This is a genomic window from Mesorhizobium huakuii (genome assembly GCF_014189455.1).
Lineage (GTDB): Bacteria > Pseudomonadota > Alphaproteobacteria > Rhizobiales > Rhizobiaceae > Mesorhizobium > Mesorhizobium huakuii_A.
On record NZ_CP050296.1, the window covers coordinates 5,622,105 to 6,072,491 of the forward strand.

General features: G+C 61.2%; 448 protein-coding genes, 8 tRNA genes and 30 pseudogenes (2 of these 486 running past the window's edge). 285 read left to right on the plus strand and 201 right to left on the minus strand.

All coding sequences use genetic code 11. The features are described 5' to 3' along the window. The 5 genes from HB778_RS27075 to HB778_RS27095 form a co-directional block, all read left to right on the plus strand. Positions 1-837, plus strand: the 3' portion of a protein-coding gene (locus HB778_RS27075) for an MFS transporter (protein ID WP_183458394.1). The gene continues 381 nt to the left of window position 1, outside the view; 837 of the gene's 1,218 nt are visible here — the last part of the coding sequence; the start codon falls outside the window, past its left edge; it ends in the stop codon at positions 835-837. A gap of 180 nt (positions 838-1,017) precedes the next feature. Then, positions 1,018-1,929 (plus strand): glycine betaine ABC transporter substrate-binding protein OsmF, encoded by a 912-nt coding sequence (osmF, locus tag HB778_RS27080; RefSeq protein WP_183458396.1) that lies wholly within the window; start codon positions 1,018-1,020, stop codon positions 1,927-1,929. Between the two features lie 19 nt (positions 1,930-1,948). Then, positions 1,949-3,148 (plus strand): ABC transporter permease, encoded by a 1,200-nt coding sequence (locus HB778_RS27085; RefSeq protein WP_183458398.1) that lies wholly within the window; start codon positions 1,949-1,951, stop codon positions 3,146-3,148. Beyond that, entirely contained in the window at positions 3,145-4,083 is a 939-nt protein-coding gene (locus HB778_RS27090; RefSeq protein ID WP_183458400.1) for an ABC transporter ATP-binding protein, read from the plus strand. Before HB778_RS27085 ends, HB778_RS27090 begins: the two co-directional genes overlap by 4 nt. Beyond that, complete coding sequence (locus HB778_RS27095; RefSeq protein ID WP_183458402.1) at positions 4,080-4,829, plus strand: ABC transporter permease; 750 nt, start codon at positions 4,080-4,082, stop codon at positions 4,827-4,829. Before HB778_RS27090 ends, HB778_RS27095 begins: the two co-directional genes overlap by 4 nt. 42 nt (positions 4,830-4,871) lie before the next feature. On the opposite strand, the gene HB778_RS27100 is transcribed toward HB778_RS27095, so the two are convergent. Next, entirely contained in the window at positions 4,872-5,099 is a 228-nt protein-coding gene (locus HB778_RS27100) for a hypothetical protein (RefSeq protein WP_183458404.1), read from the minus strand. On the opposite strand from HB778_RS27100, the gene HB778_RS27105 reads away from it, so the two are divergent. Next, entirely contained in the window at positions 5,092-7,233 is a 2,142-nt protein-coding gene (locus tag HB778_RS27105; RefSeq protein WP_183458406.1) for a sodium-translocating pyrophosphatase, read from the plus strand. The two genes, HB778_RS27100 and HB778_RS27105, sit on opposite strands and share 8 nt — an antisense overlap. A 78-nt stretch (positions 7,234-7,311) precedes the next feature. On the opposite strand, the gene HB778_RS27110 is transcribed toward HB778_RS27105, so the two are convergent. The 3 genes from HB778_RS27110 to HB778_RS27120 form a co-directional block, all read right to left on the minus strand. After that, positions 7,312-8,211 carry a glycosyltransferase family 2 protein gene (locus tag HB778_RS27110; RefSeq protein WP_244662008.1) on the minus strand — a complete coding sequence of 300 codons (900 nt, stop codon included), beginning with the start codon at positions 8,209-8,211 and terminating at the stop codon, positions 7,312-7,314. Between the two features lie 114 nt (positions 8,212-8,325). Continuing rightward, a complete protein-coding gene (locus tag HB778_RS27115; protein ID WP_244661638.1) occupies positions 8,326-8,835 on the minus strand; it encodes a dTDP-4-dehydrorhamnose 3,5-epimerase family protein in 510 nt (169 codons plus the stop codon). A gap of 193 nt (positions 8,836-9,028) precedes the next feature. After that, entirely contained in the window at positions 9,029-9,544 is a 516-nt protein-coding gene (locus HB778_RS27120) for an outer membrane protein assembly factor BamE (protein ID WP_095201576.1), read from the minus strand. A gap of 114 nt (positions 9,545-9,658) precedes the next feature. Here HB778_RS27120 and HB778_RS27125 point away from each other — a divergent pair, with 114 nt between their 5' ends. The 7 genes and pseudogenes from HB778_RS27125 (at position 9,659) to HB778_RS27155 (ending at position 14,502) form a co-directional block, all read left to right on the plus strand. Continuing rightward, the gene (locus tag HB778_RS27125; protein ID WP_183465242.1) at positions 9,659-10,207 is read left to right on the plus strand and encodes a ubiquinol-cytochrome C chaperone family protein; all 549 of its coding nucleotides are present in this window, start codon (positions 9,659-9,661) and stop codon (positions 10,205-10,207) included. Further along, the gene (locus HB778_RS27130) at positions 10,204-10,752 is read left to right on the plus strand and encodes a YceD family protein (protein WP_183458410.1); all 549 of its coding nucleotides are present in this window, start codon (positions 10,204-10,206) and stop codon (positions 10,750-10,752) included. The genes HB778_RS27125 and HB778_RS27130 overlap by 4 nt, the downstream gene beginning before the upstream one ends. 113 nt (positions 10,753-10,865) lie before the next feature. Then, positions 10,866-11,936 (plus strand): phosphate acyltransferase PlsX, encoded by a 1,071-nt coding sequence (gene plsX, locus HB778_RS27135; protein ID WP_096457025.1) that lies wholly within the window; start codon positions 10,866-10,868, stop codon positions 11,934-11,936. Between the two features lie 9 nt (positions 11,937-11,945). Then, positions 11,946-12,918 (plus strand): annotated as a pseudogene (locus HB778_RS27140) (beta-ketoacyl-ACP synthase III). Positions 12,919-13,007: 89 nt separating this feature from the next. Continuing rightward, complete coding sequence (locus HB778_RS27145; protein WP_183458412.1) at positions 13,008-13,343, plus strand: integration host factor subunit alpha; 336 nt, start codon at positions 13,008-13,010, stop codon at positions 13,341-13,343. Between the two features lie 211 nt (positions 13,344-13,554). Then, a complete protein-coding gene (locus HB778_RS27150) occupies positions 13,555-14,094 on the plus strand; it encodes a MerR family transcriptional regulator (protein WP_183458414.1) in 540 nt (179 codons plus the stop codon). Positions 14,095-14,199: 105 nt separating this feature from the next. Then, complete coding sequence (locus HB778_RS27155) at positions 14,200-14,502, plus strand: hypothetical protein (RefSeq protein WP_183458416.1); 303 nt, start codon at positions 14,200-14,202, stop codon at positions 14,500-14,502. A gap of 221 nt (positions 14,503-14,723) precedes the next feature. On the opposite strand, the gene HB778_RS27160 is transcribed toward HB778_RS27155, so the two are convergent. Then, positions 14,724-14,927 (minus strand): hypothetical protein, encoded by a 204-nt coding sequence (locus HB778_RS27160; protein WP_183465325.1) that lies wholly within the window; start codon positions 14,925-14,927, stop codon positions 14,724-14,726. A 197-nt stretch (positions 14,928-15,124) separates the two neighbouring features. After that, positions 15,125-15,739: a hypothetical protein gene (locus HB778_RS27165; protein WP_183458418.1), complete on the minus strand. Its 615-nt coding sequence runs from the start codon at positions 15,737-15,739 to the stop codon at positions 15,125-15,127. A 273-nt stretch (positions 15,740-16,012) separates the two neighbouring features. Here HB778_RS27165 and HB778_RS27170 point away from each other — a divergent pair, with 273 nt between their 5' ends. Both HB778_RS27170 and HB778_RS27175 read left to right on the plus strand, forming a co-directional pair. Next, positions 16,013-16,297 (plus strand): helix-turn-helix domain-containing protein, encoded by a 285-nt coding sequence (locus HB778_RS27170; protein WP_183458420.1) that lies wholly within the window; start codon positions 16,013-16,015, stop codon positions 16,295-16,297. A gap of 184 nt (positions 16,298-16,481) precedes the next feature. Beyond that, positions 16,482-16,943: a YbaK/EbsC family protein gene (locus HB778_RS27175; RefSeq protein WP_183458422.1), complete on the plus strand. Its 462-nt coding sequence runs from the start codon at positions 16,482-16,484 to the stop codon at positions 16,941-16,943. A gap of 10 nt (positions 16,944-16,953) precedes the next feature. Here the strand turns inward: HB778_RS27175 and HB778_RS27180 are convergent, their stop codons facing one another. After that, a complete protein-coding gene (locus HB778_RS27180) occupies positions 16,954-17,304 on the minus strand; it encodes a hypothetical protein (RefSeq protein ID WP_183458424.1) in 351 nt (116 codons plus the stop codon). 149 nt (positions 17,305-17,453) lie between these two features. Next, on the minus strand, positions 17,454-18,032 hold the full coding sequence (locus tag HB778_RS27185; protein WP_183458426.1) for a hypothetical protein: 579 nt from the start codon (positions 18,030-18,032) through the stop codon (positions 17,454-17,456). A gap of 319 nt (positions 18,033-18,351) precedes the next feature. On the opposite strand from HB778_RS27185, the gene HB778_RS27190 reads away from it, so the two are divergent. The 24 genes and pseudogenes from HB778_RS27190 to HB778_RS27305 all read left to right on the plus strand — a co-directional run bounded on the left by HB778_RS27190 (position 18,352) and on the right by HB778_RS27305 (position 33,995). Continuing rightward, entirely contained in the window at positions 18,352-19,587 is a 1,236-nt protein-coding gene (locus tag HB778_RS27190; protein WP_183458428.1) for a tyrosine-type recombinase/integrase, read from the plus strand. Position 19,588: 1 nt separating this feature from the next. Continuing rightward, positions 19,589-19,966: a hypothetical protein gene (locus tag HB778_RS27195; protein ID WP_183458430.1), complete on the plus strand. Its 378-nt coding sequence runs from the start codon at positions 19,589-19,591 to the stop codon at positions 19,964-19,966. Between the two features lie 77 nt (positions 19,967-20,043). After that, positions 20,044-20,253 carry a helix-turn-helix transcriptional regulator gene (locus tag HB778_RS27200; RefSeq protein ID WP_210308047.1) on the plus strand — a complete coding sequence of 70 codons (210 nt, stop codon included), beginning with the start codon at positions 20,044-20,046 and terminating at the stop codon, positions 20,251-20,253. A gap of 189 nt (positions 20,254-20,442) precedes the next feature. Next, on the plus strand, positions 20,443-20,703 hold the full coding sequence (locus HB778_RS27205) for a hypothetical protein (protein ID WP_183458432.1): 261 nt from the start codon (positions 20,443-20,445) through the stop codon (positions 20,701-20,703). Continuing rightward, on the plus strand, positions 20,684-20,887 hold the full coding sequence (locus tag HB778_RS27210; RefSeq protein WP_183458433.1) for a hypothetical protein: 204 nt from the start codon (positions 20,684-20,686) through the stop codon (positions 20,885-20,887). The genes HB778_RS27205 and HB778_RS27210 overlap by 20 nt, the downstream gene beginning before the upstream one ends. Before the next feature lie 68 nt (positions 20,888-20,955). Then, positions 20,956-22,374 carry an AAA family ATPase gene (locus tag HB778_RS27215; RefSeq protein WP_183458434.1) on the plus strand — a complete coding sequence of 473 codons (1,419 nt, stop codon included), beginning with the start codon at positions 20,956-20,958 and terminating at the stop codon, positions 22,372-22,374. After that, positions 22,371-22,757 (plus strand): hypothetical protein, encoded by a 387-nt coding sequence (locus HB778_RS27220; RefSeq protein ID WP_183458435.1) that lies wholly within the window; start codon positions 22,371-22,373, stop codon positions 22,755-22,757. Before HB778_RS27215 ends, HB778_RS27220 begins: the two co-directional genes overlap by 4 nt. A gap of 85 nt (positions 22,758-22,842) precedes the next feature. After that, positions 22,843-24,112, plus strand: a pseudogene (locus HB778_RS27225) (IS256 family transposase). Between the two features lie 97 nt (positions 24,113-24,209). Then, a complete protein-coding gene (locus HB778_RS27230; RefSeq protein ID WP_183458436.1) occupies positions 24,210-24,689 on the plus strand; it encodes a hypothetical protein in 480 nt (159 codons plus the stop codon). Positions 24,690-24,764: 75 nt separating this feature from the next. Then, positions 24,765-25,274: a hypothetical protein gene (locus tag HB778_RS27235; RefSeq protein WP_183458437.1), complete on the plus strand. Its 510-nt coding sequence runs from the start codon at positions 24,765-24,767 to the stop codon at positions 25,272-25,274. 82 nt (positions 25,275-25,356) lie between these two features. After that, positions 25,357-25,983: a hypothetical protein gene (locus HB778_RS27240; protein WP_183458439.1), complete on the plus strand. Its 627-nt coding sequence runs from the start codon at positions 25,357-25,359 to the stop codon at positions 25,981-25,983. Positions 25,984-26,042: 59 nt separating this feature from the next. Continuing rightward, positions 26,043-26,477 carry a phage major capsid protein gene (locus HB778_RS42865; RefSeq protein WP_183458441.1) on the plus strand — a complete coding sequence of 145 codons (435 nt, stop codon included), beginning with the start codon at positions 26,043-26,045 and terminating at the stop codon, positions 26,475-26,477. Beyond that, on the plus strand, positions 26,410-27,057 hold the full coding sequence (locus HB778_RS42870; RefSeq protein ID WP_183458444.1) for a phage major capsid protein: 648 nt from the start codon (positions 26,410-26,412) through the stop codon (positions 27,055-27,057). The genes HB778_RS42865 and HB778_RS42870 overlap by 68 nt, the downstream gene beginning before the upstream one ends. Before the next feature lie 2 nt (positions 27,058-27,059). Further along, complete coding sequence (locus HB778_RS27255; protein WP_183458446.1) at positions 27,060-27,593, plus strand: HK97 family phage prohead protease; 534 nt, start codon at positions 27,060-27,062, stop codon at positions 27,591-27,593. A gap of 106 nt (positions 27,594-27,699) precedes the next feature. Then, positions 27,700-27,927, plus strand: coding sequence for a cold-shock protein (locus HB778_RS27260; RefSeq protein WP_183458448.1), 228 nt, complete (start codon positions 27,700-27,702; stop codon positions 27,925-27,927). Next, positions 27,924-28,349 (plus strand): hypothetical protein, encoded by a 426-nt coding sequence (locus HB778_RS27265; RefSeq protein WP_183458450.1) that lies wholly within the window; start codon positions 27,924-27,926, stop codon positions 28,347-28,349. Before HB778_RS27260 ends, HB778_RS27265 begins: the two co-directional genes overlap by 4 nt. Positions 28,350-28,464: 115 nt before the next feature. Then, positions 28,465-28,905: a hypothetical protein gene (locus tag HB778_RS27270; RefSeq protein WP_183458452.1), complete on the plus strand. Its 441-nt coding sequence runs from the start codon at positions 28,465-28,467 to the stop codon at positions 28,903-28,905. Continuing rightward, positions 28,898-29,209, plus strand: coding sequence for a hypothetical protein (locus HB778_RS27275; protein WP_183458454.1), 312 nt, complete (start codon positions 28,898-28,900; stop codon positions 29,207-29,209). Before HB778_RS27270 ends, HB778_RS27275 begins: the two co-directional genes overlap by 8 nt. Further along, the gene (locus HB778_RS27280) at positions 29,206-29,568 is read left to right on the plus strand and encodes a hypothetical protein (RefSeq protein WP_183458456.1); all 363 of its coding nucleotides are present in this window, start codon (positions 29,206-29,208) and stop codon (positions 29,566-29,568) included. Before HB778_RS27275 ends, HB778_RS27280 begins: the two co-directional genes overlap by 4 nt. Next, the gene (locus tag HB778_RS27285) at positions 29,568-31,787 is read left to right on the plus strand and encodes a hypothetical protein (protein WP_183458458.1); all 2,220 of its coding nucleotides are present in this window, start codon (positions 29,568-29,570) and stop codon (positions 31,785-31,787) included. The genes HB778_RS27280 and HB778_RS27285 overlap by 1 nt, the downstream gene beginning before the upstream one ends. Continuing rightward, entirely contained in the window at positions 31,784-32,374 is a 591-nt protein-coding gene (locus tag HB778_RS27290) for a hypothetical protein (protein ID WP_183458460.1), read from the plus strand. Before HB778_RS27285 ends, HB778_RS27290 begins: the two co-directional genes overlap by 4 nt. 421 nt (positions 32,375-32,795) lie before the next feature. Then, positions 32,796-33,050, plus strand: a complete 255-nt coding sequence (locus HB778_RS27295; protein ID WP_057144974.1) for a DUF982 domain-containing protein — start codon at positions 32,796-32,798, stop codon at positions 33,048-33,050. 76 nt (positions 33,051-33,126) lie between these two features. Further along, positions 33,127-33,367 (plus strand): annotated as a pseudogene (locus tag HB778_RS27300) (hypothetical protein). 463 nt (positions 33,368-33,830) lie between these two features. Next, positions 33,831-33,995 (plus strand): hypothetical protein, encoded by a 165-nt coding sequence (locus HB778_RS27305; protein ID WP_183458464.1) that lies wholly within the window; start codon positions 33,831-33,833, stop codon positions 33,993-33,995. Here the strand turns inward: HB778_RS27305 and HB778_RS27310 are convergent. After that, the gene (locus HB778_RS27310) at positions 33,992-34,219 is read right to left on the minus strand and encodes a hypothetical protein (RefSeq protein ID WP_183458465.1); all 228 of its coding nucleotides are present in this window, start codon (positions 34,217-34,219) and stop codon (positions 33,992-33,994) included. The genes HB778_RS27305 and HB778_RS27310 overlap by 4 nt on opposite strands. Positions 34,220-35,061: 842 nt before the next feature. On the opposite strand from HB778_RS27310, the gene HB778_RS27315 reads away from it, so the two are divergent. Next, positions 35,062-35,388 (plus strand): hypothetical protein, encoded by a 327-nt coding sequence (locus tag HB778_RS27315; protein ID WP_183458466.1) that lies wholly within the window; start codon positions 35,062-35,064, stop codon positions 35,386-35,388. 45 nt (positions 35,389-35,433) lie between these two features. On the opposite strand, the gene HB778_RS27320 is transcribed toward HB778_RS27315, so the two are convergent. From HB778_RS27320 to HB778_RS27345, 6 genes are all read right to left on the minus strand, one after another. Then, positions 35,434-35,790: a DUF2934 domain-containing protein gene (locus tag HB778_RS27320; RefSeq protein ID WP_183458467.1), complete on the minus strand. Its 357-nt coding sequence runs from the start codon at positions 35,788-35,790 to the stop codon at positions 35,434-35,436. 490 nt (positions 35,791-36,280) lie between these two features. Then, positions 36,281-36,357: transfer RNA gene (locus HB778_RS27325), tRNA-Pro, on the minus strand. A gap of 54 nt (positions 36,358-36,411) precedes the next feature. Further along, on the minus strand, positions 36,412-37,671 hold the full coding sequence (locus tag HB778_RS27330; protein WP_183458468.1) for an O-antigen ligase family protein: 1,260 nt from the start codon (positions 37,669-37,671) through the stop codon (positions 36,412-36,414). Next, positions 37,668-39,203 carry an undecaprenyl-phosphate glucose phosphotransferase gene (locus HB778_RS27335; protein ID WP_183458469.1) on the minus strand — a complete coding sequence of 512 codons (1,536 nt, stop codon included), beginning with the start codon at positions 39,201-39,203 and terminating at the stop codon, positions 37,668-37,670. Before HB778_RS27335 ends, HB778_RS27330 begins: the two co-directional genes overlap by 4 nt. A gap of 89 nt (positions 39,204-39,292) precedes the next feature. Continuing rightward, positions 39,293-40,423 (minus strand): glycosyltransferase family 4 protein, encoded by a 1,131-nt coding sequence (locus HB778_RS27340; RefSeq protein ID WP_183458471.1) that lies wholly within the window; start codon positions 40,421-40,423, stop codon positions 39,293-39,295. 10 nt (positions 40,424-40,433) lie between these two features. Further along, on the minus strand, positions 40,434-40,997 hold the full coding sequence (locus tag HB778_RS27345) for a polysaccharide biosynthesis/export family protein (RefSeq protein ID WP_183458472.1): 564 nt from the start codon (positions 40,995-40,997) through the stop codon (positions 40,434-40,436). Positions 40,998-41,253: 256 nt separating this feature from the next. Between HB778_RS27345 and HB778_RS27350 the strand changes: the two are divergent. Beyond that, positions 41,254-43,536 (plus strand): annotated as a pseudogene (locus tag HB778_RS27350) (GumC family protein). Positions 43,537-43,552: 16 nt separating this feature from the next. Here the strand turns inward: HB778_RS27350 and HB778_RS27355 are convergent. From HB778_RS27355 to HB778_RS27380, 6 genes are all read right to left on the minus strand, one after another. Then, positions 43,553-44,389, minus strand: coding sequence for a GNAT family N-acetyltransferase (locus HB778_RS27355; RefSeq protein ID WP_183458474.1), 837 nt, complete (start codon positions 44,387-44,389; stop codon positions 43,553-43,555). A gap of 4 nt (positions 44,390-44,393) precedes the next feature. Further along, positions 44,394-45,140 (minus strand): aspartate/glutamate racemase family protein, encoded by a 747-nt coding sequence (locus tag HB778_RS27360; protein ID WP_183465244.1) that lies wholly within the window; start codon positions 45,138-45,140, stop codon positions 44,394-44,396. Positions 45,141-45,142: 2 nt separating this feature from the next. After that, positions 45,143-45,961, minus strand: coding sequence for an ABC transporter permease (locus HB778_RS27365; protein WP_183458476.1), 819 nt, complete (start codon positions 45,959-45,961; stop codon positions 45,143-45,145). A gap of 1 nt (position 45,962) precedes the next feature. Then, entirely contained in the window at positions 45,963-46,874 is a 912-nt protein-coding gene (locus HB778_RS27370) for an ABC transporter permease (RefSeq protein ID WP_183458478.1), read from the minus strand. A gap of 250 nt (positions 46,875-47,124) precedes the next feature. After that, complete coding sequence (locus tag HB778_RS27375; RefSeq protein WP_183458480.1) at positions 47,125-48,414, minus strand: ABC transporter substrate-binding protein; 1,290 nt, start codon at positions 48,412-48,414, stop codon at positions 47,125-47,127. A 34-nt stretch (positions 48,415-48,448) separates the two neighbouring features. Continuing rightward, positions 48,449-49,537 carry an ABC transporter ATP-binding protein gene (locus HB778_RS27380; RefSeq protein ID WP_183458482.1) on the minus strand — a complete coding sequence of 363 codons (1,089 nt, stop codon included), beginning with the start codon at positions 49,535-49,537 and terminating at the stop codon, positions 48,449-48,451. Between the two features lie 259 nt (positions 49,538-49,796). Between HB778_RS27380 and HB778_RS27385 the strand changes: the two genes are divergently transcribed. Next, positions 49,797-50,510 (plus strand): GntR family transcriptional regulator, encoded by a 714-nt coding sequence (locus tag HB778_RS27385; RefSeq protein WP_183458484.1) that lies wholly within the window; start codon positions 49,797-49,799, stop codon positions 50,508-50,510. Positions 50,511-50,513: 3 nt separating this feature from the next. Here HB778_RS27385 and HB778_RS27390 read toward each other — a convergent pair whose 3' ends face one another. Next, entirely contained in the window at positions 50,514-51,743 is a 1,230-nt protein-coding gene (locus HB778_RS27390; RefSeq protein ID WP_183458486.1) for a GNAT family N-acetyltransferase, read from the minus strand. 295 nt (positions 51,744-52,038) lie between these two features. Between HB778_RS27390 and HB778_RS27395 the strand changes: the two genes are divergently transcribed. Then, positions 52,039-52,893: a polysaccharide deacetylase family protein gene (locus tag HB778_RS27395; protein WP_244661639.1), complete on the plus strand. Its 855-nt coding sequence runs from the start codon at positions 52,039-52,041 to the stop codon at positions 52,891-52,893. Between the two features lie 13 nt (positions 52,894-52,906). On the opposite strand, the gene HB778_RS27400 is transcribed toward HB778_RS27395, so the two are convergent. Further along, the gene (locus tag HB778_RS27400; protein WP_023764097.1) at positions 52,907-53,122 is read right to left on the minus strand and encodes a DUF2842 domain-containing protein; all 216 of its coding nucleotides are present in this window, start codon (positions 53,120-53,122) and stop codon (positions 52,907-52,909) included. A gap of 153 nt (positions 53,123-53,275) precedes the next feature. Between HB778_RS27400 and HB778_RS27405 the strand changes: the two genes are divergently transcribed. After that, positions 53,276-54,367 carry a COX15/CtaA family protein gene (locus tag HB778_RS27405; protein WP_183458488.1) on the plus strand — a complete coding sequence of 364 codons (1,092 nt, stop codon included), beginning with the start codon at positions 53,276-53,278 and terminating at the stop codon, positions 54,365-54,367. A 19-nt stretch (positions 54,368-54,386) separates the two neighbouring features. Here HB778_RS27405 and HB778_RS27410 read toward each other — a convergent pair whose 3' ends face one another. The 4 genes from HB778_RS27410 to speB form a co-directional block, all read right to left on the minus strand. Further along, on the minus strand, positions 54,387-54,710 hold the full coding sequence (locus HB778_RS27410; RefSeq protein ID WP_183458490.1) for a hypothetical protein: 324 nt from the start codon (positions 54,708-54,710) through the stop codon (positions 54,387-54,389). An 82-nt stretch (positions 54,711-54,792) separates the two neighbouring features. Beyond that, entirely contained in the window at positions 54,793-55,635 is an 843-nt protein-coding gene (locus HB778_RS27415) for an aminoglycoside phosphotransferase family protein (RefSeq protein ID WP_183458492.1), read from the minus strand. Next, positions 55,632-56,558, minus strand: coding sequence for an N-acetyl-gamma-glutamyl-phosphate reductase (gene argC, locus HB778_RS27420; protein ID WP_183458494.1), 927 nt, complete (start codon positions 56,556-56,558; stop codon positions 55,632-55,634). The genes HB778_RS27415 and argC overlap by 4 nt, the downstream gene beginning before the upstream one ends. A 30-nt stretch (positions 56,559-56,588) precedes the next feature. Next, a complete protein-coding gene (speB, locus tag HB778_RS27425; protein ID WP_010915634.1) occupies positions 56,589-57,596 on the minus strand; it encodes an agmatinase in 1,008 nt (335 codons plus the stop codon). A gap of 123 nt (positions 57,597-57,719) precedes the next feature. Here speB and HB778_RS27430 point away from each other — a divergent pair, with 123 nt between their 5' ends. The 3 genes from HB778_RS27430 (at position 57,720) to HB778_RS27440 (ending at position 61,553) form a co-directional block, all read left to right on the plus strand. Then, on the plus strand, positions 57,720-58,928 hold the full coding sequence (locus HB778_RS27430; protein WP_183458496.1) for an acyltransferase family protein: 1,209 nt from the start codon (positions 57,720-57,722) through the stop codon (positions 58,926-58,928). Between the two features lie 96 nt (positions 58,929-59,024). After that, positions 59,025-60,083, plus strand: a complete 1,059-nt coding sequence (locus HB778_RS27435; protein ID WP_183458498.1) for a glycerophosphodiester phosphodiesterase family protein — start codon at positions 59,025-59,027, stop codon at positions 60,081-60,083. An 81-nt stretch (positions 60,084-60,164) separates the two neighbouring features. Beyond that, complete coding sequence (locus tag HB778_RS27440) at positions 60,165-61,553, plus strand: MFS transporter (protein ID WP_244661640.1); 1,389 nt, start codon at positions 60,165-60,167, stop codon at positions 61,551-61,553. Between the two features lie 63 nt (positions 61,554-61,616). Here HB778_RS27440 and rpsI read toward each other — a convergent pair whose 3' ends face one another. The 5 genes from rpsI to HB778_RS27465 all read right to left on the minus strand — a co-directional run bounded on the left by rpsI (position 61,617) and on the right by HB778_RS27465 (position 63,930). After that, positions 61,617-62,099 carry a 30S ribosomal protein S9 gene (gene rpsI / locus HB778_RS27445; RefSeq protein ID WP_027042360.1) on the minus strand — a complete coding sequence of 161 codons (483 nt, stop codon included), beginning with the start codon at positions 62,097-62,099 and terminating at the stop codon, positions 61,617-61,619. 1 nt (position 62,100) lies between these two features. Then, positions 62,101-62,565: a 50S ribosomal protein L13 gene (rplM, locus tag HB778_RS27450; protein ID WP_010915638.1), complete on the minus strand. Its 465-nt coding sequence runs from the start codon at positions 62,563-62,565 to the stop codon at positions 62,101-62,103. A gap of 257 nt (positions 62,566-62,822) precedes the next feature. Further along, a complete protein-coding gene (locus tag HB778_RS27455; RefSeq protein ID WP_183458500.1) occupies positions 62,823-63,221 on the minus strand; it encodes a type II toxin-antitoxin system HicB family antitoxin in 399 nt (132 codons plus the stop codon). A 23-nt stretch (positions 63,222-63,244) separates the two neighbouring features. Continuing rightward, positions 63,245-63,433: a type II toxin-antitoxin system HicA family toxin gene (locus HB778_RS27460; protein ID WP_183458502.1), complete on the minus strand. Its 189-nt coding sequence runs from the start codon at positions 63,431-63,433 to the stop codon at positions 63,245-63,247. Between the two features lie 47 nt (positions 63,434-63,480). After that, complete coding sequence (locus HB778_RS27465; RefSeq protein ID WP_183458504.1) at positions 63,481-63,930, minus strand: PaaI family thioesterase; 450 nt, start codon at positions 63,928-63,930, stop codon at positions 63,481-63,483. A gap of 154 nt (positions 63,931-64,084) precedes the next feature. On the opposite strand from HB778_RS27465, the gene HB778_RS27470 reads away from it, so the two are divergent. The 8 genes from HB778_RS27470 to HB778_RS27505 all read left to right on the plus strand — a co-directional run bounded on the left by HB778_RS27470 (position 64,085) and on the right by HB778_RS27505 (position 70,330). After that, complete coding sequence (locus tag HB778_RS27470) at positions 64,085-64,906, plus strand: enoyl-CoA hydratase (RefSeq protein ID WP_183458506.1); 822 nt, start codon at positions 64,085-64,087, stop codon at positions 64,904-64,906. A 2-nt stretch (positions 64,907-64,908) separates the two neighbouring features. After that, positions 64,909-65,331 carry a VOC family protein gene (locus HB778_RS27475; RefSeq protein ID WP_183458508.1) on the plus strand — a complete coding sequence of 141 codons (423 nt, stop codon included), beginning with the start codon at positions 64,909-64,911 and terminating at the stop codon, positions 65,329-65,331. Further along, positions 65,331-66,113, plus strand: a complete 783-nt coding sequence (locus tag HB778_RS27480) for an AAA family ATPase (protein ID WP_095201542.1) — start codon at positions 65,331-65,333, stop codon at positions 66,111-66,113. The genes HB778_RS27475 and HB778_RS27480 overlap by 1 nt, the downstream gene beginning before the upstream one ends. A gap of 8 nt (positions 66,114-66,121) precedes the next feature. Further along, positions 66,122-66,877, plus strand: coding sequence for a GNAT family N-acetyltransferase (locus HB778_RS27485; protein WP_244661641.1), 756 nt, complete (start codon positions 66,122-66,124; stop codon positions 66,875-66,877). Next, the gene (locus HB778_RS27490) at positions 66,874-67,395 is read left to right on the plus strand and encodes a CoA-binding protein (RefSeq protein WP_095201541.1); all 522 of its coding nucleotides are present in this window, start codon (positions 66,874-66,876) and stop codon (positions 67,393-67,395) included. Before HB778_RS27485 ends, HB778_RS27490 begins: the two co-directional genes overlap by 4 nt. Positions 67,396-67,555: 160 nt before the next feature. After that, positions 67,556-68,836: an O-acetylhomoserine aminocarboxypropyltransferase gene (locus HB778_RS27495; protein ID WP_183458512.1), complete on the plus strand. Its 1,281-nt coding sequence runs from the start codon at positions 67,556-67,558 to the stop codon at positions 68,834-68,836. 121 nt (positions 68,837-68,957) lie between these two features. Next, positions 68,958-69,305 carry a cupin domain-containing protein gene (locus HB778_RS27500; protein WP_432421271.1) on the plus strand — a complete coding sequence of 116 codons (348 nt, stop codon included), beginning with the start codon at positions 68,958-68,960 and terminating at the stop codon, positions 69,303-69,305. Between the two features lie 239 nt (positions 69,306-69,544). Continuing rightward, positions 69,545-70,330 carry a glycosyltransferase family 25 protein gene (locus tag HB778_RS27505; protein ID WP_183458514.1) on the plus strand — a complete coding sequence of 262 codons (786 nt, stop codon included), beginning with the start codon at positions 69,545-69,547 and terminating at the stop codon, positions 70,328-70,330. Between the two features lie 79 nt (positions 70,331-70,409). Here HB778_RS27505 and HB778_RS27510 read toward each other — a convergent pair whose 3' ends face one another. Together HB778_RS27510 and HB778_RS27515 are read right to left on the minus strand one after the other, a co-directional pair. After that, positions 70,410-71,369, minus strand: coding sequence for a hypothetical protein (locus HB778_RS27510; RefSeq protein ID WP_244661642.1), 960 nt, complete (start codon positions 71,367-71,369; stop codon positions 70,410-70,412). Positions 71,370-71,505: 136 nt separating this feature from the next. Further along, on the minus strand, positions 71,506-72,756 hold the full coding sequence (locus HB778_RS27515; RefSeq protein WP_183458518.1) for a cytochrome P450: 1,251 nt from the start codon (positions 72,754-72,756) through the stop codon (positions 71,506-71,508). Positions 72,757-72,860: 104 nt separating this feature from the next. Here HB778_RS27515 and HB778_RS27520 point away from each other — a divergent pair, with 104 nt between their 5' ends. Further along, the gene (locus HB778_RS27520; protein ID WP_183458520.1) at positions 72,861-73,964 is read left to right on the plus strand and encodes an NAD(P)/FAD-dependent oxidoreductase; all 1,104 of its coding nucleotides are present in this window, start codon (positions 72,861-72,863) and stop codon (positions 73,962-73,964) included. A gap of 25 nt (positions 73,965-73,989) precedes the next feature. On the opposite strand, the gene HB778_RS27525 is transcribed toward HB778_RS27520, so the two are convergent. Both HB778_RS27525 and HB778_RS27530 read right to left on the minus strand, forming a co-directional pair. Then, complete coding sequence (locus tag HB778_RS27525; RefSeq protein ID WP_183458522.1) at positions 73,990-74,184, minus strand: hypothetical protein; 195 nt, start codon at positions 74,182-74,184, stop codon at positions 73,990-73,992. Beyond that, entirely contained in the window at positions 74,177-74,767 is a 591-nt protein-coding gene (locus HB778_RS27530; protein WP_183458524.1) for a hypothetical protein, read from the minus strand. Before HB778_RS27530 ends, HB778_RS27525 begins: the two co-directional genes overlap by 8 nt. Positions 74,768-75,104: 337 nt before the next feature. Here HB778_RS27530 and clpP point away from each other — a divergent pair, with 337 nt between their 5' ends. From clpP to HB778_RS27550, 4 genes and pseudogenes are all read left to right on the plus strand, one after another. Beyond that, positions 75,105-75,734, plus strand: coding sequence for an ATP-dependent Clp endopeptidase proteolytic subunit ClpP (clpP, locus tag HB778_RS27535; RefSeq protein ID WP_056562366.1), 630 nt, complete (start codon positions 75,105-75,107; stop codon positions 75,732-75,734). A gap of 296 nt (positions 75,735-76,030) precedes the next feature. After that, positions 76,031-77,305: an ATP-dependent Clp protease ATP-binding subunit ClpX gene (gene clpX / locus HB778_RS27540; RefSeq protein ID WP_023759839.1), complete on the plus strand. Its 1,275-nt coding sequence runs from the start codon at positions 76,031-76,033 to the stop codon at positions 77,303-77,305. Between the two features lie 275 nt (positions 77,306-77,580). After that, positions 77,581-79,993 (plus strand): annotated as a pseudogene (gene lon / locus HB778_RS27545) (endopeptidase La). 197 nt (positions 79,994-80,190) lie between these two features. After that, positions 80,191-80,463 carry an HU family DNA-binding protein gene (locus HB778_RS27550; protein WP_006201846.1) on the plus strand — a complete coding sequence of 91 codons (273 nt, stop codon included), beginning with the start codon at positions 80,191-80,193 and terminating at the stop codon, positions 80,461-80,463. An 85-nt stretch (positions 80,464-80,548) separates the two neighbouring features. On the opposite strand, the gene HB778_RS27555 is transcribed toward HB778_RS27550, so the two are convergent. Continuing rightward, on the minus strand, positions 80,549-81,571 hold the full coding sequence (locus tag HB778_RS27555) for an aldo/keto reductase (protein WP_183458526.1): 1,023 nt from the start codon (positions 81,569-81,571) through the stop codon (positions 80,549-80,551). Positions 81,572-81,749: 178 nt separating this feature from the next. Here HB778_RS27555 and HB778_RS27560 point away from each other — a divergent pair, with 178 nt between their 5' ends. Further along, positions 81,750-82,316, plus strand: a complete 567-nt coding sequence (locus HB778_RS27560) for an SIS domain-containing protein (protein ID WP_183458527.1) — start codon at positions 81,750-81,752, stop codon at positions 82,314-82,316. A 3-nt stretch (positions 82,317-82,319) separates the two neighbouring features. Next, positions 82,320-83,063 carry a creatininase family protein gene (locus tag HB778_RS27565; RefSeq protein ID WP_183458528.1) on the plus strand — a complete coding sequence of 248 codons (744 nt, stop codon included), beginning with the start codon at positions 82,320-82,322 and terminating at the stop codon, positions 83,061-83,063. On the opposite strand, the gene HB778_RS27570 is transcribed toward HB778_RS27565, so the two are convergent. The 4 genes from HB778_RS27570 to HB778_RS27585 all read right to left on the minus strand — a co-directional run bounded on the left by HB778_RS27570 (position 83,060) and on the right by HB778_RS27585 (position 87,187). Continuing rightward, the gene (locus tag HB778_RS27570; protein WP_183458529.1) at positions 83,060-83,374 is read right to left on the minus strand and encodes a hypothetical protein; all 315 of its coding nucleotides are present in this window, start codon (positions 83,372-83,374) and stop codon (positions 83,060-83,062) included. The genes HB778_RS27565 and HB778_RS27570 overlap by 4 nt on opposite strands. Continuing rightward, on the minus strand, positions 83,371-84,288 hold the full coding sequence (locus HB778_RS27575) for a carbohydrate ABC transporter permease (protein ID WP_095201531.1): 918 nt from the start codon (positions 84,286-84,288) through the stop codon (positions 83,371-83,373). The genes HB778_RS27570 and HB778_RS27575 overlap by 4 nt, the downstream gene beginning before the upstream one ends. 11 nt (positions 84,289-84,299) lie before the next feature. Then, on the minus strand, positions 84,300-85,421 hold the full coding sequence (locus tag HB778_RS27580) for a carbohydrate ABC transporter permease (protein ID WP_183458530.1): 1,122 nt from the start codon (positions 85,419-85,421) through the stop codon (positions 84,300-84,302). A gap of 98 nt (positions 85,422-85,519) precedes the next feature. Further along, complete coding sequence (locus HB778_RS27585; RefSeq protein WP_183458531.1) at positions 85,520-87,187, minus strand: ABC transporter substrate-binding protein; 1,668 nt, start codon at positions 87,185-87,187, stop codon at positions 85,520-85,522. 287 nt (positions 87,188-87,474) lie between these two features. On the opposite strand from HB778_RS27585, the gene HB778_RS27590 reads away from it, so the two are divergent. The 3 genes from HB778_RS27590 to rbsK are packed head-to-tail and all read left to right on the plus strand — an operon-like array spanning position 87,475 to position 89,959. Further along, entirely contained in the window at positions 87,475-88,530 is a 1,056-nt protein-coding gene (locus HB778_RS27590; protein ID WP_095201528.1) for an ABC transporter ATP-binding protein, read from the plus strand. 42 nt (positions 88,531-88,572) lie between these two features. Further along, a complete protein-coding gene (locus HB778_RS27595) occupies positions 88,573-89,025 on the plus strand; it encodes an RbsD/FucU family protein (protein WP_183458532.1) in 453 nt (150 codons plus the stop codon). A 4-nt stretch (positions 89,026-89,029) separates the two neighbouring features. Further along, positions 89,030-89,959 carry a ribokinase gene (rbsK, locus tag HB778_RS27600; RefSeq protein ID WP_183458534.1) on the plus strand — a complete coding sequence of 310 codons (930 nt, stop codon included), beginning with the start codon at positions 89,030-89,032 and terminating at the stop codon, positions 89,957-89,959. 21 nt (positions 89,960-89,980) lie between these two features. Here the strand turns inward: rbsK and HB778_RS27605 are convergent, their stop codons facing one another. Both HB778_RS27605 and HB778_RS27615 read right to left on the minus strand, forming a co-directional pair. Further along, positions 89,981-90,214, minus strand: a complete 234-nt coding sequence (locus HB778_RS27605) for a hypothetical protein (protein ID WP_183458535.1) — start codon at positions 90,212-90,214, stop codon at positions 89,981-89,983. Positions 90,215-91,002: 788 nt separating this feature from the next. Beyond that, positions 91,003-91,079, minus strand: a tRNA-Asp gene (locus tag HB778_RS27615). 217 nt (positions 91,080-91,296) lie between these two features. On the opposite strand from HB778_RS27615, the gene HB778_RS27620 reads away from it, so the two are divergent. From HB778_RS27620 to HB778_RS27650, 7 genes are all read left to right on the plus strand, one after another. Next, positions 91,297-91,372, plus strand: a tRNA-Val gene (locus tag HB778_RS27620). Between the two features lie 22 nt (positions 91,373-91,394). Further along, on the plus strand, positions 91,395-91,595 hold the full coding sequence (locus HB778_RS27625) for a hypothetical protein (RefSeq protein WP_244661643.1): 201 nt from the start codon (positions 91,395-91,397) through the stop codon (positions 91,593-91,595). Beyond that, entirely contained in the window at positions 91,570-91,779 is a 210-nt protein-coding gene (locus tag HB778_RS27630; RefSeq protein WP_183458536.1) for a hypothetical protein, read from the plus strand. The genes HB778_RS27625 and HB778_RS27630 overlap by 26 nt, the downstream gene beginning before the upstream one ends. A 122-nt stretch (positions 91,780-91,901) precedes the next feature. Then, entirely contained in the window at positions 91,902-92,105 is a 204-nt protein-coding gene (locus HB778_RS27635) for a hypothetical protein (protein ID WP_183458537.1), read from the plus strand. A 155-nt stretch (positions 92,106-92,260) separates the two neighbouring features. Then, positions 92,261-92,692 (plus strand): hypothetical protein, encoded by a 432-nt coding sequence (locus HB778_RS27640; RefSeq protein ID WP_095201523.1) that lies wholly within the window; start codon positions 92,261-92,263, stop codon positions 92,690-92,692. A 218-nt stretch (positions 92,693-92,910) separates the two neighbouring features. Then, entirely contained in the window at positions 92,911-93,198 is a 288-nt protein-coding gene (locus HB778_RS27645) for a hypothetical protein (protein ID WP_179298026.1), read from the plus strand. A 534-nt stretch (positions 93,199-93,732) separates the two neighbouring features. After that, positions 93,733-94,554, plus strand: a complete 822-nt coding sequence (locus tag HB778_RS27650) for a M15 family metallopeptidase (protein WP_183458538.1) — start codon at positions 93,733-93,735, stop codon at positions 94,552-94,554. Positions 94,555-94,619: 65 nt separating this feature from the next. Here the strand turns inward: HB778_RS27650 and HB778_RS27655 are convergent, their stop codons facing one another. The 6 genes and pseudogenes from HB778_RS27655 to HB778_RS27680 form a co-directional block, all read right to left on the minus strand. Next, positions 94,620-94,850 (minus strand): hypothetical protein, encoded by a 231-nt coding sequence (locus tag HB778_RS27655; protein ID WP_183458539.1) that lies wholly within the window; start codon positions 94,848-94,850, stop codon positions 94,620-94,622. A 137-nt stretch (positions 94,851-94,987) separates the two neighbouring features. Beyond that, positions 94,988-95,758, minus strand: coding sequence for an SDR family NAD(P)-dependent oxidoreductase (locus tag HB778_RS27660; RefSeq protein ID WP_183458541.1), 771 nt, complete (start codon positions 95,756-95,758; stop codon positions 94,988-94,990). A 13-nt stretch (positions 95,759-95,771) separates the two neighbouring features. Then, positions 95,772-96,767, minus strand: coding sequence for an ABC transporter permease (locus tag HB778_RS27665; protein WP_183458543.1), 996 nt, complete (start codon positions 96,765-96,767; stop codon positions 95,772-95,774). A gap of 120 nt (positions 96,768-96,887) precedes the next feature. Next, a pseudogene (locus HB778_RS27670) lies at positions 96,888-97,927 on the minus strand (sugar ABC transporter substrate-binding protein). A gap of 39 nt (positions 97,928-97,966) precedes the next feature. Next, on the minus strand, positions 97,967-98,731 hold the full coding sequence (locus tag HB778_RS27675; RefSeq protein WP_183458545.1) for an ATP-binding cassette domain-containing protein: 765 nt from the start codon (positions 98,729-98,731) through the stop codon (positions 97,967-97,969). Then, positions 98,728-99,894 (minus strand): ROK family transcriptional regulator, encoded by a 1,167-nt coding sequence (locus HB778_RS27680; RefSeq protein ID WP_183458547.1) that lies wholly within the window; start codon positions 99,892-99,894, stop codon positions 98,728-98,730. Before HB778_RS27680 ends, HB778_RS27675 begins: the two co-directional genes overlap by 4 nt. A gap of 218 nt (positions 99,895-100,112) precedes the next feature. On the opposite strand from HB778_RS27680, the gene HB778_RS27685 reads away from it, so the two are divergent. Genes HB778_RS27685 through HB778_RS41740 form a run of 3 tightly spaced genes read left to right on the plus strand, consistent with a single transcriptional unit; the run spans position 100,113 to position 102,517 of the window. Beyond that, positions 100,113-101,291: a M24 family metallopeptidase gene (locus HB778_RS27685; RefSeq protein ID WP_183458549.1), complete on the plus strand. Its 1,179-nt coding sequence runs from the start codon at positions 100,113-100,115 to the stop codon at positions 101,289-101,291. Then, positions 101,278-102,015: a M20 metallopeptidase family protein gene (locus tag HB778_RS41735; RefSeq protein ID WP_244661646.1), complete on the plus strand. Its 738-nt coding sequence runs from the start codon at positions 101,278-101,280 to the stop codon at positions 102,013-102,015. The genes HB778_RS27685 and HB778_RS41735 overlap by 14 nt, the downstream gene beginning before the upstream one ends. After that, entirely contained in the window at positions 101,942-102,517 is a 576-nt protein-coding gene (locus HB778_RS41740) for a M20/M25/M40 family metallo-hydrolase (protein ID WP_244661647.1), read from the plus strand. Before HB778_RS41735 ends, HB778_RS41740 begins: the two co-directional genes overlap by 74 nt. Before the next feature lie 58 nt (positions 102,518-102,575). Here the strand turns inward: HB778_RS41740 and HB778_RS27695 are convergent, their stop codons facing one another. The 7 genes and pseudogenes from HB778_RS27695 to HB778_RS27725 all read right to left on the minus strand — a co-directional run bounded on the left by HB778_RS27695 (position 102,576) and on the right by HB778_RS27725 (position 109,415). After that, positions 102,576-103,331: an ABC transporter permease gene (locus HB778_RS27695; protein WP_183458551.1), complete on the minus strand. Its 756-nt coding sequence runs from the start codon at positions 103,329-103,331 to the stop codon at positions 102,576-102,578. Next, on the minus strand, positions 103,328-104,101 hold the full coding sequence (locus tag HB778_RS27700) for an ABC transporter ATP-binding protein (protein ID WP_183458553.1): 774 nt from the start codon (positions 104,099-104,101) through the stop codon (positions 103,328-103,330). Before HB778_RS27700 ends, HB778_RS27695 begins: the two co-directional genes overlap by 4 nt. Further along, positions 104,101-105,129, minus strand: a complete 1,029-nt coding sequence (locus HB778_RS27705) for an ABC transporter substrate-binding protein (RefSeq protein ID WP_183465248.1) — start codon at positions 105,127-105,129, stop codon at positions 104,101-104,103. Before HB778_RS27705 ends, HB778_RS27700 begins: the two co-directional genes overlap by 1 nt. Positions 105,130-105,212: 83 nt before the next feature. Further along, positions 105,213-105,656, minus strand: a complete 444-nt coding sequence (locus tag HB778_RS27710) for a VOC family protein (protein ID WP_183458555.1) — start codon at positions 105,654-105,656, stop codon at positions 105,213-105,215. Then, a complete protein-coding gene (locus HB778_RS27715) occupies positions 105,653-106,396 on the minus strand; it encodes a FadR/GntR family transcriptional regulator (RefSeq protein ID WP_183458557.1) in 744 nt (247 codons plus the stop codon). The genes HB778_RS27710 and HB778_RS27715 overlap by 4 nt, the downstream gene beginning before the upstream one ends. After that, positions 106,393-107,833: pseudogene (locus HB778_RS27720) on the minus strand (FAD-binding oxidoreductase). The gene HB778_RS27715 and the pseudogene HB778_RS27720 overlap by 4 nt, the downstream one beginning before the upstream one ends. 277 nt (positions 107,834-108,110) lie before the next feature. Next, positions 108,111-109,415 carry a M23 family metallopeptidase gene (locus HB778_RS27725; RefSeq protein WP_183458558.1) on the minus strand — a complete coding sequence of 435 codons (1,305 nt, stop codon included), beginning with the start codon at positions 109,413-109,415 and terminating at the stop codon, positions 108,111-108,113. A 307-nt stretch (positions 109,416-109,722) separates the two neighbouring features. Between HB778_RS27725 and HB778_RS27730 the strand changes: the two genes are divergently transcribed. Continuing rightward, entirely contained in the window at positions 109,723-110,721 is a 999-nt protein-coding gene (locus HB778_RS27730) for a sterol desaturase family protein (RefSeq protein ID WP_183458560.1), read from the plus strand. After that, a complete protein-coding gene (locus tag HB778_RS27735) occupies positions 110,718-111,860 on the plus strand; it encodes a GNAT family N-acetyltransferase (protein WP_183458562.1) in 1,143 nt (380 codons plus the stop codon). The genes HB778_RS27730 and HB778_RS27735 overlap by 4 nt, the downstream gene beginning before the upstream one ends. A gap of 38 nt (positions 111,861-111,898) precedes the next feature. Here the strand turns inward: HB778_RS27735 and HB778_RS27740 are convergent, their stop codons facing one another. Then, positions 111,899-112,366 carry a peroxiredoxin gene (locus tag HB778_RS27740; protein WP_183458564.1) on the minus strand — a complete coding sequence of 156 codons (468 nt, stop codon included), beginning with the start codon at positions 112,364-112,366 and terminating at the stop codon, positions 111,899-111,901. Positions 112,367-112,461: 95 nt separating this feature from the next. On the opposite strand from HB778_RS27740, the gene HB778_RS27745 reads away from it, so the two are divergent. From HB778_RS27745 to HB778_RS27795, 12 genes and pseudogenes are all read left to right on the plus strand, one after another. After that, the gene (locus HB778_RS27745; RefSeq protein WP_183458565.1) at positions 112,462-115,839 is read left to right on the plus strand and encodes a DUF3971 domain-containing protein; all 3,378 of its coding nucleotides are present in this window, start codon (positions 112,462-112,464) and stop codon (positions 115,837-115,839) included. A 148-nt stretch (positions 115,840-115,987) separates the two neighbouring features. Then, entirely contained in the window at positions 115,988-116,338 is a 351-nt protein-coding gene (locus HB778_RS27750; protein ID WP_244661648.1) for a hypothetical protein, read from the plus strand. Between the two features lie 202 nt (positions 116,339-116,540). After that, positions 116,541-117,911, plus strand: a complete 1,371-nt coding sequence (locus HB778_RS27755; RefSeq protein ID WP_244661649.1) for a multicopper oxidase family protein — start codon at positions 116,541-116,543, stop codon at positions 117,909-117,911. A gap of 31 nt (positions 117,912-117,942) precedes the next feature. After that, entirely contained in the window at positions 117,943-118,383 is a 441-nt protein-coding gene (locus tag HB778_RS27760) for a DUF411 domain-containing protein (RefSeq protein WP_183458567.1), read from the plus strand. A gap of 33 nt (positions 118,384-118,416) precedes the next feature. Beyond that, the gene (locus HB778_RS27765) at positions 118,417-118,857 is read left to right on the plus strand and encodes a DUF411 domain-containing protein (RefSeq protein WP_183458569.1); all 441 of its coding nucleotides are present in this window, start codon (positions 118,417-118,419) and stop codon (positions 118,855-118,857) included. Between the two features lie 6 nt (positions 118,858-118,863). Continuing rightward, complete coding sequence (locus HB778_RS27770) at positions 118,864-119,397, plus strand: TlpA family protein disulfide reductase (protein ID WP_244661650.1); 534 nt, start codon at positions 118,864-118,866, stop codon at positions 119,395-119,397. Positions 119,398-119,410: 13 nt separating this feature from the next. After that, positions 119,411-119,830, plus strand: coding sequence for a hypothetical protein (locus HB778_RS41745; protein WP_244661651.1), 420 nt, complete (start codon positions 119,411-119,413; stop codon positions 119,828-119,830). Beyond that, positions 119,827-120,288: a copper chaperone PCu(A)C gene (locus HB778_RS27780; protein WP_183458571.1), complete on the plus strand. Its 462-nt coding sequence runs from the start codon at positions 119,827-119,829 to the stop codon at positions 120,286-120,288. Before HB778_RS41745 ends, HB778_RS27780 begins: the two co-directional genes overlap by 4 nt. Positions 120,289-120,310: 22 nt before the next feature. Continuing rightward, a complete protein-coding gene (locus tag HB778_RS27785; protein ID WP_183458573.1) occupies positions 120,311-121,096 on the plus strand; it encodes a DsbA family protein in 786 nt (261 codons plus the stop codon). Beyond that, complete coding sequence (locus HB778_RS27790) at positions 121,093-121,650, plus strand: hypothetical protein (protein WP_183458575.1); 558 nt, start codon at positions 121,093-121,095, stop codon at positions 121,648-121,650. Before HB778_RS27785 ends, HB778_RS27790 begins: the two co-directional genes overlap by 4 nt. Positions 121,651-121,878: 228 nt before the next feature. After that, positions 121,879-122,111: pseudogene (locus HB778_RS41750) on the plus strand (GDCCVxC domain-containing (seleno)protein). 130 nt (positions 122,112-122,241) lie between these two features. After that, complete coding sequence (locus tag HB778_RS27795) at positions 122,242-122,664, plus strand: hypothetical protein (protein ID WP_095201498.1); 423 nt, start codon at positions 122,242-122,244, stop codon at positions 122,662-122,664. 237 nt (positions 122,665-122,901) lie between these two features. Here the strand turns inward: HB778_RS27795 and tyrS are convergent, their stop codons facing one another. Beyond that, positions 122,902-124,155: a tyrosine--tRNA ligase gene (tyrS, locus tag HB778_RS27800; protein ID WP_183458577.1), complete on the minus strand. Its 1,254-nt coding sequence runs from the start codon at positions 124,153-124,155 to the stop codon at positions 122,902-122,904. A 336-nt stretch (positions 124,156-124,491) separates the two neighbouring features. Here tyrS and HB778_RS27805 point away from each other — a divergent pair. The 4 genes and pseudogenes from HB778_RS27805 to HB778_RS27820 all read left to right on the plus strand — a co-directional run bounded on the left by HB778_RS27805 (position 124,492) and on the right by HB778_RS27820 (position 128,135). Further along, a pseudogene (locus tag HB778_RS27805) lies at positions 124,492-125,258 on the plus strand (glycosyltransferase family 2 protein). Next, positions 125,251-125,583: a lipid-A-disaccharide synthase N-terminal domain-containing protein gene (locus tag HB778_RS27810; RefSeq protein ID WP_010909058.1), complete on the plus strand. Its 333-nt coding sequence runs from the start codon at positions 125,251-125,253 to the stop codon at positions 125,581-125,583. The pseudogene HB778_RS27805 and the gene HB778_RS27810 overlap by 8 nt, the downstream one beginning before the upstream one ends. 41 nt (positions 125,584-125,624) lie before the next feature. After that, positions 125,625-127,274: an ArnT family glycosyltransferase gene (locus HB778_RS27815; protein ID WP_183458579.1), complete on the plus strand. Its 1,650-nt coding sequence runs from the start codon at positions 125,625-125,627 to the stop codon at positions 127,272-127,274. Between the two features lie 210 nt (positions 127,275-127,484). After that, complete coding sequence (locus tag HB778_RS27820; RefSeq protein WP_244661652.1) at positions 127,485-128,135, plus strand: phosphatase PAP2 family protein; 651 nt, start codon at positions 127,485-127,487, stop codon at positions 128,133-128,135. Positions 128,136-128,147: 12 nt separating this feature from the next. Here the strand turns inward: HB778_RS27820 and HB778_RS27825 are convergent, their stop codons facing one another. Both HB778_RS27825 and HB778_RS27830 read right to left on the minus strand, forming a co-directional pair. Next, positions 128,148-128,798: an FMN-binding negative transcriptional regulator gene (locus tag HB778_RS27825; protein ID WP_183458583.1), complete on the minus strand. Its 651-nt coding sequence runs from the start codon at positions 128,796-128,798 to the stop codon at positions 128,148-128,150. A 22-nt stretch (positions 128,799-128,820) separates the two neighbouring features. Further along, positions 128,821-129,496, minus strand: a pseudogene (locus tag HB778_RS27830) (alpha/beta hydrolase). A 238-nt stretch (positions 129,497-129,734) separates the two neighbouring features. Between HB778_RS27830 and HB778_RS27835 the strand changes: the two are divergent. The 8 genes and pseudogenes from HB778_RS27835 (at position 129,735) to sufA (ending at position 137,120) form a co-directional block, all read left to right on the plus strand. Then, positions 129,735-130,912 (plus strand): annotated as a pseudogene (locus HB778_RS27835) (cysteine desulfurase family protein). 186 nt (positions 130,913-131,098) lie between these two features. Next, entirely contained in the window at positions 131,099-132,616 is a 1,518-nt protein-coding gene (sufB, locus tag HB778_RS27840) for a Fe-S cluster assembly protein SufB (RefSeq protein ID WP_096445255.1), read from the plus strand. After that, positions 132,613-132,810 (plus strand): hypothetical protein, encoded by a 198-nt coding sequence (locus HB778_RS27845; protein ID WP_183458585.1) that lies wholly within the window; start codon positions 132,613-132,615, stop codon positions 132,808-132,810. Before sufB ends, HB778_RS27845 begins: the two co-directional genes overlap by 4 nt. A gap of 33 nt (positions 132,811-132,843) precedes the next feature. Beyond that, a complete protein-coding gene (gene sufC, locus HB778_RS27850; RefSeq protein ID WP_056562278.1) occupies positions 132,844-133,599 on the plus strand; it encodes a Fe-S cluster assembly ATPase SufC in 756 nt (251 codons plus the stop codon). A gap of 25 nt (positions 133,600-133,624) precedes the next feature. Then, a complete protein-coding gene (gene sufD / locus HB778_RS27855; protein ID WP_183458587.1) occupies positions 133,625-134,893 on the plus strand; it encodes a Fe-S cluster assembly protein SufD in 1,269 nt (422 codons plus the stop codon). Between the two features lie 4 nt (positions 134,894-134,897). Then, positions 134,898-136,142, plus strand: a complete 1,245-nt coding sequence (locus HB778_RS27860) for a cysteine desulfurase (protein WP_183458589.1) — start codon at positions 134,898-134,900, stop codon at positions 136,140-136,142. A gap of 21 nt (positions 136,143-136,163) precedes the next feature. After that, positions 136,164-136,556 carry an SUF system Fe-S cluster assembly protein gene (locus tag HB778_RS27865; protein WP_183458591.1) on the plus strand — a complete coding sequence of 131 codons (393 nt, stop codon included), beginning with the start codon at positions 136,164-136,166 and terminating at the stop codon, positions 136,554-136,556. Between the two features lie 184 nt (positions 136,557-136,740). Beyond that, positions 136,741-137,120, plus strand: a pseudogene (gene sufA / locus HB778_RS27870) (Fe-S cluster assembly scaffold SufA). A 160-nt stretch (positions 137,121-137,280) separates the two neighbouring features. Here sufA and HB778_RS27875 read toward each other — a convergent pair. Continuing rightward, positions 137,281-137,778: a GFA family protein gene (locus HB778_RS27875; RefSeq protein ID WP_183458593.1), complete on the minus strand. Its 498-nt coding sequence runs from the start codon at positions 137,776-137,778 to the stop codon at positions 137,281-137,283. 90 nt (positions 137,779-137,868) lie between these two features. Here HB778_RS27875 and HB778_RS27880 point away from each other — a divergent pair, with 90 nt between their 5' ends. After that, positions 137,869-138,192: a TfoX/Sxy family protein gene (locus tag HB778_RS27880; RefSeq protein WP_183458595.1), complete on the plus strand. Its 324-nt coding sequence runs from the start codon at positions 137,869-137,871 to the stop codon at positions 138,190-138,192. Here the strand turns inward: HB778_RS27880 and HB778_RS27885 are convergent, their stop codons facing one another. After that, positions 138,193-139,065, minus strand: coding sequence for a pseudouridine-5'-phosphate glycosidase (locus HB778_RS27885; protein ID WP_244661653.1), 873 nt, complete (start codon positions 139,063-139,065; stop codon positions 138,193-138,195). Positions 139,066-139,188: 123 nt separating this feature from the next. Beyond that, a complete protein-coding gene (locus HB778_RS27890) occupies positions 139,189-140,133 on the minus strand; it encodes a carbohydrate kinase family protein (RefSeq protein ID WP_183458597.1) in 945 nt (314 codons plus the stop codon). A 281-nt stretch (positions 140,134-140,414) separates the two neighbouring features. Here HB778_RS27890 and recA point away from each other — a divergent pair, with 281 nt between their 5' ends. The 4 genes from recA (at position 140,415) to HB778_RS27910 (ending at position 146,227) form a co-directional block, all read left to right on the plus strand. Beyond that, a complete protein-coding gene (gene recA, locus HB778_RS27895; protein ID WP_010909075.1) occupies positions 140,415-141,512 on the plus strand; it encodes a recombinase RecA in 1,098 nt (365 codons plus the stop codon). Between the two features lie 269 nt (positions 141,513-141,781). After that, entirely contained in the window at positions 141,782-144,448 is a 2,667-nt protein-coding gene (gene alaS, locus HB778_RS27900; RefSeq protein ID WP_183458599.1) for an alanine--tRNA ligase, read from the plus strand. 10 nt (positions 144,449-144,458) lie between these two features. Continuing rightward, complete coding sequence (locus tag HB778_RS27905) at positions 144,459-145,751, plus strand: SDR family oxidoreductase (protein ID WP_183458601.1); 1,293 nt, start codon at positions 144,459-144,461, stop codon at positions 145,749-145,751. Continuing rightward, positions 145,748-146,227: a DUF2269 family protein gene (locus tag HB778_RS27910; RefSeq protein WP_183458603.1), complete on the plus strand. Its 480-nt coding sequence runs from the start codon at positions 145,748-145,750 to the stop codon at positions 146,225-146,227. The genes HB778_RS27905 and HB778_RS27910 overlap by 4 nt, the downstream gene beginning before the upstream one ends. Here the strand turns inward: HB778_RS27910 and HB778_RS27915 are convergent. The 3 genes from HB778_RS27915 to HB778_RS27925 are packed head-to-tail and all read right to left on the minus strand — an operon-like array spanning position 146,224 to position 148,670. Further along, on the minus strand, positions 146,224-146,814 hold the full coding sequence (locus tag HB778_RS27915) for a demethoxyubiquinone hydroxylase family protein (RefSeq protein WP_183458605.1): 591 nt from the start codon (positions 146,812-146,814) through the stop codon (positions 146,224-146,226). The two genes, HB778_RS27910 and HB778_RS27915, sit on opposite strands and share 4 nt — an antisense overlap. A gap of 19 nt (positions 146,815-146,833) precedes the next feature. Next, positions 146,834-147,448: a glutathione S-transferase family protein gene (locus HB778_RS27920; protein WP_183458607.1), complete on the minus strand. Its 615-nt coding sequence runs from the start codon at positions 147,446-147,448 to the stop codon at positions 146,834-146,836. Between the two features lie 10 nt (positions 147,449-147,458). Continuing rightward, positions 147,459-148,670, minus strand: a complete 1,212-nt coding sequence (locus tag HB778_RS27925; protein WP_183458609.1) for an NADP-dependent isocitrate dehydrogenase — start codon at positions 148,668-148,670, stop codon at positions 147,459-147,461. 215 nt (positions 148,671-148,885) lie between these two features. On the opposite strand from HB778_RS27925, the gene HB778_RS27930 reads away from it, so the two are divergent. The 3 genes from HB778_RS27930 to murI all read left to right on the plus strand — a co-directional run bounded on the left by HB778_RS27930 (position 148,886) and on the right by murI (position 151,346). Further along, a complete protein-coding gene (locus tag HB778_RS27930; RefSeq protein ID WP_183458611.1) occupies positions 148,886-149,734 on the plus strand; it encodes an RNA methyltransferase in 849 nt (282 codons plus the stop codon). A gap of 82 nt (positions 149,735-149,816) precedes the next feature. Further along, a complete protein-coding gene (locus HB778_RS27935; RefSeq protein ID WP_183458613.1) occupies positions 149,817-150,419 on the plus strand; it encodes a hypothetical protein in 603 nt (200 codons plus the stop codon). 114 nt (positions 150,420-150,533) lie between these two features. Further along, positions 150,534-151,346, plus strand: a complete 813-nt coding sequence (gene murI, locus HB778_RS27940; protein ID WP_183458615.1) for a glutamate racemase — start codon at positions 150,534-150,536, stop codon at positions 151,344-151,346. Here murI and HB778_RS27945 read toward each other — a convergent pair. Further along, the gene (locus HB778_RS27945; RefSeq protein WP_183458617.1) at positions 151,343-152,725 is read right to left on the minus strand and encodes an RNB domain-containing ribonuclease; all 1,383 of its coding nucleotides are present in this window, start codon (positions 152,723-152,725) and stop codon (positions 151,343-151,345) included. The two genes, murI and HB778_RS27945, sit on opposite strands and share 4 nt — an antisense overlap. Before the next feature lie 9 nt (positions 152,726-152,734). Further along, complete coding sequence (locus tag HB778_RS27950; RefSeq protein WP_183458619.1) at positions 152,735-152,893, minus strand: hypothetical protein; 159 nt, start codon at positions 152,891-152,893, stop codon at positions 152,735-152,737. Between HB778_RS27950 and HB778_RS27955 the strand changes: the two genes are divergently transcribed. Beyond that, positions 152,892-153,080, plus strand: coding sequence for a DUF3008 family protein (locus HB778_RS27955; protein WP_183458621.1), 189 nt, complete (start codon positions 152,892-152,894; stop codon positions 153,078-153,080). The two genes, HB778_RS27950 and HB778_RS27955, sit on opposite strands and share 2 nt — an antisense overlap. Before the next feature lie 92 nt (positions 153,081-153,172). On the opposite strand, the gene HB778_RS27960 is transcribed toward HB778_RS27955, so the two are convergent. Beyond that, complete coding sequence (locus HB778_RS27960) at positions 153,173-153,370, minus strand: hypothetical protein (protein WP_183458623.1); 198 nt, start codon at positions 153,368-153,370, stop codon at positions 153,173-153,175. Positions 153,371-153,743: 373 nt separating this feature from the next. Here HB778_RS27960 and rpsD point away from each other — a divergent pair, with 373 nt between their 5' ends. The 4 genes and pseudogenes from rpsD (at position 153,744) to HB778_RS41755 (ending at position 156,674) form a co-directional block, all read left to right on the plus strand. Beyond that, positions 153,744-154,361, plus strand: coding sequence for a 30S ribosomal protein S4 (gene rpsD, locus HB778_RS27965; protein ID WP_013895883.1), 618 nt, complete (start codon positions 153,744-153,746; stop codon positions 154,359-154,361). A 132-nt stretch (positions 154,362-154,493) separates the two neighbouring features. Next, positions 154,494-155,380 (plus strand): annotated as a pseudogene (gene ttcA, locus HB778_RS27970) (tRNA 2-thiocytidine(32) synthetase TtcA). Beyond that, positions 155,370-156,197 (plus strand): inositol monophosphatase family protein, encoded by an 828-nt coding sequence (locus HB778_RS27975; RefSeq protein ID WP_183458625.1) that lies wholly within the window; start codon positions 155,370-155,372, stop codon positions 156,195-156,197. Before ttcA ends, HB778_RS27975 begins: the two are co-directional and overlap by 11 nt. Before the next feature lie 243 nt (positions 156,198-156,440). Further along, positions 156,441-156,674: a hypothetical protein gene (locus HB778_RS41755; protein ID WP_244661654.1), complete on the plus strand. Its 234-nt coding sequence runs from the start codon at positions 156,441-156,443 to the stop codon at positions 156,672-156,674. Positions 156,675-156,747: 73 nt separating this feature from the next. On the opposite strand, the gene HB778_RS27985 is transcribed toward HB778_RS41755, so the two are convergent. From HB778_RS27985 to purL, 5 genes are all read right to left on the minus strand, one after another. Beyond that, entirely contained in the window at positions 156,748-158,016 is a 1,269-nt protein-coding gene (locus HB778_RS27985) for a multidrug effflux MFS transporter (RefSeq protein WP_432421211.1), read from the minus strand. 143 nt (positions 158,017-158,159) lie between these two features. Then, on the minus strand, positions 158,160-158,495 hold the full coding sequence (grxD, locus tag HB778_RS27990) for a Grx4 family monothiol glutaredoxin (RefSeq protein WP_095201472.1): 336 nt from the start codon (positions 158,493-158,495) through the stop codon (positions 158,160-158,162). A gap of 151 nt (positions 158,496-158,646) precedes the next feature. Beyond that, positions 158,647-158,880: a BolA/IbaG family iron-sulfur metabolism protein gene (locus HB778_RS27995; RefSeq protein ID WP_010909092.1), complete on the minus strand. Its 234-nt coding sequence runs from the start codon at positions 158,878-158,880 to the stop codon at positions 158,647-158,649. Positions 158,881-159,004: 124 nt separating this feature from the next. Beyond that, positions 159,005-159,529 carry a hypothetical protein gene (locus HB778_RS28000; RefSeq protein ID WP_183458629.1) on the minus strand — a complete coding sequence of 175 codons (525 nt, stop codon included), beginning with the start codon at positions 159,527-159,529 and terminating at the stop codon, positions 159,005-159,007. Continuing rightward, positions 159,526-161,757: a phosphoribosylformylglycinamidine synthase subunit PurL gene (gene purL / locus HB778_RS28005; RefSeq protein ID WP_183458631.1), complete on the minus strand. Its 2,232-nt coding sequence runs from the start codon at positions 161,755-161,757 to the stop codon at positions 159,526-159,528. Before purL ends, HB778_RS28000 begins: the two co-directional genes overlap by 4 nt. A 205-nt stretch (positions 161,758-161,962) precedes the next feature. Here purL and HB778_RS28010 point away from each other — a divergent pair, with 205 nt between their 5' ends. Beyond that, positions 161,963-162,127: a hypothetical protein gene (locus tag HB778_RS28010; RefSeq protein ID WP_183458633.1), complete on the plus strand. Its 165-nt coding sequence runs from the start codon at positions 161,963-161,965 to the stop codon at positions 162,125-162,127. A 16-nt stretch (positions 162,128-162,143) separates the two neighbouring features. Here the strand turns inward: HB778_RS28010 and HB778_RS28015 are convergent, their stop codons facing one another. Beyond that, positions 162,144-163,556, minus strand: coding sequence for a PLP-dependent aminotransferase family protein (locus tag HB778_RS28015; protein WP_183458635.1), 1,413 nt, complete (start codon positions 163,554-163,556; stop codon positions 162,144-162,146). A 93-nt stretch (positions 163,557-163,649) separates the two neighbouring features. Here HB778_RS28015 and HB778_RS28020 point away from each other — a divergent pair, with 93 nt between their 5' ends. Then, positions 163,650-163,901 (plus strand): DUF1127 domain-containing protein, encoded by a 252-nt coding sequence (locus HB778_RS28020; RefSeq protein ID WP_183458637.1) that lies wholly within the window; start codon positions 163,650-163,652, stop codon positions 163,899-163,901. Between the two features lie 25 nt (positions 163,902-163,926). Here the strand turns inward: HB778_RS28020 and HB778_RS28025 are convergent, their stop codons facing one another. The 7 genes from HB778_RS28025 to purC all read right to left on the minus strand — a co-directional run bounded on the left by HB778_RS28025 (position 163,927) and on the right by purC (position 167,730). Next, on the minus strand, positions 163,927-164,568 hold the full coding sequence (locus tag HB778_RS28025) for a Pr6Pr family membrane protein (protein ID WP_183458639.1): 642 nt from the start codon (positions 164,566-164,568) through the stop codon (positions 163,927-163,929). A gap of 2 nt (positions 164,569-164,570) precedes the next feature. Further along, on the minus strand, positions 164,571-164,978 hold the full coding sequence (locus tag HB778_RS28030; RefSeq protein WP_183458641.1) for a hypothetical protein: 408 nt from the start codon (positions 164,976-164,978) through the stop codon (positions 164,571-164,573). After that, the gene (locus HB778_RS28035) at positions 164,975-165,640 is read right to left on the minus strand and encodes a glutathione S-transferase family protein (RefSeq protein WP_183458643.1); all 666 of its coding nucleotides are present in this window, start codon (positions 165,638-165,640) and stop codon (positions 164,975-164,977) included. Before HB778_RS28035 ends, HB778_RS28030 begins: the two co-directional genes overlap by 4 nt. A 70-nt stretch (positions 165,641-165,710) precedes the next feature. Further along, positions 165,711-166,379 carry a phosphoribosylformylglycinamidine synthase subunit PurQ gene (gene purQ / locus HB778_RS28040; protein WP_183458645.1) on the minus strand — a complete coding sequence of 223 codons (669 nt, stop codon included), beginning with the start codon at positions 166,377-166,379 and terminating at the stop codon, positions 165,711-165,713. Beyond that, positions 166,376-166,630, minus strand: a complete 255-nt coding sequence (locus HB778_RS28045; RefSeq protein WP_183458647.1) for a hypothetical protein — start codon at positions 166,628-166,630, stop codon at positions 166,376-166,378. The genes purQ and HB778_RS28045 overlap by 4 nt, the downstream gene beginning before the upstream one ends. A gap of 19 nt (positions 166,631-166,649) precedes the next feature. Next, complete coding sequence (purS, locus tag HB778_RS28050) at positions 166,650-166,892, minus strand: phosphoribosylformylglycinamidine synthase subunit PurS (RefSeq protein ID WP_095788262.1); 243 nt, start codon at positions 166,890-166,892, stop codon at positions 166,650-166,652. Positions 166,893-166,935: 43 nt separating this feature from the next. After that, positions 166,936-167,730 (minus strand): phosphoribosylaminoimidazolesuccinocarboxamide synthase, encoded by a 795-nt coding sequence (gene purC / locus HB778_RS28055; protein WP_027028673.1) that lies wholly within the window; start codon positions 167,728-167,730, stop codon positions 166,936-166,938. A 276-nt stretch (positions 167,731-168,006) separates the two neighbouring features. Between purC and HB778_RS28060 the strand changes: the two genes are divergently transcribed. Together HB778_RS28060 and HB778_RS28065 are read left to right on the plus strand one after the other, a co-directional pair. Further along, positions 168,007-168,327 (plus strand): DUF1476 domain-containing protein, encoded by a 321-nt coding sequence (locus HB778_RS28060; protein WP_183458649.1) that lies wholly within the window; start codon positions 168,007-168,009, stop codon positions 168,325-168,327. Positions 168,328-168,547: 220 nt separating this feature from the next. After that, positions 168,548-169,321 (plus strand): HpcH/HpaI aldolase family protein, encoded by a 774-nt coding sequence (locus HB778_RS28065; RefSeq protein ID WP_183458650.1) that lies wholly within the window; start codon positions 168,548-168,550, stop codon positions 169,319-169,321. 19 nt (positions 169,322-169,340) lie between these two features. Here the strand turns inward: HB778_RS28065 and HB778_RS28070 are convergent, their stop codons facing one another. Continuing rightward, positions 169,341-169,895 carry an RBBP9/YdeN family alpha/beta hydrolase gene (locus HB778_RS28070; RefSeq protein WP_183458652.1) on the minus strand — a complete coding sequence of 185 codons (555 nt, stop codon included), beginning with the start codon at positions 169,893-169,895 and terminating at the stop codon, positions 169,341-169,343. A gap of 244 nt (positions 169,896-170,139) precedes the next feature. Here HB778_RS28070 and HB778_RS28075 point away from each other — a divergent pair, with 244 nt between their 5' ends. Then, positions 170,140-170,952, plus strand: coding sequence for a VOC family protein (locus tag HB778_RS28075; protein WP_183458655.1), 813 nt, complete (start codon positions 170,140-170,142; stop codon positions 170,950-170,952). A 242-nt stretch (positions 170,953-171,194) separates the two neighbouring features. On the opposite strand, the gene purB is transcribed toward HB778_RS28075, so the two are convergent. The 3 genes from purB to HB778_RS28090 all read right to left on the minus strand — a co-directional run bounded on the left by purB (position 171,195) and on the right by HB778_RS28090 (position 173,898). Further along, entirely contained in the window at positions 171,195-172,502 is a 1,308-nt protein-coding gene (gene purB / locus HB778_RS28080) for an adenylosuccinate lyase (RefSeq protein WP_183458656.1), read from the minus strand. Between the two features lie 158 nt (positions 172,503-172,660). After that, on the minus strand, positions 172,661-173,179 hold the full coding sequence (locus HB778_RS28085; protein ID WP_183458658.1) for a hypothetical protein: 519 nt from the start codon (positions 173,177-173,179) through the stop codon (positions 172,661-172,663). Continuing rightward, positions 173,176-173,898, minus strand: a complete 723-nt coding sequence (locus HB778_RS28090; RefSeq protein ID WP_183458660.1) for a DUF2259 domain-containing protein — start codon at positions 173,896-173,898, stop codon at positions 173,176-173,178. Before HB778_RS28090 ends, HB778_RS28085 begins: the two co-directional genes overlap by 4 nt. Positions 173,899-174,031: 133 nt before the next feature. On the opposite strand from HB778_RS28090, the gene HB778_RS28095 reads away from it, so the two are divergent. Continuing rightward, positions 174,032-174,286: a DUF2171 domain-containing protein gene (locus tag HB778_RS28095; RefSeq protein WP_183458662.1), complete on the plus strand. Its 255-nt coding sequence runs from the start codon at positions 174,032-174,034 to the stop codon at positions 174,284-174,286. A 9-nt stretch (positions 174,287-174,295) separates the two neighbouring features. On the opposite strand, the gene HB778_RS28100 is transcribed toward HB778_RS28095, so the two are convergent. Together HB778_RS28100 and HB778_RS28105 are read right to left on the minus strand one after the other, a co-directional pair. Then, the gene (locus HB778_RS28100) at positions 174,296-175,315 is read right to left on the minus strand and encodes a P1 family peptidase (RefSeq protein WP_183458664.1); all 1,020 of its coding nucleotides are present in this window, start codon (positions 175,313-175,315) and stop codon (positions 174,296-174,298) included. Further along, positions 175,315-176,382, minus strand: a complete 1,068-nt coding sequence (locus tag HB778_RS28105) for a branched-chain amino acid ABC transporter substrate-binding protein (RefSeq protein WP_183458666.1) — start codon at positions 176,380-176,382, stop codon at positions 175,315-175,317. The genes HB778_RS28100 and HB778_RS28105 overlap by 1 nt, the downstream gene beginning before the upstream one ends. A gap of 182 nt (positions 176,383-176,564) precedes the next feature. On the opposite strand from HB778_RS28105, the gene HB778_RS28110 reads away from it, so the two are divergent. The 7 genes from HB778_RS28110 to HB778_RS28140 are packed head-to-tail and all read left to right on the plus strand — an operon-like array spanning position 176,565 to position 182,922. After that, positions 176,565-177,092 carry a flavin reductase gene (locus tag HB778_RS28110; RefSeq protein WP_183458668.1) on the plus strand — a complete coding sequence of 176 codons (528 nt, stop codon included), beginning with the start codon at positions 176,565-176,567 and terminating at the stop codon, positions 177,090-177,092. After that, the gene (locus tag HB778_RS28115; RefSeq protein WP_183458670.1) at positions 177,089-178,018 is read left to right on the plus strand and encodes an AAA family ATPase; all 930 of its coding nucleotides are present in this window, start codon (positions 177,089-177,091) and stop codon (positions 178,016-178,018) included. Before HB778_RS28110 ends, HB778_RS28115 begins: the two co-directional genes overlap by 4 nt. 4 nt (positions 178,019-178,022) lie before the next feature. After that, a complete protein-coding gene (locus tag HB778_RS28120) occupies positions 178,023-179,288 on the plus strand; it encodes a vWA domain-containing protein (RefSeq protein WP_183458672.1) in 1,266 nt (421 codons plus the stop codon). A 45-nt stretch (positions 179,289-179,333) separates the two neighbouring features. Next, on the plus strand, positions 179,334-179,672 hold the full coding sequence (locus tag HB778_RS28125) for an XdhC family protein (RefSeq protein ID WP_027045528.1): 339 nt from the start codon (positions 179,334-179,336) through the stop codon (positions 179,670-179,672). Positions 179,673-179,678: 6 nt separating this feature from the next. Continuing rightward, positions 179,679-180,383, plus strand: a complete 705-nt coding sequence (locus tag HB778_RS28130; protein WP_183458674.1) for an XdhC family protein — start codon at positions 179,679-179,681, stop codon at positions 180,381-180,383. Then, entirely contained in the window at positions 180,380-181,990 is a 1,611-nt protein-coding gene (locus HB778_RS28135; RefSeq protein WP_183458676.1) for an NTP transferase domain-containing protein, read from the plus strand. The genes HB778_RS28130 and HB778_RS28135 overlap by 4 nt, the downstream gene beginning before the upstream one ends. Before the next feature lie 32 nt (positions 181,991-182,022). Continuing rightward, positions 182,023-182,922 carry an alpha/beta hydrolase family protein gene (locus tag HB778_RS28140; protein WP_183458678.1) on the plus strand — a complete coding sequence of 300 codons (900 nt, stop codon included), beginning with the start codon at positions 182,023-182,025 and terminating at the stop codon, positions 182,920-182,922. A gap of 28 nt (positions 182,923-182,950) precedes the next feature. On the opposite strand, the gene HB778_RS28145 is transcribed toward HB778_RS28140, so the two are convergent. Further along, positions 182,951-184,003: a DUF1176 domain-containing protein gene (locus HB778_RS28145; RefSeq protein ID WP_183458680.1), complete on the minus strand. Its 1,053-nt coding sequence runs from the start codon at positions 184,001-184,003 to the stop codon at positions 182,951-182,953. Positions 184,004-184,144: 141 nt separating this feature from the next. Between HB778_RS28145 and HB778_RS28150 the strand changes: the two genes are divergently transcribed. Further along, a complete protein-coding gene (locus tag HB778_RS28150) occupies positions 184,145-184,651 on the plus strand; it encodes a DUF1993 domain-containing protein (RefSeq protein ID WP_183458682.1) in 507 nt (168 codons plus the stop codon). Positions 184,652-184,706: 55 nt separating this feature from the next. On the opposite strand, the gene HB778_RS28155 is transcribed toward HB778_RS28150, so the two are convergent. Together HB778_RS28155 and HB778_RS41760 are read right to left on the minus strand one after the other, a co-directional pair. Further along, the gene (locus tag HB778_RS28155) at positions 184,707-184,871 is read right to left on the minus strand and encodes a hypothetical protein (protein ID WP_080511763.1); all 165 of its coding nucleotides are present in this window, start codon (positions 184,869-184,871) and stop codon (positions 184,707-184,709) included. Positions 184,872-185,200: 329 nt separating this feature from the next. Continuing rightward, complete coding sequence (locus tag HB778_RS41760) at positions 185,201-185,368, minus strand: hypothetical protein (protein ID WP_244661655.1); 168 nt, start codon at positions 185,366-185,368, stop codon at positions 185,201-185,203. Here HB778_RS41760 and HB778_RS28160 point away from each other — a divergent pair. From HB778_RS28160 to HB778_RS28170, 3 genes are all read left to right on the plus strand, one after another. Further along, complete coding sequence (locus HB778_RS28160; protein WP_244662009.1) at positions 185,297-185,716, plus strand: hypothetical protein; 420 nt, start codon at positions 185,297-185,299, stop codon at positions 185,714-185,716. The two genes, HB778_RS41760 and HB778_RS28160, sit on opposite strands and share 72 nt — an antisense overlap. Positions 185,717-185,830: 114 nt before the next feature. Continuing rightward, entirely contained in the window at positions 185,831-186,898 is a 1,068-nt protein-coding gene (locus HB778_RS28165) for an aldo/keto reductase (protein WP_183458684.1), read from the plus strand. A gap of 48 nt (positions 186,899-186,946) precedes the next feature. Then, complete coding sequence (locus HB778_RS28170) at positions 186,947-188,215, plus strand: cysteine desulfurase-like protein (RefSeq protein WP_183458686.1); 1,269 nt, start codon at positions 186,947-186,949, stop codon at positions 188,213-188,215. Positions 188,216-188,233: 18 nt separating this feature from the next. Here HB778_RS28170 and HB778_RS28175 read toward each other — a convergent pair. The 6 genes and pseudogenes from HB778_RS28175 to HB778_RS28200 form a co-directional block, all read right to left on the minus strand. Next, positions 188,234-189,261 (minus strand): annotated as a pseudogene (locus tag HB778_RS28175) (histone deacetylase family protein). Next, positions 189,258-189,779 (minus strand): GNAT family N-acetyltransferase, encoded by a 522-nt coding sequence (locus HB778_RS28180; protein ID WP_183458688.1) that lies wholly within the window; start codon positions 189,777-189,779, stop codon positions 189,258-189,260. Before HB778_RS28180 ends, HB778_RS28175 begins: the two are co-directional and overlap by 4 nt. Before the next feature lie 3 nt (positions 189,780-189,782). Further along, on the minus strand, positions 189,783-190,292 hold the full coding sequence (locus HB778_RS28185) for a DUF523 domain-containing protein (RefSeq protein WP_183458690.1): 510 nt from the start codon (positions 190,290-190,292) through the stop codon (positions 189,783-189,785). A 19-nt stretch (positions 190,293-190,311) separates the two neighbouring features. Next, positions 190,312-191,241, minus strand: coding sequence for a 3-keto-5-aminohexanoate cleavage protein (locus HB778_RS28190; RefSeq protein ID WP_183458692.1), 930 nt, complete (start codon positions 191,239-191,241; stop codon positions 190,312-190,314). Between the two features lie 3 nt (positions 191,242-191,244). Continuing rightward, positions 191,245-192,630, minus strand: coding sequence for an aspartate aminotransferase family protein (locus tag HB778_RS28195; protein WP_183458694.1), 1,386 nt, complete (start codon positions 192,628-192,630; stop codon positions 191,245-191,247). A 1-nt stretch (position 192,631) separates the two neighbouring features. Then, complete coding sequence (locus HB778_RS28200) at positions 192,632-194,275, minus strand: N,N-dimethylformamidase beta subunit family domain-containing protein (protein WP_183458696.1); 1,644 nt, start codon at positions 194,273-194,275, stop codon at positions 192,632-192,634. Between the two features lie 155 nt (positions 194,276-194,430). Between HB778_RS28200 and HB778_RS28205 the strand changes: the two genes are divergently transcribed. Continuing rightward, on the plus strand, positions 194,431-194,679 hold the full coding sequence (locus HB778_RS28205; RefSeq protein ID WP_183458698.1) for a ParB N-terminal domain-containing protein: 249 nt from the start codon (positions 194,431-194,433) through the stop codon (positions 194,677-194,679). Between the two features lie 79 nt (positions 194,680-194,758). On the opposite strand, the gene HB778_RS28210 is transcribed toward HB778_RS28205, so the two are convergent. After that, positions 194,759-195,787, minus strand: coding sequence for an isopenicillin N synthase family dioxygenase (locus HB778_RS28210; RefSeq protein WP_183458701.1), 1,029 nt, complete (start codon positions 195,785-195,787; stop codon positions 194,759-194,761). Positions 195,788-195,901: 114 nt separating this feature from the next. Between HB778_RS28210 and HB778_RS28215 the strand changes: the two genes are divergently transcribed. Continuing rightward, positions 195,902-196,297 carry a GFA family protein gene (locus tag HB778_RS28215; RefSeq protein ID WP_183458703.1) on the plus strand — a complete coding sequence of 132 codons (396 nt, stop codon included), beginning with the start codon at positions 195,902-195,904 and terminating at the stop codon, positions 196,295-196,297. A 152-nt stretch (positions 196,298-196,449) separates the two neighbouring features. Beyond that, positions 196,450-196,662, plus strand: coding sequence for a hypothetical protein (locus HB778_RS28220; RefSeq protein ID WP_183458705.1), 213 nt, complete (start codon positions 196,450-196,452; stop codon positions 196,660-196,662). A gap of 6 nt (positions 196,663-196,668) precedes the next feature. Here the strand turns inward: HB778_RS28220 and HB778_RS28225 are convergent, their stop codons facing one another. Next, complete coding sequence (locus HB778_RS28225) at positions 196,669-197,574, minus strand: hypothetical protein (RefSeq protein WP_183458707.1); 906 nt, start codon at positions 197,572-197,574, stop codon at positions 196,669-196,671. A gap of 161 nt (positions 197,575-197,735) precedes the next feature. Between HB778_RS28225 and HB778_RS28230 the strand changes: the two genes are divergently transcribed. The 3 genes from HB778_RS28230 to HB778_RS28240 all read left to right on the plus strand — a co-directional run bounded on the left by HB778_RS28230 (position 197,736) and on the right by HB778_RS28240 (position 200,339). Next, the gene (locus HB778_RS28230; RefSeq protein WP_183458709.1) at positions 197,736-198,608 is read left to right on the plus strand and encodes an undecaprenyl-diphosphate phosphatase; all 873 of its coding nucleotides are present in this window, start codon (positions 197,736-197,738) and stop codon (positions 198,606-198,608) included. Between the two features lie 135 nt (positions 198,609-198,743). Continuing rightward, a complete protein-coding gene (locus HB778_RS28235) occupies positions 198,744-199,364 on the plus strand; it encodes a transglutaminase-like cysteine peptidase (RefSeq protein WP_183458711.1) in 621 nt (206 codons plus the stop codon). A gap of 183 nt (positions 199,365-199,547) precedes the next feature. Beyond that, the gene (locus tag HB778_RS28240) at positions 199,548-200,339 is read left to right on the plus strand and encodes a phosphodiester glycosidase family protein (protein WP_183458713.1); all 792 of its coding nucleotides are present in this window, start codon (positions 199,548-199,550) and stop codon (positions 200,337-200,339) included. 21 nt (positions 200,340-200,360) lie between these two features. On the opposite strand, the gene HB778_RS28245 is transcribed toward HB778_RS28240, so the two are convergent. The 5 genes from HB778_RS28245 to HB778_RS28265 form a co-directional block, all read right to left on the minus strand. Beyond that, a protein-coding gene (locus HB778_RS28245; protein ID WP_432421263.1) for an IS5 family transposase occupies positions 200,361-201,070 on the minus strand; the annotation gives its coding sequence in 2 pieces (ribosomal slippage) (positions 200,361-200,794 and positions 200,794-201,070; 711 coding nt in all). A 299-nt stretch (positions 201,071-201,369) separates the two neighbouring features. Next, positions 201,370-202,584, minus strand: coding sequence for an IS701 family transposase (locus tag HB778_RS28250; RefSeq protein ID WP_183445108.1), 1,215 nt, complete (start codon positions 202,582-202,584; stop codon positions 201,370-201,372). A gap of 62 nt (positions 202,585-202,646) precedes the next feature. After that, positions 202,647-203,398 (minus strand): IS5 family transposase gene (locus HB778_RS28255; RefSeq protein WP_183457067.1). Its coding sequence is split into 2 segments (ribosomal slippage): positions 202,647-203,068 and positions 203,068-203,398, totalling 753 coding nucleotides; the frame shifts between segments, so codons are not numbered across the junction. Between the two features lie 157 nt (positions 203,399-203,555). Next, a complete protein-coding gene (locus tag HB778_RS28260) occupies positions 203,556-204,185 on the minus strand; it encodes a DedA family protein (RefSeq protein ID WP_183458715.1) in 630 nt (209 codons plus the stop codon). A gap of 25 nt (positions 204,186-204,210) precedes the next feature. After that, complete coding sequence (locus tag HB778_RS28265; protein ID WP_244661656.1) at positions 204,211-205,128, minus strand: DUF1402 family protein; 918 nt, start codon at positions 205,126-205,128, stop codon at positions 204,211-204,213. A gap of 303 nt (positions 205,129-205,431) precedes the next feature. On the opposite strand from HB778_RS28265, the gene HB778_RS28270 reads away from it, so the two are divergent. Beyond that, the gene (locus HB778_RS28270) at positions 205,432-206,505 is read left to right on the plus strand and encodes a glycoside hydrolase family 25 protein (RefSeq protein WP_183458717.1); all 1,074 of its coding nucleotides are present in this window, start codon (positions 205,432-205,434) and stop codon (positions 206,503-206,505) included. Between the two features lie 33 nt (positions 206,506-206,538). On the opposite strand, the gene HB778_RS28275 is transcribed toward HB778_RS28270, so the two are convergent. Continuing rightward, positions 206,539-206,733, minus strand: a complete 195-nt coding sequence (locus HB778_RS28275; protein WP_183458718.1) for a hypothetical protein — start codon at positions 206,731-206,733, stop codon at positions 206,539-206,541. A 108-nt stretch (positions 206,734-206,841) separates the two neighbouring features. Then, complete coding sequence (locus tag HB778_RS28280; RefSeq protein WP_244661657.1) at positions 206,842-207,096, minus strand: hypothetical protein; 255 nt, start codon at positions 207,094-207,096, stop codon at positions 206,842-206,844. Positions 207,097-207,273: 177 nt separating this feature from the next. On the opposite strand from HB778_RS28280, the gene HB778_RS28285 reads away from it, so the two are divergent. Beyond that, on the plus strand, positions 207,274-207,507 hold the full coding sequence (locus tag HB778_RS28285) for a hypothetical protein (RefSeq protein ID WP_244661658.1): 234 nt from the start codon (positions 207,274-207,276) through the stop codon (positions 207,505-207,507). Between the two features lie 3 nt (positions 207,508-207,510). On the opposite strand, the gene HB778_RS28290 is transcribed toward HB778_RS28285, so the two are convergent. The 8 genes and pseudogenes from HB778_RS28290 to HB778_RS28325 all read right to left on the minus strand — a co-directional run bounded on the left by HB778_RS28290 (position 207,511) and on the right by HB778_RS28325 (position 217,062). Further along, positions 207,511-208,566 (minus strand): AIPR family protein, encoded by a 1,056-nt coding sequence (locus HB778_RS28290; RefSeq protein ID WP_183458720.1) that lies wholly within the window; start codon positions 208,564-208,566, stop codon positions 207,511-207,513. Positions 208,567-208,589: 23 nt separating this feature from the next. After that, on the minus strand, positions 208,590-209,213 hold the full coding sequence (locus HB778_RS28295; protein WP_183458722.1) for a hypothetical protein: 624 nt from the start codon (positions 209,211-209,213) through the stop codon (positions 208,590-208,592). A 10-nt stretch (positions 209,214-209,223) separates the two neighbouring features. Further along, a pseudogene (locus HB778_RS28300) lies at positions 209,224-212,998 on the minus strand (vitamin B12-dependent ribonucleotide reductase). 672 nt (positions 212,999-213,670) lie between these two features. Beyond that, positions 213,671-213,982 (minus strand): PilZ domain-containing protein, encoded by a 312-nt coding sequence (locus HB778_RS28305; RefSeq protein ID WP_183458731.1) that lies wholly within the window; start codon positions 213,980-213,982, stop codon positions 213,671-213,673. A gap of 108 nt (positions 213,983-214,090) precedes the next feature. Beyond that, complete coding sequence (locus HB778_RS28310) at positions 214,091-214,579, minus strand: NUDIX hydrolase (RefSeq protein ID WP_183458732.1); 489 nt, start codon at positions 214,577-214,579, stop codon at positions 214,091-214,093. A 211-nt stretch (positions 214,580-214,790) separates the two neighbouring features. Beyond that, positions 214,791-215,291 carry a xanthine phosphoribosyltransferase gene (gene gpt, locus HB778_RS28315; RefSeq protein ID WP_027045568.1) on the minus strand — a complete coding sequence of 167 codons (501 nt, stop codon included), beginning with the start codon at positions 215,289-215,291 and terminating at the stop codon, positions 214,791-214,793. 117 nt (positions 215,292-215,408) lie between these two features. After that, entirely contained in the window at positions 215,409-216,242 is an 834-nt protein-coding gene (locus HB778_RS28320) for a universal stress protein (protein WP_183458734.1), read from the minus strand. 76 nt (positions 216,243-216,318) lie between these two features. Then, positions 216,319-217,062 carry a competence/damage-inducible protein A gene (locus tag HB778_RS28325; protein WP_183458736.1) on the minus strand — a complete coding sequence of 248 codons (744 nt, stop codon included), beginning with the start codon at positions 217,060-217,062 and terminating at the stop codon, positions 216,319-216,321. A gap of 163 nt (positions 217,063-217,225) precedes the next feature. Here HB778_RS28325 and HB778_RS28330 point away from each other — a divergent pair, with 163 nt between their 5' ends. Then, positions 217,226-218,230 (plus strand): alpha/beta fold hydrolase, encoded by a 1,005-nt coding sequence (locus HB778_RS28330; RefSeq protein ID WP_183458738.1) that lies wholly within the window; start codon positions 217,226-217,228, stop codon positions 218,228-218,230. Positions 218,231-218,635: 405 nt separating this feature from the next. On the opposite strand, the gene HB778_RS28335 is transcribed toward HB778_RS28330, so the two are convergent. The 5 genes from HB778_RS28335 to HB778_RS28355 all read right to left on the minus strand — a co-directional run bounded on the left by HB778_RS28335 (position 218,636) and on the right by HB778_RS28355 (position 221,005). Next, positions 218,636-218,875 (minus strand): DUF2188 domain-containing protein, encoded by a 240-nt coding sequence (locus HB778_RS28335; protein ID WP_183458739.1) that lies wholly within the window; start codon positions 218,873-218,875, stop codon positions 218,636-218,638. Between the two features lie 30 nt (positions 218,876-218,905). Beyond that, a complete protein-coding gene (locus HB778_RS28340; RefSeq protein WP_183465256.1) occupies positions 218,906-219,184 on the minus strand; it encodes a DUF982 domain-containing protein in 279 nt (92 codons plus the stop codon). Positions 219,185-219,327: 143 nt separating this feature from the next. Then, positions 219,328-219,453 (minus strand): SH3 domain-containing protein, encoded by a 126-nt coding sequence (locus HB778_RS28345; RefSeq protein ID WP_183458741.1) that lies wholly within the window; start codon positions 219,451-219,453, stop codon positions 219,328-219,330. Further along, positions 219,441-219,758: an SH3 domain-containing protein gene (locus HB778_RS28350; RefSeq protein ID WP_183458743.1), complete on the minus strand. Its 318-nt coding sequence runs from the start codon at positions 219,756-219,758 to the stop codon at positions 219,441-219,443. Before HB778_RS28350 ends, HB778_RS28345 begins: the two co-directional genes overlap by 13 nt. A gap of 143 nt (positions 219,759-219,901) precedes the next feature. Further along, entirely contained in the window at positions 219,902-221,005 is a 1,104-nt protein-coding gene (locus HB778_RS28355; protein WP_183458745.1) for an NADH:flavin oxidoreductase/NADH oxidase, read from the minus strand. Between the two features lie 159 nt (positions 221,006-221,164). Between HB778_RS28355 and HB778_RS28360 the strand changes: the two genes are divergently transcribed. Further along, positions 221,165-221,743: an NUDIX domain-containing protein gene (locus tag HB778_RS28360; RefSeq protein ID WP_183458747.1), complete on the plus strand. Its 579-nt coding sequence runs from the start codon at positions 221,165-221,167 to the stop codon at positions 221,741-221,743. Positions 221,744-221,770: 27 nt separating this feature from the next. On the opposite strand, the gene HB778_RS28365 is transcribed toward HB778_RS28360, so the two are convergent. Beyond that, positions 221,771-223,270, minus strand: coding sequence for an HAL/PAL/TAL family ammonia-lyase (locus HB778_RS28365; RefSeq protein ID WP_183458750.1), 1,500 nt, complete (start codon positions 223,268-223,270; stop codon positions 221,771-221,773). A gap of 474 nt (positions 223,271-223,744) precedes the next feature. Here HB778_RS28365 and HB778_RS28370 point away from each other — a divergent pair, with 474 nt between their 5' ends. Further along, entirely contained in the window at positions 223,745-224,056 is a 312-nt protein-coding gene (locus HB778_RS28370; protein ID WP_183458752.1) for a hypothetical protein, read from the plus strand. 43 nt (positions 224,057-224,099) lie between these two features. Here HB778_RS28370 and HB778_RS28375 read toward each other — a convergent pair whose 3' ends face one another. Next, positions 224,100-224,393, minus strand: coding sequence for a hypothetical protein (locus HB778_RS28375; protein WP_183458754.1), 294 nt, complete (start codon positions 224,391-224,393; stop codon positions 224,100-224,102). A 406-nt stretch (positions 224,394-224,799) separates the two neighbouring features. On the opposite strand from HB778_RS28375, the gene HB778_RS28380 reads away from it, so the two are divergent. Both HB778_RS28380 and HB778_RS28385 read left to right on the plus strand, forming a co-directional pair. Beyond that, positions 224,800-224,884 (plus strand) — tRNA-Leu (locus tag HB778_RS28380). A gap of 37 nt (positions 224,885-224,921) precedes the next feature. Beyond that, complete coding sequence (locus HB778_RS28385) at positions 224,922-225,470, plus strand: hypothetical protein (protein ID WP_183458756.1); 549 nt, start codon at positions 224,922-224,924, stop codon at positions 225,468-225,470. A 566-nt stretch (positions 225,471-226,036) separates the two neighbouring features. Here the strand turns inward: HB778_RS28385 and HB778_RS28390 are convergent. Continuing rightward, positions 226,037-226,705 (minus strand): outer membrane protein, encoded by a 669-nt coding sequence (locus HB778_RS28390; protein ID WP_183458758.1) that lies wholly within the window; start codon positions 226,703-226,705, stop codon positions 226,037-226,039. A gap of 188 nt (positions 226,706-226,893) precedes the next feature. Here HB778_RS28390 and HB778_RS28395 point away from each other — a divergent pair, with 188 nt between their 5' ends. The 6 genes from HB778_RS28395 (at position 226,894) to HB778_RS28420 (ending at position 232,138) form a co-directional block, all read left to right on the plus strand. Continuing rightward, positions 226,894-227,283 (plus strand): SecDF P1 head subdomain-containing protein, encoded by a 390-nt coding sequence (locus HB778_RS28395; RefSeq protein ID WP_183458760.1) that lies wholly within the window; start codon positions 226,894-226,896, stop codon positions 227,281-227,283. Continuing rightward, positions 227,255-227,608, plus strand: a complete 354-nt coding sequence (locus tag HB778_RS43110) for an MBL fold metallo-hydrolase (protein ID WP_183458762.1) — start codon at positions 227,255-227,257, stop codon at positions 227,606-227,608. Before HB778_RS28395 ends, HB778_RS43110 begins: the two co-directional genes overlap by 29 nt. A gap of 76 nt (positions 227,609-227,684) precedes the next feature. Then, positions 227,685-228,631 (plus strand): IS630 family transposase gene (locus tag HB778_RS28405; protein ID WP_183465598.1). Its coding sequence is split into 2 segments (ribosomal slippage): positions 227,685-228,024 and positions 228,024-228,631, totalling 948 coding nucleotides; the frame shifts between segments, so codons are not numbered across the junction. 93 nt (positions 228,632-228,724) lie between these two features. Further along, on the plus strand, positions 228,725-229,213 hold the full coding sequence (locus HB778_RS28410) for an MBL fold metallo-hydrolase (protein ID WP_244661660.1): 489 nt from the start codon (positions 228,725-228,727) through the stop codon (positions 229,211-229,213). Positions 229,214-229,291: 78 nt separating this feature from the next. Continuing rightward, positions 229,292-231,109, plus strand: coding sequence for an adenine deaminase (ade, locus tag HB778_RS28415; protein WP_183458763.1), 1,818 nt, complete (start codon positions 229,292-229,294; stop codon positions 231,107-231,109). A gap of 83 nt (positions 231,110-231,192) precedes the next feature. After that, positions 231,193-232,138, plus strand: a protein-coding gene (locus HB778_RS28420; protein ID WP_183458765.1) for an IS630 family transposase whose coding sequence is annotated in 2 segments (ribosomal slippage) — positions 231,193-231,531 and positions 231,533-232,138 — 945 coding nt in all. Because the reading frame shifts where the segments join, the coding sequence is not laid out codon by codon here. 92 nt (positions 232,139-232,230) lie between these two features. Here the strand turns inward: HB778_RS28420 and HB778_RS28425 are convergent. From HB778_RS28425 to HB778_RS28435, 3 genes are all read right to left on the minus strand, one after another. Continuing rightward, entirely contained in the window at positions 232,231-233,391 is a 1,161-nt protein-coding gene (locus tag HB778_RS28425) for an alpha/beta hydrolase (RefSeq protein ID WP_183458767.1), read from the minus strand. Between the two features lie 142 nt (positions 233,392-233,533). Beyond that, the gene (locus HB778_RS28430) at positions 233,534-234,607 is read right to left on the minus strand and encodes an alpha/beta hydrolase (protein WP_183458769.1); all 1,074 of its coding nucleotides are present in this window, start codon (positions 234,605-234,607) and stop codon (positions 233,534-233,536) included. Positions 234,608-234,707: 100 nt separating this feature from the next. Further along, entirely contained in the window at positions 234,708-236,111 is a 1,404-nt protein-coding gene (locus HB778_RS28435; protein ID WP_183458771.1) for an aminopeptidase P family N-terminal domain-containing protein, read from the minus strand. Positions 236,112-236,314: 203 nt separating this feature from the next. On the opposite strand from HB778_RS28435, the gene ilvA reads away from it, so the two are divergent. Together ilvA and HB778_RS28445 are read left to right on the plus strand one after the other, a co-directional pair. Next, entirely contained in the window at positions 236,315-237,571 is a 1,257-nt protein-coding gene (gene ilvA, locus HB778_RS28440) for a threonine ammonia-lyase IlvA (RefSeq protein ID WP_183458773.1), read from the plus strand. Next, on the plus strand, positions 237,568-238,122 hold the full coding sequence (locus HB778_RS28445; protein WP_183458775.1) for a DUF1697 domain-containing protein: 555 nt from the start codon (positions 237,568-237,570) through the stop codon (positions 238,120-238,122). The genes ilvA and HB778_RS28445 overlap by 4 nt, the downstream gene beginning before the upstream one ends. 5 nt (positions 238,123-238,127) lie before the next feature. Here HB778_RS28445 and HB778_RS28450 read toward each other — a convergent pair whose 3' ends face one another. Continuing rightward, positions 238,128-238,421, minus strand: a complete 294-nt coding sequence (locus tag HB778_RS28450) for a DUF2218 domain-containing protein (RefSeq protein ID WP_183458777.1) — start codon at positions 238,419-238,421, stop codon at positions 238,128-238,130. Between the two features lie 132 nt (positions 238,422-238,553). Beyond that, positions 238,554-238,994 (minus strand): VOC family protein, encoded by a 441-nt coding sequence (locus tag HB778_RS28455; protein ID WP_183458779.1) that lies wholly within the window; start codon positions 238,992-238,994, stop codon positions 238,554-238,556. A 216-nt stretch (positions 238,995-239,210) separates the two neighbouring features. Between HB778_RS28455 and HB778_RS28460 the strand changes: the two genes are divergently transcribed. The 3 genes from HB778_RS28460 (at position 239,211) to HB778_RS28470 (ending at position 241,179) form a co-directional block, all read left to right on the plus strand. Next, the gene (locus HB778_RS28460) at positions 239,211-239,807 is read left to right on the plus strand and encodes a cold-shock protein (protein WP_032920553.1); all 597 of its coding nucleotides are present in this window, start codon (positions 239,211-239,213) and stop codon (positions 239,805-239,807) included. Positions 239,808-239,938: 131 nt separating this feature from the next. Next, positions 239,939-240,502: a DUF192 domain-containing protein gene (locus HB778_RS28465; protein WP_183458781.1), complete on the plus strand. Its 564-nt coding sequence runs from the start codon at positions 239,939-239,941 to the stop codon at positions 240,500-240,502. A gap of 20 nt (positions 240,503-240,522) precedes the next feature. Next, positions 240,523-241,179 carry an alpha/beta fold hydrolase gene (locus tag HB778_RS28470; protein WP_348524631.1) on the plus strand — a complete coding sequence of 219 codons (657 nt, stop codon included), beginning with the start codon at positions 240,523-240,525 and terminating at the stop codon, positions 241,177-241,179. A 212-nt stretch (positions 241,180-241,391) separates the two neighbouring features. Here HB778_RS28470 and HB778_RS28475 read toward each other — a convergent pair whose 3' ends face one another. After that, complete coding sequence (locus HB778_RS28475) at positions 241,392-241,994, minus strand: HD domain-containing protein (protein ID WP_183458783.1); 603 nt, start codon at positions 241,992-241,994, stop codon at positions 241,392-241,394. A 130-nt stretch (positions 241,995-242,124) separates the two neighbouring features. Between HB778_RS28475 and HB778_RS28480 the strand changes: the two genes are divergently transcribed. The 3 genes and pseudogenes from HB778_RS28480 to HB778_RS28490 all read left to right on the plus strand — a co-directional run bounded on the left by HB778_RS28480 (position 242,125) and on the right by HB778_RS28490 (position 244,243). Further along, positions 242,125-242,769, plus strand: coding sequence for a VOC family protein (locus HB778_RS28480; protein ID WP_183465258.1), 645 nt, complete (start codon positions 242,125-242,127; stop codon positions 242,767-242,769). A 269-nt stretch (positions 242,770-243,038) separates the two neighbouring features. Continuing rightward, positions 243,039-243,886, plus strand: a pseudogene (gene cysE / locus HB778_RS28485) (serine O-acetyltransferase). 153 nt (positions 243,887-244,039) lie between these two features. After that, on the plus strand, positions 244,040-244,243 hold the full coding sequence (locus tag HB778_RS28490) for a DUF3126 family protein (protein ID WP_019857879.1): 204 nt from the start codon (positions 244,040-244,042) through the stop codon (positions 244,241-244,243). Between the two features lie 50 nt (positions 244,244-244,293). On the opposite strand, the gene HB778_RS28495 is transcribed toward HB778_RS28490, so the two are convergent. Continuing rightward, on the minus strand, positions 244,294-245,025 hold the full coding sequence (locus HB778_RS28495; RefSeq protein WP_183458785.1) for a hypothetical protein: 732 nt from the start codon (positions 245,023-245,025) through the stop codon (positions 244,294-244,296). A gap of 117 nt (positions 245,026-245,142) precedes the next feature. On the opposite strand from HB778_RS28495, the gene HB778_RS28500 reads away from it, so the two are divergent. Next, positions 245,143-245,478, plus strand: coding sequence for a DUF6949 family protein (locus tag HB778_RS28500; RefSeq protein WP_095204502.1), 336 nt, complete (start codon positions 245,143-245,145; stop codon positions 245,476-245,478). 19 nt (positions 245,479-245,497) lie between these two features. Then, complete coding sequence (locus tag HB778_RS28505; protein ID WP_183458787.1) at positions 245,498-246,025, plus strand: gamma carbonic anhydrase family protein; 528 nt, start codon at positions 245,498-245,500, stop codon at positions 246,023-246,025. A 43-nt stretch (positions 246,026-246,068) separates the two neighbouring features. Here the strand turns inward: HB778_RS28505 and HB778_RS28510 are convergent, their stop codons facing one another. From HB778_RS28510 to HB778_RS28530, 5 genes are all read right to left on the minus strand, one after another. Beyond that, the gene (locus HB778_RS28510; protein WP_183458789.1) at positions 246,069-246,629 is read right to left on the minus strand and encodes an ankyrin repeat domain-containing protein; all 561 of its coding nucleotides are present in this window, start codon (positions 246,627-246,629) and stop codon (positions 246,069-246,071) included. A gap of 30 nt (positions 246,630-246,659) precedes the next feature. Beyond that, on the minus strand, positions 246,660-247,505 hold the full coding sequence (locus HB778_RS28515; RefSeq protein ID WP_183458791.1) for an NYN domain-containing protein: 846 nt from the start codon (positions 247,503-247,505) through the stop codon (positions 246,660-246,662). A gap of 258 nt (positions 247,506-247,763) precedes the next feature. Further along, positions 247,764-248,372 (minus strand): transglutaminase-like cysteine peptidase, encoded by a 609-nt coding sequence (locus HB778_RS28520; protein ID WP_183458793.1) that lies wholly within the window; start codon positions 248,370-248,372, stop codon positions 247,764-247,766. A 287-nt stretch (positions 248,373-248,659) separates the two neighbouring features. Beyond that, positions 248,660-249,277, minus strand: coding sequence for a PilZ domain-containing protein (locus HB778_RS28525; RefSeq protein WP_095204357.1), 618 nt, complete (start codon positions 249,275-249,277; stop codon positions 248,660-248,662). A gap of 118 nt (positions 249,278-249,395) precedes the next feature. Continuing rightward, entirely contained in the window at positions 249,396-250,028 is a 633-nt protein-coding gene (locus tag HB778_RS28530; protein ID WP_095204358.1) for a PAS domain-containing protein, read from the minus strand. A gap of 594 nt (positions 250,029-250,622) precedes the next feature. Between HB778_RS28530 and HB778_RS28535 the strand changes: the two are divergent. Beyond that, positions 250,623-251,653, plus strand: a pseudogene (locus HB778_RS28535) (substrate-binding domain-containing protein). A 62-nt stretch (positions 251,654-251,715) separates the two neighbouring features. On the opposite strand, the gene HB778_RS28540 reads toward HB778_RS28535, so the two are convergent. Then, entirely contained in the window at positions 251,716-252,732 is a 1,017-nt protein-coding gene (locus tag HB778_RS28540; RefSeq protein WP_183458795.1) for an ABC transporter permease, read from the minus strand. After that, a pseudogene (locus tag HB778_RS28545) lies at positions 252,729-254,236 on the minus strand (sugar ABC transporter ATP-binding protein). The gene HB778_RS28540 and the pseudogene HB778_RS28545 overlap by 4 nt, the downstream one beginning before the upstream one ends. A gap of 303 nt (positions 254,237-254,539) precedes the next feature. Between HB778_RS28545 and HB778_RS28550 the strand changes: the two are divergent. Both HB778_RS28550 and HB778_RS28555 read left to right on the plus strand, forming a co-directional pair. Next, complete coding sequence (locus HB778_RS28550; protein WP_183458797.1) at positions 254,540-255,298, plus strand: rhomboid family intramembrane serine protease; 759 nt, start codon at positions 254,540-254,542, stop codon at positions 255,296-255,298. Positions 255,299-255,385: 87 nt separating this feature from the next. After that, on the plus strand, positions 255,386-255,817 hold the full coding sequence (locus HB778_RS28555) for a CBS domain-containing protein (protein ID WP_183458799.1): 432 nt from the start codon (positions 255,386-255,388) through the stop codon (positions 255,815-255,817). A 47-nt stretch (positions 255,818-255,864) separates the two neighbouring features. On the opposite strand, the gene HB778_RS28560 is transcribed toward HB778_RS28555, so the two are convergent. Further along, on the minus strand, positions 255,865-256,122 hold the full coding sequence (locus HB778_RS28560; RefSeq protein ID WP_183458801.1) for a YjhX family toxin: 258 nt from the start codon (positions 256,120-256,122) through the stop codon (positions 255,865-255,867). A 279-nt stretch (positions 256,123-256,401) separates the two neighbouring features. Between HB778_RS28560 and gatB the strand changes: the two are divergent. The 4 genes and pseudogenes from gatB (at position 256,402) to HB778_RS28580 (ending at position 259,963) form a co-directional block, all read left to right on the plus strand. Further along, positions 256,402-257,908: pseudogene (gene gatB, locus HB778_RS28565) on the plus strand (Asp-tRNA(Asn)/Glu-tRNA(Gln) amidotransferase subunit GatB). Further along, on the plus strand, positions 257,905-258,600 hold the full coding sequence (locus HB778_RS28570) for a hypothetical protein (protein ID WP_183458803.1): 696 nt from the start codon (positions 257,905-257,907) through the stop codon (positions 258,598-258,600). The pseudogene gatB and the gene HB778_RS28570 overlap by 4 nt, the downstream one beginning before the upstream one ends. A gap of 15 nt (positions 258,601-258,615) precedes the next feature. Continuing rightward, positions 258,616-259,107, plus strand: coding sequence for a GNAT family N-acetyltransferase (locus tag HB778_RS28575; RefSeq protein WP_183458805.1), 492 nt, complete (start codon positions 258,616-258,618; stop codon positions 259,105-259,107). 157 nt (positions 259,108-259,264) lie between these two features. Continuing rightward, a complete protein-coding gene (locus tag HB778_RS28580; protein WP_183458807.1) occupies positions 259,265-259,963 on the plus strand; it encodes an AIM24 family protein in 699 nt (232 codons plus the stop codon). 65 nt (positions 259,964-260,028) lie between these two features. Here the strand turns inward: HB778_RS28580 and panC are convergent, their stop codons facing one another. Together panC and panB are read right to left on the minus strand one after the other, a co-directional pair. Next, complete coding sequence (gene panC, locus HB778_RS28585; RefSeq protein ID WP_183458809.1) at positions 260,029-260,880, minus strand: pantoate--beta-alanine ligase; 852 nt, start codon at positions 260,878-260,880, stop codon at positions 260,029-260,031. Continuing rightward, a pseudogene (gene panB / locus HB778_RS28590) lies at positions 260,877-261,756 on the minus strand (3-methyl-2-oxobutanoate hydroxymethyltransferase). The gene panC and the pseudogene panB overlap by 4 nt, the downstream one beginning before the upstream one ends. 229 nt (positions 261,757-261,985) lie before the next feature. On the opposite strand from panB, the gene HB778_RS28595 reads away from it, so the two are divergent. The 3 genes from HB778_RS28595 to HB778_RS28605 all read left to right on the plus strand — a co-directional run bounded on the left by HB778_RS28595 (position 261,986) and on the right by HB778_RS28605 (position 263,607). Continuing rightward, complete coding sequence (locus HB778_RS28595) at positions 261,986-262,384, plus strand: NADH:ubiquinone oxidoreductase subunit NDUFA12 (protein ID WP_027045618.1); 399 nt, start codon at positions 261,986-261,988, stop codon at positions 262,382-262,384. A gap of 159 nt (positions 262,385-262,543) precedes the next feature. Next, positions 262,544-263,146 (plus strand): DUF2155 domain-containing protein, encoded by a 603-nt coding sequence (locus HB778_RS28600; RefSeq protein ID WP_183458811.1) that lies wholly within the window; start codon positions 262,544-262,546, stop codon positions 263,144-263,146. Between the two features lie 74 nt (positions 263,147-263,220). Then, entirely contained in the window at positions 263,221-263,607 is a 387-nt protein-coding gene (locus tag HB778_RS28605) for a hypothetical protein (protein WP_183458813.1), read from the plus strand. Positions 263,608-263,633: 26 nt separating this feature from the next. Here HB778_RS28605 and HB778_RS28610 read toward each other — a convergent pair whose 3' ends face one another. From HB778_RS28610 to HB778_RS28640, 7 genes and pseudogenes are all read right to left on the minus strand, one after another. Beyond that, positions 263,634-263,816 carry an RNA polymerase sigma factor region1.1 domain-containing protein gene (locus HB778_RS28610; protein WP_183458815.1) on the minus strand — a complete coding sequence of 61 codons (183 nt, stop codon included), beginning with the start codon at positions 263,814-263,816 and terminating at the stop codon, positions 263,634-263,636. A 13-nt stretch (positions 263,817-263,829) separates the two neighbouring features. Beyond that, positions 263,830-264,447: a leucyl/phenylalanyl-tRNA--protein transferase gene (gene aat / locus HB778_RS28615; RefSeq protein WP_183458817.1), complete on the minus strand. Its 618-nt coding sequence runs from the start codon at positions 264,445-264,447 to the stop codon at positions 263,830-263,832. 12 nt (positions 264,448-264,459) lie between these two features. Next, entirely contained in the window at positions 264,460-265,803 is a 1,344-nt protein-coding gene (accC, locus tag HB778_RS28620; RefSeq protein WP_183458819.1) for an acetyl-CoA carboxylase biotin carboxylase subunit, read from the minus strand. A gap of 10 nt (positions 265,804-265,813) precedes the next feature. After that, positions 265,814-266,274 (minus strand): annotated as a pseudogene (accB, locus tag HB778_RS28625) (acetyl-CoA carboxylase biotin carboxyl carrier protein). Between the two features lie 26 nt (positions 266,275-266,300). Then, positions 266,301-266,735: a type II 3-dehydroquinate dehydratase gene (gene aroQ / locus HB778_RS28630; protein ID WP_019857903.1), complete on the minus strand. Its 435-nt coding sequence runs from the start codon at positions 266,733-266,735 to the stop codon at positions 266,301-266,303. A 145-nt stretch (positions 266,736-266,880) separates the two neighbouring features. Then, positions 266,881-267,717, minus strand: a complete 837-nt coding sequence (locus tag HB778_RS28635) for a DsbA family protein (protein WP_183458820.1) — start codon at positions 267,715-267,717, stop codon at positions 266,881-266,883. A gap of 64 nt (positions 267,718-267,781) precedes the next feature. After that, entirely contained in the window at positions 267,782-269,173 is a 1,392-nt protein-coding gene (locus HB778_RS28640; RefSeq protein ID WP_183458822.1) for a tetratricopeptide repeat protein, read from the minus strand. A gap of 148 nt (positions 269,174-269,321) precedes the next feature. Between HB778_RS28640 and HB778_RS28645 the strand changes: the two genes are divergently transcribed. Together HB778_RS28645 and HB778_RS28650 are read left to right on the plus strand one after the other, a co-directional pair. Further along, positions 269,322-270,470 (plus strand): pyridoxal phosphate-dependent aminotransferase, encoded by a 1,149-nt coding sequence (locus HB778_RS28645; RefSeq protein WP_183458824.1) that lies wholly within the window; start codon positions 269,322-269,324, stop codon positions 270,468-270,470. Positions 270,471-270,474: 4 nt separating this feature from the next. Next, positions 270,475-271,422: a glutaminase gene (locus tag HB778_RS28650; RefSeq protein ID WP_183458826.1), complete on the plus strand. Its 948-nt coding sequence runs from the start codon at positions 270,475-270,477 to the stop codon at positions 271,420-271,422. 96 nt (positions 271,423-271,518) lie between these two features. Here the strand turns inward: HB778_RS28650 and HB778_RS28655 are convergent. Then, positions 271,519-274,465: pseudogene (locus HB778_RS28655) on the minus strand (Rne/Rng family ribonuclease). Positions 274,466-275,114: 649 nt separating this feature from the next. On the opposite strand from HB778_RS28655, the gene HB778_RS28660 reads away from it, so the two are divergent. The 7 genes from HB778_RS28660 to HB778_RS28690 all read left to right on the plus strand — a co-directional run bounded on the left by HB778_RS28660 (position 275,115) and on the right by HB778_RS28690 (position 283,123). Further along, positions 275,115-276,377 carry an N-acetylmuramoyl-L-alanine amidase gene (locus tag HB778_RS28660; protein ID WP_183458828.1) on the plus strand — a complete coding sequence of 421 codons (1,263 nt, stop codon included), beginning with the start codon at positions 275,115-275,117 and terminating at the stop codon, positions 276,375-276,377. A 214-nt stretch (positions 276,378-276,591) separates the two neighbouring features. Further along, positions 276,592-279,036 carry a penicillin-binding protein 1A gene (locus HB778_RS28665; RefSeq protein ID WP_183458830.1) on the plus strand — a complete coding sequence of 815 codons (2,445 nt, stop codon included), beginning with the start codon at positions 276,592-276,594 and terminating at the stop codon, positions 279,034-279,036. Positions 279,037-279,163: 127 nt separating this feature from the next. Further along, positions 279,164-280,295 (plus strand): peptide chain release factor 2 gene (gene prfB / locus HB778_RS28670; RefSeq protein WP_183458832.1). Its coding sequence is split into 2 segments (ribosomal slippage): positions 279,164-279,229 and positions 279,231-280,295, totalling 1,131 coding nucleotides; the frame shifts between segments, so codons are not numbered across the junction. A gap of 320 nt (positions 280,296-280,615) precedes the next feature. Then, positions 280,616-280,993, plus strand: coding sequence for a hypothetical protein (locus HB778_RS28675; RefSeq protein WP_183458834.1), 378 nt, complete (start codon positions 280,616-280,618; stop codon positions 280,991-280,993). A gap of 107 nt (positions 280,994-281,100) precedes the next feature. Continuing rightward, a complete protein-coding gene (locus HB778_RS28680; RefSeq protein WP_096457252.1) occupies positions 281,101-281,469 on the plus strand; it encodes a GFA family protein in 369 nt (122 codons plus the stop codon). Positions 281,470-281,619: 150 nt separating this feature from the next. Beyond that, positions 281,620-282,270 (plus strand): OmpA family protein, encoded by a 651-nt coding sequence (locus HB778_RS28685; protein ID WP_095204385.1) that lies wholly within the window; start codon positions 281,620-281,622, stop codon positions 282,268-282,270. Between the two features lie 244 nt (positions 282,271-282,514). Further along, on the plus strand, positions 282,515-283,123 hold the full coding sequence (locus HB778_RS28690) for a hypothetical protein (protein ID WP_183458836.1): 609 nt from the start codon (positions 282,515-282,517) through the stop codon (positions 283,121-283,123). 167 nt (positions 283,124-283,290) lie between these two features. On the opposite strand, the gene HB778_RS28695 is transcribed toward HB778_RS28690, so the two are convergent. Both HB778_RS28695 and HB778_RS28700 read right to left on the minus strand, forming a co-directional pair. Continuing rightward, positions 283,291-284,883, minus strand: a complete 1,593-nt coding sequence (locus HB778_RS28695) for a DEAD/DEAH box helicase (protein WP_183458838.1) — start codon at positions 284,881-284,883, stop codon at positions 283,291-283,293. Between the two features lie 192 nt (positions 284,884-285,075). Further along, positions 285,076-285,848: pseudogene (locus HB778_RS28700) on the minus strand (NAD kinase). Between the two features lie 751 nt (positions 285,849-286,599). Between HB778_RS28700 and HB778_RS28705 the strand changes: the two are divergent. Then, complete coding sequence (locus HB778_RS28705) at positions 286,600-287,571, plus strand: NAD-dependent epimerase/dehydratase family protein (RefSeq protein WP_183458840.1); 972 nt, start codon at positions 286,600-286,602, stop codon at positions 287,569-287,571. 137 nt (positions 287,572-287,708) lie between these two features. Here HB778_RS28705 and glf read toward each other — a convergent pair whose 3' ends face one another. After that, complete coding sequence (gene glf, locus HB778_RS28710; RefSeq protein ID WP_183458842.1) at positions 287,709-288,893, minus strand: UDP-galactopyranose mutase; 1,185 nt, start codon at positions 288,891-288,893, stop codon at positions 287,709-287,711. Between the two features lie 180 nt (positions 288,894-289,073). Between glf and HB778_RS28715 the strand changes: the two genes are divergently transcribed. Next, positions 289,074-290,342 carry an IS256 family transposase gene (locus HB778_RS28715; RefSeq protein WP_183457400.1) on the plus strand — a complete coding sequence of 423 codons (1,269 nt, stop codon included), beginning with the start codon at positions 289,074-289,076 and terminating at the stop codon, positions 290,340-290,342. Between the two features lie 287 nt (positions 290,343-290,629). Then, positions 290,630-291,559, plus strand: a complete 930-nt coding sequence (locus tag HB778_RS28720) for a glycosyltransferase (RefSeq protein ID WP_183458844.1) — start codon at positions 290,630-290,632, stop codon at positions 291,557-291,559. A 303-nt stretch (positions 291,560-291,862) separates the two neighbouring features. Here HB778_RS28720 and HB778_RS28725 read toward each other — a convergent pair. Further along, positions 291,863-292,808, minus strand: a protein-coding gene (locus tag HB778_RS28725; RefSeq protein WP_183465598.1) for an IS630 family transposase whose coding sequence is annotated in 2 segments (ribosomal slippage) — positions 291,863-292,469 and positions 292,468-292,808 — 948 coding nt in all. Because the reading frame shifts where the segments join, the coding sequence is not laid out codon by codon here. Between the two features lie 95 nt (positions 292,809-292,903). On the opposite strand from HB778_RS28725, the gene HB778_RS28730 reads away from it, so the two are divergent. The 3 genes from HB778_RS28730 to HB778_RS28740 all read left to right on the plus strand — a co-directional run bounded on the left by HB778_RS28730 (position 292,904) and on the right by HB778_RS28740 (position 296,250). Next, positions 292,904-293,938 (plus strand): extracellular solute-binding protein, encoded by a 1,035-nt coding sequence (locus tag HB778_RS28730; RefSeq protein ID WP_183458846.1) that lies wholly within the window; start codon positions 292,904-292,906, stop codon positions 293,936-293,938. 93 nt (positions 293,939-294,031) lie between these two features. After that, positions 294,032-295,459, plus strand: a complete 1,428-nt coding sequence (locus HB778_RS28735) for an amidase (RefSeq protein WP_183458848.1) — start codon at positions 294,032-294,034, stop codon at positions 295,457-295,459. Positions 295,460-295,548: 89 nt separating this feature from the next. After that, positions 295,549-296,250 (plus strand): TetR/AcrR family transcriptional regulator, encoded by a 702-nt coding sequence (locus HB778_RS28740; RefSeq protein ID WP_183458850.1) that lies wholly within the window; start codon positions 295,549-295,551, stop codon positions 296,248-296,250. Between the two features lie 7 nt (positions 296,251-296,257). Here HB778_RS28740 and HB778_RS28745 read toward each other — a convergent pair whose 3' ends face one another. The 5 genes from HB778_RS28745 to HB778_RS28765 are packed head-to-tail and all read right to left on the minus strand — an operon-like array spanning position 296,258 to position 300,816. Next, positions 296,258-297,019: an MBL fold metallo-hydrolase gene (locus tag HB778_RS28745; protein WP_183458852.1), complete on the minus strand. Its 762-nt coding sequence runs from the start codon at positions 297,017-297,019 to the stop codon at positions 296,258-296,260. A 1-nt stretch (position 297,020) separates the two neighbouring features. Next, a complete protein-coding gene (locus HB778_RS28750) occupies positions 297,021-298,085 on the minus strand; it encodes an ABC transporter ATP-binding protein (protein WP_183458854.1) in 1,065 nt (354 codons plus the stop codon). After that, a complete protein-coding gene (locus HB778_RS28755; RefSeq protein WP_183458856.1) occupies positions 298,082-298,864 on the minus strand; it encodes an ABC transporter permease in 783 nt (260 codons plus the stop codon). Before HB778_RS28755 ends, HB778_RS28750 begins: the two co-directional genes overlap by 4 nt. A 1-nt stretch (position 298,865) precedes the next feature. Then, positions 298,866-299,711 carry an ABC transporter permease gene (locus HB778_RS28760; protein WP_183458857.1) on the minus strand — a complete coding sequence of 282 codons (846 nt, stop codon included), beginning with the start codon at positions 299,709-299,711 and terminating at the stop codon, positions 298,866-298,868. Between the two features lie 13 nt (positions 299,712-299,724). Beyond that, a complete protein-coding gene (locus tag HB778_RS28765) occupies positions 299,725-300,816 on the minus strand; it encodes a polyamine ABC transporter substrate-binding protein (RefSeq protein ID WP_183458858.1) in 1,092 nt (363 codons plus the stop codon). 91 nt (positions 300,817-300,907) lie between these two features. Between HB778_RS28765 and HB778_RS28770 the strand changes: the two are divergent. Continuing rightward, positions 300,908-301,547: pseudogene (locus HB778_RS28770) on the plus strand (TetR/AcrR family transcriptional regulator). 32 nt (positions 301,548-301,579) lie between these two features. Here the strand turns inward: HB778_RS28770 and HB778_RS28775 are convergent. Beyond that, positions 301,580-302,515 (minus strand): DUF1353 domain-containing protein, encoded by a 936-nt coding sequence (locus HB778_RS28775; RefSeq protein WP_183458859.1) that lies wholly within the window; start codon positions 302,513-302,515, stop codon positions 301,580-301,582. A gap of 278 nt (positions 302,516-302,793) precedes the next feature. Between HB778_RS28775 and HB778_RS28780 the strand changes: the two genes are divergently transcribed. The 3 genes from HB778_RS28780 to HB778_RS28790 all read left to right on the plus strand — a co-directional run bounded on the left by HB778_RS28780 (position 302,794) and on the right by HB778_RS28790 (position 305,138). Then, complete coding sequence (locus HB778_RS28780; RefSeq protein ID WP_183458860.1) at positions 302,794-303,705, plus strand: hypothetical protein; 912 nt, start codon at positions 302,794-302,796, stop codon at positions 303,703-303,705. 359 nt (positions 303,706-304,064) lie between these two features. Beyond that, positions 304,065-304,772, plus strand: a complete 708-nt coding sequence (locus HB778_RS28785) for an endonuclease NucS domain-containing protein (protein WP_183458861.1) — start codon at positions 304,065-304,067, stop codon at positions 304,770-304,772. Between the two features lie 222 nt (positions 304,773-304,994). After that, positions 304,995-305,138, plus strand: coding sequence for a hypothetical protein (locus tag HB778_RS28790; RefSeq protein WP_183458862.1), 144 nt, complete (start codon positions 304,995-304,997; stop codon positions 305,136-305,138). A gap of 146 nt (positions 305,139-305,284) precedes the next feature. Here HB778_RS28790 and HB778_RS28795 read toward each other — a convergent pair whose 3' ends face one another. Beyond that, entirely contained in the window at positions 305,285-305,938 is a 654-nt protein-coding gene (locus tag HB778_RS28795) for a hypothetical protein (RefSeq protein ID WP_183458864.1), read from the minus strand. A 277-nt stretch (positions 305,939-306,215) separates the two neighbouring features. Next, positions 306,216-306,291 (minus strand) — tRNA-Thr (locus tag HB778_RS28800). A 157-nt stretch (positions 306,292-306,448) separates the two neighbouring features. On the opposite strand from HB778_RS28800, the gene HB778_RS28805 reads away from it, so the two are divergent. The 3 genes from HB778_RS28805 (at position 306,449) to HB778_RS28815 (ending at position 307,540) form a co-directional block, all read left to right on the plus strand. Next, a complete protein-coding gene (locus HB778_RS28805; protein ID WP_183458865.1) occupies positions 306,449-306,616 on the plus strand; it encodes a hypothetical protein in 168 nt (55 codons plus the stop codon). 229 nt (positions 306,617-306,845) lie between these two features. Next, positions 306,846-307,049 carry a hypothetical protein gene (locus tag HB778_RS28810; RefSeq protein ID WP_183458866.1) on the plus strand — a complete coding sequence of 68 codons (204 nt, stop codon included), beginning with the start codon at positions 306,846-306,848 and terminating at the stop codon, positions 307,047-307,049. 185 nt (positions 307,050-307,234) lie between these two features. Next, complete coding sequence (locus tag HB778_RS28815) at positions 307,235-307,540, plus strand: BA14K family protein (RefSeq protein WP_183458867.1); 306 nt, start codon at positions 307,235-307,237, stop codon at positions 307,538-307,540. A 71-nt stretch (positions 307,541-307,611) separates the two neighbouring features. Here HB778_RS28815 and HB778_RS28820 read toward each other — a convergent pair whose 3' ends face one another. Together HB778_RS28820 and bhcR are read right to left on the minus strand one after the other, a co-directional pair. After that, positions 307,612-308,043 carry a hypothetical protein gene (locus HB778_RS28820; protein ID WP_183458868.1) on the minus strand — a complete coding sequence of 144 codons (432 nt, stop codon included), beginning with the start codon at positions 308,041-308,043 and terminating at the stop codon, positions 307,612-307,614. A gap of 134 nt (positions 308,044-308,177) precedes the next feature. Continuing rightward, the gene (bhcR, locus tag HB778_RS28825) at positions 308,178-308,999 is read right to left on the minus strand and encodes an HTH-type transcriptional regulator BhcR (RefSeq protein ID WP_183458869.1); all 822 of its coding nucleotides are present in this window, start codon (positions 308,997-308,999) and stop codon (positions 308,178-308,180) included. A gap of 213 nt (positions 309,000-309,212) precedes the next feature. Here bhcR and gcl point away from each other — a divergent pair, with 213 nt between their 5' ends. The 3 genes from gcl (at position 309,213) to HB778_RS28840 (ending at position 312,834) form a co-directional block, all read left to right on the plus strand. Continuing rightward, complete coding sequence (gene gcl, locus HB778_RS28830; RefSeq protein WP_183458871.1) at positions 309,213-310,994, plus strand: glyoxylate carboligase; 1,782 nt, start codon at positions 309,213-309,215, stop codon at positions 310,992-310,994. 17 nt (positions 310,995-311,011) lie between these two features. Beyond that, positions 311,012-311,809, plus strand: a complete 798-nt coding sequence (gene otnI, locus HB778_RS28835) for a 2-oxo-tetronate isomerase (RefSeq protein WP_183458873.1) — start codon at positions 311,012-311,014, stop codon at positions 311,807-311,809. Positions 311,810-311,916: 107 nt separating this feature from the next. Beyond that, positions 311,917-312,834 carry a 2-hydroxy-3-oxopropionate reductase gene (locus HB778_RS28840; RefSeq protein WP_183458874.1) on the plus strand — a complete coding sequence of 306 codons (918 nt, stop codon included), beginning with the start codon at positions 311,917-311,919 and terminating at the stop codon, positions 312,832-312,834. A gap of 121 nt (positions 312,835-312,955) precedes the next feature. Here HB778_RS28840 and HB778_RS28845 read toward each other — a convergent pair whose 3' ends face one another. Further along, positions 312,956-313,804, minus strand: a complete 849-nt coding sequence (locus HB778_RS28845) for a TrmH family RNA methyltransferase (protein WP_183458876.1) — start codon at positions 313,802-313,804, stop codon at positions 312,956-312,958. A gap of 202 nt (positions 313,805-314,006) precedes the next feature. On the opposite strand from HB778_RS28845, the gene HB778_RS28850 reads away from it, so the two are divergent. The 3 genes from HB778_RS28850 to HB778_RS28860 all read left to right on the plus strand — a co-directional run bounded on the left by HB778_RS28850 (position 314,007) and on the right by HB778_RS28860 (position 318,245). Beyond that, a tRNA-Tyr gene (locus HB778_RS28850) sits at positions 314,007-314,091 on the plus strand. 89 nt (positions 314,092-314,180) lie between these two features. Further along, positions 314,181-314,254, plus strand: a tRNA-Gly gene (locus HB778_RS28855). A 196-nt stretch (positions 314,255-314,450) separates the two neighbouring features. After that, positions 314,451-318,245, plus strand: a complete 3,795-nt coding sequence (locus HB778_RS28860) for a hypothetical protein (RefSeq protein WP_183458877.1) — start codon at positions 314,451-314,453, stop codon at positions 318,243-318,245. A 103-nt stretch (positions 318,246-318,348) separates the two neighbouring features. Here the strand turns inward: HB778_RS28860 and HB778_RS28865 are convergent, their stop codons facing one another. Further along, complete coding sequence (locus HB778_RS28865) at positions 318,349-318,813, minus strand: YidB family protein (RefSeq protein WP_183458878.1); 465 nt, start codon at positions 318,811-318,813, stop codon at positions 318,349-318,351. Between the two features lie 130 nt (positions 318,814-318,943). Between HB778_RS28865 and HB778_RS28870 the strand changes: the two genes are divergently transcribed. After that, positions 318,944-319,201 carry a GlsB/YeaQ/YmgE family stress response membrane protein gene (locus HB778_RS28870; RefSeq protein ID WP_183458879.1) on the plus strand — a complete coding sequence of 86 codons (258 nt, stop codon included), beginning with the start codon at positions 318,944-318,946 and terminating at the stop codon, positions 319,199-319,201. A 62-nt stretch (positions 319,202-319,263) separates the two neighbouring features. Here the strand turns inward: HB778_RS28870 and HB778_RS28875 are convergent, their stop codons facing one another. Next, positions 319,264-319,401, minus strand: coding sequence for a hypothetical protein (locus HB778_RS28875; protein WP_164548697.1), 138 nt, complete (start codon positions 319,399-319,401; stop codon positions 319,264-319,266). A 94-nt stretch (positions 319,402-319,495) separates the two neighbouring features. After that, positions 319,496-320,383: a DMT family transporter gene (locus tag HB778_RS28880; protein WP_183458880.1), complete on the minus strand. Its 888-nt coding sequence runs from the start codon at positions 320,381-320,383 to the stop codon at positions 319,496-319,498. Positions 320,384-320,678: 295 nt separating this feature from the next. Between HB778_RS28880 and tuf (HB778_RS28885) the strand changes: the two genes are divergently transcribed. The 9 genes from tuf (HB778_RS28885) (at position 320,679) to HB778_RS28925 (ending at position 328,408) form a co-directional block, all read left to right on the plus strand. Then, positions 320,679-321,854, plus strand: coding sequence for an elongation factor Tu (tuf, locus tag HB778_RS28885; RefSeq protein WP_010909256.1), 1,176 nt, complete (start codon positions 320,679-320,681; stop codon positions 321,852-321,854). A 164-nt stretch (positions 321,855-322,018) separates the two neighbouring features. After that, entirely contained in the window at positions 322,019-323,680 is a 1,662-nt protein-coding gene (locus HB778_RS28890; RefSeq protein WP_183458881.1) for a hypothetical protein, read from the plus strand. 89 nt (positions 323,681-323,769) lie between these two features. Continuing rightward, a complete protein-coding gene (locus tag HB778_RS28895) occupies positions 323,770-324,252 on the plus strand; it encodes a group II truncated hemoglobin (protein ID WP_183458882.1) in 483 nt (160 codons plus the stop codon). Between the two features lie 27 nt (positions 324,253-324,279). Further along, positions 324,280-324,831: a putative glycolipid-binding domain-containing protein gene (locus HB778_RS28900; protein ID WP_183458884.1), complete on the plus strand. Its 552-nt coding sequence runs from the start codon at positions 324,280-324,282 to the stop codon at positions 324,829-324,831. 80 nt (positions 324,832-324,911) lie between these two features. Then, positions 324,912-324,987 (plus strand) — tRNA-Trp (locus HB778_RS28905). Between the two features lie 110 nt (positions 324,988-325,097). Continuing rightward, positions 325,098-326,318 carry a site-specific integrase gene (locus tag HB778_RS28910; RefSeq protein ID WP_183458885.1) on the plus strand — a complete coding sequence of 407 codons (1,221 nt, stop codon included), beginning with the start codon at positions 325,098-325,100 and terminating at the stop codon, positions 326,316-326,318. A 210-nt stretch (positions 326,319-326,528) separates the two neighbouring features. Then, complete coding sequence (locus HB778_RS28915; protein WP_183458886.1) at positions 326,529-327,590, plus strand: MobA/MobL family protein; 1,062 nt, start codon at positions 326,529-326,531, stop codon at positions 327,588-327,590. 38 nt (positions 327,591-327,628) lie between these two features. Further along, the gene (locus HB778_RS28920) at positions 327,629-327,943 is read left to right on the plus strand and encodes a hypothetical protein (RefSeq protein WP_183458887.1); all 315 of its coding nucleotides are present in this window, start codon (positions 327,629-327,631) and stop codon (positions 327,941-327,943) included. 18 nt (positions 327,944-327,961) lie between these two features. Continuing rightward, complete coding sequence (locus HB778_RS28925) at positions 327,962-328,408, plus strand: hypothetical protein (RefSeq protein ID WP_183458888.1); 447 nt, start codon at positions 327,962-327,964, stop codon at positions 328,406-328,408. A gap of 29 nt (positions 328,409-328,437) precedes the next feature. Here HB778_RS28925 and HB778_RS28930 read toward each other — a convergent pair whose 3' ends face one another. Together HB778_RS28930 and HB778_RS28935 are read right to left on the minus strand one after the other, a co-directional pair. Further along, on the minus strand, positions 328,438-331,017 hold the full coding sequence (locus tag HB778_RS28930; protein ID WP_183458889.1) for a M48 family metalloprotease: 2,580 nt from the start codon (positions 331,015-331,017) through the stop codon (positions 328,438-328,440). After that, a complete protein-coding gene (locus HB778_RS28935) occupies positions 331,014-332,732 on the minus strand; it encodes a type IV secretory system conjugative DNA transfer family protein (protein WP_183458890.1) in 1,719 nt (572 codons plus the stop codon). The genes HB778_RS28930 and HB778_RS28935 overlap by 4 nt, the downstream gene beginning before the upstream one ends. 193 nt (positions 332,733-332,925) lie before the next feature. Here HB778_RS28935 and HB778_RS28940 point away from each other — a divergent pair, with 193 nt between their 5' ends. Beyond that, positions 332,926-333,708, plus strand: a complete 783-nt coding sequence (locus HB778_RS28940) for a DUF2971 domain-containing protein (RefSeq protein ID WP_183458892.1) — start codon at positions 332,926-332,928, stop codon at positions 333,706-333,708. A 141-nt stretch (positions 333,709-333,849) separates the two neighbouring features. Here the strand turns inward: HB778_RS28940 and HB778_RS28945 are convergent, their stop codons facing one another. Together HB778_RS28945 and HB778_RS28950 are read right to left on the minus strand one after the other, a co-directional pair. Then, a complete protein-coding gene (locus HB778_RS28945; protein WP_183458893.1) occupies positions 333,850-334,152 on the minus strand; it encodes a hypothetical protein in 303 nt (100 codons plus the stop codon). Then, the gene (locus tag HB778_RS28950; RefSeq protein WP_183458894.1) at positions 334,152-335,024 is read right to left on the minus strand and encodes a phage integrase N-terminal domain-containing protein; all 873 of its coding nucleotides are present in this window, start codon (positions 335,022-335,024) and stop codon (positions 334,152-334,154) included. Before HB778_RS28950 ends, HB778_RS28945 begins: the two co-directional genes overlap by 1 nt. 908 nt (positions 335,025-335,932) lie before the next feature. Between HB778_RS28950 and HB778_RS28955 the strand changes: the two genes are divergently transcribed. Both HB778_RS28955 and HB778_RS28960 read left to right on the plus strand, forming a co-directional pair. Then, positions 335,933-336,145, plus strand: coding sequence for a hypothetical protein (locus tag HB778_RS28955; RefSeq protein ID WP_183458895.1), 213 nt, complete (start codon positions 335,933-335,935; stop codon positions 336,143-336,145). Beyond that, positions 336,142-336,912, plus strand: a complete 771-nt coding sequence (locus HB778_RS28960; protein ID WP_244661661.1) for a DNA methyltransferase — start codon at positions 336,142-336,144, stop codon at positions 336,910-336,912. Before HB778_RS28955 ends, HB778_RS28960 begins: the two co-directional genes overlap by 4 nt. Positions 336,913-337,017: 105 nt before the next feature. On the opposite strand, the gene HB778_RS28965 is transcribed toward HB778_RS28960, so the two are convergent. From HB778_RS28965 to HB778_RS28975, 3 genes are all read right to left on the minus strand, one after another. After that, positions 337,018-337,200 carry a hypothetical protein gene (locus tag HB778_RS28965; protein ID WP_183458896.1) on the minus strand — a complete coding sequence of 61 codons (183 nt, stop codon included), beginning with the start codon at positions 337,198-337,200 and terminating at the stop codon, positions 337,018-337,020. A gap of 37 nt (positions 337,201-337,237) precedes the next feature. After that, the gene (locus HB778_RS28970) at positions 337,238-339,445 is read right to left on the minus strand and encodes a hypothetical protein (RefSeq protein WP_183458897.1); all 2,208 of its coding nucleotides are present in this window, start codon (positions 339,443-339,445) and stop codon (positions 337,238-337,240) included. Positions 339,446-340,121: 676 nt separating this feature from the next. Beyond that, entirely contained in the window at positions 340,122-341,018 is an 897-nt protein-coding gene (locus HB778_RS28975; protein WP_183458898.1) for an HNH endonuclease, read from the minus strand. 205 nt (positions 341,019-341,223) lie between these two features. Between HB778_RS28975 and HB778_RS28980 the strand changes: the two genes are divergently transcribed. Next, positions 341,224-341,643: a hypothetical protein gene (locus tag HB778_RS28980; RefSeq protein ID WP_183458900.1), complete on the plus strand. Its 420-nt coding sequence runs from the start codon at positions 341,224-341,226 to the stop codon at positions 341,641-341,643. Between the two features lie 16 nt (positions 341,644-341,659). Beyond that, positions 341,660-342,112, plus strand: coding sequence for a hypothetical protein (locus HB778_RS28985; protein ID WP_183458901.1), 453 nt, complete (start codon positions 341,660-341,662; stop codon positions 342,110-342,112). Positions 342,113-342,136: 24 nt separating this feature from the next. Here HB778_RS28985 and HB778_RS28990 read toward each other — a convergent pair whose 3' ends face one another. Together HB778_RS28990 and HB778_RS28995 are read right to left on the minus strand one after the other, a co-directional pair. Further along, a complete protein-coding gene (locus HB778_RS28990) occupies positions 342,137-342,388 on the minus strand; it encodes a hypothetical protein (protein ID WP_244661662.1) in 252 nt (83 codons plus the stop codon). 34 nt (positions 342,389-342,422) lie between these two features. After that, positions 342,423-342,863 carry a MucR family transcriptional regulator gene (locus HB778_RS28995; protein WP_183458903.1) on the minus strand — a complete coding sequence of 147 codons (441 nt, stop codon included), beginning with the start codon at positions 342,861-342,863 and terminating at the stop codon, positions 342,423-342,425. A 448-nt stretch (positions 342,864-343,311) separates the two neighbouring features. Between HB778_RS28995 and HB778_RS29000 the strand changes: the two genes are divergently transcribed. After that, positions 343,312-343,557, plus strand: a complete 246-nt coding sequence (locus HB778_RS29000; protein WP_183458905.1) for a hypothetical protein — start codon at positions 343,312-343,314, stop codon at positions 343,555-343,557. A 105-nt stretch (positions 343,558-343,662) separates the two neighbouring features. Here the strand turns inward: HB778_RS29000 and HB778_RS29005 are convergent, their stop codons facing one another. From HB778_RS29005 to HB778_RS29025, 5 genes are all read right to left on the minus strand, one after another. Continuing rightward, on the minus strand, positions 343,663-344,196 hold the full coding sequence (locus HB778_RS29005; protein WP_183458907.1) for a hypothetical protein: 534 nt from the start codon (positions 344,194-344,196) through the stop codon (positions 343,663-343,665). A 51-nt stretch (positions 344,197-344,247) separates the two neighbouring features. Beyond that, complete coding sequence (locus tag HB778_RS29010; protein WP_183458909.1) at positions 344,248-344,883, minus strand: hypothetical protein; 636 nt, start codon at positions 344,881-344,883, stop codon at positions 344,248-344,250. Next, positions 344,880-346,196, minus strand: a complete 1,317-nt coding sequence (locus HB778_RS29015) for a glucosaminidase domain-containing protein (protein WP_183458911.1) — start codon at positions 346,194-346,196, stop codon at positions 344,880-344,882. The genes HB778_RS29010 and HB778_RS29015 overlap by 4 nt, the downstream gene beginning before the upstream one ends. 9 nt (positions 346,197-346,205) lie before the next feature. Next, positions 346,206-347,123, minus strand: coding sequence for a hypothetical protein (locus HB778_RS29020; protein WP_183458912.1), 918 nt, complete (start codon positions 347,121-347,123; stop codon positions 346,206-346,208). Between the two features lie 292 nt (positions 347,124-347,415). Beyond that, positions 347,416-348,573, minus strand: a complete 1,158-nt coding sequence (locus HB778_RS29025) for a hypothetical protein (protein ID WP_183458913.1) — start codon at positions 348,571-348,573, stop codon at positions 347,416-347,418. Positions 348,574-349,144: 571 nt separating this feature from the next. Here HB778_RS29025 and HB778_RS29030 point away from each other — a divergent pair. The 3 genes from HB778_RS29030 (at position 349,145) to HB778_RS29040 (ending at position 352,289) form a co-directional block, all read left to right on the plus strand. Continuing rightward, positions 349,145-349,423: a hypothetical protein gene (locus tag HB778_RS29030; RefSeq protein WP_183458914.1), complete on the plus strand. Its 279-nt coding sequence runs from the start codon at positions 349,145-349,147 to the stop codon at positions 349,421-349,423. Between the two features lie 1,044 nt (positions 349,424-350,467). After that, positions 350,468-350,740 (plus strand): hypothetical protein, encoded by a 273-nt coding sequence (locus HB778_RS29035; protein ID WP_183458915.1) that lies wholly within the window; start codon positions 350,468-350,470, stop codon positions 350,738-350,740. 943 nt (positions 350,741-351,683) lie between these two features. Next, positions 351,684-352,289 (plus strand): hypothetical protein, encoded by a 606-nt coding sequence (locus HB778_RS29040; protein ID WP_183458916.1) that lies wholly within the window; start codon positions 351,684-351,686, stop codon positions 352,287-352,289. A 289-nt stretch (positions 352,290-352,578) separates the two neighbouring features. Here HB778_RS29040 and HB778_RS29045 read toward each other — a convergent pair whose 3' ends face one another. Together HB778_RS29045 and HB778_RS29050 are read right to left on the minus strand one after the other, a co-directional pair. Beyond that, positions 352,579-353,898: an HlyD family type I secretion periplasmic adaptor subunit gene (locus HB778_RS29045; RefSeq protein WP_183458917.1), complete on the minus strand. Its 1,320-nt coding sequence runs from the start codon at positions 353,896-353,898 to the stop codon at positions 352,579-352,581. A 3-nt stretch (positions 353,899-353,901) separates the two neighbouring features. Further along, a complete protein-coding gene (locus HB778_RS29050; protein WP_244661663.1) occupies positions 353,902-355,719 on the minus strand; it encodes a type I secretion system permease/ATPase in 1,818 nt (605 codons plus the stop codon). 316 nt (positions 355,720-356,035) lie between these two features. Here HB778_RS29050 and HB778_RS29055 point away from each other — a divergent pair. Continuing rightward, a pseudogene (locus HB778_RS29055) lies at positions 356,036-357,303 on the plus strand (IS256 family transposase). Between the two features lie 9 nt (positions 357,304-357,312). On the opposite strand, the gene HB778_RS29060 reads toward HB778_RS29055, so the two are convergent. From HB778_RS29060 to HB778_RS43485, 3 genes are all read right to left on the minus strand, one after another. Continuing rightward, positions 357,313-360,033 (minus strand): Ig-like domain-containing protein, encoded by a 2,721-nt coding sequence (locus tag HB778_RS29060; RefSeq protein WP_183458919.1) that lies wholly within the window; start codon positions 360,031-360,033, stop codon positions 357,313-357,315. After that, positions 359,946-361,292: a calcium-binding protein gene (locus tag HB778_RS29065; RefSeq protein WP_183458921.1), complete on the minus strand. Its 1,347-nt coding sequence runs from the start codon at positions 361,290-361,292 to the stop codon at positions 359,946-359,948. The genes HB778_RS29060 and HB778_RS29065 overlap by 88 nt, the downstream gene beginning before the upstream one ends. A 385-nt stretch (positions 361,293-361,677) precedes the next feature. After that, positions 361,678-362,160, minus strand: a complete 483-nt coding sequence (locus tag HB778_RS43485; RefSeq protein ID WP_432421272.1) for a lysozyme inhibitor LprI family protein — start codon at positions 362,158-362,160, stop codon at positions 361,678-361,680. 868 nt (positions 362,161-363,028) lie between these two features. Here HB778_RS43485 and HB778_RS29075 point away from each other — a divergent pair. After that, entirely contained in the window at positions 363,029-363,730 is a 702-nt protein-coding gene (locus tag HB778_RS29075; protein ID WP_183458925.1) for a ParB/RepB/Spo0J family partition protein, read from the plus strand. Next, positions 363,723-364,964: a hypothetical protein gene (locus HB778_RS29080; RefSeq protein ID WP_183458927.1), complete on the plus strand. Its 1,242-nt coding sequence runs from the start codon at positions 363,723-363,725 to the stop codon at positions 364,962-364,964. The genes HB778_RS29075 and HB778_RS29080 overlap by 8 nt, the downstream gene beginning before the upstream one ends. 192 nt (positions 364,965-365,156) lie before the next feature. Here the strand turns inward: HB778_RS29080 and HB778_RS29085 are convergent, their stop codons facing one another. Beyond that, a complete protein-coding gene (locus tag HB778_RS29085; RefSeq protein ID WP_183458929.1) occupies positions 365,157-365,732 on the minus strand; it encodes a hypothetical protein in 576 nt (191 codons plus the stop codon). Between the two features lie 296 nt (positions 365,733-366,028). Here HB778_RS29085 and HB778_RS29090 point away from each other — a divergent pair, with 296 nt between their 5' ends. Together HB778_RS29090 and HB778_RS29095 are read left to right on the plus strand one after the other, a co-directional pair. After that, positions 366,029-366,574: a recombinase family protein gene (locus HB778_RS29090; protein WP_183458931.1), complete on the plus strand. Its 546-nt coding sequence runs from the start codon at positions 366,029-366,031 to the stop codon at positions 366,572-366,574. 166 nt (positions 366,575-366,740) lie between these two features. Next, complete coding sequence (locus tag HB778_RS29095) at positions 366,741-367,793, plus strand: hypothetical protein (protein WP_183458932.1); 1,053 nt, start codon at positions 366,741-366,743, stop codon at positions 367,791-367,793. 111 nt (positions 367,794-367,904) lie between these two features. Here the strand turns inward: HB778_RS29095 and HB778_RS29100 are convergent, their stop codons facing one another. Together HB778_RS29100 and HB778_RS41770 are read right to left on the minus strand one after the other, a co-directional pair. Beyond that, entirely contained in the window at positions 367,905-368,378 is a 474-nt protein-coding gene (locus HB778_RS29100; RefSeq protein ID WP_244661664.1) for a hypothetical protein, read from the minus strand. A 3-nt stretch (positions 368,379-368,381) separates the two neighbouring features. Continuing rightward, positions 368,382-369,752 carry an integrase family protein gene (locus HB778_RS41770; protein ID WP_244661665.1) on the minus strand — a complete coding sequence of 457 codons (1,371 nt, stop codon included), beginning with the start codon at positions 369,750-369,752 and terminating at the stop codon, positions 368,382-368,384. Positions 369,753-370,256: 504 nt separating this feature from the next. Here HB778_RS41770 and HB778_RS29110 point away from each other — a divergent pair. The 3 genes from HB778_RS29110 (at position 370,257) to HB778_RS29120 (ending at position 376,591) form a co-directional block, all read left to right on the plus strand. Then, the gene (locus HB778_RS29110) at positions 370,257-373,625 is read left to right on the plus strand and encodes an NACHT domain-containing protein (protein ID WP_183458934.1); all 3,369 of its coding nucleotides are present in this window, start codon (positions 370,257-370,259) and stop codon (positions 373,623-373,625) included. 206 nt (positions 373,626-373,831) lie between these two features. Next, positions 373,832-375,523, plus strand: a complete 1,692-nt coding sequence (locus HB778_RS29115; RefSeq protein ID WP_183458936.1) for an AAA family ATPase — start codon at positions 373,832-373,834, stop codon at positions 375,521-375,523. A gap of 33 nt (positions 375,524-375,556) precedes the next feature. Beyond that, on the plus strand, positions 375,557-376,591 hold the full coding sequence (locus HB778_RS29120) for a hypothetical protein (protein ID WP_183458938.1): 1,035 nt from the start codon (positions 375,557-375,559) through the stop codon (positions 376,589-376,591). Here the strand turns inward: HB778_RS29120 and HB778_RS43490 are convergent. Next, positions 376,576-376,725 (minus strand): BsuBI/PstI family type II restriction endonuclease, encoded by a 150-nt coding sequence (locus HB778_RS43490; RefSeq protein WP_183458940.1) that lies wholly within the window; start codon positions 376,723-376,725, stop codon positions 376,576-376,578. The two genes, HB778_RS29120 and HB778_RS43490, sit on opposite strands and share 16 nt — an antisense overlap. A 98-nt stretch (positions 376,726-376,823) precedes the next feature. Between HB778_RS43490 and HB778_RS29130 the strand changes: the two genes are divergently transcribed. After that, positions 376,824-377,198 (plus strand): hypothetical protein, encoded by a 375-nt coding sequence (locus tag HB778_RS29130; RefSeq protein ID WP_183465326.1) that lies wholly within the window; start codon positions 376,824-376,826, stop codon positions 377,196-377,198. Here HB778_RS29130 and HB778_RS29135 read toward each other — a convergent pair. Next, positions 377,117-378,385: pseudogene (locus HB778_RS29135) on the minus strand (IS256 family transposase). The gene HB778_RS29130 and the pseudogene HB778_RS29135 sit on opposite strands and share 82 nt — an antisense overlap. 133 nt (positions 378,386-378,518) lie before the next feature. Between HB778_RS29135 and HB778_RS29140 the strand changes: the two are divergent. Then, complete coding sequence (locus HB778_RS29140) at positions 378,519-379,289, plus strand: hypothetical protein (protein ID WP_183458942.1); 771 nt, start codon at positions 378,519-378,521, stop codon at positions 379,287-379,289. A gap of 315 nt (positions 379,290-379,604) precedes the next feature. Beyond that, complete coding sequence (locus HB778_RS29145; RefSeq protein WP_183458944.1) at positions 379,605-380,498, plus strand: ArdC family protein; 894 nt, start codon at positions 379,605-379,607, stop codon at positions 380,496-380,498. 37 nt (positions 380,499-380,535) lie between these two features. Here the strand turns inward: HB778_RS29145 and HB778_RS29150 are convergent, their stop codons facing one another. Genes HB778_RS29150 through HB778_RS29160 form a run of 3 tightly spaced genes read right to left on the minus strand, consistent with a single transcriptional unit; the run spans position 380,536 to position 382,101 of the window. Continuing rightward, positions 380,536-381,303 carry a hypothetical protein gene (locus HB778_RS29150; protein ID WP_183458946.1) on the minus strand — a complete coding sequence of 256 codons (768 nt, stop codon included), beginning with the start codon at positions 381,301-381,303 and terminating at the stop codon, positions 380,536-380,538. Between the two features lie 31 nt (positions 381,304-381,334). Next, positions 381,335-381,865 (minus strand): hypothetical protein, encoded by a 531-nt coding sequence (locus tag HB778_RS29155; RefSeq protein WP_183458948.1) that lies wholly within the window; start codon positions 381,863-381,865, stop codon positions 381,335-381,337. Next, positions 381,862-382,101, minus strand: coding sequence for an HTH-like domain-containing protein (locus HB778_RS29160; RefSeq protein WP_183458950.1), 240 nt, complete (start codon positions 382,099-382,101; stop codon positions 381,862-381,864). The genes HB778_RS29155 and HB778_RS29160 overlap by 4 nt, the downstream gene beginning before the upstream one ends. A 660-nt stretch (positions 382,102-382,761) precedes the next feature. On the opposite strand from HB778_RS29160, the gene HB778_RS29165 reads away from it, so the two are divergent. Both HB778_RS29165 and HB778_RS29170 read left to right on the plus strand, forming a co-directional pair. Further along, a complete protein-coding gene (locus tag HB778_RS29165) occupies positions 382,762-384,867 on the plus strand; it encodes a type I secretion system permease/ATPase (protein WP_244662010.1) in 2,106 nt (701 codons plus the stop codon). Then, the gene (locus HB778_RS29170) at positions 384,868-386,316 is read left to right on the plus strand and encodes an HlyD family type I secretion periplasmic adaptor subunit (RefSeq protein ID WP_183458954.1); all 1,449 of its coding nucleotides are present in this window, start codon (positions 384,868-384,870) and stop codon (positions 386,314-386,316) included. Between the two features lie 101 nt (positions 386,317-386,417). On the opposite strand, the gene HB778_RS29175 is transcribed toward HB778_RS29170, so the two are convergent. Both HB778_RS29175 and HB778_RS29180 read right to left on the minus strand, forming a co-directional pair. Continuing rightward, entirely contained in the window at positions 386,418-386,882 is a 465-nt protein-coding gene (locus HB778_RS29175) for a hypothetical protein (RefSeq protein ID WP_183458956.1), read from the minus strand. Between the two features lie 933 nt (positions 386,883-387,815). Then, positions 387,816-388,016 carry a hypothetical protein gene (locus HB778_RS29180; RefSeq protein WP_183458958.1) on the minus strand — a complete coding sequence of 67 codons (201 nt, stop codon included), beginning with the start codon at positions 388,014-388,016 and terminating at the stop codon, positions 387,816-387,818. A gap of 30 nt (positions 388,017-388,046) precedes the next feature. On the opposite strand from HB778_RS29180, the gene HB778_RS29185 reads away from it, so the two are divergent. Both HB778_RS29185 and HB778_RS29190 read left to right on the plus strand, forming a co-directional pair. After that, positions 388,047-395,909 carry a beta strand repeat-containing protein gene (locus tag HB778_RS29185; protein ID WP_183458960.1) on the plus strand — a complete coding sequence of 2,621 codons (7,863 nt, stop codon included), beginning with the start codon at positions 388,047-388,049 and terminating at the stop codon, positions 395,907-395,909. A 457-nt stretch (positions 395,910-396,366) separates the two neighbouring features. Continuing rightward, positions 396,367-398,295 carry an acyltransferase family protein gene (locus tag HB778_RS29190; RefSeq protein WP_183458961.1) on the plus strand — a complete coding sequence of 643 codons (1,929 nt, stop codon included), beginning with the start codon at positions 396,367-396,369 and terminating at the stop codon, positions 398,293-398,295. Positions 398,296-398,502: 207 nt separating this feature from the next. On the opposite strand, the pseudogene HB778_RS41775 reads toward HB778_RS29190, so the two are convergent. Beyond that, positions 398,503-399,319: pseudogene (locus HB778_RS41775) on the minus strand (IS630 family transposase); the annotation flags it as partial. Between the two features lie 481 nt (positions 399,320-399,800). Between HB778_RS41775 and HB778_RS29205 the strand changes: the two are divergent. The 9 genes from HB778_RS29205 (at position 399,801) to rpoC (ending at position 413,427) form a co-directional block, all read left to right on the plus strand. Further along, on the plus strand, positions 399,801-400,637 hold the full coding sequence (locus HB778_RS29205) for a class I SAM-dependent methyltransferase (protein WP_183458964.1): 837 nt from the start codon (positions 399,801-399,803) through the stop codon (positions 400,635-400,637). A 686-nt stretch (positions 400,638-401,323) separates the two neighbouring features. Beyond that, entirely contained in the window at positions 401,324-401,527 is a 204-nt protein-coding gene (secE, locus tag HB778_RS29210; RefSeq protein ID WP_010909260.1) for a preprotein translocase subunit SecE, read from the plus strand. A gap of 29 nt (positions 401,528-401,556) precedes the next feature. Beyond that, positions 401,557-402,084: a transcription termination/antitermination protein NusG gene (nusG, locus tag HB778_RS29215; RefSeq protein ID WP_010909261.1), complete on the plus strand. Its 528-nt coding sequence runs from the start codon at positions 401,557-401,559 to the stop codon at positions 402,082-402,084. 172 nt (positions 402,085-402,256) lie between these two features. Beyond that, entirely contained in the window at positions 402,257-402,685 is a 429-nt protein-coding gene (gene rplK / locus HB778_RS29220; protein WP_095205116.1) for a 50S ribosomal protein L11, read from the plus strand. Positions 402,686-402,689: 4 nt separating this feature from the next. Beyond that, positions 402,690-403,388, plus strand: coding sequence for a 50S ribosomal protein L1 (gene rplA / locus HB778_RS29225; RefSeq protein WP_183458965.1), 699 nt, complete (start codon positions 402,690-402,692; stop codon positions 403,386-403,388). Positions 403,389-403,763: 375 nt separating this feature from the next. Continuing rightward, positions 403,764-404,282, plus strand: coding sequence for a 50S ribosomal protein L10 (rplJ, locus tag HB778_RS29230; RefSeq protein ID WP_115143192.1), 519 nt, complete (start codon positions 403,764-403,766; stop codon positions 404,280-404,282). A 54-nt stretch (positions 404,283-404,336) separates the two neighbouring features. Further along, positions 404,337-404,714, plus strand: a complete 378-nt coding sequence (gene rplL, locus HB778_RS29235) for a 50S ribosomal protein L7/L12 (RefSeq protein ID WP_008875658.1) — start codon at positions 404,337-404,339, stop codon at positions 404,712-404,714. 250 nt (positions 404,715-404,964) lie between these two features. Further along, positions 404,965-409,101 (plus strand): DNA-directed RNA polymerase subunit beta, encoded by a 4,137-nt coding sequence (rpoB, locus tag HB778_RS29240; protein ID WP_095205117.1) that lies wholly within the window; start codon positions 404,965-404,967, stop codon positions 409,099-409,101. 129 nt (positions 409,102-409,230) lie between these two features. Beyond that, positions 409,231-413,427, plus strand: a complete 4,197-nt coding sequence (gene rpoC / locus HB778_RS29245; protein WP_095205119.1) for a DNA-directed RNA polymerase subunit beta' — start codon at positions 409,231-409,233, stop codon at positions 413,425-413,427. Positions 413,428-413,580: 153 nt separating this feature from the next. Here the strand turns inward: rpoC and HB778_RS29250 are convergent, their stop codons facing one another. After that, positions 413,581-413,793, minus strand: coding sequence for a helix-turn-helix domain-containing protein (locus HB778_RS29250; RefSeq protein WP_183458966.1), 213 nt, complete (start codon positions 413,791-413,793; stop codon positions 413,581-413,583). 59 nt (positions 413,794-413,852) lie between these two features. Between HB778_RS29250 and HB778_RS29255 the strand changes: the two genes are divergently transcribed. From HB778_RS29255 to HB778_RS29265, 3 genes are all read left to right on the plus strand, one after another. After that, the gene (locus HB778_RS29255) at positions 413,853-414,428 is read left to right on the plus strand and encodes a hypothetical protein (RefSeq protein WP_183458968.1); all 576 of its coding nucleotides are present in this window, start codon (positions 413,853-413,855) and stop codon (positions 414,426-414,428) included. 55 nt (positions 414,429-414,483) lie between these two features. After that, complete coding sequence (locus HB778_RS29260; protein ID WP_183458970.1) at positions 414,484-414,885, plus strand: chlorophyllide reductase; 402 nt, start codon at positions 414,484-414,486, stop codon at positions 414,883-414,885. A gap of 222 nt (positions 414,886-415,107) precedes the next feature. Beyond that, positions 415,108-415,773, plus strand: a complete 666-nt coding sequence (locus HB778_RS29265) for an O-methyltransferase (protein WP_183458972.1) — start codon at positions 415,108-415,110, stop codon at positions 415,771-415,773. 284 nt (positions 415,774-416,057) lie between these two features. Here the strand turns inward: HB778_RS29265 and HB778_RS29270 are convergent, their stop codons facing one another. The 3 genes from HB778_RS29270 to HB778_RS29280 all read right to left on the minus strand — a co-directional run bounded on the left by HB778_RS29270 (position 416,058) and on the right by HB778_RS29280 (position 418,461). Further along, positions 416,058-416,984: a Gfo/Idh/MocA family protein gene (locus tag HB778_RS29270; RefSeq protein ID WP_183458974.1), complete on the minus strand. Its 927-nt coding sequence runs from the start codon at positions 416,982-416,984 to the stop codon at positions 416,058-416,060. 65 nt (positions 416,985-417,049) lie between these two features. Continuing rightward, a complete protein-coding gene (locus tag HB778_RS29275; RefSeq protein ID WP_183458976.1) occupies positions 417,050-418,162 on the minus strand; it encodes a PLP-dependent cysteine synthase family protein in 1,113 nt (370 codons plus the stop codon). A gap of 17 nt (positions 418,163-418,179) precedes the next feature. After that, entirely contained in the window at positions 418,180-418,461 is a 282-nt protein-coding gene (locus tag HB778_RS29280) for a transcriptional regulator (protein WP_095205310.1), read from the minus strand. Between the two features lie 503 nt (positions 418,462-418,964). On the opposite strand from HB778_RS29280, the gene rpsL reads away from it, so the two are divergent. From rpsL to HB778_RS29445, 33 genes and pseudogenes are all read left to right on the plus strand, one after another. Continuing rightward, a complete protein-coding gene (rpsL, locus tag HB778_RS29285) occupies positions 418,965-419,336 on the plus strand; it encodes a 30S ribosomal protein S12 (RefSeq protein ID WP_006333356.1) in 372 nt (123 codons plus the stop codon). A 60-nt stretch (positions 419,337-419,396) separates the two neighbouring features. Continuing rightward, the gene (rpsG, locus tag HB778_RS29290; protein WP_008875664.1) at positions 419,397-419,867 is read left to right on the plus strand and encodes a 30S ribosomal protein S7; all 471 of its coding nucleotides are present in this window, start codon (positions 419,397-419,399) and stop codon (positions 419,865-419,867) included. A gap of 29 nt (positions 419,868-419,896) precedes the next feature. Then, positions 419,897-421,988 (plus strand): annotated as a pseudogene (fusA, locus tag HB778_RS29295) (elongation factor G). A 67-nt stretch (positions 421,989-422,055) separates the two neighbouring features. Beyond that, positions 422,056-423,231, plus strand: coding sequence for an elongation factor Tu (tuf, locus tag HB778_RS29300; RefSeq protein WP_010909256.1), 1,176 nt, complete (start codon positions 422,056-422,058; stop codon positions 423,229-423,231). A 69-nt stretch (positions 423,232-423,300) separates the two neighbouring features. Next, positions 423,301-423,609 (plus strand): 30S ribosomal protein S10, encoded by a 309-nt coding sequence (rpsJ, locus tag HB778_RS29305; protein WP_010909272.1) that lies wholly within the window; start codon positions 423,301-423,303, stop codon positions 423,607-423,609. Between the two features lie 61 nt (positions 423,610-423,670). Then, the gene (gene rplC, locus HB778_RS29310) at positions 423,671-424,384 is read left to right on the plus strand and encodes a 50S ribosomal protein L3 (RefSeq protein ID WP_095203282.1); all 714 of its coding nucleotides are present in this window, start codon (positions 423,671-423,673) and stop codon (positions 424,382-424,384) included. After that, positions 424,384-425,004: a 50S ribosomal protein L4 gene (rplD, locus tag HB778_RS29315; RefSeq protein WP_008875667.1), complete on the plus strand. Its 621-nt coding sequence runs from the start codon at positions 424,384-424,386 to the stop codon at positions 425,002-425,004. The genes rplC and rplD overlap by 1 nt, the downstream gene beginning before the upstream one ends. Then, positions 425,001-425,294 (plus strand): 50S ribosomal protein L23, encoded by a 294-nt coding sequence (locus tag HB778_RS29320; protein WP_010909275.1) that lies wholly within the window; start codon positions 425,001-425,003, stop codon positions 425,292-425,294. Before rplD ends, HB778_RS29320 begins: the two co-directional genes overlap by 4 nt. A 22-nt stretch (positions 425,295-425,316) precedes the next feature. Next, complete coding sequence (gene rplB / locus HB778_RS29325; protein ID WP_010909276.1) at positions 425,317-426,150, plus strand: 50S ribosomal protein L2; 834 nt, start codon at positions 425,317-425,319, stop codon at positions 426,148-426,150. A 16-nt stretch (positions 426,151-426,166) separates the two neighbouring features. Next, on the plus strand, positions 426,167-426,445 hold the full coding sequence (rpsS, locus tag HB778_RS29330) for a 30S ribosomal protein S19 (RefSeq protein WP_006205463.1): 279 nt from the start codon (positions 426,167-426,169) through the stop codon (positions 426,443-426,445). Positions 426,446-426,447: 2 nt separating this feature from the next. Further along, positions 426,448-426,837: a 50S ribosomal protein L22 gene (rplV, locus tag HB778_RS29335; RefSeq protein WP_010909277.1), complete on the plus strand. Its 390-nt coding sequence runs from the start codon at positions 426,448-426,450 to the stop codon at positions 426,835-426,837. Further along, a complete protein-coding gene (gene rpsC, locus HB778_RS29340; RefSeq protein ID WP_013895697.1) occupies positions 426,837-427,562 on the plus strand; it encodes a 30S ribosomal protein S3 in 726 nt (241 codons plus the stop codon). Before rplV ends, rpsC begins: the two co-directional genes overlap by 1 nt. Before the next feature lie 27 nt (positions 427,563-427,589). Beyond that, on the plus strand, positions 427,590-428,003 hold the full coding sequence (gene rplP, locus HB778_RS29345) for a 50S ribosomal protein L16 (RefSeq protein ID WP_010909279.1): 414 nt from the start codon (positions 427,590-427,592) through the stop codon (positions 428,001-428,003). A gap of 13 nt (positions 428,004-428,016) precedes the next feature. Further along, complete coding sequence (gene rpmC, locus HB778_RS29350; RefSeq protein ID WP_006205459.1) at positions 428,017-428,217, plus strand: 50S ribosomal protein L29; 201 nt, start codon at positions 428,017-428,019, stop codon at positions 428,215-428,217. Between the two features lie 11 nt (positions 428,218-428,228). Continuing rightward, positions 428,229-428,468, plus strand: a complete 240-nt coding sequence (gene rpsQ / locus HB778_RS29355) for a 30S ribosomal protein S17 (RefSeq protein WP_010909280.1) — start codon at positions 428,229-428,231, stop codon at positions 428,466-428,468. Between the two features lie 84 nt (positions 428,469-428,552). Continuing rightward, a complete protein-coding gene (gene rplN, locus HB778_RS29360) occupies positions 428,553-428,921 on the plus strand; it encodes a 50S ribosomal protein L14 (RefSeq protein ID WP_006205457.1) in 369 nt (122 codons plus the stop codon). Positions 428,922-428,933: 12 nt separating this feature from the next. After that, the gene (rplX, locus tag HB778_RS29365) at positions 428,934-429,248 is read left to right on the plus strand and encodes a 50S ribosomal protein L24 (RefSeq protein ID WP_006205456.1); all 315 of its coding nucleotides are present in this window, start codon (positions 428,934-428,936) and stop codon (positions 429,246-429,248) included. After that, the gene (gene rplE / locus HB778_RS29370) at positions 429,241-429,819 is read left to right on the plus strand and encodes a 50S ribosomal protein L5 (protein WP_095203283.1); all 579 of its coding nucleotides are present in this window, start codon (positions 429,241-429,243) and stop codon (positions 429,817-429,819) included. The genes rplX and rplE overlap by 8 nt, the downstream gene beginning before the upstream one ends. 27 nt (positions 429,820-429,846) lie before the next feature. Continuing rightward, positions 429,847-430,152, plus strand: coding sequence for a 30S ribosomal protein S14 (gene rpsN, locus HB778_RS29375; RefSeq protein WP_010909282.1), 306 nt, complete (start codon positions 429,847-429,849; stop codon positions 430,150-430,152). Between the two features lie 12 nt (positions 430,153-430,164). Continuing rightward, the gene (gene rpsH, locus HB778_RS29380) at positions 430,165-430,563 is read left to right on the plus strand and encodes a 30S ribosomal protein S8 (RefSeq protein ID WP_006205453.1); all 399 of its coding nucleotides are present in this window, start codon (positions 430,165-430,167) and stop codon (positions 430,561-430,563) included. 88 nt (positions 430,564-430,651) lie between these two features. Further along, positions 430,652-431,185, plus strand: coding sequence for a 50S ribosomal protein L6 (gene rplF, locus HB778_RS29385; protein WP_095203284.1), 534 nt, complete (start codon positions 430,652-430,654; stop codon positions 431,183-431,185). A gap of 137 nt (positions 431,186-431,322) precedes the next feature. Next, positions 431,323-431,682, plus strand: a complete 360-nt coding sequence (gene rplR / locus HB778_RS29390; RefSeq protein ID WP_095203285.1) for a 50S ribosomal protein L18 — start codon at positions 431,323-431,325, stop codon at positions 431,680-431,682. Between the two features lie 81 nt (positions 431,683-431,763). After that, complete coding sequence (gene rpsE, locus HB778_RS29395; protein WP_032933400.1) at positions 431,764-432,327, plus strand: 30S ribosomal protein S5; 564 nt, start codon at positions 431,764-431,766, stop codon at positions 432,325-432,327. 24 nt (positions 432,328-432,351) lie between these two features. Next, entirely contained in the window at positions 432,352-432,549 is a 198-nt protein-coding gene (gene rpmD / locus HB778_RS29400; protein WP_006205449.1) for a 50S ribosomal protein L30, read from the plus strand. 22 nt (positions 432,550-432,571) lie between these two features. Further along, positions 432,572-433,045, plus strand: a complete 474-nt coding sequence (gene rplO / locus HB778_RS29405) for a 50S ribosomal protein L15 (protein WP_010909286.1) — start codon at positions 432,572-432,574, stop codon at positions 433,043-433,045. 194 nt (positions 433,046-433,239) lie between these two features. Then, positions 433,240-434,571 (plus strand): annotated as a pseudogene (gene secY, locus HB778_RS29410) (preprotein translocase subunit SecY); the annotation flags it as partial. A 4-nt stretch (positions 434,572-434,575) separates the two neighbouring features. Beyond that, positions 434,576-435,172, plus strand: a complete 597-nt coding sequence (locus HB778_RS29415; RefSeq protein ID WP_183458978.1) for an adenylate kinase — start codon at positions 434,576-434,578, stop codon at positions 435,170-435,172. Between the two features lie 200 nt (positions 435,173-435,372). Further along, a complete protein-coding gene (gene rpsM, locus HB778_RS29420) occupies positions 435,373-435,741 on the plus strand; it encodes a 30S ribosomal protein S13 (RefSeq protein ID WP_006205445.1) in 369 nt (122 codons plus the stop codon). A gap of 127 nt (positions 435,742-435,868) precedes the next feature. Further along, positions 435,869-436,258, plus strand: a complete 390-nt coding sequence (gene rpsK / locus HB778_RS29425; protein WP_006205444.1) for a 30S ribosomal protein S11 — start codon at positions 435,869-435,871, stop codon at positions 436,256-436,258. Positions 436,259-436,362: 104 nt separating this feature from the next. After that, positions 436,363-437,373: a DNA-directed RNA polymerase subunit alpha gene (locus tag HB778_RS29430; protein WP_006205443.1), complete on the plus strand. Its 1,011-nt coding sequence runs from the start codon at positions 436,363-436,365 to the stop codon at positions 437,371-437,373. Positions 437,374-437,477: 104 nt separating this feature from the next. Beyond that, positions 437,478-437,909, plus strand: coding sequence for a 50S ribosomal protein L17 (gene rplQ, locus HB778_RS29435; protein WP_183458980.1), 432 nt, complete (start codon positions 437,478-437,480; stop codon positions 437,907-437,909). Between the two features lie 181 nt (positions 437,910-438,090). Continuing rightward, a complete protein-coding gene (locus HB778_RS29440; RefSeq protein WP_183458982.1) occupies positions 438,091-439,584 on the plus strand; it encodes a DegQ family serine endoprotease in 1,494 nt (497 codons plus the stop codon). A gap of 41 nt (positions 439,585-439,625) precedes the next feature. Beyond that, complete coding sequence (locus tag HB778_RS29445; RefSeq protein WP_183458984.1) at positions 439,626-440,936, plus strand: replication-associated recombination protein A; 1,311 nt, start codon at positions 439,626-439,628, stop codon at positions 440,934-440,936. Positions 440,937-441,067: 131 nt separating this feature from the next. Here HB778_RS29445 and HB778_RS29450 read toward each other — a convergent pair whose 3' ends face one another. Continuing rightward, positions 441,068-441,832, minus strand: coding sequence for a hypothetical protein (locus HB778_RS29450; RefSeq protein ID WP_183458986.1), 765 nt, complete (start codon positions 441,830-441,832; stop codon positions 441,068-441,070). Positions 441,833-442,654: 822 nt separating this feature from the next. Beyond that, positions 442,655-443,116, minus strand: a complete 462-nt coding sequence (locus tag HB778_RS29455) for a hypothetical protein (protein WP_183458988.1) — start codon at positions 443,114-443,116, stop codon at positions 442,655-442,657. Between the two features lie 568 nt (positions 443,117-443,684). Between HB778_RS29455 and HB778_RS29460 the strand changes: the two are divergent. The 8 genes and pseudogenes from HB778_RS29460 to HB778_RS29495 all read left to right on the plus strand — a co-directional run. Continuing rightward, positions 443,685-444,516, plus strand: a pseudogene (locus HB778_RS29460) (aspartyl/asparaginyl beta-hydroxylase domain-containing protein). A 194-nt stretch (positions 444,517-444,710) separates the two neighbouring features. Continuing rightward, positions 444,711-445,676 carry a helix-turn-helix domain-containing protein gene (locus tag HB778_RS29465; RefSeq protein WP_183458990.1) on the plus strand — a complete coding sequence of 322 codons (966 nt, stop codon included), beginning with the start codon at positions 444,711-444,713 and terminating at the stop codon, positions 445,674-445,676. Between the two features lie 141 nt (positions 445,677-445,817). Further along, entirely contained in the window at positions 445,818-447,335 is a 1,518-nt protein-coding gene (gene adh, locus HB778_RS29470) for an aldehyde dehydrogenase (protein ID WP_183458992.1), read from the plus strand. A 103-nt stretch (positions 447,336-447,438) separates the two neighbouring features. Further along, positions 447,439-447,807 (plus strand): DUF779 domain-containing protein, encoded by a 369-nt coding sequence (locus tag HB778_RS29475; RefSeq protein ID WP_183458994.1) that lies wholly within the window; start codon positions 447,439-447,441, stop codon positions 447,805-447,807. Positions 447,808-447,848: 41 nt separating this feature from the next. Next, positions 447,849-448,223 (plus strand): fluoride efflux transporter CrcB, encoded by a 375-nt coding sequence (gene crcB, locus HB778_RS29480; RefSeq protein ID WP_183458996.1) that lies wholly within the window; start codon positions 447,849-447,851, stop codon positions 448,221-448,223. 61 nt (positions 448,224-448,284) lie between these two features. Further along, positions 448,285-449,265 (plus strand): RluA family pseudouridine synthase, encoded by a 981-nt coding sequence (locus HB778_RS29485; RefSeq protein WP_019857981.1) that lies wholly within the window; start codon positions 448,285-448,287, stop codon positions 449,263-449,265. A 47-nt stretch (positions 449,266-449,312) separates the two neighbouring features. Beyond that, positions 449,313-450,182 carry a DMT family transporter gene (locus tag HB778_RS29490; protein WP_183465264.1) on the plus strand — a complete coding sequence of 290 codons (870 nt, stop codon included), beginning with the start codon at positions 449,313-449,315 and terminating at the stop codon, positions 450,180-450,182. 12 nt (positions 450,183-450,194) lie between these two features. Then, positions 450,195-450,387 carry the 5' end (the start) of an ATP12 family chaperone protein gene (locus HB778_RS29495; RefSeq protein WP_183458998.1) on the plus strand. 599 nt of this gene lie beyond the right edge of the window, so 193 of the gene's 792 nt are visible here — the first part of the coding sequence; the start codon lies at positions 450,195-450,197; its stop codon lies beyond the right edge, outside the window.

Below are 450,387 nucleotides of genomic sequence, written 5' to 3' on the forward strand. Positions count from 1 at the left end.
TTCGCCGCCGCCGACAACGCGCCGCCGCAGTTCAAGGCGCGCGCCATCTCCTTCGTGCTGGCCGGCGGTATCATCACCGCCATCCTCGGGCCGCAGATCGTCATCTTCACCCGCGAACTGTTCGCGCCGGTGATGTTTGCCGGGTCATTCGCCTCCATCCTGCCGCTGGCCGTGGTCGGCGCCATTATCCTGTCGTTTCTGCGCCTGCCGGCGAAGGCGGCGAGCAAGGTTGAAATTGCCGACGGTGATGCCAGACCCCTCTCAGAAATCGTCACCAGGCCGCGCTTTGTCGCCGCGCTGTTCTGCGCCGTCGGCGCCTATGCGCTGATGAGCTTCGTCATGACCGGCGCGCCGTTGGCCATGGTCGGCTGCGGCCTGTCGGAGGACGATGCGACGCTGGGCATCTCCTGGCACGTCATGGCGATGTTCGCGCCGAGCTTCTTCACCGGCTCGCTGATCCATCGCTACGGCGCCGAACGTATCGTCGCCATCGGTCTGCTGCTGCTGATCGGCTGTGCTGCAGTTGCTTTGTCGGGCCTGGCACTGTGGCAGTTCTGGACGTCGCTGATCCTGCTCGGCCTCGGCTGGAATTTCGGCTTCATCGGCGCCACCGCCATGGTGGCGGCCAGCTACCGGCCGTCGGAAAAGGGCAAGGTGCAGGGTTTTCACGACTTCGTCCTGTTCGGCTCGGTCGCCTGTGCGTCGCTGCTGTCGGGCATGGTCTACAACGCCTGGGGCTGGGAGATGCTGAACTGGATGATCTTTCCGGTCACCGTCCTGTGCTTCGTCGCGCTCGGCGCGCTCAAGCTGACGAGCCTGCGCAAGGCCAGCGCCTGATCCTTAATTTGCTATTGACCTGACATGATGTTGTCAGGATTGCTTCGGTTGAATTTGCCGCGCCGGAACAAAATTATTGCGCCTGTACCTATTGTTATGAAACCGTGTGCCCCGACTGGCCGTTGAAGCCATGCTCATATGCGGCCACCGCATTCCGGTTCACAGCAAGAGGTTTTCACAATGTTTTCAGTCAAGGTTTTCGCCGGCGCGGCTTTGGCGCTGGCCGTCACGGCGGTATCCGCCAGTGCTCAGGTGGTCGTCTCCTCGAAGATCGATACCGAGGGCGGCGTGCTCGGCAACATCATCCAGCTCGTTCTCAACGCCAACAACATCAAGACCACTGACCGCATCCAGCTCGGCGGCACGCCGGTGGTGCGCAAGGCGATCACCGCCGGCGAGATCGACATCTATCCCGAATACACCGGCAACGCTGCCTTCTTCTTCGAGAAGGCCGATGACCCCGTGTGGAAGGATGCCGCCAAGGCCTATGAGACGGCCAAGAAGCTCGACTACGACGCCAACAAGATCGTCTGGCTGTCGCCGGCGCCGGCCAACAACACCTGGGCGATCGCGCTGCGCAAGGAAGTAACGGACGCGAACAAGCTCGTCACGCTGTCGGACTTCGGTAAATATGTCACCGGCGGCGGCCAGGTGGTGCTGGCGGCTTCGGCCGAGTTCGTCAATTCGGCGGCGGCACTGCCGGCCTTCCAGACCACCTATGGCTTCAAGCTGAAACCCGAGCAGTTGATCACGCTCTCCGGTGGCGACACGGCGGCGACCATCGCCGCTGCGGCCAACCAGACCAGCGGTGCCAACGCCGCCATGGTCTATGGCACCGACGGTGGCATTGCGCCGTCCGGCCTGGTCGTGCTCGAGGACGACAAGGGCGTTCAGCCGGTCTACCAGCCGGCGCCGATCATCCGCGAATCCGTGCTCAAGGAACATCCCGAGATCGAGACGCTGCTGAAGCCGGTCTTCGCCAAGCTCGACCTCGTCACGCTGCAGGAACTGAACGGCCGCGTCCAGGTCGGCGGCGAGCCGGTCAAGGGCGTCGCCGAGGACTTCCTGAAGAAGAACGGCTTTCTGAAGTAGGACGATTCCGGCGCGCCGCATGCGTGGCGCGCCGGGACGACCGACGGGGGAGGGCGTGAACATTCGGTTCGACAAGCTCGGCGTGGTCATCGCCGCGATCGCGGCCTATGCGGCGTTCCTCGCTCCTTTCGCCACATTCCGCGCCAACCGCATCGTTCCGGGGCAGGCGCGCTCGATTCTCGAAGCGTTGCCGGCTACGACAGGAGCATTGCTGCTCGCCATCATCGTCGCCGCGGCGCTCATAGCGCTGTTCAGGACACCGCTTGTGCTGCGCCTTGCCGCCAGCGTGGTGGCGCTTGCCGCGCTCGCGCTGCTCGTCGGCGTCGCCGGCACATTCCTAACACCGGCCGGCAACACCTTTGCCAGAGTATCGCCGGCCTCCGGTTTCTGGATCCTCATTTTTGCCTTCACGCTTTTGCTGGCCGATGTGCTGACAAGGCTGAACCTGTCGCCCCTGGCGCGAGTTGGCGTGCTTGTCGTCGCGGCTTTGGCGATCGGCCTGCTGTTGATGTCGGGAAGCTGGGACAATTTGTCGATCTTGAAAGAATATTTCAATCGCGCCGACAGTTTCTGGGCCGAAGGCTCCAAGCACGTGACGTTGGCGCTCGGTTCTCTGGCCGCTGCGGTCATCGTCGGCTTGCCGCTTGGCATCCTCTGCCACCGCGTCGAAAGGCTGCGGGCCGGCGTGCTCAACGTGCTCAACATCATCCAGACCATTCCTTCGATCGCGCTGTTTGGCCTGCTGATCGCGCCGCTCGGCTGGGTCGCCACCCATGTGCCGGGGGCTGCAGCGCTCGGCATTCGCGGCATCGGTACGGCACCTGCCTTCGTCGCCCTGTTTCTCTATTCGCTGCTGCCGGTGGTGGCCAACACAGTGGTCGGGCTCGCCGGCGTGCCGCGTGCCGCCAACGACGCGGCGCGCGGCATGGGCATGACCGACCGCCAGCGCCTGTTCGGCGTCGAGTTCCCGCTGGCCTTCCCGGTGATCCTCACTGGCATCCGCATCGTGCTGGTGCAGAACATCGGCCTTGCCACCATCGCAGCGCTTATCGGCGGCGGTGGCTTCGGCGTTTTCGTCTTCCAGGGTGTTGGCCAGACGGCGATGGACCTGGTGCTGCTCGGTGCGGTGCCGACGGTCGCACTCGCCTTCGCCGCAGCCATCATCCTCGACGCCGTGATCGAAATGACCGCCACCAAGCGCAGGGTTGAAACGGCATGATCGAGATCGAAGGCATTACCAAGCGCTATGACGCGACAACGGTCGTCGACAATGTTTCGATGGTCATCGAGCCACGCACGGTTTGCGTCATTGTCGGCACCTCCGGCTCCGGCAAGACGACGCTGCTGCGCATGATCAATCGGCTGGTCGAGCCGACATCAGGCATCATCAAGCTCGACGGTGTCGACAACAGCTCCGTGCCCGGTTACGAACTGCGCCGCAGCATCGGCTATGCCATCCAGGGGCACGGCCTGTTTCCGCATCGCACCGTGGCGCAGAATATTGCCACCGTGCCGGTGCTGCTCGGCTGGGACAAGGACCGCATCAAGGCCCGCGTCGATGAGCTGATGACGCTCTATCAGCTCGATCCGCAGGCCTACGGGCCGCGCTACCCGCACGAACTGTCCGGCGGCCAGCAGCAGCGCGTCGGCGTGGCCCGCGCGCTCGCCGCCGAACCCAACGTGCTGTTGATGGACGAGCCGTTCGGCGCGCTCGATCCGATCATCCGCACCAAGGCCCAGGAAGATCTGCTGGCGATCCAGAAGCGCTTCGGCACCACCATCATCCTTGTCACCCATGATATGGAGGAAGCCGTGCACATGGGCGACAAGATCGCCGTCATGGATGCCGGCAAGCTCGTGCAATACGCCAGACCCGCCGAGATCCTCGCAAACCCCGCGAGCAATTTCGTCGAGACCTTGGTCGGCGCCAGCGAAAGGCCGTTCAGGCTGTTGTCGCTCGGGCGGGTGCGTGACGCCGTGGAGAATGGCAGCGCCGATGGCGTAGCCATTCCCGGCGATGCCAGCCAGCGCGATGCGCTGGCTGAACTCCTGTGGTCGGGCCGGCCGGCGCTGCCGGTGCAAGGCGCCGACGGCAAACCGCTCGGCCGCATCACGGTGGACGGGCTGATCAAGCGCGCGGCGAGGCCGGCATGAAAGCCTGGCTGCCGGCGCTGCTGCGGCTTGCCCTTGTGGTGCTGCTCGTCGCCTTCCTCACCAATCCCGTCTGGTTCGAACCGCTGCTGAAGCCGCTGACCGAGAACAATGCGCCGGTGATCTACAATCAGGGCAGCCTGCTGACCTTGACGCTGCTGCATCTGCGCACCGTCCTGCTCGCCACCTTGGCCGCGACCATTGTGGCTGTTGCGCTCGCCATCCTGGTCACAAGGCCAGCCGGGGCCGAATTCCTGCCCCTATCGCGCAGCCTGGTCAACATCGGCCAAACCTTTCCGCCGGTGGCGGTTCTGGCGCTCGCCGTGCCTGCTGTCGGCTTCGGCGAATGGCCGACGCTGATCGCGCTGTTTCTCTATGGCCTGCTGCCGATCTTCGAGAATGCGCTGACCGGGCTGACGACACTGCCGGCCAATGTCGTCGAGGCCGCGCGCGGCGCCGGCATGACCGGCTGGCAACGGCTTATCAAGGTCGAACTGCCGCTCAGCGCACCGATCATCCTGGGCGGCATCCGGTTGTCGGTTGTCATCGGTCTTGCCACCGCCACCATCGGCTCGACCGTGGCTGCCAAGACGCTGGGCGAGGTGATCATCGCCGGCCTGTTGTCCAACAATCTTGCTTTCATCCTGCAGGGCGGCCTGATCGTCGCGGCCCTTGCCGTGCTGATCTATGACGGGCTGTCGGCGGTCGAGCGCTATGCGGCGCGGCGGATGGGACGCGAGGCGGAGTAGTCTTTTGGGACGTTGATGGTCTGTCGGCATGATCCCCTGGCGTCATTTCAATCGATCTAAATGAAGGACCATGCCGGCAGGGTCGTCGCGGCTTTTGTCTTTTGGGCGAAAGCCGGGCAAAAACTGAACAATATCTTGACGTTCCGAGCCCTGTTTCGCATACACCGATGCGAAGAGGTGGATTCCGTGCGCGGATTCCGGTCTTTGTCTCAACGGCCCAGGGAGGGGTTCTTTTGGGCCAGCAATCGAGGAAAATTCGGCAATGACCATACTTTACGCCGTCATCGCCTGCGGCTTGCTTTCTGTCCTTTACGCCATCTGGGCGACACGGTCGGTCCTTGCGTCCGATCAGGGCAATGCACGCATGCAGGAAATCTCCGCCGCCATCCGCGAAGGCGCACAAGCCTATCTGGCGCGCCAGTACACCACCATTGCCATCGTCGGCGTGGTCGTGCTTTTGCTCGCCTGGTGGCTGCTTTCGATCACCGCCGCGATCGGCTTCCTGATCGGCGCCGTCCTGTCGGGCGCCGCCGGCTTCATCGGCATGCATGTTTCGGTGCGCGCCAATGTGCGCACGGCACAGGCAGCCTCCAACAGTCTGGCCGCCGGTCTCGACATCGCCTTCAAGTCGGGCGCCATCACCGGCATGCTGGTCGCTGGCCTGGCGCTGCTCGGCGTGTCGATCTACTACCTGATCCTGACCGGCCCGATGGGCCTCCAGCCGAATGACCGCATCGTCATCGACTCGCTGGTCTCGCTCGGTTTCGGCGCCTCGCTGATCTCGATCTTCGCCCGTCTCGGCGGCGGTATCTTCACCAAGGGCGCCGACGTCGGCGGCGATCTCGTCGGCAAGGTCGAAGCCGGTATTCCGGAAGATGATCCGCGCAACCCGGCCACCATCGCCGACAATGTCGGCGACAATGTCGGCGATTGCGCCGGCATGGCCGCCGACCTCTTCGAGACCTATGCGGTGACGGTCGTCGCCACCATGGTGCTCGGCGCCATCTTCTTCGGCGGTACCGCCGCTCTGCAGACTGCGATGCTGTATCCGCTGGCCATCTGCGGCGCTTGCATCCTGACCTCGATTGTCGGCACCTTCTTCGTCAAGCTCGGCTCGAACGGCTCGATCATGGGCGCGCTCTACAAGGGCCTGATCGTGACCGGCCTGCTGTCGATCGTCGGCCTCGGCATCGCCACCTCCGCTACAGTCGGCTGGGGCGAGATCGGCACCGTTGCCGGCATGATCATCACCGGCAAGAACACGTTCATCTGTGGCCTGATCGGCCTGGTGGTGACCGGTTTGATCGTGGTGATCACCGAATACTACACCGGCACCGGCAAACGCCCCGTCAACTCCATCGCTCAGGCATCGGTGACCGGCCACGGCACCAACGTCATCCAGGGCCTTGCGGTCTCGCTTGAATCGACGGCGTTGCCGGCCATCGTTATCGTCGGCGGCATCATCTCGACCTATCAGCTCGCAGGTCTCTTCGGCACGGCGATCGCGGTGACGACGATGCTCGGCCTTGCCGGCATGATCGTTGCGCTCGACGCCTTCGGCCCGGTCACCGACAATGCCGGCGGCATTGCCGAAATGGCGGGCCTGCCCAAGGAGGTGCGTCACTCGACCGACGCGCTCGACGCGGTCGGCAACACCACGAAAGCCGTGACCAAGGGCTATGCCATCGGCTCGGCCGGCCTCGGCGCGCTGGTGCTGTTCGCTGCCTATTCGAACGACCTGAAGTTCTTTGCCGCCAATGGCGACAAATATCCCTACTTCCAGGGCATGGGCGAGATCTCCTTCGATCTCTCCAACCCCTACGTCGTCGCCGGCCTGATCTTCGGCGGCCTGATCCCGTATCTGTTCGGCGGCATCGCCATGACGGCCGTCGGCCGCGCGGCGGGCGCCATCGTCGAGGAGGTGCGCAAGCAGTTCCGCGAGGATCCGGGCATCATGGCCGGTACCTCCAAGCCGAACTATGCGCGTGCGGTCGACCTTTTGACCAAGGCGGCGATCCGCGAAATGATCATCCCGTCGCTGCTGCCGGTGCTGGCGCCGCTCGTCGTCTATTTCGGCGTGCTGTTGATCTCGGGGTCGAAGGCGTCAGCCTTTGCCGCCCTCGGCGCCTCGCTGCTCGGCGTCATCGTCAACGGCCTGTTCGTCGCCATCTCGATGACCTCGGGCGGCGGCGCTTGGGACAATGCGAAAAAGTCGTTCGAGGACGGTTTCGTCGACAAGGACGGCGTCAAGCATCTGAAGGGCTCCGAGGCGCACAAGGCTTCGGTGACCGGCGACACGGTGGGCGATCCCTACAAGGACACCGCCGGTCCGGCGGTCAACCCGGCGATCAAGATCACCAACATCGTGGCGCTTCTGCTGCTGGCCGTGCTCGCGCACGGCTGAACGGAGCCTGGCCGTTAGATCAAACCCGCGGGGAGCGATCCCCGCGGGTTTTGTTTGGCTCGGATCAGGCACGGTGCCTCAGCCACCGCTCGGCTTGTCCCCATCGCTCTCGGCAAGCTTGCGGTAGCGGGCCACCAAATCATCCAACCCTGGTTCTCGCGCAGGCATCGCCGGCAGGCCGCGTATCTCGCGCAGGCCGGGCATATAGGAATCACGTCCGTATTTGCGGCGAAATTCTATGGATCTCGGATGGATGCCGCACGCGGCCCAAAGCCTGCGTATCAGATAGCTGGATTTCTTCAAGGGGCGAGGGGCCGTCGCCGCGGCAAGAACTTTGACGCGCAGGTCGTTTGGCATTCGCATGAAGCTGGCAAGTTCTTCCTGCTCCACCGCCGTGTCTTCGACGTAGCTGCCGCTGCGCTGGCCGGAGAAGATACTGAGCACCGTCAGGTGTGGCAGGGTCGCGATCACGGCCCCCTTTCGCCAGGCCCGGAAGAGCCAGTCCTGCGAACTTTCGCAGGCGCACTCGCTGGCAGGGCGCCAGGGGCCGAGCCAGTCCAGCGATGCCCGCCTGGCCATCTGTGCCGATCCGTATCCGGCTGTGATGACGGGATCGTAAAACCCGCTCTTGCCCATCCCGTAGATTGAGGTCTTGAGAGGATCGCCCTTCATCCGAGCAGGTTCGATGATGGCACCGCGCGCAATGATGATATCGGCGCCGGTCGCATCGATCCAGCCGGTCATCGCCGCGAGGTGGTCTGGAAACCAGAGGTCGTCATGGTTGAGCAAGGCGACGAACCGGCCGCGCGCCCTGGCAAAGCCGATATTGTTGGGGCCGGATTGCTCACCGAAATTGACCGGCAGGTTGATATAGCAAATGCGCGGATCGGCGAATTCGGTGATGAGCGCCGCCGTGTCGGGGCGACAGGCGTCGCCAATCACCAGAATTTCAAAGTCCTGCAAGGTCTGGCCCAGCACGCCGCGCAACGCCTCTCGCAAGGCGGCGGGGCGGTTGTGGGTTGCGATGCGATCACCACCGAGACGAGCGGCGCGTTCTGCCCGGTTGGATCGGACTGGCCGGATCGCTCCACGCTACACCAGTTTATAAGGGATGTGATCCGTGTCCGGCGGCAGGCGCCAATGGTCCGGCGCGTCGTATGCATAGGCCTTGTCGACGAGATTGAGCAGCAGGGCGATCTCCGGCCCGAGCGCCGTCACGCCATGCCAGACGCCTGGCGGGATGACGACGATCGCGGGCCGTAAGGCGCCGACGATCTTGTGCCAGACCGTGCCGAAGCTGGGCGAAGCCTTTCGGCCGTCATAGAGCGATATGCGCACACTGCCGGCACAGCAGAAAAGCCGATCGTGCGTCACCTTGTGTGCATGCCAGCCGGTCACCGCACCCGGATACATCGTGCGCTGGAAGACCTGGCCGACAGGCAATTGATCGAGATCCCATTCGTCCCGGAAAACTTCGGTAAGATAGCCGTTGGACGTCGCGACCGGTCTGATTTCCTTGATCCTGACGCCGTCGATTGCCGGCGGCTTGATGGCAAGCCAGTCCGATGTCACGGTCTGCCCGTCGGCTGTTCCCGTGGCCATCCAGCCATCCGGTGCTACGCGCTCGCCACTGCTCATTTTCAAACCCCAAGGCCCGGGGATTTGATACGGGCTTGCCCCATTGCTGGCAAGCCGGGCTTGCCTTGGCCAAACAAAAACCCGTGAGATCGCTCCCACGGGTTTTCGGTCGCCTGAGATGGTGCTGCTTTCCCTGGAGGTAAGCAGGGTCTGATGATCAGGGAGTGCCGCCGCCGGGAATGCCGGGCGCCAGCTTGCTGGCGCCGTTGATGATCTGGCTGAGGAAGTTCTGGTCCTTGCCGCCAGTCGGCGTGGTGCGCGAGATGAAGTCGAAAATCTTGCCGTCCTTCAAGCCATAATTGGCGATCTGGGTGACGCGGCCATCGGCGCCGAAATAGACCGCCAGCACCTTCTGGTCGACGAGCCTGGGCTTGTCGAAGGCGACATAGCGCTTGCGCGTTTGCGAAATGTAGTAAAACGCCTCATTGTCGAAAGTCGCTGTTGTAGACGGCGTGCCGAGCGCCAGAAGCACCTGCTCGCGACTGGAACCGACGGGCACCGAATCGACGGCCTGCTGGTCGTAGACATAGCCTTGCGTGAACGTCTCGCTCGGATTGAGGTCGCCGATCATCTTGTTGGTGTGACACGCCGAAAGCGCCGAAACGACGAGCAGCAGCGAGATCGCGCCGGCAGGCCTGGACGAGAAGGTCGACTTGAAATTCAGCGCGCGCAACAACAATTCTCCATTATATCGCCGCAACTTGCGCTGGGCCGCAAAACCGGTAAACCAGCTTGCCTGCCGATGCAACAAGGCCAATTCAACAAACGGTCCCCGGAGACCATCCCCATGTTCCAGCGCCTTTTTGGTCGCGAACGCCACGCCAACCGCGCGATAACGGACGCGCTTTACGCACAAATCGTGGCGGCGGCGCGGCAGAGTGTATTTTATTCCCACTGGAATGTGCCGGACACGCCGCTCGGCCGTTTCGAGATGCTTTCGCTGCATATGTTCCTGTTCCAGCATCGCTTGCGCGGCGAGGACGGCGTGGCGCAAGAGGTCGCCCAGGTGCTGATCGACGAGTTCTTCCTCGACGTCGATCATTCGCTGCGGGAGCTGGGGATTGGTGATGTCGGAGTGCCCAAGCGCATGAAGAAATTGGCGAAGATGTTTTATGGCCGCACCGCCGCCTATGATGACGCGCTGGAAAGAAACGATCGCGACGGGTTGACCGCGGCTCTTGCCCGCAATATCCGGCCCGATACCGGCACCTGGCCGGAGGCGCTGCAATTGGCCGACTATGTTGCCGACGCCTGTCGGCAGCTGGCCGCGCAGCCATCCGAATCAATCGTGTCCGGCACGGCGGCGTTTCCGCTCGCCAGGGAGGTTGATCGATGAAGCATGCTGATCCGCTAAGCCCGGTTTCCTTTTTCGCAAATGTTGCCCGTCTACCGCAGAAGGGGCTGCCCGTGGTGATCGAGGCCGACGCCGCACAGCGCGCCGCACTCGCCGAGGAGCACGGGCTGCTGTCGGTCGAAGCCTATCGCGCTGAACTTCTCGTGGCCTCCTGGAAGCGCAATGGCGTGAAGGTCAGCGGCCACGTCGAGGCCGACATCACCCAGGCCTGCATCGTCACGCTCGACCCTGTCGCGGCGCATATCGACGAGCCGGTCGAGGCGTTGTTGTTGCCCGAGGATTCCAAGCTTGGGCGGCAGGGATTCGAAGGCGGCGGCGAGATCCTGCTCGATGCGGACGGCCCCGACAGTCCCGAAACATTTTCCGGCGACACGATCGATGTCGGGGCGCTTGCCGAACAGTTCTTCGCACTGGCAATCGACCCCTATCCGCGCAAGCCGGGCGCGTCGCTGAATGCCGGCGGCGAGACCGAAGCGGTGGAGAATGAATTTCAGCAAAAACTGCGATCCTTGCTGGGAAAATCCTGAAAACCTCGCCCGCGATGGAAAAGTCGGTTGTGTGAAGAGCCAAAACCGCTATTTTCGCCGAACCTTCGCGATCTCTAAAGCGACCTGCCGCATAACCGTGAGATAAATACCGCGTGATCAGGATTTCCATCGATGCCATGGGCGGCGATCACGGACCAGCCGTGGTCATTCCGGCGCTCATGACGGTCGCCACCCGCCGTCCCGACATCCGCTTCGTCATCTACGGGCGTGAGGAAGTCGTGCGTCCCGAACTGGCCAAGTTTCCCAAACTGGCCGAGGTGAGTGAATTCTTCCACTGCGAGATCGCAGTCAGGATGGATGACAAGCCGAGCCAGGCGCTGCGCCATGGCCGCTGGAAGTCGTCGATGTGGAAGGCGGTCGAAGCGGTCAAGTCGGGCGCTGCGGACGCCTGCATCTCCGCCGGCAACACCGGCGCCTTGATGGCGATGTCGAAATTCTGCCTGCGCACCATGGCCACCATCGAGCGCCCGGCGATCGCGGCATTGTGGCCGACATTGCGCGGCGAAAGCGTGGTTCTGGACGTCGGCGCCACCATTGGTGCCGATGCGCACCAGCTCATTGATTTCGCCATTCTCGGCACCGGCATGGCGCGCTCCGTCTTCGGCATCGCCCGGCCCACCGTCGGCCTGCTCAATGTCGGCGTCGAAGAGATCAAGGGCCAGGAAGAGGTCAAGGAAGCGGGACGCATGCTGCGCGAAGCCAACATGGCCTCGATGAACTATCATGGCTTTGTCGAAGGCGACGATATCGGCAAGGGCACGGTCGACGTGGTGGTGACGGAAGGGTTCGCCGGCAACATCGCGCTGAAGACGGCGGAAGGTACCGCGCGCCAGATCGCAGGCTATCTGCGCGCCGCGATGAGCCGCACGCTGATGGCCAAGATCGGCTATGTCTTCGCCAAGGGCGCCTTCGATCGCCTGCGTGAAAAAATGGATGTCGGCCGCTCCAACGGTGGCGTGTTCCTGGGGCTGAACGGCATCGTCGTCAAAAGCCATGGCGGTGCCGATTCGGATGGTTTTGCTGCGGCGATCGAGCTCGGCTATGACATGGTGCGCAACAATCTGCTTGACCGTATCGAGGCCGACCTGGACCTGTTTCATGCGCGCAACCCGCATGCCCTGTCATCTCGGAAATCCGACGTCGTTACCGACGCGAAGGAATAGGAAAGAACTTTGATCAGATCAGTCGTGCGCGGCACGGGCGCCGCGCTGCCCCGCCGCATCATGAAGAATGCCGATTTCGAAGGCATGGTCGAAACCTCGGACGAGTGGATCGCCCAGCGCACCGGCATCCGCCAGCGGCATATCGCGGCCGACGACGAGACGACGGCTTCGCTCGGCGAGGCCGCGGCCCGCGCCGCCCTTGCCGATGCCGGGCTGACGCCGAACGATATCGACCTGATCGTGCTGGCAACGTCGACGCCCAACAACACATTCCCGGCCACCGCGGTCGAGATCCAGAACCGCCTCGGCATGCATCATGGCTTTGCCTTCGACATGCAGGCGGTGTGCTCGGGCTTCGTTTATGCGGTGACGACAGCCGATCTCTACATCCGTGGCGGCCTGGCCAAACGCGTGCTGGTAATCGGCTCGGAAACATTCTCGCGCATCCTCGACTGGAGCGACCGCTCGACCTGCGTGCTGTTCGGCGACGGCGCCGGGGCGCTGGTCCTGGAAGCAGGCGAGGGGGCCGGCACGATTGCCGACCGCGGTGTTCTGGCCGCCAGCCTGCGCTCTGACGGCGTGCACAAGGACAAGCTCTTCGTCGATGGCGGCCCGTCGACGACGGGAACGGTCGGCCACCTCAGGATGGAAGGCCGCGAAGTCTTCAAGCATGCGGTCGGCATGATCACCGATGTCATCGAGGCAACCTTCTCGGCCGCCGGCATATCAGCCGACGATCTCGACTGGTTCGTGCCGCACCAGGCCAATAAACGAATTATTGACGCTTCGGCCAAGAAGCTCGGTATTGCAGAACGAAAGGTGGTGGTTACGGTCGATTTGCACGGTAACACCTCGGCGGCTTCCCGTGCCGCTGGCGCTTTCGGTGGCCGTCGCTGACGGTCGCATCAAGAAGGGCGACCTCGTCCTTCTGGAAGCGATGGGTGGCGGCTTCACCTGGGGCGCTGTTCTGGTTCGCTGGTAAGTGCCGAACGGCTCGGTTTCGGTCCTTGACCTTGCCGGATCAATTACTTAGGCTCTGCCGTTGTTGTGCCGATTTTGTGTTTTGAACTGATGGGACGGTCGCATGGGGGAAAGACACTTACGCGTGCCGACCTGGCGGAGGCCGTGTACCGAAAGGTCGGTCTGTCGCGCACTGAATCCGCCGAACTCGTCGAAGCGGTGCTGGACGAAATCTGCGAAGCCATCGTGCGTGGCGAGACGGTCAAGCTGTCGTCCTTCGCGACATTCCATGTCCGCTCCAAGAACGAGCGCATCGGGCGCAATCCCAAGACCGGTGAAGAGGTGCCGATCCTGCCGCGCAGGGTGATGACCTTCAAGTCGTCGAACGTCTTGAAGAACCGCATTTTGCGCTCTCACCAAAACAGCAAGGCCAAGGGCAGCAAATAGCCGCCATTGTACGGTTGAAAACCGGCCCCGCCATAACGCCGGGCTTGAATATTGTTTCACAAACCGCTGAAATAAGGCCCGATTCGGCAGCATGGCCGGATTGGCGTTCCGCGTTGATCCATTCCACGCAAATGGAATGGGCTTCTCTTTGTTGGAGCCTGATCTCGCTGAATACCGTTCCGGATCACGCTCCAGCGTGAGGATTTCGCCCATGGACAAGAGCCCTGACGCCTTCCGCACCATCTCAGAGGTGGCTGAAGATCTCGACCTGCCGCAGCATGTGCTGCGCTTCTGGGAGACGCGCTTCAATCAGATCAAGCCGATGAAGCGCGGCGGCGGCCGCCGCTACTACCGGCCGCAGGATGTCGAACTGATCAAGGGCATCCGCCACATGCTCTACGACCAGGGCTACACGATCAAGGGCGTGCAGAAGCTGCTGCGCGAAAACGGCAATCATTTCCTGGTCGCCATCGGCAATGGCGACATGGCGCGCGTCGAGGCGATCTCGCAGCGAAAGCAGGCCGACCAGGTGCCGCTGACGCCGGCAGCCCAGCCGCGCGGTGGCGATGACGAACTGGTTGGCCAGCCAAGGGTCAAGCCGAGCCGCCGCTTTTTCGGCCTGGGCAAGAGCGATGAGGAAGGTCCGGTTCAGCCGGACGCGTCGAAACTCTCGCGTGACAATCGCGCGCTGCTGCAGGAGGCGCTGTTCGACCTCCTGGAATGCAAGCGCCTGCTTGACCAGGTGCGCTGACCGCCGCGCGACGCGCTTTGAAGCCTCGGCACCGGAACCCGACTTCGGGTGAGGCGTTACGTTTCCTTCTGCAAGACATCCTTCTGCAAGACAAGGAAACGCGTGATGGCATCATTTTCGACCCTTTCGGACATCGACCTCGAAAAGCAGGTCGCGGCCCTGTCGAGGGAACTCGCGGCGTTGCGCAAGGCGGTGTCGAAGCGGGGTGGCGCTTACTATGAAGACGGTCGCGATGCCGCTCTCGACACATATTCCGACCTTGCCGAGCGTTTACGGGATGCGATGCCGGCAATCCGCAAACAGGGCAGGGTGATCGAGAAATCGGCCCGTGATCACCCCGCCGCGGTCGCCGCCGTTGGCCTTGTGGTGCTCGGCCTGGTCGCCAGCCTGCTGTTCAGCCGGCGCTAGGCCCCGGCCTGGTCATTTGCGATGCCGCTCCGGCATCTGGTGCGGAGCGCGTCGGCGTAGAGGCGCACAACCCCTTTGTGCTGCCGGCGCAGGAAGGCCGATTGGTCGAGCCGCCAGAGCCCTCGACAGGCCCGGTTTGATGTCGGGCTAGGCATTGCACAACCACGAGAAGACCAGCCTTGAACAAGAAGGGCGGTCTTCTCGTTGGCAGTCTGGTATGCTTAGTAGGTCTTCTTTGCCATCTTCTTCACGTGGTGGTGATGATGGTGGTAGTAGTGATGATGGCGGTGATGGTGACGATGGTGGTGATGATGACGATGATGCTTTGCCATCGGGGCCGCGTCCGCGCTCGTCGCGCCGATGACCGGCGCCGTGAAAGCGAGTGCAACTGCAAGCCCGAGGGCTGAGAGCAGGGACTTCTTCATGGATCGTTTCCTTCTTTCGTCGGCAGATCTTAAAAATCGGGTCGATGGCCCGATCGCCGCGAATGGAATTACGCTCCTTATTTTTTTCGTCAGTATTTCCCGATTGTAGAATTTTGTTTCCCGCATGTTTCCGGGGAACCGGCTTCCCGACACTTTGTTGTGAGGGCCGAAAAGCCGGCTCTTGCCGCTAATTTTGGCTACATCGGTGGGATCACGCCATTGTTTCCCACCACGACGCGCACGGAACTCAGCGTCCCGTCAGCCTCGCGCTGAGCGGTAACGAAGACCGTCGCGCCTGGCTTGAGATCGGTCGGCGCGGCCGGGGCGAAGGTCACGACGGGCGTGCCGTCGGGGATCGAAATCTTCTTGGTCTGCCCGTTGTCATAGGTCAGCGTCACGGCGCGTCCGCTTATGTCGGTAACATCGGCCACGGTGCCATTGGTCATGCGGCTGTTCGGCTGCAGGTCCCAGGGACGGTCGCCCTCGCCAGTGCCTTTCAAGGCGGCTGGGAAGATCACCACTTCCAGTGCGCCGCTGCCGCCATCCGCTTTCGAGACGGAAGCAATGCCGAGGAAATCGCCCTGCTTGATGTCTTTTTCGGAGGCGCTGGCGACGCCCGAAATCTTCCAGCCGGTATTGAGCTTGATCGCTGATGTATCGCCCTGGCGGGTTTTCACGGTGAGCAGCGAGGGCTCGAAACTGACCACCGTGCCGCGCACGCGCAGCGCGTCAGCAGCCTGGGCGCCGTCCACGGCGGCAACGGAAAGGCTGGAGATCGTGCCGAGCACGACCATGAATGTCTTGAAGTTCATTGCAGGGATCCTTCTGGGAACGGGCTGGATGGAACCGGATGGTTTTCACCCCAGCGCATCAGAACAACGAACAGGTGGGCCGAAACCTCCCCGCAAAAGGTGCCGGGGTGTTCAAAAGAACTTGATGGCGCGGGAGGGCGCCTCGCAGGCATTCGGTTCACGATAGCGTGACGGCTTTCGGCTCTTGGCAAATCGCTTTTGAGCGGGCATGTTCCTGCTCGTCTCAGGCAACACTCCATTTTGATCAAACTCTTTCAGCCACCGGAGTTGCCAATGCCCAACAATGCAAAAAGCCATGCCCTCTCCGAACCGTTAGCCAGTGAGATCGGGCCGGATTACACCACGCTCAGAGCCATGCGGGAAACCCGCGGATACAGCGTGGAAGAGCTTTCCCTGACCTGCGGCCTCTCGGTCGGCGAGATCGAGGATATGGAGAACGGCCGGGCGGCCGATCCGTCGAAGCTGCGCCGTATCGCGTCCGCGCTTCGCATGCCCGAGGACGCTCTCATCGCTTCCACCACACCGACGCCGGCCGCGCAAGGCCGACCCCTGGCCTAGACCAGCACCAGGCATGCAGCAGAACCCGCCAAGGCCCGCTTGGCGGGTTTCTTGTTGACACCACGGTATTATCAGGCGGGCCGGTCTTGCCGATCTACGGATCGCGCGTGTTTATACCTGCGGCATCCAAATCTGCGCCAATCGCGCCTGCCCCTGCATCGTGTTGAACCGTGGGTTTTTCGATATGAGCCTGGACTCCGTTCGTGCCTTCTTCGCCGCCCATGCGCCCGACATCGAGGTCATCGTCACGCAAGCGAGTTCGGCGACCGTGACGCTGGCGGCGGAGGCGCATGGCGTCCTGCCGGCGCAGATCGCCAAGACCATCTGCCTGCGCGTCGGCGACCGCACCATGCTGGTCGTGACCAGTGGCATCGCCAGGCTGGACAACCGCAAGTTCAAGGACCAGTTCGGCGGCAAGCCGCGCATGCTGGACGCAGGGGAAGTCGTCGCCGCCACCAGCCATCCGGTCGGCGGCGTATGCCCCTTCGGCCTGCCGGCGCCGCTGCCGGTCTACTGCGACGTGTCGCTGCGGGAATTCGACGAGGTTGTGCCTGCCGCCGGCGCCACCAACGCGGCGGTACGGGTCACACCGCAGCGGATGGTCGAGCTTGTCGGCGCTGAGTGGGTGGATGTGTGCCAAGGTTAGCTGACACTTATCACCATAGAGGCGTGTTTGCAGGGAATCCGGCAAGCATGTTGTAGGTCTGGACCTGAGCCGAAGGCGACACGCTATCAATTAAGACAGTGCTTATGGTCGTGAAGTCGGTGATCGCAAAGCAGGCGTCAAAATAGAAGCCAGATCCTCTATCAAGACCAATACGCCACACACCAATCTTTGGACCATCTGCATAGAGATTTTCTCCAGCGAGCAGGTCTATTCCCCTGGCAGCGGAGAGCTGCATTACGGCCGATCTGACTGCCGTATTGTCGCTGCTCTCGGGATACTTCTCATCAAGCAGGCGTCGGCGAAATGTCTCTAAATTCGCCATGGGTTCCGGAGAGTCCATCAGTCTCTCGTCTAGGCCAATCCTGTCGAAAGCCGACAGCTTACTGGTAACTGAAAGGCGACATGCTTCGACAGGCCAACCTTTCGGCACCTTGGTGGGCAGACTCTTCATTCGTATTCCGAGTGATCGGATTAATCTCGGTGTGTTGATCAACGTGATTTCGGAAGGGGAGTGTTCAGCAATTGGGAGATGGCACCAAGATCGATATCCCCCATTTTCAGCGCATACTCGAGTATAAACGCATCAACTATTCTAGCGCTATTTAGTGTCTCGTTGGCGACCTCGATATGATCATCGCTCAATCGAAAACCATGGAATCCCAGACTGGCACCGATTTCAAGCCATCGCCCAACGGCATCCGACGATACTCCAGAAATCTTGCCTCCCAGAAACGCGATCGCACAAGCGCTTGCGCAGACATGGCCCTCTTCAACAATTGTAGGAACGCCTGCGGCTCGTATCGCTTCGCCGATACGAATACCTTCAAACAAGCTTCCGCCAGGGGAGTCGAACGAAACGATGACGTCCGGTACATCCATTTCGTCGCGAGGCGCGTTTCTGATCGCTGCGGTTAACTTCAGACCGTCTCCGTCCTTAATCTCACCAGTCGCATTGATTCTGCCGGCTGAAAGACTGAACTCCATTCCCTTCGAGCTCGTAGTGACGCTACTGAGCAAAAACGCCCCAACCGCTGCAACCAAAGAGATGTGGGCGAGATATTTCCACATATCGACGAATCCGATGTCGCGACATTTCACGCAGGTTCGTTGATAGTCGCAGGAAATGCTTCGAAAGCAATGAAGGCTGAGATAGCCGTAGACCGGACTTCGGGGGCAAGTCCTGCTTCAAAATGGTCGGAGTGGCCGGATTCGAACCGACGACCCCTTGACCCCCAGTCTTAAATACTAGGTTTTATAGCCATTCCTAGCGTTGCACGGAGTAGGCCAAAACCGTAGAAATCCAACCCTCTCCAACTTGTGCCCACTTGACTAATATGCTGCCGCTGCCTAAGTGCTGGCTACATAGTGGCTATAAACGGGGGTGGGCGTGGCTACAATCAAGATCACGGCGGCGGCAGTTTCAGGCATCATGGAAGGCGCCAGGCCGAACAAAACAACTTACTATTTTGACGATGACCTAACCGGTTTCGGCCTCTACCGGACGACAGGCAACACAGGAACGTATTTCGCCGAATATCGGCCCGTGGCTGGCGGCGCCAAAAAGCGATTGAAGCTCGGCCGCGTCGGCACACTAAAAGCCAATGAGGCGCGCGAGGCTGCGCGCAAGGCGATTGCGAACGCTGCACTTGGCAAGGATTTGGTCAAAGAGCGGGCGGACGAGCGGGCAAGCGGAACGGTAAGGCAGCTCGTCGCCGACTACATTTCTGAAAAGGAAATGAAGGAGTCGACACGCGCGTTCTACAAAATCACGCTAGCCAAACATATCGAACCGCAGATGGGTACAACGAAAGGCGTTGCCCTCACTCGTGTTGACGTACAGCGCGCACATTCCGCCATGTCGAAGAAGGCGAAGTACTCCGCCAATCGGGCAATGGCTTTGCTGTCAGCGGCCTTTGTGTGGGGCGCCAAGCGCGGTTATGTTCCCGAGGGCGTGAACCCGGCCGCAAAGATCGACAGAAACAAGGAGGAAGCCCGCGAGCGGTTCTTGTCGGCTGGCGAGATGGCAAGGCTGGGCGACGCTATGCGCGAAGCTGAGACGATCGGCATTCCGCACAAATCATCTGAGAGCAAGCACGCGCCGAAAGAGAAAAACAGGACCGTCTACGGCCCACACGTGACCGGCGCCATTCGATTGCTGATGCTGACAGGCTGCCGCTTGCGGGAGATCCTGAACTTGCGCTGGTCCGAATACGACGAGAAGCGCGGACTGTTGTTGCTGCCCGACTCAAAGACCGGTCGCAAGACCGTAGTGCTATCCGCGGCAGCACAGGCGGTGTTGGACGCATTGCCGCGCGTGGGTAAGTTCGTGATAGCCGGTCATTCAGCAGCAACAGAGCATGAGGCACCACGCGCCGATCTTAAGAAGCCGTGGGCAGCAATAGCCGGGAGGGCAGGACTTGGTGACGTTCATCTTCACGACTTACGCCACACGTTCGCGTCGGTCGGCGCTGGCGACGGCATGTCCCTGCCAATCATAGGGAAGCTGCTCGGCCATGCCGATGCAGGCACGACGCAACGCTACGCCCATCTTCATGTCGACCCTGTGCGCGCCGCTGCGGATGCCATCGCGGGCAAGATCGCCGACGCGATCGGAGGCAAGTGAAATGGCACCGCTTCCAAAGGGGTTCGACGCCCACTCATTTTGGATACTTGACTTGCTCCACAGGGGAAAACGCAAGGAAGCGAAAGAGCGGATAATCAAGGTTCTGGCCACGGGAAGGGCCGGTCCTGAGACACAGAAAATTGCTGCGGAGGTATTCGCGCCGAAGCGCGGAAGGCAGCCGTATGGAGCCAAGCACCTATGGTTCGAAATCGGAACTGAAAATGACATCATGCGCGGGGCAGGCGTGGCCTACGAGAGGCGTATGGACGACTTGGGTGGCAGATACATGCTTGCCAAAACGCAGATCGAAATCGCCATCGCGAAGTACGAGGCGGCCATGATCGAAATCCGGGCGGAAAACGAAGCAAATTACAAATAGCCGATTTAACCAAAGTACCGGCAATATGTGAAAACGCCTATCTACCCCCATGCAACAACATGCACGGAGGTAAACGCATGGCAAACCTACGAGTAAGTCAGGCTGCTGATTATGTCGGCCTCTCGAAATCCTTCCTCGACAAAGCGCGCTGTTACGGCACAGGCCCGACGTACATCAAGCTCGGAACCAGTGTCATTTACAACACCGACGATCTTGATGCGTGGGTCTCTGAAAACAGGCGCGCGCCATTGAACGACAATGCTCGAGCCACGCGGGCCGCCGCATGAAGCCCTACAGCCAAATGTCCCTCGCCGAACTCGACGCAGAGCTTCCCGCCATCCGCGCGGAGCAGGCTTGGCGTAAGGCGCAGCGGGAAGCCGCTCGCCAGTAGCCCGAAAGGGTCATCGGTGTCATCGATAACCATTTCAAAAACCACCGTGGAACCAACCGCGGCTCTCCATCACGGGAACACCCACTTGCAAATTCTGAATATCAGACCGGTTCCGCCTGGCGGCGCCGGCAAGACGATTGCGCGTTTCGACATAGCGCTAGACGAGCACGTCAAGCTTTTCGACTTAAAACTGCTCGAGAGACCAGATGGCAGCAACTACGCCTTCGGCCCGAACACGGGGGGCGCTCGAGTGATGAGCTTCTCGCCGACATTTTCTGAAGAAATAGCACGGGCCGCCTCGGCCGCATTGGAGGGCGTAGCCGCCTATGACCGCACTACAGCCTGAAGCAGAGACCTTTCTCGACCTCATAAACAATTGCGACATTGAAAGGCTGGCCAGCTTCCACTACGGCAATATGGCTAGGACAGGCGGATCGATCATGGTTGCGCCCCAAGGCGTGGCCTTTGACGATTACAACTTCAAGCGTGATCTTTGCAGCCGCGGGGCGACACCGAGCCTGCAGATCTAGACGAAGCCTTGCGTTGGTGCGTCATTGTCGACGGCATCCCCGAGTGCGACGCGGACACGGCGGCTATCGTGTATTTGGAGCGCGAGACCGGCACCGCAATCATCGCGGCCCTTTGCGGTCCAGCCCACGACCACAATGTCGCCATCGGCATGGTGGCCCGCGACCTGAAGGCGGAACAGTCTGATGGCCTGCCGCGGTCGAAGAGCGCCGAGCGCATCCGCAGGAAGCGGAAGACAATCAAACTGGACTTCGTCCCTCCCAAGGCGGCGAATGACAACAAGCCAAAGTCCCGATTCCGGGTGACATGGTTTGACGACATAGCCAACAACATGCCCAAGGATGATCTCATCAAAGGTGTTCTTGGCGTAGGCGAGTTCACGATGGTTTCCGGCCTGCCAGGCAGCGGCAAGTCCGTTATTATGACCGATGCCGCCTGTCATGTTGCGTCAGGCAGAGAGTGGCACGGCCGACCGCTGAAGCAGGGCCTTGTCGTCTACGTGGCGGCCGAACGACGGGCACTGACCGAGCGGCGCATGCTTGCCTTTCGTAAGGAGCATCGCGTTAAGGACGTGCCTCTTCTGGTGCTGGGCGGGATGATTGATCTCACCACGAACCTGGCCGACGCTGAAGCCCTGGCCGCCGTTATTAAAGAAGCGGCAAAAGCATGCGATGAGCAATGCGTCTGGATCATCATCGACACACTCACGCGAACGTTTGGACCTGGCGATCAGCACCAGTCGAAAGACATGACCAAGTTCATCCGCTCTTGTGACCGCCTTAACGAGAAGACCGGCGCGCATGTCACGGTCATCCACCACACTGCCTGGTCTGGCGAGCGTGGCAAGGGTGCGATTGACTTGGATGGCGCAGTCGATCTGAGCTTCATGGTGAAGAAGTCGGCCAGCGGCTATGCCTTCGAGTGTGACGGCGCGAACGATAGCGACGAGGGAACGATTTGCCACTTCACGATGAAGGGCATCGAGGTTGGCGTAGATGATGAAGGTGAGCCGACCTTTGCTCCGGTGGTTGTCCCTTCGGATGGCGTCAGTGCCGGCGAGCGTCTCGTGTCATCGCTAAAGGGGCACCACGCCAGGGCGCTACAAGTCCTTGCCGACGCCTGCCGCCAGACAGGCAGTCCAGTAGGCGAAGAAGAGTGGCGAGAGGCGTTCTATGCCACCGATGCCAAAGCCAAGCCAGGCACACTCAAGACGCGGTTCCGGCGCGCACGCGAAGCACTCACAGAGCAAGGAACCGTCTTCTATAGCGAAGGTAGGTACTGGGTCAGGCAGGACGGCACAGACGGTACATGTACCGCTGATGTACCGTGTACCGATAGTGATTTGGCACCAGACAGCAGCGGTACCGACGGTACACACCCTTTAGGGTGTACCGATGTACCGTCTGATGTGCCCTTGAATGAGGAAGATGTTTCTTCTGAAATCGGTGACGACGACATTCCCGCTTTCCTGAAAAAAGGTGCAGCATGAAGACGGCGGTCACTCCAGTAGAGCGGCCAGTCTTCGACATGGCCAACAGCAACTCGATTAAGACTGACTTTAGAGTTCCAACCGCAATCCCGACAGGAAAAGAAGCGGCTAGGGCTGAGCTTGCCAGACTCACGGCGGGCGCAGTGATCACATATTGCAAATATCGAAAGCCGCGTGGGCCGCAGAAATTTAAGCCTCGCAAAATCGCGGCGAACGATAACACGCCACACGGCATACCCTTGTTAGAGGAATTGCGTCGTGACGGTCGTGAGGCCGATATCACATGGGTGATCCGGTATCGTCTGCTTTACCAAGTCGTCGGCGTCAGTCCATTCGATGACGAGATTGGGTTGGGTGAGGAAGGCATCAAGAGCTATGGCTGAAACTGGGTGATGACGGTTTGAGAAGGGCGGCGTATCGAGGCGGGTGATGAAGCCTGCCAGAACCTCTCAAGGAGAGCGATACGCCATGAACGAGACTATCAACATTGTTCGCCTTCGTCAGCCCGACGAAATCGATGATCCCCCTGACGGATGTGCTTCGCACCGGCGCGCGCAAATTGCTGGCGCAGGCGATCGAGATGGAGGCCGAAGCGTTTCTTGCCGAGATGCGGGATCTCAAGCTTCCGGACGGACGTGACCGGCTGGTCCGGCACGGTCACGGGCCGGAGCGGAGCATCCAGACGGGGATCGGGGCGGTGCCCGTCAGCCGGGTGAAGGTCCGGGATCGCGGCGCGAACGGTGAAGCGGAGCGCATCCGTTTTTCCTCATCGATCCTGCCGAAATGGGCGCGTCGGACACGAAGTCTGGATGCGCTTCTTCCCGTTCTCTATCTGCGCGGCATTTCGACGGGCGACTTTCAGGAAGCTCTGGCAGCTCTGTTGGGCAAGGAGGCGCCGAACCTCTCACCCTCGGTGATCACGCGACTGACGGCGGAGTGGGGCATCGAATACGATCGTTGGCAAAAGCGCGATCTTTCGGCGCGCCGCTATGTGTATGTGTGGGCGGACGGGGTCTACCTGCAGGCCCGGATGGAAGATCATGCCGAATGCATGCTGGTCCTGATCGGCGCCACGCCCGAGGGCAAGAAAGAGCTGCTCGGCTTCCAGACCGGCATTCGTGAGAGCGCACAGAGCTGGCGCGAGCTGCTGGTCGACGTCAAGCGTCGTGGCCTGCAGATCGCGCCCGATCTTGCCGTCGGCGACGGCGCGCTTGGCTTCTGGAAAGCGCTCGATGAGCTCCTTCCCGGCACCAAGCACCAGCGATGCTGGGTGCACAAGACAGCCAACGTGCTCAACAAGGTGCCGAAATCGGTGCAGGCCGCCATGAAGACGGACTTGCGCGAAATCTTTTCCGCCCCGAACCGAGCCTCAGCCGAGACGGCGATTGCCGTCTTTGTCGAGAAATATGATGCGAAATACGGCAAGGCGGTCGACTGCCTGACCAAAGATCAGAATGCCTTGCTGGCGTTCTACGATTTCCCCGCCGAACATTGGGATCATCTGCGAACGTCCAATCCCATCGAGAGCGTCTTTGCGACCGTTCGCCATCGCACGGTGCGTACCAAGGGCTCACTCTCCTCGAAAACCGCCAGGCTGATGGTCTTCAAGCTGGTCATGGCCGCGGCCAGGACGTGGCGACGACTGAAAGGACAAAATCAGTTGCCTAAACTCATCGCAGGTGCAACGTTCCAGGATGGAATCGAGGTCATTGAACTGAAGCCGCAGAGCGCCGCTTGATCAGCCTCGTCACCCAAATTGCAGCATAGCTCAAGGCATCAATATCGAGGTCCGCAGTCTGAACCCTGGTGGCGCGGCCTTTGATAAGTCGTTCAAGATGATGACCGCAACCAACCTGCCAGGCGGCGAGATTTCCTATCGCGAGACTAGGCATACCGTGAAACAGCGTGTCAGTGTCGGCCAGCGCACCCTAGCTAGCAATGATGACAGTGACACGCGGACGCAAGCACCATTACGGCTGATGAAGTCGGAAGATGAACGTATAGCTCGGATCGACGGTCAGCCCATTCTTGCCGCCTTGCGTGTCGGCATTGGAAACGCGCTGGATCCGTTCGAAGATGCTGCCCTTGACGGAGCCACGCTCACCGAGATCGGCGACCGTCTCGGCTTCAGGTGGAAGGCGCGCAGCGCGGAAGCAAAGTGGCGGGTATATCTGGCGATCGACCGGATGCGCGACCAATGGCGGCTTATCGAGCGCCAGATGGCGGCCGAAGCCGCGGCATGTCGTCGGCGCGTAGAAACGCGACGTGCCGAACTCATTGCGGCGCAACGGTCCTATCTTGGCACGGCCGCGTAGTTATACCCCAAGTCGATTCCAAAGGTATAAGACGGGAATAGTGATCCTTTCCCAGTCAGGGCGATCCTGACATTTTTGAGCCGTGCCACCAGCGTGATGTTGTTGGCCGGCTCTCCCCCTTTTTGCCAAAATCAAAAACTTACAGAGGAAAACCATGGACGCATGGCTGCACCGCGCATTCACGCGCGAAGAGTGCGCGATGCTGTGCGGCATCCCGCGTGGCTCGCTAGATGTGCTGACGCATCGCGCCCGCGAGTGTCGGTGCTTTTCACGGAAAAGCGCGGAACCAAACGATGGTTTTCCGTGAAAGACATCGCGGTGTTGAGAATCGCTCATGAATTGGAGCGCTCTGGCCGCTCCTGGCTAATGGCCATCGGCCAAGCGTTTGACCATCTTGAACGTCCGCCAGATCCTGACGCGCTCTTGATCGCTCCTGCAGTCATCCGGCGCGGCTGTGGCCTGCCCCGCATCGTCCGTGACCGAGACGTCCCGCGGCTTAACTTCGAACGATCCGAGATCGTTATTCCGATCGGCCGCATCGTTTCCGAAATCACCAAAGAGGCGGCCCTCGTATGGTCGCCTTAACACCAGTTTCGAATCCGGCTGCCTCGTCGGAGACAGTCGTCGATCGACCCCGGCCCACCTCAAAGTGGGTCGGGGTACCGCCTTGAATTTTGAAAGGAATAACATGGCCGCCAAACGACCGGAGCCAACCCCTGCCGCTGAGCAGTTAGAAGCGATTTCGCGTAAGCGGGTCGCCTTGAACGCACGAGATAAGGATATTCTCGCCGCAGTGCTCGACCTCGAGCACCAGGGTATACGACCGCAGGAAAAATCGACTTCTGGACCAGATCCCCGCGATCTTGCGGCATCGCTGCTTGACGGCTCTGCGTTGCCGGCCGCTCGACCTCCCACGCCCGGCGAAGAACTGTTTCAACTATTGGTCGAACGTCAGGCCATTACAATCGCGCTCGACGCGCTGGCCGAACGCGAAAACCAAGCGCGCCGCATCGCCGCCGCTGAAGCTCTGCAGGAAACCGCAGCGGATTGGCTGGAGATCGTCCGCCAACGCGCACTCGCTGTTTTGACTCTAAGGCGCCTCAACCAAGAGGCCGCTGCCTTCAGGGATCGCCTCCGGCGCATCGCAGGAGGCAATCCAACCAACCTAATCTGCGACTTCAACTCAGGGCCAGTGTTCGGCCCGGCGACAATCGGCGACCACGTCTACAGCTACCTCGAGGCCTGTGTGAAGGCTGGGGTCCTTTCACGTTCGGAGATTAACAATGCGGCATGAAGTATTTCAAATCGGCGCCCGTCGCGCCTTCGACGGCAAGTCGCCGCAATTAGCAGAGCGTGCTGGCCAGTGGGTTGCGGCGGCGTTGCTTCAGCAAGAAAAAGGCAGCAGCCTGGTGCGGTGATCGCGGCATCGCCATCGAAAAGGCGGCTCAGGGCGAACTGGTCGGTGGATCCGGTGGCTTCACTGTGCCGGAAGAGATCGAATCCGAGATCATCGAATACCGAAATAGCCTGGCGGTTTTCAGGCAGGAAGCGCGCATCCGTCAAATGGGTTCAAGCTCACTGTCGGTGCCAAAGCGCACTGGTGCGCTTGCCGGGTACTACATCGGCGAAAATGTCCCCCTCACGGAGTCTGATAACGCTTGGGGCAACATAGAGCACGTGGCGAAGAAAGCCTGCGGCGCTGACCCGTCTCTCAAGCGAAATGTGGGAGGATTCCGCCGCGGATCTCGGCGCGTTCTTCGTGGAGGAACTCAGCGCTTGCTCCGCTGATTTGGAAGATGACGCTGGCTTCAACGGCGACGGCACGTCCACCTACGCGGGCATTTCGGGCATCTGCCCCAAGTTCGTTGCTGGTCTTGGTGGCGCAAGCCAGCTTGCCGGTGCGGTCGTTGCGACCTCCGCCCATGATACTTTCGAGGAAATTGATGCAACCGACATTGCCGCTCTGATGGCGGCGCTGCCCGAACGGTACTGGACCAGTGCGAAGTTCTACGTTTCTGGGTATGGCGCCGCAAAGTGCTTTGCCAGGATCGGTGCCACGGTCGGCGGCTGGATCATGACCGCAAATGGGTTGCGGCCGATGCTCTCGTTCATGGGCTTCCCAATCGTCCTGAGCCCGAAGTTGCCCGGCTCTGGTGATCTTAGCAATCGTGTCATGATCGTTTTTGGCGACATGCGTGCCGCTGTTTCCTTCGGCTCGCGCAAGGGCGTCTCTGTGGCGGTGAGCCAAAATCGCTATTTCGACCTAGATCAAATCGGCGTCCGAGGAATCGAGCGCTACGACATCAATTGCCATGGTGTTGGCGATGCCACAACGGCGGGGCCTCTCGTTGCTCTGATCGGAAACTGAACATGGCTGAGTTGAAACACTTCTCCCCGACGACAATCCTGAAGACTGCTGGCGCCGGAATTGGTCCGCGCCAGGTTAAAGCGATCGTGAGCACAGGCGAACTCGACCGCATGGGCGACATCATCGACCAGGCTGGCATCCGGCTCGACGCCTTTCGTAAGTCGCCGACCGTATTTTGGGGGCACGATACCAACGTGCCAATTGCCAAGGCGCTTTCGATTGGAATCGAGCTGGGCAAGCTGACGGCCTTAGTCCAATTCCCTGATCCGGGAGTCTCCGCAAAAGCGGACGAGATTTATGGCCTCGTCCGGGCCGGCATCGTCAACTCGACTAGCGTTGGTTTCGTGCCGTTGAAAGCGGTGCCGATCGACCCTTCGAAGCCGTATGGCGGGCAGCGTTTTACGAGCTGCGAACTGCTGGAATTCAGTTTTGTAGGGGTTCCGGCCAACGCCGGTGCCCTAATTACGGGGCGCTCGGCCAGCCAGACGCCGCGCCTCGACGCGGCCAAGCGCCGCTTCGCGCATCTCAGCCGGTAACAACATCAAGATTGGGAAGCCAAGAGACGGGCAAACCCAGGCCGGCGGCAGGGTTCATGAGGGGGCTCAACCGCCGGCCTTTCTTTACAACCACAAGGAATACCAAATGCAGAACCAAGACCGGCAAACCGGCACCGTCGTGACCTGGGTCGACAACGCAGCGTTCGGATTCGCAGCACCCCACGATGGCGGCCCAGATTTGTTCATCCACGTCACCCAACTGCCTAGTGGCACCGACGGGCTGCGCATCGGCCAGCGCGTTTCATACCTTGCCCAACTAGACCAGCGCACAGGCAAGCAGCGAGCCGTGAACGTCGAGGTCATCGACCGATGAGCGGCAAGGTCCACAGCGCGGCGGGTGGCGACTCGTTCGTTGTAGAATCCGGCGGCCAAATGCTCATCGAAAGCGGCGGTCGCTTAGTCGCTGAAGCCGGCTCGCTCGTTGAGATCATGCCGCGGTGGAAGACCTTTCCCTTGACGACACACGCCATCTCGCCTCTCGAAGCGGGAGTGCTAGTCAAGACCACGAACAGCAACCCAGTGTCGATCACTGTCCCGCCTGGCATTGCGCTTGCGGCACCGGTCACGGTGCACCAGCTCGGCGCTGGTCAGGTGACGTTCGTTGAAGGGTCTGGCGTCAACATCCGCACCCCAGAGACGTTGAAGATCGCAAAGCAAGGCGCTGCCGTCACCCTCTCCGCCACTGACATCGCCGACGAATACGTGTTGGCCGGATATCTCGAACGGACGGCATGACTACAACCCGGAGTGGTAGGCGGTCTAAAAAGGTTTGTGGCCGAACCCCTTGGGACCGCTTCGGGGCTTACCTTTGCTAAACGTCCAGTTTTTTTGTTTCTGAAGAAGGTTTTTCATGGCAGCGCGAGGCAGAAAATCGACCGCCAGCTTGGCAATCCAGACCGTCAACATCGGTCAGGCGACCACGTTGCGACCGGCAGAAGGCCTGTCGGAAGCCGAGGCCGCGCTGTGGTTCGACATGATCGCGTGCATGCCGTCTGGCTTCTTTCGGCCGGAAAATGCCGAACTCCTGGCGAGCTATGTGAGGCATTCTGTTTCGGCGCGCGACTTGTCCAAGATGGTCGCGGATTTTCACCCCGAATGGTTGGTGAAGGAAGGCGGCCTCGAGAGATTCGACAGGCTGCTGAAGATGCGCGAGCGGGAGTCGCGCGCAGCATCGGCTGCGGCTCGTTCCCTGCGAATGACGCCGCAATCCCAGCAAGATCCGAAGACTGCCGCTCGCAAGCGAAACAGCGGCTGGGAACCTAGCGCTTACGAAATGATGGCCAATGACTAAAGACAAGAAAGCACTGAAACGCTGCATGGAAATAGCATCCCGCGATCCCAGCCGCGCCGGACAACTCGCCGACATGCTGAAGGATCGGCCATGGGAAGAAGTGGCGGCGTTCGCCTGCTATTGCGTGCAATCCCAGGCGCTGAATTTGAAGCCCCACGAAACCGCCCCGGCCTTCGCTGATATTCTCTATCCCGAGGGGATCCGGCGCGATCCCGATGCCGGCGCGCTTCAAGACAAGATGCTGGCCGCCGGCCTATCGGTCTTCGAACCGGACCCTCTTTTTGCACTAAGGAACAACAGATGAACACAGCACGTGACACGCTCACCGCAGCGTTTAAAACAATGAAGAAGACCGCGATAGCTGCCCACGCACTCGACATGGCTGACGAACTCGAGCGCATGCACTACGCCTTTGGCAACGCGATCGAAGGGATGAACGCCGCCGCCGCCGCAGTCGGTTCCTTCGAAGAACTTGTTCGCATCATGAAGGCTGACATTCGAACCGCCAGCAATCTCTTCCAGAGCGGCAGGAAGCGCGCAGCGCGAGAACTGTTGTTGAGGATGGCGGCCACCCCTGACTTGGACCAGATCACCTTGCCGACGCATCAGGTGGAATGGTCGGCGGCGGTGTTCAACCCTGCAGATGCGCAGGCTCGTCACTAATGGCCGATGAAGTCGTCGTAACAGAACTCACTATCGACGCGCGAGGTGCAGAAGCCGGCTCTGCCGCCTACGTCAAAGCGATGAAGTCCGCGCAGGCCGCCTACGACAAGGCGATGGATAGCGCCAACGCTGCGACTGAGGCGGTTGCAAAGCAGACCACGGTCATGACCGGTGGGGCTAACTCTATCACATCTACCGCGCGCGCTTGGGACCGCTTCAAGGCATCAGTCGACCCAGCCTTTCAAGCAACGCAGCGGATGGAACGCGCACTCCTCACCGCTGACGCAGCTGCAAAGAAGCTCGGTGTCGACCAGAACGAAATCAACCGCGTTATGGACTTGGCTCGCGTGAAGCACCTTGGCACCGCCGTTGCGGTCGAGGAAGGCGCACGGGCAGCGACTATGGGCGCTACCCAATGGGCGTCGCTAGGCCACGCTGCGCGCTCTGCAGCCGAGAGTATCGCCATGGGACAGTCGCCGATGATGGTGATGACTCAGCAAGCCAATCATCTCTCCTACGCCATGAGCGGGCCGCAGGGGCTAATCGCGGCATCGGCTGGTGTGCGTGCTGCGTTTGGCACATGGTTGACCACAATCCCCGGCATGCTCTCCACGGCAGGTGTGGCCGCAGTCGCAGCGGTTGCCGTCTACATGGCTGCTACCCGCGAGAAGATTCTGTCAGTTGATGAGATTCTTGAGGGGCACAAGAAGCTGCTCGACGAGGTCGCCAACACCTACCCGCACCTCACTGAAGCATTGAAGAAATACGCGGACGAGGCTGCGAAGCTCCCCGGCTCCGTTATTGCTGCCGATGCGAAGACACAGATCGAAAACGATCAACGGTCTTTGGCAGCATCCTTGGACCATCTTAAGGTGGATCTGCGCGACCTGGCCAGGGCGTCTGATGTGGTCGGCACCTCTGGTGCAGAGGCATTTGGCAAGATCGCAGATACGATCGATGCCGGAAACGTCAATGTCGACAAGCTGGTAGCCTCTGTCGGCGATCTGCGCCTCGATCCGTCACTAACGCCGGATGCGCACCACTTCGCTGATGGCCTCCAGGCCGCGGTCAACGAAGTGAAGAAGCTCCAGGACATCCTTGACAAAGACCAGGGCATAAAGCGCATTGGTCCCGATGGCCAGAAGGCCACGCAGACCCTTGCCGAGGTTTCCGCCGGCTTCAAGGATGTCTCGGCCAAGGCCGGCACGGCAGACGCGACGATCGCCAAGCTGTTCGGCGATGCGAGCGCCTCCAGCGGATTCGGCGTCAGCAAGTCGCTGCAATCGACGCTGGGGCAATTCGAACAGATTGACCAGGCTGTCCAACACGCCAGGCAGGACCAGTTGCAGGGCATGCTCAGCCTCGAGCAGCAATATCGGAACACCACCACGCAGGTCGATACGCTGAAGCAGGCCATCGCGACGGCCGGCAGCAAAGAGAATATGGCTGCTTTCTTCGATGACACCTCCAAAATCAAGGACGCCAGCGCCGACATCACCAGCGCGACGTCGACCGTGACGAAGCTGTTTGACGCGCTCAACCGCGGCGGAACGAGCGTTCAGAACGTCTACGCGGGCCTCGATATGGTGCGGCAGACGCTCATCCGCGACGGCTTCGGCGTCGACGCCGTCAATAAGTTCATCGACAGCTTGGTCCGTACCCGGATGCAGTTGGACGCCGACACGGCCGGCGCAAAGCAGCTTGGTGCCGCGGTTCAAGCCCTCAAGGACAAGACCGTCACCATAACAGTCGTGACGCAGCAGGTGGGCACAGGTACGAAGTCGATTTACGATGTGCCAGGCGGCCCTGTAGGGGTCACCAGATATGGCGGCGATGGCAATCCAAGCTTCACGCAGCAGTCCTATCAGGTGCCCAGCGGCTCCGGCACCAGTGGCGTTACAGTCACCCGTTTCGGAGGCACACGCGCAGCAGGCGGCCCTGTGTCGGCTAGCACGCCCTATTGGGTAGGTGAGCATGGTCCTGAGCTTGTCGTGCCGCAGAACGCTGGCACGGTAATCCCCAACGCCCAGTCGATGGCGCTGGCCAATCCTCAATCCGCCTTTACCGGCCGCGAAGCCACGCGCGAGCAGGACCGCATCTGGACCGTCCTCCTCAACATCGAAGCGAACACTCGCAAGACTTATGAGGGTGTGGATAAGTGGGGGTCAGTAGCACCTACAGCTCCGGCGGGTCTTCGTCTGGCTCAACTGGCACCATGACCAAGGTCGGCGGTGACCTGTACGATCTGAACGGGTTGAACGCCGCAGGTCACACTGCTGCGCAGGTAGCGGCCTTCAGAGATATTCTGACCTCCGCAATGTCCAACTATTCGGCTATCGGCGGCATGGGCCTCATCGGCTATGGGGCAAACGCCCTGGCGGCCACGCCACAGCAGATCGCCTACAACCTGGCCTATGGCGGCGGGCAATCAGTCGGCATCCCGGCGAATTCCAGAGTAGGGCCATCCGCCCCTACAGCACTGCATGGCGGCGATCCGTACAACGCCATGCTCAACGGGATTAGCCCAAGTTCTCCAGGCTATGCTGCGGCATATGCGCAGGCGCTTGCCGCATCGAACAAGGCGGCCGGCTTCTCGACGGGCGGTATGATCGGCGGCGATTCCCGTGACACGCAGAAGGTCGAGTTCTTCAAGCGACCTTCTGAGCGGGTGATCATCGCAGACAACGACCAGTTGGATGATCAGCGCAGTGGGGGGTGCGATCGGGTGGTGGAAGCCAGCGGCCTATCCAGTTCAGCCAGACCAACCATTGGAACGGCAATGCGCCGCCGTCAAAGGACAGTCTAGCCGCTGTCCGTCGGGCAACGGCACTTGGCTTCCAGGATGCGCAAAGGTCGCAATATGGTCGCTAAAGCTGTGCCCTGGCTGGCCTTCACGCTTTCCGTTGGCCTCGTGTTGGCGCTGGCGTGGCCGTTCTAGAAATCGCTGGGCTTGCCCTGGCGCCGCCGTCGACTGCGGATGTACCAGCGACGGCGGACTAAAGCGGGCGGTTTATCCACAGCTAGTCCACAACCGTGGACGACGGGCAATCGGTTAACGACAAGAGCGCCTTCCCGAACTAATGTTAGGGCGGGCTCAATTGCCCTCCAAAAGCGCACTCAGCCCGTTGCCACGATGGGACAGGCAGCGGGCTTTTTTTGAAGCGGCCGGCGATCAATGCCCTGAGGCTTAACCGAATTGCCTCCGAGGTCGAGTCCGGGAGGGAAGCATGCAGGACCAGCGTTTCGATGAGCCGGTGCGGGTTGCGCTCGGCAGATCAAAGAACACGACTTTCAAGGTTGAGCGCGTCGCCCAGGCCGCGGACATCCTGCTAAACCGCTGGCCTGTGAAGACGGGCCGCTGTCACGTTGCCGCCCGCAAGGCATGCTTGGGCGTGCTCGAGGGGCTAAAAGAGGCCGGCTATGCCCGCGCCGCCTTCGTCAATGCGGCGATCGAGGCAGATATTCTTAGGGACCCGGATTGATAGACCTTGCCGACGCCACCAATATCAGGAATATAATCCTCCCGTTGCGGCGATCCCCTCAAAACGGAGATCGCCAATGGCCAGGTCAAAACCCTCAAAGCAGTTATCGCAGGCTGAAATCGAACGCTTTCTAGCAGCAGCGGAAGCGCTGCACCTAAGCATCGTCAAACCGTTCATATCCCCGTTCTGCGACCACTACAGGCAGACGCGTGTCTTGCATGAGGTGCTGTTGAAGGCCGTGCGGGACGTCACCGGGGCGGAAGTCCCGTTCATCCGGTGGAAACACCACGGGACCGGTGCGACCCCCTTTAAGCTAATTGCGTGATTGCTAATATACTAATATTCAATCAGCGCGGGGGAATGCTCCCGCAGTGGCCGGTGTATCGGGGAGATTGTCCTGGTTAATGGCCTCAGCCATGATACGACCGGACGTTTTGATCAGAGCCGTGACGGAAATAGCTTGTGGCTCCCCGATCCCATTTCACCTTGGCATTGTGATAGGTGACTTCAACGACGGTCCCGCACTCCGTCCCACGAGTACGTATCACGCGCTGCCCTAGCTTTAGAGCGGCGGGCCTATTGGATTCGGAGGATTTTGTCAGTAGCACAGGCCTTTCTCCCTTTGGGGGCGAAAGCACCTGAGTTGACTTCCAAGCGCCCGTTTGCCGGATAAGGCGGGCGACTTGGGGATTGTACGCTTCCGACAATCTATTAGCGAGTCATTCCGCTGGGGGAACCCGTAACGGTAAGTTGCGTTGTGACGCCAAGGGACAACTTTTGATGAGCGACGAGCAGCGCAAGCAGCCGACCGCAGCGGACGAACTTATCCGTAGGTTGGTCAAAGAGACCGGGATAACCGAAGCGCAGGCTCGGGAGCTTGTCCTGTTCCTCGGCTACAACTGGTCATCGTTGGTGCGAGAAGCCCGGATGCTGAAGGAACCTTAGAACGGGTGCGCGCCGTTTGGTTTCCAGTCCTTCACTACCCCGTCAAGAGCCATCTTGATATGGTCTGGGCTATCGATGCCACCAGTGAAAAGAGCGATCAGGCGCCGCGCCAGATGCTCGCGGGCTGGGTGTGTGCCTTCCATGCCAGCTTGCTCGCAATAATCGTCCAAAATCCTGGTGAGTGTTGCCAGCTGAATTTCGTCAGCCGTTCCGCGAATGGTCATCTCGCATACTCCCTATTGGGCGAAAGCGTGATCGACTCTTTCAAGCGCTCTTTGCCATTGAAGACCGAGCGACAAAGGAAGGGTACGCTTCCGACAATCGGTTAGCGAGTCATTCCGTTGTCTAGTTTGTCACACCCTTAATTTCTGATGTTTACCAGGGATGCCCTTCCGCAGCCTCATCCCAGCCCGCCGCCGTTCTTTTGAGGGCCTCAGCCCGCCAGCGCGCGACCGACAGCAATTCCAATTCCAATAGCAAGGCCTGTCGCGAGCTTGCCGCCGAGTTCAATGGCAATGGCGCCAACTACGCCGCGCCAATCCCTGCGGTGGGGCAGTGCCAGCGCCTTGGAGAGTTCATCGAAGGTACGGTCGTGTTTTCATGGTGTCATCCTGCCGTTGGCCAGATGACGTATTGATCCACAAAATAACGGTAGAGTCCACATGGATTCTCCCAAATACATTTAGGCGTTTTCGCATATTCAATCCTGATACTTAAGGCGAAAACGCCTTGGAGCGAAGTTGTGTAAACGCCTTGTTTCTTGGACAAAAAATGTGAAAACGCCTAGTTGCTAGGCGAAAGCGCCTTGCCGAGTGGATAGCGAAAATAAATATTGTGAAGGTTCTTGCAACCGGTCCGATTCTCGGCCATGCTTTTAGACAAGGGTAAGGGGTTAACTGCAAAAAAAGGTCGAAACGGCGCGGACCAAGATCGTCTTGGCCGGGGTGGCAAGCCATGTCCAAGGCTAAGCGCCTAAAAGCTTGCCAGCGATCTCCAGTCGCCTCTCTCCCCCGGCAGCCGGGCCATCCGGCGTGGGGCCTGGAGAGGCCAAACTGGAGAACTGAGAATGACCGTTTTAGATGAAGGTCAGGAATTTCACTCGAGTAGCAGCGCGGCTAACGCCGAACAGCCGCCAACCACCTGGCGCTTCAAGCTAGGCCAGTGCATCTCCCACAAAGACCAAATCTTACCGTCGCTTGTTATGGGGCGGGTTAAGACCAGCAAAGGGCGCGAGGTGTACGGCCTGCGCTCTTTTATGAACGTGGATCCGAACCGCGACAGGATGATACTGGGTGACAGCCTGGTGGACGTCGTACCGGGCAGCGAGCCGTGCTTAGAGTGCTTGCTGCATCAGACGGCGTTGTGTCCTGCATGTTGGCTGGCCGACGCCTAACCGCTCCCACATCACAACGACAGAACCCCGCCTAGTGCGGGGTTTCTATTTGCTGAAATTCTGCTGCCCAGCGGCCAAGCTCCGCGCCGCATCCTCTATTGCCGCCCGGTCATCGCCCAGCCGGTCTATAAGGTCTTGTGCCTGATCGCCGGTGATGCCGGTTCGCATCGCCAGGGCCTCGACGGTCATGACGTCAGAAATGGAGGTCTCGCCGCGGCGCGGCTTCTTTGCCTTGCTCGATAACGCGGTAGTGGTGCCTTGGCGGGCCTCCAGTGCAGCCTCGCGCTCGATTTCAGCCTCAGCTTGGTGCCAATGTTTCTCCGGATCGCCATGCACGCCGCCTTCGCGCTCCCAAATTTCGTATGCGCGTCGCTGAATTGCTTCGTCCCGTTCGTCGTCCATGGTGATGCTCCGTGTTGATATCAACCAACGCTGAGCGCGACGGAATGATCCAGCACGGAATGGGTGATTTTTCTTGTATGGCCCCACCACGAAAAAACCCGCTGCCGGGAGGGGTTGGCAGCGGGTTGATTTCAAGCTCGCGGGGGGAGCTTGGTTCGCGCCATCGCTTGGGGGGGGTTGATGGCCGACAGCTAATAAAGTATCGGCTGCAATGACGCGCTGCAATTGTACGAGGGTATTGCCGCCCTAAGCGAAGGTGCTACGGGCATACGTCGCGCGGTAGGCGTGACGGCGAATAAGGGTACGAGGCCCGACGTCCGCATGAGGGACAAACAAATGCTCCGCCGTCACGAGACTCAACCTATCGGACTAGGGAAGGTTCCGAGGCTGCTGGAGCGACTGCTCTGGGCCTCGCGAGGCTCGCTGGCTACAATGTGGCTAGAAATTTTATAGCCACCTCTGGGGGAAACGGCTAAGCCTTTGTTTTTAATGGTCGGAGTGGCCGGATTCGAACCGACGACCCCTTGACCCCCAGTCAAGTGCGCTACCGGGCTGCGCTACACTCCGGACCGGTCGCGATGTATCGTGATAACCCCGCCCGGGTCAACCGAAATTCGGTGTTTATCGCGCGATCGCCGATACGCCCGGAAATGCCGGCCGCAACAGCCGCTGATGGCGGTATTCCAGCGCGATGGCACCCCAGATCAGGCCGAGCAGCAGATACATATGGCGCCAGTGATCGATGTCGATGAAGGTGCCGAGCCCGATATTGCCGATGAAGGCGACATAGGCGCACAGGAGATAGGGCTGCCACGGCCGGTCGCGCAGCAGGATGCGGAACCCGGCCACTATGGTCCAGGCGACCAGCGTCAGGAACGACACGAAGCCGAGCCAGCCATAGTCCATCAGCATTTTCAGCCAGATGTCGTGCGTGTCCTCGCCGAACATCTTGCCGAAGACCAGCGGCCCGATGCCAAACGGACGCTCCATCGCCATCTGGAAGCCGATTCCGTAGCGGGCGAAGCGGCCGAGGCGGGCGGTGTCATAGCTCTGTTCGAGATGCGCGCGGCTGGAGAACATCTCCGACACGCCGGGCAGTTGCAGGATGACGATGATGGCGATCGTCAGCAGTGACAGCGCGGCGATGGTCATGATCACCACGCGCAGCCGGAACTTGCCGCTGGCGCTCTGCAGGAACAGGCAGCCGGTGAGCAGCACGGCAGAGACGGCGAACATGCCCCAGGCGCCGCGCGAGAAAGAGAAGAAGATGCCCAATGTGATGATCAGCAGCGGCACCGCCAGCAACGGCATGCGCGAGACCGAACCGGTCAGGATCAGATAGAGCAGATAGATGCCGGGCAGCACCAGAAACGGCCCGAAAACGTTCGGGTCCTGGAAGGCACCAGCGGCGCGATCGTATTTGGTGAACATCTCGGCGCCGGGGAAGGCATGGAAATAGCCTGCTATGCCGAGCAGCGAGGTCGCCACCGCCGAGACGACATAGGCATTGAAGATCAGCCGGTAGAGGCCTGGCTGTGTGGCGGTGACGGAGGCGAAGAACACCGCGCTGAAGGCAAGAAACAGCGACACGGAGAGATAGAGCGGCGTGAAGGCGAGGTCCGCCATCTGCGTCATCGAAATCATGCCGCCGATGTTCATCGTCACCAGCAGCACCAGCAGCGGCATGGCCGCGCGGGAAATCCGCAAGCCGAAGAGCGCCCAGATGGCGATCAGCCCGGCCATGTAGATTTCGTAAGGCGCCGGCTCGCTGATGACGAAGCCGGACAGAAGGATACCGACCACCACCGCAGCGGAAGAAATCAGCGCGATCAGCTTGGCGTTGACCGCGGCTCGCGGCAGCTCATGGGAAATCGCGCTCAATAGGCGTTTTCCGTGTTGAGCAGCCGGACCGGCGTCAGGAACAGGATTCTGAGATCGAACAGCAGCGACCAGTTCTCGATGTAGTAGAGGTCGTACTCTGTCCGCATGCGGATCTTCTCGTTGGTGTCCATCTCGCCGCGCCAGCCATTGATCTGCGCCCAGCCGGTGACGCCGGGCTTGACCTTGTGGCGGGCGAAATAGCCGTCGACCACCTCGTTGTAGAGGAGGTTGTGCGATTGCGCGGCAATCGCGTGCGGACGCGGGCCGATCAGCGACAGCGAGCCCAGCAGCGAATTGACGAACTGCGGCAGTTCGTCGATCGACGTCTTGCGGATGAAGCGGCCGACGCGGGTGACGCGCGGATCGTTCTTGGTCACCGTCTGCTTGGCGGTCGGATCCGACCGGTCGGTGTACATCGAGCGGAACTTGTAGACCTCGATGATCTCGTTGTTGAAGCCGTGCCGCTTCTGCTTGAACAGCACCGGTCCCTTGCTGTCGAGTTTTATGGCGATCGCGGTCGCCAGCATCACCGGCGAGAAGACGATGATGCCGATCAGCGAGAAGATTATGTCGAAGGCGCGCTTGGCGACCGAATCCCAGTCGTTGATCGGCTTGTCGAATATGTCGAGCATCGGCACCGAGCCGATGAAGGAATAGGCGCGCGGGCGAAACTGCAGCGCGTTGGAATGCGCCGAAAGCCGGATATCGACCGGCAGCACCCACAGCTTCTTCAACAGCTGCAGCACACGCGTTTCGGCGGTCAACGGCAGCGATACGATCAGCATGTCGATGCGGGCGATGCGGGCGAATTCGATCAGTTCCGAAATGGTGCCGAGCTTGGGATAGCCGGCGACGATCGGCGGCGAGCGCTTGTCTGAGCGGTCATCGAAGATGCCGCAGATGCGGATGTCGTTGTAAGGCTGCTTCTCGACCGAGCGGATCAGGACTTCCGCCGCCTTGCCGCCGCCGACGATGACGGCGCGCCGCTCCATGCGTCCATCGCGTGCCCAGCGCCGGATCAGTCTCGACATCACCAGCCTGAGGCCGAAGAGGAGGACGAAGCCGACGACGAACCAGGTGCCGAACAAAAGCCGCGAATAGTCTTCCGACATCTTCATGGCAAAGGCCGTCAACGCCATCAGCGCGAAGGCGCCGGCCCAGGCCAACAGGATCCGGCCAAAGTTGGCGATCGGCCGCATCAGGGAGACGACCTGGTAACAGTCGGTGACATCGAGCAGCACCACGGCGAGGAACGACGCGGCGGCCATCGTCACCGGATATTGCCAGGCGAGGTAATTGAAGAACCCGACAAAGTAGAAATAGACGCAGAGCCCCGAAAGGAACAGCACCCCGAATTCGATCATGCGCAGGACGCCGCTGACCATGATCGGCGACATCGTATCGCGCCGGTATTGCGACGCGACCTGCCGGGCAACGTCGTTCATGCCGCCGGGCGCATCGCCATCGGCCGGGCCGTCGAATTTACGCACCGCTTCGGGTGAAAAGCGGTGCGCGGGATCGATCTCATTCATGGAACAGTCCGCAAGCTTCCCCAGGGTGATTAGCAAAAGAGAGCTAAGAAACCCTTGAAACAACGCATGGCTTTGGAAAGGCCTGGGCGTTACCTGTCGAGCGCGGCGAAATAGGCCTTCTCGATTTCGGCGGCCATGACGTCGGCGCCGAAGCGCGCCCTGAGGCCGGCGCCATCGGGCATCAGCCTGCCATAGGCGGCAAGGTCGGCCAGCGCCTCGCTCATCTTGTCGGCGAGTTCGAGCGGATCGGGCCGGATCAAGGCAAGGGAGTCGGAACCGAAGATCTCCGGTATGCCGCCGACGGCGGTGGCGATCATCGGTCTCGCCGCGGCAAGTGTCTCCAGCACGATATAGGGCATGGCTTCCGCGCGGGAGGGAACGACGACGAGCGCCGCCAGCGCGAAGGCCTCCCTGGCCGGCATGGGCGGCAGGAAGCGGACATGGGCTTGAAGCCCCAGGCGCTCCACTTGCGCGTGGTAGCGCGGCAGGTCGTCACCATCGCCGACCATCACCGCGGTCAGCGCGCGGCCAAGCCGGGGACCGGCGGCGGCCAGGGCGTCGATGAAGATGTCGGGTCCCTTCAGGTCCCGCATCATGCCGATATAGAGCAGATCCGCTGCGTCCGGTGTGATGAGTACCGGCTCGAATTCGGCGGCGCGCAGTCCGTTGTAGACCAGCATGTTGGGGATCGGCGGCTCGCCCACCTTCCTGCGATAGGCCCGCCGCTCGTAGTCCGAGACGAACAGCAGGCAATCGGTGAAGCGCGCCATGGAGCGCTCCAGCGCGAAGAACAGCTTCCCCGTGGCTGTCGTTTCGTCATAGTGGAGGGAGCCGCCATGCGGCGAATAAAGGCGGGCTACGCGAGACCTTGATACCCGCAACAATGAGCCGAACAGACGGGCATAGGCGCCACCCTTGGCGCCGTGCCCGTGCAACACGTCCGGCCGCAATTCCTTGATGATCCTGTAGGTGCGCCGGGCCGAGGCGAGATCGCCCGGGCCGACATGGCGCTGCATTGGCGTGCGATGGATGCCGAGCGCCAGCATGTCCTTCATCTGCTCGAACAGGTGCTCCTCGAATTCGCCGCCGGTGGTCGAGTCGCAGACGATGCCCACCACATGGCCGGCGGCGACCTGCGCTTCGGTCAGGTCGCGCACATGCCGGAAAATTCCTCCGACGGGTGAACGAAAGCAGTGGACGATCCTGAGCTTGTCCGCCACGTGGTGTCTGTCAGAACAGGCGTTCGCGGACGTAGACGGTATCTCCGGGCAGCAGCGGATCGGACGTGACCACGCGGCCGGTCATCACCTTGCCGTTGATGTCGCGGGTGATGTCGACGCTTTCCTGGTTGGCGCGCGCCGAGAAGCCGCCGGCAATGGCGATGGCCTTCTGCACGGTCAGGCCGGGCACATAGGAATACTGGCCGGCAGCCCCCACTTCGCCCATGACGAAGATCGGCCGGTAGCGATCAATCTCGACCGAGACGTCGGGGTCGCGCAGATAGCCTTGCCGCAATTTGTCGGCGATCTCTTTTTCCATCTGCTGCGCGGTGTGGCCACGCGCAGGAATGGCGCCGACGAGCGGGAAGGAGAGGTAGCCGGACTGGTCGACACTGTAGGTGTTGGTCAGCCCGTCCTGCTCGAACACGGTGACGCGGATGCGGTCGCCGGCGCCGAGACGATAGGGTTGATCGAGAACCTCGTGGAAGGCGGCCGGCGTCGGCCGGTAACTGGAGCAGCCGGCGAGCATCGATACGGCAAGCAGAGCGTGAAAGAGGGAAGCAGTGCTTTTCATGACCGGATACGTACCTTCGACTGGCCGCTGCGGCGTCGCAGCAAACATCTGGGATCGGGTTCGTTATCATCCTGTTAGGGTTAATGGCCGGTAAAGGAGCCGGCCGATAGCGCTGCGCGAAGCAAGGGTTTTGCCATTTTTATCGATTTTCTTGGGTGCTTGCAGTAATCCCTAACGGAGTATTACCGCGATCTTAACGGCTGAGTTACCATAGTTGTTTACGGTGCACCCTGACCCAGTTTCGGAGTAGGGATGCATGTCCGTTCAGTCCGCGGCCGCAGATGTCGACGTTGACCTCAGGCAGCTCTTCGCCAGCCTGGCGAGGAACTGGCTGCGCATATTGCTCTTCGTTCTGGTGGTGACGGGTCTGGCGTTTGCCTTCGCTTCGTTCGCGACCAAGCACTACAAGGCCCAGACGCAGGTGGAAATCGCACCGCGCGAATCCGTCTACACCCGTCCGGCCGGCAGCAACAATGACGGCGACAAGCCGATCCTCGACGAGCAAGGCGTCGCCACCCAGGTCCAGATCATTTCGTCCAACGAAATCCTCAAACAGGTGGCGCAGAAGCTCGGCCTGGGGCGACTGCCTGAGTTCGACGAAACGATCAACATGTCGTCGCTGAGCCGCGTGCTGATCCTGCTTGGGCTGAAGAACGACCCGATGGATGTTCCGGCCGACGAGCGCGTGTTGAAGAAGATGCGCGAGAAGCTCAACGTCTTTGGCGTTGAAAAGACCCGCATCATCGCCATCGAGTTCTCCTCCGAGGACCCGAAGCTCGCCGCCGCCATCCCCGACGCCATTGCCGCTGCCTATATTGCCGGGCAGGGCGCGGCCAAGAGCGAGATCGAACACCGCCGCCGCGGACTTTCTGGCGCCCGAGATCGCCGATCTGTCGAAGCAGGTCAGGGATGCCGAGGCCAAGGTCGCGGCCTACCGCGGCCAATCAGACCTGTTGATGGGCGGCAACAATGCCACCCTGGCCACCCAGCAACTGGCCGAGCTGTCGACCGAATTGTCGCGGGTGCGGGCCAACCGCGCCGCGCCGAAGGCACTGCCGACAACGTGCGCAAGGCGCTGCAGAATGGCGGCTCGCTCGACTCGCTGCCGGAAGTGCTGTCGTCCGACCTGATCCAGCGTTTGCGGGAGCGGCAGGTCGAGTTGCGCGCCACCATCGCCGACTTGTCGACGACGATGCTCGACAACCATCCGCGCGTTCGCGCCGCGAAGTCACAGCTCGCCGATCTCGACGCGCAGATCCGCAGCGAAGCCCAGAAGATCATGAAGGGCCTGGTGATGCAGGCCGATGCGGCCAAGGCGCGCGAAAGCCAGCTCATCTCCGACGTCAATCAACTGAAGGCAGCGTCGGCACAGGCAGGCAACGAGCAGGTCGGTCTCGACGCGCTGCAGCGCGATGCGGCCGCCAAGCGCCAGCAGCTCGAACTCTATCTGACCAACTACCGCGAGGCGGCATCGCGTCAGGACCGCAACTATGTGCCGGTCGACGCCCGGGTTTCCTCACCGGCCTCGGTGCCCTCCGAGCCATACTTCCCCAAGGTCGGGCCGATCGTTGGCGCGGCTGCGGCGGCTTCGCTTCTGCTGGCGGCTATATTCACGCTGCTCAAGGAGCTCTTCTCGGGCCGCGCCATGCGCCCAGCCCCGGGCGCCCGTTTCGCGCCGATCGACGAAGTGGAGATGCCGCCGACTGCCTACCAGGAGCAGGCGGTTCCGCAGCCATCCGTCCGCCTGGAGCCGGCCGTCGCCAGTGAGTTCGCCAATCGTGCCGCCGGGGCGCCATGGCCCGAAACAGTGACGGAGCCGGAGATGGTGGTGCAGCCGGTGCCCGTTGCCGAGCCCGATCCGGCCGCCAAGGCCGAGCCTGTCGCAGAGGCCGCATCCGTGGCCGAGCCGGAGCCCGTTATAAAGGCCGAGCGGCCGCGCTCGGTGCTTGGCGAGATCGACATCGAGAAGGCCGCGGAAAAGCTGATCGCCAGCGGGGCCGCGCGCGCCATATTCGTGTCGCCCGAAGGCGACGAGGCGGCCGCGTCGGCGATCCTGGTGGCGCGCGAAGTGTCCGACGCCGGCCTGCGCGTGCTGCTGCTCGACCTCACCGCCTCGGGTGCTGCTTCGCGGCCGATGCTGGACAGCGGGCTTTTCCCGGGGATCACCGATCTGCTCGCCTCGCAGGCGCAGTTCAGCGACGTCATCCATGCCGATCTCTATTCCGACTGCCACGTCATTCCCGTCGGCACCGCCGATCCGGTTCGCGCCATGCGCGCCGCCGACCGGCTGCCGATCATCATGCAGTCGCTGACCACCGCCTATGATCTTGTGGTGGTCGAATGCGGGCCGGCCGATGCGCAAGGCATCAGCCGCCTGGGCGGCGAGGCCACCGAAGTGTTCCTGTCCATGCTCGAGCCGGACGACGAGGTGACGAAAGCCGCGGTCAAGCTGATCGAGAGCGGCTACCCCGACCTGACGCTGGTGACGCCGCTTGGCCACGAACCGCCGGGCACGCCGGGACGGCGCTCCGCGGCCTGAAAGCCGCGCCCTCGGCCTATCCCAACTCCAGCGTCGTCACCCCGAATATCCTGTTGGCATCGAGCTTTGGCGGGGGGCCTTTGTACATGCGGGTGGTGCTGAAGGTCGGTGCGAAACCCGCCGCCTCGAGCGCCGCGATGAAATCCACCTGGGTGGCCGGGACGTCGATGTTCAATTCGCCACCCTCGCATACGCTCGCCAGCTCTCCGACCAATTCAAGTGCTGTCTGCGCGTCGTCGGCGAAGAGCGGGCCGATCTTGAAGCCGCTGCGGCAGGATCGCGCCACCGCATAGCCGGCCGTTCCCCGCGATGTGATCGCTGTCAGGGCACGGTGAGGCGGCAGCAACCATCGCTGCAGGAAAGAGCGCCGGGGTGCGGGAAAGCAAAGCGCGTCATATCCGATGATGTCGGGCACAGGCTGCGCGGTCACGATACGAGGCCGATCGGCGCCGACGGGCAAGGCCGTAGGGCGTCCGCTGTAACGGATGGTCTCGTAGACCGGCTTGAACCCCTTGCTCCGGTAGTTGGACTGCTGCTCTTCGACGCCGTCGAGGCCGATGGTGCGCCCGGCCAGCCTGTCCATGCCCGCGGTCCAAACCGCCTTGCCGTAGCCCTTGCCGCGCATGTCCGGACGGCAGATGTAGAGCCCGATGAACCCAAAATCGGGGCCATAGGCCACCGCCGAGATCGCGGCGACCATGTCGTTGCCGACAAAAGCACCGATGAAACCCTCTGGATCCGCCGCCTGGAACATCGCCGCGTCTTCAAGGCCGGGGTTCCAGCCCTCCGCCGCCGCCCAGTCGATGAGGTCGGCCAATTCCCCCAGCGACAGCGTGCGGATGGTCGGTTCCATGTGCTCACTCCGCGGCGACAGCTCCGGGCGAGAACGATTTCAGCATACCACGATAGGGCTTGGCCAGCGGGCTGGCATAGGCACCGCGCTTCGATGTCGACAGGCCGAGCGCAATCAGCGCTTCGGCCTGCTTGATCGCGGCGCCGACACCGTCGATGACCGGCAGACCGAAATCGGCCTGCAACTGATGGGCAAGGTCGGCCATGCCGGCGCAGCCAAGCACAATGGCCTCGGCACGATCCTCCTCCACAGCGCGGGCGATTTCGTCGCGCAGCTTACCGACCGCGCCTGATGCCGGATCCTCGAGCGCCAGCACCGGAATGTCGGCGGCCCGCACACGCGCCCGTCCTGCCATGCCGTAGCGCTGCACCAGCCCCTCCACCGGCACGCGCGAGCGTTCGGTGGTGGTGACGACGGTGAAACGCTGGGCGATGAAGGAGGCCATGCTGAGTGCCGCCTCGCAAATACCGATGACGGGGATGGCGGCCATGGCCCGCGCGGCGTCGAGGCCGGTGTCGTCGAAACAGGCGATGACCGCGGCTTGAGCACCGACGCGTTCGCCGGCGGCGATCTCCATCAGTAGGCCCGGCACGGCCAGCGCCTCGTCATAATAGCCCTCGATCGAAGCTGGTCCCGTTGATGAGGTGACGGCGACGATTTCGGTCCAGGCGCCGGCGACTGCGCGCGCCGCCGCACCGATGGTCTCGGTCATGCTGGCCGTCGTATTGGGGTTCACCACCAGGATCTGCACGGTCACGCTCTCGCCCGGCGGCGGCCGACGTAGAGGATGGCACCCAGCGTCGCCAGGATCACCAGGAACGAAAACACGGTGGTCACCGTGCCCAGCGCATAGAGCACCGGCGTCGTGACATTGGTGGTCATGCCATAGATCTCGAGCGGCAGCGTGTTGAAGGTTCCCGATGTCATCAGCGTGCGGGCGAACTCGTCATACGAGAGCGTGAAGCCGAACAGGCCGACCCCGATCAGGCTCGGCGCGATCATCGGAAGCACGACATGGACGAAGGTCTGCCAGGAGGTGGCGCCAAGATCGCGCGCGGCCTCCTCGTAAGCCGGCGAGAAGCGGTTGAAGACGGCGAACATGATGAGCACGCCGAACGGCAAGGTCCAGGTCAGATGCGCGCCGAAGGCCGACGTATACCAGGCAGGGCGCAAGCCGACCTGCTGGAAGACCACGCCGATGCCCAGCGAGATGATGATGGAGGGCACGACGAGACTGGCCACCGCCAGATAGAAAAGTGCTGTGGCGCCGCGAAATTTTTGCCGGAAGGCAAGGCCGGCGAGCAGCGACACGATGACGGTGACGATCATCACCATCAGGCCCAGCACCAGCGAACGCTTGAAGCTGCCGCCGAAATCGCCAACCGCCTGGCGTTCGAACAGATTGGCGAACCAGTGCAGCGACACGCCGTTGAGCGGGAAGGTGAGGCCGCCGGTCTCGCCCTGGAAGGAGAGGATCAGGATCGCCGACAGCGGACCGTAGAGGAACAGCACGAACAGCGCGAAGAAGGCCGCGAGCACGTAGAATTCGAGGGTGCGTTTTTCGTGGCTCACGTCAAAGCTCCCGGCGGATATCGACGATGCGCAGGATGCCGGCGACCATCAGAAGCACCAGCACCAAAAGCACCACGGCGTTGGCGGCTGCGGCCGGATATTGCAGCAGCGACATCTGGTTCTTCATCATCAGCGCAACAGATGCGCTCTGGCCGCCCGACATCACCTGCACGGTGGAGAAATCGGCCATCACCAGCGTGACGACGAAAATGGTGCCGATCGCCATGCCGGGCTTCGCCAGCGGAATGATGACGTTCCACAGCACCTGCCAGCCGGAGGCCCCAGCATCGCGTGCGGCCTCGACCAGCGAGCGGTCGATGCGCATCAGCGTGTTGAAGATCGGCGTCACCATGAACAGCGTGTAGAGATGCACCATGGCCAGCACGACCGCGAATTCGGAATAGAGCAGCCATTCGATGGGTTTTGGCACCAGTCCCAGATGCACCAGCGTCGAGTTGATCAGCCCGTTGCGGCCGAGCACCGGGATCCACGAGATCATGCGGATGATGTTGGAGGTCAGGAACGGCACGGTGCAGACCAGGAACAGCACCATCTGCATGGCTGTCGTGCGGATGTGGAAGGCGAGGAAATAGGCGACCCAGAAGCCGATGAACAAGGTCAGCGCCCAGACGATGGCCGCGAATTTGATGGTGTTGAGATAGGTCTTCCAGGTGACCCAGGAGCCCAGCACATCGGAATAGTTGGTGGTCAGGAAATCCGGATACATGGCGGCGAAGTCGTAATCCCAGAAGGACACGACGACGATCATGATGATGGGCAAAAGCAGGAACGCGCCGAGGATCAGCGCCAGCGGAGCCGACTGCAGATAGGGCGTGACGGCGCCGAGCGAAAAGCGGCGGCCTCGCCTGGTGGGGCTGGCGGCGATGGTGGGGCGTTCGAGCGCGACTGTCATCAATTCTCCCGGTGCAGGTTCGCGGTGCGGGCAGAGCGGGCACCTTCTCCCTTTGTGGGGTCCGAAGGACGGGGCGAGACCCGTGGCTCGCCCCGGGGCGGTGGCCTCACGAAGTGAGGTCGGATGAGGGGTGCTCCAGGGAACACCAACGTCTCACTCCGCTGGAACACCCCTCATCCGTCTCGGCGCTACGCGTCGATCCCCCTCCTCCCACAAGGGGAGAAGGGGAAGAGGAGGGGCGCTTGTTTCCTTACGCCGCGATGAACTCGTTCCAGCGCTTCACCATGTAGCGGTCCTCGTCCATCACCGAATTCCAGCAGGCGACCTTGCCCATGCGCTCCTCGAACGAGCCGCCGTCGCGCACGGCGCCGGCCTTTTCCATGACGGTGCCGTCGGGTGCCTTGATCTCGCCCTTGGCCGGCTTGCCCTCGATCCAGTAGCCCCACTCGTCCTCGGTCATGAACTTCTTGGCCGAGACCATGTTGGCCGAGTAGTAGCCCTGGCGGTTGAGGTAGCCGCCGACCCAACCCGACGTGTACCAGTTGATGTATTCATAGGCCGCGTCGAGCTCGGCGCCCTTGAGATGGGCGGCAAGGCCAAGGCCGCCGCCCCATGAGCGGTAACCTTCCTTGAGCGGCTGGAAGCGGCAAGGGATGCCCTTGGAACGCACGGCGGCCACCGCCGGCGACCACATGGACTGGATGACCACTTCGCCCGACGCCATCAGATTGACGCTCTCGTCGAAGGACTTCCAGAAGGCGCGGAACTGACCGCCCTGCTTGGCCTTGATCAGGAAGTCGATCGTCTTGTCGATCTCGTCCTTGGTCATGTTGCCCTTGTCGGCATATTTGATGTTGCCGGTGGCTTCCATGATCATGGCGGCATCCATGATGCCGATGGACGGGATGTTGAGGATGGCGGTCTTGCCCTTGAAGGCCGGGTCCATAATGTCGGCCCAGGTGGTGATGTCGCGACCGACGAGGTCGGGGCGGATGCCCAGCGTATCGGCGTTGTAGATGGTCGGCACCATGGTGAACCAGTTGGTCGGCGCCTTGGCGAAGGTCTTGGAGTCCTGTGCCTCGACATAGCCGACCGTGTGCGGCGCCGTGCCCTGGGCGATCACGCTGTCGGGGGTGAGTTTGCCGGTTTTGAACAGCGGCACCAGCTCGTCGTAATATTTCAGCTTGCTGACATCCATCGGCTGCAGCACGCCGGTGGGGAACACCTTCTTGCAGATCCAGTATTCGATATCGGCGATGTCGTAGCTGTCGGGCTGGGTCACGGCGCGCTGCGCGGCGGCGTCGGAATCCGTCGCCGTCATCTCCAGCGTGATGCCGAGGTCGGCCTTGCACTTGTCAGCGATGGCGTTGAGGTTCGACACGCCGGTGCCGAATTGGCGCAGCGTGATGTTGGACTGCGCCCAGATGGTCGGGAAGCCGGTGATGACGCCCGAGCCGGCGGCGAGGCCAACGGCGGCGGCACCTGTCTTGAGCAGAGAGCGGCGCGAAATGCCAGTCTTGGTTTCTTTGGTGTTTGTCATGTCTATTCCCCTGTCTTGTTTTGCTTGGTTGGAGTCATGAATGAAGGCGGCCGAGCACGATCGCGTCTTGCGGATCCCAGGCGAGCGGTACGGCGTCGCCAATGGCGACGGGTTTGGCGAAGAAGTCGGAATCGTCGACGATGACGGTGAAATCGTCGATGCCGGCACCGGTAACGGAAAGTTTCACGGTGGCGCCGCGATACTCGATGTTGGCGACGATGCCGGTGAAGCCGAGGCCGGGCGAGGGCGCGTCGCCGATGCGCACATGGTCGGTGCGGATGGCGATGTCGATCGGCGCTCCCGCTTCCTGCGGTGCACCGCTGGCGGCGAGCGAGCCGCCGCCATTGACGCCGAAGGTGACCATGCCGTCCTGGCTGCCGGTGACCCGGCCGGAGATGACATTGTGGTCGCCCATGAAGCGGGCGACGAAAGCCGTGGCCGGCCGCTCGAAGACGTGGCGGGGCGGGGCCGCCTGTTCGATGCGGCCGTCATTCATCACCACGATCAGGTCCGCCAAGGCCATGGCCTCCTCCTGGCTGTGGGTGACGTGGACGAAGGTGATGCCGAGCGACGTCTGCAGCTTCTTCAACTCGGCCCGCATGCGGATCTTCAGGAACGGATCGAGCGCCGAAAGCGGCTCGTCGAGCAGCAGCGCCTCGGGATCGGTGATCAGGGCGCGAGCCAGCGCGACGCGCTGCTGCTGGCCGCCGGAAAGCTGTGCCGGGCGTCGCGTCGCATAGGCTTCCATCTGCATCAGTTTGAGCATGTCGAGCGCCTTGGCGCGGCGCTCACCCTTGTCGACGCCCTTCATCTTCAGGCTGAAGGCGACATTGTCGATGAGGTCGAGATGCGGAAACAGCGCGTAGGACTGGAACATCATCGCCGTGCCGCGCTTGGCCGGCGGCAGGTCGGTGACGACGGTGTTGCCGAGGCGGACATCGCCGGACGAGATGCTTTCGTGGCCGGCGATCATGCGCAGCGTCGAGGTCTTGCCGCAGCCGGAGGGGCCGAGCAGGCAGCAATAGGTGCCCGCCGGTATCTTCAGGCTGATGTCCTCGACGGCGGTCGTCGTTCCATAGATTTTCGAAACGGACACGATGTCGATCTCGGCGGCTTTGGACATTCAGACTTCCCTTTTGGTCGCATTAACCAATGCATCATGCGTGCCAATATCGGAGCGACCGGCCAAGTATTTGAATTGTCTTAAAAATCAGGGTTCCTGGGCATTGCCTGTCAGGCGAGCCATCTTGCGCATTGCACAAATAATGGGCGATTGTGCGCGATCTGCACAAGAATCGTATGCAATCTTTTTTGCCTTCGTGTCCACTTTGCCTCTCGTACGACAAGGATGAGTCGCGTTAGAAGGGTGCGGGAACATCGCCATGAACATCGCCGACCAGATCTATTCCGCCACCGACAGCGCCACGCAGGATCGCGCTCAGGCGATCCGCGACCAGCTGCGCGACGCCATCGTCGATCGTCGGCTGGCGCCGGGCACCAAACTGTCGGAAGGCGAGGTCGGCACGCTGTTCGACGTGTCGCGCACTGTCGCCCGCGCGGCCTTGCAGATGCTGTCGTTCGAAGGCCTGGTGCGCACCGAGCGCAACCGCGGCGCGTTCGTCGCCAACCCGTCGCCCGAGGAAGCACGTCAGGTCTTCGCTTCGCGCCGGTTGATCGAACCAGGCATTGCCATCGCCGCCTGCGGGCGCGTCACATCAGCCGACATCGTCGCCTTCAGGGCGCAACTCGACGAGGAAGGCCGCTTCATCGCCGAGCGCGGCCCGAATGCGCGACGCTCCGAGATCAAGGCGTCGGGCGATTTCCATTTGTTGCTGGCTTCGGTCGCCGGCAACGCCATCCTGCAGCGCTTCATGGAGGAGCTGGTAGCACGTTCGTCGCTGGTCATCGCGCTTTACGGGCGGTCCGGTGTGTCAGCCTGCGGTCACAGCGAGCACACGGAAATTGTCGGTGCACTGGAAAGCAGCGATTGCGAACGGGCGAGCCGGCTGATGCTGCATCACATCGATCACATCGAGGCCGATCTCGATCTGCGCGTCAGGGCGGGCCCAGCGCTCAAGGAAGCTCTCAATTTCTGAGAGTTAGCTCTCGTCCTCGCCAGCCGTGGGCGCTGCCTGCCCAACCGCCTTGCGGCGCAGCATCTTGGTCAGCTTCCAGATCGTCGGGCTGTTCTTGACGAAAGCCTTCAGCCGTGCGCCCTGGCGAAGCGTCTGCGCCAGCGCGCGGCCCTTCAGCGTCAGCGGCACCAGCACTTCGAAATGCCGGGTTTCGAGATCGCACCACTGCCGCTTGTAGGGCTCGTCGCCGACGGAGAAATCATAGACGGCAAAACCGGTCTCACAGGCTTCCTGGATGTTGTCGAAGAACAGGAAATCACCGGGACTGCTGTGCGCGAGATCGTCCTCGGCGATCGCGCCGAACTCACAGATCAGGCGTTTGCCGGAACGGCTCGACCCGGTGACGGCGCGCAGCTTGCCGGCGACCTCCAGCCCGTGCAGCACGAAAGTCGGCGGGTCCCAGGCCAGCGCTTGCGTGAACAGCCCCCGGAAAAAGGCGCGGGTCTGATCGTCGCCGAAGACATTGGCAATGCCCATCTTGCGAAAGCGGTGCTCCTTCATGTCGAAGAAGGCGTCGAGCAGCCTGTCCACCTCGTCCGCGCTGCGCGCCTCGATGCGCCGGTGGCTGCCGACAGCCTCGAATTTGCGCGTCTGTGAACGATGCTTCTTGCGTTTGCGCTTGCCGCTGGCGCGCAGCAGCAGCGCATCGAAGCCACCGGCAAGGTCGACGGCCAGCGAAAGATTGGGGCTGGCGAAATGATCGAGCGATGCGAGCGGGTTGGCGATGCCGTCGAGATCGGGCAGCAGTCGTTCCAGCGTGATGAGATCGATGTCCGGACGGGCCCTGGCGATGGCTGCAAGCATCAAGCGGATAGCCGCGCTATCCGCCTTGGCCAGCCATTGCGGATCGGCGGCGGCGAAATTGCCGTTGGCGTGGCGGCCACCCATGAAACGGGCGACCCGAAACGGGCCCTGGTTGACGACTTCCAGAGCCAGGGCGAAGACCGGTTTGCCTTCGAGCGTGAGCGTCGCCACGACAAGATCAGGCTTGAGCTGAGCGGCCCAGTTCAGGATCCATGTCGCGCCCTGTGCCGGCGCGCTAAGCGCCGAGCGGCAGAACCCCGCATAGGCCGCCAGCCCGTCGGCCGCGGCAACGGAAACCGACAGCCCCTGGGCATCCTTCGGCAGGGCGCGTGGCGAAGCCTCGGTCGCCGCGAGCCGATTGCCGTCAAATGACGCCATTGCGTCAACCATACCTCAATCCTTAAGGCGTATTGATCCCGATTTGGGGGGCGCTCAGGCGTATTCCGTGCTTGGATCAGCCTAGGCGCAAAAGGTGAATGAATGATCGACGGTGGGGAGGCAATCCGGAAGCTGGCGCTCAACGTCGCGCGCTATACCGGCCTCGCACCGCTGGCCAGGCCGTTTGTCGGCGGCATCGGCGCCATCCTGATGCTGCACCGCGTGACGGCGACCCCCCGAGAAGCCCGACAGCGTCAACCGGCACCTCAACATTGCGCCGAGTTTCCTCGACGCGGTGATCGCCGACATGAAGGCGGACGGCTATGCCTTCGTCTCGATGGACGAAGCCGTCGAGCGCATCAAGGCAGGCGGCAAGGGCGGCCGGTTCGCCACGATCACCGCCGACGATGCCTATCGCGACAACATGACCGAGGCGCTGCCGGTGCTGGAAAAGCACGGTGCGCCGATCACCATCTATGTCGCGCCGGGGCTGATCGATGGCACCGCCGATCTGTGGTGGGATGTCGCCGAGGACATAGTCAATGCCAGCGAACGCCTGACGCTGGCGACCTCGAACGGTCCGGCGGTGATCGATTGCGCGACCCCGGCCAGGAAAACCCAGGCGATAACCCGGCTGCATGCCTATCTCGCCACCGAGGTCCGCGAGGAAGATCTGCGGACCGTGCTGCGCGATCTCGCCGCTTCAAATGGCGTCGACGCGGATGCTCCGCGCCTGCGGACACTGATGAACTGGGATGAGATTCGTACCGTTGCCGCGCACCCGCTTGTGACGATCGGCGCCCATACGATCAACCACAGCAACCTGAAGCGGCTTTCCGAAGCCGATGCGCGGCACGAGATCGGCGCCGTGAAGGATATGTTGCGGGCCGAACTCGGTAGGGAACTCAGCCATTTCGCCTATCCCTACGGCTATGCCAGCGCCGTCGGCTGCCGCGAAGTCGGCTTTGTCCGTGACGCCGGCTATACCTCCGCCGTGACGACCCGCCATGGCGTGCTGCGAGCCGAACATGCCGGCTTCCTGCATGCCTTGCCGCGCATTTCAATCAACGGCCGCTACCAGAACCTCGCCCACATCCGCACCATGCTGTCGGGTGTGACGACGCCGCTTGCCAATGCCGGCAAGATGCTCGTCACCATCTGATCAACGGGCAGGCTCAGCGCTTCGCCCGCGGCTCCAGCATCAGCCACTTGATGATGCCCATCGCCGGCAGCACCCAGAGCAGGCCGCTGAACAGGAAGAACAGGAATTGCACCAACGCGCCGGACTCCGACAGCCGCGCGACCGCGAAGATCGATGCGACCAGCGCATAGATGATGACCAGTGCCACCAGCAGGAACATTCCGATCAGCTTTTTCAGGCGAATAGGCATGGTATGGTCTCGTTGATGGCTATCGCTTAGGCCGAACGCAAGACGCACGCAACCCGCGACATCAGGCGCGACGGCGTGCCGCGCTGCACAGTCTTGCCAGTGCCGGTGCGATGGTTCACCAATCCGCGACATTCAACCGGACGGGACAAGATCATGGCTGCCATATCAGCCGCCGCACCATACGTCGCCCGCGACCGTGACCTGCGCAACCGCGCGCTGGTGCGCGGCTGGCTTTATATCGTGCTTCTGGTGCTGTTTGCGCTGGTGCTGGTGGGCGGCGCCACGCGGCTTACCGAGTCGGGCCTGTCGATCACCGAATGGCAGCCGATCCATGGCGTCATTCCGCCGCTCAACGACACCGAGTGGCAGGAGGAATTCCAGCGCTATCAGCAGATCCCGCAATACACCGAGCTCAACAAGGGCATGAGCATCGAGGCGTTCAAGTCGATCTTCTGGTGGGAGTGGGCGCACCGCATCCTGGCGCGTAGCGTCGGCCTGGTCTTTGCCTTGCCGCTGCTGGCCTTCTGGGCAACACGCCGCATCGAGCGTGGCCTCGGGCCAAAGCTGGTCGGCATTCTGCTTCTCGGTGGCCTGCAGGGCGCCATCGGCTGGTGGATGGTGGCCTCCGGCCTGGTTGATCGGGTTTCCGTCAGCCAGTACCGGTTGGCGACGCATTTGACGCTGGCGGCGCTGATCTTCACCGCCACCATGGTCGTCGCGCGCGGGCTGGCGCCGCATTCCGAGCCTGCGGCCGATCGTTCGACGCAGCGCCTGGCCGGCTTCATCGTACTTCTGGCGCTGATCCAGATCTATCTCGGCGGTCTGGTCGCCGGGCTTGATGCGGGCTTGAGTTACAACACCTGGCCGCTGATGGACGGCAAGATCATCCCCGGCGATCTGCTGATCCTCGAACCTGCATGGCGCAATTTCTTCGAGAGCCCGAAGACGGTGCAGTTCGTGCATCGGCTCGGCGCCTATACGGTCTTCGCCGTCGCGCTCTGGCACATGATCGCCACGCGTCGGCGGCTGCCGGGCTCAACCCATGCGCGCCGTGCGACGCTGTTGTTTGTGCTGGTGCTGGTGCAGGCCTCGATCGGCATCGGCACGCTGCTCATGCATGTGCCGCTGCATATGGCGCTCACCCATCAGGGTTTCGCACTGATCGTGCTGGGCTTTGCCGCCGCACATTGGCGCGGCACCAAAGGGGCTTACCCCTTGCCGCAGGAGATCGCGCTTAGGAGATGATGCAGGGCCCCTGGCCCCGTCACATCCAGAATTCATTGGACTGCGTGGTTTTCTCTCCGTCGAACTCGGCCTGACGCACAGCGGCGGCGGACGGCGTCGACTGGCTCTGAGCGGCCTTGGCAGCCTTGTCGGCGTCGGCGGCTCTGAGGGCGTCAAGCTTGGCCTGGGCCACGGCGATGTCCTGCCGCACCTGGGCGGCCTTGACCTCATCGGTGATCGCCTTGGCCTGGTCTTCCAGCTCCTGGATCTGCTTTTCGAGCGCGGCCTCCTGGGCTGCATTGCTCGAGGAACTGGACGAGGAATACTGGGTTGCGGAGGAGGAACCCGAGATTGCGCTGACCATGACAAATCCTTGGGGTGGGCGCCAGGACATGGTCAGTAGCCGATCATGGTGAACAATCGATTACTTCAGCTGTTCCCTGAGGTCAGAAATGCGTCCGCACCGTCCGGATCGCCTCGGCGATCGACAGTTCACGATTCTCCTCGACCGCGTTGTCGTCCCCGTGGTGCCAGGCCGCGGACAGGCAGCCATAGGCGATGGCATGGTCCAGTATCGCCGCCGGTGACTGCCCAAGCGTCTTGGCAAAGACTTCTGCCATGTACGCGATCCGGAGGGGATCGAGGCAAAGCGCGTCGCGGTCAAGCGGGTTGTAGAACATGTTGGCGGCATCGAAGCCGGGATCGCCAAGCACGCCCTTCGGATCGATCACCAGCCAGCCACGCGGCCCGTGCAGGATGTTGTCGTGGTGCAGGTCGCCATGCAGCGGCCTGATATCGTACGGATTTTCCAGCAGTCGCTCGGCGATGGCTGCGGCCTCGACATAGAGGCTGTCATCACCGGTAGCGCGATCCGTCGCGGCCTTCCTGAACAGGCTGGCGTACCGCTCCCTGAGCGGCTGAAGTTCGGGCGGGTAGGGATGTTTGGATGGCGAAAACAGTTTTGCCATCACCTCAGCCGCGATCGCGGTCGCGGCGTTGTCGCCCTGTTCATCGAGAACCCGCGTAAGCAGGGTTTCGCCGGCATATTCCAGCAGCATGCTGTGGCCGTCGCGGCCAAGCAGGCGCACCGCGCCTTCGCCGCGCCGCCAGGCGAGGAAATGTTCGCCGCGCAATTCGTCAGCGACATCGTCGAAAGGCTTGAGCGCCTTGACGATGGCCGGCGAGCCGTCTTCGCGAACAACCTTCCAGATGCGGCTCGAAAAGGTTTCGGCAATGAGTTCCGGCGCGCTGACTTTCCAGCGCGCCGGGAAGGCTGGTGCGTCCGTCAAAGACCGAGCATCAGGTCCATGTTCTGGACGGCGGCGCCCGAGGCACCCTTGCCGAGATTGTCATAGACCGCCAGCAGCAGCGCCTGCGCGCGTTTGTCGTTGGCAAAGACATAGACTTTCATGCGGTTGGTGCCGTTGTAGATCTCGGGATCGATCTCCGGCATGCGCTCCAGATGCGCATAGGGCGCCACCTCGACCACGCCGCCCTTGATGGCAGCGAAATGGTCGGCAATGGCGGCATGAAGCTCCACACCCGTCGGCACATGGTCGAGGCTGCCAAGCTGCAGCGGCACGACCGTGATCATGCCCTGGGCGAAATTGCCGACCGCCGGCTGCATGATCGGGTCATGCGACAGCTTCGCATAGGCCCGCAGTTCCGGCACATGCTTGTGCTGCAGGGTGAGGCCATAGGGCAGGAACTCCGAGGCGTCCTCGCCCTTGGCGACATAATCCTCGATCATCGGCCGACCGCCGCCCGAATAGCCCGAAATGCCGTTGACGGCGATCGGGAAATCGGCCGGCAGCAGCCCGGCGGTGACCAGCGGCCTGAGCGTCGCGATCGGTCCCTGCGGCCAGCAGCCGGGGTTGGCGACGCGCTTGGCCATGGCGATCGCCTTGGCCTGATCCTTGTCCATTTCGGCGAAGCCATAGGCCCAGCCTTCGGCGACGCGATGCGCGGTCGACGCATCGATGACCTTGGTGGTGTCGTTGGCGATCAGCGAGACGCTCTCCTTCGCCGCATCGTCCGGCAGGCAGAGGATCGCGATATCGGCGGCATTGAGGAATTCGGCGCGCGCCGCCGTTTCCTTGCGACGCTCCGTCGGGATGGAAATGATCTCCAGGTCGCCACGCTCGGCAAGCAGCGCCCGGATCTGGAGGCCGGTGGTGCCGTGCTCGCCGTCGATGAAGATTTTCGGTTTCATGGACTGATTAAATTCCCTGACGTTTCAACACTATATGCCGTTACCGTGATTTACCGCGGCACCGTTGTGATTGCCGTTGTTCATCTCTTCCTGCCGCGCCTTTCGTTCAGCCAGCAGGCCGAGATATTGCATGGCCACCATCGAGCCGGCGATCGCCGTTATATCGGCGTGATCATAGGCCGGCGCAACCTCCACGACATCGGCGCCGACAATATCGACCTGATTGAGCTGGCGCAGCGTCGACAGGATCTTCGCCGAGGACGGCCCACCGGCCACCGGCGTGCCGGTTCCCGGCGCATAGGCCGGGTCGAGGCAGTCGATGTCGAAGGTGAGGTACGTCTTCTTGCCGCCCGTGCGGTCGACGATGGCGTAGGCGATGTCGGACGCCCGCATTTCCTCGATTTCGTGCCCGTAGAGGATCTTGATGCCGAACGTATCGGGCGCGTGCGTCCGGATGCCGATCTGGATCGATCGGTCGGGATCGATGATGCCTTCCTTGACCGCGCGGCCGACGAAGGATCCGTGGTCGATGCGCTTGCCGTCATCCTCCCACGTGTCCTGATGCGCGTCGAACTGCACCAAGGCGAGCGGGCCATGGATTGCGGCATGCGCCTTGAGCAGCGGCCAGGTGACGAAATGGTCGCCGCCGAGCGTCAAAAGGAAAGCGCCAGATTTCAGAATCTTCGCCGCCTCGCGCTCGATCGTGCCGGGTGTTTTCTGGTGATTACCGGAGTCGAGCAGGCAGTCGCCGTAATCGACCACCGCGAGATGTTCAAACAGATCGCGCGAGAACGGATATTGCGGATCATTGTCGAGGATCGCCGAGGCGCGGCGTATAGCCTGCGGCCCGAATCGGGCGCCGGGCCGGTTGGTGACGGCGGCGTCGAAGGGAATGCCCCACACCACCGCATCCGCGCCCTTCACGTCCTTGGTGTATTTGCGCCGCATGAACGACAGCGCGCCGGAATAGGTCGGCTCAAGGGCGCCGCCCGTTTTGGAGCGGGCGGTGAAGGCGTGGTCGATGTTCTTGGTCGCCATTACTGGTCCTCGTTTTCATCGGGGTGCAACAACTACAGAACCGGCATGGAAGATGCCAGTCACAGCTTGGGGAGACGAAACGGCGCCGCCCGGGTGCCACGGCAAGACAGGATTTGTACCATCATGACGCAGGCCGCGTTTCTTAGTCCGTCCGATGCCATGGTGTCGACCCATGCCGGTACGATAGCAGGCGAGCGCTTCCAGGTTCTCGATTCGTGGCGCGGCATCTGCGCGCTGCTGGTGGCGCTGTTTCATTTCCCGACCGCTTCCGCGATCTCGCAGAGCAGCCTCGTTGGTTCGTCCTATCTTTTCGTCGACTTCTTCTTCGTCCTTTCCGGCTTTGTCATCGCCAGCAGCCATGGCAATCGGCTGAGCCAGCCGGTACAGGTCGCCCGCTTCGCTTTGGTGCGTTTTGGCCGCATCTATCCGCTGCACCTCGTCATGCTTGCCGCCTTTGCCGGGTTCGAGCTGCTGCGGCTGATGCTGCCGCAACTGCATGGCGCCGGCGCCGCCCCCTTCACCGGCGGTTTCGATTTGACAAGCCTGCTTGCCAATCTGTTCCTGCTGCAAGGGATGGGCTTCGAGGATCATCTGACCTGGAATGCGCCGAGCTGGAGCATTTCGGCGGAGTTCTTCGCCTATCTCCTGTTCGCGGGCGTGGTCTTCATCGCCGGCGCGCGTGCCTGGATATGGTTTGTCGCCGCCGCCGTCACCGCGCCGCTGTTCCTGCTCGGCTTCTCCACGCATCATATGGATGTGTCCTACGATTTCGGCTTCATCCGCTGCCTCTATGGCTTCTCGCTCGGAGCCCTGCTGGCCTGGTTTCAGCATGATTCCATTGCAGGGGCGCGACAGCTCCTCGCCAGGGGCGGCCCGCGGCTGAGCTGGACCCTTGCCGAAATCGTCATGGTGGCGGTCATCGTGCTTTTCGTCTCGATGGCGGGCGGCAATGATTTCGGCATCGCCGCACCCCTGGTGTTTGCGCTGGCGCTGTTTCTGTTCGCCCATGAGGGTGGCTGGATTTCTGCTCTGCTGAGGACGCCGTTCATGCTGACGCTCGGCGCACTGTCCTACTCGATCTACATGGTCCATATCTTCGTCCAGGCGCGCCTGATCAACATTGCCGGGCTCGTCGAGCACAAGCTCGGCCTGAGCCTGGTCGGCGACATCGTGCTGCGCGGCTCGCCGGCGACGGGCTTCGGCGCCGGCTGGACCGGGACCGTGGCGATCGTCTTGATGCTCATTGCCACCATCGCCGCCTCCTGGGTCTCCTGGCGTCTGGTCGAAATGCCGGCCCTGGCCTGGTTCCGCCGGCTGTCGAAGCGCATCTGACGCCCCATATCGCGACCATTCGCTAGCCGGCTTCGTTCACCTGGATGTCACGGGCATCGCCTATCCCGGCTTCGATCCGGCAAGGAGCGATTCTCGATGCGGACGATCTGGCTAAGCCTTCTGCTTTCCACGGCCCTTGCGGTCGCATCCGGTCAGGCCTTGGCTGGCGAAAGCGGCGCCAGACAGATCCTCGACCGCTTCGAACACGCCAACCAGTGGCGCGACCATGTCATGGTGGCCGCGCATCGCGCCGGCAGCATGCAGGCCGGCAAGACGCTTTACGCGGAAAATTCACTTGCTGCCGTCGAAGGCTCGATCGCCATGGGCGCAGAGATTGTCGAGGTCGACATCAGGCGCTCGAAGGACAACGAATTCGTCGTCATGCACGACAGCTGGCTCGACCGCACCACGACCTGCAAGGGCGAGGTCATCAAATACACGCTGGCCGAACTGAAGGCCTGCCGGCTGGTGGTCGAGGGCACCCACGCCGTCACCGACGAGAGGGTTTCGACGCTGCGCGAGATGCTGCTGGCGACCAGGGACCGGATCCTCATCAATCTCGACAACAAGCTCGAAGTCGGCGACCTGCTAGGCATGATCGCGGTGGCGCGCGATCTCGGCATGGCCGACCAGGTCATCGTCAAGGAGAACCTCTGGAACCAGACCAGGATTGCCACGGTAAAGGCGGCCATGGCCGCTATCGGCGGCGGCATCCAGTTCATGCCGATCATCGCCGATGACGCGGTGCATGATGCCGGTTTTGCCGAGACCGTCGACCATGCTTTCTCACCGCGCGCGATCGAGCTGATCAACTGGCGGGCGGGCGCCGAAACGCTGACCGAGACCGGTGGAGCGCTGTTCAGCACGCGCATGCGCGCGGCCGCGGTGCGGGGCAACTGGCACATCTGGGCCGACACCTACGCCATCGTCAACAAGCCGGGCGGTTTCCTGGCCGGCGGCCGTGGCGACGAACTGGCGGTGCAGGCCAGCCTGCCGCGCGAAGCCTGGGGTTTCTGGGCCGATCGCGGCGCCACCATCATTCAGACCGACGAGCCGAAGGCGGCCATCGACTGGCTGGCGGCAAACGGCTATCGCGTGCCCTATGCCGGGACCGGCGAACGCATCGAGCCTGCCGCGACCGCCAGCATCAATTGATTTGCCGAGATCGGCATCCCCACCTGGTTGTCGCAGGCTGGCCTCTCCTGACGGAACGGTGTCAGCGACAAACCGTTACCCATGGGCATGTCCGACACCATCGTTTTCAAGCCCCGCGCCGCCTATGCCGCCACCGTCGCCGCGACCAGTCTCGGTTTCGTCGTGGTGCAGCTCGATGTCTCCATCGTCAATGTTGCGCTGAACAGGATCGGCGCCGCACTTTCGATGGGCATAGGCGGCCTGCAATGGGTGGTCGATGCCTACACGCTGGCCTTTGCTTCGCTGCTGCTTGCCGGCGGCGCGCTCGGCGACAGGATCGGCGCCCGCCGCGTGTTCGTCGGTGGTATGGCATTGTTCAGCTTAGCTTCTCTGGTCTGTGGCCTGGCGCAGAGCCCTTGGGTGCTGATCGCGGCGCGCGCCGTGCAGGGCGCGGGAGCTGCGCTGCTGATGCCGTGTTCGCTGGCGCTGCTCAACCGCGCCTATGCCTCCGACAAGCCACGCCGGGCACGCGCCGTCGGCCTGTGGACGGCCGCGGGCGGCATCGCGCTGTCGGCCGGGCCGGTGCTCGGCGGCTTCATGGTCGCGTCGCTCGGCTGGGCCAGCATTTTTCTGGTCAACCTGCCCATCGGCGCTCTCGCCATCTGGATGGCCTACCGGTTTCTGCCGGAGACGGCGCCCAAGGCCGAGAAGCCGCCGATCGACTGGGCCGGGCAGGGGCTTGTCGTGCTGACGCTGTTTTCGCTGACCGGCGCCTTCATCGAAACAGGCTCGTCGGGCTGGACTTCCTTGCCGGTTATTGGCGGATTGATCTTGGCGGTGGTGGCCGGAAGCCTGTTCCTGTTGGTCGAGAGCCGGAGCAAGGCGCCGATGTTTCCGCTAAAGCTGTTTGCCAGTCGCATCCCGGCTGTAACGAGCCTCGTAGGGCTGGCGGTCAACCTGACGCTCTACGGCACGATCTTCATGCTCAGTCTCTACTTCCAGAAGGAAAGGCATTTTTCGCCCGAGATGACAGGGCTCGCCTTCCTGCCCTTCATGGCGGCGGTCACCGTGTCGAATGTCGCCGCGGGACGCATCGCGGCAAATTATGGCTCACGCTTGCCGATGACGATCGGTCTGCTCATTGGCGCGGCCGGTTTCGGCCTGATGGCGCTGATCCAGGCCGACACGTCCTATCTGTCGCTGCTGTGGCGGCTGCTGTTCCTGCCGGTCGGCATTGGTCTCGCCGTTCCTGCCATGACCACGGCGCTGTTGTCGTCCGTGCCGACGACGATGTCGGGAACAGCCTCGGGCGTGCTCAACACCGTGCGGCAGTCGGGCGGGGCGATCGGCGTCGCGTTGTTCGGCTCAGCTTTGGCGCTGGGCACGATCCAGGGCATGCAGATTGCTTTCCTCGCCTCCACGCTCGCCGTGGCGTTCTCGGCGCTCTGCGCCTTCCTGTTCATCCGCGCCGCCGACCATTCCGCCGGATAGGGATGCGCAATGCAAAAAGGCCGCCCGGAGGCGGCCTTTCGATTGTCCAAAACTGCGGAGCGCTTAGCGCTTCGAGAACTGGAAGCTGCGGCGGGCTTTCGCCTTGCCGTACTTCTTGCGCTCGACGACGCGGCTGTCGCGGGTCAGGAAGCCGCCCTTCTTGAGCACGGCGCGCAGTGCCGGCTCGTAGTAGGTCAGCGCCTTGGAGATGCCGTGACGGACCGCACCGGCCTGGCCGGAGAGGCCGCCGCCGACAACTGTGGCGACGATGTCGTACTGGCCGGCACGGTTGGAGGCGATGATCGGCTGGTTGAGGATCATCTGCAGGACCGGACGCGCGAAATAGGTCGCGAATTCCTTGTCGTTGACGACGATCTTGCCGGAACCCGGCTTCACCCAGACGCGTGCAATGGCGTTCTTGCGCTTGCCGGTGGCATAGGCGCGGCCCGACTTGTCGAGCTTCTGGACGTGGACGGGGGCTGCCGGCTGGGTGTTCGTGTTGCCGGTGGCGGCGCCCAGTTCTGCGAGCGAGGAAAGCTCAGCCATCTTATGCGACCTTCTTGTTCTTGGAATTCAGCTTGGCCACGTCGAGGACTTCTGGCTGCTGGGCGACATGCGGATGCTCTGCGCCTGCATAGACGCGCAGGTTCTTCATCTGGCGACGGCCGAGCGGGCCACGCGGGACCATGCGCTCAACGGCCTTCTCGACGACACGCTCGGGGAAACGGCCCTCGAGCAGCTGGCGCGCCGTGCGCTCCTTGATGCCGCCGGGGTGGCCGGTGTGCCAGTAATAGACCTTGTCGGTGAATTTCTTGCCGGTGAACACCACCTTGTCGGCATTGATGACGATGACATTGTCGCCGTCGTCGACATGCGGGGTGAAGGTCGGCTTGTGCTTGCCGCGAAGATGATTGGCGATGACAGTGGCGAGACGGCCGACGACGAGACCCTCGGCGTCGATCAGGATCCACTTCTTCACCACATCCGCAGGCTTCTGCGAAAAGGTTGTCATGTTTTCTGCTCTCGGTTCTGACCTTCAAAGGGAAGGCGTTTCTTGTTGCTTGGATTGGCGATAAGCGCTTGCCCGCCGCCAATAACAAAACGGCGACCTTTGCGGGCCGCTGCTTCGTGAGGGCTTATAGGCGAGGGCGGTTGTTGCGTCAAGGCGCGGGAAAAAGCAGATGCCTGCAAAAATTAAGCAAAAACAATGGGTTGAACAAAAGGTATTATTTTACCACATCGATCAACGATTGCTTGTTTGGGGTGATCTCAGTGCTTTGCCTCGATTTCCTTGCGAGCCGCGCTGGAAAGGAATGCTGATCGCGTAATGCCACGCTCCCGTGCCGCTGCGTCGATCGCCCGCAGGACGCCACGTTCGAAAGTCACATTCGCCCTCACGACCGCGCTGTCATTGTCGATGAGCGGCACCGAGACCAGATAGCCGCCTTCGGCAAGCGCGGTGCGTATGTCGGGGAGGGCGACAATCGCTTCGTGGCTGGACGGCTTTGGAACCGGCATATCCTCCGCCCACAATTGCAAGGCTTCAACCGCATTGGGTACGATGTCTTCGGCCGTATCCGCGGCCGAAAAACAGCCGGGAATGTCGGGAAAGCGAATACCGAACGCGCTGTCGGGGTCTTTCTCGACCAAGGCGAAATAGTTCTTCATTAAGGTCTCCGGCGCAACTCCGCCTATCCGATCCAACCAGCTTGCTTGGCGATCGCACGAGCAGTGCCAGTGGGCAGGTCTTTTTCGGGATGCGGAACAATCAACACGATCTCGCCCTTCCGGAATTTGTGGTGCGAGCCGCGTATCGAAATCAGCTCGAACCCGTCCTCCTTGAGGCGCTTTATGATCTTACGGCTGTCACGCTCAAGCAAAAGTCACCTATGCGCATATATATACACATTGCCCGGAAGTTCAATGATCACACCCGCTTCGGCGGGATCGAATAGGTGCCCGTGGCATGCGCGATCGTGTGTCCGTCCGCACCGGCGACGATGTCGATGTCGAACACCATCAGGCTCTTTCCCAGCTTCAGGATGCGGCAATGGCCATCGATCGGCCCGGCCTCGGCCTTGCGGACGAAGTTGATGTCGAGGTTCACCGTAACCGAGAGCGCGTCCGGTCCGGCATGGGAGAGCACGCAGACATAGCCACCAATGTCGGCCAGCGTGAACAGCGACGGACCGGACACGGTTCCACCGGGGCGCAAATGCCGCTCGCCGGCATTGAGCCGCACGGTGCAGCCGCCCGGGAAAACGTCGATCGCCTCGTAATATTTGAACTGCTCGTTGAGTTGCGGATAGACGGTTTCCATCAGCACATTGACTTGTGCCGCGGTCAGCACCGGTTTGAGATTGGTCTGGGCGGGCATGTCGGTCTCTCATTCTGCGCCAGACCTGTATGAGCGCGGCAGGGCGTTCCTGGCAACACCTTCGATCCTCTGGCGCAAGCGATGGGTGTTGGATGAAAGCCGATCCGATATTAGATAGTCTGCCAGCCCGACCGGAATCGTGGAGACCTTAGCCATGGCCGAAATCCTTGCCATCAAGCCTGCTCCTGTTGAAGGTCCGGTTGTCGCACAACTGGACAAGGGCGTGCTGCGTCTCACGCTCGCCAATCCGCCCGCCAACGCTCTTTCCCTGGCGGTGATGGCGGCGCTGACGGCGGAACTTGAGACCGCCAAGGACAACAAGGCTGTTCGCGTCATCGTCCTGTCGGCGGCCGGAAAAGTGTTCTGCGCCGGCCATGATCTCAAGGAAATGACCGCGCGCCGTGCCGATGCCGATCGTGGCAAGGCCTTCTTCGAAGAGACGTTTGCCGCTTGTGCCGCGCTGATGCAGGCGATCGTGCGCCATCCCTTGCCTGTCATCGCCGAAGTCGACGGTCTCGCCACCGCCGCCGGGCTTCAGCTGGTCGCAAGCTGTGACCTGGCGATCGCCTCGCATGAGGCGACCTTCTGCACGCCGGGGGTCAACATCGGCCTGTTCTGCTCGACGCCGATGGTGGCGCTGTCGCGCAACGTCTCGCGCAAGCAGGCGATGGAAATGCTCCTGACCGGCGAGACGATCGACGCGGCAACGGCCAAGGAGTTCGGCCTGGTCAACCGCGTCGTGCCGCGCGAATATCTGAATCAGATTGTCACCAAATACGCGCAAACCATTGCTTCCAAATCATCTTTGGTGGTGAAGACCGGTAAGGAGGCCTTTTACGCGCAGGCCGAAATGGGGCTGGCGGATGCCTATGCCTATACCGGCCGCGTCATGGTCGAGAACATGCTGGCGCGCGACGCGGAGGAGGGCATCGGCGCCTTCATCGGCAAGCGCAAGCCGGAATGGACGGACGAGTAGTCGTGGAACCACGAATCTCCATCGTCACGATCGCGACGGACGATCTCGATCGCGCGGTGCGTTTCTACGAGGCAATGGGCCTGAAACGGCATGCCGGCATCACCGACGGTGTCGCCTTCTTCCAGATGGGTGGCGCCATTCTCGGCCTGTTTCCGCGCGCCAGCGCCGAGGAGGATGCGGGGCTTGCCTTCGCCAAGGCGCCTTCCGCCCTCTATCTCGCCTACAACACCCGCTCCGATGCCGAAGTCGACGAGGTGCTCGCCATGGCCGAGAAGGCCGGCGGCCGCATCGTCAAGCCGGCCGGTCGCGCCTTCTGGGGCGGCTGGTACGGCTATTTCGCCGATGCCGACGGCCATGTCTGGGAAGTGGCGCACAATCCGGCCTTTCCGATCGCGGAAGACGGCACGATTTCGCTGCCCGGGTGATGGCCTACCGCAAGCAGCTGACGCGGCTCAAGGCGCCCTATCTCAAACGCATCCTGCTCGATCCGGAGCGGGTGTCCGACTGGGAAAAATACCCCTGGAACCTGCCGCTCTTTCGCGGCCGTGAATTCGAACTCGAATTCACCACGCCGATCACCATCATCGTCGGCGAGAACGGCACCGGCAAATCCACGCTTCTCGAGGCGATCGGCGCGCTGGCCGGCTATGACGAGGCCGGCGGCGGCAAGGGCTATCGGCCAGTCGACCATTCCAGCGCCATCGACAAGAGTGGCGCCGCGCTGGCAAACACATTCCGTGGCCACTGGCTGCCGAAAGTCACCGCCGGCTGGTTCTTTCGTGCCGAGTCCTTCTATTCGGTGGCCCGCTACCTCGACCAGGCAGCGCTGGAAGACCCGTTCAAACCGCCGCCGCCGGATTTCCTGTCGTGGTCGCATGGCGAGGGGTTCATCCGTTTCTTCGAGGAGCGCTGCCGCAGGCAAGGCATCTACATCCTCGACGAGCCCGAGAGCGCGCTGTCTCCATCGCGCCAGATCGAACTGCTGAAGATGCTGCGGCGCATGGACCAGTCGGGCACCGCGCAGGTGATCATGGCGACGCATTCGCCGCTGTTGATGGCGTGTCCCGGTGCGCGGCTGTTCCGCATCAGCCGTTTCGGCCTCGACCCCACCGATTTCACCGACACCGATCATTTTCGCATGATGCGCGACTTCTGTAGCGATCCTGACATGTTTATGGAGGAAGCGCTGCGGGAAGACGACGCGTGACGGTGCGCATGACTGACGACGATCTCAATTGGCGGATGGAAGAGGCGTGCCGCGGCGCCTGGCCGGCGGCGATCGAGACGGTCGTCGACGGTTGGCTGCTGAGACGTTCGGGCGGCAGGATCCGACGCGCCAATTCCGTCAATCCCTTGCGTGGCAGGCGCGGCGCGCCTGACGCGGTGATCGATGCTGCCGAGGCCTTTTATGCCGGTCACGGCCAGACGCCGCTGTTTCGCGTGCCCGATATCGCCAACGAGCTCGAAGCCGCGCTCGTCGGCCGCGGCTACCAGTTGGAAGGCGGAACGATCCATCTCCATGCGGGAATCGACGATCTGGCGGAGGTTCGCGACGAACATGTCACGGTTTCGCCGATGCCAGGCGAGGACTGGTTCGCGGCGCGGTTTCGCATGGGCGCCTATGACGACACCGACCGCCGCGTCTTTCGCGCCATGACCGGGCTGATCGCCGATGACAAGGCGTTCGTGTCGTGCGAGCGCGACAATGAAATTGCCGCCTTGGCCTATGGCGTCATCCGCGATGGGCTGCTTGTGGTGGAGTCGGTCGAAACCGATGCCAGGTTCAGGCTGCAGGGCTTGGGCCGCAGAACGGTTGGCGGCCTGATCGATTGGGCATGGCGGGCAGGTGCGTCGGCGGCATGTCTACAGGTCGTCGCCGACAACACGCCGGCTCGCGCGCTTTACGCCTCACTCGGCTTCAGCCGCGAACTCTACCGTTACCACTACCGCAGGAAGGCGATTGCCGCATGAACCACGATGCCTACGACAACACCTACATAGGCGGCATCCTCAATTCGGTGAAGACCATCGCCATGGTCGGCGCGTCGGCCAATGACGTCAGGCCGAGCTATTTCGTGCTGAAATACCTGCTGGCCAAGGGCTTTTCGGTGATACCGATCAATCCTGGCCAGGCCGGCAAGGAGATCCTCGGCCGAATGACCTATGCCAGGCTGGCCGATATTCCGGAGCCGATCGACATGGTCGACATTTTTCGCGCCGCATCGGCCGTGCCCGGCATCATCGACGAGGTGTTGCGGCTCGATCCCTTGCCGAAAGTCGTCTGGATGCAGCTTGGCGTGCGCCATGACGAGGCCGCCGCACGCGCCGAGGCGGCCGGCATCAAGGTGGTGATGAACCGCTGCCCCAAGATCGAGTACGGCAAGCTGTCCGGCGAGATCGGCTGGACCGGCGTCAATTCAGGCGTCCTGTCGTCGAAGAAGCCGCTGATGCGCCAGGGCTTCCAGAGCTTTGGCGTACGGCAGAAATAGGTAGCGGGAGAGAAGCGCAAAATTATTCCGGCTAGCGCCGTATTTCCCTGCAGCTTGGTCGAAGGTCCCACGCCGAAGGGTATTTTCTTCTTTGCATTCCGAGCCGGGCTTCGCCAAAAATGCCCGGCGAATTTCAGAAGGTTCTTGAGGGAGGTTTTCAGTGACCCGTACGCCCGGTTTCAACACGCTCGCCGTCCATGCCGGCGCCAAGCCCGATCCGGCCACCGGCGCGCGCGCCACGCCGATCTACCAGACGACCTCCTTCGTCTTCGACGATGCCGACCACGCCGCCTCGCTGTTCGGCCTGAAGGCCTTCGGCAACATCTACACCCGCATCATGAACCCGACGCAGGCCGTACTTGAAGAGCGCGTCGCGGCACTTGAGGGCGGCACGGCTGCCCTTGCGGTCGCATCCGGCCATGCCGCGCAGGTCATCGTGTTCCACAATCTGATGCAGCCGGGCGACAATTTCGTTGCCGCGACAAGGCTTTATGGCGGCTCGATCAACCAGTTCGGCCATGCCTTCAAGAATTATGGCTGGGAGGTGCGCTGGGCCGACACCAACGACGTCTCGACCTTCGAAAGCCAGATCGACGACAGGACCAAGGCGATCTTCATCGAGAGCCTGGCCAATCCGGGCGGCACCTTCGTCGACATCGAGAAGATCGGCGATATCGCCCGCAAGCACGGCCTGCCGCTGATCGTCGACAACACGCTGGCCTCGCCGTACCTGATCCGGCCGATCGAGCACGGCGCCGACATTGTCGTCCATTCGCTGACCAAGTTCATCGGCGGCCATGGCAATTCGATCGGCGGCGTCATCGTCGACGGCGGCACCTTCGACTGGTCGAAGTCGGGCAAATACCCGATGCTGTCGGAACCGCGTCCCGAATATGGCGGCCTCATCCTGCACGAGACCTTCGGCAATTTCGCTTTCGCCATTGCCGCGCGCGTGCTTGGCCTGCGCGACCTCGGCCCGGCGATATCGCCGTTCAACGCCTTCCTCATCCTGACCGGCCTGGAAACCTTGCCGCTGCGCATGCAGCGTCATTGCGACAATGCGGTCACCGTCGCCGGCTGGCTGTCCAACCACCCCAAGGTCGCCTGGGTGAACTATCCCGGCCTGCCCAGCGACAAGAACAACGCGCTGCAGAAGAAATACTCGCCGCTCGGCGCAGGCGCCGTGTTCACTTTCGGCTTGAAGGGCGGCTATGAGGCCGGCGTCAAATTCGTCGAGGCGCTGGAACTGTTCTCGCATCTGGCCAATGTCGGCGACACCAAGTCGCTGGTCATCCACCCGGCCTCGACCACGCATCGCCAGCTTTCCGACGAGCAGAAGGTCAAGGCTGGAGCCGGCCCGGACACCGTGCGGCTTTCGATCGGCATCGAGGATGTCACCGACATCGTCGCCGACCTCGAACAGGCGCTCGCCAAGGTCTGATTTCTTGGGCAGTAGTGAGAAGTGAGTGAGTAGTCAGTAGTGATTAGTGAGTAGTTAATCGCGCGTTGGCGGAGTGCTTACTCACTACTCACTACTCACTACTCACTGTTGGAGGCAAATCCTGTCCGCGCATTACCTGACAATATCGACTGACGGCATCGAACCCGATTCCGGCGCGCCGACGCCGGACCGGCTGATCTCGGGTGATCCGAAATTCCGCACCTGGAACGTCGAGGAGCGGGATGGCGGCCTCTATGCCGGCATCTGGGAATCGACCCCCGGCAAATGGCGCATCGTCTATGACGAATGGGAATTCTGCCACATCCTGTCCGGCGTTTCGGTGATCGCGGAAGACGGCGGCGAAGCGCGCACCGTACGCGCGGGCGACAGTTTCGTGCTGAGGCCGGGCTTCAAGGGCAGCTGGGAAGTGCTTGAAACGACCCGCAAGGAGTATGTGATCAAGCTGTAGGCGCCCGGGGCGGGATCAGACGATGCGGTCTATATCGCTATCGGAAAATCCGTACCGGGCATCTGGCTCTGCGGCCACAAGCATTCGGCAGCCACCCAAAGTTGACTGCCGTTTAGCGCGCTCTTATAGGGACGTCGACAGGCGACAATGACTACCGGTGAACTTCCCGACCAAAGCGGAGACACGAAGTAGAGATCGCCAACAGCTTTCATGCCTCGAGGACGACAGTGAAGTGTTTGGTGATCAATCTTGACCGATCAGCCGATCGGCTCGCGGAAGTCACGGCAGAATTTGCCCGCATTGGAATTCCTTTCGAGCGTGTTGCGGCGATCGATGCGGCCACTGGGGCTCCTGTCATCGCCCCTCCGCTCACCGAGGCGGAAGTCTGCTGCTTTCTCAGCCATCGTCTCTGCTGGCAAATCATCGCGGACGGCCCCGATCGGTACGGCGTCGTCTTCGAGGATGATGTCGTCTTCAGCCACGACGCCGGACCCATGCTGGCCGATGACAGCTGGATTCCGCGAGATGCGGACGTGGTCAAGCTCGAAACATTCTTTGTTCCGGTGAGGCTCGGGGGCCGGCATGTCCCCGTCAAGAATGGATACTCCGCAACGCGGCTGTTCGGGCAACATATGGGCGCATGCGGCTATATTCTTTCGAAGAAGGCCGCACAGAAGCTGCTCAAGAGCACCAGGCGCCTTAAGGCAACGGTCGATTTCGTGCTCTTCAGTCCAACCGAGATGACGACCGCGCGCAGCACGACCTACCAGCTGATGCCCGCGCTCTGCGCCCAGGCCCAGTTCGTTGCGGAGAACGGCGGCCCTGCAACCTTGATTCAGTTCGCTCCGCCGCCGCCCAGAAACAAGCGTATCCTTGACAGGATCCAGGCAGAGGCGACGCGCGCCCTGGCGCGTCTTCGAAACAGGAACTTTTTCGCGACGCAGAAGGTCGACGCCGTGCCGCTGCGTTTTCCGCTGGCGATGCAAGCCGACATCGACCCCAACCCGATCCCGGCATTGGCATAAGCGCCTCCCGGAGGGGATCGCCAAACGAGCGTCGATGCGAGCTCGTTTCAGGTGATTGGGACGCCTGATTTCCGCAGGTCTACTTCGCCGGAAACTGGCTAAGACAGGCTTCCGATGCCTTGTCGTGTGCGGTTAGCAGATCGGCGTCCTGTGCCTCGATATCGGCGTCGGAGATCTCGTTGCGATAATATTGCGCCAGGAGGTCGAGCCCCTCCTGGCTGACACCATAGGTCGGAATTTCACGGGCAAGACAGCCGCACAGGCTGAGCGCACGATCGGGCGAGCCGGTCCTGTGGTTGGTCAGGATGAAATCCTGCGCCGGGCCGGCATCGAGAAAGGCGCCGAAGTTCAGCTTCTGCTGCGGCTTATCGCCATGATCGAAATAGGCAGGCGGCCATTGGCTTTTGCCGCTCGCGACATCGCAGCCTGTGGCGACGTCCTGGGCACTTTTCGACAAAGCGAGCCAGGCATCCTCCTTGTCGCCTATTGGATACTCGACTTCCTGCCCGGCAATCGAAGCCGTATAGGCGTCAAGGTCGGCCTGTTTGAAGCCGACGACCTGAAATCGGTTGAACTGGCATTGGCATGCCGTGGCCGCCTGTTCCGCTTCGCCCTCGGCCGGCTGCTCGCCCAACTTGCTTTTCTGGCAGGCGGCCACGAAGGCGGCGCCATCGAGCGTCGAAGCTGGAAAGGTGGAAACGTCGACATAGCGTGTACCATTCCAGCCGATCGTCATCGTGTCGGACTGGATGTCGAAAAAGCCGTTTCGCTTGAAGGGGCTGAGCGCGATCTTGTCCTGCGGCACCAGCCGCGCGCCAGGAATGTCGCCCAAAACCTCATGATAGCTGTCACCTTCCAGGACGAACAGGAAGTTGCCGCATTTGATGCCGTCGCAGCCCGGCGCGTAGCGGTAGGCGAAGATTTCAGGCAAGCCGTCGAGATTGAGATCGACCTCGATGGCAAAGGAGGCCAGCGGCAGGCCTTTCGATCCGGTCTGCCGTTCCAGAAGCCCCATCGCCATTTTCTGGGCGATGGCCATGCTGTTTTCCCAAGGGATGTTTTCCGGCTGTTGCTGGGCGCGTGCGACCCCCAGGCAAGCGCATAGCAACGCCAATGCGAACGCCGTCGCCGGTCTCCAAGACAGTCTCATCGCGCAGCCCTGGGCCCGCGATCGTTCAGAAGCCGACGGCGAGCGTTTCCAGCCCATGGAAGTGGTAAGTGTCGCGGAAGCGCGGGCTTTCGGCAAGATGCAGTTCCGGATGCCGTTCGAACAAAGTCTTCAGCGACACCTGCAATTCGAGCCGCGCCAGCGGCGCGCCGATGCAAAAATGGATGCCGGCGCCGAAGGAGACGTTCTTCTGGTCGGTCCTATCAGGCCGGAAAGCCTGCGGTTCGGCAAAGGCGCGTGGATCTTGATTGGCCATGCCAAGCAGGAGCCCGATCGTCTGTCCCGGCTGCACGACGATTCCGGGCGCAATCTCAATCTCCTGATAGGCGTAGCGCATGAACATATGCAGCGGCGCGTCGAAACGCAGGCATTCCTCGACGGTTGCTGCGGTCGTTTCCGCCGAGGTGAAGAAGCGGCTGGGATCACCGCCTTGCGCCAGGATCGAGCGCACCGCATTGCCTGTCTGGTGCACGGTCGCTTCATGGCCGGCATTGAGCAGCAGGATGGCCGAGGACACCATCTCATCCTCGGTCAGCCTCTGGCCGTCCTCCTGCGCCGAGATCAGCAGCGACAGCAGGTCGTCGCCAGGGTTCTTGCGCCGCTCGGTGACGTAACCGCGCAGGAAAGCGGCGAATTCGCCCGCTGCGCGATTGGCCGTCTCTTCGGTCTCGCGCGTGCGCCCATGGATGTACATGGCGACCATTTGATGGGACCAGTCGAGCAGTTGCGGCCCCATCTCCACCGGCACGCCGAGCATTTCGGCAATAATGGTGATCGGCAACGGCGCCGCGAAGGCGGGCAAGAGGTCGACCGGTCCGGTCGGATCAAAACGGTCGATCAACTCGTTGGCGAGCGCCTCGACCCGCGGTCGCAGCCGCTCGACCTGGCGCGAGACGAAGGCGCGGTTGACCAGTGTTCTCAGCCGCGTGTGCACCGGCGGTTCCAGTTCGAGCATGGAGTTGGCTTCAATGCCGTCGAAGGCCTTGAGATGGCTGCGATCCTGGCCGACGCCGCGGCTGTCGGGAATGCCGGCGGGGTTCTGGCGGCCGAAGCGGCGGTCGCGCAGCAGCCGGTTGACATCGTCGAAGCCGCCAAAGCACCAGAATCCGAATTCCTCCCAGAAGAAGGCATTCGAGACGCCATGCAGAGAGGCATAGGCCTCGTACGGATTCAGGAAGAAAGCCGGCTCGTGCGGGTCGAGCCTGAGGCGCCGGGTGGCTGGATCAAGGGCGAGGTAAGGGAGCGTCGATTTGGTCATGCCAGACCCATAGCGCGGCTTGCCAGCCTCATTCCAGACCGTACGTTGGCGCGCGATACCCCATGAGTTGAGCCAGCCGGTGCGGCTGCGGAAGGTCTGAGCGGATGAATGTGATCGTCGTCGGCGCGGGGATTGCCGGTCTCTCCACGGCATGGTCGCTGGTCAAGGCCGGCCACAGCGTTTCCATCGTCGAGCAGGGGCCGATCCCCAATCCGTTGGCGGCATCGGGCGACCATCATCGGGTCATCCGCCGCGCCTACCGGGCCGGAAGCGGCTATGGAAGGCTGATCACCGAGGCCTATCAGGCCTGGGACGAGATGTGGGCCGATCTCGGTGAAAGCCATCTCGATGCGCGCGGGTTCGTCTGTATTTCGCGTAAGCCGGGCGACGAGGCAGAGGAGTACCGCGAGGGTCTGGAAGAGGGGAATTTCCCCTTTGAATTGCTGGAACCGGACGCGGCCGTGAAACGCTGGCCGTTTTTGCAAGCCGGCTCGTTCCGCTATGCTTATTTCTCGACCGAGGGCGGCGCGCTGCATTGCCGCAAGATCGCCCCCGGCCTGGCAAAGTGGCTGCGCGCCAGCGGCGCCAATGTCTATGAACACAGCAAAGTAACGAAAATCGATGCCGAGGCCGGCCATATCGTGCTGGAAAGCGGCGAAACCATGCAGGCCGACCGCATCGTCGTTGCCGCCGGCGCCTGGGTGCTGAAACTCTTTCCGGAACTCGACGGTGAGTTGAAGACCTATCGGACTGCGCTCGCCTATGTCGAACCGCCAGCGGACCTCAAGGCCGTCTGGCAAGCCGCACCGGTCGTCCTCGACATTGGCGGTTCGGTCGACGGTTATGCGATTCCGCCCTCCGGCGGCGCCGGCATGAAATTCGGGTCAGGCCTTCACCGGGTCCCGACCAGCGACGCCGACTGGAACCGTCAGCCGGTGCCGGGTGAGGGCGAGGCAATCCGCAACCTGTTTTCGCCGCCCATCGCCCGCATCGAGGAATATGAGGTGACCGAAGTGGTCACCTGCGCCTACACCTTCACCGCCGACGAGAAATTCATGGCGCACGAGAAGGGCAAGTGCCTGATCGTCTCGGCCTGTTCCGGCCACGGCTACAAGTTCGGCGCGGCGGTCGGCAGGCGTGTTGCGGCGGCCGTCGGCGACGGCGACGTCGCGGGGCTGAAGGCATGGCTGCGGGCAGAGGTGGCCTGAGCTATAGCCCCGTCAGCACACTTCGCTAGCCAACAGGGTAAAAGAAAAGCGCTACCCCGGCGATCGTCAGAAAAACGAAGAACGCCGCATAGGCATAGTATACTTCGGATCCAGACACGGTTTTCCACTTAAGCACGGCCGCGTCATACAGATCGTACCGCAACAAGACATAAGCTGCTGCAACACCGAAAGCGATGACGACCCAGCCGAGGCTATCCATTGCAATGCCTGGGAATATGCACGCGCCGCCAGCCTGACGACCCTTCCCTGACCACCACGCGCCGCGCGACGGTCTGGTAGGAGGCCGGAACGTCGATGATGCGTCTTTGCTCGGGCTGTATCAGCACTTCCTCGGCGATCCGGTCGTATTGCGCCGGAATGACGACGCGCCGCGTGCGTTCAGGCTGGATAACCACCGTCTCGGCGACGCGTTCATAACGGGCCTTGTGCCAGATCTTGCACAGCACCTTGCGGCCGTGGATGACGCGCCATTCCCAGGAATAGCCGCCGCCGTCGACTCGCACCGTATGATAGACGGTGCGAGTGATGGCGGGCACGACCTCGTAGCTCACCTGTGCCGGAATGGTCATCACCACGCGTTCGCGCGTGCCGTAGATGGGCGGTGTATAGTCGACCTGCTGGCCGGGCGGATTGACCATCACGTCTTCGTAGACGGTGTCGTAGACGGCAGGTGTACGGACCGGTTCGTAACATTCCACGGCACGGCCGCCGGCCGCCGTCTGAGAAGTCGTGCCGAGCATAGCCAGCCCGGCAAGGGCGAAGGATGCGCTTCTCCTGAACATGACACTCCCCCTGTTTGAACCTTGCACACAAGTTCAACGTTGAATTGTAGGGGAAGCTGCCGCTGAGAAAAGCGGTTTTGCCGCATTTCGTTAAGTGACGCGGTTAAGAAATTGCTACGTTGCGGACCGGTCACGCCTGTTCCTGGTCGGCGCTGGCGTCCGCGATGCGAATCCTTGGCCGTAAAGCTTGATTCGACTTACCCAGATGGCTAGGACGGGGCGGCCTTGCACAAGGATGAGCCGGCATCCTATCTACGGAACAACGATCCAGAACCGATTCTGCCTAATCTGCCAGCATCCCGGCGCCGGAATCCCACCGCGAGATAAGAGATAACCGATGAAGAACCCCGTCGAAACCTACATGAACCTCGTTCCGATGGTGGTCGAACAGACCAATCGCGGCGAGCGGGCCTACGACATCTTCTCGCGCCTCCTCAAGGAGCGCATCATTTTCATCACCGGTCCGGTCGAGGACGGCATGGCGACGCTGGTCTGCGCGCAGCTCCTGTTCCTCGAAGCCGAGAACCCGAAGAAGGAAATCAACCTTTACATCAATTCGCCGGGCGGCGTCGTCACCTCCGGCATGGCGATCTACGACACCATGCAGTTCATCAAGCCGGCCGTATCGACGCTCTGCATTGGCCAGGCCGCCTCGATGGGCTCGCTGCTGCTGACCGCCGGCCACAAGGACATGCGCTTCGCCACGCCGAACGCCCGTATCATGGTTCACCAGCCGTCCGGCGGCTTCCAGGGCCAGGCCTCCGACATCGAGCGCCACGCCATGGATATCGTCAAGCTGAAGCGCCGTCTCAACGAGGTCTATGTCAAACACACCGGCAAAAGCTACGAAGAGATTGAGCGGACGCTCGACCGCGACCATTTCATGACCGCCGACGAAGCCAAGGATTTCGGCCTCATCGACAAGGTCATTTCGTCGCGCGAGCCGGCTGAAGGTGCCGTGGCATAAGGGCTGGGTGGCAGTTGGATGACACCATCACGCGCTTTTAGCGTGTTTTGCGGCATTTCGGCCACAATTGGCTGTTCCCTCGACGGTTGGGATTGCCTACGTTAAGGCTATGTTGATTTTCGACGGCTTAGCTTTGTGTGGGGTTGCTGCGAATCATTGCCACGTTTTCTGATTTGTGTTTCGTACGGAATACGTTGCGGGAGCCGGGACACTGGCGGCGGCGGATTCCCGCGATAAATTAGAGTATGCGCCCTTTCAGCCAGACCATCGGCGGGCGGCCATGAAAGGACAGGAAAATGAGCAAGGTCGGCAACAACAGCGGTGACTCGAAGAACACGCTTTATTGCTCGTTTTGCGGCAAAAGCCAGCATGAGGTGCGCAAGCTGATCGCCGGTCCGACGGTCTTCATCTGCGACGAATGCGTCGAGCTCTGCATGGACATCATCCGCGAGGAGAACAAAACCTCGATGGTGAAGTCGCGCGAGGGCGTGCCGACACCGCAGGAAATCCTCAAGGTTCTCGACGACTACGTCATCGGCCAGCCCTACGCCAAGCGCGTGCTGTCGGTGGCCGTCCACAACCACTACAAGCGCCTCGCCCATGCCGGCAAGAACAACGATGTCGAGTTGGCCAAGTCCAACATTCTGCTGATCGGCCCGACCGGTTGCGGCAAGACGCTGCTCGCGCAGACGTTGGCCCGCATCATCGACGTGCCCTTCACCATGGCCGACGCCACGACGCTGACCGAAGCCGGTTATGTCGGCGAGGACGTCGAGAACATCATCCTGAAACTGCTGCAGTCGGCCGACTACAATGTCGAGCGGGCCCAGCGCGGCATCGTCTACATCGACGAGATCGACAAGATTTCGCGCAAGTCCGACAATCCCTCGATCACCCGCGACGTGTCGGGCGAGGGCGTGCAGCAGGCGCTGTTGAAGATCATGGAAGGCACGGTCGCCTCCGTGCCGCCGCAGGGCGGCAGGAAGCATCCGCAGCAGGAATTCCTGCAGGTCGACACCGCCAACATCCTGTTCATCTGCGGCGGCGCCTTCGCCGGGCTGGACAAGATCATCTCGGATCGCGGCAGAAAGACCTCGATCGGCTTCGGCGCCATCGTCGCTTCGCCTGAGGATCGCCGCACTGGCGATGTGTTCCGTCTGGTCGAGCCCGAGGATCTCTTGAAATTCGGTCTCATTCCGGAGTTTGTCGGCCGTCTGCCGGTCCTGGCGACGCTGGAGGACCTCGACGAGCCGGCGCTGATCCAGATCCTGACTGAGCCGAAGAACGCGCTGGTCAAGCAGTATCAGCGGCTGTTCGAGATGGAGAATGTCGACCTGACCTTCCATGAAAATGCCCTGTCGGCGATCGCCAAGCGCGCCATTGAGCGCAAGACCGGCGCCCGCGGCCTGCGTTCGATCATGGAAGCGATCCTGCTCGACACCATGTTCGAACTGCCCGCGCTCGAAGGCGTGCGCGAAGTGGTGATTTCGGAGGAAGTGGTGACCGGCAGTGCCCGGCCGCTCTACATCTACTCCGAACAGAAGGAAAAGAAGGGCAATGTCAGCGCCTGACATGGCACCTGACCCCATATTTTTGTGGAACGGCGCCGTTGCGGCGCCGTTTTGCTGTGTAGGGCACGCGACCTCAGTGATGGAGTGGATTTGCAGGCGATGTTAACTCTTGATCTTTGCCCCGCTTGCATCCACCTAACACTGGAAGGCCGAGGTGCCCGATTTCTGTGCTGTAAAACTCCCGTCACAAACGGTGGTAGGCGGAACGATCCCCGGTCGTTAATATAAGATTCGCGGTTGGCCTGATGGGTGGCCGCGACATGAAAGGTTGGACAATGGCCAAAATATCCAAGGCTGCCAGCGACGGCGTCTTCGCAGTCCTCCCACTGCGCGACATCGTGGTGTTTCCGCACATGATCGTTCCGCTCTTTGTCGGGCGCGAAAAGTCGATCAAGGCGCTGGAAGAGGTGATGGGTCAGGAGAAGCAGATCCTGCTTGCCACCCAGATGAATGCCGCCGATGACGATCCCGAGCCCGATGCCATCTTCGACATCGGCACGCTCGCCAATGTGCTGCAATTGCTGAAGCTGCCCGACGGCACCGTCAAGGTTCTGGTCGAGGGCGCTTCGCGTGCCAAAATCGTCTCCTTCACCGACCGTCCCGACTTCCACGAAGCCCGCGCCACGGCGCTGGTCGAGCCGGAAGAGGAAGAGGTCGAGGTCGAGGCGCTTGCCCGCTCGGTCGTCACCGACTTCGAAAATTACGTCAAGCTGAACAAGAAGATCTCGCCCGAAGTGGTGGGCGCTGCCAGCCAGATCGACGACTATTCCAAGCTCGCCGATACGGTTGCCTCGCATCTCGCCATCAAGATCCCTGAAAAGCAGGAAATGCTGGCCACGCTCTCGGTCAAGGAGCGGCTGGAAAAGGCGATGGGCTTCATGGAAGCCGAAATCTCCGTCCTGCAGGTGGAGAAGCGCATCCGCTCGCGCGTCAAGCGCCAGATGGAGAAGACGCAGCGCGAGTACTACCTCAACGAGCAGATGAAGGCGATCCAGAAGGAGCTCGGCGAAGGCGAGGACGGGCGCGACGAGGCCGCCGAGATCGAGGCGCGCATCAAGAAGACCAAGCTCTCCAAGGAGGCCCGCGAAAAGGCGGAAGCTGAATTGAAGAAGCTCAGGACGATGTCGCCGATGTCGGCGGAATCGACCGTGGTGCGCAACTATCTCGACTGGATCCTGTCGATACCGTGGGGCAAGAACTCCAAGGTCAAGCAGGACCTGGCTTTCGCGCAGAACGTGCTCGATACCGATCACTTCGGTCTCGACAAGGTCAAGGAGCGCATCGTCGAGTATCTCGCCGTCCAAAGCCGGCAGAAGAAGCTGAAGGGGCCGATCCTGTGCCTCGTCGGACCTCCCGGCGTCGGCAAGACCTCGCTCGGCAAGTCGATCGCCAAGGCGACTGGACGTGAGTTCATCCGCATGGCGCTGGGCGGCGTGCGCGACGAGGCCGAGATCCGTGGCCACCGCCGCACTTATATCGGCTCAATGCCCGGCAAGGTCATCCAGTCGATGAAGAAGGCGAAGAAGTCCAATCCGCTCTTCCTGCTCGACGAGATCGACAAGATGGGCCAGGACTTCCGTGGCGATCCGTCATCGGCGCTGCTCGAGGTGCTCGATCCCGAGCAGAACTCGACGTTCATGGATCACTACCTCGAGGTCGAATACGATCTGTCGAGCGTGATGTTCGTGACGACGGCGAATACGCTGAACATCCCTGCGCCTTTGATGGACCGCATGGAGATCATCCGTATCGCCGGTTACACCGAGGACGAGAAGATCGAGATCGCCAAGCGGCACTTGATGCCGAAGGTGATCCGCGATCACGCGCTGCAGCCGAAGGAGTTCTCCGTCAGCGAGGACGCGATCCGCGGCATCGTTCAGACCTACACCCGTGAAGCGGGCGTCCGGAGCCTGGAGCGCGAGCTGATGAAGCTTGGGCGCAAGGCCGTGACCGAGATCCTGAAGACGAAGAAGAAGACGGTGAACATCACGGCGGCGAGATCTCGCCGATTACCTCGGTGTCCAGCGCTTCCGCTTCGGTCAGGTCGAGGCTGACGATCAGGTCGGTGTCGTCACCGGTCTTGCCTGGACGGAAGTCGGCGGCGAGTTGCTGACGGTCGAAGGCGTCATGATGCCCGGCAAGGGCCGCATGACGGTGACCGGCAATCTGCGCGACGTGATGAAGGAATCGATTTCGGCGGCGGCCTCCTATGTCCGCTCGCGCGCCATCGATTTCGGCATCGAACCGCCGCTGTTCGACAAGCGCGACATCCACGTCCACTTGCCGGAAGGCGCCACGCCGAAGGACGGCCCGTCTGCGGGTGCCGCCATGGCGACAGCCATCGTGTCGGTTCTGACGGGCATTCCGGTCCGCGCCGATGTGGCTATGACGGGCGAGATAACGCTTCGCGGCCGCATCTTGCCGATCGGCGGCCTCAAGGAGAAGCTGCTCGCCGCGCTGCGCGGCGGCATCAAGAAGGTGCTGATCCCGGAAGACAACGCCAAGGATCTGGCGGAGATTCCGGACAATGTGAAAAACGGCATGGAGATCATTCCGGTCTCGCGCGTCGGTGAGGTGTTGCGCCACGCATTGGTGCGTATGCCGGAGCCGATCGAATGGGTCGAACCGGTCAATCCGCCGGCCTCGACCGACAGTGCCGACGACGCTGGAAAGTCGCTCGCGCATTGATATTTGTTAAGGTTGCAGTGCACAAACGGAAAGCCGGGCCTCGCGCCCGGCTTTTTTCATGTGAAAAACCCCGGATTTCCGGGCTTTTTCCGCTTTTTTCCTGCCTTTTCGACTTGGTTGCGGGAACGCTTCTTTCTAAAGTCCGTTTCCTGCCGGATGAGTCGTTAGTTCCGGTGTTCTCATGGAAGGGAATTTTTATGAACAAGAACGAACTGGTGTCCGCTGTCGCCGACGCCGCGAGCATTTCGAAGGGTGACGCGCAGTCGGCGGTCGATGCGGTATTTTCCGTGATCACCGGCGAACTGAAGAAGGGCGGCGATGTCCGGCTTGTCGGCTTTGGCAATTTCACCGTGTCAAAGCGTGCGGCCTCGACCGGCCGCAACCCGCAGACCGGCGCCGAAGTGAAGATCCCGGCACGCACCGTGCCGAAGTTCTCGGCCGGCAAAGGCCTGAAGGACGCAGTCAACTAAGCGCGTTTTTCTTTTTCAGAGAGACAGAAAAGCCGGGCTCGCCCGGCTTTTCATTTTGCGCCTGCGGCGGTGAATGATCGCCGCGTTATGCGGTCGGCGCATCAGCGCGCATCAAGCCTTCCTTCTTGAGGTCGGCCCAGAGCGCCGCGGGCAGCTTCGCGTCGAGCAGTGACCGGTTGCTTTCGACCTCGCTTGGCCGCTGGCCGCCGGGGATCACCGAGACGACCGCCGGATGCAGCGCCGGAAATTGCAGCGCGGCCTCGATCAGCCTGACACCATGGCGTTTGCAGACCGCCTCGATACCGGCGACCCGCTCGAGCACGTCCTTCGGTGCCTCGGAATAGTTGTAGTAGGCGCCGGGCTTCGGCCCTGTCGCCAGGATGCCGGAATTGTAGGGACCGCCCAGCACGATGCCGATGCCGCGCTTCTGGCAGAGCGGCAGAAAGGATGTCAGCGCCTCCTGTTCCAGCAGCGTGTAGCGCCCGGCAAGCAGGAACAGGTCGAAATCGCCGCGCTCGGCCAGGGTCTGGGCAACCTGCCATTCGTTGATGCCGCCGCCGAACGCCTTGATCGCACCCTGGTCGCGCAGCGACAGCAGCCCGTAATAGCCCGAGCGCATGAATTCCTCGATGCGCTGGTCGGACGCCTCCTTGCTGCCATGGGTGAAGATGTCGACATCATGCACGAACAGGATGTCGATGCGGTCGACACCAAGCCGCTCGAGCGAGGCCTCGAATGAGCGCATCACGCCGTCATAGCTGTAGTCGTAGACCTCGCGCCGCGAAGGCGTGTCGAAGAACTTGCCGATGCCCGTGCGCTCTTCCGGCGGGCAGGCGCGCATGAGGCGACCGACCTTGCTCGACAGCACATAGTCGTCGCGCCTCTTGCCGCGCAGGAATGGGTTGAGTCGTGTTTCCGACAGGCCGAGCCCATAGAGCGGCGCGGTGTCGTAATAGCGGCAGCCGGTCGCCCAGGCGGCGTCGAGCGTGGCATTGGCATCCTCGTCCGAAACGGCACGGTAGAGATTGCCGAGCGGTGCCGTGCCGAAGCCGAGTTCCGTAAAGGTGAGGCCGCCATTGCCGATGCGGTCGAAATGCCGTGTCTTCATGTCCTGCAGTTTTCCCGGGTTGATCTGTCTGAGCTGATTTGTCTGACATGACACTATCACGCCTGTGGCCCCGCAAAAGCGTTGCACAGCGTTGGACACGCATTTTCGCGATTGCTAGCATGAACGAAATCAAGCTGTTCGTGGGAAATCGCAAGATGATTTCGAGGGCGGGTTTGCCGTGAGCGACCGGAGCGAAACCCTGTTCAAGACCGCGCTCGACGAACTGGGCGCCGTGCTGGCGCGGGTGGATGACAGCCAGATCGACGCCGCCTGCAAGCTGTTGGCCGAAGCCAGGCAGATCGTCGTCTATGGCTGCGGCCGCGAGGCCTTGCAGGTCAAGGGTTTCGCCATGCGGCTCTATCATCTCGGCCTGCCGGTCTCGGTGGTCGGCGACATGACCACGCCGCCCTTGGGGCCTGGTGATGTCTTCCTGGCCAGTTCCGGGCCGGGAGAGACCTCGACGGTGCTCACCTTGATGCGCGTCGCGCGCGACGCCAGCGCGACCAATCTGCTGCTGACCGCCCAGGCCGACGGCAGTGCGGCCAAACTGGCCGACACCACGCTGCTCATCCCGGCCCAAACCATGGCCAATGACCAGGGGTCGCAAAGGACATCGGTGCTGCCGATGGGCTCGGTGTTCGAAGGCGCGCTGTTCCTGCTGTTCGAAGTGATGGTGCTGAAGCTCAAATCGCTGACCGGTGCGTCGTCCGAAGCCATGCGTGCCCGCCACACCAACATGGAATAGATCATGCGCTATGAGCTGATGCTGCCGCACCAGATCCGCAAGGCGATCGCGCAGAATTGGCCGGTCGCGCTGCCGCTCGGAGTGCTCGAATACCATGGCGAGCACATGGCCGTCGGCATGGACACGCTGGCCGTCATCAAGACGCTCGAACTGTTCGAGAAGGAGAGGGATGTCGTCATCCTGCCGCCCTTCTATTACGGCGCGGCGAGCTACGCAGTGGCGCCGCCGGAAGGCACAGGTTCCGTGCAGGTCGGCGGCAATCAGCTCGCGCCGTTCGGCGAGGAGCTGTTCTACAGCCTGCTGCGCATCGGCTTCCGCAACATCCACGCCATCATCCATCACCAGACGGAAAACTTCGCCGCCGGCATGCCGACCGATCTCGCCTTCAAGACCGCCGGCCGCCAGGCGATCTTCCGCTTCCTCGAGAAGCAGCGCGGCGAGGGCTGGTGGGGCTCGAAGGACATGGCCGACTATTATGCCGGTCATGCCGCCGGTGAAAATTTTTTCAACTGGGTGCAGGTGCATCCGCTGATGCCGGCCGCCATGAACGGCAAGTACCCGTTCGACCATGCCGGCATTGGAGAGACATCGCTGATGCTGGCGCTATGTCCGGAGGCTGTCGATGCCGTGCACTTCGCCGACAATACCGGCTGGTATACGGCTGATGCCAAGGACGCATCGGCTGAACTGGGGCAAAAGGGCGTCGCCATGATCATGGACCACCTGCGCGCGATCCTGAAGGCCTAACCCCGGCTTTTCAACCGCTCCGCCCGGTAGTCGGCGATCGACTTGTCCGGATCGCTCTTGGTGGCCACGGCCCAGATGAACATGCCGGCACCGGCTATCGCCAGGATGACGTAGAGGGCTATGCCAAGCGCCAGGTGATCGGCGTAAAAGCCCACCAGCGCCATGAGCAGGCCGCCGCAGACCATCGCCAGCACAAAGCCGGCGATGACGGCGCGACCCTGCCAGGCGATCGGCATGACACCCTTGCCATAGCGGTCGCGGCCGACATAACCGACACGGATGTTGCGTGCGAACCAGTATTGGTTCGTCACTTCACGGCTCCCGCGGTCATGCCCATGATCAGATAGCGTTCCAAAGCAATGCCGATGACCGCCAGCGGTGCAATCGCGGCGGTGGCAAGGGCTGCCATCGACCACCAGTTGATGCCTTGCGAGCCGGTCTGGCTCGCCACCATGACTGGAATGGTCTTGGCGTCGGTCGAGGTCAGAAGGGCGGCGAAGAAATACTCGTTCCAGCACAGCACCATCGCCAGGATGAAGGCGGCGACCATGCCCGGCAGCGCGATCGGCATGACGATGCGGAAAAACGCGCCCCAGATCGACAGGCCGTCGACGAGGGCTGCTTCCTCCAGTTCGACCGGGATTGAGTTGAACTGGTCGCGCATGATCCAGATGACGATCGGCAGCACCATCAGCGTGTAGAGCAGGATCAGCCCGATGCGCGTGTCGAGCAGGCCGACTTCCCGGTAGAGCACCAGGAAGGGCAGGGCGAGCACCACGGGCGGTAGGATCAGCTGCGACAGGAAGAAGAAGGAGATGTCCTCGTTCTTGAACCAGGCGAACTTGTAGCGGTAGCGCGTGAGGCCGTAGGCGGCGAGGCTGCCGATGACGATGGCGAGGCTCGACGCGCCGACCGAGGTGATGACCGAATTCATGAAGCGCTTGAAGAACTCGTCGCGCACCGTCGAGGTCTCGAAGATCGAATCGGGCGAGAGGCCGAGCGATCGCCAGCCCTTCCAGTCCGGCTGGAAGTCGACGAAGGGAATCAGATGGCCTTGGGTGACGTCGACCGCCGATTTGAACGAGGTCGTTAGCGTCCAGTAGATCGGGAACAGGCAGATGAAAGCCCAGAACACGAGCGCGCCATAAATGAAGACGCGGCTGGTGATGAAGCTCGCCGGAGAGCGGATTTCGGAAACGGTGTATTCGGTGGTTTGAACGCTCATGATCCCACCGCTCAGTTGACGTTGCGCACGAAGCGGTTGGCGAATTTCAGCAGCCAGGTCACGAACACGATGATGATGACCAGATAGGCCATCGCCAGCATGGTGCCATAGCCGACATTGGAGCGGTCGCGGTATTCGCGGTAGATGAAGCTGGAGACGGAATCGGTGGCGCCACCAGGCCCACCCGAGGTCACCGTGATGATGATGTCGGCCAGCTTCAGCTTGAAGATGATGCGCAGGATGACCGCCGTCACCGACACCGGCAGCATCAGCGGAAAGGTGACCTGCCAGAAGGTCTGCCACGCATTGGCGCCGTCGACCCGTGCGGCTTCGAGGATCTCACGCGACATCGCCTGCAGGCCAGCGAGCAGCATGATCATCATGAACGGGATGAAGGTCCAGGCATCCAGCACCATGATCGAGATGCGAGCGATGATCGGATCCGAGAAGAAGGCCGGGTTTTCCCAGCCGAGATGGCGCGCCAGTGTCGCCGCCGGGCCGAAGCGATATTCCATCAGTGACTTGCCGACCATCCACGACACCGCGACCGGCGACAGCATCAGCGGCATCAGGAAGACGACACGGAAGAATTTACGCGCCCGGATCTGCGCGTTGAGCAGCAGCGCCAAGCCGAAGGCGATGACATATTCGACCAGCACCGCCAGCACATAGAGCACCATATTGAACAGCGCATTGCGGTAGTAGGGATCTGCCAGCATCTGCCAGAAATTGTCGAGCCCGTTGAACCTGCGCCCGCTGAAGGAGGAGAGATTCCAGTCGGTCAGCGCGATGTAGAAACCGAACAGCGTCGGGAAGATCACCATGGCGATGGTGAAGAGCAGCGCCGGCAGCAGGAACAGCGCGCGCTGGCCGTCCTCGCCACGCGTCAGCACCTGGCCGATGCCGAGTGCCACGCCCCACAGCACATAGGCGTAGACCACGGGACGCCATGTCTCGAAGCCGATCGTGTCGACCTCGCTCTTGTAGAGGATCTGGACAAGGATCGTTGCCAGCAGGCCGAGCGTCGCAGCGGCCATCACCGCCCAGCCCAAGCGTTTGCGGCCTGGCGGTATCAGGTCGGATGGGACGGCGTTTGCCGGCCAATCCTTGGTGGGCAAAATCTGGTCAGCCACGCGTCTCGTCCGGTTGCAGAAGGCACTTCGCGACCGGCGGCGCCGGTCAAGACAGGGTCCGGCGGCTTTCGTCGCCGGACCCCAGATTCACGCTACGATCAGGCCAGGCCGAGCGAGGCCTTGTAGAGCTTGATCTGCTTTTCGCGGCCGATCTGATCGGTGAGCTTTTCCCAGGCCGCCGCGATGGCATCGGCGCCTTCCTGCGCCTTCATCTTGCCGGCGAAGGTGTTGGCCAGAATGTCCTCGGCGGCGGAATAGTACTGGAAGATGCCGGGGATGCGTGGCTCGATCGCCGCGTTCGGATGGTTGTAGCTGTCGCCTTCCGACTTCAGATACGAGGTGATGAAGGCCTCGTCGTAGCCGGCCGCCACCCACTCCGGAATATCGAAATGCGAGTTGCGGTAGGGCTGGAAGCCGGACGGGTACATCGCCGTCCAGATCGACAGGTCCTTGCCGCCGAGATGGGCGGCTGCGGACCAGGCCGCCTTTTTCTTCTTCTCGTCCTTGTCGACGCGGGCCATGACATAGACGCCCCAGCCGAGATAGGCGCAGTTCGGCGAATAGTTCGGCCCGCTGGCGAGCTTCTCCCACTTGCCGGTCTTGGAATTGTAGACGTCGTCCGAACCCGGCAGGATCGAGAAGCCGGTGACGTCGCCGATGACCGAGGAATCGTTGGTCTTGACGTTGGAGCCGATGTCGCCCCACCAGGGGATCATCGAACCCGTGCCGGCCAGGAACTGCTGGAAGCCAGTGGTGTTCGGGTCGGCGTTGATCTGGTCGGCCGGCTCGGAGGGCAGCGCGTCGATCACGTCCTGGATGGCACGCACCCAGGCCGGATTGTTGATGCGCGGCTTCATCGTGTCGGCGTCGAACAGCCATGCCTTGTCATCGGGATGCTTGGCATAGGCGGTGGCGCGGCTGCCGAGGAAGTAGAAGCCGAAACCGCCCCAGGGCTTGGGCGCATCGAGATAGCCATAAACGTCCTGGCCCTTGAATTTCTTGCCCTTGAGGAATTTGGTCACGGCCTGCACCTGCTGCCAGGTCTTCGGCACGCCCCATTCTCCGGCCCCGCCGCCGTCCTTCCACTGCTTGGCGAGGTCGGCATCGGCGAACACGTCGGTGCGGTAGTTGAAGTTGTGCGTGTCGCCGTCGATGGTGACGCGATACTGCTTGCCGTCCCAGGTGCCGACCGGCGGCTTCAGATAATTGACCAGATCGTCGAAATCGATCTGCTTCTTGACCCAGTCGGGCATCTCGGAGGTCAGGCCCTTGCCGCAGACATCGCCTTCGAAGGGCGCACCCATCTCGATGATGTCGAAGTCGACGGTGCCGGTGGCGATCGACTGCTGCAGGCGGGCGTTGTAGTCGGCCTGCGCCAGGTCGATCCAGCTGATCTTGGCGCCGGTATAGGCCTCCCACGGCTTCAGGAAGCCGCGGAACAGCACATTGTGCAAGTTCTGGTTGTTGAGGCCCATGAAGGTCAGCTCGACGCCGGCGAATTCGCCTTGCTTGACATTGGCCTTGGTCGCCTCGAGGCAGAGTTCGCCGACCTTCTGGAAATCGGCATCGGTCGGCTGGCCTTTGCCAACGCCCGGAATCTGCAGGATCTTCGAGCGCAGCTCGCTTGCCGCGGAGGCCGGGCGCGTGAAGGCACCGAGCCCGGCACCGGATGCCGCCGCGATCGCGGCCATGCTGGCCGCACCCTTCAATATGTCGCGACGCGTGGCGCCGGCACGGACCAGTTTATCGTAAAGACCTGTTCTCATCGACTATTCCTCCCATAATCAGTGTGAATGGATGTGGCCGCCTGTCGGACGCTGAAGCACAACGATGCTCCCGGCTCGGATACGAATTAGGCAGGACCCCACCCTGCGTCGATTAAAGTCCCGATTGCGGATCGGTGCCGACATTTGGACCAGCGCCCGCCACTATTCTCACAACCAAACGCCGTGTCAACGAGGCTGGGTTTTTATCTATAAGAGACCGACTTGCCCTGACAGGTCGCGTTGGTTAGCTTCTGCGCCTACGGCCAGTTGGAGCCGATGGGGGAGATATGGCTCAAGTCGCAATCAGCAAGGTGGCCAAAGCGTTTGGAACCGTCAAGGTTCTGCACGAAGTCAGCGTCGATATTGCTGACGGACAGTTCGTGGTGCTGGTCGGCCCCTCGGGTTGCGGCAAGTCCACGCTGCTCAGAATGGTGGCCGGGCTGGAGACCGTTTCCGGCGGCACGATCACCATCGGCGACCGCGTCGTCAATCATTTGCCGCCGGCAAAACGCGACATCGCCATGGTGTTCCAGAACTATGCGCTCTATCCGCACAAGACGGTCGAGCAGAACATGGCCTTTGCCCTCAAACTGCGCAAAACCGATCCGGCCGTGGTCGCCGAGCGAGTCAAGCGCGCCGCCGACATCCTCGATCTCAACCCTTATCTGAAGCGCTATCCCCGGCAGCTCTCCGGCGGCCAGCGCCAGCGCGTCGCCATGGGGCGCGCCATCGTCCGCAACCCGCAGGTGTTCCTGTTCGACGAGCCGCTCTCGAACCTCGATGCCAAGCTGCGCGTGCAGATGCGCACCGAGATCAAGGAACTGCACCAGAGGCTGAAGACCACAACAATCTACGTCACCCACGACCAGATCGAGGCCATGACCATGGCCGACAAGATCGTCGTCATGCGCGACGGCCGCATCGAGCAGGTCGGCGCGCCGCTGGAATTGTTCGACCGGCCGGCCAATCTGTTCGTCGCGGGCTTCATCGGCTCACCGTCGATGAACCTGCTCAAGGGCGTCATGCGTAAGGGCGGCAAACCCGGCGTCGACATTGCAGGCACGCTGTTCCCGATTGGCGACAATGCCGCGCAGGACGGGCAGGCCGTCGTCTATGGCGTCCGTCCCGAGCATCTGGAAATCCATCCCGATGGCGTACCGGCGAAGATTTCAGTGGTTGAGCCGACCGGCTCGGAAACACTGGTGTTCCTGCGCTTCGGCGACGGCGAGATGGTGGCGCTGTTCCGTGAACGCCACGACTTCAAGCCCGGCGACACGCTGACGCTGAAGCCGAGGCTCGACCAGATCCATCTTTTCGACGCCGAGACCGGCCAGCGTCTCTGATCTCAACGTCTCTGATCTCAAACGCATTTCACGAGGACCATCATGCTCAAAGGCATCAATCCGTTGCTCAATGCCGACGTGCTGCAGGCATTGCGGGCGATGGGCCATGGCGACGATCTGATCATCGCTGACACCAATTTCCCCTCCGATTCGGTGGCAAAGCAGACCGTGCACGGCAAGCTCCTGCGCATCGACGCGCCGGCGGCGCAAGTGGTCAAGGCGGTGCTGTCGCTATACCCCCTGGATACATTCGTCGATGATTCGGCCGCGCGCATGGAAATCGTCGGCAAGCCGGACGAGATTCCGCCGGTGCAGAAGGAAGTGCAAAAGGAGATCGACAAGGCCGAAGGCAAGGCCTGGCCGATGATTTCCGTCGAGCGCTACGCCTTCTACGAGCGCGCCAAACAGGCCTATTGCGTCATCCAGACCGGCGAGCGCCGCTTCTATGGCTGCTTCGCCTTCCGCAAGGGCGTCATCCCGCCGGACGCGGAGTAACAGCATGGCCTCCGGCAAGCCTGTCGTCATATTGGGCGTCTTCGTCGCCGACACCGCCTATCGCGCCGATCGCCAGCCGCGCATGGGCGAAACGATCCTCGGCAACTCTTTCAAGCTCGGGCCGGGCGGCAAGGGATCGAACCAGGCCGTGGCGGCCGGCAAGCTCGGCGCCGACACCACCTTCCTGACCCGGCTCGGTGTCGATGCCTTCGCCGACATGGCCAAGCGGACCTGGCAGGATGCCGGCGTCAAAAGCGCCGTCATCGACACGCCGGACAGTTATACGGGTGCCGCCTACATCTTCGTCGAGGAGGGCAGCGGCAACAACGCCATCATCGTCAGTCCTGGTGCGGCCATGCTGATCTCGCCGGCCGATATCGAGGCCAATGCCGCCCTGATTCGTGGCGCCGGCGTCTTCGTCACGCAGCTCGAGCAGCCGATCGATGCGGCGCTCAGGGCGCTGGAGATTGCGCGTGGGGCAGAGGTGACGACCATCCTCAACCCCGCTCCCGCGGCAAAGCTTCCCGATCGCATCTACACGCTCTGCGACTATCTCACGCCGAACGAGACCGAAACGGAGGAATTGACCGGACTGAAAGTCTCCTCGGTCGATGAGGCGCGCGCCGCCGCCGGCAAGCTGCTTGAAAAGGGCGTCGGCACCGTCATCGTCACGCTCGGCGACAAGGGCGCGCTGCTGCACACGAAGGGCCGCTCCGAACATGTCCCCGCCATCAGCGCCGGGCCGGTGGTCGAAACCACCGGTGCGGGGGATGCCTTCAATGGCGGCTTCGCCGCGGCTCTGTCGCGAGGCGTGGAGCCGCTGCAAGCGGTGCGCTTCGCCTGTGCCGTGGCTGGCATTTCGGTGACCAGGCCGGGCACGGCACCGTCGATGCCGACGCTGCAGGAGGTCGAGGCGCTGTTGGCGAGGGTTTGAGCGCGACAGCATCCCTTACCCTTACGGCTTCGCCAGTCTCGGTTGTTGTCGAGCCAATATGCAATCACGGCGGCCGAATTGGCGCGGGATGCCGAGCCGCCGTTTAGCGTCGAATGCCATTTCTGACGAGTCCACCCGTGATTTGCTCTCGGTCACGCTGGGCACGATGGTGTACCCATCTGCGATCAACTGCAGCCGCGTTTCCTCGAAGTGCCTTTGAGTTCTCGATGCGGCTTTGCAGGTAGCGCCGTCCATGCAGGCATTCCTTGCCCGGAATGCCAGAATACATCTCTGCGCTGATCATTCTGAGCGCGTCTTCGGAGATCTGCTTATCGGTGTCGTTAGACCCGCATCGCCTGCGTCGCGGCCAACAAGCCTGCCAAAAACCTCGCCGCCGCTGGTCCTTTCTGCGTGGCACATTAGCAACAGGTAATGTTAATCGGCAATCCGGTCTTGCGCCATTGGCGAAGGTGTCCCGTAATGGGTCATTGTATTTGGCGCCGCAATTGCATTGCCAGCAATGCCGCAGTCAACCATCAACTCGGCAATCGGGGGGGCAATTGGGGGCCCCGCCGCTCCGTTCGCGGAGCGGCGGGCCTTTAACGGCCGAAAATCGCCAAAAACGTGGTACTGCACAATATGTATTTTCCGCAATTTTTGGTGGGCATGTTCGCGACGTCGTTCACAGTGGCGATCTGGGCTGAGATAGAAACCGGCTCCATCTGGAAAGCGCTCGGCTGGGCTATTCTTGCGCTCATCATTCTTCAGGTGGGATACATCGGCCTGGTCCTCGGCCAGATCTTCAGACGGGGATCTAAGGGCGCAGCGGCGGACCTGGCATCGGCAAATTCCACGCCACCGCTCCGTGGCGAGTTGGGAAAAGTTCGGCAGGGATGGAATCGAGCGCGTCCGCGGTAGTCGGTTCGAGCTCGCGCCGAAACGTGCCGACCGGGGTACAGCTGCCCCGCACATGCGAGAAGAGATTTTGACATCCAACGTCGACATTTCTCCGAAAGCCAAGGGTTTGAAACCCTTGAGAGAAATGGCGCGAGTGACGGGGCTCGAACCCGCGACCTCCGGCGTGACAGGCCGGCACTCTAACCAACTGAGCTACACCCGCGCATTGACGAGCACGTGTCAGCCGTGTTCGTCGTTGGGCCGCTGGATAAGGGGTTCGCCACCGGGTGTCAAGCGCACCAAACCATCATAACAGCAAACTGGAGAAGGTTTTTTGACAGCCGGCGTTTTGTTCACAAATCCGGCCGGCGAACAGGGCGTCGCCTGTTCATTTGGCCTTGCGAAGCCGGTCCCGACCGCTTAAAGGTCCGCGCCGGAGCGGGCGATTAGCTCAGTTGGTAGAGCGCTTCGTTTACACCGAAGATGTCGGCGGTTCGAGCCCGTCATCGCCCACCACTTTTCTTGAATGAATTCAACGGTGTCTGCCGGTCCTCTCAGGCCGGTGCGCCGCGTTGCGCCCGGCTCAGCGCCGAAGGGGATGAAGCGGCCGGCGACGCAGTGGCTGAAGCCGGGCATCATCGGTCGGGTGAAGCACTTGCGCGGCGAGGACGATTTGCGGCACGCTTCGCTGCAGGATTTCCGGGAGGAGAACCATGCCTATACGGACAAGGGCGAATGAGACCGGCATTTTCGATCCATCAGAGTTGGCTTTGCTCGGCAGGGTCTTTGAGCATTTGAAGCTTCAAGACCAGTCGCCGGAAGCGCGAGACGCCATCGCATCCCGCATCATCGCCAACTACATGGCCGGCATCAAAGACGAGGCTGAACTTGTCTCGCTTTCAAAACAGCCCTTGGGGCGCTAGCGGGAGGAAGACGGTGGCAGTCGCTAAGAAGGATCAGGAGCGCGCCAATTACGCTTGGATCTATGGCGCACAGGCGTGCAAGGACGGCAAGGAACGCGCCGTGCCGCCTTTCTGGCAGGAGAATGCCGACGCCTGGCTGCATCGCAGCGGAAGCGCTCCACAAGAGCATCGTGAAGCCGCTCATGTCGCCACACTGCGACCAGTACCGGGCAACGCGTGTCCTGCATGAGACACTGTTGAAGGCCGTGCGGGAAGTGACCGGGAAGGAAGTCGAGTTCATCCAGTGGAACACCACAGGACCGGTGCGGCTCCCTGCGGCTGGGTAGCCCAATAGGCGCCATCGCGGAAGGTGTTCAGACCGGCCCCATTTGGTGGTGTCAGAAGATAGATTTCTTCCTGCAGCTTCCTGCTCTTGTCGAAGCCATAGCGCGCGATAATTCCCTTGAAGGCGTGGGCGTTTCCCTCTCCACAGGAGCCGACCATGAAACACCAGACACTCGACCAACTGCATGCGGTCGCCAAGATTGAATCTTCGGCTGCATATTCGGCAATGACACGGAACCAGCGTATCGAGCGTTGGGCCGAACTTCTCGAACAACATCCTGACCGGTGCCTTGCGGCGTTTGCAGGGACCGAATATTTGCGCCTGGAGGAACGTACCGGGGTGCGTGGGGAAGGATCACCAATCGCTGTTGCCTTCGCAGACCCGGTGCTGCGCGCGTCGGGCCTGAAAGATGACACGTATGGCGAGGCAAGGCGCTTTTTCGAACTGAGCGACTGGCAACTCCATGAGATCGTCTGCGATTGCCATGCCGGCGCTACCATGAAAGCGGGTTGGGCTGCCGCGCGAGTCCGCACAACAGTTGGAGGGAATGGGTTCTTTGCCTGGTTGAGGCAAAGGATCATGTACTGAGTTGGCCGGCTGGAGGTGACGGTCATTGCGTGTCTGTGACCGTGATACGATCCCCTTCGGTCGCCGGCTCCAGCGGCACGCCCGCAACGTCTCGGAACATCCGCACGGAGGCCATCAAGGCCGGCTTTGCGAACCTACCTGAGTTCAAAGCCGGTAAGCGGTGGAACCGAGTCAGTCTGATCACGTTTTTCCGGAAGGTCACGCTGAATGACCTGATTATGGAGGAAACAATGATCAAGACGCTCACAACGGGCGCGATGGCGCTCGCAATCATGGCTGGTTCGGCTCTGGCTGGCAGTACATCCGCGCTCGACGACCCGGCAAAGATGTCGCCGTTCTTCACCGATGCCGGCATGAAAACTCTGAAGACGGAAAAGGATTTCAAGACCGCATGGATGGCCATGAAACCCGATGAACAGAAGGCGGTGTTGAAGGACTGCGGCGACACCACACTCAACAAGTCGCATGCGGATTTCTGCGCTATGGCAAAGATGATGGGCGGCTGAATATAGGCCTAGCATCGAAGGCGGAAACGCCTCCGAATTAATTGCTAAATCCGGCGCCAACTCGCAGGGGAAGGCGCCGGCCGAGCGCAATATGACCGCCCAACAAGGTGAGTAGTACGGATAGGTCTAGTTCACCGTCATCTGCTTGCGCCATTCCCAAGGCCGGTCGAACGATCCAGCCCAGGCCGCGCTTGGCTGTCCTGGCTTCTGTTTCAGCCCTGGCATAGAAGCCGGCGCTGTACTTCGGCCAGTCGACCGCATAGCCCTGCCTGACCATCCATTCCCCGATATCGACACCGCCAGCCGTGCAGACGGCCACCATGTGTCTAAAACGGTCGCGGTCGGCTGAACAAGGATGCGGTTCTTGGGAAGCAATCGAAGATCTGCGTCGACAGCCGCCGTCCGAGGAGGAAGCCACGTCTGGCCCGGAGGCGCTTGACGAGACTTTTGTAAGCAGGTTTGAACGATATGCGGCCAGTGCGACAACCGACGAATTGCGTGAAAAATGGGGGAGAGTTTCCGGGAGGCAGGACAATGACCAGGCATCCAGGGCGCTTGCTGCTGCAGCTGGTGATTGCATTGGCAATCACCGTTACCGTGCGCTTCGCCTATGCGGGGGATGTTGGCGACGGCGTGGACCAGCCCGCCGCCAAGGCCGCCTTGCTCAAGGCCTATCCCGGGCTGTTCACCATCTCGGGCAATGTCCTGACCTGGACCGACGGCACCACGATGGTGTGGGACGACGGCAATACGCGCGACGCCGACGCGCTGCTGGAGAGCCCCGACATCGAGGACATGTTTCGCTATGTCTATCCCACGGCAAGTGCTGGCGCGCTGGTCCCGGCGGAGGACTTCGATCCCGGCCGTATCCGCAACGAAGCCTTCTTCGAGAAGCTCTACGGTGCAAGTGCCGCGGAAGTGGGCAAGCACATCGCCAACGTCAAATGGCTTCCGAAACTCGGCAAGACGACTGTGCAGGTCACCAGGGTTTTTGGCATCGACGACCGGCTGGGCAAGGTTTCCGATGCCCTTGAGGTCATGCCTGCGGAGCTAAGCCGTTACGGGCTCAAGCCCGGAGGCGGCTTTGTCTGGCGGTCCATCGCCGGCACAGATCGGTTGAGCGTCCACTCTTTCGGCGCAGCCTTCGATATCAATGTCGGGTTCTCCGATTACTGGTACAACAACAGAAACAAAGCCGACCCCAAGGCACACATTCCCTTCAAGAATCGCATTCCGCTCTCGATCGTCGAACTGTTCGAGAAGAACGGCTTCATCTGGGGCGGCCGCTGGTATCACTATGACACCATGCATTTCGAATACCGGCCCGAATTGCTGTTGTACAAGAAACCCGGCTGATCAGACGTCGGCGGCCGCCAGCCGTGAGGCGCGTTTGGTCGACCGAACATGCCGGCATATAAGCATCAATAACGAAGCCCCAGATTTGTGGCGCATTGCTGGCCGCTAGCAATCGCCGCACCGCAAGCCCTGCGAAGGTCGGCACGGATGTTTTCGGAGTTCAACAACTCGGCCGCTTCCGGATAACCCTCAGCCAGCAACGCTGTAACGATCTCGGCTGGACACTGGTGAATACCACCCTCTGCCAAAGCATGAGCCCGCTGGTAGATATGATCGGTTCTGATTTCATCGGCCATTCTCAGATCCCTCCCTTGATCAGCACTTTACAAACAACCCTTGAGGGGTGCTTACGTTCCATACAACCTATAAGGGAGTGTTTGCCGGCCGATCTGCCGAGCGCCGGATCAGCCTGTTCGTGGCCGTGAAGCAAGGATCACGGCGGCACCATCCGGAAATCCTTGCCTTCGGGCAGCAATTGCCCGCCATCGACGACGATGGTCGTGCCGGTGATGTAGCTGGCGTCGTCCGAGGCGAGGAACAGGAAGGCATTGGCGACGTCGCGCGGGCTGCCGAGCCGGCCGAGCGGAATGGAATCCTCCATGTTCTTGATGTAGGCGGCGCCGCGGTGTTGCTGGATGGCCTCGGTGAGGATGTTGCCGGGCTCGACGCCGTTGACGGTGATGCCGTAACCGGAGAATTCGAGCGCGGCCGAACGGATGAAGCCGTTGATGCCGGCCTTGGTCGCCGAATAATGGCCGTGGCCGGGGCTGGTGACATGCGGTCCGGTGATTGAGGAGGTGTAGAGCATGCGCCCGAAGCGCTGCCCCTTCATCGGCACCAGCGCGGCGCGGGTGGCGTTGAAGGTGCCGCGCAGATTGACCGCCATGACGCGGTCCCAGTCGTCGGTGCTGGTGTTCTCGATCAATTGCCAGGGATAGATGCCGGCATTCTGCACGATGATGTCGAGGCGGCCGTGATGCTTCAGCGCCAATGCCACCGCGGCCTCGGCGTCGCGCATTTGCGAGATGTCGGTGCCGATGAAGGGGACGCCGATTTCGTTGGCGGTCGCTTGCCCGGCCTCGGCATCGGTGTCGGCGAGCACCAGCCTTGCACCTTCTTCGGCGAAGCGCAGTGCGGTGCCTTTGCCGATGCCGCTTGCGCTGCCGATGATCAGCGCCACCTTGTCGTTTAGCCGTCCAGCCATGCGAACCGTCCTGTCATGCGAGTCTTTGACGAATGGTTTGTTTGAAGGCGTCGAGCAGCACGGCGGCCAGCACCAGCAGGCCGTGGATGACCTGGGTGAAGTTGGCGGGCAGACCCATCAGATTGATCGCCGTGTTGATGGCCGAGAGCAGCAGCACGCCGGCATAGACGCCGGGCAGGGTGCCGACGCCGCCCTTCAGGCTGACGCCGCCGATGACGACCGCGGCGAAGGCGTTGAACAGCAGGCCGACGCCGAGATTGGCGGTGGCGCCCGAGGTGCGGATCGCCAGCAGCCAGCCGGCAAGGCCGGCAATGGCGCCGGCCAGCACGAAAGCGATGATGAGGTTGCGGTTCACGCGGATGCCGGCGCGGAAGGTCGCCGTCTCGTTGCCGCCGATCATCACCAAGTGCCGGCCAAACGGTGTCTTGGCCATGATCAGCGAGAAGACGACGAAACAGGCGATGGCGATCCAGGCGGTTAGCGGCAGGCCGATCAGCCGCTGGATGCCGAACCAGCGGATGGCTGGCGCCAGATCCTGCGCCGAGCGGCCGCCCGAAATGACCAGCACCAGGCCGCGCACCCAGATGTAGGACGCCAGGGTGATGATGAAGGCGCTCATCTTGATCTTGACGACCAGAAACCCGTTGAAGGCGCCGATCAGGCCGCCGACGGCCAGCGCCAGCAGCAGCGAAACCGGCACCATCAGCCATTCCGGGTGTAGTTGCACGCCGAGCCCGATGCCTGACGAGCAAAAGAGGATACCGACCGCCATGGCGCTGAGCGCCGCCACCGATTCGACCGAGAGGTCCATATGGCCGGCGATGATGACCAGCGCCAGGCCGATCGACATGACGCCGAGCACGCTCGATGCCTCGATGATGTTGGCGAAGATGCCGAGCTGGAAATAGTTCGGGATGAAGATGGAAAAGACCACCAGCACGAAGACCAGCATGAACCAGACGAGGTTGTCGAGGACGAACTCCAGGGCTTGGCGGGTGCGAGGGTTCATGGGCTGATCCGGCTGGCGCATGCCTCCGAAAATCAGTTCGATTTTCGGACGAGGCGCGGATTGGAATTGCGGAGGATTGGCTCCGGGCCGAGAAGGCCCGGAGCGTTTCAGGCGACGTGCCTATTCGACGGATTTGACTTTGTCCGTCGGTGCCTTCTGGTTGCCCCAGAAGGCCGGATTGTCGACGTTTTCCTTGGTGATGGCCGCACCCGGGATCTTGATGTTCGGACCCCAGGCTTCCTTGGTGACGGTCGATTTCAAGCCGAGCACGTCATAGTCGCCGGGCTTGATCTCCTGCTTCTTGACGATCTTGTCCATGAACATGGCGACGGCCGCGCCTGCGCGTAGAGCGGCTGCTCGACTTCGACGTTGAGCCAGCCCTTGCGGATCAGGTCGAGGCCGACCGGCGCACCGTTCGAGCTCATCAGCATGACGTCGCCCGGCTTCTTGCCGGCGGCCTCGAGCGAGGCGACGGCGGCGACCGAGAGATGCGCGGCATGGCTGAAGATCAGGTCGATGTCGGGGTTGGCCAGCATCTGGTCGGCGACGATGGTGCCGGCGTTGCTCGCTTCCCACTGCATGGCCGGAAGCGAGATGATCTTGACGTCCGGGAACGCCTTCATCTTCTCCTCAAAGCCCTTCTGGATGTCGAGCGTGTAGGGATCGCCAGGATCGCCGAGCACCTGCAGGACCTTGCCTTTCACCGAGCCGTTCTTGGCTTTCAGCAGCTTTTCCGCCTGGTCGGCGGCGATATGGCCGATCTCGATGGTACCCGCCACCGAGGTGAAATCGGAAGGAGTCGAGGTGATCTGGCGGTCGAACTCGACCACCGGAATGCCGGCGCCGCGCGCCGCCTCGATCGACGGCTTCAGCGCATTGAAATCGACCGCCGCCAGGATGATCGCCGCCGGCTTCAGCGCGATGACGTCGTTCATCTGCGATTGCTGCGCGTCGGTCTTGTTGTCGGCGTTCAGCGTCTTAATGTCGTAGCCGACCTGTTTCAGGAACAGCTCCAGCGCGGTCACCGAGCCGGTCTGGAACTCGTCCAGCAGTGTCGGCACCATATAGTAGACGGTCCCCTTGGACTGGGCGAATGCCGGCGTGAGCGTGGCAAAGGCCAGTGCCAGGATACCGAAGACAGCAAGAAGTATTCGCTTCATGTCGTTCGCTCCTCTAGCGCCGGACCCCTCTTTTGCCCCTCAGCCCGCCGGTCCGGCACCGGCGAGCGTCTCCCCGGTGATCATGTTGATCACCGCATCGGGACTTGTTTTGTTTCTGGCGACATCGCCCGCCACGACGCCTTGCCGGATCACCACGATCCGGTCGGCGACCTGAAAGGCCTGCTGCATGATGTGGGTGATGATGACGACGCCGATGCCCTGGCTGGCCACCTGGCGGATCATGTCGAGACCGCGCCGCGTCTGCTCGACGCCCAGCGCCGCGAACGGCTCGTCGAGCAGCACCAGCTTGCCGCCCCAATGCACGAAGCGGTTGAGCTCGATGGCCTGGCGCTGGCCGCCCGAGAGATGCTCGACATTGGTGCGCAGCGACGGAATGCGGGTGCCGGCGCTGGCCAGCGCCTTGCCGACGACGGCTTCCATGGCGCGCTCGTCGAGCACGGGAATGCCGAGCACCTTCCTGGTGATCTCGCGGCCCATGAAGAAGTTCGCCACCACGTCCACATTGGTGCAGAGCGACAGGTCCTGGTAGACGGTTTCGATGCCCGCCGCCTTGGCCTCGGCCGGCGACCTGGCCAGAAACTCCTTGCCCTCGAACAGCATGCGGCCCGAAGTCGGCTCCAGCCCGCCGGCGATGATCTTGACCAGCGTGGATTTGCCGGCGCCGTTGTCGCCCAGCAATGCCACGACCTCGCCCTTGCCTATGGAAAAACTGATCCCTTTCAGCGCTTCGATGGCGCCATAGTTCTTGGTGACGTTTTCCAGCACCAGCAGCGGTTCGCTCATGCCGCAATCTCCTTGGCTGTCAGAAGATCGCGGCCGCGTTCGCGCTCTGCAGCGAACATCTGGCCGAAGCGCGGCGACAGCACGCCCGAAACCGCCAGGGCGGCGGCGCCACGCAACACCGAATGTTGCCCGCCGCGCGCGACCATGACCCGGGGCGTCGTTCGGTCTTTGCGTGCCGAGACGGAGTTGTGCAGGCCGCCGGTCGAACCAGCCAGCCGTTCGAGCAGGTCGGTGGACGCCAGCCCGCCGAGGATGACCGTTTCAGGGTCGAACAGGTTTTCGATGACGGCGATGGCATTGTGAAAGATCGGCGCGACTTCCGCGACCCAATCGGCCTCTGTGCCGTTCCAGCGCCGGAGCGCCTCGAGCGAGAGGTATCTTTCGAGGCAACCCCGGTTGCCGCAGGGACAAGCCTCGCCGCCGGGAACGACAGGGATGTGCCCGACCTCGCCGGCATTTCCCCAGGCGCCACGCTGCACGCTGCCGTCATGGACCATGACGCCGCCAAGACCGACGCCGAAATAGAGATAGTAATATTCGGAGAATTGGGCGCCGAGGCCGTAGAGCCGCTCACCCATGGCCGCCGCCGCCATGTCGGTCTCGAAGAAGGCCGGCAGTCCGGTCGAGGCCGCCAGCCGTTCGCGCAGCGCCACATCCTTCCAGCCGGTCATGGTGGTCGGGCCGACAAAACTCATGGATTCGACACCGAACGGCCCGGGCAGGGCGAGGCCAACCCCAAGCACCCGCCCGCCAGCCCGCAATCCGGTCAATTCAGACACCATCGCGCCGATCAGCTCGAAGGCGTGGTCGGGCGTTGCGTTCGGCGCCTCGCGGTAGGCGCTCTCGATCACGTCGCCGCTCAGATTGATCAAAGCGGCATTGATGCCGAGCGGGGTGATGTGGATGCCGACGGCATAGCCGCCCTCGGGATTGATCCGCAGCGTCGCCGGTGGCAGGCCGCGCCCCTTGGGTTCTTCGCGTACGGAGAGGATGTAGCCCTGTTCCTCCAGTTCGCGAACGATGGTCGATACGGTCTGGACGGTGAGGCCGACGCGGCTGGCGATCTCGCCGCGGGCGATCGGCCCATGCAGGCGGATGGACTCCAGCACGATGCGCCGGTTGTACGGCCGCCCGAACTCCTGATTGGTCCCCCGCAATGCCATGCCTTGCGCTCCCGGTTGACGCTAGGTTCGCATCAAAGATTTATTCAGTCAAATGGAATTCAAAAATAAATTGAAAGGCAGCGCCTACCCAAGGAAGGCTGCAAGCCGCGCCCGGCTTAGGACCTGTTTACCTGTCGCCCTTGGCCGATTGCCGCCATAACGAAACCGCTTCAATGGTGGGCAAGCCTCGCAACCGTTGAACACAGCATGGAGTAGAGATGATCGAACTGCCGTTTGCCCGCGACGAGTACCAGCAGCGGCTACGCAAGATCCGCGCCGAGATGGCGAAGCGCGGTCTCGAACTCCTTATCGTCAACGACGTCGCCAACCAGCACTACATCACCGGCTATGATGGCTGGTCGTTCTACACGCCGCAGGTGGTGCTGGTTCCCTTGGAGGAGGTCGAGCCGGTCTGGATCGGGCGCGCCATGGATGCGGCCGGCGGTCTGCTGACGGCCTGGATGAAGCCCGAGAATGTCGTTGGCTTCCCGGAGGATCACGTTCAGCGCGCCGACCGCCACCCCATGGACTGGATCGCGAGCTGGATCGTCGCCAAAGGATGGGGAAACAGGCATATCGGCATCGAACTCGAAGCCTATTATTTCTCGCCGAAAGCGCATGCCCGCCTTGTCGCCGGCCTTCCCAACGCGAAATGGCACGACGCCGATCTGCTGGTGAACTGGATCCGCGCGGTCAAATCGACACCAGAAATCGCCTATCTGCGCAAGGCTTCGACCTTGGCCGAAGCGGCGGTGGCGCGGGCCTACGAGGTGATCGCGCCTGGCGTGCGCGAATGCGATGCTATCGCTTCCATCCAGGCGGCGCAGATCGCCGGCAGCCCTGACTTCGCCGGTGACATCACGGCACTTCCGCCGACAATCCTCGGTGGCGAGAATGCTTCGGCCCCGCACATCATGTGGAGCGATCGGCGGTTCGGGGACAACGAGACGATTGCGCTGGAACTCGCCGGCGTCTGTCGCCGCTATGCCGCGGGGTTGGCGAGAACGATGCAGCTTGGCAAGACGCCGACGCGTGTCGCGGATACGGCGAAGGCGGTGATCGAGGGCATGGACGCGGTGCTCGATGCGGTCAGGCCGGGAACGACGGCCGAGGCGGTCGAAGCTGCATGGCGCAAGGTCATTCAGCGCTACGGACTGAAGAAGGAGTCACGCATCGGCTATTCCATTGGCGTCGCCTATCCGCCGGACTGGGGCGAACATACGATCAGCCTCAGGCCGGGTGACAAGACGGTGCTTCAGCCCGGCAACGTAATCCATTCTATCCTCGGCATGTGGATGGACGGCTGGGGCATCGAGGTCAGCGAGACCATTCTGGTCACTGAAACCGGCCATGAGACCCTGACGAAGTTCCCGCGAGAGATTCATGTCAAATCCTGATGGTTCGGCCATGGCAGGCGGTGCTGCGAGTCCCGGTGCAGTCGATATCGACTCTGCAATTCTCGACCAGATGATCGAGATCCGGCGCCATTTGCACCGCAATCCGGAACTGTCGAACCGCGAGCAAAACACACAACGCTATCTCAGGCAGATGCTGGCCGGCGAGGGAATCGCCGACATTCGCGACGTCGCGGGCTTTGGCCTTGCCGTCGATATCGTTGGCACCGGCAAGCCTTCGAACCGAAAGATTGCCATTCGCGCCGACATCGATGCGTTGCCCATCGAGGAAGAGTCCGGCGTCGACTATGCCTCGGCCAATCCCGGCGTCATGCATGCCTGCGGTCACGATGCCCACGCCTCGATGGGCTTCGCGGTTGCCGCGCATCTGCAGAGATCAAGGGCCGATTTTGGCGGGACGGTCCGCCTGATCTTCCAGCCGGCCGAAGAGGACTCGCCCTCGGGCGGCAAACGTGTGGTGGAAGAGGGGCTGCTCGACGATATCGATGCCGCAATCTGCCTTCACGTCGATCCGTATACGCCGTCCGGCAAGATCGCGGTCCGTTCAGGTCCTTACACTCTGGCATGCGATACGTTCGATGCAATTGTCATCGGCGAGGCCGCCCACGCGGCCAAACCCTATGAGGGCATCGATGCGATTGCCGTGGCCTGCTCCATGGTCGGCGAATTGCAGAAGATCGTCTCGCGCGAGATCGACCCCCTATGATCCCCTGGTCATTTCAGTCACCGGCATCAATGGCGGCAGCGCCTACAATGTGATCGCCGGCAAAGTGGCTCTGAAAGGCACCATCCGCAGCGGCAGTGACGCGACCCGAGAGCGGGCCTGGCGCCGCGTTCGCGAAATCCTGGAGGGCATGGCGGCGAGCCACGGCGCCAATGTGCAACTCGATATTCACAAGGGCGAGCCGGGTGTCGTCAACGACGGCGGGATGGCGGAACTGATCGCCGCCAGCGGCAGGTCCTGCATCGGCGCCGACAATGTTCTCAACACACCCGGATGGACCATTGCCGACGATTTTGGCTACTACAGCGAGAAGCGCCCATCGGTCTACTTCCGCCTTGGCATCCGCAACGAGGCGGTCGGATCGGTCTTTCCGCTTCACCATCCCAAATTTCGCGTCGACGAGGCCGCCTTGAAAATCGGCGCGGCCACGCTGGTTGCGGCGGCAACCGGATTTCTGTCGGCGCAGCCGGAAAATACCGACTGATCAAAGCGATCCAAAGATCGGCTCGTGCACGGCTTGCACGAGCCGGTGACATGCTTGTTTAGTATTTGATGACCTGGCGCTCGACCAACACCACGGCACAGAACAGCACGATCGACAGACAGGACGACAGCACGATCGCCGCGTAAAGCCGGTCCGACTGGTAGTTGAAGCTCGCCTGGATGATCAGCGCGCCGAGGCCCTTGTCCGAGCCGATCCATTCGCCAACGATGGCGCCGATGACCGCCGTCGCCGAGGCGATCCTGAGCGAGGAGAACAGCATCGGCAGCGCGCGGGGCAGGCGCAGGCTCCAGAAAATCTCCGAACGGGTCGCCGACAGGACACGGAACAGCTCGTGCTCATTGTCGCTGGCCGAATCCAGGCCGCGGATCATGTTCACCAGCGTCGGGAAGAAGCAGATCACCGCCGCGATGACGATCTTCGGCGTCATGCCGAGCCCGAAGATCAGGATGATGATCGGCGACAACGCCAGGATCGGAATCGTGTTGAAGAACAGCACGATCGGAAAATAGGTGGCCTGCAGGATGCGGTTGTGCACGAACAGGACCGCCAGCAGCACGGCGGCAAGATTGCCGATGACGAAGCCGGCCAGCGCCTCGATCAGCGTCGGCCTGAGATTGTCCATAAGCAGCGCGAAATTCTTCTGGAAGACGCCGAAGATTGCGGTCGGGGTCGGCACGATATAGGCCGGCACGCCGAGCAGCGGCAGCAGATACTGCCAGGCGAGAAGCAGTGACGCCGCGCCGAGAACGGGCAGGGCTATTGCCATTTGTGGCGAGAGCGGTGCGGGCCTCATGATGCCTGCTCCAGCGCGGTCCGCAGCTCCGCCATGGCGGCGACGATTGCCGGGTCTTCGCGCGTGCAGCGGTTGCCGTCCTGCTTGAGCGGCCGCAGGTCCAAATCCCTAACCAGCCGCCCCGGATTGGCGGCCAGAACGATAACCCGTTCGCCGAGATAGGCGGCTTCGGCGATCGAATGGGTGACGAACAGGATCGTCGTGCCCGTGCGCCGCCACAGGTTTAGCAACTCGTCGTTGAGCCGGTCGCGGGTGATCTCGTCCAGCGCCCCAAACGGTTCATCCATCAGCAGCAGCTTCGGCTGACCCAGCAAGGCGCGGGCAATCGCCACACGCTGGCGCTGGCCGCCGGAGAGTTGATGCGGCAGGCGCTCGCCGAAGCCGGCCAACCCCATCAGCTCCAGCAACTCCTCGCTGCGGTCCTCGATCTTGCGGGTCAGGCTGCCCTGCCCGACGCCAAGCGGCAGGCGCACATTGTCGCGCACCGTGCGCCAGGGCAGCAGGGTCGAATCCTGGAAGACGAAGCCGACATCGCGGCGCGAGCGCACCGCATGCGGCGTGTCGCCAAGCACGCTGATTGTGCCGCCGAGCGGGTCGAGCAGGTCGGCGACCACGCGCAGCAAGGTCGACTTGCCGCAGCCGGACGGCCCAAGGATCGACAGGAAGGAGCCGGCCTCGACGCTGAGGTCGAGGCCGGAAAGCACCTTGACGGCCGCCTGGCGGCCGCCATAGCCGACATCCAGCCTGCTGGCTTCGATCGCGTTCGCCATCAGGCGGCGGGCGCGTCGAGCTTCGGCCGGTCGGCAGCCGAAAGTTCGAGGATCTTGGTGGTGTAGACGTCGGCCGCCTTCGGACGTCCGTTCGGGTACTGACCGACCTTGTCGAGCAGCGCCAGCTGCTCTTCGATCGAGGCGGGGTCGAACGTGCCCCAGCCGTCCTTGGCCGTCGCGCCGTCGAAGGACAGTTTCAGAACCAGGTTGACGGTCTTCTCTTCCCAGCCGAGGTCCATTTCGGGGTAGGCGGCGACCATCTTCTTCACCGCCTCCTGCGGGTTGGCATGCACCCAACCCCAGCCCTTGGCGACCGCGCCGATGAATTTGGCCAGCGTGCCCGGGTCCTTTTCGATCGCCGCGTCGGTGGCGAAATAGACATCGGCATAGGAATTCAGGCCGAGGTCGCGCACCAGAAGGTCGATGCGGTCGTCGCCGACGACGCTGAGCGCCTGCGTGTTGGTGATCCAGCCGCCGATGGCGTCGACATCGCCACGCACCAGCGGCCCCTTGTCGAAGCCGACATTGATGACGGTGAGGTCGGACGCGCTCATGCCGTTCTTGGCCAGGATCTCGTCCATGACGAAACGCGCCGTCGGCTGGATGCCGATCTTCTTGCCCTTGAGGTCGGCCACGCCCTTGATTGGATTCGAGGCCTTTGAGGTGAGCGCGTAGGGGCCGGTGCGGAAGCCGCAGGCGATGATCTTCACCGGCACGCCGCTGGCGCGTGCGGCAAACAGCTGTGGCGTTTCGGAGAATTGGCCAAGCTGGGCCGCGCCCGAAATCACCGGCGGCACAGTCGAGGCGTTCGGACCGCCCGGGCTGAATTCCACCTCGAGCCCGGCATCCTTGAAATAGCCATTGGCGACAGCGATGATGTCGCCGATCTGGCCGTTGGACATCAGCCAGTCAAACTGGATGACGACCTTGCCGGCGGCCTTCGCACCCGGCGTCAGCACCAGCTGCATTCCGCCCGATGCCACGGCAACTGCCGCCAGACCGGACTTCATGAAGCTGCGGCGGTTCATGTCGTAATTCCCATTCATTTTTCGCTCCTGTTGCAAGACTGTCTCGTCTCTTCATTGCGCGCCGTTCCCTTGGCGCGGGTCGTCTACGGCTGTTCGTCGTGGTAGTCGCCGGGGCCGCCGTCGAGCCAGGCGTAGAGTTCCCAAAGCGTGTCGTCCGGGTCGGTGAAATAGGCGCAGCGCGCATTCCAGACGTAGTTTTCGGGCGGGCCGTAGAACGGCACGCCCTTTGCCATCAGCTCGGCATACAGCCGGTCGATCTCGTCGGGCGCGTCGAGCTGGACGGCGACGCAGACCTTGTGCGCATGGCGCGGCGACTTCAGCTTGGAGACGCCGGCATGCTGGCCGATATGGTCGATCTCCCAGGCCGCCAGCGTCACGCCCTCGCTGTGGAAGTCGGCGAAACCCTCGGCGCGGCGTCGCAAGCGGAAGCCGAGCTTGTCGACATAGAACTCCACCGTCCGCTCGATATTCTCGACGAGAAGGCAGACGTCGGAGATGCGGGTGATGCTGGCGACAACCATGCTCATTTCCCGCCGCCGGTGCGTTCGCCGCGAGCAGACGGCAGCTTGACGCCGACACGGTTGGCCGCGCCGATGATGTGCGCGCGCATCGCGGCCTCGGCTTTTGCCGGGTCGCCGGCGACCAGCGCCTCGTAGATACGCACGTGTTCGCCGACATTGACTTCCACCAGGTCATGCAGGGGGTTGGTTTGCCGGGCGTAATAGATCGAGCGGCGGATCTGTTCGCAGACGAAGGAAATGAAGGTGTGGATGTAGCTGTTGCCGGTCGCCCGGGCGATCTCGCGGTGAAACAGCAGATCGGCGTCGATGCTGCCGTCTTCCCAGCGCTCCTCGCCGCTCATCCGGTCGAGCGCGGCCTTGATGGCATCGAGATGCTCCTGCTCGCGGCGTTCGGCGGCAAGGGCGGCGGATTCCGCCTCGAGGATACAGCGCAGCTCGAACAGCCGCTCCATGTTCTGCCCCTCCTTCAGCGTCTCGCGGTCGATGCGGATCGCCGCGCGCTGCTCCGGCGCCAGGACGAAGGAGCCGATGCCTTGCCGCGCCTCCACCATGCCGTCGGCACGCAATTGGGCGATCGCCTCGCGCACGACGTTGCGGCTGACGCCGAATTTTTCCGAAAGTTGCTGCTCCGTCGGTAAGAGGCTGCCCGGATTGAGGTCGCCGGACTCGATCTCGCGGCTGAGGAACGCCGCGACCCGATGCGGCAATGCCTCGACAGTGCCGATGGCGGCCAGTCTTTGTTTCATGAAAAAGTCTCCGTCGCGGGAAAGAGGCAGCCGGGATTCATCAGCCTGTTCGGATCGAGCGCATCTTTCAGCGTGCTGACCAGTCGGCGCTGGACTGGTGACAATCCAGCCCAATAGACGCGTTGGCGCGTGCGTCCGATGCCGTGCTCGGCGCTGATCGAGCCGCCGAGCGCATTGGTGATGTCGTAGAGCCCGGCGGTGATGGCCGCGCCCCTGGCGCGGGCGTCGAGCTCGGCCAGCTCGAGCGGCGGCAGGACGTTGAAATGGATGTTGCCGTCGCCGGCATGACCATAGGCCTGGGAAGTCCACCCCGGATGCTGCAGTGCGATAAGATCGCGGGCCTGGGCGATCAGCGCGGGAATGTCGGAGATGCGCACCGACAGGTCGGTGCGCACGTGGTAGCCGCGCTTGGCCTGACCCTCGACCAGCCCCTCGCGAATGGCCCAGAACGCTCTGGCCTGTGCGCCGCTTTCGGCCAGAACGGCGTCAATGATGAGTTGTTTTTTCCATTGTGCCGGCGAGGAAACTCACCAGCAGGCTGCGTAAATCGATAGCCGCACTCGACGACAATTCGATCAGCACATGGACCGGCGCATCCACCGGCGTGACGATGTTCGGGTCGACGAGCCGCGCCAGCTCCATGCATTCCGCGCCGATGATCTCGAAGGCGGATATCAGGTCGGAGCATTCGCGCCGGGCTTGCCTGAACAGTGTGATTGCGGCCTCGAATGAGGGAAGGCCCAGATAGGCGGTTTCGACCCTGCCGGGTTTCGGAAACAGTTTGACCTCGACGCCGGTGATGATGCCAAGCGTGCCTTCGGCGCCGATGAAGAACTGCTTCAGGTCATAGCCGCGATTGTCCTTGCGCAGGCCGGAAAAGCCGCTCCACAATTCGCCATCCGGCAGCACGACTTCCAGCCCGACGATGAGGTCGCGGGCCATGCCGTAGCGCAGCACGTTGACGCCGCCGGCGTTGCTCGCGGCATTGCCGCCGATCTGGCAGCTGCCTTGCGCGCCGAGCGCCAGCGGAAACAGGCAGTCCTGCTCGTCTGCCGCATCCTTGATGTTTTGCAGGATGCAACCGGCATCCGCCTGCAGCATGAAATTGTCGGAGTCGACAGAGCGGATCCTGTTCAACCGCTCCAGGCTGATCACCACCGCGCCGTGCGCCGTGCCGATGTCGATCGCGCCCGCCACAAGCCCGGTGTTGCCGCCCTGCGGGATCATCGCCAGCCCAAGCGTGCCGCACAGCCGCACCGCGGCCTGAACCTCGGCGACCGACGCCGGTTTCAGCACGGCAAGGGCGCCGCCACGATGATCGCCGGACCAGTCCACGAGGTATTTCGCCATGTCGGCCGCATCAGCAGCCACGCCGCCTTGCCCCAGGACATGCTCCAAGGCAGCGAGAACGTCAGGCGAGATGCCGTGAATGGTCATTATCGGGTCGGCACTGATGTTGTGGCGTATGGTTATACATATCATCCTACAACTGGAATTGTGTCAACACCGGCAGGGGCGAACCGCCGTGGACAAGTCGCTTGCCAGCACGTTGGGATGAGGTGCTGGCTAGGTCGCTGCTCAGAGAGGAGCCGAAGCGGTCGGCTGACAGTCGAGGCCAACACGGACAGCGATCACCCAGATCCGGATTGCCTGCAGAGCAGGGCAGATTTGGTTCGAGAGGTATTGATGCCGATCAGGTCAGGGCTGGCGCAGCTCAGAGGTATTGGGCGACCTTCTTGCCGACGGTGAGGAAGCGCAAGGGGTCGATCGCTTCGCCATTATGGCGCACTTCATAATGCAGATGCGGGCCGGTCGATCGACCGCTGCTCCCGGTCTTGCCGATGACGGCGCCGGCGTCCAGTTTCTCGCCAACAGTCACGTCGATTTCGCTGAGATGCCCGTAACGGGTCGCAAAGCCGTTGCCGTGATCGACCTCGACCATACGGCCATAGCCGCCGTTCCAGCCGGCCTTGGTGACGATGCCGGGTGCCGTCACCTTGGCTTCCATGCCGATCGGCGCCCTGAAATCCATGCCGGAATGCAGCGCCGCGGTGCCGAGGATAGGGTCGGTGCGCACGCCGAATGGGCTGGTGACGGAATGGCCGGGGGCGGGGTTGGCAAGCGGCAGCTGGCGCGCTTCCTTCTTGAGATGGTCGAGCGTGTCCAGCGCTTCGTCCAGTTCCTTGACCTTGCTGTCGAACATCATCGAACTGTTGAGCGGGATAAGCGGTCCGCCGACATCGCTCTCGTTCTTGCCGAAATCGCTGTCGACCGGCAAGCCGGCCGCTTGAAGTGCCTGGGTGATCGCGTCGGCGCTCTTGTAGGCATTGTCGGCGAGCGTATTGATGCGGCTAAGCTGCTCGCTCTCGATGGATTTCAGCGACTGGTTGATGGAGACGAACAGTTTGTCGGCACGATCGGCGGCTGAATCATTGGGCAGCGGCTCCGAGCGGGTCGACCACAAGGAGAACGGCCTGGTGTCGGCAGCGCCGAGGTCGGCGCTCAGGCTGGCCACTGCGTAGTTTTGCGCGGGCTTGGTGATGCTGCCGGTCACCTCGGCATGCTTGTCAGGCTTGGCAGCGGCTGCCGGATCTTCGGCTGGCGCCGTTCCGACATCATTTTCGGCGCGTTCAAGCAGCGGGCCGAGACGGCCGTGACGCTGGCTAAGCTGCGTCTGGCGTTCAATCAGTTCGCTGACCTTGTTTTCCATCAATTGCTGGTCGAGCAACTGGCGGCTGGTGATGCGGTCGACCTGGGCGCGAAGTGCTGAAATGCGGTCTTCGTAGGCCTGCTGCATGCGCGCCTGGCGCGCGGTGGTGGCGCCGATCAGGTCGTCGCGCAAAACGAGATAGGACGTAGCCAGGAGGTAGCCGATGGCAATGGCGGCTAGGGCTGAGCCGATGAATGCCGCGAGCCAGGGCCGGATCGTGAAGTGCCTGATCTCATTGCCGCGGGCGATGATGACCGTGTGGGGTTCCTTGCGCCTGCCGAAGACTGCGGACTGACCGGTTGCGTTCACGGGACCAAGCTTTCGTTTACGACACCACGACTGCTTGATTACACATTATTAGGGTTAACAAAGGCTTGCCGGGTTACCTGCGCGACGAAGAATGCACGTGGCGCGGGCTAAAGGTTGCATGAAAACGGGCAAGGAAGCGTGCGCAACGCCACGAAATCATTGGCGATGAGCACCAATCTGCTGGCAGCAGAACGGCCTGTCGCCGTCGGATTAAGGTCTAGGTTTCCTTAACTGTCTTCGATTGCGTTTAATTGACGGTTTTCGATTAAAAGCGTGGCGGGGTTTGGGATTCATTATGGCGGCAGCAATGCTGAGCGACCTGGTTGGCAAGATCCTCGACAAGTTGTCGGGCGCCAGTCTGCTGGCGACCGGGCTTTTGCTGATGACTGCCCTTGTCAGCGCGCTCGTGGCCTATTGGCGCACGGTCGAGGAGAAGAGCTGGAAGGAGTTCTTCGAGTTCGTCGTTCCGCACGAGGTCATCACCCATCCGTCGGCGAAGGCCGATTTGCTGTTCTGGGTCACGAAGAAGGCGCTGATGCCCTTCCTGATGCTGCCCGCCGGAATTGTCTTCGTCACGGCGGTGGGCTACGCCACCAATTGGCTGTTTTCGACACTTTTCCAGTTCCAGCCGCCGCTGGTCGAGGGACCGGCAGGGCCGGTGACGGTGCTGGTCTTCACCATCACCATGCTGCTCGCCTACGACATTTCCTATTATCTCTATCACGTTGCCCAGCATCGCTATCCCGTACTTTGGGAATTGCACAAGGTGCATCACTCGGCCGAGGTGATGGTCGGCATCACCAAGGACCGCGTCCACCCGCTCGACGAGCTGATGAATCGAGCCTGGGACGGCGTCATCGTGGGCGTCTGCTTCGGCATCTGGTCGCTGATTTCGCTGAACCTCGTCGAACTGACCGTCTTTGGCGTCAACGTCTATGTCATGCGTAACATCCTGATGATGGATTTCGTCAGGCACACGCACTTCAAGATCTCGTTCGGCCCGCTCAACAATGTGGTCCTGTGTCCGCATTGGCACCAGCTGCATCACAGCACCGATCCACGCCACTACGACAAGAATTTCGGCCTGCTCTTCTCGTTCTGGGACCGGCTCTTCGGAACTTTGTGCGTGCCGAAGCCCGACGAGGACTTCAAGTTCGGGCTGGTCGACCGCGATGTGCGCGACTACCAGTCGCTCGCCGGCCTCTATGTCATGCCGCTGAAGCGGATGTGGAGGCACATCGCCAGACGCATCCGGCTCGGAAAGCCACGGACCTCACGATCATCGGAGGAAGGGACACGGCCATGAACGCTCCCTTCGTGCTCGCCATCCCGCGGACACGCACCTTTGAAGTTGTGACATCGGCGGAACGCCTGGCCGAGATCGCACCGGCCTGGACCGTGCTCTGGCGGCGAGCCGGCGGGCTTGTCTTCCAGCACCCGGACTGGATCGCGGCCTGGTGGCGCACCACCCCGCATCAGGAGCGACGCACGCTCAGGATCGGGCTTGCCTGGAACGGCGACCGGCTCGATGGCGTGATAGCGCTCGCTACTTTCAAGCGCTCCGGCATCCGCATACTCGAATGGGCGGCGAAGGATCACAGCGACTATGGCGATGCGCTGGTTGCGCCCGACAGCGATCCGCAGGCGATCGCCCGCCTCTGGCAGCATGTTTTTGACCAGGGCGGCTTTGACCTGATCTATCTCAACCGTCTTCTGCCGGATGCCAGTGTTCGTGGCCTCCTGGACCCGGCCTATGGCAAGGCGCTTCGGCCCAACCACCGCAGTGAAATCAGCTACCGTGTCGCGGGTCCCTGGCAGAGTGGGGCGGAATGGTTCGAGACGCTGTCCAAGAAGGCCCGGCAAAACTACCGTCGTGGCCGCAAGTTCATGGAGGAAGGCGGTGCATTGCGTTTCCGCCTGCTGGATACGGACGAGCCGCGCGAACCGGTGCTTGCGCGGGTCGCGGCGCTGAAGCGCGTCTGGCTCGTCCGGCATGGCCGCGTTTCGGACCTGTTCGACAAGGGCTCGCCCGTTCTCGCCGCGCTTATTTCGGTGCTGGCCGAGCTCGGGCTGTTGCGCATCTTCGTGCTGGAGCTTGACGACACGATCGTCGCCGTCTCCATCAATTTCGAGCAGCACGGCACGATGATGGCTTTCGTCACCACCTATGATCCCGAATATGAGCGCGCCTCGCCGGGTATGGTGCTGATGATGGATTATATCCAGTGGTCGCTCGACCGTGGCCTTGCCAAAGTTGATTTTCTCTGCGGCGGCGAGGATTTCAAGCGGCGCTTCGCCACCCAATCCGTCACGCTGTCGTCGATGATCGGCGCGCGTGGCCTGCGCGGTCATCTCGCCGCGCTGGCCGATCGTGTGAGCCATGTTGCGAAATCCTGGCGAGCGCAGCGGCAGCCGAAGCCGAAGGCAGAAACACCCGACGAGTAAGGACGCCTCATTTCGGCGCGACCGGAATTGCGCGACGCTCAAAGCGCGCGAACGGCCTCCAGCACCTCTTCCGCGTGGCCCTTGACCCGGACCTTGCGCCAGATCCTGGCGATCCGCCCGTCACGGCCGATGAGGAACGTCGCCCGCTCAACGCCCATGTATTTGCGGCCATACATCGATTTTTCGACCCACAGATGGTAGGCCTCGATCACCTTGCGCTCCTCGTCGGCGGCGAGGTCGATGGTGAGGCTGTATTTCGATTTGAACTTGTCGTGCTTCTTGACGTTGTCGGGGGACAGACCGATCACGACGGCGCCGGCCTTCTCGAATTCGGGTTTCAGTTGCGAAAAGCTGATTGCCTCTTGCGTACAGCTCGTCGTGTCGTCCTGCGGATAGAAGTAGAGGACGACGGGTTTGCCGGACGAGGACGAAAGGCTTAGAGACCCGCCACCATCCCGGGGCAGGTCGAACTGCGGTGCGGGATCGCCCACGTCGAGGTCAGCCATATCGATGCCCTTGTTTGAGGTTACGCGCGAAGCCACACCGATATAGTGTCGACCGGGGATTCGTCCACGAGCGAATTTGTACAACGGAAGATTGCGTGGATCAGGAGCAACCGCAGCACGAGAAGATCAGGTTCAGGCGTGACGAGATCACCGACCTGGGCGCCCTGCCGTCCGCGTGCCGCGTTCCACCGCTCGGTCAGGCGTCGATCGGCCGCGGCTTCCGCATCCTGTCGCGCGTGTTTGCCGGCGTGGTCGCGTTCATGCTGCTGGCCGCGATGGCCATCTATCTCATCGGCCTTTCCGGCATCGGGTCGGACCGGCTGCGCATCGAGGCGGAAACCGCCATCGAGAAACTCGCCGGCGTCGATGTCCATGTCGCGGTCGGGCCGGCCCGCATCACGCTCGACAGTTCGAGCTTCGTCGCGCTCCAGGTGAGCGATGTCAGTCTGGAGACCAGCGACGGCAAGCCCATGGCCGATGCCGGCCGTGTGCGCTTCGGCGTCCGCCTGATACCGCTGCTTTGGGGTGACGTGCGGCTGACCAGTGCCAGGATCTCCGATGCCCACATCGTCACGGCGGCGATGCCGTCCGGCGGCGACTGGACGGCCGAATTGCGCAATGAGGACGGCCTTGTCGATCCAGAGAAACTGTCCGCCGCGGTGTTCGGCAACATTCATCGTGCGCTCGACGCCGTGCGGGAAGATTCGCTGCGCCGGATCGACCTCAGCAATGTCGAATTCGTGCTGCCCGAAACCGGAGCCATCAAACGGATCAAGATCGCCGACGCCAGCGTCGTACAGTCGGGGCCGGGCGGCATGGCGTTTTCCTCCGAGGCGGATGTCGATGGCAGAAAGGTCACCCTTGCCGCTACCGCGACCCGCGATATCGCGGCGCACCGCGTGACGGCGCTGAATGCAAGCATCGATCTGGCGGCTGACGAAACCGCGGCCGGTGCCGGGAAGTTGGGTGCGGTCGCATTGAAGCTGACAGGATCGGAAGGAGCCGGCACCACGGCGTCACGGCTGACGGCCGCCCTGTCGTCGACGGGTTCCGTGCTCGATCTTGGCACGCGCGGCTTGCTGCCGGCCGATTTCGACGTCGATGCGACGCTTGTCGACGGCAGCAACAAGATCCAGGTGGACAAGCTGCTTCTGAAAACCGGTCGGTCTTCTTTCGATTTCGCCGGCTCGATCGGACCCAAGCCTTCGACCGGCGCTGCCGGTGAGGAGCCTGCTTATCGCTATGACCTGACCAGCGACGGGTCCACCCTGGCGCCATCGGAATCGCCCGAGCCCGCGCTGACCTTCCTCGCCCGCATTGCCGGCGTCTATCAGACCAGAAGCCATAAATTGGTGGCTGAGCAGATAGCGGTTCGGTCCGCCGCTGCCGGCGAGGTGCTCGGCACCGCGGCTGTGGCTTTCGTTGACGGCAAGGCCCCCGGGATCAATCTGGCGCTCAACGTGCATGACATGCCGGTCTCGCACGTCAAACAGCTATGGCCGTGGTTTTCGGCACGTAATGCGCGGCTCTGGGTGCTGAACAATTTGTTCGGCGGCCGCGTCGTCGACGCCAATCTTCAGTTCCAGGTCGTGCCGGATCGCCTCGGCAACGGCGTGCCGCTGTCGGTCGACGAGGTGTTCGGCCGCTTCCAGATCGAAGGGTCGCGTTTTGACACCGCCGGCCGCATTCCGCCGATACGCGACGCGGTCGGCGTCGTCGCCTTCCACGGCAATGACGTCGATGTTTCGCTCTCCTCGGGCACCGTCTTCATGCCCAGCGGCCGCACCGTGGCGGCCAGCAACGGCACACTGAGCGTCAAGGCGGCGAACCACCCGCCGGTCATCGGCGCACTCGACATCGATGTGGAGGGGGAGGCGCCGGCTGTCGCCGAACTCGCCTCCTACGAACCGATCAATGCCATGCGCCATGTCGGCTTCCTGCCGGAGGATCTGTCCGGCAGCGTTACCGGCCATGTCAAAGCTGACATTCCGTTGCAGTCCGGCGTCGACACCTCGAAACTCGACTGGCTGGTGTCGCTCGACTATACCGGCCTGTCGCTGGCCAAGCCATTCGATGGACAGACCGTGACCGATGCCGACGGCTCGATCACAGTCGATCCCGAAAAGGCAGTGATCTCCGCCAAGGCATCGCTGAACGGCATTCCGGCCGAACTCGATCTTGTCGAGCCGCTGGCGGATGATGGGCCGGCGCGCAGCCGCAAGGTGGCGCTTGTGCTCGACGACAAGATCCGCGCCGCCGCCATGCCCGGCCTGACGCCGCTTCTGGGCGGAACGGTGAAGGTCGCGATCGACAAGAGCGGCAGCGGCAACCAGAACGTCTCGGCCGACCTGACCAATGCCAGGCTGGACATTCCCTGGGCCGGCTGGAGCAAGGGGGCAGGGGTTCCAGCCAACGTCACCTTCGTCATGACCAAGGCCGGCGACACCACGACACTGTCCGATTTCGACCTTGATGGCAAAACATTCTCCATCGAGGGCAGCATCGTGCTGGTCAACGGCGCCCTGTCGTCGGCCAAATTCAGCAAGGTCACTCTGAACCGGGGTGACGATGTCGCGATTTCGGTGAAGCGATCGGGCAAGGGTTATGCGGTCGACATCAATGGCAACGCACTCGACGCCCGTTCGCTCATCAAGCAGTTCACGTCCGATGTGGACACCGCAACCAAGACGACCGGAACAGACAACATTTCGGTCAGCGCCGACGTCGAGCAGCTCACCGGCTTCCACGATGAGCAGCTGTCCAATTTGAAGCTCGACTACAGCGCTGCGGGTTCAAGGGTGAACGGGCTGAAGGTCAGCGCCACGGCAAGCTCGGGCGCTGCCATCACCATCAGCAACACCACAGGCGGTGGCCAGCGTTCGCTCAACGTGCAGTCAGCGGACGCCGGCGCGATCCTGAGGTTCCTCAATGTCTACGAGCATATGGAAGGCGGCTCGATCACGCTGGCGCTCACGGGGGCCGGCGACGGGCCGATGAAGGGCAAGGTCGACACCAGCAATTTCTTCATCGTCAACGAACCAAAACTCGCCTCCATCGTCTCGACCACGCCGGCCGGCGACAACCGCAGCCTCAACCAGGCGGTCAAGGGCAATCTCGACACGTCGCGGGTGAAGTTCGAGCGCGGCTATGCCGAGATCGAGAAAGGCAGCGGCTATCTGAAGCTGGCCAATGGCGTGCTGCGCGGCCCGCGCATCGGCACGACGTTCCAGGGCATCCTCTACGATCAGAACAACAATATGGACATGACCGGCACCTTCATGCCGGTCTACGGCCTCAACCGCATCTTCGGCGAACTGCCGATCGTCGGCGCGCTTCTCGGCAACGGCCGCGACCGCGGCCTGATCGGCGTCACCTATAGGCTGAGGGGCAATGCCAACAAGCCGGTGCTCGACATCAACCCGCTGTCGGTGATCGCGCCGGGCATATTCAGGTCGATCTTCGAGTATCGGTAAACCTGCCATGTGCCGCCAAAACCCACGCCAGGTTCCAGCCTTGATGTCGCACCATCGGCCAATCACGGGCTTGGGACTTGCAAAAGCCATGCTTTGCCGTCAGCCTGAGTGGGCTATGGCTCGGCTTTCGCCAAAACATCTTTTGGTCATGCTGCTCGCGGTCTTCCTGACTGCGGGGTTCAGCCTGTCCGCTGCCCAGGCCAGCATCATGTCAGTCCGCATGGCGGGCGCAATGGCGATGCCAGGCGATACGGGCATGGGCAAAATGGCCGAGACACCCATGAAGGGCGATTGCAACGCCTGCCTGAAGGACACGAGCGATAAAGGCGGGCCGATGCAGTGTCCGCCGATCTGCATAGCGCCAGCGCTTGCCCTGCTGCCGCAGGATTTCAGGGTAACGCCGGTTCCTTCGATGCAGCAGCCATCGGCCTTGGCCACCCCGTTCCTTCACGGGCGAAGTTCTCTGCCCGATCCTTACCCTCCCAGACCCAGCGCCTGACGCCGTTTCAGCCGAATCACGGCTGATTCCCGGCGCCTGATCGCCCGCGCGCATCGTTGCGCCGTGGGCGCGCATGCCAATCCAGGTCGATGCCGGCATGCCCGCCATCGATCGAGATCGCAAAGGGTCAGAAGGGTGAACTCCGATTTCAAATACCACATTTCGCGCCGAGACCTTCTCGTCGCGGGGGGCGGGGCTTGCCGTGTCCGCTTCGCTGCCTCCCGCACGCGCCTCCACCGTCGACGAACGCTCAATCAAGATCGCGCCGGGCCAAACGCGGCTCGGCGGCAGTGACGGTCCATCAACTGCTGTCTGGGCCTACAACAGCGCCGTTCCCGGTCCGACGCTGCGCCTGCGGCAAGGGCGGTCGGTCCGTATCACCGTCGAGAACGGGTTGGACGAAGACACGACCGTCCACTGGCACGGCATCCGCCTGCCGAACGCCATGGACGGCGTTCCAGGCCTGACCCAGCCACCCATCAAACCGGGCGAGACATTCGTCTACGAATTCACGCCGCCCGATGCCGGGACCTTCTGGTATCACCCCCACACGGACAGCCTGGTGCAGCTCGGCCGCGGGCTCGCTGGACCGCTCATTGTCGACGAAGCGGAGCCCGTCCTCGTCGATCGTGATCTTTTATGGCTGCTGCAGGACTGGCGGCTCGCCGCCGACGGGCAGATCGCCGGCGGCTTCGGCGGCGCGATGGATGCGTCGATGTCCGGCCGCGTCGGCAATGCCGTCACCATCAATGGTAGGGCTCCAGCCGAACTCGGCGTGAGAGCCGGCGAGCGTGTCAGGCTGCGGCTCGTCAATGCCGCGCTTGCCCGCATGATGGCACTGCGCTTTGAAGGTCACCGGCCGGTCGTCGTCGCCATCGACGGCCAGCCCTGCGACCCGCATGAACCGGAGAACGGCCGTCTGCTGTTGGCGCCGGCCATGCGCATCGACATCGTGCTCGACATGCAGGGCGACCCCGGCAGCCGGCATGCTGTAATCGACGACTTTTATGACGGGCTTGCCTATACGCTGACCAACCTTGTCTATGACAAGGTGTCTCCGCTCCGTGCGCATCCGCTCGATGCGTCTGTCGGCCTGCCGCGAAATCCGTTGCCCGAGCCGGACCTGGCGAACGCCATGCGCCAGGAGATCGTGCTGCAGGGCGGCATGATGGGCGGCGGCAAGCTCGCCGGCGTCGGCGGCATGCCGGGCATGGGAATGCCCGGCATGAACGGTGGCGCCGCCTGGGCGATCAACGGCATGTCGATGACCGGCGACGGCGATGCCGGCATGACGCCACAGTTCATGCTCGAGCGGGGCGCCTCTTGCCACCTCACCATGCGCAACGAAACCGCCTGGTGGCATCCCATGCATATCCACGGCTTCAGCCTGTCGGTGCTGTCGCGCAACGGCGCGCCGACGCCGCACCGGCAGTGGCAGGACACGGTGCTGATGGCCCCAAAGGATGTGATCGAATGCGCCTTCGTCGCCGACAATCCCGGAGACTGGATGCTGCACTGCCATGTCGCCGACCACCAGATGGCCGGCCTGATGACCGTGTTCCGCGTGAAATAAATTTGAACCAAACCATCAAAGGAGAACTGCAATGAAGCTGACCTATCGCCTCGCCGCCCTTGCCGTGTTGATCTCAACCCCAATGCCCGCATTCGCGGCGACGATCGACGCCGTGATGTATAAGAACCCGAGCTGCAGCTGCTGCGAGACGTACGCAGCCTATCTCGAACGGAACGGCTTCAAGGTCGACATCAAGCCGACCAACGATCTGTCTCAGGTGAGTGCCAGACTTGGCGTTCCGGCCGATCTCGAAGGCTGCCATTCCGTCGTCGTCGGTGGCTACGTGGTCGACGGCTTCGTACCTGTCGACGTGGTCAAGAAGATGCTCGCCGAGCACCCCGCCATTACCGGCATCGCGATGGCCGGCATGCCGATGGGGTCGCCAGGGATGGGCGGCCAGAAAACCGAGAGCTGGAAGATTTACGCCTTCACCAGGGATGGCAAGGCGCCGACCGTCTACGCGACGGAGTAACGGCCTGAATTTCTGCAACTAATGGAGATTTCAATGAAGCTGACCTACCGCCTCGCTGCTCTTGCCGCACTGATCGCAACACCGCTGCCCGCATTCGCGGCGACCATCAATGCGGTGATGTACAAGAACCCGCAATGCAGCTGCTGTGAATCCTATGCCAACTACCTGGAGCACAACGGCTTCAAGGTCGAGATCAAGCCGGTCAACAACCTTTCGCAGATCAGCAGCGATGCCGGCGTGCCCGCCGACCTCGAAGGCTGCCACACGCTGATGGTCGACGGCTATGTCGTCGACGGCCTGGTGCCGGTCGAGATCGTCAAGAAGCTGCTCACGGAACGTCCCGCCATATCAGGCATTACGCTGGCCGGCATGCCGGCGGGCGCACCCGGCATGGGCGGTGAAAAAAGCGAGACCTGGACGATCTACGCCTTCACCAAGGACGGCAAGGCGCCGACCGTCTACGCCACGGAGTAAGCACCCGTGAACAAAAGCAAACAGGCCATCATGCTGATCGGCTTGCTGCTGGCGATTCCGCTGCCCACCAGGGCGGCGGAGGCGCCGCAGAATCTTGCCGTTCTGGAAGCGCCTGCAGCGGTGCCGGCGATCAGCTTCATGGATGCCGCCGGCCAGCCGAAAACGCTCGCCGATTATTCCGGCAAGGTGGTGTTGCTCAACATCTGGGCGACATGGTGCGCGCCTTGCCGCAAGGAGATGCCGACGCTCGACCGGCTGCAGGCCAAGCTCGGCGGGCCGGACTTCGAGGTCGTCGCGTTGTCCATGGACCAAAAAGGCCCGGACGCCGTGAAGAAATTCTATGCCGATATCGGCATTACACACCTTGACCTGAACATCGACATTTCGGCCAAGACCATCTTCGCGCTCGGCGCGGTTGGCCTGCCGACGACCCTGTTGATCAATCGTGACGGCAAGGAAATCGGCCGGCTGATCGGCCCGGCCGATTGGGATGCACCCGACATGGTCGACTTCATCCGCGGCCGTATCGCCGCCAAATGAGAAAGGAAATGACATGAGCACCACTGAACTGACCCAGGCCGGCGAGACTTCGTCGCGCCGCGACTTCCTCCCGGCGGTTCGCCCCTATCTCCGTGGTCGGCGTGGCCTGATCGCGGCCGGCGCGGTCATCGTTGCCGCCGGCCTTGCCTTCAAATGGTCATGGCTGGTCGCCGCAGGCATCGCGCCGGTGCTGCTCAGCCTGCTGCCCTGCCTCGCAATGTGCGCGCTTGGCCTGTGCATGAACCGGATAGCAGGCGGATCGTCCGGCAGACAGCAATCAGCAACCGATCTCGGAGTTCCGACTGACGACGGGCCGACGGCCACAAGGCTGACGGCCTCTAACTTGGTAGGACCGATCAGCGCGGGCGATGCACGCTGCTGCCAAAGTGTTCGATCTGATCACCGATCGTCGAATGTAGGAGTGAAGCAGTGAGAACCATCTACGCAACTGTCATGCTGGCCCTTGGTCTGCTGAACGTCGGCGATGCCGTCGCCGCGTCGAACCAGATCGTGGTCGAAAAGGCTTGGGCGCGGGCAACACCCAATATGGCGGTCACCGGCGGAGGCTATCTTACGGTGACAAATCGCGGCCCCGGTGAAGATCGTCTGCTGACCGTGACGAGTCCAGTCGCCGAGAAAATTCAGTTTCACGCCATGGCCGTCGATGATGGCGTGGCGAAGATGACCCGGCTTTTGGCTATCGAGTTACATCCCGGCGTCCCGGTCATCTTCAAGCCTGGCGGCATCCACATGATGCTGCTTGGGCTGAAGCACCAACTCAAGGAGGGTGAGACCGTGCCGCTCACCCTGACGTTCGAGAAAGCCGACGCGATCGAAGTGGATGCCCAGGTGTTGGGGATCGGTGCGACGGCGCAACTTGGCGGACAATGAGCCCTTACAAGGAGAAACACCTATGATTACCAGACAAGCGCATCGGTGTGGCTGGCTGGCTCGCAGGCTCCTGCTTGCCGGCCTGACTGGATGGCTTCTGCTCAATCCAAGCTTTCAGGGCGCCCGAGGGATGGCGTTCGCGGCCGGCGAAATGTCCCAGGACCAGCTCGACCAGAGGATACACGACTACATACTGGCACATCCGGAAGTTCTCGTGCAGGCCCTGCAAAGCCTGGACGAGCGCCAGCGCGAAGCAGAGGCAGCCCAGGCGAAGCAGGTGCTCAAGGCGCGCGCCGACGACATCTTCCGCGACAAGCAGAACCCTATCGGCGGCAACCCTGACGGCAATGTCACGCTGGTCGAATTCTTCGACTATAATTGCCCCTATTGCCGGGTGATGGCGCCGATCATGGATCAGGCCGTCGCTGGCGATCCCCAGCTCAAAATCGTCTACAAGGAGTTCCCCATACTCGGCCCGGACTCCCTGTTCGCGGCCAAGGCAGCGCTAGCGGCCGAACGCCAGGGCAAATATCAGGAATTCCACAAGGCGCTTTATGCGTCCCGAACAAGAGTGACAGAAGCGGTCGTGCTCAGGATCGCTGGTGAGGCTGGGCTCGATGTCGAGCGGATGAAGAGCGATATGCAGCAGTCCGACATCCAGGCATTGATCGATCGCAACACGGACCTGGCACAGGCGCTGAAGATCACGGGAACGCCAGGCTTCGTCGTTGGCGATCAGATTTTTCCGGGTGCGACCGATCTTGAGACGATGAAGAAGTTGATCAGGCAAGCAAGGGCCGGCAAATGACCAACACCCCTAACCGGCGCACCATCGTTCTTGGCGTGTTTAGCGTCGCTACGGCTGCGGGCTTTCTAACGCAACCCGATTTGGCAATCGCCGCCGACGATCCGGAATTGGCCAAGCGGTTCAAGGAGCTCAGCCAGAACGGCAACAGCACCTGCTCGGCCAAATTCACGGAGTCGATCGCGACCATGCCGGCGGTGTCGCGGATCACGGGCTCATGTTGCAGCCCGATGGAAATGAAACGCTATGTCGAGCAGGTGAGGGGGCTCGCCAAGTATCGCGCCATCCCGATGATCCCCGGCGATCCGTACGACATAGCGGCGGCGACAGCGCAGCGGATGATGCCCTACTACGATCTGAAGCTCACCGGCGACGAGCAGAAGGCCTATGACTTCGCGATGGCCAATTCCGAGGAGAAGGGCCCCTGCTGCTGTCCATGCTGGCGCTGGAAGGTGTATGGCGGACTGGCGAAATACCTGCTCCACGAGCACGGCTTCACCGGCGAGCAGATCGTCGACGTGTGGAACCTTTCCGATGGCTGCGGCGGGGGGATGTAAGACTGGGTTGACGGCGACCTACTCACCGCGCAATTGCCAGTCGGCACCAGCGAAGTCGCGCTTTAGCCGGCCTTGGAGGATGATGGCCATGATGGGGGGTTCAGGTAGCATGGGGATGATGGGCGGTATGGCCCTCATCTGGGTCCTGGTGTTGGGTCGCCCTTCTGCTCGCGATCGCGGCGCTCGTCAAATATCTGCGAACCTGATCGGATTGGCAGGGTGCAAGTGATGACGCAGCTCACATCCACCCTTACCTGTCCGCATTGCGGATTTCGGGCTTGTGAAACTATGCCGCGCGACGCCTGCCAGTTCTTCTACGAGTGCAGGGGTGCGCGACGCTGCTTCGGCCAAAGGCAGGGGATTGTTGCGTTTTCTGCTCCTTTGGAGATGTGCCGTGCCCACCGGTCCAGGAGGCGCGGGGACGGCTCGCATCCCGTGGCGACGGAGATTGTCGCGGCTGACGACGTCCTCCGGCGAAGTTAGCGCGACGCCGGCCTTACGCTTGCGGAATCCTCTGCAGTTTATCTGCGGTAGTGCTAATATATGATGGTCATGCACTTTCGTGCGTGACCATCATCTAGGGAGGATGCGATGAAAACCATGAATCGCAGGTCTGCAATAGCTCTCGGTGTGACTGCCGCCGCGGTATCGCCTTTGTTCACCCTGGCAGCATCTGCAAAGACCAAGAAGTACGGCCCGAAGGATGGCAAGGAGATTGCGCCCGGTGTTAGAGTGGTTGAGGTCGGCACCGGCAATTCCGACATTCCCGCCTATAAGAGCATCTCGATTGTCGATGTGGTCTTTCAGCCCGGAGCACACGCGCCTCAAACCGTGATGGACAACGACATGGTATGCACCATTACTTCCGGCGCATTCACCATCAAGAAAGCGGACAAGGAATTCAAGCTCAAGGTGGGTGACGTATACACCTGCTCCAAGGGCAAGACCGATGAGGCGACGAATACAAGCAAGGAGGTCGGGGTGCATCGCATCGCCATGCTGATACCTGCCTAGAGCAATTCCAGGAAAAGTGTGAAACGGTTTTCCGTCCGGAATTGCGTCAAAACAAGGAGATAGAGCGGTTCGCCGTTTCTGTGAAACGGTGAAACGCCCTAAGGAATCCCCGGCCGGATGATCGGTCGCGTCACATCCGGCCGCCGCCTTCAAGTAAGTACGCTCCGGTCAGGTTCGCGAACCCCTGGAAGCTTTTGCGATTGCGAATGATCCGAATGCCGCACTCCTGACAGATGGTCAGCTCGGCCGGACCAGCACGTGTTTCTTCTTGCCGAGCGAGAGCTTCACGACACCTTCCGGACTCAGATCCTGAAGCGTGACCATGCGACGGTCGTCGCTGACCGACTGGTCGTTGATGCGCACCGCGCCGCCCTGGATGTGCCGCCGCGCCTCGCCGTTGGACGATGCCAGCCCGGCAGTGACCAGCAGCGACAGGATGCCGACGCCGGCCTCAAGCGCTGCCTTGTCGGCCCCGACGGTCGGCAATGTATCGGCGAGCGCCCCTTCCTCGAAGGTCTTGCGCGCGGTTTCCTCGGCCTGGTTCGCGGCCTCGCGGCCATGGACGATCGCCGTCGTTTCCGTGGCCAGGATCTTCTTGGCCTCATTGATTTCGGAGCCGCCAAGGGCAGCAAGGCGCGCGATCTCATCTAGGGGCAGGCGGGTGAATATCTTCAGGAAGCGCTCGACATCGGCGTCCTCGGTGTTTCGCCAGTACTGCCAGAAATCATAGGGCGAGAAGAGGTCGCCGTTGAGCCAGACCGCACCTTTCGCCGACTTGCCCATCTTGGCGCCGGATGATGTCGTGAGCAGCGGCGTGGTCAGGGCGTAAAGCTGCGGCGTGCCCATGCGGTGGCCGAGATCGACGCCATTGATGATGTTGCCCCACTGGTCCGACCCGCCCATCTGCAGGCGGCAGTTCTGGCGCCGCGCGAGCTCGACGAAATCGTAGCCCTGCAGGATCATGTAGTTGAATTCGAGGAACGACAGCGACTGCTCGCGGTCGAGGCGCAACTTGACGCTGTCGAAGGTCAGCATGCGGTTGACGGAGAAATGCCGGCCGACGTCGCGCAGGAACTCGACATAGTTGAGCTTCATCAGCCAGTCGGCGTTGTTGACCATGATGGCGTCGCTCGGGCCGTCGCCGAACCGCAGGATGCGGCCGAAGATGCGCTTGATGCCTTCGATGTTGGTGGCGATCGCTTCGGGCGTCAAAAGGCTGCGCTGGTCGTCGCGGAAGGACGGGTCGCCGATCATCGACGTGCCGCCGCCCATCAGCGCGATCGGCCGGTGTCCGGTTTCCTGCAGCCAGTAAAGCATGGTCGCGGAGATCAAATTGCCGATATGCAGGCTGGTGGCGGTGGCGTCATAGCCGACATAGGCGGTGACCGTTTCCTTGGCGAAAAGCTGGTCGAGGCCGGTCTCATCCGAAATCTGGTGGATGAAGCCGCGCTCGCTCATCGTGCGCAGGAAATCGGATTTGAAGGCAGGCATATTTTGTTTCCCGAAAGCGTCCAGCCGGTCTGATGCGGCCTATATGAAGGCGCGCGTTTAGCATCCAAGCGCGATCAGCAAAAGTGGAATCCGGTTTTGCGGCAGATCGCGCTTCAATCAGGAACTCGCGATCAGCAAAAGTGGAATCCGATTTTGCGTCAGATTGGCTATGCGCCAAAGGATCACGAGATGTCCTGACGATCACCCGTTGCTGAAACGGTGCGACGAGCCGTCCGGCACGAATGCTTGCTTCATCGTTTCGGCTGGCGTAATGAGGCGCCGCGCCAAAGGTTCTTGCAGCCCACGACCTCGAGCGGCACCGCACGGCATCCAATAATGCCATATTCGACGACAGAGCCCCGACGCGACATGCCGGACGCATTGATATCCATCGTCATTCCTTGCAGGAACGAGGCGGCAAACCTGCCGCTCTTGATCGACGAGATCGAGGCGGCGATGGCCGGGCGCGACTTCGAACTGATCATCGTCAATGACGGCTCGACCGACGAGACAGCCGCCGTGCTGACCGAGCAGGCGGCACTTCGCACCTTTCCGGTGCGCGAATTGCGGCATCAGAAATCCGCCGGCCAGAGCCTTTCGGTGCGTTCGGGCGCCTGGGCAGCCCGCGGCGGCATCGTCGCCACGATCGACGGCGACGGCCAGAACGATCCGCAATATATTCCCGTGCTGGTCGACGCCTTGCGGCAGGCCGGCCCCGATTTCGGCGCCGCCCAGGGCAGCGCCTCAAGCGCCGCGACAGCAAGGTCAAGCAGCTGGCGTCTCGCTTCGCCAACTGGCTGAGAAACGCCATCCTGCATGACGAGACGCGCGACACCGGCTGCGGCCTGAAGGCGGTCCACACCGATATCCTGCGCAAACTGCCGTTTTTCGACGGCACCCACCGCTTCGTCCCGGCCCTGGTCATCCAAGAAGGCTATCGCGTCGTGCATTGCGACGTCGTCGACCGCTCGCGCCGCCACGGCAAGTCGAATTACGGCATTTTCGACCGCGGCCTGCAGGGCGCGCTCGATCTCGGTGGTGTCTGGTGGCTGCGCCGCAGGCGCCGCAGAATGCCAAAAGTAGAGGAAATCAAGCGTGTTTAACGTGCTTCAGGAACTGGGGACCTGGCTTCACCAGGTTTTCATCAAGCAATTCGATGCGTGGATCCTGCTCGGCTTCGTTGCGCAGTTCTTCTTCACCATGCGCTTTGTCGTGCAGTGGCTGGCCTCGGAAAAGGCCAAGCGCAGCGTCGTGCCGGTAGCCTTCTGGTTCTTCTCGCTGTTCGGCGGCGGCCTGCTCTTGATCTATGCCATCCAGCGCCAGGATCCGGTGTTCATCGCCGGCCAGGCCATGGGCATGTTCATCTACATCAGAAATCTCTGGCTGATCGCCAATGAGCGCAAGGCGGCGATGACCAAGGTCGACTGAGCGGCCCGCCACATCAAGAAAATGATCAGAGAGGCTCAAGCATGGCGTTGAACAGGAATTACATCCTTCTCTTCCTGTTCAGCTTGGTGATGACGGTTTCGGGGCTGGCATCGCTGCCGCCGATCGACCGTGACGAGTCGCGCTTCGTCCAGGCCACCAAGCAGATGGCGGAGAGCGGCGACTATGTCGACATCCGCTTTCAGGACGCCTCGCGCTACCAGAAGCCGGTCGGCATCTATTGGCTGCAATCAGCGGCCGTTACGCTGAGCGGCAAGGGCGCCGAAGCGCCGATCTGGGTCTATCGCACGATCTCGGCGCTGGGCATTGCCATTGCCGTGCTGGCGATCGCCTGGACGGGGACCAATCTTTTCGGCGCCAATGCCGGCATCGCCGCCGGCCTGGTGATGGCGGCGATCTTCGCCACGGCCTTCGAGGGCCGCGACGCCAAGACCGATGCGATGCTGCTGGCCTGCTGCGTGGCGGCGCAAGGCGCGCTGGCGCAGATCTATCTGGCGTCGCGCCGCAATGAGCCGGTCGCCGGCCATCTCTGGTGGATTTTCTGGATCGCGCAAGGCGCGGCGATCCTGATCAAAGGCCCAATTGCGCCGCTGTTGTCAGCGCTGACCATCGCGGTGCTGTTTGCCTTCGAGCGTGACGGGCGCTGGCTGTCGAAGCTCAGGATCGGGCGCGGCCTGCTACTGGTCGTGGTGATTGCGCTGCCCTGGCTCGCCGCGATCACCTGGAAAAGCCATGGCGCTTTCCTGCAGCAGGCCGTCGGCAAGGACATGCTTGGCAAGGTCGCCTCGGGTGAGGAATCGCACGGCCTGCCACCCGGCTTCTACATGCTGACCTATTCGCTGTTCATGTGGCCGTTCGGCCTGATCGCGGTCGGCGCTGGCCTGCAGGCTCTCAACCGCATGCGCGACGACGTCAGGCTGCGCTTCTGCCTCGCCTGGTACATCCCGTTCTGGCTGGTGTTCGAGCTCATCCCGACCAAGCTGCCGCATTATGTCCTGCCGGCCTATCCCGGCATGGCGCTGCTGATCGGCTGGCTGCTGACGTTGCAGCCGGAGGATGCCAATGCGCCGCTCAAACGCTGGCAGCAATGGCTGTGGTGGTCGACCGCATTTGGCCTGGTCGTGGTCAGCCTTGGCCTGGCGGCCGTCTGCATTGGAGCGCCGATCTATCTCACCCACACTTTCTCCTGGTGGAGCATTCCGGCGGCCGCCGCCGCACTGGGCACGGGCTACTTCGCTTTTTCGCGGCAGTTGCAGGTGCCGCTGCCCCGCATCGGAGCCACCGCCGCCTGTGCCGGCATCACCTATGCCTTGCTGTTCGGCGTCATCGCGCCGTCGCTGAAGCCGATCTGGCTGAGCCCGGCGATCAAGCAGGCGGTGCTTGCCAACAAACCTTGCGACAACACGGTGCTGGCCTCGGCGCGGTTTCAGGAGCCGAGCCTGGTGTTCCTGGTCGGCACCAAAACGGTGCTGACCGATGTCGGCGGCGTGGCGCAACATCTGCTTGCCGATCCGGCCTGCGCCTTGGGCCTGGCGCCGATCGAGGACGAGCAGAAGCTGAACGGCATGCTGTCGGCGCAAGGCAAATCGGTGAACCGCGTCGCCGAGATCGACGGCCTCAACTATTCGTCGGGAGACAAATTGTCGCTCGGCCTCTATCGTGTGGCCCCATGACGGCTCGTCGATGCCCATGACGGCAACAATGGGGTCGAATTCCCAATGCTCGTAAAATCGCGCCCTTCCGTTTCCAGTCGGCTCCTTGGGGTAGGGCGTCGATCCCTGAGCAATTTTCGCGACACCTCGCAGATCATCAGAAGGCGCTTTGCGGTTCGTCCCGCGCGTTATCCCAACGTCGCATGGCCGGTTTGGGGCCTGGTCTGGCTGTTGCTGACGGCGGCGGCATTCGTTCGCCTCGACACACCCGCAGGGATGGTTCATGGCCAATGGTCGGGAGCCAGGCTTGCCGAATTCCTGACCCAGTTCGCTCTCGGCGGCTGGTACCTGATCCCGTCAGCGCTGTTGCTCGTCGCGGCCAATCTGATCGATTGGCGCAGCCTTTCGCGGCGACGACTGATGCTCGCCTACAACTGGACCTGTCTGGCATTTCTGGTGCTGAGCTCCGTCGGCCTGTCCGGCCTGCTGGTCAACGTCCTGAAATATGCGATCGGCCGAGCCCGCCCGCTCTACTTCCAGGATTTTGGTGTGCTCGCGCTGCATCCCTTCGCCTTTGACGCGCGCTTCGCCGGTTTTCCGTCCGGCCATGCCACGACGATGGGGGCGGTGTTCGGCGTTCTCCTGCTTTTGTTTCCGCGACGCTGGACCATCGCCTTGGCGATCACCGCCTGTCTCGCCTCAACCAGGGTTTTCGTCGGCGCGCACTATCCGAGCGACACCGTCGCCGGCTTCGGCCTTGGCTGTGCGTTTGCGCTCGTCTGCGGGCTGGTCTTTGCCCGGCTCGGCTTCATCTTCCGTCCGACGCCGTCAGGATTGCCGGTCCGCAAGGCATCGTTCCGGCTGATTGCTCCGGAAAGATAGATCGAAGCCGGATTAATTGCTGTCCAGGCCGCCGTAAGACCGTACCAGGCGGACCATGTCTGATGAATTGGCGGTCTCGCTTTCAAGACCGTGCGCCACGCCGACGCGGTCGGCGACGGGACGGTTCTGGCTGACCTTCCACTTACCATGGATCTCGTTGATCTCGATTTCCAGCCCGATGATGCCCTTGATCTGCGACTGGATGAAGGGCGGCGGTGCATCGGTCACCGCCCAGGGGCCTCGCGGGGGGCCTTCCTGCGATAGGGTCAGGTCGGCGATCTGCTGCGCCAGCCAGTCCTGATCGTCGATTACCTTGGCCGTGCCGCGCACCTGCACGATGGCATAGTTCCAGGTCGGCACGACCTTGCCGGTCTCGCGCTTGGTTTCGTACCAGGACGGCGTCACATAGGCGTCGGTGCCCTGGAAGACGATCAGCACGGGTGATGACGGGTTTTCCGCGATAAGTTTCCAGTGTGGGTTGGCCTTGGCCAGGTGGGCGCGCAGCTTGCCGTTCGGCGACGCCCCGGCGTCGAGCAAAAACGGAATGGCGTCGGCGACCGGGCCGTCAGGCCCGTTCGAGATCAGTGTGCCGAGCGGATGCAACTGGATCAGTCCGTGCAGGACATCAGGCCGCGTTTCCTGGAAATGGGGAGGCTCGTACATCGGCGCTGGCGCCTTTCCCTATCTATCTCAGCCGTTTCGGCCGCGGATCGGACAATTCGCCCGCCAGCCGGCGGTCGAGATAGTCCGCGCATTCTTCGATCAACAGATCGGCGTCGTTGGCGAAAAAGTGGTTGGCGCCGGGCAAGGTCTTCTGGGTGATGGTTATGCCCTTTTGCGTGTGCAGCTTGTCGACCAGGCCTTGTACATCCTTAGGCGGCGCCACCTTTGTCGGCATCGCCATGGATGATCAGGCCCGATGACGGGCAGGGCGCTAGGAACGAGAAATCATAGGTGTTGGGCTGCGGTGCGATCGAGATGAAGCCTTCGATCTCGGGCCGGCGCATCAGGAGCTGCATGCCGATCCACGAACCAAAGGAATAGCCGGCGACCCAGCAGCTCTTGGAATCCGGATGCAGCGACTGGACCCAGTCGAGTGCTGCCGCCGCATCCGACAATTCGCCCGTGCCGTGGTCGAATTCGCCCTGGCTGCGGCCGATGCCGCGGAAATTGAAGCGCAGCGTGGTGAAATCGCGCTTCTGGAACATATAGAAGAGGTCGTAGACGATCTTGTTGTTCATCGTGCCGCCAAACTGCGGATGCGGATGCAAGACAATGGCAATTGGCGCGCTCTTTTCCTTGGAGGGCTGGTAGCGTCCCTCCAGGCGACCGGCCGGACCGGTGAAAATGACCTCAGGCATGAAATACTCCACTTGGTATACGAATGCGCGGCGCCCGGAACGTGTCTTCCTCTGGCCTTGACGCAGGGCGAGCGTCTTCTTAGAAGCTAGTTTAGAACTGTTCAAAACTGAGTGGCCAGACGTCGAGCCCGGCCACCCGCGCCGCAAGCCGCGTAAATAGGACGGCTCGCCTTGGAATTTCAAGGAAATAACGCCATACGACAACCGAATGGCTTCTGACGGGATCAACTGGACGAAAATGGCCGCAAAACGCGCCTATCTCGACTATAATGCCAGTGCGCCGCTGCTCCCAGCGGCACGCGAGGCTATGGTTGCGGCGCTTGACGTGACCGCCAACCCGTCATCGGTTCATGCCGAAGGCCGCGCCGCGCGCCGCCTGATCGAGACGGCAAGGCGCGAGGTTGCGGCACTGGTCAATGCCAGGCCCGAACATGTCGTGTTCACCTCCGGTGCGACCGAAGCCGCCTCGACGCTGCTTTCACCCGACTGGCAGATGGGGCGCGGCAGCGTGCGCATGAGCCGGCTTTACGTCAGCGAGGCCGATCATCCCTGCCTGTTGAATGGCGGGCGCTTTCCGGCAGCGCAGGTGACGCGCATCGGCGTCGATGCCGATGGCATTGCCGACCTTGCCGCCTTGGCGCGGCACTCGGCGATCACGACAAGGCCGATGGCCTGCCGCTGGTGGCGATTCACGCCGCCAACAACGAGACCGGCGTGATCCAGCCGATCGATCTGATCGCGGCGATCGTCAAGGCTGCGGGCGGCATCCTTGTCGTCGATGCGGTTCAGGCCGCCGGCCGTGTTTCAATCGACATGTCAGCGGGTTACGCCGACTATTTGATTCTGTCTTCGCACAAGATCGGTGGTCCCAAGGGCATCGGCGCCATTGTCGCCGCCGCCGATCTGATGATGCCGAAGCCCCTGATCAATGGCGGCGGCCAGGAAAAGGGCCATCGTGGTGGCACCGAAAACCTCGCCGCCATATCAGGCTTTGGTGCTGCCGCGCGCGAAGCGCTCGCCGGACTGCCGGCGATCGATGCGGTGCGCCAGCGCCGCGACGAGATCGAGGCCATCGTGAAAATGCTGGTCCCGGACGCGGAAATCTTTGGAACCGGCGCGCCAAGGCTTGCCAACACGGCATTCTTCGCTATTGCGGGCGTCAAAGCCGAAACCGCGCAGATCGCCTTTGATCTGGCCGGTGTGGCGCTGTCGGCTGGCTCTGCCTGTTCGTCGGGCAAGGTCGGGCCGAGCCACGTGCTGAAAGCCATGGGTTATGGCGACAGTCTTGGCGCCTTGCGCGTGTCGATCGGTGCTGCGACCGGCGCTGAGGACATCGAGTTGTTCCGCACTGCGCTGGCGGGCATTGCCGCACGGCAAGCCGCCAGGGAAAAGGCGGATAGAGAAGAAGCCGCGTAGCGGTTGGACGATTTTGGGCCTTTCGGCCTGGTAGAGCCGTGCGTTTCATGCTGGCCGGGTGAATTTCCGGTCGAGGCGCACTATATGGAACTTACGCTGCCGCGAGCGCTTCTTCGGCGTTCATTTCGGCGGTGCCATAGTTTGAAAACTGTCGGGCCTTGACCCCGGCGTGGATGGAGAACGCATATGCCTGCTGTGCAGGACACGATCGATCGGGTCCGAAAGATCGACGTCGACCAATACAAATACGGATTCCAGACGGAAATCGCAGTCGACAAGGCCCCCAAGGGCCTGAGCGAAGACATCATCCGTTTCATTTCGGCCAAGAAGGACGAGCCGTCCTGGATGCTGGAATGGCGCCTGGAAGCCTATCGGCGCTGGCTGACGCTGGAAGAGCCGACCTGGGCGCGCGTCCACTATCCCAAGATCGATTTCCAGGACATCTATTATTACGCGGCGCCCAAGAGCACGCCCGGCCCGTCCTCGCTGAGCGATGTCGATCCCGAACTCTTGAAGGTCTACGAGAAGCTCGGCATTCCGCTGCGCGAGCAGGAGATCCTGGCCGGTGTGCAGAAGACCGACGCCTCCGATCTCGAGGAGCCCAGCGACAATGTCTACAAGTCGGGCCGTGTCGCCGTCGACGCGGTGTTCGATTCCGTCTCCGTCGTCACCACCTTCAAGAAGGAGCTGGCGCAGGCCGGCGTCATCTTCTGCTCGATCTCGGAAGCCATTCGCGAGCATCCGGAACTGGTGCAGAAATATCTCGGCTCGGTCGTGCCGACCTCGGACAATTTCTACGCCACGCTGAATTCGGCTGTTTTCACCGACGGCTCCTTCGTCTTCGTGCCCAAGGGTGTGCGCTGCCCGATGGAGCTGTCGACCTATTTCCGCATGAACGAGAAGAACACCGGCCAGTTCGAGCGCACGCTGATCATCGCCGAGGAGGGGGCTTACGTCTCCTATCTCGAGGGCTGCACCGCGCCGCAGCGCGACGAGAACCAGCTTCATGCCGCGGTGGTCGAACTGGTGGCGCTCGACGATGCCGAGATCAAATATTCGACGGTGCAGAACTGGTATCCCGGCGACGCCGAGGGCAAGGGCGGCATCTACAATTTCGTCACCAAGCGCGGCGACTGCCGTGGCGACCGCTCGAAGATCTCGTGGACGCAGGTCGAGACCGGTTCTGCGATCACTTGGAAGTATCCGAGCTGCATCCTGCGCGGCGACGATTCCTCGGGCGAATTCTATTCGATCGCCGTGTCGAACGGCTATCAGCAGGTCGATAGCGGCACCAAGATGATCCATCTCGGCAAGAACACGTCGAGCCGCATTATCTCCAAGGGCATCGCCGCCGGCTTCTCGCAAAACACTTATCGCGGCCAGGTCTCGGCGCACCGCAAGGCGACCAATGCCCGCAACTTCACCAACTGCGATTCCCTGCTGATTGGCGACCAGTGCGGCGCGCACACCGTGCCATACATGGAAGCCAAGAACTCGACGGCGCAGTTCGAGCACGAGGCGACGACGTCGAAGATTTCCGAGGACCAGAAGTTTTATGTCATGCAGCGCGGCATTCCCGAAGAGGAAGCGATCGCGCTGATCGTCAATGGCTTCGTCAAGGACGTCATCCAGCAACTGCCGATGGAGTTTGCCGTCGAAGCGCAGAAGCTGATTGGCATCAGCCTCGAGGGAAGCGTGGGGTGACAAAGGCGCGCAAAGGCGAACCCGCAGAAAAACATGTCTATCTGCGGGATCGAGTGGATAACTGGGAAGCGGGCCTGGGCCTCGCATTCTGGCTGTGCGCGACAGGAATAGCGCTGCTTGCCGCGGCCTACTCGCCGGATGGCTTTTGGCAGGGGCTTTTGGAAACCTTGAAGCAGTTGTTGAATCGAGTTTAGCCAGGCAGACGGCTACTGATAGGACGAATGGAAATGCTTGAAATCAGAAACCTCCATGCCCGCATCGTCGATGACGGCACCGAAATCATCCGCGGCCTGAACCTGACGGTCAAAGCCGGCGAGGTCGCCGCGATCATGGGCCCGAATGGGTCGGGCAAATCGACGCTGTCCTATATCCTGGCCGGCCGCGAGGACTATGAGGTCACCGAAGGCGACATCCTCTACAACGGCCAGTCGATCCTCGAAATGGATCCGGCCGAGCGCGCCACATCAGGCATCTTCCTCGCCTTCCAGTACCCGATGGAGATACCGGGCGTGGCGACCATGGAATTCCTGAAAGTGGCGATGAACGAGCAGCGCAAGGCGCGCGGCGAGGAGCCGCTGAAGATCCCGGAATTCCTCAAGCGGGTGAAGGAAGCCGCAGCCTCGCTCAGCATGGACATGGCGATGCTGAAGCGGCCGCTCAATGTCGGCTTCTCCGGCGGCGAGAAGAAGCGCGCCGAGATTTTGCAGATGAAGCTCCTGGAGCCGAAGCTCTGCGTGCTCGACGAGACCGATTCCGGCCTCGACATCGATGCGCTGAAGATCGTTTCGGACGGCGTCAACGCGCTGCGCGCGCCGGACCGGGCTTTCCTGGTCATCACCCATTACCAGCGGCTGCTCGAACACATCGTACCCGACAGCGTGCACGTGCTCTACAAGGGCCAGGTCATCAAGTCCGGCGACAAGTCGCTGGCGCTCGACCTCGAAGCCAATGGCTATGCCGGCGTGATCGGCGAAGCCGCGTGAGATGCCAGAAGGCAAGGTCAAACTGATGAATATGCACACACAACCGCAGCGGACACCGGCCGAAACGGCGTTGATCGACGCGTTCGGCGACCGGCTGTCGCTGCTGCCGGGCGACGGCGCGGTGATGCTGAAGCGCGACGACGCGATCGAAGCGATCAAGCACGGCCTGCCGACGCGACGCATTGAATCCTGGCACTACACAGACTTGCGCCGGCTGTTAAATGCCGTGCCGGACTTCGACCCGGCTGCGGCGGCAAAAGCCGTTGCACCGATCGTCGAAGGTTCCGCGGTGTTGGCGGTCCTGAACGGCAAGTCCGACGCGAAGACGCCGGCCGTCGAAGGCGTCACCGTCCAGCGCCTGTCGGAAAAGCTGACCGACGGCAGCATTGCGCCGGGCCTCGATCCCTATGGCAGCGACGATGCGATCGGTGCGCTGAACACGGCTTTCGTTGCCGATGGCTACTTTGTCGATATCGCCGACGGCGTCGAACTGGAAAAGCCGATCGAACTGCAGAATGTGCAGGCCGGCGGCCAGACCCATGTGCGCTTGCCGGTTCGCGTTGGCGCCGGCGCCAAGGCCGTGATCGTCGAGCGTCAGGCGGGTGACGGCGCCGCTCTGGTCAGTTCCGTCAGCCAGCTCGTGCTCGGCGAGGGTGCCGAGGTGACGTGGCTGATCGTCCAGGAGCAGTCGGAGACGGCGACGCATCTGGCGCAGTTCAAGGCCCATATCGGCAAGAATGCGAAACTGACGCTGTTCGTCATGAACGCCGGCGGCAAGCTTGTGCGCCAGGAGATCATGGTCAGGACGACGGGCGAAGGCGCCGACTTCAAGCTGCGCGGCATCAACCTTCTGGCTGGCGATACCCACTCCGACGTGACGATGGTGCTCGACCACGCCGTGCCGCACACGACGTCCACCGAGGTCGTCCGCAATGTGGTGACGGGCAAGGCGCGCGGCGTCTTCCAGGGCCGCATCAACGTCCACCAATATGCGCAGAAGACCAACGCCAAGATGGCGTGCAACACCCTGCTTTTGTCGGACGATGGCGAGTTCTCGACCAAGCCGGAACTCGAAATCTTCGCCGACGACGTCGTCTGCGGCCACGGCGCGACGGTCACCGAGATCGACCACGACCATCTGTTCTACCTGATGGCGCGCGGTGTCGACGAGAAGACCGCGCGGGGATTGCTGGTCAAAGCCTTCGTCGCCGAGGTGATCGAGGAACTGGACGACGAGACGATTGTCGAGGCGCTGGAAGCGAGACTTGACGACTGGTTTGTGACGCACGGGTGAAATGATGAACGCTCCAGGCAAGATCGGAGATTTCTACGACGTCGAGGCGATCCGCCGCGACTTCCCGATCCTGTCGCGCGAAGTCTACGGCAAGCCACTGGTCTATCTCGACAATGGCGCCTCGGCGCAGAAGCCGCAGGTGGTGCTGGATACGATTCAGCATGCCTATTCTCAGGAATACGCCAACGTCCATCGCGGCCTGCATTTCCTGTCCAACGCCGCGACCGACGCCTATGAAAAGGCCCGCGAGACGGTGCGCCGTTTCCTCAATGCACCCAGCACCGACAACATCGTCTTCACCTCGAATACGACCTCGGCGATCAACACGGTCGCCTATGGCTATGGCATGCCCAATATCGGCGAGGGCGACGAGATCGTGCTGTCGATCATGGAGCACCACTCCAACATCGTGCCCTGGCATTTCATCCGCGAGCGGCAGGGCGCCAAGCTGGTCTGGGTGCCGGTCGACGACCTCGGTGTCTTCCACATCGAGGAATTCGAGAAGCGGCTGACCGACCGCACCAAGCTCGTCGCCATCACGCAGATGTCGAATGCGCTGGGCACGGTGACGCCGATCAAGGAGATCGTGCGCATTGCGCATGCGCGTGGAATTCCGGTGCTGGTCGACGGCAGCCAGAGCGCCGTGCACATGCCCATCGACGTCCAGGACCTCGACTGCGACTTCTTCGTCTTCACCGGTCACAAGGTCTACGGGCCTTCGGGCATCGGCGTGCTCTACGGCAAGAAGGACATTCTCGCCGGCATGCGCCCCTTCATGGGTGGCGGCGAGATGATCGAGGAGGTGACGGAAGACATCGTCACCTACAATGAGCCGCCGCATCGTTTTGAAGCCGGCACGCCGCCGATCGTCCAGGCGATCGGGCTGGGTGCTGCCCTCGACTACATGGAAAAGATCGGCCGCGAGCGCATCGCGGCGCATGAGGAAGACCTCAAGACCTACGCGCATGAGCGGCTGCGCGCCATCAACTCGCTGCGCATCTTTGGTGATGCCCCTGGCAAGGGTGCAATCATCTCCTTCGAACTGCAAGGCATTCATGCCCATGACGTGTCGATGGTGATAGACAGGCAGGGCGTGGCGGTCCGCGCCGGCACCCATTGTGCCCAGCCGCTGTTGAAACGCTTTGGCGTAACCTCCACATGCAGGGCATCGTTCGGCATGTATAATACCAGGGCCGAAGTCGACGCTTTGGCCGAGGCGCTTGAAAAAGCGCGCAAATTCTTCGGATGACGAGCTTTTTGGGTGACGATCATGGATGACGCGAGCATCGCTGCCGAGACCACTCCGGAAAACGCCGTCAATAGCGTCGTTTCCGCCTCGGCCATTCCCGCCGACGAACTGGCGCGGCTGACCGACGACATCGTCTCGGCGCTCAAGACGGTCTACGATCCGGAAATTCCGGCCGACATCTACGAGCTCGGCCTCGTCTACAAGATCGACATCGAGGACGACCGCTCGGTCAAGATCGACATGACTCTGACCGCCCCGGGTTGCCCGGTGGCCGGCGAGATGCCTGGCTGGGTGGAGAACGCTGTCGGCGCCGTCGAAGGCGTGTCCGGCGTCGAGGTCAACATGACCTTCGATCCGCCCTGGTCGCCCGACCGCATGTCGGAAGAGGCGCAGGTGGCGGTGGGCTGGTACTAATGCATGTCGCCCAAAAGTGACCTCGGTTTTGGGGCAACGACATGCATAAAACAAAAACCTAAAGCGCGTCACGCTTTAGGCAGGTCGAGCCTGGTACACTTGCGCCAGTGGTAAAACTTCACCATTTTAGGTGAGGAATCATTCGGCAGGCCTTGAACCTGCATGGAATGGAGAAGGAAAGAGGATGGGACGCTTTGCCGTCATCACGATGACCGAAAAGGCCGCCGACCGGGTGCGCGAGATCGTTGCCACCCGCGACAACGCGCATGGCATTCGTCTCGGCGTCAAAAGGGCGGCTGCGCCGGCATGGAATACACGGTCGATCTGGTGACCGAGCCCAACACCAAGGACGACCACATCGAGCGCGACGGCGCCCATGTCTATGTCGCGCCGGAGGCTGCGCTTTTCCTGTTCGGCACCGAGATGGATTTCGAGCAGACGACGCTGCGCACCGGCTTCACCTTCCACAACCCGAACCAGAGCTCGGCCTGCGGCTGCGGCGAATCGGTCGAACTGAAGCCGGCCGACCTCAAGGCGCTGGCAGAGGCACGCGCCTCAGCCTGATCTTCCTTCTCCCCGTTCACGGGGAGGTGAGGAATGGTCCGCGCAGCGGACGAAAAGCCAATTGCTTGGCTTTTCGAATGGCGAACGGCCGAAGTGACGGATGAGGGGCAGCGCCAGCCTCTGAAATACCCGTTCTGCCCCCGTAACGGCGCGAAGAACGCTACTTCACCCACATGCCCGTACGCTTGTGCCAGTCCGCGATCGATTCCTCGGGATAGACATCGAACGCCTTGTCACCCTTGCTGATATCGGGCTCGACCCAGCTCGCCTTGTATTTCAGCATCAGATGCACCTTTTCCGGCGGCTTCGGCAGCTCGCTGTCGATGGCCGAGGCGAAGGGGTGCACCAGCTCCGGCCAGGTCGGATCGTAGAGCCACAGCGCCGAACCGCATTTCTTGCAGAAATTGCGCTCGCCGGTAGAAATCTCGCAGTTTGGATGCTCGTCATCGTCGATCTCGGCGCGATAGACGCCAAGGCTCCTCTTGCCCCTGATGTTCAGCGTTTCGTAATCGGCGCCGAGATTGATGGCGAAACCGCCGCCGCCCTGTTGCTTGCGGCAGATCGAGCAGTAGCACAGCATAAACGGCACGGGCGTGTGGCTTTCCACCTCGAAACGCACGGCGTTGCAGCGGCAGGACCCCTTGAGCAGAAGCGGCATGACAAAAACTCCGACGGAAATGTTCTCAACCTGTCAGCATGATCTCGGCTGCGCGATGACAATGTCAAATGCCGATGACATGATCGCGGCATGGACAATGAACGCATCGCCGAACTGTTCGAAGGGTTAGGCCCGATCAGCATCCGCAGACTATTCGGCGGCAAGGGCATCTATTTCGACGGCGTCATCGTCGCCATCGTGCTGCGCGGCGAATTGCTGCTGAAGGCCGACGAGCAAAGCGTGCCCGACTTCGAGGCCGCCGGCTGCAAGCAGTGGACTTATACCGGTACACGGCGCGGCAAGCTGGTGGCCATGCCGTATTGGAGCATTCCCGACAACGCGTTCGACGATCCCGACGAAATGACGGTCTGGGCACGCCGTGCCTATGAGGCGGGGCGAAGGGCTGGGAAGTAACTACAACGCCTTGGCGATCTCGGCCGCCAGCCGTGCATTGTTTTCGACCAGCGCGATGTTGGTCTTCAGGCTGCGGCCGCCGGTCAACTCCAGGATTTTTCCCAGCAGGAACGGCGTCACCGCCTTGCCGGTCACGTTGAGCGCCTCGGCGGCCTTCTGCGCGGCCTCGATATAGCCTGCCATCTCCTCGGCCGGGATTTCGTGGGTTTCCGGCACCGGATTGGCGACCAGCACACCGCCGCCGAGACCCAGCGCAGCCCTAGTCTGGTAGAAATGCGCGATCTCTTCAGGCGTGTGCAAGGTCAGCGGCGCGCGGAACGGCGACTGCCGCGACCAGAAGGCGGGCATGGTCTCGCAGCCATGTCCAATCACCGGCACGCCGCGCGTTTCCAGCACTTCGAGCGTTTTTTCGATGTCGAGAATGGCCTTGGCGCCGGCCGAGACGACGATGACCGGTGTACGCGCCAATTCGTCGAGATCGGCGGAAATATCAAAGCTCTTTTCGGCGCCCTTGTGCACGCCGCCAATGCCGCCGGTGGCGAACACCTTTATCCCGGCCATTTCAGCCGCGATCATCGTGGCGGCGACGGTCGTGCCGCCGGTGCGTCCTTGAGCGACGGCGAAGCCGAGGTCGGCGCGCGACAGCTTCATGGCGTCACCGGTCATGGCCAGCGATTCGCGCTCGCCATCGGAAAGGCCGATCTTGATGCGGCCGCCAACCACGGCGATCGTCGCCGGCACGGCGCCGCCGTCGCTGATGATCTTCTCGACATTCGCCGCCATGGCGCCATTGTCGGGGTAGGGCATGCCATGGGTGATGATGGTGCTTTCCAGCGCCACCACCGGCCGTCCGGCGGCCAGGGCCTGCGCCACCGGCGCGTGGATGTCGATGAAGGGGCGGGCGGTCTCAGGGGGTCATCTCGAATCTCCAATCCGCAGTGTGTCGCATCCATCAGGACACGTAGCCTTCGCTGCGGCGTTATGAATTTGCCGGTCTCATGCCACTTCCCTGGCTTCCGGCACAAGAGCCAGAGCATCCGCAAAGGCCGCAGCGGTGAAATCGGGAACGGCGTCGGCGCTTTCTATGGCCAGCGTCGCCGCCGCAACGCCCTCGCGCAAGGCCTGGCGCAAAGGCAGGCCGCGCAGCAGGGCCGCGATCGTCGCGCCCGCCAGTGCATCGCCGGCGCCGGTGACGTCAGCGATTTTTCTCGGAGCAGGTGGCATGATCGTAAAGGCGCCTGTTTCATCGAAGCCCAGCACCGGCGCGCTGCCCGCCGTGACGACGCCGCTGGCGAGGCCGCTGCATCGCAACCCATCGATGACATCCCGCTCGGCGGCATCTGCATGGACGCCGGCCAGCGCGACGGCCTCGCGCCGGTTCATGAAGACCAGCGCCAGCGCGCCGAACACCGGTATTAGCCGCACCACCTTGGCCGGCGAAATGGCAATGGCATAGACCGGCTTGCTGGCGGCGAGCGAAACCAGCCGTTCCAGTGCCGAAGACGGCAGATTGGCGTCACACAGGATGGCATCGGCGGCGGCGACCGCCTCGCGGACCTTGGAGCGCCGCATCTGCTTGGGGAATGCCAGGTCATAGAGCGCCATGTCGGCAAAGCCGACGATCAATTCGCCCTCGCGATCGATCAACGCCGTGTAGCTCGGTGTCGTGCGGTCGAGGAAGACTGCCGACAGATCGGCGATCCCAGCCTCGGCGACAGCGCGGGAAACGGTATCGCCCGCGGCATCGCCGCCCCGCATCGAAAGCAGCGAAGCGGAGACGCCGCGCCGCACCGTGCTGCGCAGCGCGTTGAAGACGCCGCCGCCGACATCTTCGCGCATCGTACCGGGATTGGACGCGGCCGGCACATAAGCGCCGGACACCTGGCCACGCCGGTCGATATGGGCGCCGCCCACGGCCAGTATTTTTGCGGATTTCACCATGCCGGCGATATGCCCTTTGTTATTCCTGCCGCGCAAGCGCTAGGCTGCAAGATGGAGTTTTCGCACGCAAGGCAGCGATTCGGCGAACCGAAACAGCGGGACCGCCTGGCCCAATGCGGGATGCGTTCCTGTTCGATCTCTTGGTACGAAAAAGAACAAATCCGGATATCATTTGTTTTTCAGATATTTGATCCCTCTTGCCAAACGAGAACAAAAAAGGTACAAAATGGCAGGGATTACGGATTGTCCGGCCTTCATTGACGACCAAGGGGTGATGTATCATGGCTCAGAATTCTTTGCGGCTTGTAGAGGATAAGGCAGTGGACAAATCAAAGGCTCTGGATGCGGCGCTGTCGCAAATCGAGCGGGCTTTCGGCAAGGGCTCGATCATGCGGCTCGGCGCGAACGAGCAGGTCGTCGAGATCGAAACGGTGCCGACCGGCTCGCTTGGCCTCGACATCGCGCTTGGCGTCGGCGGCCTGCCGCGCGGCCGCATCATCGAGATCTACGGGCCGGAAAGCTCGGGCAAGACGACGCTGGCGCTGCACACCGTGGCCGAAGCCCAGAAGAAGGGCGGCATCTGCGCCTTCGTCGACGCCGAACACGCACTCGATCCGGTCTATGCCCGCAAGCTTGGCGTCGACCTTGAAAACCTGCTGATCTCGCAGCCCGACACCGGCGAGCAGGCGCTGGAAATCTGCGACACGCTGGTGCGTTCCGGCGCCATAGACGTGCTGGTGGTCGATTCGGTCGCGGCACTGACGCCGCGCGCCGAAATCGAGGGCGAGATGGGCGATTCGCTGCCGGGTCTTCAAGCTCGTTTGATGAGCCAGGCGCTGCGCAAGCTGACCGCATCGATCTCGCGCTCCAACACCATGGTCATCTTCATCAACCAGATCCGCATGAAGATCGGCGTCATGTTCGGTTCGCCCGAAACCACGACCGGCGGCAACGCGCTGAAATTCTATGCGTCGGTGCGCCTCGACATCCGCCGCATCGGCTCGGTCAAGGATCGCGACGAGGTCGTTGGCAACCAGACCCGCGTCAAGGTGGTCAAGAACAAGCTGGCGCCGCCCTTCAAGGTGGTTGAATTCGACATCATGTATGGCGAGGGCGTGTCCAAGACCGGCGAACTGGTCGATCTCGGCGTCAAGGCCGGCGTGGTCGAGAAGTCGGGCGCCTGGTTCTCCTACAATTCGCAGCGTCTCGGCCAGGGTCGCGAAAATGCCAAACTGTTCCTGCGCGACAATCCCGATACCGCACGAGAGATCGAACTGGCGCTCAGGCAGAATGCTGGGCTGATCGCCGAAAAATTCCTCGAAAACGGTGGCTCTGAAGGCGGCGATGACGGTTTTGAGGACGAAGCCGGCGCGATGTAGGCTACGGTCAGAGTTCGGCCATAAAGTCGGCCTATGCCCTGATGCTTAAGTAACCGAGTACTGTAGTACCGCGTTCAAAACCGCCGGCCTTCGCGCCGGCGGTTTTCGTTTTGTGCGGCGTGAAGCCAGCCTGACAGCTCCTCGGTTGGCCCAATTCCGTGTTTCTGGACAGGCTGGGGCGTGCCCGCTAAAAGGCCAAATCTATTTCTGCAAAGCAGAGACCAGTTTCCGCCGGCCGCGCCGGCGGTTTTCGCGAAAAGGCAGCAGTCATGAGTGGCGTGAACGAGATCCGGTCGACATTTCTCGACTATTTCCGCAAGGAGGGCCACGAGGTCGTGGCCTCGAGCCCGCTCGTGCCGCGCAACGATCCGACATTGATGTTCACCAATGCCGGCATGGTGCAGTTCAAGAACGTCTTCACCGGTCTGGAGAAGCGGTCTTATTCGCGTGCCACCACCGCCCAGAAGAGCGTTCGCGCCGGCGGCAAGCACAACGACCTCGACAATGTCGGCTACACCGCGCGCCATCTGACTTTCTTCGAGATGCTCGGCAATTTCTCCTTCGGCGACTATTTCAAGGAGCGCGCCATCGAGCTTGCCTGGAACCTGATCACCAAAGAGTTCGGTCTGAAGAAGGACAAGCTGCTGGTCACCGTCTATCACACCGACGATGAGGCGGCCGGCTTCTGGAAGAAGATCGCCGGTTTCTCGGACGATCGCATCATTCGCATCCCGACCTCGGACAATTTCTGGGCGATGGGCGACACCGGCCCTTGCGGACCGTGCTCGGAAATCTTCATCGACCGTGGCGAGCACATCTGGGGAGGTCCTCCCGGCAGCCCCGAGGAGGATGGCGATCGCTTCCTCGAATTCTGGAACCTGGTGTTCATGCAGTATGAACAGGTGACGAAGGAGGAGCGCATCGACCTGCCGCGCCCCTCGATCGACACCGGCATGGGCCTAGAGCGCATGGCCTCGATCCTGCAAGGGGTGGAAAGCGTCTTCGAAACCGATCTGTTCCGGCACCTGATCGATGCGGCGTCCTCCGTGCTTGGGCGCGCTCCCGATGCGGAAACGGTGGCGTCCTACCGCGTCATTGCCGATCACCTGCGCTCGTCCTCCTTCCTGGTCGCCGACGGTGTGCTGCCGTCGAACGAAGGCCGCGGTTATGTGCTGCGTCGCATCATGCGCCGCGCCATGCGGCACGCGCAGCTGCTCGGCGCGAACGAGCCGCTGATGTGGAAGCTGGTGCCGGCGCTGGTGCGCGAGATGGGCCAGGCCTATCCCGAACTGCTGCGCGGCGAACAGTTGATTACAGAGACGCTGAAGCTCGAGGAGACGCGCTTCCGCAAGACGCTGGTGCGCGGCCTCGGCCTGCTCTCCGAAGCGACGGAAACGCTGCATGCCGGCGACATGCTGGATGGCGAGACGGCTTTCAAGCTCTACGACACCTACGGCTTCCCGCTCGATCTGACGCAGGACGCGCTGCGCCAGCGCAACATCTCGGTCGATCTTGCCGGCTTCACCAATGCGATGGAGCAGCAGAAGGCCGAAGCGCGCAAGCATTGGACCGGGTCCGGCGAGGCCGCGACGGAGACGGTGTGGTTCTCCGTGCGCGAACAGACCGGTGCCACCGAGTTCCTCGGCTACGAGACTGAAGCTGCGGAAGGCCTGATCCAGGCGCTGGTCAAAGACGGCAAGACCGTCGACAGCGCCGGCAAGGGCGACGCCGTCGCGGTGGTCGTCAACCAGACCCCGTTTTACGGCGAGTCCGGCGGCCAGATGGGCGATACTGGTATCATCTCGGGCGAAGGCTTCTCGATCGAGATTTCCGACACGCAGAAGAAGGCCGACGGGCTGTTCGTGCATCTCGGCAAGGTGGCGAGCGGAACCGTCAAGACGGGCGCTGCCGTCGAGCTCAAGGTCGATCATGCGCGCCGCACCAGGCTGCGCGCCAACCATTCCGCCACGCATCTGATCCATGAGGCGCTGCGCGAGGTGCTGGGCACCCATGTCGCGCAAAAGGGCTCGCTGGTGGCGCCGGAGCGTCTGCGTTTCGACATCTCGCACAACAAGCCGATCTCGGCCGAAGAGCTTGAAGAGGTCGAGCGCATGGCCAATGAAATCGTCGTGCAGAACAGCCCGGTGACGACGCGCCTGATGTCGGTCGACGACGCCATAGCCGAGGGCGCCATGGCGCTGTTCGGCGAGAAGTACGGCGACGAGGTGCGCGTCGTGTCGATGGGCACGGGGCTGCATGGCGCCAAGGCCAACCGGCCCTATTCGGTCGAACTCTGCGGTGGCACCCATGTCCGGGCGACCGGCGATATAGGCCTGGTCCGCGTCGTCTCCGACAGCGCGGTCGCCGCCGGCGTTCGCCGGATCGAGGCGCTGACCGGCGAGGCGGCCAGAAAACATCTCGACGAGCAGGACAGGCGCCTGAAGGCGGCGGCGGCCGTACTGAAGATCTCGCCCGCCGACGTGCCGGCGCGCGTCGAGGCTTTGCTCGAAGAGCGCAAGAAGCTCGAGAAGGACCTGACCGAAGCGCGCAAGAAACTGGCGCTGGGTGGCGGTGCGGCTGCGGGTGCGCCGTCGGAGAATGAGACGGTCGCGGGCGTCGGCTTCCTCGGCAAGGCGGTCTCCGGCGTGTCACCCAAGGATCTGAAGCCGCTGGCCGATGCCGGCAAGAGCTCGCTCGGCTCGGGCGTCGTCGTCTTCGTCGGTGCCGGCGAGGACAATAAGGCCAGCGTCGTCGTTGCCGTCACCGACGACCTCGTCGGCCGCTTCAGCGCTGTCGACCTGGTGCGTGTGGCCTCCGCCGCGCTGGGCGGGCAGGGCGGTGGCGGGCGGCCAGACATGGCCCAGGCCGGTGGCCCAGACGCCTCGAAGGCCAATGATGCGATCGCGGCTGTGAAGGCGGCGCTCGAAGCCGCCTGAAAGCCGCGACATGAATATTCTCGTCCTCGGCGGCTATGGTTTGATCGGGGACGCAATCGTTGGCCGTTTGCTACGCGACGGTCATCATGTCACCGGTCTCGGCCGCGATGTCGGGGATGCCGGGCGGCGCCGCCCGGCGGTTCGCTGGATCGCGGCGGACATGTCGAAACTGCTCGCCGCTGAAGACTGGCTGCCGGTGGTCGCAGGCATGGACGCGGTGGTCAATGCGGCGGGCGTCTTGCAGGACGGCCCGCGCGACCGCCTCGACGCCGTTCACCGGGGCTCGGTGGTGGCACTCGTCGCGGCCTGCGAACAGGCCGGCGTGCACCGCTTTGCGCAGATCTCCGCGATCGGTGCCGATGTCGCTTCGGCAAATCCTTTCTTCAGCACCAAGGCGCAAGGCGACAGGGCCGTCGCAAGCTCCTCGCTTGAATGGACCATCCTGCGGCCCGGCCTGGTGATCGCGCCCGCCGCCTATGGCGGCACGGCGCTTCTGCGCGCCCTTGCGGCATTCCCCGGTTTTGTTCCGGCCGTCATGCCGCGCCAGCCGATCCAGACCGCAGCGGTCACCGAAATTGCCGAAGCGGTGTCACGGGCGGTCGCCGGATCGCTGCCGCGACTTGCCGTCGATCTCGTCGAAGCCAATGCCAGACCGCTCGCCGATGTTCTGCTGGCCTTGCGTGCGTGGCTTGGTCTGCCGCCGGCGAGAGTGGTGCCGATGCCGGCCATTCTCGGCCGGCTTGCGGGCGCCGTTGCCGATATGCTTGGCATTCTCGGTTGGCGGTCTCCGTTGCGCTGTGCAGCCCTTGCCGCGGTGGCGCGCGGCGTGACAGGCGATGCCTCGGCCTGGAACCAGGTTTGCGACCGTCCGCTTCAGCCGCTGGAGGCAACGCTGGCCGACATGCCCGCAAATGTCCAGGAACGATGGTTTGCCCGCCTCTGGCTGGCGAAACCTGTCATCTTCGCCTGCCTCTCCCTGTTCTGGCTTGTTTCGGGGATCGTCGGCCTGATCCGGCAAGAGGCGGCGGCGGATCTCCTTGTTTCGCACGGCGTGTCGGCGAGCTTCGCCCATCTGTCGGTTCTGGCCGGAAGTGCGGCGGATATGCTGGTTGGCGCGGCTGTCGTGGTCCGATCCCTGGCCCGACGCGCGCTGCTGGCAATGATTGCGATCACGCTGTCCTATCTGGCGGCGGCGACGCTTCTTGTCCCTGGTCTATGGCTTGATCCACTGGGACCGCTGGTCAAGACGATCCCCGCGCTTTGCCTGGTGGTGGTGGCGCTGGCGGTGCTCGACGAGCGATGAGCTTCTGGGCCGACATATTGCGCTGGGCGCATGTCATCGGCGCCACGGTTCTGTTCGGCACCGGCGCCGGTATCGCCTTCTTCATGCTGATGGCGCAACGCACCGGCCGCGCCGATCTCGTCGCCCATGTCGCCGGCACGGTCGTCATTGCAGATACGATTTTTACGGCGACCGCCGTCATCGTGCAGCCGATCACGGGCGTGTTGCTGGCGCGGGCCGTGGGCTGGCCGCTCTCCGAAGGCTGGATCGTGCTGTCTCTGCTGCTTTATGTCGTGACCGGTCTGTTCTGGCTGCCGGTGGTCTGGATCCAGATTCGGATCCGGAATCTGGCACGGCAGGCGGTCCTCGAAAACGCACCGCTGCCCGCTGAAGAGAAGCGCCTGTTTCGCATCTGGTTTGCTTGCGGCTTTCCGGCCTTTAGCGCTGTGCTTGCGATCCTTTGGCGGATGGTGACCCGGCCGGAAATTAATCTTTAGACCACGCCACCTCGCTTTGCCGCCTCCAGTGCGCGCGTCATTCTGTTGGAGTCACCCCAGGTGGACAGCCAGATCAGCACGTCGGTGGCGATCGAAATCAGTGACCGCAGAAGGTTCAGCGCCGGGCCGGGCGATTTCAGCTGCTCTTCGGCGTGATGAAGATGAGCGAGCTCTTCCTCACGGATCGCCAGGATGATGCTGTGCAGGTCGTGGTCGCGGTTGGCCAGAAAGAAGAGCTGATCGTCAAGATGGTGGTGAACCGCCGCCTCGACCGCCGCAGTACAGGCCCAGATGCCTTGCGGGCCGAGCAGGGCGGTCAGAAAGCCTAGCAGCCAGCCGCCCCAGCTCCAGAATTGCATCACCCGGCACGGTCGCGACTGTCTCGCCGGCATGGCGGCGCGGAAGGCAGCGCTATGAATGCGCTCGTGCCCGAGCATTTCCGACAAGGATGGTACGCAATCCGGCCAAAAGCGCCTGGCTATAAGAATCTGCGCCGAGTAGATCCTGATCGCACCGAACTCACCGGCGTGGTTGACCCTGACTATTCTGGCAATGGTGAGCGCGTCCCGGCGAGAAAGGTCAGCCATGGGCGCCCAAAACCCCATGTCAGCCCGCCGCCAAGCTCGGACGCTTTGCGAGGCGGTCCCACCAGGCCTGGATGTCGGCGAACGCTGCCATCAGCCTTTGCCCGTCGGAGACCTTGAGGAAATAGGCGATGATCGGCGCCGCATGCAGGTCGGCCAGCGTCAGCTGGTCACCGAGCAGCCACGGTCCCGGTGCCTTGAGTGCGGTGAGCACCTTGAGCACCGTTTCGGCCTGTCGCAGCCCGTTGCCGATCAGCGCCTCGTCGGGGACTTCTTTCTCCAGCCGTTCGACGGCAACGTCCCAGACCATGGACCGATAGGCGTAGGCGTCGAGCATGCCAATGATCTGGTTCATGGTCGCGCGGGCGCGCAAGTCCACGGGCAACAGCGCAGGGCCGTCGAATGCCTCGTCGACATAGCGGGCAATCGCGCTGGTTTCGAACAGGCGAAAGCCATCATGTTCGAAGGCCGGAATGCGGCCGAACGGGTGATGTTCGAAATACCAGGCTGGAATGCCCTCGGCGGCAAAGACATCGACCGGCACAAGCTCGTAGTCGACGCCTTTTTCCGCGAGCACGAGGCGGACAATGCGCACATAGACGCTGTAATCCGCCCCATAGACGACCGGCTTGGCCATGACTCCTGGCTTACGCCATCGCCTTCTGCAAATTCTCGTCGATCTTGTCGAGGAAGCCGGTGGTCGACAGCCAGGGCTGATCGGGGCCGATCAACAGCGACAGGTCCTTGGTCATGAAACCGCTCTCGACGGTCTGGATGCAGACCTTTTCCAGCGTCTCGGCAAAGCGCTTCAGCTCGGCATTGTCGTCGAGCTTGGCGCGGTGGGCGAGGCCACGCGTCCAGGCGAAGATCGAGGCGATCGAATTCGTCGAGGTTTCCTCGCCCTTCTGGTGCTGGCGGTAGTGGCGGGTGACGGTGCCGTGCGCGGCTTCCGCCTCAACGGTTTTGCCGTCCGGCGTCATCAGCACCGAGGTCATCAGGCCGAGCGAGCCGAAGCCTTGCGCCACCGTGTCGGACTGCACGTCGCCGTCATAGTTCTTGCAGGCCCAGACATAGCCGCCCGACCATTTCAGGGCGGACGCCACCATGTCGTCGATCAGGCGGTGCTCGTACCACAGCTTCTTCGACTTGAACTCGGCCTCGAATTCGGCCTCGTAGACCTCCTGGAAAATGTCCTTGAAGCGGCCGTCATAGGCCTTGAGGATGGTGTTCTTGGTCGAGAGATAGACCGGATAGTTGCGCAGCAGGCCGTAGTTCAGCGAGGCGCGGGCGAATTCGCGGATCGACTCGTCGAGATTGTACATGGCCATGGCGACACCGGCGCCGGGTGCATCGTACACATCATGCTCGATCACCTGGCCGTCCTCGCCGACGAACTTGATCGTCAGCTTGCCTTTGCCCGGAAAGCGGAAATCAGTGGCGCGGTACTGGTCGCCAAAGGCGTGACGGCCGACGATGATCGGCTTGGTCCAACCCGGCACCAGGCGCGGCACGTTCTTCATGATGATCGGCTCGCGGAAAATGGTGCCGCCGAGGATGTTGCGGATAGTGCCGTTCGGCGACTTCCACATCTTCTTCAGCTTGAATTCCTCGACGCGCTGCTCGTCGGGCGTGATCGTCGCGCATTTCACGCCGACGCCCCATTTCTTGATGGCGTTGGCCGAATCGATGGTCACCTGGTCGTTGGTGGCGTCGCGGTGCTCGATGCCGAGGTCGTAATATTCAAGCTTCAGGTCGAGATAAGGGTGGATCAGCTTGTCCTTGATGAACTGCCAGATGATGCGGGTCATCTCGTCGCCGTCGAGTTCGACGACCGGGTTCGCCACCTTGATCTTCGCCATGAAAGAATGCCTCGTTGCTGGGATATGGGACGGCCTTGCCCGCGTGGGGTTCGGCCAGGGGATGCCGCCCGTATATCAAAGCGCTTTTGGCCGCGCAAACGGCGATCGGTCACGAATGTGAGGCTGTCGCCGCGATCATTTGCCAAAGCTTCATTTTCGCGGCTGAATATGGCAGGGAACGCTGAAATGCCGCAAACAGCAGTTCATTGACAATCATGCCTGTCATCAAAGATCCCGATAGCACTGCACCCGCCGGTCCGGCGATCGTCCTCGTCGAGCCGCAGCTTGGTGAGAACATCGGCATGGTCGCCCGCGCCATGGCCAATTTCGGTCTGTCGGAGCTGCGCCTGGTCAACCCGCGCGACGGCTGGCCGAGCGAGAAGGCGCGCGCCGCCGCCAGCCGCGCCGACCATGTCATCGACGCCGTGAAGGTGTTCGACGACCTGGCCTCGGCGCTGGCCGATCTGAACTTCGTTTTCGCCACCACCGCCAGGCAGCGCGACGGCTTCAAATCCGTGCGCGGGCCGGTGGAGGCGGGCAGGGTGCTGCGCGCCCGCCATGGCATGGGGCAGCGCACCGGCATCCTGTTCGGCCGCGAGCGCTTCGGTCTCTACAATGACGAGGTCGGCCTTGCCGACGAGATCGTCACCTTTCCCGTCGATCCCGATTTCTCTTCGCTCAACATCGCCCAGGCGGCCTTGCTGATGTCCTATGAGTGGATGAAGTCCGGCCTGGAGGACGAGACCAAGACCAATTTCACCGGGCCGGAGATGAAGCCGGCCAGCAAGGAAGAGCTGTACGGCCTGTTCGCCTATCTCGAAGGCGCACTCGAGGCTCGCGGCTATTTCCGGCCGGCGCCGAAGAAGCCGAAGATGGTCGACAATCTGCGCGCCGTGCTGACGCGCGCCGGTTTCGCCGAACCGGAGCTCAAAGTACTGCGCGGCATTATTTCCTCACTCGACAGGTTTTCCCCGGCGATGCCGCGTGGCGACGGCTCGCCGGGAGACGATCCAAGACGACTTCCGGCCGCTGCCCGAAGTCGGGCGGCAGACAAAGAAGATTAAGCTCGGTTAAGCTTCGAACGTCTGGAGTAACCGAATATTATTCGGTTCTCATCCATCCTTATCGAAACTTTGGGGGTGGCATATGTTTACGTCCAATATAGGCCGGATGCGCTTCTTCCTTTACTCTCTCGGCCTGTCCGTGGCAGAGGTGGTGGCGATCATCATCTGCATCATGGGCACGATCGGCTTTGAAGGGCTGGTCTATTCGGCGCCAGGCCCGTCAAGGCAAGGCATGGCCGGTGCTGTACTGGTCTTCTCGCTCATCTTCGTTGTGCTGCGCGGCAACATTGCCTTGCGCCGCGGCCGCGATGCAAACGGGCGCCGGTGGATCGTGTGGTCTTATATCGTGCTTTCCGGCTTCTACGCCGTTCTGCAAGCAGGCACGCTGCTGGTCATCAAATTCGGCGATCCGGAAAGCGTGCCTGGCGGCCTGAACCTGCTTGGCCTTTCCATATTCGGCCTTTGGTGCAGCATCCTGTGGGCAAAGCCTGTCGCCGGCAGCAATATCGAAGAACTGACCTCAATGTTCGACTTTGACGGCCCGCTGCCAACATCGGCCCGCGCCGACCGAACCGCGGCAAGCAATGTCCCAGCTACGCCGCGTGTCGCCGCTGCACGCGTTCCGCCCGCGCCGCAGCCTTTCGGCAGGCCGCGCCCCGCCGGTTTCGGCAAGCGTGGGGTGTGAGGCCCGGAACTGTGCAAAAGCTGCGAGCATTCGCCACTTCAAGACCATGATCGTTGCGGATAGAAACGGCATTGGCCAAATCACTGGCCAGCCTCTTTCCGTGGTCCGATATTCATGAACGATCGATCAAGCCACCGCCCGATCCTGATGTTCGATTCCGGCGTCGGCGGGTTGACCGTTTTGCGCGAGGCGCGCGTGCTGATGCCGGACCGGCGCTTCATCTATGTCGCCGACGATGCCGCCTTTCCGTTCGGCGCCTGGGAAGAACCGGCACTGCGCACCCATATACTCGAGCTCTTCGCCAAGCTGCTCGACCGGTTTGCGCCGGCGATTTCCGTCATCGCCTGCAACACCGCCTCGACGTTGGTGATCGATGCGCTGCGCGATGCCTTTCCCGGCCATCCCTTCGTCGGCACCGTGCCGGCGGTCAAGCCGGCGGCGGAGCGCACCCGCTCGGGCCTGGTTTCGGTGCTGGCGACGCCGGGTACGGTGAAGCGGCAATACACGCGCGACCTGATCAGCAAATGGGCACAGAAATGCCATGTCCGCCTGGTTGGCAGCGACAGGCTGGCGGGGCTTGCCGAAGTCTATATGCGCGAGGGCTTTGTCGACGAGGAGGCCGTGCGCGCCGAGATCTCGCCCTGCTTCATGGAACATGACGGGCTGAGAACCGACATCGTCGTGCTTGCCTGCACGCACTATCCGTTCCTGGTCAACCGCATGCGCAAGACCGCGCCCTGGCCGGTCGACTGGATCGATCCGGCCGAGGCGATCGCCAGGCGAGCCCTCTCCCTGCTGCCGCCCGTCGATGGGCCGCTGCCGCAAGGCGAGCCCGATATCGCGGTCTTCACGTCAGGCAAGGCGGATTTCGCCGTCAGCAGGCTGATGCAGGGCTTTGGGTTGGTGGCGGAAACGTCTGCCGCCTAAACGGGTTCGAAGACGATGCTGCGTTGATCCGCATCGGCCAACACCAGTTTTAGCGTCAGACCGTCACCCTGTCTGACCCCGGAGGCCTTCACGGTGGCAACGACAGGCATGTCGGCAAGCTGAACGCGCACGCCATGATCGACGAAGTCGGTGACAACGGCTTTGAACGTTTCCCCCTCGCGTCCCCTGAGCATCACCGCCTCGGCAAGGTCGATCGCCGCATGGTTGATCTGCGAGGCGCGGGCATCCGAACGCCCCATCACCTTCGGCAATCCAGCGAATGCATCGGTGACGGCCTGCGGCACGGGCTGACCGTTGGCGATTGCCAGCGCGCAGCGCACGACATAGCGGTCGGCGAGCCGCCTGAGCGGTGCGGTGGCATGGGCATAGGTGGCGGCCATCGCCTCATGCCAGGGAACGACACCTTCCTGATAGGGCTGGTAGGACGCGCCGTTGCCTGCACGGCGGATTTCCAGCATCAATGCGGCTTGTTTCGGATCGGCCGGGTCAAGCGTGCGCTGATAGTCGCGCAGGCCGGTAGAGGCCGGCCAGGACAGGCCGAGCGCCTGTGCCGCGTTGCGCAGTCTTTGCACCTTGGAAGCGTCCGGCCCGGACATGACCCGGAACAGCCCGGTCTCGTGCGCCAGCATGGCGTCGGCAATCGCCATGTTGGCAGCCAGTGAAAGTGCTGCATTGTCCAGCTCGGATTGCAGCAGCGGTCTGAACGAAAGCCGGAAGGTGCCGTCGGCGAGCCTTTCCACCTCCTGCTCGGGCGGGTCGACGCGCGAAGCGCCACGACGCTCTTCGTTTGCCGCAATGCGCCGCGCCAATTCGGCGAAGTCGGGCGGAACGTCGGACGCCTTCACGCTGTCATAGGCAAGCTTCGCGCGGCTTCGAATGATTGCCCGTTCCACGCCATCCAGCTTCACCGTGCCGTCTTCGGCGACCCGAACCGTGAAGATCACAGCTGGACGCGGTCCATCCGGCAACAAGCTCGCCGCAGCCTCGGCAAGCACCGGGGGATAGAGCCCGGCCTTGCCGTCCGGCAGGTAAAGCGTTTGGCCCCGGTTCCAGGCTTCGACATCCACCGCGTCGCCGTCCTCGACGAACCAGGCCACGTCGGCAATGGCATAATGCAGCAGAAGATCACTGCTGCTCGCCTCGATCGAGAACGCCTGGTCAAGATCGGTGGAGGCCGCCGGATCGAGCGTGACGAAGGGCATATCAGTTCGATCGGCATGCTGGTTCGGCACACGTCTGGTCGCCGCTTCCGCGGCTGCCACGACGTCTGCCGGAAATCCATCCGGCACGTGGAATTCGGTACGGATTTTCGCCAGGCCGGTGGAGAGGGCTTGTGAGGGGTCTGTCAGAGACTTCATTCAGCAGTCCTACACCGGGGCTCCGGACACGGGAAGGCTGCCAACGAACTTGCCGAAGCCGATCGCCTGACGGGCTGATAGCAGCCGCACGAGGAACTGGGCAGCTTGCGCGCTGGAACCGCCGCCGAAGCGCGGCGTTTCTGCAGACAGCAACGGAGAAACCGCCATGCCAGCCACCTCGAAAGCCCAGCAAATGGCCGCCGGAGCCGCACTGTCGGCCAAGCGCGGCGAGACCAAGAAAAGCGAACTCAAAGGCGCTTCCAAGGGAATGTACGGATCCATGAGTGAAAAGCAGCTCGAGGAATTCGCCGAGACCAAGCGCAAGGGGCTGCCGGAAAAGAAGTCGAAGGCCTGAGTATCGCTCGCGAAACATTGACCAAACAGACAAGGCCCGCAGCGGAACTGCGGGCCTTGTTTCTTCAAGCAAAATCTCTGGAAACGTTTGCCTTACCAGCGGTGGCAGCGCCTTATCTTTTGCACGATCACCTTGCGATGGCCGTGCCGCCACACCACCCTCTTCTTGACGATGACGCGGCACACTTGTTTGTGGCCGTGCCAATGGCGCGCCATGGCCGGTTCCGGCGCCACCGCCATCGAACCTGCAAGCACCGCTGCTCCTGCCAAGGTAAGGAAGAACTTCTTCATGCTAATTGGACTCCTCAAGCTCCAGATCCCTTCCTGGTGCCGTTGGCGCAAACCTCCCGCCACATCCGGCATCGCATCAACGACCCGAACGCTATAGAGTTGCGTTGCGCCGCGCCACTCACAAGCTTGACACCGGTTAAATCTCGGTTTAACCAGCCGCCAACGCCGGGCAGCGATGTCCGGTGTTTGTTTTGTATGCGCAAGACCGGTTGCCTTGGTTTCTGGTTTTGTTTGAACTGACGTGTCCCGTGGGTTTTCCGCCGCGTTGCGTGGGAAAACCCTGTCAGGTCTCGAAAACGGAGGCCAGAGGAGGGCGCGTTTCCTTCACCCGGACCATGAGGTGCCGGGTGTGTTGTTTTGAAAAGGGAATGCGATGAGCAAGCGCGAATCCGCGAAATACAAGATCGACCGCCGTCTCGGCGAAAACATCTGGGGCCGCCCGAAGTCCCCGGTCAACAAGCGTGAATACGGCCCCGGCCAGCACGGCCAGCGCCGCAAGGGCAAGCTTTCCGATTTCGGCCTGCAGCTCCGCGCCAAGCAGAAGCTGAAGGGTCACTATGGCGACGTTTCGGAAAAGCAGTTCCGCAAGGTCTATGAAGAGGCTGACCGCCGCAAGGGCGACACTTCGGAGAACCTGATCGGCCTGCTCGAGTCGCGTCTCGACGCGGTCGTCTACCGCGCCAAGTTCGTGCCGACCATTTTCGCGGCCCGTCAGTTCGTCAACCACGGCCACGTCAACGTCAACGGCAAGCGCGTCAACATCGGCTCGTACCGCTGCAAGCCGGGCGACGTCGTCGAAGTGCGTGAAAAGTCGAAGCAGCTGGTCATCGTGCTCGAATCGGTCGGCCTCGCCGAGCGTGACGTGCCGGACTATATCGAAGCTGATCACAACAAGATGGTCGCGACCTTCTCGCGTATCCCCGGCCTGGCGGACGTGCCGTTCGCCGTCCAGATGGAACCGAACCTGGTCGTCGAATTCTATTCGCGCTAAGCGAACGCTTTCTGCGATACCGAAAGGCCGCCCCTCGAGGCGGCCTTTTTGTTTGGCACATCCGCTTTGCGGTTTCGATTCTCCGGCCGATGCGCTAATCCGGGCGGAAGTCATTCCCGGGGCCGCCGCGCCATGAACATGCAGCCAGACATAGAGACGCTCGAACCGGTCGCCGAAGGCGCTCCCATCCGCTGTTCGCCGACGTGCCGTCATCGGTCGAGTTCAACAAATTGCGCAAGCGGCTGCTGCGGCTGACCCGCCAGGCCATCGAGGATTTCTCGATGGTGGAGCCCGGTCAGCGCTGGCTGGTCGCGCTGTCGGGCGGCAAGGATTCCTACGGCCTGCTTGCCACGCTGCTCGACCTCAAATGGCGCGGCCTGCTGCCGGTCGAACTCCTGGCCTGCAACCTCGACCAGGGCCAGCCGAATTTTCCCAAGCACATCCTGCCCGACTATCTTAATGCCAACGGCATTGCGCACCGCATCGAGTACCAGGACACCTATTCGGTGGTCACCGACAAGCTGCCGCAGGGCAGCACCTATTGTTCGCTCTGCTCGCGGCTGCGGCGTGCCCATCTCTACCGCATCGCGCGCGAAGAGGGGTGTTCGGCGCTGGTGCTCGGCCATCACCGCGAGGACATTCTCGAAACCTTCTTCATGAACCTGTTCCATGGCGGCCGTCTCGCCGCCATGCCGCCAAAGCTGCTCAATGACGAGGGCGATGTCATGGTGCTGCGGCCGCTGAGCTACTGCGCTGAAATCGACCTCGAGAAATTCGCCGCCGCGATGCGGTTCCCGATCATCCCTTGCGACCTCTGCGGCAGTCAGGAAGGTCTCCAGCGCAACGCCATGAAGGCGATGCTGGAAGACATCGAAAAGCGCATGCCCGGCCGCAAGGACACGATGATCCGCGCGCTGTCCAACACCAGGCCGTCGCATCTGCTCGACCGGAAACTGTTCGACTTCGCCGCCCTGAACCAGACCCTCATCACAGGACAAGACGCATCCGATGACATTTGACGACAACGCGATCGACTGGCTGGCCAGCCTGCTGGCCGAGGCCGCCGACACCGAAATCATGCCCCGCTTTCGCCGGCTGGGCGATGGCGACGTCAGACAGAAGACCTCCGCCGCCGATCTGGTGACGGAAGCCGATGTCAACGCCGAACGGCTGATCACCGCCAGGCTGCGCCAGCGCTATCCCTCGGCCATGGTTGTCGGCGAGGAAGCCTGTTCCGACAATCCGGCGCTGCTCGATGGCCTGGGTGATGCCGATCTGGCCTTCGTCATCGACCCTGTGGACGGCACCTTCAACTTCGCCTCCGGTGTGCCGCTGTTCGGCGTCATGCTTGGCGTCGTGGTCAAGGGTGAGACGGTCGCCGGCATCATCCATGATCCGGTCGGCAAGGACTGGCTGATCGGCGCCAAGGGTGCCGGCAGCCATATCCGCCATGCGCATGGCAGTTTGGAGACGGTGCGGGTTGCGGCAAGCGCGCCGATCTCCGGGATGACCGGGGCGGTCTCCTGGCAATACATGGCCGAGCCCGACCGCACGCGGCTGGCCTGCAACCAGACCAAGACGCTATCGCAATTCAACTACCGCTGCGCCGCCCACGAATACCGCTTGCTGGCGAGTGGCCATGGCCATTTCGTCGTCTACAACAAGCTGATGCCGTGGGATCATCTCGCCGGCGTGCTGATCCATGCCGAAGCCGGTGGCCATGCCGCGCGCTTCGACGGCAGCGCCTATCTGCCCTCGCATGTCGGCGGCGGTCTGCTGGTCGCGCCCGACCGGGAGAGCTGGCAGGAGTTGCGCCGCGAACTGTGGGCTGCGTAGGATCAAGTCCTGCGGCCAGCGCTTGACCGTCAGGTTTGCGCGACCAAAGAGTTGGTGCTTTCGTGGGGCTCTCGAATGAAATCTCGGTTCGCAATGTTTGCGGCGGCTCTCGTCTTGTTTGCAAACGCCAACGCGGCAATCGCGCAAGAGCGCCCCTGCCACAGCACCGATCCCGTCGACACCCTCAAGGAGATGTCGGACGCTATCTATGCCTGTTGGAAGCCGCCAGCAGGAACCGCGGGCATGTCGTTGACGCTGCAGTTCTCGCTTCGCCGCAACGGCACGCTGATCGGCAAGCCCCGCGCCACCTATTCCGATCTGGGAACCGATCCGCAACTCAGCCGGGCCTTCGTGGCATCCATCCTCAAGGCGCTCGACGAGGCTCTGCCATTGCCCTTTTCGGACAGTATGGGCGGAGCAATCGCGGGGCGCATGCTTGCGCCTCGCTTCACGGCGGCGATTCAAGGCGCATCCTGACGCACGTCGTCTAGAGCAATTCCAGGAAAAGTGTGAAGCGGTTTTCCGTCCGGAATTGCGTTAAAACAAGGCTCTAATGCAGGTCGGTGACGTGCCCTGAAACGGGTGGGTTGTGCGGCTGGAACATCTTTCCGCGCTCGGCGATGAGGATCATCAGCAGCGCCGCGACCGAGACGCTGCAGAAGCCGGCGGCAAGCGGTGTCACCGTGCCGTTGAAGGCCTGGCCGATCAGCGTGCCGAGAATGCCGCCGAGAAACGTCTGCATGAACCCCAGGATGGACGACGCCGTGCCGGCCAGCTGGCCGAGCGGCTCCATCGCCAATGCGTTGAAATTGGCGCCAAGCGCGCCGAAGGGAAGCATAGCGCTGGCAAAGAAGGTGACGAACAGCCAGAGCGGCATCTTGATTTCAAGCGAAACGACCAGCCAGGCCAGGCTGATGACCAGAAACAACAGCAGCGCGCTCTGCGACAGGCGGCGCATGCCGATGCGGCCGACGAGGCGTGAGTTCAGAAAATTGGAGAAGGCGAGCACGCCGGCGACCCCGGCGAAGATCACCGGGAACATCTCGCCGACATTGAAGATGTCGATATAGATCTGCTGCGCCGAGGCGATGAAACCGAACATTGCGGCGAAGACAAAGGTGCTGGCAAAGGCGTAGCAGAGCGCGATGCGGTTGGTGAGGACGATGCGGAATCCACCGACGACGGAGGAGGCCGTCAGGGACCTGCGATATTCGGGACGCAGCGTTTCAGGCAGGCGCAGCAGCGACCACGCCGAGACGATCAGCGCGCCGACGGCCATGGTGACGAAGATATAGTGCCAGGTCGCGAACAGCATAATGAACTGGCCGATGCCGGGCGCAATGACCGGTATCGCCATGAACACCATGAAGATCAGCGACATGACTTCGGCCATGCGCCGGCCTTCGAATGTATCGCGCACGATCGAGACCGCGATGACGCGCGTGGCGGCGGCGCCAATGCCTTGCACGGCGCGGCATATCAGCAGCGTTTCAAAGCTTGGCGCAATGGCTGCGGCGGCCGCCGCTGCCACGTAGATGATCAGTCCGGCGACAAGCGGCGAGCGGCGGCCGAACCGGTCCGAGATCGGCCCGAAGAACAGCTGGCCGCCACCAAAACCCAGAATATAGGCGGTGACCACATATTGCCGGTGGTTTTCATTCTCGACGCCAAGCGAGGCGCCGATCTGCTGCAACGCCGGCAGCATGATGTCGATCGCCAGTGAATTCAGCGCCATCAGCGCCGCGCACAGCGCAATGAACTCCCAGCGCGGAATGGGCAGTTTGCTTGCCGATTGCGACGCTGTCGATTGCTGGTCCACGGCAAGTCCGATCTCTCAAACGAAAATGCGCCGGCGGGCCGGCGCATTGGCTCGTCTTGGTCCCGATATCGGGACGTAATAAATTGCCGAGGTGGGGCTGCCCCGGTGTTCAGTGCAGTCGCTACGACCTACCCGAAACCGAATCAGGCAGTGGCTTTGACGCTCACGCCCTTTTCGACCAGGAACGTCTGCAACTCACCGGCCTGGAACATCTCGCGGATAATGTCGCAGCCGCCGACGAACTCGCCCTTGACGTAGAGCTGAGGGATCGTCGGCCAGTTGGAATAGTCCTTGATGCCCTGGCGCAGCTCTGCAGAGTCCAGGACATTCACGCCTTTGTAGTCGGCGCCGATATAGTCGAGGATCTGGACGACCTGGCCGGAAAAACCGCACTGCGGGAAACCGGGCGTGCCCTTCATGAAGAGCACGACGTCGTTGCCCTTCACTTCATTGTCGATGTAGTCGTTGATACCGCTCATGGAATATCCTTTCACGCCTGTGGGAGTCAGGCTCGAAGCATGTCCTTCAAATAAACCCATAGGTTGCCCGAAACAAGACATTAGCCGCGCCATCGCGGAAATGGCGCAAAGGATGGGCCGTATTGGGCCAAGCGGGTTGGTGGGAACTGCCTCAGTCGGGAACGCTGGTCTGCAGCGCCAGTGCGTGCAACACCCCGCCCATGTTGCCCTTCAGCGCGTCATAGACCATCTGGTGCTGCTGGACTCGGCTTTTTCCCCGAAAGCTCTCGGCCACGACTTCGGCCGCATAGTGATCGCCGTCGCCGGCGAGGTCGCGGATTGTCACCTTAGCGTCCGGAATGCCGTCCTTGATCAGTTTTTCGATGTCGTGGGCGTCCATTGCCATTGCAGAATTCCTGTTTCGGGCGGACGGAAACGTTGCCGTCCGTGCGATGAGAGTCGGGACAAACCTAAAGCCTTTCCGGCCGCGATTGAAGCCGTTCCGTCCGGCACCAGCGCGATTTGTCCGCCTAGGAGGCATTCCCGTCCGGATGGACCGCATCGACCGTGGGGTCGTCTTCGCGCATCGAGAAGGCGCGGCCAAGGCTGAAGACCAGCACATAGAGCGGGATGTTGACCGCCAGATTGGCGATAGGCAGGTAGCTGGTCATTTGCCAGGCTGGCGAGAAGAACGGCCGGCCGTAGCCGTCGCAGACAAGCGAAGAGCCATATTCCCACAGGGCTCCCAGGACGGCCGCGACGGCGAAAAGCTTGATGCAGGTCACGACCCGGCTTGCCCGCGCGGGCTCCGGCAAAAGCCGGCTCCAAAGCACGAGGCAGACGATCGGAACCGCATAGATAAGGTTCTGCAGGACCAACATGGGCAGCGTGCCATTGGCTGAAGCCAGGAACTGCTCGCGCCTTTCCAGCAGCGGGCAAACCTCGCTCGAGGTCGTCGACAGCAGGAAAAAGACGAACGGCCCGAGGAACCAGAAGAAGAACAGCGACGGCCAGAAAACGACTGCAAGCAGCGCCCGGGCAGCCAGTGTGCTCAACTGGCCTGGTCCATGAAGCGGGGGAACCAGCCTTCGTGGGCAGCCTTCAGGTCGCTGACCGGGATCGCCCTGGCATCGCCGAGCTTCAGCGCGTCGCCGCCGGTCGAGCCGATCCACGGCGCGAAGATGCCGAGTTCGCCCTGCTGCTTGCGGATGGCGTCCCATTCCTCGCCGTGCGGGTCGATCGACAGCGTCAGGAGATAGCGGCCCTGATCCTCGCCGAACCAGACCGGGATCGGATCGGTGCCGACAAGGCCGGGGACGGTCGCGCCGATGCCCGACGCCATCGCCATTTCGGCCAACGCCACAGCGATGCCGCCATCGGAAACGTCATGCGCTGATGTGACGATGCCGGAGGCGATCAGCGAGCGCACATGGTCGCCGACGCGCTTCTCATGCGCGAGGTCGACCGGCGGCGGCGGACCGTCCGTGCGGCTATGGATGTCCCTGAAATAGACGGACTGGCCAAGATGCGTGCCCCAGGAGGCGGGTGCGCCGACCAGCAGGATCATCTGGCCTTGCGCGGCAAAGCCGGTGCGCACCATCTTCGACCAATCGGCGATGAGGCCGACACCGCCAATGGTCGGTGTCGGCAGGATGCCCTGGCCGTTGGTCTCGTTGTAGAGCGAGACATTGCCCGACACGATCGGGAAGCCGAGCGCGCGGCAGGCATCGCCGATGCCTTTCACCGCGCCGACCAGTTGGCCCATGATCTCGGGCCGTTCCGGATTGCCGAAATTGAGGTTGTCGGTGGCGGCCAGCGGCAAGGCCCCGGTGGCGGTGAGGTTGCGCCAGCATTCGGCCACGGCCTGTTTTCCGCCCTCATAGGGATCGGCCTCGCAATAGCGCGGCGTCACGTCAGAGGAGAAGGCGAGCGCCTTGGTCGGATGGCCTTCCACCCGCACCACGCCGGCATCGCCGCCGGGGAGCTGCAGCGAATTGCCCTGGATTAGCGTGTCGTACTGCTCCCAGACCCAGCGGCGCGACGACAGGTCCGGGCCCCCGAGCAGTTTTAGCAGCGCATCGGCAACATCGGCCTGTGGAATGTCATTGGCGGCGAGCGGCGCCGGCTTCTTCGGCTCGACCCAGGGGCGGTCATATTCCGGCGCCTTGTCGCCGAGATCCTTGATCGGCAGATCGGCGACCTGGTCGCCCTGGTGCAGCACGCGGAAGCGCAGGTCGTCGGTGGTCTTGCCGACAATGGCGAAGTCGAGGCCCCATTTGTGGAAGATCGCCTCGGCTTCCTTTTCCTTCTCGGGGCGCAGCACCATCAGCATGCGCTCCTGGCTTTCCGACAGCATCATCTCATAGGCGCTCATGCGCTCTTCGCGCACCGGCACCTTGTCGAGATCGAGCTCGATGCCGAGGTCGCCCTTGGCGCCCATCTCGACCGCCGAGCAGGTGAGTCCGGCCGCACCCATGTCCTGGATGGCGATGACGGCGCCCGACGCCATCAGCTCAAGACAGGCCTCGAGCAGGCATTTTTCGGTGAAGGGGTCGCCGACCTGCACGGTCGGGCGTTTCTCGTCGATCTTGTCGTCGAATTCGGCCGACGCCATGGTGGCGCCGCCGACGCCGTCGCGACCGGTCTTGGCGCCGAGATAGACGACCGGCAGGCCGACGCCCTTGGCCTCCGACAGGAAGATGGCATTGGTCTTGGCGAGGCCCGCAGCAAAGGCGTTGACCAGGATGTTGCCGTTATAGCGGGCGTCGAAATTGACCTCGCCGCCAACCGTCGGCACGCCGAAGGAATTGCCGTAGCCGCCGACGCCGGAAACCACGCCGGCGACGAGATGCCTGGTCTTGGGGTGGTCGGGCGCACCGAAGCGCAGCGCGTTCATTGCCGCGATTGGCCGCGCGCCCATTGTGAAGACGTCGCGCAAAATGCCGCCGACGCCGGTCGCCGCACCTTGGTAGGGTTCGATGAAAGAGGGGTGGTTGTGGCTTTCCATCTTGAAGACGACGCAGTCGCCGTCACCGATGTCGACCACGCCGGCATTCTCGCCCGGCCCCTGGATGACCTGTGGCCCGGTGGTGGGCAGCGTGCGCAACCACTTCTTCGAGGATTTGTAGGAACAGTGCTCGTTCCACATCGCCGAGAAGATGCCAAGCTCGGTAAAGCTCGGCTCGCGTCCGACGAGATCGAGGATGCGCTGATATTCGTCGGGCTTCAGCCCGTGCGCGGCGATGAGTTCTGGGGTGATCGGCACGGAATTGGAAATGGTCATGGGCGGCGATTTATGTCCATGGGAGCGGGGATTTTGAGTCCCCTCATATCGCAAGCTTTGCGGCCGATACACCCGTTGATCGCGGAAAAATACAGAAAGCAACAAGGTGATGACCGGGATGGCCTTCACGGTGTGAATGCAAAGCCGAATGGAACGCCACGATGTGCCGGCCGTTGGGTCTGAGACCATTCAGGAGATCCAGACCATGGCTACCAAGCAAGGCAAGAAAGACAATCGCCTCTCGGACAAGGAGGCCATGCATATTGCAGAGACCACCGACGTTTCGCCCGGACAGGCCAAGGAACTGGCCGAAAAGCACGGCAAGGACAAGGCCATGAAGGAAGCGGCCAACTTCAAGGCCGAGGGCTGACCCGCGTTCGGTTCGCTCAGGAGAAGCTGTCGTAGCCGGCGCGGCCCTCATCGAGAAGCCGCCGGATGACCGCAACGCCGTTGGCGACATCGCCGCGCTGCCTCGGCTGCGAAACGCCGAAGCGGACCCCATGAAAGACCTGTTCGGAGCGGCCTGCCTTGAACTCGTCCTCGTCGTCGATCAGCACGCCGTGTTCGAGGCAGGCATTCTTGAAGGTGCCGGAAAGCCAGGGGTCGGGCAAAGTCAGCCAGACAAAGGGCACCTTGTCGTGTGACTTGAACGCGAAGCCGGCCAAGGTCTCGCGCACGATCGCGATGCGGGCGCTGATTTCGGCGATGCTGCGCTTGCGGATATCGCTGGCCTGACCGGAGAGCACCAGCCGGGAATTCACCTCCGCCAGCAGGAAGGGCATGCCGCCGGTCATCATCTTGTGGGCGACACGGATACGGTGGCGATAGGCAGGCGGGCAGGAGAGCCAGCCGCCGCGCATCCCGGCCGCGACCGATTTCGACAGGCCGCCAGCAACGATGGTTCTCTCTGGGGCATATTCGGCGAGCAACGGTGTCGGGTCATCGGTCAGGTGGCCATAGAGATCGTCCTCGATCAGGACGACATTATATTCGCGCGCGACGCGGGCAATTGCCTCGCGGCGTGCTGCCGACAGCGTCACCAGCGTCGGATTTTTGGCCGTCGGCATCAGGAAGATCATTTTGGGATGCTTTTGCGCGCAGACGCGCTCGAAATCAGCCGGATTGAGGCCTTCGTCGTCCGACGCCACCAGCGCGGTGCGCCGGCCGATCAGCCCGGCACTGCGGGAGATCTGCGAATAGGTGAGGTGCTCGAAGGCGACATAATCGCCGGGCGTTGTGAGTGCCGCGATCGCCGCCATCACCGCGGCATGGGTGCCGAGCGTCGGAACAATGCTGTCGGCGGCAGGGCGGAAGGCGTTGCGCGCCAGCCAGCGCGCGCCGGCATCGTACCAGCGGCCTGGAAAATCGCGCGTATAGCTTGAGATTTCATGGGGATGATCCTGCGCGGCGCGCGATAGCACATCGGCGACATCAGTGCCCTGGCCGACATCGGGGGCGGCCGTGCTGTCGAAGCGCAGCTTGTCCTGAGGCGCATCGACGTAACGCGTGCCTTCCACGCCGACGTCGGGTGCCTCCGGTTTCACGCCCTCGGCGCGCTGGCCAAGAACATAGGTTCCACGCCCCACTTCGCCGCTCACCAGCCCGCGTTCGCGCAGCAATTGATAGGCCCGGCCGACCGTGCCGACGGTGGTGCCAATGTCATAGGCGAGGTCGCGCTGCGGCGGCAGTTTTGTTCCGGCACCGATCACGCCCTGGTCGATGCCCGCTTCGACCGAGTCCGCAAGACGTTGATAGAGCGGCCCGGCGCCGGTGGTCAGATCTGGAAGCCAATTTGTCATGGTGACAATTTTCTATATTGCACCGAAATGTGAGTCAATACATATCAATCGCGCATCAAAAAGGGTGCAATTGAGACATTTGGCAGAAAGAAAATGGATACAATCGCGACAATCCGCAATTCAAGCTCCGCGTTCCCAAGCAAGGCGCTACGCCCGTCCGGCCAGCGAGGCTTTGTCGGCCGTCTGGTGCGCGTGGTCCGGTCGCTGGCACGATGGATCGACCATTTGCTGGAGCGCCGGCGTGGCCGGCTGGCATTGCTGGAGATGACCGACGATCAGCTCAAGGACATCGGCATCTCCCGCTGCGATGCCCATCGTGAGGGCATCAGGCGTTTCTGGGATTAGAGGCCAATTCTAACGGACCCATGTCTTAACGGACCCGTTTGGCCCCGCGATGGCCGATGCCGCGATCGATAAAAACGGCGACGACGCAGATCACCAGGAACAGCGCGGTGACGGCCAATGCCGCAATGGCGACACTGGCTACGCCGTTCTTGGCGACATCCAGGAAGGGGTAGGGCACCTCGCCGGCAAACGGCGCTCGCGCCAGAGCATAGGCCAGATAGGCGATGGGATAGAGCACCCACCAGGAGATGTCGCTCCACCGCGTTCTGCCATCGGCGCCTGCTATCAGCCACCACAGCACGAACAGCACCGGCGTGACGTAGTGCAGCAGCACATCGCAGAGCAGGAACAGTCCTTGCGGCTGCCAGAGCCGTGCCAGAACCGTGGCATAGACGATGAAGACCAGGGTGATCGAAACCGCAACCCCCGCACGCATCCGTGACCCGGCGAAGGCCGGCAGCCAGGCATAGCCGGTGGATGAGAGCAGCGATGTGTGCACCAGCACGGCACCGATGTTGGTCAGGATGGTGAAGAAACTGAACAAGAAGACGATCGAGCCGAGCAGGCTGCGCCCGGCTTCCATCGACGCTGGAATACTGATGCAGAACTGCAGGATGAGACCAGCCAGACCGATGGCCAGCCCCACCTTCTGCAGGAAACGGCCCATGGTCAGGCGGTCGCGGCGCAGGCCGGATTGCCGGCTTGCCAGCGGGCAATGTCGGAGCCGATGCGCGCGCCGAGCGGGTCGTTCATCAGCGGGCCGAAGGCGTCGACGCGGCTCGAATTGCCTTGCGCCTGCACGACCAGCAACGGTTTGCCGCCATAATGCTTGGCTGGCACCAAAAGGAAACGTGGCGTGCCGCTGAACGAGTTCAGCTCATTGGCCATCTGATATTGCTTGAAGGCTGGGTCCTTGCTGGCGATCCAGCATTGGTGTGCGGCGATCGCCACCTGTTCCATGGCCAGCAGCGCCGCAGTCTTGCCCGAGGGCACAGGCGTGCTCTTCGGGGTAGATTGGCACGAGGCCAGGGCAAAGCCTGCCGCGGCGACGAGAACGATCGTCTTGCTCCTGATCAAGCGGCACCCATCTCGAGTTCGGACAGAAAGATCTTCAGGCCGTCGGTCATCTCGCCCCAGACCCGCGACAAGGCCGGATGCTGCGAGGCGATCTGCTCATAGGCATCGAATTTGGGATAGGCGTTGAGCAGGTCGTGGCGGCCTGTCATGGCGCGGAAATTGTTGAAGATGAACCGGGTCGGCGTCAGCCAGGCGTCGGCGAAGCTGATGTCGTTGCCGAGCGCGAAGGGGCCTTGCGCCATACGCGCCTCGATCGCCGCCAGCCCGTGATGCAGGCGGGCGAATTGGGCGTCGATCTCGGCATTGTTGCGCTTCGGCACGAAATGCAGCTCGAAAAGCTTCATCGTCGGGGTGAGAACATCGAGATCGGTGATGCGGGCGAACATGCGCACCAGGGCGCGATCCTTGGAATCGGGCGGCAGCAGCGCCGGTTCCGGAAACCGCTCCTCGAGGTATTCGGCGATGACAACCGATTCGACGATGGTTTCGCCCGAGCCGGTGATCAGCACCGGAATCCGGTTCATCGGCGAGATGGCGCGAAACTCTTCGGGGATCGGAAAACCCGGCGGCGGCGCGATGATCTTGAGCGGCACGTCCTTGATATAGGCCAGCGCCCGCACGATCGACGAGTAGGGCGACAACGGCCGCGAATAGAGTTTCATGACCGTCTCTCTCCCCAGAGCAATGGACGTGATGTCCTTGTAAACTTTACCGCATTTGCGGCTGAAATCGTCAAGCGGCGATGCCGAGCGCGCCTTCGAAAAGGGCACGGCCGTCGCTGCCGCCATGGGCGGCTTCGATCAGGTTTTCAGGATGCGGCATCAGGCCAAGCACATTGCCTTGTTCGTTGATGATGCCGGCAATGTCGTTGATCGAGCCATTGGGGTTGGTACCCTCGGCATAGCGGAACACCACCTGGCCTTCACCTTCGAGGCGGGCAAGTGTTTCGGCGTCGGCGAAGTAGTTGCCGTCGTGGTGCGCCACCGGCGAGCGGATGATCTGGCCCTGCCCATAGCGGCGGGTGAACATGGTGTTGGCGTTGGTGATTTCGAGCTTGATCTGCCGGCAGACGAACTTCAGCGAAGTGTTGCGCATGAGCGCCCCCGGCAGCAGGCCGGCCTCGACCAGGATCTGAAAACCGTTGCAGACACCGATGACGGTGACGCCCTTGGCGGCCTTTTCGGCGACCGCCCGCATCACCGGCATGCGCGCCGCGATCGCGCCGCAGCGCAGATAGTCGCCGAAAGAGAAGCCGCCTGGGATGGCGATCAGGTCGACATCCGGGATTTCTGTGTCGGTCTGCCAGACGGTGACCGGCGGTTTTCCCGAAATCTTGGTCAGCGCGGCGATCATGTCGCGGTCGCGGTTGAGGCCAGGCAGAAGGACGACAGCGGATTTCATTTTGGTTCGTAAGGCCTCTGGGCTTCGGCTAGTTCGCGCAGGTCGAGACGGCGTTCGATATGTTCGAGCCGATCATCCTGGCGAGCCAGCACACCATAGATGTTCTTCACGTCATTTTCAGTGGCTATCAGATGACCGCAGATGGAGCCTAGCTCGGATTTTACCTCTCCAAGCGTCAAATCCATCCTGTCCAGCCGAGATTGGATGGACTTGAGGACTTCGAATATCAAGCTTCCATCGATCTCAGCCATCAGCCCCTCCGGTACAACCTCAGGTTATGGCTACACTATAATTCTCAATCACCGTGTTCGCCAGCAGCTTGTCGCACATGGCTTTCAGGTCGGCCTCGGCCTTGGCCTTGTCGCTTTCCGCCAGTTCGACGTCGAACACCTTGCCTTGCCGCACCGCGCCGACGCCATCAAAACCCAGGCCGGACAAAGCGTGTTCGATCGCTTTGCCTTGCGGGTCGAGAACGCCGTTCTTGAGGGTGACGGTAATGCGGGCCTTAATCACGCTGGACATGCTCCTGTTCCAAATATTCGGTTGCAGGCCGCTATCAGTGCGGCTTGCCTTTGACGCCGTCGGTCGAGGCGACCAGCACCGGACCGGTGGGGCGCGGCGGCTCATTCTCGTTCATGATGCCGAGGCGGCGGGCGACTTCCTGGTAGGCTTCGACCAAGCCGCCCATATCACGGCGGAACCGGTCCTTGTCGAGCTTGTCCTGCGTCGCCACGTCCCACAGGCGGCACGAATCCGGCGAAATCTCGTCGGCGACGACGATGCGCATCATGTCGCCTTCGAACAGGCGGCCGCACTCGATCTTGAAGTCGACGAGTTGGATGCCGACGCCCATGAACAGGCCGGAGAGGAAATCGTTGACGCGGATGGCGAGTGCCATGACGTCGTCGATCTCCTGCGGGCTCGCCCAGCCGAAGGCCGTGATGTGTTCTTCCGACACCATCGGATCGTCGAGCGCATCGGCCTTGTAATAGAATTCGATGATCGAGCGCGGCAAAACGGTGCCTTCCTCGATGCCGAGGCGCTTGGACAGCGAGCCGGCGGCGACGTTGCGCACCACCACTTCAAGTGGGATGATCTCGACTTCCTTGATCAGCTGCTCGCGCATGTTGAGCCGGCGGATGAAGTGGGTCGGAATGCCCATGCGGTTCAAGTGGTTGAAGATGTACTCGGAAATGCGGTTGTTGAGCACGCCCTTGCCGTCGATGACCTCGTGCTTCTTCTTGTTGAACGCGGTTGCATCGTCCTTGAAGAACTGGATCAGCGTACCCGGTTCCGGTCCTTCATAGAGGATCTTGGCCTTGCCTTCATAAATGCGGCGGCGATTTTTCATCTGATTTTTTCTCTGGATTTGCGGGCAGGCGGCAAGCGACCAGTTCCTGTCCGTCCGCCTATATTAGTGCGGCGACGGCGGGGTTCAATGCCGGGTCTATCCCAATCACATCGTTTGCTCAATCGGCAAATCCTTCCAATCAACCGCTTTCGGGACTGAAATGCCGCAGCGCAGCATATGACGAAGCGTATTGACCGGCTCGCGACCTTTTGGTTTGTGCTTTGGCAACACACATATCACTTGCCAACAGAATCGGATTTGACCCGGAGGGACGCCATGAGCAGCATGAAAGACCGCGAAGAGGGCTTCGAACGCAAATTTGCATTCGACGAGGAGCTTCGGTTCAAGGCCTCGGCGCGCCGCAACAAGGCGCTCGGCCTGTGGGCCGCCGAAAAGCTCGGAAAGTCGGGCACTGATGCCGATGCCTACGCCAAGGAAGTCGTTGTTTCCGACATAGAGGAAGCCGGCGATCATGACGTGTTCCGCAAGATCCGCAAGGATTTCGACGCCGCCGGCGTCGAGCAGTCGGACCATCAGATCCGTCGCACAATGGACGAACTGATGGCGCAGGCGATCGAGCAGATCAAGAACACCTGATTCCGGAGCAGGTTCCGCAAAAGTGTCCCACGGTTTTGCGACAGAACCTGCGACAAACAAAAGGAAGCAGGTTCCGCAAAAAGTGTCCCAGGTTTTTGTGACAGAACCTGCGGCGAGAATGACTGGACCAATCGACCGCCCGGCCAAGCCGGGCGGTTTTTCTTTGCGTTTGCCGCGGTTTCCGGCTGAAACTGTGATCCTTAACAAGGAAAGAGATTAGATGTCCCTGAAGTCCCGTCTTGCCGCCGATGAAACGCTGGTCACCGCATGGTCGGGCGTGCCGGACGCCTTGACCGTCGAGATTCTCGCCAAACAGGGCTTCGATGCCATCACGCTCGACATGCAGCATGGCGGGCATCATGAGGACAGCGTGCTGCGCGGTCTCGTGCCGGTGCTCGCCGCAAATAAGCCGGCGCTGGTGCGCATCCCGGTCGGCCGCTTTGACATGGCAAGCCGGGCGCTCGATTTCGGCGCCGAGGCAGTCATCGCGCCGATGGTGAACTCGGTGGCAGATGCAAAGCTGTTCGCCGCGGCGATGAAATATCCGCCGCTCGGCGAGCGCTCGTGGGGGCCGACCTATGCCTTTCCGCGCCACGGCAAGGGCGACTATGCCGAATGGCTGCGCGACACCAACCAGCGCACGATGGCTTTTGCCATGGTCGAAACGCGCGCCGCACTCGACGCGCTGGACGGCATTCTCGATACGCCGGGCATTGACGGCATTTTCCTCGGCCCATCGGATTTCTCGATCGCCTGGAGCAACGGTACGATCGTCAATTCGACGCTGGAAAGCATGATGGAGACGATAGCATCGGTCGCCGAGCGCACCCGCAAGGCCGGAAAACATGCGGCGATCTATGTCGTCGAACCAGCAATTGCCGGCCGTGTTGTGTCGATGGGCTACCGCCTGCTCGCCACGGGATCTGAACATGCGCTGATCTCGCTGGGGGCAAAAACCTTGCTCAAGGACATCAAGGATTCGATCGGCGCCTGATGCGGCGCGACCATAGGCGCTACGCTTTCAGGTCCGTGAGGAACTTGGCGAAGGTCATGGATCCCTCTGGCCACGGTCCGAAGCCCGAATCCTGGTTGAGATGGCCGGTTTCGCCGGCATCGATGAACAGCGATCCCCAGGCGCCGGCAATGTCCTCGGCGACATCGAAGCCGCAGAACGGGTCGTTGCGGCTGGCGATTACGATCGATGGAAAAGGCAGTGGCTCACGCGGGTAGGGGCCGAAGGTCATCAGGTGCTTTGGCTTGATCTTGGGATTGGCGACATCGGGCGGCGCCACGAAGAAGGCGCCGGCGACCGGCTTCTGAAATTGCGGGATGGCCTGCACCGCCGCGGCGACCCCAAGCGAATGCGCGACGATGACGACGGGCCGCTCGGCCTCGTTGACGGCTTTGGCCACGCTCGCCGTCCAGTCCTCGCGCACCGGTTTCGACCATTCCGCCTGCTCGACACGCCGCGCCGTCGACAGTTTCGACTGCCAGCGGGTCTGCCAATGCTCCGGTCCGGAATTGGTGTAACCCGGAACGATCAGGATATCTGCGTCTTTGACTTTCATGGCGCTGAGATAGCGAGCGCGATTGTCTCATGCAACCGTTGATGGGCAAGCGCTTGGTCATAATGGTGAACACCATGTTCGCATTTCGCTGTCTTGTGTGAACGATCGCGATAGACGATCTGTCGTCAGGAGAGAAACAGCCGTGGAGGACCGGATTTTGGCGCTGACACGACGTACAATCATCGGCGGCGCCGGGTTCCTGGCTTTGGGAGCTTCATCAAGCGTTGCCGCAACGGAGACAATGATGAGCGAACTGCCATTTGCCGCCACCACGCCGGTGAGCGTTGCCCGCGTCGGGCTGAAGGCGCGTGATGCCGAAAGCCTCGCTGCCTATTACCGCCGGGTCGTCGGCCTGCAGGAGTTGAGCCGTGCCGATGGCGCGATCACGTTGGGGGCTGGCAGCCGTCCGTTGCTGGTGATCGAGGCTGATCCTTCGGCCAAGCCGGACGATCCGCGCAGCGCCGGTCTGTTCCACACCGCTTTCCTGCTGCCCAGCCGTGCCGATCTCGGCCGCTGGATCAACCACGCCATATCAGACAAGATCGCCATTGAGGGGGCTTCGGACCATCTGGTCAGCGAGGCGCTGTACCTGACCGATCCCGAAGGCAACGGCATCGAGATCTATGCCGACCGCCGTCCGCAGGACTGGAAATGGAACGGCGACAAAATCGCCATGGCGACCGAGCGGCTGAATATTCCGTCCATTGTCGCCGAAGTCCCGGCAGGCGATGCCGGCTGGCAAGGCGCGCCGGAAAACAGCATTGTCGGCCATGTCCATTTGCGCGTCGGCAGGCCGGAAGAGGCCGAGGCCTGGTGGAACCAGGAATTCGGCTTCGACACGGTGGCCAAATATGGCGGCCAGGCCGTGTTCCTGTCGTCCGGCGGCTATCACCACCACATCGGCGCCAATGCCTGGCAGAGCGCTGGTGCCGCCCGCCGCGACGCGTCGCGCTCGGGCCTTGCCTGGGTCGAGATGCGTTCGGACAATGTGACCGGCGAAACGACCCGCGAGGATCCGTGGGGCACGGTGATCAGGACTGTGCCTGGAAAGGCGTGATTGGACGTCAGCACAGCTTCTTTCTCCCCGTCACTATACGGGGAGAAATGCCCGGCAGGGCAATGAGGGGCAGCGCCAAGTTGTGAAATTGTCAAAGCGTGGATGGGTGCGATCGTCGCCGACGTCGGCGCTGCCCCCTCATCCGCCCTTCGGGCGTTCGTCGGTCGAAAAGCCAAGCAATTGGCTTTTCGTCCGCTGTGCGGACCACTCCTCACCTCCCCATAAACGGGGAGAAGGAAAGCTCAAGCTTCCCCAAACACCCGCCTGAAGATCGTGTCGACATGCTTGGTGTGGTAGCCCAGGTCGAATTTCTCGCGGATTTCCGCCTCCGGCAGTGCCGCGGTCACTTCCTTGTCGGCCAAAAGTTCCTCAAGGAAATCAGCGCCTTGTTCCCACACCTTCATGGCGTTGCGCTGCACCAGCCGGTAGGAGTCCTCGCGCGACAGGCCGGCCTGCGTCAGCGCCAGCATCACGCGCTGCGAATGCACCAGGCCGCGGAACTTGTTCATGTTCTTCAGCATGTTCTCGGGATAGACGACCAGCTTGTCGATGACGCCGGTCAGCCGCGAAAGCGCGAAATCGAGCGTCACCGTGGCGTCGGGTCCAATCATGCGCTCAACCGAGGAGTGTGAAATATCGCGCTCATGCCAGAGCGCCACATCCTCCATCGCCGGCAGTGCCATGGAGCGCACCATGCGGGCAAGGCCAGTAAGGTTTTCCGTCAGCACCGGATTGCGTTTGTGCGGCATTGCCGACGAGCCTTTCTGGCCCGGCGAAAAATACTCTTCCGCCTCCAGCACCTCGGTGCGCTGCAGATGCCGGATCTCGGTCGCCAGCCGCTCCATCGACGAGGCGATGACGCCAAGCGTGGCAAAGAACATCGCATGGCGGTCGCGGGGGATGACCTGCGTCGACACCGGTTCCGGCTTCAGCCCGAGTTTCGCCGCCACATGCTCCTCGACATAGGGTTCGATGTTGGCGAAGGTGCCGACCGCCCCGGAAATGGCGCAGGTTGCGATATCCTCCCGGGCATGCACCAGCCGCTCGCGGCAGCGCGAGAATTCGGCATAGGCCTGCGCCAGCTTGATGCCGAAGGTTGTCGGTTCGGCATGGATACCGTGGCTGCGGCCGATGGTGACGGTGTCCTTGTGCTCGAAGGCGCGGCGCTTGAGCGCGGCAAGCAGGCCGTCAATGTCGGCAAGCAGGATGTCGCTGGCGCGGGTAAGCTGGACGGCAAAGCAGGTGTCCAGAACATCCGAAGAGGTCATGCCCTGATGGATGAAGCGCGCGTCCGGCCCGACGAATTCGGCAAGATGGGTCAGGAAGGCGATGACGTCATGCTTGGTGACACGCTCGATCTCGTCGATCTTCTCGACATCGAATTTTGCAGCGCCGCCCTTTTCCCAGATGGTTTTTGCCGCTTCCTTCGGGATGACGCCGAGTTCGGCCAGCGCGTCGCAGGCATGGGCCTCGATTTCGAACCAGATGCGAAACCGGGTTTCGGGCGACCAGATGGCGACCATTTCCGGCCGGGAATAGCGAGGGATCATCGGTCAGTCCTGATGTATCTAGAGCAATCCAGGAAAAGTGCGCAGCGGTTTTCCGTCCCGGAATTGCGAAAAAGAAGGAGTTAGAGCGGGTCGGCGGTTCTACCAAACGCTGAACCGCTCTGGGTTAGCCCGCGTCCTAACAGAGGCGGACAAAATGCTCAACGCCGCTGCAGTGCAAACCAGAGGCTGGCGGCAAGCAAGGCGACGAAACCGAGCGGAAAATAGAGCCGGATACCCAGCACCACGAACTGGTAGGACGCCACCGCCATCGTGAAGGCGAGCTGAAAGCCCCAGGTGAGGGTGAAGACGGGCGCATGCCATTCGGCGTAGTACGACCGGTATTGCAAGGCATAGAGCCCGGCGGTGAGCCTGATCGTAGCGGCGGCAAGGCACACCATTGCCGCCGCGAAGGCGACTTCCCGGCCTCTTCCGAGCGAGACCAGCCGTGCCGCGAACAGGCCAAGCGGAAAGGCGAGGGCGCCGCCACCCGCAAACAGCAGCGACACAATGCGGATTTTATCCGGCGTCACCCAATGATCCAGCAACAGGTTGATCAACGCGCTGGCGCCCATGGCCCCGGCCCACACCAGCGAGCCGAAAAGCGTCGCGCGCCACCCCGGCAAAGCGCGGCGGACGTAGTTCACGTTGCGGCCGGGTATGACGGCGTGCTCTGTCACAGCCGGCCGGTCACGGCAATCCAGCGGAAGTCCGGCCCCTCGAAGCCATATTGGCGCACGGCGATCAGCACCGCATAGGCGCTGAGGCTGTCCATGGAGAATGTCTGGACCGCGCCGATGCGGTAGCCGTTCGGGCAGCCGCGGCTCTTGGGAATCGACTTGTCCTCGTGCAGCAATTTGGTGGTGCCGCCATCCTGCGCCTCGACGCGCAGCAGCCGAAAGCCATTGATCTCGCCCTGGCTGTCGCAACCTTCGGTGTTGTTCATGCCGATCTCATCGAGCCGGAACTCGAGCGGCTGGTCGACCGGAGAGAAGATCGGCCGCGGATTGACAGCCATCCGGTGAGGATCGGCCGAAAGCTCGGTCACCGGGTTGAAGCCCGCAGTAATACCGTGATTGGCGCTCAGCTCGGCCTGGCTGACGATGGTTTCGCCCTTCTGCCGGGCCTGGAGGCGGGCAGCGTCCAGTTTGGCGTTCTCGTCGTCGAGCCGGACTCTGATCGGCGTGCCCTTGAGAAAGCTGTCGGTGCTCGTGTCGATGTAATAGCGGTTGGCATAGGGAAAGCCCGACCCGTCCTGGACACCGTATTCCTCGAAGGCGAACACGCTGCCGTCCTTGGTGAAGCCAAGGATCTCGAGCTCGGCGACATCGCCAGCGTGGGCGACTGACACCACAAACTGTACGGCCAGGGAAACGGCATACAAAAGAAGCATTCGCATCGGTTCTTCCCCCAGCAGCCGCGATCGTTGCAATCCCTAGCACGACCGAATCAAAACGTCGTGCGGCTGACAAGCCGATGCATCCAATCGGCCTGTCATTTGTTATTGTCGGCAGTCCCAATGGAGAACCACCATGACCGACACCAGCAAAATTCGTGAGCATATGGAAGTCGTCGGCGCCGATGGCGTGCATGTCGGCACTGTCGACAAGGTCGACGGCCAGCGCATCAAGTTGACCAAGGCCGATAGCGGCGAGGGCGCTCACAGGGGTCATCACCACTACATTCCTCTGGCGCTGGTTGCCGAGGTCGATGGCAAGAAGGTGTGGCTGGCGGCAAATTCCGACGTCGCGGTTATGTTCGAGGAAGAAAAATCCGATCCGGTCTGATCGACGGCTTTAGCGCGACGACCAGACGGGAAACAGGTCGTTGTTGGCCGGCGTCGCGGCAAACACGCCGCGGCTGATGGCGCGCGCCATGGTGGCGCCGGCCGCGGCATAGAGGTCGATTGCGGCATCGGCGTCGAGCCGGATGCCGCTGGTTCCCGTCGCCAGCGCGAACACCAGGTCGCCGTCCGCCGGCGTGTGCGTCGGCCAGATGGCGCGCACGAAGCCGTCATGAGCCGACATTGCCAGGCGTTTTGCGGCGGCCTTGGTCAGAACCGCATCCGTGGCAATGACGGCGATGGTCGTGTTGCCGCCGGTTTCCATCTGCTTGCCTGCCTGCTTGTCGCGATATTTCAGCAAGATACGCCTGGCATCGTCCGGCATCGGCGAGGGATAACCGAGCCCGCCGAATTCGTCGCCGATTTCGAAGGGTGCCGCCCAGAAATGGCGGGTGCGGCTGACGGTCACCGATCCGGTCGGGTTGACGGCGGCCAGTGCACCGATGGTGACGCCATTGTCGAGCAGCGTCGAGGCGGAACCCAGGCCGCCCTTCAGCCCCGCGGTCAGCGCACCGGTGCCGGCACCCGTCGTGCCGAGCTGGAAATCGGCGGCCGCGCTTTGCGCGGCTTCATAGCCGAGGTCGCGGTAGGGTGGATAACGGCTCCAGTCCTTGTCGCCGCCATTGCGCAGGTCGAACAGGATTGCCGCCGGCACGATCGGCACGCGAAAGCCGCCCACTTCGAAGCCGATGCCGCGTTCGCGTAGCGCCGCCTGCACGCCGGACGCAGCATCAAGGCCGAAAGCCGAACCGCCCGACAGCACCACCGCATGGATCGCCTCGACCGAATTGTGCGGTTCGAGCAGGTCCGTCTCGCGCGTGCCCGGCGCGCCGCCCAAGATCTGGACACCGGCCACCGCCGGCTCGTCGCACAACACGGTTGTCACGCCGGACTTTAGCTTGGCGTCGGCAGCGTTGCCGACGCGCAGGCCGGCAACGTCGGTGATCAGGTTGCGCGGACCGGTGCGGAACATCAGTTGCTTTCCAAGGGCACGAAGCGCGTGCCGTCGAAGCGGAAGACACGGTAAGGGCTCTGGCTGAGATCGCCCTTGGCGCCGAAGCGGATCGGCCCGATCGCCGTGGTGAAATCATGCCCGGTCAGCGCCTCAGCCAGCGGCTTGTCCGAGGACAAGGCCGACGCTGCCTTGGCGATCTCGACCGCCGCATAGGCCGGCAGCGTGTAGCCGTCCGGCACGATCTTCTGCGCGGAGAAGCTTTCCAGCACCTTTGGGTCGGCGACATCGGCCCATTCGGGCGGCGCGATCATCAGCGTGCCCGTGGCATAGGACACGTCGCCGGGCGGCGTGCGCAGATTTTCGCCGCCGGCAAAGACGATGCCGGCCTGGAGCTGTGCTGCATCGCGGCCCATAATGGCAATGTCGTCGCCGTCACCGCCGGCAAAGACATGTGTGGCGCCGGCTTTCTTCAGCCGCCCGACCAGGCCGATCTGGTTGTCGAGCTGCGGTCGGAATGTGTCGACGAAGACAGGTTTCAGCGCCGCTTGCTCGGCCGCCGCGCGAAAGGTCTCGGCCATCTCGCGGCCATAGATGGTGCCGTCGTCGATAATGGCGAACAGCTCGCTCTGCCACAGCCGGGTGAGGGCGGAGGCGACGGCGTTGCGCTCATCGTCGCCGCGCGGCCCGAGGCGATAGACCGGCCAGCCGGTCTTGGCGCGGCGGTCGGTCAGGCTTTCGGTTCGCACGCCGACGGTGATGACCGGAATGTTGGCGTCCTTGAGGATCGGCATCGCCGCCTCGATGGCATCGGTGCAGAGGAAGCCTACCACGACACTGACCTTGGCTGCGGCAAAATCCCTGGCCGCGGCTGCACCGCCATCGGCGGTGCAGGCATCGTCTACGGTCTTGAGTTCGATGCCGTTTGCTTGTGCTGCGAGCCCGGCGCCGGCCTCGATCTGCTTGCCGAGGATGGCCGATGGTCCCGACAAGGGTGCGGCGACGCCGATCGTGAGCGTCTGGGCGCTGGCGGCTCCGGCCAGGAACAGCCAGGCCATTGCGGCGGATATCGTTGCCCCGGGTCGCATCCTGCCGAAGAGTTCCTCCCAAGCCCGCGATAGCAGCGCAGGCGCCAATTCCCGCCAAGACCTAAAGGCTGCCCGGCCTTGGTGCAACACGCGAATTTGGGGATATGGGCCAAGCACTTCGCTTGTGGCATGTCATGTCTGGCCATATATAGCGCTAGGGTTTCTGGTTGTGGAAAATTCCGGTGCTGAAGAAGAACGATATTGGACCGCAGGCCTATCGCGACGCGATGAGCCATTTTGCCGGTCACGTCCATGTGGTCACCACCGACGGGCCCGCCGGCAAGCGTGGCACGACGGTGATCGCTGCCTGTTCGGTGTCGGACACGCCGCCGACCATTCTGGTCTGCCTCAACCGCGAGAATGCCAAGAACGAGCTGTTCGTGAAAAACGGCCGGTTTGCCCTGAACACGCTGGCCTCGCACCAGGAGCCGCTGTCGATCGGCTTTTCCGGCATCACCGGCCTGCCGGTCGAGGAGCGTTTCGCGCTCGGTGAGTGGGATGTGATTTCCACCGGCGCGCCGACGCTGAAGGGCGCGCTCGCGGTGTTCGACTGCGAGCTGATCGACACCAAGGACCTGGCCACCCATCGTGTGCTTTTTGGCAAGGTGACAGGCTTGCGCATGGGCGATAATTTGCGGCCGCTGATCTACCACGCTCGCGGCTACCATGTCCTGGACAGCGGAGCGGCGGCGTTCACGGAGAAAGAATGACCGAACTGAAACCGCGCCCCGTACCGCGGACGATCGACGAGACGCTCGATCTCCTGACCGGCGCGGATTATGTGGCGGACCGGTCGCTGGCGACCGTTCTTTTCCTGTCGTTGCGCATGAACCGGCCCTTGTTCCTCGAGGGCGAGGCCGGCGTCGGCAAGACCGAGATCGCCAAGGTGTTGGCTGGGGCGCTCGGCCGCCGGCTGATCCGCCTGCAGTGCTATGAGGGGCTCGACGTTTCTTCCGCCGTCTACGAGTGGAACTACGCCGCGCAGATGATCGAAATCCGCATGGAGGAGGCGGCCGGCAAGGTTGACCGCTCCGCCATGGAGCGCAATGTGTTCTCCGAAAAATATCTGATCCGCCGCCCGGTGCTCGATGCACTGACGGGCAAGATAGGTGCCGCGCCGGTCTTCCTGATCGACGAGCTCGACCGCACCGACGAGGCCTTCGAAGCCTTCCTGCTCGAAATCCTGTCCGACTACCAGGTGACGGTGCCGGAACTCGGCACCATCAAGGCGGAAGAACCGCCGATCGTCATCATCACCACCAACCGCACCCGCGAGATCCACGACGCGCTGAAGCGGCGTTGCCTCTACCATTGGGTCGATTATCCCAATGCCGAGCGCGAGTTGGAGATCGTGCGCCGCAAGGTGCCGCAAGCCAACCAGCGGCTCTCGGCGGAGGTGGTCTCCTTCATCCAGAAGCTGCGCCAGATCGAGCTGTTCAAGGTGCCGGGCGTTGCCGAAACCATTGACTGGGCCGGCGCGTTGACCGAACTCGACAAGGTGGCGCTCGATCCCGAAACCGTCTCCGACACGATCGGCGTGCTGTTGAAATACCAGGACGACATTGCCCGCATCGGCGCGGGCGAGGGCCGGCGCATCCTCGACGAGGTCAAGGCCGAGCTCGCGGCGGCGGAGTAGCGCGATGAAGGCGCCGGGTGCTTACCCCAAAGAGGCCGACCCCAGAGAGGCGACGGCGGACGGACGCATCGCCGACAACATCGTCTATTTCGCCCGCACCTTGCGCAAGGCCGGCATGCGGGTCGGGCCGGCCTCGGTCAAGGATGCCATCGAGGCGGTGCTGGCCGCCGGCATTGGTTCACGCGACGATTTCTACTGGACGCTGCACGCGGTGCTGGTGTCCAGGCATGAGGATCACCCGACCTTTGACGAAGCCTTCCGGCTGTTCTGGAAATCGCGCGAACTGATCGAGAAACTGCTGGCGATGTTTTCGCCGGTGGCGCCGGACGTCAAGGAGAAGCAGAAGCCGCGCGCGGCCGAGAACCGCGTCAGCCAGGCCATGTTCGAAGGTCATCAGAAGAACCAGCCGCCGCAGGAAGTCCCCGAGATCGAGGTCGATGCCCGTTTCACCTTTTCCGGCAATGAGGTGTTGCGGGGCAAGGACTTTGCCCAGATGAACGCCGCGGAAATGGCGGATGCCAAGAAGGCCATCGCCGAGCTGCGATTGCCTTTCGACATGGTGCGGACCAGGCGTTTCAAGGCTGATGCGCATGGCCGCCGCATCGACCCGCGCGCCATGATGCGCTCCGCCGCGCGCACCGGCGGCGAACTGATCCTGCCGAAATTCCGCTCGGCGCGCGAAGTCCATCCGCCGCTGGTGGTCCTGGCCGACATTTCCGGTTCGATGAGCCAGTACACGCGCATCTTCCTGCATTTCCTGCATGCGCTGACGGAAAAACGCCGCCGCGTCCACACCTTCGTCTTCGGCACGCGGCTGACCAATCTGACCCGGCAGATGCGCCACCGCGATCCCGATGCCGCCCTTGCCGACTGTTCGGCGGTGGTCAAGGACTGGTCGGGGGGCACACGCATCGGCGACACACTGGCCGAGTTCAACCTGATATGGTCGCGGCGCGTGCTGGGGCAGGGCGCGGTCGTGCTTCTGATCACCGACGGGCTGGAGCGTGACGATGTCGCTGGCCTCTCGGAGGAGATGGAGCGGCTGCACAAATCCTGCCGGCGGCTGATCTGGCTCAATCCGTTGCTGCGCTTCGACGGCTTTCAGGCGCGCGCCCGCGGCGTCAAGGCGATGCTGCCGCATGTCGACGAATTCCGCTCGGCCCACAATCTCAATGCGCTCGCCGACCTCTGCGCTTCGCTGGACAAGAAGTCAGCACAATCCGTCGATCCGCGGCGATGGATGGAAGCTGGCGCGAAGCACGCCGCATAGCCATATCTTTATCCATCGGAAAAACAGACTCTGAGAGAAGCGATCATGGACGACAGCATCTATCTCGATGAGGCCCGCGACCCGCTGATTATCGCGGAAGGCTGGATGAAGGACGGCAAGGATGTCGCCATTGCCACTGTGGTCGAGACCTGGGGTTCGGCGCCGAGGCCGGTCGGCAGCCATCTGGTCATCGACGCCGAAGGCAATTTCCACGGCTCGGTCTCGGGCGGTTGCGTCGAGGGTGCGGTGGTGAGCGAGGCGATCGACGTGATCGACTCAGGGAAAGCCAAAATGCTCGAATTCGGCGTAGCCGATGAAACCGCCTGGCAGGTCGGCCTGTCCTGCGGCGGTCGCATCAAGGTTTATGTCGAGCGGTTGGGCTGATCTCAGATGGATCCATACGCCCTAAAAACTTTGAATGCTGAGCGCCGCGCCCGCCGTGCGGCGATCCTCGTCACCGATCTTGGTGACGGCCGCGACCGCATCGTGCGCGAAGGCGATCAGGTTGCCGGCGATCTCGGAGCCGCGATCGCTAGGGCATTTCGATCGGGCAATTCCGGTTCCGTCGAAGCGGAAGGGCGAACCTTCTTTCTCAACGCGCATCTGCCGCAGCCGCGCCTCGTGGTGATCGGCGCCGTCCATATCAGCCAGGCGCTGGCGCCAATGGCCAGGATTGCCGGCTATCCCCTGGAGATCATCGATCCGCGCACCGCCTTTGCCACGCCGGATCGTTTTCCCGATGTCGCCTTGCATGCCGAGTGGCCGGAAGATGTGCTGAAGCGCCAGCCGCTCGACAGCTACACCGCGCTTGCCGCCGTCACCCATGACCCGAAGATCGACGATTTTGCGCTGAAGGCGGCCCTCGACGCCAACTGCTTCTACGTTGGCGCGCTTGGCAGCCGCAAGACGCACGCCAAGCGCGTCGAGCGCCTGCTGGCGCTGGGCGCCAGTGCCGACCAGATCGCCCGCATCCATGCACCGATCGGGCTCGACATTGGCGCCGCCAGCCCCGCCGAGATCGCTGTGGCGGTGCTGGCGCAGACCATCTACGCGTTCCGGTCGCGCGGCCTCGATGCCAAAGGCGCCGTGGCGTGAAATTCGGTCCGGTTGCCATTGAAGAGGCCGAAGGCGCGGTACTGGCGCATGCCACCACCGCCGGCGAAAAGCGCTTTCGCAAGGCGCACAGGCTGAGCGCCGAAGACGTCTCCATACTCAAGCGGGCAGGGATCTCGCAGGTCGTTGCCGCCGTGCTTTCCTCGGGCGATCTCGGCGAGGACGCCGCGGCGCAAAGAATTGCCGAGAGCATGATTTTCGGCGGCATCGAGGCGAGGCCCGCCACCACCGGTCGGGTCAATCTCCATGCTAAGGCATCAGGCATCTTCACGGTCGATGCCGCGATGATCGACGCGATCAACGCCGTCGATCCCGCCATCACCCTTGCCACGCTGGCGCAGCATGCTCCGGTCGAAAAGGGTCAGATGGTGGCGACGGTGAAGATCATCCCCTTCGCGGTCGCCTCCACCCTGGTCGACACTGTTACGAAAATCTGTGCCGGCGGCGAGATCTTTGCCGTCAACGCCTATCAGCCGGTGCGCGTCGGTGTCATCCAGACGGTTCTGCCGGGCATCAAGCCCAGTGTGCTCGACAAGACATTGCGCGTCACCGAAGCGCGCCTGGCGCGCTCCGGTGGCAGGCTGACGGCGGAGCGCCGCACGCCGCACGAGATCGCGCCCGTAGCGGAGGCCGCCGCCTCGCTGGCGCGCGACAACGATATGGTGGTGATCTTCGGCGCCTCGGCGATGAGCGATTTCGCCGATGTCGTTCCGGCGGCGATCGAAATGGCGGGCGGAACAGTCATCCGCGCGGGCATGCCGGTCGATCCCGGCAATCTGCTGGTGCTAGGCACACTCGACGGCAAGCGCGTCATCGGTGCGCCCGGCTGCGCCCGCAGTCCCAAGGAAAACGGCTTCGACTGGGTGCTGGACCGTCTGGTTGCCGGCCTCGACGTCACCGCGAAGGACATAGCCGGCATGGGGGTCGGCGGGCTGTTGATGGAAATCCCGACACGGCCGCAGCCGCGCGAGCCGCTGCCGGCCAGGAGCCGGCTCAAGGTCGCCATCGTGCTTCTGGCGGCAGGCCGGTCGAGCCGCATGGGCGGACCGAACAAGCTCATGGCCCTGTTCGACGGCAAGCCGCTGGTGCGCCGCACGGCCGAGCGCGCGCTTGGCTCGAAGGCGTCGGGTACGATCGTTGTCACCGGCCATCAGCGCGAGCGCGTGCGCGCGGCACTGGCGGGGCTGGATGTGACCTTCGCCGACAATCCCGATTTCGCCGATGGCCTGTCGACCTCGCTGAAAGCCGGTATTGCCTATCTGCCCGAAGACACTGCCGGCGCGATGATCGTTCTGGGCGACATGCCTGGCGTTGTGTCAGACGATCTCGACCGGCTGATCGATGCCTTCCGCAAGGCCGGCGGCAATTCCGTGGTCCGCGCCTCGCATCAGGGCAAACGTGGCAACCCGGTGCTCCTGCCGCGCTCGCTGTTCCCGGCCATCGCTCATCTCGAAGGCGACACCGGCGCTCGCCATCTGGTCGAGGCCGAGGGGCTCGACGTCATCGATGTCGAGATCGGCGAGGGCGCGTCTGTGGATGTCGACACCCGCGAGGCACTCGAAGGCGCCGGCGGCGTGCTGCAGGATTGACAAACCCAGGCCGAATTACGCAAGCCTGCGATATGGCTTCTCGTTTTCCTTCTCCACTTCACGCCCTTCTGGCTGCGGTATTTGTTCTTTGCCTTGCCAGCCAGGCCGATGCGCTCGAACTAAAACCCTTCAAGGACGATCTCTTCGCCTATCCGGCCACGCTCTCGTCTGACAGCAACGGCGCTTACACCGTCATCGACTATCGCGAGATGCGCGATATCAACCAGCGCGACGAGGTGCCGGAAAAGCGCGTGCACCCGCAATACACCGACACCGGCGTGCGCAAGGTGCAGCAGGATCTGATGCTGAAGACCGACGCCGGCGATGTCAGGCACGTCGCCGTCGGCAAGACGCAAGGCGCCGGTATCATTGTGCTCTACCTGCACGGGCAGGGTGGCAGCCGCAAACAGGGCGTCGACGACTTCACCTTCGGCGGCAATTTCAACCGCATCAAGAATTTGATGGCCGGCAATGGCGGGCTTTATCTCTCGCCGGATTTCCCCGATTTCGGTGACAAGGGCGCCGCTCAGGTCGCGGCCTTGATCGACCACTATGCCGAACAGTCGCCGGGCGCGAAAATCTTCGTCGCCTGCGGTTCGATGGGCGGCGCACTGTGCTGGAAACTTGCCGCCCGCAACGATAGCGGTCGGCGCATCGACGGGCTGCTGCTGCTCGGATCGCTATGGGACGAGAGTTTTCTCGCAAGTCCCGCCTTCAGGCGTCATGTCCCGGTCTTCTTCGGCCAAGGCAGCCATGACGTGGTCTTTCCCATTGCGAACCAGGAAGCCTTCTTCCGCTCCATCATCGCCCGGTCGAAAGCCTATCCCTATCCGACCCGCTTCGTCCGCTTCGAGACCGGCACGCACGGCACCCCCATCCGCATGGTCGACTGGCGCGGCACGCTGAACTGGATGCTGTCGAAGGCGCCTTGATCGGACGCTGTCTGGAAGCCCTCAGCGCTCAAGGCGCGGTGTTGTAGTCGACCACCGTCTGCGGGTTCTCCTCGCCGTCATAGGACGCGTCGACGTCATACTGGACCAGCGAGAAATCGCCGTTGCGGAACAGATAGGTTCCCGAATCGGAGGCGTCGCCGACGCCACGCCACTTGTTGAAGGTGGTGATCGTATGGGTGTCAGCGTCATAGTCGGAATTGACCGCCCAGCCGGTCGTCTCGAAGCCGACGATGCTCATGCCCAGCAGCTTGCCCTCGCTGTCATTGTTCTCGTAGCGGATGTCCATCTTGGGTTCGGCGAACTGCAATTGCCGTACTTCAGACAATTCGTCGGTCATGTAGTAGACCGAACTTTCATTGTAGGCCGCGGCCGAACAGGAGAAATGGAACAGCCGCGTTTCCTTGTCGGGATCGCCGGGCTGCGCATCCTTGTCCTTGTACTTGATCGAAAAGACCTCCGGCTCGTCACCCAGGAACTGCTTGTCACACTGGTCGCCATAGGTCGCCAGGAAGGCCTTCTTGACCTGCTCGAGTGCGGTATCCTTCTTCGGCGGCGGCGGGCCATCGCCGCAGCTTGGCGGCAGCGCCTTTTCGAAATCGGCGGTTGAGGGTTTCAGCGCGCCTTTTTCGATGTGGATCGGATCGAAGGGCGGCGCGGCCTGGATCTGCGCATTGACCTGACGCAGCGTGTAGCAGCCGGCAAAGACCTTTTCGCCACCGCTCTTGTCGGTGGCACGGATGGCGACCGGGACGTTGTAGAAAATGCTGCCGGCGGCACCTTCGTCTGAAATGGCGCCGGTCGCGACCTCGACCTTGTCGGTACCGTCATAGCCCTTGACGAAACTGTCGAAATCCTTAGCCGGCTTTGCATCGCCATAATAACCCCAGGCCCGGGCGAATTCGTGCCGGTTGATGGCGCTGTAGAGCGAGCGGATGACCGCCTCGGCGCCGGACCGGTCGTCGACATAGGGCGCTTCGGGCGCGTCGTCGGCGGCCAGCGCCGTTTGGCCGGATATGGCAAGGGAGAAAAAGGCAGTCGCTGCGAGAAGGACGCGTCTCATCGGGAATCTCCGCTCGATAACGGAAATTCTACCACGGCGATTGCGGCGCCGTGGTGACGCGGAGCCCAGGGCGCTTGAAGAATCGTGTGGGGAGGCGTTACGTCGCCTGCGCCGGCGTTCCGACCGGACAGGAGATTTGACGTGACGATATCGATGTATGAGGCATCCGTGCCCGTGTTTTCAGCCAGGCTGAAAGCACTTTCCAGTGTGCTGGCGGCCGCCGAACAAAATGCCCTTGACCGCAAGATCGACCCGCAGGTGTTTTTGACGGCGCGGCTTGCGCCCGACATGTTCGCTTTAACCCGGCAGGTGCAGATCGCCACCGACCACGCCAAGGGCGCGCCGTCGCGGCTGGCCGGCCGCGAGGTGCCGAAATACGAGGACAATGAGGCAAGCTTTGCCGATCTCGAGGCGCGGATCGCCAAGACGCTCGCGCTTCTGGCGACGTTCTCGGCCGCCGATATTGACGGTTCCGACGACAAAGCGATCGAACTGAAACTCGGCGGACGCGAAACAACGTTGAGCGGCATGCAGTATCTGCTGCATGTGGCCATGCCCAACTTCTACTTCCACCTCACCACCGCTTACGACATCCTTCGCCACAATGGCGTGCCGCTGGGCAAGGCGACATTTCTGGGATCGCGTTGAGCGGCTGACGTTTCGAGATGTCTCGGATCGGTCCGGGACATCTCGCGAGATGCATTCAGCGAATGGACATTTCGCGGGCGACGCGCGGAAAATCGGCGGGCTTGATGCCGATATCGGCGCGGTCGGCATTGCTCATCGAGTGAAGCAGCGCAAGCGCCGCGCGGTATCTCAGATGTTCCTGCGGGCGCGGCCGGGCGAACATTTCCGTGAAGAAACCCATGATTCAGGCTCCTGGTTGGTCCTCCACGCCAGCCAATATAGGTGAATCGTGACGATTGTGCAGTGCAGCATTTGCATGCCTGCTATGTCCGGATGATTTTCATAAATTTTTTTGCGGCCCAGTGAAACTTCCGCGCCGCACGAACCGTAGGCTTCGACGCTGGCTCATGGCCAGTTTTTCCTCGCCACTCCTGGCGAATTTCCGGACTGCATGAAAGTGCAGTCCGGCTTTTTGTTGAGAACCGGTCGCGATCCTCGAATGGCTAAATTCATTAAGATCGGTGGTATGTATTTTTAACGAGCCGGTTCTATGGTCTGGAAACCTGACAGTCAGGCAAGGGGGAGGCTGACATCGCTACCAGCGCCAAGCGTGATTTCGCTTCGCTGCTCGACGACCTCTTCGTCGCCTCCGACAAGGGTGACGGTATCGAGGGCGACGAGGCCGGCGCGCGTCCGTCCATTCCGTTCGACTATCTCTCCGTCGCCGATGAACTCCATTCCGGCCGCATCAAGGTATCCGCCGCCGAATACCGTGAGGCCGGTGCCGATCTGGCGAGCGAATTCGCCGCCTTGCTAGAACACGCCAAGCTGGCCCTTGCTGCCGAGGATCCGAAGCCCGAAGAAAAGCTGCCGCCAATTGACCCTGAATCGATCGCGGCCGAACTGGGGCTGAACCAGCCCAGGAGCGCTGCCGATTTCGGCCGCATGCGCCGCAGCTTTGCTTTCACCAACCATCCCGACCGCGTCGCTCCGCATCTGCGCCAGCGCGCCATGATCCGCATGCAGGTGGCCAACATGCTGATCGACGAAGCCAAGCGCCGCGCCCTGGCCGGTGCCCGGCGCTAGCCAGGTCAGCTGGTTCACGCAAAAGTCGGCCTGGTGAGGCTTGGAGAGCGCCTCCGCTTTCCCTATAGATGCAGCCTCCCTCCCGCGCAGACTTTCCCTCCGGAGCAGAATTCCATGCACAAACGCCGTCTCGGTCGGACCGATCTTCTTGTTACCCAGATTTGCCTTGGTTCGATGACCTGGGGCCAGCAGAACACCGAGGCCGAAGGTCACGCGCAGATGGATCTGGCTTTTTCGCGCGGCGTCAATTTCATCGACACCGCCGAACTCTACCCGATCCCACCCAAGGCGGAGACGCAAGGGCGGACGGAAAAGATCATCGGCAGTTGGATGAAAGCCAAGGGCAATCGCGACAAGGTGATCCTTGCCTCCAAGGTCGTCGGCCGCACGGCGAGCGACTGGTTTCGCGGTGGCAGGCCGTCGCAATTGGTGCGTGCCGATATTTTTGACGCGGTCGAGAAATCGCTGGCCAAGCTCGGCACCGACTATCTCGACCTCTACCAGATCCACTGGCCGGAGCGGGACATCCCTTGGGGTGCAAACCCGACGCGCGTCGGCGCGGTGGCGCGGCGGGCCGATGCAGACGGCGCACCGGCCAACGAGACGCCGATCGCCGAGACGCTTGGCGTCTTCGACGAACTGGTGAAAGCTGGAAAGATCCGTCATTTCGGCCTGTCGAATGAGAGTTCCTGGGGCCTCATGCGTTACCTCTCAGAGGCCGAGAAAGGGATCGGCCCGCGGGTCGCGTCGATCCAGAACGCCTACAATCTCGTCAACCGCACCTTCGAGGTGAACCTTGCCGAGGTCTGCGAGCACGAACAGGTGTCGTTGTTGCCCTATTCGCCGCTGGCTCAGGGCTATCTGACCGGCAAATACGACCATGGCGCCCGACCGCAGGGTTCGCGCTCGCAATTGTTTAATCGTGGCCAGCGCTACGAGACTCCGAATGCCGCCGAAGTGCTGCTCGAATACAATGAACTGGCGCGCTCCTTCGGCATGGAACCGGCGCTGTTTGCCAATGCCTATGTGTCGAGCCGGCCCTTTGTCACCTCCAACATCATCGGTGCGACGACCATTCCGCAGCTCGAAATGGCGTTGTCTTCGGTGGATGTCGTCTGGACCGAGGAGATGCAGAAGGCGGTGGACGCGATCCACCAGCGGGTCGGAAATCCCTGTCCTTGATAGGCTAAGGGCGAAAAATTATCACGGAATAACAAAGGGGTGGAGACGATGGTGGATTTTCCGATCGAGGTTGTGCGTGGACAATTTCCAGCGCTTTCCCTGACCGACAAGGGCCGCCGGCGCATCTACCTCGACAACCCCGCCGGCACGCAGGTGCCGCAGGCGGTCGCCGATGCGGTGTCGCGCTGCCTGCTGACGACCAATGCCAATCTCGGCGGCTATTTCGAAACGACGATCGCGGCTCAAGCTGTCGTCGACGAGGCGCATCAGGCGATGGCCGATTTCCTCGGTGCGGCGAGCCCTGAGGAAATCATCATCGGCGCCAATATGACGACGCTGACCTACCACATGTCGCGCACGCTCGGCCGCACACTGGAGCCCGGCGACGAGATCATCCTCACCCGCATGGATCACGAGGGCAATGTCTCGCCCTGGCTGCAACTGGCCGAGGACCTTGGCCTCGTGGTGCGCTGGCTGCCATTCGATGAAAAGAGCTGGCAGGTCGAAGAGGCGACGCTGGCCGGGCTGCTTTCCGAGAAGACACGGCTGGTCGCGTTGAACTATGCCAGCAACCTGACTGGTTCGATCAATCGCGTGAAGGCTTTGACCGCCATCGCCAAGAATGCCGGCGCCTTGGTCTATGTCGACGCCGTGCAGTTCGCGCCGCATGGCCTGATCGACGTGCAAGACCTCGGCTGTGATTTCCTGATCTGCTCGGCCTACAAATTCTTCGGTCCGCATATGGGCATTTTGTGGGGACGGCGCGATATCATCGATGGCCTGAAACCCTATAAATGCCGCTGTTCGTCCAATGGCCTGCCGGAGCGGTTCGAGCTTGGCACGCCGCAGATCGAGCTCATGGCCGGCCTCACGGCTGCGGTCGATTATTTTGCCGAGCTGGGTGCGGCGGCGGGCGAGGGTGGTTCGCGCAGGCAGAAGATCGCTAGCGCGTTCGAAGCCTGCATCGCCTATGAGAATCCGCTGGCGCAAAGGTTGATCGACGGCCTGTCCGACATTTCAGGCCTGACCATCCATGGCATCACGGATCCGAAGCGGCTCAGCGATCGCGTGCCGACGGTCTCCTTCACCGTCGACGGCATCGTGCCGGAAACGATCGTTCGGCAGATGAACGCCGAAAACATCTTCCTGTGGTCCGGCCACAACTATGCCTGGGAGATCGTCCATCAGCTCGGCATTCCGGCCGAACAGGGCGTCGTGCGCATCGGCATCGCCCACTACAACACGGCGGCCGAAATCGACGAGACGCTGGAGAGCGTGCATCGGGTCATTGCCATGCTGAGGCAGCAACGATCCTGACGCCGTCGGCTTAAGTTTTCACCGCGCCTTGCCCCCAAAACCGGTGAGGAAGGCGGTGAGGTTGTCGCCGAGCGCGTCGCAGAGATAGCCGCCTTCCTGGACGATGACTGTCGGCAGGCCGAGCCCGGCGATGGCCTCGCCGATGCGCGAGAAGCCCGGTGTCGTCACCGAAAGCCCCCGAACGGGTCGCCCTCGAAGGCGTCAAGACCGAGCGCGACCACCAGTGCATCGGGCGAGAACGACCGGATGCGCTGGAACGCCACTTCAAGCGCTTCCAGAAACGCAGCGTCAGCGGATTTGCGCGGCAGCGGCAGGTTGAAATTATAGCCGAGGCCCGGGCCTTCGCCGCGCTCGTCGGCATGGCCCCAGAAGAACGGATAGAAGCGCACCGGATCGGCATGCAGCGAAACGGTGAGCACGTCGGGCCGGGCATAGAAGATGCCTTGCGTGCCGTTGCCGTGATGCAGGTCGACATCGAGGATGGTCACCCGCGCGGCCTGCTTGCGCAGCACCTGCGCCGCAACGGCCGAATTGTTGATGAAGCAGAAGCCGCCGGCGACATCGGCAAAGGCATGGTGGCCGGGCGGGCGGCACAGCGCATAGGCGGCGGTTGCACCAGCCATCACCGTTTCAGCGGCCTCGACCGCGCTCCAGGCGCTCCACAGCGCGCTTTGCCAGGTCTCGCCCGAGATCGGGCAAGCTGTATCAGCCATATGATAGCCGGCCTGGCCAACCGCCGATGCCGGATAGGAGCCGCTGCGTGCGATCGGATGGATGTTGGGGATCACTTCTGCCGATGCGCCCTCGATGCGCTGCCAGCGCTCGAAAATATGTTCGAGGAAGTCGAGATATTCGGGCGTGTGTACCGCCGAGACCGGACCGAGACCGTGATTGCGCGGCCGCTCGATCGTGCAGCCGGCAGATTTTGCGCCGGCTAACAATCTCTCGATGCGCTCGGGTTTTTCCGGATTGGGCTGCGCGGCGCCGCTGGAAAGAAAGGCCTTGGGGTCGTGCCGCTTCTGCTCCTCGGCGTAAAAGGCTTTCATTCCTGCTCCTCCGGCGCGTCGGCGAAGGCGAAAAAGGCCTCGCCGATGATCTTCTGCGTCTGTTCGTAACTCGACCAGGCAATGCCCAGCCTCTCGTAAAAAGCTTTGGCGCCTTCATTGTCGGTGTCGACCGACAGCCTCAGATAGACGCCACCTTCCTTCCGACACTCTGCCGCGACACGCCGCAACAGCCGCTCGCCGATCTTGCGGCCGCGAAACCTATCCTCGACATAGAGGTCCTGCACATAGACCCCGGGCCGTCCCATCCAGGTCGAGAAGATCGGGAAATGCAGGCACAGGCCGGCGAATTCACCGCCGACTTCGGCGATCAGGGTGGAGAAGGCGGGCTTTTCGCCAAAGCCGTAGCGGCGCAGGTCATCTGACGTGGACGTGATCTCCTGATGCGCGCCGATATGGGTGCCGAGTTTGAGAAGCGCGGCGTGGATGGTGTCGACATCGTCGATGGTGCCGTGGCGGATCACGGCATCGCTGGTCGCTGTCTGGATCTTGTCTGCCATGGATCAGGCCGTGGTCTCGGCTGAACCGGGCTTGTTCAGGAGATCGTCAAGGTCGCCGATATTGTCTTCCGAAAAGACGCGAATGCCGTTCGCTTCCAGCAGAGCGGTGGTCGTGCCGCGACCGGTCACCCGTTTGCCTGCAAAACTGCCGTCGTAGACGAAGCTGCTGCCGCAGGACGGACTGCCGTCGGTAAGAACCGCGTAGCGGCATCCCGTTTCTCGGGCGAGTTCGAGCGCAAGCTGCCCAGCTTCGAGATAAAGTGCGGTCACGTCGTTTCCCGTCTGCTCGACCACTCGACCCTGGCCGTGGAGCACAGCGCGGCCATCGCCTGCACCGCGAATTTCCGCCGGAGGACGTGGCGTTGAGAAACCTGCGGCAACCTCCGGGCAGATTTGCACGACCCGTCCCTCCGCTTGCCAGCGCATCAGTACCGGATGGTTGTTGAGCCGGTAGGAGCCGTTATAGCGGACGTGGCTGCCGAGCAGGCAGGCGGAGACGAGAACCCTTTCCATATCAGCTCCTCCCTTGCTTCTAGAAAGCCACCCGGTCGCCACCCTTCAGCGCCAGCATCTCACGCGCTTCGGCCGGCGTGGCAACCTCCAGCGACAAGCCATCGAGAATGCCACGGATGCGGCGCACCTGGTCGGCGTTGGATTTCGCCAGCTGGCGGCCATCATAGAGGCTGTCCTCCAGCCCGACCCGGACATTGCCACCCATCGCCGCGGCGATCGAGATTAGCGGCATCTGCTGGCGGCCGGCGGCCAGCACCGAGAACTGGTAGCTGTCGCCGAACAATTTGTCGGCGATGCGCTTCATGTGGATGAGATTGTCCGGATCGGCGCCGATGCCGCCCAGAATGCCCAGCACGAACTGGATGAACAGCGGCCCCGACACCAGCCCACGGTCGCGGAAATGCGCCAGCGAATAGAGGTGGCCGACATCGTAGCATTCGAATTCGAAGCGCGTGCCGCAGCCCGTGCCCAGTTTTTCCAGCACGCCTTCCATGTCGGCGAAGGTGTTCTTGAAAATGGTGTCGCGCGTGGCTTCGAGCAGCTTTGGCTCCCATTCGTGCTGCCATTCGCGTGGCTTGTCGAGCATGGGGAACAGCGCGAAATTCATCGAGCCCATGTTGAGCGAGCACATTTCGGGCTCGGCCCGCAGTGGCGCCGCCAGCCGCTGGTCCAGTGTCATCAAGGAGGAGCCACCAGTGGTGATGTTGATCACCGCATCGGTCGCCTGCTTGATGCGCGGCAGGAACTGCATGAAGACATCAGGATCGGCCGTCGGCCGGCCGTCTTTGGGATCGCGGGCGTGCAGATGCAGGATCGAGGCACCTGCTTCCGCGGCAGCGATGGCATCGGCCGCGATCTGGTCCGGCGTCACCGGCAGATAGGGCGACATCGATGGCGTGTGCACCGAGCCGGTGACGGCGCAGGTGATGATGACTTTGCGCGGCGCCATTTTTCAGCCCCGGCCTTCGACCGGCAGGTCGAGCTCGGCGGCCAGAACTTCCAGCGAGTCGCCGATAATGGAGATGATCTCGCCGACCTGTTCGCTGGTGACGATCATCGGTGGCGCGACCATGAAATTGTCGCCGTCGACACCACCCTTGACCCGGCGGCCATAGATGATCAGCCCGCGCTCATAGGCGAGATCGAGCAGGCGCTGCGTGGCTTTCTTGCCCTGGTCGATCGGCCGCAACGTCTCCGGATCGGCAACCATTTCGGCACCGGTCAACAGGCCTTTGCCGCGCACATCGGCGATGAAGGGAAAACGCTTCGCCAGTCCCTTCAGCCCGTCCATCAGCACGTCGCCCATGGCAGCGGCATTGGCGATCAGGTCGAGCCGATCCATTTCGCCAAGCACCGCAAGGCCGGCGGCACAGGCCAGCGGATTGCCGGCATAGGTGTGGCCATGCTGGAAGCCGCCGGAAGCGAGCAGCGGCTGCACCAGCCGCATCGGTGCGGCGAGCGCGCCGAGCGGCGCATAGCCGGAGCCCAGCCCCTTGGACAGCGCGACGATGTCGGGCTTGCAATTCCAATGATCGCCGCCGAGGAATTTGCCGGTGCGGCCGGCGCCGCTCATCACTTCGTCATGGATGAGCAGGATGCCGTAGCGGTCGCAGATCTCGCGGATACGCGCATAGTAGCTGTCGGGCGCCACCAGGGCGGCGGTGGCCGCACCACCGATCGGCTCCATGATGAAGGCGACGACGCTTTCGGGACCTTCAGCGAGAATCTTCTCCTCCAGCATGTCGGCATAGCGGACGCCGCGCTGCTCCATCGAGAGATTGTCGCGGTCGCGCCAGGCGGTCGGCGCCGGCACGGTCGGCATCACCCGCATCATCGGCTCGAAGGTTTCGGCCAGCGCGTCGTCGCCGGTGATCGACAGCGAACCCAGCGTGCCGCCATGATAGGAGGGGAAGCGGGTGATCACCTTCCAACGGCTGGCCTGGCCGGTGGCGACAGCCCATTGCCGCGCCAGCTTGATGCAGGATTCCGTCGCTTCCGAGCCACCCGAGACGAAGAAGATGCGGTCCATGCCTTCAGGCAATTTGCCGGCCAGTTCCCGCGCTAGCTCTTCCGCCGGCTCGTTCTCGAAATGCAGCCGGTAGGCAAAGGTGGCGCGGTCCATCTGCCGTTTCATGGCGTCCAGCACATTGCGGTTGGAATGGCCGATATTGGCGACCATCGGCCCGCTCGAGCCGTCGATGAAGCGACGTCCGTCCTGCGTCCACATATAGATGCCCTCGGCGTGGTCGATCAGCGGCCGGCGCAGGCTGGACAAATAGAACAGATGCGATTCGCGGCGCGCCTCGGTCACTTGAGCGGCGGTCTGGGTCTTCGACATGTCAGGACTTTCCAAGGTAGCGATCAAGGACATTCTGGGTGACGCGTTCGACCATCGGGTCTTGTCTTAGCAGGCCGGCCACCCATTCGCAGCTTCCGGCATGGAAGACTTCGCCCTTGCCGCGCGGGAAGTTGACGATCATGCCGTTGCCGCGTTTGACTTTTTCGAGATTGGCGTCGCTCGCCTCGCCAAACAAAGTCTCGGCGGTGAAGCGGCCATCCTCATCGGTGAGGAACTGGTCTTCGATCGGAATGTCGGCGCTTTCCTCGACCTGGGATGCCATGCCGACGGCGAGAACCTGCAAGCCTTCCGGCGCGCCGCTGGTTGCGGTGGGGTAGGGCAGGCCGCCGCGGATCTCGAAGTCGAGCCCGTCGACCTCATAGCCATAGACATGACTGTCGGCACCGAGCAGGTCGCCATAGTAGATACCGGTGCCGGCAAAGGCCCAGTGCTCCGGCCGGTAGACCGGAAAACCACGCACGCCGCGTGGCGCGCAGCCGCCCCAGCCGGCATAGACGCCGCGTGTCGCGTTGAGGCCGAAGGTTGCTGAACCCGGCCGGCCGATCTCCGGCGCTTCCCACGAATTGGTGGCGCGGGTGACGTCGCCGCCTTGGAGATAGGCGGGATCCTCCTTGCGCGCGCGGTATTTGTAGCAGACCTGCCGACGACCCTCGTCCTCCAGCCGCGTCTGCCACATGAAATTACCGGCAAAGCGCGCCGCGTGGCCGCCGCGTTCGACGTAGCTGTCGACCGCGTCGCGCATTTCCCAGGTCCAGTATTCGTCATGGCCGACGAAGACCGCGCAGTCATAGCCGTCGAGAATGTCGGGCGAAAAATGCAAATCGTGCTGGCTGGCGAGATCGACGGCATAGCCGGCCTGCTCGGCGAACCGGAAGAAATGGCTGTCGTAGCTCGCCCAGCCGGACGAGGCGTATTTCTTCGAATGGCCGGTGGCCAACGCCCATTCCATATGCGGATAGCGCGGCACCGTCTTCGGTGGGACGGCGACCTCCAACGGCACGCGCGGCGCATCTTTTGGCAGCACGACGAAGCCACGGCACCAGGGGCGCTGCGTCGACACGATCGGCGAATACTGGTTGCGATCCGGTCCGGTGATGCCCTGATAATGGTTGGAGCCGCCCCAGGTGTTGTAGGCAAGCCAGGTCCCCGTCGCGGCCACCTGCAGCACGCGGCCGGGCTTCCTCCCGGACTGGGGGCTGACGATGAACAGATGGTGGCTGTAGATCGGCCTGCCATCATGGCCAACGGCAGTCAGCGTTATCCGATAGGCACCGGACGGCCAGTCGCTCTCGACACGGAATTCGAAGGCGGCTTCCCAGCCACAACCCCCTGCGGAACATTGGTCTGAAGTGTCCTGCCAGACCGCCGCAATGCCCGATTTCTCGAACACTTTCGTCTCGGTGCCGCCGTCACGAACGATCGCCATGTTGAATGCTGGAGCCGTCGAACTGACATACAGCGTCACCGTCTCACCGGCGCGATAGGAAAAGCGGTCGCTGTAGCACCAGATCTCGCCGCGCTCGCCATCCATTCCTGGCCACTCGTAGTAATGGCCGCGCACTGCGTGGCGGCGCTGCTCCGCTGTCAGTCCGAAATCGGGGAATTCGGTTGGCAGATGGGTCATGAACACCGGAGAGGATCGAAGGCCGTCATTTCGGCCATCTGCCGGCCAAGCGTCAAATGGAAACGATCGGGCCAGCGATTGCTTAGCCGCTCTTGGCCGCACCCGGCAAACCGACTATCTCAGGCGAGGCGGTATTTTCCGCCGTGGGAGCCAGTATGCTCAAAGTGCAAAAGGTCAAGGTCGACGACATCTACGTGCCGACGGCGCGCAAGAAGACATTGCACCCCGAGACCGTCCGCCATCTCGCCGAGGACATATTGGAGAATGGCATGAAGACGCCGATCCAGGTCCGCCACGACGGCAAGCGTCATATCCTCGTCGAAGGTCTGCATCGGCTGGAAGCGGCCAGGTGGCTCGGCGAGACCGAGATTGACGCCTATCTGGTGCAAGCCAAGCGCCACTGACGCGGGTTCGGTTCGCGGTTCTCCCAGCGCATAGTCTCCAGATTTTTTCGCTGGCAGTGTCGGGTTGCCGGCGTGTGGTTCAGGAAGCCATTGCCCGGCGGGGCTGCCTGAGATGCTTGATGCCGTTCATCTCGACGAAATTCGTCGCCGCTTCCCAGAGATAATCGCCATAAAGAAACGGTTCGAAAGCCTCGGCGTCGCTTAGTGGCAGCGGCGCGATCTCGGCGTCGACACGCGGTTCATAGAAAAACGGGATCGAGAACCGCGCCGTCTTCGGCGCAATCACCCGGTGCCGCGTCGCTCGCACACGCCCGCCGGTCCAGCGCTCCAGCAACTGGCCGAAATTGACCGCCAGCGTGCCGTTGGCCGGCGGCACGTCGATCCATTCGCCTGCGAGGTTCTTTGCCTGCAAGCCCTCGACACCGTCCTGCGCCAGCAAGGTGACAAAACCGGAATCGGCATGCTCGCGGCCGATGATGGTGCGTGTCTCCCCCTTGTGGACCACCGAGAAGTCAGGCCCGCTGATGTCGATGCCCGCATTGGCGTCGCGCAGGGGATAGCGGATCAGACGCAGCGTCGAGATGCCATGCTCGAAATAGCGATCGAAGATCGTTTCCGGCAGGCCAAGCCCGCGCGCGATCGACCGCATCAGCGCGTTGCCGACGCTCTCCATCGCGCGGTAGTAATCCGCCGCAGCCGCGCGCCAGCCGGGCAGGGCGCTTTCGGCCGGCAAGGGCGTCGGCTCGCACAGCGGATCGTCGGATACCGAACGGCCGGTTGCACCAGCGATATCCGGCCCCATGTCGATGCCTTCCTTGTAGGAGACGGCTGTCGGCTGCAGCGGGAACCATCCGCGATAGACGTTCTTTTTTGTCTGGTCGAAATTCCAGCGCAGCAATTTCTGCTTCTCTGTGTCGGGAAGGGCGAAGATGCGCAGCAATTGCGCTCTTCTGTCCGGCGTCAGCCAGGCATCGCCGGGAAAATCCCGGACCGCCATGAAACCTATTCCCGAGGCAGCGGCCATGATGCTGGCGTCAGCGCGGTCGCGGGCGGCCGAGGGCGGCCCGAACAGATCCGCGATGCCGATGGTGTCGATGTCTTGCGCCATGGTGAACTCCATCGCATTCCGATTATCGATGGCGTTGTATCAAAGCTTTTCAATTGACCCTGTCGGTCATGCGACTAGCTTGCCGCTTATTCTCTCCAATCGTGGATCAAGGCGATGACTAAACATCAGGGCGGGTGCCTGTGCGGAGCGGTGCGCTATCGTGCCGACGCTATTCCCATCAACGAACGCGTCTGCCACTGCCGGCTTTGCCAGAAGGCGATCGGCGCCGCCTTCAACGCACGCGTGCTGTTTCGCATCGATGATGTGACCATTGAGGGGCCGCTGGCGACGGTGAACACCTCGCCCGATCTCAAGCGCGGGTTTTGCCCAAGCTGCGGCACGACGATGTTTTCGCGGCGCGACTCCGCCGGCATCATCGGCATCACCACCGGTTCGCTCGACGACCCCTCGGCCTTCAAGCCACAGATGCATATTTTCACCGCCTCGAAACAGCCCTGGGTGGTGCTCGATGACGGCCTGCCGCAATACGAAGGCGCTCCACCAGCCTAGACTTTCTCTCCCATCCACAGGCGCGAAGGGAAAGTGAAACCATGACCAAAATTTAATCCAAAACAACACGCGATAGCCGGCAAAACGTCATTGGCGGGCCATCATTGTCTTCCTATCTATGCTGCGCGGGCCGGCATTCGAGGAGACGACGGATGAACGACAGCATCAGCACCCTGGACGAGCTTTTGAGCGATCCGATGGTCCTGCTTGTCATGGAGCGCGACCGTGTGCGCCCGGAACAGGTACGCATGCTGCTCGAACGGGTCCGCAGCAGGGTGCCCGATGGTGCCCGTACCGATCAGCCGGTCGTTCCGCCGGCCCATATAGTGGCCAAAAGTTGTTTCCAGCAATGGCTGCGCAGTTAGGCGCGGTCAGTTGGAACTAGCCGGCAAATAGCTGTAATGGCTGCGGAAATAGGCGATTCTGAAGCCCAGGCGTGCATAGTTGCGATAGGCAGGGCCGTTGCGTTCCTCGTGCGGCGCCTCGATGTCGGCGACGAACAGTTTCGCGCCGGCCGCAATTCCGTCGCGCACCAGCGCTTCTCCAAGCACCGCGTCGAGATCGAAGCTCGGCGCCATGATGCCCGGCACCGGCGCTTCGATGCCGCTCCAGGCCGCGCCGTCGGCGCCGATGAACAGCGAGCGCACGGCCGCCACCGCGCCATCGCGCCTGGCCATGTAGTGATGCCAGCCCTGCCGGCCGACCAGAGCCAGCAGCCAGGGTGAGGTTGGCAGCCGGTAGCTTCTGTCGATGAAGCCGGCCCATTCGCTTGCCGATGCCTTCGTCACGCGTTCGACTGAAACCCCGTCAGCCATGAACAGCGGCTCGGATGACAGCGGTTCCGCCTCGCGATAAATCCGCTCCCAGCCGCCCTGGCGCTGCAGGCCGCGCGCCTCGAGCCAGCATCTGACGCGTGATGGTTCGGTGTGTGGATTGACATAGAACCAGGGCCGCGAAATGCCGGCGGCGCGGTAGTGCGCCAGCAGCGCGTCGAGCTGGCTTTCGGAGGCCGGGCTGTCGACGCCGAAATTCTTCACGCAGTTGAAATGGACGAACGGGATCGTCGTGCAGGTGGTCCAGGTGAGGTCGCCTTCTCCAGCTATCGAAAGCCCTTGCCTTGCGGCGAAATCGGCCGGCGCGGCGGCATAGAGGTCGAGCCAGGCGTTCACCTCGGCGCGCTCGATAATACGGCTGAGGTCGCGCGAGACATCGTCGATCGCAATGCCAGGCGGGTGCGGTTCGGGCAGGGGCTGCAATTCTGACAGGGCGGTCGGCATGGCTCTCCTCCGTCATTATCTTACAGTGTAAGATTAGCGAAGAATAATATGAATGCGCGGCTTGTCAAGCGGCGCCTTACAAATCCGTAAATAGGATTCCGGGGATCGCCAGACTATTGCTCGGGATCGCCCCTCATGGTTGTTCGACAGAAAGGCTCGATATGGCAGACATCTGCACTCAAGGCGTGGACACCGGCTTCGTCGGCCTGGGATTTGCCAAGGTCGCCTTTCTCGGCGTGGTGCAGGGCATCACCGAATTGCTGCCGATTTCCTCGACCGCCCATATGCGCATCGTGCCGGCGGTGCTCGGCTGGCAGGATCCGGGCTCCGCCTTCTCCGCCGCCATGCAGCTTGCAGCCCTTGCCGCCGTGATCAGCTATTTCTGGGGCGATGTCAGGGATCTTCTGTTCGGTTCGCTCGACGCGCTCACGCGCCGCGACTTCGCCGACCGGCATTTCCAGCTGGCTTCCTGGATCGTGCTGGCGACGATCCCGATCGTCATTGCCGGCGTCGCGCTATCGGGCGTTCTCAACGCCTGCAATTCGCCGCTGCGCAGCCTGAGCGTGATCGGCTGGTCCTGCATCGTCATGGCGATTTTGCTGGCGCTCGCCGAGATTTTCGCCCGCCACAAGCGCACCATCGGCGAAGCCTCGCTCACCGACGCACTGCTCGTCGGCGTGGCCCAGATCGGCGCGCTGATACCCGGCGTCTCGCGTTCTGGCTCAACCTTGACAGCAGCGCTGGGGCTCGGCTTCAAGCGGGCCGAGGCGGCGCGCTTCTCGTTCCTGCTCGGGCTGCCGGCGATCGCGCTGGCCGGTCTCAAGGAGTTGTGGGAACTGCACAAGGTTCATCTCGACGCCCATGGCTGGTCGGTCCTTGCCACCGGACTGGTCGTCGCCTCGATCTCCGCCTTCTTCGCCATCTGGGGCCTGATGCGCGTGCTGGAACGCTTCTCCGCCTGGCCCTTCGTCATCTACCGCGGCCTGCTCGGCGTCGTCCTGTTGCTCGGTGTGGCGATGGGATGGCTGGCTTAGCAGGCTCAGTGTTGCGCGCGAGCAACCACTTGGATGCGTGCGTCGATCCCCCGGAGAAGTGATCAACTGGGTTCATTGACTTCGGAAGATAACAGCCCTTAACATTCTGTTAACAAAACGGATGGGTGGGGCCGGATGGCATCCTCGATGGGTTGGCGCCGCAAGGCGAAGGGGCTGGGGCTGGCGGTTGCGCTGACCGCTTTCTGTTCGGTTGGGGCCTATGCAGCGCCTGCTTCCATGGTTGTCGGCGGCTCGACCTCCCAGCCGATCGGCCATTATGATTTTTGCAAGATCCATGTCGCCGAATGCTCGATCCGCTCGCCCAACAGCGTGCCGGAGCATCTGACCAGCAAACTGCTGCACGATATCTCAGCCGTGAATCTCTCGGTCAACACGCGCGTCAAGCCGATGAGCGACATGGACAATTACCGCAAGGACGAGTGGTGGGCCTATCCGGACAACGGTTTTGGCGACTGTGAGGATTACGCGCTGGAAAAGCGGCGTGAGCTCAACAGCCTGGGCATTGCCATAGCCAATCTTTTGATGACGGTGGTTCGCAAGCCGGATGGCGAAGGCCACGCGGTGCTGACGGTGCGCACCGACAAGGGCGACTTCATCCTCGACAATCTGACCGACAAGGTTCGCCTCTGGAACCAGACGAGCTATCGCTATCTGAAAAGGCAGGCGAGCGACAATACCGGGCACTGGGTCTCCATTCTGGGTGGCGACGAACAGCTGGTCAGCGCTGTCAAATAGTCGAGATCTTTGTATTGACGCAATTCCGGACGGAAAACCGCTTCACACTTTTCCTGGAATTGCTCAGTTGGCCCCGGCGCGTCCGAAATTGAAATCCGATCCGATCCTTTCGTGCCGGTCTTCCATGGTGCCAGCAAGTGGTGATAACCACGACAGCTGATTGAAGCTGGCATCCGCAGGCGCATGGACTTTCTGATACTTCTCAACGCCGCGCCCCTGCTGCTGGGCCTGGTCAAGGCCGCGCTGCCGCAGGCAGTCGCCACGACGATGGCACTCGGCCAATGGTTCGTGTCGCTGCCGCCGTGCCGCGACTTCGCCTTCGAGGCGACGAGCTACCTCATCTGCGAGGTTGATCCGAAACTTTATTCGATCGAACTGTTCTGGAAGGACCCGGCTGGCAAGCCTTTCCAGTCGCTGCACAATCTCGACACCGCCCAGCGTGCGGCCGGCCGCACCATGCTGTTTGCCATCAATGGCGGCATGTATCATCCAGACCTCAGGCCGGTTGGCCTCTATGTCGAACGTGGCCAGGAGATGGCCGGTGTGAAGACGGGATCGGGAAGCGGCAATTTCTCGCTACAGCCGAATGGCATCTTCTACATCAGCGGCGGCAAGGCCACGGTCCGGGCGACCAGGGATTTTGTCAGGAAGCGGCCATCCACCGACTATGCGACGCAATCCGGGCCGATGCTGGTGATCGACGGCCAGCTTCATCCGAAATTCCAGTCCGACGGCACCTCACTCAAGACCCGCGATGGCGTCGGGGTGCGCAAGGACGGTGTCGCGGTCTTTGCCATTTCGAACGGCACCGTGAACTTCCATGCATTCGCCCGGCTGTTTCGCGATGCGCTCGGCTGCGACAATGCGCTGTTTCTCGACGGCACGATATCGAGCCTGTTCGCGCCCGCGATTGGTCGCAACGATGATTATTGGAATCTGGGGCCGATGATCGGGGTGTTCAGGAAAAGGGGCTAGGTCGTGGTGAGGATTTAACTTTTACCTCAGCAGGATGTGGATTGCGCCGAGTGTGACGAAGCCCATGAAGTTGGCAAGCAGTTTGTCGTAGCGGGTTGCGATGCGCCGAAAGTGCTTGAGCTTGTTGAAGAAGCGCTCGACCAGATTGCGTTCCTTATAGAGATCCTTGTCGTAAGCATGCGGCCTGCGGCGGTTGGGCCGAGGTGGTATGACTGGCTCGGCACCGGCGTCCAGAATGGTGTCGTGAAAGTGCTCGGCATCATAGGCCCGATCGGCGATGACGAAGCGGCATGCGATCCCCTTGATCAAGGGGGCACCAAAAAGAACCTCGCCCCGATGGCCCGGGCTGGCAAGGAGGTTGGCAGGATTGCCGAGGCTATCGGTGGCGACGTGCAGCTTAGTGCCTAAGCCGCCCTTTGAGCGGCCCAGCCCCTGGGCATCAGGCCCCCCTTTTGCTTGCGCGCCCCGCTGGCGTGCTGATGGGCGCGGATGACGGTGGCGTCCACGCACAGCCATTCGAAATCCCCATCTTGGCTCAGCGCCTGGAAGAGATCATGTAAGACGCCCCGTCCCACCCAGTCGTAGTAGCGACGCTTCACGATACGATGGTCACCGAACCGCTCCGGCAGGTCGCGCCAGCGTGCCCCGGAACGGGCCATCCAGAAAATAGCATCCATGAACAGCCGGTTGTTGGTGCGTGGGCCGCGCTTGCCCTTGCAGCCACCAGGCATCAGAGGTGCTAATCGCGCCCATTGCGCATCGTTCAGGCGATCTGGATCGTAGCTCTCGGCCAAGACTGCTTCTCCCAAAAGCAGTCTTGAATCTGATTTGCCCGATCCTGGGAATCCCAACCGTTAAATCCTCACCACGACCTAACATTACAGTTGCGGTTTAGATTTCAGATGAGCTCGTCGAGCGGCCGCCTGATGGGCGCGCCTCCAGCATGACCATGCGATGACGTAGGCGGGTTTTATGCGACGCTGGGCGAGTCTGATGGCGATGCGCCGGACTTCCTGGATAGACCAGCGGATCAAATCCTGATGGTCGGCATCCGCGGTCTTTTTTGGGGCGTCACGTCATTGGCGCGGTATCGGATCACCGCCATCATGGCGAAGGCCAGCATGACGAGGGAGACGTGGCGATGCCAGCCATGCCATGACCGGGTTTCGTTGTGATCGAGTCCGAGCTCGTTCTTGGCGGTCTCGAAGCTGTCTTCGATCGCCCAGCGATGGCCTTCAACGGAAACGAGCGTCTGGATGCCCGTCCCGGCCGGGCACCATGTGGTGAAGAATGCGAGATCACCGTCGCTGATATTGCGCCGGATTAGGAGGCCACGGGTCCAAAGCCCCGATTTCGTCTCGTTATATTCGTCGGCATCGAGATCGGCGAGTTCGCAGTAGGCCCAGTCATGAAGCCGCGCGCCTTTGGTGCCCTCACCGGCGGAAAGACGCTGCCATGCAGTTGGATCAAGATCACGGGCGATCTCCTGAGCTGTGCCGGCGACCGGAGGCTTACCCGACCAGGAGCCGAAATGGTGGTCCGATTTGACCCCAAGAACGTAGCCTTTGCAGGCTCGGCGCAGGGTTCCTTCGACGTCCCCGACGCCATACACCGCATCTGCGGCCACCCATGAAAACGGCACATCGGCTGCCAGCGCACGCCGTATCATATCGACAGCCAAGCCTGGCTTGGTAGCGAAGGCTATAGCCTCAGGAACATGGGTTGCTGCAAGCCTTGCCCGATCTCCGGTCCAGCTTTTGGGCAAGTACAAGGCCCGGTCGATAAAGGCATGACCGCGAGCGGACACATAGGCGGCGAACACACCGATCTGGCAGTTCGTTATCTTGCCTGCCGAACCTGTATATTGACGCGCAACACCGCACGACGTCTTGCCCTGCTTGAGGAAGCCCGTCTCGTCGATGACCAGGACCGCATCATCCGTGGCGAGGTTTTCTACAACATACTCTCGCACGATGTCGCGAAGTGCGTCCGCGTCCCAACGCCCGCGACCCAGAACGGCTTGTTGCCGCCACGGGCCGGGGTCACCGGCCGCCTCAGCGCGCATCCAACCTGTCTTACGCCGCTCGTCACCCAGCAGGCCGTCCAGGAAGAGGTTCGCAGAGGCTGCAACTCGCTCCTGCGTAAACAGTCCGCGCATGCGAGCCTTCACGTCACGCAGCGATGATGCCCAAAGCTCAAGCGTCGTCTCGATTGATGCACCTGTCATCCATGACCTCCGAATCATGGAGACCCATAGATTCAGACCGTAGATAAATATGCAACTGTAATGCTAAGGCTTGTTGAGATTCATCGTGAGTTAATGACGGCAGCCGCGAGATTGATGAAGGCTGCAAAGCTATGGTCGGTTTTGTCGGCACGCATGGCGATGCGCTTGAACTCCTTGAGTTTGCAGAAGAAGTTCTCGATTAGGTGGCGCCATTTGTAGAGTTCCTTGTCGAGCGGCAGGGGAGAAGCGCGACGGGAGTGCTGTGAAATAACGATCTTGGCGCCGCGCTCGTTCAGATCGGCAATGATGGTGTTGCTGTCGAAGGCTTTGTCGGCGATCAAGCCGCCGAAGCAGACACCATCAATGAGCGGTGCAACGCCCACCGTGTCGAACCGCTGGCCGGGCAAAAGGACAAAGCGCACCAGATTTCCAAGTGCATCGGTGAGCGCCAGGATTTTGGTGGTCATGCCGCCCTTGGAGCGGCCTATGGCCTGGCTTTGAGTCCCCCTTTTGCGCCCTGTCCATGGCGGTGGACCTTGACGATGGTGGCATCGACCATGGCGTATTCCATGTCCGGTTCATCCGAGCAGGCCTCGAAAAGCTTTATAAAAACATCGGCTTTGACCCAATCGCGGTAGCGCTTGAAAACGGTGTTCCAGCTCCCGAAGAAGGCGGGAAGATCTCGCCATGGGCTTCCGGTCCGCACGATCCAAAGCAAGGCTTCAATGAAGCGGCGATTGTCACCCCCACTTCGTCCGGGGTCGGTTGGTTTACCCAGACAATGCGGTTCCATCTTCGCCCATTGGGCGTCCGTCAGCACGAATCGGTCCATCCAAAGCTTGAATCACAACCAAGCCAAAACTGGAATCCTGAATCTCAACAAGCCTTAGTGCATGTCGCCCAAAAGTGATCTCGGTTTTGGGAGAACGACATGCATCAAAACAAAGACCTAAAGCGCGTCGCGTGTACCCGCTTCGATGCAACGCGCTTTAGGCGCGGGCGGTTCGCCTGCGCCGGAGCTTGAGGGCGATCACCGCGATGATGATCAAGGCGATCGCGGCGATCCCAGCCAACCCGAACAGGCTGGTCACATCGAGTTCGGGGATGCTGCCGGCGCCCTTGGCCACCAGCCATCCCGGCGACAGCACGACCGGAGCCCAGATGATCGCCGACAGGATGTTGGCGATCTGGAAGCGGCGCCGGTGCATGCCCATCATGCCCGCGACCAGTGGCACGGTGGCACGGACCGGGCCGAAGAATCGGCCGATGAAAACCGCTGCAAAACCATAACGATGGAAGAACAGCCGCGCCCTGGCGACCTCGCGGCGGTAGCGGTTGAGCGGCCATTTATGGACGACACCGCGCCCCAGCCATCTGCCGAGGAAGTAGGAGATGGTATCGCCGAGCGCCGCCCCGATCATCGCGGCGAGAAGTACCGGCAGAGGCTGGACGATGCCGGCTCCCACCAGGCCGCCGACGATGATGAGCACCGTGGTGCCAGGCAGGAGAATGCCGACCAGCACCAGTGACTCGCCGAAGGCCAGCAGCCCGACCACGAGGCCGGCCCAGGCCTGATGGTTCTCGATGAAACAGACGCTCTGGTCGATGAACGACTGCACGCAGGCTCCCTGTTAAAAGCGTTTCTCAGCTGCCGCTGTCGAGCAGGCTTCTGAGTTCGTCGAGCTTGTCGTTGACGAGCCAGCCGTAATAATTCTCGACCGGCAGCTTGCGGCCCTTGCCACCGGCAACCGCCGCGCGCAGGTCGGCCGCGCGCAGCCGGGGCTGGCCGACATTGTAGAGCGTCGCGGTGATGCCCGGATTGCCTGAGATGTCGAAGCCCTGTTCCTTGTAGGCATCGATGGCGTCGCGCACGATCGCGGCGATGTAGACGATGCTGCGGTCGGGATCCATGACATCGCGATAGATCGCCTGCGGATGATCCGGCGTCAGCCTGTCGTAACCGCTCACCTTGTTGACCAGGTCGGTCACCTCAAGCGCGGTCAGCGGGCTGATCTGGCCGAGGCCGAATGTCTGGCCGGCGAAGAAGGGCTGGAAGAAGGCCTGCTGGAAGGTCATCGCGTCATAGGTAACGCCGTCGACCGTCTTGCCGCGGAAACGGTCGACCCACACCCTGTCGCGGCAACTCCAAAGAGTGGCACTGTCCTTGGCCTCGGCGCAGGCCGCGAATTCCGGCCGCTGGACAAAGGTCTGCACCGGCACGCCCTTGTAGCGGAAGGCAAAGTCGAGGCCGGAATAGGACAGCGCCTTCACATAGTAGGTCTGGACCGAACCGACAGCGGTCACATTGTAGGTATGTTCGCCGACCAGAGCGCCGACGATATGGATGGGGTCGATATCGTAAGCCGCCGCCACCTGCTTGATATGCGCCACCAGTTTCTTCTCGCGCTTCAGCAGCGCGACAATCTTCTGGTATTTTTCCGCATAGGTGGTCTTGAAGGCCCGGGTCCGCGTCGCCGATGCATCCGGGATCGGCGGTTGCGTCTGCGAGCGATTACCGGGGGGAACGACGGTCAGCGCGCTGGCGTGCGCGGTCTCGCCCATGAGCGCGCCGCCGCAGGACAGGGCCACGAGCAGGGGGGACCAGGAGAAGCCGCTGCAACGCAATCATCGGGCGCCTTTTTGGGAATCGTGGGAAATGCCGGCGGCAAACGCCGCATCCCGTCTCAACAGCCACATCATGGCACTGTCAAGGCTGAGCCGACCGTCGACGGAGAACGTCTGAAACGGGTCACAGTCATGGTAAAAAACTTGATTCAAACTTTATTGGTAATTTCTCGTTCATAACTGGGCTGGTTGTCCGTGGGCCGTTGCCTTCGGTCTGTTGTGTTTTGAGTACAGGTCCAGATGCGGTTACCAGGCGCCATCAGTTTCGTGATCGCAGCGCTGTGCCTTGCCGGCTGCTCGTCGACATCGGGCATGGACGCGCTCGACATGCAGAAGCCGTCGAATGAAACCACCAGCTCGGTGGTGCGGCCAAGCGCACCGATCGCGTCTGTACCCATGACCAAGGCCAACAAGGTGCGCAAGCTGGCCGAGGCCGCGCCCGCTGACGACAATGCTCCGCCTTTCGGCCTGGCGGAGGAAGAGACGGTGGCGTTTCCGGCGCCTGAATTGCCGGACAGCGTCGATCCGCCGGTCGAGCCGGCAGCCCTGGTCTCGCCGCCAAAGCTCTTGTCGCGCGCAGCCCCGCCGATGCTTGCCGGGCCGGTCACGCGCTACGGCTTTCGCGATGCCAAGCCGATCAATTTCGGCCGCTCCTCGCCCCGGCACCTTGCCGTGCACGGCGTCGACGTATCGCGCTGGCAAGGTGACGTGAACTGGGGGAAGCTGCGTGCCCAGGGCGCCAATTTCGCCTACATCAAGGCGACCGATGGCGGCGACCACCTCGATCCGATGTTCATGAAGAACTGGCGCAATGCCGATGCCGCCGGGCTGAAGCGTGGCGCCTATCATTTCTTCTACTGGTGCCGCACCGCCGGCGAGCAGGCCGACTGGTTCATCCGCAACGTGCCGAAGGTCGATGGCGCCTTGCCGCCGGTAATCGATGTCGAATGGAATGGCGATTCCAGCTGCCAAAGGCGGCCGTCGCGCGAAAAGGTGCTGGAGAAGATGCAGGTGTTCATGGACAAGCTGGAGCGTCACTACGGCCAGCGTCCGATCATCTACACCTCGCCGGATTTCTATCGCGACAACCTCCAGGGCGCCTTTCTCGACTATCCCTTCTGGCTGCGCGCGGTGGCACGGCACCCGTCGAAGGTCTATCCCGGCCGCAAATGGCTGTTCTGGCAGTATTCCGGCTCAGGCCTGTCGCACGGCGTGACCGGCCGCATCGACCTCAACGTCTTCCATGGCGACGAGCGGCAATGGCGCGCCTGGGCCGGCGGCGGCGGCCGTCAGATGATGGCCGACGCGGACTAGGGTTCGCGTCGGCCTTCGCTCTGGTTCTGCCGCCTATTGGAGCTGGTTGCCCCCGCCATTCCTCTCCTCGCTCAGCCGCAGCTTTCTCCTCAAAGCCATGATCTCGGCAATCGCGGCATCGATCATGGTGAGAAGTGTCAACGTGTCGTGCTGGGTTGGATCGGCTCTGACATAGGCGAGCTGATTGACGATGTCGGTGTCGTCTTCGGTTTCGTCGCTCTTGGCCATCTTCCGGCTATCCTCCCTGAGAATTTCTCCATCGGATCGCATCGGTCGTCAAATTACCCTTCCATCACGTCATCGTGTCGATGGGCATAGGCAACACTATGGCTTTTGCTAACGGGCCGCCAATCCCACTGGTCCTGTCTGGCGCGCTTCTTGCGCTCGAATATCCGCGGTCTGCGCCAGCACCCAGTCCCGGAACACCTTGATCTTAGGCGTGTTGCGGCGGCTTTCCAGGTGCACCAGCCAATAGCCGTCGCCGTCGGATCCGACGATGTCGAAAGGTTTTATCAGCTGCCCCTTCGCCAAAAGCGCGCTGTAGAGGTTTTGGGTGAGGATGGCAGCAGCCTGATCGGTCAGAGCCGCCATGGCGTCATAAGACTGCCCGCCGAGTGCCGGGCCTGGGATGATGCGAGCGGGATCGAAGGGCACGCCGGCCGCTTCGAACCAGATTTTCCACCAGGGCGTTGCAGCGCCTGTTCCTGGAAAAAGACCGACAAGGCCGTCAGCGCCCGTTGCGTGCTGGCGCCGTACACGGAGGGCACCGTGCCCGCCGGCGTCAAGCGCTACACATTCAGCCCCGACGTTGCCTATGCGAAGGAACTGACGGCACTTGCCGACCCCAACGAAGTTCCCGAACCGCCCTGCGGCGACTGGGGCGAAATGCCTGACGGCATCCAGTATTTCGAGGTGCCGGCGGGTGAGGGGCGCAAGGTGCTGTTTGTCCGGGTGGGGCAAGACGAGCCGTTGTTTGACGAGCAGACGCTCAGGGTGCAGTAGGCGCTACGCCGATCCTAAATATTGGAATAGCTCGATCTGAACCGGGTTAGCCTCATCCGGCTTGGAGTTATTGTCGATGATCTTCAGGATTTCCTCCCGAGATCTAGCCAAACGGAAGAGGCGATAGTTTGCAACTTTTTGATTCCGCTCGACAAAAGTCCTCAGGATGCTGCTCGCCTTCTCAATCAGGCCAATGGCTATTGTCGTCTCTGACAACGGAATGGAAGCCCGGCGCATGAGTTCACCAATGACGAATAGTAAATGAAAATGGCCTTCGATCAGCCATGATTCCTCAAAGGAATTTCGAGTAACCGATGCCTGCCAGGCTAGGATTTCTTTTCTGCGACGCTCGATCACGGAATAACATTCGTGCGCCGCGATTATTATCTCGGGCGTTACTGCGTGAGGATTGAATGCCTCCTCATATAGGTCGCCAAATATATCGTTCGAATTAGTTTTGCTCTTCGTCGGTTCGCCGCAAAGGTACGCCAGGACGAGCTGGCCTGCTCTCGCCGCATCGATCATCCTCATTCCTGGACGAGGTGCGTTCTCTCCGCGCTTCCTGACATAGAAATAGTTGTGAGGCCGAAGACACTCAACAAGTTGGCGCTGTATGTTGTCGTTTGCTCTCAAGTCGCGATTCAGGATGCGGCTCTGAGTGTTGCTTGCGAGAGCAACCCGTTCGATAAATGTACTATCGTTCGTTTCGATGATTTTCACATGAACATAGCCGTCGGCTAGGTCGGCCATGGTTCCGGTCGAAACCGCATGAATGACAGTCGCGGTTTGACAGCCATTCACGATCTGAGGGTTTACCATCGTTATAGGGTGTCGGCCATTCGCTACTGAAACTATCTGTTCGCAAACGATTGTAAGACCGGAGTTCAAGAACCAAAAATCGCTTGCCTGTCCGGACAGTAATGTTTCGCGGATTTCCCTATTGACCTCATTATCCAAGCCAAGGAAATATCGAACGTTTTGCCAAATTAATCGTTCATCGAATGTTTGATTTTCTGCGCTGAGAAACTGAGTCAGTTCCTTCAACGAGACCTTCAGCATGACAGCCCGCTTGTTGGCCTCTTTTACGCTGAACGCAGCATCATCTGACGGAACAATCTTTTTCTGAACCGAGGCTTAGTGGCCTTTACGACACCATGAGATAGCTCGAACAATCCATATTCGAACAGCGCAATTTCGTGACGGCTCAGAGCTTCAACTAGTCGGTTGTGAGCATCTCTTTGAAGTGTGGCCTGGTTTGAAAAGAGATGAACCGAAATCCGATAACTCTCTTCCGCAAAAATATCCCATATTTCCCTAACTTTGGCAGCTAGAGGGCCGTTACATGTTTTAAGCATGTCCTCGCGATTAAGAACGAGGTCTTCAACAAAAGAGATTATCTTATCAATTTCGTCGCCGGGGAAATTCTTCCGAGAATTTTTATATGAGACAACCGTCTTGCATGACCCGATATTTATTACACGATTGTCGTGGTCGATATAGACAATGTCGATGCCGCGGTCATCAAAGCCGTCAACGATATACTCGGCGACTTCTGGTTGAGGTAGCCCAAAGACAGTTTCTAACGCTAGTCTAGTGAATGCATCACTGCGCGAGACGCTGGCGCTCTCACGTTCCCGTATGCCGCTTTCAACGACGCCGAAATCTAGGATTGTCGGCGTCGTTGCATTTACGACTTTTGGGCTCAATCAAATCCCCTCAGCTGCACCCGCTCGTAGCACCGCACGTATCGCACTTCTCGCAAGTCCCGTTCCGCACCATCGTGAAATTCTGGCACTCGGAGCAGGAATTGCCGGTGTAGCCTTGCAGCAGTGACTTGGCGCGGCGGTCGGCGGCGAGTTTCTTCGCTTCGGCGGCTTCATTGGCCGCGGCGTCGGTGAACAGCGCCGCCGTGGTGTCGGAAGCAGAGCCGGCCACTTCCTCGAAGGCGATGTCCTCGGCCAGTTCCTTGGCGCGCTCCTCATAGTCGCGCTTGTAGGCGATCGCCTCGTCGCTGGCCGGCTTCAGCGCCAGCACATTGGAGCCGGAGAAGGCCGTGGGCGCCGAGCGGGCAGGGGTGCCGGCGCCGGCAAAGCCCTTCGGCTCGTTGCCGATCGCCCTCGACACCAGCTTCACCGGCGAACCGCGGGTCAGGCCCTTGGAAACGGCGTCGGTCTTGCCTTCGCTGATGCCGCGGCCGAGCGCGGTGTTGGAGAAGTCCGACTGGTCGACATGCGCAAGGTCGTTGCGGCCGAGATAGGAGATCGCCAGTTCACGGAACACATAGTCGAGGATCGATGTCGCGCTCTTGATGGCATCGTTGCCGATGACCATGCCGGCCGGCTCGAACTTGGTGAAGGTGAAGGCATGCACATATTCGTCGAGCGGCACGCCGTACTGCAGGCCGAGCGAAATCGCGATGGCGAAGTTGTTGAGGAGGCCACGCAGGGTCGCGCCTTCCTTGTTCATGTCGATGAAGATCTCGCCGAGGCGGCCATCATCATATTCGCCGGTGCGCAGGAAGATGGTGTTGCCGCCGATCTTGGCCTTCTGGGTGTAACCCTTGCGGCGACCGGGCAGCTTTTCCTGCTCGCGCGACACGCGTTCGATGATGCGCTCGACGATCCGCTCGGTGATCTGCGCCGCGCGCGCTGCCGCCGGGGCCGCAATCAACTGCTCGACCGCATCGTCCTCGTCCTCCTCGCCATCGGCGAGCAGCGAGGCATTCAGCGGCTGCGACAGTTTTGAGCCGTCGCGGTAAAGCGCGTTGGCCTTCAGCGCCAGCTTCCACGACAGCATGTAGGCGCCCTTGGCGTCTTCCACCGTCGCATCGTTGGGCATGTTGATGGTCTTGGAAATCGCGCCCGAGATGAAGGGCTGTGCCGCCGCCATCATCTGGATGTGGCTGTTGATCGAAAGCGAACGCTTACCGATCTTGCCGCACGGGCTGGCGCAGTCGAACACCGCGATATGTTCGGCCTTGAGGAAGGGCGCGCCTTCCAAAGTCATCGCACCGCAGACATGGATGTTGGCGGCCTCGATGTCCTTCCTGGAGAAGCCCAGCGCCGGCAAGATCTCGAACGAGAAGTCGTTGAGTTGCTCGTCGGTGAAGCCGAACGTCTCCCTTCACCCAGTCGGCGCCGAGCGTCCACTGGTTGAAGACGAACTTGATGTCGAAGGCCGACTTCAGCGCCGCATTGAGCGCCGCGATCTTCTCGTCGGTGAAGCCTTTCGCCTTGAGCGAGCCGGGGTTGATTGCCGGCGCCTGGTTGAGGTTGCCGTGGCCGACCGCATAGGCCTCGATCTCGCCGATCTGGGCTTCGGAATAGCCGAGCGTGCGCAGCGCTTCCGGCACGGCGCGGTTGATGATCTTGAAGTAGCCGCCGCCGGCGAGCTTCTTGAACTTCACCAGCGCGAAGTCAGGCTCGATGCCGGTGGTGTCGCAATCCATGACGAGACCAATCGTGCCGGTCGGCGCGATCACGGTTGCCTGCGCATTGCGGTAGCCGTGCTCCTCGCCAAGCTCGATGGCGCGGTCCCAGGCGGCTTTCGCATGCTCGGCAAGCGCCTGCTGCTTGAGGTCGGAAGCGACCAGCGGCACCGGGTTGACGGCGAGCTTCTCATAGCCGTCCTTGTCGCCATAGGCGGCGCGGCGATGGTTGCGCATGACGCGCAGCATGTTCTGCGCGTTGCGGTCATAGTCCGGGAAGGCGCCAAGCTCGGAGGCCATTTCCGCCGAGGTGGCGTAGGCGACGCCGGTCATGATCGCGGTGAGTGCTGCGCAGATGGCGCGGCCCTCCTCGGAGTCATAGGGAATGCCCGAGGTCATCAGCAGGCCGCCAATGTTGGCGTAGCCGAGGCCGAGCGTGCGGTATTCGTAGGAGAGCTTGGCGATCTCCTTCGACGGGAACTGCGCCATCATCACAGAGATTTCGAGAACGATGGTCCACAGCCGCACCGTATGCTCGTAAGCCGCGATGTCGATCGTGCCGTCGGCGTTGCGGTAGGGCAGCAGGTTGATCGAGGCGAGGTTGCAGGCCGTGTCGTCAAGGAACATGTATTCCGAGCACGGATTGGAGGCCCGGATCGCACCGGCCGAAGCGCAGGTGTGCCAGTCGTTCATCGTCGTGTTGAAATGCAGGCCCGGATCAGCCGACGCCCAGGCGGCGTAGCCAATCTTTTCCCAGAGATCCCTGGCCTTCAGCGTCTTCAGCACCTTGCCGTCCTTGCGGGCGGTCAGATGCCAGTCGGCATCGTCCTCGACGGCGCGCAGGAAATTGTCCTTCAGCGACACCGAATTGTTGGAGTTCTGGCCCGAGACCGTCAGATAGGCATCCGAATCCCAGTCGGTGTCGTAGGTCTTGAACGACATCGAGGTGTAGCCCTGCTTGGCGAACTGGATGACGCGGTAGATGTAGTTCTCCGGCACGGCCGACTTCTTGGCTGCCTTGATCTCGCGCTTCAGCGCCGTGTTGATGGCCGGATCGAAGCAGTCGTCGTCATGGCCTTCGCAGTTGACGCAAGCCTTCATGATGGCTTCGAGATGCTTCTTGACGATCTTGGAGCCGGTCACCAGCGAGGCGACCTTTTGCTCTTCATTGACCTTCCAGTCGATGAATTCCTCGATATCGGGATGGTCGGCGTCGACGATGACCATTTTCGCAGCACGGCGCGTCGTGCCGCCCGACTTGATGGCGCCCGCGGCGCGGTCGCCGATCTTGAGGAAGCTCATCAGGCCGGACGATCGGCCTCCGCCGGACAGCTTTTCGCCTTCGCCGCGCAGCAGCGAGAAGTTCGAGCCGGTGCCGGAGCCGTATTTGAACAAGCGCGCTTCACGCACCCACAGATCCATGATGCCGCCCTCGTTGACGAGGTCGTCCTGCACGCCCTGGATGAAGCAGGCATGCGGCTGCGGGTGCTCGTAGGAGGATTTCGACTTGGTCAGCTTGCCGGTGAAGGGGTCGACATAGAAGTGGCCCTGACTCGGACCGTCAATGCCGTATGCCCAGTGCAACCCAGTGTTGAACCATTGCGGTGAATTGGGCGCGACGCGCTGCGTGGCCAGCATATAGGCGAGCTCGTCGCGGAAGGTGCGCGCGTCTTCCTCCGACTTGAAGTAGCCGCCCTTGTAGCCCCAATAGGTCCAGGTGCCGGCGAGGCGGTCAAAGACCTGACGGGCGTCGATCTCGGAGCCATAGCGCTCGGCTTCCGGCAGTTTGGCAAGTTCGGCTTCATCGGCAACGGAGCGCCACAGGAAGGAGGGGACGTCGTTCTCCTCGACCTTCTTCAACCGTGCGGGGACGCCAGCCTTGCGGAAATACTTCTGCGCCAGGATGTCGGCGGCAACCTGGGAGAACTGCGCAGGCACATCGATGTTGTCGAGACGGAACACCACCGAGCCATCCGGATTCTTGATCTCGGAAAGTGCCTTGCGGAATTCGATCTCCGCATAAGCAGATTGCCCTGGCTTGGTGAAGCGACGCTCGATGCGCATTGGTCCGGTCCCTTTTGTCTATATATAGCGCTTTCGTCAGGGGATTTCTGCCCCCTAATGCGAAACACGCATGTCCGCCGTCCGCCGGCGTTCGAAAACGCCGGCTCTCCATTTCGCGGTTCCCGCCGGCCTCTGCTGGTCGAGCTCCTTGCGAAGCTTTTGTCCAACGCGCCAACGAACCCCGCAGGTCCCTCAAATCTGAATTTTTTCCGAGTCCCTCACCTGAGGGAAATTCACACTATCTAGCGTCGAACCTACCTGCAAACACTAAATATAGTATTAACAGACAATTTATTCCAGTCCGACAATTCTCCCTTTCGTCGCCCCACCACCCCACAATCCCAACGCTTCCGCCGGCCTCGTAAACAGGCGGAAATGCGGGAAAAAACGCACATAATCCGGGAAAAAGACCGGGCTCAGAACTTTCCGGTCGCACTCTCAACAGGAGCGCATGGCCTATAAAAGGCGACTCGTTTTGCGCCGTCAAGGATTCGTTTGCGTAGCTTTTGTGACCCCAACATCTTGTGTGTCACACATGTGGATAACGGGGATAGAAATGCGCCGCTGCGATTGCCAATTGCAGCAGCGGGTTTGCGCGCGTTGACGCTCAGGAGGCGCCCGTCCGATGTAATCTGGGTGGCAGCGAAAGCTGTCAGGCCGATATGCCAGATATCAGCCGTAGTGCAGCTTCGGCTTCGGCTCGGTGCCAGTGAACTGTACACCGATCCGATCGTTGCGGCGCCAGCGGACCTCGCAGCGATATGCGACGCCGTCGAGCGGCACATAAAGCAGGAAACGATCGGGAACCCGCGCCTCGAGCGGTACTTTCAATTCGGCGCCCCCGGCATGCTGGTTGCGTAGCGTAACGGCGATTTCCGAGTTCTGAATCCCGGTGATAACGGAACCGCCCTTGAGCACGCGCGGACGGTGCTCTCGCTTGGAGGCGTCGGTATCTTGCTTAAGTGGGTCTACAGAGTTTGCCATCGATCAATCGCCAGATTGGCCGATTCTTAGCGAAGAAAAATTAGCAAACCATTCATGCGGCACATCACATGGTTGTGAATCCCCAGCGGAGCACGCGCAAGATGTCGCTTAGGAGAATCTGCGTGGGTCGGCACAGAAATAGGCGATGATCTGGCAAAGATCCGGTTCATTGACCATGCGCACCGCTTCGCTGGAATTGACCCATTTGCGGGTGCGGGAATGCTTTTCCTTCCAGCGGTCGGCGATCTTGTCGACGTGCAGCGGAAACACCAGCACCTCGCAAGGCACTTCTTCGCCTGATGCCAGAACCTTGGCATAGAAGTAACGGCCGGCCTCGAGATGGGAGACGCTTCCGCGCAATCCGGCTTCCTCGCCGGCCTCGCGCGCCGCCGCCTCGCAAAGCGGCTCCCTGGCCTCCGGCCAGCCCTTCGGCAACACCCAGCGGCCAGTATCACGGCTGGTGATCAGCATGATCTCGACGCCATTTCCGGTATCGCGCCAGGGTAGGGCGGCAACCTGCAGACGGCACGGCGCGGTGCCGAAGAGTCGCCGGACCCTTTCAGCCAGGTGGTTGTGCGTCGTTGGCCTCGTCAACATAGGAGAAGCTAGCCCCAGCCTCCAGAATCGTTTGCCGCCTCACGAATCTTACGGCTAATTGTGACCAATAAAAGTAAAAACTTTGATCAGGCTGGCCGATTTCCGCCAACAAGGGTCGATTTCACAGGATAACATGCCCTGCGGACCCGTTCGCGGAAGCAAATATTGTCATCGGTGACGGCTTAACTGGAAAAAGTCGGCCTGTTGCGAATCAGCCGGCGTGGTCGTCGGCGATCGGCTTCTGATAGGTGAAGCCCATGTCCCAGGGGAAATAGATCCAGGTGTCCTGGCTGACCTCGGTGACGAAAGTGTCGACCAGTGGCCGGCCTTTGGGCTTGGCGTAGACGGTGGCGAAGTGCGCCTTGGGCATCATCGCGCGCACGATGCCGGCGGTCTTGCCGGTGTCGGTCAGGTCGTCGATGATCAGCACGCCGGCGCCGTCGTCGGCGAGCAGCGCGGGCGTGATTTCCTTCAGCACCTGCAACTGCCCCTGGCTGGTGTAGTCGTGGTAGGAGGCGACACAGACCGTCTCGATGACACGGATGCCGAGCTCGCGCGCAATGATGGCCGCGGGAACCAGACCGCCGCGCGTGATGCAGACGATCGCTCGCCATTGCCCCTTGTTGGCGCCGGAAAGCCGCCAGGAAAGCGCACGGGCGTCACGATGGAACTGGTCCCAGGAGACCGGGAAGGCTTTTTCGGGAAGGGACATTTTTCGCGCACTCCGCAGCACGCGAAGGCCGCGTGCACAAAAACAGGGGAATGCGCGCGGAATTAACTGAAAAACCTTGGGCTTGGCAAGTGGCGGCCGGCAGCGATGGCTGTGGACTTATCGCGACAGGAAAGCCGCCACCTGTGCCGTGCGCAGCACCGTGCGCGTCACCCCGCCGAATAGCAGCTGGCGCAGCCAGGAATGGCTGTAGGCGCCAAGCACCAGGAGATCGGCGCCGGTCTCGGCGACCCGGTTCTGGATCATGTCGTCGACCGAGGTGCCGCCCGATTGCTGCACCGAGACGCTGACATTGGCGCCGTGGCGCGACAGGGCCGATGCGATTTCGGCGCCGGCGGCCTCCGGGCTTTGCTCGAGCGTGTCGGGCGGATCGATGACCAATATGTCGGTTTTCTCGGCCTCGATGATGAAGGGCAGGGCGTCGAAGGCGGCGCGCGCGGCCTCCTTGCTGCCGTTCCAGGCGAGCAGTACCCGCTTGAATGTGGTGACCAGCGGACCCGCGCTCGGCACCACCAGCACCGGGCGGCCGGCATCATAGACCAGCGTGTCGACATCGGCACTCGGGTCGCCGCCGGTTTCGCGTTGGGCGGCGACGATGAGATCGGCGGCACGTACGCTCGAAATGCCGGTCAGCGCGCTGTCGCCGGAAAAGCTCTCCAGGCTGCGCCACTCGAAGGAGAGGCCGGAATCCTTGATGCGCCGGAGAAAGACGGCCTGCAGCTTGTCGGCCCGCTCCCGGTTCATGTCGGCCGACACTTGCAGGAACTCAGTGTCCGGGAAGCCGGTCGCCGATGTGTAGGGCACCGGAAGCGCCTCGGCATGGATGCCGATCAGATGGCTCTCGAAGCGGCTGGCGAGCGGAATGGCGCAGTCGAGCACGCGCTCGGCGTCCTGCTCGTTCTGCAGAATGGCAACGATGGTCTTGAAGCGCATGATGATCCCTCAATCTGGCGAGCCTTCAATCTCGCGTGCAAGGAAACGTTGCGGCGCCGCGCTTGGTTCCGGCGGCTCAACTCGCCTTGGCGGCGAAACCCGCCACCATCGCCTCGACGTCGGCGCGCGCGGCGTCAAGCGCCTCCTGGCTGCGGGCGCGAACGACCAGTTCGGTCCAGAACTTGCCATCGCCATATTTCGGATAGGAGCCGATGATCGTGTCCGGATGCGCCTTCTGGATCTCGCCCAGAGGTCCGCCGACGAGGCCTTCGCCGAACGGACAGTGCACCGTCGCCGACAGCATCTTCGTGCCGGTCTTCAGCGTCGGCACGACATTGTCGAGCATGGCCTGGAAAATCGAGGGCACACCGGCCATGACATGGACGTTGCCGATGCGAAAACCGGGCGCTACCGACACCGGGTTGTCGATATGGTCGGCACCGCGCGGCATCCGCGCCATGCGCTTGCGCGCCTCGGTATATTCGATGCCGCGCGTCGCATAGCTTTCGCCCAGCATCGCATAGGCCTTGGCGTCGTATTCGCAGGGCACGCCGAACGCCTTGGCAATCGAATCGGCGGTGATGTCGTCATGGGTCGGGCCGATGCCGCCGGTGGTGAACACGTAGGTATAGCGCGCGCGCACGGCATTCACCGCAGCTATGATCTCGTCTTCCTCGTCGGGAACGATGCGCACTTCCTTCAGATCAACGCCGATCGAGGTCATGATGTCGGCGAGATGGCCGATATTCTTGTCCTTGGTGCGGCCGGACAGAATCTCATCGCCGATGACGAGCATGGCGGCGGTAACGATTTCAGGCATGGAAGACTCCGGCAGGACGGGGTCGCCTGAGATAGCGCGGCGCGTGGCCGTCGGCAATGCCACCGGGCGGTGAGCATCCGCACTTGGACCCGCCCGTTGCGATGCGAGGTTGCAGCACGACCGGATGCGGGTAAGCTCAAACCGGTTCTGGTCCGGGTGAACAATGCTGATATCGATCCTGTCATGGCTGCTGGCCCTGTTGTTGCTGCTGGCGGTGCTGGGGATCGCGTGTCTGGTGCTGGCGACGCTGTGGATTGCGGCGAAGGCGCAAAGACTGGTGCCGCCGGTCGGAAAATTCGTCGAGATCGACGGCAACCGCATCCACTATGTCGATGTGGGCGAGGGCAGGCCGATCGTCTTCCTGCATGGACTTGGTGCGCAACTCCATCACTTCCGGCACACTTTGTTCGGACATTTCGGCCCGGGCTACCGGCTGATCGCGCTTGATCGTCCGGGATCGGGCTATTCGGTGCGCGCGAACGGCGCCACCGGCCGGTTGCCCGAACAGGCAGAATTGGTGCGCCGCTTCATCGAAAAATTGGGACTGGAAAGGCCGCTGGTGGTGGGTCACTCGCTGGGTGGCGCCATTACGCTGACCCTCGCCGTGGAACATCCCGAGGCGATTTCGGGCATCGCCTTGCTGGCGCCGTTGACGCATCTGGAAACCAGGGCACGCCAGCGGTTCGACCTGCTCTACATTCCCTCACGCCTGCAGCGTTGGGTCATGGCCTATACAGTGGCGATACCCCTGAGCCTGCGCTATGCGCGGCCGACAATGGAATTCATCTTCGCGCCGCAGGCTTTTCCGGCGGACTACATGGTTGACGGCGGTGGCTGGCTCGGGCTGCGGCCTGCCCATTTCGAGGCGACATCGGCCGATGTCGTGGCCGTCGAACAGGATCTCGGCCGCATCGAGCTGCGCTATGGCGAGATCGCCATGCCGGTCGGCATCCTGTTTGGGGCCGCCGACCGCGTCATCGACATCCGCGTCCATGGCGAGCCGATGCGCGGCAAGATCGATGGGCTCGATTTCGAACCCGTCGACGGCGTCGGCCATATGCCGCAGTTCGTCGAGCCGAGGCGGGTGATTGGTTTCATCGAGCGGATTGCCGCCCGCGCGTTTGCATCACCACAGCCTCACGACAATTTCAATGAACCAACCGGCTGACTGCCGGGTTTACCCCGTGTCGCACCCAAGGCGACCAAGACACGGAGTAATGCAATGTACAGGAAATTTCTCGCGACATCGGTTCTGACGATCGGTCTCGCCACATCGGCGATGGCCCAGTCATCCGACGGCACATATTCCAACCGTCACAGCTGGTGGCCGTTCGGCAACGAACAGTCTTCAAGGTCGACCAGAACACGACCGGAAGCATCAATGGCGACACCCTTGGCAATCCTGGCGACCCGGCAGGACCTTGTGCCTATAGCTCGGCCGGTCCTGATGCGAACCATCAGGGAAATGTGAACGACCAGTATTGCGGTAAATAGTCGACCGCGGGGGCCCGCAACTGGCCACGAGACGTCCCCCTCTCCGGACGTCCGTGGCCTGCGGCCTTCGGCAATAAACTTAGTCAGAGACCTCGGTCTGCGGCCGGTCGCGGCCATCAGCCAGTTCCTCGTGCCATTTGCCGTCGGCGTCCTCATACTGGATACCGTCCGTCGCGCCTGCCACCTGCTGCTCGGCCGAAGCGATCTCGGCGGCGCGCAGCGCGTCCTGATGGGTGGGAAATGTCTCCGAGTAGGTCGAACCGACCTTGTAGGCCCAGCCGCCGTCATGCTCGACGATCTTGTAAGTCAGCTTCGCCATCAAAAACCTCCGGTTGAAAGGTCCGCCTGCTTAATGCAGCCGGTCGTCGGAAAGCCTGTCGTCGGGCACCAGCACTTCCGATTCCCTGGCGGCCTCGATCAATGCCCGTCGCGCTTCCGCTGTCGAACGATAACCTTCCAGCACTTTGAGGCAAGTGTCGAGGGCATCCTGATGGCGCGGGCCGCGATTGAGCGGCCACACTGTCATCAGGCACTCCGCCGCTTCCTGGGTGCTTCGGATATGGCGGTATTTGCCGACATGGCCAAGTTCGACCACAACCGGCGTTTCAAAAGGTTTGTTGTCCATCATGGCCGCAACGCAAATCAGCCAATTTGGTTGCAAAAGTGGCGCGGAACCTGCGCCCAAAAGTCGCGTCGCGTTTACGACGCGCTTTCGGCCTTTTTGTTTGATGCATGTCGTTGTCCACTTTTGGGTGGACATGCATCGGCGTCTCAGTAGTCGCAATCGTTGCGCAGCCAGCGCGCATTGGCCCAGCCGGTCGTGCCGCCGATTTCGACCTGATACCAGTTGCCGCGCCGGTCGAAGATCTCGACGTGATCGCCATTCAGTAGTCGCAATCGTTGCGCAGCCAGCGCGCATTGGCCCAGCCGGTCGTGCCGCCGATTTCGACCTGATACCAGTTGCCGCGCCGGTCGAAGATCTCGACGTGATCGCCATTGAACAGCTGGCCGATCATCCGCGATGACGAGTTCGGCCGTGTCCGCACGGCGAGAAAGCCGCTGCCGGTGGCCAGATTGTAGCGGCCGGACAGGCCGTGCACCGTACCCTCGCAATATTGCGCGACGCTCGGCGTCGACGCACCGAGCCAAAACCCGGCCACGGCCACAATAGCTGCAGCCGGCAAGAATGCCCTGAACGACATGATCTCCTCCCAAGCCCGGCCGCGCCCGCCGCAGCCTCACCCAGCGTAACAGTTTGCAGCCAGAATTGAAGCGGGCTGTTGCAAACGGGCCGGGTAGGATCGCGCCGAGATCAGGGGGCCCCGGCATTAGGAGAATGGCCCGATCAGCCCGCCGCCTTCATCCAGTGCTCCATCGTCGTCACCGAGCGGGCGAGCTGCGGCGCCGGATGGATCTTTTCGCTGAATGTGGCGGCCGCACGCCAGCCCCAGCGCGGATCGGCGAGAAAGGCGCGCGCCAGCGCCACCATGTCGGCGCGGCCCTCGGCGATAACAGCCTCGGCCTGCTTCGGATCGTCGATCAGGCCGACCGCGCGGGTCGGGATGCCGGCGCCCTTGCGCACGGCTTCCGCCAGATGCACCTGATAGCCGGGGCCGGTGGGCAGTTTCTGCAAAGGCGAATTGCCGCCGCTGGAGCAGCAGAGATAGGCGACACCCTCGGCCTTCAATACCTTCGCCACCTCGATCGCGTCCTCGACGTCGAAGCCACCGTCGACCCAGTCCTTCACCGACAGCCGCGTTCCAAGCATCAGCTTCGGCACTGCCTTCTTCACCGCCCTGGCGATTTCGACGACAAGGCGCATCCGGTTTTCCAGCGAGCCGCCCCAGCGGTCCGTGCGCTGGTTGGACAGCGGCGACAGGAACTGGAAGATCAAATAGCCGTGTGCGGCGTGCAGTTCGATGAAGTCGAAGCCGGCGCGTTCGGCCCGCCTTGCGGCTTCGGCGAACCGCTCGATGAGCTGCAGGATTTCCTCGTCTTCCAGCGCGTGCGGCACGTTCCAGCCGGTGTCATAGGCGATAGCCGAGGCCGAGACGGTCTGCCAGGGATCCTCGTTCGGCTGCAGTGGCCCGCCGCCCTCCCAGGGCTTACGGTTCGAAGCCTTGCGGCCGGCATGGGCAAGCTGCGTGCCGAATTTCGTGCCGGGGGCTGCGACGCGTCGTGCGGCATCCAGTGTGCGGCGCGCAGCGGCTTCGTTGTCGTCGGAGTAAAGTCCGAGGCAGCCATGGGTGATGCGCCCGCGCCGCTCGACATCGGTCATCTCCACCGTGACCATGCCGGCGCCGGACATGGCCAGGTTACTCCAGTGGTAAAGATGCCAATCGCTGGCGCGGCCGTCCTCGGCGGAATACTGGCACATAGGCGCGACGGCGATGCGGTTGGGGAAGCTCAAGCCGTCGAGCGTGATCGGCTGGAAAAGCGATGTCGTCATGAAAGGACTCCGGGAAGGGAACGCGCTATTTAGGCAACGGAGCTTTCCCATACCACACACGAGAGGGTGAAGCGCGCTCTGGACCAATGGCTGCCCCAATTGCGCCGGCGCCGGTTCGCGGCTACGCCTGCGCCCGGCAGCAAAATACCGAGGTATCCAATGGACGATCGCATTCGCATCCGCTCGGAAGAGGTTCTTTCCGACGACTGGGCCGTGCTGAAAAAGACCGTGCTCGACTATCGCCGGCGCGACGGCCAGTGGGAGACGCAGATCCGCCAGACCTATGATCGCGGCGACGGCGCGGTGATCCTGCCCTACGACCCCACGCGTGCGACGGTGCTGCTGGTGCGGCAGTTCCGCTATCCCGCTTACGTCACCGGCCACCGCGAGCCGCTGATCGAGGCCTGTGCCGGGCTGCTCGACGAAAACGACCCGGAAACCGCCATCCGCAAGGAAGCCGAGGAAGAACTCGGCTACCAGCTGAAGGACATTGAGCGGCTGTTTTCACCTTACATGAGCCCAGGCAGCGTCACCGAGCGGCTATGGTTCTTCGTTGCCCGCTATTCGCCTGCCGACCGCATCTCGGCCGGCGGCGGCGCGCCGGAAGAGGGCGAGGACATCGAGGTCCTGGAAATGCCACTCGACGAAGCGCTGGCCGGCATTGCCGACGGCCGCATCGTCGATGCCAAGACGATTATCTTGATCCAGCACCTGAAATTGTACCCGATGAAGGCCTAGTCTCTCGAAGCTCGCCGAGCATTTGCCTTACGGCTGCGGACAGGCCGGCACGTCCATTTCGCGGATGAAGTTGCGCAAGGCCTCCATGTCCCGGGACAGAGGCCGATCGTCGGAATAGTGGGCGATTTTTTCCCGGACCATTTGGTAGATGGCATCGGTACCGGGCGCACGTGTACCGCGCTGCGCCAGAAAATCATGGGCCTGCGCGGCTGCCATGAGTTCGATCGCCAGGATGTATTCCGCGTTGTCGATAACCGCCAGAAGCTTGTTGGCGGCGACGGTTGGATGAGCCAGAAAATCCTCTTGCAGGCCGGATGTGACGCCGCCGTCGGTCGCCGCCGGGGCGGCCAGACGCCGATTGACGTTGCTGAGCGACGTGGCCGTGTATTGGGCGATCATGAAGCCGGAATTGGCTCCGTCCTCATCGGCAAGGAAGGCCGGCAGATTGTTGACAAGTGGATTGACCAGACGATCGATCCGACGCTCGCTCATTCCAGCCACCTGCGCCAAGGCGATGGTCAGGCCGTCGGCCGCCTGGCCGAGGGCGGGCGCTACCGCATGCGCCTCTGAAACGACCTGAGGATCGTTCAAAGACCCGAATACCGCGGGATTGTCGGTGACGGCAGCCAATTCGCGGTCGACCAACTCGGCGGACCGGTCCAGCACCTCCCGGGCGGCGCCATGAACATGGGGCACGGCGCGAAGACTGAGGGCGTCTTGCGTGCGACTGCCGTGGGCGAGCGCGATAAGTTCGCTGCCATGAAGCCAGCCACGCAGCGATTTGCCCACCTCCTGAATGCCGGGTGAGGGCCTCATCGCCAGGATTTGTTCACCAAAGGCCGGCATTTGCGCGCCGGCGGCTTCAAGCGTCAAAGCCGCCGCTGCGTCGGCCCATCCCAACAGACGCTCCGCGCGCAGCACAGCGATGCTTGTCAGGCCGGTTGCGCAGGCGGTGCCATTGACGAGGCTCAAGCCTTCCTTGGCGCCGAGCTCCAAGGGCTCCAGACCCATTTCGGCCAGGGCCTCGAGCCCGCTCATCGAGCGGCCCGCCATGGTTGCACTGCCTTCGCCGATCAACACCAGTGCCACATGCGCGTTGTGCGTCAAATAGCCGGCCGATCCCCGGGACGGCACGTCGGGAACGCAATCGCGCTCGATAAAGGTGAGCAAATTACGAACGATCGCAGGGCTGACGCCTGAATGGCCATGCGCGAAATTCGCCACCTGAGCGGCAATGATGGCGCGCACGCCGCGTCTCGGCACGAGGTCACCGACGCCGCAGGCGTGACTGCGAATGATATTGCGCGACAGTTTCTTTTGCAGGGCAGGCGCCACGACCTTGCTTGCCAAGGCGCCTACCCCGGTATTGACGCCATAGGCGCGAATGCCTTTTTCGACGATGGCGGCTACGATCTGGTGCGCAAAAGCGATCCTGTCCCACGCTGCCTGGCTAAGCGCCAGGGATTCGCCTTCGCTCACCCGCGCGATATCGCGCCAGCTGGCGTTTCCATCTATCGTTATTGTCATTGCCCGTTCCGAAAATAGCTTTGCGAATGCGCAGGTGCTGTTGGCTCACTCGAAGGGCGGCGTGAGACCCTTGCTTCGGCTCCTTACCGCACAATCGCGGGCATAATGGCGATGGAATTGCCGACTGATGCGACTGTAGCGACGTCGTCGGTCATAAAAGACATGCCGCCTGCGATCAGACGCTGGAAATCCGGCGCTCCGTTTGAAGTCACTTTCGAGGGTAATCTCGAAGACCTATAGGACGGCAGCCCACGGGCATATGCGGCTATTCCGTGCGGACAGTTTAACGGGGGCCTCGGCGCCGAGGTACGATCCCATGGAGGCCAAAGACGCTTCCGGGAGTCGTATATTAGCAATAAACAATATATTAATAGCTATAATGCAGCCTTGGCACAGGGACGGAAATACCTCCCATCGACGTTCCGACACGCGCCCTGGAGCGCTGGGACGTTTGACCAATGCGGAGCAAAACGCATGAGTGTCGGAGCAGCTCTCGAGCAATTGCTGCGGCTGATTTATCGCCGAGCCATGAAATTGGCGATGTTGCCGGAGGATGAAAGGGATTCGCACTACGACCACATCCGCCTGTCATGTTGCGCGGCCGCCGAGCACATTGGGCAAGATCCCGACAGGGCAGCCATCACGGCAAACGATATGGTCGAGTTTGTTCGCGCGCTGGTTGGAATCATTGAGATGGGCTCTGCACCAGACCATGAGCCAAGCGCCGATCAGCGGCCGCCGGTACCACATTTAGGCGACCAAGGGACTGACACGACGCGCATCTAGCACACAGGCAAGAACGCTACCGTTGGCAACGGCAACGAGGCGGCTATCGCTGGCGCTGAACGATGTAGCTGCTGGTGCTGGCGTCGGCGCCGCGGCCGCGAGTAACCACAACCGTTGTGTAACCGATCGGCAGGGAGCCCGTGTTGGTCGCATCGACCGGACGGCATCGCCCGATGATCTCGCCGTTCGAGGACCTTGCGAGCCTGTCCTTCAGCGAAGCCATGCACAGATCGAGAGATGCATACATTGCTGGCTCCATCTCGACGGGTTTGCAGATGGAGGCCTCGCCCGGGGTGCACGAGAGCAAAACCATCATGGCCGCGGTTGCCGGATCCATTTTCTGAAATCTCCGTCGTTTTGACGGACCTCAACGTGGAAATGCCGCCTTTGTTTCGCTTCCGCTTAGAAATCAGTTCGGATGGCCGTCTCCAGGACGGCTATCCAGCCAGGCGTCTTCAATGTGGTGGCCAGTGCAAGGCAGCCAAATCTAGCTTTGATTTCAATCTGGTGCGGACGACGGGAATCGAACCCGTACGATCAGAGATCGAGGGATTTTAAGTCTCTTTTTCTGCGGTGCTTCCCGCTCAATAGCCTGAAAAACCAAGACTTCGAGCTGATGGTGAAGTCCGACTTTCTCCCACATGCGTGGGAAATCCCCACGATATTTCCCACACAATCATGTGTGCGAGCATGCTCCCTTGCTCTTTGCAAAATCCCACACCACGCGTACATGTGCGGGCACTGCGGGCGTGGTGAAATTGGTATACACACCGGACTTAAAATCCGGAGGCCTCGGCCATGCGGGTTCAAGTCCCGCCGCCCGCACCACTAGGTCAGTTGCTGTATGCGATTTGAGTTGTTTTTCTTGGGACGGATACCGTCGGGCAACAAAGGTGGCCCGCACTGGAACTTTGCCGCCGACTTCCGGACCCAGATGCACCACCAGCTTGTTCGCCTCTGGAAAACTAACCCACTTAGTGAGCACACAAAGTGGTTATCCAAGCCCTACAACGACAACACGTGGGAGGGCGTCGCGACGTTCGAGCGACACGGCTTGGACTTCGTGGTCGTCGCGAGCCAGCGCGTTTCACTATCCATCAAGATGGATATTCATTTTTATGAACCTGCCGGCGAGTTGTCGGTGGCAAGTGACGTTGCCGATGTCGACAACAGGGTCAAAGTCCTATTCGATCTTTTGAGACTACCCGACAATCCCAAACATGTTCCACAGGGGTTGGTGCCACACTATTGCCTGATGGAGGATGATCGCCTCGTTTGGGAACTGACGGTCAAGCGTCATAGGCTCCTTCGCACAGTGGAGACAGCGGAGTACATGACAAGGCTTGATATTAGCGTCCTTCCATCTCGCGGGGCGATGGGAAATCTGTCAATCGTAGACACCTCGGTCTACTAGCAATCGTCTAATCCAAGGTTTGGAGCCTGATATTTCTCCCACATGATTTCCCACATGGTCCCTTGCGCGCTGCAATAGTCGCTCGAGCGGGAACGTTGCACTTCTACACGCAACAATCTTAGCAAAAACAGTAGGTTGGTATCACAACTTCAGGTAGTTAGACATATAGGTGCAACCGTAAGGTCTATGACCAACAGTTCTGGTATGCTAAAGCATTGTTTTTGTTGACGACGCATCGACCAATTTTTTAAGTCCCTTGCGTCTACCAATTCCGCCACGTCCGCAGGTCAGCCCTTTTCAGATGCCAGACACAGGCCGTCAAGTCGTGTTCTTGAGCTGTCCGAACGCGCACCCCAGAGGAGGGGGCGCGGCGATACTGGCGTGATCGCGGAATTTAGCGCGGCGCGCGCAATGCGTAGGGTGTTTGAACGGCGGACTTGATCCGCCGAGGCCGGCGTCTACCAGGCCCAACCCATTCCCCCGCCCACTGGGGGCGCCGGCCGCCCCTCCTCATCGAAATTGCTGATCATATCCAGCGGTCGCTCGCCGATCGCTGTTGGCAGCGCTCAGAACTTGTAGCTGAGATTGATGCCGACGGTGTTCAGTTTGGTATCCTGGTCGCGGCCGACGAAGTCGCTGGACCCGTCATAGTGTTCGGAGCCGAAATCGTAATAGCGATACTGCGCGCCGACGACGAACTTGTCGGTCAGCGCATAGTCGACGCCGGCACCCACGGTCCAGCCGACATTGGTGCGCGTCTCGGAGAAGGCGGAGCCTGCTGATTGCGAGGTCTCGATACCGGCGAAGGCGACGCCGCCTATGCCGTAGACCAGCACACGATCCATCGCATATCCGGCCTTGGCGTTGACCGAACCGAACCATTTGATGTCGGTGCCGACGACATTTCCGGGTCCGCCGAGTTCCGCCGTGCCGTCGATCGAGGAATAGTTGAGCTCGGCCTCTGCGCCGATCACCGCCTGGTCGAATTGCCACAGCCCGGCCACGTGCCCGCCGACGAAACCGCCGTCAATGTCGGGCGAGACAGAAAACGGTCCGCCGTCATTTCCTGAGATATCGGACCGGCCCCAGCCATATCCTGCCTGCAGGCCGGCATAGTATCCTGTCCAGTCGAAGCCGGGCGCGGTCATCGGCACATCGGCCGTCGGGTCGGCTGCGAGAGCCGGCACGGACAGGACGGCAAGAAGACCGGCACTTGCGACCACAAGGCGATACATCGAACTCCCCGAGCGAAGAGTCGGAAAATCTTGGGAGCCAAGGTAGACCGTTTTGCGACGAAACGGAAACCTGTTTCTGGCTGCGGCCGTGCGCCGCTCGCCGAACGGCAGCCTGCAAGCCGACGACAGCTGACATTGTCGGGCGAATGTCAGCGTGCAAGATGAGCGTCTTGCAGGGGAAAATCCTGATGAACAGCCCGGCTCGTCTCATCGCTGCAGTAGCCATCCTGCTGCTCGCTTGCGGCCTCGCCATGGCCGAGCCATTGACGCTCGCCATTGCCAAGGCAGCGGTTGTTTCCGATCAAGCGTCCGGGCAGATGGTGCTCAGCCTCAAGATGACAGCGGACAGTGCAAAGGCGTTCGCTGACTTCACCAGGGTGAACATCGGAAAGGTGGTCGATCTCAGCATCGACGGCGCCGTGGTGATGTCGCCGCGGCTGATGGAGCCGATCATCGGTGGCGAGATCATGGTCGGCGGAACATTCGCGCCGGGCGAACTCGAGCGGATCGTCGAAAAGATCTCATCCGGTGGTGTCAGCGTTACGGTCGATGCGAGAGCCGAGCAACCGGGCGGGTGAAACAATCGCCGTCCGCAAACTGGTCCTTGGATATCTGTTCGTCTCTCCCGATATCAGTCCGGGCGGCAAACTGAAGGAGCATTTCATCGTGGACGTGTCCGGGCCTGACAGAATGACAATCACCTTGATCGGCGGCCCCACCGCGCTCATCGAGATCGCCGGGATCCGCTTTCTGACCGATCCGACTTTCGACGTGCCCCAAGCTTATGACGCGGGCGCAGTCCGGCTGGTCAAGCAATCCGGTCCGGCCATTGGTATCGACAGTTTGCCGCCCATCGATCTGGTGTTGCTCAGCCATGACCAGCACCTAGAGCATTTTCCGTGAACGCCGAGTCACATTTGGGATTCACGCGGTGGCGGAAGTCTGTTTCATTTTCCCTGTGATTTGCAGGGAGATGACGATGACACGCAGCTTGAGTGCGGACCTTCGCGGTCGGGTGATTTTGGCTATATCGGAGGGTGTTTCGACGCGGGAGGCAGCACGCCGGTTCCGGATCGGGATTGCTACGGCGGGGAACTGGTATCGCCGCTATCGCGAGACGGGTGAGATGGCGGCACGCAAGCAGGGCCAACCGTCGCGCTCGAAGCTTGATCCTCACGAAGCCTTCATCCTCGGCCTGATCGAGGAGACGCCCGACATCACTCTGGCGGAGATTGCCGAGAGGCTGGCGGCCGGGCATGGCGTGCGCGTGGTTCCTTCGACGATCTGGATGTTTCTCGACAGGCGCTGCGTCACGTTTAAAAAAAGACGGCGCATGCCAGCGAACAACAGCGCCCCGACGTCAAGGCGCGCCGTTGCGCCTGGTTCGACGGCCAGCTCGATCTCGACCCCGAGAAGCTGATCTTCATTGATGAGACTGCGGCCTCCACCAAGATGGCGCGGCTGCGCGGGCGGGCCAAATGTGGCGAACGCTGCCGTGCGCCGGTTCCTCATGGTCATTGGAAGACCACGACCTTCACCGCTGGACTGCGGCTGAACGGCCTGACCGCACCGATGCTGCTCGACGGGCCGATGAACGGCGCCGCCTTCCTGGCCTATGCCGAACAGGTGCTCGCGCCTGAACTTTCTCCCGGCGACATCGTCGTCATGGACAACCTGCCGGCTCACAAGATCACCGGCGTTCGCGAGGCCATCCAAAGGACCGGCGCACGGCTTCTGTTGCTGCCGCCATATTCGCCCGACTTCAATCCCATCGAGATGGCGTTCTCGAAGCTCAAAGCCCTACTCAGAAAAGCAGCCGCCCGCTCCATCGATCAACTCTGGTCCGTCATCGCCGACTGCCTCGACGCCTTCAAACCGGCCGAATGCCGAAACTACTTCGAGGCAGCCGGGTATGACCCGGAGTAAGTCGAATCTGCTCTAGACAACCTCGATCATTCAGGTCGTGCATTCCTGCCTCGCGCCTCTCGAGTGCTCACGACCGAGGTTGGTGCAGGGCGCTTGGGCGGCTCGACGGAGGGGCTGGCTCCCTGGCAGAGCGTTGAAGTTGATGTATCGGATGGCCGGCGCCTATGTGTGACGGCCACGCCCGCGCGGCACGGTCCACATGGCATTGAGCCGATCAGCGGCGATGTTGTCGGCTTCGTCTTATCACTCGATAGCGAAGGTGGCCCGAGTGTCTACATCTCAGGCGACACTGTCTGGTTCGACGGCGTGGCCGAAGTCGCGCGCCGTTTTGACGTCAGGGCCGCGATCCTTTTCACTGGCTCGGCCAGGCCACGCGGCGCCTTCCATATGACCATGGACAGTAATGACGCGATCGAGGCGGCCAATGCCTTCTCCGATGCGACGATCATCGCGATCCACAATGAGGGTTGGCAGCATTTCACCGAGACGCAAAGCGAGCTTGCCAATTCCTTCAAGGCGCTCGGTATCGCAGGGCGTTTGAAGCTTCTGGAACGTGGCATTGCCGTCGACTTGCAATTGTGAGGCCGTTCAAGCCGGTCGTCACCTCTGGCTACGCGCGCCGACATTTGCGAGACTGTTCGTAACCGAAGGAATCGCCTGATGCCGACTGCAAAGACCGCCAGTGCCGCCAAACCAAAACCCTGGACCGAGATGGCGACGCATCTGGTCGACGTCGCCATGGGCCGCAAGCCCGCCGATCTCGTCATCCGCAACGGCCGCTGGGTGAACGTTCACTCGGGCGAGATCATCGCCGGCACCGATATCGCCATTGCCGGCGGCCGCTTTGCCTATTGCGGGCCGAATGCCAGCCACGCCATCGGCCAGGGCACCAAGGTGGTCGATGCCGGCGGGCGCTATCTGGTGCCCGGCCTCTGCGACGCGCACATGCATGTCGAGAGCGGCATGGTGACGGTGACCGAATTCTGCCGCGCCGTCATTCCGCACGGCACCACGTCGATGTTCATCGATCCGCACGAGATCGCCAATGTGCTGGGCCTGCCGGGCGTGCGGCTGATGCATGACGAGGCGGTGGCCATGCCCATCAACGTGCATGTGCAGATGCCGTCCTGTGTGCCATCGGCGCCTGGGCTGGAGCATGCCGGCGCCGAGCTCACGGTTGCCGACGTGGCGGAAGCGATGACCTGGGAAAACATCATCGGGCTCGGCGAAGTGATGAATTTTCCGGGTGTCGCCGCCAACGATCCTGTGATGTCGGGCGAGATCGCCGCGACGGTCAAGGCTGGCAAGACCGTCGGTGGCCACTATGCCTCGCGCGATCTCGGCCTGCCGTTCCACGGCTATGTCGCCGGCGGACCCGAGGACGACCACGAAGGCACGCGCGCCGAGGATGCCATCACCCGCGTGCGCCAGGGCATGAAGGCCATGCTGCGGCTGGGCTCGGCCTGGTACGATGTCGCCGCGCAGATCAAGGCGGTGACCGAAGGCGGCATCGATCCGCGCAACTTCATCCTGTGCACCGACGACAGCCATTCCGGCACGCTGGTGCATGAAGGTCACATGGACCGGGTGGTGCGCCACGCCATCCAACAGGGGCTGAAGCCGGTGACGGCGATCCAGATGGCGACGATCAACACCGCCCAGCATTTTAGGCTGGAACGCGAGATCGGTTCGATCGCGCCGGGGCGGTTGGGCGATCTGCTGATTGTCTCCGATCTCGCCGCAATGACCATCGATGAGGTCTATGCGCGCGGCGTCAGGCTGGCCAAGGGCGGCAAGCTCGATATCGACATTCCCGCCTATGATTACCCGAAGACGGCGAAGAACACCGTCAAGCTGGGCAAGAAGCTGAAGGCCGGCGACTTCGACATCGCGGCCCCCAAGGGCGCCAACGAGGTGCGGGTGCGGGTCATCGGCGTCATCGAGAATCAGGCGCCGACGCGCGCGCTGGAGGCCGATCTGCCGGTCGAGGACGGGCTGGTCGCCATGGACCGCCGCAACGATGTCTGCCATATCGCGCTGGTCGAGCGGCACAAGGGCACGGGCGGCGTCACCAACGCCTTCGTCTCCGGCTTCGGCTATATGGGCGATTGCGCCATGGCCTCGAGCGTGGCGCATGACGCTCATCACATCATCTGCGTCGGCACCAACAAGCAGGACATGGCGCTGGCGGTCAACCGGCTGGGCGAAGTCGGCGGCGGCGTCGTGCTGTTCTCCAAGGGCAAGGAACTGGCGCTGGTCGAAATGCCGATCGCCGGGCTGATGTCGGACGAGCGCGCCGAGATCGTCGCCGCCAAGGCCGAAAAACTCACCGAGGCGATGCGCAAGATGGGCTGTTCCCTGAACAACGCCTACATGCAGCATTCGCTGCTGGCGCTGGTGGTCATTCCGGAACTGAGGATTTCCGACGTCGGGCTGATCGACGTGACGACGTTCCAGAAAGTCGACCTGTTCGTCTAGAGCGGTTCGCGTTTTGTCTGAATCGGGATTCCCAAGACTGAGCAAATCAGATTCGATGTTCTGACCGTTGGAGGTCGGGACAGATGGCCAAGCCTTATTCGATGGATTTGCGGGAACGGGCGTTGGCTCGCCTTGAAGAAGGCGAGACGAGCCGAGAGGTGGCCGCGGCACTGAAGGTGGCAGTTTCGAGCGTGATCAAGTGGGCGGCGCGCAAGCGTCGGCTGGGCAGTGCGGCACCCGGCAAGATGGGCGGTCATCGACCCTATCTGATTGACGGGGAGCATCGTGCCTTCGTCCTGAGCGAGGTCGAGCGGGATGCCAACATAACGCTTCATGAATTGACGGCCGCACTGGCTGACCGGGGTCTCATCATCCACCCTGCCAGCGTCGGTCGCTTCCTGCATCGCGAGGGCAAGAGTTTTAAAAAAAACCGTTCTGCCGGCTGAGCAACTCAAGCCAAAGCTGATGCGTCGGCGGACGCAATGGATGCGCTATCAGACCCGCATTGACCCAACGCGCCTGGTCTTCCTGGATGAAACGTGGGTCAAGACCAACATGGCGCCGTTGCGCGGCTGGGGTGTGCGCGGCAAGCGGCTGATGGCTCACGCGCCATATGGTCATTGGAAGACGATGACCTTCATCGCCGCACTGCGGCATGATCGGGTAGAGGCGCCTTGGGTCATTGACGGACCCATCAATGCGCAGGCCTTCCGTGTCTATGTCGAAACCGAACTCATCAAGACCCTGAAGCCGGGTGACATCGTCATTCTCGACAATCTCGGATCTCACAAGGGCCAAGCCGTCCGCGACATCGTCAGGGCCGCCGGTGCGCGGCTCTTCTTCCTGCCGCCTTACAGTCCAGATCTCAATCCAATCGAGAAGCTCTTCGCCAAGCTCAAGCACTGCATGCGACGTGCCGCCAAGCGAAGCATCCAGGCCGTACACAGCGCCATCGCCAGCACCCTCGACGTCGTCACCTCAAATGAATGTAACAACTACATCGAAAGCGCCGGATACAAGTCAACCTAAATGCGAACCGCTCTAGGTATGTCGATATTCGGATATGTCGGCCTGCAAGCGGCTGCGGGTGGTAGTGTACCTAAAGCAAGCGCATCCGTTGCTCACCCGCCGGTGGCAATGGTCAGCACCTTGAACGGCGTGGTGATGACGACCTCGGCGACAGAGCCGACAGCCTTGCCAAGACCTTGGCCGAGATTGTTGAGCTGTGCGGGGTCCTCATCGGCAGCCAGGCCAGCCGGCGTGCGCAGGCGGTCGCCGAGCAACTGCACCAGGATCGGATTGTCGGCAAATTTGGCGTGGTTGAGGCCACCGTCGCCGCCCTTGGCCTTGGTCAGGTCGACCACGGCCACGCCGTAGCTGGCGAGATCGGCCGCATTGCCGTAGTCGCCGACACGTGGCTTGTCGCCGGAGATAAGTGAAGACAGTTTGAGCGCCCGGTCATCGCCTGATAGCAGCACGGCAAACGGCTTGTCCGGCCTGCCGTAACGCATCATCTGCTTCTTGAACACGTCGACATCGATATCGGGCGAAGCCAGGACGACATAGCCGAGTTTGCCGCCTAGATCGCGGTCACCGGTGATGGCGAGCTGGCGCAGCGCCTCCATCGTCAGCCAGGTTCCCATCGAATGAGCGATGATGTCGATGCTCTTGACCCGCGTCTTGGCGAGCATTCTGAGCGTCGCCTCGAGGTCGTCACGGGCAGCGTTGGCACTGTCCTTGTCGTAGATGTAGCCCGTCGTCTTGGCGCTCGACGCCCAGGAAAACAGCACCGGCGTGCCCGGATATTTCGTGTCGTGAGCGATCTGCGTCAGCCGGTAGATGCCGTCGTCGAAGCCGTTGTTGAAGCCATGCACGAAGACCAGTGCGCGGTCGCCGCGCATGGCGATGTCGGCGCCGACCGCCTTGGCGAATTGCGGGGCGTCACCATAATGGACGACATTGACGGCGGTGAATTGCTTGGCCGGGTTCGAGTCGGCCGAACCCTTGGCCCGCTCGATGGCGCCGACCTGGTGGACTTTCGGCACGGTGACGTCGACACGGGCGTAGCTGGTGGTCAACGAGCGATCGCCGTCGAATACCTGACGCGGATCCTTGGTCGCCTGCTGGCGGGTGGTGGCGACGAAAATTTCGTGCGTGGCCGCGATGTCGGAAGCTGGTACCGAGACCGTCGTCTTGTTGAGAAGATCATGCGTGTTCTGGCCGGCGCAGCCGGCAATTGCGAGCGCCAACGCGACGACGAAACTCTTCAAACGCACGGTCACGCGTCGGCTCCCGTAAAGGGGGACGTCAAAAGCATGACGTCACCAGTCATTCCGATAAGGCCAGAGACGGGCTCGGTCCAGTTCAAAGTGGGCCAAGGCCTCCGCAAGGCTGGATTGGCATGGCAAACCCGTGGCGGTGCACCTACTGTCCGAGCAGGCCGATGCGGTCGGTCACTTCACGGTCGCTGGCAAAGCCGTCATCCTCGCGCAGCCGCTGACCGATCATCTTCACCAGTTCCGGATTGTCGGCGAATTTCGTGTGGTTGAAGCTGTCGCTGCCTTTGACCTTGGAGAGATCGACCACGGTCACGCCATAGGAGGCAAGATCGGCGGCATCCTTGTAGTCGCCTACGCGTGGCCGCGAACCGGCGATCAGGCCGGACAGCCTCAGCGCGCGGTCGTCGTCGGACAACAGCAAGATGAACGGCTTGTCGGGCTTGCCGTAGCGGCGCATCTGGCTCTTGAACACGTCGACGTCGATGTCGGGCGAGGCCAGCACCACGTCGCCCAGCTTGCCGCCCAGGTCACGGTCGCCGCTGATCGCCATCTGGCGCAGCGTTTCCATGGTCACCCAGGTTCCCATCGAATGCGCGACAATGTCGATGCGCCGCGCGCCGGACTGCTGCAGCATGCGCAATGTCACTTCGAGCTGGTCGCGTGCGGCGCTGGCACTTTCCTTGTCATAGACATAGTCGGTGGTCTTGGCGCCCGATGCCCAGGAAAACAGCACCGGCGTGCCGGGGTAGCCGGAATCGTGAACGAGCTGGGTCAGGCGATAGACCGCATCGTCGAAACCGGTGTTGTAGCCATGCACGAAGACCATCACGCGGCCGCCGCGCGCCGCGATATCGGCGTTGAGCGCGCTGGAAAATTTCGGCTGCGTGTCGTAGCCGACAACTTCGGAAGCCATGAAATATTTGGCCGGATCATCCGACTTGCCACGCGAGCGCCGCTCGATCTGGCCGGTCTGGTGGATGCCGGGCACGGTGACGTTGACGCGGGCATAGTTCAGCGTCGCCGAGCGCTCGCCGTCGAAAACCTTGTTGGGATCGTCGGATTTCTTGCGCGTCGTGGCGATGAAGATCGAGTGGTTGCCGGCGATGTCCGTCACCGGCGCGGCGACGATGGCGCTGCCAAGCAATTCCTGCGTTTGCGGGCCGGCGCAGCCGGCGACGAGCAAGGCGAGACAAACGGTAACGATCTTCTTCAAAGGCACTTCTGAAATTCCACTCCGGCCAAAAGGCCCATCCACCCCCGCGACACCTCCCGGACAGGGAGAGTGCGGCAGAACTAAGTCGTGTCCAGTCGAAATGTGGTCAGCGCCTGGTTACAGCCATCGCACTGTTGCGCGAAAGCCAAAATGGCGGAAGGAACGCCGGAATGTTGGAGAAAGGCAGCACCTCCGGCTTGAGGCGGATGCCGAGAACATCCGCCACGAAGGCGCGGCGCGCTTCGATGCGGCTCCAGGCTTCGGGATAGCGTGCCGCAATCTCTTCGCGCAGCGCCTCGTCGGCGAGCGCGATGCCATCCTCAATGTTGGTGGTGAAATAGTCGCTGCCGGTCGCCGGGATGATGTCGACCTGCAACGCCATGCCAGATCGCAATTTGATGTCGGAGCCGGAAAACACCGGCGAATGCATCCATTCGTCGATATGGACGAGATGGCCGGGATTGAGGGTGACGCCAAAGAACGGATCGCCGATGCGGTCTTGCACCGCCTTCCACAACGCGCCGCCCGTCGTGCCGATGCCGATCGCTTCGTACCAGTCGACAACCGCCGCGAAATACGGCGCGACCAGCTTTTCGACGTAGTCGCGGATAGCAGGACGCAACTCTGAGGCATCCTCGGCGAGGAAGCCGGCACGGGCATTGAGCGCGCCCTGGATGCCATAGGCCATGGTGATCGGGTCGCCGCGCCGGATGATGTCGAGGCGAGGGCTGGGCAGGCCATAGGCGGCGCGCTTTCCCGCCGACAGCATCGGGTGACAACAATGCGGCAGGCCATTCATGCCCATCAGCCGCGCCGCCTGCAGTTCGCTCATGCCGGGCTCGATGCCCTGCAGGACATTGCGCAACCCTTGCGAGGTGAAGGTCGCGGCGAACTCGAAGCTGGCCAACTGGTCCGCCTCGTTGATCGCGCGCAGGCCGTCGATGGGGTTCATCAAAAGATTGGCGGCGTTCACGACCGCGCCTTTGTCGCCGACAAGCGTACGTAGCGTATCGGCAATGAAGGAGGGCAGGTCGAGCGTGGTCTCATCGAACCCGGCGTCGCCGGCGCCAAAAAGCTTCCAGCCGATGGCGCCGATCCTTTGGCCGGGCTTCAGGCCGCAACCGGCAAGGATGTCGGGCAGCGCGTCCGAGCGGTCGCGTGGCTGCGCCGGCAATGAGAAGGTCTGGTAAAGCACGCGCTCGTAGGGGCCGTCGCAGATTTCGGCATAGCCCCAGCCCTCATTGCCGACGAGAAGTTTTGGCTGCTTGCCGGGAGCGATGACCAGCAATGTCTCCTCGAAGCGCGGATCGTAGCCTGAGAGATAGGCGACATTGGCGGCGTGTTCGCGGTCGCCATAGACGGCGAGGGCATCGAAGCCGGCCCTGGCGCCGCGCGCGATCAGCGCTTCGATGCGCGCTTCATAGGTGCTTCGCGCAACCAGCGGCATCACCGTCGGTTCGCCGAATTCCGGCAGCGACATGGATTTCAGGCCGACCGATGCGACAGGCATGAACAAACGCCCCCAAGTGCCTGCAAGAATACTGCGAAATGCCCTTTGCGCATGGGCATGAAGGGCCGGACAATGGCGTTGCGGGGCCGGATATGCAATAGGCAGAATCGATCGCGCCGGATCAGGATGCAACAAACAGACGCTGAGCAGCCGGATCGACGACAGGGATCTGTACGAGACATGCGGCACAAGGTGGCTTTCCGATGACCAGTTTTTCCTCCCGCGTCGCTACCGCAGCCGCCGCGATCCGCCAGATCTTTCCGGAAACGCCGCTGCAGGAAAACGACTATCTGTCGAAAAAGACCGGCGCGCGGGTGCTGCTGAAGCGCGAAGACCTGTCGCCGGTGCGCTCCTACAAGATCCGTGGCGCTTTCAACTTTTTCCGCAAGGCGCTTGCTGCCGGCAATCAGGCCGATCTGTTCGTCTGCGCGTCGGCCGGCAATCACGCGCAGGGTTTTGCCTTCGTCTGCCGCCATTTCGGCAAGAAGGGCGTGGTGTTCATGCCGGTGACGACGCCGCAGCAGAAGATCGACAAGACCAGGCTGTTCGGCGGCGAGTTCGTCGAGATCAGGCTGGTCGGCGACTTTTTTGACGACTGCTACCGCGCCGCCTTCGAATTCACCGAAAGCTCAGGCGCCCACATGGTGCCGCCCTTCGACCACAAGGACATCATCGAGGGGCAGGCGACAGTCGCCTATGAGATTGCGGACCAGATGCCTGGCGCACGCATGCCCGACATCATCATGCTGCCGGTCGGCGGCGGCGGGCTCGCTGCTGGAGTGACGCACTATTTCGCTGATCAGGGCCGGGAGGCGCGTTTCGTCTTCTGCGAGCCTGCCGGCGCGCCGAGCCTGCATGACAGCCTCGCGGCCGGAAAACGGCTGAAGCTCGCCAAGGTCGACAACTTCGTCGATGGTGCCGCGGTCGCCGAGATCGGCCGCGAACCCTTGAGGTACCTCAAGGAGTTCGCCGCCGACACGGTGCGGCTGATCCCGGAGAACCGGCTCTGCGCGACCATGATCGAGATGCTCAACGTCGAAGGCGTCGTGCTCGAGCCGGCCGGCGCTTTGGCGATCGACGCCCTGAAGGATTTTTCCAGGAAGGAAATCCGCGGCAAGACCATTGTCGCCGTGGTTTCAGGTGGCAATTTCGATTTCGAGCGGCTGCCGGATGTCAAGGAACGGGCGCTGCGCTACGAGGGCCTGAAGAAATACTTCATCATCCGCTTCCCCCAGCGGCCGGGCGCGCTACGCGACTTCCTTGAAATGCTGGGTCCGGACGATGACATTGCACGCTTCGAGTATCTGAAGAAGTCGGCGCGCAATTTCGGCTCGGTGCTGATCGGCATCGAAACCAAGGACCGCCGCAATTTCGACCTGTTGAAGGCAAACTTCGAGGCCGAGGGCGTCCAGTATCAGGACATCACCGACAACGAGACATTGGCGGGGTTCATCATATGAACGCAAAGGTCTTCATCGCCCTGTTTTCCGGCATCAATGTCGGCGGCAACCGCATCGTCAAGATGGCGGAGCTGCGCTCGTTCTTCGAGGATATCGGCTTTTCCAACGTCGCCACCTATGTGCAAAGCGGCAATGTCGTGTTCCGCGCCGGCAAGGGCGACGCGACCGCGCTGACCAAGCAGATCGAAGCGGCCTTCGAGCAGAAATGGGGTTTTCATTCGCGCATCATGGTGCGCGATCTCTCCTGGTTCGAACGGCTGGTGAGCGAAAATCCTTATCCGGAAGCAGCGGCTGACCACACCAAGCTCCATGCCTATGCGCTGGAGCGTGAACCGACCGCCGATGAGGTGGCGCGACTGGGTGAAAAGTGCACCGGCCCCGAACGCTTCGAAGTCAAGGGAGATGTGCTCTACCTCAGCGCGCCGGACGGGCTCGGCAAATCGGTGTTTGCCAACCTCATTCCGCGCGTTCTGAAGGTGCCGGGCACCGCGCGTAACTGGCGCTCGGTGCTGGCGCTGCTGGAGATGGCCGGGCAGGCCGATAAAAATTAGGCCGATTACGCCGCCGTGGCCGGCTTCCAGTCGAAGGTCAGCTCTTCGCGGAAGGCGAAGCGCTTGATGTGATCGGCGACAACACTTTCCAGGCGCTCGAGCGAACCCGCCTCGTCGGTCGACACCGTGATGTGCAGCGTGCTCGCATCGGCATCCATGACCGTGCGGCCGAGCGACAGGTCGATGGCGCCATGGGTGGGATCGAATTCGACCGGGAATTTATGTGCCCAATGCTTGCACAATTGCTGTAGGTAGCGGCTGGCGTTCTCGGTGGCGATGTCGGCATGGCTGGATGGCATGAATGACTTCTCCTGGTCTGGGCGCTGGCCTGCCGGCCAGGCGTGATGACTGGTCAGATAGGTGGCGTGGCGCGAAACGGCAAAGGCGGCCGGCTTTTACCCCGGCCGCCGCGCTTCAAGATGGCGTGATTGCTACCAGCTTCCGGTGTTCGCCATCGACGCCCAGGGTTCGGCCTTGGCTTTGGCCGGACCCTTCTGCAGAAGCTCGATGGAGATGCCGTCGGGCGACCGGATGAAGGCCATGTTGCCGTCGCGCGGCGGCCGGTTGATGATGACGCCGTTGTCCATCAGATGCTGGCAGGTCGCGTAGATGTCATCGACCTCATAGGCAAGGTGGCCGAAATTGCGCCCGCCCTTGTAGTCTTCCGGATCCCAGTTGTAGGTCAGTTCGACCAAAGGTGCCTTGTCGTTGATGCCGCTCTGCTCGTCTTCGGAGGCGGCGAGGAAGATCAGCGTGAAGCGGCCTTGCTCGTTTTCATAGCGGCGAACTTCCTTCAGCCCGAGCTTGTTGCAGTAGAAGTCGAGCGAGGCATCGACATCGGCGACGCGGACCATTGTGTGCAGATAGCGCATGAGTTTTCCTCGATCTGTTGGGGTGCGGCGCAACATAGGGTCGGCGCGGCGAAAGGGCAATCGCCCGCGGTCGGCGATGCCGGCAAAGAACAAATCCGGTATTCCCGCAATGAACCGTGAAAAAAGGCACGGCAGGTCTTGCACACACCGGAAGCCGCGGTGTTAATCTGGTGTCAAGAATCAGTTGCGGTGTTCTTGCAAAAAGGGGGCATTCTTATGGGGGAAAAGGCCTCTTTGACGGGGCGGGCCGGAACCCTTGGCGACGCCTTGAAGCGCGACGAAGGCGGCGATGCCGCCGACCTGACCGAAATTGCCGGCGCCATCAAGTGGTTCGATGTGGCCAAGGGCTACGGGTTCATCCTTCCCGATGACGGTGTTTCGGGCGATATCCTCCTCCATGTGACATGTCTTCGGCGGGACGGCTTCCAGACAGCTCTGGAAGGCGCGCGCGTGGTCTGCCTTGTCAAGCAGGGCGATCGTGGGCTGCAGGCCTTCCGTGTGCTTTCCATGGATGTCACCACCGCCGTCCATCCAGCGGAAATGCAGGAGCAGCGCACCCATGTCGCGGTGACACCGGAGAGCGGGCTCGAACGCGCCCTGGTCAAGTGGTTCAATCGCACCAAGGGCTTCGGCTTCCTGACGCGTGGCGAAGGCACCGAGGACATTTTCGTCCATATGGAAACCTTGCGCCGCTACGGCATCACCGAGCTTCGGCCGGGGCAGGTCGTGCTTGTCCGTTTCGGGCGCGGCGACAAAGGCCTTATGGCCGCCGAAATTCACCCCGATATGGGCACCTTGCCGGTTTCGCACTAGAACTCGACCCATCCCGATAAATCGAGATGGTTCAGGTTGCAGCTCCTCTTTGTTTGACCATGATCTTGTCCGAAACCGGTTTCCACTTTTCGGGATCATGGTCTAGGACGATTTCCGGTCGAGGATTTTGGATGGCTCACAGGAACTGGCTGACGGCGGGCGTGCTTTGCGCCATTGTTGCCGTGATTGCGGCCTCGGGCGCCTTCTTCTATTCAGAACGGCCGACCTCGGCCGACAGCCGGGCGATGATCCTTCCGGTCGACCCGACGCCGCTGGTCGTTGTGACGAAAGATGGAAATCGCTCCTTTTCGATCGAAATCGCCGACACCGATACAGAGCGCGAAGCCGGCTTGATGTATCGCCAGGATATGGCGGACGATCACGGCATGCTGTTCGTCTTCGAAATACAGCAGCAGGTCAGTTTCTGGATGCAGAACACGCCGATGCCGCTTGACCTGATCTTTGTCGGCCAGGATGGCAAGATCCGGGCCGTCAAGCATGGCGAGCCGCAATCCCAGGCCATCATCTCACCCGGCGTACCCGTGCGCTTTGTGCTCGAGCTCAAGGCCGGCACCGCCGCCAAATACGGCATCGAATATGGCGACCTGTTGCGCCACCCGGCCGTCGGCACAATATCTGGCCCTGGCATACCACCGTCGGACAAGGGCGATTCCCCGAACGTCGATTCCAACTGAGCGCCGGGGATAGCCTTCCGATGCAGTTTTTTTCCCATGACGGGTTCGATCTTGCCTTCCTCGACCGCCAGCCTGCCTCGGGCGAGGGCGACCCCGTGCTCATGATCCACGGCTTCGCCTCGAGCCACTATGTCAACTGGGTATCGCCCGGCTGGTTCAAGACGCTCAACGATGCCGGCTATCGCGCCATCGCCTTCGACAATCGCGGCCACGGTTCGTCATCGAAGAGCTATGAAGAGGCCGATTATACACCGGCGAAAATGGCGTCTGATGCCGCCGCGTTGCTCGACCATCTCGGTATCGAACGGGCCCATGTCATGGGCTATTCGATGGGCGCGCGCATCGCGGCGTTCCTGGCGCTGTCCGATCCGGACAAGGTGGCGACGCTGGTCTTTGGTGGCCTCGGCATCGGCATGGTCGACGGTGTCGGCGACTGGGATCCGATTGCCGCGCCCTGCTTGCCGACGATCCGACGGCCACTACCCATCCGCGCGGCCGCTCTTTCCGCGCCTTCGCCGACCAGACCCGCAGCGATCGCCGGGCGCTCGCCGCCTGCATCGCCAAATCGCGGGAGTTGCTCAGCGAGGACGATATTGCCCGCATCGCCCAGCCGACGCTGGTCGCGGTCGGCACCACGGATGACATTGGCGGTTCTCCGGACGAGCTTGCCGCCCTGATGCCGAACGCCAGGGCTTTCCACATCGAGGGCAGGGACCATATGCTGGCGGTCGGGGACAAGACCTTCAAGCAACGCGTGCTGGAGTTTTATGCTGAATATCCGCTTTGAGCGGTTGGCCGGGGGCAACAGTGGCACAATGGAGAAGAGGCACGGCTGGCCGCCTTCTCGGCGGCAATGGCCTCGACGATAGGCGCCTTCACCTGATCGCCCCTAGCCCATAGCGAGCGCCTCCAGCGACCGAGCCATGTTCAGCCTGGCCTGCGGCTCGAAACGCTGGCGGAATTCCTCCGTGTGGAAGATGTGCGGGCGGGCCAGGAAATCCTTCAGCACAGCACCCCGTCCGGCACGCCACATCGGCTCCTCCACCCAGTCATATTCGCGGCGGACCGCGCGCTCATAAGCGTCGAACGCATCCGGCGCGGCACCCAGAATCGACAGGTCCATATCGAGGAACAGGCTGGCGTCGCGCGTCGCCGCCGCGTCGTCGAACCGGGGCAGTTGGTGCGTGGCGGTGGCAAGGATCATCGCGCTGATGCGGCTCAGGCGGTCGGCATCGGTGCGGCCCGCGAGCTTTTCCTCGGCAAGGGCGGCACTTCTGGCCTCATTGCCCTTGGCCTTGCTGTCGTAGATGGCGTCATGGAACCAGATCGCGGCTTCGACGGCCTCGGGATCGCCGAGCTGCGCTCGATAGTCGCCGGCCAGCGCCAGCATCGCCTCGATATGGGCGAGGTTGTGGTAATGGCGATCTCCGGCGCTATAGAGCGCCGAAAGCTCGGCTTTCAGGGCCGTGTCGATCAACGGCTGGTCTTTCATTTTTATCATCCGTCCAGTTAATCGATCTCAGCCCCTCGGAGTCAAAGAACCGATCACTGCGAACCTTGCATGGGCCGGGGCTCTGAGGAATGCTGCCAGTCCAAGAAATATCCAACCCAGGGAGGCTGACATGACCAATACGCCCAGCAGCGAGACTCCGAGACCGGGGACGATCGACATGAAGCTGGAGGCCGTCATCATTGCCGTTGCGGATGCCGATCGGTCCAAGCGTTTTTATGGCGGCCTCGGTTGGCGGCTCGACGCCGACTTCGTCGTCGGCGACGCGTTTCGGGTCGTTCAATTCACGCCGCCCGGTTCGCCGTGCTCGATCCATTTCGGCAAAGGCCTGACATCAGCCGCGCCAGGTTCGGCGAAGGGGCTTTATCTCGTGGTGTCCGATATCGAGGCGGCGCATGCCGAACTCGTGGCGCGCGGCGTCGAGGCGAGCGAGGTGTTTCATCGCGCGGGGCCTGGGCAGCCGCCGATCAGCGGTCGGCATCCGGAAGGGCGCAGTTATTCATCCTATGTCACGTTCAGCGATCCGGATGGCAACAGCTTCATACTGCAGGAAATCACCCAGCGATTGCCTGGACGCGTGGATGCCAGCGACACGATATTCACGTCGTCCGGCGAGCTTGCCGCGGCGCTGCGGCGTGCGGCGGCCGCACATGGCGAACACGAGAAACGGACTGGCGGACAGCATGATGTGAACTGGCCCGACTGGTATGCCGAATACATGGTGGCGGAACAGGCCGGCACGCCGTTGCCGACTTGAACGGCGTCCGTTGCAGCGCGGCGTCATCGGCGCCGCGCTGACCTTGAGCCCGCCACCAGATCGCTCTACGCCTTCCCCGCAGCGAGGCGCGGAGGGCCGCTTTCAGGCGTCCGGCGATCAAGGGTTCGTTTTCCATGGCTGCTTGAATTCCCGCGAACCAAATCCATTTGACAATGCACTAAGGAAAATTGAGTTCAATCGTGCTATGATCTGGCTTATATGTGCGGCCGGAAAACAGGCAAGCCAGCAGGACGCAGGACGAGACGTCGATGAACAGCATCAGCATTTCCCGCCACAGCGCGTTGCAGCCGGTCGATCCGATCTGGCGTTCGATCCGTGACGAAGCGATGGACGCGGTCAACCGCGACCCCTTGCTCGCCGCCTTCCTCTATTCGACGATCCTCAACCAGGAGAGCCTGGAAGAGGCGGTCATCCACCGGATCGCCGAGCGGCTTGCCCATCAGGATATCGGCTCTGATCTCATCCGCCAGACCTTCAAATCGATGCTGGCCGACGATAAGGACTGGCCGACGACCGTGCGTGTCGACATCCAGGCCTATTACGACCGCGACCCGGCCTGCGACCGCTTCATCATGCCGGTGCTCTATTTCAAGGGCTTTCACGCCATCCAGACCCATCGGCTGGCGCATTGGCTGTGGAACCAGGGCCGCAAGGACTTCGCGCTCTATCTGCAGAGCCGTTCGTCCTCGGTCTTCCAGACCGACATCAACCCGGCCGCACGCATCGGCAAGGGCATCTTCATCGATCACGCCACCGGCCTCGTCGTTGGCGAGACCGCGTCATCGAGGACGATGTGTCGATCCTGCACGGCGTGACGCTCGGCGGCACCGGCAAGGCTGGTGGCGACCGCCACCCTAAGATCCGCCGTGGCGTGCTGATCGGCGCCGGCGCCAAGATCCTCGGCAATATCGAGATCGGCCATTGCTCCAAGGTCGCCGCCGGGTCGGTGGTGCTGTCGCCCGTGCCGCACAACAAGACGGTTGCCGGCGTGCCGGCCCGCGTCGTCGGCGAGACCGGCTGCGACCAGCCTTCCCGCCAGATGGACCAGCTTCTGCCATCGCAGTCGATGGACCAGGTGGTCAGCTTCGATATCTGATTTACGCGCCGGCGCGTCGTCCGGCGTCATTGCGATTTTGCCCGGCGGCGCCGCCGCTTCCGGTGCAATACGGCCGGCTTGCCTTTACATCGCCATTGTCGACGTGCCAGAAGCGCCCTTCAAACCAGCAAGCCCGATGATCGGAGAAGACTGTTGAAGCCGGACGAAATCAGAAAGCTGGACGCCTATTTCAAGCGCGTCTTCCAGAACCCCAAGCTTGAGGTCAAGGCACGGCCGCGCAAGGAAGATTCCGCCGAAGTCTATGTCGGTGACGAATTCCTCGGCATCGTCTTCAAGGACGAGGACGACGGCGACTACAATTTCTCGATGGCGATCCTCGACATCGATCTGGGCTGAGCCCGCGATCAAAAGGCAGGCCGCGCCCTGGCGCGGCCTGCCTTTATCTCTCAGTGTCCGGTCTTCAATATCCGCCCGGCCTCTGCTGTCATCGCCGCGTCGAGTGCCTGCCAATCGTCAAGGAATTCCTTGGGAAAACGATAGGTGAGGCTGAGATCGTCGCCGACATGGATGTCCCGCTCGCAGGGCGCCAGCGATTGCCCGGCACTCGGCCCGCTCAGGCAGCGGGCGACGAAGGGATCCTTGCCCACGCGCTTGCCGACCACCAGCACCTCGTTCAGATAGCCTGATTTGTCGTTGAAACCGTAGACCGTCATGCCGCCAGGTCGCGGAATGCCGGGCTGGACAATCAGCGCGCTGTAGATCGGCGCGAACCGGCCGCTCATGTCGCGCGACATCATCTGCTGCTCGAAGGACAGGAAGATGATGCTTCTGTTGGCTTCCGAATGATTGAAATCATCGCGCGCCGCTTCGCTGTAGCCGTCCATCTGGGGATAGCGCAGATAAAGGTCGAGACGTGAGGCAATGCCGTCGCGCCGGGCCTGGTCGAAACGGATGAAATTGGCCGGCACGGAAATCACATTGTTGCCGATCACCACCCGACGCACCGTCGTGTCGTCGGTATATCCGGCCATGGCGATGGTATGGCCGAACCACTTGCCGCCAAGGCTGATCGCCACCGACAGCAAGGCAAGTGCGGCGAAGGCATAGAAGACCCGCTTCATCAGCGTGGAATCGACCACGGTGAGTTCAGGGCCGTCGGCGATCGCTGCCTGCTTCATCTCGGTCCTCATCACCAACCGCCCGTCTTGTGTCCCTAGGCGGCACACATCGCGCGGCACGGCCCTTGCAGCCTTCCTGAAACGACTGTGCGATTTCATGGTAAATGGATGGTTAAGATGGCTGAGATGGAACTCTTCCTGTTTGCTTTTCTCGTCGGCCTGACGGTTTGCGGGCTGACGGGCTCGACGATGGAGTTGGTGTCGGGCCGCAAGGTCGCCTTCGCCGAGCCCTATGTGTCGCCCGCGCATGTGCTGCGCTCGCTGGCGGCCACCGCTGGCGCCGGACCGTTCATGCTGGTCAACGATGCCCTTGATGCCCGCCGCGAAAACCGCATTTCGACGATGGCGCTCTTGTCGTGCGGCTGCACGGCGATTGCCTGGTCCCTGGCGCTCGGCATCGTCGTGCTTGCCATTGCCTCATGGACGATCGGTCTCTTAGGGTCCGGCATCTGAGACGATTCGGAGGCCGACAATGCCGCTTTATGCGATCGACGGAACAGAGCCCAGCTTCGCGGATGCGGATACAAACTGGATCGCGCCCGATGCGACGCTGATCGGCGATATCAGGGTCGGCCGCAATGCTGGCTTCTGGTTTGGCGTCGTCATTCGCGGCGACAACGAACCTGTTGTCATCGGCGCCGACACCAATGTGCAGGAACACACGGTCATGCACACCGACCCCGGCTTTCCGCTGACCGTCGGCGAAGGCTGCACGATCGGCCACCGGGCCATGCTGCATGGCTGCACGATCGGCGACAACAGCCTGATCGGCATGGGCGCCATCGTGCTGAACGGCGCCCGGATCGGCAGGAATTCGCTGGTTGGCGCCGGCGCACTGGTCACCGAAGGCAAGGAATTTCCAGACAATTCGCTGATCGTCGGCTCGCCGGCGAAGGCGATCAGGGTGCTGGACGACGCAGCCGTCGAAAGACTGCGCGGCTCGGCCGCGCACTACGTCGCCAACGGCAAACGCTTCAAGGCCGGGCTGAAGAAGGTCTGAGGTAGCTTTGGTCGATCCGTGGGCCTGCGGTTTCAGCGCCCACTCATCGCCCGTTGGTGCCGCGCCTGGCCATCGCATCGCGCAGCAATGAAGCACCGGCTTCAAAGCCGGCAATGTCCGCTTCCTCGATAGCCGTGCTGTAGTCATCGATACGGGTTTCGAGAGTCGGGTCGGCGCCCGCCGCCAAAAGCATGCGGATCGCGTCGGCGCTACGAATGGCCACCGAATAGTGAAGCGGCGTCCAGTCGTTCACGCCCCGCATGTTGGGATCGGCGCCAGCCTCGATCAACAGCTGGACGATTTCCAGTCGGTCGGCCCGGTCAGTGGACAGCGCCGCAATGATGGCCGGAAACCCACCATGATCCCCGTAATTCGGATCCGAGCCCGCATCCAGCAGGGTCGAGATGAAGCGGACGGGGCTCCAATAGATCGCATATTCCAGCGGATGCCCGAGGCCGAGTTCGAACGGCATGCGTTCGTCGAACCAGCCGGGCGAACCGCCCAGGGCCTTGCCGAGCCCCTCGAAATCGCCAGCCTTGAAGGCATCGTCGATCGCCTTGAACAGACGATGGCGCTCGCATCGATCTTCCGGGATTTCCAACATCGCCGTGATCCAGAGGACGAAACCAACGGCCTATAATGCCTCGATCCGCCACCCATGCAAAGGAGCTGTGAGATGGTCGGATGCACGTGGCGGTCGTGCCCCGCTGGAGGCCGAGCGCCTCTCGCTAGGCGGCTTTGTTTTTTCCTTTTTCCCGGCCGCAGGCCTGATGCGAATGCGCATGGCTCCTCCTTTGGGCGCCTCGATTTCGAATTCGGCTGTACTCCTCACCAGGTCACTCAGTTTACCGAAACCATAGGTGCGAGGGTCAAAATCGGAGAAGAGGTTTGAGAGCTGCTTTCCGAATGTGCCGAGCAGCACCCAGCCATCTTCGCTGTCCATCTGGCCAATGACTTTCTTGAGTATGGGCAGCGCAGCGCTGGATGATTGAAGCGGCTTGGCTGCAGGCGCGGTATCCGGGATGTTCGCCGGGCTGCGAAGAAGGTTTTCGGTGTAGATGAACCTGCGACAAGCCTGCCGAAAGCTCTCCGGGGTCTTCTGTTCGCCGAACCCGAACACGTCCACGCCCTGTTCACGAATGCGCGCAGCAAGCCGTGTGAAATCGCTGTCGGAAGAAACCAGACAGAAACCGTCGAAACGGCCGCTATGGAGCAGATCCATCGCGTCGATCACCAGTGTGATATCGGAAGCATTCTTCCCGGTGGTATAAGCGAACTGCTGCTGCGGAATGATTGCGTGCTTCGCCAGTATGTCCGCCCAGCCTTTGGACCGGGTGCTGGAGAAGTCGCCATATATGCGGCGCACGCTGGCCTCGCCGATCTTCGCGATCTCCTCGAACAGACCGTCGGCGATCTTGGCGGAGGTGTTGTCCGCATCGATAAGAACCGCAAGACGTGGTGATCGAGCTTCGGTCGGCATAGGACCTCCTGCGGCTTATATCCTGGCGGCGCGAATACACCATGCCAGCGAAATTGGATCAATTTTAGCAGCTGCCCCCAGAAATGGCGGAGCCGGCCCGGGGACAGGGCCGGCTCCTTAGACCCGGTCGTTGGGGACGGGGAGGGTGGGGACTCGACCGGGTTTCTCCTCAAGCGCCTCGCGTCAGTGCGACGCGCTTAACCTCTGTTCCATGCATGTCGCAAACCATTGCCCCTCTGGGCGACATGCATTGGCGTCCTAGCGGACGCTGGCGACCGCGTCGGAGCGGCCGTCGTTGATCGTCACCCAAACGCCGGAATTCTCCGTCGATTGACGCTTGAGATAGGTGTAGTCGGTGTCCGTCCAGGACAGCACCTTGGTTTCCAGATTGTCGAGGATGAACTCGCCGAGGCTGGTGCGCACGGTCAGCACGGCGTGGCCGTCGCCATTCGGCTGGCGCGCGACCGTCATCAACAGATCACCCGCCGGCACGCCGGCATTCATCAGCTCGCGGCGCTTCTCCAACGCATAGTCTTCGCAATCGCCATAGCCATTGTCGGGATAGGCCCAGTACTCCTCGACACCGTAGTTCTCCATGTCGGTGCGCGGCTTGACGCGGGTGTTGACCGAATTGTTGATGTTGACGATCGTCGCCCAGAGCTTGCGGGTCAGGTCGACCGGCGCGCCTTTGGGCGTCTTCTCGTTGCATTCGCCAGGGATGCGCTGGCAGAATTCATAATGGCCAACAGGCTGCGTGGTCCGACCGCCGGTGTGCATATAGGCCGGTCCCGCGGCATATGCTGATCCCCAAGCGGAAAGCTGCATCGCCATTGCCAACAGCAACAGCTTGCCCCTCTTTGCTTTCATTTTTAGTCTCCCCGTTCGAAGGAGACATTGCCACAGCTGGATTTATTTGACGCAAAGGCGCGAAGTAGACTTTAAGTAAAACGCCGGTAGAATAAACATAAAATTTGAATCATTTGAGTATTGAATTGTTTGGATTGCCAGGACTGGGCTTGCGGTATGCGTGACGCTTACGCTGAGCGTTACAGGTCGCAGCCTCGGCTGTCAGAACGGATATCAATCGCTGTTGCCCAGAAACAAAAAACCGGCCGCTAACGGCCGGTTTGACTGGGGCGTCCCGACAGATCTGGTCAGGCGCGCGGCGTGTTGAATTCGGAATCGAGCGTTTCGGGGCGCTGGATGACGGCGAACTCGATGGCGACGCCATCCTCGAAATGGCGAACGATCTGGCCGCGCATGGTGCCAAGCATGACCTGGACGCCGATCGCCGGCTTGACGTCGATTTCGATCGCCGCGCCCGACAGCGACAGGTCGATGATCCGGCACTGATATTGGCGGCCGTCGGTGAGCTGCAGCACGCTGGTCGGGTTGCGCGGCGCGACGCGTTCGTGGCGGCGGTCTTCCGGCAGGTCGAGTTCGTGCTTGTTGGCAAGCCAGGTCAGCTGCGCCGCCAGCTTGTCCTTCTTGCGGTCGGACGCGATCACCGTCATGGCGAAGCCGTCCTGCAGCGTGCGCGTGACGACACCTTCGATGCGGCCGATATGGTCGATATAGGCGATGACTTTTTCGCCGGGCATACCGATGCGGTCGGTGCGGAGCGCGACGTTGCCGGGCGACATGTCGACAACCTGGCAAGGATGCTCGGTGCGGTCTTCCAGCATGAATCGTCCGTATATTTTGACCCGGACGCGCTGAAAGTTACGCCTTTCAGCTTGGGACGGCGCGTAGTCGACCGCCGCTGACCTCATGACTGCCTACACCCCGTTTGGCATCCCGCGCGCCAATGCGAGGGACTTCATCAAAGAAGTACAACAAAGCGGGTTAACAAAGGGAAAAAACGAGCCTGCAAGACTGTGCGATCATCAACTATTCCTCGCGCCCACCGTCGAAGACGACGAGATGGCGGATGCGGCGCGCCCGGCCAAGCGCCGAGATCGTGTCAGGGGCCTCGAGCTCGGCTGGAACAAGCGAGGGAACGTCGATTGCCGGGCGGTTGTTGAGCAGCTCTTTCTCCGGGTCGATGACACGGATCGAATCGATCATGGCGTCCGTGATCGGGTCGGCGCCCAGCCAGAACGGCTTCTCCGCGGCACTGATCACGCCGAGACAGCGCGGATTTTCGATGCCGCCGTCAAGCGGCAAGGCAAGCAATTCGAACTTGTTGGAGCGACCGTTGCGGCTGAAGCCCTCGAACATGATCAGCACCACGGATTTCTGGTCGAAAACCCCATGAATCAGCCGTGAGACCAGACGCTGATCCTTCTCGCGCCACAGGGACGGGAAGGAGAACCCCTTGAGTTCGCGGCCATAGCAGGCGCAGAGCCTGGTGCCGGCCAGGCGGAAGACGGGTTGCCCGCGTGTGTCCTTTTCCAGGATGAACGTATCGGCCAGCAGCGACTTGATATCGGCGGGCTCAACTTCCGAACGCTTCGGAGCAGGGCGTCCGTCACGCAGGCGGTTCCAATAATGGAACAGCGTGATCGATCCGTTTTGGTTCATGGTATGCTGCTCCGCGCATTCTGTCGTCTGATGTCCCATCGGTGAACAGAAGGGCGCCCTCCGATGACCTACATGCGTTGCGGAGCAGGAAGCGTGCCAGCGTCGTTAACACTTGTTCACGGGTCGGGGCCGTTAAGGTTAACAACTGGTTTACGTTGCGCCCGGGCAGGCCCTGTGGCACACCAAAACCACTCCAGAAGCGGTCGTTTCGCGACGATCGGCAGCACTTCAGTCAAGAGTTTTAGGGGAGCAGGGGGCTCGACCGGCCGTTCAAGGGAAACCTTGGACGGCTTCTTTTTGATTCGCGCCCGGTGATTCGCGGTTAACGGCGGGCATGATTTTCGCTCATCGCAGCCCTTGCGGCGGTCCGATGATCAATGGCGCCGGGATAGCCTGATCCCCGCGCTGTGCGACAGGCAGCAGCAACATTTGCCAATCACGCGCCGCGAAAGAGAAAAATCTGCGTTCCGAGCGGTTCTGTTGCCGCTGTACCTTCCATGAATTCGCTCCTTGAGGCGCGACGGCGGCGATCCCGCGGTCCGGAGACGTGCCTCGTCAGCGTAATTCTCTGGGGAAACCTTCATGAAGACTTCTATCCTTGGACTGATCACGGCCGGCCTGCTGGCCAGCGCCATTCCGCTCGGCACCGTTCACGCAGCCGGAATCGCGGGTGCTCCGGCTCCTTTCGACAAGGGCGGCGTGAAAGTGGCGCTCGTCACCTTCATCTCGGCCGGCGATTTCTTTCAGGCCTATCAGGCCGGCGCGACGAAACAGGCGAAGGCGCTCGACATCGACCTGCAGATCTTTTCCGGCCGGCAGGATGCGGCCGCGCAGCGCGATCAGATTGAGCAGGCGATCAATCTCGGCGTCCAGGCCATCATCATCGACCATGGCCAGCCCGAAGCGCTGAAGGACGTCGCGCAGAAGGCGCTCGATGCCGGCATCAAGGTCGTCGCGTTCGACGTCAATCTCGACAACCCGAAGATTCCACAGGTCGAACAGTCCGATCACGAGCTTGCCAAGGCGTCGCTTGGCCAGGCGCTCAAGGATAATGGCACCTCGTTCCAGGCAGGTTACGTCTATGTCGCCGGCTTCGCGCCGCTCGACCGCCGCAACGAAATCTGGGACGAGACCAAGAAGGCAAATCCCGGCATTGTCGAGAAGGCGCGCTGGGGGACGGTCAACGACACGACCGCAGTGTCGACAGCCGACCAGACCAAGGCGGCGTTCCAGGCCAATCCCGACATCTCGGTCGTCTTTGCTCCCTATGACGAGTTCGCGCGCGGCGTGAAACTGGCCACCGACGAACTCGGCATCTCCAACAAGGTGAAGATCTATTCGGCTGACGTGTCGACCGCCGACATCACCGAAATCACCGCTGAAGGAAGCCCGTGGGTCGCCACCGCGCCACCAACCCGGCCGTCGTCGGCGCGGTTTCGGTGCGGGCGGCGGCCAAGCTGATCGCCGGCGAAGATCCCGGCCACAACATCGTCGTCAAGCCGGTGCTGCTGACACAGGAAGAGCTGCGCAAGAACGGCATCAAGACAGTCGAGGATCTCGACGCCAAGCTTCCAGCCTTCGGCCAGAGCGACGCGGCGGCTGCCAGCTGGATTCCGTCCAACTGATCCCTGTTCTCCTCTCCCTCGCGGGCAAGCGAGGGAGAGGAGATATCGATTGGAGGGTAGGGTTAGCGCTTCTTTCCCAGGCCGAAGGTCAGTGCCAAGGCTCCAACCAGCACGACGCCCTTGACGAAGTCCTGCGTGTAGTAGGGTGCGTTCAGCATGGTGAGGCCGTTGAGCAGCACGCCGACGAAGATGGCGCCGACCACCGTGCCGATCACATGCGGGCGACGCTTGTCGAGCACGGCATAGCCGATCAGCGAGGCCGCCACGGCATCGAGCAGCAGCGAATTGCCCGCCGAAACGTCGCCACGGCCGACGCGCGAGGCCACGATCAGCCCGCCCAGCGAAGCAAGCGTGCCTGACAGTATGTAGGCCCAGAGCCGGTATCTCTTGGTCGCCGCGCCGGCAAGATGCGCGGCCGTTTCATTGCCGCCGATCGCGTAGAAGACGCGGCCCCAGCGCGTGCGTTCCATCAGGAACCAGGCCAGCACGGCGACGATAGCCATGACCACGACCGACAGCGGAATCGTGTCGAAGAGCCGGGACCGGCCGAGGATCAGGAACGCCGGATCGTAGGCGCCGGGAACCGAAGAGCCGTCGGGAAGCACCATGCCGGCGGTGATCGAGCGGCCACCGGTCGGGATCAGCTGCAGGCCGGCGAGCAGGAACATACTCGCCAGCGTGGCGAGAAGATCGGGCACGCCGACGCGGACAATCAGCAGGCCGTTGATGAGGCCTATCAAGGCACCCATCAGCAGGACCAGCACCATGGTCTCAGCCGCGTCCAACTGCCACACGACCATGGCATAGCTCGCCGCCATCACCGACGAAGCGGCGATGCTGCCGACCGACAGATCGAAGCCGTCGGCCGCCATGGTGATCGACACCCCGACGCCGAGGATCGCCACCACCGAAACCGCCTGCAGGATCGAGAACAGATTGGCCGAGCGGATGAAGGCAGGCTGCGCGTACCAGAACCCGACCACCATCAGTGCCAGCAGCACGAAGAGGGCGTAGCGCCGGGTTTCGCGGAAAAGCGATGTGCGCGTGGGGGACGGATGTGTCGTCGTCGAATAGGTCATTGGTGGTCTCCGGCCTTGTCGCTCTCGACCTTGCCGATCTGGTCGGTCAGTGAGCCATGGCCGTCTCCGGCCTCATGAAGTGTGTGGTTGCGCATGACGAGGATGCGGTCTGCAACCTCCAGCGCCTCTTCGGTGTCGCTGGTCGCGATCAGCGTGGCCGAACCACTTTGGCTGTTGCGGATGGCGGCGATCAGATCGGCGCGGGCGCCGACGTCGACGCCCTGGAACGGCTCGTCGAGCAACAGCAGCCGGCAAGGCGCGGCCTGCCATCGCGCGAGCACGACCTTTTGCTGGTTGCCGCCGGAAAGCTCGTCGAGCGTGTCGTCGGGTCCGCGCGCCTTGATGCCGAGCCGCGAGATCGCATCGGACGCGACCTTGCGTTCGCGGGCTGTGCGCAGCAGGCCGCTTGGAAACCAGCGCTTGAGATGTGGCAGGGCGATGGTGCCGGCGATCGAGGCGCCGGGAACTTCAGGCGGCAGCAAGGACGATTGCCAGCGATCCTCGGCGACCATGAAGACACCGCTTTCGATCGATTGGGCCGGCCCGCTCGACAGCCATGGCTTGCCATCGAGCACGAAGCCGCCTTGCGCCAGCGTTTCCAGTCCGAAAAGCGCGCGCAGCAGCCGGCTCTTGCCCGAGCCGAGCGTGCCGGTGATGGCGACGACCTCGCCGGAGCGCAGGTCGAGATCGAAAGGCTCCGCCCCGGCAACCAGCCGCGCGCCCGTGATGGAGGCGATGATCGGGGCGGTCGACGCCTTGCCGTCATGTGTGGCGGCTTCCAGTGTCCGGCCGATCATGGCCGCGACCGCGCCGGGAAATCGATCGGCCTGGCGAAGGCACCGACGATGCGGCCGCCGCGCATGACGACGGCGCGATCGGCGATGGCCGCAAGGTCGCCAAGCCGGTGCGAGATATAGAGGATTGCCATGCCGTTGGCGCGCAGCCGGCGGATGATGGCGAACAGCCGCTCGGCTTCCGTGGTCGACAGGCTCGACGTCGGTTCGTCGAGGATGAGCACCGAGGCCTTGGTCGCAACGGCGCGGGCGATGGCGATCAATTGGCGTTCCGCCGGGCGCAGGTCGATGAAGTCGCGATCGAGCGGCAGATCGAGGTCGATCAGCGCCGCGACCGCGCGCGCCCGCCGGCGGATCGATGCCGCCGAGACGAGGAAACGCCCGCTGCGGCCGCAAAGCTCGTCAAGCAACAGGTTTTCGGCAACCGTCAATCCGGCTGCACCCGCCTGGTCGGTCGCCTGATGCACCGTCGCGATGCCGGCAGCCTTGGCGGCGCTGGGGGAGGCGAAGCTGACAATGTTGCCGCCCAGCGTGATCGTGCCAGCGTCGGGCGTGTACGACCCCGAAAGGATCTTCACCAAGGTCGACTTGCCGGCGCCGTTGGCGCCCATCAGCGCCACGACCTCGCCGGGCGCGACGGCAAGATCGGCGCCGGCGAGCGCGCGCGTCGGCCCGAAGGATTTCTCGATGCCGTTGACGGAGACGGCGATGGCTGAGGGTGCTGGGGACAAGATGCGTGAGCTTCGGGTTATGGCATTGCGCTTGGGGCGGCGAGTTTTGGCCGTCGTTCTCACCCGTTATGGCGCCGCATTCTAGGGAGGGGCCTTGTCGCATCCGAGAACGCTGGTTGCGAGTTTTTCAGCTCCCGGAGCATTTCCGGTTCGTTTCCTTTTCGGTTCGTAGCAAAGGAGGGCGACATTGCGCGGACATCGGCTGTTTCGAGAAACAGAATTGTTCCAAGTCGGGCATCCTTGCTCTAAAGCTCGCGCATCGAATCCCTGGACCAGACGCGTATGAGTGAACCGGTAGGCCCTTCGGAAGCCGAACCCACCGAACCGACCCCGGAGCCCCGGCGTGAGCCGGTCTTCAACCTGCCGCCTGTGGTGCTGGCGGTGATTGGCATTTGCGCGGCCGTCTATCTGCTGCAGCAATATGTGCTGAACGACGAGCAGCAGATGACGCTGCTCTATGATGGGGCCTTTATCCCTGTCCTTTACACCGGACAATACGGCTTCGACTGGTTCCTGTTCACGCGGCCCTTCACCTATGCCTTCATGCATGGCGGTTTTGCCCATATCGCCATCAACATGGTCTGGCTCGCCGCCTTTGGCTCGCCGCTGGCCAATCGCCTTGGCGGGCTCAGGTTCGCGCTGTTCTTCGCTGCCACCGGACTGGCTTCCGTGGCGCTGTTCTGGGCCATGCATCCGTACGGAGAGGCACCATTGGTCGGCGCCTCGGGCGCAATTTCCGGCATGATGGGCGCTGCCGCGCGGTTCGGTTTCCGCACCGACCGCTCGGCCGGCAAGGCAGCCTTCGCCGGCCCGGTGCTGCCGATCGCCATTGTCTTGCGTTTGCGTGGCGTCGTGATCTTCCTCGCCGTGTGGATGATCATCAACCTCGCCACTGGCCTTCTCGGCTTTGCGCCTGGAACAGACGGTCAGATCGCCTGGGAGGCCCATATTGGCGGCTTCGTTGCCGGCTTCTTTGGCCTGCGCTGGTTCGATCGGCGATGGCAGCCGCCTGAGTGGGAAACCACCGACCGCCGCACTTGAAATGCAGCCGATCACGGCGCACGATGTTCACTCTTACGTGAAAGCCGGTCAGGCAGGAACCGGCAGGCAAAAGCAGAGGAGGACGCCATGACGGTTAAGGCAATTCTCGAGAAAAAAGGCCACGACGTGTTGACGCTCGGGCCGAATGAAAAACTTAGCGTGGCCATCCGCATGCTCGCCGACCACAAGATCGGTGCGTTGGTCATCACCAATGGCGATCGCAAGATCGTCGGCATTCTTTCGGAGCGCGATATCGTGCGCGTCGTCGCCAAGGAGGGTGCCGCCGCACTTGATATTGCTGTGCGTTCGGCGATGACGCCGAAGGTGAAGATCTGCAATGAGAACCACACCGTCAACGAGGTGATGGAGATCATGACCAGGGGCCGCTTCCGCCATCTGCCGGTGGAAAAGGACGGCCTGCTCGATGGCATCGTGTCCATCGGTGACGTGGTCAAGCGCCGCATCGAGGATGTCGAGCGCGAGGCGGATGAGATCAGGGCCTATATCGCCACCGCCTGAGCGGTGAACGGAACCGCCGGCCGGATACCCGGCCGGCGGAACCATTTCTATCTGTTGTCGAGTTCGGAACGGACGAGTTCGAGCCCGCGCCTTGTGATGCGGTAGGGACCACCGCCCGACGACGAAACCGCCTTCTTGCGCTTCAGCTTTCGAAACAGGTCGAGATCGACGCCCGGATAATGCCAGCCGTCACGGGTCAGGCATTTGGCGGAGGCGATCCGTTTCTTCTGGTTCTTTTTGATTTCGATGCGTCCGCCCTGCGCCAAAAGGTGCAGGACGCGCTGCTCAGTGCGCGAAATATCCATGGGAGAGTTCCGGGAAAACAAAAAATCCGCCGCCGCGAAGCCTCGCGGCACGGGGTTTCAGGTTTTGTCGCCCTGCCTCGCTACGAGGTCAGGGCCTTAACGGGACTGAGCGTAAGTGGACATCCACTCTCCATTGGGATGAGCGGCCTATAGGCGAAAGCGGCTGAAAAGGCCAGCCCGTGGCTTTGCGCTTGTCTCTTCTGGCGGTTTGCACTAGCGAAGGCCAACACCCAAATTCGCGAAAATCGCAATTTTCGCGAGCTAGAAGCGCAGGCTACCATGACCCTCATCGATACCCGCACACCCGACGCAAAACGCCTGATCTCTGGCGCCACCGGCGACTGGGAAATCATCATCGGTCTCGAAGTGCACGCGCAGGTCATCTCGGAAGCAAAATTGTTTTCCGGCGCCTCGACCGCTTTCGGTGCGGCCCCCAATGCCAATGTCAGCCTGGTCGATGCGGCAATGCCGGGCATGCTGCCGGTCATCAACGAGGAATGCGTCAAGCAGGCGATCCGCACCGGTCTCGGGCTGAAGGCGCAGATCAACCACAAGTCGGTTTTCGACCGGAAGAACTATTTTTATCCCGATCTGCCGCAGGGCTACCAGATTTCGCAGTTCAAGCAGCCGATCGTCGGCGAGGGCACGGTGATCGTCTCGGTCGGGCCTGACCGGCAGGGCGAGTTCGAGGACATCGAGGTCGGCATCGAGCGGCTGCATCTGGAACAGGACGCCGGCAAGTCGATGCACGACCAGCATCCGACCATGTCCTATGTCGACCTCAACCGCTCCGGCGTGGCGCTGATGGAGATCGTCTCCAAGCCGGATCTGCGTTCCGGCGATGAGGCCAAGGCCTATGTCACCAAGCTGCGCACCATCATGCGCTATCTCGGCACCTGCGACGGCAACATGGATGAAGGCTCGCTGCGCGCCGACGTCAACGTCTCGGTACGCCGGCCCGGTGGCGAGTTCGGCACGCGCTGCGAGATCAAGAACATGAACTCGATCCGCTTCATCGGCCAGGCCATCGACTATGAGGCGCGCCGCCAGATCGCCATCCTGGAGGACGGCGGCAAGATCGACCAGGAGACGCGGCTGTACGATGCCGTCAAGGGCGAGACGCGCTCCATGCGCTCGAAGGAAGAAGCGCACGATTACCGCTATTTCCCCGATCCCGATCTTCTGCCGCTGGAATTCGACCAGGCCTATGTCGATGCCTTGGCAAAAGGGCTGCCGGAACTGCCCGACGACAAGAAGGCGCGGCTGATCTCCTCGCTGGGTCTGTCGACCTACGACGCTTCGATCCTCGTGTCGGAAAAGTCGATCGCCGACTATTTCGAGAAGGTGGCCTCCGGCCGCGACGGCAAGCTTGCCGCCAACTGGGTCATCAACGATCTGCTCGGACAGCTGAACAAGGCCGGCAAGGATATTGAAAATGCTCCGGTTTCGCCTGATCAGCTCGGCGCGGTCATCGACCTGATCAAGGACGGCACCATCTCCGGCAAGATCGCCAAGGACCTGTTCGAGATCGTCTGGAATGAAGGCGGCGATCCGCGTGCACTCGTCGAAAGTCGTGGCTTGAAGCAGGTCACCGATACCGGCGCCATCGAGAAGGCGGTCGACGAGGTGATCGCGGCCAATCCCGACAAGGTCGAACAGGCGCGCGCCAAAGCCGACCATGGCCGGCTGGTTCGTCGGCCAGGTGATGAAGGCGACGGGCGGCAAGGCCAACCCGCAAGTGGTCAACGACCTCGTCAAGGCCAAGCTAGGCATATCGGATCAATGAGCGCAGACGCAAAGCCGGGCAACCCGGCAAGCGTCTCGTCGGCCTTGTTGATTACCGGCGCCGTGCTGCTTTTTGTCGGCACGTCGCTGCACCCAATGCATGAAGATCCGAATGATGCGCTTGCCGCCTTCGGTGAATATGCCGCCGACCATATCTGGCTCTATAGCCACATGGCACAGCTTGCCGGGGTCTTCGCGATGGTTGCGGGGCTTTTGCTGGTCCTTGGCCGTCTGTCCGACGGTCCGGCCCGTGGCTGGACCCTTCTGACGATCGTGTTCGGCGCGGCATCGCTGGCGGCGGCGGCCGCCCTGCAGGCCGTCGACGGCATTGCGCTGAAAGCGGTGGTCAATGCCTGGGCCGCAGCCGATGCCGCGACAAAATCGTCGCTGTTCAGCGCCGCTTTCGCCGTGCGCCAGGTCGAAGTCGGATTTGCCGCGATCAGCGCCATGCTGCTCGGCTTGACGGTTCTGCTCGCCACTGTCGCCCTCCATCAGGCCAGGCGCTGTCCGTTGTGGCTGTCGCTGCTCGGCGGCGCCGGCGCCGTGGGCGTCCTGTTCGGCGGCTTGGCCACCGCGGCAACCGGTTTTTCCGGCCTTGCCATGGCGGCCAACATGCCGGGCAGCATGGTGCTTCTGGTCTGGGTCGTGCTGCTTGCCGTGGTTGATTTCAGACGCAATCGCGTCACGGCATAAGCGGGAGAGAGAACCATGTTTGTCCGCACCGCAGGTGAACGCGACCTTGATGCAATTCGGGCAGTGCTGGTCGAAACCTGGCATGCGACGTATGACGCCATATACGGCGCCGCCAAGGTCACCGAAATCACCGATGAATGGCACTCGATCGCCTCGCTGAAGGCGCGGTTGATCAAGCCGAACAGCGACTTCCTTGTCGCCGACGACGGCAAGCGGATTGGCGGCGTGGCTTTTGCCGAAAGCATCGATGGCGGCAAGCTGGTTGTCCTGAGGCAGCTTTACGTGCTGCCCAGCCTGCAGGGGAGGGGCATCGGCGGCATGCTGCTCGACGAGATCATCGAAAGTTTTCCGGAAGCCCAAGCCATCCGTCTGGAAGTGGAGGCGCAGAACACGCGCGCCATCGCCTTCTACGAAGCAAACGGCTTCGTGCGATCGGGCGATACCGGCGAGCGCACGGGTACCTTTGGCGAGCCGACATTGGTCTATCGCCGGCCTCTTGCCGGCTGATCCCTTCGGCGTAAACCTGTCTGGATCACCTTCGCGCGAGCGGTGCGCCAAGGGCCCGTTTTCGTTTGACGGCCCGGGGGTCACACACCAAGCTGCGGGTAGCTGACCGTGCGGAAGCCGGAATGGGCTGGCGCGCAAGGCGGCGAGGGGGGGAACCATGCCAAGCTTGCCGGAACTGATGCCGACACAGGTGTCGGATGAAACCTTTGGTGGCGTCACCTATCACATAGCGGGCGAGCTGGTGCCCGTGCTTTCTGTCGATGTGACGCAAATGCCCGTCTATTTCGAGCATCACATCCTGTTGTGGAAGAACTCCACCATCACCATCGGCCTGAAATCGCTGAAGGGTGCTCTGAAGCGCATGATGGCCGGCATGCAGATCTTCGTCACCGAGGCGTCGGGAGCGGGCATCATCGCCTTCAGCCGCGATGGGCCCGGCCACATCGTGCCGATCCATCTCAGGCGCGGCGAGGAGATCCAGGTGCGCGAACACCAGTTTCTCGCCGCCACCGGCAATGTCGACTACACCTTCGAACGGGTTCGCGGCCTGGCGACGATGCTGTTTGGCCAGAGCGGCTTCTTCATCGACCGCTTTCGCGGCGATGGCGGCGACGGCATCGTCTGGCTGCACGGCTACGGTAATGTCTTCGAAAAGACGCTTGCCGCAGGCGAGACCATCGACATCGAGCCGGGCGGCTGGCTGTTCAAGGACACCTCGGTCAGGATGGAAACCAAGATCGACCGCCTGTCGAGCGGCTTCTTCGGCGCCAACATGAATTTCATCGTCAATCGCTTCACCGGCCCGGGTCGCGTCGGCATCCAGTCGATGTATCTGCATATGCCGACAGAGGAGTAAGAGCGCGCCAGAAATCTCGGATGAGTGACGCGCCAGGGGACAAAGCGTGGCGTAGCTCAATCCGCTCAGGCGACGGCAACGTCCACATTGTCGATGAGTCGTGTCTTGCCAAGCCAGGCAGCGGCGAGCAGGCGCCCGGCGCGGTCGCGGTGCCACGGCGCCAGTGTCAGGCTTTCGCGAGCCTCGACATAGTCGACTTTCTGGAAGCCGGCGGCGATCAGGGCGCGGCTGGCTTCACCGGTCGCTTCATCTTGATGTGCGCCGGCCGCCAGAGCGGCAGCCGCCTTGTGCAGGATGGCGTTCAACTGACGAGCGACAGCAAGTTCGGCCTCGCTGAGATAGGCGTTGCGTGACGACATGGCGAGGCCATGCGTGTCGCGTATGGTCGGGGCGCCGATGATCTCGACGGGCAGGTCGAGGTCGCGGCAGAGCTGTTTGACGACGCAAAGCTGCTGATAGTCCTTCTCGCCAAAGATCGCATAGTCGGGCGTTGCCTGGAGAAAAAGCTTGGCCACCACGGTGGCCACGCCCTCGAAAAAGGTGGGGCGAAAGTCCGATTCGAGCCCGGCGGATGGGCCGCCGACCGAGATCCTGGTGGCAAAGCCGACGGGGTACATCGCGCCGACCGTCGGCGTGAAGGCAAGATCGGCCTTGACCGTCGTCAGCATGTCCAGATCGCGGGCGAGCTGGCGCGGATATTTGTCGAGATCCTCGCTCGGCGCGAACTGCGTCGGGTTGACGAAGATCGACACCACGCAGCGCTCGGCTTTTTCCCTGGCGATCCTGATCAGGGAGAGATGCCCTTCATGCAGCGCGCCCATGGTTGGCACCATGGCGACGCGCAAGCCATCGCGCCGCCACTCCTGAATCCGCGCGCGAAGTGCGGCAACGCTATCGACGACCTCGGGACGGCTCATGATTCATCCCCGCCATTTGCGTTCGAAATGGCATTCGAACTGGAAAAGGCCTTTGAGCCCGAAAAAACATGGGTTGGGCCGGGAAAAGTCCGGTCTCGCACCTCCGCTGCGTAGCGCTCGGCGGCGTGCGCGATGACGCTGCGCAGATCGGCGTATTCCTTGACGAATTTCGGCACGCGGTCGACGGTCAGCCCGACCATGTCGTCGATGACCAGGATTTGGCCATCGCAGTCGCCGCTGGCGCCGATCCCGATGGTCGGAATGGCAATGCGGCGTGTGATGTCGGCGGCGACCGCCTCGATGGTGCCTTCGATGACCACGGAGAACGCGCCCGCTTTTTCGACGGCGAGCGCGTCGGCCATCAGCGCCGCAACATTCTCGTCCGTGCGGCCCTTGATCTTGTAGCCGCCATCCTTCTCCACCGATTGCGGCAGCAGACCGATATGGCCCATGACCGGAATGCCGGCGGCCACTATTGCCGCGATCTGACGGGCCATGTCGACGCCACCTTCGAGCTTCACCGCCTGGCAGCCGGTCTCGTCGACGATGCGCCGCGCCGAGGCCACCGCCTGGCGCCGCGGAATCCTCGTAGCTGCCGGCCGGCATGTCGACGACTACACAGGCCCTGGCCGAGCCGCGCATCACGGCTTGCCCATGCGCGATCATCATCTCCAGCGAGGCGCCCAGCGTCGTCGCATGGCCATGCAGGACCATGGCGACGCTGTCGCCGACCAGGAGCAGGTCGACATGGGGATCGAGCAAGCGAGCGACGGGATAGGTGTAGGCCGTCAGGCAGACCAAGGGGATGCCGCCCTTGCGGCGGCGAATCAGCTCGGCGCCGATGCGAATGTCGGTGGTCGGCAATTCCGTGGCCAATCGTCACCTCCCTTGGCCCATGGCCGGATTGGATATCCGCATGGGCGCGCTGAGCTTTAGAAAGAGCGCAAAGGCTTGGCAAGCGCGCATCCTGCCGCCTCTTGGGATCACAGGCTTGTGTCGGCTCCCCGGCGCGCCATTTGCGCACCCCCGCGGCAAAACCCTTGCCTTCCCGAAGGCCTGACGCCATAAGCAGGAAACAGGCGCCGCCTGCGCAAAGGGTTCCGAGATGAAGACTTTCCTGACGCAGTTTTTCACCTGGTGGAACAGCCAGACGCTGGGAACACGCCTGCACACCTGGCGGTACGGCAAGAGGGTCGGCCAGGACGAGGTCGGCAATGTCTATTACGAAGGCGGTATCGATTCGGAAGGCCGCACGCGCCGCTGGGTCATCTACCGCAACTATTCCGAAGCTTCGGCCATTCCGCCTGGCTGGCACGGTTGGATGCATCACCGTGTCGACGTCGCGCCGCCGAGCGAAGACTACAAGCCGCGCGAATGGCAGAAGTCGCATCAGCCCAATCTGACCGGCACGCCGGCGGCCTATCGGCCGAAGGGCTCGGTGCTGACCAATCAGCATCGCCCGCAGGTCACCGGTGACTATGACGCCTGGACGCCCGGGTCGTAACGGTCCCTGGATGTAACGGCGCCCCGACTTGTCACAGCACGAAGTGCAGGCCGGTCCTTTATCGCCACAATTGGTGTTTAGCTGCTTGCTGATCAGAAAACGGCGACTAGCCTTGGCGATCGACGGAATCACCCGGGCGCGAACCACCGGTACCCCTATATGAGCTTTTTCAACCTGATATCGACGGGCGGTCTGACGCTAGCCGCCAGCCTCGCCGTCAGCACTGCGGCCTTTGCGGCTTCGCCCACACCGGCTGCACCCGCCGCGCCCGCCCCGGCGGCGCCCACGGGATCGGATCGAATCACCAACCCGGTTGCCGAGTTCGCCGGCATCGACAAGATCACCGGCCGCATCATCACCTTCGACGTCTATATCGACGAGACGGTGCAGTTCGGTGCTTTGCAGGTGACGCCGCGCGTCTGCTATTCGCGGCCGCAGACCGAGGAGCCGAGGACCGATTCCTTCGTCGAGGTCGACGAGATCACGCTCGACCGCAAGATCCGCCGCATCTTCACCGGCTGGATGTTCGCCGAAAGTCCTGGGCTCAACGCCGTCGAGCATGCCGTCTATGACGTCTGGCTAAAGGAATGCAAGCAGAAGTCGGATGTGCCGGCGCCCGATGCCACCAAGGCTGACGCCACCAAGGCCGACGCTTCGAAGCCGGCCGCGACCAAACCAGCCGCCGCCAAGCCGAAGCCTTCGGCCAGCCCGGATGTCGAACAGTCCGCCCCCGTGGAACCGGACGCCACCGACGCCAACTGATCCCCGGAACCGTCACGTCCATCATGCGTTGGAATGCTGACGACCGCGCATCGATGCGCCCGGAGGATATTTCGATGTCAGACAGCAAGCGGATCACGGCGAGCAAGAAAGAGTTGCTCGAACTCGAAAAAGGGTTCTGGACAGGCGACGAGGCCTACTACGCGGCCAATGCCGACACGGAATGCCTGGTGGCCTTTCCGCAAATGGCAAAGGCGATGGACAATGCCGACCTGGCCAAGACCGCGACCAAGCCCAACCGCTGGCGCGACCTCGATATCGAGCTCAAGGGAATTATCGAACCCGGCAGCGACATCGTCATGCTGACCTACGAGGCGCATGCAACGCGGGAGAATGGCGACCCCTACGCGGCGCTGGTCAGCACCGGCTACGTGCACCGCGTCAACGGCTGGAAGATGATGTTCCATTCGCAGACGCCGCTGGAGGCTGCAGCGAAGAGCTGATCATCTGGGTGGTCCGGCGTATTCGTTCACTCGGTGATACGTATCCCATGCTCGGAGAGAGCAGCCATTATGTCTTCGATCTCGGTCGAACTGAATTCCCGCTTGGGAAGCAGTTGGTCGAGTTGACCCATTGTGACGTCTCTGCCCTTTGCGATCAGCGCTAGAACAACTGGCGGCATATTCGCTCGAAGGTGGTTTTCGCCCGACATCGAAGCTCTCCGGTCACGGACAAAAGATCGCCTCACCCTTCAACGCATCCGCCAGCATCTTCTCATACTTGCCGCGCGGGACATCGACCGCGCCAAAGCGCTTGAGGTGCTCGGTGGTGAATTGCGTATCAAGTAGCGCGAAGCCGCGTGCCTTCAAGCGCTCGACGAGATGCACGAGGCAGATCTTCGATGCATCCGTCGCCTTGGAAAACATGCTTTCGCCGAAGAACACCCGTCCGAGCGACACGCCATAGAGGCCGCCGACCAACTGGTCCTCATGCCAGGCCTCGACTGAATGGCAGTGGCCCATGCGGTGCAACTGCACATAGGCCTCACGGATCGGCGCGTTGATCCAGGTCGAGCGCCGCTCCTCGCGCTTTTCGGCACAGCCGTCGATCGTCGCCTCGAAATCGAAGTCGAAACGGATATCGAACGGGTTTTTGCGGATCGCCTTCTTCAGGCTTTTGGGTGTGTGGAACCCGTCGAGCGGGATGATGCCCCGCGTCTCCGGCCGCACCCAGAACACTTCCGGGTCGTTGGCGCTTTCGGCCATCGGGAAGACGCCCGAGGCATAGGCCTTGAGCAGGAGGTCGGTGGGGATGCGATAGCCGGGCGCGTATGGACGGGTCATCGCGTCCCCGGACTACTCTTCCTTGGCCAGGTATTTTTCCAGCCAGTGGATGTCATAATCGCCATTGGCGATGTCGGCATTGCCGACCAGATCGCGAAACAGCGGCAATGTCGTCTTGATGCCGTCGACGACGAATTCATCCAGCGCCCGCCGCAGCCGCATCATGCATTCGACGCGGTTGCGCCCATGCACGATCAGCTTGCCGATCAGGCTGTCGTAATAGGGCGGGATCTTGTAGCCGGAATAGACGCCGGAATCGACGCGGATGCCGAGACCGCCTGGCGTATGGAAATGCGTGATGGTGCCGGGCGAGGGGGTGAAGGTGCGCGGATCCTCGGCATTGATGCGGCATTCGATGGCGTGGCCATTGAACTTGATGTCTTCCTGCTTGACCGAAAGACCGCCACCGGAAGCGACGCGGATCTGCTCATGCACGAGATCGATGCCGGTTATCGCCTCCGTCACCGGATGCTCGACCTGCAGGCGCGTGTTCATCTCGATGAAATAGAACTCGCCATTCTCGTAGAGGAACTCGATCGTGCCGGCGCCGGAATAGCCGAGATCGGCAATGGCCTTGGCGCAGATGCCGCCGATGCGGGACCGCTCCTCGGCGTTGAGGGCCGGCGAGGGCGCCTCTTCCCAGACTTTTTGATGGCGGCGTTGCAGCGAACAGTCGCGCTCACCGAAATGCACGCCGCGGCCGAAGCCGTCGCCGAACACCTGCACTTCGATGTGGCGCGGCTTTTCCAGGTATTTCTCGATGTAGACGGCATCGTCGCCGAAGGCGGCACCGGCTTCCGTGCTCGCTGTCTGTAAGGCAATCTCGAGGTCAGCCTCGGTAAGCGCAACCTTCATGCCGCGCCCGCCGCCGCCGGCCGACGCCTTGATGATCACGGGATAGCCGATCTCGGCGGCAATGCGCCTGGCTTCCTTTTGATCGGTGACGGCGCCGTCCGAACCGGGAACCACCGGAATGCCGAGGCGCTTGGCGGTGCGCTTGGCCTCGATCTTGTCGCCCATGATACGGATATGGTCGCCGGACGGGCCGATGAAGGTGATGTTGTGCGCGGCCAGGATGTCGGCGAACTTGGCGTTCTCCGACAGGAAGCCGTAGCCCGGATGCACGGCGTCGGCGCCGGTGATCTCGCAGGCCGCGACGATCTGATGGATGTTGAGGTAGCTGTCGCGCGATGGCGGCGGGCCAATGCACACGCTTTCGTCGGCGAGCCTGACATGCATGGCGTCAGCGTCGGCGGTCGAATGCACCACCACCGTCTGGATGCCGAGTTCCTTGCAGGCGCGCAGCACCCGAAGCGCGATTTCGCCGCGATTGGCGATGAGGATCTTCTGAAACATCCGGCCCGCTCTACTCGATCACGACGAGCGGCATGCCGTATTCGACCGGCGTCGCATCCTCGAACAGGATCGCCGTCACCGTGCCGGCGCGCGGCGAGGGGATCTGGTTCATCGTCTTCATCGCCTCGATGATCAGCAGCGTCTGGCCTTCCTTGACCTTCTGGCCGACCTCGATGAACGCCTTGGCGTCGGGCGACGGTGCCAGATAGGCGGTGCCGACCATCGGCGAGGTGACCGCGTTCTTCGATACGTCGACCGCTGCCGGGGCGGCCGTGGCCGCGGGCTGGGCGGCTGCCGCCGGCGCATAGTTGGGCGGGGGGCGGCAATCGCGTGGACGGCAGGTGCCTGCCGCGACACGCGAACCTTCAGATCACCCAGTTCAACCTCGATCTCGGTCAGGTTGGTGTCGTTCAGTATGCCCGCCAGATCGCGGATCAGTTGCTGGTCAACACCGGTCTTCTTTATCGACATTTTCGAGCCTTCTGTTTGTTGGCCGGTCATAGGCGTGCGGCCAGCGCCTGCAGCGCCAGCGTGTAGCCGAGCGGCCCAAAGCCACAGATCATGCCGACGGCGACCGGCGCGACCATGGAGACGTGGCGGAATGATTCCCGCGCATGGATGTTGGAAAGGTGAACTTCGGCGACCGGCAGCGGCGCAACCGAACGGATGGCGTCATGGATCGCGATCGAGGTATGGCTATAGGCGCCTGGATTGATGACGATGCCGGCGGCCTTGTCGCCGGCTTCCTGGATCCAGTCGACAAGGTCGCCCTCATGGTTCGACTGGCGGAAATCGATCTCGAGCCCGAGCGACGCGCCGGCCTGCTTGCAGTCGTCGGCGATGGCGGCAAGCGTCTTGCCGCCATAGATGCCCGGCTCGCGCTTGCCGAGCGCGTTGAGATTGGGACCGTTCAGGACGAAAACCGTTTTCAAAAAAGCCGACCTTTTCCGGCGCCGGTAGCAAACCGGCGCGCTGGGCCTCTATACCGGGCATAGCCGTCCGCGAAAAGAGCGCAAGTGCGTTCTTTCACTGTCCACAACAGGTCGAAATGCGCCCGTGAAGAAAACCCCCGGCTGATCAAAGCGCGGCCTTCGCCGCCTCGATCTTTTGCGCCAGCACTTCCTGCCCGAGAGCGCCGAACACGACCTCGTTGCCGACGACATAGGACGGCGTTCCGGTGATCGACAGCTTGTTGGCAAGATCGTAGGTCTTGGAGAAGGCCTCGGTGATCGACGGATCCTTCATCTTCTCGCGCAGCGTCGCCTCGTCGGCACCGAGCGAAAGCGCGATCTTGATCGCGGCCGCTTCGGTGGCGCGTCCCTGGCCGCCGAGCAGCGCGTTGTGGAACTCGCCGTATTTTTCCGGCTTCATCAGGTGGAAGGCCATCGAGACGACGCTGGCTTTTTGCGAATCCGGGCCAAGGATCGGGAATTCCTTGAGCACGAAGCGCAGATCCGGATCGGACTTGGTCAGCGCCCGCATGTCCTCGATGGCGCGTTTGCAGAAGCCGCAATTGTAGTCGTAGAACTCGACGATGGTCACCTTGCCGTTCGGGTTGCCGACGATGCCGTCGAAGCTGGAGTTGAAGATCTGCTCCTTGGCGTTCTTGATGACGCCGAGCGCGGCGATCCGTTGTTCTTCCTTCTGCTTGGCCTCGAGCGCGTCCTGCACTTCGAGCAGCACTTCCGGGTTCTTCAGGAGGTAGTCGCGGATTATGCCCTCGACCTCGGTGCGGTCGATCTTGGTATCGGCCGCCTTGGTGTCTGCCCCTGCCGTCTGGACAGGCTGAGTCGCCTGGACAGGCTGCGTTGTACCGGCCTTGGCAATCTGCGGGCTGCCGGCGACGAAACCGAAAGCCAGCATGGCGAGGGCCACAGCGATCCCCGTGGTGCCCAGCAGCAGTGCCTTTTTCATCGTTCTCGTTCCTTTTGCCTGTTTCCCAGTCCGGCTGTGTCGCAGCGCGTGATCGGAAGGTTCACTAGATCTTGCTTGTCGATTTGTAGTTTATGATATCCTGGGCGCGTATCCAACGTGGCTCGCCGCGCTTCATCTGCTGTTGCGCGCGCATGGCGAAGATCTTCGCATCCTTGTAGTTACCGGAATAGAAATGACCCTCGGCCGTGGCAAGCTCGGCGCCCGGTATGTCACCCAACTCGCCGTAAGCCTGCGCCAGGTAACGATACCCCTCGGCATTTTCCTTGTCGCGACCCAGACCATTGTTGATCTGCACGACAGCTTTCTTCAGCGCGTCAGGCGTGCCGACCGCCATCAGCGCCTGGCCAAGCGAGACGGGCAGCAAGCCGGACCGCGCGGGATCGAGGCTGACCGCCTTGGCATAGGCTTCGGCTGCATCCTTGGGCTTGTTCGCCTTCATCAAGATGTCGCCGCGCAACTCCTGGAAATAGGCGTTCTTGGGCTGTGCCTTGATCAGGGCATTGGTCTTGGCGAGTGCGCCGGCGATGTCACCGTAAAGGTAGGTCGATTGGGCATCGCCATAGAGTGCCGCGAGGCTGCCCCGCATCATTTGCATCAGCCTGCCTGCGGTGGCCTTGCCTTCCATATAGACGGCGATCTTCACCCGCATCATGTCGTGGCGCTGCTGCAGTGCCGGCGGGTCGAGCTTATCGACATTCGGGCTCTGCTTGACCAGCACTTCGAGATTCGCGATGCGCTCCTGCGGCATCGGATGGCTGATCCGGTAGGGATCGATCTGCGCACCCGACAGCGACAGCGCGGTCTGGAAGCGCCGGAACGTCTTCAGCATGCCCATGCCGGACTGGCCGGTGGCGTTGAGATAGGTGATGGCGGAGCGGTCGGCTGTTATCTCTTCGGTGCGCTGGTAGGCGAGGATGCTGCGCTGTGCCATTTCGCCGCCGCCGGCGGCAACACCCATGCCGGCGCCGGCAAGGCCGCGGCTGTTGGTGGTCGCACCCGCCACGATCGCACCTGCGCCAAGCAAGGTGGCGATGATGGCCATCGTCTTGGCGCGCTCGAGCTGGTCACGCAGTTTCTGCTGGTGGCCGCCGGCGATATGGCCGGCCTCGTGCGCGATGACGCCGATGATCTCGTTGGGCGTTTCGGCCGTCATCAGCGCACCGGTGTTGATGAACAGCCGCCGCCCGGTAACGAAAGCGTTGAAGCTGGAATCGTTGACCAGCACGATATCGATGCCGTCATTCGCCAGCCCCGCCGCCTTGAAGATCGGCCGCGCGTAGTCACGCACCAGAGCCTCGATCTCGGCATCGCGTACCACCGGCACGCTTTGGGCGAAGGCGGTGACCGAACTGGCCACGGCGACGGCGACGCCAAGCGATAGCGTCGCGAAAACACGCGCTGCCCGGGCAATCGTCGATCTGGGTCGGCTCAACATGACGTGTCCACTGGTAGACGAGCGGGCGAAAGATGAAAAGTCGGCACCGGAAAAACTTCCTCAACTTGTGATCCTCACATCAATCGGGCATTTGTGCGGCGCATATATTCGAGGGCATGGCGTGCCCAATCGTCGGGATAGGGATAAAATGGTCGTTTCGCTCTCACGTCGTGGCAATGTCGAGCCATTCCACGCCATGGATGTGCTGGCCGAAGCGAACAGGCTGAGGGCCCAGGGCGTGCCGGTGATTTCTATGGCGGTCGGCCAGCCCTCAGATCCGGCGCCCGCACGGGTTCGCGCGGCCGCGGCCAAGGCCTTGGAGCACGGCCGCATCGGCTACACCGATACGCTGGGACTGGCCGCTCTGCGCAAGGCGATCGCCGCGCACTACGCGGATCACTATCGGCTTGAAGTCGAGCCCGGCCGGATCGCGGTGACCACCGGATCATCGGCGGCCTTCAATCTCGCCTTCCTGGCGATGTTCGATCCGGGCGATCGCGTCGCCATCGCAGCACCTGGCTATCCTGCCTATCGCAACATCATGGCGGCGCTCGGCATCGAAGTGGTCGAGATCGAGCTCGGCGACGCGGCCTACCTGCATGCCGGTCATCTGGAGACCGCGCATCGCGAGAAACCGCTGAAGGGTGTTCTGTTCGCGAGCCCCGCCAACCCGACCGGCGCGGTCATACCGGCCGACGAACTGTCGGCGCTGGTCAATACGGCGGAGACACTGGGGATCGCCGTCATTTCCGATGAGATCTACCATCGGCTGGCCTATGGCGCCCCTGACACCACGGCACTTGCCTTCGGCAACAGCGTGACGGTGATCAATTCCTTCTCGAAATACTATTGCATGACCGGCTGGCGCATCGGCTGGATGGTGTTGCCGGAAGAGCTGGTGCGGCCGGTCGAGCGCATTGCCCAGAGCCTCTACATCTCGCCGCCGGAGCTCTCGCAGATCGCCGCGATCGAGGCCTTTGCCGCGACCGATGAGCTAGAAGCGGTCAAAGGCCGCTACGCCTGGAATCGCGAGCTCTTGATGAAACGCCTGCCGGAACTCGGCTTTCCGCTGGCAGCACCCATGGACGGCGCCTTCTATGCCTTTTGCGATGTCACGAGGCACTCCAATGACAGCATGGCCTTCGCGCGCAAGATGCTGGCCGAGGCGCATGTGGCGGCGACGCCCGGCCGCGACTTCGACACCCAGGCGGGGCACCGAACGATGCGGTTTTCCTATGCCGGTAGCCACGACGACATGGTCGAGGCGATGGCGCGCATCGAACGCTGGTTGAGGTAGAACCATGCCGGAACTCGAACAGGCCCCCAAACTTGATCAAGCATTGGCCGAAGTCGCCGCCGAAATGGCTGAACGCACCGATCGCGGCGATGTCGCGACCTACATTCCCCAATTGGGCAAGGTCGATCCGAAAAAATTCGGCATTGCCGCCGTAACCAATGACGGCCGTGTGCTGATGGCGGGCGATGCCGACCAGCCGTTCTCGATCCAGAGCGTCTCCAAGGTGTTCACCTTGACGCTGGCGCTCGGCAATGTCGGCGACGCGCTGTGGAAACGGGTCGGGCGCGAGCCGTCGGGCAATCCTTTCAACTCGATCGTCCAGCTCGAGCACGAGAACGGCATTCCGCGTAATCCGTTCATCAATGCCGGCGCCATCGTCATTTCCGATATCCTGCTTGCCGGCCACCAGCCGCGCGAGGCGATCGGCGAGATCCTGCGCTTCATCCAGTTCCTTGCCGACGACGAGACCATCATCATCGACCGTGAGGTCGCGGCCTCCGAACGCGCCACCGGCTATCGCAACTTCGCGCTGGCCAACTACATGAAATCCTTTGGCAATCTTCACCATGCGCCGGAACTGGCGCTGGGCGTCTATTTCCATCATTGCGCCATCGCCATGAGTTGCCGACAACTGGCGATGGCCGGCCGTTTCCTCGCCAATGGCGGCAAGAACCCGGCCACCGGATATCAGGTGGTGTCGGCGGAGCGGGCGCGGCGCATCGGCGCCATGATGCTGACCTGCGGCCACTATGACGGCTCCGGCGACTTCGCCTTCCGCGTCGGCATTCCGGGAAAAAGCGGCGTCGGCGGCGGCATATTGGGCATCGTGCCGGGCGTCGCCTCGCTTGCCGTCTGGTCGCCCGGCCTCAACGCCAACGGCAATTCCAAGCTGGGTTCGATCGCGCTGGAGAAGCTGGCCAGGATGATGAACTGGTCGATCTTCGCGCCTTAGCCTCTCGTGTACGTTGGAGAAATGAAAAATCCCGCGCCGTCTTTCGATCGGCGCGGGATTTTCTTATCAAAAAATCACTTCAACCAGTTGAAAGGCTTAGAAAAAGCCCTTCCGCTGCCACCAGCCGGCACGCCTCGGCTTTTCTTCAGTCTTGGCCTCCGGTTCATCGGCGACGGTCGAAGAAACCACCGGCACCACCGGTGCATCGATGGCAGCCGGCTTGCGCCGTGACGGCCGGGCCTTTGCAGGCTCTTCCACGACAGCCGCGACCACTGTTTCCTCGGCAACCGCCACCGGAGCCTCGACCGGCGTTTCCGCGGCCGCTTCGACAACGGTCGTTTCGGTGACGGCCTCGGCGGCTGCCTTCTTCGGCTTGGCTGCGCGACGCGGCTTCTTGGGCTTCTCGGTGCTCGGCACCTCTTCGCTCACCGCAGCCACCGGCTCATCAACGGCAGCGACTGGCTCGATCGACACAGGCTCGCTTTCGGAAGCATCGGCCTCCGAAGCCTCGGTCGTTTCGCCGGCGCTTGCCTCGGTCTCGCCTTCGCCGTCTTCGCGACGGTTGCGCTTACCGCCGCGCTTGCCGCGCCGGCGCTTCTTGCCCTGGTTGTCATCCGCAGCCTGCGCCGCCTCGTCAGAGGCGCCGGCAGCGATCGGAGCGGCATCGTCCGTTTCGGTGTCGTCATTGTCCGCCGCATTTGCCGATCCGGCGAAATCGCCGGCCGGAGCAGAGACGGATGAGCCGTCCGTCGGGGCGCCATGCTCGCGGTCGCGATCCCTGCCGCCGCGCCGTCTGCGACGCTTGCGACGCTTGCGGTCGCGGCCTTCGCCATCCTCGCCGCCGGCAGGCCGCGGCTGCTGGTTCTGCTGCGGCTGCTGGCGTGGCTGCTCGGCTTGAACCACGACCTCATCATCCTCCTCGACGACGACAATCTCGTCCTCGGGCTCCTCCGGCTCGACATAGGCCGGCAGACTGCGCGCCTCGACAAAGCCCTCGGGTTTTTCGGCCAGGGCGCCGCGGAAGATCGCATAGTGCTGGGCACCAACCGTGTCGTCGGCCTCGATGGTGATGGTCAGGCCGAAGCGGCTTTCCAGTTCCACCAGTGTGCCGCGCTTGTGGTTGAGCACGTAGAGCGCGGTCGCGGCCGGCGTGCGCACCGTGATGTGGCTGCGCGAGTCCTTGAGCAGGAATTCCTCGATCGCCCGCACCACCATCAGCGCAACCGACGAATCGGACCTGACATGGCCGGTGCCGCCGCAATGCGGGCACGGCTTCATGGTCGATTCCAGCACACTGGCGCGGATGCGCTGGCGTGACATCTCCATCAGGCCGAAATGCGAGATGCGGCCGACCTGGATACGGGCGCGGTCGTTCTTGAGGTGATCCTTCAGCCGCTTCTCGACGGAGCGGTTGTTGCGGTTCTCCTCCATGTCGATGAAGTCGATGACGATCAGGCCGGCCAGATCGCGCAGCCTGAGCTGACGCGCGACTTCCTCGGCCGCTTCCAGATTGGTGTGGAGTGCCGTGTCCTCAATCGAATGCTCCTTGGTGGAGCGACCCGAATTGACGTCGATGGCAACCAGCGCCTCGGTCTGGTTGATGATGATGTAGCCGCCGCTCTTCAGCGTCACTTGCGGCTGCAGCATGCGGTCGAGCTGCGCCTCGATGCCGTTGCGCACGAAGATCGGCGTCGTGTCGCGGAACGGCTGAACCACCTTGGCGTGGCTCGGCATCAGCATGCGCATGAAGTCCTTGGCTTCGCGATAGCCCTCCTCGCCGGAGACGAGAATCTCGTCGATATCCTTGTTGTAGAGGTCGCGCACCGAACGCTTGATCAGGCTGCCTTCCTCATAGACGAGGGCAGGGGCGGTGGACTGGAGCGTGAGATTGCGGACATTTTCCCAAAGCCGCATCAGATATTCGTAGTCGCGCTTGATCTCGGCCTTGGTGCGGCTCTCGCCGGCGGTGCGCAAGATGACGCCCATGCCTTGCGGCACTTCGAGATCGGCGACCACCTCCTTGAGGCGCTTGCGGTCGACCGCGCTGGTGATCTTGCGCGAAATGCCGCCGCCGCGCGCCGTGTTCGGCATCAGCACCGAATAACGGCCGGCAAGCGACAGATAGGTGGTGAGTGCGGCGCCCTTGTTGCCGCGCTCTTCCTTGACGACCTGCACCAAAAGGATCTGCCGGCGCTTGATCACTTCCTGGATCTTGTACTGGCGGCGCACCGGCTTGCGGCGATTGCGCACTTCCTCGAGCGCGTCCTCGGCGCCGACCGATCTCGACCTCGTGATCATCGGGATGCGAAGACTGTACTTCCTCCAGCATGCCGCGATCATTGTCGCTGGAGGTGGCTTCGCTGCCCTGTTCCGCCTGCGGGACGGGCTCGGAAATCACATCGCCTTCGACAGAGGCGGCGATCGATGTCGGGCCGCCCTCGCGGGTTTCGGTTTCGTCCTGTTCGGCGGAACCTTCATCATGGCCGGACGCATCAGCATGCCCCGAGGTGTCTGAATGTTCGGATGTATCGGCTGCGTGTTCGATGATCTCGGAGGTGTGGGAGATCTCCTCGACAACGATGTCGCCATTGTCGTTGCCTTCGCTTGGCTCGCCGGAGCCTTCGCCTGCCTCGCCCGCATCGCGCTTGTGCTCGCCGCGGTCGCGGCTCTTGCCGCCACGCCGGCGCCCGCGCCGTCCGCGATCGCGGCTCTGGCGGTCATCGCCGTCACCGTCCTCGTCCTCCTCGTCTTCGGCCTCCTGCGCTTCGGCGCGCAGCAGTGCCTGACGGTCGGCGACCGGGATCTGGTAGTAGTCGGGGTGTATTTCACTGAAGGCGAGAAAACCGTGACGGTTGCCGCCATATTCGACAAAGGCTGCCTGAAGGGAGGGTTCGACGCGCGTTACGCGGGCGAGGTAGATATTTCCTTTGAGCTGCTTCTTGTCCTGGGATTCAAAGTCGAATTCTTCGATACGGTTACCGCGTACGACGACAACTCGTGTTTCCTCCGGGTGGGAGGCGTCTATCAGCATCTTGTTGGGCATTATTTCGTTTCCCCCGGCAGCCGTCAGCCACAGCTGGCGGGGTAAAGCCCGCTGCTGTGTGTCTGGAGAGTGGGTGCCGGATAATTGAATGTCCGCCGGACGGTGCCTGCGCGTCATGGCGGTGCCGCCCGCAGCCATACTGGCGCGGTTTGATGCGGACCTTTCCATGATTGCGCTTGAAGCCATCGTCACCAGCAGAACCTTTTGAACCAAAGCCCGGAAACCGGACCAGCTTGTTTGCTCATACAGAGCCGGCACGGGAACAGACCCGGCCGTTTTCCTCACGCAGGTGATTCCCCCGCCACGGGAGCACACCTGCGAAATTCGTCGCAATCACCTGAAGCCTTTTCGCGTGAAGCGAAAGGAGCCGCCTTTCATCTGACCCTGTAGCAGGAAGCTGCGGAGGAGGGCGGTTCCAGGATTGCAGTGATCCACTATCGCTTTTATGATTTGGCGGGTTGGAAGGCAACCCCGATTTCCGATGCCGGCAAAAAGCAGTTCCGTAACGTAAGCTTGGGTTCTGATCCTTGTGTGAAAAGGCTTGGTTAACCTTCTCTGGATACCAATCGTTAATCGAGTTCGCGCCTAACCGGCACTTCGACGAAACGAGCGGGCGCCTGGCGCCAAACCGGGAGCGACTGGAAGAGAGATGGGACTGGCAGGCTTCACAGGCAAGGGATGTCGTGTCGGCGGCCGGATTCTGGGCGCCCTATGCCTTCTGCTGCTGGTGGTGATTTCACAGACCTTTTCCTCGGTTGCCAATGCCGCCGACGCGCCGCTGGTGGCAAAAGGCTACAAGATGGCGGGCGATGCCACCAAGATGCGCATCGTCATGGATTTCGATCGGGAACCTGACATCAAATGGTTCCTGTTGCGCGGCCCCAATCGTCTGGTCATCGACCTGGCGAATACCAAGCTGGCCATCGACGCCAAGGATTTGAAGCCGCGCGGCCTGGTCAAGGGCGTGCGCCTGGGCGCGCTCGGCGAAGGCGTTTCGCGGCTGATCCTCACCGGCAAGGGGCCGTTCGCCGTCGACAAGCTGGATGTGCTCAAGAATGAGGACGGAACCGGCTACCGCATCGCCATCGACATGTCGGCGGCCTCGGAGCGGGAATTCGACGCCGCCCTTGCCAACCAGGCGCTGACCACCGGCTCGACGGTTTCGACCGACAAGGGCGGGCGGGTCGGCACCGGGCCGGTCTCCAATCCGGGTCACCGCTTCACGGTCGTTATCGACCCCGGCCATGGCGGCGTCGACGGCGGCGCCGAGGGTCTGAACGGCACGATCGAGAAGAATATCACGCTGGCCTTCGCCACGGAGCTGCGCGACAAGCTCGCGGCCGTCGGCAAATATGATGTCTTCATGACCCGCGACACCGACGAATATCTGCGTCTGGACGACCGCGTGCGCATTGCCCGCCAGCATGAGGCCGATCTGCTGATTTCGATCCATGCCGATACAATCAGCGTCAAGGGCATCCGCGGCGCCACCGTCTACACCGTCTCCGACAAGGCGTCGGATCCCGAGGCGCAAGCGCTTGCCGACCGCGAAAATCTCTCCGACCAGTTCGCCGGCATGGTCATCAAGGACGATAACAAGGAAGTGACCGACATCCTGATCGACCTTATCCGCCGCGAGACGCACACATTTTCGATGAGTTTCGCCCACACCTTGGTCGGCCAGCTGTCGACCAGCGTCGGCCTCATCAACAATCCGCAGCGTTCCGCGGGCTTCAAGGTGCTGAAGGCACCGGACGTGCCATCCGTTCTGGTCGAACTCGGCTATCTCTCGAATGCCAAGGACGAGGCACAGCTGCTCGACGCCGAATGGCGCAACAAGGCCGCGCAAAGCATCACCAACGCCGTTGCGCTGTTTGCCTCCGCCCGGGCCGGAACGGTGACCGGAGGTTGACATGCCTGGCGGCGCCTGCAACCTGAGGCAGCGTTGCTGGATGACAACACCCGGTGCCTTTTATTTCCGGCGCGCGGTCACGAAATCAGGCCTTGCCGTATTTTGTCCACATGGTGGCGACATGGGTTTTCGATTACGGATTGGGACCGGCTCGAAAGCTTGCGTGGAAGGCGGCTTCGTTTAGGAAATTCCCGAACCAAGGACTGGAGCGGGTATGATTCGTCTCATTGGCTATTTCTTCGGCATCGGCACGACGCTGGCCCTTCTGGCCGCGGCGGGCGTTGCGCTTTACATCGGCCATGTAGCAAAGGATCTGCCTGATTACGAAGTGCTGGCCAAGTACGAACCGCCGGTGACCACCCGCATCCATGCCTCGGATGGCTCTCTGATGGCGGAGTATGCGCGCGAACGGCGCCTGTATTTGCCGATTCAGGCGATCCCGGATCGCGTCAAGGCGGCGTTCCTGTCCGCGGAGGACAAGAACTTCTACAGCCATCCCGGTGTTGACATAACGGGGTTGGGTAGAGCGGTGCTCACTTACGTTTCGGGTGGACCGATGCAGGGTGGTTCGACGATCACCCAGCAGGTTGCCAAGAACTTCCTTCTCACCAACGAGCGCTCCCTGGAACGCAAGGTCAAGGAGGCCATCCTTTCGTTCCGCATCGAACAGGCCTATTCCAAGGATCGTATCCTTGAGCTCTATCTCAATGAGATTTTCTTTGGCTTCAACGCCTATGGTGTCGCTGGCGCCGCACTGACCTATTTCGATAAATCGGTGAACGAACTGACCGTGGCCGAGGCCGCTTATCTGGCATCACTCCCCAAAGGTCCGGCCAACTACAATCCCTTCAAGCATGCCGATCGTGCGATTGAGCGGCGAAACTGGGTCATCGGCCAGATGGTCGAGAACGGTTACGTGACCCCCGAAGAGGGTGCGAAGGCGAAGGCCGAGCCGCTTGGTGTCGCCCCGCGCCGCACCGGCTCCTATTTGTTCGCGGGCGAATATTTCACAGAAGAGGTTCGTCGGCAGATCATCGCCCGCTATGGCGAGAACGCGCTCTATGAGGGCGGCCTTTCCATTCGCACGACCCTTGACCCGAAGGTTCAGCTCATTGCCCGCAAGGCGATGCAGAACGGTTTGATGAAATACGACACGCTGCGCGGCTATCGCGGCCCGGTGACGTCGATTGACGTGTCCGGCGACTGGGGACCTCCACTGGGCGCCGTCAAGGGACTGGAAGACGTTCCCGAATGGTCGCTCGCCGTCGTGCTCGACTCCTCGGCATCAGGCCTCTCGATCGGCCTGCAGCCCGCACGCCAAGCGTCGGGCGACATCGTCAAGGAGCGTGTCGAAGGCACCGTCAGCAAGGACGACATGGGCTTTGCCATGCGCCATGTGGTCGACGGCAAGACGGTCAAGGCCAAGTCGCCGGCCGACGTGCTGAAGCCGGGCGACGTCATCTTCGTGCAGAAGAACGAAGGTTCCGACAACACTTACAGCTTGCGTCAGGTTCCCGAGGTGGAAGGCGGCCTGATTGCCATGGATCCGCACACCGGCCGTGTGTTGGCCATGGTCGGCGGCTTCTCCTATTCGCAGTCGGAATTCAACCGCGCCACCCAGGCGATGCGCCAGCCGGGCTCCTCGTTCAAGCCGATCGTCTATTCGGCCGCGCTCGACAACGGCTATACGCCGGCCTCGGTGATCATGGACGGACCGATCACCATCCAGAGCGGCAACACGACTTGGACGCCGAAGAACTATGACGGAACGGTCGCCGGGCCGGCAACCCTGCGCTCCGGCATCGAGAAGTCGCGCAACCTGATGACGGTGCGGCTTGCCAACGACATGGGCATGAAGCTGGTCGTCGAATATGCCGAGCGCTTCGGCGTCTACGATCATCTGGCACCGTATCTGCCGATGGCGCTAGGCTCCGGCGAGACGACCGTCATGCGCATGGTTTCGGCCTATTCGATCATGGCCAATGGCGGCAAGTCGATCAAACCGTCGCTGATCGACCGCATCCAGGACCGCTACGGCAAGACCGTGTTCAAACAGGACGAGCGTGGCTGCGAAGGTTGCAACGCACCCGAATGGAAGAACCAGCCGGAGCCGGAACTGGTCGACAATTCCGAGCAGGTGCTCGATCCGATGACCGCCTACCAGATCACTTCCATGATGGAAGGCGTGGTGCAACGCGGCACCGGCGCCACCATCGGTGAACTCGGCCGCCACATCGCCGGCAAGACCGGCACCACCAACGACGAAAAGGACGCCTGGTTCATCGGCTACACGCCGAACCTCGTGGTCGGCCTCTATATGGGCTACGACACGCCGCGCGGCCTTGGCCATGGCGCCACCGGCGGCGGTCTGGCCGCCCCGATCTTCAAGGATTTCATGCGCGTGGCGCTGGACGGCACGCCCAATGTCGACTTCAAGGTTCCCGACGGCATGAACCTGATCGCCATCAATCGCAAGACCGGCATGCGTGCCGCGTCGGGCGATCCGGGCACCATCATCGAGGCCTTCAAGCCGGGCACCGGTCCCGCCGACAGCTATTGGGTGATCGGCATGGGCGCCGACGGCTCCAACGCCTCGGGTGGCGCATTGTCGCCGCAGGCCAACCAGGCCATCCAGGACGGCGGCGGCGGCCTCTACTGACGGGTCCCAAATGCCGACCGCTGGGCTGGCCTGGGGCCGGCCCATTTCGCTTTACACATGGCGGCGCCGTCCCTATGTATCGCGCCGACCGAAGTGTCACTTCAGCAACAGGACAAAATACCAGGCCATGCGCGCGGAAACGCAGAATATTGTCGACGAGATCAGGCAGGCGATAACCCTGCTGAGGAGGCATCTTTGACTGGGATCAGGCCATAAAGCGGCTTGAATACCTGAATGTGCGGGCCGAGGACGCCAGCCTCTGGAACGAACCGTTGGAAGCACAGAAGCTGATGCGCGAACGCCAGGGCCTCGAAGAAGGCATTGCGGCGGTCAAGGGCATTACCCAGGCGCTGGAAGACAATATCGGCCTGATCGAGCTCGGCGAGGAAGAAGGCGACGAAGGGGTCATCGCAGAGGCCGAAGCGTCGATCCGCTCGATGCAGGGCGAGGCGAAGGCCCGCCAGGTCGAAACGCTGCTGTCGGGTGAAGCCGACGCCAACGACACCTATCTTGAAGTTCACGCCGGCGCCGGCGGCACCGAGAGCCAGGACTGGGCCTCGATGCTGTTGCGCATGTACACGCGCTGGGCCGAACGCCGCCGCTTCAAGGTCGAGGTGCTCGAAGTGCATGACGGCGAAGAAGCCGGCATCAAATCCGCTACCCTCTTGATCAAGGGGCACAACGCCTATGGCTGGCTGAAGACGGAATCGGGCGTCCACCGCCTGGTGCGCATTTCGCCCTATGACAGCAATGCGCGTCGCCACACGTCCTTCTCCAGCATCTGGGTCTACCCAGTCGTCGATGACAGGATCGAGATCGATGTTTCGGAATCGGATGTGCGCATCGACACCTATCGCTCGTCCGGTTCGGGCGGCCAGCATGTCAACACCACCGATTCGGCTGTGCGCATCACCCATATCGCCACGGGCATCGCGGTTGCCTGCCAGGCTGAGCGTTCGCAGCACAAGAACAAGGCCAAGGCTTGGGAAATGCTGCGCTCGCGCCTCTACGAGGAAGAGCTGAAGAAGCGCGAAGCCGTCGCCAATGCCACCGAGGCGTCGAAGAGCGACATCGGCTGGGGTCACCAGATCCGCTCCTATGTGTTGCAGCCCTATCAGCTGGTCAAGGATTTGCGCACCGGCGTCGAAAGCACCAGCCCGTCGAGCGTGCTCGATGGCGACCTCGACGATTTCATGGAAGCCTCGCTGTCGCAACGCATCGAGGGTGGTGCTGGTGAGGCCGTGGCGGATCTGGACTAGCTCCGTCCGCCACTAAACCTGGATTGCCACCGCTCGCATCTTCGTAAGAAGACGCGGGCGGGTTCACCATCACCGACGACAACCTGCCGTAGTTGTGGGGAGCACCTTGTTGCTGCCCCAAGCGGCCCGGCGACGGGTGCGGGCCGGTCACGCAGCAATTTCTTGCGCCGACTCAGATTTCGGCTCACCATTTGCGGCAGGAGGAGACAAAAGCATTTATGGCCGGTCGCGGCATATTTGCTGACGATTGGCCGCTGGGAAGACACGTTCCGGGAACGGGCAGGCGCAACGCTTGAACCTCGTTTGAAAGGAACGTTCCCATGTTTGCCGCCAATTCCAGATCGGCCATCGCCGCTCCATCGGTTGGCCAGCTTCTCCTTCCTCTGTTCGCGGCCTCTGCGATCGCCGTCCTGATATCGCCTGCCCTGGCGCATGACGCCAAGCCGACCGCGGCCAAGCCGCAAGGCTGGAGCTATCCGTTCGCCTGCTGCGCGAACTACGATTGCCACGAGGTGTCGCAAACCTCGATCAGCGAGCGCCCGGAAGGTTATGTCATCAAGGACACCGGGGAGGTGTTGGCCTACAGCGACAGACGCATCAAGGATTCGCCCGATGGCGAATTCCATTGGTGTGCGCACGAGGCTGGCCTCGATGCCGGCAAGACCATCTGCCTGTTCGTGCCGCCATCGTCTTACTGAGTCTGCTGTCGGCTGTTCAGGCGTAAGCCTGCTGACAGGCAGTTGTCAGGATCGCTTCTTTATGGTGCCCTGCCGCATGGACGGCGGACAATGGAGAGGTGATGTTGATGACCATCAAGGCAAGCTGCCACTGCAAGGCGACGACATTCGAGGTTTCTGAGGCACCGCAGACGGTGACGCAATGCACCTGTTCGTTCTGCTCGAAACGCGGCTCGCTTTGGGCTTACTACGTCCCGTCGCAGTTCAAGCTGACCAGTCCGCCGGAAAACGTTTCTGTCTATCAGTGGGGGTCGAAAACCGTGAAGCACGGGTTTTGCGCGACCTGCGGCTGCGGCACTTTCACCGAAACACCGGATTGGTCGACCGGCGAGCCGGATTTTGACAATCCGAAGATCAGCGTCAATTCCCGGCTGTTCGATGATTTCGATCTCGACAAGGTGGAAGTGGTGGTCATAGACGGCAAGAATCTCTGGTAGCCGGGCAAGGCGGTCGTCACGCAATTGGCCCCGGGAAAAGCCGTCCCCGGCGCTTTTCCCGTTCCGCTTTTCGCCGCAATTCATGGTACAAGTCGCGGGAAGGGCTGATTTGGCGCCGTCGAAAAGGCGCGACTTGGAGAGGGACCATCTATGAAGAAAACCGTGCTCGTCGTCGTGGCGACGGCTTTGCTCGTGAGCGCCTGCACCACCACCGATCCGTATACCGGCGACCAGAAGATTTCCAACACGGCAGCAGGTGCCGGCCTTGGTGCCCTGGCAGGTGCGAGTCTTGGTCTGCTTGCCGGCGGCAATGACCGCCGCAACGCGCTGATCGGCGCTGGCATCGGTGCACTGGCCGGCGGCGCCATTGGCGCCACCATGGATCAGAACGAAGCGGAACTGCGCCGACAGCTCGAGGGCACTGGTGTCAGCGTCACCCGCAGTGGCGACCAGATCATCCTCAACATGCCGTCGGATATCACCTTCAATGTCGATCAGGATGCGGTGAAGCCCGGCTTCTATCCGGTGCTGAACTCGGTTGCGCTGGTGCTGAAGAAATTCAAGCAGACGACCGTCGACGTGTTCGGTCACACCGATTCGACCGGCGGCGACCAGCACAATTTCGATCTGTCGCAGCGCCGTGCGCTGGCGGTAGCCAACTATCTGTCCGGTCAGGGCGTCGATCAGCGCCGCTTCGCCGTCACCGGCTTCGGCAAGACGCGGCCCATCGCCTCCAACGCGACGGCCGCCGGCCGCGAGCAGAACCGTCGCGTCGAGATCCAGCTGTCGCCGCTCACCTGATCTGACCGGCAATCGAACGCGAACGGCCCCCTTGCGGGGCCGTTTCTGCTTGCGCGGGCATCGGCGCTCTCCAGATTGCCGCGCATGAGTATTAGTTAGTTCTAAATAACAGCTTCCCCGCCGCCGTGGAAAGGAATAGCGTCATCGCCGTTCCAGAGGGGATGAGGCGGTACAACAACTGGCCGCGCGATAAGCATTTTCCCGCCTCGGTCTGCACGGCCAGATGAATATCTGGGAGGAATGCATGACAAGAACAGCCAGCCTTGGACGCTGCGGCGTCCTCGCTTTGACCAGTATTGCAGGCGTATGGTTGGGGCTCGCCACGGCTCGGGCCGAGGACACCAACAAGGCCGATATCGAAGCCTTGAAGAAGTCGTTGGCCAAGTATGAAGACTACACGGCTGCCGTCCGCGACCTCTATCTGTCGACCGTCGGTTGCGTCTACTACAATGGCGAAAAGATATCCGGCGCGATGTTTTATCCAAAAGGCGCCATGGGCATCCATTTCGTCAACGTCCCCAGCGTCGGCCAGAAGCTCGATCCGATGAAGCCCAACGTCCTGATCTACGAGCCGACCAAGAAAGGCTTGAAGCTGGTCGGTGTGGAATGGCTGGTGCCGCTGACGCCGGATGTCAAAGCGCCGCCGAAGCTGTTTGGCCAAACCTTCATGGGGCCGATGGAGGGACACTATCCGCTCATCCCGAGGGAGTTCGTCCACTACGACCTTCACGCCTGGCTGTTCAGGGACAATCCGAACGGCATGTTCAGTCCGACGAACCCGAACGTGAAATGCACCAAGGCCGAGTTTCCGATGTTGGAGAAGCCGACCAAGATGATGCCTGGGCCGATGTAATTCCGGGCCAAGCCAACGCAAGTCGTCCAGGAGTGGCTCTGGTTTCGAGAGCACGGCATGCATGAAACAGGACTAAGGCGCGTCGCCTGAATCCGTTCGAAGGCGATGCATGGAGTTCGCCGGAGGGGGCAAGCCGGTTGGCTTGCCGCTCTCAAAGATTGTAGGAATCAGACCTTGGCGACGATGCGCATGAAGGCCGGCATGTCGTCGCCGAAGCCCACGGTGGTATCGTTGTCTTCCTGGTGGCGATGACGGGCAGGGCGGTTGCTGTCGCGCTGCGGCCTGGTGTCGCCCCGTTCCGGTGAGCGCTGTTCGTTGCGATCGGAGGATTTGCGTTCGGTGTTTTCCGAACGGATCGCTTCCTTGCGCGCGCGCCGCTCGCCGATATCGGCGACGGCCGTTTCAGCCACATCGGGTTGTTCTTGCTGTGCGACGACGGGAGAAGCATCTTCCTCTGCGTGTCTGGCGCGACGTTCGCCGCCCTTTTTGCGCTCGCCCCTGTCCTTGCGATCATCGTCCTTGCGGCCGGCGCGACGCGGCGCGCCTTTGCCCCGGCGCGGCGCGTCGTCTTCACCGCCTTCGCTGGCCACAACCGTCGACAGGTCGCCGTCATGCCACTCGATCTTGTTGCCGATCAGCCGTTCGATGGCGTCGATGTATTTGGTGTCCGACTTGGTCGCGATGGTGAACGACTTGCCGGAGCGCCCGGCGCGACCGGTGCGGCCGATGCGGTGGACATAGTCCTCGGCATGGATCGGTACGTCATAGTTGAAGACGTGGCTGACATCGGGGATGTCGAGGCCGCGCGCAGCGACGTCCGAAGCCACGAGGTAGCGCAGCTTGCCGTCACGGAAATTGGCCAGCATCTGCATGCGGGCGCGCTGGTCCATGTCGCCATGCAGGGCGCCGGCATCGAAATCATATTTCAGCAGCGAGCGGAACAGTTCCGACACTTCGACCTTGCGATTGCAGAAGATGATCGCGTTCTTCAACTCCGCGTCTTCGGCCTTCATCAGGTTGCGCAGCGTCTCGCGCTTGTCCCAGGGCTTCGAGCCGGATTTGACCAGCCGCTGGATGATGTTGGTGGCGGCCGACGCGGCCTTCGAAACTTCGACACGCACAGGCGCGTGCAAGAATTTTTCCGTCAGCTTGGTGATTTCCGGCGGCATGGTCGCCGAGAAGAACAGCGTCTGCCGGGTGAACGGGATCATCTCGCAGATGCGCTCGATATCGGGAATGAAGCCCATGTCGAGCATCCGGTCGGCCTCGTCGATGACCAGGATCTCGACGCCGTTGAGCAGCAACTTCCCGCGTTCGCGATGATCAAGCAGACGACCGGGCGTCGCGATCAGCACGTCGGCGCCGCGCTCCAGCTTCTTGTCCTGCTCGTCGAATGACACGCCGCCGATCAAAAGCGCGATGTTGAGCTTGTGGTTCTTGCCGTATCTGATGAAATTCTCTTCGACCTGTGCGGCGAGTTCGCGCGTCGGCTCCAGGATCAGTGTGCGCGGCATGCGGGCGCGAGCACGGCCCTTTTCGAGGCGGGTCAGCATTGGCAGCACAAAGGAAGCCGTTTTGCCGGTGCCGGTCTGGGCGATGCCCAAAATATCCTTGCCGAGCAGGGCGTGCGGGATGGCACCAGCCTGGATCGGCGTCGGCTGGGTGTAGCCGGCATCGGTGACTGCGGAAAGGACCTTCGGCGACAGGCCGAGGTCTGCGAAGGTCAACGCTTCTTGAGCGGTCGTGGTGTCTGAGGACAAGTGTTGTTGTCTTTGGCTGGTTCGGGGAAGCGCAACGGCGTCTGTCGCGGCAAGCGCCACGCGCCTGCAAGATTGGTATTGCGATTAGGCGCAAGCCCGCGATTTGTCAACAGAAACGGGCGGGATTGGCACGATTGTGAAGTTGTAACCTTAATCGCGATGCTTAATCCGGCCGCTTGTCCGTGTGCCGGCTCAGTAGCGGAACTGTTCGGCCAGGATGCGCTCGTTCCAGGAATGATTGGGATCGAACAGCAACGTCGCCGTCGCAGTCGGCGATTCCCGCACCGTCACCGAAGTCACCGCCTTGACCTCGGTGTGATCGGCGGCGGCGTTCACCGGCCGCTTTTCCGGCTCCAGAATGTCGAAGCGCACCGTTGCCTTGTTGGAGAGCAACGCGCCACGCCAGCGGCGCGGGCGAAACGGGCTGACCGGCGTCAGTGCCAGCAGCGGCGCGTCGAGCGGCAGGATCGGGCCGTGCGCGGAAAGATTGTAGGCGGTGGATCCGGCCGGCGTTGCGATCATGACACCATCGCAGCTGAGTTCCTCGAGCCGTATCTGGTCGTCGACGCTGATGCGGATCTTGGCCGTCTGATAGGATTGGCGCCAAAGCGCAACTTCGTTGATCGCCAGCGCCGAAACGGTTTCGCCTTCCGAGGTGACGGCCAGCATTTCCAGCGGGCGGATGGTTTCGGCGACCGCGGCCGCGATCCGCTCGGCAAGCCCCCGGAACGGTACTCATTCATCAGGAACCCGATGGTGCCACGGTTCATGCCGTAGACCTTCTTTCCCGTTCCCATCGTATCGCGCAAGGTCTGCAGCAGGAAGCCGTCGCCGCCAAGGGCCACCACAACGGCGGCATCCGCGATCGAACACTGGCCATAGCGCGCCGACAGGCTTTCCAGCGCCGCCTTGGCGTCTGCTGTGTCGGACGAGACAAAGGCGATGCTGTTGGCGGCTGTGCTCATGGCTCCCCGATCGCGACCGATTGCGGCGGGTCTGGCCGCGCCAGCGCCGGGGTAGCATGGTGCGGGCAGGTCTGCAAAGAGAGCCGTTGCGCCACCGGGCAAAGCCATGCCGCGACAGCACCGTCCCGACCGGCAGGTCGCGCTTCATGACAGGGGCACGCGCGAATGTGATGGTTAAGGCGGGGCTTAAAGTCTCGTAAAGGCGGATCGATCATGTTAGCCGGCATGGATGGCGTGGGGGCGCCCGCAGCACCGCCGTATCCTTCGGGACGGCAAGACGACGCTGTGGCACTTTTGATTTGTGCGCTTGATTCCCGGAACGATCCTTTTGTTCGGGGCACGCACCAACCAAACGAGGCCGACATATTGCCGGTAGCACGCCTGATTATCGTCTTTGTCATGCTGGGTAGCTTCGCGCTGGTCTTCGCCGAGATTGTGCGCCAGTCGGAAGAAATGAGTAACAGACCGTTGCCTACGGCGTCACGCTGTGGCGATGCCACGGGAATGCCTTGCCCGCAAAGGGCACTTTAGGTCGCCAAATCCGCTCACCCATACGCGCATATCCCGGTCATGGTTTCATCCCCGGGGGACTGGTCATCGGCTGGCGTAAGATAAGTTTGATCGTTGCAATTGCGGCATCGATGAAAGCACTGGTAGAAGACTTCCGATCTGGATAGGACATTGTTCCCATCGTCTCTGGAAAACAAGCCTGCGGCGCGTTGACCGGCCAAGTTTCAGGAAGGGGGCGCGCATGCCGCGCAGTGTGTTGGTTTCTGGTGGCTGTGGCTTCATTGGTTCCCATCTTGTCGATCGCCTGCTGCGGCGCGATGATCTGGAAACGCTTGTCGTCGTCGACAATCTGTGGACCGGGTTGCGCGACAACATTGCCCATGTCGCGGATCCGCGGTTCAGCCTGAAGATTGCCGATGCCGAAAGCTTCACGGCCAGCCGGCATTTCGATGAGATCATACATCTGGCGTCACCGGCGTCGCCCGTATGGTACATGCGCGAGCCGGTGCGCACGATCAGGGCCAACATAGGCGGCGCACTCAATCTTCTGTCGCTGCTCAGGCCCGGCGGCCGCTTCTGCTTCGCCTCGACCTCGGAAGTCTATGGCGATCCCCTGGTGTCGCCGCAACCGGAGAGCTACCGGGGCTCGGTGGACTGCACCGGGCCAAGGGCTTCCTATGACGAGAGCAAGCGCTGCACCGAGGCGCTGCTGTTTGAGCAGCAACGCGTCAGCGGACTCGATGTCCGGGTCGTCAGGTTGTTCAACACCTATGGGCCGCGAACGCGCATCGATGACGGCCGCGCCGTTTCGAATTTTGTCAGCCAGGCCCTGACCACGGGGATCCTGACCGTCTATGGCGACGGCTCGCAATCGCGTAGCTGGGGCTACGTCGACGATATCGTCGATGGCTTGGAGCGTTTCTTTTGGCGTGACAGCATCTCGCACCGAGGGCCCTTGAACATCGGCAATAATCGCGAGGTCTCGGTTCTCGAGACCGCGAAATTCGTCAGCTCGCTCGTTCCGGGCAGCCGCATCGAACACCATGCGCCTGTCCCGCAGGATCCGACGAACCGGTGTCCGGACTTGACCCTGGTAAGACAGGTTCTTCCCGGATGGGAGGCAAAGACCAGCTACCAGGAAGGGATCCGGCGTACCTTCGAATGGTTCCGCCGACAGATTGTGACTGACGGCAGATCGGCGGCGTCGGCCTAGAGCAATTCCAGGAAAAGTGTGAGCGGTTTTCCCGGGAAAGCGCATAGCGCTTTCCCTTGGGAATTGCGTCAAAACAAAGAGTTAGAGCGGTTCGCCGTTTCCATGAAACGGTGAAACGCTCTAAGAGCCCCGACGTGTCATAGCGACCGTGAAACCGAATCGAGTCGGCCGGTGAAATAGGGCTCGAGCACGGTTTCGAAGGCCTTCAGGGCGGCGCCGATCGCCTGATGCATGTCGAGATACCGGTAGGTGCCCAGCCGTCCGCCGAGATGCAGGTTTTTCTCGGCGGCCGCCCGTTCGAGATAGCGACGGTACACCGCCTGATCCCGGCGCGTGTCGATCGGATAGTAGGGCTCGTCGGTGCGGCCGGCAAAACGCGAATACTCGCGGCCGATAAGGGTCTTGTCGCTCTTGTGCTGGCGTTCCGGATTGAAATGCCGGAATTCGACGACGCGGGTGTAGGGCACGGCTTCGTCGGCATAGTTCATGATCGCCGTGCCCTGATGATCCGGCGTGTTCATGACCTCGAGATCGATGTCGATGGTCCGCCAGCCGAGTTCGCCCTCTGAGTGGTCGAAATAGCGGTCGATCGGACCGGTGTAGACGACCGGCAGGCCTTGCGGCAGCAAGGGTTTGATATCGAAGAAGTCGACACCAAGCCGTGTTTCGATGAGCTCATGCGCGAGCATCTTTTCGAAGATCGCCGTATAGCCATCCACAGGCTGGCCCTGGAAGCGGTCATTGAAGTAGCCGTCCTCGAACGTGTAGCGGACCGGCAGGCGCGCGATGATCTGCGCCGGCAGTTCGCGCGGGTCCGTTTGCCATTGCTTGGCGGTGTAGCCCTTGATGAAAGCCTCGTAGAGCGGACGGCCGACGAGGGAGATCGCCTTCTCCTCGAGATTGGCCGGCGGACGATCGCCAAGCTCGGCGGCCTGTCCGGTAATCATGCCGCGAGCCTCGTCCGGGCTCAACCGTTTGCCGAAGAACTGGCAGATCGTGGCGAGGTTGATCGGCAGCGGATAGACCTTGTCGCGATAGGTCGAGAACGCCCGATGGCGGTAGGTCGTGAAGCCGGTGAAGGCGCGCAGATAGTTCCAGACCTCCTCGTTGGACGTGTGGAACAGATGCGGCCCGTAGCGATGGATCTCGACGCCGGTGGCGGGATCTTGTTCGGTATAGGCATTGCCGCCAATGTGCTGGCGCCGGTCGATCACCAGCACGCGCCGGCCGAGTTGCGTGGCGATGCGCTCGGCGAGCGTCGCGCCATAAAAGCCGGCGCCGACGATGAGAATGTCGGCTTTGCTGAGCAGGTTCTTGTCCATTCGTGGATCCGACGCCCTTATGGTTCGAGTATGATCTGAGCCAGGTCATCGGCTTGGACCATTGCCTGCGCGGCAGATGCCAGAGCTATGGCTGAAACTGGGTGATGACGGTTTGAGAAGGGCGGCGTATCGAGGCGGGTGATGAAGCCTGCCAGAACCTCTCAAGGAGAGCGATACGCCATGAACGAGACTATCAACATTGTTCGCCTTCGTCAGCCCGACGAAATCGATGATCCCCTGACGGATGTGCTTCGCACCGGCGCGCGCAAATTGCTGGCGCAGGCGATCGAGATGGAGGCCGAAGCGTTTCTTGCCGAGATGCGGGATCTCAAGCTTCCGGACGGACGTGACCGGCTGGTCCGGCACGGTCACGGGCCGGAGCGGAGCATCCAGACGGGGATCGGGGCGGTGCCCGTCAGCCGGGTGAAGGTCCGGGATCGCGGCGCGAACGGTGAAGCGGAGCGCATCCGTTTTTCCTCATCGATCCTGCCGAAATGGGCGCGTCGGACACGAAGTCTGGATGCGCTTCTTCCCGTTCTCTATCTGCGCGGCATTTCGACGGGCGACTTTCAGGAAGCTCTGGCAGCTCTGTTGGGCAAGGAGGCGCCGAACCTCTCACCCTCGGTGATCACGCGACTGACGGCGGAGTGGGGCATCGAATACGATCGTTGGCAAAAGCGCGATCTTTCGGCGCGCCGCTATGTGTATGTGTGGGCGGACGGGGTCTACCTGCAGGCCCGGATGGAAGATCATGCCGAATGCATGCTGGTCCTGATCGGCGCCACGCCCGAGGGCAAGAAAGAGCTGCTCGGCTTCCAGACCGGCATTCGTGAGAGCGCACAGAGCTGGCGCGAGCTGCTGGTCGACGTCAAGCGTCGTGGCCTGCAGATCGCGCCCGATCTTGCCGTCGGCGACGGCGCGCTTGGCTTCTGGAAAGCGCTCGATGAGCTCCTTCCCGGCACCAAGCACCAGCGATGCTGGGTGCACAAGACAGCCAACGTGCTCAACAAGGTGCCGAAATCGGTGCAGGCCGCCATGAAGACGGACTTGCGCGAAATCTTTTCCGCCCCGAACCGAGCCTCAGCCGAGACGGCGATTGCCGTCTTTGTCGAGAAATATGATGCGAAATACGGCAAGGCGGTCGACTGCCTGACCAAAGATCAGAATGCCTTGCTGGCGTTCTACGATTTCCCCGCCGAACATTGGGATCATCTGCGAACGTCCAATCCCATCGAGAGCGTCTTTGCGACCGTTCGCCATCGCACGGTGCGTACCAAGGGCTCACTCTCCTCGAAAACCGCCAGGCTGATGGTCTTCAAGCTGGTCATGGCCGCGGCCAGGACGTGGCGACGACTGAAAGGACAAAATCAGTTGCCTAAACTCATCGCAGGTGCAACGTTCCAGGATGGAATCGAGGTCATTGAACTGAAGCCGCAGAGCGCCGCTTGATCAGCCTCGTCACCCAAATTGCAGCATAGCTCAGATGCCAAAGTCGCCTCTTCCACTTATGCACCTGGCGAAAAGCCCTGCGGTTCAGGGCTGTTATAGCGAGCCCCTACACCAAAGCCGGATGAATGCGAAGGGCCACCAACGGGAGGGTGCCTTTTGTCTGGCATTGTCAGGCCGATGTCTTGCGCGGTGCTTTGCAACGCACCGCGAATCTGGAAACGCTGAACGATCGGCCCTAGGTTCGCCGCAGGCCTAGCCAAAACACGTGACCATTGCGGGGCAAACTCATGAAGCTGATTGTTGTGACCCCGGCAGGCCGCGAAAAGTACCTGCGCCTGCTCAGCCACCACGTTTTGAAAAGTCCCGAGGTGCATGAATGGCATCTGTGGGACAATTGCCGCAACGACGCCGACCGCGCCTATCTCCGGCGATTGGCAGCCAGCGATCCGCGCTGCAAGATAAAGACGCTTCCAAACGCCGACGGCACCATCAACGTCATCGGCAGGTTCTTTCGCTTCTGTGACGACGCCGACGCTCTCTATCTGCGCCTCGACGACGACGTGGTTTTTCTGGAGGAGGGCTTCCTCCCCAGATTCAAGGCGCGGGCCATGGCGGAAAAGGGGGCGGCCCTCTGGTATGCACCGCTCATCATCAACAATGCGGTCTGCAGCAGCCTGATCAAGAATCTTTCCAGAGTTCTGATCGAAGGGCCGCTTACTTGCCAGGCGATGTGCCCCTTTTCCTGGGCACATGCCAGCTTTCCCGAAGCGCTTCATCCAGTCTTCATCGAGGCTGTGCGGACGAACCGGCTGGGCGATTTCCGCGTGCCCGACCGGGAAGTCAGGCTGGGGCGCTTCTCGATCAACGCGATCGGGTTTTTCGGGTCGGATGTCCTGGAGATCGGCGAGCTTTTCTATCCGCCGCCGGGAAATGATGAAGAGGAATGGCTGTCAGCGACCTTGCCGGCAAAGCTCGATCGGCCAGGCAGGGTTTTCGGTGATCTCGTCGCCGCGCATTTCAGCTTCTACACACAGGAGCAGCGTCTGCTGCAGACCAGCATCCTTGACGACTACTATGCGCTCGCCGGCCTGCCGGCTCCGCTTTACGAGAAGCCGGTTGTCCGAACGAGATTGAAGGATCGTCTGAGGCCCTGGCGAAAGCCGAGGAATCGCGGGCCGGACTATCGGATTTCGCTTCCCGCCGGCGGCGGGGACTGAGGTCATCGGTCGATCGCTGTAGCGTCCACCATTCCGATCTAGGAGGCTGCGGGGCACTTGATGGAGCCTCCGAAACGCATGCTTGCGAAAAGATATTGACTATATAGTTAGTTATAATCTAGCCTCTGTCATAACCGAGTTGGCCAGCCGGCATGTGCCGGTGAATGGCCGCGAGTGGGGAATGCCTTGACAGTCGTCCAGCCCGTCATCGGGGAAGGGCGCCGCCAGGCTTGATCAGCAGGAGATGGACCGAGGCGGTCACGCAGCCGGTCCCAACAATGGGAGCACTAGAGCAGATTCGACTTACTCCGGGTCATACCCGGCTGCCTCGAAGTAGTTTCGGCATTCGGCCGGTTTGAAGGCGTCGAGGCAGTCGGCGATGACGGACCAGAGTTGATCGATGGAGCGGGCGGCTGCTTTTCTGAGTAGGGCTTTGAGCTTCGAGAACGCCATCTCGATGGGATTGAAGTCGGGCGAATATGGCGGCAGCAACAGAAGCCGTGCGCCGGTCCTTTGGATGGCCTCGCGAACGCCGGTGATCTTGTGAGCCGGCAGGTTGTCCATGACGACGATGTCGCCGGGAGAAAGTTCAGGCGCGAGCACCTGTTCGGCATAGGCCAGGAAGGCGGCGCCGTTCATCGGCCCGTCGAGCAGCATCGGTGCGGTCAGGCCGTTCAGCCGCAGTCCAGCGGTGAAGGTCGTGGTCTTCCAATGACCATGAGGAACCGGCGCACGGCAGCGTTCGCCACATTTGGCCCGCCCGCGCAGCCGCGCCATCTTGGTGGAGGCCGCAGTCTCATCAATGAAGATCAGCTTCTCGGGGTCGAGATCGAGCTGGCCGTCGAACCAGGCGCAACGGCGCGCCTTGACGTCGGGGCGCTGTTGTTCGCTGGCATGCGCCGTCTTTTTTAAACGTGACGCAGCGCCTGTCGAGAAACATCCAGATCGTCGAAGGAACCACGCGCACGCCATGCCCGGCCGCCAGCCTCTCGGCAATCTCCGCCAGAGTGATGTCGGGCGTCTCCTCGATCAGGCCGAGGATGAAGGCTTCGTGAGGATCAAGCTTCGAGCGCGACGGTTGGCCCTGCTTGCGTGCCGCCATCTCACCCGTCTCGCGATAGCGGCGATACCAGTTCCCCGCCGTAGCAATCCCGATCCGGAACCGGCGTGCTGCCTCCCGCGTCGAAACACCCTCCGATATAGCCAAAATCACCCGACCGCGAAGGTCCGCACTCAAGCTGCGTGTCATCGTCATCTCCCTGCAAATCACAGGGAAAATGAAACAGACTTCCGCCACCGCGTGAATCCCAAATGTGACTCGGCGTTCACGGAAAATGCTCTAGCATGAACTGGAAACTGACCGCGGCTGCCGTCGGGCTGTCGCTGTTCGCCGTGACAGGCGTCGCTCGCGCCGATGGCGAACTCAACATCTACAACTGGGGCAACTACACCAGTCCGGACCTCATCAAGAAGTTCGAGGAGACCTACAAGATCAAGGTCACCGTCACCGACTACGATTCCAACGACACCGCGTTGGCCAAGGTCCGTCAGGGCGCGTCCGGCTATGACATCGTGGTGCCGTCGGCCAGCGTCGTGCCGATCTGGATCAGTGAAGGTCTGCTGTTGGAGACCGACCCCAACAAGATGGAGAATTTCAAGAATGTCGATCCGCGATGGGTCGACGTCCCCTTCGATCCGGGCCGCAAATACACCGTTCCGTGGCAGTGGGGCACAACAGGCATTTCGGTGAACAAGTCGGTCTATGCCGGCGACCCGAACACCTCGGCGCTTTTCCTCGACCCACCGCCGGAGCTTGTCGGGAAGATCAATGTCGTCCCCGAAATGGGGGACATCATGTTCCTCGCCATCGCCTATGAGGGTGGCAAATACTGCACCAACGATATGCAGGTGCTGAAGAAGGTGCACGACAAGCTGGTCGAGGCGAAGGCGAAATGGCTCTCGCTAGACTATGCGGCCGTCGACGGCTTGGGCCGGGGCGACATCGCCGCCGGCGTCAACTGGAACGGCATATCGCTGCGCGAGCGGCTGCAGAACGACAAGATCGTCTACGGCTATCCCAAGGAAGGGTTTCCGATCTGGATGGACAATGTCGCCGTCCTCAAGGACGCCAAGAATGTCGAGAACGCCAAACTGTTCCAGAATTTCATCATGGATCCCAAGAATGCCGCGTTGATCTCGGCTTTCGCCCGCTACGCCAACGGCATCAAGGGCTCCGAGGCCTTTATGCCGGACGACATGAAGGCGGCGCCTGAAGTGGCAATTCCGGCCCAGTTTGCCGCCAAGGGCCAGTTCATGCCGGCCTGTCCATCGGATGTGCAGGCGCTCTACACGAAAATCTGGACCGACCTCCAGAAATAGCGCCACCGATCCATCGAACAGCCACCGGACCGCGACGCGCGGTCCGGCAACCCTTCATGCCAGATGCGGTCTCGCGATCGCAGGAGATTTCCGATGTCCGATCTCGACCTTTGCTACATGCCGGCCCATGGGGCGCTGCGGCTGTTCAAGGCGAAGAAACTGTCGCCCGTCGAATTGATGCAGGCCACCATTCGCCGCGCCGAAGCGACCAAATCGGCGATCAACTGCTTCACCTTCACGCATTTCGAAGAGGCGATGAAGCTGGCCGCCAAGGCCGAGGCGAAATACGCCAGGGGCGCCAGGACCGGCGCGCTTGAGGGGTTGCCGATCGGCATCAAGGACGAGAGCTACATCAAGGGCAAGCCGACATCGCACGGCTCACTGCTGTCCAGGGATGCCATAGGTGGCCATACCTCGACGATGAACGAGCGCATCATGAAGGCCGGCGGCATCGTGCATGCCCGCACGGCGACGCCTGAATTCAGCTGCGCCGGCTACACCTGGTCGAAGCGGTGGGGCGTCACCCGCAATCCCTGGAATCCGGATTTCACGCCGGGCGGTTCGTCGGGTGGCGCTGCCGCTACCTTGGCTTCCGGCACGTCGTCGATCGCCACAGGTTCGGACATTGCCGGATCGATCCGCATTCCGGCCTCGGCCTGCGGTCTTGTCGGCTTCAAGCCGCCTTACGGCCGCAATCCCGACGAGCCGCCCTTCAACCTCGATTTCTACTGCCACACCGGACCGCTGGCGCGAAACGTCAGGGATGCGATCCTGCTGCAGAATGTCATGGCCGGACCGAGCCCGCTCGACATCGCCACGCTGCGTCCCAAACTGCGCCTGCCGCTCGATTACAAGCCGATCAAAGGCTGGAGAATAGCCTTTTCCATGGATCTCGGTTCCTTCGAGGTCGACCCGGACGTGCGGAAGAACACGCTTGCCGCCTGCGATGTGTTTCGTTCGCTTGGAGCCACGGTCGAGGAAGTCGACCTTGGCTGGGATGACGGGGTGCTCAAGGCCGGAATGGCCTATCTCGAGCACCTGTTCGGCGCGTCGCTGTCGCAACTTCTTGCGGAGCACAGCAGCGACATGACCAGCTATGCCAGGCGGTTTGCCGAGGACGGGCAAAAGTCCAAAGCCACCGATTTTGTCGCGACGCTCGATGTGGCAGCCAGGATGTACCACACGCTCGGCCCGCTGCTGGAGACCTATGATGTGCTGATCTGCCCGACAAACGCGCTGCCCGCGGTGCCGGCGGAGTTCGACCAGACCAGGGACACGGTTGAGATCAATGGCAAGGAGGTCAACCCCTCGCTGGGCTGGGTGATGACGACGCCGTTCAATATGCTGAGCCGTTGCCCGGTTCTCTCGATCCCGTCGGGCCGTGCGGCCAGCGGCGTGCCGACAGGCATCCAGATCGTCGGCCGCACCTACAGCGATGCCGATGTCTTCCGAGCCGGACTGGCCTATGAAACGGCTCGGGGGCAATGGTATGGAAACACGGGGACACGTCCGTCGCTCTGATCGATTTCCGGAGTGAGGCGCGCGTGCCATTTGCCGAAATAGCTTATGCGGCGGGATATGTCCGCCGCGGGTCCGAAAGTCCTGACGAAATGGCGCAACGCAAGGCCACCGCAAAGCCGGAGAAACGCAAGGCCGCGACGACGAAGGGCGCGGCAAACGATGCCGCGCCGCCCAAGGATCGCCGGCGCGAGCGCGGCGAAGCCAGCGTGCAGCGCATCATCGACGCCACCATCGAGCTCATCGCGGAGGAGGGCCTGGCGAGCCTCACCATGCAGCGCATCGCCGAACATGTCGGCTCGTCCAACGCGCTGGTGGTCTTTCATTTCCGCAGCAAGGAGAACCTGTTCCGGGCCGTGCTGCAATATCTCAGCGATCAATACGATGCGCTGTGGATTACCCTGGTGCGGGCGCCCGGCCTGTCGCCGGTCGAAAGGCTGTTGGGTGCCGTCGATTGTGCACAGCGTTTCGCCCGGCAGCATCCGCAATGGGTGTCAGTCTTCGTCGTATTCTCCAGCGATCGCAAGAGCATGCAGATCTACAATGAAATCGGCCTGCCGAGCGATCTCGCCTACACCGCAGAAGCGCGCGAGCTGCTGGTCGAGATTTCGCGCGGCGGCGGCTATACCGGCGTCGACATCGACACCTTGTCGGAGAGCCTGAACTATCTGGTTCACGGCGCCTGGTACTGGGACCATCTGAACCCTTCGAGCCGTGACACCAATGTGCTGCGCAAGACCATGCTGCTCCTGCTGCACCAGGCATTTCCGCGGCATTTCGAATTGATGCCGTAGCTTGTTCTCAGGGGCGCTGCCGCAGGTGGCAGCCGGCTTGGCGCTTCTGCGCCAGGTACTCGTCGATCAGCTGGCCGTAGCGCACCTTGCCGAAGCTCGGAAAATGGCCGCCATGCACGACCGAGACCTCGAGGTCACGCATGGCGAGCAGCGTCTCGACATAGTCCGACATATCCGAATGGTAGACGTCGTCGATCAGCGGGCCGTCATAGATGATGTCGCCGGACAGCAGGATGCCGGTCTTCTCCTCGTAGAGCGCGATGCCGCCGGGTGAATGGCCAGGCGTGTGGATCACTTCGAAAGCGCGGTCGCCAAGATCGACGACGTCGCCATGGTCAAGCAGGCGGTCGGCCGGGGCGGGCAGGATCCGGTAGCGGGACGAGTCCCAGCCTTGCGGCAATCGATCGAACATATCGTCGGTCGCATAGCGGTCGGCCACCGTCCATTCGTTGCGCGGATTGGCGAGGATGTCTGCCTCGGCCCTGTGCACGCAACGGTCGGGAAATTCGTGATGGCAGCCGATATGGTCGAAATGCGTATGGCTGGCGACACAGGTCAGCTTTCGCTCGCTCACCAAAGGCACGTGTCTGCGGAGGCTGAAATGACCGAGGCCGCTGTCGAACAGGAGATCGCGGTCGCGGCCGCGCACGTGCCAGATGTTGCAGCGGAAGAAGGGTTTGATCCATGGCTCGTGGATCAGCGTGACGCCGTCGGCCATGCGGATGGTCTCGTACCAGTCTGCTGCGCCGATGACCGGAAGGGATGCCATTTCAGTCCGTCAAAACGATGATCTGGTCGGTATCGCACGAAACGGCAACCGTGTCGCCGGGCTGGACGGTGGCTGAAGCGGGCAGCTTGGCGATGAACTGCAGCGAGGGATCTTCGGCGAAAACGGCAAGCACGCGCTTGAAACTGCCCTGGAAGACGACGTCGCTCACTTTAGCCATGCCGAGACTTGCGGTGCCCGCGGCCCCACCGAGGAGGAGATGCTCCGGCCGGACGGCCAGTGCAACAGCCGAACCCACGGGCAAAGCGCTGGGCACAAGCACCGGTCCGGCCGGCGTCGAGACTGTGCTCGTCCTGTCCTTGGCCTGCGTGACCGTGCCGGCAAGGATCGTGCTTTCGCCCATGAAGGTCGCCGAAAAACGCGTCGCCGGCCTGGCATAGACTCGCTCGGGCGGTCCTTCGTCCTCGATGCGGCCGTCATTCATCACCACGCAATGGTCGGCCAGCGCCATCGCCTCTTCCTGGTCGTGGGTGACATGGATGAAGGCGGTGCCGACGCGCTTCTGGATCGCCTTCAGCTCGTCCTGCATCTGCCGGCGCAATTTGAGATCGAGCGCGCCGAGCGGCTCGTCGAGCAGAAGCACGGCAGGCTCGATGACCAGCGCCCGCGCCAGCGCCACGCGCTGCCGCTGGCCACCGGAAAGCTGGTGCGGCTTCTTGTCGAAGGCCGAGGCGAGGCCAACCAGCGCCAGCGCCTCGCGCGCCTTTGCAGCGCGCGTTGCACCATCGACGCCTTGCATGCGCAGCCCAAAGCCGACATTGCCGCCGACGCTCATATGCGGAAACAGCGCATAGTCCTGGAACACGGTCGTCGTCGGCCGCCTGGCCGGCGGCACCGCGGTGCAATCCTCGCCGCGGATGAACACCTTGCCTTCGCTGGGCGTGACGAAGCCGCCCAGGATGGACAACAGCGTCGTCTTGCCGGAACCCGACGGCCCGAGCAGGATCGTGTAGCTGCCGGGCTCGATCCGCAGCGAGACGTCTTTCAGCACGGCCAGCTGCCCGAAACGATGCGAGACAGCGCGGATATCGACGAGGGGCGCGGTCATGGCTTTCTCCGGCGCAGCAATGTCAGTTCGAACAGCACGACCAGCACGATGGAGACGGCGAAGACCAGCGAACCGACCGCGTTGGTTTTCGGGTTGAGGCCGGAGCGCAGCAGGTTCCAGATTTCCACCGGCAGCGTGGTGTCGAAGCGGGTGAGCAGGAAGGAGATCACGAATTCGTCCCAGGAGAAGGTCATCGACAGGAAGAAGCCGGCGAAGATGGCCGGCGCCATGACCGGCACGGTGATCAAGAGTAGCACCTTCCATTCCGGCGCCCCGAGATCGCGCGCGGCGCGCTCGATGTTGATCTGGTGATCGCCCATCTGGCTGTAGATGATGGCGAAGCAGAGCGGCAGGTTGATCACGACGTGGCCGATTCCGGCCGCGAGCAGCGATTTCGGCACGCCGGCCCAGTTGAACAGCACCAAAAGCCCCATGCCGATGATGAGATAGCTGACCGTCAGCGGCAGTGTGATCAAACCGCGCAGCAGGCCCGAGCCCGGCAGCACGAAGCGGGCAAAGCCCCAGGCCGAGAGGAAGCCGAGCGTGACGGCGGTGGCCGAGGAGATCGATGCCACCAGCAGAGAATTGACCAGCGCCGAGGTTAGCCGCGCGTCGGAGAGCACCGCCTCGTACCAGCGCAGCGACGGCCCGGTGAAGGGTGGGATCGGAAACGACGTTGCCTGCAGCGAAAACAGCACCAGCACCACCACCGGCAGGAAGATGAAGCCGTAGACGGCAAGCGCGTAGAGCCAGGAAGCGACACGGACAATCCTGCGCATCTCAGGCCCGCTCGATCTTCAGCCAGCGGGCGCAGGCGAGGTAGGCGACGGTAACCACCGCCATCAGGATGATCGACAGCGCCGAGGCCAGCGGAAAATCGCCACGCCGGCCGATCTGCATCATCACCAGCTGCGGCATCAGAAGCTCGTTGTTGCCGCCAAGGATCTGCGGCGTGATGTAGTCGCCGATGCACAGCACGAAGGTCAGGAAGGCGCCGACCATGATGCCGGGCAAGGTCAGCGGCAGGACGACATGCAGGAAGGTGCGCACCGGTCCGGCGCCGAGATCGGCGGCCGCCTTGCGGTAGCTCGGACTGAGCTGCTTAAGGTTGGCGAAGATGGTCAGCGTCAGCAGCATGACGAAGAAGTGCACGAAGCCGGTGACGGTGGCTAGCCGCGTGTTGGCGAGCTGCAGTGGCTCGGTGATCAGGCCTGAACCGGTCAGCGCGCGGTTGATGACGCCATTCTGCGCCAGCACCAGCAGCCAGGAATAGGAGCGCACGACATAGGACGTCCAGAACGGCAGCACGGCCAGCATCAGCGCCAGCCGCTGCCAGCGTTCCGGCACCTGTTCGGCGAGGATCCAGGCGAAGGGATAGGCGAGCAGCACCGAAACCAGGGTGACGATTGCCGTCACCTCCAGCGAGTTGACCATCGCCTGCCAATAGGAGGGGTTGGTGAAGAACTGACTGTAGTTGGTCAGCGTGAAGCCGCCGCCCTCATGCGCCGTGAGGCTCGAAAACCCCATGGCGATGAAGGGCAGCACGAAGAACAGCAACGTCCAGCCGAGCGCCGGCGTGACCAGCGCCCAGGGCAAGGCGCGCCCGCCGTTCCCGGTTGAGCTCACCAGCGGCTACCGATCACTTCGCCTGCAGCATTTCGGTCCACATATCCTGCATCTTCTTGTCGAGATCGGCATTCGGCGCCGGATAGGCTTGCGCACGGGCAAGGAAGCCTGGCTGCTCGTCGAAACGCAGGACCTTCTTCTGGTCGTCGGTGAGTGCCGCCTTGGTGTTGGCCGGCATGCCCCAATAGCAAGACGAGGTGGCAAGCCGCGCCTGGCCTTCGGGGCTCATAATGTACTGGATGAATTTCAGCGCCAGATCCTTGTTCTTGGAATCCTTGAACATGGCCAGCGACTGCGACCACAGTACCGCACCTTCCTTGGGGATGGAGAAGTCCAGCGCCGGGTTCTCCTTGGCCAGCCCCGCCGTCACCCACTCGCCGCCGCCGACCAGAATATCGACCTCGCCGGTGGCAAGCGCGGTCTGGCTAGCGGTGACTTCGCCGACCAGCTTGGCGTTGGCCTTCATCTTGAGAAGCTCTTCCTTCAAAGCGGGAAGGTCGGCTTCGGTCAGCTCCGAAGTCTTCTTGCCGATAGCCAGGGCCGCCATGCCGATGACGGGCAGGTAATAGTCGTAGATGGCGACCTTGCCCTTGTATTTGTCGCTGGTCAGCGACGCCAGGGACTGCATGTCGGCCGGATCGACCTTGGTCTTGTTGAAGCCGATCGTGTTGTAGCCGAACTTTTCGGTGATGCCGTAGCGCTTGCCGCCGACGACGGTTGAGCCGTCCATCTTCACTTGCGGGAACAGGTCGGCGAAGGGCAGCTTGTCTTCCGGCAGCGGCTCGAACAGGCCCTTTTCGACGCCGCGCGGCACGTCGATGCTGTCAATCACCATCACGTCCCAATCGCCGGGTTGCGACTGTTCGACGATGGCCAGCCCGGCGCCGGTGCCTTCGAATTCCTTGACGTTGACCTTGACATTGTTGGCTTCCTCGAACGGCTGCAGCAGCGCCGGATCGGAATGGTCGCACCAGATCAGCGCGTTGAGATCGGCGGCCTCGGCGAGGCTGCCCGCGCCAAGCAGCAGTGCCGTGGCGGCGCAGGCGGCGCGCAGATGGCGCTTCAGGATGGAAAGCGGATTCCCGGATGCGGATTTGACGGACATCGAGTGTTCTCCCTTGCCTTTGTGGCTTCTTGCAAAAAGTTGAACCAATTCTAAAATTGAGTCAATTCTGTTTTTGTGGCAAGAGGCTGATATGAGCGGATTGCGGGCAAGGCAAAAGGCGGACCGGCACAGGCGCATCATCGAGGCGGCGGCAGCGCTTTTCCGCGAGGCCGGCTATGAAGGCGCCAAGATCGAGGCGATCGCCGCGCAGGCGGGAAGTGTCGATCGGCACGATCTACAATTACTATGAGAACAAGGGCGACATTCTCGGCGCCATCGTCTCGCTGGAAGTCAACGAGGTGCTGAATGCCGGGCGCGGCGTCGTCGCCAGGCCGCCGGCCAATGTCGGCGATGCGCTGGACACGCTGATCGGCATCTATATCGAGCACTCGCTGCATTATCTCAGCAAGGAGATGTGGCGGCAGGCGATGGCGATCTCGACGCAATTGCCCGACAGCCCGTTCGGCCAGGCTTATACGGCGCTCGACCGCTCACTGACAGAACAGATCCGCGCGCTGATCGCCCGGCTGCAGGAAATTGGCCTGGTGCGGCAGGACATCGATGGCGCGGCGCTCGGCGAGCTGATCTTCAACAACATGAACATGATGTTCATCGAATTCGTGAAGCGCGACGAGGCGAAGATAGCGGAGTTGCGTGCGGCAATACGCCGGCAGAACCGGATATTGGTGGCGGCGATCGGACGCGAAAGAGGTGAGACCGCAGCTATGTGAAAGAACCGAGCCCGAGACTGGCGCGGTCGCGGTCATTTTTCGTTGACTGGTAGTCTGAATACTGCAGCAAAATCATTCAGCTTTAGGTCGCGGGGACCGGCAACAAAAGCTGCGTAATCTCCAGATTCGAGCTTTAGAGGCGGTGGATACTTCAAGGCTGCCTGGGCCATGTATTTGTCTAGCGCCGGGACTTGACCTTCGATCCAAGGTGAAATCGTGCCTGCGGGGTTTCGAGCCGCAAGCTCAGCGTCACTCACTACCGAAAATAGCCCCAACGTTTCGCGCGGCACGTCAAAGTCCTTCTTCATCGCCGTTCTAAGGTATTCCAAATACTCATTTCCGCGCTCGGTGTTAGGGGCGATCGGCTGGTCATTGACAATGTCAAGCACCCGGCCGTCAGTAGTCTCCAGAGTCCGGACCATCGCAGCGAACTTCGCCAACGCAATGACTCGGGTTTGCGAGTTAACATCATTGAGCGCTTCCTTCTGCCCTGCAGGTCCCTTGTTGCAGGGGCTAGGTGGTTTGACTGAGGGATCAACGGACCAATAGTCCAAGCCAAAAAAGCGCACGGCGACCCAAAAAATGTTTGCCTTCGTCTCACTAACGCCAAGCGAGCGCATCCCAAACCAAAATGTGTTTTGAGTAGAATAGTACTCCCGAGCCTTTGAGCAGGAATAGTAATCGTGAATAATTGCAGCATTAAGGTATAGGCCGGAGTACGTATCGCCGACAAAAGTCCAGAATTCCCAGGGGATACTGGCGCCATCCGTTGCCTCGCCTGCCGGTGCGACCCACTCCAAACCATTGGGATCCAAGTATCTAAACGGCTTGTCCAGTCGAAAATATGTACGATCTGGGCCGTTGATGAATTCACCATGGGGATTGTCTGGAAATCTTCCAAATTCTTGGCCGTTGGCACCACCAACCATCATTACCAAGCACACGGCAGAAAAAGCGGTTCTTTTCATTCACCCCTCCCAGCGCGTCCAAATCCATGCAGTGGATTTCAGTTGGACTCTCCGAGTTTCGCAGGAAATTGTCGGAAATCAATAGTGGCAACTAGTTAGTCTATTTCTTACCCTTGTGAGCATCGGGTCAAACGCGGCAGCAGGGACGACGTTCGTGTCGCAACACGCAAACGGCAGATAGTTTCCTTGGGTTTTTGATTGTTCTGGTGCCCCCCCGACGGGATCGAACCGCCGACCTTCGGTTTACAAAGATCGCAGGTCGGCCGTGGCCTTCAAGCGTGAATCCGATCAAACCCTCGGCAAAAGTGCACTGTCACCGTAATTCGCGCAACCTTCAGCGCGAGCTGTTTGAGGACAACGAAAAGGTGTTTCATTTCCGCTTGAAGGAGCCTATCGCTCCCGAAATCCTGTCGAATGTCATCGATTATGCCCGCGCCGAGATCGGTGCGCGGTATTCCCTACTGGAGGCCAGCCGATTAGTGCGTGGCGCGCGCAAACCGGGGTCGAAACGCCAGTTTTGTTCGCGTCTGGTCGCGAGGGTCTATAAAAGAGCCGGCATCGATCTTGTCCCGAACGCCGACTATTGCTCACCGGAAGATCTACGGCTTAGCTCCTTGTTGGTGGAGGTGCCGGTCTCGACAGAAACGGTGTCTGCGGAGGAACTGGAATGGTGGAGAGCCCACGACAATCCGATCCAGGCTATGCATCAAGCCCAGAACGCCGTACTCGACGCAGCCCGTTCTGTTGATCCGGATGTGGAGAGCTTCAACGATCTTTATTCCCTGCTCGTAAATCGACCTGACGCGGATCAAGTGATGGCAGCCGCCCTTCGCGGTAGCGGTTACCTTGATGTGTGGCGAATGGAGACTGATTTACATCCGTGGCGCTATGACCTGGGCCTTATCGACCGGATGACCGAGTCGCAGGAGGAACTGCGGGAATATTGCATTGATACGATTAAAGAAGCCTACAGTGGTGGCGTCCGGTTCGCGGTCAATCTCGTTCAGTTGCAGGCCCTTAACCGCGAGCACCCGCGCGAATCCCTGCGCCTGCAGATAGAGCTTTATCAAACCCTCGTTCGGAACGACCAATTGCGCAGGGAAGTTGCCTACGCATGGCTGTCCAAACACTACCCAGACGACCTGAAACGGCACATGGAACAGATCGAGCTGCACAGTGCCTATTGGTAGTACTCGATTGTTGACCGTGTCGAACCACACCTGGCGGCGCTGTCCCGTCACGCCGTAGAAGCGGAGGGCGGGACGAACGTCTGCACATCATGTGGAGACGAGCCAGCGCTGGACTATCGGTTGGTCAATGGCGCCGAGACCATGCCAGGAGTGCCATCCTTGCGCCTCTGCGAGGACTGCATCGAAATTCGTCGTGGCATGGACAACGTGCTGGTCCGGTTTCTGGTCGCACCTTGAAAAAGGAAGCTGCGTTGGGCCTCTTGTGGGCGCGAGGGGCAACGGCCCTTCATTAGACGCCTGGTGCATTGCGGAACGACAAGGGTAACGCCATGATACCCCTTGTTGAGGGGGAGAATTCCATGGTGCAGAGACATACTGTTGTCATTCCAACAGCCGACGGCAGCGGGGCCGAGGTCTATCCCCTCAAAGAGTGGGGACGCCAGCATCCTGATATGTTCCCGGATGGCTTTGATTTCGTCTACGGAACCTCGCATAGCTATCGAAAGGCCCTATTACAAAGGCAAGGCTGGACCAAGCAGGAAAGTGAAGCTGAGTACAGACTGATCGCCCCAGGTGCGGAGGGTAGTATCGGGATTGTCGAGGATTTGCTCGGTGAGGCCGAGCCAGTTGAGCGGGGCTATGACGCCCCTTATTTTTCATTGGAATATCAACTGCGGGACTTTCTGGCGTCGAACCTGAGCACCATCGATTTCGGGGGAAAAAGGCTTTGCCTTTATGTGGACCCTACCGGCCGGGACGGCGTTGAATATCCGACTGCTGTCGGCCCAATCGACCTTCTGGCCGTCGACAATGAGGGCTCATTCTACGTATTCGAGCTCAAGCGCGGGAATAGTTCTGACCGCGCCATCGGGCAAATTGCTCGCTACATGGGATGGGTCAAACAGACCATCGGCAGGGACAAAGAGGTGCAGGGGATTATTGTCGCCAAGAACGTCGGCGAAAATCTGAAATATGCTAGGAGCGTGCTCCCTTCTGTAACCCTATTTGAATATGAGGTTTCGTTCTCGCTGAGACTCGCAAATAATGTAGAAGCGGTTAGGTCATAAATGATTTCTTTCATGGGGTTCTTGAATGAATACACGCAGCTTAATAGTTTGGATTATATTGGTGTCATGCACGCCAGCTAGAGCGGCATCTGAATCGGAGCTTTCTGAATCCCAGGCAGTCGGCCTAGTCTATGAGATACTGCAAATGTATAGAGCGCGTCAGCCAACCTGTGACATTGATGATTTTAACACGGAATTGGCGGAGCAAAAGCGATTGCGTTAATGACGAATGACAAGCGCTTATTTGATGAAAGTTTACGTGAGGGAATTCTTGTATTTGACATGGCGGTTCGCGGCGGGCCGACAGTGGCGGAATGCCAAGACATTTTAACCAAAGCGACTAAGTACGGCCTGCAGGCAAAGTGACCCTAGTCCCCATGGTCAGAGTATTTCGTTCGGCGTGATCGTCAGATCGAAATCTGCTCGACCTCGTCGAGGCTGACCTAGGCCCTCGGTTCACTGACGCTTAGGATTGAGGGAGGGATCGCGAGGGAAGAACCGCAAGGGGGGCTTCATTCGCCGTACGCCTCGTTTCGGGCGTCGATCAATTGAGCAAACCAGCTCTCAATCCCCTCAAGATAGTCCGCCAGTTTCTCCATTCCGGTTGCGAACGTCCGGATATTGATCAGCTTGAGGACCGGGCCAAGCGTTCTCTTGGAATCTCGAGTTCTCGCGTATCGAAAACTTTCACCTCGGGGATCATGCGCGTTTATCTGGCTCATATAGGAATCTACGCCATTCAGATCCTCGGACGGCAGCGGCTCTGACCCGACGATCTCACAAACGGGTTCAAGCATTGGCCTGGCCATAGTCCAGAGAGAAAGAAGATCGTGACTGCCGAGCTTTCTTTCCTGGGCGGGTGTCATTGATTTCCCTTGGAGATCCAGAGCCATTCGGACTACGTCCTTCAAGACCAGTTCGATGTGGTGCCGGTACAGGTACACAATCGGATACACAATGAGGTCCTGATCGACCGGACGCTCGCACATCTTTGACGTCAGTTCGAACGCCGCCTTCCGAAAACCCGCCTTATAAGCGTATCCCGTCTCATGCCAATGAGAGATGCAGGCGTTGAGATGCCAGTCTTTCGGCTCACCGCCGAACAGCACATCGGAAGCGCGAGGCGGTGGAAGACCCCCAAAAACGGACTTATCTGCGTCACCCATTTAGCCTCCTCCCATCTATGACATAGGACATTATCACAGATGCTGGCGGCCCCCGGACATGATCGGAGCCTGCCTGCTGTTCCTAGCAGCAGCGAGGGACTGCCCCATCCAGATGCCAGGATATTCTAGAGAAAGCGCCAAAAACTCGGTTGAAAAGGCCACTTTCCCTTACACAAATCCTTACACAAATGCCTGGATAGAACGCGCAGCGGCAGATGCTGGCACTCTACAACATACCTAATTATGAAGGTAAAATAGGGACTAATGCTCGATTTGCTGGTGCCCCCGGACGGGATCGAACCGCCGACCTTCGGTTTACAAAACCGCTGCTCTACCAGCTGAGCTACAAGGGCACGGCGCTCCGGTAGCATATTTCGTGCGTCAGTAAAGACAAAACTCCGTTTTCGGTTACCCCGGCGGTGGATGACCCCGCCGCCCGCCCATACTGAAATCCGCGAGCGCGCTTCCTACATATTGGTGAGGTGCAATCGCTTCGGACTGGAGTGTCGCATGATCAGGCTTGTCATCATTCTCCCCATCGTGGTCATCGCCTGGATGTTGCTGGTGAAGCTCGTCAGCGACGTGAAGAAGGCCAATGTCGACTGGACCGGCGTGACCACGATCATCGGCTTCATCGCGCTCGCCTTCTGGCTGCGCCATGTGACGGGAATGGGATGAGAGAGAGCGAATAGGGAACAGCGAATAGTCGGTAGTGGGACCGAGATTGCCGTGCGATCCTGCCTCGCTACTCGCTACTCGCTACTCGCTACTCGCTACTCGCTACTCGCTACTCGCTCTTTCCGACCCCGCCGAAAAATCTCCTCGACCTTTCGAACCTTTTGACAGGCCGCGCCGACTGACCTCCAGAGGCGAGTGGTCGCCTCGGTCAAGGATCCAGGAGATCATCATGTTCAAGCGCACGCTCACTTCCGCCCTCGTGGCCACTTTCGTCGCCACAGGCGCACTGGCCGCCACCGTTCAGACGTCGTCGGCTCACGGTATGCATCATCACCATCATCACTACGACGACGACTACGGCGACTACTGGTGGTACCACCATCACCACCGTCATCACCATCATCACCATGGCGGGGTGGTCATCATCTTTTGATGCCAAAGCCTGTCGGGTTTGGAGGGCGGCTTCGGCCGCCCTTTGCATTTCCCGCGATCGACAGGAAGGAACCGACCGCCTCTCCGCAAAAAAGATAAAAAAGCTTCGAACCTTTTTCGCTACCGCGACGACAGATGATCAAGAGGCGGATGGATCGCCTCGGTCAACGAAGCAAGGAGATCATCATGTTCAAGCGCACACTCGTTTCCGGCCTCATCGCCTCCACCGTCGTCGCCACCGCGCTGGTCGGCACCGTTCAGCCTTCGGCGGCTCATTCGCATCACCACGACCTCGGCATCGGCATCGCCGCCGGCGTCGGCGGGTTTGTCCTTGGCAGCCTGCTCGCCCAGCAGCCGCCGCGCACCGTCTATGTCGACGAAGACGGCGGTTCCTGGCACGTCCGCCGCTGCCTCGATCGCTATTCGAGCTACGATCCGGACTCCGACACCTACATCGGCCGCGACGGCTATAGCCACTATTGCCGGCTTTGAGAGGAGGAGGACTGTTTCAGCAACAGAAAAAGGGGCTCACGCGGGCCCCTTTTTGCCTTTTTCACAGAAGCTTACAGTTGCGTCTTCGAGCTGGAACCGGAGATCGGCAATCCGGCGGCGCTGCAGGTGCTGCCGACAATTTGCCTCGTCTCCGAAGCGTCGCCCATGGCGACGAGATCGAAGCTGCTTCCCGAATCCGGGTAGACCTTGGCAATGAAGGCTTGGTCGCCGCCATAGCTGCCGGAGGAATCCCTGCCGTTGACGAAGCCGCAGACGACGATCTCCTTGCGACCGTTCAGCGTCCGCTCGCCGGCAAGCATCTTCCCGAACCGGGCGGAAGCAGGATCCGGCAAGCGTTGACGGATGCCGGTGGTGATGATCTCCTCCAGGGCAAGCGGGATCGGTATGGGATCGATGCGCTGGCCGCCGGCATCAGGTCGAGGTGCCGCCGCTACGCATCCGCAAAGTGAAGCGGTAAGCAAAAGCTGAACCGTTTTCCGCATCCGTGCCCTTTCGCATGCATTCGAACGCCACGGCAAGACGGAGTCATGCCGCCGGCGCTTGCGGTGCCGGCACGGCCATACTGCTCGATTTCTTCGATATTACGACCAAGAGCGCGCTACCTGGGGCAAGCTGATCAGCCGGCCTGTACGCCGCCGATCATCCTGGTCACCTCGGCCGCGGCGCTGCGCACCATCGGGCCGATCTCGGCCAGCCGCTCCGGCGTCACCCGCACGGTCGGCCCTGAAACCGAGACGCCGCCGATGGGCTCGCCGAACTCGTTGAAGATGGCGGCGGCCACGCAGCGCATGCCGGGGTGTCGCTCCTCGTCATCGACCGACCAGCCGCGCCGCTTGATGACAGCCAGATCGTGGGCAAGGGCAGGGATCTCGGACAGTGTCTTGTCGGTGAAGCGCTGCAGGCCGGCCTTGCGCAGAATGGTGCCGACGCGCTCCGGTTCGAGATGCGCCAGCACCGCCTTGCCGATGCCGGAGGCATGGAAGGGGCTGCGCGTGCCCGGGCGAAAGAAGGCGCGGATCGCCTGGTGCGTCTCGACCTGGCTGACGAACACCACGCAATCATCCTCGGCGACGCCGAGATTGGCGGTCTCGCCGGTTCGTTCCATCAATTCCTGCATGACGATGCGGGCGCGGTCGACCAGCTTGCGGCGGCGCAGGAAGGCCGCGCCCATGCGGTAGGTCTCGACGCCGATCGACCACAACTGGTCTGATGTGTCGAACTCGACCATGCCGTGGTTTTCGAGCGTCGTCAGCATGCGGTAGGCGGTGGAGGCGGCAAGGCCGCTCTGCGCTGATATCTCGCTCAACGACAGGCCGCTGCCCTCCGCGACAATGGCCAGGATGCGTAGCGCGCGGTCGAGCGACTGCACGGAAGTGGCCTCGGACGGACCGTTGAAGGCACGCGGCCGGCCACGCTGGCGTTTTTCGGTGGTTTCCATGACGCCAGTTTCGCCGATTTCTCCAAACGTGCAATGAAAAAGTTTTTCACTCAAGAGGCGAAGGAAATTCCTGGAAAACCGAAAATCCAATAAAATCAGCAAACAGCCGCCGTTTTCTAGAAATGAAAAAATATTCTGAAAAAATTGAAAAATAGCCGGCTTGCTGAGATTATCGGCCATCCAACAATGACAACCCAAGTGGAGGGCCGGAAAATGGCCAGGATGCGCGCTGTCGATGCGGCGGTTCTCGTTCTCGAAAAGGAAGGCATCGCCTGCGCCTTCGGCGTGCCGGGCGCGGCGATCAATCCGCTTTATTCGGCGCTGAAGGCGAGAGGCACGATCCGCCACGTGCTGGCTCGCCACGTCGAGGGCGCATCGCACATGGCTGAGGGCTACACCCGCGCCAAGGCGGGCAATATTGGCCTGTGCATCGGCACTTCGGGGCCGGCCGGCACCGACATGATCACCGGGCTTTACTCGGCGGCAGCCGATTCCATCCCGATCCTCTGCATCACCGGCCAGGCACCGCGCGCGCGGCTGAACAAGGAGGATTTCCAGGCCGTCGACATCGCCGCCATCGCCGCACCCGTCGCCAAATGGGCGGTCACCGTCATGGAGCCTTATCTCGTGCCGATGGCGCTGCAGAAGGCGTTTCATCTCATGCGCTCGTCGCGGCCCGGCCCGGTGCTGATCGACCTGCCGGTCGACGTGCAACTGGCCGAGATCGAGTTCGACATCGATGCCTATGAGCCGCTGGCGCCGTTCAAACCGGCCATGACCCGCGCCCAGGCCGAAAAGGCCCTGACGATGCTCAACGCGGCCGACAAGCCGCTGATCGTCGCCGGCGGCGGCATCATCAACGCCGATGCATCCGACCTGCTCATCGAATTCGCTGAAATCACCGGCGTGCCGGTCATCCCGACGCTGATGGGCTGGGGTGCGATCCCCGACGACCACCGGCTGATGGTCGGCATGTGCGGGCTGCAGACCTCGCACCGCTATGGCAATGCGACGATGCTGGAGGCCGATTTCGTCTTCGGCATCGGCAACCGGTGGGCCAACCGCCACACCGGCTCGGTCGACGTCTACACCAAGGGCAAGAAATTCATCCATGTCGACATCGAGCCCACGCAGATCGGCCGTGTCTTCGCGCCGGACCTCGGCGTTGTGTCCGATGCGGGTGCGGCACTGAAGATGCTGCTCGACGTCGCCACCGAGTGGAAGACATCAGGCAAACTGCGCGACTGGTCGGGCTGGGCAAAGGAGTGCCAGGCTCGCAAGAAGACGATGAAGCGCAAGACGCATTTCGATCAGGTGCCGCTGAAGCCGCAGCGCGTCTATGAGGAGATGAACAAGGCGTTCGGCCGCGACGTCACCTATGTCACCACGATCGGCCTGTCGCAGATCGCCGGCGCGCAGTTCCTGCATGTCTACAAGCCGCGCAACTGGATCAATTGCGGCCAGGCCGGCCCGCTCGGCTGGACGCTGCCGGCAGCCCTTGGCGTTCGCGCCGCCGATCCCGACCGCACGATAGTGGCGCTGTCGGGCGACTATGATTTCCAGTTCATGATCGAGGAACTTGCGGTCGGCGCGCAGCACAGACTGCCCTACATCCATGTCGTCGTGAACAACGCCTATCTCGGCCTGATCCGCCAGGCCCAGCGCGGTTTTGCGATGGATTACGAGGTCAGCCTCGCCTTCGAAAACATCAACCGGTCAGGCGATCCCGAAGCAGGTTACGGCGTCGACCATGTCGCCGTGGCCGAGGCGATGGGCTGCAAGGCGGTCCGGGTGCGCAAGCCCGAGGAATTCGCCGGCGCCTTCAAGCAGGCGCAGCGGCTGATGAAGGAACACCGGGTTCCGGTCGTGCTCGAATTCATCCTGGAGCGCGTCACCAACATCTCGATGGGCACCGAGATCGACAAGATCACCGAATTCGAGGACCTTGCCGAAAGCCATGAGGATGCGCCGACCGCGATCGTGATGCTCGATTGATAAAAAGGACAAAAAGAATGCCGCGTTTTTCAGCCAATCTGTCGATGCTCTTTGGCGAGCATGATTTCCTCGACCGTTTTGATGCCGCCGCCCGCGCCGGCTTCAAGGGCGTCGAATATATCGGTCCTTACGATCATGCGCCCGAAGTGGTGGCCGCCAGGCTGAAGAAGAACGGCCTGACGCAAGTGCTGTTCAATCTGCCGGCCGGCGACTGGGGCAAGGGCGAGCGCGGTATCGCCGTGCTGCCGGACCGCGTGCCGGAATTCCGCCAGGGCATCGCAAAGGCGATCACCTACGCACAGGCGCTCGGCTGCCAGCAGGTCAACTGCCTGGCCGGCATCGCGCCCGCCGGCGTCGACCGCAAGGTGCTCGAGGATGTTTTCGCCGAAAATCTCGCCTTCGCGGCGGAGAGGCTGGAACAGGCCGGCATCAGGCTGCTGATCGAGCCGATCAACACGCGCGACATTCCGGGCTTCTTCCTGAACTACTCGGAACAGGCGCTGGCGCTTATCGACCGCGTCGGCTCAAAAAACCTGTTCCTGCAATATGACATCTATCACATGCAGATCATGGAGGGGGATCTCGCCCGTAAAATCGAGGCAAACCTCGGCCGCATCGCGCATATCCAGCTTGCGGACAATCCCGGCCGTCACGAGCCGGGAACGGGCGAGATCAATTATCCTTTCCTCTACGACCACATCGACCGCATCGGCTATTCCGGCTGGATCGGGGCCGAATACAAGCCGAAAGCCGGCACGGAAGCCGGGCTTGGCTGGTTCAGGAGCTTGGCCGGGCAGGGGAGCGCGGCGGCTTAACAGCTTCCTTCTCCCCGTCTCTATACGGGGAGAAGGTGCCGGCAGGCGGATGAGGGGCAGCGCCAACCTTCGACGAGTTCGAGCAGAAGACTTTCTGGAGAAAAACAATGGAAACCATAGGCTTCATCGGCCTCGGCATCATGGGCGCGCCGATGGCGGGGCATTTGCTGGATGCCGGCTACAAGGTCATCGCCAGCGACCATCGCTCAAAGCCGCCGGCTGATCTCGTCACCAAGGGCCTGAAAACAGTCTCCGGCCACGCCGCCGTCGCCAAGGCTGCCGACATCATCATCACCATGGTGCCCGACACGCCGCAAGTCGCAGACGTGCTGTTTGGCGATAATGGCGTGGCATCGGGCCTGACCAAGGGCAAGCTGGTCATCGACATGAGCTCGATCTCGCCGATCGAGACCAAGGTGTTTGCGAAGAAGGTCAACAAGCTCGGCTGCGATTACCTCGACGCGCCGGTTTCGGGCGGCGAGGTCGGCGCCAAGGCGGCGTCGCTCACCATCATGGTCGGCGGCGAGGAAAAACCGTTCGAGCGCGCCAAACCCGTCTTCGAGAAGATGGGCAAGAACATCACTCTGGTCGGCCCGAACGGTGTCGGCCAGACCACCAAGGTCGCCAACCAGATCGTCGTCGCGCTGACCATTGAAGCCGTCGCCGAAGCGCTTGTTTTTGCTTCGAAAGCCGGCGCCGACCCGGCCAAGGTCAGGCAGGCCTTGATGGGTGGATTGGCGGCCTCGCGCATTCTCGAAGTGCATGGCGAGCGCATGGTCAAGCGCACCTTCGCACCGGGCTTCCGCATCGAATTGCACCAGAAGGATCTCAATCTGGCGTTGGAAGGGGCAAAAGCGCTCGGCGTGTCGCTGCCCAACACCTCGACCACGCAGCAGCTGTTCAATTCCTGCGCCGCCAATGGTGGCGCCAAGGAGGATCACTCGGCGCTGGTCAGGGCGCTGGAGCGGATGGCGAATTTCGAGGTCGGTGGCGAGGTGGCGGACGTCAAAGGCAAAGCGGCATAGGTCGGGAGAGGGCGGCGCAACGTTCCCAAACCGCCACCTCTCGTCCTACACAAGAACGGGTTTCGGCGCCTGTCGCCGGAACCCGTTTCTCGTTTGCAGCAAATAGTCCGCTGTTTCCGGCTCAGCCGCGCTTGAGGAAGGCTCGTGCGGCATAGAGGCTGATCGCCGCGGCGTTGGACACGTTGAGCGAGCGGATGGCGCCGGGCATGTCGAGCCGCGCCAGCGTCGTCACCGTCTCGCGCGTCTTCTGGCGCAGGCCCTTGCCCTCGGCGCCGAGCACCAGTGCGATCCTGTCGCCGGCAAAGCTGGTTTCGAGTTCCGCCGGCCCGTCCGAATCAAGCCCGATGGTCTGGAAGCCGGCCTCGTGCAGCTGCCCGAGCGCGTCGGCGAGGTTCTTCACCTCGATCTGGTCGATATGCTCCAGCGCGCCGGAGGCGGATTTCGCCAGCACGCCCGATTCCTGCGGACTGTGGCGCGCGGTGGTGATCAGCGCGCCGGCGCCAAAAGCGACCGCCGAGCGCAGGATGGCGCCGACATTGTGCGGATCGGTGACCTGGTCGAGCACCAGCACCAGCCTTGTGTCGCCGAGCGCGTCGAGGCGCTTCGGCTTCAACGGCTCCGCCTCGATGAGCACGCCCTGATGCACGGCGTCCGACCCGGTGATCTTGTCGATGTCTCTCGGTTCGACCAGCTCCGCCTTGAAGGGCAGGGCGGCGAGATCGGCTATCTCAAGACGCTCGGCCGCGTTGCGGGTCACCAGCATTTTTTTGATCCGGCGGCGCGGATTGTCGAGCGCCGCCCGCACCGTGTGCAGGCCATAAAGTCGCACCAGGCCATCGGCGGCGTTTTCGCCGGGTGGCACGGGCTGACGTGGCTTAAATGCCGGGGCGCCGCCGCTCTTCTCGTCGCGGTGCGCGCGGCGCAGCTTGGCGTAATGGGTATCTTTGGGGGTGTTGGTCTTGTTGCTCATGGCCGGCTTCTATAGCGGTCTGCCGCGGCCAAGGATATGGCCCGTCGCCGCAGCCGGCGAACAACATCGAAAAACCCTTCCACTGCGGTTGACACCCACTGGCCTTGCCGCCATAAGGCGCTTCGCTGATTTCGGAGAAGACATCCAACTCGGGCTCCGGGATCGGCAAGAATGCCTCGTTGCATGGCTCCGGCGGCAGACTGGAGAGGTGCCCGAGTGGTTAAAGGGGACGGACTGTAAATCCGTTGGCTTAGCCTACGTTGGTTCGAATCCAACCCTCTCCACCACTGCCGGCCCGGAAGCCCTGAAACGAAAAAGCATCGGGCCGAAAAGGGCATGGCGCTTTTCGGGTGAATCCGATACTTCAGTGCAAGGCGCGGGTATAGCTCAGTGGTAGAGCAGCAGCCTTCCAAGCTGAATATGCGGGTTCGATTCCCGCTACCCGCTCCAGATTTTCAGCCGTGCGATCCGCAAATAGCATAAGATACAGACGCCTGCCTACCGTCATTGGTCTCCACCAGCGACTTTCCGCCTCATTCTATCGCGGGCGCCTAGTTTTTCTTCTTCCGGCATTCCGCCGTACGAAGATTGCTGATTCGGGAACATCATTTGACGCACCGTCGGACCCTCCCTTAGTTTTCGACCGATGTTTGAAATCACGCGCGACGATATTGCCGCACTCAATGATGAAGACTTGCGAACGCTGATTGGCCTTTTGTGTGAGGCCACTTTGCGACGCGCGAACCTGCCCGTATCTGCCGCCACATGGGGCGGCGACCAAACCGCTAAGGACGGTGGCCTTGACGTGCGCGTGTCGCTGCCTTCAGGGACCAAGATCGAGGGTTTCATACCAAGGGCCGCGACCGGCTTTCAGGTGAAGAAACCTGACATGCCACCTTCGGAAATCCCGAAGGAGATGAAGCCGAAGGCTATCATTCGTCCGGTGATTGAGGAGCTGGCCGCCGCAGACGGCGCCTACATCATTGTGAGCTCCAGCGGCTCTACGGCGGATTCCGCACTTGGTAATCGCCGCACCGCTATGGCGGACGCGGTGAAGGGCATCGCAGATGAGGCGAAGCTCCATCTCGACTTCTATGACCGTAACCGCGTTGCGAGCTGGGTGCGTGACCATCCGGGGTTGATCCCATGGGTGCGTTCCCGAATTGGAAAATCCGTTCCCGGTTGGAAATCTTACGGGGGATGGTCCAACGTGCCAGCCGGCGCGGATAAAAGTTATCTTCTCGATGACAAGGCGCGCATCAAGGCGGACAACAAAAATGATGGTGGCAGTTTGTCGGTTGTTGACGGCATCAACCGAATTCGGGACGCACTCCGGAACCCAGGCCAGGTTGTTCGCCTTGTCGGCCTTTCAGGTGTTGGCAAAACGCGGCTCGTCGAAGCCCTGTTTGACAACGCAGTTGGCGCGAATGCGCTGGACCCCTCGCTCGCTATCTACACCGATGTTGCCGATGCCCCTGACCCTCAACCCAGAGGCCTTGCTTCCGACCTAATCGCAGCTGGCACACGTGCAATTCTGGTAATCGACAATTGCCCTCCGGAAACGCACAAGCGCTTGTCAGAGGTGGTGCGCGCCTCCGGCTCAACGGTCAGCGTCGTTACCGTTGAATACGACATCCGTGAGGATCAGACAGAAGGCACAGACGTTTTCTCACTGGAAACGTCCTCGCCGCCTTTGATCGAGAAATTGGTGGCACAGCGTTTCCTCGAACTGTCGCAAATCGATGCGCGCAGGATTGCCGAGTTTTCGGGCGGCAACGCGCGAATAGCGTTGGCTCTTGCCGCCACTGTAAAGAAAACCGAGACAGTCTCCGGCCTCACCGATACCGAATTATTCAAACGCCTGTTCCAGCAACGCCATGACCCTGATGCGGGCCTGTTGCAAATCGCTGAAGCCTGTTCACTGGTTTATTCCTTCCAGGGCGAAGCGTTGACAGGGGAGGATGCAGAGCTACCCATACTCGGCGGGCTGGTTGGAAAAACCGCGCAAGAGGTATTTAAGGCAGCTGCCGAACTGAAGCGGCGGGATCTCCTGCAAAAGCGCAGCGAATGGCGCGCGATCTTGCCGCACGCTATCGCAAATCGGCTGGCGGGAATGGCTCTTCAGAACATTCCCTATCCCGTTATCGAAGCGGCCATCGTGAACGGATCGTCAGAACGCCTATTGCGCTCCTTCTCGCGTCGCCTTGGCTATCTCGATGTCAGCCCGGAAGCGCAGACGATCGTGCGGGGCTGGCTGGCCGCAGGCGGGCTCCTTTCGGATGTGCTGAACCTAAATGAACTCGGTCGCGCGATGTTCGAAAACGTAGCACCGGTACAGCCCGAAGCGACGCTTGCCGCGCTTGAGAAGGTGTTAGCCGGGGCAGACAACGACACATTGGTACGTGGCGCGCATTTCATACGCCTCTTGCACGCACTAGCTTTTGACGCTGCGCTGTTCGAGCGCGCTGTCGCACTGCTATGCAGGTTCGCAAGTGTGACTGACAAGACGGTTGCCAATGACACGCTGAAAGCGATTGAGCCCCTGTTCTATATCGCTTTTTCTGCAACCCATGCGCCGCTGGCGATGCGGCTGAAGGTGGCGGACAAGCTGGTGAAATCGGACAAGCCGTATGAGCAACAACTCGGTGTCAAGGCTTTAGAGGCCATGATGAAGTCGGGGCAATTCATGCCTTACTCCAGTTTTGAGTTTGGCGCCCGCTCACGCGACTACGGCTACCATCCAAGGCGTGGAACGGAAGTCAGCGCCTGGTTCGAAACTGTGCTCAAGGCAGTTGAACCTTTCGCCCTGCAAGACAGCCCGGTTAGGGACAGGATGCAAAAAGCCATTGCCCGGAAGTTCCGCGGCCTTTGGAAAAACTCGGGCCAGCTCGACGCGTTGGAGCGTCTTTCAAAGGCGATTGCTGGCAATGGTTTCTGGCGTGACGGCTGGATCGCTGCACGACAGACGCGGCAATACGAAGGAAAGACGCTTGAAGCCGAGAGCCTGCGGCGCCTCACAGAGTTGGAGCAATTTCTTAGGCCGAAAGATTTGATCGATAGCGTACGGGGCATTGTGCTCGGTGAAAGGGGTGGCAGCCTTGATGACTTCGAGGATGATGAGGAAGTAGACATTTCCGAGCGTATGAAACGCGTTGATGCCCTTGTTGAGCAATTTGGAAAAGAAGCCGCTGCCGACGAAAAGACATTGCAGGCTCTCCTCCCGGAACTCATTAGCGGTCACGGGCGGCTGTTCGAATTCGGGCGAGGACTTGCGCTAGGCGCAAAAGCACCTCGCATCATGTGGGCGGCTTTGGTGGCACAGGTGGCGGCAACCGAGCACCCAAACACGCAACTTCTACGCGGCTTCCTGCAGGGATTTCAAACGAGGGATCCTGCAGGCGCGCAGGCACTTCTTGATGAGGCTGTCGAAGATAAAGCCCTAGGCAAATGGCTGGTCGATCTTCAAACGAGCGTCCCGATAGACGAAGCCGGCGTCAAACGGCTTCATCGTGCACTGGAACTGGGCAGGGTTCCTACGCACTATTTTTCCGCATTGGTTGGCGGGCGGGTATGCGATCCCATTCCGGGGCCGGCATTTCGTGACCTGCTCCTGGCCATTAGCGCGAAACCCGGTGGCAATCCCATTGCGCTGGAAATTCTCATGATGCGCCTGCACGCAGATGGTGGAGAGAAACGAACACCATTGCCTGAAACTGTCGAGGCCGGCCGCGTACTTCTTGGGCGGTATGAGTTTGAGCCACGTTCCGAGCACGCGGATCACAGAGACCACACGCTAGATGTTGTTGCCAGAAATTGCCTGGGAGGGCCTGAAGGTGGTCCCGTCGCAAAGAAGGTTTGGCGCAATCTGAGGGCGGCAATTAAGAAGCACGAGGTTTATTCGTGGGAATGTGACGGCCTGCTCCAGGCGTTGTTCAAGGCACAGCCGGCGACAATGCTGGATGAGTTGCTCGGGGGCGACGAGCAGGAACGCAAGGAAAATATCACAATCGTTCAAGATACAAACAATCTACACCCCAATCCGCTGGGTGTGGTCGCGGACGAGGTGCTGCTGGCGTGGTGCGATGCCGACCCAGGTTTGCGCTATCCCTTTGCAGCCACGATAGCGCTCCTTTTTGATCAGCCCGAGAATACATCGCCACTTGAGTGGCATCCAATTGCGAAAGCGCTTCTGAAGCGCTCGCCCGATGCGGTCGCGGTCCTGATGAAGATGTATGAGGCCCTTTGGCCGACAAGTTACGGAGGGTCATTGGCGACCGAGTACGAGAGGCGGCTTCAATTGCTTGACCGATTGGACATCGGCAGTGACGCTGCCCTCGTCGCCGCGTTCCAGTGGGCGCGCGCCAAGCTGACCGCCGCTGTGGATGCAGAGCGAGGCCGGGAACTGGAAGAAGATCGGGTCGAGAACAGTCGGTTTGAGTGATGTCTAGAGCGTTATCTTTATCACCTTACAAGATCATAACCGCGATCCAGGCGGAAACGCTGCGCGCTATGTTGCACAGCGTTTTTTGATTGATCCCGCCGCGTCAGCTGTTAAACGCCGAAGCCACCTGGTGCTGCTGTGGTACCTGGCCGTTCGGCGTCAGCTTGTCGACAATGCCGGGCAAAGCCGTGGACAGCTGCTTGAGCAGTTCCCCCTCGTCCATTCCAGTGCGCTGCGCGATCTCGCGGATGACCTGCGGCCCCAGTGCTGCGCCGAGATCATTGGCGTTGATCGACTGGTTCTGTCCGGTGCCGACCCAGGAATCGGCGACATTGCCGTGGCCGGCATCCCTAAGCTTGTCGAGCAGGCCACCCAGACCGCCGAGCAGGCCGCCATCACTGGCGGTGGTTCCGACAGGAGTTGGGTCGACCGGCGCGGGCGCTTGAGGCTGATCCGGCTGTTCGGCGCTTCTGCCGCTCAACATTTTTCCGACCAGCAGTGCGCCGAGCGCGATCATCAGCGGTTTGGTGATGTTGCCGCCGGGAACGGCGTTGTCAAAAAGTCCCATAGTGGATCCTCCATCTCAACCAAGCCCTGCCCATCTCTGACAATGGCGCATCCAGGCGGAATTTCAAGCTGGCTTGAGGTTTTGACAATCATATGAAAATGTCGGGTCGGCGGGGGATGGAGAGGAAAAAATGGGTATCATCAGCTGGATCATTCTCGGCGCCATCGCCGGCTTCCTGGGCAGCAAGATCGTCAACAAGACCGGCCAGGGCCTGCTCATGGATATCGTGCTCGGCATCGTCGGCGCCATCGTCGGCGGTGTGATCTGCAGCCAATTGTTCGGCGTGGGTGTCAGCGGCCTCAACATCTCCAGCCTGATCGTCGCTGTGGTTGGCGCTGTGGTTGTGCTGTGGGCCTACCACCAGTTCAGCGGACGCCGGACGCTTTAGGCGCCGGCTGCATCGTCTGAAATTTCGAATTTTTGCTGAGGCAGGACCCGCGTCGGGCTTGCCTATGGCATCAACACTGCGTCGGCGGCAGCGAAGAAGATCAGCGTTCCGGCGATGAACACCGCCCAGCCGACCAGCGACTTGCGAATGGCGGCCTTGTGCTCAGCGTCGGAGTTCTTGTTCTGGTCAAAATCGGTCATGGGGAAACGCCCTTGGCTGATTGATCATGTCTTCGCCGAATAGACGATCGATCTGGGCTCGGCAACAGCAGAAACAGACGCTCGGGTGCCGATGCTAGGCGACGACACTTAGCCTGCGTTTGCGCTGATCCAAAGAGACGATCGTTAGCCCGCTGCCGACCACCAGCAGGATGCCGCAGACCGCCAGCGCATTGGGGAACTGGCCGAACACCAGCAGGCCCGAAATGACAGCCCAGACGGTGAAGCAGTAATAGAACGGCGCCACCGCGCTGGTCGGCCCGACGCGATAGGCCATGAAGATGAAGAAATGGCCGAAGATCAGGAAAAGACCGGCGCCGGCCAGCAGCAGCAGGTGGCGTGCTTCGGGCATCACCCAGCGCTCGGACGCCAGATGCGCCGCACCCGCGCCGATCAGCACCACCACGACGGCTGAAATCGCCACGATCATCCCCGGCACCTCCGCCGGGACACGCCTGCCGGCAAGGTCGCGCGCGGCTGACAGCGCCGCATTGCCGAGCGCCAGCAGCGCGTAGACGGAAATGCCTTGCATGGTCGGCTGCGCCACCATCAACGCACCGATGAAACCGAGCCCGATCAGCGCCATGCGCTGGGCGCCGATGCGTTCGCCAAACAGGATCGACGAGCCGACCAGCATGAGGAGCGGCGTGATTTGTCCGAGCGCTGTCGAATCCGCGATCTGCATGTTGGCGAGCGCCACGACGTAGCAAAGGATCGCGGCCATCTCGAGCAGGTTCCGGCGCAGCACATGGCCGTCGAAGATCAGCGGGATCTGTTTGCCGTAGCCGAGCAGGAAGAGCAGTGGGAAGCCCCAGAGCGTTGCCGCCACGCCGCGCAGAAACAGCACCTCGTAGGACGGCAAGCCTGCCGTCGCGAGTTTCATCATCGTGTCGTTGACGAGGTACGATCCCGTCGAAACGATCATGAACAGCGGGCCGCGGATCGAGGCAGGGATGAAATGCATGGGGTCAGGAGATCAGACCTCGGTGGCCGCCGCAATGGGCCATCAACTGGCGGTGATCCAGACAGGGATTGGCGGGCAGGAGCCCTTGATTAAGGGCCGCGACCGATCGGCCTGTTAGCCATTTCATTTCACGCATCGCCTTCCTATATCAGCGCCACACCCCCGCAATCGGATCCCAGGTTCGGACTGAGTGAGACGGCACCCGGCCAAAAGACGCTTGTGTTTTTTGGCCTTTGTCGCTAATCGCCCCGCATTCGACTGAACTGAAGGTCAAGGCCGTCCAAGGAAAGAGACTATGGCAAAAGGTAAATTCGAGCGCACTAAGCCTCATGTGAACATCGGCACGATTGGTCACGTTGACCATGGCAAGACGTCGCTGACGGCGGCGATCACGAAGTATTTTGGCGAGTACAAGCGCTACGACCAGATCGATGCGGCGCCGGAAGAGAAGGCCCGCGGCATCACCATCTCGACGGCTCACGTCGAATACGAGACGGCCAACCGCCACTACGCCCACGTCGACTGCCCCGGCCACGCCGACTATGTGAAGAACATGATCACCGGTGCCGCGCAGATGGACGGCGCGATCCTGGTCGTGTCGGCTGCCGACGGCCCGATGCCGCAGACCCGCGAGCACATCCTGCTCGCCCGTCAGGTCGGCGTGCCGTCGATCGTGGTGTTCCTCAACAAGGTCGACCAGGTCGACGACGCCGAGCTCCTCGAACTGGTCGAGCTCGAGGTTCGCGAGCTGCTGTCGAAGAACGAGTTCCCCGGCGACGACATTCCGATCGTCAAGGGTTCGGCGCTGGCCGCTCTTGAAGATTCGAACAAGACCATCGGCGAAGACGCGATCCGCGAGCTGATGGCTCAGGTCGACGCCTACATCCCGACCCCGGTTCGTCCGCTCGACAAGCCGTTCCTGATGCCGATCGAAGACGTGTTCTCGATCTCGGGCCGTGGCACGGTCGTGACCGGCCGCGTCGAGCGCGGCGTGGTCAAGGTCGGCGAGGAACTGGAAATCATCGGCATCCGTCCGACGACCAAGACGACCTGCACGGGCGTGGAAATGTTCCGCAAGCTGCTCGACCAGGGCCAGGCTGGCGACAACATCGGCGCGCTGCTGCGCGGCGTTGATCGCGAAGGTGTCGAGCGCGGCCAGGTTCTGGCCAAGCCCGGCACGGTGAAGCCGCACAAGAAGTTCGTGGCCGAAGCCTACATCCTGACCAAGGACGAAGGTGGCCGTCACACGCCGTTCTTCACCAACTACCGTCCGCAGTTCTACTTCCGCACGACGGACGTGACCGGCATCGTGTCGCTGCCGGCTGGCACCGAGATGGTGATGCCTGGCGACAACATCACGGTCGATGTCGAGCTGATCGTGCCGATCGCCATGGAAGAGAAGCTGCGCTTCGCCATCCGTGAAGGCGGCCGCACCGTCGGTGCCGGCATCGTCGTCACCATCAAGGAATAATCGAGGCCGGCATTAGCCGGATCGAGAAGAAAAGGGCGGTCTTTGGGCCGCCCTTTTTTGTTTTCACAGCTGCATGACCAGGAACTTGCGCCTCACCCCGCAAAGCTGTTGCAAGCGCCATAGCGCCAACTAGTATAGGTTGCATTGCGGGAGCTTGCCGAAGAGTGGTTCCGGGGCGCTGTTTCGATAGGAAGGCATGGTGGTTGCGGGCACTGGCCCGTCTCACGCTGTTGGCCGCCATGGTGCTGCCTGTCGCGGCGGTGCGGGCCCAGGAGCAGTCGCTGGACATCCCGTCGATGCGTTTCGCCGTCGTGCGCAGCAATGCGCCGGGCTGCGAGCCCAATTGCCCGGAATGGATCTCGGCGGAAGGCACGATCGAGGCGGGCACGCCGTCGCTGTTCAAGCGCACGCTCAAGGCGCTCAAAGGCCGGCAATTGCCGGTGGTCGTCAATTCCCCCGGCGGCAATGTCGATGCGGCGGTGACGCTTGGCCAGATGATCCGCAAGAACAAGCTCGACATCGCCGTCGGCACGACGGTGTTTTCCGGCTGCGAGCCGGAGATGAAGAATTGCAGGGATAACCAGGGCAAGGGCGCCGACTATTTCGGCATGGCCTATGACGACGGCGCCATGTGCAATTCCGCTTGCCCGCTGATGTTTTCCGGAGGTGTCCGCCGCGTGGTCGGGGAGTTTGCCTATCTCGGCGTCCACCAGGTCACCACCACCTACAAGCGCGAGAAGCTGCTGTACCGGACCACCTACCGGATCGTGAACGGCAAGAAGAAGATCATCAGCTCCAAAATCGTCAGCCGCAAGAACGCGGGCAGCTACAAAACCTACGAAATGAGCAAGGCGGTCGAGAAGAAGCTCTCGGCCTATTTGCAGGAGATGGGGATAGGCGAAGGCGTGTTCATAACGATGAAGAACACGCCGGCGAGCGAAATCCATCAGCTGGTTCTCGAAAACATGCTCCACATGAACCTCGTCACCTCCCTCGACACCGTCGAGCTTTTCACCGCCGCAACCATCTGCAACGCAAATCCGATGCCTACGAACTGCCGGGAGATACCGGCGGGCCGAGAGGCGACGCCGGCCAGCCTCCCGACCGCCCAGGCAAAACCCGCTCCCGCCGCTCCGCCCGAGGCCACGGCGCCGAGAGAGGCAGACATGCGCTTCGTGCTTGTCCGCGGCAGCAACCCGCTCTGCAATCCCGACTGTCCGGAATGGATCTCGGCGGAGGGCTCGATCACCGCGCAGACGCCGGAAAGACTGCGCCAGGCGCTCGATGCCATCGGAGGCCGCCGGCTGCCGATCGTGATCAACTCGCAAGGTGGCGATGTCGAGGGCGCGCTTGCCGCCGGCAGGCTGATCCGCGAACGCAAGCTCGACGTCGTCGTCGCCCACACGGATTTCGTGGATTGCGATCCTTCGGCGGAGTGTCTGGCCAAGGACGGCGTCCACACCGGCCTAACCATCGAATCCGAGGGCGAATGTGCTTCGGCCTGTCCGATCGTGGTTGCCGGTGGCATCAGGCGCCTCATCGGGCCGGCAGTGCGCCTCAGCGTGGGCTCCCTTGGCCTGCAGGAAAAGGTCAAGGCCTATCTCACGGAGATGGCGATCGGGCCTGGCCTGTTCGCCGCCATGCAGGCTTCCTCATCTCCACGGCAGCTCGATCAGGAGACAATGCTGAAATTCGGGCTGGCGACCGGGCGCCAGTCCGCCGACGAACTGACGGGCGCCGGCATATGCAGATCGGCTCCGAAGCCGGACAATTGCCGGATCGTGCCGTCGGCCAACGCCGAAGCCGACATGCCGGCCAAACTTTAGCGCCATGTGTTGAACTGGCCATCGAGGCAGGTTGAGATCGGCCGGATGTTTCCGCTACCGTCTGCGGAGATCGAGGACAGGTTACCGCCATGCGCAAAGATGTTCCGACACTCTACGAATGGGCCGGCGGCAGCGACGCCCTGAACCGGCTGACGCAGACCTTCTATGACAAGGTCGCAAAGGACCCGGTCGTCGGCCCGGTGTTCAAGACCATGTCGCCGGACCATCCCGTCCATGTTGCCGCCTTCATCGGCGAGGTGTTCGGCGGACCGAAGACCTATAGCGAGAAATTCGGCGGTCACCGCGAGATGGTCATGCATCATCTGGGCAAGCATTTGACCGAAGAGCAGCGCCGCCGCTGGATCAACCTGCTCGCCGATGCCGCCGATGCGGTAGGTCTGCCCGACGATCCCGAATTCCGCTCGGCCTTCATGGGCTATGTCGAATGGGGATCGCGGCTGGCCAAGATGAACTCCAATCTCGGCGAGACCTGCGATCCGGAGACTGAACCGATGCCGGCCTGGGGCTGGGGCGTGCCTGGAGGACCGTACACGCCGCCGGAAACAAAGTAGCTTCCAGCCCCACCGGAGCGCAGGACTATGTCGGAAGATTTCAAGATCGTGCGCTGGCGCGAGTGGGACGGCCCCGGTATCGAACATCTTGAACTGCGCCAGCGGGCAGGGGAGATCCTGGCCGACTCTGTCGTCATCTGCTCCGGTCAAACCCCTTTCGCCGCCCGCTATCGCATAGAATGCGACGCGAATTGGCACGCCAGGCGTGTCACGGTCGACATGATCGGCAGCGGGCGGACCCTTGTCCTTGCCGCCGACGGCGAAGGCCACTGGCTCCGGGACGGCCTGCCGGTGCCTGAACTGGAGGGCGTGATCGACCCTGATCTCACCGTTACCCCGTTCACCAACACGCTGCCGATCCGCCGCTTGCGGCTTTCCTCCGGGCAAAGTGCCGAGATCATAACCGCCTTCATCGAATTCCCGGCGCTCACGGTCGTCAGCAACCCGCAGCGCTACACATGCCTCGAGGAGGGCAGGCGATATCTCTATGAATCGCGCGCCAGCGACTTCAGGCGCGAGGTCGAGATCGACCGCGACGGGCTGGTCGTCACCTATCCCGATTTCTGGCAAAGGGGATGAAGGCGCGTTTGCATGCAAACCACTCTTTACAGACAGCGCGGAAGCTTTTAGGAAGCCCCTGCTGCGCCGAGGCGCGCGATACGGGCATAGCTCAGTTGGTAGAGCGGCGGTCTCCAAAACCGCAGGTCGTAGGTTCGAGCCCTGCTGCCCGTGCCATTTTCCTAGGAAAATCAGGCACTTAAAAATCGGCTTGCTAGCCGAGGACGCCGAAAGTAGCCTTACACATCTCTTGCACAAACTTGCACACGCGCAGGGAGTGTCTGGCGATGGCGGAAAAACACACGATTCTCGAAGGCAAGGTTCACGTTTATCGGCGCAACGACAGCCCGATCTGGCACTGTTCGACGTTCCTGAAAGGCAAAAACTGGCGCGTCAGCACCAAGGAAGAGAGCCTTTCTCGGGCCAAGGACTGGGCTGAGGACTGGTATTTCGGGCTGAAGGACAAAGGTCGGCGCGGCGAACTGGTAGGCGAGAAAACTTTCAAGGACGCCGCCGACCAGTTTATCTCTGAATACGAGGTTCTTACGGATGGAGAGCGCAACGCCCGTTGGGTCAAGGACCATTACCGGCGCGTTCGCACCTATCTGGTGCCTTTTTTCGGCAAGATGGGTCTTTCGACCATCACGGCCGGCACGGTGCAGGAATACCGCATTTCGCGGATGACGCCTGAGGAGGGCAAGAAGCTTCCCTCACGCAGTACCCTGCACCACGAGACTGTGACCTTGCGGCTGGTCCTGAAAACCGCCCTGCGCCACCGCTGGGTGCCCCACCTGCCCGACATCTCGCAGCCCTACAAAAAGTCAGCGAAGGTGGTACATCGCGCATGGTTTACCCCAGAGGAGTACAAACAGCTGTACCAGGCGACACGGGCGCACGCTCATGATGCACGTGCAGTTAGCCTCAAAGCGCAGAAGGGCGAGCAGGCGCACCGTGTCTGGCTGGCCGAGCAGCTTCACGACAAGATCCTCTTCCTGACAAATACCGGTTTGCGGCCGGACGAGGCCAACTGGCTGGAGTACCGGGACGTGGAGGTTGTCAAGGACGGGCCGACGGGTCAGAAAATCCTGGAGATCCAGGTGCGCGGCAAGCGCGGCGTCGGGTATTGCAAGAGCACGTCCGGCGCCGTGTTCCCGTTCGAGCGGATGGTGGCCCGGAACAAACCTAAACCAACGGACCGGATTTTCCCGGTCGATCACAAGAAGCAGTTCAACACCATCCTCGACAACATCGGCCTCAAGCTCGACCGGGAGGGCAATCGGAGGACGCTGTACTCACTGCGCCACAGCTACATCAGCTTCCGCCTGCTGGAGGGCGCCGACATCTACCAGATCGCCAAAAACTGTCGGACGAGCGTCGAGATGATCGAGAAGCACTATGCCGTGCACCTCAAGAACCGCCTCGACGCCGCTGCCATCAACGTCCGTAAGCCCAAGCCGGTGAAACGGCCCAAGCCTGCGGAGAAGACCCTTGACCTGTTTGAAAACTGAGGCCGGCCCGAGCTTGTGAAATTGACGGGAATTTGTTGCAATGCGTACAGCGCACCTACGCATCGTCCAACGTGTATTACGCATTGAGACTTGGGGGACGATGCTTGCTCGGTTTTCTAACCGGTTGCGGAGCGCAAACCGGAGAAAACCGGCAGCTGCGCCAAGGGGGAAACCCCCTTTGGAAACCCCGTCCGAGCCGTGGAGAGGCCCGTGGCCATCTACCATCTGAACGTCAAGAACATCAGTCGGGGCGATGGGCGGGACATCGTGGCGGCTGCGGCGTACCGGGCTGGGGAAGTCCTGCCGAACGAGGCCGAAGAGCGCCTGTCGGACTTTGGCGGGCGCCGGGATGTCGTCGCCAGTGAAATCCGCTTGCCTGATGGGGCGCCGGAATGGATGGCCAACCGGTCCAGCTTGTGGAACGCGGTGGAAGCGGCCGAAAAACGCAAGGACGCCCGGCTGGCCAAGGAGGTGGAGTTTGCGTTGCCTCTGGAATTGCCACGCACGGCGTGGCTGGGCATCGCCCGCGTCATGGCCGACGCCTATACGGTGCAGGGGTTCGTGGTGGACCTGGCCATTCATGACGACGGTGCCCGCCGCAATCCCCATGTCCATCTGCTGATGACCACCCGGCTGGTGGGGCCGGACGGCTTCGGCTTGAAGATCCGGAGCGCCGACGGGAAGCTCTTCGTGACCGAAGCGCGTAAGCTGTGGGAGCGGATCGCCAATGACGCCTTGGGCAAGGCGGGCCTTGCGGTTGCGATCGACAGCCGGAGTTACGCCAAGCGCAAGCTTGATCGGTTGCCGGGGCGGCACCGAGGCCCTAATCCTGAAGAACGGCGGGCCCGCAGGGTCCATGCGCAACGGGAGGGGGAGATGGCACCCAGACAACCTGACGAAGACCTGCCGGTGCCTGATCCGGATGGTTCGCCGATCCATCCGCAGGAGTTGGCCGCAGCCGAAGAACGGATGTTGGAAGACATGCAGCGTCCTGCCCCGGTCGAGACGGGGCAGGTCCAGGGGGACCTGGAGGCTGCCCGGGCCGTTGTCGACCGGCAGAATGCCGTGGAGATAAGCGAGGACGACGACGCCGCTTACCGGCTGGCGCCGGATAACCTGCTGGACTGGCTGGACGACAAGACCCGTCCCGAGGACGTCCCGACGCTGGAGCGTTGGGAAAACCACCTCGATTGGCTCGATAGAGGGCCGCCAGAGCCCGAGGAAGGCCGAGAGGAGCCGCAGACGCCCGAGCCGGACCGGGAGCGCAGGTAGCCCTTGCACGATCCTGAAAGCCGTCCCATCATTATTTCATGACCAAAGTACACAGAGGCTCTGTTTTCGGCATCCGCGAACTGACGGACGAGCAGCGCGCCAAGGCGCGCAAGGAACTTGAATGGCTAGAGAAGGATCTGATCCGGCGCCGCAAGCGGCTTGCCTATTGGACCCTTCGCAAGACGCAGGCTGAGACGATCCCCGGCATCCGCGAGGAACTGCGACAGAGCGCTTTTTATTTTCATGCCCGCGCCCAGGAACTCGTGAATTCCGGTGAGAAGCTGCGGGCCTATCTGCTTGTCGAATTGCAGGACCAGCCGGAGCACTTGCCGGCCTATCACTACGAACACTAACCACCTTCGGAGCGTGGGATGAATGGGCAAGAAGAGCTGGAGCAGTTACGTCAACACGCCCAGGCGCTCGGCCATTCGATTGATGGCATCGACCGCGACATCGAACGCGCGACCCACGGCCTCGCGGCGGGTGGTGATCCCGGCCGCACGATTGCTTTCCTTCAGGAACGTCATAACGCGCAGCTTGGGCTTATGTACGAGCTCGGAAAGGTGGATGCCCGGATCGAGGACCTTGAAAGGCTAAGCCGCGAGGAACGGGAGCAGCCGCAGGAGCGTCTCGCGGCCCAGGGTTGGGAGGAGGATATGCCCATCGCTCAGGAGGATCATTTGGACTGGTTCAAACAGTCACTCGCCGACAACCCGCCCCAGCTTGAAGAGCAGGCGTTGGCTGAACACGAGATGGTGCGGGACATGGAACGCGAACCAGCGCCGGAAGACCATCTGGACTGGCTGGGGCGGCGCTGAGCAGGCGGCGGAAGCCCGCCGCTCCTTTTTTAATGCACGCAGACCTGACGTGTCGTCTGACACGCCCTGCCAAAATTTCCTGAGCAGGCCTCAAGCGCCGCCTGCGACGCATCCTCAAGCGTGTCGCCGAATTCCAGTTGATAGCGGGACGCTTTGCTGACCGGTTTGACACGGGCCACGGCGGCACAAGTATCGCGGAAGACCTGCGCAACGTTGCACCGGGTTCCGTTGCTGAAGCGGCGGCATTCCGCCATGGCGGCGTCGCTTGCGCCCTCAACGGTCGCGTAGCCGCCCTCGGTGAGGATCACTACGCCGTTCCTCGCCACCGCCAGGGCGCCGAAAGCACCCTGTGGCGTTGCCTCGGCAATGCCGGGCAGGTTGGATTGGCCCTGATTGGTGGGCTGACCCTCGCTTACATTATCGATCCTGCTTTTAAGGTCGGCGAGCTGTTTTTCGACGTCGACCCGCGCCGTATCCCTGGCGGCGATCTGTGTCTTCAGGTCGTCGATCACTCTCTCCAAGCTATCGTTTTCGAGTTTCATCTCGTCGCGAGCGGCCGTGATTTCGGCCAATTGGTTGGTGAGCGACGCGACCTGGCCCGGCTGGGGCGCCGGGTTTTGCTGCTGCGCAAGCTGCGTTGTAAGCCTTGCGCGGTCGGCGTTGGCCGCATCCAGCTGCAACAGCAGATTGTTGGTGTTGGCCGGAGTCTGGCCGGTTTGCTGGGCCAGTTGGTGCTTGAGGTCAAGAATGGTATTTCGCAGATCGTCCCTTTCTGACGTGAGGGCCGCCACCTTCCTGTTCAGCGGACCAATCTGCGCCTGCAGCGAATCAGCGAACGGGTCGGTGACGACCGGCGAGGCCGCTTGCTTGCGCGCCACCTCATTTGCTAGGGCCTCGCGATCGGTTACGAGGGCTTGGCGGTCCGCGCCTAACTGCGCCTCGGCCGTTTTGAGGGCCTGCTCGCGCTGCTCCAGTTGTGTGAGACGGGCCTTGTCTTCAGCGTGACCCATCAAGGCCCCGGTCGTGTCGGCCACCCAGGCCCAGGACGATGACAGCGCATGCCCTGCCGACGTCGTAGCGTCGTTGAACCGGCGATCGAGCCCGTAAAAATTGACAATCGCGGGTGCCACCAGCAGCAAGACCACGCACGCGGCGCCTGCCAACCCGACGCGCCGCATGTTCACTTTCGCACCCAGCCTCGCGCCAGCTCGACGTGTTGCGCGAAGGACGCGTGACGTTAAGGCGCCCAGTTTTGACCAGAGCGGTGATGGCGGTGCATTCCCAGCGAAGGGGTCTGAAAACCCCAAGCTTCGGGAGCCTGTAACGGGTTCGTTGACTACCGCACCAGCGAGTTGTTCCAAGTGCGCCGTCTTCGCGGGTTCGGATGCACGCGCATCCAAGGCCTTGAGTCGCGCCTGGAGCGTGGGGTGGGTGGAAAAGAGGTTGCCGAACGCGGCGCCCCGGAACATCAGGTAGCCGTAGTGGTGCTCCTGCGCGGTCGGCTTGGCCGTCATGCCATGGATGCGCCGGAGGGCGCCGGCCATAGCCTCGGTCGATGTCACGTGTGCCCCGACCGCATCGGCGTGAAACTCGCGGTTGCGGGAAATCCCCTTGGCGACGAGCTCGGACGCGACAAACACCGTTTTGCGGACAACGACGCCGGTGCCCCACGCGAGATGCGCGTTCAGGCGTGCGTTAGCCCGTTTCTTCGAGGCGGATGCGGCCATGAACATCCCAAATACGGTCAGGATGTTGACCACGCCGACCAGCATGCGCTGGAAGCCTTCGGCAAACTGCATCCGCGCTATGTCTTTGTGGAGGATGTGACCCAGTTCATGCCCGATGATGGCGTCCAGCTCGTCCTTCTCGAATTCGAACAGGGGCTTGCCGATGACCACCATGGACGACTTCTGTCTCGCACCCATGGCGAAGGCGTTCATGACGTTTGTAATCCCGACGGCAGGCCTCGGAAGGTTCAACCGGTCCGAGAAGCCATGCACCCGCACGGCCAGCCAGTGGTCATCCGTCACGGGGACCACCCCGAAACTTGTGCTGACATCACCGGAAGCCCGGGCGATGTAGCGACCGCCGAACATGAGGCCCAGGACAGACAAGGCCATTCCAACGAGCATCGGATAGTGGGCGTATTCGGTCCTCAGATACCAGTCGAACGGCGCCCATCCCCGGTACCACAGCATCAAGGCCAGCCACGTCACCACCTGGCAGGTCAGGATCAAGATGCCGCAAAGCAGCAATGCCGTCGGCCACCACGAGCGGTTGCGGGGCTTGAGGTGCACGCCGGGGTCGGCGGAACGGTCCGAGAATCCAAGGAATGCGGCGACGTGCGGGGCGAAACGCAGGAGGAGCAGTCGACCCAGCCGGATATAGGCGCGGAGCTGGTAGAAGATCAGCGCAAGCTCGGCCGTCCACGCGGTCCATGAATAGGTCCAGCGCGGCCACGGCACCAAAGCCCATGCGAGGGACACCGTGTTGATTTCGTAGATGTTGAGCGCGATCCATGCGACGCGCAGCACCGTGACCACAAGGACCGCCTTGAGCAGCGGCCGCAGCCTCGTTTCCGTGCCAAAAATCGAAGTTGCCAGCGTCATGGTTGAGGCTCTGCCATGGTGCCGATCCGCTTCCGGCACGTCTCGCTCTCGGTGTAGGACACCAGCCGTGTCTTGAAGGGGCGTGCGCCGCGTGCGTAGTTGATGCCCCAGCGCCAGCCGTTACGCTGCCAGCCGGAGAGCAGCTCCATGATCTCGTCCGGCGTCATCAGCGGCCGCCCGAGGAACTGGACGGTTTCGTTGCCGGAGGTGCCAGTGTTCACCGAGGCGTCCCCGTACCAGCGTCCCAAGTGGGACGAGCCATTGTGGCCGCTGGAGCGGCTTAGGTAGGCGAGCGTTTCGTGGCCGAGGTACTTGCCGATCAGCTCGCCGGTGATGGGATCGTCGATGCCATAGAACTGTTTGACGGAGCAGGTGAGGAAGGGCTGCCAACTGTCGCCCGGATACTGCTCCTGCAATGACATGACGTCCTGAAGGAAGAACCACAGGCGGACGCCGGCGCTGGCATGGGTGCGGATCGCGGCGCGGAATTCAGGAAAGGGTCCGAGGTTCAGGAACTCATCGAGGATGAAAAGCACTGGAATGTCCGGTATGCGGCGGTTGCTCTCCATCGCATCAAGGGCCGATTTGAGCAGGATCCGCAGCCACGGCGAGAAGGGTTCCATCTTGCCGAACGGAACGTCGATATAGACCGTCACAGGCCTGTCTTTCAGGTCCTCGAAGGAAAAGTCCGTACCGCTCAGGCTTCGCTGGATATCGCTGTCGCGCCAGAGGGCGAGCTTGCTTTCCAGCGTGGCTTCCAGGGTCTGGAGGCCCCGGTCACGCGTCTTCTCCAAGATCGCCTCTCCGGCCTTTGCCGAAAGGGGGAACTCCTTGAGCTTCTTGGCGACATTCAGCAGATCCTGCCCCTTCTGGGAGGCCAACTGGCAGACCGTCGCAAGGGTCCTGCGATGAGGCGGGGCGTTGTGTTTGACATACATGATCGCGGCCGTGAGGAAGCCCGACGCGTCATCGCTGAAGAACTCCGCGGACTTGGGATCGCGCGGGAACATCTGTTTCGCAAGCGACAGGGCGTCCGCTTCCGTGCGGACCTGCACGAGCGGATTATAGCGGTGTCGAACCCATCCGGAGCCGTGGTCGAAGGGCGCAATGCGGTAGACTTCATGACCGATCGACTTCCGCCACGCGGATGTTTTTTCGAAATGTTCGCCCTTCGGATCGATCACCACGCAACTGCCCCGGTAGCGCAGCAGGTTCGGCACGATCGACGTCACCGCCTTGCCGGACCGCGTGGGCGCAATGGTCAGCAAGTGACCGTCGTCGTCCCAATGCACGAACTGGGGTTCAGGGCCGCCGTCATCGTCCGGGTAGGCGCCGAGCAGGATGGACGACGGATTGTCGAAGGCGGAGCGGCCGGCAAGAAAGAGCTTGCCGTTCGGGATTGTCCGCAGGTCCTGGGATGTGGCCCAGCGTCCCGACCCGTATAGCGGCGGCGGATTTTCCAGTTGCCGCTCGCGTTCCTGGCGCGCTTCAAGGTCGCGTCTGGCGGCGTCGACAATCGGCCCGGGATCCCGGCCGGAGCGTATCGCCGCCTCGACCTGGTCGGCAACCTCCGGACCGTAAAGCTGCTCGACCTGCTTCCGGGCACTTCTCGCGCGAATATGGCGGCCAATTTTCAGGCCATACTGGCCCCACTTCATGCCGTTCGAAATGTCCCTGGACAAATCGCCCAAGGGATCAAACTTAAAATCGCCCATAGTCACCCCCAAGCCCAAGCGCAGATTAACGACCGCGCGCTGAAAAGCAAATGCGACGGGAATTGATTTGTTTGAATAGTGGTAAGTGTGCTTCAAGAAGCGGAGGAGCCACGACTGCGAACTTGCCAAGTGGGAGGAGTTGAGGGGCGTGGTGGGTGGTTAACTAAGTCGGCTATGCATATGGGGGACTTCCATGCCGCTCTTATATAAGTACCGCGATTGGAAAAGGGATGTCGACTTCAAATTTGTAGCCGACGTGATCCGGGGGAATCTCTGGTTTCCTGTTGCCTCGGAAGTGAACGACCCATTCGAATTCCGATGTGCGGTTGACTTGAGCTTTGATCGGGAACGGACGATTGAAGCCTTCATTCGTGTTGAGATGTTTATGAATCCGACTATCAGCCGGGCGCAAGCAGAGGAGAAGGTTCGACGCGTATTGGCCGGCGTACCGGAGTCCAAGATCCGGCTGCGTCAGTGGGAAATGTCCGTCGAGATCTGGCAGCGTCTCGCTTCCTCGGTGTCCATGTGCAGCCTTTCGGCTACCCCAACAAGCCTGTTGCTTTGGTCACACTATGGTGGAGGGCATAAGGGGATAGCGGTCGAAATTGAACCAATCGGCTTGGAAGACGTCATGTATGAGGTCGGCTACGTTAATGCGGTCCCCATTTTGGACCCGCTTTGTCTGGACGATTTCAAGGCGGCAATGGAGGCCAACCTATTCCAAACGTTATTTTTGAGGAAATCGAAGGTCTGGGAATACGAGCGTGAGTACCGCATTATGAAGATGCGCGCCGATTCCCATCTGGAGAAACTTAGGCCTGGCTCTGTGAAACGGGTGATCGTTGGATGTGCGATGCCACCGGAAAAGAGGGCCTTCTTTCTGGATTGGATGAAGCAGAACGCTCCCGACGTAAAAGTTGCATCTGTGGCCCCGGTTGGGAATTCTGACTATACGCTGGAAGTCTGGGACGAGTGATTTTCCGCCTCGGCGAACCCCACATGCGACGCAAGTAGACGGCACTGCCCGGAACAGCAGAACTGCTGTTCAAGCCTCCGGAACCGGAGCCCAGCACAAAGAGGGGATGAACATCCCCTTTCATTATTTCAGGCGAACGCCTCACCAAGAAATCTCAAGTTCCGGGTATTCCGCCAGGATCGACGGGCGAAATGCATCCTGTTCGAGACGCGTAGGACGCCAGACGTATTCGAACTGCTCGGAATCGAGCCATTTCTCAAGCGCCTTGGCGGCCTCCGTATCGGACAGATCGAACGGGAACTCCTGGACGATGCGGTAGCGGCGATGACCCTGCATGGCGGCTTCATCGATGGCGGTGGCGATCGTGGCCGGTTTGAAGAGCCCTTCGGCGTATTTCGTCCTCTTATTGGCGGCCATGAGGAAATTGCCTTCTGCGCGTTTCATCAGAAGGCACTCCCGAGGTAGGTGTCGGTGATTTTCAGGCGGCCGTGGCCGAGTTCAGCTGAAATCCTGTGGCGCGCCGCGCGGTCGGCGGCACGTTCATTTCCGCCCATATCGGCCCAGCGCTTGCCGCCCGCCAGCGGGCAGGGCTGGCCGGTCAGCGTCGCGTAGCGTTGCTGGGCATAGGCATGGCGGAATCCGTGGGTATTACGAAGCCCTACCTTGAGCGTCTGGTACTCGAACCGCTTGAGCTGTTCGACATAGCTCATCTGCGCGGGGATCAGTGACCCGTTGCCTGGGACAAGGCGCATAATGTGTTCAAGGACATGCCGCTGTTCCAGCGTCGTAACCGGAACGGTCCTTGCCCGCCCGCCTTTTGTCCAGCTCGCCTGCAAGGCGATATGGTCGGCGCGGGCGGCCGCCTGCGGCTGGAACTTCATGGCCTCTTCGCGCCGCAGGCCGAACGCGACCTGCAGCAGGACCGAGGCCTTGATGTGGGGGCATTCGATGCTGTTGAGCTTCGCATGGTCGAGGGTCTGGGCGCGATTGCGCGTGACGTCGCCACGTTCGGCAACGCCGTAAGCAGCGTTGTCGCGGTTGACGACATTGACCTTGTTGATTTTCTCGGCCCACCAGCGGAGCCAGGTGAGGCGGTTGCGGATACTCGCGTCCGACGTATCGGAATCGTGCCATCGTTCGACGAGGGCCTCGACATGCTTGGGCTTGAGGGAACCGGCGGACGGCAGCTTGTAGCCGAGGTCCGTGAGGTCATTTGCCATTGCGGCCAGGCCGCGTCGGCGGTTGTTTTGGGTGCCGTAGGAACCATCCCGGTTCCGTTGGCACAGACGCACAAGATCCATGGTCAGATCGTCCATCTTGCTCGCTTCCTTTTTGAGGTGAGTGTTGATGGCCGATGCACGTCCGTAGAGCGTGGCACCCCGCGAAGGTCATTCGCGGCATGGCCGGAATGCGTAGTCTTCCTTACGGTATAAGCCTCCCGAGCCAGCCGGGTGGCTGGCCTATATGGTTTGCCCTGTTGGGCATCCGGTTACCGAGAGGTCGAAACCGGAGGTGTGGCCGCCGCGGCGGCGCACGTATGCGATAAGCAGTCATTCTGCTCTCCTTTGGTTGGGGAAATGGTCGGTGAGATGGGTCAGGCTTTCGTTGCCTGCCCGGAGAGTGAGTGGTGTCGCCTGCTGATGGCCAGCACATCGCACCGGAAATGATCACCGAAGCGCAGCGTCATTTGCAGGTCATGCGGTGGCGTTTGCGCGAACCTTGCGTTCATCGTGGCTTTGAGGGCGGTCTGTCACTCCCCAATGTATTGGCGAGTGACAGACCGCCGGCTGCCCGCTTGGTCAGACATCCTATGTCCGACCTAGCTCGTCACGCCCTCCGCATTCCTGGCCAGCGGTGCTGGTCCGGCATCCGGATTGCGCTTTGGCCCGGCAAGCGGTGGCCCTGGTTCAGGGCCGAGGCCCTTTGGTCATCATGGCGGCGGTTGGGCCTCTTTCACAGGTGGATCGCTCCTTGCCGCGACATGTCAGGGATGGTCCGCCCTGGCGGCGGTTTCGTCGTCTTTTGCTCCTTTGTGCCGGTCACAGGTCAAAACGGCCAGCGATGGGTCGTGTGTGCACCGGGCGTGCCGTCCTGCAAGGCATCCAACCGTCTCCCAGAGGGACCCTCGGTCGAACCCTCCGTTGCAGGCTGGCTTCGGTCGCCCGGCGCCTTGGTCACCCGACCGGCCGCAATGACGTGGCCGGGATAACAAAGGAGAAAGACAATGTCGAAAACCACCACCAACCGGCCGACCCACACCGTTTTTGTTGTCGAGGGCGAGGGCGATAAGACCACCTGGACGGAAATCGGCGCGCTGTGGAGCCACGAGGACCGTAAGGGCTTCAACCTCAACCTGAAGGCGCTGCCGCTCAGCGGTCGCCTGGTGATCCGCGAACGCAAGGCGAAGACCGAGGCCAAGGAAAGCGTGGGGGCATGAGCCCCCACCGCTTCCGCGTTGCGGATGGCCTCCTCGCTGTTGCGTCAGCCGGCATGGCTGGCGCGAGAGAAGCGCGCTGCCTGTCCATTCCAGTCCAGCGGCTGGGACCCGTCCCGGCAGTGGCTGCCGCCACGTGCCCCAGCAATACCGTGCTCCACGGCGACTGCATCGAGGTGATGGCCGGCCTTCCGGCCGAATGTGTCGATTCCATTCTGATCGACCCGCCGTACCTGTGCCGCTACCGTGACCGGAGCGGGCGCACGATCGCCAATGATAACAACCCACGGTGGCTCAAACCGGCCTTTGCCGAAGCCTATCGCGTCCTGCGGCCTAACAGCCTGTGCGTGAGCTTCTACGGCTGGAATGCGGCCGATCAGTTCCTCGGCGCGTGGCGTGCGGCAGGATTCCGCATCGTCGGGCATCTCGTATTCGCCAAAACCTGCGCCTCATCGACGCGGTTCGTCGCGGCGCAGCATGAATGCGCCTACATCCTCGCTAAGGGACGCCCTCCGGTGCCTTCAGAAGCGCTTCCCGACGTCTTGCCGTGGCAATACACCGGCAACCAATTGCATCCAACGCAAAGGCCAGTGGAGCCGTTGCGAACGCTCATTGACGCGTTCTGTCCCGCAAGCGGTCTGGTTTTAGATCCGTTTTGTGGTTCGGGTTCGACGCTCGTCGCTGCCGTGGATTGCGGCAGGAATTGGCTAGGTGTTGAGCTCGATGTCCGACATGCCATCAGAGCATTGCGGCGGCTGAATCACGAATAGCCTCCCGCGCCTATTTGCAGAAGCGAGCAATTTGGCGCGCACCATCTCGATTCGGCGCACAACATTCAAAAAAACGACCCAGCCGAGGCTGGATCGTTGTCGAATTCATGGTCGCTCGGTCAAACGACCATTCTTCAAGGCCCATTCGTAAGTTCGCTTGGAGCGCTCTCTCTCCTGCCGGAGCCACTCTTCACGGCTCATGGCATTTTGAGTAGCGCTGTGCATAGTCTTCGGCTTGCTATGCTCTGATTTTGCATGGCCAAACAGGTTTTTTTCTTGTCTCTTCATCGATGTTCCTCACTAAAGCAGCTTGAAATGTAGTATATCACGAGAAACCGCTGCAGTGCCACCCCAATAATAAGGGGGGGTCAACCAAAGTTCGTTTCTGAAGTTGCGATCGGATCTTCCAGATGAATTGCTTCTCTTGCATCTCCGCCTCCAGAAGTATCTGAGAAACAACATATCTTCTGGTCGAGTAGAACGGAACGGCCTTGCCGGTCTTGGCGCTTGCTGGTAAGCAAATTATAAGCTCTCCAGATGGCCCTAGAACTCGAATACACTGCCTAAAGAGCTGAGAATACAAACTCCGCATATCGCGGTGAGCGCTTTCGTCCGCGTTAAATCCATAAGGCGGGTCAGTGATAATTAGGTCGAACGGTTGCGCAGACGATGGGTTTAACTTCCAAGAATCAGCCAAGTCCTGCAAGTGTTTAACACTATCTGACACAACCCTTACATCTATACCGGAACTCGATTTGAAATCGTTATAAAGTCGTCGAAAACGATAGTCAGAATGCGTAACGGCCCTGGAATATAAGCCCTTCACGATATCAAAAGAACCTCGGTTCTCGAGATGTTCACATGATCGATCACTCAAAAGTTGGTCCACCTCAACAAGCGTTCTATCGAATTCCTCATACAAGATTGGTCCGAGCGATGACTCACCATTCTTCCCATAAATATATCTATTTAGCTTTAAGGATCTCCACGTTATATAGAAAAGGAGGCGATCAGCTAGTGGTTTATCGGACATAGAGATGAGGCTCTCCACCGGCATTTCACCGGTTTCATCGCCAATGACCTCACGATGATTTGGGTCTCTAGCTTCGAGGCGTCCTGCCGGAGCTAGAAGCTCCAAATATTTGTGAATTGCGCCGATCGAATCGTGACCGCCATGCTCTCTGAGAGCCTCCCGCATAGACACATCTGTCTTTTTCTTCCTTTTTGGGTTCAGAAAATCACATATTCTTCGCAAAGATTTGGCGAAAGACCTCAGCTGAGTGGGTGGCATCGCGAAGAACGCTATGTTGTCCTCAATCATCCGCGGAGATGCTGGGTCGGCATCCAGGCCTACGAAATGCGCATTGGGCCATAGGAGTTTTGCGTCGATTAAGGTTGTGCCGGACCCAACGAAAGGATCAAGTATCCTGACGTTTCCGCCCTTCCCGAAAGGCGCTCCAGAGGCGGAAATCGCCGCACGAGACAGGGTATGTGGAAGCGTTATGCTCTGCACCCAACCAGGTTTTCGCTCCTTAAATACCATCATCGGATTGGCATTGTAGAGATATTGCTTATAAATAATAAGGTAGTGCTTCTGTCCAGGATAGCCCAACCGTTCTTCCTCATCAAAGTATAGCGACTGATCAGTTACTATCCACAAGGTGAATTCTTCGGCGCAACCGGCAATGACTGCGGTCTCCCGCTCAACTTTAAACGAGTATAAGCCGTGGGCGATTTGCACATCAGGCACCTGTGGGCCAATTTTTTCCAAAGCAGCTTCCAGCGGCTCATTTTGGATGTGATGCTTGCGAGCTTGGAGTCGGATCCTATCCAGTCCGTTTCGAAGAGAGTGCGCCCCGCGTTCATGTGGGCGAAAGTATTCGTCTGCGTAAGGAGTCAGAAAGGCGCGCTTTCCGTGCTCTAAATTGTACGAAAGATTATCTATTATATCTTCGCGATCAGTTTTAGTCAGGTCCCTTATGTACACCGATGAGCCAACCGAATGAATATATCCGGAGTTAGCCACCATAGACGGCAGGTCTATTTCGATAGTTGGCGGAAGATATACAACCGAAGAGGTAAAGAAGAGGTCAACAATTATGCTGTGTTCTATCAATGAACCATGGACATCACATATCGACTTACTTATTTGCTGTATCCGACGTTCGCGCCCGTGGACTGATCGTGTAGTGATTTTGATGCCAGCAGTGAATGACATGAAAATATCTTCAATCTGCTGCCGGTAGAAACGGCTAGTTGTTATGAGTATCGGGCACTTATTTTGCCCGTCCGCTCGCTTCGTATAGCGATGTATCAATTCATTCAATTCAACGTAAGGGAGGTTTGTAACCGAGGCGTTCTTCCAGAAAAGAAAGAACAAAGCCCCTGTAACAGGGATTGCCGAGCTCGTGCTAGGTGAAGGAGCGTAAATCCAAATACGGCGAAACTCCTGCCAGAAGGCTTCCTTGTCCCACTGGCCGCCCGATAGTGATGCGTCGAGCGATTTGACCATTGCATCGTATAGTTGCGGCATAAGCCCCCCCCTTTTCCCCGACCAAACAGTAGGTAAGTTCTCGCGGGTGGGCAATTCAAAAAGGGTGGCGCGCCACGGCTGGGTTGGCCTTTATCCCCCGCAATGATGGCGGCGTTGCAAGGGCGCAACTGGAGTACAGGGTCGAAGGAGCCTAGGCCGCACGCGACATTGTGACCCCTAGGCGAGTATAGCTACCTTCGTCGATTGGCCCGACAGACCGCCGGGGCTGATATTCCTTGTGGCCGTTTCACTTGTGCTGGCTATAGGCCGACGACGGTCACCATTTGGAGTTACCATTTTGACGGCCAGCTTTTCCCTTGGCTGGTCTGCCCTGGAAATATTCCTTCCCACTTAGCCGACGCAGCCGTCTTGTCCCGTTCCAGCCCGCTCAATTCGCTCCGCTCCCGTGTTGGGGACAAGCCAGCTCAGAGCGCCGTCTCCCTTTGTAACCGTCCTCCGAGACAGAAACCATCAATCAAAGGAAAAGACGATGACCAACCACCACAATGGCCCTCATTCCTACAGTTCCGACACAAGCCTGTCGTTTTCACCAATGACACAGGCGCAAGCTTTCGGCGCCGGACAACTGCCACGTCGCAGCTTTGGAGCAGCCCACCTTGGCGCAAGGTGCGAGGCTAACGAGCCCGATGCCATACCGTCGTCTTCGTCGGTGTGGTCAGGCGTCCCGTTGCGCTGTTTCATCGAAGACCAAGAAAAGAGTGTCTTCGTCTTCCTTAAGCGGCGTTTCGACCCGATAGGAAAGCGACTCGTTGGGCGCTTGATAGACCATTTTGGCCTCCAATCTCGGCAGGCTATTGACGATGTCTTGCGCAGGATCAAGCTGACCAAAGAAGCCGATCAAGCGGCAGTTCTGGTTCCATTCCAGTGCCCAGGCCCAGGTCTCAGCCAACGGGTGCTTACGTGTGATGAGCTTGAAAAAGCCGTTAGCAGAGATCGCCAAGAGCCGGCAATCCCAACTCTCGATGGTTCGCATGAAACCAACCATCAATGGGTTACCCCAATCGCTGCGGCTTGCGGTCAAGATCGGATGATAACCGTGAAGCCAATAGCCACCCCGACGGGTCTCGCTGTTATAGGTCTGCATGTAGAAGAACGCCATCAACTGCAGGCGTGCCAGCTCGAACGCTCGATTTTCGTCAACCTGAGGTGGGCTGGAATATTGAAACGATAGGTTGATGCCCGGTCCCAGGGTCCCCTGGATTTTGATATGTTCGCTACTGTCCTTGACCGCCTTCCGCGTCCGGCGGCTGCGCGAGTCTTTGGCCTTGCGTTGGGCATCCTCGATCGCCGAGACGTCGTCATGTCCGTAGCGGCCCCAAGAATCGGGTTGAAGGGTTATCGCCGAAATATCGTCCTCGAGATCGGCCTTGTGAGAGTTGCAAGGACGGCAAGCGTTGAGGATCAGATTCCATTGCCCTTGGAGCTTCCCATCTGGCACGAAGCGGCGCCCGATGACATGCTCCCGCGTCTTGTTGCTGGGAGAAAGAGCGAGCCCGCAATAGACACAGGTCTGATTGCGAAGCGACACGGGGCGTTCGGGTGGCAAATCCATCAGTTCAGACTGGGGGGCGGGCGATTCCATAGATGGATAGTAACGCCGAACGCCATTCGCGGCCAAACCCTACGATAGCGATCAGCGTGCATTGGGTTGCGGCAATAGTCGCGCCCGAGCCAAAGGCTTATGAATTCGTGCTACGATGCGGTCCGCAGTAAGCGCGTCAATTTGCCAATTCGCGCGAAGAGCCAAGGGGCAGCTGGTGGGGATTATCGGGGAACTCTGGCGGGAATTTATGGTGGCGTTCCGTGCGGGACGGCAGGGCGGAGCGGCTCTGCGGGAATTTCAGGACGAACAGGAGATTCAGAGGCTCGGCGCGCAGTGGGGCCAGGCCCGGACTCCTGCCGACCGGGAGCGGGCCGGCATGGAGGCCATGAACTACATAATTCATGGGCCCCAGGGCAAATCAGGCGGGGCTAATTCGGCCGAAGCGAACGAACTGGAATGGTCGGACAACCCGGGCGCACACGAAGCCTATTTGACCAAGAGATGGAACAACCCCTACTTTGCACCGTCCCGGCGGACTGTTTCAAGAGAAGACCTTTCCGAGGCAAGGAAGAACGACAGCGACAAGTTCTTATTGGCGCAGGGTTTATTTTTCTGCGCTTGCAAAGGAAGTTGACGAGCTTCCTTCGCCCATGACCACTGCCGACTTGCATAAAATTCGAGAAAGCCTCGATGAACTCATTCAGTTCGCGGTGAGCGTCGGCGGTCCGGCAAAAGACATCGCATTGAAGGCTGACCACATCAGAGACGCGGTCATCATGACGATGCGCGAGGCATTTTCGGGTGACACCGACATCCTAGAGAAGATTGAAAGAGCAGACGCTTTTCACAAGGATCGCACCAGAAAGTTCTACCTGCCTATCGTGGCAGAGATTCTGAGCGAGGAAAAAACCACGCCTGGTGAGGAACTCATTCCCTCGCTTGTTTCAGAAGACCCAACAACGATTTCAATCGTACTCGATTTACTGCCCGACGAGGACCGGGCGATCACGCAAGCGGCGGCTTTGAAGCTAATTCTACGGGTATTGGATGAAGGGTATATCGACCCCCAGCTCGACGAGAAGCTCACAGTTCTTTCAAGATGACGTCCATTTGACGTCCGTAAGCCTTCAATGCGCCTTGGTGCTTTGAGATCCCGTGCCGTTGAGTTTGGTGAAAACCGCAAACCAAAAACGATAGTCGCGCTCACGCCCGTCAAAGTGAGCCGCCAACGCGCAATGGGCTCCGGCAGCGGTGGCGTCCGCTCCATAGACGTGGACAGCAGCCTTTGCTGCTTCGTCCGGGTTAGCGAAATCCCAAAGTGTCAGGTTGCCACGATTGGGCGCACCGATGCCAACACGATCGTGGGGATTGTTTGGCACGCCGAAAGCTCTCGCATGGATAGCAGACTTACACTCAGGCTTTCGCCTTGCGTTTCGAGGCTGGTTTCTTGCCTGGAGCAGCCTTTCTTCCCAGCCCTAGCGATTTCGCCAGCGCTGATCGTGTGGCCGAATAGTTCGGCGCAACCATAGGATAGTCCTTCGCCAATCCCCACTTTGCCCGGTATTCATCGGGCGTCAATCCGTGCCTCGTTGCCAGATGGCGCTTAAGTGACTTGTATTTCTGGCCGTCTTCAAGGCTGATGATGTAGTCTGGAAACACGGATCTCTTGGGATTGACTGCCGGTTTAGGGGCGGGCGCTTCTTCAGGAGCGGCCTGGCCAATATTAGACAACGCGGAATTAACGCTGGCGATCAGGTCCGGCAATCCAGAGACTGGAACTGCATTCTTCTGGACATAGGCGGAAACGATATCGGCAGTAAGTTCGATGAGATTGTTGCTGGCTTCTTCAGACATCATCCATGCTCCTGGCCCCCGAGCATGCTCATATCCTTCAATACCGGAGTGCGCAACAAACGTAGTGGCCTAATGTCGACATTCTGAGCTTTGAAGCCGCCCAAATGCGCGATGTGAGCCGCTTGCATATCCTCGAAACAGGTTGAGCAGTTCAATTGCTAGCCCAAACGGTTCCGCCTAAAGCTCTTAGGTTCGAATAATTTCGTGCATGTCGGGCAATATGGCGTGCGCCGTCGCGGACATGCCGCTCGGCCATTTCTATCTCCATCGTTAGGTAGAGCACCTTTCTATCCTCCTTGCAGGAGGAGCCCGGGCATGCCTAGCAGTTGCCCGGACGCTTCCGCGCTGGGTCGCGCACACATGGCCCGGACACCAAGAGCACGGAATGGTTGAATCTCCGTCTTATTGTGGTACGGCTGGTGGAGAGAGAGGCTCTTCAATGAAGAGGATGACAGAAAACGACATTCCGGCGTTCGTGCAGGAGGTCGCCGCAACCGGCTGCAACATCTGCGCCGTCGGCCCAAATCACTATGTTGTGGGCGATGTCGACGTTCCCCGCGACAAGCGTAGAGGGCTTTACAAGAAACTCCAGGAAATCGATGCTCGTTACGGTATCCGAGATCATCTGCGAAACGAGATCGCGTCGCATCTAAACTCCATCGGCCGCTATATCGACAGGCCCCCGCGAAGCTGAAAAGCGCCGCAGTTCGCACCATACCCCTCTTTGAACGTCCCGTGAACTCTATTCGAGCGTATTCCGCAGTGAAGCGCCCAGTTTATAGCAACGCCTCCTCTAAATCTAATTTGCAAGAACCCACTTCCCGCCCTGGCCTTGCAAAATGTAGAACTGCCCGGCTTTCAATTCGAACGAATTGTCGACGCCGGACGTTGCTATCTTCCCCACAATAGATTTCGCTCCCGCAACGTCGATAGTTTTTACCTCTGCGCTCGAAATCGCCAAAAGAGAGTCAGTTCCGTCGACGCTGACTAGCAAATTGAGTGAGGTGTCGGCTGAATTGCAAATGGCAACTTTGTCAGCGATGGGGAAAGTGGCGGTCTTCGAAAGCAAGCAAGCACTTAAACCTGATTGGTCAGCTTGGAGGGTTCCTGGGTCCACACCGTTTAGTTCTCTCGGGAACTGGGCGGAACCGCCAGGTATAATCAAAATTCCCTCCGATCCGCCCAATTCCTGTCCGACACTGTCTGTCACGCCTGGTCCAAATTGCTTCTTGAGAATTAAGGCATCCATGCCGGTCAGCCGCTCCCCCTTATTCCAAGGAACAACGAACTGACCAATCTCATCGGCATAGAGCGCAGTCGGAATGCCGATCAATGAAAAGCACAAGAGAGCGGGGAACCTAAAGTTCGACGACATTTCGGCACCTCAAAATGGAGGAGTCTGCTTGGAAGGAACCTTTGTCGGGTCGGGCACATCGCCTGTCTTGGTCTGATCCAACTGCTTAGCTGCAACTATCTTATCCGAGAGAATTTGATCTGCGACGTTGACCCTTCCGAAAACGTAGCCAATTATCGCGCCTAGCAAGCTGAACACTGGAGCTGTTTGTTGATCGGAATATCCCGCAACAATTAGAAATAGCGACGCGAATATAACCGTTAGAATAACGAACGATTTTTGAAAATCAGGCGTGAAGCCGGTTCTCCAAGCAATCGCAGTCAGGATTAACGTCATGCATATTAGCAGAACGACGGTGCATGCCGTAAGGTAAATCTCCCAAGGGTGCTTCGTCGAATAGTAGGTCGTTCCATTCGACTTAAATGTCTCAATGACTTTAGGAGGTTGCTGTACGCCCGCTGACTGATCGGTGCCGGTGGTGGCAGCCTTGGTAGTTTCGGTCTTTTGACTGTTGGGAGGCGGGTTATCCCGACTTTCAGTCTGCGCGAAAACTTGCTGGGTCTCGAGAGGGGGACTTGCCATGGCATGGACTGTTAGTGAACTGAAAAAGAGGATCGAGACGAAAAGCATTGCCAGCGCCCATACACCCGGAAAGGGCTTTCTCATGAGATGGCCTCCAACGAGGAAGCCCAGTCCCTGACACCTCGGAGATAGGCTCTTGCGAGGCCTGCCTCTCCGACTGCCGCTACCTTTAGACAGTCGCCTTTGTTCGAGCCAAAGAACGGTTCGATCAAGACGGTCGGCACGTTGGCGAGCGCGCTGACTGATCCATAGCCTCGATCTCCGGGTTGTAGGGGTTGCAGGCCATTGCCATTTTTCAGTGGCAGGCCGAGAAGGGATTGGATCTGGAGCGCCAATGGTCGGGCAAGGACCTGCGCGGCGCCGTTGCCGGCGCGAAACAAGACCATTGATCCAGTGGCTTCGGGGCTCGCGCTGTTAAAGTGCAATTCGATCGCGCAATCAGCGCCCCAAGTTTGCACCTCACTGTATACCTGCGCTATCTCGGAAGAATAGCTGCCTTGGCTCACGCGAATGAACTTCTTCCCGATCACATTGTAGTGAGGGGACTCAGCGACAATTTGGTCCGCAACGACGCCGTTATACGCGAATTCACTTCTCGAAATCGGCGATACCGCAGCTGAGCCGGTACTCACGCTATTGTGGCCGACAACCACGGCGAGGCGGATATTCTTTGTTCCGAGTGGGGCGTCGCTAGGTAGAGTTGCCGCTGGCTTCGGCGGCTCCGAAGCGGCCGGCGCTTGGCTGCCACTGAGAAATGATCGGGCCTCATCAAACAGCGACAGGACCTTTATGACGTAGTTCGCATCCGCAGCATAATTCGGCGCGATAAGCCTGATGTAACCTGCGGCGTCGTCATTAAATTGGTTCCATCCCTCGTACGGGCCGCTCTCTATGAAATGCCAATATCCGGCGATGAAGGCACGGAGCGAAGAGAACAGGCAGTAAACCGTGTCCTCATTGTCAGATCCCGTGTAGTCCACAGGGCTCGCATACCCTTCCATTCGGGCGCGATATTTTATCCCCCCGAAATTAAGGGCCTTTACAGCTAAATCGCTGTTCCCGCGGTTTGATTCCAAAATCCACTGCGACAGCGACGCAACCTTTAGCTCGAAGGGTACAGAATCATAGGCTTTGTATTCAGCAATGAGATCGCCCCACTTCGGGCCGACTGATTTTGGCGGTTCAGAATTGCCACTAGCGGGGATCGGGGTGGCTTGAGGTGTTGAACCGGGATCGTCTTCGCTAGCTCCGGCTGGATCGTCAGGGTAAGAAACCCGAATGGCGTATGATCCGCCGTCTTCGACAATTTCGACCGTGGCACCATCGTCGGTAAACATTTTCGCCCTGGTCTGCGCCTCGGCCAGCGAAAATCCTTTGTAGATGCGAACTGTTGCCACGACACTCTCCTACTGCAACGCTATCGTCTTCGGCTTACACGGTGTGCTTTTCAGGTATAGGTTGGCGCAGGAAACAAGCGCCCCTCGTGCCGAGGTGTAAGAATTTGATTGTATAACCACCATTAGTTCTGCGGGGGTGACGAATAGAGATTTGAGATATCTGCGCCGATCTTGGTCAATATTACCGGACGGTCCGTTAGGATATAAGAAAGTTATCAAGCGCTGATAATTTGAGTCCGTCGATGGGGTCGCGGCCAACACCACCTGCGCCTTCTCGTCAGATGAAGCCAAGGCGCGCTCTCCCACATCATGGGAAATATTGATCTGTGCGCTAGCCATTGTTCCTGCTTGATAATACACTTCCAAATCCGACATGGCGAGAGCCAGTGAATACTGAGAAGCAGGTAGGCTAAGTCGCTGATAAATCCGCGTTGCTGCGCGATTTCGGTCAATTTCCATCTGGCTTTCAAGGAGCTGAACTGTCTTGCCTAAAAAGACCTTCTGTTCATAGGCAGCTTGTGTACCAGTCAGGCCAGCGGCAACGCTGGTGAGAATATTCTTGGTGCCTACTGGGGCGATCAGCGTCGACGTTTGAGTGAGCGCGATATTTGCGACGGAACCTGCAACGTCGAGTTGGCTGCTATCTGTCTGGAGTCGTCGTTCGAACTCGGAAAAATTTAGGTCTATGGCATACATGCGCGCCGCAACATAATTATTGCGGTATGAGACTTGTTGATCATCAGACAACGAGAAGTAGGACCGGAAATCTGGAGATCCAAAATCCCTTTTGAAATCAGCTACTTCTTCATTTACGGAAAATACGCGCGGAGGGCTTCCCGTGTAAATAGGGGAGCATCCGCTGATCACGCATACTAGGAAAAGAGTGGAAAACAGGCACAAAAACCCGCGATCCGAAGATGACCGCATGACGCAAACTCCCCCAAAGCCGAAGGCAGATTACGTCTTCTTAAGGATTTATCAATCTTTTTCTTCAGGCGAAATGTTGGTCGTTCTGATGACGTTCCTACGGGCTAATTGGCAGGACGTTTCCGTCCTAATAGTTTCGAGAATACTGCAACCCAAAAACGGTGGTCACCGTTGCGCCCGTCAAAGTGTGCCGTCAAGGCGCAATGGGCCGCAGCAGTAGCCGCGTTCGGCCCACGAACAAAAGGCCGCCAACCCAAGGGTTGACGGCTAAATAGCCCTCAACGTTACCAGTTTATACCGGCGTGCCGTCTGGATTGAACCGGATCCGCAAATCGTCTGTGGGCTCATCGACATCGACGATTTCATCCAGCCGAGGGCTGTTGAAATCATTACCTGCATTCAGCGCCGCGATTTGCAGCATACTGTTTGCGTTTGTGTCCGCTCTCAGGAAGTACTCGACGGCCGTTTGACCATGGCCGGAAGCGTATCGGATTCGAGGACAATAATTGGTCTGATTGTCTGCTATCAGCATTTCATCGCTGTCGAGGCACTTGACCACAAGATAGATGTGGTCCGCCCCGGCGGGTTTCGTGTTGTCAAAACAAACCGCTACGTCGCCAGGCTTTTGGCCTCCCACCTTCACCCTGGCCCAACCGCGGGTCTTCTCAAGGTATTTGGCCAACGCACCCGCACCTCGCTCCATAGGCACGTTGATGTCTGCAGCATTCAAGAAACAACATAGCGTGGCAGCGCAGGCATTGTGAGAGGTCGCTTCACCATAGATTGGTATCATTGCCTCCTTGCCCTGCTCACGGATCGCTTCGCATTTCTGCGGGTCCGAAGCGACACTCACAAGTTTAGCAATCTTGCTGGCGTCACCCGACGCCACTGCAATGTTCCCACCGGCAAGCGCAAGCATGAAGCGCATGGGGTGTTCATTTAGGATCGCCTCCACCCTTTCTGGAGTAATGAGGGCCTTGTTGAGATGGTCGCCTGCGTAGTAGGTCTCGCCTCGCTCGATCCAGCGGTGAGCACCCTGGCAGGCCTCGAGTACCGGGAATGAAGCCCATTCCTGAGCCAACGCCAGGCCAAACGCCACAACGGACAGCTTGCCCGACGCAAATTTTTCGTAGCCGCGCCGGTCCAGTAGCGCATATCCCAGACGGTCCTGCAGGTCGGGACTGAATTTCTCGGTTCCCGTCAAAGACTCGGAAATTTTCAAGCTTTTCAGGGTCTGGTTCATGAACTGGTAGCGACCGGCGGCCGACGATCCATAGGCCTTGCTCCAACCTGGCCCAGCCGCGATCACCTCGGAAATGGTCATTGAGGTGAGTTTCTTAGGCAAGTGCTTTTGATTGTTACCGAAGATGACGTCGTAGCCTTTTGGTGCTTCGGTGTTGCCAATGAGGTCCAATAGTTTAGCTGCGCTACTCGGTATCGACGCGTCCATGGTCTCCCCCCATTGGAACAAAATCGTCCACCTACACTTTAGTGGCCGCAGTATTGGTAGACTGAATTTTTAAAGATGGCGAATCATAAATGGGGGTTCTCGTGTAGGATTCACGGTCAACTTCGGAGGCTGTCGCCAACAGACAGAAATTTGCGTTCTTATCGGCCGGCTACATGGCGAAGGCAAAGACATCACTGAAAAAAGAGCCGTGCTCCGGGTAGCGTGGTACTGATCAGCGCACCATGCGTTGGCTGGGAAGCAGTTTTCCAGGCGAGATAGACGAGTTGCTTGACGGTGGAGATTTCGAGTCCAGCAATGATCCCGATACGCCACTAAGCGTATGGTACGGCGGCATGATGGAAGCTTGCAAGCATCCAGACTATGTTATCGCGAAGCTGAAGGGCCATGCTCAATAGCCTCGACATTCGGGTTCAGGCCGGCGTTGCGCGCGGTCCACAGCCATATGCAACAATTAGCACCGCTCAAAGTAGGCCAGGATCTATTGAAAGTGCGCTAATTGGCGATACTCTGAGGGAAGGGCGGCCGGGCTCCTCACTACCGAAGCGAGACTATGGATGAAAAACAGATCGCGCCAGCCATTGTAACAGAGGTTCCTTGGTCGGAAAGTCTGACCGCTTATGACGACAAGCATTTCGAGCTCTATTTGAAGCTCATGGATGCTTGCGCCGACAGTGCCAGCGAAGAAGAGATGGCACAGGACATATTGGGTCTCGATCCGGTGAAAGAGCCAATCCGCGCCCGTAAGGCCCTTCGCAGTCATCTCAAACGAGTGCTCTGGTTTATGCATAAGGGCTACAAGGAACTCCTTCCAAGCCAGGCGCCCCAATAACCATGGCGCTGCGCTCGTTTGGCGGCGCATCACACGGCGCCCTTCGCCGGGGGCGGTCAGTCCCGCGTCCCGCCTGCGGCGGCGCTATGCTGACGCTCCTTAGGCCGCCCTGTTGAACCGGTCTCAGGGCCGCGAACTTTCTCCAGCACCGATCTGACTTGATCCCGCTGGCGGGCATCTCGGTGCTTCCGCCCTGTACTCCTTTGTTTGCTTTGGTTGGGAGAGGTGCGCGCAGCACTCTCTCTCCACTACGCCCGCCCACCGCGAGGTTGCGGTCGAAAGGCGTTAGATTCAGAACCAGATTCCCGCTCCAGCCACGATCTAGGCGGACTTCGAACAATTGCCCTCCCAAGAAATTGGGAGGGGTCGCAGTGGCTTGATCTGTTGATCGGGACGATGCACGCGTTAGGAAAAGAAGTTAACTGACTGAAATATATTAGTCTTCACCGCGAGATGTCGGTTCAGATGTTGCGCGTTTAAAAAATTAAATCGGGGACGAATTGTGGATTGACGGCTTGTTACGCTTGATCAAAAGACGTGAACGCGCTCAGGTGGTAGTAGACAGACGCATGGTGATTCGGGTCGCCTATAGAGCGCTTCCTGTATCGCCGTGCAATATACGCAAGGGGCATACAGCATGGCGAAGATCCTTATTGGCGGGCTCTCAGCAACGAGAGCCCAGATACGCCAGATGAACTCCACGCACCGGCGCTCGAGAAAGGGGCGCATCCTCGGAAATCATGGCACCCTACCGCGCTGATCAGATCCAGATATCGGCATCTGTCGCCGTCCCTCTGACGGACAGACAATTGCTGAGTCAAAAAAGCCGTGCTCCTGGCTTGGAGCGCGGCTTTTTTATTTCAAACCAGATGGAGGTTCGCACCAGACAATAGAGACACGCGTGGCCGCTGGCGATGATGCGGCGAGGCGGAGAATGAAGAGACCCGCCGCTCACGCGACGGGTCCCCAGTTCTCCAAGATGCCGATGGGTGAGGTTTAGCCGCCTAGACACCCATCGGCTTGGCTCCAGGAGAGGTATTCTCCATGCGAGATGATGTCACATGGAAACTCATGTTGGCGCATCTGCTGACGACCCTGAGCTGCACGGAAGTCGTTGTAGGCTCCCTGAACATGGACCCTGACATGGTGCATCTGCTCCACGTCATGAAGGAGTCGGTGTTCGGCATGCAGGTCATGGCCGAGGTGCTCCATCATTATGGTCCGGTCTACGGACCGAAGTTGAAGCGAGTGCTGCTTGCGCGGAAGATCAAGCGCATGCGGGTCATTCGCCGGAAACGGAACCTGGATCGCCGCTGACGGCGACCAGAACGGTCCTCTGCGGTCGGGGCGTTACGGCGTCCCGGCTGCGCATTTACGTTCACGTAAATAATGTTCTCTTTATGTCCCTCTGGCAAGGGGCTTAAGGCGCCTTGTGCGTGACCGAAATCCGGCACGACAGGTATCCTAGAACCCCCTGGCAGCATGTCCGCCACTCCTCCTGGGGAATTTCTGCGGTAATTGACCGGGCAAGTCAACGGACTGACGCTTGCTGCAAGACATGGGGACAGTCCACGAGGACAGCGGTGATAACTCACCCGGCACGATCGGACGGCATTGACCTGTCTATAGTGGGTCCACTGACCACTCGACGCTACCTGCTGATCTATATCGTGCAAGACCGCGGGACTCGGCGCATATATCGCGGCAATCGGCCGATACCAATTGCCGGTGTGGCGCCCTTCGCCGGGGGCGGTCAGTCCCGCGTCCCGCCTGCGGCGGCGCTATGCTGACGCTCCTTAGGCCGCCCTGTTGAACCGGTCTCAGGGCCGCGAACTTTCTCCAGCACCGATCTGACTTGATCCCGCTGGCGGGCATCTCGGTGCTTCCGCCTTGTACGCCCTTCTTTGTTAGGTCCGCTTCGCGGGACGGCTACGCCGACATAGATGTGCCTTGCGGCACGTTGGTTGTGACGGGAAAGGGCGCGCGGCCGTCTCTCCCCACAAGCCGGCGCTGGCGACGTTCCCAATCCTTCGCTTTGCTCTGGGTTGGTCTAACGTCAAATTGATACTAATGGCCCCAGCCTCAGTTGGCAGCACAGATTTCTCCTCAGTAGGAAATGCTAGCCGAACTCTTGAGGCGCATTACAAAGTTTTAATATACGCCGCCCTTTAAAAACCATTTTCCTACATCTACTTGATTTAACAGACTACCAGTTGCGTTGCAGTGCATACGGCTTCCTTTCAACCTAATGAGGACCAGAATGCCTAGCTTTGCGCTTTCCCGCACTACTCCTGATTTTTCGACACAGGCCCTTGAGCCGAGCCTGAAGATCGATCACCACCATCATCATTCGCAGAAAGCGTCCGTGTCGGGTGCGTTGCAGCAAAACGAGTCTCTCTATCAAAGGCTTCGGCGGAAACTGTCGTGGGGCACTGTCGCCAACGTGGCCAAAGGAGGGGCTTGGGCGACGGGAGGAACAATCGCAGCGTTTTCAGTTGCCCTGAACTTCGTACCCGTCTGGGTGCTTCCGACCGTCAACGCCGCCGCGGCTGCGGTCCACCTCCAGGGCCTTTGGGAAGGGGTGACTAATGAGCCGAGAAATAACGCCCCGGACCAGGGGGCGCTAAAATCTCGTATGAAATACAACTACGAATTTCAGTTGATGGGGCTTGACCGCGCAGGTGGGGTCATGGGTCGTTTCAGGACCGATGTGAGCCCACAGGCTCACATTTCAGAACCTGACGGCGAATGGTGGCAGTTGCGCGGCATTTCGGATGGAACCGTTGCTGACCTGACCATTTCCGATAGCGATGGATATGTCCTTGAAACATCCACGTCGTCAAGGACTCCAATGCCGAAGGGGTGATTTGGGCGGGCCATATTACTGCCTACGATACCAGCATCTCAAAGGAAGGCTTGATCCAATCCCCTATTCTGATCAACTCGAACATCCAAGATGCGAAGACGAAGACACTTCTCGATCCTTACCTCAACGACCCGAGCGTGCTGGTCAAACCTCACTCGGGGCCTTGAACAAAACAGCATCAGAGACGAGCTCAATCGACATTGATACTCTTGAACCCACGACGCGTGATCAGAATGGCGCCCTTCGCCGGGGGCGGTCGGTCCACATCCCGCCTACGGCGGCGCTGTCGCTACCGCTCCACGAACGCCCGATGGAACGAGTCCAGGACAGGCCTGATCAGATATTCGAAGAAGGTCCTGTCACCAGTGCTGATAAAAGCTTCGACCGGCATGCCCGGGTAGAGTTGTTCCGCGGTGACAGGGGCGGGAAGGTCATCTGAGATACGAAGTTTGGCCCGGTAATAGGGCTCGTGGGTATTTTCATCCATCAAACGGTCAGCCGAGACGTTGATGACCGTTGCGGCCACGTCTGGGGTGAGGCGCGTGTTAAGGGCCGTGAGCTTGAGTCTCGCGGATTGTCCGGCATGGACGGAGTCAATGTCTCGCGGGCTGAGTTTCGCCTCAACGATCAGATCGGAGCTGGTGGGCAGGATCTCGATAACCTTCTCGCCGGCTGCAACAACGGCGCCTGGCGAGCTGTAGACGGCCGAGATGATGATCCCGTCGGTTGGTGAACGCACGGTGGTCCTCGACAAGATCGCTTGCGCGGCGGCGAGTTGCTCTTCGATGTCCGCAAGCGACGTACGTGTCTCGGCCAGATCGCCCACAGCTTGCTCAACCCTCTGGGTCTTGCTGCGCTCAATCTGTTCCTTTGCCTCGATGACTTGGCTGCGTGTTGATGCGAGCTGGGATTCGATCGATCCCGCTTGGCCGACGAGGTCTGCCTGGTTGCGCTGGATCTGCGTGTATTCAAAGTGGTTCGTCAAACCCTGATCAACCAACGCTTTCTTACGCTTGAGTTCGTCGGCCACGATCGTCAATTGGTTCTCGATCGCTTGTCGCTGCGCTGATAATCCGACGAGAGAGTCCTGCAGCGTCGAGACACGCTGGTTGAGAATGTCCTGCTCCGAGTTGAAGCGGCTCAGCCGCGCGACAAACTCTTTGCGTTGCTCTTCGATAAGATTCGTAAGCTCGCTGTCTTCAGAGTTTTGACGCAAGCTTTCGGGCATGTCTAAGGCTGACGCGCCGTCGCGTTCGGATATGAGACGCTGCGCTTTTGCAGACAGTGAAACGAACTGCTTGAACAGCCGGTTCACCTGGGTTTTGGCTGTCGTGTCGTCAAGCAGGATCAACTCTTGACCTGCCTTCACGCGGTCGCCTTCCTCGATCAGCGATTGCCTGATGATGCCGCCTTCAAGATGCTGGATCTTGATATTGCGGCCGGAGGCTGAGATTGCGCCTTGGGCCACGGCTGCGCCGGACAGTGGTGCCGTCGCCGCCCAGTAACCGAAACAGCCGACAAGCAGCGCCATCGCGCTGTAGCCGGCCAACGCTACCGCGCGTGTCTGCGACCGGATCGTCTTCTCCCATTCGAATGCTGCCGCTACCATGGTCTAGCCCTGTTTTGTACCCATCGGACCACTCCAGCGGCCGCTGCCTTGGCTGGCTGTGGTGAATGAAGCTAGGTGGGCGCGACCGTTGAGCTCCGGTTGCGGCGCGGCGCGCGTTGGCCCGGTGCCGCTTGTGAGTTGCTTTAGAACTTCGGTGCTTGGGCCAAACATCTCGATGACTCCATTGCGAAGCAGCAAGGCCCGGTCGCAGGTGGCCGCGAGCGAAAGCCGATGCGTGACAACCACGGTTGTCGTCCCTGCCAAGCGCGCATCGGCCAGAGCGCGGCCCAGCGCCTGTTCGCCCTCTTGGTCAAGATTTGCGTTGGGTTCATCAAGAATAAGAATCCGCGGATTGCCGTAAAAAGCGCGCGCTAGGCCGATGCGTTGCCGCTCTCCACCGGATAGGGAGGCGTTTGAAGCGCCGATCTGGGTCTGATAGCCTTCGCGCTGTGATAGGATGAGCTCATGCGCCTGGGCGCGTTTGGCCGCCTCTATGACGGCCTCATCGTCTGCCTTGGGGTCGAAGCGGGCGAGGTTCTGAGCGATTGTGCCCGGCAGCAGTTGGATGTCTTGTGCGAGATACCCGACAGAACATCCCAGTTGGGCCTCATGCCACGTGCGCAGATCAGCTCCATCCATTTCTATGGCGCCGGAATTGGGGTGAACCGCTCCGACGAGAAGGCGCGCCAATGTTGACTTGCCGGCACGGCTCGGTCCGATGATGGCGACCGCCTCGCCGGCGCGGATTTCGAAATTGATCCGTTTGATGATCGGCTCTGAGCCGGGCAGGGCCCCGGGAGGAACGTAAACCAGGTCGCGCACAGTCAGCCGGCCCAAAGGAGCGGGAAGCTGGATTTTTGCCGGGACATTCTCAGCGCTGTCCGGCACTGCCTTTTTGAGCCGAAGCCAAGCCTGCCGGGCGTCGATGGTTTGACGCCAGCCGCCGATCAGCTGATCGAGCGGCTGCAGGGCGCGGCCCGAAATAGTGGACGATGCGAAGATCATGCCTGCGGTCATCCTGCCTTGAAGGACTAACCAGGCTCCCAACCCGAGAATAGCGAGTTGCAGCAGCATGCGCGTAGATCGCGAGATTCCGCTGAACACAGCGCTCGTGGCAGCCGCGCGATCCTGCACCTCCAACGCGTCGCCAAAGCTTTTTCCCCAAGCTTCGGTGATGTTCCCGTTCATGCCCATGGCTCGGATCGTCTCGGCATTCCGAACGAACGCTTGGGCCGTAAGATCCGCTCTGGCCGATTGTTCGGCGGCCTTGGTCGAGTTGTTGCGGTTTCCAACTTGGGTCAGAACAACCAAGATCACCATTACTACGGCGCCAAAGACAGTGAGAAGGCTGAGCCAAGGGTTCACAAACGCTAGCAACACCACAAAGAGCGGTACGAACGGAAGATCGAACAAGGTGCCAAGCCCACGTGACGCGACGAATGAGCGTGCAGTCGCAAGGTCGCGCAAAGCCTGAATGTCTCCGGCCTCCGCCCTTGGGGAACGCAACGAAGCAGCGAAAGCGCTCGAGGCGAGCTTCCGGTCCATCGCGGCGGCGACCCTCTGGGAATAGATCGAGCGGATCACCTCGAACACGCCAAGAAAGGCCAGGGCGAGGACAGCCATCATCGATAGATAGACCAGCGTATCGATGTTGGCGGCCGGTAGCACCCGGTCATATACTTGCATCATGAAGAGCGGCATCACCAGCAACAGCACGTTGATGATCACCGAAAAAAGCCCGATGTCGAAAACACTCTTTGCGAATGAAGCGATAGCGCTTTGTGAGCGCATAAATGTTCCAAGCCCCAAGGTACGTTTCATAGCGGGGCGCTAAAGCTTCAGCGCCCGGTCGACTGAGAGGCGGCGCCAGCTCATGGCGCCGCCGGAAAGATCATCAAACCAGTCCGCCGATGGGCTCGGAATCGAACCAGAAGTCACCGGGGCTATGGTTGGCTGCGGCGATGATATCGGCCAAAGAAAAGGCTGCCGTCCCGTTGAACTGGATATGCTCGACATTTGTGAACTCGATCGTCTCGGACGAGCTATGGCTGAAACTGGGTGATGACGGTTTGAGAAGGGCGGCGTATCGAGGCGGGTGATGAAGCCTGCCAGAACCTCTCAAGGAGAGCGATACGCCATGAACGAGACTATCAACATTGTTCGCCTTCGTCAGCCCGACGAAATCGATGATCCCCTGACGGATGTGCTTCGCACCGGCGCGCGCAAATTGCTGGCGCAGGCGATCGAGATGGAGGCCGAAGCGTTTCTTGCCGAGATGCGGGATCTCAAGCTTCCGGACGGACGTGACCGGCTGGTCCGGCACGGTCACGGGCCGGAGCGGAGCATCCAGACGGGGATCGGGGCGGTGCCCGTCAGCCGGGTGAAGGTCCGGGATCGCGGCGCGAACGGTGAAGCGGAGCGCATCCGTTTTTCCTCATCGATCCTGCCGAAATGGGCGCGTCGGACACGAAGTCTGGATGCGCTTCTTCCCGTTCTCTATCTGCGCGGCATTTCGACGGGCGACTTTCAGGAAGCTCTGGCAGCTCTGTTGGGCAAGGAGGCGCCGAACCTCTCACCCTCGGTGATCACGCGACTGACGGCGGAGTGGGGCATCGAATACGATCGTTGGCAAAAGCGCGATCTTTCGGCGCGCCGCTATGTGTATGTGTGGGCGGACGGGGTCTACCTGCAGGCCCGGATGGAAGATCATGCCGAATGCATGCTGGTCCTGATCGGCGCCACGCCCGAGGGCAAGAAAGAGCTGCTCGGCTTCCAGACCGGCATTCGTGAGAGCGCACAGAGCTGGCGCGAGCTGCTGGTCGACGTCAAGCGTCGTGGCCTGCAGATCGCGCCCGATCTTGCCGTCGGCGACGGCGCGCTTGGCTTCTGGAAAGCGCTCGATGAGCTCCTTCCCGGCACCAAGCACCAGCGATGCTGGGTGCACAAGACAGCCAACGTGCTCAACAAGGTGCCGAAATCGGTGCAGGCCGCCATGAAGACGGACTTGCGCGAAATCTTTTCCGCCCCGAACCGAGCCTCAGCCGAGACGGCGATTGCCGTCTTTGTCGAGAAATATGATGCGAAATACGGCAAGGCGGTCGACTGCCTGACCAAAGATCAGAATGCCTTGCTGGCGTTCTACGATTTCCCCGCCGAACATTGGGATCATCTGCGAACGTCCAATCCCATCGAGAGCGTCTTTGCGACCGTTCGCCATCGCACGGTGCGTACCAAGGGCTCACTCTCCTCGAAAACCGCCAGGCTGATGGTCTTCAAGCTGGTCATGGCCGCGCCAGGACGTGGCGACGACTGAAAGGACAAAATCAGTTGCCTAAACTCATCGCAGGTGCAACGTTCCAGGATGGAATCGAGGTCATTGAACTGAAGCCGCAGAGCGCCGCTTGATCAGCCTCGTCACCCAAATTGCAGCATAGCTCTCTCGGACTGGCTCGGGTTACTATCGTTGTAGATCCAGAAGGAGTTGCCGTTGCCTTGGATGCGGTAATCCTGGATATCGCCGTTGAATACGATGATGTCGTCGCCACCTTTGCCGTCAATGTACGGTCCATCGCCGGTGCTATAATTGATGGTGTCGTTGAAGCGCGAGCCGCCAAACGAATCTCCAGCGCCGACGGAGCCGGAAACGCCCTGGTTGTTGCCGGGGTCGTAAGCTTGTCCGACATGGATGATACCGAAGCCCGGAACGTCGGTCTTGACCTCGTCATTGTTGTCCGGGTCGGTCAGGGCATAGGTGAACCAGTCGACGCCGGTGAACCCTGTGTCGGGTGTGTAGACATAGTCGGTACCGTTGAAGGCGATCGTGCCATGTTGCGGCTGATCCCAGACGGCGGCGTCATAATGCGCGCCGGTGGGGATGGTGTCGTTGCCGGTCATGTTGAGGACGACAGCTGTTCCGGCCGTTGTCCAGTAGCGATCGTCGTTTGCCGCCCAGGTGTTGCTGTCAGCATGGGGAACGTTGATCGGCCTCGAGTCCGGCCAGACATCGCCTGGTTCGTGCCCCGCGGCGGCAATAATGTCCGATATCGCAAGCTTGCCGGTGTCGCCAAACTTCAGGTGCTCGAAATTGGTGATCTCGATCACATCGGTGGATGCGTTGGCGGTCTGGTAGATCCAGAAGTGATCGCCATTGCCCTGGATCTGATAGTCCGCGACATCGCCTGAGAAGACCATGGTGTCGTCGCCACCCTTGCCGTCGGCAAAAGACGTGTTGCCGCCGGTAAACAGGGCCGTGTCGTCGAAGCTGGAGCCGCCAAAATAGCTGTCGTTGCCGGTGCCGATCGATCCGGTGACACCTGTGTGGTCATCGGGATCGACCGTCTGGCCGACATGCACGATCGCGACCCCCGGATTGTCGGGCGTCATATTCTGATCGTTGTTGTCGGCGTTGAACAGCCCATAATAGAACCAGTCGACCCCGGTGAAGCCGGCATCAGGCGTATAGGTGTAGCCAGTGCCGTTCCAAACGACCGAGCCGTGATCGGGCTGCTCATAAAGGTAGGCGTCGGAGTTCGCGCCCCCGGGAATCGTATCATTCGCTGTAATATCGACGGCTAATGAGGTCTCGAAAGAAGTCCAAAAGCGATCATCGTGAGCAATCCACGAGTCAGCCGAGCCAATGACAAGCGACAGTGTATCCGAAACTTGCAGGGTGCCGTCGTCAGCGGTAATCGCGATTTCGACCACTCCCTCAGATCCTACTGGCGCCAAGCCTGATAGGGTGTGTGTGTTCGCATCGAATGCCAACCAGGTCGGAAGAGCCGATCCGTCAGCCAGTTTTGCCGACAATGCGAGTGTCTGACCATCGGGATCGTAAAATGCATCAGGCGGCAGCACAGCGGTGAATGACGCACCCACAGCCGTTTCGTAGTCCGGCAGCCCTTCCGAAATGATCGGCCACTGATCGGCGTGGGCTATCATATCAGCCCGGGTCCAAACCGTGTTGTCTGCAAAGACTATCTTGTCAACGCCTTGGCCGAGATTATCAGCAAGGCTGTCTCTAAGCAGAATGGAGCCGCCATCACTCGCACCCGGACTGCTTTCGGCAACGACGACCGTGACGTCATCGTAGTCACGGATCAATGTCACATCAGCAGCGTTAATATTCGTAAATACCAAAGCGTCATCGTCGCCGTTGGATGGAGCCTCAGTGATCACATCGTGACCGTCACCTAGCGCATAGATGTATGTGTCGTTGCCGCCGCCACCATCCAATTGATTGTCGCCAGGGCCTCCGACGAGATTGTCAGGACCGGTACCCGGCGGGCCACCCGCGGCGGGAGGTTTCTGATAGTCGTCTAAATCAATTACGAATTTAATCCCGTCGTCGAATTCCGCCGGTTTCAGGTTCGCGCTCTCGGGCTCGTAAGACTCATAGGTTGATGTGGCGCCCACGGCATCTGGCTTCCCCAACGGCATGGCTAAGTAATACTCGTATCCATTATCATTATAATAAACGAAATTGTCCACTGTGTAGTCGGCAATGGGGTACGCATCAAGTATTTCGTGAAGATCAAAATAAGATCCGTTTCCCACGTAATGAAACGATGCATCGTCAGAATCGTACCCGCTAAATACGATTCTATGTTCAGGGAGATCGCCTGGGCCTGAGACATTCGGGTTGTCAGTTAGCCAAACCAGAACTCTATCTTGGTAATTTCCAGTCCATTCAAAATTATCATCAAGTTGATGATCTGCGTACGTAAAACCAACCATGTCGCCGTTGCTGTAGTGCCTATTCACAAGATTGTCAGTATATTTAGCCCACTCGGTAAATGTGTAAACTGGAAGGCCATTATACTGATAATTTGCTTCGTGGGTTGGATTGATGGCGTATTCGGAAACTACCGGGTCAGTGGTCACATCATGAACAGAAAAATCCGTTATCTCCTCGCCATTCAAGTAGTATTTATCGCCGGGTTCTGGATTTAAGATAAAGTAATTCTGGCCGTATAGCACATTATCATTCAACTTGCTGACGTCCATATTGGCCACGCTTTGTTCGGTGGCGTTTGGATCGTAGATAAAGCTTACCGTCGAATCTCCCTCAAAATAATACGAGTCGTTTCCGGCCCCCCAAATATCACGGTCGGCAACGGGTTTTCCGCGTTGTTCCAATCAACCATTTTCGTGAGATAAAACTGATCGTCGCCATTGCCGCCGATGAGGACGTCCCCGCCATCGCGTGATGCCAGAATATCGCTGCCGTCCCCGCCGATTAGAACATCCTGCCCGTCATCGTCGGTGTGATAGCCTGTACCGGCCTGCTCCCCGGCAAACAAAATGTCATTGCCGTCGCCACCGTCGAGATAGTCGTTGCCACTGCCTCCAAACAGATGATCGTCCCCAATGCTGGCAAAGATGTAGTCGTTGCCTTGCCCACCATCTACAATGTCGTTCCCTTGCAATCCCAGGATGACATTAGAGGCATCATTGGCTGTGATGTGATCATCGTGTTCAGACCCGATAACATTTTCGATGCTGGTCAGTACGTCGCCCTGGGCATCTCCGCCGGTCTGCGGGGCAGCGGATGTCAAATCCACCGTCACGCCGGCGCTGCTATGCGAATATGAAATCGTATCTTCGCCAGCGCCTCCATCTACGGTGTCACCACCTCCGCTGCCGATGAAGAAGTCGTCTCCCGCCCCGCCGCGGAGTGTATCCGCCGCGCCGGTATCCGTCCCATCCGTATGGTATGATCCAAAGATCAGATCACCGGCCGTCGCTTTTTCAGTCCGGTCAACTGTGTGTGCGGCAACCTCGTCGCCCCCAGCGGAGGTTTCCGGCGCAACCCACACCTTGTCTAGCGTCGTTCTTAGAAGCGACCCGTTGTACCCCGATAACGTTAGATGCGCTTCGTCCAGTCCGTTCTCAAGGTTGTTGACATCTGCGTAGTCCGAGAAGAGGCGGTCCTTGGCGAGACTGAGTGTCGTCTCGATTGGAGCGACATGGCCGTAGTGGTCACCGATCCTGCCGAGCTCTGCATTGGCCGACGCCATGGTTACGGCGTGGGTCGTCTCATACGATGCGATCTTCAACTCATGCTTGGTCCACATCCCGAAAGCCAAGAGCGCTTCGGAGGCGGCAATGTCAGCCTTGGTGGTTGGGTTGGGGTTGTCGAATAATCCGAATATCTGGGACTCAGTATACCTCCTCGCAGTTAGATCGGTTCCGTTGGTTCCATTGCTTCTATATCGGATCTCGAAGTAAGCCTCAGCTCTGTCCCCAGCGGTAAGTGCAGTCTGAAGCCCTAGTCCTATAAGATCGGACGTGTTATAAGACAAACTATATAAAACTGCTCTTTCGCGAGAATCTGCTACACCGTCAACAATGCCACTTAATATAGCCTCGTAGTGTGGGGCGCGGGCGTCAAACACCCCCTCACTTCCTGGTCATTCGCGAATGCGAATTCAGTCCGGGCGCCAGGCATGCTTTGGGCTCGATCTGCCATAATGGCGTTCAGTGCAGATTGGAGACCAGCCTTCGTCGTCGCTTCATTGATTGCGGTCGTTAGCTGTTGCCTAACGCTGGTCTCGTTCTCACCGATCCCGAGCGCGTCAAAAACGGCATTACGGTTTCCCGCAGAGTCCTCAATGTTGAAACCGATGCCGATCGTCACCTTACGGTCGGGGATATGCGTGTCGAGATAGGGGTTATAGGCGACCCCCCTCCAGCTGCTTCAATATTGCGAAACGAAGCTCTTCGTAGGTAGCTCCGACCGGGTCGTTGTAATTCATCGCCGCGCCTTTCCGCCTCAGAAGGCTAGTGTGGAACTAAAGGCAAAAGATCAAATACACGCTCAGCCGCGTGCTTGGTCGTGCAGTATGCGCTGTCCATAGCAGCGCGAGTTCCATCGTAATTTGATATCGTCTCGCAGTCTAACTTGCTCCACGCACTCCACATAGACTGAGATTTATCTATGTCCTTTGGGGCTCGACCAGATTTAATGAGGCGATTATACACATCATCTAAGATATTCTCCCAAGCCCACGCTGAATACCCATTGCATGTATTCACGGCCATCTGGTTCTGGCTTCCGTTGTCATATTGCGTGACGCAAATCACTATCGCCTTCGGTATGCATTGATATCGGTCGCCGTCCTCCTGGTCGTCCAAGCACTTCAAGATAATTGTCTGGGCCGAAGCGGTGCCGGCCGAGTCATCGTTCCAGTCGTATGCCGTTTCTGCAGCGCGACTCGCCGTGGCAAATCCCGCCGAAACGGAAACGAGTAGCGCCGACAGCATACCATTGATTGTCTTGCGAGCGTTCAAGCGTACCTCGGGAGGTATTATGGCCTTTCAAGCCGACGGTTGCACTGTGGGATGAAGATATCCTCAGTCAAGCTCCCAGGCGACATCGATGCAAGGGTACCTTGGGTTCCATTCGAGGATATTGCGGCAAGGAGAACACCGTACCATTCACTGCATCCTCAGGTGAGGCGTTTCGTCATGCGAACCGCCGAACGACCGTGTGCCCAAGCCGTGCACATCGGAGTATAAATGCGTCATTTGCTTGGAGCATATTGTAACTGTCGAAGTTGGCAAGATGCATTATGTTGCTAGGACACAAATATCTGACGAGGTTGTTGAAAGTTAGGTTATGCTAATTTAGTGAAGCTAGACGACGCGCGTGCGTGGGGTGCAAAGGTTGCCTCGTTAATTAGCAATTGAATAGATATCGAGCTGCCATCGGTTATTTATTTCTGGCGATGTTTGGTTGTAGCGCCCAAACGGCGCCCTTCGCCGGGGGCGGTCGGTCCCGCATCCCGCCTGCGGCGGCGCTATGCTGATGCTCCTACGGCCGCCCTGTTGAACCGGTCTCAGGGCCACGAACTTTCTCCAGCACCGAAATGACTTGGTCCCGCTGGCGGGCATTTCGGTGCTTCCGCCTTGTACGCCCTTGGTCGGGAGAGAGGCGCGCGGCCCTCTCTCCCCGCAAGTCTCGCCGGCGGTATCCCCCATCTTCCTCCGCTTCGCTCCGTGCAGACCGGGGATACCCCTCCGCCGCCGAGGCTTGCCCCTTCTCTCCCCGCTGCTCGCCGCGAGGCAGGGGTTCAGGGAGGCCTGAACCCTTCAGGTCAACCTGAAATCAACAAGGAGCAAGACCATGAACATGAATGAAATCACCATCCCGCTCGGCAAGCTGGTGCCGAGCAAGGCCAACGTCCGCCGCGTCAATTCCGAGGCGGGCAGGGCGGAGCTAGCCGCGAGCATCGAGGCCCACGGCCTCATCCACAACCTCGTCACCCGCAAGGCCGCGAAAGGGGCGAAGTTTGAAGTTGTTGCCGGAGGGCGGCGTCTGGGGGCGTTGCGTTTGCTGCTGGACGAGGGCCGCACCGTGCAGGGCGTGGAGGTGACCAAGGACTATCCGGTCAGGGCCATCGTGCATGAGGAAGGCAGCGGCACCGAGATTTCGCTGGCCGAGAACGACCAGCGGGAGCCGATGCACGCGGTGGACGAGGTCATCGCCTACCGCGACCTCGTGGAGCAGGGCATGGCAGCCGGGGACATTGCGGCACGCTTCGGCAAGTCCGCTGTCACGGTGCGCCAGCGGCTGAAATTGGCCAGCCTGTCGCCGCGCATCCTCGATGCCATGCGGGCTGATGAAGTGACGCTTGAGCAGGCCAAGGCGCTGGCGGTGAGCGACGACCATGCGGCGCAGGAGGCGGCGTGGTTCGAGCAGGATGGCTGGAACCGCAATCCGGGCAGTATCCGCTCGTTCCTGACCAGCGCCCATGTGCGCGGCAATGACCGGCTCGCCCGGTTTGTCGGCATTGAGGCCTATGAGGCTGCGGGGGGGCGGGGTATTGCGTGACCTCTTCGCCGATGAAGACCTGACGTTCCTGACCGACCGGCCCTTGCTGGTGAAGCTTGCCAGCGAGCGGCTTGAGGCTGTGGCCGACGCGTTGCGCCCGCTGGGTTGGAAATGGGTCGAAATCAGCCTCGACAGCACGTTCATTCACGGTAGCGGGTTCGGGCGCATCCATGCGGTGCGGCGCGACCTGAGCGAGGCCGAACAGGCGGAACTCTCGGCGCTGGGTGTGCAGTACGACGAGTTGGCCGAGGTCATTGACGCCTACGCCGAAGGCGACCCACAGATTGAGGCCGACGAGGCCAAGCTGCACGCGCTGGAAAGCCGTATCGAAGCCATCCAGAAGGCGGCAGAGGCCTTTGACCCGCAAGAAATGGTGCTGGCGGGCTGTGTGGTGTCGATAGCGCACGGCGGTACGGCGCAGGTGACGCCGGGGCTGGTGAAGGCCGAAGACCGCAAGGCCCTTGCCGTCTTGCAGGACGGCGACGAAGGCAATGACCAAGACGAGGCCGAGGAAGCGAGACAGGGAGAGGCCCCCGAAGTCGAGGCCACCGGCATGTCGGCGGCCCTCACCGAGGAACTGACGGCCATTCGCACCGCAGCCTTGCGCGTGGAACTGTCGAACCGTCCCGACGTGGCATTGGTCGCCATCCTGCATGCGCTGGTGAGCCGCGTGTTCTACGATTACCACCATGGGCGCATCGAGCCTGCGGTGGAAATCATCGGCCAGCGCCGCAATCTTGTACCCTCCATCAAGGAGCCGGATGCCTGCCGGGCGTTGACGGGCTGGAATGAAGCCGTGGAAGGGTGGGGGCACCGCTTGCCGGGCGACCTTGCCGACCTGTGGCCATGGCTGGTGGCGCAGCCGCAAGCGGACCTGTTTGATTTGTTGGCGGTGGTCACTGCCGCCAACCTCAACGCCGTGGTCGCCCGCCACGAAACCGGCAAACAGCGCATCGACCATGCCGACCTGATAGCAGAGGCGGTCGGGATGGACATGGGCCTGTGGTGGACGCCGGACGCGGCGTTCCTGTCGCGTTTGTCAAAAGCGGACATCGCTGGTGTGATGCGCGAGGCCGGCTGCACGGAAGATGCGGCGAAAGCGGTTGAACGTGCCCCCAAGCCCAAAGGCGTCTTGCAGGCCGAGAAGGAACTGGACGGGAAGGGCTGGCTCCCAGTAGCGCTGCGGATGCCGGTCAAGGTTGAGAGCGAAAGCTTGGCAATCGCAGCCGAGTAGGCATCGCACATCATCTAAGGCCGGGGCAGCAATGCCCCGGCTTTTTTGCGTCCGCATTGTCCTTCAGGCCGGTATCGAACCGGCCAAGGACAGGCGAGGGCGCCCCTGACCCGCCCCTCGCGCTCCCCGCCCACCCATAGTGCCGCCGCAGAGTGAGCCAGCTGCCGGTGACAGACAATCCGGTGGAGCCGCCTATTGGAGGCGGCTGAACGTCAGCGCCAAACTGCAATTGGTCAGGCGCAACTCTATCTTCGTCACTGAGTAGCTGCAGATGTTGGTTTGCAGCCCGAGCAAGCCCGACCCAGGTTCGAGCTTGAGACGATCGCCATCAAGCTTGGTCCATTTCCAGACGGCTTGCTGCCCTCCGCTCTCAAAGACCGCCGTGCCATCGCTCATGAATTCAGCCCTCGAACCGGCGTTATCTTGAGCCACGTACTTGCCCTCGATGCTGGGGCTCGTCCACCCCAACCCACCGTTCAAATTCATCTGGCCGTTGGTGACAATATCCAGCCCGACAGCTGCCAGGAACACGACGATCACTGCCGATGAGGCCCAACGGCTGACACGCTTTGCGGTGGAGTCGGGAACCGTCCCGGCCGGGACGCCACCTTTGTAAGTGCGGTAAGCTGGATACGCGACAATCAGCAGGCCGACGGCCCACATTGCCGCGCGCGACATATGAATGTGTAGAACACCTACCTCTACGATCAGGACCAGAAACGACAGTGCGACCCAAAGGGCCGTGGTTGGCTTGACGGTTTTTTCCATGAATTCCCCGTTCCGAAGATGTCGACAGCCATGGCGATGGACTGACCGGCATTGGAAGTTGACGACGATTTGCGCTGGGGAGGGCTTTGCAAACGAGCTCTCCGGGGAGATTCTGGTATCAGAAATCACGAGATTTGAACGTGTAGTATTAGCGCCCGCTAACTAACAGGGTGTTGGCTTTTTCGCACAAGATTTAGGCAAACGGTCGTGACCAGCACCGCGAATATCGTCAAAAATTCCAGTGCGAGTATGTTGCAAATCTCGTGAGTTTTGAAACAGCAGGGAGGCGCATGTGAATGAAGTATGGATATGCGCGGGTCTCGACCGAGTCGCAGGACTTGGCCTCCCAGCTTGAACGCCTGGAGGCGGCAGGCTGCGAGAAGATCTTCTTTGAAAAGTTGAGCGGTAAGAACACCAACCGTCGCCAATTGCAGCGACTGTTACGAGTCCTTAAACCCGGCGACATTGTCCACGCCGTTGTCAGCGACCGCATGGCGCGGGATCCTTTCGATATGCTGCAAATCGTCAGGACAGTCTCGTCAGCCGGCGCGGCGCTACGGTTGTTGGATGAGCCGTTTATCGACACGACCTCGGAAATGGCAGACCTGATTGTGTTTCTCGTAGGGTGGGCGGCGAAGTGGCAGCGGCGCCGAATCTTGGAGAACACCGCGAGCGGCCGAGCTCGCGCTATGGCCAGAGGGGTCAAGTTCGGGCGGAAGCCGAAGCTTTCTCAGCAGCAGCGAGGGGAGGTCTTGGCGAGCTTGGCAGCAGGGGAGACGATGTCTGCTGTGGCCCGGCGCTTTAGTGTCAGTAAGAGCACGCTCTCAAGGCTTCACCGGTAGCAGGATAAGCCTAAGCGGTGTATTCGACCAGGGCAACCCAAGACCCCATGCGCTTTTCCGACCTGGCACCGCCCTCGATCGTGCGCGTCGCAATCATCTCCCGCTCGACCTTGCTTATTCGCTGAAAACGCAATTATCTATATATCTGGTTGAAAAAGGGGGCGAAATGAAAACGCGCAAAACGTTTCTAGTTTTTCTTGCACTTCTAGCGGCGTCGGTGGCAACTGCTGAAGCTAAGACTGCAATCTCTCAAGTGTGCAGCCGTAAGTCAGCCCCTATCGGTCTTCCAGCCGGAAACCCACCTCGCATTCACCAAATTGCAGCCGACGCATCTAGCGATGTGGCAAAAGCCGCGCTGAAATTAGCATTCGCAATCGAAAACGGGGTGCCTGACCCTTACATCGCCGTCACCGGAAATTTCGATGGTCAAGGGATGTCCTTAGGTCTTATCCAATTCAATTTCGGCGGGAGTATTCAAACCGTTTTCGGCAGCATCGGACATGAGGTCTATAGCCGAACGATGCCGACATGGGGGGACTTATTTTACGACGCGGTGCATGCCAAAAAGCCCGCGCTGGCGATCCAGCAAGTCCTTGCTATGCAAATAGGGAGCGGCAGAACTTGGCGCGTTAAAACAGATGCGCGATCTGAAATAGAAGCGTTTCTTGGTTCCTCCGAAGGTCGAGCAGCCCAAGATGCTGGAGTTGCAAAGGTTTATAGGTCGGCGTTCAGCAGGGCTGTCCAGTGGGCCGCCGCCCGCGGCGCTCCGCAACCTACACCGCGAGAAATCGCGACGTTTGTTGATAACGAAGTTTTTAGCGGCGGAAATCTTGGCGGAATTTGGATCCAACAGGCTAAGGCATTTCGAAGCAGCTTCGGAGACGATGGAGAGATGGTCGCGTTCGTCACAAACTGGCTCAAGTCATGTCCCTACTCGGGGCCAGAGCTACTTTATGGTCGCGATGACGCAAGGCGGAATGCGGTCGAGTGGCCTAAAGCTGTGCCACTGGGCACAAAGCTATCTGATGATCGCGCGCTCTTGTTTGCATTTGGCTTTTTGCGAGCGCTTACAGCCAATGGCCCGCCTCGACAAGGAAACCAACCTGAACAGCACGGAATATTCAAGGCTCAAGTTGTTGAGCGGCGCGGTTTAACAGCACTTGGCGCAGGAACAGCAAACGGCATCCAATGGCCGGGCGGCATACTGGATACGCCTTAATAAGACAGTTTTCGAGATCGAGGCGGAGGGCTTTGGCAAAGATGTTACAGGCCCTCCGAACTGTTTGGTAATAAGAAGGCGCTGACCCGCTGTAAGTCCGGTCTGACAGGCCTACCGCCTTCCGTAATATGTATCCCAAGCGAGCCTGATATCGACAAAGGTCCATTCCCGTCGCCGACCGTAAGCTGGGCTCTGCCGGGTTATGCACGCATTGAGACCAGTCTGCCTCTGGAACTTCATAAACCACGCGGTGGACTTTGGCTTGCCGCTGGCTGTGGTCTGAAGCTGGCGAATGACCCCGCTGTCGGCCCAATGCTCATGAGGATTGGAAAGCGAAGCAGGGTCAGCCAGATAGCTGCGAAGCCGCAGTAAAGTGGCGTCTTCTGGCGATTGGCGAAGCTCGGAACGAAGCTCTTGGACGGCGAGCACTGCTCCTTGCTTTGCTGCCTCCGTCAACATATCGCGCAACTGCAAACTCGTCAGCACCAGCGCTGGCATAGCGTCCATGAACCGTACTTTCATTGATGGGATTTGCGGCAGAGCTTGCCGCAGGTTCATTGCGTCACAGCCAAAAAATGACGTCAAGCGCTAGATGCCGAGGAGGACGCCTAGCCTTTCGGTGACCGGGCGCAAGGGGTCAACCAAGCCAAGGTCGTATATCATGGTCGTTTCCAGATTTCCCTTGTGGTCGACGTAGTGCGATATGGCCTCGTGCGAAACGCCCTGGCCAGTCAGCATGAGCGAGATCGCGATCCGCTTCAGGTCATAGAGCTGGAAATACGCCGGGACGCCGGGGAGGGCCTTGAACCGCTCCAGTCCCTTACGGAAGTTGTCGCGTGGCTTGGTCTGGTCGGTATGGGACGGGAACAGCAGCTTACTTTCGGGCCAGCGGAGGCGCTGGGCCTGCACCATGTCGGCAACCCGAGAATGGATCGGCACCGAACGATAGGCATACTCGTAGATAGAGCGCGATAACTGAATGCCCTTGGTGTTGTGCTTGTGCCAGACCAGCTTCTCCAGGTCGAAATGGGCGAACTCGGCCTTGTTGAGGTCGCTGGGGCGCGCCATCGTCAGGAAGAGGATGCCCATGTAGTTGCAGAGCTCCTGCATCTGATCGTTGGCGGTTACCAGCCAAGCCTTGCGGAGCGCCATGTCACGCTTGGCATGGCCTTCGAGGTGGTCTACTTCCGGTAGCACCTCCACTGCCGGGTAGAAGACATGGGCCGCTATCTGCCGGATTTGCTCGGTCGAGTAGTCGCGCCGGCGACGGAAAATTTTCTTCTTCCTGAGCGGATGGCACGGATTCCGCATATCCACCAGTTGCATGCGGATTGCCCAATTGAACAGTGCTGTAACGTGGCCGAGCGCCGTGTTGTACACATGCGGCGAGGCGAACTGCGTTTGGAACCGCTCCACATCCGACGGCCTGATTGATACCAGTGATCTCTCGGCAAACATGGTTCCGAAAGCTGTGTATCCCTTTGGTTTGTTGTGGCCGCGCTTGTTGATTGTGTTCGCCTGTTTTAGCCATTTTCCCATGAAGGAAGCGAAGGAGTATCTGGTGGCCTTTGACAGGCCAGCGACATGGCTATCCCAATAGCGGTCGATGACTTCGGCAATCGTGTCAAAATGCTTCCGGCGTGGATCGATGCGGTCAAGGTCGGGGTCTTTGCCGGCGATTATTTCCTGCTCGCGCTGGATCACCGCCAAGCGTGCCGAGGCTACGTTGAAGACAACCGTTGAACCGAGAACCTTGCGGCAGCGTTTGCCGTTCAACTGGTAAGCATGAACGAAGGATTTGTGGCCAAGCGCCGTGACACGAAGCCCGAGCCCGGCGACGGAGCCGTTACGGATTTGGCCGTTGGCGCCAACCGCATAATCCCAAAAAAGTTCCTGGTCTTTGTCAGGTGGGCAAATTGCATCAAAAACAACGTCTTCAGTTAAAAATAGCTTGGGCATTTCATGTAACTTCCATGTAACCGACTTATAGCAAATGTTACATGGGAAGTGAAGTAATGATGTTGATAGATTGTCATAAAATGACGGAATAACAAATGATTATATGTTTCGATATTCCGGTAATATTAGCCTGGAGCCGTTTGTAAACCGAAGGTCGGGAGTTCGATCCTCTCTGCCGGCACCATATTTTTCAAATAGTTACGTAATGACCGGTTCTGCCAAATCTTTTCATGTAACTTTCGTGTAACCGGACGTTGACGATCGCCGTTGCACGCCCATGAAGACGGCCCCACACTCACTAATCTGCCACAGCTCTGCTTGACCCTGTATTGCCCGTGTGGAAGTTCTCGTCAAAACAAGAAGGAAGTACCTCCATTGACTGAAGCGGGCGGACCGACCACTCAGGCAGGCATCAGATACCAGGATCAAGTCGCTGCGCTCTACCTTGGCCGGATGATAGATCCGCGCGAGCGGCCACGGCATAGTCAACCGGTAGAGGTGAGAATGGAAGCACCTCAAAATGCGGACGATTTTGTTGTCCGCTTCGCTGATGGTTCCCGTCGATTCTTCCAGATCAAACTCTCTCTCGATGCTTCAGGGGAGGTGTGGAAGTCGCTTTGGATTGCCTTTCGCCGCCAGTTAGACACCGACTTCACGCCGGATGACCGCCTTGAGCTGGTTTTGGGTGCATCAACACCGCTTGCCGCCCAGTTGTCGGAACTGACCAAACGACACGACAGTTCAGATGTTATCGAGTGGCAGACGCGCCTGACAGCGAGCCAGAGGAGGCTTGTATTATCGATTCAAGAGGTTCTCGACGATGATATCATGCAGGTATGGCGTGTCGTAACGCGGCTCGACGTAAGTATCTGGCCCGAAGATGGGATAGCACGGGACTTTGTCCCCCAGTGGATGCCGCCGTCGTCACGTACGTCGCTTGCCCTCTTTAAAGCCTTGTCTGACGTCGCTTGGGACGGTGCTACGACACGCTCCAGCTTCAACGGGTCAACTCTCTACGACCGTCTCACCTTAGAATTCCAAATTGCCATCCTAGACCCCCCAAACTGGGGAGCTGCGCAGTACCGGCAGGCGGTAGCTGCGCTCGCATGCGTTGAAGTGCCAGGAACTGACTTCAGGCAACGGCCAGACGCCCATTTCCTTTGGCCAAGATGCCTTCGATACGACCGAGATCGCCGGCCTGATTTCGACGACGACCTGCCCGGATGGAGAGATGTGAGTGCCGGTGGGTTGGTCGATTTGCGTGATTTCCCCAGCGTCGACCTCGGCGCGGTGGTTGTTGTTGCGGGGCCGGGGTTTGGAAAAACCACGCTCGTCCATGCGATAGCGCAAAAGGTCGCTACTGGCGGTCGCCTTCCGGCCATTATTCCAGCCACCAAGCTTTCAGATTCTGACCTTTCAATCGCCGATTACCTGTCAGAGCGGCTGAACGGCGAGTTTGAAGTCAGAATTGATTGGCGCGCAGCTGCCGACGCCGGATCGCTCTTGCTCCTGCTCGACGGGTTGGATGAGGTGTCGAGTGACAGGCGCACCGTAATATTGGAACGCTTGCATGTGTATCGGGCAAACCACCCCAGCGTGCGCTGGCTGATGACCGTGCGAGATCCGGCGGCATTGTCACCGCCGGACGATGCGACGATGGTAGAGCTAGCGCCACTCCAGGACGAAGACATCTCGGGATACGTCAACTTCTACCGACCGGGTGAATCCGGTGTGGCTGAAGCGCTGCTGGAGAGGATAGAAACACGTCCCGATCTCGCGCATTTGGCGCGCATTCCCATCTTCCTCGCCCTCATGCTTGTTATGCGGCAGGAGAAGGCAAACCTTCACCGCAGCGATTTGCTTGACACTTATCTTGAAACGCTGTTTCGGCCGGTAGCGTTCAAGGCTGCGCAGGTCGACAAAATCGACACTGCGGTGCTCCGTCAGATTGCCGAGCGTGCAGCTTTCGAGGCGCTGGAGACGGACACAATCGGTATTAGCATCAAGCTGCTCGAACGGTGCATTAAGGACATCGCGCCACAGCTTAGCACTGACGACGTGCGGGAAGCGTTGGTTCGCCGCGGCCTGTTGCGCAAAGGAGGCCTGACAAGGCTGACTTTCCCGTTCCCAATCGTTCAGGAATATCTCGCTTCGGCAGAGTTGCTAGAGCATCATCAGGACCAGATCGCACCACGGCTGGGGAAGATTGTGCGACGTCCCTGGGCGCAGGCCATTCAGTTCGCACTGGAGCGCCATCCTAATCCCGAGCCGCTTATCGACGAGATTCTGGGGCGTGAAGACGACGTATTCCACACAGGGTTACGGCTACTCGGTCGTTGTCTCGCAAACGGTATGACAGTCTCGACACCTCGTTGGCAAACGATGGGCGACCGTTTCGCAGAAATCTGGGGCGGGGCATCGTGGCGCACAAACAAATTGATCAATGGCATTATTGTTGACGCGTTTTCGCAGCCCTTGCACCCCGCAATTCGCGCCCGACTCGGTGAGCGCAGCCTCATTCACGAGGGTGCCGATACGATCGTTGCACGGATTCGCGATTCAAGACTCTCATTGGAGGTTCTCGGCGAACTTCTTCATGGCAACATCGAGAATATGCTCAACCTTGGTGACATTCAGCGTGAGGCAGACCGGCTCGGAACGACTGCATTCAATCTTTACATCGCCCAATGCCGCCGGTGCGCTGGCGAGGTGGAGAGTGAGCATGCGATCAGTTCGCTCATCAGCCATCTCAAGATGGGCTGCGTCGACGCCGAGATCGCATTTGCTGCCGCCAGCGATGAAACCTTGCCCCTTGAGATCCGACTGTCTGCTTGGAGCCAGTCAATGCGCAAGCTCGACGCGTCGACTGAGGAACTCATCATACGAATCTTGGCAAGCGAAGGGTATCATCCGATGTCGTCGGCCGCGAAGGCCTTATCTTCCCCACAGGTGGATATTCCATCGATCTTGCAACTTTTGAAGTCGCCGAAGGTGCTGGAGGAGCGCGCCTTGAAGGTCATGGAATACCTGATGAGTGACTGGGAACGGGACAGCCAAGCTGACAGGATCAATCAGTTCCTGGCAGAAGGCGGCATCAGCGAAGAGATGCAGAACCTGGCTTCTCTCTTTGCCGTCAATGCCGGGAATGCAAACGTCTTCGATACCCTGCTCGACCGCATTCCCACACTGAGCACTGAGATGGTTGGTGCTACCGTGATTATGTTCGGCCATTTTCTTGATCGCACGCGCGTGGAACGTGCGGTGGCGGCGATAGGGCTCCGGAACTGGAGCCCGGATGATCGCGTCGTGATTACACACTCTCTCACCACAGGATTGACTTATCGTTTGAAAATGATGGGTTTGCGTTCGGGCACTTTGGAGTCCATCCCTCCGCATCCGGGGCGAACCGCCCCATTCCGTCTGCTTTCGGATTGGCTTGCGCGACAAGATTATGAGCCCCGGGAGTACTTGAAGATTACGCTCGACGCGGCGAACCTCGGGGTACCTGGCTCCGCCACCAACCTGCGCGCAATCTTCGATACAGCCATGGCAGCGCCACCCGTCGAGGAGCATGCTGATGGCTCATTGGCGGGGCGGGCCTTGGAGGTCCTCCATGCCAACCGTGAGGCGCCTTCTTTGGACGAACTGGAACGTCTCGCACTTTCGTCCACGTACAACCTCGCCTCCAGCGTCGTAGGGCTGATCGCCAAGGGCGGCACGGCGATCGAAGCAGAGAGCCTCATGCGCCTGTATGAGAGTGTTCCGTCCGGCATGCTCCGGTCGGTGATTCTGGGTGTGCTGGAACCACTCGCCGGACATTTGGGGCTGCGTATCACACGGTCCAGCAAGAAGCTCACGGCCATGGCAATCTGATGGATGAAATCGCAATGCGCTGATGGGCGCTTGTATGTCTGATGACATGTCCGGTCGACCACCGATGATAGGGAACATACAGTTCCACCTCCTTTGATACGGAGATTGCATTTATTTTGTGCAGATCCGATTTCATTTTAACTACCTGAAACCTATGGTTACAAGACGGCAACAATCAGTCGACTTAGTCGGTGCGGGGGGATTTTATGGCAGCGACGGCAACGGGTTTTAGCTTCGATCAGAACGGTGACATTGAAACCAATCTGAGTGCTTTTCAGGCCTATCTGGCAGAGAGCGACAACTTACTAAGCAATGTGCTCGCCGGCACTTTTCCAAAATTGCGGGATGAATCGTATGTGTCGGGGGATATTTGGACGGCTCTTAATGATGCCGTTGTAGCTTCTACAAACCCCAGCTCGCTGGCGGCTGCAGCGCAGCCTATTGTCACGGCCGCGACGCCAGTAGGAGGAGCCACGGTACCTGCTGTTGGCGGGCCAACTGCTACGGGATGGTTCCTCGAAGGTGTGAGTATCGAAGGCTTTCGCGGAATCAACAACGAGGGAAAACCTCTCGAACTGAAGTTTAAACCGGACAAGATCAATAGCGTTTCCGCAGTAAACGGTGTCGGCAAGACCTCCGTCTACGATGCCATCCGTTTCGCGATTTCCGGCCGCCTACCTTGGCTCGAGGAGCTTCCTGCCACCGATCGGGACGGGGACTACTATCTTAATCGCTTCCATGGCGCCAAGGCCGCCACGATCAAGCTCAGGCTGGTGGAGGCGACGACAGGCCAGCAGTGCGAGGTCGTGGTGACCCGCGACCGGCATGGCAATCGCACCGTGAATGCAACACCCCCTTGGGATGGCACCACCATTCTACAGACCCTTGATCGGGAATTCGTTCTTCTCGACGGGCCTACGTTTCAGAATTTTATCTCTGCCAAACCACAGGCTCGCGGTAGGACGTTTGCAGGGCTGTTGGGCTTGTCGGAATACAGCAGAATGCGTCAGGCTTTAGCCGCGCTCGCTCACACCAAAGCTTTCAACAATCACTTCGGCACGGCGACCACGGCGCAGAACCAGGCCCATGCCGAAAAGGGCTTGAAAGATGCGAGCACTGCAATCCGTAGGGATTTCGTCGTTTTAGCAGGTCAAGATTGGACCCAGATGTCCCTGCCGGACACATTGGCGGTGTGTCAGAAGGCGTTGGAGCAGATAGGGCCGTTGCAGGAGTTGTGCATCGGCAGGGAGTTCAGAGAAATTGATCTGGACGCTTGCATCAATGCCGTGAAGGAAGCCGAGGGCGGTCCCAAGCGCGAGCGGCTGGTGCAGTGTATCCGGGAAAGACAAGACCTGCTGGCTTTGAACGTGCAAGCGCCGGATGTTGACCGCAGCATGCGCCTCGCGGAATACGCAAGTGCCCGCGAGGATGCCGCCTCCAAGACTGCAGGCGACGTCGTTCTCCAGCTCTTCCAGGCGGGCGCAAGAGCGCTGCAGCTGGAGGAATGGGCCAATAAGAGGATCTGCCCGCTGTGCGATAGCGAGGTTCCCCACGATCTTCAGAGTCACGTCAATATGAAGCTGTCCGACTTCACGGCGTTGGACGCCGCCACACAGACTGTCGCACTGGAATGGGCTGAGGCCGGTTGGGCAGATCTTGCTGGGCTCGAAAAACTGCTCGAAAAGGACGCCGAGTCAAGGAAGATCGCAAACTCTTCTGATCGGGCAGCGAAGGGGCTCATCACGGCGGAGGAAGCCAAAAGTTTGGGGGAATGGCTTAAGGAACTGCGCTCCCGTGCGACAGGACGGGATCAGGAACTTGGCAAAGAACAGACCGAGCTGGAAAAGGTGTTGCCGCAGTCCTCCGTGGAAGTCACCACAAAGGTTGAGGCGGCGTGACGGATTCAGGAGAGCTGCCTCAAACTTGACGAGGTGCGGGCGAGCTTTGATGCGGAGAAAAAGCATGCGGACAACGTGGCCCGCGTTAAAACCTTTCTCGACAAGGCGTCGTCCGACTTCGCGGCTGCGGAAACTGCAATTAGCAAGGCGCGCCTGTCCGCCGTCGAACCTGTGTTCAAAGCCAATTTCGGGGAGATGTCGTTTCTGGGTGTCACGCCCGCTGTTTCAAAGCGAGCAAGCAGTGAGGATCTGCAAATTCGCCTCGCAGACTTCTACGGTTTAACCGACCTATCGCCCCAGGCCCTGCTGTCGGAAAGCTACCGCAATGCTTTCGCTATAGCCTTGTACCTTGCGGCCGCTTCGCTTTACGGCGGAACGCCAAAATTCCTCGTACTCGACGACGTGACGTCCAGCTTTGACGCTGGGCACCAGCTCTTCCTCGTTGAACTGCTGCGCAAGAGCTTTGCCCGGCCCGGCAATCCCAATGGCCTGCAGGTCATCATCCTCAGCCATGACACGATGCTGGAAAAGCTTTTCAACAAGCACAGCACGTCAGGGATCTGGTGGCACCAACGGCTAGAGGGCATGCCGCAGTTTGCAGTGCTTCCCCAGACCGGAGCGGTGAACAAAGTGCGCGATCACACGATTTCCATGCTTCAGGCGGGACAAGCAGATTTCGCGAAGGAGGGAGTTCGCCAATATCTGGAATACCGTCTCAGCGAACTCATCAGCAAGCTACGGATACCGGTTCCGGTCGATGTGGCTTTCAACGATAACAGGCAGCTAGCCAGCGAGTTTTTGAACGCAATTGATGCTGCCGTAAAATTGCATAAGGCAGCCAATTCGCTAGTGCTGGACCCGATACAGCAAACAGGCCTTAACACCAATATGGCGACGATCGTCGGCAATTTTCTGAGCCATTGGGGGACAGGCCAGACGTTGAGCTTTACCGCTCCCGCCTTGCTCGGTGTGATGAATGCGATCGATCAATATTGCGACTGCTTCAAATTCGAGCCGACTCCCGGCGCAGCAAAGGCCTTTTATAAGACGCTTCAAGACCGACTTTGAAGCTGAGAGCGAGTCCCGTCGCTAAGCTCCAGCAAATGATCCGATTCCGCTGAGAACCATGGAAAGCTTCCCCACGCCAAGGATCTGACCGTCTTCTTGAACGAGGGGCGGCTGCGGTCGAGATAAGCGGTCATCCCAGAGCAGAGTCTCGCGGCGTGCTATATTCATCTGTTGGAAGATTCCGGAGCCTGCCGTATCGGGAGCGATGGCCAGAACGTTGGGGGAGATGACAATGAAGTGGGGCGATCAAAAGCGCGATTTTCATCCGATTCTGGCGGTCTGGCCAGAGTACCGGCCACTGCATAACTGGTGGCATATGATCGAGTACGCCGAGAGCGAGCCACATAAGCCAGCGTGGCGCGATCGTCGTGTTCCATCGCCTGATGGGGGCGTTAAGGTTGATATTTATCGGGATCAGGACACTGCCGTCGAGGCTGCGGCGACCTTAAACCTTAGGCTCTCTCAGGCGTTAGAGGAAAGGGCGTTGGAGGAGGAGCTATGCTGCAATTTGGGTGACGAGGCTGATCAAGCGGCGCTCTGCGGCTTCAGTTCAATGACCTCGATTCCATCCTGGAACGTTGCACCTGCGATGAGTTTAGGCAACTGATTTTGTCCTTTCAGTCGTCGCCACGTCCTGGCCGCGCCATGACCAGCTTGAAGACCATCAGCCTGGCGGTTTTCGAGGAGAGTGAGCCCTTGGTACGCACCGTGCGATGGCGAACGGTCGCAAAGACGCTCTCGATGGGATTGGACGTTCGCAGATGATCCCAATGTTCGGCGGGGAAATCGTAGAACGCCAGCAAGGCATTCTGATCTTTGGTCAGGCAGTCGACCGCCTTGCCGTATTTCGCATCATATTTCTCGACAAAGACGGCAATCGCCGTCTCGGCTGAGGCTCGGTTCGGGGCGGAAAAGATTTCGCGCAAGTCCGTCTTCATGGCGGCCTGCACCGATTTCGGCACCTTGTTGAGCACGTTGGCTGTCTTGTGCACCCAGCATCGCTGGTGCTTGGTGCCGGGAAGGAGCTCATCGAGCGCTTTCCAGAAGCCAAGCGCGCCGTCGCCGACGGCAAGATCGGGCGCGATCTGCAGGCCACGACGCTTGACGTCGACCAGCAGCTCGCGCCAGCTCTGTGCGCTCTCACGAATGCCGGTCTGGAAGCCGAGCAGCTCTTTCTTGCCCTCGGGCGTGGCGCCGATCAGGACCAGCATGCATTCGGCATGATCTTCCATCCGGGCCTGCAGGTAGACCCCGTCCGCCCACACATACACATAGCGGCGCGCCGAAAGATCGCGCTTTTGCCAACGATCGTATTCGATGCCCCACTCCGCCGTCAGTCGCGTGATCACCGAGGGTGAGAGGTTCGGCGCCTCCTTGCCCAACAGAGCTGCCAGAGCTTCCTGAAAGTCGCCCGTCGAAATGCCGCGCAGATAGAGAACGGGAAGAAGCGCATCCAGACTTCGTGTCCGACGCGCCCATTTCGGCAGGATCGATGAGGAAAAACGGATGCGCTCCGCTTCACCGTTCGCGCCGCGATCCCGGACCTTCACCCGGCTGACGGGCACCGCCCCGATCCCCGTCTGGATGCTCCGCTCCGGCCCGTGACCGTGCCGGACCAGCCGGTCACGTCCGTCCGGAAGCTTGAGATCCCGCATCTCGGCAAGAAACGCTTCGGCCTCCATCTCGATCGCCTGCGCCAGCAATTTGCGCGCGCCGGTGCGAAGCACATCCGTCAGGGGGATCATCGATTTCGTCGGGCTGACGAAGGCGAACAATGTTGATAGTCTCGTTCATGGCGTATCGCTCTCCTTGAGAGGTTCTGGCAGGCTTCATCACCCGCCTCGATACGCCGCCCTTCTCAAACCGTCATCACCCAGTTTCAGCCATAGCTCTTGGAGGAGGAGACCCGGTCTCTTTGCGGCTCAAAATGCGTAAAGCGCTTGAAGCGAAAGAACGACTTTCAAACGAAGAGTTGTTGATGCTCAAGGAGGGAGTCCGGCGGCATGCTAAAGACCCTCGTCCATTGGCCTCCGATCTACAGTTGCCGAAAGAGTCTGAAGAATACCGCGACGCTCTCGCCAAACAGCTCTCCGAAATGCCCTATCTTCGCTCGGCCCTCATCGGCACCGGATACTCTTCGCACGTCCTTTACCGGGAAAAAGGCCTGCGCTGGGCTAAGCCATACACAGCCGGCAGGCGAGGTGCCCAGGAAGCCTACCGCGCACGCACGGCCAACGCCTACGACTTTAACGGGTCTGACCATTGGGGCAAAACCAAAGCGAAGATCCGCGAGATCTTGTTGCCCCGTGCCAACCAGCTTCTGAAACTAGCGAGTGTGCAGCGACTTCTCGATGAGGCATTGCAGCGGGGCGAGCGCGTGCTCGTCGCTGGTGACGTTGTTTTTTGGTACGAAGACGACGGCTCGGTCGGCTGGCAGATCAAGTCTGTGGCGCCTTCGGACGAAAAGGATGGGACAGCGATTTGGAAGGAAGGCTCGATCCTTTCGAAGAACCACGGCCGCATTGTCGTCCTCCCCTATATCAAAGAGGATGGCGAGACAGTCAGTGGCCACACGAAGAATGTGGCCGGTGATGGTCCTGCCAAACCGCGTCACCCGGATCATTTCGTTACGCTGCCATTCCGCATACTGAAGAGCGACCTGATGATCGGCCTCTTTGGCGAACTCCCCTACGAGTAAAGGCGCAGCGGTCCACACCATCTTTTATGCAGAACCGCGGATCGGATCTGTTCTGGCTGCCTGATCGACAGCTTTACACTCCCAGCAGCGCAATCCCGCATCAAGGTCAGATGGAGCCGGATGATCTGGTGTCGCGCGCATGGGAGGCCGGCTATTTCTTGTCCGCGCGGCTATGGGGAGCAGGCTGCTACAGGCCGCGTCGTATGCAAGGGCAAGCCCTCCTCCTCTTCGTTCCGGCCCTGCGGGTGCATGTGTCGCTTTGGCCCTCCGCCGCTGGAGGCTCCGCCGCAACGGCGGTCCAGAAAGGAGCCACCCATGCCAACGAAGCGCGACACCTATCAGATCATCACCGACACCATCCTCGGAGCCCTCGAAAACTGCGGGCCTTGCGAGCGCCCGTGGGGCGGCCCGTCGCTGACCATGCCGGTCAACGCCGTATCCGGCCACGAATATCGCGGCACCAACGTTGTCATGCTGTGGATTGCTGCCAGGGAGGCAGGCTACTTGCAGAATGCCTGGGCAACGTTCAAGCAGTGGTCCGAGAAGGGCGCGACCGTCCGCAAGGGCGAGAAGGGCACCCCCGTCATCTGGTTCCAGATGCTCGAGCGCAAGGAGACCGACGACGCCAGCACCGACGGGGAGGGCCGCCGCATTCCCTGCGCCCGCCTCAGCTGGGTGTTCAATGCCGCTCAGGTAGACGGTTACCAGCCCGAGCAAGTCCGCATGCCGCAAGACAACCAAGTGTCCCCGATCGCTCAGGCCGATACCTTGATCGCCGCAAGCCGTGCCAGGATCACCCACGAGGGCGCACAAGCCTTCTACCGGCCAATCACCGACGATATCGTGTTGCCGCCCCAGCATCTCTTCACCGGTACGTCGACCAGCAGCGCCACCGAGGCCTATTATGGTGTCGCCCTCCACGAACTCACCCATTGGACGGCGCCACGTCTGCAACGCGAATTCGGCAAGCGCTTCGGTGACGCCGCCTACGCTGCGGAAGAATTGGTTGCCGAACTCGGAGCCGCGCTCCTTTGCGCGAAGCTGGGTATCGAGGCGGAACCTCGCGCTGACCACGCCAAGTACCTGGCAAGCTGGATCAAGATTCTGAAAGGTGACCGCAGGGCATTCATCACAGCTGCCAGCAAGGCCTCGGAAGCCAGCGACTACCTGCTGGCCTTGGAAGGCCGAGACGCTAGGGCGGCCGCCTGACAGTCGCCCTGGCGGCCTGCCTGCCTCTTTCGTCGCCCTACTGAGACCCGGCGGCGTTATCGCCTTGAATGGCTTTTTTGAACCACTCAGGGAGCTTCGTTATTTCGGATCCGGCGACGCTGTCGGGGACATCCCGCCAGAACGCGACAATCGCGTCCGAGAACGCCTGAAGCTGGTCATCGCTTACCTTGAGATTCGTGTAGTCCACCAGGTCGAAAGTCCATGGCAAGCCCGAACCACTAAGCCGATCTTCGAGATATTCAGGGTGCTTCAGCTTCAGGTCCTTCAGAGCTGGTCCGTCGCCATGCTTGTAGACGTTGACCACCAGCCGGCACGCGTCGAGCTTCGTGAAATAGTCGGTGCTCCGGATCCTCCAGCCCAAACTCTCTAAGAGACCGGCAATCTTGCCGAAGTCCGCTGACCAGACTTTTGCAATTGCCGTGTCTCCTTGATGCCAGTGCTGGATTTCGCGCACCAGCCAGTCCCGCAACTGTTTCTCCCATTCGTGAAACATTCCCGCGATCACACTCAGCCGGGTTTGGTCGCGCATGTCGCTCAGGAGTTGGTAGAACTCAATGCCGGCGTCGTTGGCGGCCTCGTAGAAATCACTGGGATCGTGCCGGTCGGGGTCAAACCGGTCACTGCTTTGCTCCAGCCACTCCTCCGAGGCCTTTTCGGCTTCGGCTTCCATGTTCGCGAACTGTGACAACAGGCGCTTGCGGGCCTGTTCGATGTAAAACTGATGCCCCTTGATCAGGGACTGCCGGTGGGGTCCCCACATTTTAAAGAACACGTAGTTGTTCATGACAGTGTCTCACGTCGGGCCGAAGGGCAGTTCATTCCGATTCCTCCACAACCAGCGTTGGCGCTAGGTCCCCGAAAAGGTCGGTGAGAATTTCACGCAAGGTGCTACGGGGCACGAAGGCGGCACCTGGCACCTCGTGATGGTTCTTGCGGATCGGCCGTACACCGGTTTTGTTGGGCGTTGGGCGCCGGGAGTTGGGATAATGATCAAGCGCAGCGAGCGGTTCTCCTGGCGCAGCGCCAAACCAGAAAAACGGCCCCATGGCGAGGTCGGATTCCAGCCGGATCCAAATGGCGCAGCCACTGGGTTTATCAGCCAAGGCACGGGAGAGGGACACGGTGCCGGGCCTCTTCTGCGTTCCAGTCTTGAACTGGATGTGCCGAACGATCTTTCCTCGGGCCATGACCAAGTCGTAGCCGTGGGCGTCGAACTCCGATCGGAGGACCTCAACGTCATATACACCGAGCCGCCACAGCTCGCGGAGAGCGTCGCCTACGAACACATGCTCGACGATGCGCTCCCGCAGGGTGGAGTAAAGGTAGTTTGATGCGACGGTCGTCATATCCTGTCTACATCAAGGCCAGCGTCGATCAGCCTGCCGGCAATCTTGCGCATCTTCGCAAATTCAGTCCCGAAGGCCGGCGTCAGCCCCACGGCCGCGCAGAATTCCTTACCGGTAACACCCTCCAGGACATTGGCGTACTTGATCACCTGGACATGAAGCTCGGCGATATAGCCGTTCCGCGGCGATGTCTCGATTGCAACTTTGATTTTCTTTAGTGCTTCGTCAGCCGTCATTCGTAGAGCTCCGGGTCACTCGCTATGGATAGAGGTATCGTAGCATATAGCTAATAGCAATATGCTAAAAGCATAACTAAATCAGCAGGGGCTTTGATAGGCAGCTTTGATCCAGCATTCTCAAGTCGCGAGTCTGGACGATGCCCTCATTCCCCGGGAGTTTGTCTCGGTATGGACGGTGCAGGGGAGCGCCAAAATAAGGTCAAAAAGATCAGATTGCCTTACACAAATCCTTGCACGTCAATTAGAAAAATGCCAAATATTCCTGTGCAAACAAAGAGATGAAGAAAGGCTACTCGGTCTCCAAAACTGTGGCTCGTTACTCGATTTTATTATAAAATAATTAGTGTTGCTTTCCAGTGGCTTGGATGGGCTGTCAAAATTGTCCTGTAGCCTATGCTCTACCAATTTGTCATTGCGGACGTATCTCATTTCTGAGTGAAGCGGCGGCATTTCGCCCTATACGTTATGGTTTCCTAATATTTGTGCGATAGCTGGACCGCTGGCGTTTGATCCCCAGATATCACTTATGGCTACTTGCGCTCACAATGAAAGCGTCGCATGAGAGAAGCATTGTTTCCGTATCTTACCGGGGGGTAAGTGAACTCTGTCACGCCTATTGTAGGTGGGCTGGATAGTGGTGTCGTTTGCTTGACGCTGATGACGCAGTATTTGCGCCAGCCGGCCGATCCCGACGCCATTCGCCATGACCTTGGCCTGGGCGAACGGCTTGCCGATCGCGTCGACATCGTGCGAGCGGCGAAGCGATTGAAGCTCAAGGCCAGGATCGCCAGACAGTCGCCGAAGCGGCTGGATCGCCTGCCTTTGCCGGCCATCATTGAAAAGGCCGACGGCAGCTTTGCATTGCTGGCGGCGCTATCGCCAGGGAAGGTCCTGCTTCAGGATCCGCAGACCGGCACGCCGCAGGAGCTTTCTCGCGCCGATTTCGATGGGCTGTGGAGCGGCTATGTCGTGCTCGTCACAAGCCGCGCCTTCACTCAAGGCTTTTCCAGGCGCTTCGACTTCTCCTGGTTCATCCCCGAAATCATCCGCTACCGCTGGATCTTCGCCGAAGTGCTGCTGGCCTCATTCTTCGTGCAACTGCTCGGGCTGATCTCGCCGATCTTCTTCCAACTCGTCATCGACAAGGTGCTGGTCCACAACGGCCTCACCACGCTGGAGGTGCTGGTGATCGGCCTGTCGGCCGTGTCGATGTTCGAGGTGCTGCTCACCGGGCTTCGCACCTACACCACCATCCACACCACCAGCCGCATCGATGTCGCGCTCGGCGCAAAACTGTTCCACCATCTGCTTGGCCTGCCGATCGCCTATTTCGAGGCGCGCCAGACCGGCCAGACCGTGGCGCGCGTGCATGAGCTGGAAAACATCCGCGCCTTCCTCACCGGCTCGGCGCTCACCGTGCTGCTAGACGTCTTATTCCTCTTCGTCTTCCTCGCTGTCATGTATCTCTACAGCCCGTGGCTGACGCTGATCGTCATCTGCTCGATCCCGGCCTATGTCATCCTGTCGATGGCGGTGACGCCGGAGTTCCGCCGCCGCATCGAGGAAAAGTTCAACCGCGGCGCCGAGAACCAGACGTTCCTGGTCGAATCGATCGTCGGCGTCGAAACGCTGAAGGCGATGGCGGTGGAACCGCAGATGCAGCGGCGATGGGAGGACCAGCTTGCCGGCTATGTCGGCGCCGGCTTCCGCACGGCCAGGCTCGCCAATTTCGCCTCCAACACCGCGCAACTCATCTCCAAGGCGGTGATCGTCGCCACCATGTGGTTCGGCGCCAAGGCGGTGGTGGCGGGCGACATGACGGTCGGCCAGCTTGTCGCCTTCAACATCATGGCTGGCCGCGTTGCCGGCCCCGTGCTGCGGCTGGCGCAGCTGTGGCAAGACCTGCAGCAGGTTCGCATCTCGGTCGACCGGCTGGGCGACATCCTCAACGCGCCGGTCGAGATCTCGGGCGGCGGCGGGCAGGGCTCGCTGCGCAAGATATCGGGCCATGCCGCCTTCGACCACGTCACCTTCCGCTATCGCCCCGGCGAGCGCGAGATCCTGAGCGATGTTTCGTTCCAGACCGAACCCGGTGAGATCATCGGCATTGTCGGTCCGTCCGGCTCCGGCAAGAGCACCGTTGCCAAGCTTTTGCAGCGGCTGCATGTGCCGGAGCGCGGCCGCGTGCTGGTCGACGGCGTCGACCTGGCGCTGATCGATCCGCGCAGCCTCCGCCGCCAGATCGGCATCGTGCTGCAGGAGAATATTTTGTTCCGGCGCACGGTGCGCGAGAACATCGCGCTGGCCGATCCCGCGCTGCCGCTGGAGCGCGTCATCGAGGCGGCGAAATTGTCGGGCGCGCATGAGTTCATCCTGCAGCTCAAGTCGGGCTATGACACCGTGCTGGAGGAGCGCGGCTCCAACCTCTCCGGCGGCCAGCGCCAGCGCATCGCCATTGCGCGTGCGCTGGTCACCAATCCGCGCATCCTTTTGTTCGACGAGGCGACCAGTGCGCTCGACTACGAGTCCGAATACATCATCCAGCAGAACATGCGGCTGATGGCCAAGGGCCGCACCGTGTTCATCATCGCGCACCGGCTGGCGGCGCTCCGCGACGCCACCCGCATCATGACCATCGAGGCCGGCCGCATCACCGAGCAGGGCACGCATGAGGAGCTTTTGAAACTCAACGGCCGTTACGCCCAGCTCTACCGGCTGCAGGCCGAGCAGCGCCCCTCCGTCCAGCCCCAGGCGGCGGAGTAGATGATGGGGCGCTATTGGCAAGCGGTGAAAGAAGGCGTGGCCCGCGAGGCGGGAGCCAAGCGCCCGAAACTCAACCGCGACGAGCGCGCCTTCCAGGCGGCCGCGATTGAGATCCTGGAAACGCCTGCCTCGCCTGCCGCGCGTATCTTCTCGGGGCTGATCATGGTCTTTGCCGTCGGTGCACTGGCCTGGTCGTGGTACGGCCGCATCGACACCTATGCCACCGTGCAAGGCAAGCTGATCCCGATCGGCAAGGTGCAGGTCATCGAGCCGCTGATCACCGGCACGGTCAAGGCGCTGCATATCAAGGCGGGTGACCATGTCGCGGCCGGCGACGCGCTGGTCGAGCTCGACCCGTCCGAATACCAGGCCGAGCGGCAGAAAAATGCCGGCAACCTTGCCGCGGCGCAAGTCTCCAAGGCGCGGCTCCAGGCGCTGATCGACGCCGTGGCCGATGGCACGCCTGCCACAGAGGCGGCGTTCGTGGCGCCGGCAAACGCACCCGCGCCGCTTGTCGCGCTGCAGCGCCTGCAGATGCGCCAGTCGCTGGCCGCCTATCAGTCGGAGCAGGACAGCCTCGAAGCTGAGATCGCGCAGAAGCGCATCGAGATCGAGCGCGCCGGCAAGACGCTGGTCGAGCGCCGCAAGCTGGTTCAGCTCGCCGGCGACAGGCTGGATGTCTTCGAAGAACTGGAGAAGCGCCAGGTCGGCATCAAGACCAGCACCATCGAAGCGCGCCAGGGCGAGCAGGACCAGTTGATGGCAACCGTGTCCGACGAGGGCCACATCGCCGAGCTCGAAGCCACGGTGAAGACGCTCGCAGCGCAAAAGCGCGCCCGCCGCGATGCCTATCTCGACAAGGTCGCCACCGAACTGATCGAGATCGACCGCTCGATCGGCGTGCTGCAACAGGACCTTGCCAAGGCCGAACTCTTCGAGCGCGCCAGCCTGCTGAAATCTCCGGTCGCCGGCCGTGTGCAGCAGCTCGAAGTCAACACGCTGGGCGAGGTCGTGCAGACCGGCCAGAAGCTGATGGTGATGGTGCCCGATGGCACGAAACTCGAGATCGAGGCGATGCTGCTCAACCGCGACAAGGGCTTTGTCCATGAAGGGCAGGAGGTACGCGTCAAGCTCGAAGCCTTCCCCTTCACCCGCTACGGCACGCTCGACGGCAAGGTGCTGACCGTCTCCAACGATGCCATCCCCGCCGGCGCCCCGCAACAGGCCTCAGCCGCCAAGGAAGAGACCGTCCGCGACAGCGCCGGACCGCTGGTGTTTCCAGTGCGCATTGCGCTGAATGAGACATCGATCCGGGTTGAAGGCAGGGATGTCTTGCTGACGCCGGGTATGTCGGTGACCGCGGAGGTCAAGACGGGAAATCGGCGGGTGCTTGAGTACCTGCTCGACCCGCTGATGGAGATGACGGATGAGGCGTTTCATGAGCGGTGAAGCACAACTAGATACCCTGCAAATAGACTTATGCAAGCATGCCTACATCATGAATGCAGATCATATCATAGTAGTTATGGCGCCACCTTTCGGATTGAAAGCTATTTTCGGATAATTGCGTACAACGTGCCAGCCTGACTAAGGCTTTGATAAGCAAGGGTATCTGGAGATTTATCGTACAATGGAAGTGCAAACTTTTGCTCGGAATTGTCTACTTCTATGCTTCTCATTCCGTTTGAAAATGTGCAGCAGGGGCGATCCGCATTGCCGGTCGAATATAGAAAGAATACAAGTGAGCCTTGAGTAGATCTTATTATTAAATGAAACCCGTCACCGATTTTTATCTGGCAAGCGGTGGCGAGATTGCATTTGGCGTGAGCTCTATAAAGCTGATGATTCACTGTTTCAATCAGGAAGTCACCTTCGTAGGCGTCCGCTTGAGCCAGAGCATTTGATGAGAAAATCGTCATCGTAGCAGTAAGTAAAATACCAGTTGCGTGCATTCCAAACTCCAAAGCCGCGAAGATTTTGAATTCTAAACGAGGAATCCAATGGTTGAAAGACATACGCTTGCTCCTCCAGGAGAGACGCAGGGTACAATCAGCAGACAAGACGCTCTCGCGTATGCCCGGGGGTTGGTAGACGCTGCCCTCAACGGACCGAAATCCTATTCGCCTGCAGGTCCAAAACTTGGGCTGCCGGATTTGCTTGGAAATCTGGCACGGATCCCGGATCCCAACAATCCTAATCCGAGTCTAAAAGGTAATGCCAAAACCGTTGTTCGCGATCTCAATCATCTGAGGCAGAGGGTTGTTGATGAGCCAACGAGGGCCTACATCCAGCAATTGATCGACGGCGTTCAATCCTTAGCTGAGCAGATACTGAGTCAAACCACCTTCGATGAACAAGAGGGGCCGTTCAAAAAAGATCCCAAGATTTCAAGAAAAGAATTCGGGCCGTATATTCACCTGGATGAGCCAAGGATGACCGTTCGCCCTTGGAGCAATCCACCTCGCCTAATTGACAACATCTCGTTGTCCTCAGCTGGCCGGGGCGGCAGCGAATTTGGAGGAAACTCCCAGGCTGGTGGGGGAAGTTCCCCCGTTAGTTCCGGCTCGGGATCCAAAGCGCCATCGCAGTCCTCCAGTGACTCCAGAGCACCTGATCGAGCCTCCACTGCAGGCACATCACCTTCTCGGAGTGATATTTCAACCCCGTCGATGGCCCCAACGCCCAGTCCCCGTCCGAGTGTCTCAGGTGGATATTACACTGACGCCCCGGACCCAGCAGACTACAACGGAGACGGCGTAGTAACTCCCGGTGAGACCAACCAATGGAATGACGCCCATCCTGACCCGAAGGGAAAGAAGCCTCTCGATACCACGCTCACGTCAAGCATAACAACAAAGCCGTCCGTGTATGGCTTCCAGACTGGCCTAGTCAGTCCTTCCGGAGCGTCATCCAGTGGTGGTGGAGGGAGTGACCGCGCCAGCTCAGCCTCAAGCCCCTATGGGAATGGCGGCCTCATTTCGACCCCAGTAGGCGATCATGCTGGCCACCCCAATGGCGTATCCGGAAGCAAGGACAATGGCTGGAACGGTCATCCTGTCCTGCTTGACCTTTCTGGAAACGGCCTGTCGATAAACCCTCTCTCTTCGTCCGCGCAGTTCCTTGACTTTGAGGGAAATGGCTATCAGCATCGCACGGCCTGGGCGGATGCTGGCACCGGCGTGCTGGTGCTTGATGCCGATGGCGACGGCAAGATCAGCCGCTCCAGCGAGTTCGTCTTCACAGAATGGGACCAGACAGCGACCAGCGACCTCGAGGCGCTGAAGAGCGTCTTTGACACCAACCACAATGGCATGCTCGACGCCGGCGATAACCGCTGGTCTGAATTCAAGATCATGGTCGACGGCCAGCTTGTCTCGCTGGCCTCGCTTGGCATTGCCTCGATAGGCTTGACGCCATCAGGCAGCGGCCAGCAATTCACCGATGGGTCGGCGATCACCGGCACGGCGCAATTCACCCGGACAGACGGCAGCACCGGCACCGTCGGCGACGCTATTCTCGCCTCTGATGCGAACGGCTACATCATCAAGAGCACTGTCGTCACCAACGGCGACGGTTCGAAAACCACGACGCTTGGCGGCTACGACAAGGATGGAACGTTGGCGTTCCAGAACCGCATCACGGTCAGTGCCAACGGGCTATCGACGACGACGCAGTTCGACGATGACGGCAACGGCACCTATGAACGCTCGCAGACCGACGTGACGACAATCACGGCGGGTGTGCGTCAACGCACCGTCAGCGATTTCAACACCGACGGCTCGCTTGCCAGCCGGGTGACGACGACCACCAGCGCTGACAAGACGACGGTGACGACCGCGCTCGACCAAGATGGCGATGGCGTCAACGATCAGGTCCAGGTCTTCGTCAGAAATGTTGGCGGCTCGGCCACGACGACGGTTTCCGAATACAGCCTCAACGGCACCTTGCTTCGTAAGGTCGCGACAACGGCATCGGCCGATGGCCTGACCAAAACCGTTCAGAGCGATTCCACTGGCAGCGGCGTTTACGATCTCGTCAGCACCGAAACCACGTTTGTCGCCGGCGATGGGACACGCACCAAGACGGTTGCCGAAACCAGCAGTGGCGGCACGCTTATCGACAAGGAGCAGACGATCACCAGTGCCGACGGCCGCACACGCACCGTCTCGCATGATCTCGACGGCAACGGCACGTACGAAACCCGCGATGTGACCGCTATCACCAATGGCGCCAATGGCGTCTCGGTCACCACCGTTTCCTCTTACAGTTCCACCGATGTGCTCATCGGCAAGTCCGTCGCCACCACCAGCGACGACGGGTTGGTAAAGACAGTTTCGACCGATCTCGATGGCGATGGCCTCTTCGACATCACGTCCTCAGACGTGACGGTAGTGGGAACCGGAGGCAGCCTGACCGAAACTCAACAGGCAAAAAGTCGTGACGGCTCGCTGTTTTCGAGCGTCACCACCAACACAAGCGCGGATCGCAAGACCATCTCCATCGTTTCGGACTCTGATGGAGACGGCCATGTCGATGCTGTCAAGACCATCGCGGTCGATGGTGCCGGAGTAACGACGTCGATCGTCAGCGCCTTCAATCCCGACGGCTCTCTTGTCGGCAAGACATTCGACCAAACCTCGGCCGATGGCCTGTCGCTAACCAGCAAAGCCGATCTGAACAGCGACGGTGTCTATGATGTGACCGTCACCGATGTAACGACGACGGACGCATCCAGCAATCGCACGCATACGGTGACGACCACCAGTGCCAGTGGGGCGCTGATCGGCAGCAGCGCAATCACCACCAGCGCCGACAGCCTGACGCAGACGGTGAAGGACGACATCAACACCGATGGTACTGTCGACCGCACTACGGTGCGGGCAACCGTGCTTGGCGGTGACGGCAGCCGCACCGTGACCACCACGACGACCAGCACCAGCGGTGCGACGCTTGCCAGGACGGAAGTCACGACCAGTGCCGACCGCAAAACGATCACGACCACGAACGACGCCAATGGCGACGGGCATGCTGACCAGATTCAGGTCAGCGTGCGCAATGCCGACGGCTCGACCACGATTGCCGAGATAGATGTCGCAATAAGTGGGGATTATACGAGCAAGCGCACAACCACGGTAAGCGCCAACGGACTTACCAAAACGACTGTCTCTAAAGAGAATTCCTCTGACTACGTGAATCAGGGAGCGATCTACAGGATCTATCACTCGATCCTTGGTCGCGATCCGGATCAAAGTGGCTTCCAGAATCAGCTTTCCTTCTTAGAGAGCGGCACATCGGAAGCGGCTTTGATCAACAATTTTCTAAATTCCGCTGAATTCCAGCAAAAGTATGGGTCGCTCGACAACCAACAGTTTGTCACGCTGCTTTACCAGAATGCCCTGGGTCGGGCGCCGGATTCCGCCGGCCTGAGCTATTGGGTCAACGCGCTCAATGGCGGCACATCGCGCGCGGCTGTCGCGCAAGGCATCATCGAATCCGCGGAAGCCCATTCGCACAATGCGAATGCCGAACTTGATTGGGTGTCGGCCAACGCGATTGTGACCGGATGCGCACCAGAAACCGTGAAGGACTCTACGGTTTTGAACTCCGACGGCTCGAAGACTGAGACGCTGGAAGACTTCGCCAGCGATGGCACCTTGCTCGCTAAACGCGTAGTCACCACCAGCGGTAACGGCTTGTCAGTGACCACGCAGCGCGACGCCGACGGCGATGGCGTTGTCGAGAACAAGTCGAGCGACGTCACTGTGCTGAGCGCCGATGGCTCGACAACCAGGACAGTGTCCGCGCTCGCCGGAACCGGAGCGTTGATCGGCAAAACCATCACAACGGTCAGTGCCAATGACTTGACATCGACGGTGCAGTCCGACCTCGACGGCAACGGCACAGTCGACCGGACCAGCACCACCGTCACGACGCTCGGCGCCGACGGTTCGAAGACGGACACCGTCACCGTTCTCAATGCCGGCAGCGTTCAGATTGCCCGCTATCAGACAGTTACCAGCGCTGACGGCAAGACGGTGACGACGACAAGGGATGTCAACGGCAATGGGGCGATCGATGACAGCAGTTCCACCGCCCGCAATGCCGACGGCTCGACGACGACGGTCAATCGCACCTACGCGGCTGGTGCCCTGACGTCGTCCGCCACCAAAACAGTCAGTGCGAATGGCCTTTCCACCACGATCGCCGCTGATCTCGACGGCAACGGCGCGATCGACCAGTCGACCACCGATGTCACCGTTCTTAATGCCGACGGCAGCAAGACCGAGACCATCACGGATTTTGATGCCGCAGGAGCGGTCAAAGACAAGACGACGATCGTTACAAGCGCCAACGGCCTGACCAAGACCGTGACTTGGGCGGCTGTCGGTGCGACCACCAGCCGCTCGATGGTCGACGCAACTTTGCTTAACGCCGACGGCAGCACGACCGAGACGGTCGACTACAAAAAGGCAGACGGCTCGCTAGAGAGCCGGACTGTCAAGACGGTCAGCGCCAACAAGCTGACGACGACCGTGACGAAGGACGTCAACGGCGATGGCACCGTCGATTTGACGACGACGACCGTAACGGCAGTCGACGGCAGCATCACGGCCACCACAATGGGACCTGACACGACCGCCAATGCGTTGGGGACTGGGGCCTATACAACGGCGCCTTCCACCACCAGTAAGACGACGACGGTCAGCGCGAACGGACTTGGCAGCACGACACTCTATGGTGCCACATCGGTCGACTACCTTCCGGATTTGCCCAGCAAGAGAACGACCGAGACGACAACGGGAGCCGACAAGTCCACGGTTCAGATCATCAAGGCCTATGAATCGACGACCCTGACCGAGCAGACCAGGACAACGACTGCAGGAGATGGGCTTTCTACGACGAAGGAATGGGACCTCAACGGCGACGGGACCTACGACCGGAAGGAGACGGATGTCACGGTTCTGAATGCCGACGGCTCGAATGTTCATACGGTCAACAAATTCGAGGGAGCAACCCAAACCAGCAGTTTTGTCACAACGACCAGCGCCAATGGCCTGTCGGTGACGACCAGCCTGGATCTCTACGGAGCTAGTCCGTTCAGCCAGGATTCGACAGACGTCACGACTGTCGATGCGGACGGCTCGCGGACAAGGACCGTCACCAACTACAAGGCCGATGGGTCGCAGCTGTCGAAATTCATCACCACGATACCCACCGACGGTCGAACCATCACGACGCAGGAAGACACCGACGGCGTGGTTGGGATAGATCGCGTCACCGTCGACGACACTAGGGTACTGGGCGATGGCTCCGTGGTCGAAACGGTCAAGCGGTCGACGCCCGCCGGGACGCTGCTGGACAGCTCGGTCACCACGACCAGCGGTGATGGCCGGATCATCTCGATTTCGCGGGATGCGGATGGCGACGGCACGGTCGATCAGACCGAGGTTACCACCAAGGCTGTCGACGGCTCTGTCACCACGCTGATCACCGACTTCAGCGGCACCAATCACAAATTGAGCACGACGAAGATTTCGACCAGCGCCGATGGACTTCTGACGACGACCCAATGGGATTTCGATGCCAACGGTACCGTTGATCAAAGCCGTCAGATAAACGTCGCCAATCTGGGCAACGGCATCACGGACACGAAGACGTTCGACGGGAAAGGCCCTTCGAATACGTTCTTTAACAAAACAACGACCTATGCGAGCGATGATGGCCGCAGCCGCTGGACAGGCGTGGATTATGACGCCAGCGGCGGCGGCTTCGACAATATGGATAGCGTCATCACCATGGCTGATGGGTCCACGGTTGAGGGTATACACAACAGGAACCAGGATGCATCGCATCTCATCCCGGGAGTGATTTACTGGCAAGCAGCGATCCCAGCCAATGTCATCATAAAGAAGAGCGCTGACGGGCTGACGACAAACTACTGGTATGATTACGGCGGCAGCGGAACGAGTCCGGTGTCAGTAGAGAACCCTAGCGTATCCGGCTACGAAGTGACTGCCGTCGCGCAGGCTCAGATCGATGGTTCGGTTGTGACCCAGATATCCGGGCATGCGGCCTGGAATGGCCCTGTCACACAGAAAGGGATTTTGACCGTCAGCGCTGACGGCATGACAAGCACGTTGCTAAAAGACGCCGACAACAACGGCACTTACGAACACAAGGAAGTGGCGGTCACCCGGATCGATGGTTCCATCCACGAGATCGTCACGGACTACAACGCTAGTGGCGTTGTCACTCAGACGGTGACCATCGACGTCAGCGCCAACAGGCAGTCGACGTCGGTCATAACCGCCAATGCCACGACCGGAACCGGCACCACGTCAAGCTTCGGTGTTGAATTCGTGTCGCCCGGTACAACCAACGACACGATCACCGGTAGCGCGGGGGACGATCAGATCAGTGCCGGGGCGGGCAATGACACGATCAACGGCGGTGCTGGCGATGACTTCATCGATGGCGGCATTGGCGCCGATACGATGAACGGCGGCGCCGGCAACGACACCTTCGTGGTCGACAACACTTCGGACCAGGTTGTAGAGGCCGCCAGCCAGGGCACTGACACCGTGCTGAGTTCCGTCACCTATACTATTTCCGATGCCGACGTCGAAAACCTGACGTTGACTGGCACGGCCGCGATCAATGGCTTCGGAAACGGCTCTGCCAACGTCTTGACGGGAAATTCTGCCGCGAATGAAATTAGGGCAGGTGGCGGCAACGACACGGTCAATGGCGGCGGCGGAAACGACTTCCTGATCGGCGACGATGGTGACGACACTATGGTTGGCGGCACCGGCAATGACTACCTCAACGGCGTCAACGGATCTGATACCTACGTTTTCCAACGCGGGGATGGCGCCGACAGGATCGAGGACTTTGTGGTGACGGACCAGATCACCGCCGCCGATACCAGCGCCGCTCAATCTCTTGGCGTGTCTGCCACTGGCATCGTAAATACTTGGGTAGGAGGATACATCTGGCAAACAAGTACCAATTCGCTCCTCAAGGCTATTGCCGCATCAGGAACCGACACGCTTAAACTGACGGGCGGCATAACTGCGGATGACCTCTCGTTCTCGTGGGGAGGCCCCGGCCAGGACAACCTACTTGTCGCTATCGCCGGCGGACCAGCAGGGGACAGCATAAACCTTAGCCAATATGGCATTGCGGTGGGCAAAATCGAGAATCTCCAGTTGGATGGGCTTGGCGTGCTGAACTTTGGGGTGGCGACCACAGTCGGCCCGATGGTCAGTGGGCCCGCTTCGACATCTTCGGCCGTATCGGTGATCGTTGACGGTACCGCGGGAGCGGACATCCTGTTCGGACTCGCTGGCGCTGAGCGCCTCAACGGTGGGGCTGGCAACGACATTCTTTATGGCGGGGCTGGCAACGACGTTCTCTATGGCGGTGCTGGTGACGACACGATGTATGGTGGCGCCGGCAACGACTATTACAATGGTGAGGACGGCAGCGATCGCTACGTGTTTCGACATGGTGATGGCAGCGACAAAATCCAGGATTTTAGCGTCGTCACAACCACGAGCGCCGCCGACATCAGCGCCGCGCATGCTCTCGGCGTGTACGCAGGGGGTGTCATGGACACTTGGCTTGGTGGCTTTGTTTGGCAAAGCAGCACAAATAGCCTCTCCAAACTGGTGGCTACTTCTGGCACCGATACACTAGTGCTCACAGGAGGCATCACGGCGGAGGATCTGTCGTTCTCATGGACAGGGGTAGGGCTGGATAATCTTGTTGTTAACATCGCCGGCGGTTCCGTCGGAGACAGCATCATACTCGGCCAGCAGGCAATTGCTGCCGCGAGAATCGAGAAGCTTCAGCTGGACGACCTCGGCAGCATGAACCTCTTCGTCGCGCCATCGGTCGGCGGAGCCGTGAGCGGCACCACAGACGCGGATATCATGTTCGGCCTCGGCGGGAATGAGACGCTCACTGGCGGTGCCGGCAACGATGTAATGTTCGGGGGTGACGGCAGTGACATCCTCAGCGCTGGAGATGGCAATGACCGTCTGATCGGCGGCAAGGGCAATGATTTTCTGTGGGGAGAGGGTGGCGACGATCAATACGTGTTCCGCCGCGGTGATGGTAGCGACGCCATATCGAATTACACTTGGCCCGCCACAGCGCTGGCCGCCGATGTCACAGCAGCCAGCGCGCTAGGGGTGCGAGCAGGAGGAGTCGTCAACACCTGGGTGGGCGGTTACTACTGGCAAACAGCAAGCAGCAGTTTGCTCAAGGCATCGGGGACCGGCACCTCGACGCTCGTCCTGGAGGGAGGCATCAAGGCAGATGATCTCTCGTTCTCCTGGACCGGACTGCAAGGTGAAGATTTGTCGATCAACATTGCCGGTGGCCCAGCGGGAGACACGGTGTCCATCTCCCAAGAGGCTTTGGCAGCTGGGCGTGTCGAAAACCTCCAACTGGACGGTCTTGGTCCGCTCAACTTCCTCGTTGCGCGAACGGCAGGTGGAACAGTCACCGGTAGCACGGCGGCCGATATCATCTTTGGCCTCGGCGGCAACGAAACGCTGAACGGCGATGCCGGCAATGACATCCTCTCTGGCGGCGCCGGCAACGATACGCTGGTCGGTGGCACGGGCAATGACCAGTATCGGTTCAGGGCTGGCGATGGCGCCGACACCATCGTCGAATCCGGCGCCTACAACGACAATGACGAGCTCGATTTCGGCTCCGGTATTGACTGGAACGAACTCTGGTTCAGCCAGCAGGGCAACAGCCTCGTCGTCTCCGTGCTGGGAACGACCGACAAAATTACGGTCAACGGCTGGTTCGCAGGCCCCGGCAATGTCGTCGAGACGATCAAGTCCGGTGACGGTAAGGTGCTGCATCAATCCGATGTCGCGACCTTAGTCGCGGCGATGGCCGGCTTTGATCCGGCAACCTCGCCGACAGGATCTGGCATTCAGCCCAATGATCCAAGGCTTGGTGATCCGAACCAGATCGGCACCATCGCGGCAGCTATGCAGTCGTCTTGGATGGCTGCGTGAGCAGAAACATCGAGCGGCAATCGGGCATTGCCCGATTGCCGCTCGAGGGTTCAGTCTGCGCATCAGGATCCTTCACCATGATGTGGCGAACGAACTCGACCCCTATGAGGAGACGATATTTTGATCCCGTGACCGCCACAGCGCTGGACAGCAGGAATAGTCCAGCGTCCGTGTCCTTACCGCGCGTGCAGTGCATCTGCTGACAATCGCTTGCATGGACGTTTTCCGGGATGTGCGCCTTCACTCACGCTTGGGATTAGCGGTTTTTGTTGAAGCCGCTCGCGGGAGCGGGGCGAGCTGCCGCATCTCGGGTCTTCGAATGAGCCGTTCATCCGGCATGGCAAACAAAGCAAAGCTCTTTCGCCGCAATAAACGGACTGGTGCCAGATTGAGCGTTGGTGGGATATTTCGTAGGTTTGCCCCCAAGGGGCGAGCGCAGCCGGACTGGAGAATTCGAATGACTGTCGAGGCTGTGTTCAAGTCGCTTTCGAGTGGCTCAGTGAAGCCGGCAGCGCATACCTATCGACCAGAAATCGATGGGTTGCGTGCTGTTGCGGTGCTTCCTGTGCTGCTCTTTCACGCCGGATTGGCCGGATTTGAAAACGGCTATCTCGGTGTCGACATCTTCTTCGTCATCAGCGGCTATCTCATCACCGGCATCTTGCTAGACGAGCGCCGCCGAACAGGCAAAGTGTCCTTTATCTCATTCTACGAGCGCCGGCTTAGGCGGATACTTCCGGCGCTTGCGGTGGTGGTTACAGCGTCGGCCGCAGCGGCGTGGTTTGTGCTGACACCGGTGCGCATGGAAGAGTTTTCAAAGTCGGTGATTTCCGCCTTCACGTTCAGCGCGAATTTCTGGTTCTTGGCGCAGACGCACTATTTTTCCACCGCGACAGACGAGCAGCCCCTCATCCACCTGTGGAGCCTTGGTGTTGAGGAGCAGTTCTATGTCGCTTTGCCCCTGCTTGTGTTGCTGACAAATCGCATCCCCGAGAAGGCTCTTTTCGTCGCGATTGGAGTGCTTGGGGTGGCGTCCCTGCTCCTGTCTGAACTGGTTTCTGCCGCCTCGCCGGACGCGGCGTTCTATCGACCGGACACTAGAGCGTGGGAATTGCTCGCTGGCGCCGCATGTGCCTTCTTGGCCAGCGGTAAAATTTGTTTTCCTCAGCTGCTTGCGGCTGCCGGCGCAGCCCTGATCGCGCTCTCGCTCTTTGTTTTGCCAGGTCCGGGACTCCCGAATTTTCTCGCCGTGCCGGTTTGTCTCGGCACAGCCTTGGTTCTGTTATCCGCGACGGGAGCTTCCGGCATCGGAAGGATACTCGCTGCGCCGGGGATCACCCACATCGGCTTGATTTCCTATTCGCTGTATCTTTGGCATCAACCGCTTCTGGCTCTGGCGAGGGTTCGCCAAATGGCGCCACTCTCGACCGGCCTTACTTGCATGGTCTTGGCGATCTGTGTCGTGCTGGCGTCTGCCACCTGGTACTTCGTCGAACGCCCGTTTCGCGACCGCAGCCGAACCGATAGGAAAACCGTGGTTGCGTGCAGCGCCTTTGCTGCGTCTGCATTGGTCGGTTTTGGGGCTGCCGGCAGCGGCGACGGATATGCCTTCCGATATGGCGAATTGAAGGAAAAATATTTCGCCTCGGTCGACGTCATCGACGATTTGCAGAGCACCAAAAGCAAAGCAATTCGGATGGGTATCTGTCATTTCCGCGCAGACAGGAGCCCGCCACTGGATCGCTTCCTCGAGGATTGGAATTGCCGCGGATCGGCGAGCGGCGCAGACACCCTTGTCGTCGGAGACAGTCATGCAGCCGATAAGGCGGCGGCGCTAAGGCTCAACGGCATCGATATCGCCCAGATGACGGGGGCCGGCTGTTCAGTGGTTCCAAGTCTCATGAGCCGGGATTGCCGCCGACTATTTGACAAGGTGGTCGCGGAATACACAGGCTTTCACCGCGTCGACCGTCTGATCATAGCCAACAAGCAGTTGCCGAATATCTACACCAGGCAGCAAGTCGCCGAGGCCATCAAATTTTGGCAGCCGCTTGGAGCGAGAATCTTCTGGTTCAGCGACATGCCCCAATTCACCGAACTCGAAGATCGCAAGGCTCAGAACATCCTTGCCCGAGGCGATGCGTCGTCTGGAGCCTTTCCATCAACGTTGGACGAGGCACGCCGTAACTATGCGTACATGGTCGACCTCGAGCATGGGCAGTTCACAGCCGTCGACTCGGCCAGCCTTTTTTGCTCGCTCTCGGAATGCCAGCCTTTCGTGAAAAGTCGCGGGTGGATAGCCTCACCATATGGGCACCTCACCGCCATAGGCGCTTACCTGTTTGGCCAGAAATTGCTGCAGCACGATCCCACGTTTCGGTCGTAACTATTTGGCCGACGCCGATCTATGGAGACACGCCCCGACCTGCTTCCGAGAAGCTACGCCGTCGCCGGCAAGGCATTTCTAATTGGGACGTACGCGAAGAGTATCTCGCGTTTAGCTCGATGCGGGAGCTGCAAGTTCTATCATTGCCGACTGATTTTTCTTCTGGCCATCGATGGGGATAGGGGCACGAACCTAGAGCGGATGAATCTAGGTTGGCGCATAACCTGCCTCGATGAAGTAATTTCCGCATTCGATTGAGGAGACGGTGCCGAGGATTTGGCCGATGGCGTCACGGACGGTCTCGACTGTTCGCTTGGCAGCCTTGTGCAGCCAATGCTTGAGTTTGGCGAAGAGCTTCTCGATCGGGTTGAGGTCGGGCGAATATTTCGGCAGCAAGAACAGCCTGGCGCCGGCCGAGCGGATGGCGCGGCGCACGGCCTTGCCCTTGTGCGAACCGAGATTGTCCATGATGACGATGTCGCCGGCTTCGAGCGTGGGAACCAGAATCCTGTCGACATAGAGCTGGAAACGCTCACCGTTGATCGGTCCGTCGATGAGCCATGGTGCATCGACGCGATCATGGCGCAGCGCCGCCAGGAAGGTCATAGTCTTCCAATGGCCGTGCGGCACCTTGGCTCTGATCCTTTGGCCGCGTGGCGCCCATCCCCTGAGCGGCGCCATGTTGGTCTTGGTCCATGTCTCGTCAATGAACACCAAGCGGGAAGCATCGATGCGGAACTGATACTTGACTCACTGTGCCCGCCGGTGCGCTACTTCCGGGCGATCCTGTTCAGCTGCGATCAGCGTCTTTTTTGTGACTGGGCTTCTCGGCGTGGACGAACTCCCACACCGACCGGTAATCGACCTTCAGGCCGCGCTCGCCAAGTTCGCCCACGAGACCGCGCAGCGTGAAATCAGTAGCCCGGCAGTGTGCAAGCAGCCAGTCCCGATGCGCCCCGGCAATCTTCTTTGGCCTGTGCCCACCCATCTTGCCGGGCACAAGACTGCTCGTCTCGCGCAAGCGGCTTGGGGGACAACTTACCATCATGAGTTTCCCTCGGGAACGAGGCCACCCCCACTGGATAGTCTCTATCCGAACGCTCGTGCCCTCATGACCAATGGTGTTCAGATATGAGGAGGGCGCTCGACAATCCGATTACACCAACATGGACCGCTGTGCCTGTTGGGGATTTTGTTCCACCGACCCCAGCGGCCATCGACATTCTGTTATTCACGGTCAGCGGAGGGGCGCTCGTTCGAACAATTCGTACGGGGAGCTGGAGCACCACCAACCCGCCGATCATGAACACTCTGGCAGCGGCGAAATCCTGCGCGTGCACACCCGCGAGATGATGAATGTTGAATCTGCCAATATCTATTATGCCAGCAGCTTCGGCGCCGACCCCGGTCTGGCGTGCTGTGGATGGGAGGACAACATCTGATTGTCGCAAGTCGCCGGCTTATAGGAGTAGCGGACGCGCTGCTGATCGGCTATCGACGCATCCATGACCGACTTTCAGCCTTGGAAAATATCTTGCTTTTGCCCCATTTGCCAGAAATCTACCGAGTTCGTGGCCAAGGGCGAATGGCTGCGTGACGAACTGATCTGCACAACTTGTCCGGGTGGATCGATACCCCGAGAGCGAGCGTTGGCCCTAGTCCTCAACGAGCTGAGACCAAACTGGCGCGACCTGCACATCCATGAATCGTCGCCCGCGTATCGGGGCGTCTCTCAGGTGATGAGGCGCGAGGCGCAGCACTACGTCGGATCGCAATACTTTCCTGACACGCCGTTAGGATCGACCTTGAGAGGGGTCCGAAACGAAAACCTGGAAAGCATGACTTTCGAGGATGGCACCTTCGACATCACCGTCACGCTCGATGTCATGGAGCACGTCTATCATCCGGACAAGGCAATCGCCGAGATTTTCAGAACGCTAAAGCCAGGCGGTATCTACATTTGTACTTTCCCGGTACGAAAGCAGCAGGCAAGCGGATGGGAGCGCAGGTTCGTCCAACACGCTGACGGGACCAGGGTGCATCTGAAAGAGCCCGAAATCCACGGCAACCCGGTGAGCAGCGAAGGGTCGATCGTGACCATCGACTACGGGTACGACCTGCACCTGGCCATCGCGGAATGGGCTCCATTTGACGTCCGGGTGTATCGCTTCGCCGATAGGACCCACGGTATCCTTGGGGAGTACACGGATCTGACCGTCTGCGCCAAGCCGGCGTCATCGCCTACAGACAAGGTCGCTGTCAGCCAGAGTGAACTATCACGGCGCAAGCGGGAGCCCGCCCTCAGCCGCCTCGCCAAACGGGTTCGCGCACTCATCCGCTGACCTACCGCCGTTCAAGCGGCTTACAGTTTCGCCGCGACCGCGCCGAGCTGTCGCGCAGTCCAAGTACTGCTGGCATTCCCCTAGGCTCCTTTGCATTGCAGATGGTGTCGTCCGGCGCATCCTTGGGCCAACAAATGCGATGGCGCGAACGCACCGCCTAACTAGAGGCTAAAACCTGCCGAAACGATCGAATGCCGTTACACAAATCCTTGCACATCGATCCAGAAAGTGCCAAATATTTAAATGCAAACAATGAGATGGCATAAGGATAGTCGGTCTCCAAAACCGCAGGTCGTAGGTTCGAGCCCTGCTGCCCGTGCCATTTTCCGAAATGGCCATCAGAAACGACATTTCCGCGGACCGCCCTTTGAAAATCGGCGACACGCTTGCCATATTAGCCCGATTGGGGCATAAGGGCGCCATAGCCGGGACGGAACGACTGGATGGTTCCGAGGCGGCGTTTGGTCATAAAGCGGACACTTGCCACTTGCGTGGATCAAGAATCGGTTTTATGTAGACAGAACAGACACGCGACGCGTGGAGCTGGGAAGCCGGCTTTACGCGTCTGATTTGCATGGGCGAAATGATTGCGCTGATTCGGCGCGAGACTGGGCTCAGGCGGCACGTCCCGGCCAGCGGGATCATCCAGGGGACCCGGCCAACGGGTCTTGAAGACAGAGCGGCATATGGCTTCGAAAACCACAAATCCTTTCGTCTTTCTCCAGCAGGTTCGCTCGGAGACCGCCAAGGTGACTTGGCCGTCGCGGCGCGAAACGATGATCTCGACGGTGATGGTTCTGGCCTTCGCTGTGATTGCGATGATCTTTTTCTTTAGCGCCGATCAGTTGATGGGCCTCGCGATCGAACAGATTCTGGGCATTGGACGCTAAGTCCGGCGACTACGGAGAAGTCTAAAAAAATGGCTGCGCGCTGGTACATCGTCCACGCTTATTCGAACTTTGAAAAGAAGGTCGCCGAGGATATCGAGAACAAGGCCAAGCAGAAGGGCCTGTCCGCCGATATCGAGCAGATCGTGGTGCCGACCGAGAAGGTGGTCGAGGTTCGTCGTGGCCGCAAGGTCGATGCCGAGCGCAAGTTCTTCCCGGGCTATGTGCTCCTGAAGGCCAATTTGACCGATGCCGTGTTCTCGCTGGTCAAGAACACGCCGAAGGTCACCGGCTTTCTCGGTGACTCCAAGCCCGTGCCGATCACCGAGGCGGAAGCGCAGCGCATCCTGAACCAGGTGCAGGAAGGCGTCGAGCGGCCGAAGCCCTCGGTCACGTTCGAGATCGGCGAGGCGATCCGTGTTTCGGATGGTCCTTTCGCGTCGTTCAATGGCTTCGTCCAGGAAGTGGACGAGGAGCGGGCGCGGCTCAAGGTGGAAGTTTCGATCTTCGGGCGCGCCGTGCCCGTCGATCTGGAATTCGGACAGGTCGAAAAGGGCTGATCCGAAATCCCTGATGCCGGTCTGGCGATCAGGGGAGGCGGTGCGGAAACGCATGGCCTGAGAACGGTGGGAGGCGAATGTGGCTTTAGCCGGCCGCGCGAACCGCACCACCAGACTGCAACCGCCGGTGTTTCCCAAGATGGGGCCGGCATAGACAAAGGCAGGAAAAGAGATGGCTAAGAAAATTGCAGGCCAGCTCAAGCTTCAGGTCTCCGCGGGTTCGGCTACGCCGTCGCCCCCGATCGGCCCGGCGCTTGGTCAGCGTGGCATCAACATCATGGAGTTCTGCAAGGCGTTCAACGCGCAGACCCAGGAAATGGAAAAGGGATCGCCGGTTCCGGTCGTCATCACCTATTACCAGGACAAGTCGTTCACCTTCGTCATGAAGACGCCGCCGGTGAGCTATTTCCTGAAGAAGGCCGCGAACCTGAAGTCGGGCTCGAAGGAGCCGGGCAAGCTCAAGGTCGGCACGATCGGCCGCGACAAGGTGCGCGAAATCGCGACCGCGAAGATGAAGGATCTGAACGCAAACGACGTCGAGGCGGCCATGCGCATGGTCGAGGGCTCCGCCCGCTCGATGGGTCTGGAAGTGGTGGGCTAAGATCATGGCAAAGATTGCAAAGCGTGTATCGAAGACCCGCGAAGGCATTGATCCCAACAAGGCTTACGCCCTGGGTGAAGCGCTGAAGCTGCTCAAGGACCGTTCCTCGGTCAAGTTCGACGAGACCGTCGAAGTCGCCATGAACCTCGGCGTCGACCCGCGCCATGCCGACCAGATGGTCCGCGGCGTGGTCAACCTGCCGAACGGCACCGGCCGCTCGGTTCGCGTCGCCGTGTTCGCTCGTGGCGACAAGGCCGAGGAAGCCAAGGCCGCCGGCGCCGACATCGTCGGTGCGGAAGACCTGGTCGACATCGTCCAGAAGGGCACGATCGATTTCGATCGCTGCATCGCCACGCCGGACATGATGCCGCTGGTCGGCCGTCTCGGTAAGGTGCTCGGCCCGCGCGGCATGATGCCGAACCCGAAGGTCGGCACCGTCACCACCGACGTCGCCGCCGCCGTCAAGGCATCGAAGGGTGGCGCGGTCGAGTTCCGCGTCGAGAAGGCCGGCATCGTTCATGCCGGCGTCGGCAAGGTCTCGTTCGACGTCAAGGCGCTGGAAGAGAACATCCGCGCCTTCGCCGATGCGGTGACCAGGGCAAAGCCGGCTGGCGCCAAGGGCAACTACGTCAAGAAGGTGTCGGTCACCTCGACGATGGGCCCGGGCCTCAAGCTCGATGTCTCGACGCTCGCTGCGTCCTGATTAAGACCATTTGGATCGGCCGCCGAAAGGCCGATCCGTGACTGAATTCCGGGCCTTGGATTTATCCTGGGCCCGGTGCCGGAAGTCGAAAGGCTTCCGGACATCCTGTCCGAGATTGCAGGCGGCCCAAAAGCCTTAATTCAATTGGGCCTGCATGAGACGGGTGAAGACCGGACAACGGAGCAAGTGCTCCAATGAAAGGTTCGAACCGTGTTTGCCTTTTGTCTGCGCATCGCCGGCTTTGCCGTCGGTGTGGCGAAAGGGGGCAGGATCCTCGAGCGTCGTTCGGGAGATCCGTTACTGGATGGCCCGGCCGGCAAAAGGCAACCCGACGCCTGTCCTCGTATAAGGGCAGGGGTCAACTGGAGATAGGCAGTGGACAGAGCGGAAAAACGCGAACTCGTCACGGGCCTGAACGAAGCGTTCGGAAACGCAGGTTCAGTCGTCGTGGCCCACTATGCCGGTATCACCGTCGCGCAAATGAACGACCTTCGGTCGAAAATGCGCGCTGCCGGTGGCACCGTTAAAGTCGCGAAGAACCGTCTCGCCAAAATCGCTCTTCAGGGCACGGACTCCGCATCGATCATCGACCTGTTCAAGGGACAGACGCTGATCGCTTATTCGGAGGATCCGATTGCGGCGCCGAAGGTCGCGTCCGATTTCGCCAAGGGGAATGACAAGTTGATCATTCTCGGTGGCGCAATGGGCACCACCTCGCTCAACGCCGACGGTGTGAAGGCACTCGCCACACTTCCGTCGCTCGATGAGCTGCGCGCCAAGCTGGTTGGCATGATCGCCACGCCGGCAACCCGGATCGCCCAGATCGTCAATGCGCCAGCGGCTTCGGTCGCGCGCGTCATCGGCGCTTACGCCCGGAAGGACGAGGCGGCATGAGGCCGTTCCTCGCTATCAAAAACACACGTTCGAACCTAACGAAGGAATACAACAATGGCTGATCTCGCAAAGATCGTAGACGACCTTTCGAAGCTGACCGTCCTCGAGGCGGCCGAGCTGTCGAAGCTTCTGGAAGAAAAGTGGGGCGTTTCGGCTGCTGCTCCGGTGGCGGTTGCCGCTGCTGGTGGCGCTGCCGCTGCCGCTGCTCCGGCCGAGGAAAAGACGGAATTCGACGTCGTCCTCACCGAAGCTGGCGCTCAGAAGATCAACGTCATCAAGGAAGTCCGCGCCATCACCGGTCTTGGCCTCAAGGAAGCCAAGGACCTGGTCGAAGCGGCTCCGAAGCCGGTCAAGGAAGGCGTTTCCAAGGCCGACGCTGACAAGTTCAAGGCCCAGCTGGAAGCAGCCGGCGCCAAGGTCGACCTGAAGTAAGCGTAAAAGCGGCGGGCGGCCTCGCGCCGTCCGCCACTCCCTTCGCCTGGAGGGAGGACGCGTAGCGCGAGATGTACGAGAACCTCTTTCCTGAGGGCCGCAACCGGCCTTCAGGAAACGGGTTTTCTCCCGTTTTGGCCGGACGCCGAAAGGCGAACGGAGAACAGACAGAGAGCCGCCGCCCAGGCGGCTCGGTATGCAAGGCGGGCCGCGGCGAGGCCCGTCCCGAGTTTAGAGCTAAGGAGCGACGATGGCCCAGACCCAGACTTTCAATGGCCGCAGACGCGTACGCAAATTCTTCGGAAAGATTCCGGAAGTTGCGGAGATGCCGAACCTGATCGAGGTTCAGAAGGCATCCTATGACCAGTTCCTGATGGTGGACGAGCCCAAGGGCGGCCGTCCGGACGAGGGGCTGCAGGCTGTTTTCAAGTCGGTCTTCCCGATCTCCGATTTTTCCGGCTCCTCGATGCTGGAGTTCGTGAAGTACGAGTTCGAAGGACCGAAATTCGACGTTGACGAATGCCGTCAGCGCGACCTGACCTATGCCGCACCGCTGAAGGTGACGCTGCGCCTCATCGTGTTCGATATTGACGAGGATACCGGCGCCAAGTCGATCAAGGACATCAAGGAGCAGGACGTCTACATGGGCGACATGCCGCTCATGACCTTGAACGGCACCTTCATCGTCAACGGCACCGAGCGCGTCATCGTTTCGCAGATGCACCGTTCGCCGGGCGTCTTCTTCGACCACGACAAGGGTAAGTCGCACTCGTCGGGCAAGCTCCTGTTTGCCGCGCGCGTCATTCCCTATCGCGGCTCGTGGCTCGACATCGAGTTCGATTCCAAGGACGTCGTGCACGCCCGCATCGACCGCCGCCGCAAGATTCCGGTGACGTCGCTGTTGATGGCGCTCGGCATGGATGGCGAAGAGATCCTGTCGACCTTCTACAACAAGATCACCTATGTCCGCGCCGGCGACCACTGGCGCATTCCGTTCAACGTCGAGCGTTTCCGCGGCCTCAAGGCCGTCGGCGACCTGGTTGACGCCGATACGGGCGAGGTCGTTGTCGAAGCCGGCAAGAAGATCACCGCCCGCCAGGCGCGTCAGCTCGGCGAGAAGGGTCTGAAGGCGATCAAGGCGACCGACGAGGATCTGCTCGGCAACTATTTGGCCGAGGACATCGTCAACTACGCCACCGGCGAGATCTTCCTCGAAGCCGGCGACGAGATCGACGAAAAGACGCTCAAGGTGCTGCTTGGCACCGGCGAGCAGGAGATCAAGGTTCTCGACATCGACCACGTCAATGTCGGCGCCTACATCCGCAACACGCTCAACGTCGACAAGAACGAGAGCCGCCAGGACGCGCTGTTCGACATCTATCGTGTCATGCGCCCGGGCGAGCCGCCGACGCTCGAGACCGCCGAAGCCATGTTCAACTCGCTGTTCTTCGACAGCGAGCGCTACGACCTGTCGGCTGTCGGCCGCGTCAAGATGAACATGCGCCTCGAGCTCAAGGCCGAGGACACCGTGCGTGTTCTGCGCAAGGAAGACATCCTGGCCGTGGTCAAGACGCTGGTCGAACTGCGCGACGGCAAGGGCGAGATCGACGACATCGACAATCTCGGCAACCGCCGCGTGCGTTCTGTCGGTGAGTTGATGGAGAACCAGTACCGCGTCGGCCTGCTGCGCATGGAGCGCGCGATCAAGGAGCGTATGTCCTCGATCGAGATCGACACTGTCATGCCGCAGGACCTGATCAACGCCAAGCCGGCGGCCGCCGCCGTGCGCGAGTTCTTCGGTTCCTCGCAGCTGTCGCAGTTCATGGATCAGACCAACCCGCTGTCGGAGATCACCCACAAGCGCCGCCTGTCGGCGCTTGGACCGGGCGGTCTGACCCGCGAGCGTGCCGGCTTCGAAGTGCGCGACGTGCACCCGACGCATTACGGCCGCATCTGCCCGATCGAGACGCCGGAAGGCCCGAATATCGGTCTGATCAACTCGCTGGCCACCTTCGCACGCGTCAACAAGTACGGCTTCATCGAGAGCCCGTACCGCAAGATCGTCGACGGCAAGCTGACCAATGACGTCGTCTATCTCTCGGCGATGGAAGAAGCCAAGCACCATGTCGCGCAGGCCAACGCCGAGCTCGACAAGAATGGCGGCTTCGTCGACGAGTTCGTCATTTGCCGCAGCGCCGGCGAAGTGATGATGGCGCCGCGCGAAAACGTCGACCTGATGGACGTGTCGCCCAAGCAGATGGTGTCTGTGGCCGCGGCCCTGATCCCGTTCCTGGAAAACGACGACGCCAACCGCGCCCTGATGGGCTCGAACATGCAGCGTCAGGCCGTGCCGCTGGTGCGCGCCGAGGCGCCGTTCGTCGGCACGGGCATGGAGCCGATCGTTGCCCGTGACTCGGGTGCGGCCATCGGCGCCCGTCGTGGCGGCATCGTCGACCAGGTGGACGCGACGCGTATCGTTATCCGCGCGACGGAAGATCTCGATCCGGGTAAGTCCGGCGTCGACATCTACCGGCTGATGAAGTTCCAGCGTTCGAACCAGAACACCTGCATCAACCAGCGTCCGCTGGTGCGCATGGGTGACCGGGTCAACAAGGGCGACATCATCGCCGACGGTCCGTCGACCGAGCTCGGTGATCTGGCGCTCGGCCGCAACGTGCTGGTCGCGTTCATGCCGTGGAACGGCTACAACTACGAGGACTCGATCCTGCTCTCCGAGCGCATCGTCGCCGACGACGTCTTCACCTCGATCCACATCGAGGAGTTCGAGGTCATGGCGCGCGACACCAAGCTCGGTCCGGAGGAAATCACGCGCGACATTCCGAACGTTTCGGAAGAAGCGCTGAAGAACCTCGACGAAGCCGGCATCGTCTATATCGGTGCGGAAGTGCAGCCGGGCGACATCCTGGTAGGCAAGATCACGCCGAAGGGCGAAAGCCCGATGACGCCGGAAGAAAAGCTTCTGCGCGCCATCTTTGGCGAAAAGGCTTCCGACGTGCGCGACACTTCGATGCGCATGCCTCCGGGCACTTTCGGCACCGTCGTCGAGGTGCGCGTGTTCAATCGCCACGGTGTGGAGAAGGACGAGCGCGCCATGGCGATCGAGCGCGAGGAGATCGAACGCCTCGCCAAGGACCGCGACGACGAGCAGGCCATCTTGGACCGTAACGTCTACGCGCGTCTTTCCGACGTGCTCGTCGGCAAGGAAGCGATCGCTGGACCGAAGGGCTTCAAGAAGGGCTCGACGCTGTCGAAGGATACGCTCGACGAGTATCCGCGTTCGCAGTGGTGGCAGTTTGCCGTGGAGAACGAAAAGCTCCAGAGCGAACTGGAAGCCCTGCGTGGCCAGTACGACGACTCCAAGAAGGCGCTCGAACAGCGCTTCATGGACAAGGTCGAGAAGGTCCAGCGCGGCGACGAAATGCCTCCGGGCGTCATGAAGATGGTCAAGGTCTTCGTGGCGGTGAAGCGCAAGATGCAGCCGGGCGACAAGATGGCCGGCCGTCATGGCAACAAGGGTGTCGTGTCGCGCATCGTTCCGGTCGAGGACATGCCTTTCCTCGAGGACGGCACGCATGCCGATATCGTGCTCAACCCGCTGGGTGTGCCGAGCCGCATGAATGTCGGCCAGATCCTGGAAACGCATCTGGGCTGGGCATGCGCGGGCATGGGCAAGAAGATCGGCGAGCTGATCGACACGTACAAGGCGGCCGGCGATATCAAGCCGCTGCGCAAGACGCTCGAGAGCTTCATGCCGGCCAACGACCGCAACGAGCCGATCCGCGAGTATGACGACGAGAGCATCGTTCGCCTCAGCGAGCAGATGCGCCGCGGCGTCTCGATCGCGACCCCGGTGTTCGACGGCGCGCACGAGGCTGACATCAACATCATGCTGGAGCAGGCGGGCCTGCACACCAGCGGTCAGTCGCAGCTCTATGACGGACGCACCGGCGAGCCGTTCGATCGCAAGGTGACGATGGGCTATATCTACATGCTCAAGCTTCACCACCTGGTGGACGACAAGATCCACGCGCGTTCGATCGGTCCGTACTCGCTCGTCACCCAGCAGCCGCTGGGCGGCAAGGCGCAGTTCGGTGGCCAGCGCTTCGGCGAAATGGAGGTCTGGGCGCTGGAAGCCTATGGCGCCGCCTACACGCTGCAGGAAATGCTGACGGTGAAGTCGGACGACGTCGCCGGCCGCACCAAGGTCTACGAGGCGATCGTCCGCGGCGACGACACCTTCGAGGCCGGCATTCCGGAGAGCTTCAACGTGCTCGTCAAGGAAATGCGGTCTCTCGGCCTCAATGTCGAGCTGGAGAACACCAAGCTCGACGACAACCCTGTCCGGCTGCCCGATGCGGCCGAGTAAAGGCTACGGCGCGCCGCACGAAGTTGCGGCGCGCCAAACAATTCGACGGCCAGTGGCCGACAAAGACGGCGGGCGTTTGGTCCGCGTTAGATGCAAGGGGTTTTCGAGGACCCCGAAAAGGAGAACGGCATGAACCAAGAGGTCATGAATCTCTTCAATCCGCAGGCGCCTGCGCAGGTGTTCGATTCCATCCGGATCTCACTGGCCAGCCCTGAGAAGATTCTGTCCTGGTCGTTCGGCGAGATCAAGAAGCCGGAGACCATCAACTACCGCACCTTCAAGCCGGAGCGTGACGGTCTGTTCTGCGCGCGCATTTTTGGCCCGATCAAGGACTATGAGTGCCTGTGCGGCAAGTACAAGCGCATGAAGTACAAGGGCGTCATCTGCGAGAAGTGCGGCGTCGAAGTCACGCTGTCGCGCGTTCGTCGCGAGCGCATGGGCCATATCGAGCTCGCCGCTCCCGTCGCCCATATCTGGTTCCTGAAGTCGCTGCCCTCGCGCATCGGCACGCTGCTCGACATGACGCTGAAGGACATCGAGCGCGTCCTCTACTTCGAGAACTACATCGTCACCGAGCCTGGCCTGACCGCGCTGAAGGAGCACCAGCTGCTCAGCGAGGAAGAGTACATGATCGCCGTCGACGAGTATGGCGAGGACTCTTTCACCGCCATGATCGGCGCCGAGGCCATTCATGACCTTCTGGCCGGCATGGATCTGGAGAAGATCGCCGGCGACCTGCGTTCGGAACTGGCTTCGACCACGTCCGAGCTGAAGCAGAAGAAGTACCTGAAGCGACTCAAGGTCGTCGAGAACTTCATGGAATCCGGCAACCGTCCGGAATGGATGATCATGAAGGTGGTTCCGGTGATCCCGCCGGACCTGCGCCCGCTCGTCCCGCTGGACGGCGGTCGTTTCGCCACGTCCGACCTGAACGATCTCTACCGCCGCGTCATCAACCGCAACAACCGTTTGAAGCGGCTGATCGAGCTGCGCGCGCCCGGCATCATCGTGCGCAATGAAAAGCGCATGCTGCAGGAAGCCGTCGACGCACTGTTCGACAACGGCCGTCGCGGCCGCGTCATCACCGGCGCCAACAAGCGTCCGCTGAAGTCGCTGTCCGACATGTTGAAGGGCAAGCAGGGCCGGTTCCGTCAGAACCTGCTCGGCAAGCGCGTCGACTATTCCGGCCGCTCGGTCATCGTCACCGGTCCCGAGCTCAAGCTTCACCAGTGTGGCCTGCCGAAGAAGATGGCGCTCGAACTGTTCAAGCCCTTCATCTACGCCCGTCTCGACGCCAAGGGTTACTCCTCGACCGTCAAGCAGGCGAAGAAGCTGGTCGAGAAGGAGCGTCCGGAAGTCTGGGATATCCTTGACGAGGTCATCCGCGAGCATCCGGTGCTGCTGAATCGCGCGCCGACGCTGCACCGCCTCGGCATCCAGGCGTTCGAGCCGATCCTGATCGAGGGCAAGGCGATCCAGCTGCATCCGCTGGTCTGCACGGCCTTCAACGCCGACTTCGACGGCGACCAGATGGCGGTCCACGTGCCGCTGTCGCTGGAAGCGCAGCTTGAAGCCCGCGTGCTGATGATGTCGACCAACAACATCCTGCACCCGGCTTCCGGCGCGCCGATCATCGTGCCGTCGCAGGACATGGTTCTGGGTCTCTACTACCTCTCGATCGTCAACCAGAACGAGCCGGGCGAGGGCATGGTGTTTGCCGACATGGGCGAGCTCCAGCATGCGCTCGAGACCAAGGCGGTGACCCTGCACGCCAAGATCAAGGGCCGCTTCCGCACGGTCGACGCCGAAGGCAAGGTCGTGTCGAAGATCCATGACACCACGCCTGGCCGCATGATCATCGGCGAGCTTCTGCCGAAGAACGTCAACGTGCCTTACGAGACCGCCAACCAGGAGATGACCAAGAAGAACATCTCCAAGATGATCGACACCGTCTACCGCCATTGCGGTCAGAAGGAGACGGTCATTTTCTGCGACCGCATCATGGCGCTCGGTTTCGCTCACGCCTGCCGTGCCGGCATTTCGTTCGGCAAGGACGACATGCTGATCCCCGATACCAAGATCAAGCTGGTCTCCGACACCGAGGCTTTGGCCAAGGAATACGAGCAGCAGTACAATGACGGCCTGATCACCCAGGGCGAGAAGTACAACAAGGTCGTCGACGCCTGGGCCAAGTGCTCGGAAAAGGTCGCCGACGAGATGATGGCCCGCATCAAGGCGGTCGAGTTCGAGGACAATGGCCGTCAGAAGCCGATGAACTCGATCTACATGATGTCGCACTCCGGTGCGCGTGGCTCGCCCACCCAGATGCGTCAGCTCGCCGGCATGCGCGGCCTGATGGCCAAGCCGTCGGGTGAAATCATCGAGACGCCGATCATCTCGAACTTCAAGGAAGGCCTGACCGTGCTCGAGTACTTCAACTCGACCCACGGCGCCCGCAAGGGTCTGGCCGACACCGCCTTGAAGACGGCGAACTCGGGTTACCTCACCCGCCGTCTGGTCGACGTGGCGCAGGACTGCATCGTCAACTCCGTGGATTGCGGCACCGACAAGGGCCTCACCATGCAGCCGATCGTCGATGCCGGTCAGGTTGTCGCTTCGGTTGGCCAGCGCGTGCTGGGCCGCACCGCGCTCGACGACATCAACCATCCGGTGACCGGCGACCTGCTGGTCAAGGCCGGAACGCTGATGGACGAGCGTGATGTGGAGCAGATCGAAAAGGCCGGCGTCCAGTCGGTCCGCATCCGCTCGGCACTGACCTGCGAGGTCAGGGTTGGCGTCTGCGCGGTCTGCTACGGACGCGATCTGGCGCGCGGCACCCCGGTCAATCAGGGTGAAGCCGTCGGCGTCATCGCGGCGCAATCGATCGGCGAGCCGGGTACCCAGCTCACCATGCGTACCTTCCACATGGGCGGTACCGCGCAGGTGGTGGACAGCTCGTTCCTTGAAGCCTCGTATGAGGGCAAGGTCGAGATCCGCAACCGCAACGTGGTGCGCAACTCCGACGGCCAGCAGATGGTCATGGGCCGCAACATGGCGGTGCTGATCCTCGACGAAGCCGGCAAGGAGCGTGCCACGCACCGTGTCACCTATGGTTCGCGCATCTTCGTGGACGATGGCGACAAGGTGAAGCGCGGCCAGCGTATCGCCGAGTGGGATCCCTACACCCGCCCGATCCTCACCGAAATCGAGGGCAAGGTGGCGTTCGAGGATCTGGTCGACGGCATTTCCGTGCAGGAAACGGCCGACGAGTCGACCGGCATCACCAAGCGTGAGGTCATCGACTGGCGTTCGACGCCGCGCGGCAACGATCTGAAGCCGGCGATCGCCGTCCAGGACGCCAAGGGCAAGGTCGGCAAGCTGTCGAAGGGTGGCGATGCCCGCTTCCTGCTCTCGGTCGAGGCCATTCTCTCGGTCGAGCCGGGTGCGCAGGTTCGTCCCGGCGACGTGCTGGCGCGTATCCCGATGGAAAGCGCCAAGACCAAGGACATCACCGGTGGTCTGCCGCGGGTTGCCGAGCTGTTCGAGGCACGTCGTCCGAAGGATCACGCCATCATCGCCGAGATCGATGGCACGATCCGCTTCGGCCGCGACTACAAGAACAAGCGCCGCATCATCATCGAGCCGCATGACTCGACGCTTGAGCCTGTCGAATACCTGATCCCGAAGGGCAAGCCGTTCCATCTCCAGGACGGCGACGTCATCGAGAAGGGCGACTACATCCTCGACGGCAATCCGGCGCCGCACGACATCCTGGCGATCAAGGGCGTGGAGGCGCTTGCGTCCTACCTCGTCAACGAGATCCAGGAGGTCTACCGCCTGCAGGGCGTGTCGATCAACGACAAGCACATCGAGGTGATCGTTCGCCAGATGCTGCAGAAGGTCGAGATCACCACGCAGGGCGACTCGACCTACATTCCGGGCGACCACGTCGACGTGATCGAACTGGAAGAGGTCAACGAGCGCCTGATCGAGGACGGCAAGAAGCCGGCCGAAGGTCAGCCGGTGCTGCTCGGCATCACCAAGGCCTCGCTGCAGACGCCGTCCTTCATCTCGGCCGCCTCATTCCAGGAGACGACCCGGGTGCTGACGGAAGCCGCGGTTGCCGGCAAGACCGACATGCTGCAGGGCTTGAAGGAAAACGTCATCGTCGGCCGGCTGATCCCGGCCGGTACCGGCGGCACGATGAGCCAGATCCGGCGCATCGCCACCTCGCGCGACGAACTGATCATCGACGAGCGCCGCAAGGCCTCCGGTGTGGAAGTCGCCGAGCCGATGCTGGCAGACATGACAACCGCCGCGCAGTAAGCGCGGCGGCCGGAGCAATTCCAGGAAAAGTGTGAAACGGTTTTCCGTCGAGAATTGCGCCAGAACAAAAATAAAGCGGTCGTTTCCTTGAAACGACCGCTTTGAAATCTCAGGCAACAAGGCCGTCGGGGCAACCTGGCGGCCTTTTTGTTGTTATTCAGACGGCTTCTCGAAGCGCAGCAGATCCCCCGGCTCGCAGTCGAGGTATTCGCAAATGCGTTCCAACGTATCGAAGCGGATGCCTTTGACCTTTCCCTGTTTCAGAAGGGAAAGGTTGGCTTCGGTGATGCCGACATGTTCGGCGAGGTCCTTCGACTTCACGTTTCGTTCGGCGAGGACGACGTTGAGCCTGACCTTTATGGGCATGGGCTGGTCCTCATCAGATGAACTGCGCGTTTTCGTCGGCGAGCGCGGATGCTTCCGATATGACCCAGGCAATCACCGCGATGATGCCTGCGGTCAGCAAGGTCAGCAGCGTGTCGCTGTCGAGACCGAGCGACAGCCGATGCTGGCCGGCCGGTGCGTCCAAACTCAGGAGAACGGACAGCGCCGCTCCCGAAACCGGTTTCCAGCAAGGCGGATGCCAACAGGCCGAGGCCAAAGTACCGCAAATTCCTGATGGCGTTCTGGCCGAAAAAGTCTCCGGTCGCAAAGGCCTGGAAGGCGCGTCGGGCTGCCATCAGCGCGAAAACGAGACAGGCGAGCGGTACGAACGAGATCGCGAATCCGGCCAGTCTTCGGCCGAGGCCAAGGCCGCTCAGCCATGCCTGAGGGATGTTGGCATCCGCCGCGACCGAGCCGGCGGAGGCGGTCAGCCAGTAGAACAGCAGACCGAGCGTCAGCAGTACCGCCAAGGCGACAAAGCATCGTGCCAGCACCAGACTGAGCAGTCGGACGCGTCTCAGCCTGGTCTGACGAGCGGGGTCTGGGGCCGAAGCCGTGATTGTGGGTTCAATCATAATTGTCTCGCTTTGCGAAAAGAAATTATCGTTTTACAATAATTATTTTATGCATGATGATGATCGCTGTCAATGTCCGACTCAACAGGAGCTACCAATGCCTTCCTTCAAACGCGAGACTGCCGTTGCTGCCATCGGATTCATGGCGGCGCTCGTGATGCCCTTTGCAGCCTACGCTCAGCCATCGACCGCGACAGGCCGGATATCCGTGGGGCAGGTGATGGAGATGATCGAAAAGGCCGATTCCAGCCCAATCGCCAGGCAAACGCTGGTCGCCTATGTCGCCGGGGTTGGTGAAGCCGCCGGCGCAATTGTCGATACGATCGGCAACGGCTCACGCACCGTGTCCTGCCGGAAGTCCTTCAGTCTGGATACCGGCTCGGTGCGCGTCGCCCTCGAAGCCGGTGCACCCCGTCAGGACAGCTGGTCGCAAACGCCGGCGACACCGCTGATCGTTGCCGATATGGTCAAGCGCGCCGGTTGCCGCGCAAAGGATTGATTCGAACCGGTCCTGGATCGCGATCGACAGCGGATCAACGAGCGGATTCGAAAGCCGTCGGCGCAAGCCGGCGGCTTTTTCATTTACGACGACGTGTCGCGGTTGGTAGGAACATTTTGAGCGAACTTGAATTTCGGACACCCGACAAGACCAGGTGCTTCCTCGCCGCAACCCTTAAGCGGCCACGTTGCGTGATTTGGCTCTCTTTGGATCGGAAAAACGATGAGCAAGAAAACCTGGGCTGCTGTCGACGACTACATCGTTGATGCCCTGTTCGAGGCAGATCCCGCCCTCGACGCTGTTCTGGCCGTCAACCGCGACCAGGGTTTGCCAGCGATCGACGTCTCGCCGGCGCAGGGCAAGCTGCTTTCGCTTCTTGCGCGCATTCAGGGCGCGAAGAAGGTTCTCGAAATCGGCACGCTGGGGGGCTACTCCGCGATCTGGATGGCGCGAGCCTTGCCCATGGACGGCAAGATCGTGACGCTTGAACTCGATCCGCACCACGCCGGCGTCGCGCGGTCGAATTTCGAACGGGCAGGTGTGTCGGAACGGGTGGACCTGCGGGTCGGGCCGGCGCTTCAGTCGCTTGCCGCGCTAGGCGCAGAAAATGCCGGGCCGTTCGATCTCATCTTCATCGACGCCGACAAGCCGAACAACCCGAACTATCTGTCCTGGGCCATGCGGCTTTCGCGGCCGGGGACAGTGATCATCTGCGACAATGTCATCCGTGATGGCGCGGTGCTCGACGAGGGTGGCCATGACGCCAACGTCGTAGGCGCCCGGGCGGCATTCTCCTTCATCGGCGGCGACAGGCGTCTGGATGGCACCGCCATCCAGACGGTCGGCGCCAAGGGCTATGACGGCTTTGCCATTGCGATTGTCGAGTGAAAACACACCGCTGATATCAGACCAACTCGGTCATGCTCACTTGTCATTGGCTGTTCACTTGACGACCGGCTTCCCCCAATCCGTCGCTGCTTCGCAGCGCCACCTTCCCCCTCCGGAGAGAAAGGAAGCCGCGTTGGGCGAGCATTGGCGGCAACAGGTACGCGCGCCCTTCCTCTACCCCGTCGATCGGGGGAGAGGTGGCTCGGCGTAGCCGAGACGGAGTGGGGGTCGACTGGCACGAGCGTACATTCCAGCCAGGTCCGCGATCCCGTCGCGTGCACAAATCAATCGAAGAACGCCTCGACCACATTGCGCTTGCCGAGCATGAAGGCGTCGGCGACATGCTGCAGCGGCGCGAGATCGACGTCTGAGGTGCCGGCGCGCACGATCTCCGCGAAACGCTTGTAAAGCATCGGGTACTCCGCTTCCGGCTCCTCATGGACGATACGGCCGTCGATGGCGAGCTTCGAGCCGCCGCCGGAGAGCACCATCTTGCCCGCATCCGTCTCGGCCAGGATGTCCCAGCTTTGCGGTCCGGTTTGCAGCCAGTCGAGGTCCATTGTCACCGGCAATCCGTTCGAGGTGCGGAAGGTGACTTGCGCCGCGACTGGGGCGGCGCGGTTTTCCGGAAAATCGAGCACCGCCGAGGTGATGAACATCGCCGGCAGGATGTGGGTTGCGATCGACAGCGCGTTGATGCCGGGATCGAAGACACCGAAGCCGCCGGGCGCCCAGATCCAGTCCTGGTTCGGGTGCCAGCGACGCACATCTTCCTTCCAGACGATCGCTGCCGACCGGAGCCGGGTCGATGCGAGGAAGCTGCGCGCAGCCTCCACCGCCGGCGCATAGCGCGAGTGCCAGCTGGCAAACAGAGAGACGCCGTTTTTCGCGGCCAGCACCTTCAGGTCCTCGACCTCGCTGACCGTGGCGCCCGGCGGCTTTTCCAGGAAGACATGCTTCTTCGCCTCGAGCGCGGTGCGTGCGGCATCGTAGCGGAATTGCGGCGGCATGCAGAGCGAGACGGCCTCAAGCTCCGGCACCGCATCGAGCATCGCTTCGATGGTGGGAAAATTCGGGATGCCGTCGACCTTGCCATGCCTGCTGGCAGCCGCGACGAGGCGATAGTCCTGGTCTTTCGCCAGGGCCGGCAGGTGCTGGTCGCGGACGATCTTGCCGACGCCGACGATGCCTATCTTGATGGGCTGGGACACGGCCGCTCCGTCTGTTTGATGATGGTGAGCGTTTCTATCAGAACACTTGCCCCCGGCAAGTCGAGTCAGCCCCAGCTTTCCTCGAATTGCAGCGTCAGTTTTCCGCTCGCCAGAAAGGCCTCGATCGCTGGCTCGAAAGGCGAGGGGTCGAGGCCGTTGGCCGCCAGCCATTCATCCGAATAGTAGGTGTTGGCGTAGCGGTCGCCGGAATCGCAGATCAGCGTCACCAGCGAACCGGTCTTGCCGTGCTCGATCATGCGTGCCGCCTGAAAGCACATGGCGGTGAAGTTGGTGCCGGTCGAACCACCGACACGACGGCCGAGCCGGCGCGACAACACTCGCATCGCCGCCAGCGATACGGCATCCGGCACCTGCAGCATGTGATCGATGACGCCTGGCACGAAGGACGGCTCCATGCGCGGCCGGCCAATGCCTTCGATCCGCGAAGGCTGCTCGCAGCGGCACTCGCGATCGTGCGTGGCAAAGCCTTCGAAGAAGGCGGAGCGCTCGACATCCGCCACCGACAGCCGCGTGGCGTGCTGCTTGTAGCGCAGGTATCGGCCGATCGTGGCGGTGGTGCCGCCCGTCCCGGCACTCATCACGATCCAGCTTGGGATGGGATGCCGCTCCTCGCGCATCTGTCCGAAGATGGAATCAGCGATGTTGTTGTTGCCGCGCCAGTCGGTGGCGCGTTCGGCATGGGTGAACTGGTCCATGAAATGGCCGCCAAGCCGTTCGGTGAGGTCGGCCGACTCAACATAGATGCGCCTGCCGTCGTCGATGAAATGGCAGTTGCCGCCATAGTGCTCGATCGCGGCGATCTTTTCGCGTGACGTCGATCGGGGCATCACCGCATAGAACGGCACGCCGATCATGCGGGCGAAATACGCTTCCGACACCGCGGTCGAACCCGAAGAGGCCTCGACCACCGGCGTGCCTTCGCGGATCAGGCCATTGCACAGTGCATAGAGAAACAGCGAACGCGCCAGCCGGTGCTTCAGGCTGCCGGTAGGATGGGTGGATTCATCCTTGAGGTAGAAATCGATTCCCGACAGCGCCGGCAGGTCAAGTTTCCAGAGGTGCGTGTCGGCCGATCGGTGCTGGTCGGCCTCGATTGCAGCGACCGCCCGGTCGGCCCAGGCCCGGGATGCAGGTTCAACCGCTCTTGATCCGGCCATCGTCGGTGCCTTTGGTTTCAGATCGGCACGTCGAAGGTGACGATCGACACTTCGCCTTCGAGCGCACCCTGGAAGGCGGAGAGATGTGGCTCGTCGTCCGGCACGCCATCCATATCGCCGATCTGGTCGAGTTCAGCCTCGGCGTAACCTTCCGCCGCAAGCGATTCGAGGGCGCGGCGCACCGCCGAATCGTCGTCAGGAGCGACCAGCATCACATGCACGCCCTCCACTTTGCCGCCTTTGCGCTTCCACACCCGGCCGGTGATGATGGTGACCGGGCGCTCCTCATTGTCGTTCACGGGCTGATCTCCTGTTTTTTGCCAAAGAGACTGGGTGGGCGAGGGGATTTGGGCTGCTCATGCGGACTTTTCGCATGAAGCATGGCTTTGCAACAGTCGAAAGCCATTCACTTTGCTAAAGGCTTGGCACTTTCTTCCTCGCACTTGCAAAACGGCGAAAGAAAATTACATGCGGTTTTCGCATAGCTGCCAAGCCCCGGCTTCGATGCAATATTTGCCACTCCGGGGTTGACGGTTCGCGGGCTTACGAGTAGAAGCCGCCCAGTCAGAACCGATGTGAGGCTCTCCCTTCCGAAGCGACACGCTTTGGAGTTTGCCTCAAACAGGGTTCGTTTTACGAGCGAAAAGACATTTCCGGCGTGCACGAAGCGGCTTCCGCTTCCTCTGCCATTTGTTCGGGCAAGACCGCGAGGCGCGGTTTATGGCCCGAATTTGCGTATGGAAATGACGCTTTGAGCGGCCCTGACCGGGCGAGACACGGAATTGAGAGACAAGAGGGTTTAATGCCTACCGTCAACCAGCTGATCCGCAAGCCGCGCATTGCGCCGGTGAAGCGCAACAAGGTCCCGGCCATGCAGCAGAACCCGCAGAAGCGGGGCGTCTGCACGCGCGTCTATACAACGACGCCGAAGAAGCCGAACTCGGCGCTGCGCAAGGTGGCCAAGATCCGCCTGACCAATGGTTTTGAAGTGATCGGGTACATCCCCGGCGAAGGTCACAACCTTCAGGAACACTCCGTGGTCATGATCCGCGGCGGCCGCGTCAAGGATCTTCCGGGCGTTCGCTACCACATCATCCGCGGCGTGCTCGACACGCAGGGCGTGAAGAACCGCAAGCAGCGCCGTTCGAAGTACGGCGCCAAGCGTCCGAAGTAAGATTTTCCGGCCCTGGCGCTGTTTGAATGCGTCGGGCTACGAGATTGAGAGACAAAAGCCATGTCGCGTCGTCACAGTGCAGAAAAGCGTGAGATCAACCCGGATCCGAAGTTCGGTGATCTGATCGTTACCAAGTTCATGAACGCCGTCATGTATGACGGCAAGAAGTCGGTCGCCGAGACCATCGTCTACGGCGCTCTCGACCAGGTCCAGTCGAAGACCAAGCAGGAGCCGGTCACCGTCTTCCATCAGGCGCTCGACAATGTCGCGCCGCATGTGGAAGTCCGTTCGCGTCGCGTCGGCGGCGCCACCTACCAGGTTCCGGTCGATGTGCGCCCCGAGCGCCGTCAGGCATTGGCCATTCGCTGGCTGATCGCGGCTGCTCGCAACCGCAACGAGACCACGATGGTCGACCGCCTCTCGGGCGAGCTGATGGACGCGGCCAACAACCGTGGCACGGCCGTCAAGAAGCGTGAAGACACCCACAAGATGGCTGAAGCCAACCGCGCTTTCGCACACTACCGCTGGTAAAGCGCGAACAGGACTGAGAGGCAGCTACGATGGCCCGCGAATACAAAATCGAAGACTACCGCAATTTCGGTATCATGGCGCATATTGACGCCGGCAAGACGACGACCACCGAGCGCGTCCTCTATTACACGGGCAAGTCGCACAAGATCGGCGAAGTGCACGACGGCGCTGCCACCATGGACTGGATGGAGCAGGAGCAGGAACGCGGCATCACCATCACGTCCGCCGCCACCACGACCTTCTGGAAGGGCCGTGACGGCAAGATGCGCCGCTTCAACATCATCGACACCCCCCGGACACGTCGACTTCACCATTGAAGTCGAGCGTTCGCTGCGCGTGCTCGACGGCGCCATTGCGCTGCTTGACGCCAACGCCGGTGTCGAGCCGCAGACGGAAACCGTCTGGCGTCAGGCCGATAAGTACCGCGTGCCGCGCATGATCTTCTGCAACAAGATGGACAAGATCGGCGCCGACTTCTACCGCTCGGTCGAGATGATCGGCTCGCGCCTTGGTGCGCAGGCTGTCGTCATGCAGCTGCCGATTGGTGCTGAGACCGAGTTCAAGGGCGTCGTCGACCTCGTCGAGATGAACGCGCTTGTCTGGCGCGACGAGACGCTGGGCGCTGCCTGGGACGTCGTCGAAATCCCGGCCGACCTTCAGGCTCGTGCTGAGGAATACCGCGAGAAGATGATCGAAGCCGCCGTCGAAATGGACGAGACGGCCCTCGAGAACTACCTCGAAGGCAAGATGCCGGGCAATGACGAGATCCGCTCGCTGATCCGCAAGGGCACGATCGCGGTCAAGTTCTTCCCGATGTTCTGCGGCTCGGCCTTCAAGAACAAGGGCGTGCAGCCGCTGCTCGACGCCGTCGTCGAATATTTGCCGTCGCCGGCCGACGTTCCCGCCATCAAGGGTGTCGATGCCAAGACCGACGCCGAGATCGAGCGTCATGCGGTCGACGATGAGCCGCTGTCGATGCTCGCCTTCAAGATCATGAACGACCCGTTCGTCGGTTCGCTGACCTTCGCCCGCATCTATTCGGGCAAGCTCACCAAGGGCATCTCGGTCGACAACACCGTCAAGGGCAAGAAGGAGCGCATCGGCCGCATGCTGCAGATGCATGCGAATTCGCGCGCCGACGTTGAAGAAGCTTTCGCCGGCGACATCGTCGCTCTGGCTGGCCTCAAGGACACGACCACTGGCGACACGCTGTGCGATCCGCTGCATCCGGTCATCCTCGAGCGCATGGAATTCCCAGATCCGGTCATCCAGATCGCTATCGAGCCGAAGACCAAGAACGACCAGGAAAAGATGGGCCTCGCCCTTCACCGCCTGGCTGCCGAGGATCCGTCCTTCCGCGTCAAGACCGACGAGGAAAGCGGCCAGACCATCATCTCGGGCATGGGCGAACTGCACCTCGACATCATCGTCGACCGCATGCGTCGCGAGTTCAAGGTCGAAGCCAATGTCGGCGCTCCGCAGGTGGCCTATCGCGAGACGATCACCCGCAAGCACGAGCAGGACTACACGCACAAGAAGCAGACGGGCGGTACCGGCCAGTTCGCCCGCGTCAAGGTTATCTTCGAGCCGAACACGGAGAGCGAAGAGTTCGTCTTCGAATCCAAGATCGTCGGCGGCGCGGTGCCGAAGGAATACATTCCGGGTGTCGAAAAGGGCATCCAGAGCGTCATGGGCGCTGGTCCGTTCGCGGGTTTCCCGATGATCGGCGTCAGGGCGACGCTGATCGACGGCGCCTACCACGACGTCGACTCTTCGGTGCTGGCCTTCGAAATCGCGTCCCGTGCCTGCTTCCGTGAAGCCGCACCCAAGCTTGGCGTGCAGCTGCTCGAGCCGATCATGAAGGTCGAAGTCGTGACGCCGGAAGACTATGTCGGCAGCGTCATCGGCGACCTGAACGGCCGTCGTGGTCAGATCCAGGGCCAGGAAGCACGCGGCGTGGCCGTCGTCATCAACGCGATGGTGCCGCTCGCCAACATGTTCAAGTACGTCGACAACCTGCGCTCGATGAGCCAGGGCCGCGCGGCCTATACGATGCAGTTCGATCACTACGAGCCGGTCCCGACCGCGGTCGCTCAGGAAGTCCAGAAAAAATACGCGTAACTCGAAAGAGCCGTCGCGGTAACGCAATTCAAAGCCCGCTTGGGCGAGCAGGAAATGGAGACATCACATGGCAAAAGGTAAATTCGAGCGCACTAAGCCTCATGTGAACATCGGCACGATTGGTCACGTTGACCATGGCAAGACGTCGCTGACGGCGGCGATCACGAAGTATTTTGGCGAATACAAGCGCTACGACCAGATTGATGCGGCGCCGGAAGAGAAGGCACGCGGCATCACGATCTCGACGGCTCACGTCGAATACGAGACGGCCAACCGCCACTACGCTCACGTCGACTGCCCCGGCCACGCCGACTATGTGAAGAACATGATCACCGGTGCCGCGCAGATGGACGGCGCGATCCTGGTCGTGTCGGCCGCCGACGGCCCGATGCCGCAGACCCGCGAGCACATCCTGCTTGCCCGTCAGGTCGGCGTGCCGTCGATCGTGGTGTTCCTCAACAAGGTCGACCAGGTCGACGACGCTGAGCTCCTCGAACTGGTCGAGCTTGAGGTTCGCGAGCTTCTGTCGAAGAACGAGTTCCCCGGTGACGACATTCCGATCGTCAAGGGTTCGGCGCTGGCCGCTCTGGAAGATTCGAACAAGACCATCGGCGAGGACGCGATCCGCGAGCTGATGGCTCAGGTCGACGCCTACATCCCGACGCCGGTTCGTCCGCTCGACAAGCCGTTCCTGATGCCGATCGAAGACGTGTTCTCGATCTCGGGCCGTGGCACGGTCGTCACCGGCCGCGTCGAGCGCGGCGTGGTCAAGGTTGGCGAGGAACTGGAAATCATCGGCATCCGCCCGACGACCAAGACGACCTGCACGGGCGTGGAAATGTTCCGCAAGCTGCTCGATCAGGGCCAGGCTGGCGATAACATCGGCGCGCTGCTGCGCGGCGTTGACCGTGAAGGTGTCGAGCGCGGCCAGGTTCTGGCCAAGCCGGGCACGGTGAAGCCGCACAAGAAGTTCGTGGCCGAAGCCTACATCCTGACCAAGGACGAAGGTGGCCGTCACACGCCGTTCTTCACCAACTACCGTCCGCAGTTCTACTTCCGCACGACGGACGTGACCGGCATCGTGTCGCTGCCGGCTGGCACCGAGATGGTGATGCCTGGCGACAACATCACGGTCGATGTCGAGCTGATCGTGCCGATCGCCATGGAAGAGAAGCTGCGCTTCGCCATCCGTGAAGGCGGCCGCACCGTCGGTGCCGGCATCGTCGTCACCATCAAAGAGTAATTTGGACTTAAACCGATCTGTCGCGGGCGCGGAAGTTGCCCGCGCCGCGCCAGAACAAGGAAGTGACGCATGAACGGACAGAATATCCGCATCCGCCTGAAGGCGTTTGATCACCGCGTGCTCGACGCCTCGACGAAGGAAATCGTGTCGACGGCCAAGCGCACCGGCGCAAACGTCCGCGGCCCCATTCCGCTGCCGACGCGGATCGAAAAGTTCACGGTGAACCGGTCGCCTCACGTCGACAAGAAGAGCCGCGAGCAGTTCGAGATGCGCACGCACAAGCGTCTGCTCGACATCGTCGATCCGACCCCGCAGACCGTCGATGCTTTGATGAAGCTCGATCTGGCCGCCGGCGTCGACGTCGAGATCAAGCTCTAAGGGAATGAGAGCGCGGTAAGGGGCGGTGCCCCTGGCCCGGAACTCTAAAGGAATTGAACCGATGCGTTCAGGTGTGATTGCAAAGAAGGTGGGAATGACCCGCATCTATAACGATGCCGGGGAACATGTTCCCGTCACCGTTCTCCAGATGGAGAACTGCCAGGTCGTGGCGCAGCGCACGCAGGAGAAGAATGGCTACACCGCCGTTCAGCTCGGCGTTGGCCTCGCCAAGGTGAAGAACACGTCGAAGGCGTTGCGCGGCCATTTCGCGACCGCTTCCGTCGAGCCGAAGGCGAAGGTTGCCGAGTTCCGCGTCTCCGCCGACAACATGATCGATGTCGGCGCCGAGATCACCGTCGAGCACTTCGTCGCCGGCCAGAAGGTCGATGTGACGGGCACGACGATCGGCAAGGGTTTCCAGGGCGTCATCAAGCGTCACCACATGGGTGGTGGCCGCGCGACGCACGGTAACTCGGTCTCGCACCGTACGCACGGCTCGACCGGCCAGCGCCAGGACCCCGGCAAGGTGTTCAAGGGCAAGAAGATGGCCGGCCACATGGGCGACACCCGCGTGACGACGCAGAACGTCGAGATCGTCTCGACCGATGCCGACCGCGGCCTGATCCTGATCCGCGGAGCGGTTCCCGGATCGAAGGGCGCCTGGATCCTGGTCCGCGATGCGGCCAAGGTGGCACTGCCGGCCAATGCGCCGAAGCCCGCCGCGATCCGCGCCGTTGCTAAGAACGAGGCTCCGGCCACAGAGGGAGCGGAATAATGGATCTCAAGATCACAACGCTTGGCGGCAAGGACGCCGGCAAGGTGAAACTCTCCGAGGAGATTTTCGGCCTTGATCCGCGCGAGGACATCCTGCAGCGCGTCGTGCGCTGGCAGCTTGCCAAGAAGCAGCAGGGCACGCACAAGGCCAAGGGCCGCGCCGAAATCGCGCGCACCGGTGCCAAGATGTACAAGCAGAAGGGTACGGGCCGCGCCCGTCACCATTCGGCACGCGCTCCGCAGTTCCGCGGCGGCGGCAAGGCCCACGGCCCGGTCGTCCGCAGCCACGAGCACGACCTGCCGAAGAAGGTGCGCGCTCTCGGCCTGAAGCATGCTCTCTCGGCCAAGGCCAAGAGCGCGTCGATCATCATCATCGACGAGCTGAAACTGACCGAGGCCAAGACCAAGGCGCTGATCGCGAATTTCGCGACGCTGGGCCTGAGCAACGCCCTGGTGATTGGTGGCGCCGAGCTTGACAAGAACTTCAAGCTGGCTGCGACCAACATTCCGAACATCGACGTGCTGCCCATCCAGGGCATCAACGTCTACGACATTCTGCGCCGCGGCACGCTGGTCCTTTCCAAGGCCGCCGTCGAGGCTCTCGAGGAGCGCTTTAAATGACCGACCTTCGTCACTACGACGTGATCGTCAGCCCGGCGATCACCGAAAAGTCGACCATGGCTTCCGAGCAGAACCAGGTCGTCTTCAACGTCGCCAAGAAGGCGTCGAAGCCGGAAATCAAGGCCGCCGTCGAAGCGCTGTTCGGCGTCAAGGTGATGGCCGTGAACACGCTTGTCCGCAAGGGCAAGATCAAGCGCTTCCGCGGCACGATCGGCCGCCAGAGCGACGTCAAGAAGGCGATTGTGACACTGGCCGACGGCCAGTCGATCGACGTCGCGACGGGTCTCTGAGCAAGGCCGCGAGGACAGAACAATGGCACTGAAAAAATTCAACCCGGTAACGCCGAGCACCCGCCAGCTGGTCATCGTCGACCGCTCGGGCCTCTACAAGGGCAAGCCCGTCAAGGGTCTGACCGAAGGCCTGACCAAGTCGGGCGGCCGCAACAATTACGGCCGCATCACCGCCCGCTTCATCGGCGGCGGTCACAAGCGTTCGTACCGCATCATCGACTTCAAGCGCCGCAAGTTCGACGTCGTCGGCACGGTCGAGCGCATTGAATACGATCCGAACCGCACCGCCTTCATCGCGCTGATCAAGTACGACGATGGCGAGCTGTCCTACATCATCGCCCCGCAGCGCCTTGCCGCCGGCGACAAGATCGTGGCTGGCGAAGCGGTCGACGTGAAGCCGGGCAATGCGATGCCGCTGGCATCGATGCCGGTCGGCACGATCGTCCACAACATCGAGCTGAAGCCGGGCAAGGGCGGCCAGGTTGCCCGTTCGGCTGGCGGTTACGCCCAGCTCGTCGGTCGCGACCAGGGCATGGCGATCCTGCGCCTCAACTCGGGCGAGCAGCGTGTCGTTCACGGCTCCTGCATGGCCACCGTCGGTGCCGTGTCGAACCCCGACCACGGCAACATCAACGACGGCAAGGCCGGCCGCACGGTTTGGCGCGGCAAGCGTCCGCACAATCGCGGCGTGACCATGAACCCGGTCGACCATCCGCACGGCGGTGGTGAAGGCCGCACCTCCGGTGGCCGTCATCCGGTCAGCCCGTGGGGCAAGCCGACCAAGGGCAAGAAGACGCGGTCCAACAAGGCGACCGACAAGTTCATCCTGCGCTCGCGCCATCAGCGCAAGAGCTAAGAAGAGGTAACGCCAAGTGACTCGTTCTATTTGGAAAGGCCCCTTCATCGACGGCTACCTTCTCAAGAAGGTGGACAAGGTTCGTGAAGGTGGTCGCAATGAGGTGATCAAGATGTGGAGCCGTCGCTCCACCATCCTGCCGCAGTTCGTCGGCTTCACCTTCGGTGTCTATAACGGCCAGAAGCATGTTCCCGTTTCGGTGAACGAGGACATGGTCGGTCATAAGTTCGGTGAATTCGCACCGACGCGGACCTATTACGGTCACGGCGCGGATAAGAAGGCGAAGAGGAAATAATCATGGGCAAGGCCAAAGCTCCGCGCAGGCTTGCTGATAACGAAGCGCGCGCCGTGTTGCGCACGATCCGTATCAGCCCGCAGAAGCTGAACCTCGTTGCCGCGCTGATCCGCGGCAAGAAGGTCGCGACAGCGCTTTCCGATCTCGAATTCTCGGCCAAGCGGATTTCCGGCACGGTCAAGAAGACGCTGGAATCGGCAATCGCCAACGCGGAAAACAACCACGACCTCGATGTCGATGCGCTGGTGGTGGCGGAAGCCTATGTCGGCAAGTCGATTGTCATGAAGCGGTTCCACGCTCGTGGCCGTGGTCGCGCCAGCCGTATCGAGAAGCCGTTCTCGCACCTCACGATCGTCGTTCGTGAAGTCGAAGAAAAAGGGGAGGCCGCATAATGGGCCAGAAAGTCAATCCGATCGGTCTTCGCCTCGGCATCAACCGCACCTGGGATTCGCGCTGGTTCGCGAACACCGGCGAGTACGGCAAGCTGCTGCATGAGGACATCAAGATCCGCAAGTATCTTGAGAAGGAACTCAAGCAGGCCGCGATCTCCAAGGTCGTGATCGAGCGCCCGCACAAGAAGTGCCGCGTCACCATCCATGCCGCGCGCCCGGGTCTGATCATCGGCAAGAAGGGCGCCGACATCGAGAAGCTTCGCAAGAAGCTGATGGAGATGACGAAGTCCGAGACGCACCTCAACATCGTTGAAGTGCGCAAGCCGGAAATCGACGCGACCCTGGTCGCCCAGTCGATCGCCCAGCAGCTCGAGCGCCGTATCGCGTTCCGCCGCGCCATGAAGCGCGCCGTGCAGTCGGCGATGCGCCTCGGTGCCGAAGGCATCCGCATCAACTGCGCGGGCCGTCTCGGCGGCGCCGAAATCGCCCGCATGGAGTGGTACCGCGAAGGTCGCGTGCCGCTGCACACGCTGCGCGCCGATGTCGACTACGGCACGGCCGAGGCGAATACGGCCTACGGCATCTGCGGCGTCAAGGTCTGGGTATTCAAGGGCGAGATCCTCGAGCACGATCCGATGGCTTCGGAACGTCGCGCGACCGAGGGTGATGCTGCGCATGGCGGTGGTGGTGATCGCGAACGCGGTCGTCGTCGCGAAAACGCCTGAGACATTTAGGAATTTGGAGTTAGAACGATGCTGCAGCCAAAGCGCACAAAGTTCCGCAAGCAGTTCAAGGGCCGCATCCATGGCACCGCAAAGGGCGGCACCAACCTGGATTTCGGTGGTTTCGGGCTGAAGGCGCTTGAGCCGAACCGCGTCACCGCGCGTGAGATCGAGGCGGCCCGCCGCGCGATCACTCGCGAAATGAAGCGCGCTGGCCGCGTCTGGATCCGTATTTTCCCGGATCTGCCGGTCACGTCGAAGCCGACCGAAGTCCGCATGGGTAAGGGCAAGGGTGCCGTCGACTACTGGGCGGCACGCGTCAAGCCGGGCCGCATCATGTTCGAGATCGACGGCGTCAGTGAAGAAACCGCCCGTGAGGCGCTGCGTCTCGGCGCGGCCAAGCTCTCGGTCAGGACGCGCTTCGTACAGCGCATCGCAGAATAAGGACGGGCTGATCATGAAAGCCGAAGACATCCGGACCAAGACCCAGGACCAGCTGACCGACGATTTGGCCAGCCTGAAGAAGGAGCAGTTCAACCTGCGCTTCCAGAAGGCCACCGGCCAGCTCGAGAAGACCGCGCGCGTGAGGCAGGTCCGTAAGGACATTGCGCGTATCAAGACCATCGCTGCGGAAAAGTCCGCGGCCAAGAAGGCTTAAGGACGAAAACCATGCCAAAGCGCATTCTGCAGGGCACCGTCGTCAGCGACAAGAACGAGAAGACGGTTGTCGTGAAGGTCGAACGGCGCTTCACGCATCCCGTGATGAAGAAGACCGTGCGCATGACCAAGAAGTACAAGGCGCACGACGAGAACAACGCCCACAAGGTTGGCGATCAGGTGTTCATCCAGGAATCGAAGCCGATTTCCAAGGACAAGCGCTGGATCGTCGTGTCTTCGGACCAAGCCTGACCACTGGGCGTAAACAACGAATTTTGGACAGACCGGGGAGGGGCTTTGAGCCCGTCCCGTTAGAAAAGAAGAAGGCGGCCAGTCATGATTCAGATGCAAACAAACCTCGACGTGGCGGATAATTCCGGCGCGCGTCGTGTCATGTGCATCAAGGTGCTGGGCGGCTCGAAGCGGAAATACGCTTCCGTGGGCGACATCATCGTGGTGTCGATCAAGGAAGCCATTCCGCGCGGCCGCGTTAAGAAGGGCGATGTGATGAAGGCGGTCGTGGTTCGCACGGCCAAGGACATCCGCCGCCCGGACGGCAGCGTGATCCGTTTCGACAAGAACGCGGCCGTTCTCGTCGACAACAAGAAAGAGCCGATCGGCACGCGTATCTTCGGACCGGTTCCGCGCGAACTCCGCGCCAAGAACCACATGAAGATCATCTCGCTCGCGCCTGAAGTGCTGTAAGGAGCCGGACCAATGCAAAAGATTAGAAAAGGCGACAAGGTCGTCGTGCTGGCCGGCAAGGACAAGGGCCGTTCGGGCGAAGTCCTCTCGGTTCAGCCGAAGGATGACACCGCGCTGGTGCGCGGCGTCAACATGATCCGTCGTCACCAGAAGCAGTCCCAGTCCCAAGAGGGCGGGATCATCACCAAGGAAGCGCCGATCCAGCTGTCGAACATCGCGCTGGCCGACCCCAAGGATGGCAAGCCGACCCGCGTCGGTTTCATCTTCCAGAAGGACGGCAAGAAGGTGCGCGTCGCCAAGCGCTCGGGAGAAGTCATCAATGGCTAAGGCTCAAAGCAAGCAGGCGACTGCCACCAACACGCCGCGTCTGAAGCAGGTCTACAACGAGACCATCCGCAAGGCGCTGCAGGAGCAGTTCGGCTACGCAAACGACATGCAGGTTCCGCGCCTCGACAAGATCGTGCTGAACATGGGTGTTGGCGAAGCGACCGCCGATTCCAAGAAGCCCTCGGTTGCCGCCGAGGACCTGGCGATGATCGCCGGCCAGAAGGCCGTCGTCACCCGCGCCCGCAATTCGATCGCTGGCTTCAAGGTCCGCGAGAACATGCCGATCGGCGCCAAGGTCACGCTGCGCAAGGAACGTATGTACGAGTTCCTCGACCGCCTCGTGAACATCGCGCTGCCGCGCGTCCGCGACTTCCGCGGACTGAACCCCAAGAGCTTCGATGGCCGTGGCAATTACGCCATGGGCATCAAGGAGCACATCGTGTTCCCGGAGATCAACTACGACAAGGTTGATCAGATCTGGGGCATGGACGTCATCGTTTGTACGACTGCGAAGACGGACGACGAAGCCCGGGCATTGCTCAAGGCTTTCAACTTCCCCTTCCGCCAGTAACGGCAGCGAGAAAAGGAAAAATCTGAAATGGCAAAGACCAGCTCAGTCGAGAAGAATAACAGGCGCCGCAAGCTTGCCGACCAGTACGGTCCCAAGCGCGCTGCCCTGAAGGCGATCATCATGGATCAGTCCAAGCCGATGGAGGAGCGCTTCCGCGCTCAGCTCAAGCTTGCTGCCCTGCCGCGCAACTCGGCCAAGATCCGCATCCGCAACCGCTGCGAAGTCACCGGCCGTCCGCGTGCCTACTATCGCAAGCTCAAAGTATCGCGCATCGCGCTTCGTGATCTCGGCAACAACGGCCAGATCCCGGGCCTGGTCAAGTCGAGCTGGTAAGGAGGACATAACATGTCATTGAGCGATCCTCTCGGCGATATGCTGACCCGCATCCGCAACGCCTACGGCCGCAAGAAGTCGAGTGTCTCGACGCCGGCCTCGCGTCTGCGCACCCGCGTCCTCGACGTGCTGAAGGCTGAAGGCTATATCCGCGACTACAGCCAGACCGACTTCGACAACGGCAAGTCCGAAATCGAAATCGAGCTGAAGTATTTCGACGGGGCGCCGGTCGTGCGCGAAATCGCCCGCGTCTCGAAGCCGGGCCGCCGCGTTTACGTCTCGGCCAAGTCGATCCCGCACGTCGCCAACGGCCTCGGCATCGCCATCCTTTCGACGCCGAAGGGCGTGATGGCCGATCACGAAGCCCGCGAACAGAACGTCGGCGGCGAGATCCTCTGCCAGATCTTCTGATCTGGCAGCTGACCGCAAATTGGAATCCGGTCTTCGGATCGTTCCGAAGACAGAGACCTGAAACAAGAGAAGTGACGAGGACAACAAAATGTCTCGTATTGGAAAGAAACCCGTTTCGCTGCCGCAGGGCGTGACCGCGACCGTCAACGGCCAGACCGTGACGGCGAAGGGCCCCAAGGGCGAGCTGAAGTTCGTGGTGAACGATGAAGTCCTGGTCAAGATGGAAGGCAGCGAGATCGCTGTCGAGCCGCGCGACCAGACCAAGACCGCCCGCTCGAAGTGGGGCATGTCGCGCACGCAGATCGTCAACATCCTGCAGGGCGTCAAGGACGGCTTCGAGAAGAAGCTCGAGATCACCGGCGTCGGCTATCGCGCCGCACTTCAGGGCAAGAATCTGCAGCTGGCACTTGGCTTCAGCCATGACGTCGTTTACGAGACGCCGGCCGGCATCACCATCACGGTGCCGAAGCCGACCGAGATCACCGTTGCCGGCATCGACAAGCAGCAGGTTGGCCAGGTGGCTGCCGAGATCCGCGAATACCGCGGCCCTGAGCCTTACAAGGGCAAGGGCGTCCGCTACGCTGGCGAGAAGATCGTCCGCAAGGAAGGCAAGAAGAAGTAGTGGGCTTGGCCCCGAAAGTTTCAGACTTTTCGGAAAGGGCCAAACCAAAGAAGTGTAACGCCGCGGGGAGCGGTCGCGGGAGGCGCTTTCGCCTACCGCATATGGCAGCCCCCGTTTTTTGAAGGCAAGGAACTATCATGGCTAGCAAAGAATCCATCCAGCGCCGTGCGCAGCGCGTCCGCCGCCAGATCAAGAAGGTCGCCGGCGACCGTCCGCGTCTGTCGGTCCACCGCACGTCGAAGAACATCTACGTTCAGGTCATCGACGACGCCAAGGGTCACACCATCGTTGCAGCCTCGACGCTCGAGAAGGACCTCAAGGGTTCGCTCAAGACCGGCGCCGACACTGCGGCCGCTGCTGCGATCGGCAAGCTGATCGCCGAACGCGCCACCAAGGCCGGCGTCAAGGAAGTCGTCTTCGATCGCGGCGCCTACATCTATCACGGCCGCGTCAAGGCCTTGGCTGAAGCTGCCCGCGAAGGCGGTCTTAGTTTCTAAAAGACTTTCGCCCCCGGTGACCCACAGAGGCACCGGATCTCATCATCAACCGTGCTTCCGGAAAAAAACAAGGAACAGGATATGGCACAGGAACGTAGGGAAGGCGGCCGCGGCCGCGAGCGTGAAGAGCGCGATGACGGCATGGTGGACAAGCTGGTCCACATCAACCGCGTCGCCAAGGTCGTCAAGGGTGGCCGCCGCTTCGGTTTCGCCGCACTCGTCGTCGTCGGCGACCAGAAGGGTCGCGTCGGCTTCGGTCACGGCAAGGCACGCGAAGTGCCGGAAGCCATCCGCAAGGCAACCGAATCGGCAAAGCGCGACATGATCTTCGTGCCGCTGCGCTCGGGCCGTACGCTGCATCACGACGTCGAGGGACGTTGGGGCGCCGGACGCGTTCTGCTGCGCGCTGCCAAGCAGGGTACCGGCATCATCGCCGGCGGCCCGATGCGCGCTGTCTTCGAGACGCTCGGCATGCATGACGTGGTCGCCAAGTCGATGGGTTCGTCGAACCCGTACAACATGGTTCGCGCCACCTTCGACGCGCTGAAGAGCCAGATGCATCCCAAGGATGTGGCTGCCGCTCGCGGCATCAAGTATTCGACCCTTCAGGCCCGCCGCGGCACCGCCGTTGCGGCTGAAGAATAGTCGATCTGACCAGGGATTTTGACCATGGCCAAGAAAGCAACCAAGACCATCACCGTTGAGCAGATCGGTTCGCCGATCCGCCGTCCGAAGGAACAGCGCGCGACGCTGGTTGGCCTCGGCCTCAACAAGATGCACAAGCAGCGCACCCTGGAAGATACGCCTTCCGTGCGCGGCATGATCGCCGCCGTTCAGCATCTCGTCCGCGTCGTGGACGAGGGCTGAGCCAAAGCGCAGGAGAACTCAGATGAAACTCAACGATCTGCGTGACAAGGACGGCGCGACGCATTCCAAGAAGCGTCTCGGCCGTGGCATCGGTTCCGGCTCGGGCAAGACCGCCGGTCGCGGCGTCAAGGGCCAGAAAGCGCGCTCCGGCGTCGCCATCAACGGCTTCGAGGGTGGCCAGATGCCGCTCTACAGGCGTCTGCCGAAGCGTGGCTTCAACAACATCTTCGCCAAGAGCTTCGTTGTCGTGTCGCTGGCCCGCATCCAGGAAGCCGTCGATGCCAAGAAGCTCGATGCCAAGGCAACCGTGACGGCCGAGGCGCTTGTCGCCGCCGGCGTCATCCGCCGCGTCAAGGATGGCGTGCGCGTGCTGTCCGATGGCGAACTGAAGGCTAAGCTTGCCTTCGACGTGGCCGGCGCTTCCAAGGCCGCGATCGAGAAGATCGAAAAGGCCGGTGGCTCGGTCAAGTTGCCGGAAAAGGCAGCTGCCGAGTAACGGCAATTTGAAGCGCGATCGGCAGAAACGGGATCCCGTTTTTGCTCACGATTGCGCTTTGATCTGCTCAATTAAGCGGCCGCGTCAACGCGGCCGCTTGCATGTTTAGAGCCCGGAGCTTATCTCGTGAGCTTCGGTGAAACGCACCGCCTGACCTCACGGGCCATTAAGCGTTACCAAGCGGAGAATCAGGCATGGCTTCGGCTGCTGAACAACTAGCCTCGAATCTGAATTTCTCGGCCTTCGCCAAGGCGGAGGACCTGAAGAAACGCATTTGGTTCACCATTGGCGCGTTGCTCGTCTACCGCCTCGGCACCTACATTCCGCTTCCAGGCATCAATCCCGACGCCTTCGCCCAGGCCTTCTCCTCGCAGAGCAAGGGCGTGCTCGGCATGTTCAATATGTTTGCCGGCGGTGCCGTGCAGCGCATGGCGATCTTCGCGCTCGGCATCATGCCTTACATCTCCGCCTCCATCATCATGCAGCTGATGACCTCGGTCATCCCGTCGCTGGAAGCGCTGAAGAAGGAAGGCGAGCAGGGCCGCAAGGTCATCAACCAGTACACGCGTTACGGCACCGTGCTGCTGGCCCTGGTGCAGGCCTACGGCATTTCGGTGGGACTGGAGAACGGCAACGGCATCGTCAGTGATCCCGGCATGTTCTTCCGCATCTCCACCGTCGTCACGCTGGTCGGCGGCACCATGTTCCTGATGTGGCTTGGCGAGCAGATCACCGCGCGCGGCATCGGCAACGGCATTTCGCTGATCATCTTCTCCGGCATCGTCGCCGGCCTGCCGCATGCCATTTCCGGCACGCTGGAACTTGGCCGCACCGGTGCCCTGTCGACCGGCCTGATCCTGGCGATCATCGTTCTGGCCATCGTCGTCATCGCGCTCATCGTGTTCTTCGAGCGCGCCCAGCGCCGTCTGCTGATCCAGTATCCGAAGCGCCAGGTCGGCAATCGGATGTTCCAGGGCGACACTTCGCATCTGCCGCTGAAGCTCAACACGTCGGGCGTCATCCCGCCGATCTTCGCGTCGTCGCTGCTGCTGCTGCCGGCCACCGTCGCAGGCTTCTCGCAGACGACCAACATGCCCGCCTGGGCGAGCACCATCCTGGCCTCGCTTGGCCACGGCCAACCGCTCTACATGCTGTTCTATGCGGCGATGATCGTGTTCTTCGCCTTCTTCTACACAGCGATTGTCTTCAACCCGAAGGACACCGCCGACCAGCTCAAGAAGCATTCGGGCTTCATCCCGGGCTATCGCCCGGGCGAGCGCACCGCCGACTATATCGATTACGTTCTCACCCGCATCACCGTCATCGGCGCCATCTATCTGGTGCTGGTGTGCCTGCTGCCGGAGTTCCTGATCTCGGCGACTGGCGTACCGTTCTACCTTGGTGGCACATCGCTTCTGATCGTGGTCAGTGTCACGCTCGATACGGTTGCGCAGATTCAGGGCCACCTGATCGCGCACCAGTATGAAGGCCTGATCAAGAAGTCGAAGCTGCGCGGGGGAAGAAAGCCAGATGAGGTTGATTTTGCTTGGGCCGCCAGGGGCGGGCAAGGGGACACAAGCACAAAGACTGGTAGACAAATACGGCATACCCCAGCTTTCGACGGGCGACATGCTGCGTGCCGCCGTTCAGGCCGGGTCCGAAGTCGGCAAGCGTGCCAAGGCAGTAATGGATGCCGGTGAATTGGTGTCCGACGCCATCGTCAACGCCATCGTCGCCGAACGCATCGACCAGGCCGATTGTGCCAAGGGGTTCATCCTCGATGGCTACCCGCGCACGCTGGTCCAGGCCGATGCGGTTGAATCGATGCTCTCGGATCGTGGCATCAGCCTCGATACGGTCATCGAACTGGTCGTCGACGACAGGGCCCTGGTCGGTCGAATCGTCAAGCGCGCCGAGGATGCCAAGGCGGCCGGGCAGCCGGTGCGCAAGGACGACAATCCCGCGGTGTTCGAAGAGCGCCTGCGGGAGTACTACAAGAAGACCGCTCCGCTGACCGGCTACTACTACGCCAAGGGCAGGCTCAAGACGGTCGACGGCATGGCCAGCATCGACGCGGTGACCGCCGAGATCGAAGCCGTGCTGGAGGCGGCCGCCAAGGCGCGGTAACGGAATCTAAAGATTAGGCTTGACGGGAGCGGCTCGCTGCGGTATGGCGGCCCGTCTTCCTATCAGGTGCGAACTTTGCTTGTCCGCAAGGGCAAGGCAGTCGCTTTGAACTGGAAACACCCGCAAGGGCCGGCCTCCACCGGACGCGGGGCAATCTGAATAACGCCGGCTTGTCCGGCCCACATGGAGAAGAGAAGAACATGGCTCGTATAGCCGGCGTCAACATTCCGACCAACAAGCGCGTCGTCATTGCGCTTCAGTACATTCACGGCATTGGCAAGAAGTTCGCCCAGGAGATCGTCGACAAGGTCGGCATCCCGGCCGAGCGTCGCGTCAACCAGTTGACCGACGCGGAAGTGCTGCAGATCCGCGAGACCATCGACCGCGACTACCAGGTCGAAGGCGACCTGCGCCGCGAAGTGTCGATGAACATCAAGCGTCTCATGGACCTCGGCTGCTACCGCGGCCTGCGTCACCGCCGCTCGCTGCCGGTTCGCGGCCAGCGCACGCACACCAATGCACGCACCCGCAAGGGCCCGGCCAAGTCGATCGCCGGCAAGAAGAAGTAAGCGAGCGAATAGGAAGTAGCCATTAGCGAGTAGGGGTCCTCTATTCGCTATTCCCTACTCACTACTCGCTTTCAAAGGTGGAGCCGCTGGCATTACGGCGGTGTAGAGATCAACTGAAAGGAATAACATGGCCAAGGAAGCCGCTCGTGTTCGCCGTCGCGAACGCAAGAATATCTCGTCGGGCGTTGCCCACGTCAATTCGACCTTCAACAACACGATGATCACCATCACCGACGCGCAGGGCAATTCGATTGCCTGGTCGTCGGCCGGTGCCCAGGGCTTCAAGGGTTCGCGCAAGTCGACCCCGTTCGCCGCCCAGATGGCTGCCGAGGACGTTGCCAAGAAGGCCCAGGAACACGGCATGCGCATGCTCGAAGTCGAGGTCTGCGGACCTGGCTCAGGTCGTGAATCGGCTTTGCGCGCCCTGCAGGCGGCCGGCTTCACCATCACTTCGATCCGTGATGTGACGCCGATCCCGCACAATGGCTGCCGCCCGCGCAAGAAGCGCCGCGTCTAAGAAATTACCGAACGCCGCGTGAGCGCCCTCAAGGGCGCTCCTCCACGGCATTCCAGGTCGCCCGCCACGATTGGATGGTGGCGGGTCAACGGAAGGAAAGCATCATGATCCAGAAAAATTGGCAGGAACTGATCAAGCCGAACAAGATCGAGTTCTCGTCGAAGAAGAAGACGCTGACCACGCTGGTGGCCGAGCCGCTCGAGCGCGGCTTTGGCCTCACCCTCGGCAACGCGCTGCGCCGCGTGCTTCTGTCTTCGCTGCGCGGTGCGGCTGTCACCGCCGTGCAGATCGACGGCGTTCTGCATGAATTCTCGTCCATCGCCGGTGTGCGCGAGGACGTGACCGACATCGTCCTCAACATCAAGGAAATCGCCATCCGCATGGAAGGCGATGGCCCCAAGCGCATGGTCGTGCGCAAGCAGGGACCGGGTGCGGTTCTCGCCGGCGACATCCAGACGGTTGGCGATGTCGAGATCCTCAATCCCGACCACGTCATCTGCACGCTGGACGAAGGCGCTGAAATCCGCATGGAATTCACCGTCGACACCGGCAAGGGTTACGTGCCGGCCGAGCGCAACCGCGCCGAGGACGCGCCGATCGGCCTGATCCCGGTCGACAGCCTCTATTCGCCGGTCAAGAAGGTCTCCTACAAGGTCGAAAACACCCGCGAGGGCCAGGTTCTTGACTATGACAAGCTGACCATGACCATCGAGACCGACGGTTCGATCTCGGGCGAGGACGCGGTGGCTTTCGCCGCCCGCATCCTGCAGGACCAGCTTGGCCTGTTCGTCAACTTTGACGAGCCGCAGAAGGAAGTCGCGGCGGAAGCCGTCACCGAGCTCGCCTTCAACCCGGCGCTGCTCAAGAAGGTCGACGAGCTCGAGCTTTCCGTGCGTTCGGCCAACTGCCTGAAGAACGACAACATCGTCTACATCGGCGATCTCATCCAGAAGACCGAAGCCGAGATGCTGCGCACCCCGAACTTCGGCCGCAAATCGCTGAACGAGATCAAGGAAGTGCTCGCGGCGATGGGCCTGCACCTCGGCATGGAAGTGCCGGACTGGCCGCCGGAAAACATCGAAGACCTCGCCAAGCGTTACGAAGATCAATATTGAGCATGAATTCCAAGGATCGGCGGCGTGGGCCGCTCGATCCGACGGTCATGCGGAAAACCATCAGAGGCCGCGGCCTCTTGAACAACTGAAGAAGGAAAAGAGCCATGCGCCACGGTTTCAAAGGCCGCCGCTTCGCTAGAAGCATTAGCCATCGCAAGTCGATGTTCGCCAACCTCGCCGTGTCGCTGCTCGAGCACGAGCAGATCGTCACCACCCTGCCGAAGGCGAAGGACCTGCGTCCGATCGTCGAGAAGCTGGTGACGCTCGGCAAGCGCGGCGACCTGCACGCCCGCCGCCAGGTCATTGCCCAGATCGGCAATGAAGGCGTCGTCAAGCGCCTGTTCGACACCATCGCCCCGCGCTACGCCAACCGCAACGGCGGCTACCTGCGCATCATGAAGGCGGGCTTCCGTCACGGCGACAATGCCGCGATGGCCGTCATCGAGTTCGTCGATCGCGACACCTCGGCCAAGGGCGCCGGCGACCGCGCCCGCATCGAAGCCGAAGGCACCGACACTGAAGCCGCAGCCGCATAAGGCTCCGTCTTTCCAGAATGAATCGAAGGGGCCTGCGGGCCCCTTTTTCTTGTTCCGCGCGCGCCAAAGCGTCTCCAAAACGATCGGCAGGCGCGAAAATAATCGGATTTCAGCGGCTTAGCCTTTCATTTTGCACAATCGTCGGGACAATGCGCCCGAACTTGCCTTGGAGGATTCGCGAATGCGCGCCAAAAGACTGTCCCTTGTCCTGCTCTGCGCCTTCATGGTGTTCGCAGCCGCACCGGCAGTCCGGCAGGCGCTGGCCGAAGACGCCGCAAAGCCCGCCGATCCAGGCCTGTCGGACGTGCTGACCGATCTGTTGCATGGCGTTGAAGGCGAGAATTCTACCTCGGGACCGGACAAGCGCGTGCCCTTCGGCCGTGAGGAGGTGCAGCTTTCGTTCGCGCCGCTGGTCAAGCAGACCGCGCCGGCCGTGGTCAACGTCTATGCCTCGCGGACGGCCAAGGTCACATCGCCTTTTGAAGGCGATCCGTTCTTCGAGGAGTTTTTCGGCCGCGCCCAGCCGCGCGCGCAGTCCTCGCTGGGCTCAGGCGTGCTCGTCGACCCGAGCGGTGTCATCGTCACCAATTTCCACGTCATCAAGGATGCCGACGAGGTCAAGGTGGCGACCGCCGACGGGCGTGAATTCACCAGCAAGGTGATGCTCAAGGACGAGACGCTGGATCTTGCCGTGCTCAAGATCGAATCCGACAAGCCGTTCCCGGTCATCGCCATCGGCGATTCCGACGCGCTCGAGGTCGGCGACCTGGTGTTGGCTATCGGCAACCCCTTCGGCGTTGGCCAGACCACCACCAGCGGCATCGTTTCGGCACTTGCCCGCAGCCATATAGGCGTCTCGGATTCGGGCTATTTCATCCAGACCGACGCGGCCATCAATCCCGGCAATTCCGGCGGAGCGCTGATCAACATGGGCGGCCAGCTGGTTGGCATCAACACCGCCATCTACAGCCGCAGCGGCGGCTCGATCGGCATCGGCTTTGCCATCCCCGCCAACATGGTGCGGGCTTTCGCCGATGCCGCCAAGGCCGGCCTCGATTTCTTCGAACGGCCCTATATCGGCGCCGAGTTCGAGGCGGTGACGCCGCAGATCGCCGAATCGCTCGGCATGGAAAAGCCGACCGGGGCGCTGGTCTCTTCCGTCGAAGCGACCGGACCGGCGGGCAAGGCTGGGCTGAAGGCGGGTGATGTCGTGCTGCAGATCAACGGCAAGCCCGTCGAGAGCATCGAGGCGCTGGACTATCGCATGGCGACGCTGTCGATCGGCACCAAGGCGAATTTCGCGGTCCTGACCAAGGGCCAGCAGGCGGCGATGGACATCGCGCTAGAGCGTGCGCCGGAGGGCGCGAAAGCCTCGGAAGTGACGCTGCATGGCCGCAGCCCGTTCTCGGGCGCCAAGGTCGCGGAATTGTCGCCGCGGCTCGCCCAGAAGCTTGGCCTGCGCACCGACCTCAAGGGCGTGACGGTGATCGATATCAACCGCGATTCGCCGGCCGCCGATTTCGGTTTCCTGCCGGGCGACATCGTGCGCGAGGTCAACGGCACCACCATCGACACCGCCGCGACGCTGGCGCAGGTAGCCCAGCAGGATACGCGCTGGTGGCGCTTTACCGTCGAGCGGGGCGGGCAGATACTGCGCCAAGTGTTGCGTTACTGAGTTCGGTCTGAAGGGATCGCGCTCCAAACCAAAAGAAGTGCATGGCCGATCTGTTCAGTGTCGATGAACCGGAAAAAGCGCCGCCCGGGCGGCCGCTGGCCGACAGGCTGCGGCCGAGAAACCTTGGCGAGGTCGTCGGCCAGGAGCATCTGACCGGTCCCGATGGCGCGCTGACGCGTTTGATCGGGTCCGGCTCGCTCGGTTCGATGATCTTCTGGGGGCCGCCGGGCACCGGCAAGACCACGGTGGCGAGGCTGCTCGCCGGTGAGACAAGCCTTGCCTTCGAGCAGATATCGGCGGTGTTTTCCGGCGTCGCCGACCTGAAGAAAGTGTTCGAGACGGCCAAGCTGCGCCGCGCCAACGGTCGCCAGACCTTGCTTTTCGTCGACGAGATCCATCGCTTCAACCGCGCCCAGCAGGATTCCTTTCTCCCCGTCATGGAGGACGGGACGGTCGTCCTGGTTGGCGCCACAACCGAGAACCCATCCTTCGAACTCAACGCCGCTTTGTTGTCGCGCGCGCGCGTCATGGTCTTTCATTCGCTCGGCGAGGAGAGCATCGCCAAGCTGATGACACGGGCGGAGGCGACGGAGGGCAGGGCGTTGCCGCTCGACGACGAGGCGCGAGCGATGCTGATCCGCATGAGCGATGGCGACGGCCGCGCATCGCTGACGCTCGCCGAGGAAGTCTGGCGTGCCGCCAAGCCCGGCGAGGTCTTCGATCCCGAAGGGCTGCAGCGCATCGTCCAGCGCCGCGCACCGATCTACGACAAGGGCCAGGACGGCCACTACAATCTGATCTCGGCGCTGCACAAGTCGGTGCGCGGCTCCGATCCCGATGCAGCGCTCTACTATCTCGCGCGCATGTTCGACGCTGGCGAGGATCCGCTCTATCTCGGCCGCCGGCTGGTGCGCATGGCGATGGAGGACATCGGCCTTGCCGATCCGCAGGCGCTGGTCGTCGCCAATGCCGCCAAGGACGCCTACGACTATCTGGGCTCGCCGGAGGGCGAACTCGCCTTTGCCGAGGCCACCGTCTATCTCGCCACCGCGCCCAAATCCAATGCCGTCTACACCGCCTTCAAGGCGGCGACACGCGCGGCCAAGGAGTACGGTTCGCTGCTGCCGCCCAAGCACATCCTCAACGCGCCGACCAAGCTGATGAAGGAAGAGGATTACGGCGCCGGCTATCGCTACGATCATGACGAGCCCGACGCTTTTTCCGGCCAGGACTATTTTCCGGAAAAGATGGGCCGGCAGACATTTTACGATCCGCCCGAACGCGGCTTCGAGCGCGATATAAGGAAGCGGCTGGACTATTGGGCGAAGCTGCGCAGCGAGCGAGAAAAATAGATTTTCCTGCTGCCGGTGCATTGAGACCAGTTGAGTAATGTATCTAAAACTGGCCCCTGTCGGCTCGAAGCTGCATATTTGGCCAGTGGAACAATCCGTCAGCAGTGAGGTTTCCGCTGTTTGAAGTTGGATTATCTATTTTTTCTGAACACATATGTCCACCATGGTCGAGCCGCCTTTTCTGCACGAGCACGCTGCGCATCAACGGCCTGCAAAAATCCCGGGTTCCAACCGTGTTTTTCGGGACCTCTCTTCAGATTCAATTTTTCTCCAAATGAGAGAAAACCCAATACCCTCCGGCCATATTTTGTCAGTTCCAAGCTTGGTTGAATGGAAACATAAAGGTCTTCTTTGGTGCCGTAATCAAGGCCGGGATCTACCATAAATTGATCTATCTCTTGCGAAATCATGGCAGCAAAAGTAGCCTCACTCACCGTTTTCTCTGCCGCGCTCAAAAGCCCATATTCATTGAGAAGCCCCCCTCGTATCGCCCGCAGACCATCTTTGTGACGGATCAGAGCAAAGTATATACCAAAGCCTATCATTGCGATGTTACGCCATCCGGATTTTTGAATGTAGCGTTTCATGATTACATCAGTGGAATAAACGTCATATTCGCCGTTTCGCTTGGCTAGGTAACTCCTAAAAATGTCATGGGAGTCTGGGTCGATACTCAAAAGAGCTTGCATTGCTGGAGCGAGTGCCCCCTGACCCTCTGGTCCCCAGAGTTGACGAAAAATCCCTTTGGCCTCGACGGCGGCGGAATGAGCATTCAAGTAAGCCGTCATGAGACGACGAAGTACCGGCGCAATGGGAATGCGATCTTGCGTCAACCGCCTAAAGAATGCCGTTTCATTCAGCGTTCGTTTCTCAATTTTGAAAGACAGCTCCAGCACGTCCTCTTGCAGAAGCTCTGCGAGACGCTGATCTATGTCCTCAGCGAGGCGGAGAAGAGCCTCGGAGATTGCGTCCTTAGAGAATTCATTAACATGTACAACATGCCGACGATCTGATTTGGCAAGAAAGCGCCTGACCAGTTTTTCGGGTGGATATGGAGACGTGTCCTCAAGGAAACCGTCCTCGCCATCTGCTATCAGTCGAAATCTCACATTACTCGTACACCAAGCGCGCTGGATATAAACGGAATTCGAGAATGAACGTATCTCGATCCGATTGGGATCCGCGAGATCAAAAATGTCCTGAAGATAGGGATAATTTTTATCGCGAAATCGCTGAAAGCTGAAGACGGGTGATAGTTGCTTTCCATTTATATCAACGCGTTGGAAATCAATTCGCCGAGAGTCTCCGCCGAATTTGACCCAAAAAACGGCATCATCTGGTTCCCAAACAATGTTGTCGACAAAATCTGGGGGAATTCCATTACGAGTTCTAATCAGTTTGACCTGTTTTGGCGGGTCAATTGTCCATAATTCGATTGTACCTTTATTGCGATGATACCCCTTAAGATTATCGTCCCATTTTTAATTGTGAATTACTAAAATCGCGCTGGAAGATCGTGCTTAAGGTCGTCCTTGCGAAATCATGAATTAGATCTATTTTTATTCTCAGACTGCGACGCCATCGTGTGCCCAAATGAGGGACGAGAGCATAATCTCCACTTTGGCTGTACCATCGCCACGGGTTGTCGGCTGCTGGGAGAGGCGTGAATTTCAACGACCAATCCTTTGGATCGATCCGGCAAAAACCAAGCTTCGGGCTTATTGAATTTGAATAGTAGCAAATGACAGCCGACCGGAACTATCCTGAAAGATATTCGTGGCAATATCTAAATCAATGGATCCGTCGGTGTTACCTCTGCTGCCTCCGTCGCGATAGACGATTCGCCCCGAAGTTTGCCCTGCCGACAAATCGATAAAATTACCCTCGGTAATTGTTGAAAGGTCGGTGACCTTCAATATCGCGATGTGGTGAGGATACCAGGTGGTATTTCTACTCCGCGGCAAGCCAATCGAGCTCGCATCATAAGCAACGATAAACTCCGAATTACGCGCCACAAGGAGTCTGTACGGTCTGCCCGGCAACAAACTTCGCCTCGCGATTTCCAGGCCCGAGCGGAAATTGATCAGGCAAATTTCGCCTTCGTCCGATAGGCATACCAAAATATCGGTGCCAACGAGCGCCGCTTCCTCAATCGTGTTTCGAGGAAATGGCATAAACATTTTCCACTCGCCGTTGTCGTTTACGGCAGCAACTCTATTATAGTGCCGTTCTGTTCCTGTGATGTGAACGCATAGCATTATATGTATACTCCACAATTGTGATCGGAAACAAAATTATCAACCTTTGGTGACGGATATTGATTCAACCGCGAATAGATACCGGCCCTTTTTCGACATGCTAGTATATCATCATGGTACGCTTACCGTATCGGGCATACTATTTCATCATCATGTTTCTGCCCCAAGCTCCGAACTTCTTGGAAGTCGATGCGCAGGCCGTGCCGGTATCAACCCAGATCGCAGTTTTACGGATGGAAGTGTCGCATTGGCGACCCGGGCAAAGGCGTCTTTCAACGCAGCCGCATGGATGAAGCGCCGGTCCCCAATGCGCCAGTCGGTCAAAACTGCCGCTTGATCCTGTCCGCTCCGAGGGGCGCACTCCACTCGCCGGTCTATCGTTGCAATAGCATTGTGCAGGGAAACAAAAAATCCTATCAAGGCGCGCGGCTGGCGGGGGTCGCCGCAATTTGGCTCATGCGAACAGGATCGCGCTCCCGCGCGGAACACAATGACAAAGCAAACCCGTAGACTCCTTCGCCAGGCTGTGATCGCAATCCCGCTTCTCGCGCTCGGCTTCTATTTCATTCCGATCCTGACCACGATCTGGATCGTCTGCGGCCTGATCGATGTGCTGCGCAATGCCAATAAGGACCTGTCGCTGTTTCGCGGCTATTTCCTCGGCAACGGTCTTTTCACCTGGCTGCTGTCGCCGTTCAACCTGCTGGTCGATCTGCTCTGCTACAGGAACCCCGGCGTGTGGAAGCTGGAACAGTTTCCCGAGGATTATCAGCGCGAGGTCAATGAGGTCCTGGACATCTTCAAGGCGCGCAAGGACGAGATCATCGCCGACATCGACGCCAATTTCGGCGCAGGCCGGCGCGGCATGTATGTCTATCAGTGGTATGGCAAGCACAGGATCGACAACGTCGCCGAGTTCAACAAGGATTTCAAATACATCAAGACCATCGCCGTGTCGGTCTTCAGCAAGCGCAGAATCGACCTCCTGGCATTTCGGCCCACTGCGACTCAGCCTGCGCATCCTCTACAATCTGGTTCCGGTGAAGTCCGAAATCTTCGTCGAATGCGGCAACGTCAAGAACTACTGGTACGACAATCCGCTGTTCATTTTCGACGACACGCTGCTGCATCGCTCGGTCAATGAATATGATGGCCGCCGCTACTGCGTGTTCATGGACATTATCAGGCCGTCCCCGTTCCCGAGACTGATCGCAGGTATGCTCGCGGTTGTCTCCGTCAGCGTCGAGCGCATCAATTCGATGTTTTATAAGAACTGGAAGATGATCGGCTCGACCAAGCCAAAGAAGGTCGAAACCACCTGAGCTGAAAGCTTCGCGGCGCTGCCGGCCTCGCTGGCAGCGTTCTGGCGGCTTTTAGCGGTCGGCCACCTCCCGCTATTGCTGTTGGACCATTGTCTTATAGCGCCAGCAGTCGCTATTCCCCTACAACTCGATGCGGCGGATATATCTGAACGGATATAACGCTGCTTGAGTCGGAAGCGCCTTGGGAGGATGAGGTGAGCGGACAGCCGGCCCATCATGCCGATATCATCCAGGCGGCCATTGCCACCAGCGATGCCGCCCGATCGGCATTGGTTGCCTCCTGGAGGCGCTCGCTCACGGTGCATGGGCTGGATCCTGGCCAACGACAGGCGCCTCGTCGGCTGACTGAAGGCGAGTTCAGGCTGGCGCGGCAGCGGGTCGAGCAGCTGCTGCGTGCCGCGGATGCGAGCCTTGATCGTCTCTATCTTGCGGTCGGCGGCATTGGCTGTTGCGTCCTGCTGGCCGATCGCGACGGTATCCCTGTCGAACGCCGTGGGGCTTCCGCCGATGACGAGACCTTCGACGAATGGGGCCTGTGGACCGGGACAGTATGGAGTGAGGACTCCGAGGGCACCAACGGCATCGGCACATGCCTCGCCGACCAGCGCGCGCTGACCATCCACCGCGACCAGCACTTCTTTTCGAGCAACACGCTGCTCAGCTGCACCACGGCGCCGATTTACGACCACGAGGGCAATCTGGCTGCCGCGCTCGATGTCTCGTCGTGCCGGTCGGATCTGACCGAAGGCTTTGTCGGCCTGATCGCCATGGCGGTCGGTGATGCCGCTCGCCGCATCGAGGCCGAGAATTTTCGCCTGTCTTTTCCCAATGCCCGCATTCTGCTTGCCTCGGCGGCCGAGCGCGGCGCCGGCGCGTTGATTGCGGTCAACGGCGATGATCTGGTCGTCGGTGCGACCCGCTCGGCGCGGCAGAGCCTCGGCATCACGCAACAGGCTCTGGCCAGGGGGCTGCCCGCCGCCGACATCCTTGGTGACGTCGCCAAGGCCGCGGAGGAACTCGAGGAAGCGGAGCGCGGAGTAATCCAGCGGGCGATCGCGCGCGCCGATGGTAACGTCTCTGCCGCCGCGCACAATCTCGGCATTTCGCGAGCCACTCTGCATCGCAAGCTCGCCCGCTTCGGCATCCGCCGGCCACATTGAGTTTCGGCGTCAAACCTGTCGCAATCTTGCGACAGTCGGCCTTGGGTGGATGACTTGCCCGGGCTGACAAAGCCCGAGGCTGTCCGCAATCTCCCTGGCAGCGCAGTACATCCCGTACCGCTGTTTCCTGGGAGGAAGACGATGAACAAGGTGGAATTTTCCCGCACGGCCAAGGTTCCCTTCGCCAAGCGCTACGACAACTACATCGGCGGCAAATGGATGGCGCCGCATTCAGGAAAGTATTTCGACAACATCTCGCCGGTGAACGGGAAGCCGCTTGGCGAAATCGCCCGTTCGGATGCGAACGACATCGAGGCGGCGCTTGATGCCGCGCACAAGGCCAAGGACGCCTGGGGCAGGACCAGCCCGGCTGCGCGCGCGTTGATCCTCAACCGTATCGCCGACCGCATGGAAGACAATCTCGACCTTCTGGCGCTCGCCGAGACCTGGGATAATGGCAAGCCGATCCGCGAGACGACCGCGGCCGACCTGCCGCTCGCCATCGACCATTTCCGCTATTTCGCTGGAGCCGTACGCAGCCAGGAAGGCGGCATCTCCGAGATCGACCACGACACCGTCGCCTATCATTTCCATGAGCCGCTTGGCGTCGTCGGCCAGATCATTCCCTGGAATTTCCCGCTGCTGATGGCGGTATGGAAACTGGCGCCGGCCCTTGCCGCCGGCAATTGCGTGGTGCTGAAGCCCGCCGAACAGACGCCCGCCACCATCATGCTGTGGGCGGACCTGATCGGCGACCTGTTGCCGGATGGCGTGCTCAACATCGTCAACGGCTTCGGCCTCGAAGCCGGCAAGCCGCTCGCTTCCTCGAACCGCATCGCCAAGATCGCCTTTACCGGTGAGACGACGACCGGTCGGCTGATCTCGCAATATGCCAGCCAAAACCTCATCCCGGTGACGCTCGAACTCGGCGGCAAGTCGCCCAACATCTTCTTCCAGGACGTGACATCGGAGGACGATGATTTCTTCGACAAGGCGATCGAAGGCTTCGTCATGTTCGCGCTCAACCAGGGCGAGGTCTGCACCTGCCCAAGCCGCGCGCTGGTGCATGAGAAAATCTATGACAAGTTCATGGAAAAGGCGCTGAAGCGCGTCGAGGCAATTGTCCAGGGCGATCCGCTCGACCCGGCGACCATGATCGGCGCACAGGCATCGGGCGAACAGCTGGAAAAGATCCTCAGCCACTTCGATATCGGCCGCAAGGAAGGCGCCGAAGTGTTGGCCGGTGGCGAACAAAACCACCTGCCGGGCGATTTGGCCGGCGGCTACTACGTCAAGCCGACCGTGTTCAAGGGCCACAACAAAATGCGCATCTTCCAGGAGGAGATTTTCGGGCCGGTGGTGTCGGTGACGACCTTCAAGGATGACGACGAGGCATTGTCGATCGCCAACGACACGCTCTATGGCCTCGGCGCCGGCATCTGGAGCCGTGACGCGAACCGCTGCTATCGCTTCGGCCGCGCCATCCAGGCCGGCCGTGTCTGGACAAACTGCTACCACGCCTATCCCGCGCACGCGGCGTTCGGTGGCTACAAGCAGTCCGGCATCGGCCGCGAAAACCACAAGATGATGCTCGACCACTATCAGCAGACCAAGAACATGCTGGTCAGCTACAGCCCGAAGAAGCTCGGCTTCTTCTGATCGCCTCCCAAGGCAGCGCATGATCCTTTCCGAGGGATCATGCGCGCTCTGTCATGCGGCCAGGCTCGCCGGCCGCGCCTGAGGTTTCGTCGTGGAGGACGGCATGCCAGACAAGGTTTCCCTGGGAAAGGTCTCGGCCACGCCGGAAGCCATCGCTTTCCTGGCGGAGATCATCGCCGATCACGGTCCGGTGCTGTTCCACCAGTCCGGCGGCGGCTGCGACGGCTCCTCGCCAATGTGCTACCCCCGCGGCGATTTCATCGTCGGCGACAATGACGTCTTGCTGGGCGAGATCGGCGACACCCCGGTCTACATCAGCGCTTCGCAATATGAGGTGTGGAAGCACACCGACCTCCTCATCGATGTGGTGCCGGGCAGGGGTGGCATGTTCTCGCTCGACAATGGGCGTGAGAGGCGGTTTCTGACGCGCTCAACCGTCTGTGCTATCCCGGAAGTGCTGTCACGGGCTTGAAGGGATTGACGCCACCGCCTTCGCAGGGGCAGTAGACGACGATGTTCAATCTGCTTCTCGTGGTCGTCGGCGGTGGCATCGGCGCCGGCATTCGCCATCTCACCAATATGGGCGCGCTGCGCCTTGTCGGCCCCAATTATCCCTGGGGCACGATGGCCATCAACATTGTCGGCTCCTTTGCCATGGGCCTGTTCATCGCCATACTGGCGCGCCGCGGCGGATCGAACGAAGTCAGGCTGTTTGTCGCCACCGGCATCTTTGGCGGCTTCACGACTTTTTCCGCCTTTTCGCTCGATTTCGCGACGCTGTGGGAGCGGGGAGCCACGCTGCCGGCGTTTGGATATGCGCTGGCCAGCGTCGTCGGCGCCATTGTCGCCCTGTTTCTGGGACTTTGGCTCGCAAGAAGCCTGCCTTAATGCTATTGCCGCGCCAAGCGCAGGCCGAGCCCTGCTTTGGAAACGGATAAGCGAAGACAATATGGCAGGCGTTGAACAGATCACGGTGGAGGCCGGCGAGGCGGGCATGCGGCTCGATCGCTGGTTCAAAACCCATTTCCCGGGCCTTGGTTTCGGCCATTTGCAGAAGCTGCTGCGCTCCGGCCAGATCCGCGTCGATGGCGGCCGCGTCAAGGCCGACAGCCGTGTCGAGCCTGGCCAGGTGGTGCGCATCCCGCCACTCGAGGTCGACAAGAAGGGCGAGAGCGCGCTGACCGGCCATTCGATCCGCAACCAGGGCGATGCCGACGTTCTGGCAAAAATGCTGATCCATGAGGATCCGAAGGTTTTCGTCTTCAACAAGCCGGCAGGTTTGGCGGTGCAGGGTGGCTCGGGCGTCACCCGCAATGTCGACGACATGCTGGAAGCCTGGCGCAACCAGAAGGGCGAGAAGCCACGGCTGGTCCACCGGCTCGACCGCGACACGTCGGGCGTGCTGGTCGTCGCCCGCACCCGGCTCGCGGCAATGAAGCTGTCCGAGGCGTTCCGCGCCCGCGAGACCAAGAAAACCTACTGGGCCCTGGTCAAGGGCGTTCCACCCAAGCGCGAGGACAAGATCTCAACCTGGCTGATCAAGGAGCCGACCGAGGACGGCGACCGTGTGCGGGTGGCTGCGCATGGTGAAAAAGGCGCCGATCACGCCGTATCCTACTACCGCATCATCGAACAGGCGGCGCAGACCATGACCTGGCTGGAGATGGAGCCTTATACGGGCCGCACCCACCAGCTTCGCGTCCATGCCGCCTATATCGGCTGCCCGATCATCGGCGACCCGAAATATTTCGAGGCCGACACCAACTGGGATTTTCCCGGCGGCATTCAAAACCGCCTGCATCTGCATGCGCGCCGCATCATCATTCCGCACCCGGACAAGGGCGTCATCGACGTCACCGCGCCGATGCCGCCGCATATGCGCCAGAGCTGGAACCTGATCGGCTTCGACGACGCCAGCGCGGAGGATTGAGCTTGAGCGGCGCCACCGACGCGCTCGATCGGCGCGACGCAGTCGACATGGCCGCCGCCGCCATCATGGTCGGCCTGACCTTTTCCTGGGGCCTGAACTACGTCGCCGCCAAAATCTCCTACGCCGGCTACGACCCTGTCTTCCTGTCGATCGCGCGCTCGATCATCGGCGGCTTCTGCGTCTTCCTCTGGTGCCGCTGGCGCGGCATCGCGCTGTTCACGCGCGATGGCACATTGCTGGCCGGCATAGCCGTCGGCGTGCTTTTCGGCATCGAGTTCCTCTGCCTCTATGTCGGCCTGGAGCACACGACCGTTGCCCGCAACACGCTGCTGGTCAACACCATGCCGTTCTGGATGCTGATTGGCGGGCACTTCCTGCTTGGCGAACAAATCACCATGCGCAAGTTCCTTGGCCTGCTGCTGGCCTTCGCCGGCCTTGCCACCGTCTTTTCCGACAAGCTTGGCGGCGGGGACATGCTGTTCGGCGATCTGCTCAGTCTCGGCTCCGGATTTTTTTGGGCTTGGACCAATATCCTCATCAAGCGGTCGAAACTGGTCGAGGCGAGCGCGGAGAAACTGCTGCTCTATCAGCTCGCCGGCGCGGCGATCGTCGGCATATTGGTGCTGCCTCTCGCCGGGCCGCCAGTACGTGACCCGTCCTTGTTGCCGACATTGGCGCTGCTTTTCCAGGCGATCTACATCGTCGCTTTCACCTATGTCCTGTGGTTCTGGCTGCTGCGCCGCTATCCAGCCTCCGGCCTGTCCAGCTTCACCTTCCTGTCGCCGGTTTTCGGCGTTTTGTGCGGCGCGATCATCTTGAACGAGCCGCTGACCATTCGCATTTTTCTGGCACTTGGCTTGATTGCGGCGGGGCTGATCATGGTCAACCGGCAGGCACGCAAGCTGACACCGGTGTGAGAGAGACTTTTCATGCGTGACATCCTCAAAGACCTCGAAGCCGGAAAATATCTTTCCGATCCGGATCCGGTGCGTCGCGCCCAGATCCAGATGAAGACACCGCTGCCCAAGCGCTTCTACAAGACCGTTTCGGTTGCGCCGGTGGAGGAAGGTTTCGCCGTGCATCTCGACGGCAAGCCGGTGCGCACGCCGGGCAAGGCGCTGC

Bases quoted from the DNA above. Each gene is read 5' to 3' on its own strand.
- HB778_RS29490 (WP_183465264.1), top strand. From the start codon at position 449,313: ATGGCCGCCGCCGCCATCATGGTCGGCCTGACCTTTTCCTGGGGCCTG.
- HB778_RS27335 (WP_183458469.1), bottom strand. From the start codon at position 39,203: ATGAATGAGATCGATCCCGCGCACCGCTTTTCACCCGAAGCGGTGCGT.
- recA (WP_010909075.1), top strand. From the start codon at position 140,415: ATGGCTCAGAATTCTTTGCGGCTTGTAGAGGATAAGGCAGTGGACAAA.
- HB778_RS27880 (WP_183458595.1), top strand. From the start codon at position 137,869: ATGGACAATGAACGCATCGCCGAACTGTTCGAAGGGTTAGGCCCGATC.
- rpsJ (WP_010909272.1), top strand. From the start codon at position 423,301: ATGAACGGACAGAATATCCGCATCCGCCTGAAGGCGTTTGATCACCGC.
- rpsM (WP_006205445.1), top strand. From the start codon at position 435,373: ATGGCTCGTATAGCCGGCGTCAACATTCCGACCAACAAGCGCGTCGTC.
- HB778_RS28720 (WP_183458844.1), top strand. From the start codon at position 290,630: ATGAAGCTGATTGTTGTGACCCCGGCAGGCCGCGAAAAGTACCTGCGC.
- HB778_RS29445 (WP_183458984.1), top strand. From the start codon at position 439,626: ATGGCCGATCTGTTCAGTGTCGATGAACCGGAAAAAGCGCCGCCCGGG.
- rpsK (WP_006205444.1), top strand. From the start codon at position 435,869: ATGGCCAAGGAAGCCGCTCGTGTTCGCCGTCGCGAACGCAAGAATATC.
- HB778_RS28095 (WP_183458662.1), top strand. From the start codon at position 174,032: ATGACCGACACCAGCAAAATTCGTGAGCATATGGAAGTCGTCGGCGCC.
- rpmC (WP_006205459.1), top strand. From the start codon at position 428,017: ATGAAAGCCGAAGACATCCGGACCAAGACCCAGGACCAGCTGACCGAC.
- HB778_RS28745 (WP_183458852.1), bottom strand. From the start codon at position 297,019: ATGGCATCCCTTCCGGTCATCGGCGCAGCAGACTGGTACGAGACCATC.
- HB778_RS28145 (WP_183458680.1), bottom strand. From the start codon at position 184,003: ATGAGACGCGTCCTTCTCGCAGCGACTGCCTTTTTCTCCCTTGCCATA.
- HB778_RS27130 (WP_183458410.1), top strand. From the start codon at position 10,204: ATGAAGCATGCTGATCCGCTAAGCCCGGTTTCCTTTTTCGCAAATGTT.
- rpsG (WP_008875664.1), top strand. From the start codon at position 419,397: ATGTCGCGTCGTCACAGTGCAGAAAAGCGTGAGATCAACCCGGATCCG.
- rpsQ (WP_010909280.1), top strand. From the start codon at position 428,229: ATGCCAAAGCGCATTCTGCAGGGCACCGTCGTCAGCGACAAGAACGAG.
- HB778_RS27510 (WP_244661642.1), bottom strand. From the start codon at position 71,369: ATGGCCATCGCCCAGAAAATGGCGATGGGGCTTCTGGAACGGCAGACC.
- HB778_RS27875 (WP_183458593.1), bottom strand. From the start codon at position 137,778: ATGCCGCTTCTGCTCAAGGGGTCCTGCCGCTGCAACGCCGTGCGTTTC.
- HB778_RS27220 (WP_183458435.1), top strand. From the start codon at position 22,371: ATGAAGACGGCGGTCACTCCAGTAGAGCGGCCAGTCTTCGACATGGCC.
- HB778_RS27555 (WP_183458526.1), bottom strand. From the start codon at position 81,571: ATGAAGACACGGCATTTCGACCGCATCGGCAATGGCGGCCTCACCTTT.
- HB778_RS28305 (WP_183458731.1), bottom strand. From the start codon at position 213,982: ATGGCAAACTCTGTAGACCCACTTAAGCAAGATACCGACGCCTCCAAG.
- rpsH (WP_006205453.1), top strand. From the start codon at position 430,165: ATGTCATTGAGCGATCCTCTCGGCGATATGCTGACCCGCATCCGCAAC.
- HB778_RS28460 (WP_032920553.1), top strand. From the start codon at position 239,211: ATGGGGGAAAAGGCCTCTTTGACGGGGCGGGCCGGAACCCTTGGCGAC.
- HB778_RS28465 (WP_183458781.1), top strand. From the start codon at position 239,939: ATGGCTCACAGGAACTGGCTGACGGCGGGCGTGCTTTGCGCCATTGTT.
- HB778_RS27165 (WP_183458418.1), bottom strand. From the start codon at position 15,739: ATGAACTTCAAGACATTCATGGTCGTGCTCGGCACGATCTCCAGCCTT.
- HB778_RS28290 (WP_183458720.1), bottom strand. From the start codon at position 208,566: ATGCTGAAGGTCTCGTTGAAGGAACTGACTCAGTTTCTCAGCGCAGAA.
- HB778_RS28950 (WP_183458894.1), bottom strand. From the start codon at position 335,024: ATGGACGATCTGACCATGGATCTTGTGCGTCTGTGCCAACGGAACCGG.
- HB778_RS28740 (WP_183458850.1), top strand. From the start codon at position 295,549: ATGGCGCAACGCAAGGCCACCGCAAAGCCGGAGAAACGCAAGGCCGCG.
- aat (WP_183458817.1), bottom strand. From the start codon at position 264,447: ATGACCCGTCCATACGCGCCCGGCTATCGCATCCCCACCGACCTCCTG.
- HB778_RS28230 (WP_183458709.1), top strand. From the start codon at position 197,736: ATGGCAGACATCTGCACTCAAGGCGTGGACACCGGCTTCGTCGGCCTG.
- HB778_RS28180 (WP_183458688.1), bottom strand. From the start codon at position 189,779: ATGGCAGACAAGATCCAGACAGCGACCAGCGATGCCGTGATCCGCCAC.
- HB778_RS28115 (WP_183458670.1), top strand. From the start codon at position 177,089: ATGACCGAACTGAAACCGCGCCCCGTACCGCGGACGATCGACGAGACG.
- HB778_RS28475 (WP_183458783.1), bottom strand. From the start codon at position 241,994: ATGAAAGACCAGCCGTTGATCGACACGGCCCTGAAAGCCGAGCTTTCG.
- HB778_RS28015 (WP_183458635.1), bottom strand. From the start codon at position 163,556: ATGACAAATTGGCTTCCAGATCTGACCACCGGCGCCGGGCCGCTCTAT.
- HB778_RS27995 (WP_010909092.1), bottom strand. From the start codon at position 158,880: ATGGCAATGGACGCCCACGACATCGAAAAACTGATCAAGGACGGCATT.
- HB778_RS28155 (WP_080511763.1), bottom strand. From the start codon at position 184,871: ATGGGTTTCTTCACGGAAATGTTCGCCCGGCCGCGCCCGCAGGAACAT.
- HB778_RS28045 (WP_183458647.1), bottom strand. From the start codon at position 166,630: ATGGCTGAGATCGATGGAAGCTTGATATTCGAAGTCCTCAAGTCCATC.
- HB778_RS28395 (WP_183458760.1), top strand. From the start codon at position 226,894: ATGAACAGCCCGGCTCGTCTCATCGCTGCAGTAGCCATCCTGCTGCTC.
- HB778_RS27385 (WP_183458484.1), top strand. From the start codon at position 49,797: ATGAACATCGCCGACCAGATCTATTCCGCCACCGACAGCGCCACGCAG.
- HB778_RS29145 (WP_183458944.1), top strand. From the start codon at position 379,605: ATGCCAACGAAGCGCGACACCTATCAGATCATCACCGACACCATCCTC.
- HB778_RS28500 (WP_095204502.1), top strand. From the start codon at position 245,143: ATGGCTGAGATGGAACTCTTCCTGTTTGCTTTTCTCGTCGGCCTGACG.
- HB778_RS28125 (WP_027045528.1), top strand. From the start codon at position 179,334: ATGGACGACAGCATCTATCTCGATGAGGCCCGCGACCCGCTGATTATC.
- HB778_RS28840 (WP_183458874.1), top strand. From the start codon at position 311,917: ATGGAAACCATAGGCTTCATCGGCCTCGGCATCATGGGCGCGCCGATG.
- HB778_RS27090 (WP_183458400.1), top strand. From the start codon at position 3,145: ATGATCGAGATCGAAGGCATTACCAAGCGCTATGACGCGACAACGGTC.
- HB778_RS28935 (WP_183458890.1), bottom strand. From the start codon at position 332,732: ATGGGCGATTTTAAGTTTGATCCCTTGGGCGATTTGTCCAGGGACATT.
- HB778_RS27765 (WP_183458569.1), top strand. From the start codon at position 118,417: ATGAAGCTGACCTACCGCCTCGCTGCTCTTGCCGCACTGATCGCAACA.
- clpX (WP_023759839.1), top strand. From the start codon at position 76,031: ATGAGCAAGGTCGGCAACAACAGCGGTGACTCGAAGAACACGCTTTAT.
- sufB (WP_096445255.1), top strand. From the start codon at position 131,099: ATGCCTGCTGTGCAGGACACGATCGATCGGGTCCGAAAGATCGACGTC.
- HB778_RS28370 (WP_183458752.1), top strand. From the start codon at position 223,745: ATGAGTGTCGGAGCAGCTCTCGAGCAATTGCTGCGGCTGATTTATCGC.
- HB778_RS28970 (WP_183458897.1), bottom strand. From the start codon at position 339,445: ATGCCGCAACTATACGATGCAATGGTCAAATCGCTCGACGCATCACTA.
- HB778_RS27345 (WP_183458472.1), bottom strand. From the start codon at position 40,997: ATGAAAAGCACTGCTTCCCTCTTTCACGCTCTGCTTGCCGTATCGATG.
- HB778_RS28805 (WP_183458865.1), top strand. From the start codon at position 306,449: ATGATCAGGCTTGTCATCATTCTCCCCATCGTGGTCATCGCCTGGATG.
- HB778_RS27520 (WP_183458520.1), top strand. From the start codon at position 72,861: ATGAATGTGATCGTCGTCGGCGCGGGGATTGCCGGTCTCTCCACGGCA.
- rplC (WP_095203282.1), top strand. From the start codon at position 423,671: ATGCGTTCAGGTGTGATTGCAAAGAAGGTGGGAATGACCCGCATCTAT.
- purQ (WP_183458645.1), bottom strand. From the start codon at position 166,379: ATGAAATCCGCTGTCGTCCTTCTGCCTGGCCTCAACCGCGACCGCGAC.
- HB778_RS27865 (WP_183458591.1), top strand. From the start codon at position 136,164: ATGGATGACGCGAGCATCGCTGCCGAGACCACTCCGGAAAACGCCGTC.
- HB778_RS28505 (WP_183458787.1), top strand. From the start codon at position 245,498: ATGCCGCTTTATGCGATCGACGGAACAGAGCCCAGCTTCGCGGATGCG.
- HB778_RS27390 (WP_183458486.1), bottom strand. From the start codon at position 51,743: ATGGTTGACGCAATGGCGTCATTTGACGGCAATCGGCTCGCGGCGACC.
- tuf (WP_010909256.1), top strand. From the start codon at position 422,056: ATGGCAAAAGGTAAATTCGAGCGCACTAAGCCTCATGTGAACATCGGC.
- HB778_RS27530 (WP_183458524.1), bottom strand. From the start codon at position 74,767: ATGTTCAGGAGAAGCGCATCCTTCGCCCTTGCCGGGCTGGCTATGCTC.
- HB778_RS28100 (WP_183458664.1), bottom strand. From the start codon at position 175,315: ATGTTCCGCACCGGTCCGCGCAACCTGATCACCGACGTTGCCGGCCTG.
- HB778_RS27310 (WP_183458465.1), bottom strand. From the start codon at position 34,219: ATGACCATTCGCGGAACGGCTGACGAAATTCAGCTGGCAACACTCACC.
- HB778_RS41735 (WP_244661646.1), top strand. From the start codon at position 101,278: ATGTCAAATCCTGATGGTTCGGCCATGGCAGGCGGTGCTGCGAGTCCC.
- HB778_RS29075 (WP_183458925.1), top strand. From the start codon at position 363,029: ATGAATGAAATCACCATCCCGCTCGGCAAGCTGGTGCCGAGCAAGGCC.
- HB778_RS27105 (WP_183458406.1), top strand. From the start codon at position 5,092: ATGACCATACTTTACGCCGTCATCGCCTGCGGCTTGCTTTCTGTCCTT.
- HB778_RS27920 (WP_183458607.1), bottom strand. From the start codon at position 147,448: ATGGCCAAGCCGGTCGTCTATGGGGCGGATTACAGCGTCTATGTGCGC.
- HB778_RS28540 (WP_183458795.1), bottom strand. From the start codon at position 252,732: ATGACCTATTCGACGACGACACATCCGTCCCCCACGCGCACATCGCTT.
- HB778_RS28660 (WP_183458828.1), top strand. From the start codon at position 275,115: ATGGGACTGGCAGGCTTCACAGGCAAGGGATGTCGTGTCGGCGGCCGG.
- HB778_RS27170 (WP_183458420.1), top strand. From the start codon at position 16,013: ATGCCCAACAATGCAAAAAGCCATGCCCTCTCCGAACCGTTAGCCAGT.
- HB778_RS28985 (WP_183458901.1), top strand. From the start codon at position 341,660: ATGACCACTGCCGACTTGCATAAAATTCGAGAAAGCCTCGATGAACTC.
- rplK (WP_095205116.1), top strand. From the start codon at position 402,257: ATGGCTAAGAAAATTGCAGGCCAGCTCAAGCTTCAGGTCTCCGCGGGT.
- HB778_RS28210 (WP_183458701.1), bottom strand. From the start codon at position 195,787: ATGGCGCAAGACATCGACACCATCGGCATCGCGGATCTGTTCGGGCCG.
- HB778_RS28365 (WP_183458750.1), bottom strand. From the start codon at position 223,270: ATGACAATAACGATAGATGGAAACGCCAGCTGGCGCGATATCGCGCGG.
- HB778_RS27565 (WP_183458528.1), top strand. From the start codon at position 82,320: ATGCGCTATGAGCTGATGCTGCCGCACCAGATCCGCAAGGCGATCGCG.
- HB778_RS28200 (WP_183458696.1), bottom strand. From the start codon at position 194,275: ATGACCCATCTGCCAACCGAATTCCCCGATTTCGGACTGACAGCGGAG.
- HB778_RS29205 (WP_183458964.1), top strand. From the start codon at position 399,801: ATGACCGACTTTCAGCCTTGGAAAATATCTTGCTTTTGCCCCATTTGC.
- HB778_RS27605 (WP_183458535.1), bottom strand. From the start codon at position 90,214: ATGGACGGCGCTACCTGCAAAGCCGCATCGAGAACTCAAAGGCACTTC.
- HB778_RS28340 (WP_183465256.1), bottom strand. From the start codon at position 219,184: ATGATGGACAACAAACCTTTTGAAACGCCGGTTGTGGTCGAACTTGGC.
- bhcR (WP_183458869.1), bottom strand. From the start codon at position 308,999: ATGGAAACCACCGAAAAACGCCAGCGTGGCCGGCCGCGTGCCTTCAAC.
- HB778_RS28895 (WP_183458882.1), top strand. From the start codon at position 323,770: ATGCGCAAAGATGTTCCGACACTCTACGAATGGGCCGGCGGCAGCGAC.
- rplQ (WP_183458980.1), top strand. From the start codon at position 437,478: ATGCGCCACGGTTTCAAAGGCCGCCGCTTCGCTAGAAGCATTAGCCAT.
- HB778_RS28730 (WP_183458846.1), top strand. From the start codon at position 292,904: ATGAACTGGAAACTGACCGCGGCTGCCGTCGGGCTGTCGCTGTTCGCC.
- HB778_RS28845 (WP_183458876.1), bottom strand. From the start codon at position 313,804: ATGAGCAACAAGACCAACACCCCCAAAGATACCCATTACGCCAAGCTG.
- rplA (WP_183458965.1), top strand. From the start codon at position 402,690: ATGGCAAAGATTGCAAAGCGTGTATCGAAGACCCGCGAAGGCATTGAT.
- purL (WP_183458631.1), bottom strand. From the start codon at position 161,757: ATGACCATTTCCAATTCCGTGCCGATCACCCCAGAACTCATCGCCGCG.
- HB778_RS27525 (WP_183458522.1), bottom strand. From the start codon at position 74,184: ATGGATAGCCTCGGCTGGGTCGTCATCGCTTTCGGTGTTGCAGCAGCT.
- HB778_RS29160 (WP_183458950.1), bottom strand. From the start codon at position 382,101: ATGACGGCTGACGAAGCACTAAAGAAAATCAAAGTTGCAATCGAGACA.
- rplX (WP_006205456.1), top strand. From the start codon at position 428,934: ATGCAAAAGATTAGAAAAGGCGACAAGGTCGTCGTGCTGGCCGGCAAG.
- HB778_RS43490 (WP_183458940.1), bottom strand. From the start codon at position 376,725: ATGACCGCTTATCTCGACCGCAGCCGCCCCTCGTTCAAGAAGACGGTC.
- HB778_RS28455 (WP_183458779.1), bottom strand. From the start codon at position 238,994: ATGCGCTATCTGCACACAATGGTCCGCGTCGCCGATGTCGATGCCTCG.
- HB778_RS28325 (WP_183458736.1), bottom strand. From the start codon at position 217,062: ATGCCTGAAATCGTTACCGCCGCCATGCTCGTCATCGGCGATGAGATT.
- HB778_RS28665 (WP_183458830.1), top strand. From the start codon at position 276,592: ATGATTCGTCTCATTGGCTATTTCTTCGGCATCGGCACGACGCTGGCC.
- HB778_RS28650 (WP_183458826.1), top strand. From the start codon at position 270,475: ATGCCGGAACTCGAACAGGCCCCCAAACTTGATCAAGCATTGGCCGAA.
- HB778_RS28520 (WP_183458793.1), bottom strand. From the start codon at position 248,372: ATGAAAGCAAAGAGGGGCAAGCTGTTGCTGTTGGCAATGGCGATGCAG.
- HB778_RS28320 (WP_183458734.1), bottom strand. From the start codon at position 216,242: ATGCGCTTCAAGACCATCGTTGCCATTCTGCAGAACGAGCAGGACGCC.
- HB778_RS28335 (WP_183458739.1), bottom strand. From the start codon at position 218,875: ATGGCGAAGCTGACTTACAAGATCGTCGAGCATGACGGCGGCTGGGCC.
- HB778_RS28035 (WP_183458643.1), bottom strand. From the start codon at position 165,640: ATGAAACTCTATTCGCGGCCGTTGTCGCCCTACTCGTCGATCGTGCGG.
- HB778_RS28820 (WP_183458868.1), bottom strand. From the start codon at position 308,043: ATGCGGAAAACGGTTCAGCTTTTGCTTACCGCTTCACTTTGCGGATGC.
- HB778_RS27960 (WP_183458623.1), bottom strand. From the start codon at position 153,370: ATGAAGAAGTTCTTCCTTACCTTGGCAGGAGCAGCGGTGCTTGCAGGT.
- HB778_RS27370 (WP_183458478.1), bottom strand. From the start codon at position 46,874: ATGACAGTCGCGCTCGAACGCCCCACCATCGCCGCCAGCCCCACCAGG.
- HB778_RS27145 (WP_183458412.1), top strand. From the start codon at position 13,008: ATGGGACGGTCGCATGGGGGAAAGACACTTACGCGTGCCGACCTGGCG.
- HB778_RS27375 (WP_183458480.1), bottom strand. From the start codon at position 48,414: ATGACAAACACCAAAGAAACCAAGACTGGCATTTCGCGCCGCTCTCTG.
- HB778_RS43110 (WP_183458762.1), top strand. From the start codon at position 227,255: ATGCGAGAGCCGAGCAACCGGGCGGGTGAAACAATCGCCGTCCGCAAA.
- HB778_RS28795 (WP_183458864.1), bottom strand. From the start codon at position 305,938: ATGGGTGACGCAGATAAGTCCGTTTTTGGGGGTCTTCCACCGCCTCGC.
- HB778_RS27655 (WP_183458539.1), bottom strand. From the start codon at position 94,850: ATGGCCGATGAAATCAGAACCGATCATATCTACCAGCGGGCTCATGCT.
- HB778_RS27515 (WP_183458518.1), bottom strand. From the start codon at position 72,756: ATGACCAAATCGACGCTCCCTTACCTCGCCCTTGATCCAGCCACCCGG.
- HB778_RS27295 (WP_057144974.1), top strand. From the start codon at position 32,796: ATGCAGGACCAGCGTTTCGATGAGCCGGTGCGGGTTGCGCTCGGCAGA.
- HB778_RS27975 (WP_183458625.1), top strand. From the start codon at position 155,370: ATGACATTTGACGACAACGCGATCGACTGGCTGGCCAGCCTGCTGGCC.
- HB778_RS27315 (WP_183458466.1), top strand. From the start codon at position 35,062: ATGACCGTTTTAGATGAAGGTCAGGAATTTCACTCGAGTAGCAGCGCG.
- HB778_RS29260 (WP_183458970.1), top strand. From the start codon at position 414,484: ATGCCTTCCTTCAAACGCGAGACTGCCGTTGCTGCCATCGGATTCATG.
- HB778_RS28250 (WP_183445108.1), bottom strand. From the start codon at position 202,584: ATGATTCGGAGGTCATGGATGACAGGTGCATCAATCGAGACGACGCTT.
- rbsK (WP_183458534.1), top strand. From the start codon at position 89,030: ATGGCCTCCGGCAAGCCTGTCGTCATATTGGGCGTCTTCGTCGCCGAC.
- HB778_RS27735 (WP_183458562.1), top strand. From the start codon at position 110,718: ATGAACGCTCCCTTCGTGCTCGCCATCCCGCGGACACGCACCTTTGAA.
- HB778_RS27750 (WP_244661648.1), top strand. From the start codon at position 115,988: ATGCTGCTCGCGGTCTTCCTGACTGCGGGGTTCAGCCTGTCCGCTGCC.
- HB778_RS29415 (WP_183458978.1), top strand. From the start codon at position 434,576: ATGAGGTTGATTTTGCTTGGGCCGCCAGGGGCGGGCAAGGGGACACAA.
- ilvA (WP_183458773.1), top strand. From the start codon at position 236,315: ATGACCAGTTTTTCCTCCCGCGTCGCTACCGCAGCCGCCGCGATCCGC.
- HB778_RS27595 (WP_183458532.1), top strand. From the start codon at position 88,573: ATGCTCAAAGGCATCAATCCGTTGCTCAATGCCGACGTGCTGCAGGCA.
- HB778_RS28090 (WP_183458660.1), bottom strand. From the start codon at position 173,898: ATGCGAATGCTTCTTTTGTATGCCGTTTCCCTGGCCGTACAGTTTGTG.
- HB778_RS28930 (WP_183458889.1), bottom strand. From the start codon at position 331,017: ATGACGCTGGCAACTTCGATTTTTGGCACGGAAACGAGGCTGCGGCCG.
- alaS (WP_183458599.1), top strand. From the start codon at position 141,782: ATGAGTGGCGTGAACGAGATCCGGTCGACATTTCTCGACTATTTCCGC.
- HB778_RS29085 (WP_183458929.1), bottom strand. From the start codon at position 365,732: ATGGAAAAAACCGTCAAGCCAACCACGGCCCTTTGGGTCGCACTGTCG.
- HB778_RS27260 (WP_183458448.1), top strand. From the start codon at position 27,700: ATGCAGAACCAAGACCGGCAAACCGGCACCGTCGTGACCTGGGTCGAC.
- HB778_RS28020 (WP_183458637.1), top strand. From the start codon at position 163,650: ATGGATACAATCGCGACAATCCGCAATTCAAGCTCCGCGTTCCCAAGC.
- HB778_RS28515 (WP_183458791.1), bottom strand. From the start codon at position 247,505: ATGCCGACCGAAGCTCGATCACCACGTCTTGCGGTTCTTATCGATGCG.
- rplM (WP_010915638.1), bottom strand. From the start codon at position 62,565: ATGACAACCTTTTCGCAGAAGCCTGCGGATGTGGTGAAGAAGTGGATC.
- HB778_RS27955 (WP_183458621.1), top strand. From the start codon at position 152,892: ATGCCAGCCACCTCGAAAGCCCAGCAAATGGCCGCCGGAGCCGCACTG.
- HB778_RS28570 (WP_183458803.1), top strand. From the start codon at position 257,905: ATGAGCGCAGACGCAAAGCCGGGCAACCCGGCAAGCGTCTCGTCGGCC.
- HB778_RS29180 (WP_183458958.1), bottom strand. From the start codon at position 388,016: ATGCTGATAGCCATTTCCCTCAAAGTCAAGGAACTGCGCGGACGAAGA.
- purC (WP_027028673.1), bottom strand. From the start codon at position 167,730: ATGAAAAATCGCCGCCGCATTTATGAAGGCAAGGCCAAGATCCTCTAT.
- tyrS (WP_183458577.1), bottom strand. From the start codon at position 124,155: ATGCCTGCCTTCAAATCCGATTTCCTGCGCACGATGAGCGAGCGCGGC.
- HB778_RS28510 (WP_183458789.1), bottom strand. From the start codon at position 246,629: ATGTTGGAAATCCCGGAAGATCGATGCGAGCGCCATCGTCTGTTCAAG.
- HB778_RS28870 (WP_183458879.1), top strand. From the start codon at position 318,944: ATGGGTATCATCAGCTGGATCATTCTCGGCGCCATCGCCGGCTTCCTG.
- HB778_RS27785 (WP_183458573.1), top strand. From the start codon at position 120,311: ATGATTACCAGACAAGCGCATCGGTGTGGCTGGCTGGCTCGCAGGCTC.
- HB778_RS27400 (WP_023764097.1), bottom strand. From the start codon at position 53,122: ATGCCTATTCGCCTGAAAAAGCTGATCGGAATGTTCCTGCTGGTGGCA.
- HB778_RS27585 (WP_183458531.1), bottom strand. From the start codon at position 87,187: ATGAGAACAGGTCTTTACGATAAACTGGTCCGTGCCGGCGCCACGCGT.
- HB778_RS29115 (WP_183458936.1), top strand. From the start codon at position 373,832: ATGGCAGCGACGGCAACGGGTTTTAGCTTCGATCAGAACGGTGACATT.
- secE (WP_010909260.1), top strand. From the start codon at position 401,324: ATGGCTTCGAAAACCACAAATCCTTTCGTCTTTCTCCAGCAGGTTCGC.
- HB778_RS28270 (WP_183458717.1), top strand. From the start codon at position 205,432: ATGCGGTTACCAGGCGCCATCAGTTTCGTGATCGCAGCGCTGTGCCTT.
- HB778_RS28185 (WP_183458690.1), bottom strand. From the start codon at position 190,292: ATGGAAAGGGTTCTCGTCTCCGCCTGCCTGCTCGGCAGCCACGTCCGC.
- HB778_RS27630 (WP_183458536.1), top strand. From the start codon at position 91,570: ATGCCTATACGGACAAGGGCGAATGAGACCGGCATTTTCGATCCATCA.
- HB778_RS28910 (WP_183458885.1), top strand. From the start codon at position 325,098: ATGGCGGAAAAACACACGATTCTCGAAGGCAAGGTTCACGTTTATCGG.
- HB778_RS27275 (WP_183458454.1), top strand. From the start codon at position 28,898: ATGACTAAAGACAAGAAAGCACTGAAACGCTGCATGGAAATAGCATCC.
- HB778_RS27680 (WP_183458547.1), bottom strand. From the start codon at position 99,894: ATGGCATTGCGGGGGACCAATCAGGAGTTCGGGCGGCCGTACAACCGG.
- rpoB (WP_095205117.1), top strand. From the start codon at position 404,965: ATGGCCCAGACCCAGACTTTCAATGGCCGCAGACGCGTACGCAAATTC.
- HB778_RS27125 (WP_183465242.1), top strand. From the start codon at position 9,659: ATGTTCCAGCGCCTTTTTGGTCGCGAACGCCACGCCAACCGCGCGATA.
- HB778_RS29155 (WP_183458948.1), bottom strand. From the start codon at position 381,865: ATGACGACCGTCGCATCAAACTACCTTTACTCCACCCTGCGGGAGCGC.
- panC (WP_183458809.1), bottom strand. From the start codon at position 260,880: ATGAGCCGTCCCGAGGTCGTCGATAGCGTTGCCGCACTTCGCGCGCGG.
- HB778_RS28070 (WP_183458652.1), bottom strand. From the start codon at position 169,895: ATGAAAGTCAAAGACGCAGATATCCTGATCGTTCCGGGTTACACCAAT.
- HB778_RS28920 (WP_183458887.1), top strand. From the start codon at position 327,629: ATGACCAAAGTACACAGAGGCTCTGTTTTCGGCATCCGCGAACTGACG.
- HB778_RS28875 (WP_164548697.1), bottom strand. From the start codon at position 319,401: ATGACCGATTTTGACCAGAACAAGAACTCCGACGCTGAGCACAAGGCC.
- HB778_RS28945 (WP_183458893.1), bottom strand. From the start codon at position 334,152: ATGAAACGCGCAGAAGGCAATTTCCTCATGGCCGCCAATAAGAGGACG.
- tuf (WP_010909256.1), top strand. From the start codon at position 320,679: ATGGCAAAAGGTAAATTCGAGCGCACTAAGCCTCATGTGAACATCGGC.
- HB778_RS43485 (WP_432421272.1), bottom strand. From the start codon at position 362,160: ATGCTGTCGGCGCTACTCGTTTCCGTTTCGGCGGGATTTGCCACGGCG.
- HB778_RS28025 (WP_183458639.1), bottom strand. From the start codon at position 164,568: ATGGGCCGTTTCCTGCAGAAGGTGGGGCTGGCCATCGGTCTGGCTGGT.
- HB778_RS28610 (WP_183458815.1), bottom strand. From the start codon at position 263,816: ATGTCGGGCGAAAACCACCTTCGAGCGAATATGCCGCCAGTTGTTCTA.
- HB778_RS29265 (WP_183458972.1), top strand. From the start codon at position 415,108: ATGAGCAAGAAAACCTGGGCTGCTGTCGACGACTACATCGTTGATGCC.
- HB778_RS28435 (WP_183458771.1), bottom strand. From the start codon at position 236,111: ATGCCTGTCGCATCGGTCGGCCTGAAATCCATGTCGCTGCCGGAATTC.
- HB778_RS29110 (WP_183458934.1), top strand. From the start codon at position 370,257: ATGGAAGCACCTCAAAATGCGGACGATTTTGTTGTCCGCTTCGCTGAT.
- HB778_RS27640 (WP_095201523.1), top strand. From the start codon at position 92,261: ATGAAACACCAGACACTCGACCAACTGCATGCGGTCGCCAAGATTGAA.
- HB778_RS29025 (WP_183458913.1), bottom strand. From the start codon at position 348,573: ATGGACGCGTCGATACCGAGTAGCGCAGCTAAACTATTGGACCTCATT.
- HB778_RS27230 (WP_183458436.1), top strand. From the start codon at position 24,210: ATGATGACCGCAACCAACCTGCCAGGCGGCGAGATTTCCTATCGCGAG.
- HB778_RS27255 (WP_183458446.1), top strand. From the start codon at position 27,060: ATGGCTGAGTTGAAACACTTCTCCCCGACGACAATCCTGAAGACTGCT.
- HB778_RS27795 (WP_095201498.1), top strand. From the start codon at position 122,242: ATGAAAACCATGAATCGCAGGTCTGCAATAGCTCTCGGTGTGACTGCC.
- HB778_RS27790 (WP_183458575.1), top strand. From the start codon at position 121,093: ATGACCAACACCCCTAACCGGCGCACCATCGTTCTTGGCGTGTTTAGC.
- HB778_RS41760 (WP_244661655.1), bottom strand. From the start codon at position 185,368: ATGGAGTTCATCGGCGACGGAGAGATAGTCGAACGGAATGGACGGACG.
- HB778_RS27100 (WP_183458404.1), bottom strand. From the start codon at position 5,099: ATGGTCATTGCCGAATTTTCCTCGATTGCTGGCCCAAAAGAACCCCTC.
- gcl (WP_183458871.1), top strand. From the start codon at position 309,213: ATGGCCAGGATGCGCGCTGTCGATGCGGCGGTTCTCGTTCTCGAAAAG.
- HB778_RS28965 (WP_183458896.1), bottom strand. From the start codon at position 337,200: ATGAAGAGACAAGAAAAAAACCTGTTTGGCCATGCAAAATCAGAGCAT.
- HB778_RS28215 (WP_183458703.1), top strand. From the start codon at position 195,902: ATGACTAAACATCAGGGCGGGTGCCTGTGCGGAGCGGTGCGCTATCGT.
- rpsL (WP_006333356.1), top strand. From the start codon at position 418,965: ATGCCTACCGTCAACCAGCTGATCCGCAAGCCGCGCATTGCGCCGGTG.
- HB778_RS28595 (WP_027045618.1), top strand. From the start codon at position 261,986: ATGAAGACTTTCCTGACGCAGTTTTTCACCTGGTGGAACAGCCAGACG.
- HB778_RS27270 (WP_183458452.1), top strand. From the start codon at position 28,465: ATGGCAGCGCGAGGCAGAAAATCGACCGCCAGCTTGGCAATCCAGACC.
- HB778_RS28480 (WP_183465258.1), top strand. From the start codon at position 242,125: ATGACCAATACGCCCAGCAGCGAGACTCCGAGACCGGGGACGATCGAC.
- HB778_RS28120 (WP_183458672.1), top strand. From the start codon at position 178,023: ATGAAGGCGCCGGGTGCTTACCCCAAAGAGGCCGACCCCAGAGAGGCG.
- rplF (WP_095203284.1), top strand. From the start codon at position 430,652: ATGTCTCGTATTGGAAAGAAACCCGTTTCGCTGCCGCAGGGCGTGACC.
- HB778_RS27665 (WP_183458543.1), bottom strand. From the start codon at position 96,767: ATGAACCCTCGCACCCGCCAAGCCCTGGAGTTCGTCCTCGACAACCTC.
- HB778_RS29095 (WP_183458932.1), top strand. From the start codon at position 366,741: ATGAAAACGCGCAAAACGTTTCTAGTTTTTCTTGCACTTCTAGCGGCG.
- HB778_RS27155 (WP_183458416.1), top strand. From the start codon at position 14,200: ATGGCATCATTTTCGACCCTTTCGGACATCGACCTCGAAAAGCAGGTC.
- glf (WP_183458842.1), bottom strand. From the start codon at position 288,893: ATGGACAAGAACCTGCTCAGCAAAGCCGACATTCTCATCGTCGGCGCC.
- HB778_RS28190 (WP_183458692.1), bottom strand. From the start codon at position 191,241: ATGGCGCCGCGCAAAGTCATCATCACCTGCGCCGTCACCGGCTCGGTG.
- HB778_RS28975 (WP_183458898.1), bottom strand. From the start codon at position 341,018: ATGGATTTGCCACCCGAACGCCCCGTGTCGCTTCGCAATCAGACCTGT.
- HB778_RS28140 (WP_183458678.1), top strand. From the start codon at position 182,023: ATGGCTTCTCGTTTTCCTTCTCCACTTCACGCCCTTCTGGCTGCGGTA.
- HB778_RS27660 (WP_183458541.1), bottom strand. From the start codon at position 95,758: ATGGCTGGACGGCTAAACGACAAGGTGGCGCTGATCATCGGCAGCGCA.
- HB778_RS27115 (WP_244661638.1), bottom strand. From the start codon at position 8,835: ATGGCCACGGGAACAGCCGACGGGCAGACCGTGACATCGGACTGGCTT.
- HB778_RS28580 (WP_183458807.1), top strand. From the start codon at position 259,265: ATGCCAAGCTTGCCGGAACTGATGCCGACACAGGTGTCGGATGAAACC.
- HB778_RS28705 (WP_183458840.1), top strand. From the start codon at position 286,600: ATGCCGCGCAGTGTGTTGGTTTCTGGTGGCTGTGGCTTCATTGGTTCC.
- HB778_RS27685 (WP_183458549.1), top strand. From the start codon at position 100,113: ATGATCGAACTGCCGTTTGCCCGCGACGAGTACCAGCAGCGGCTACGC.
- HB778_RS29150 (WP_183458946.1), bottom strand. From the start codon at position 381,303: ATGAACAACTACGTGTTCTTTAAAATGTGGGGACCCCACCGGCAGTCC.
- HB778_RS28470 (WP_348524631.1), top strand. From the start codon at position 240,523: ATGCAGTTTTTTTCCCATGACGGGTTCGATCTTGCCTTCCTCGACCGC.
- speB (WP_010915634.1), bottom strand. From the start codon at position 57,596: ATGGCGACCAAGAACATCGACCACGCCTTCACCGCCCGCTCCAAAACG.
- HB778_RS28445 (WP_183458775.1), top strand. From the start codon at position 237,568: ATGAACGCAAAGGTCTTCATCGCCCTGTTTTCCGGCATCAATGTCGGC.
- sufD (WP_183458587.1), top strand. From the start codon at position 133,625: ATGAATATGCACACACAACCGCAGCGGACACCGGCCGAAACGGCGTTG.
- HB778_RS27550 (WP_006201846.1), top strand. From the start codon at position 80,191: ATGAACAAGAACGAACTGGTGTCCGCTGTCGCCGACGCCGCGAGCATT.
- HB778_RS28940 (WP_183458892.1), top strand. From the start codon at position 332,926: ATGCCGCTCTTATATAAGTACCGCGATTGGAAAAGGGATGTCGACTTC.
- HB778_RS28960 (WP_244661661.1), top strand. From the start codon at position 336,142: ATGAGCCCCCACCGCTTCCGCGTTGCGGATGGCCTCCTCGCTGTTGCG.
- HB778_RS29255 (WP_183458968.1), top strand. From the start codon at position 413,853: ATGACCCAGGCAATCACCGCGATGATGCCTGCGGTCAGCAAGGTCAGC.
- HB778_RS29430 (WP_006205443.1), top strand. From the start codon at position 436,363: ATGATCCAGAAAAATTGGCAGGAACTGATCAAGCCGAACAAGATCGAG.
- HB778_RS41770 (WP_244661665.1), bottom strand. From the start codon at position 369,752: ATGCCCAAGCTATTTTTAACTGAAGACGTTGTTTTTGATGCAATTTGC.
- nusG (WP_010909261.1), top strand. From the start codon at position 401,557: ATGGCTGCGCGCTGGTACATCGTCCACGCTTATTCGAACTTTGAAAAG.
- HB778_RS29035 (WP_183458915.1), top strand. From the start codon at position 350,468: ATGCGAGATGATGTCACATGGAAACTCATGTTGGCGCATCTGCTGACG.
- HB778_RS28575 (WP_183458805.1), top strand. From the start codon at position 258,616: ATGTTTGTCCGCACCGCAGGTGAACGCGACCTTGATGCAATTCGGGCA.
- HB778_RS29275 (WP_183458976.1), bottom strand. From the start codon at position 418,162: ATGGCCGGATCAAGAGCGGTTGAACCTGCATCCCGGGCCTGGGCCGAC.
- otnI (WP_183458873.1), top strand. From the start codon at position 311,012: ATGCCGCGTTTTTCAGCCAATCTGTCGATGCTCTTTGGCGAGCATGAT.
- rpsC (WP_013895697.1), top strand. From the start codon at position 426,837: ATGGGCCAGAAAGTCAATCCGATCGGTCTTCGCCTCGGCATCAACCGC.
- HB778_RS29010 (WP_183458909.1), bottom strand. From the start codon at position 344,883: ATGAGAAAGCCCTTTCCGGGTGTATGGGCGCTGGCAATGCTTTTCGTC.
- HB778_RS28530 (WP_095204358.1), bottom strand. From the start codon at position 250,028: ATGAACCAAAACGGATCGATCACGCTGTTCCATTATTGGAACCGCCTG.
- ade (WP_183458763.1), top strand. From the start codon at position 229,292: ATGCCGACTGCAAAGACCGCCAGTGCCGCCAAACCAAAACCCTGGACC.
- HB778_RS28265 (WP_244661656.1), bottom strand. From the start codon at position 205,128: ATGGGCGAGACCGCGCACGCCAGCGCGCTGACCGTCGTTCCCCCCGGT.
- HB778_RS28860 (WP_183458877.1), top strand. From the start codon at position 314,451: ATGTTTGAAATCACGCGCGACGATATTGCCGCACTCAATGATGAAGAC.
- HB778_RS27645 (WP_179298026.1), top strand. From the start codon at position 92,911: ATGGAGGAAACAATGATCAAGACGCTCACAACGGGCGCGATGGCGCTC.
- HB778_RS27355 (WP_183458474.1), bottom strand. From the start codon at position 44,389: ATGGAACCGACCATCCGCACGCTGTCGCTGGGGGAATTGGCCGACCTC.
- HB778_RS29190 (WP_183458961.1), top strand. From the start codon at position 396,367: ATGACTGTCGAGGCTGTGTTCAAGTCGCTTTCGAGTGGCTCAGTGAAG.
- HB778_RS41740 (WP_244661647.1), top strand. From the start codon at position 101,942: ATGCGATTGCCGTGGCCTGCTCCATGGTCGGCGAATTGCAGAAGATCG.
- HB778_RS28735 (WP_183458848.1), top strand. From the start codon at position 294,032: ATGTCCGATCTCGACCTTTGCTACATGCCGGCCCATGGGGCGCTGCGG.
- HB778_RS28450 (WP_183458777.1), bottom strand. From the start codon at position 238,421: ATGCCATCCAGCCATGCCGACATCGCCACCGAGAACGCCAGCCGCTAC.
- HB778_RS27200 (WP_210308047.1), top strand. From the start codon at position 20,044: ATGGCAAACCTACGAGTAAGTCAGGCTGCTGATTATGTCGGCCTCTCG.
- grxD (WP_095201472.1), bottom strand. From the start codon at position 158,495: ATGAGCGGTATCAACGACTACATCGACAATGAAGTGAAGGGCAACGAC.
- HB778_RS27705 (WP_183465248.1), bottom strand. From the start codon at position 105,129: ATGAACCGCCGCAGCTTCATGAAGTCCGGTCTGGCGGCAGTTGCCGTG.
- HB778_RS27700 (WP_183458553.1), bottom strand. From the start codon at position 104,101: ATGGCGAACGCGATCGAAGCCAGCAGGCTGGATGTCGGCTATGGCGGC.
- purB (WP_183458656.1), bottom strand. From the start codon at position 172,502: ATGATCCCTCGCTATTCCCGGCCGGAAATGGTCGCCATCTGGTCGCCC.
- HB778_RS27650 (WP_183458538.1), top strand. From the start codon at position 93,733: ATGACCAGGCATCCAGGGCGCTTGCTGCTGCAGCTGGTGATTGCATTG.
- rplN (WP_006205457.1), top strand. From the start codon at position 428,553: ATGATTCAGATGCAAACAAACCTCGACGTGGCGGATAATTCCGGCGCG.
- rplR (WP_095203285.1), top strand. From the start codon at position 431,323: ATGGCTAGCAAAGAATCCATCCAGCGCCGTGCGCAGCGCGTCCGCCGC.
- HB778_RS28605 (WP_183458813.1), top strand. From the start codon at position 263,221: ATGTCAGACAGCAAGCGGATCACGGCGAGCAAGAAAGAGTTGCTCGAA.
- HB778_RS29475 (WP_183458994.1), top strand. From the start codon at position 447,439: ATGCCAGACAAGGTTTCCCTGGGAAAGGTCTCGGCCACGCCGGAAGCC.
- HB778_RS27825 (WP_183458583.1), bottom strand. From the start codon at position 128,798: ATGTACGAGCCTCCCCATTTCCAGGAAACGCGGCCTGATGTCCTGCAC.
- HB778_RS28220 (WP_183458705.1), top strand. From the start codon at position 196,450: ATGAACGACAGCATCAGCACCCTGGACGAGCTTTTGAGCGATCCGATG.
- HB778_RS27730 (WP_183458560.1), top strand. From the start codon at position 109,723: ATGCTGAGCGACCTGGTTGGCAAGATCCTCGACAAGTTGTCGGGCGCC.
- rplV (WP_010909277.1), top strand. From the start codon at position 426,448: ATGGGCAAGGCCAAAGCTCCGCGCAGGCTTGCTGATAACGAAGCGCGC.
- rplL (WP_008875658.1), top strand. From the start codon at position 404,337: ATGGCTGATCTCGCAAAGATCGTAGACGACCTTTCGAAGCTGACCGTC.
- HB778_RS28635 (WP_183458820.1), bottom strand. From the start codon at position 267,717: ATGAAAAAGGCACTGCTGCTGGGCACCACGGGGATCGCTGTGGCCCTC.
- HB778_RS27380 (WP_183458482.1), bottom strand. From the start codon at position 49,537: ATGTCCAAAGCCGCCGAGATCGACATCGTGTCCGTTTCGAAAATCTAT.
- HB778_RS27485 (WP_244661641.1), top strand. From the start codon at position 66,122: ATGACTGACGACGATCTCAATTGGCGGATGGAAGAGGCGTGCCGCGGC.
- HB778_RS29175 (WP_183458956.1), bottom strand. From the start codon at position 386,882: ATGTCTTTCAACCATTGGATTCCTCGTTTAGAATTCAAAATCTTCGCG.
- HB778_RS28105 (WP_183458666.1), bottom strand. From the start codon at position 176,382: ATGCGACCCGGGGCAACGATATCCGCCGCAATGGCCTGGCTGTTCCTG.
- rpsD (WP_013895883.1), top strand. From the start codon at position 153,744: ATGAGCAAGCGCGAATCCGCGAAATACAAGATCGACCGCCGTCTCGGC.
- HB778_RS27740 (WP_183458564.1), bottom strand. From the start codon at position 112,366: ATGGCTGACCTCGACGTGGGCGATCCCGCACCGCAGTTCGACCTGCCC.
- HB778_RS28755 (WP_183458856.1), bottom strand. From the start codon at position 298,864: ATGCGCAGGATTGTCCGTGTCGCTTCCTGGCTCTACGCGCTTGCCGTC.
- HB778_RS28205 (WP_183458698.1), top strand. From the start codon at position 194,431: ATGCTCAAAGTGCAAAAGGTCAAGGTCGACGACATCTACGTGCCGACG.
- HB778_RS28170 (WP_183458686.1), top strand. From the start codon at position 186,947: ATGGTGGATTTTCCGATCGAGGTTGTGCGTGGACAATTTCCAGCGCTT.
- HB778_RS27935 (WP_183458613.1), top strand. From the start codon at position 149,817: ATGTTTACGTCCAATATAGGCCGGATGCGCTTCTTCCTTTACTCTCTC.
- HB778_RS28640 (WP_183458822.1), bottom strand. From the start codon at position 269,173: ATGTTGAGCCGACCCAGATCGACGATTGCCCGGGCAGCGCGTGTTTTC.
- HB778_RS29030 (WP_183458914.1), top strand. From the start codon at position 349,145: ATGGATGAAAAACAGATCGCGCCAGCCATTGTAACAGAGGTTCCTTGG.
- HB778_RS28355 (WP_183458745.1), bottom strand. From the start codon at position 221,005: ATGACGACATCGCTTTTCCAGCCGATCACGCTCGACGGCTTGAGCTTC.
- HB778_RS27860 (WP_183458589.1), top strand. From the start codon at position 134,898: ATGAACGCTCCAGGCAAGATCGGAGATTTCTACGACGTCGAGGCGATC.
- HB778_RS27490 (WP_095201541.1), top strand. From the start codon at position 66,874: ATGAACCACGATGCCTACGACAACACCTACATAGGCGGCATCCTCAAT.
- HB778_RS28600 (WP_183458811.1), top strand. From the start codon at position 262,544: ATGAGCTTTTTCAACCTGATATCGACGGGCGGTCTGACGCTAGCCGCC.
- HB778_RS27280 (WP_183458456.1), top strand. From the start codon at position 29,206: ATGAACACAGCACGTGACACGCTCACCGCAGCGTTTAAAACAATGAAG.
- HB778_RS27890 (WP_183458597.1), bottom strand. From the start codon at position 140,133: ATGGTGAAATCCGCAAAAATACTGGCCGTGGGCGGCGCCCATATCGAC.
- HB778_RS28525 (WP_095204357.1), bottom strand. From the start codon at position 249,277: ATGAGGTCAGCGGCGGTCGACTACGCGCCGTCCCAAGCTGAAAGGCGT.
- HB778_RS29455 (WP_183458988.1), bottom strand. From the start codon at position 443,116: ATGTTTATGCCATTTCCTCGAAACACGATTGAGGAAGCGGCGCTCGTT.
- HB778_RS29000 (WP_183458905.1), top strand. From the start codon at position 343,312: ATGACAGAAAACGACATTCCGGCGTTCGTGCAGGAGGTCGCCGCAACC.
- HB778_RS29170 (WP_183458954.1), top strand. From the start codon at position 384,868: ATGATGGGGCGCTATTGGCAAGCGGTGAAAGAAGGCGTGGCCCGCGAG.
- rpmD (WP_006205449.1), top strand. From the start codon at position 432,352: ATGGCCAAGAAAGCAACCAAGACCATCACCGTTGAGCAGATCGGTTCG.
- HB778_RS28555 (WP_183458799.1), top strand. From the start codon at position 255,386: ATGACGGTTAAGGCAATTCTCGAGAAAAAAGGCCACGACGTGTTGACG.
- HB778_RS28880 (WP_183458880.1), bottom strand. From the start codon at position 320,383: ATGCATTTCATCCCTGCCTCGATCCGCGGCCCGCTGTTCATGATCGTT.
- clpP (WP_056562366.1), top strand. From the start codon at position 75,105: ATGAAGAACCCCGTCGAAACCTACATGAACCTCGTTCCGATGGTGGTC.
- HB778_RS27815 (WP_183458579.1), top strand. From the start codon at position 125,625: ATGGCGTTGAACAGGAATTACATCCTTCTCTTCCTGTTCAGCTTGGTG.
- HB778_RS28815 (WP_183458867.1), top strand. From the start codon at position 307,235: ATGTTCAAGCGCACACTCGTTTCCGGCCTCATCGCCTCCACCGTCGTC.
- argC (WP_183458494.1), bottom strand. From the start codon at position 56,558: ATGAAACCGAAAATCTTCATCGACGGCGAGCACGGCACCACCGGCCTC.
- HB778_RS27290 (WP_183458460.1), top strand. From the start codon at position 31,784: ATGACCAAGGTCGGCGGTGACCTGTACGATCTGAACGGGTTGAACGCC.
- HB778_RS28060 (WP_183458649.1), top strand. From the start codon at position 168,007: ATGAGCAGCATGAAAGACCGCGAAGAGGGCTTCGAACGCAAATTTGCA.
- HB778_RS28350 (WP_183458743.1), bottom strand. From the start codon at position 219,758: ATGTCGTTCAGGGCATTCTTGCCGGCTGCAGCTATTGTGGCCGTGGCC.
- HB778_RS29250 (WP_183458966.1), bottom strand. From the start codon at position 413,793: ATGCCCATAAAGGTCAGGCTCAACGTCGTCCTCGCCGAACGAAACGTG.
- HB778_RS27915 (WP_183458605.1), bottom strand. From the start codon at position 146,814: ATGGCTGACCTTTCTCGCCGGGACGCGCTCACCATTGCCAGAATAGTC.
- HB778_RS27905 (WP_183458601.1), top strand. From the start codon at position 144,459: ATGAATATTCTCGTCCTCGGCGGCTATGGTTTGATCGGGGACGCAATC.
- HB778_RS28560 (WP_183458801.1), bottom strand. From the start codon at position 256,122: ATGGATATTTCGCGCACTGAGCAGCGCGTCCTGCACCTTTTGGCGCAG.
- HB778_RS28550 (WP_183458797.1), top strand. From the start codon at position 254,540: ATGAGTGAACCGGTAGGCCCTTCGGAAGCCGAACCCACCGAACCGACC.
- HB778_RS27675 (WP_183458545.1), bottom strand. From the start codon at position 98,731: ATGAGCGAACCGCTGCTGGTGCTGGAAAACGTCACCAAGAACTATGGC.
- HB778_RS29165 (WP_244662010.1), top strand. From the start codon at position 382,762: ATGACGCAGTATTTGCGCCAGCCGGCCGATCCCGACGCCATTCGCCAT.
- HB778_RS28275 (WP_183458718.1), bottom strand. From the start codon at position 206,733: ATGGCCAAGAGCGACGAAACCGAAGACGACACCGACATCGTCAATCAG.
- HB778_RS29140 (WP_183458942.1), top strand. From the start codon at position 378,519: ATGCGTAAAGCGCTTGAAGCGAAAGAACGACTTTCAAACGAAGAGTTG.
- HB778_RS28955 (WP_183458895.1), top strand. From the start codon at position 335,933: ATGTCGAAAACCACCACCAACCGGCCGACCCACACCGTTTTTGTTGTC.
- HB778_RS28065 (WP_183458650.1), top strand. From the start codon at position 168,548: ATGTCCCTGAAGTCCCGTCTTGCCGCCGATGAAACGCTGGTCACCGCA.
- HB778_RS27305 (WP_183458464.1), top strand. From the start codon at position 33,831: ATGAGCGACGAGCAGCGCAAGCAGCCGACCGCAGCGGACGAACTTATC.
- HB778_RS27320 (WP_183458467.1), bottom strand. From the start codon at position 35,790: ATGGACGACGAACGGGACGAAGCAATTCAGCGACGCGCATACGAAATT.
- accC (WP_183458819.1), bottom strand. From the start codon at position 265,803: ATGTTTCAGAAGATCCTCATCGCCAATCGCGGCGAAATCGCGCTTCGG.
- rplE (WP_095203283.1), top strand. From the start codon at position 429,241: ATGGCTAAGGCTCAAAGCAAGCAGGCGACTGCCACCAACACGCCGCGT.
- osmF (WP_183458396.1), top strand. From the start codon at position 1,018: ATGTTTTCAGTCAAGGTTTTCGCCGGCGCGGCTTTGGCGCTGGCCGTC.
- HB778_RS28690 (WP_183458836.1), top strand. From the start codon at position 282,515: ATGACAAGAACAGCCAGCCTTGGACGCTGCGGCGTCCTCGCTTTGACC.
- HB778_RS27160 (WP_183465325.1), bottom strand. From the start codon at position 14,927: ATGAAGAAGTCCCTGCTCTCAGCCCTCGGGCTTGCAGTTGCACTCGCT.
- gpt (WP_027045568.1), bottom strand. From the start codon at position 215,291: ATGTCCCTTCCCGAAAAAGCCTTCCCGGTCTCCTGGGACCAGTTCCAT.
- HB778_RS29040 (WP_183458916.1), top strand. From the start codon at position 351,684: ATGCCTAGCTTTGCGCTTTCCCGCACTACTCCTGATTTTTCGACACAG.
- HB778_RS28195 (WP_183458694.1), bottom strand. From the start codon at position 192,630: ATGTCGAAGACCCAGACCGCCGCTCAAGTGACCGAGGCGCGCCGCGAA.
- HB778_RS27435 (WP_183458498.1), top strand. From the start codon at position 59,025: ATGCGGACGATCTGGCTAAGCCTTCTGCTTTCCACGGCCCTTGCGGTC.
- HB778_RS27480 (WP_095201542.1), top strand. From the start codon at position 65,331: ATGGCCTACCGCAAGCAGCTGACGCGGCTCAAGGCGCCCTATCTCAAA.
- HB778_RS28360 (WP_183458747.1), top strand. From the start codon at position 221,165: ATGGACGATCGCATTCGCATCCGCTCGGAAGAGGTTCTTTCCGACGAC.
- HB778_RS28645 (WP_183458824.1), top strand. From the start codon at position 269,322: ATGGTCGTTTCGCTCTCACGTCGTGGCAATGTCGAGCCATTCCACGCC.
- HB778_RS28075 (WP_183458655.1), top strand. From the start codon at position 170,140: ATGAGCGAACTGCCATTTGCCGCCACCACGCCGGTGAGCGTTGCCCGC.
- rplO (WP_010909286.1), top strand. From the start codon at position 432,572: ATGAAACTCAACGATCTGCGTGACAAGGACGGCGCGACGCATTCCAAG.
- HB778_RS29090 (WP_183458931.1), top strand. From the start codon at position 366,029: ATGAAGTATGGATATGCGCGGGTCTCGACCGAGTCGCAGGACTTGGCC.
- HB778_RS27910 (WP_183458603.1), top strand. From the start codon at position 145,748: ATGAGCTTCTGGGCCGACATATTGCGCTGGGCGCATGTCATCGGCGCC.
- HB778_RS27095 (WP_183458402.1), top strand. From the start codon at position 4,080: ATGAAAGCCTGGCTGCCGGCGCTGCTGCGGCTTGCCCTTGTGGTGCTG.
- HB778_RS28715 (WP_183457400.1), top strand. From the start codon at position 289,074: ATGAACGAGACTATCAACATTGTTCGCCTTCGTCAGCCCGACGAAATC.
- HB778_RS27440 (WP_244661640.1), top strand. From the start codon at position 60,165: ATGGGCATGTCCGACACCATCGTTTTCAAGCCCCGCGCCGCCTATGCC.
- rplD (WP_008875667.1), top strand. From the start codon at position 424,384: ATGGATCTCAAGATCACAACGCTTGGCGGCAAGGACGCCGGCAAGGTG.
- HB778_RS28010 (WP_183458633.1), top strand. From the start codon at position 161,963: ATGGCTACCAAGCAAGGCAAGAAAGACAATCGCCTCTCGGACAAGGAG.
- HB778_RS28495 (WP_183458785.1), bottom strand. From the start codon at position 245,025: ATGAAGCAGGCAGCGATCGCCGACGGCCCTGAACTCACCGTGGTCGAT.
- HB778_RS27455 (WP_183458500.1), bottom strand. From the start codon at position 63,221: ATGAAGAACTATTTCGCCTTGGTCGAGAAAGACCCCGACAGCGCGTTC.
- HB778_RS29050 (WP_244661663.1), bottom strand. From the start codon at position 355,719: ATGAAACGTACCTTGGGGCTTGGAACATTTATGCGCTCACAAAGCGCT.
- HB778_RS29320 (WP_010909275.1), top strand. From the start codon at position 425,001: ATGACCGACCTTCGTCACTACGACGTGATCGTCAGCCCGGCGATCACC.
- HB778_RS28810 (WP_183458866.1), top strand. From the start codon at position 306,846: ATGTTCAAGCGCACGCTCACTTCCGCCCTCGTGGCCACTTTCGTCGCC.
- sufC (WP_056562278.1), top strand. From the start codon at position 132,844: ATGCTTGAAATCAGAAACCTCCATGCCCGCATCGTCGATGACGGCACC.
- HB778_RS27150 (WP_183458414.1), top strand. From the start codon at position 13,555: ATGGACAAGAGCCCTGACGCCTTCCGCACCATCTCAGAGGTGGCTGAA.
- crcB (WP_183458996.1), top strand. From the start codon at position 447,849: ATGTTCAATCTGCTTCTCGTGGTCGTCGGCGGTGGCATCGGCGCCGGC.
- HB778_RS41745 (WP_244661651.1), top strand. From the start codon at position 119,411: ATGAGCACCACTGAACTGACCCAGGCCGGCGAGACTTCGTCGCGCCGC.
- HB778_RS28240 (WP_183458713.1), top strand. From the start codon at position 199,548: ATGGACTTTCTGATACTTCTCAACGCCGCGCCCCTGCTGCTGGGCCTG.
- HB778_RS27265 (WP_183458450.1), top strand. From the start codon at position 27,924: ATGAGCGGCAAGGTCCACAGCGCGGCGGGTGGCGACTCGTTCGTTGTA.
- HB778_RS27930 (WP_183458611.1), top strand. From the start codon at position 148,886: ATGCCTGTCATCAAAGATCCCGATAGCACTGCACCCGCCGGTCCGGCG.
- HB778_RS27470 (WP_183458506.1), top strand. From the start codon at position 64,085: ATGGCCGAAATCCTTGCCATCAAGCCTGCTCCTGTTGAAGGTCCGGTT.
- HB778_RS28680 (WP_096457252.1), top strand. From the start codon at position 281,101: ATGACCATCAAGGCAAGCTGCCACTGCAAGGCGACGACATTCGAGGTT.
- HB778_RS27180 (WP_183458424.1), bottom strand. From the start codon at position 17,304: ATGGACTCTCCGGAACCCATGGCGAATTTAGAGACATTTCGCCGACGC.
- HB778_RS28765 (WP_183458858.1), bottom strand. From the start codon at position 300,816: ATGTCCGTCAAATCCGCATCCGGGAATCCGCTTTCCATCCTGAAGCGC.
- HB778_RS27695 (WP_183458551.1), bottom strand. From the start codon at position 103,331: ATGAGGCCCGCACCGCTCTCGCCACAAATGGCAATAGCCCTGCCCGTT.
- HB778_RS27945 (WP_183458617.1), bottom strand. From the start codon at position 152,725: ATGAAGTCTCTGACAGACCCCTCACAAGCCCTCTCCACCGGCCTGGCG.
- HB778_RS27195 (WP_183458430.1), top strand. From the start codon at position 19,589: ATGGCACCGCTTCCAAAGGGGTTCGACGCCCACTCATTTTGGATACTT.
- HB778_RS28130 (WP_183458674.1), top strand. From the start codon at position 179,679: ATGGATCCATACGCCCTAAAAACTTTGAATGCTGAGCGCCGCGCCCGC.
- murI (WP_183458615.1), top strand. From the start codon at position 150,534: ATGAACGATCGATCAAGCCACCGCCCGATCCTGATGTTCGATTCCGGC.
- rpsN (WP_010909282.1), top strand. From the start codon at position 429,847: ATGGCAAAGACCAGCTCAGTCGAGAAGAATAACAGGCGCCGCAAGCTT.
- HB778_RS28900 (WP_183458884.1), top strand. From the start codon at position 324,280: ATGTCGGAAGATTTCAAGATCGTGCGCTGGCGCGAGTGGGACGGCCCC.
- HB778_RS42870 (WP_183458444.1), top strand. From the start codon at position 26,410: ATGTGGGAGGATTCCGCCGCGGATCTCGGCGCGTTCTTCGTGGAGGAA.
- HB778_RS27410 (WP_183458490.1), bottom strand. From the start codon at position 54,710: ATGGTCAGCGCAATCTCGGGTTCCTCCTCCGCAACCCAGTATTCCTCG.
- HB778_RS27925 (WP_183458609.1), bottom strand. From the start codon at position 148,670: ATGGCGAAGATCAAGGTGGCGAACCCGGTCGTCGAACTCGACGGCGAC.
- HB778_RS27710 (WP_183458555.1), bottom strand. From the start codon at position 105,656: ATGAGCATGGTTGTCGCCAGCATCACCCGCATCTCCGACGTCTGCCTT.
- HB778_RS28390 (WP_183458758.1), bottom strand. From the start codon at position 226,705: ATGTATCGCCTTGTGGTCGCAAGTGCCGGTCTTCTTGCCGTCCTGTCC.
- HB778_RS27175 (WP_183458422.1), top strand. From the start codon at position 16,482: ATGAGCCTGGACTCCGTTCGTGCCTTCTTCGCCGCCCATGCGCCCGAC.
- HB778_RS28865 (WP_183458878.1), bottom strand. From the start codon at position 318,813: ATGGGACTTTTTGACAACGCCGTTCCCGGCGGCAACATCACCAAACCG.
- HB778_RS29485 (WP_019857981.1), top strand. From the start codon at position 448,285: ATGGCAGGCGTTGAACAGATCACGGTGGAGGCCGGCGAGGCGGGCATG.
- adh (WP_183458992.1), top strand. From the start codon at position 445,818: ATGAACAAGGTGGAATTTTCCCGCACGGCCAAGGTTCCCTTCGCCAAG.
- HB778_RS27085 (WP_183458398.1), top strand. From the start codon at position 1,949: ATGCGTGGCGCGCCGGGACGACCGACGGGGGAGGGCGTGAACATTCGG.
- HB778_RS28330 (WP_183458738.1), top strand. From the start codon at position 217,226: ATGCTGATATCGATCCTGTCATGGCTGCTGGCCCTGTTGTTGCTGCTG.
- HB778_RS28235 (WP_183458711.1), top strand. From the start codon at position 198,744: ATGGCATCCTCGATGGGTTGGCGCCGCAAGGCGAAGGGGCTGGGGCTG.
- HB778_RS28925 (WP_183458888.1), top strand. From the start codon at position 327,962: ATGAATGGGCAAGAAGAGCTGGAGCAGTTACGTCAACACGCCCAGGCG.
- HB778_RS28995 (WP_183458903.1), bottom strand. From the start codon at position 342,863: ATGTCTGAAGAAGCCAGCAACAATCTCATCGAACTTACTGCCGATATC.
- HB778_RS27715 (WP_183458557.1), bottom strand. From the start codon at position 106,396: ATGAAACAAAGACTGGCCGCCATCGGCACTGTCGAGGCATTGCCGCAT.
- HB778_RS27210 (WP_183458433.1), top strand. From the start codon at position 20,684: ATGACCGCACTACAGCCTGAAGCAGAGACCTTTCTCGACCTCATAAAC.
- HB778_RS29045 (WP_183458917.1), bottom strand. From the start codon at position 353,898: ATGGTAGCGGCAGCATTCGAATGGGAGAAGACGATCCGGTCGCAGACA.
- HB778_RS27575 (WP_095201531.1), bottom strand. From the start codon at position 84,288: ATGAGCGTTCAAACCACCGAATACACCGTTTCCGAAATCCGCTCTCCG.
- rpoC (WP_095205119.1), top strand. From the start codon at position 409,231: ATGAACCAAGAGGTCATGAATCTCTTCAATCCGCAGGCGCCTGCGCAG.
- HB778_RS28375 (WP_183458754.1), bottom strand. From the start codon at position 224,393: ATGGATCCGGCAACCGCGGCCATGATGGTTTTGCTCTCGTGCACCCCG.
- HB778_RS27590 (WP_095201528.1), top strand. From the start codon at position 87,475: ATGGCTCAAGTCGCAATCAGCAAGGTGGCCAAAGCGTTTGGAACCGTC.
- rpsE (WP_032933400.1), top strand. From the start codon at position 431,764: ATGGCACAGGAACGTAGGGAAGGCGGCCGCGGCCGCGAGCGTGAAGAG.
- HB778_RS27430 (WP_183458496.1), top strand. From the start codon at position 57,720: ATGACGCAGGCCGCGTTTCTTAGTCCGTCCGATGCCATGGTGTCGACC.
- HB778_RS28685 (WP_095204385.1), top strand. From the start codon at position 281,620: ATGAAGAAAACCGTGCTCGTCGTCGTGGCGACGGCTTTGCTCGTGAGC.
- HB778_RS27760 (WP_183458567.1), top strand. From the start codon at position 117,943: ATGAAGCTGACCTATCGCCTCGCCGCCCTTGCCGTGTTGATCTCAACC.
- HB778_RS27405 (WP_183458488.1), top strand. From the start codon at position 53,276: ATGGCTGCCATATCAGCCGCCGCACCATACGTCGCCCGCGACCGTGAC.
- HB778_RS28790 (WP_183458862.1), top strand. From the start codon at position 304,995: ATGACGAATGACAAGCGCTTATTTGATGAAAGTTTACGTGAGGGAATT.
- HB778_RS28750 (WP_183458854.1), bottom strand. From the start codon at position 298,085: ATGACCGCGCCCCTCGTCGATATCCGCGCTGTCTCGCATCGTTTCGGG.
- HB778_RS41755 (WP_244661654.1), top strand. From the start codon at position 156,441: ATGTCGTTGACGCTGCAGTTCTCGCTTCGCCGCAACGGCACGCTGATC.
- HB778_RS27285 (WP_183458458.1), top strand. From the start codon at position 29,568: ATGGCCGATGAAGTCGTCGTAACAGAACTCACTATCGACGCGCGAGGT.
- HB778_RS28675 (WP_183458834.1), top strand. From the start codon at position 280,616: ATGTTTGCCGCCAATTCCAGATCGGCCATCGCCGCTCCATCGGTTGGC.
- HB778_RS27635 (WP_183458537.1), top strand. From the start codon at position 91,902: ATGCCGACGCCTGGCTGCATCGCAGCGGAAGCGCTCCACAAGAGCATC.
- HB778_RS27950 (WP_183458619.1), bottom strand. From the start codon at position 152,893: ATGGCGGTTTCTCCGTTGCTGTCTGCAGAAACGCCGCGCTTCGGCGGC.
- HB778_RS28310 (WP_183458732.1), bottom strand. From the start codon at position 214,579: ATGTTGACGAGGCCAACGACGCACAACCACCTGGCTGAAAGGGTCCGG.
- rplB (WP_010909276.1), top strand. From the start codon at position 425,317: ATGGCACTGAAAAAATTCAACCCGGTAACGCCGAGCACCCGCCAGCTG.
- HB778_RS27465 (WP_183458504.1), bottom strand. From the start codon at position 63,930: ATGCCCGCCCAGACCAATCTCAAACCGGTGCTGACCGCGGCACAAGTC.
- HB778_RS28775 (WP_183458859.1), bottom strand. From the start codon at position 302,515: ATGAAAAGAACCGCTTTTTCTGCCGTGTGCTTGGTAATGATGGTTGGT.
- HB778_RS27395 (WP_244661639.1), top strand. From the start codon at position 52,039: ATGAAGGCGGACGGCTATGCCTTCGTCTCGATGGACGAAGCCGTCGAG.
- HB778_RS28785 (WP_183458861.1), top strand. From the start codon at position 304,065: ATGGTGCAGAGACATACTGTTGTCATTCCAACAGCCGACGGCAGCGGG.
- HB778_RS28165 (WP_183458684.1), top strand. From the start codon at position 185,831: ATGCACAAACGCCGTCTCGGTCGGACCGATCTTCTTGTTACCCAGATT.
- HB778_RS28225 (WP_183458707.1), bottom strand. From the start codon at position 197,574: ATGCCGACCGCCCTGTCAGAATTGCAGCCCCTGCCCGAACCGCACCCG.
- HB778_RS29130 (WP_183465326.1), top strand. From the start codon at position 376,824: ATGAAGTGGGGCGATCAAAAGCGCGATTTTCATCCGATTCTGGCGGTC.
- HB778_RS27185 (WP_183458426.1), bottom strand. From the start codon at position 18,032: ATGTGGAAATATCTCGCCCACATCTCTTTGGTTGCAGCGGTTGGGGCG.
- HB778_RS29020 (WP_183458912.1), bottom strand. From the start codon at position 347,123: ATGCGGTCATCTTCGGATCGCGGGTTTTTGTGCCTGTTTTCCACTCTT.
- rpsI (WP_027042360.1), bottom strand. From the start codon at position 62,099: ATGGCTGAGCTTTCCTCGCTCGCAGAACTGGGCGCCGCCACCGGCAAC.
- rplP (WP_010909279.1), top strand. From the start codon at position 427,590: ATGCTGCAGCCAAAGCGCACAAAGTTCCGCAAGCAGTTCAAGGGCCGC.
- HB778_RS29440 (WP_183458982.1), top strand. From the start codon at position 438,091: ATGCGCGCCAAAAGACTGTCCCTTGTCCTGCTCTGCGCCTTCATGGTG.
- HB778_RS28280 (WP_244661657.1), bottom strand. From the start codon at position 207,096: ATGGCGGCTCTGACCGATCAGGCTGCTGCCATCCTCACCCAAAACCTC.